This window comes from Knoellia altitudinis (genome assembly GCF_042666355.1).
Taxonomy (GTDB): domain Bacteria; phylum Actinomycetota; class Actinomycetes; order Actinomycetales; family Dermatophilaceae; genus Knoellia; species Knoellia altitudinis.
In genome coordinates this window covers 1,543,094-1,997,270 of sequence record NZ_JBHTDK010000001.1, presented here as the reverse complement: position 1 = coordinate 1,997,270, position 454,177 = coordinate 1,543,094, and the positions used below count along the sequence as shown (strand labels likewise).

The following is a 454,177-nucleotide window of genomic DNA, read 5'->3' as shown; positions in this document are numbered from 1 at the left end:
GCGATGGCGTCGCTGAGCCAGCCCGTCTTGGCCCGCACCTTGCCCCTGGCGCACTGGGTGTCCGCAGTGGCGAAGCGGGTCCTGAGGCTGCCCGAGACGCCGGCTGTCGGCATGCTCGTGGACGCGTTGAACACCTGCGCGACGGCCGCGTCACGCTTGGCGCGGAGGAGGAGGCTGGTCATCGTGGCCGCACTCGCCCGGTCGGACCGCGACAGGCCCGACCCGTCGTGGACCGCCACGCCCGTGGTGTTGACCCCACGAGCCTTGAGGACGGCGAGAGCATGAGCGTTGGCGGCGGTCCAGGTCGCTCCCTTGCCCACGGTCAGCGACGAGTGCCGGTGGATGTTCTCGGCGTAGTCGTTGTCCGACGTGTTGATGAAGTTGGCGGTGAGGGTGCCGATGTAGGGGGACGTCGCACTGACGATGGTCGGCGCTCCCGTGGGCACCTTGCCCCGGATGGTCGAGGAGACTCCGATGCCCAGGCGCTTGAGCTCGTTGGCGAAGATCACGCCGGCGTCGAGCCCCGTGTCCATGGCATTGCGCCCGCCGACGACCAGCGGCCGGACCGGCACCACGTCGCCGGGCAGGTAGCTCGGCTTCCAGCCGGTGGCGTTGGTGGGTGGCGGGAACAGCGTGTCGTCGACCCGCACGGCCACCGTCCTCACACCCGCCGCGACCAGGGCCGACCGCGTCGTGCCTGCCATCTCCCGGGCCTTGGTCACCCACAGTGCGGGGTCACCGCCACCCACGAGCCACACCGTGTTCCTGCTGGCATTGGTCCTGACCTGCGTCGTCAAGGTCTTGTCGCGGGCCATGGTGCTGATGGCGACGAAGGCGGTGACGAGCTTCTGGTTCGAGGCCGGCATGAGCGCCAGCGAGGAGTTGCGGCTGTAGATCACGGCACCGGTCGTCGCGTCGAGGACGACCGCGCTCACCCTGCTCCCCAGAGCCGGGTCGGCGCCTGCCGCTGCAAGACGTTGCGGGATGGTCCGGGTGTCCGAGGCGGTGAGGGCCAGCTGCCCGTCGGACGGCTGGGGCAGCCGGTGCGAGGGCGGGTCGGGGGGAGGTGAGGACTCGGGCCGGGACGTGGGGCCGGGCGGTCCCTCGGCGCTAGCCGGCAGGACCGAGCCTCCTGCCACGAGGGCCAGCGCGGCGACGGAGGCCGCGGCACTGGCGAGGACGGCTCTGCCTGCTCTGATCGCGCTCATGACTAGGAGAGTGGCACTAAATGGACTAGCCCGCTCGTCGAAACCGGTCCGAGCCTCAGGCAGTGGCGTATGCCGGGATGCCGGCGAGGGCCGCGTACCGCCCTTCGAGGTCCAGCAGCTTGCGGTGCGTACCCCGCTCGACGATGCGTCCGTGGTCGAGGACCGCGATCTCGTCCGCGTCCTCGATCGTGGAGAGACGGTGGGCGATGGTGATCGTCGTGCGCCCCCGCACCAGCTCGTCGAGAGCCTTCTGCACGGCCCGCTCGGTGTCGTTGTCGAGGGCGCTCGTGGCCTCGTCGAGCACGAGGACGCGAGGGTTGCGCAGGATGGTGCGGGCGATCGCGATGCGCTGTTGCTCACCACCCGAGAAGCGGTGTCCACGGGCGCCGACGACGGTGTCGAGACCCTCGGGGAGGGTGGCGACGAGGTCGGCGACTTGGGCGGCGCCGAGGGCCTGCCACAGCTCGGCCTCGGTGGCCTCGGGCGCTGCCAGGAGCAGGTTCTCGCGGATCGAGGCGTGCACGAGATAGGTCTCCTGCGACACGACTCCGACGATGCGAGCGAGCACCTCGGGGTCGAGATCGCGGAGGTCGACCCCGTCGACGGTGACGCGCCCCGAGGTCGGGTCGTGCAGGCGTGCGACGAGCGAGGCGAGGGTGGACTTGCCGGACCCGGTGTGGCCGACCAGCGCCAGCGAGCCGCCGGCCGGGACCACGGCGTCGATGTCGGCGACAGCGAGAGGTGAGTCTGCGGCATACGCGAAGCTCACGTTCTCGAAGCGCACCTCGCCGCGCACGCCAGCCGGGTCGAGCGAGACGGGAGCCAGGGGCGCGGCGACGTCGGGGATGAGGTCGAGGTACTCGAAGACGCGGGAGAAGAGCGCCATCGACGAGACCCACTGGGCGCCGACGTTGAGCAGGCCCATGAGCGGGCGGAAGATGCCGGCCTGGAGCGTGGTGAAGGCGATGAGCGTCCCGATGGTCATACCACCGGAGGTCGCAGGCAGCCCGGCCACGAGGTAGATGAGCGCGGGGATGGCCGCGAAGATGACCTGCATCGTGGCCATGCGCCAGCGTCCGGCGAGCTGGCTGCGGAGCTCGAGGTCGACCAGCTCCTCGGAGGTCGAGGCGAAGCGGTCGGCGTGGCGGCGACCGGCGCCGAGGGTCTTGGACAGGCGCACGCCCGAGACCGAGAGCCCCTCCTCGATCTGGACGTTGAGGTCGGCGCGGCGAGCCTGCTGGCGTGCGGTGACCTCGCGGCGGATGAGCGCGACGCGGCGGGTCATCCACACGGCCGGCGGGATGACGACGAGCGAGAGGAGCGACAGGCGCCACGAGAGGGCGACCATCGCGACCGACGTGGCGATCGCGGTCGTGAGGTTGCTGGCGATCGAGGTCGCGGTCGTCGTGACGACGCCCTGCATGCCGTTGATGTCGTTGGTGAGGCGCGACTGGACCTCGCCGGCGCGAGTGCGGGTGAAGAACCCCAGCGACTGCTGCTGCAGGTGGGCGAAGAGGTCGGTCCGCAGGCGGTGCATGACGCGCTGGCCGACCCCGGTGGACATCCAGGTCTGCACGACGCCGAGGACCTGGGTGCTCGCGGCGACGGCGAGCATGGCGCCGACCGAGAGGAGCAGCAGGCGCACGTCCTGCTGCGGGATGGCCTTGTCCACGACCTCGCGCACGAGGAACGGCTGGGCCATCGAGACGACCGAGGTGACGACGATGATCGCGGTGACGATGCCGATGGGGCGGCCGAAGCCACGGAAGAGGCCCGTGACCCGAGTGAGCGGGACGGGGGCGATCTCGAGCTGGGCGCGGTCGCGCGGGTCGACCTGCATCGGTCCGCCACCGCCGCCGCGGCCTCCTCCGATGCCGAGGCCCTTGCCGCCGGGGAGGCGTGGGCCGGTGTGGTTGGGAGCTTCATGAGGTGTGGCTGTCATGGAGGCCCTCCCTTCTGTCGGTGCTGGAGTCTGTTAGTGAGGCTAACTCACAATGAGTCAAACCGGCTAACGCCGACTACTATTCCCGTATGCCGTCCGCCCCCCGTGCGTCCACCACCGAGCCCGGCCTGGGTGAGCTGGTCATGCAGGTGGCCCGAGGACTGCGGCGGCGTCATGCGCAGACGCTGGAGCCGTGGGGCGTGACGCCGCACGAGGCGCGGGCCCTGCGGGTCATCGGCACCCACGAGCCCACTCGCCTCGGAGTCGTGGCCCAGCACCTGCGCATCGCCCCCCGGTCCGTGACCGACGTGGTCGACTCGCTGGAGCGGCGCGGTTTCGTTGTGCGAGAGGCCGACCCGACCGATCGCCGCGCCACCCAGGTTGCCCTGACTCCGAGTGGCCGCAAGATCCTCGGCGAGCTCGACACGGCGCGGCGCGCCGACCACGAGAGCTACTTCGCGGACCTCAGCGAGCGCGACCGTGCCACGCTCACCCGCATCCTCACCGGACTCGTCGAGGACCGCTGATGACTTCGGTTCCCGGGGCGGCGAACGCGCTCGACGTGCTCGAGCTGCTCGCGCGTCGCGGTGAGCCGTTGCCCGCCGCGACCGTCGCTCGCGAGCTCGGACTCCCCCGCTCCAGCACCTACCACCTGCTCGCGGTGCTGAGGGACCGCGGCTACGTCTCCCACCTCGAAGGTGAGCGACGCTACGGACTGGGCGTCGCGGCATACGAGCTGGGTTCGGCCTACCAGCGGCAGGCGCCCCTGCAACGCATGGCCCGAAGCACCCTCGACCGGCTGGTCGATGCCACCGGTCACAACGCGCACCTCGCGGTGCTGCACGGTCGCGACGTCCTCTATGTCATCGAGCAGCGCGCACCCAACGGGCCGGTCCTCGTGTCCGACGTGGGCGTCCGACTGCCGGCCACGCTCACCGCCACGGGGCTGTCGATGCTCGCCTCACTGCCTGCCGGCCAGGTGCGGGCGCTCTTCCCGCACGCGGACGCGCTGGTGCAGCGCGACGGCCACGGACCGTCCACGACCGGCCAGCTCCGCTCGCTCCTGCAGGCCGTCCGACAACGCGGGTATGCCGTGGAGGACGGTCACATCACGAGTGGACTGAAGTCCGTGGCCGTCGCCGTGCTCGACCACAGCGACCACCCGGTGGCCTCGGTCGCCGTGACGTTCCGCTCCGAGCTGGTCGACGAGGTGGCGTTCGCTCGGATCGTGTTCGCCGTGGGTGAGGCCGGCGAGGACCTGTCCACGCGACTGCACCGGCAGCCGCGTGGACCAGGCGCCAGTCCTCAGTCGCGCGCCATGGGCGGGCGATAACCCGGACGACCGGCGAGGGCGGCCGACCTCACCGCTGCCCGACCCACGGCACGACCCGCGCGTTCGATCGGGCTGGGCGGCTCCTGCGAGACGCGCGGCGGCATGACCACGACGGGGCAGGTCGCGGCATCCACGATCCGCTGTGCGAACAGCGGAGCACCGGTCAGCGCGCGCGGGGAGTCGACGACGAGCAGGTCTGCCTCGACCGCGACGGCGAGGAGGACCTTGCGCTTGCCCCCACGGACGGCTTGGACCTCCGCGGTGTGGTCGTCACCGAGGACCTCGGCGACATCGGCCTCCAACGCCGCCTGGGCGGAGCGGGCGGCCTCCGGCTCGTCGGTGACGCGCGCGGCGATCGGACCCGAGGTGGTCCCCGTCGGGACCTGTGGCCGCCAGGCACGCACGGCGATGAGCCGACCGCCGTTCTGGGCGGCCTGCGCGGCTGCCCACTCGAGCGCCGCCGGTGACTTCGAGCCGGCACTCACCCCGACCACGACGGTGTAGGGGCGGGCGCCCTTGGTCGGCTCTGCGGCAACGGACTCGTCCATGTCGACCACCTCAGACCGGAAGGTTGACGGTCTCGTTGCCGTCCTTGTCGTAGCTGCTCAGCGGAGGTGCGATCTCCTCGAGCGACTTGCCCTCGGCGTCGACACCCCACACGGCCGCGACGCCCGCGCCGATGAGCATGATGCCCGAGGCGATGAGGTAGCCCCAGAACATCGGGGTGCGGTCCTCGCCCTCGCCGATGAGCCAGCCGTAGAAGACCGGGCCGATCGCACCGAAGATCTGGGCGATGGCGAAGAAGTACGAGATCGCCTGTCCACGTGCCTCCTGCGGGAAGATCTCGGACACGGTGAGGTAGCCGGCCGACGCACCTGCTGAGGCGAAGAAGAAGGCGACACACCAGAAGGCCGTGTGCGTCCCCGCCGTCAGGGTGCCGGCGTTGAAGAGGAACGCCGAGATCGCCAGCACGATCGCCGCGAAGGCGTAGCAGCCACCGATCATCTTGCGCCGACCGACGGTGTCGAAGAACGGGCCGAGGAGCAGCGGTCCGAGCAGGTTGCCGATCGCGAACGGGAAGAAGTAGACGGCCGCACTCGACGCCGTCTTGTCGTAGAAGTTCTGCAGCACGAGCGAGTAGGTGAAGAAGATCGCGTTGTAGAGGAAGGACTGCGTGATCATCAACGTCGCGCCGAGCACGGTCCGCTTCGGGTACAGCTTGAAGAAGACGTAGGCGAGCTGCTTGGGAGTGAGGCCCTCGCGCGGCTTGACCCACATGCCGTCCTTCTCCTCGTCGAGCTTGGGCAGCTTCTTGCCCGCAGCCTCGACCTCCGCCTCGATGCCGGAGACGATGCGCTCGGCCTCGTCACCCTTGCCGTGAGTGACCATCCAGCGCGGGCTCTCGGGGATGTGGCGACGCAGGTAGATGATCGCGAGACCCAGGACCGGGCCGATGAGGAAGGCGATGCGCCAGCCGAGGTCCTCGCCGAAGCGCTCGGTGTCGAGCAGGAAGAGGCTGGCGAAGGCGCCGATGCCGGCACCGAACCAGTAGGTGCCGTTGATCGCCAGGTCGACGCGTCCGCGGAAGCGCCCGGGGATGAGCTCGTCGACGGCCGAGTTCACCGCGGAGTACTCACCACCGATGCCCATGCCGGCGACGAAGCGCAGCGCGAGGAAGACGAGCATGTTGGGTGAGAACGCGGCCAGACCGGAGGCGATGAGGTAGAGCGCCAGGGTCATCGTGAACAGCTTCTTGCGGCCCAGTGTGTCGGTGAGGCGTCCGAAGAGGAGGGCTCCCACGACCTGGCCCAGGAGGTAGACCGTGCCGGCGAGGCCGACATCGGCGGTGCTCATCGAGAGGGACTTCTCGAACCCGCCCGCCGCGACGATCTGCACCTCGAGACCGTCGAGGATCCAGGCGGTGCCGAGACCCACGATGACCATCCAATGGAACTTCGTCCAGGGCATGTCGTGCATGCGCGCCGGGATGAGGCTGCGTGTGGGCTTGTCTTCGAGCTTGTCTTCGGCGACGTCAGCGGTCGACATCCGTACTCCCCTGGGAACGGTTCGGAGGGCTCGGCGGCTGCCGGGCCCTGCAGCACGTTACGCCGCACGGCCCTGACCTGCAGGGTTAGCGTCCGGGCAATCTGGGTCGGCGATCAGGCCGTCTCGGAGGGGACGACTCCGGAGGGTTCTGGCCCGTCCTCGTCACGCAACGGGTGGGCGATCTCGTCCTCGGGCAGCCGCGCCCAGAGGATCGCGATGACCGCGATGATGCCCGGCACGATCCCGGCGATGAGGAACGTCGTGCGGATCCCGATCGCCTCGGACACCGGGCCGGCCATCGCCATCGACACGGGCATGAGCGAGATCGACACGAAGAAGTCGAGGCTCGACACTCGTCCGATGAGTGCCGGCGGCACCCGTCGTTGCAGGAGCGTCCCCCAGATCACCATCGGTGCCGAGAACGTCGCGCCGAGGACGAGCGCGGCGACGACGAGCACCCAGATGTTGCTGGCGAACCCGAACACGGCGAGTGGGAGGGAACCAAGTCCCCACAGGAGGTTCATCCACGTGAGGTAGCGACGCGGCATACGCAAGGACGCCATGACGAGCGAGCCCACTGCCGCACCGATACCGAAGGCCGCGAGGACCCAGGCGTGCTCGCGCGGTCCGCCGCCCAGACGGTCCTTGATGAGGAACGGCACGAGCACCTCGAACGGACCCATGAAGACGAGGACCATGCCGCTGGCGAAGAGGAGCGTCGCGAGCAGCCACGGCGTGCGCACCATGTAGGAGAAGCCCTCACGCATGTCCGCGAAGGCAGAGCCGATGGGGTGCTGCGCATGGGTCACATCGAGCTGTCGGCGCAACGGCGTCTCCGGGACGGACATGAGGGCGAGCAGCCCGAGCAGCACGGAGGCGGCAGCGATGACGACCGCGGCGCCCGGGCTCGCGGCGGCGACGGCGGCACCGGCGACGGCGGGCCCGATGGCCTGACCGATCGTCGGCCGGACCATGCCCTCGAAGCCGTTGACGGCCATGAGGTCGCGCTCCTCGACGAGGGCCGGGAGCCACGCGGAGTAGGCCGGGTAGTAGAACGCCATCGCCATCCCGTTGACGAACGCGACGACCGCGAGCATCCACAGCCGGGTGATGTCGAGCAGGGAGAGCGTGGCGACGACCGACATGCAGAGGAGCTCGACACCGGCGACGACGAGGAGGATGCGCTTCTGGGGGATGCGGTCGGCGACGACACCGGCGAGCAGGGCCGGGACGATCACACCGAGCGCGGAGGCCGTCGCGACGACGCTGAGCTGCGAGGCGCCTCCGCCGATGCGGACGACCTCCCACACCTGAGCGACCGCCCACACGCCACCGGCGAACGTCGAGAAGACGAGAGCCACGGCAAGACGCCGGTATGCCGCACCGCGGAAGGGCGTGAGCGCGCGCGGCAGCTTGCGCTCGACGGGCTCCGCCGACGCGCGCGTCGTGGTGTCGCTGTGCGCGTCACCGATCTCGGTGTTGGTGTCCTGGCGGGCCATGGCTCGAATCCTCATACCTCAGGTCAGCTTGAGGTCAAGCCCACCCTGGACTCACCCGCTGGCTCGAGGTTGGCTCCAGCCAACACCCGAGCACTGACACCGCGCCAGTGAGTTTCTGGACATGAAGAAGGGCCCGGGCGACCGGCTCCCAGTCGAGGTAGCACGACACGCCGTACTGAGCGCGACTTCTCGGCAGGTCGTGCTACCTCGACTCGCGGATCCCACGGCCACGACGCCAAGGCGGGCGTATGCCGGGTGGCGAGCACCCGGCATACGCCCGTCCGGGGGTGTCCAGCGGTCAGACGCCGATGCGCTGCCAGGGACCCCAGATGGCGAGGCTCATGCCGCGCGAGGACTGGATGTTGACGAAGAGGGTCGACCCGTCCGGACTGAACGTCGACCCCGCGAACTCGTCACCGAACCGCGGTGCGCCTTCGGGGTCGCCACCGACGCGGAGCCGGTTGAGGGCGATGTTCCAGAGCTGGCCACCACGGCTGAGGCCGCGGAGGTAGTTGTCGCCCGAGCTGTCCTCGCAGACCACGAGAGTGCCTCGCTCGCTGACGGTGATGTTGTCCGGGAAGTCGAAGGTCTCCTTGCCCGGCGACTGGTAGAGGAGGCGGAGCTTCTCGGAGCGGGTGTCGTAGGCCCAGACCTGGCCAAAACCGTTGCCATAGCCGTTGATCAGCTCGTCGCCGGTCTCGGGAGCGCCGCCGCCCTGGGTCGAGGTGAAGTAGACGACGCCGTTGTCGTAGACCTGCCCCTCGAGCCGCGAGAAGCCGGCGGCACCCTTGGCGCGGCCCTGGTCGCCGACGTACCTCAGCGCCGTGTCGTTGGGAGTCGACGCGGGCTGGCCGGGCGTGTAGGGGAACGTCGGGTCCGGGTCGTCGATGTCGACCCACTCGACCTTGTAGGTCGCGCCCTTGGGCTGGTGCCCCTCGAGGTGGGCCTGCGGCTGGCCCTGGACCGCGAGCATCTGGAGGGTGCCGTCGTTGTCGAGATGGCCGCTCTCCATGGGGTTGGTCCGCGGCGTGTAGCGGTAGAAGCCCGAGGGGAAGGCGAAGTTGTCCTCGGTGAGATAGAGGCGGCCCTCGCGCGGGTCGAACGACACGGCCTCGTGCGGGAAGCGACCAGCGTTGGTGATCGGCTCGCCGTTCGAGTGCCCGTCCACGGGCACCTCGAAGATGTAGCCGTGCGGCTTGGTCAGCGGGACGTTGGACGTGCCCGTGAAGTCGGGGCTGACGTCCGGCCCGTTGACGGTCTCCTCGCAGGTGATCCAGGCGCCCCACGGCATCTGGCCTCCGGAGCAGTTCATCATCGTGCCGTTGAGCGCGGTGTAGGCGTGGGCGACCTGACCCCTCTCACTGACGTCGATGTGCGTGCAGCCGCCCTGCGCCATGGGGTCGTAGGTGTGGTCGCCGACGGGCCCGAAGGCGGGGCCGGGGGCGTTGACCTCGTGGTTGCGGATCAGGGTGACGTTGCCACCGGGACCGTCGAACGCGCCCATGCCGTCGTGACGACCGGGCAGGACGGTCTTGTCGTCGAGGACGACCGGCTGCTCGGTGTCGTGGAAGGAGCGGTACCGGAAGCCCTCCGGCAGGTGCAGGCGCACCTTGCCGTCGCGCTCGTCGGGGATGGCGCGCAGGCCGCGGAAGGCGGGTCCGCCGAGCTTGCCGACGGGGGCGGCTCCGGCCGGTCCGGCCACCAGTCCTTGGAACGGTCCGGCGAGCGCGGTGGCGCCTGCTGCGGCCGCCGCACCCTTGAGAACGGTGCGCCGCTTTGCCGTGTGATCGTCAACTGCCATGTCGCCACTCCTTTGTGGTTCAGGGGATCGGATCAACGTATGCCGCGATGGTCGCCGGGGACAATGGTCACGTGGTGCCTTCCGTGAGCGTGATCGTGCTGGCCGGTGGCACGTCGCGCCGTTTTGGCTCCGACAAGCTCGCTGCGTTGCTGTCCGATGGTCGTTCGGTCCTCGATCACTGCCTGTCGGGTATGCCGTCCGGCTGGCCCGTCGTCGTCGTCGGGCCTTCGCGGGTGGTCCCGCCAGCCGTGGTGGCCCGGGTGCGGTTCGTCCGGGAGTCGCCCGTGGGTGGTGGGCCGCTGGCGGGGGTGGCTGCGGGGCTGTCCCAGGTGAGTGGTGACGTGGTGTGTGTCGCTGCGGGTGACGTGCCACGAGCCGGCAAGATGCTGCCGTCGCTGGTGGCTGCTCTGGAGGCTGACCCGTCAGTGGATGGTGCGGTCCTGAGCGACGGTGAGGGACAACCGAATCCGCTCATCGCGGCATACCGGGTCAACGCCCTGAGGGGCGCGATGCCCAGCGCGCCCGCGAACCTTCCTGCGCGGACTCTGTTGTCTCTTTCGCATGCCCTGGTCCGGCCCGAGACTGAGGTCCACGACATCGACACTCCTGCGGATCTGGAAGGTGCCGAACGACCAGAGTGATGAGTTTTCGCGCCCGCCCCCGTCTTACCTACATCAGGACAAGGGACAAGACGGAAGGATGACGCGATGAGTGCGGACGCACGACTGGAGGGACTGGACGTGAGCGGACTCGCTGCCAACGAACTCGGTGCCAACGAACTCGGTGCCAACGGACTGGGTGACGTCGACGAGCCGGCGTTCACGGCGCTGGCGCAGAAGCACCGGCTCGAGCTGCACGTGCACTGCTACCGGATGCTCGGCTCGTTCGAGGACGCCGAGGACGCGGTGCAGGAGACCTTCCTGCGGGCGTGGCGGGCTCGGGAGACCTTCGAGGGGCGGTCGACGTTCCGGGCGTGGCTCTACAGGATCGCGACGAACGCCTGCCTCGACCTGCTGGCCAAGGGTCGGCCACAGCCGGCGACCGGTGGTGAGGTGCTGTGGCTGCAGCCCTACCCGGATGCGTTGCTCGACGAGCTGCCCGCGGTGGCGGGCGACGAGCCGGAGGCGGTCGCGGTGGCGCGGGAGACGATCGAGCTGGCCTACGTCGTTGCGGTGCAGCATCTTGCGCCGCGTCCGCGGGCCGTGCTGATCCTGCGGGACGTGCTTGGCTGGCCGGCGAAGGACGTCGCCGAGCTGCTCGGTGACTCGGTCAACTCCGTGAACTCGGCATTGCAGCGAGCGCGGGCGGGGATGCGCGAGCACCTGCCTGAGGAGCGGCAGGACTGGACGGGTGGTGCGGCTGCCGAGGAGGACGCGGACCTGCGTGAGCTGGTGCGCCGCTACACCGAGGCCAGCGTCACCTCAGACATCGACGTGCTGGCCACCCTGGTTCGCGACGATGTCCGCAGCTCGATGCCGCCCACCCCTGGCCTGCAGATCGGCCGCGACGCCGTGGTGAGCTACTGGGTCGAGAGCGGCTTCGAGGGCATGACCGGCCTGCGTGCCGTGATGACGTCGGCCAACCGTCAACCCGCCATCGCCTACTACCACTGGCGCAGGGCTGAGAGCTCGTACGTGCCGTTGACGATCGACGTCCTGCGCGTCACCGACGGGGCGGTCGCCGAGATCATCACGTTCCACGACGACCAGTTCGCCCGGTTCGGGCTGCCGGAGAGACTGTCGGCTGACGGCACGGAGTAGGTCCGTGCGGACGCTCGCGCTGCGTGGCGGCGAGCGAGTCGCCGTCGTCCCGGCGGAGTGGATGGACGCGTTCGGCGTCGTCACCGAGGGGGAGGTGCAGCTGGAGCTGCGTGACGGCTCGGTAGGGCCGGTCCTCGGACAGGACGCCGGGCTCTGGATCCAGGGCACCGGCATCCGCGCCCTGCTCAACCCCGGCCCTCACCCTGCCATGGTCCGCATCGCCACACCCGAGCACACTCAAGAACGACTGATGGAGGAATGTCATGAGCAACATCAAGGACACCCAGCTCAACCCAGGCCCGGCCTCGAGCCAGGCGAGCTCGACTGACAAGCCTCGAGTCCCCCGACTCGTCAGCAGGGGCCTGCTTGGCGCCGTCGCAGCAGCCGCGGCCACCACTGTTGTCGCTGCACTGGCGAAGCCCGTCGGCGTCGAGTTCGAGATCTCGGATGGTGGCGAGACGATCCCGCTGTCCGGCATCGCCTTCGTGACCGGCATCGTCTCGGTCGCCGGCGTCGTCATCGCCGCCGCGTCGCTTCGGTGGAACGCTCAGCCGGCCAAGCGCTTCGTCCAGGCAGCGGTGTCCCTGACCGCGATCTCACTCATCCCGCCCTTCCTGTCAGGCGCAGCCCCCAGCACAGTTGCCGCTCTCGTCGCCCTCCACCTCGTCGCTGCCGCGGTGATGATCCCCACGCTGGCGCGGAGCCTCCACACCCAGAGCAATTGACCCTGAGCCCGCTGTGTGGCCAACTGGTTCATGGCTGCGCAGGGAGTCGGTTCAAGCTCGCTACACCCGGGACGGATGGACAGATGGACGTTCGCGTGGGGCTGTGCGGCTGGACGGTCTCCCAGTCTTCGTATGTTCGTCGCTTCCCCGTCCTCGAGGTGCAGCACACCTTTTACGAACCCCCGTCGGATGCCGTGCTGATGCGCTGGCGGAACCAGGTGCCGCCCGGTTTTGAGTTCACGATCAAGGCGTGGCAGATCGTCACCCACGAGTCCAACAGCCCCACCTACCGGCGCATGAAGCAGCCTCTGCCGGACGCCGCACGTGGCCAGGTCGGAGCGTTCCGGACCACGGAGCCAGTGCTTGCAGGCTGGCAGCGGACCCTCGAGTGCGCCGCACTCCTGAGGGCCACCGCCGTCCTGCTTCAGTGCCCGAGAAGCTTTCGCCCGACGGCCGACAACGTCGGACGTCTGCGCAGCTTCATGGCGCAGGTGGAGCGGCCCGGCGGGCGCCTTCTGTGGGAGCCGCGTGGCGAGTGGCCCGCGCAGCTGCTGTCGGAGCTCTGCGCCGAGCTGGACCTCGTCCACGTCGTCGACCCGATGCAGACCGAGACTGTGACGCCGGAGCAGACCTACTACCGGCTGCACGGCACAGATGGCTCGCGACACGTCCACACTGATGACGAGCTGCGCCGGCTGCGGGACATGGTTGACGGCAGGCCGTCGCCGTACGTCATGTTCAACAACCTTCCCCGCGCGGGCGACGCAGAGCGGTTCCTTGCCCTGCTCTGATCGAAGCGGGTCAATGCGGGTGAACGACGCCTGTCGCCGCACACGCATCTCACAACGTCCAATGCCCTGCCCGGAGCAAGGAGACGTCAGGAGGAGCCCGCTGCTGCGGAGGGCTTGCCGTGGTTGGCCCTGAACCGGGCCTTCTTCTGACGGTTCCCGCAGGTGTTCATGTCACACCACCTGCGGCTCCGGCTCTGGCTCGTGTCGAAGAATGCCGCACGACAGGTGGCTGAGGCGCACAGGGCCAGCTGTCCGTCGCGCTCTCCCGCGATGATGTCGATCGCGTCGGCGGCGATCACGCTGAGCGCATCCTCGACGGACGCCGGCGAGCTGAGTCGCCATAGTCGTGTGCCCTTGGTTGTGAGGATGGCCGCGGCCCGACCCTGGAAACTGCAGTCGTTGATGACGCGAACAGCGGCTTTTGGCAACGACTTCTGGAGGGCGGCCGCCGTCGCGGCGGCGTGAATCGACTCCCTCAGCTCCCGGGCGAGATCCAGCTGGGCTGGTGTGCAGGAGCCCACGGCGAGCCCGTTCACCGCCAGCCAGTCCACGAGCCGCTGCGGCGTGGGGATGCGCTCCACCGGGGTGCCGTGACGCTCCGACAGCGTCCCGGTGAAGCTGGTCGCCAGCACGGCGCCGAGACGGAAGTCAGGAAACTCAGAAGCCACGGAACCACCTTAGCCGGTTGCCCGGATCTTGACGGGCTGGTAGAACCGTCTTAGCCGGTTCATCGTTCATCCCTCTCGAGGACGTTCGGACACTCGCCGGGACGGAAGGTGCACGACGATGGTTGATGTCGGGGTTCTGCCGGGCTTCGTCGCGGTGATTCTGCTGTTCCTCATCCCGCCCGGACCCGACATGGCCTACATGCTCGCCGTGGGCCTCGAGCGCGGTCGCCACGCGGCCCTCGCGGCGATCCTCGGCATCGGCACGGGCATGAGCATCTACGCCACCGCGGTCGTCATCGGACTGGGGAGGCTCGCCGAGTCGCACCCGCTGCTCCTCGACGCGGTCAAGGTGTTCGGTGCGACCTATCTGGCGTGGCTGGCGTTCGTCACCTTCCGCCATGCGCGCCAGAGCACCAGTGGTTCCCACGGCCCCTCGACCGGGCGACCGTATGCACAGGGCCTCCTGGTGAGCCTGACCAACCCCAAGCTGATCCTCTTCTTCCTGGCAGTCCTCCCACAGTTCATGGGCGAGGCAGAGAACGCTGGGATGCAGCTGGCGATGCTGGGTGCAGTCAACGTCCTTGCCGAAGTCGTCCTCTACGGGGCGATCGGGCTGCTCGCGGGTGCCTTCCACTCGCGCTTCATCGGTGCCCGAGGAGCCAGTGCGGTCCTGAGCCACATCGCGGGCGCGGTCTACCTGGTGCTGGCTGTCGTGGTGGTGACGGAGCTGGTGCGGCGCTGAGCCCGGATCCGGTCCTCCGCGGTCAGTGGCCCGAGCCGAGTCGTACGTTGGGACGCATGAAGGCCATCACCATCTCCGAGCCGGGCGGCCCCGAGGCCCTCGTCCTCACCGACGTCGACACCCCCGAGCCCCAGGCCGGTGAGGTCCGCATCAAGGTTGCCGCCGCGGGCGTCAACCGGGCCGACGTCATGCAGCGGATGGGCCACTACGACCCGCCGCCCGGCATGACCGAGGTCCCAGGGCTCGAGGTTTCGGGCGTCATCGATGCCGTCGGCGAGGACGTCACCGAATGGGTCGTGGGCGACGGGGTCTGCGCGCTGCTCGTCGGCGGCGGCTACGCCGAGCAGGTCACCGTGCCTGCCGGCCAGGTCCTCCCGATCCCCGCCGGGGTCGACCTCAAGGACGCTGCAGCCCTCCCCGAGGTCGCCTCGACCGTCTGGTCCAACGTCTTCCTCACGGCGAACCTGCAGCCGGGCGAGACCCTCCTCGTCCACGGCGGCTCCTCCGGCATCGGGACCATGGCGATCCAGCTCGCCCGCGAGGTCGGTGCCCGCGTCGCCGTCACCGCCGGCTCCCAGGAGAAGCTCGACGTGTGCCGTGAGCTCGGCGCCGAGATCCTCATCAACTACAGGGAGCAGGACTTCGTCGAGGAGCTCAGGAAGGCGACCGACGGCCACGGCGCCGACGTCATCCTCGACAACATGGGCGCGAAGTACCTCCCCCGCAACGTCCAGGCCCTGGCCACCGCCGGCCGCCTCGTCGTCATCGGCATGCAGGGCGGCGTCAAGGGTGAGCTCGACCTCGGCAAGCTCCTGCGCAAACGCGGCGCCGTCATCGCCACGAGCCTGCGCGCCCGCCCTGTCGCCGAGAAGGCCACGATCGTCGCCGCTGTGCGCGAGCACGTCTGGCCCATGATCGCCGATGGTCGCGTCCGGCCGATCATCCACTCGCGCCACCCCTTGGCCGACGCGGCCGCCGCCCATGCCGAGATGGAAGCCAGCCAGCACATCGGCAAGATCCTCCTCCTCACGAGCTGACGGCATACCAGCTCCGCGCAGCGACCTCTCACTTCGCTTGACCGCGGACGCCAAGCAAGGTGAGAGAGACCCACTTCCGGCGGGAAGGTCGGGACTTGCGAAGCGGGTGAATACTCGGTATACATGTCTCTGTCGAGCACGGCATACCGGGTATTCAGTCGGATCAGGGGCCAGCTGAACTTCCCCGGTATGCCGGCTCGGCACCGTACGCGGGAGCGCAGGGGTTCCCGCGTCACACGTCGAAGGAGAACACCGATGTCGGTCAAGCAAGGGCTCATGGCGCTCCTCGCGGAGGGCCCGATGTATGGGGCTCGGCTGCGAGTCGAGTTCGAGGAGCGGACGGGGGGCACGTGGCCGCTCAACGTCGGGCAGGTCTACACGACCCTCAACCGCCTCGAGCGTGACGGGCTCGTCGAGCCGACCGGCGAGGCCGACGGCGAGGGACGCATCTCCTACCGCCTCACCGACGCGGGTCGCACCGAGGTCAGCACTTGGTGGACCACGCCGGTCGACCGCGACACCACACCGCGCAACGAGCTGACGATCAAGCTCGCGCTGGCCGTGACCGTGCCGGGTGTCGACGTCCAGGCGGTCGCCCAGACGCAGCGCACCTCGACCCTCAAGCACCTGCATGACCTCACCCGGCTCAAGCAGCAGGTGATGCGCAAGCAGCGCGAGGCCGAGAGCGCCGAGCAGGCCGAGGGCGTGGCCAACCACGACCTCGCCTGGCTGCTCGTCCTCGAGAACCTCATCTTCACGGCTGAGGCCGAGGTCCGCTGGCTCGACCACGTCGAGACCCGCCTCCACCGGGAGTCGCTGCGCCCTTTTCCTCGCTCGGGGGCAACCGGCGAGGCGGCGGCACGAGCGGCGGCCGAGGAGACGGCATACCGGCGTGAGCAGGCCCGGCAACAGGCCGGCGCGAGCCAGACGGAGGCACGTCGATGACCGCCCCCAGCCTGCTCCTCGACAACGTCACCCGGGTCCACGGCACCGGTGACACGGCAGTCCGCGCCCTCGACGGGGTGAGCCTCGAGGTCATGCCCGGCGAGCTCGTCGCCGTCATGGGACCGAGCGGCTCCGGCAAGTCCACGCTGCTCAACCTCGCCGGCGGGCTCGACCAGGCGACGAGCGGACGAGTCGTCATCGAGGGCGAGGACCTCACCGGCCTCAGCGCGAAGGGCATCGCGCAGCTGCGGCGCAGGAGAGTGGGGTTCGTCTTCCAGGACTACAACCTCATCCCCAGCCTCACCGCCGCCGAGAACGTCGCCCTCCCCCTCGAGCTCGACGGCGAACGCGCCGGCCAGGCCCGTCGCCACGCCCGCCAGAGCCTCGACCTCATGGGGCTGCGCGAGCTGTCGGACCGCTTCCCCGACCAGATGTCCGGCGGGCAGCAGCAGCGCGTCGCCATCGCCCGTGCCCTCGTGGGCAGCCGCCGCCTCGTCCTCGCCGACGAGCCCACCGGCGCCCTCGACAGCCACACCGGCGAGGACGTCCTCCGGGTCCTGCGTGAGCGCTGCGACGCGGGCGTCGCCGGCCTCCTCGTCACCCACGAGGCCCGGCACGCGGCCTGGGCCGACCGGGTCGTGTTCCTGCGTGACGGGGTCGTCGTCGACTCGACCGGGCGCGCCAGCTCGGCCGAGGACCTGCTCGACTCCGCGAGCGCGAACCGATGACCGCGAGCGCCACCCCCACCCCCAGCGCCAAGCGCTCGGCGTGGGGTCGCTTCAAGGGCAGCTGGGGCATCGCCCTGCGCATGGCTCGCCGCGACGTCCGCCGCCACAAGGGCCGCAGCGCGCTCATCATGGTCATGGTGGCGCTGCCGACCGCCCTGCTCGTCTTCGCGATCGTCGCCGCCGCGACCAGCCAGGTCACTGGCGCCGAGCAGATCCCCAGCCGCATCGCCAACGGGGTCGCGATGGTCGACTACCCGCAGCCCGGCATGGCCGTCGAACAGACCCCCGATCCCAATGCCGGGGGCACGAGCTCGAGCGAGGGCGGCAAGGACATCCCGCAATGGGTCGAGGGCGGATCGTCGTTCGACAACGCCGCCGTGATGAGCACCCTCACCGGCACCAAGGCCGTGCCGCTCTTCGAGGAGACCGTGACGACTCGGCGAGACGGTCGACGCCTCACCCTTCAGTCCCTGGCTCTCGACGCCCGCCAGGGAGTCACCGGCAAGGTGACACTCACGAGCGGGCGCTTCCCCGAGCGCGCCGGTGAGGTGCTCGTGACCACGAGCGGCGCCGACCGCGGGCTGCCGACCAGCGGCAAGCTCGACGTGCGCGCGGGTGTCGAGGACGTCGAGGTGGACGTCGTGGGCACCGCAGAGGCTGTCTCGGACAGCGGTGGGGCGTACCTCGACCTCGTCACGTCGCAGCCCATGACCCCGGACGTCTCCGGTGGCACATGGATCCTCCTCGACGACGAGCCCGTGACCTGGTCCGAGGTCATGGAGCTCAACCGCTACGGGCTGACCGTCTGGTCCGCCGAGGTGCTGCGCAACCCGCCTGCGATGAGCGAGCTCCCGCCCCAGATGCAGGACATGGCCACCTTCGACGGCGACCGCACCGGGAGCTTCGTGGCGATCGGCGGAGCGCTCCTCCTCATCATCACCACTCTCCTCGTGGGGCCTGCGTTCGCGGTGAGCGCCGCCCGCCAGCGACGCACGCTCGCGCTCGCGGCGAGCAATGGTTCGACCACCGCCCAGCTGCGGCACACCGTGCTCGCCCAGGCCGTTGTCCTCGGCGTCATCGCCGCAGCGGTCGGCGCGGTGCTGGGCATCGGCGCCGCGTGGCTCCTCACCCATCGGGTGTGGTTCTCCGAGAACTTTGCCCTCACCGGGCCGTTCGAGGTGCCACTCCTGCCCGTCCTCGGCACGACCGTCACGGCGATGGCCAGCGCCGTCATCGCCGCCCTGATCCCTGCCCGGCGGTTGGGCCGGCTCGACATCATCGGCGTCATGAAGGGCCAGAGCGTCTCGCCCCGACCCAGCAAGGTGGTCTTCCTAATCGGTGCCGTCCTCGCGGGAGTCGGCGGCACTGCGGTGATCTCGTTGGCGGCGTCGCAGGCCGCGACCGGTCGAGACGGGGGCGAGGTCGGCACGGTCGTGGCCACGATCGCGCTTGTCCTGGGTGCCGTGATGCTCTCTCCCATGGTTCTCGTCGGCATCGCCCGACTCAGCTCGCGCCTGCCTGTCTCGCTGCGAATGGCCACGCGTGACGCTGGCCGGCAGCGGTCCCGCAGCGTGCCATCGGTGGCGGCGATCCTCGCGGGCGTCGCAGCCCTCACGATGGTGCTCATCGCCAGCGGCAGCGACGAGGAGCAGAGCCGCCGCCAGTACGCGGCGCAGAACCTCCTTGGCGACACCACGGTGTTCGTCAACGGGGAGAACCCCCAGCCCGAGGACCTTGAGCGCCTCGCGGACGGATTCCGCTCCGTCCGACCCGGTCTCGTCGTCTCACCGGTCGCGCTGATCGACTCTGGCGACCCGATGATGACTTCGATGAGCCCGAACCCCCCGTCCAAGCCCTACGACACACGGGCCGTCAACGTCGTACCGCCCGGGTGCACCCCGCGGCAGACCGTCCACGACCCGAGCCCGAGCCTGGACGAGTCCGGCCGGCCCCCATGCCAAGCCATCGGGACCCACGGCATGGGCAACTCGGGATCCCAGATGAACTTCACGACCGCCGACGAGCTCGCACGGCGCCTCACCGCGGTCGGCCACGCCGCCGACATCGACGCCGTCCGCAAGGGCGCGGTCGTCGTGACCCGCCCTCCCGGGGCCAAGCGCCTCGTCGAGAACGGCGCGATCACCGTCATGACCGCCACCCAGCGCAACGACCCGATGGACACCGAGGTCACAGACCCCTCAGCGAACCTGCGCGACATCAGGACGACCACGGTCCCCGCCGTCGAGGTCGACATCACCCGTGACACGGCCGGTGCACTGTTCAACTCGAGCCTGCTCGCGACCACGGACGCCGCCCAGGCCCACGGCTGGTCCACCCGCACCAGCCAGCTCACCCTCCACGACCCGACCGGACCGATCTCGGAGGACCTCACCGAGCGGCTCGGCTTCGAGGCTGCCGACGACGTCTACCTCACGACCGAGCGCGGCTTCGTCTCCGAGCTCGGCCCGATCATCGCCGTTCTCCTCGGCGTCTTCATGCTGCTGCTCCTCGTCATCACCCTGACATCGACGGCGCTGACGCTCGCCGAGCAGGAGAACGACCAGGCCACCCTCGCGGCCCTGGGCTCGGGACGCGGCACCCGCCGACTCATGGCAGCGGCGCAGGCGTTCACGCTGTGCATCATCGGCGTCGTCCTTGGAGTCGCGGTCGGCATCGTCCCCGGCATCGCGCTCGCCTATCCGCTGACCGCACAGTCCTACGACCCCCTCACCGGCAACTCGATCATGGGCGACCCGGTCCTCGTCTTCCCGTGGCTCATCCTGCTCGGGTTCGCCATCGCCGTCCCGGTGATCTCGGCGGGACTGGCCGCGGCCGGCATACGCAAGGCTCCGGACGCCACCCACCGCACGGCCTGACTGACAGACTGACCCGTATGCCGCTTCCCACCGACCCAGCCGGACGTCACCGCGCGATCGCCGACACCTTCACCGAGCGTGTGCGCGGGGTGAGCGACTGGGACGCTCCGGCACCCGTCGAAGGCTGGGCGGCGCGGGACGTCGTGCGGCACCTCGTCGAGTGGTTCCCGGGGTTCCTCGAGGGCGGGGCCGGGATCACCCTGCCCGCCGTGCCGTCCGTGGACGACGACCCGGTCGGTGCGTGGACAGCCCACGCGGACAACGTGCAGGCGCTGCTCGACGACCCTGCGACCGAGACCAAGGTGCTGAGCAACCCGCACATGGGTGACGTGCCGCTGCCGCAGGCGATCGACCAGTTCTACACCGCCGACATCTTCATGCACACCTGGGACCTGTCGCGGGCGAGCGGGCAACCGGACCGGCTCGACGCGGACTTCGCCAACCAGCTGTTCAGTGGGATGGAGCAGTACGACGAGATGCTGCGGAGCTCGGGACAGTACGGCCCACGGGTGCCCGTCCCCGACTCGGCCGACATCACCGACAAGCTCGTCGGCTTCATCGGTCGCGACCCCTCCTGGACCCCGCCCGCCTGAGACCGGAGCCGAGCGTGGGGCAGGATGGCTGACATGAGTGACCAGCCGCGCCAGCCCACAGATCCGAGCACCGAGCAGGACTCGCAGGAGGCCCGTGAGGTGCACGGGACTGCCACCATCGATGACGACAAGGTGGTCGTCGTGACGCCCGAGGGCATGGGCATCGCCGACCGCGACCCCGAGGGCAAGCCGAGCCAGAACCCGGCCGACCTCGTCGAGCAGCCCGCCAAGGTCATGCGCATCGGATCGATGATCAAGCAGCTCCTCGAGGAGGTCCGCAACGCTCCCCTCGACGAGAAGGGTCGCGCGCGGCTCGCCGACGTCCACGAGCGCTCGCTCTCCGAGCTCAAGGACGGCCTCGCCCCCGAGCTCGTCGAGGAGCTCGAGCGGATCTCGCTGCCGTTCAGCGAGGACGCGCCCTCCGACGCCGAGCTCCGCGTCGCCCAGGCCCAGCTCGTCGGGTGGCTCGAGGGCCTCTTCCATGGCATCCAGACAGCCCTCGTCGCCCAGCAGATGGCCGCTCAGGCGCAGCTCCAGCAGATGCGCCAGCTCCCTCCCGGCCACGCGCCGGCACCCGGCCAACCCAGCGGCCCCATGGGGATGCCCACCATGCCGTCCGGCCCGCCGGCGCCCGGTGAGGGCGGCCACGCCGAGGGCACCGGCCAGTACCTCTGACCCGAGCGAGCGTCCGGCACGTCCGGTCAGTAGAGCAGCCGGTGCCGATCGGGGGACCAGCCCAGCACGGCCAAAATCTGGACCATGGCCGCCTGCTCGATCATCTGCGTCCTGCCGGCGACCTCTGCGTCCTCACCGAAGGAGAAGAGTCCGGTCCTCGGATCGCGTCTGGTGTCCCAGGTGCGCTCGGCGTACTCCTCCATCGCCCGGCGGTGGCGCTGACCGCCGGTGATCGACTCGAGGCGAAGCAGGTTCTTGAAGTAGATCGAGTTGAAGAACGGCGGCTGGGCGTCGAGTCGGGTTCGGTTGCCCTCGGCCTGGCCGTAGAAGTCGGCTGCTGCGTCGGCGATGCGGACGGCCTCATCGAGATAGTGCCGCTCCCCGGTGATGGCGGACAACAGCGCGTTGACACTGACGGGAACGCCCTGGTTGTAGGACCAGATCGTCTTCTCGACCGTGCCCAGGAGATCGAGATGGTCGTGGTAGAGCCCGTCGGGACGCTGCAGGTACTGGTTGGTCCAGCGGTACATGCGCAGCGACCACTCGAGGTCTGAGGGACGTCCGGTCAGCTGGTGGAGCCGGAGCCCGATCTGGGCACCTGGCATGTTCGAGACGGTGTTGCGGTCACTGCTCCAGGGTGCCTGAGTCCAGAAGACCCCGCCGGGCGCGGCATGGCTCTCGTCGGTGTCCCAGCCCGAGACGACGAGGTCGAACAGCTGACGGGCCTGCGCGACCGAACCACGATCTCGGTACATCGCGTTGTGCTGCAGGTCGGCGAGGGCGACCCACTCGTTGTCGTCGTAGAAGAAGTCGCCGCCGTCGCCGTGCGGCGGTGTCACGTAGGAGGCGAAGCCGGGCAGGCCCGTGCTGCCAGCCTGCTTCCAGTAGAGCTGTTGGGCCCGACGATGATCGCTCAGGGCGTCGCGGTAGCGGGCACCGACCCCAGCCATCCCGCTCAGGTCGAGGGCGGCGACATGGGCCTGGGAGAACGGCCACTCGTAGGAGTACGGCCGGTCGTCCGGCCCGACCGGATACTGCTCCCGATAGAGCCCGTGGTCGGCGGCGAAGTAGGTCCGCAGCGCCGCGTAGGACGTCGCAGCGCGTCGCGCCCACCTCGTGGTGGACGGTGTCGGTCCGGCGGCGTGGGCGGGTGCCGCCCCGAGGGGTACGGCGGCTGCGGCGCCGACCAGGCCGGCGGCGAAGGTCCGGCGCGTGAGGCGCGACGTGGTCGGCGGCGGGGTCTTCGGACTGTGCTCGACGTGGGACACGAGCGATCTCCTTCGACGTTGAGGATGCTCCGGTCACGGAAGTCACGCAGGTCGGGTGAACAGGGTCAATGGATCGGAGCAGGCTTGTCCGGCCATGGACATTCGCCTGGAGCCCTTCTGATCAGCCCGATAGGTATGCCCAACATGTCGGACGGGCCACCGAATCCAGCCACTACCTCAAAGCCCCACGCGGCGCAGTGGTGGGGCAGGGTGCTGGTCATGCGCACCTTCTCGAGAATGCTCAACACCCCTCTGTATGCCGTGGCGCTCGCCGCGCTGGTGGCTCCCGTCGCGCTCGCCGCTCCTTCGGCTGCCAGACCTCCGACCCCGTCCGACCTCGAGTGGTCGGTGACCGCGGTCGACGCCGACCAGAGCTTCCGCGGCCTCGACGCCGTGGACCGGGACACCGCGTGGGTGAGCGGCGCGAGTGTGAGTGGGGGCGACGCGCGCATCTATCTCACCCAGGACGGTGGCACGACCTGGGACGACGTCAGCCCGACCGACAGCGCCGGCCTCAACTTCCGCGACGTCGAGGCAGAGGACGCCCGCACCGCAACGGTTCTCGCGATCGGTGAGGGGGAGGCCTCGCGGATCTATCGCACGACCGACGGCGGAACCACCTGGACCGAGACCTTCCGCAACACCGAGCCCACCGCGTTCTACAACTGCATGGACTTCTACCCCGGCGGCAAGCGCGGGCTCGCCGTGAGCGACCCGGTGGACGGCAAGTTCCGGATCATCTCGACCGACGACGGTGGCCGCTCCTGGTCGGTGCTGCCGGATGCCGGGATGCCCGACTCCACAGGGGAAGCCAACTTCTCGGCCAGTGGCGACTGCCTCACGATCTCGGGGCACGACGCGTGGTTCGGGTCCGGAGGAGCACAGTCGCGCATCTTCCACTCGACCGACCGCGGACTGACGTGGACAGCGACCGACTCGACCATCCCGGCCGGCGAGGCGGCCGGCGTCTTCGGGCTCGCCTTCAAGAACCCGCGACAGGGCATCGCGGTCGGCGGCGACTTCGCTGCGGCCGCTGACGGTGTCGACGCCTCGGCGACGACCCGGGACGGGAAGTCGTGGACCAGCGGAGGCGACCTCGGGCACCTGGGTGAGGACGCGGCATACCTGCGTCGTTCGGTTGTCGTCGTCGGTGAGAGCGGACCGGTCGGCGGCAGCAGCGTGTCCACCGACGGTGGGCGCTCGTGGGAGCAGTTCAGCGAGGTCGGGTTCCACACTCTCGACTGCACGAACGACGGCGCCTGCTGGGCCGCCGGCGGCAAGGGACGCGTCGGAACCCTCTGACACCCGCCCAACCCCCTGCCTTGTGTGTATGAGGCCACGCTCTCGCGTGGCCTCATACACACAAGGCGGAACTCAACTGACGAGTAACTAGCCACGGAAACCTACGGAAGCGTAAGTTGGCGAACATGACCGCCACCACGTGGAGCCAGACCGACCTGCTCCGAGAGCTCAGTCCCGTTGTCGAGGCCAACCTCAACCGGCACATCGGGGTGGCCAAGAACTGGTACCCGCACGACTTCATCCCGTGGAGCGACGGGCGCAACTTCGACGGCCTCATGGGCGGTGACGCGTGGAGCCCGGACGACGCGCCGATCTCCGACGTCGCCCGGTCCGCGCTCATCGTCAACCTCCTCACCGAGGACAACCTGCCGAGCTACCACCACGAGATCGCGATCATCTTCGGCCGCGACGACGCGTGGGGTGAGTGGGTGCACCGCTGGACCGCCGAGGAGGGTCGGCACGGCATCGCGATGCGCGACTACATGCTCGTCAAGCGGATGGTCGACCCCGCGGCCCTCGAGGACTTCCGGATGACGCACATGTCGCAGGGCTACGAGTCCGCGCACAGTGGCGAGCTGCTGCACTCGCTCGCCTACGTGTCGTTCCAGGAGCTCGCGACCCGGGTGTCCCACCGCAACACCGGCAAGTTCACGAGCGACCCCATGGCCGACCAGCTGCTCCAGCGGATCGCGGCCGACGAGAACCTCCACATGATCTTCTACCGCAACCTCATGGGCGCCGCGCTCGAGCTCGACCCCAGCGCATCGGTGATGGCCATCCGCGACGTCGTCCTCAACTTCGCGATGCCGGGCACCGACATCCCCGGCTTCCAGCGCAAGGCCGTCGAGATGGCCGTCGCCGGGATCTACGACCTCCGCCAGCACCGTGACGACGTCGTCGCACCGGTGCTCCGCTTCTGGAAGGTCTTCGAGCTCGAGAACCTCTCCGCCGAGGGGGAGCAGGCGCGGACCGAGCTCGCCGACTTCATGTCCGGGCTCGACACCAAGGCCTCCCGGTTCGAGGACAAGCGCGACACCCTTGCCGCCCGCATGAACATCTGACGGCTCCGCACGCTCGCCTGCCCGGCTCCCTGTGCGCTGGAGAAGTCGGTATGCCGGTCAGCTGACCTCTCGGGCCGCCGCGCGTCCCGCTGCCCGACCGGAGAACAGGCACCCGCCCACGAACGTGCCCTCGAGAGAGCGGTATCCGTGCACGCCACCGCCGCCGAACCCGGCAACCTCACCGGCGGCATACAGGCCGGGCACGGGATCCCCCGAGGCGCCGATGACCTGGCTGTCGAGGTTGGTCTGCAGCCCGCCGAGTGACTTGCGGGTGAGGATGTTGAGGCGCACGGCGACGAGGGGGCCGCGCTTCGGGTCCAGGATCCGGTGGGGCGGGAAGGCCCGCTTGGTGAGCCTGTCGCCGCGGTACTGCCGGGCGACGTGGATCGCAGCAACCTGCGCGTCCTTGCTGTAGGGGTTGTCGATCTGGCGGTCGCGCTCCAGCACCTGGCGCTCGATGTGCTTGAAGTCGACGGGTGCCTCAGGGGTCAGCTCGTTCATCCCGTCGACGAGCTCGCGCAGGGTGTCGGCCTGGACGAAGTCGACCCCGCGGTCGAGGAACGCCTGCATCGACGGCTGCACGGCGGTGATCGGCCGCCGGACGATGTCGCGGTAGCTCCGGTCGGTGAGGTCGAGGTTCTGCTCGCTGCCCGAGAGCGCGAACTCCTTGCCCACCAAGGTGCGGTTGGTGACGAACCACGAGTGGTCGTGACCGGTCGTGCGCAGGTGCGCCAGGGTGCCGAGGGTGTCGAAGCCGGGGAAGTTCGGCGGCGGAAGCCGGTCACCGTTGCCGTCGAACCACAGCGATGACGGACCGGGCAGGATGCGGATCGCGTGGCTCGGCCAGACCGGGTCCCAGTTGTTGATGCCCTCGACGTAGTGCCACATGCGGTCGCGGTTAATGACCGTGCCGCCGGCGCTCTCGGTGATGGCGAGCATCCGCCCGTCGACGTAGGCCGGGACGCCCGTGATCATGTGCTCTGGCGCCCCACCGAGGCGGTCGGGCCAGTTGGCGCGGACGAGGTCGTGGTTGCCGCCGATGCCGCCACTCGTCACGAGGACGGCGTTCGCCCCGAACTCGAAGTCCCCCACGACCTCACGGTTGGATGCCACACCACGAAGCGAAAGATCCTCTGCAAGAACGGATCCACGCACCCCGGTGACGGCTCCCCCGGTGGTGATGAGCTCGTCGACCCGGTGGCGCGGCCGATAGATGATGCGACCGCCGGCGATGTGCTGCTGCACGCGCTCGATGAACGGCGCGACCACGCCGGTGCCCGTGCCCCACGGGATGTGGAAGCGCGGGACCGAGTTGCCGTGACCGCCCGCGCGACCATCGCCACGTTCGGCCCACCCGACGACGGGGAAGAAGCTGATGCCGAAGGAGCGCAGCCACTCACGCTTCTCACCGGCGGCCCACTCGACGTAGGCCCGGCCCCACTGGCGCGGCCAGTAGTCCTCGTCGCGGTCCCAACCGGCGCTCCCCTGCCAGTCCTGCCACGCGAGGTCGAGGCTGTCCTTGACGCCCATCCGCCGCTGCTCGGGGCTGCCCACGAGGAAGAGCCCCCCGAAGCTCCACCACGCCTGACCCCCGAGGTTGGCCTCGCTCTCCTGGTCGAGGAGGACGACCGAACGTCCGGCGTCAGCGAGCTCGTTGGCAGCGACGAGACCGGCGAGGCCGGCCCCGACGACAAGGGCGTCAGCGTCCATACGGCTCAACCTATCGCCCGCCCCGGGCTCCCCACAGACGCATGGGTGTGCCGGTCGGTCCCGTCCCGCTCGACAGGGTCCCGACCGGACCCACGTCCGGCGCTTGGGGACAGGTCAGGGCGACGGACGGGTGAGCTCGGCCCAGGGGATGTCGGCCACTGAGGTCACGACGACGTCGGCGTCACGGGCCAGGACGTCGACCGTCGTCGTGCCCAGCACGGCCACCAGCACACCGGCGGCGGCTGTCCGGCCCGACACCAGCCCCGCGGTCGCGTCCTCGACGACGACACAGTCGCCGACAGGCACACCCAACAGCGCGGCGCCTCGCACATAGGGCTCCGGCCCGGGCTTGCCGTGCGACACGTCGCTCGCCGTCACCACGACCGTGGGCCGCGGCAGCCCGGTTGCAGCCAACCGCGCCTGCGCCAGGTCGCGCTCGCAGGACGTGACGATGGCGTGCGGCACCCCCAGTCGGTCGAGCGTCTCGAAGGCCTCGGCGGCACCTGGCAGCACGACGATCCCCTCGGTGTCGGCGACCTCGATCTCACCGATCCGCGCGTGAGCCACCGACCGCTCCGCCTCGGAACGGTCAGCCATGACGATGTTGATCGTGTTGGCGCTCGTCCGGCCATGGGCACCGTCCAGCGCAGCGGGGGCGATCCCGAACTCCTCGCACCACTGCAGCCAGGAACGGTTGACCGCCGCCAAGGAGTCGATGAGCGTGCCGTCCATGTCGAAGAGCACGCCAGCGAACGTCCGGGCGGGATAGGCGCCCCACAGCACGGCGCTCACAGACCCTCCGGCCGATGCACGAAGGCGAACTGTGCCGTCTTGGGCGGCACTCCGGGCACGGGATGGGGCAGCTCCACGACCGGGCCCAGCTCGTCGGCGAAGCGGTGCACCAGCGCGATGGACTTCTCGTTGCGCACATCCGGTTCCAGGACGAGCCGCTGCACCCCCGCGTCGCCGAACACCTGCCCGAGGAAGAACCCGAGGAGCGCCTCGAGCGAGCCCGACGGACGAGCCCCCGGACGCATGAAGAGGTGGATGCCGAGATCGCCCGGCCGCCGGTCATAGTGCTTGCCGATCTCGTCCACCGCCGGGTCATAGGTCTGCACCAGCGCCAGTGCCTCCCCGTCCAGCTCCACGAGGTCGGCCGTCAGGTGAGGCTGCTCGTCGATCCACGCATAGGTGTCACGCACGTCCTCGAGCGTGTGCTCCTGCATCCCCCAGAACTCGGCGCGGTCCTCCTGCACCCATCCGTGGAGCAGCGCCGCATCGCCTGCGGGGTCCACGGGTCGACGACACAAGGTCTCGAAACCCACGATCAGGTCCTCTTTCGTCTCGTCATCCGTGCGGAGGACGTCGGTCAGGTCGCGCTGGCGTCGTCGAGGTGGTCCAGCACGGCCCAGTCTGTCAGCACGGGCAGGAGCGTCCCATCGAGCCACCGCTCGAACTGGTCGTCGCGATGTGGAGCGCCCATGCCGCCGTCGGCTCCCAGGGGCACCGCCCAGTGCCCGGCGTCGCGGTCGGCCAGGTCCCACACGTAGCGCGCGACCGGGCCGCGGATCGAGATCTCCCGTGCCGCGAGCCAGCCCGAGGCGTTGACGCAGTCGATGTCGCCGGGCAGCGGCCGCCCGGACACGGCCGGAGCCACCTGTGGCAGCCCGAGCCGCTCGAGCACCGAGATCGGGTGATAGCGGTGGTGATCGCCCCAGGGTTGGTCGGTCGGTGCGGCTGCCACCTCGGTCACGCTCCGGCGCACCAGGAGGTCGAGGTCGATCCCGGCACTCTCGAGCACCGGCACCGACGAGGAGTCGAAGAACGCCGGCAGGCAGGCCTCGATGCGCCCGGCGAGACTGAACCACGCGTCATACAGGCGGCCGTGCGGTGACGAGGACGGAACGCCGGCGTATGCCGGGTGTGTCACCAAGTGCCCGGCGATCCGTGCGCGGACCTGGGCGAACCTCGCCGCGGTCACGCTGTCGCTGCGCATTTGGCGGTCCCACCCCATGATCTCGTCCACGAGCGCAGCGGCCGAGGCGTCGAGCTCCCCGCCGGACGCGGGTGCGGCCAGGGCGGAGATCGCGTCGAGCAGCGCGGACCCCGCGATCTGCCGGTCGTCGACCAGGACCTCACGCAGCCCGCTGGCATCCCACTGCTTGCGCTCGTCAAGTCGCTCGGTGAGGCGACGAGCCCGAAACGGCGCCGAGCAGGACGTGCAGATCGCGTCATAGGCAGCGGTCCCACGATGGTTGGCCGTGACCACGACACCGTCGGTGGGTGGGATCTGCGGCAGCTCGGTGTGAAACCCCACCCAGTCGTGCTCCCCCGGCGCGGCCGGCACCACGGGGATCCGGCCCGAGGCCCGCACCGGCACGCGCCCCACGACATGGTGCGCGATGGCACCGGCGACATCGGCCACGACGAGGTTGTTGACCGGCTCGACCCAGGCGGCGAAGGCCGCCTCGACGTCCGCGACCGATCGTGCGCGCAGCAGCGGCAGGATCGCGCCGAGCCCAAGGTCGCCCTCCCGTTGAGACGGCATCGCGAGGCTGAGCGCGCCGCCGCCCGAGTCACGTTGGTCGATGACCACGGGCCCGCGCGCAGTCATCACACACTCGATCTCGACGGGTGCTCCGCCCGACACCTCGACCACCTCGGAGACGACGTCGCACTCCTCGAGCCCACCCGGACCCTGCGCCATCACCCGGCCGCCCTGCGCGACGAGGACCTCGATCCCCACGTCCTGGTAGTCGGCCATGCAGTTCGTGATCGCCCACGCGACCGAGCCGGCATGCGCGAAGTGCTGGACCCCCGGCACACCGGCGAAGGTGAAGCCGGCGACGTCGAACTCCGGACAGGCCAGGTGAACCTGCGCATACACGTTGGGGCTCTCGAACAGGCGATGGGGATCACCGGCGACGATCGGCAGGCCCGACACGGTCCGGGAGCCATCGAGCACGAAGGCGTTCGACCCCGGGGCCCGCCCCGGCTCACGCACCACCAGACCAGCCAGCGGCTGCCCCACAGCGTCCACCAACGCCTGACGCCACAGCTTGTCCGGGAACGTCGAGAAGAGGATGTTGTTGACCGAGAAGACGGCCAGTGGCGTCCACGGCTCCCACGCACCGGGTGCCACCCCCCGCTCGACGAGCTCGGCGCAGGTGGCCCCGGCGGCAAAAGCGGCGCTCACGCCCGCGGCATACGCGGCAAAGAAGTCCTGGCTCTCGGAGTCGAGGGCGGCGAAGGCACCACGCGCCGTCTCGGCGATCCGGGCGCGTCGAGCGAAGGTGTCCCACTCGAGCGCAGCCTTGCCGAGCAGGGCCGCGACGACACCCTCGGCGTGACGCCGATCGGCATCGAGCTGCCACGTCCGGCTCGACGCGGCCTCGACGCCCTGGGCGAAGGCCACATCGGCCACCGACGACGCCCAGATGTGCGGAATGCCGTGCTCGTCCCTGACGATGCGGGCACCATCCGGCAGCAGGCCAGTTGCATCCATGCGGTCACCCTAGGGTGGGACCCATGTCTGGTCCTGGTCCGGGACGTCCCCGTGGCGCCCTGCTGAGTGCGACCACGGCCGTCGTCGCGCTCGTCGGGGGCTGGACCTGGGCGGCGACGCAGCAGCCGGCGGGTTTCGACTCCGTGCGCGAGTCGATCAGCGCCCTCGCCGCCGTCGAGACGCCGCACCGCTGGATCATGACCGTCGCGCTCGTGCTCACCGGCCTGGCCCACATCGGCTCGGCGGTCATGCTGCCCGGCCTGCGGCGAGCGGGTCGTGGGGTGCTCGGTGCTGCCGGGCTCGCCACCATCGGGGTGGCGCTCGTGCCGCTCCCCTCCCGCTCCGACGGGTCCCTCGCCCACACGCTCATCGCCTCGGCGAGCTTCGTGCTGCTCGCGATCTGGCCGTGGTTCGCGGCCGACAGGTCGAGCACCGCACTGGTGCGTCCTGGCGTGGCGCGGCCCGCGGCCGCCGTCATGCTCGCCCTCGTCGCCTCGCTCACCGTGGGCGCACGAGCCGGTATGCCGTTCGGTGCGCACGAGCGCGTCGTCGCCGCACTGCTCGCGCTGTGGCCCCTGGCCACGGCGGTCGTCGCCTGGTGGACGCTGGGTCACCGGATCGGGGAGCGCCGGGTGCGCAGCCTCCTCACGGTCGGCGCCCTCGTTCTCGCCTGTGCCGCCGGGGGGACCGCCGCCACCCGTCTCGCGCCTGCCACGGCCGAGACGACGCACTACTCGGCGGAGGTCCAGCTGTCGATGGACCCGCGCACCTCGAGCCATCTCGTGGCCCAGACCCTCTTCGGCGACATCGACGTCGGCTTCACCGGGTTCGCCCCGGGCATCGAGGCCACCCCCCAGGTCAAGGCGTCGATCGCCCAGCTCCTGAGCCGGCCGGGCATCTCCGTCTCGAGCCTCCAACCTGGGCAGGCAGAGCTCAGCGACGCCGTCCGAGCGGCTGCCCGCGACGTCGGCCTGCGGTTCGCCGGTGGCGCGCTCGTCGTCGTGGCGCTGTGGCTGTGCGTCGGGGCGCTGGTCCGCCGCCGCCCGCCCTCGACCAGGGTCGTGGTGGGGGCCTCGCTCGCATGGGCCATCGCCTGTGGCGCCACGGGCCTGGGTATGTGGCAGACCTACCAGCCGGTCCGGCAGCACGAGTTCACCTCCACCGGTGTCCTCGGGACGGTGCAGCGCAACCAGTCGCTCCTCTCGGACGTCGAGGCGCGCACGGCGCAGGTCTCGCCCTACCTGCGCAACCTCATTGCCCTGTCGTCGGCACTCCAGGACAAGTACTCACCCACCGAGCTCAACCAACCGTCGGCACTGCGCGTCCTGCTCGTGTCCGACCTGCACGCCGGCAACCAGTTCTCGCTCATGCGCACGGTCGTCGAGGAGGAGGACGTCGACCTCGTCGTCGACACCGGGGACCTCGTGAACTTCGGGACGGTCACGGAGGGTGAGGCGTCCGGGATGTTCGCCGGCATCGCCTCCCTCCCGGTCCCCTACCTCTTCACCCGCGGGAACCACGACGCGACCTCGGCGACCGACCGCAGCCTGCTCGACCGCATGGCGCGCATCCCCAACGTCGTTCTGCTGCAGCCTGATGCGGAGACCTACAACGTCATCGAGGCAGGCGGCATACGCATCGGTGGTTTCAACGACCCCCGATGGTTCGGTGACGACGGCAAGCGGAGCAAGGACAAGCAGCAACCGGCCAGGGAGGCCTTCATCGACGCGTTCACGGACGAGGAACCGCTCGACCTCCTCGTGTCGCACGAGCCGTGGGCCGTGCAGGACGTGCCCCGCGCCGATGTCGCCGTCAACGGCCACATGCACACGCCCGACCTCGAGGGCAACCGCATCCAGGCCGGAACCTTCACGGGAGGCGGCCCGCTGACGCACTTCGTCGGTGAGGAGGACGGCGAGGAGCTCATCGGTCAGCCGTCCGCCTTCGACGTGCTGACCTTCGGCGAGACGTGCCGCCTGACCTCGGTGACCCGCTACCGCTACCGCAACGTCATCGAGGGGCGGCCGGCATACGACGACGTCAGCCTCGTCAACGGGAGCCGCATCGACACGATGACCGACCCCGAGCGGACGTGTGAGAGGCCGGAACCCGGCGCCGCACCGCTCGACATCGTCACGGTGCGAGAGGTCCCGGCCCAATCTCCCGAGCCGACGCCGAGCGAGGCAGACTGAGGACCATGGCTGACTACACCGATGCAGAACGTGACACCGTCCGCAACGCCGCTTTCGGGGCCATCGCCCTCGTGAGCAAGGCCGACCCCGGCTTCCTCTCGTCGTTCAAGGAGAGCCTGGCCGGGTCCAAGGCACTGGCCGCCGCCCCCAAGGAGATCACCGAGATCCTGCGCGGCGGAGGGCTGCCCAAGCCCCCGACCGGTGACTCGGCAGCGCAGGAGCAGGCTGTCCTCGCCGGCCTGAGCCAGGCCGTGGGCGTCCTCGAGTCGAAGGCCGACGGTTCGGCGCAGGCGTTCAAGGGCGTCATCCTCGAGGCCACGCAGGCCGTCGCCGACGCCTCCGACGGCGTCAGCCCGGAGGAGCAGGCCGTCCTCGACAAGGTCAGGTCCGCGCTGGCCTGAGCGCTCCCACGAGTCCGGTGACGAGCGGTCGGTTGATCCGGCCGTCGCCCAGACCGAGCTCGACGAGCGCGTCGAAGACCCGACGGTCGCGGCCGGCGGCGCGGATCCCCGCGTCCACCACGGCTGGTGACTGCGCGAGCCGGGACGAGAGCCACGTGTGCCTGAGGTGGGTGCCGAGAAGTTGCCGGACCTCGCGGCGGTGCGCCGCGCCGGCATCGAAGGGGCGACCGGCCCGCACCGCACGAGCAGCGGTGCGACCGCCTGTGATCCCCGTCGCGATGGCGTAGTAGATCCCCTCACCCGTCATCGGGTTGACCAGCCCCGCGGCGTCGCCGACGAGGAGCACGGCACCGTCGGGCTGGTCCCAGCGCCACGAGCTGAGCGGCAGGTGATGACCGAGCCAGCCCGAGCCCGTGCTCGCGGCGCCGGGCAGGAGCGACTCGAGCTGGTCGAGCAGGAGCTGGCGGCTGGGCGCCGGACGCCCGGACCCCTCGCCCGGGAGCAGCTCGCCGTAGCCGACGTTGACGAGCCCGTTGCCGCAGTCGAACGCCCAGGCGTAGGAGGGCTGGCGACGGTCGCCGTAGCGGATGACCTGGCGCCCCCGCCACGCGTCGGTGACCGGGGCGTAGCCGCGCAGGGCCAGGGCACGCGGGTCCCGGCGGCGCCCGAGCAGCTGGGTGCGCACCACCGAGCTGGCCCCGTCGGCACCGACGACCACGGAGGCCTCGATCTCGCCCGCGACACCGAGCGGGTCGGTGCTCAGTGCCGTGACTCGCTGACGACGCAGCTCAGCGCCGGCCGCCACAGCGCGCTCGACGAGGCGCGCGTCGAAGACCTTGCGCGGGATGACGTGGACCTCTCGGTCCATGGCGCCATCGACGCGCACGTCCCCGTGCGAGAGCTCCAGCTGGCGCACCGGCTGCCACCCCTGCACGGCGTCGGCGGCGCCCACCGCGGCGAGAGCGGTGACGACGTGAGGAGCGATGCCGTCACCGCACGACTTGTCACGCGGGAAGTCGCTGCGGTCCAGCAGCACCACGCGCAGGGAAGGGTCCTCGGTGAGCGCACCGAGCGCGGTGGCGGCGCCGGCGGGTCCGGCACCGATGACGAGCAGGTCGACCTTCACGTGACGACTCCCGTATGCCGGTCAGTCGCCACTCAGGATGTCGTCGCGCCATTCGTTCTCGGGCGGCTCGACCTCCCCGCGGGCCATCTGCTCCTCGCGGCCGCGCAGCTCGACCCGCCGGATCTTGCCCGAGATCGTCTTGGGGAGCTCGCCGAACTCAAGGCGTCGCACCCGCTGCCACGGCTGCAGGTGCTCGCGGGCATGGGCGAGGATCGAGCGGGCCGTCTCCTCGGTCGGCTCGTGCCCGGGGGCCAGCACGACGTAGGCCTTGGGCACCGCGAGCCGCACCTCGTCCGGAGCCGGCACGATCGCTGCCTCGGCCACGGCCGGGTGCTCGATCAACACCGACTCCAGCTCGAACGGGCTGATCTTGTAGTCGCTCGCCTTGAAGACGTCATCGGTGCGACCGACGTAGGTGATGTAGCCGTCCGCGTCGACGGAGGCCACGTCGCCCGTGTGGTAGAAACCGTCGGCCATGGCCTCGGCGTTGCGCTCGGGATCGCCCCGGTAGCCGGTCATGAGCGGCAGCGGTGACGCCGCGAGGTCGAGGCACAGCTCGCCCTCCCCGACCCCGGCCACCCGCTCACCCGTCGCCGGGTCCACCAGCACCACCGGGCACCCCGGGAGCGGCCGCCCCATCGACCCGGGCTTGATCGGTGAGCCCGGTGTGTTGCCGACGGCCGCGGTCATCTCGGTCTGGCCGTAGCCGTCACGCAGGTCCAGGCCCCATTTGTCGCGCACCTGGGCGATGACCTCGGGGTTGAGCGGCTCACCGGCACCGATGACCTCACGCAGCGCGCCCGGCCCCTCCGACAGGTCGGCGTTGATGAGCATCCGCCAGACGGTGGGCGGTGCGCAGAACGTCGTGACTCCGCTGTGCCGCAGCACATCCAGAAGCGATTGCGCGTCGAAGCGGGTGTAGTTGTAGACGAGGATCGACGCCTCCGCGATCCACGGGGCGAAGAAGCAGGACCACGCATGCTTCGCCCAACCGGGCGACGAGATGTTGAGGTGCACGTCGCCCGGCTGGAGCCCGAGCCAGAAGACCGTCGAGAGGTGGCCGAGCGGATAGGAGACCTGGGTGTGCTCGACGAGCTTGGGCCTGCTCGTCGTCCCGGACGTGAAGTAGAGCAGCAACGGGTCGGTCGGGGCAGTGCCGGGGTGGGGCAGAGGTGGTGCGTCCACGGCATACGCGTCGTGGAGGTCGTGCCAGCCGTCCGCAGGCCCGACGCTGATCCGCGAGACGTCCCCGGGGAGGCCGACGAACTTCTCGACCTGCGTCGAGTTGGCGATGACGTGCCGGGCGCCGCCACGGGCCACGCGGTCCTCGAGGTCGGCGGCTCCCGCAGCCGAGGTCGTCGGCATGATGACGGCGCCGAGCTTCATCACGGCCAGCATGCAGTCCCAAAGCTCGACCTGGTTGTCGAGCATGATGATCACTGGATCACCCTGTGCCACACCACGATCCGCCAACCACTGGCCAACCCGGTCGGAGCGGCTGGCCATCGCGTCAAAGGTGAACTGCGTGGACGAGCCGTCCTCCTCGACGACCACGAGGGCGTTGGTGGAGTTGCCGCGGGCAATGACGTCGAACCAGTCGACCGCCCAGTTGAAGCGCTTCCCGAGGTCGGGGAAGGAGAAGTCACGGACCGCGCCCTCGTGGTCGCCCCGCCACGCCAGGATCTGGTCGCGGGCGGCTCGATATCTCCGGGTCGCCTCGGTCTCGGTCGTCGACGTCGCTGTCATGGGCTCACCCTGCCACCCAGGAAGCGCTCAGCGCAGATCGGTCACGACAGACGTCCGGTATGCCGTGTGCTCACCCGGGCCCTTGCCGCACGACAGCGGGGCGGGCGGGAGTGCTTCGGCCAGGACCTCGACCCAGGTCGTGTCGGGCAGGGGATCGTCGCCGATGACCTCGACGCGAGTCACGGTGTCGGAGACGACGTCGACGGTCCCCGGTCGGGCAGCCGTGATGGGTGCGGGCCCGTGGGCCGCGAGCACCGACCCGGTGGCAGCCTGCACTGCCGGCGAGAAGCGGGCGAGCCCACGCAGGTGGGACACGTCGACCTCGCCGGAGCGGTGCGAGCGCACGACCTCGACGGCGTTGGGCAGGTCGACCGTGCCGAAGCAGGTGCCGTCGGGCATCGAGATGAACGTCCCGGCGAAGCGGTGGCCACCGAGATGCGTGCACTCCCACACCTCGTCCGGCCAGACCCTCGCGAGCGCTGCCGTGACCGGGCGACCCCGCAGAGCGCAGCACGCGTCGCGCGTCCCCTGGGTGCAGACGAGCAGCATCGGTTCGGCGAGCGTCTCGGAGTGGGTCAGGGGAGACCCGAGCGCCGCGACGGCAGCCAGCAGGTCGTCACTCGTGCGCCACGTGCCGGAGACCATGGTCCCGTGGGCGGTGTCCACGGCATACCAGGCGGGTGACTGGTCGGGGTCGCGGCGGCCGGGACGGCGCATGAGGAGCGAACGACCCTGCAGCTCGGCGCAGGTGGCCTCGATGGCACGCGCCACCGGGCCGGCGATGCCGGGTGTCTCGAGGTGGTCCTTCGACCACGGGCCGGGGTGCTCGATGAGCAGCCAGCGGCGAGCCACGGGGGCCGACCCGAGCATGGGTTCACCTCGCCCACGGAAGGCGTTGGAGCAGCGGACGGCTTCTGGTGTCACACGTTCGATGCTACGTGCCCCGCGCGCGCTGTCGAGGCGCCCTGCCGCTGGGCGGAACGAGTCCCATCTGGCGCGTGATCCCAAGGACCTGGTGCTCGAACAGGGCGGCAGGAGCGGTGAGCGGCCCATAGGCATGGAACAGCTCGAAGCTCACCAACCCGTAGACCGCGGACCAGGCCGCCATGCCGCGGGCCATGAGCGCGAGCGGCACACCGACGAACGGCGGCGCCGCCGTGAGGGCGGCCAGGTCCACGGCGAGCTCCTCGTCGACGGGGTCGCCCGGGTCGGTGAGAGCGCCACTGGCCAGCCCGTCCGCGAGGAGGCCCGCGAGCACCGTGGTCACCCGCATGGCCGGGGCGAGCGTGTCCTGGGGGGCGGCGTAGCCCGGGACCGGGCTACCGAAGATCAGGGCGTACTCGTTCGGTGACGACAGCGCCCAGTCGCGGATCGCCCCGGCCAGCGCGACGAACCTGGCGTGCAGGTCCTCGCGTGGCTGGGCGGCCTCTGCGGCCTCGACGGCCTCACCCATGTCGTTGTAGGAGTCGATGATCAGGGCGGTGAGCAGGGCGTCGCGCGAAGGGAAGTAGCGATAGACGGCCGACGAGACCAGCCCGACGTCCCGGGCCACGGCCCGCAGCGAGAGGTTGGCACCGTCGACGGCCAGGCGGGCCCGCGCCGCCGCCTTGATCTCCTCGAGCGTCTCCGCCCGGAGCCGCTCTCGCGTCGTCGTCATCACTCGATTCTGGCACGACTCAGCGAGCACCGCTCCCCTGAGAGAGCACTGCTCTTGCCAAGTCGCGTACGAGGCCCTACATTGTGAGAGCAGTGCTCTCTCAACCTGGGCGAGCCGTGAGGTCAGGAGTGGACATGGCACGACACGTGGTGCTGGGAGCGGGACCGGTGGGATCGGCGATCGCGACCAACCTGCTCGAGCGAGGTGAGGACGTCACCGTGGTGACGCGTTCCGGCGGAGGTCCCGAAGGCACGACCCGGGTCCGGACGGATGTCGCCGATGCGACAGCCCTGTCCGCGGTCGCCGAGGGTGCGCAGGTCATCTACAACGCCCTCAACCCGGCGGACTACAACGCCTGGCCGACGACCTGGCCGCCGCTCGCGGCCTCGATCCTCACCGCCGCCGAGCGCTCCGGCGCCGTCGTGGCGGTCGTCGACAACCTCTACCCGTTCGGGCCCGTCGACGTCCCGATGTCGGCCGCCCTGCCCGACCGACCGAGCAGCGTCAAGGGCGCGATCCGGATGCGGATGTGGCAGGACCTCCTCGCCGCGGTCGAGTCCGGCCGCATCTCCGGTGCCGTGGCCGTGCGCGGCTCGGACTACGTCGGGGCCGGACCCTCGCTGGTCAGCCTGCTCGTCTATGCGCGTGCGGCTCAGGGCAAGCGGGCCTTCGTGCCGGCCGACCTCGACGCTCCCCACACGTGGACCAACCCGGGCGATGCCGGTCGGCTGCTCGTCGAGGCAGCCCTCGACCCACAGTTCCACGGGCGCTACTGGTTGGTGCCGAGTGCTCCCGCGGTGTCGGTCCGCGTGCTCGCCGAGCGGGCGGGGACGATCGCGGGGTGGCCGCCGGTCAGGTTGAGCCACCTGCCCCGCCTCGCCGTGCAAGGGGCCGGGGTCTTCAGCTCCATGGCCAAGGCCACCCTGGAGATGGCCTACCAGTTCCACCGGCCGTTCCTCGTCGACGCCTCCGAGACGGCCGAGCGCTTCGGCGGTGGGTTCACCCCGCTCGACGAGTCCCTCGTCCAGAACCTCACCGACGCCGGCTTCCTCGGGCAGCCAGCCCGCGCCAGCTCCTGACCGGTCGACTCGTCAGTGACGGGCGAGGAGGAGGTCGGCGGTCTCGGCCGTGGTGACCAGTGAGTGGATGAGCCCACCCCGGACGGCCGCCCCGATGGCCGCGACCTTCTCCGCCCCGTGGGCGATGGCGATGACCTGGCGTATGCCGTGCAGCTGGGTTCCCGTGAGCCCGACGATCCGGGCCGTGAGCGGGGTGTCGACGACGACGCCCTCGGCGTCGAAGAAGACCCCGGCCGCCTCGCCGACGGCCCCGGCCCGGGTCACCCCTCTGCGCTCGGCCGGGCTGAGGACGTCGTGGATGGTCGACACGTCCGGGGCCCAGGCCCCGAGCCCGATGACGGCCAGGGTCACGTCGGCCACGTGGTCGAGCGCCTCCCGCACGGGAGGTTGGCGCCGCATCACCTCGGCGCTCGCGGCGTCGTCCAGGAGCAGGGGGGAGTAGAAGACGTGGCGCCCACCTCCGGCGATCCGGGCCGCGCGGCGCACGACGTCGACCGAGCTGCTGTCCTCCTCGGGTGTGACCATCGCGCCGCTGAGCTGCACGACGGGGATCTCCGGGAGCCGCTCGAGCGCATCGACCATGCGGCTCACGGAGCGGCTCCACGGCAGGCCCAGGACGTCGCGGTCGGTCACGAGCTCGGTGAGCAGCGCTGCGGCAGCGGCGGACACACCCGGGTCGGCCTCGGCGCCCGACCCGGGGACGACGACACAGTGATGGAGTCCCAGGACCTCCCGCAGCTCCGCCGACCGGTCGGTGTCGATGCCCAGGGGCGAGACGATCTCGATCTTGACCATGCCGCTCTCCCGAGCGGACTCGAGCAGCCGGGCGACCTTGAAGCGGCTGATGCCCAGCGACGTCGCGAGGTCGACCTTGGACTCGCCGTCGATGAGGTGCCGCCGCGCCACGGCGGCAGCCAGGACGGCCTCCGAGGGACCGAGGGCTTCAGGCACGCGCACCATCCTCCCAGCGGCCTCGTGTCCCGGAGGCCACCTCCGGACACTGCCTTCCGCTCGCGCGACGACAAGTTGACCTGTTGACAGGGCGGCACTTTCCCGACAGGCTCATGTGTGCACCATACTCGCTCATTTGAGCGCACGAGTGGGAACGACCACACGGCTCGACAGTCAACGGCGACGGCGAAACAGGAGGGCGACGATGCCCGGAAGCACACGGCATACCCCGACTCATGGCAGACGACGCGGGAGGTGGGCCGCGGTCGCGACGGCCGGGGCGGTCAGCTTGGCGCTCACCGGCTGCGCCGGCTGGGGTGGCGGCGCGGTGGGCGGTGGCGGCGCCGACTCGATCGACGTCCTCATGGTCAACAACCCCCAGATGGTCGACCTGCAGAAGCTCACCGCCCAGCACTTCACGGCCGAGACCGGCATCCGGGTCAACTTCACCGTCCTCCCCGAGAACGACGTGCGCGACAAGATCAGCCAGGAGTTCTCGAGCCAGGCCGGCCAGTACGACGTGGCGTCCCTGTCGAACTTCGAGATCCCGATCTATGCCAAGGCCAAGTGGATCGCGCCGATGGACGACTACATCGCCAGCGACCCCGACTTCGACCAGGACGACATCCTCAAGCCCATGACGACCTCGCTGTCGAGCGACGGCAAGATCTACGGGCAGCCGTTCTATGGGGAGAGCTCGTTCCTCATGTACCGCAAGGACGTCTTCGCCGCAGAGGGCATCACGATGCCCGAGAAGCCGACGTGGCAGGAGGTCGCGGACATCGCGGCCAAGGTCGACGGCGCCGAGCCGGGGATGGCCGGCATCTGCCTGCGTGGCCAGCCGGGGTGGGGCCAGATCTTCGCGCCGCTCACGACCGTCGTCAACACGTTCGGCGGCACGTGGTTCGAGAAGGACTGGACGCCCAAGGTGAACTCCCCCGAGTTCACCGAGGCGGTGCAGTTCTACGTCGACCTCGTCCGCGAGCACGGTCAGAACGGCGCTCCGCAGTCCGGGTTCACCGAGTGCCTCAACAACCTCGTCCAGGGCAACGTCGCCATGTGGTACGACGCGACCTCGGCCGCCGGTTCGCTCGAGGCCGACGACTCGCCCACCAAGGGCAAGTTCGGCTACGCGCCGGCGCCCGTCGTCGAGACCGACTCCGCCGGCTGGCTCTATGCCTGGTCGTGGAGCATCCAGCAGGCCAGCGAGAAGAAGGACAACGCGTGGAAGTTCATCTCGTGGGCCTCGGGCAAGGAGTACGAGCAGCTCGTTGGTGAGGAGATCGGCTGGACCAGCGTCCCCGCCGGCAAGCGCGCCTCGACCTACGAGAACGCCGACTACCTCAAGGTCGCGTCTGCGTTCGCCGAGCCGACGAGGGCCGCGATCGAGGCGGCCGACCCGACGAACCCCGGCGTCCAGCCGCGACCCGCCATCGGCATCCAGTTCGTCGACATCCCCGAGTTCCCCGACCTCGGGACCCAGGTGAGCCAGGACGTCAGCTCCGCCATCGCCGGACAGATGACCGTCAAGGAGGCCCTCGACCGCGGTCAGGACCTCGCCGAGGACGTCGCCGAGCGCTACCAGACGAGGAGTGGATCATGAGTTCGGACGTCAGGACATCGGGTATGCCGGACAGTCCCCTGCCGTCGTCGGCTGCCGGTTCGGACACCTCGGGCAGGACGCCGCAGGAGAACGCCGAGCGGGCGACCCGGTTGGCCAAGGCGGGTGACTGGTCCCGGCGGGCGCCCCTGCTGCCGGCCCTGATCTTCGTCGTCATCCTCACCCAGCTCCCGTTCGTCGCGACGATCGTGGTGTCGTTCATGAACTGGAACGCCTACTACCCGGACGAGCGCGGGTTCGCGGGCTTCGACAACTTCGCCCGCGTCTTCACCGACAGCAACACCCGCAACGCGGTCATGGTGACGATCGTGCTCACGGTGTCCGTCGTCGGCATCAGCCTGGTGCTGGGCATGCTCATCGCGCTCCTCCTCGACCGCAGGTTCATGGGTCGCGGGATCGTGCGAACGCTGATGATCACGCCGTTCCTCGTCGTGCCCGTCGCGGCGGCGCTGCTGTGGAAGCACGCGCTCTACAACCCCGAGTACGGGCTGCTCAACGGGCTGCTCACGACGGTCCTGGGCGACGACGCCCCCCAGCCCGACTGGATCAGCAACAACCCGCTCATCGCGATCATCGCCGCCCTCGTCTGGCAGTGGACGCCCTTCATGATGCTCATCCTGCTCGCCGGTCTGCAGTCCCGACCGCTCGACGTCGTCGAGGCCGCGCGGATCGACGGGGCCAGCTCGTGGCAGATCTTCCGGACGATGACGCTGCCGCACATGAGGCAGTACATCGAGCTAAGCGGTCTGCTCGGCGCGATCTATGTCGTCCAGAACTTCGACCACGTCTTCACGATCACGTCCGGTGGCCTCGGCACGGCGAACCTGCCGTACTTCATCTACCAGACCTTCTACACCGCCCAGGACTACGGGCGCGCCTCTGCCGCAGGCGTTGTCGTCGTCGTCGGCACCATCATCATCGCGACCCTCGCGTTGCGAACCGCGTTCAGCCTCTTCCAGGAGGACAACAAGTCATGAGCACCACCGAACGGCAGGGCCTCGAGCCCGAGGCCTACTACAAGGACGGAGCGCGGGTCGCCCACCCGGATGCGCCGCGGCAGCCGATCAACCATGCGCAGAGCCCCAAGTCGCACATCCTGCTCACGGTCGCGGCCTGGGCGTGCGGCCTGCTGTTCGCCCTGCCCGTGGCGTGGATGATCCTCACGTCGTTCCACAAGGAGGAGGACGCGGCAACCAACCCGCCGAGCGTCTTCGCGCCGCTCAGCCTCGACGGCTACCGGGCGTTCTTCGACGCCGGGCCGTGGCCGCCGCTGGCCAACTCGCTCACGGCGAGCGTGGTGTCGACCATCCTCGTGCTCGCGCTGGCCTTCCCCGCGGCGTACGCCCTGTCGATCCGGCCGGTGAAGAAGTGGACCGACGTCCTCTTCTTCTTCCTGTCGACCAAGATGCTGCCGATCGTCGCGGGCATCCTGCCCATCTACCTCTTCGCGCAGCAGTTCAACCTGCTCGACAACATCTGGCTGCTCATCATCCTCTACACGTCGATGAACCTGCCGATCGCGGTCTGGATGCTGAGGTCGTTCCTCGCCGAGGTGCCGGTCGAGATGCTCGAGGCGGCCCAGGTCGACGGCGCCTCGCTCCTCGTGACGCTGCGCAAGATCATCGCGCCCGTCGTCATGCCCGGCATCGCCGCGGCCGGGCTCATCTGCTTCATCTTCAGCTGGAACGAGCTGCTCCTGGCTCGCGTCCTCACCGGGACCGTTGCGGGAACCGCTCCGGTGTTCTTGACTGGGTTCGTGACCAGTCAGGGCCTCTTCCTCGCCAAGGTGTGTGCGGCCTCCTTCGTCGTCTCGCTGCCGGTGCTCGCCGCTGGGTTCGCCGCGCAGGACAAGCTCGTGCAGGGCCTCTCGATGGGCGCCGTCAAGTGACGCCGGGCCGCTCGACGTCGGAACGGGTGAAGCTCTCTTCGACGACGCTCGGGGAGCTGCCCGAGGACGTGGGGCGGCCGGCATACGACCGCTCGACGGTGACCCCCGGCATCGTCCACTTCGGTGTCGGCGGCTTCCACCGGGCACACCAGGCGATGTACCTCGACCTGCTCATGAACCAGGGCGAGGCCCTCGACTGGGGCATCGTCGGCGTCGGTCTCATGCCCGGTGATGCCCGGATGCGTGACGCGATGGCGGCTCAGGACAACCTCTTCACGCTCGTCGTGAAGCACCCGGACGGTCGGCTCGAGCCGCGGGTCATCGGGTCGATGGTCGACTACCTCTTCGCACCCGACGACCCGTCAGCCGTGCTCGACCGGCTCGTCGACCCGGCGACCCGGATCGTGTCGCTGACGGTCACCGAGGGTGGCTACCACGTCAACCAGGTGACCGGGGAGTTCGATGCGAATGACCCTGTCCTGCAGGCCGACCTGGCCGCAGACCTTGACAACGGGGGTATGCCGCAGAGCATGTTCGGCTTCGTCGTCGAGGCCGCGCGGCGGCGCCGGGCGGCCGGCACCGACCCGTTCACGGTCATGTCGTGCGACAACCTCCCGGGCAACGGTGACGTCGCCAGGAAGATGATCGTGGCGTTCGCCCGGCTGGTGGACGACGACCTGGGGGCGTGGATGGAGGAGAACGTCGCGTTCCCCAACTGCATGGTCGACCGGATCACGCCCGTCACCTCAGCCGAGGACATCGCGGCCCTGGCCTCGACCTTCGGAGTCGACGATGCGTGGCCCGTGGTGTGCGAGCCGTTCACCCAGTGGGTGCTCGAGGACCACTTCCCGTCTGGCAGACCGCCACTCGAGGACGTCGGGGTGCAGATCGTCGACGACGTCGTGCCCTACGAGCTGATGAAGCTGCGGCTGCTCAACGCGAGCCACCAGGCGCTCTGCTACCTCGGCTACCTGTCCGGCTACCGCTATGCGCACGAGGTGGCACAGGACCCCCTCTTTGCCGAGTTCCTCCTGGGCTACATGCAGGAGGAGGCCTCGCCGACGCTGCCCGAGGTCCCCGGCGTCGACCTCGGCGTATATCGGCGACAGCTCATCGAGCGCTTCGCCAACCCCGAGGTCCGCGACACCCTGGCCCGGCTCTGTGCGGAGAGCTCGGACCGCATCCCCAAGTGGCTCGTCCCCGTCATCCAGGCGAACCTCGGTGCCGGCGGCGGCTTCGAGCGATCGGCGCTCGTCGTGGCGTCGTGGGCGCGCTACGCCGAGGGAGTCGACGAGTCGGGGGAGCCCATCGAGGTCGTCGACCGGCACCGTGACAGGGTGATGGCTGCCGCCCGGAAGTACGAGGAGGATGAGCTCGCCTTCCTGCGCGACCGGGACCTCTTCGGGAGTCTCGTCGACAACGAGCCCTTCACGACGGCATACATCGCGTTCCTGAAGTCGCTGCACGACAATGGCGCTCGCACCACCCTCGAGGATCTGGAGTCCAATCGATGACCACTGACCGGCTGCCCGAGTCGATGAGGGTGGCCGTCCTGGCCGAGCCGGGGTCGATCGTCATGGAGTCGCGTCCGGTGCCCACGCCCGCCGCCGGCGAGGTGCTCATCGAGGTGCGCTCGGTCGGCGTGTGTGGATCCGACACGCACTACTACGACCATGGCCGGATCGGTGACCTCGTCGTCACGGGTCCCCTGGTGCTGGGGCACGAGAGCGCCGGCGTCATCGTGGCGGTGGGGACCGGGGTCGACCCGGCACGCGTCGGTGAGCGGGTCGCGATCGAGCCGGGCGTTCCGTGCCGTTCGTGCGCGCAGTGCCTGGGTGGGCACTACAACCTCTGCCCCGACATGGCCTTCCACGCGACGCCACCGATCGACGGGACCCTCGCGGAGTACGTCGTGCACCCGTCGTCGTTCGCGTTCTCGCTGCCGGACTCGGTCTCGCTCGACGAGGGCGCCCTGCTCGAGCCGCTGTCCGTGGGGATCTGGGCCTGCCGACGGGCTGGGGTCGCGCCGGGGGTGCGGGTGCTCGTCACGGGCGCCGGGCCGGTCGGCCAGCTGGCCGCGCAGGTCGCGGTGGCCTTCGGCGCCTCGGAGGTCGTCGTGGCCGACGTCAACGCGCACCGTCTGTCGGTGGCCTCCTCGTTGGGAGCCACGAGGACGGTGGACGTGTCGTCGACGTCCCTGGCGGAGGCGTATGCCGGCCGCCCCGGTCCCGAGGTCGTCCTCGAGTGCTCGGGTCACGAGGGTTCGACGCAGGCCGCGATCCGGGTGGCGGCCCCGGCTGGTCGGGTCGTGCTCATCGGCATGGGCGGCGACACGCTCGGGCTGCCGCTGGGAGAGGTGCAGAACCGCGAGCTGTGGGTGACCGGTGTCTTCCGCTACGCCAACACCTGGCCCACCGCGATCGACCTCGTCGCCTCTGGTCGGGTCACGCTCAGGCCGCTGGCGACCGGCCACTTCGACCTCGAAGGCACCGAGGGCGCCCTCACCGCCGCCCGCACCGACCCCCAGGCCATCAAGTCGATCATCCACCCGGTGGCGACGGCTGAGGTCACCGCCGGATGAGGACGATGGCGGCGGTGCGGTTGCCGGGCGACAGCACGGTGGAGCACGTGACGGTGGACGTGCCGACGCCCGGGCCGGGCCAGGTGCTGCTGCGGATGCGCGCATCATCGGTGTGCGGCAGTGACATCCGCGCGATCTATCGCGAGCACCTCGGCCACGGAGCCGAGGCCTACCAAGGTGTCGTCGCCGGCCACGAGCCCTGCGGCGACGTCGTCGAGCTCGGCCCGGGGGTCACGACGCTCGAGGTGAGCGACGGGGTCGCGGTCTATCACATCACCGGCTGCGGCGCGTGTGCCGAGTGCCGCATCGGCTATCCCATCGGCTGCACCGCGCCGACCCGCGCGGCCCACGGCTGGCAGCGCGACGGCGGACATGCCGAGTTCATGCTTGCCGAGTCGGTGTCGTGCCTGCGCCTGCCCGAGGGCGTGACCCACGTCGATGGTGCGCTGGTCTCGTGCGGGTTCGGCACGGCATACGAAGGCTTGCTCCGCGCCGGCGTCAGCGGTCGCGACCGGCTGCTCGTCACGGGGTTGGGTCCGGTCGGGCTCGCGGCAGCCATGCTCGGCAGGCACCTGGGTGCCGCGACCGTCATCGGGCTCGAACCCAACGCCGAACGCGCTGCCCTGGCCCGCGAGCTCGACCTCGTCGACGTCGTGGTCACCGATCCCGGCGAGCTGGCTGACGCCGTCGGTGACGCGACGGGCGGGCGGGGGTGCGAGGTGAGCATCGACTGCAGCGGCAACGAGCACGCGCGTCTCGCAGCGCTCTCGAACACCGCCAACCGGGGCCACTGCGTCATGGTGGGCGAGGGCGGCCAGATGACCTTCCCCGTCTCGGACCTGCTCATCCACCACCAGATCACGATGCACGGGTCCTGGGTGACGTCCCTGGGTCACATGGCCGAGCTGCTCGACCTGCTCGCCCGATGGGGTGAGCACCCCGAGCGGATCGTCACCCACCGCTTCGCGCTCGCCGACGCCGCAGATGCGTATGCCGTCGCCGCCGCGGGCGCCTCCGGCAAGGTCGTCATCACCTGGGACGGGTGATCACGACAACGTAGGTCCGAAACGACGGATCCCTTCCGCGGCCATGTCATCGGTTCCGGTGTAGGTGCGCGCATTGCCCGACAGGGTCGCCGACGCCCGGTGGACGGCGCGCGCTCCGGTGTCCAGGCTCCGCTCCGACTGGCCCAGCTGTTTGTTCAGGGCCGTCGCCAGCGTTGTCGCGGCGGGGACCTCGCCGAGGCTGCTCGCTGCGACGGTGATGCCCCCGACGAGGTTGGCGGCACCCGTGAGGGGCCTTGCCGCGGTGTCCAGGTCCGAGGCCGCACCGCGCAACGTCTCCGGTGAGACGTCGACCTCCTCGCTGAGCCCCAGCTCGGCCAGCGAGGTCTGGGTCATGTAGGGGTTGGCCCACAGCTCGTCGTCGCCGGAGCCGTCAGGGCCGTACTCGTCGGCCGCCGACTCGTAGGTCGTGATGATCTGGCCGTCGAGCTCGATGATCCCCTCGGACATGTTGGGCAGCTCGTAGGGTTCACCGCGGTTGCCGTTGCCCGACTCGTCGTCCTGACGCTCCTGGGTGATCAGCCGTCCGGGCTCGGTGCGGCCGAGAGAGGTGGAGAAGACGTACTCCCCGTCGCGCACGACGACGCCCTGGGCCTGCGGTGGCGTGTGCACGTAGCCGCTGCCACCCCCGAAGCCGGTGTCCTGCGTCCACCCACCGCGCCCGTCCGGAAGGTAGCGGTACAGCCTGCCGTCGTCGTCCTCGCCGTCGTAGGCGTTGCCCCCACCCCCGATGTCCTCGCTGTGTGTCCCGACGTAGAGCGCGCCGTCACTGAGGGTGCCGTAGGCGCCGGCACCGTTGGGCAGCTGCGTGGGTGGCCCGATCGGGTCGACGGGTGCGCTGCCGCCGCTCATCAGGTCCGAGTTGCGGTAGGTGAAGACGTGCGAGGGCTCCCCGCTCGAGGTCACGTAGGTGTACTCGCCGTCGGAGGCCACCCCACCGGCGTGGTCGGGAGTCGTGATGTTGCCGTGGCCACCCAGCTCAACGTCCACCATCTCCTGACCCGTGGTCGGGTCGACCATCGACAGCGTCGAGTTCTGGCCCTCGTCCTTGGAGTAGCTCGTCTGGATGATCCACCCCGTGTCAGGGTCGAGACCGAGCCCCTGCGGGATGAGGCCACGGCCGTCGCCCGAGACCCCGAGGTTCGGGATGAGCGGTCCGAAGCCACCACCGTTCTCCCGCAACCACTCGGCGGTCTGGGTCATGCCGGACTGCAGCCACTCCAGGGTGTCCGCGTCGAGGGAGCTGGGGTCGATGGTCTCGCCCGACGCGAACGCGGCAACGGTCCCCAGCCGCGTGTTGTAGTCCGCCGACACACTGAGCAGCCGGCCGTGGACCACCAGGGCGAGCAGGCCCTTGATCACGGGGTTGAGCCCAGCGGGCCGGTTGCGCCAGTGAGCGATGACCGTGTCGGCGTTGCCGGCCATCACGTCGTACTCGTTGGCGCTGGTGGTCAGGGCGGTCTGGATCCGCCCGAGGACGAAGTAGTTGACCTCGATGCCCTGGCTCACCCCTGCCGTTCGGACGCGGTAGCCAGCGGAGGCCGCGCTGGTCCACTGCGGGCGGTCTGCGGCCTCGGCGACGCGGGTCGATGCCTCGTTGACCTTCTTCATCGCGTCACCGACGACGTCCGCCTCGCCCCTGAGCGTGGCGGAGCTGCCCGAGACGAGCCTGCGATAGAGATCCTGAGGATCGACCATCAGCACTCCCTCCCCACATGGCGGCCACTCGGTAGCGACACACCTTCTCGGAATCCAAGCACGGATCCGCGCACGCGTCAGTGGGGAGCACTCCCCGCCGCCGATGCTGCCGACCAGGACCGGCCGCTCCGTGGCTGATCCGTGCGAGATCACCTCGCGTCAGGGAGGATGCTGTCATGCCTTCGACCTCCGATCAGCAGCTCGTGGCCGGCGTCGACAGCTCGACCCAGTCGTGCAAGGTGCTCGTCTGTGACGCAGAGACCGGCGAGGTCGTCCGGCAGGGCCGCGCGTCGCACCCGGACGGAACCGAGATCCACCCGGGGAAGTGGTGGACGGCCTACGAGTCCGCCACGAGTGGCGGTCTGCTCGACGGGGTCTCCGCCATCGCTGTCGGGGGGCAGCAGCACGGCATGGTCACCCTCGACGACTCCGACGAGGTCGTGCGACCGGCGCTGCTGTGGAACGACACGCGTTCGGCGCAGGACGCGACCGACCTCATCGAGGAGTTCGGTGGGGCGCAGCGGTGGGCGCGTGAGGTCGGCGTCGTGCCGGTCGCATCGTTCACGGTGACCAAGCTGAGGTGGTTGCACCGCTCGGAGCCCGAGTCCCTCGAGCGCACGCGAGCCTGCGTGCTCCCTCACGACTGGCTGACCGGACAGATCCTCAAGCAGGGCAGCGGTTTCGAGGCGTGGACGACGGACCGTGGGGACGCGTCCGGCACGGGCTACTGGTCCACGGGCTCTGGCGACTACCTCCCCGAGATCCTCGACCTCGCCATCGGCCGGCAGATCGAGCTGCCCCGGGTCCTCGGGCCGACCGAGGCGGCCGGACGCACCCAGTCCGGACTCGTCGTCGCACCGGGCACGGGCGACAACATGGGTGCCGCACTCGGGCTGGGCCTGCGCCCGGGCGACGCCGTCATCTCCCTCGGGACCAGCGGCACGGCCTTTGCCCGCCACGACGCCGCCATTGCCGATGCCAGTGGTGCCGTGGCGTCGTTCGCCGACGCCACCGGCGGCTTCCTGCCGCTGCTCGCCACCCTCAACGCGGCGCGGGTCCTCACGGCCGGCGCGTCCATGCTGGGCGTGGAGCTCGCGGAGCTCGACCGACTCGCCCTGGCCGCCGAACCCGGCGCGGGCGGCCTCACCCTGCTCCCCTATCTCGACGGCGAGCGCACCCCCAACCTGCCCACGGCCACCGGCACCCTCTCCGGCCTGACCCGCGGCAACGCCTCCCCCGAGAACCTCGCTCGCGCCGTGGTCGAGGGCATGCTGGCCAACCTCGCGGAGGCGCTGGATGCGTTGCGGGGACAGGGAGTTCGCGTCGAGCGTGTGCTCCTCATCGGCGGCGCGTCCGCCTCCGCCGCGGTGCAGTCCATGGCCGCCGACCTCTTCGGAGCCGAGGTCCACGTGCCCGTTTCGGGCGAGTACGTCGCCCTCGGAGCGGCCCGCCAGGCCGCCGCCACGCTCCTCGGCACCGACGTGGCCGACTGGACGGTGGAGACTGATGCCGTCCTCGAGCCGGACGCCAGGATGAGCGAACGGGTCGCCGAGCTCCGCGGACGGTACGCCGCCCTGCGAACCCAGCTGCACGGCATACCCAGCTGACGGTCCACCCGCGCAGAGCGTGGCCAGCCGCGCCACCATGCCTACACGGCTGACCACGTCGAGCGCGGTTCGCACCGACGTGCATATCGAGGTCCGGGTCCACGGTCCCGTGCACCTAGGCTGAGCGAGTGAGTGCAACCCTCGTGGCGAAGGACCTGTCCGGAGGGCACGCCCACCGGACCCTCTTCGAGCACCTCGACCTCACAGTGGCGCCCGGCGACGTCGTCGGGGTCGTCGGCGCCAACGGGGCCGGCAAGACCACGTTGTTGCGGCTCCTCGCCGGGGAGGCCACACCCTTGGCCGGCAGCGTCGCCACGGCCCCTGCCGATGCTTTCGTCGGCTGGCTCCCCCAGGAGCACGAGCGCCTCGCCGGCGAGACGGTGACCGACTACATCTCCCGCCGCACCGGTGCCACCGACGCGACCGAGGCGATGGAGCTGGCGGCGGCCGCCCTGGGCAGCGACGACCCGGACGCAGACGACGTGTATGCCGTTTCGCTCGACCGTTGGCTCGCCAGCGGTGCCCCCGATCTCGAGGAGCGCATCCCGGCGATGCTCGGCGAGCTCGGCCTCGACGTCGGTCGCGACGCCCTCATGACCTCGCTCTCGGGCGGGCAGGCCGCCCGCGCGGCGCTGGCGGCCCTGCTGCTCAGCCGGTTCGACATCGTCCTGCTCGACGAGCCGACCAACGACCTCGACCTCGCCGGGCTCGCCCGCCTCGAGGCGTTCGTGACCGGGCTGCGAGGCGGGGTCGTCCTCGTCTCGCACGACCGTGAGTTCCTGGCCCGCTGCGTGACCCGCATCGTCGAGCTCGACCTCGCGCAGAACTCCGTCTCCGTCCACGACGGTGGCTACGAGTCCTGGCTCGAGGAGCGCGAGGTCGCCCGCCGCCATGCCCGCGAGGCCTACGAGGAGTTCGCCGGCACCAAGGCCGACCTCGAGTCGCGAGCGCGCACCCAGCGGGAGTGGAGCAGCAAGGGCGTGCGCAACGCGATGAGGAAGAGCCCCGACAACGACAAGATCCGGCGGGCCGCCAGCATCGACTCCGCCGAGAAGCAGGCCCGCAAGGTGCGCCAGATGGAGTCACGCATCGCGCGGCTCGACGAGGTCGAGGAGCCACGCAAGGAGTGGGTCCTGCAGTTCTCCATCGGAGAGGCGCCACGCTCGAGCTCGGTCGTCGCCACCCTCAACGAGGCGAGCGTGGACCGCGGTGACTTCACCCTCGGACCCGTCTCGCTGCAGGTCGACGCGGGCGACCGCATCGGCATCACCGGGCCCAACGGCGCCGGCAAGACCACGCTCCTGGGCCTCCTCCTCGGCCGCCTCAGCCCGGACCGGGGCAGCGCCAGCCTCGGCGCCAGCGTCGCCGTCGGTGAGATCGACCAGGCCCGCACCGGCCTGCGGGACGACCTGGCCCTCGCCGACGCCTTCGGTGAGGCGGTGCCCGACCTCGTCCCCGCCGAGCGTCGCACCCTGCTCGCCAAGTTCGGCCTGCGCGCCGACCAGGTGACGAGCCCGGTGTCGCGACTCTCACCCGGAGAGCGGACGCGGGCGGCCATGGCCCTCCTGCAGGCGCGCGGCGTCAACCTCCTGGTCCTCGACGAACCCACCAACCACCTCGACCTGCCCGCCATCGAGCAGCTCGAGGAGGCGCTGGCCTCCTATGACGGCGCACTGCTCCTCGTCTCGCACGACCGCCGGCTCCTCGAGAACGTCGCCCTCGACCAGCGGTGGGAGGTCGACGCCGGTCAGGTCAAGCGTCGCTGACGTCCACGGGGACGAGGAGGCCGGCGAGCGCGAGGCGTCGCGTGAGCTCGATGTCCAGGGACCTCGGATCCTGTATGCCGTCCAGCACGTCCGTGACCGCGTCCCGTTCGTCAGCGGTCACCTTCAGTCGACCCACGCGGCTGACGTGCACGGCGCCCTCACCGTCGTGCTCCCAGTGACCGGCGAGACCACCGCGCAGGCGCCAGGTCGTCTCGCCGTCGCCGGCGCGCTCGGCCTGATTGAGGACCCTGAGTGGTTCGGCGCGCCGGGCCGCACGGACCTTGGGCCGGAGCGCGTCGACGAGCTCGTCCACGCCGACGTCCTGCAGCGCCTTGGCCACGAGTGACCGGACGACCTCGGCGTCGTCGCCGAACGCCACCTCCGAGGACTGGTTGCCGCCCGGCGTCAGGGGCAGGGACCGCCGGGCTTCGACATCCTGCGCGAGGCGGGATCCGACCCGCTCCAGCAGCGCATCCACGAGGTGGCGGCGAGTCCATGCGTGCACCCCGATGGTCAGGTGGATGCTCGTCCCGCCGAGGGCCGTCGCGGAGTGGAGGTAGCCGCGCGGGAGGTAGAGGCAGTCGCCCGGGCTCAGGGTCTCCTCGAGGAGCGGCTCGGTGGTGGTGGCCTTCTCGACGGCGGCTCGGTGCTGCTCCCACGGTTGGTCACGCAGGGGCGCCTCGAGGACAGGGGGTCGGATGCGCCACTGCTTCTCGCCGGCGATCTGCAGGACGAAGACGTCGTGGACGTCGTAGTGGTCGGAGAAGCCCTGGTTCTGCGGTGGGGTGACATAGGCGTTGACCTGCACCGGGTGCCCGAGGTCGTCGGACAGGGCAGCGGCGAAGGACTGGATCGGTGCCCACGTCCGGTGCAGTGCCTGGAGCACCAGCGTTGCGCCGGAGGCGAACTCACGCAGGATGCGGTCCTCGCTCAGCTGATCCGCGATGCCGGCGCCGACGCCGCCACCGAGCGTGAGCCGGCTGGCGGGCAACGTGGCCCCGTCACGCGCCATCCGGGCAAAGGGGGTGCGTAGCCCGCGGCCAGCCACGAGCTCGTCGACCGCGTCGGCGCCGAAGAGGTCGGAGAAGTCACGACGGAGCTCGGCGGCGCGGGTCAGCAGCGGAGATCGGGACCAGGCACGGGACGCGAAGTCTGCGGGCGGCATACCGACAAGTCGCGCCAGCGCAGGAGAACCCGCGGTCGAGACGACAGTCTCGGACCGCGGGTTCTCGGGCGGTTCGGTCACTCGGAGCCGTCGGCCCCACCGTCGGCGCCGCCATCGTGCTCGCCGGGGACGGCCGACTGGTCCGCGCCGCTGTCGGCCGGGCCCTCCGCGTCGTCCGCGCCGCCGTCGGCGCCGCCGTCCTGCTCGTCAGGCGCGCCGCTCTCGCCCGCGCCGCTGTCTGCGGGGCCTTCGGTCTCGAGTCCCGAGGTGCCGGCGGGCGCCTGGCCGAGGTCGGAGAGGTTCTCGTCGGGAGTGGTGCCACTGGTCGGGTTCTGCGTCATCGCGTACCTCCATGTGTGGGCCGGCGCCTGGTTCGGTGCCGGTTCGTTCTGTCTACCTGCTCGACGGCCGTCGCCGCTACCCACCAAGGGGTGCTTTCGCGCGTCAGGCGGTCGAACCCGGCTCGAGCCGGGCTCCCGGTGGGACGACGACGCCACGACCGACCCGACTGTCCCGGCCGACGAGGACGAGACGGTCGTCGCCGATGCGGGTGCCGGGAGGGGTCTCGCCGACCCGGGCACCGCGTGCGATCGTGCACGCCGAGTCCACGATGGCACCGCGCACCTCGGCCCCCGCCTCGATGGTCGTCTGGGCGAACACGACGGAGTCCTCGACGACGGCGCCCTTGGCGACCCGCACCCCCGGGCCCAGGACGCTGCGCACCACGGTGCCCGCGACGTCGGCGCCGGCACTGATGACCGAGCCGTTCACCGTGGCATCCCGATGGATCATCGCCGACGGGAGCTCGGGCCAGCGCGTGAGGATCGGTCGCTCCGGGTCGTCGAACACGTCGACTCGACCTGCGAGCAGGTCACGGTGTGCCGCGACGTACTCGCTCGGCGTGCCGAGGTCGCGCCAGTAGCCGGACAGTTCGAAGGCATGCACGTCGCCCCCGTCGACCAGCCGCGGGATGAGGTGCTCCCCGAAGTCGCCGACGCCGGAGTCCTCGCCATCGGCCGCGTTGACCCGCTCGGCCCTGAGGTCCTCCAGCGCGCTCGAGAGCCGGGCGGGGTCGTAGGCGAAGATCTCGGCCGCGACCGTCGTGGTCGCGGGGTTCTCCGGCTTGTAGTCGAAGGTCTTGACCAGACCGTCACGGTCCACCTCCACCACTCCCTTGTCGGCTGCCTGGGAGCGCATGACCTCGGCAGTGACGATCGTGCACGACGAGCCTCGGTCGAGGTGCTGGTCGACGACGTCGCGCAGGTCGACCGAGCACACGGAGTCGGCGCTGAGGACGAGCACGACGTCGGCACCGAAGTCGCGGATCGCGTCGAGGTTGCGATAGAGGTCGTCACCGTTGCCCTCACTGAAGCCATCCTGGGAGGCCGCGCCACTCCCCTCCTCGGGGGGCAGCCACTGCAACCCACCACGGGTGCGGTCGAGGTCCCAGGGCCGGCCGTTCGCGACGTGCTTGTGCAGGCTCGTGGCCTGGAACTGCACGGACACCCACACGTCGGTGACCGCACTGTGCGCCAGCGACGACAGGGCGAAGTCGACGAGCTGGTACTGCCCGGCATACGGCAGGGCAGGCTTGGCCCGCTCGCGGGTGAGGACGTCCATGCGTGAGCCCTTGCCGCCCGCCTGGACGATCGCCAGCACCTTCGGTCTTCTCGCCATGCACCCACTGTGCCGCACGCCTCGCACCCGTCGTCCGGCGGCGTCAGGGATCGCCTAGATTTCGGGGATGAGCACCTCGCGTGAGTTCGACCTCGTCCTCGTCGGCGCCACCGGTTTCGTCGGCCGGTTGACCGCAGCCCACCTCGCGGAGCACGCGCCCGAGACGGTGCGCATCGCCCTGGCGGGCCGGTCGGAGTCACGCCTCGCGGACGTGCGTGCATCCCTGCCCGGCGCGGCAGCGGACTGGCCGCTCCTTGTGGTCGACACGACCGACGCTGCGGCCGTGGTCGACCTGGCCGGTCGCACGCGCGTCGTCGTCACCACCGTGGGTCCCTACGCAAAGCTGGGTATGCCGCTCGCTTCCGCGTGCGCTGCGGCGGGCACCCACTACGCGGACCTCACCGGCGAGGTCCTCTTCGTGCGTGACAGCATCGACGCCAACCACCGCGAGGCCGAGCGGACCGGGGCCAAGATCGTGCACTCCTGCGGCTTCGACTCGATCCCGTCGGACCTCGGGGTGTGGCGGACCGCGCAGCAGGTGGCTGCTGACGGCGAAGGCACCCTCGGCGAGACCGTGCTGCACGTGCGCACGCTGCGCGGCGGCATCAGCGGCGGGACGATCGACTCGATGCGCCAGCAGGCCATCGAGTCCGGCGCCGACAAGGCCCGCCGCCGTGCGGTCACCGACCCCTACGGCCTGAGCCCCGACCGCGAGGCCGAGCCGCCGTCGCGCAACCGCCCCACGGGGCCCAGGCCCACCGGCGTCTCTGGTGCCCTCGACAAGGTGCAGGCCGCCGCGGGGACCCGCTTCGACGAGGTCACCGGGCGCTGGGTCGCCCCCTTCTTCATGGCGTCGTTCAACACCCGGATCGTGCGTCGCAGCAACGCCTTGAGTGACTGGTCCTACGGTCGCGAGTTCCGCTACGACGAGGTCATGGACACCGGGCGCGGGCCACTCGGCGCGGTCAAGGCCGGGCTCACCTCGGCCGTCCTCGGCGGGCTCTTCGCCGGGATGTCCACGGCTCCCACCCGGTCGGTGCTCGACCGCGTCCTGCCCAAGCCCGGCGAGGGGCCGTCGGACGAGACGATGGCCAAGGGCCGTTTCGTCATGGACGTCGAGACGACCACGACGACAGGTGCGCGATACCGCACGCGGGTGGCGGCGGCATACGACCCGGGTTATTCGGGCACGGCCGTCATGCTCGGCCAAGCGGGTCTGTCGCTGGTCGAGGACGAGCTGGGTTCTCGTGGCGGCGTGCTCACACCGTCGGTGGCCCTGGGCGACGCACTGGTCTCCCGGCTGGAGGGCTTCGACTTCGAGTTCACGACGAGCCGCCGCCCATGATGATCCGGGAGATCACCGAGGCGGACTGGGTCGACTTCTTCCCGACCTTCACGGAGGTGGTCGACGCGGGCGAGACCTATGCCTACCCCGTCGGGCTGACGATCGACGAGGCCCGCGGCTGGTGGGTGGAGTCGCCGCCCGGCGTGACCGTGGTCGTGGTCGACGAGGCGTCGGGCGCCGTGCTGGGATCCGCCAAGACCGGGCCCAACCGACCGGGTCGTGGGTCGCACGTCGCCACCGCGTCGTTCATGGTGTCGTCGGCCGCGCGTGGTGAGGGGGTCGGGCGGGCGCTGGGCGAGTGGGTCCTTGCGTGGGCCCGCGAGCAGGGCTACGCCGCCATGCAGTTCAACGCCGTCGTCGAGACCAACGTCGCCGCCGTGGCTCTCTGGCAGGACCTGGGGTTCAGGATCGTCGGGACCGTGCCCGAGGCGTTCGAGAGCCGTGCCCACGGACGCGTGGGTCTGCACGTCATGCACCAGCACCTCTGAGCGCCTTGACTTCGAGTGTACTCGAAGGTCGAGGATGGACGAGTGAGCACCATCGCCCCACCCGTCGGACTGACGATCGCCGAGGCCGCTGAGCAGACCGGCCTCACCGCACACACGTTGCGCTACTACGAGCGCGACGGCCTGATGCTGCGCGAGGTTCCGCGCTCGAGCTCGGGGCATCGGGTCTACGGCGAGGCGGACCTGCGGTGGGTGACGATGCTGACCCGACTTCGGGCCACCGGCATGCCGATTCGCGAGGTGAAGCAGTACGCCGCGCTGTGCCAGGCCGGGACCGGCAACGAGGCCCAGCGGCTCGACCTGCTCAAGGCTCACCGCGCCCGGGTCCTCACCCAGCTGGCCGAGGTGACCGAGCACCTGGGTGCGATCGACAACAAGATCGGCATCTACCGGTCCAAGGTGGAGGTCGACGCGGAGTAGTCCTGCCGCTCGAGCGGCTCTTGACTTCGAGCGCGCTCGAAGCCGTTGACTCGATGTCATGACATCGAACGACGCGACCACGCACCCCGCCACCCTTCCTTCTCGCACCCTGGGCACCGGCCCGGCTGCCCTCTCCGTCTCCGCGCTCGGCCTGGGCTGCATGGGCATGTCCGAGTTCTACGGCACCGGCGACGAAGCCACCGGCATCGCGACCATCCACCGCGCCCTCGACCTCGGCGTGACCTTCCTCGACACCGCCGACATGTACGGCCCCTTCACCAACGAGCGCCTCGTCGGCAAGGCCATCGCCGGGCGCCGGGACGAGGTCGTCCTCGCCACGAAGTTCGGCAACGAGCGGACGGAGGACGGCACCAGCCTCGGCGTCAACGGCCGCCCCGACTACGTGCACCGCGCCGCCGACGCCTCGCTCCAGCGCCTCGGCGTCGACCACCTCGACCTCTACTACCAGCACCGGGTCGACAAGGACGTCCCGATCGAGGAGACCGTCGGCGCCATGGCCGAGCTGGTGGCCGCGGGCAAGGTCCGCCACCTCGGCCTCTCGGAGGCCTCGTCCGACACCATCCGCCGGGCCCATGCCGTCCACCCGATCACGGCCCTGCAGACGGAGTACTCGCTCTTCACCCGCGACATCGAGGACGACATCCTGCCCACGATCCGCGAGCTCGGCATCGGGCTGGTCCCCTACTCACCCCTGGGTCGCGGCATCCTCACGGGTGCGATCACGGCCGAAGCGGATCTCGACCCGAACGACTCGCGACGCACGGCATACTTCCCGCGTTTTCAGGGCGAGGCCCTGGACGCCAACCTCGCCCTCGTCGCCAAGGTGCGCGAGATCGCCGAGGAGAAGGGTGCGACCGCTGGTCAGCTCGCGCTGGCGTGGGTGCTGGCGCAGGGCTCGGACATCGCCCCGATCCCCGGCACCAAGCGCATCACCTACCTCGAGGAGAACGTCGGGGCCGCGGCCATCGAGCTCAGCGACGCCGACCTCGACGCGCTCGCGACGGCCGTGCCGCGCGATGCCGTGGTCGGCGCCCGATACGGCGACATGTCGACGATCGACGCCTGAGCCCCGGCGGGGGATCGCTCGATGCGCTGAAACCCGCGCGGTTCGCGACAACGTCGGCGAATCGTGCGGGTTTCAGCGATGTGCGTGCGGGACCCAGTGGGAGCATCGGGGCGTGCCACCACTCTTCGACGACCTCGGTCAGCCCGGCGTGCAGCGTGCCTACGACACGGTGGCCGGCACCTACGCGGACTACTTCCCCGACACCCGGGCCGAGTCACCGCTGGAGCTTGCTGTGGTCGATGCCTTCGCCGCCGCAGTCACGGCCGAGACGGGCGCTCGAGTGCTGGATGCCGGCTGTGGCGCCGGCAGGATGAGCCGCTACCTCGCCGACCGCGGCTGTGCCGTGCAGGGCGTGGACCTCTCGCGCGGAATGGTCGACATGGCTCGTCGCGACCACCCTGACCTCGAGTTCTCGGTGGCCTCTCTCACCGAGCTGCCGTTCCCCGACGACACATTCGCCGGTGTCATGGTCTGGTACTCCGCGATCCACACCCCACCGGAGGGTCAGCCACTGATCTTCGCGGAGGTGGCACGGGTGCTCCGGCCCGGCGGCCACTTCCTCATCGGGCTGCAGGCGGGCGAAGGCACCCGAGACGTCTCGGCGGCATACGCGAGGTTCGGTCACGACGTCGAGCTCGAGCGTCACCTCTACACGGCCGACGACGTCGCCAGCCTCGCCGCCGACGTCGGGCTCGCCGAGGTCGCCCGCCTGGTCCGGCGCCCACGCGAGTCGGAGCGCGACGACCAGGCCGCGCTGCTGATGAGGTCGGGGCTCGCTGTCGGCGCTCAACCGAGCCTGCGGACGACCCCCAGCGGCAGGTGACGCATCGCGGTGCCGAGCGGCTTCCACGGCCAGGCCGGGACGCGGGCGGTGTCGACACCCTTCTCGATCGCCTCGACGATGCCGCGCACTCCCGTCTCGGTGTCGACCATGAACCTCGTCTGCTGCTCGACCTTCTCGTTCATCTCGGAGCGGATGTAGCCCGGGAAGATCGTCGTCACCGTGATGTCGAGGTCGGGCTTGCCGAGCATCTCGGAGCGGATGCCCTCGGCCAGCGCGGCGACACCGGCCTTGGACGCGGCATACGACGTCATGGTCCTGGGCATGCCCCGCATGGCCGACATGGACGAGACGACGACGAGGTGGCCGTGCTTCCTGGCCCGGAAGATCTCCATCGCCGCCTCGCACTGGGCCAGCGCGCCGATGAAGTTGGTCATCGCCGTGGCCCGGTTCGCCGCGTAGCCCCCGGCACCGATCGGCGCCCCCTTGCCGAGGCCCGCGTTGACGACGACCCGCTCCACTCCACCCAGCTCGACGTCGAACTCGTGGAAGACCCGGAAGACCGCATCGTCGTCGGTGACGTCGAGCGCCTTGACCGCGACCCTCCGCTCCGGGTGGGCGGCCGTGATCTCACCGGCGAGCTCGTCAAGCCGCTCGGTGCGGCGGGCACACAGCGCCAGGTCGTGGCCGGCGGCCGCGAGCTGCCGGGCCAGCTCGGCGCCGATGCCGGAGCTGGCGCCGGTGATGAGGGTGGTGGTCATGAGCAGGGTTCTCCTCAGCGGGTGGTGAGCAGGTCAGGGGTGTGTTCGAGGTGCGAGGTGTCATTGAAGGTGCGCAGGACTGGTCCGCCGGCGCCGATCGACACGGTCGTGAGCGAGGCGTTGGCGATGACGCGCTGCATGGACGTCCAGACCGGCGCTCCCCCACCGAGCAGTGATGCCGCCACCCACGAGATGGCTCCGGCCGAGCTGACGACGACCGCGGTCTCGCCGCGTCCGAGGTTCTCCACCACGGGCGTCAGGCCCGACAGCACGCGCGCGCCGAAGGTGGCGAACGGTTCGTCGTAGTCGGCAGCGTGCTCGCCGGCGACCCAGCGTTCGGTCGCCACGGCATACATCTCGTCGAAGGCCTTGCGGGGACGCATCGTGCGCGCGAGGTCGGCCTTCATGACGGTCATCGACCGATAGGCGGGCTTGTATGCCGTGAGGATCGCAGCGTGCGCGTACTCGTCCCATGCGTTGTCCGTCACGGGTTCGAGCGGCCACCCGGCCGCGGCGACGAGGCCGGCGGCCGTGTCGCGCTGACGCCGCATCGAACCGCTGACGACGGTCGTGGGCGTGATGCCGCGCTCGGTGAGCGCCGCACCCACGACGCGGGCCTGCTCGTAACCGAGGTCGGACAGCTTGTCGTAGTCCTTCTTGCCCCACGACGCCTGACCGTGGCGGACGAGGATGATCCGGCTCATCGACGGCTCATCGACAGCTCATCGACGGCCGGCGCGACGCGTCGCCCGCCGGTGCCCGCGGAGCAGCACCCGGCAGCGCAGGTCGAGATAGAGCACGAACCAGCGCATCCGCTTGGCCCGTGGGTTCGTCGTCTCGCCGCGATAGGTGCGCAGGTAGATCTGCTGGGCGATGACGGCGAGGCGGAACAGCCCGAAGACCTCGTAGAACGCCCACCGCTCGGCGTCCATGGGGATGCCCATCCGGTCGCAGTAGTAGCGGACCGCCTCGATGCGGGTCAGCATCCCCGGGGTGTGAGTGGGCTGGAGGCGCAGCGCCCTCGCGACCGGGTCGTCGCTCGCCTGCACCCAGTAGGCCATCGCCCCACCGAGGTCCATGAGCGGGTCACCGACCGTCGCCATCTCCCAGTCGAGGACACCGACGACGCGAGTCGGGTCGTCCTGCGCGAGGACGAGGTTGTCGAAACGGAAGTCGTTGTGGATGAGGACCTGGCCGCAGTCGTCGGGCCGGTTGGCCTCGAGCCACCCCATGACGCCTTCGAACGAGCCGACGTCGGGGGTGCGCGCCTTGCGGTAGCGCGCCGACCAGCCCGTGACCTGGCGTTCGACGTAGCCGTCGCCCCTGCTGAGGGCCTCGAGTCCCGCTGCCGCGAGGTCGACGCGGTGCAGGTCCACCAGGGTGTCAAGAGCGTTGCGGCACAGTCGGTTCACGTCGTCAGGCGAGAGTCCGAGCGAGGACGGCACGTCCCGCCTCAGGATCGTCCCGACGAGTCGCTCCATGACATAGAACTCGGAGCCGATGACCGCCTCGTCACCGCAGTAGGCCACGATCTCCGGCACCCGGTCATAGACGTGGCCGAGCGAGGACTGGATGTCACTCTCGCGGCGCATGTCGTGGGCACCCTTGGCCTTGGTGCCACCGGGCGGGCGTCGCAGGATGAGGTCGCGCGTGGGATAGCGGAGCAGGTAGGTGAGGTTGGAGGCCCCACCGGTGAACTGCCGCACCTCCGGTGTCGCGTCGAGACCGGACGTCTCGGGCGCGTTCGCGCGCAGCCAGGCCGCGAGCGCCTCGACGTCGAACGCGTCCTCGTCACGGACGGCGGCAGCGGACTCGGCCATCGTCACGCCTTGCGCTGCAGTCGCTCAGCGGCCTTGCCGGCCATCTTGTTGTATGCCGGTCGCGCCAGTCGCTTGGTCCAGTAGGCCTGCCGCCCGAGCCGGTCGGTGAGGATGATCCGCTTGTGCTTGTCGATGCCCTTCAGCACGATCCGGGCGACCTCGTCGGCGGTCATGTCGGCCTTGGTGATGAGCCTGACGGCGGTCGCCTCCATCTCGGTGTCCTTGCCCTGGAGCGACTCGTGCAGGTTGGTCCTGAAGAAGGCGGGGCAGATGGCGGAGACGTGGATGCCCCAGGGAGCGAGCTCGAAGCCGAGTGTCTCGGAGAGGGCGACGACGCCGGCCTTGGCGGCGTTGTAGGACGACATGCCGGGGCCGTGGACGAGCCCGGCGAGCGACGCGGTGTTGACGATGTGCCCGGACTTCTGGTCCTTGAACAGCGGCGTGAAGGTCTGGCAGCCGCGGACCACGCCGAGCAGGTTGATGTCGAGCACGCGCTCCCAGTCCGAGATCGACTCGACGTCGATGCGACCGCCCGTCGCGACGCCGGCGTTGTTGACGAGGATGTCGAGCCCGCCCCAGAGGTCACGGACGTGGGCGAGCACGGCGTCCCAGTCCTGCTGGCTGCGGACGTCGACGCGGAAGTAGTCGACCGCCTCGGGCACGGAGGCCGGCCTGGCATCGGCGAGGTCGACGACGAGGACCCGGTCGCCACGGCCGACGAACGCCTTGGCCAGCGCGAGGCCGAGGCCAGAGGCCCCGCCGGTGATGAGGACACGACGGCTCATGAGCGGCTCGCCTTCTCGGCGTAGGGGTGGAGCAGGATGCGGGCGATGACGCCGAGGTGGACCTCGTCCGGACCGTCGGCCAGACGCAGCGAGCGGGCGTTGGAGTAGGCCGCCGACAGCGGGAAGTCCTCGGACATCCCCGCACCGCCGTGGATCTGGATCGCCATGTCGATGACGTCGCAGGCCATCTGCGGGACGGCGACCTTGATCTCGCTGACCTCGCTGAGGGCACCCACCGAACCCTCTCGGTCCAGCTTCCACGCAGCGTGGTGCACGAGCAGCCGGGCCTGGTTGATGGCGATGCGCGCGTGGGCCAGCCGCTCACGGTTGCCGCCGAGGTTGGCGATCGGCTTGCCGAAGGCGACCCGGGTCGTGGCCCGCTCGCACGCGAGCTCCAGCGCGCGCTCCGCGAGCCCGATGAGGCGCATGCAGTGGTGCACCCGTCCGGGTCCCAGTCGCCCCTGGGCGATCTCGAACGCACGCCCGGGCCCGGCGATGATGTTGGTGGCGGGCAGGCGCACGTCGGTGAGCGAGACCTCGCCGTGCCCGATCGGCTCGTCGTGGTGACCGAGGGCCGACAGCATCCGCTCGACCTTGACACCCGGGTGGTCGAAGGGCACGAGGACCATCGAGTGCCGCGCGTGCCGTGACGCCCCGGGGTCGGTGACGCCCATGAAGATCGCGACCTTGCAGTCCGGGTTGCCGACGCCGGTCGACCACCACTTGCGACCGTTGAGGACGACCTCGTCGCCGTCGAGCACGGCGCTGGCCTCCATGTTGGTCGCGTCGGACGAGGCCACCCCCGGCTCGGTCATGAGGAAGGCACTGCGGATCCGACCGTCGAGAAGCGGCTCGAGCCACTGCGCCTTCTGCTCGTCGGTGCCGTACTTGAGCAGCACCTCCATGTTGCCGGTGTCCGGCGCGTTGCAGTTGAAGATCAGCGGCGCCGAGAAGGAGCGGCCCATCGCCTCGGCGATGGGTGCATAGTCCGCGTTCGACAGTCCGGCACCGCCATCGGTACCGAACCGGGCGGCATACGGGCCCTCGTGTCCGGCAGGAAGGAAGAGGTTCCACAGCCCCTGCTCCCGCGCCCGGCCCTGGAGCTCCTTGAGCAACGGGTGGCCCGGCCACGGGTCCTCACCCGCCGCCCGTCGAGCCGCGACGTCGGCGGCGATGACCCGCTCGGCCGGCTCGATGTCGCTGTCGATGAAGTCCCTGACCCGCTGGGTCAGGTCGAGCGAGCGCTCCGACGATGAGAAGTCCATGGACCCAACCTAGGTGAGCGACCGCTTAGCCGGAAGAGGGTGGTCCTTCCGCGGGTGGCTGGGCGTTCACAGCGGGGGTGACGACGACGGGTATGCCGTTGAGCACCGCGTTGCCCGACACACCTTCGACGCGGGCCGGGTCGGTGAGGTCGTTCATCGTCACACCGGGGACCTCGACGGCGTTGCTCAGCCGCACCCCCGGTCGGCGGTGGCCGTAGCCGTGCGGCAGGGAGACGACGCCGGGCATGACCTCGTCGCTGGAGCGCACCTCCACCTGCAGCGACGAGACCTCGGAGGTGACCGTGACGAAGGCACCATCGGTGAGCCCGCGGGCGACGAGGTCGTCGGGGTGCATGAGCAGCTGGTGGCGCGGACGACCCCTGGTGAGGCGTGGCGAGTTGTGCATCCAGGAGTTGTTGTCGCGTTGGTGGCGACGCCCGATGAGCAGCAGGTCGTCGCTCCGGGCGGCCGCCCGGAGCTCGGGAACGCGGGCACGCAACGTTGCCAGGCCCGCGGTGAGGACCGGCGGGGTGAGCGAGATGCGGCCACCCTCGGTGCGCAGGCGCTCGGGCAGCCTCGGCTCGAGCGCACCGAGGTCGACCCCGCCCGGTGTCCGGGCGAGCCTGCGCACCGACAGTCCACGCCGGCTCGTGCGGAGCAGGACGTCGACCGCGACCCGGGGCGGGACCCGCAACCGGACCTGTTGCCGCACCGGCACCCTGCGACCCCGACGACGGGCGAGGGCGAACACGAGGTCCCGGGCGATCTCCCAGTCGTGCCGCTGGTCGGCACCGCGAGGGAAGAGCGCCGGGGACCAGCGAGCGGTGTTGCGCACTGCCAGCGTGTGGAAGACGAGGTCGTAGTGGTCCCGCTCCAGGGGCCCGGTCGGCGGCAGGATGACGTGGGCCTGCCGGGTGGTCTCGTTGATGTAGGGGTCGATTGCCACGACCGCCTCGAGCTCCGCGATCCTCTGCGCCAGCCGGGAACCCGCGGGCGTCGACGAGACCGGGTTCCCGGCGATGGTGATGAGCCCTCGGATCGCGGGGGTCGGCCCGGCCATCTCCTCCGCCAGGACCGACACGGGCAGCTCCCCGCCGAACTCGGGCAGGCCACGGACCGCGGACGACGTCCGCCCCCGGTGACCCCGGCCGATCAACCCACGCCCGACGATGTCGATGGCGGGGGTGGTGAACATCGTGCCTCCGGGTCGATCGAGGTTGCCGGTGATCACCATGAGGCACTGGATCGCCCACTGGCACAGGACCCCGAACTCCTGGGTCGACACCCCCATGCGTCCGTGCACCGCCGCCTCTCCCGCGGCCACGTCACGGGCCAGGGCACGGATCGCCGGTGCCCCGACACCGCTCACGGCCTCGGCCAGCTCGGGCGTGAAGTCCGCGACGGCGACACGGAGATCGTCGAGGTCGTCGACGTGAGCAGCGGGGCGGGCCAGCCCTTCGGCAAGGACGACGTGCACGAGAGCCAGCAGGACGGCTGCGTCGGTCCCCGGTCTGACGAAGTGGTGCTCGTCGGCGATGGCCGCGGTCTCCGTGCGGCGCGGGTCGAGGACGACGAGACGCCCGCCGCGAGATCGCAGCTTCCGCAGCCGGCCGGGAAAGTCGGGGACGGTCCACAGCGACCCGTTCGACGCCATCGGGTTCGTGCCGACGAGGACGAGCAGCCGGGTCCGGTCGATGTCCGGGACGGGCAGGAGGAACTGGTGGCCGTACATCGCCCAGGCCACGACGTGGTGCGGGAGCTGGTCGACGCTCGTCGCACTGAAGACGTGCTTGCTGCCGAGCGTGCGCGGGATGGCGGTGCCGTGGGTCAGTGCGCCGAGGCTGTGCACGTTGGGGTTGCCGAGGTAGGTCGCGACGGCGTCCCGGCCGTGCCGCTCCTGGACACCGTGGAGCAGGTCGGCCGCGAGCGCGATCGCCTCGGGCCAGTCGATCTCGACGAAGTCGTCCCCGACCCGTCTGACCGGTCGACGCAGCCGGTCGGGATCGGTGTGGAGGTCCTGCAGCGCGACACCCTTGGGGCAGATGTGCCCCTGCGACAGCGGGTCGTCGGCATGGCCCTTGATGCTGACGATCTCTGGGCCGCGCAGCTGCACCTCGAGCCCGCAGGACGCCTCACACAGGACGCAGGTGATGTGTCGCACCGTCGTCGCGTCAGTCGTCACCGGGACCGCCTGCCGTCACCATGTCGAGCTCCTTCTCACCGTCGCGCGGGTCCGGTGTCTCGCCGCTCCAGATCTGTTCGCCTCTCGGACTCACAGTAGGTGCCCTCGGGGGGAAACACACGGGTCATGGCGGGGTGGCAGAGCGCCTCGTGGGGCGGTCATCCGTGCTCCCGGGCGGCCTGACGCCTTGACCCGCGGTGCATGACGCGGGACATCGGACGTACTTCTCGGCATGGGGAGGTCGGTCCCGCGTGGCCGGTGGAGCGAGGAGGGCGAACGGGTCGGGAGCCCACGTCACGCGGGGGCGGGAACGCCGTCTTCATCACCGTGACGGGTGGACTGCAACCCACGCATCCGCCACGACGGAACCCCCAAGGTGCCCGACCGGGCCCCAACGAAGGAGCATTCATGTTGAAGTCCAAGATCATCGGAACCGGAACAGCCGTCCTGCTGGCAGGTGCCCTGGGCATGGTCCCCGGCGCAGCCTCCGCCAGTGCCGCATCGCACTCACCGGCCAAGGCCGTCGCCGCGGCCCAGCCGGCAGCCACCACGCTCCCGGTCACCGGAACCCTGCCCAACGGCACCGCGTTCAGCGGCGCCCTGAGCAACCTGACCACGTCCGTGGTGGGCGGCGTCGTCCAGCTCACGGGCACCGTCACCGGCACCGGGCTGCCGGCCGCCGGCACGACCTTCACCGCGCCGATCCAGGACCTCGTGGCCACCCAGGGATGCAAGATCCTCACCCTGGACCTCGGACCGCTCAACCTGGACCTGCTCGGCCTGGTCATCGACCTGGCGCCCGTCTCGCTGGACATCACCGCTGTGCCCGGCCCGGGCAACCTGCTCGGCAACCTCCTCTGCGCCGTGGCAGGCCTGTTCGACGGTCCGGGCGGGGCTCTCAATGGCATCGTCGCGCTGCTCAACCGGATCCTCTCCGGTCTCGGTCTCGGTCTCTGACCGAGGACACCCACCTGCCGGTGGCGCCCTGCTCTGGTCAGACCAGGGCGCCACCGGTGCTCCACCGAACGCCCCATCCCACCCCACCGCGCAGGAGGCCAGCGATGACTGTCATTGCCTTCCGTCCCCGACGCCCCGCCGTCGAGGTGGAGCCCGGTCAGGACGAGGGGAACCTCTTCACCGGGGTCTTCAGGTCACCGCGTGGACGGGCGGGGACGATGAAGGGACACCTGCGGCTGCAGCGGATCGTGATCGTCCCGAGAGGCGTCTTCGTGACAGGCGTCTTCACCGGTGAGCTGCGTGAGCCCGACGGCACCGTCATCGGGGTGGACAGCCGGCGTTGCACGGTCCCTGCAGACCTGCAGCGCGACGATGCCGGCCTCGAGGCGGTCATCCGGCCCATGCAGCTGGACCTCATGGGGATCCTCGTCGACGTCGTCCCCTTCGCCGTCGTTCCCTCCGTGCCGTTCCCACCGGCCCCCACGCGCATCGACCGTCGTCCCCGTCGCAGTCCCAACACTCGTCAGATGGGCCGGATCCAGCCGCGATGAAGGCTCTTGCCCTGCTGACACCCCTGCTCGTTCTCGCGGTCCTCCTCCTTCTCCAGCGGTTGGAGGCCTGGACAGAGCGGCCGGTGGCCAGCATCCGACGACCACCACGAAGGAACTTCTTGATGATCACGCCACCGACGCCGCACCCCGAGCACGCTCCGCAGGCCCCCCTCCTGCGTGACCCCCCGCCACCGCCGGGCTACGTCGAGCCGTTGGCCGGGAGCAGTGCCGAGGACACGTACGGAGATGCCGACCGGTCCCGGTACTCGCGTCCGCGTCAGGGCCTCAAGTCCACAGAGCACCGATGAGGCCGGTTCTGCCTGCGCCCTGAGGCTGCGGCCGCGGGGATCGCGCGTAGGGTCGGAAAGGTGAGCCCGACGCCCGCCAGCGACGAGTCGCAGGACCGGGTGGAGTCGGCGGAAGTCGCCGCCCTCCTGCCCATGCTGCGGCGGATCGTCGCGGCCCGTGTGGGTCTGCATCCGGCAGCCGAGGACATCGTGCAGGAGACGTTGCTCCGCGTGCTCACGGCGGAGGACCGTATCCAGCCCGGCATGCTCGAGCCCTACGCGATCACCACCGTGCGCAACGTCATCGCGACGATGTGGCGCGCAAACGACCGGGAGGCCCGCAACCAGCACCGGATGCACGACCCGAGCGAGCCGGACGTGGCCGAGGAGCTCCTCGTCGCCTCCGAGGAGCAGTCCGCCATCGCCGAGGCCCTGCAGCGCCTGACCGACCGCGAACGCCAGATCCTGCTGGCCCACGAGGTGGGTGGCCAGGCGACCCAGTCGTTGGCCGACGAGACCGGGAGCACGGCGGGCGCCGTCGCCGCCCAGCTCAAGCGGACGCGCGCACGGCTGCGGGTCGAGTACGTCCTGGCCCTCGAGGGCATCGAACCGCCGACCGACCGCTGCCGACCGGTGCTGCTGGCCCTGTCCAGCGCGGACCGTCGCCGGCAGCGTGAGGTGGATGCCGGCCGCCACCTCCTGGAGTGCGCCGTCTGCGCTCGGCTGAGCGAGCCGCTCCTGGGCCGGGGACCGGTCCGACATGACGAGATCAACGTGACCATCACCGCCGACCCGGACATCGTCGCGGCTCGCCAGGCCGCACGAGAGCTTGCGGTCGAGGCTGGCTTCACCGGCACCGACCTCACGATGCTGGCCACCGCCGTCTCCGAGGTGGCGCGCAACATCGTCCGGTTCGCCTCGGGCGGCGAGGTGAGCATCGAGCTGCTGGACAGGCCGAGGACCGGCATCCGCGTGGTGGCCAGGGACACCGGGCCCGGCATCCGCGACATCGACCGTGCCCTGCAGGACGGGTTCAGCACCTACCAAGGACTGGGTCTGGGACTGCCGGGCTCCCGAAGACTGATGGACGAGTTCAGCATCGTCTCCGAGCCCGGCCAGGGCACGACGGTGACCATGACCAAATGGATCGAGAAGAAGGGATGAGCATGGACGCTCACAGCTCCGAGGAGTCCGCCGTGCAGGAGGACCAACCGGCATCCGGCGACCTGCTGCTTCCGCAGCTCGTGGCCCACCTCCGGGAACATCGCGCGACGCTTCGCGACGACTGGGCCTCACGGATCCACGACGCGCACCTGCTGGAGGCCATGACCCCGCAGGAGATGGTTGCCGAGACCACCTCGGTCTACGACAACTACGTCGAGGTGCTCGAGACCGGGAGCGTCGAGGCCCTGCAGCACTACGCCCGAGACCTCTCCGAGCGCATCATCCCGCGCGGGGTGGAGACCCACGAGGTCGTCGGCATCGTGCTGCTCCTGCGCGACGTGCTCGCCCGGTCGCTGTTCGAGAAGTACCAGGGCGACGTCGGACTGCTCAACCGGGTGCTTGACGCCTACGAGCCGGCAGCCAACCGCATCGCGAACACGGTCGCGGTGAGCTTCGTCGACGAGCGCGAACGCGTCATCCGCCAGCAGCAGGACGCGATCCGGGAGCTGTCGACGCCGGTGCTGCCGGTGCGCGAGCGCCTCCTCATCCTGCCCATCATCGGCGTCCTCGACGGTGAGCGTGCCAAGCAGCTCACCGAGCAGCTCCTGAGCGGCATCCGCACGCATCGTGCCAAGGTCGTGGTCATCGACATCACCGGAGCACCCGAGGTCGACGAGGCAGTGGCCAACCACCTCGTCCAGACCGTCGACGCCTCGCGCCTCATGGGAGCCAGCGTCATCATCACCGGGCTCTCCCCCACCATCGCCCAGACCCTGGTGACCATCGGCGTGGACCTCAGCAAGATGAACACCATCGGAGACCTCCAGGGCGGCCTCGAGGAAGCAGAGCGTCTGCTGGGCTTCAAGGTCACCCGCACAGGGGTGACGGACGGCTCGTGAACTCAGGACCGGCTCTCGTCTCCATCCTGCGGCAGGGTGACACCCTCGTCGCATCGGTCCACACTGCCCTGGACGACTCGGAGATGGTCCGGTTCCAGAACGACCTCGTGCGGCAGATCGGCGAGTACCGGGCACGAGGTGTGATCATCGACGTCGCCGCGCTCGACGTGATCGACAGCTTCGCGTCGCGCACCCTGCAGACCATCGCCGACATCGCGCGGCTGCGCGGAGCCGTGACGGTCATCGTGGGGATCCAGCCGGACGTCGCCTTCGCCATGGTCCGACTGGGCATGGGGATGGGTGAGGTCACCACGGCCCTGGACCTCGAGGAGGGGATGGCCCACCTCGCGAGGCTTCGCGAGGTGGGGAACGCTCGTGGCTGACCTCGCCGACCTGACGCTCGACTACCGGGCGGCCTTCCTGCGCTACCTCCCCCAGCGCAGCGAGGCCGCGTTGACGTTGGGCTACCAGCTCGGGCGGCGAGCCGTCGACGACGGCGTCAGCCTCCTCGACCTCGTCGGCGTCCACCACGTCGTCCTGGCCGAGCTCATCGAGGACATGACCGGCGCCGATGCGGTGACAGCCACCCACGCGGCGTCGGACTTCCTCCTGGAGGTGCTGTCGACGTTCGACATGGCGCACCGCAGCCTGAGGCGGTCCTCAGACCTCGAACAGGATGCCTGACCGGCAGGTTCAGCCTCTCGGGTCGACTCCGGCACGGGGCCGGTATGCCGGCGACTCACGGCGCGTGTTCGCGCGGCGAGCCTCGGCGGCGTTGGCGCCCATGAGGAGGCGGGCCTGCTCGAGCCGCTCCCACATGAAGGTGCGGCGGTCACTCGCCGACCAGGTGCGGTCGAAGAGGCGTTTGGTCGCGGCCACCGAGTCCGGCGAGCGTTCGGCGATGGCGGATGCGAGAGCCAGCGCACCGGCATACGGGTCGATGTTCTCCTCCGTCGCCAGGCCGAGCCGGACGGCTTCGGTGCCGGTGACGCTTGCACCGGTCATGGTGAGGCGTTTCGCCACGTCCATGCCGACCTGCTGCGACAGCGTCCTGATGCCGGTCATGTCGGGGATGATCCCCCACTTCGCCTCGAGGACGCTCCACGTCGCTGCGGGTGACGTGATCCGGAAGTCGGCCGCAAGCGCGATCTGGACCCCGCCGCCGAGGCAGTGACCGTGCACGGCCGCGATGACCGGCACGGGGAGTCGCCGCCAGGCCCAGCAGGCCTCCTGGAAGACGTTGGTGCCGCGCCACGGCCTGGGGACGAAGGCCCGCGCGACGCGCTTCGGCTCACCCAGGACCGTGCCGAAGTCGAGCCCGGCGCAGAACGAGCCACCCTCACCCGAGAGGACCACGGACCGCAGGGTGCGGTCGGACCGCAGCCGCCGCGCCGTGGCGATGAGCTGCTCGAGGGTGTCGAGCGTGAGGGCGTTGAGCTTGTCGGGGCGGTTGAGGGCGACGTGGGCGACGCCATTCTCGACGCGGGTGGTGACGAGTTCGCTCATGGGCCGCACTCTAGGCCCGGCTCAGGCGAGCGCGGTCCGGGCGTCGGCGCGGTGCTTGCGCAGGCTGAGGCCGAGGACGCCCGCACCCAGGACGGAGAGGCCGGCGCCCACCCAGCTGGGGGCGGTGTAGCCCCAGCCGTTCGCGATGACGATGCCCCCGAGCCAGGCGCCGAGCGCGTTGGCCGTGTTGAGCGCGGCGTGGTTGCTCGCTGCTGCCAGGGTCTGCGCCTGACCGGCGACCTGCATGAGCCGCAGCTGGAGGTTGACGACGAGGATTCCCGCCAGCACCGACGAGAGGAAGTAGAAGAAGATCGCCGTCGGCCACCACTGCGCGGTGAGGGCGAACGCCACGAGGTTGACCCCCATGCCGACGCACCCGATGGTGATCGACCGGAGCACCGACCACTCGGCCAGCCGACCGGCGAGGGGGGTGCCGACCAGGCCACCGATGCCGGCCGCGAGGAGGAAGATCGGCACCGCGCCGGCATCGAGCCCGGTGACGTCCGTGACGGTGGGCGCGATGTAGCTCGCCATCGCGAACATGCCGCCGAATCCGATCGCCCCGACGAGGAGCGTCAGCGCCACCTGGGTCGTCGCGAAGCCCTTGAGCTCACGCTTGATCGTGCTCTCGAGGTTGCGCTCGATGTGCGGGACGAAGGCCACGAGCAGCCCGATCGTCACGAGGCCGAGCACCGCCACGAGCCAGTAGGCCGATCGCCAGCCGAAGTTCTGTCCCAGCCACGTCGCCCCGGGGACACCGGCGACGTTGGCGACCGGTATGCCGAGCATGACCCGGCTGACTGCGCGCCCCGCCTGACCCTTGCGGGCCAGATCCACGGCCACGAGTGCCGCCACCCCGAAGAAGGCACCGTGCGGCATGCCGGCGACGAAGCGGGCCACGAGGAGCCAGCCGTAGTCCGGAGCCAGGGCCGTCCCCACGTTGCCGATGACGAACGCGACGGTGAGCCCGATCAGGAGCTCCTTGCGCGGCCACGTCGCCCCGAGCACGGCGAGGAGGGGCGCGCCGACGACGACCCCCGCGGCATACGCCGAGATGCTGTGTCCGGCGGTGGGGATCGAGACGGAGACGCCCTCGGCGATGTCGGGCAGGAGCCCCATGGTGACGAACTCGGTCGTGCCGATGGCGAATCCACCGACCACGAGGGCGATGGTGGCGAGGAGAGCATGACGGGGAGGGGGCACGAGGAGTCAATCTACGAGGCGGGGCTCACCGTCCCTCTCGCGTCCCGACGAGCGGACTCGCTGGCCGGAGCGGGCTCCGCGAGGCCGCTTCGGGAGGGGGCGCAGACCCGTCCGAGCCGCCTGCAGGACCGCGTCGTTGAGTCGTTCGAGGCGGTGGGACGGCACCTTCCACACGTGCCAGTGGAGGACGACGTCGACGAACTCGTCGGAGAGGGTGACGATCCGGCCGTCAGTGAGCTCCTCGGCCACCGTCGCCTCGGGGACGAGAAGCCATCCCATCCCGGCGAGAAGCGCGGACTTCAGGCCCGGGGATGACGGCACCTGCGAGGCCGGTGACGACGTCGCGCGCCCACGGGCTGCGAGGAACTGCTCCTGGACGTGGTCGTGGTCGTCGTAGCGCAGCACCGGCATGGCGTCCCAGTCGAGCTCACCGTCGGTCCCGCTGAACCGAGCCGCCAGCCCCGGCGCCGCGACGGGGAGGTAGCGCATGACCCCGAGGGGGTGGGACCGGCAGCCGGGAACCGGCTGGGAAACGGTGCTGACCGCAGCAGCGCACTCCCCCTGACGGAGCAGGGTCAGAGTGCGGTCCTCGTGGACGATCGAGAACCGCAGCCGGCTGTCGTCCCATGACGCCGCGGCATCGAGGAGATCCACGAGCCAGGTGTCGAGGGAGTCGGCGTTGACGGCGATGCGCAGCACGACCGGCGCCTCGCGGGCGATCCCGAGCAGGTCGCGCGAGTCCTCCTCGAGCAGCTCGACCTGCCGCGCCAGGCGCACGAGGACGGCGCCTGCTTCGGTGGCGGTGCACGGGTGGACCCGTCGGACCACCACCTGCCCCACGCTCGACTCGAGCGCCCGCACGCGCTGGCTGACCGCCGAGGGGGTGAGGTGCAGCGCCCGGGCGGCCAGTTCGAAGCTGCCGGTGTCGACGATGGCTGCGAGAGCGCGAACCTGCTCGAGGTTCATGACTCATCTCACCACCGCCGAGCAGGTTCCGTGGGGCTGTTGCGAGAACCCGGTCCCTGGCCCACGGGAGCCTCGTGGGGTCCGCCCGCTCCTAGGATCGGTGCATGCGTGCAGCCCAGGTGACCCGACTCGACGGACCCGACGCCGTGGAGGTCGTCGACGTCCCCGCCCCTGACGTCCCGGAGGGTCAGGCGCTCATCGACGTCGCGGCTGCCGGCGTGGCCTTCCCCGACGTCCTGCTGACCCGGGGGGAGTACCAGCTGAAGCCGTCCCTGCCCTTCGTCCCGGGCGCCGAGGTCGCGGGTGTCGTCCGCGTCGCACCCGCGGGCAGCGGGCTGTCGGTGGGCGACCGGGTGGTGGCGTTCCCCGTCCTCGGAGGCTTCGCCGAGCAGGTCGTCTGCGACCCAGCGCTCGTCTTCCCGCTGCCGGACGGGGTGACGTTCGACCGGGGCGCCGCGCTGCCGATGAACTACCTCACCTGCCACTTCGCCCTGCGCCACCGTGGTCGCCTCGCCGAGGGGGAGAAGGTCCTCGTGCACGGCGCCGCCGGCGGCGTCGGGACCGCGGCCATCCAGCTCGCCAAGGCCTGGGGTGCAACCGTGTATGCCGTGGTGTCCGACTCCGCGAAGGCGGACGTCGCGCGCGACGCCGGCGCCGACGAGGTCGTGCTGGCGGAGGGCTTCAAGGACGCGGTCGCCGACCTCGCGTCGGGCCACGGCGTCGACGTCGTCGTGGACCCGGTTGGTGGCGACCGCTTCACCGACTCGCTCCGCTGCCTGGCTCCGCTGGGCCGGCTCCTCGTCATCGGCTTCGCGGCGGGCTCGATCCCCGAGGTCAAGGTCAACCGGTTGCTGCTGAACAACCTCGACGTCGTCGGGGTCGGATGGGGCGCCTACTGGACCGGGGCCGGTGGCCCGGGGTTCGTGCGACGGCAGTGGGACGAGCTCGTGCCGCTGCTCGAGTCGGGCCGGCTCGACCCGGTGATCGGGTCGGTGCGCTCGCTCGACGAGATCGGCGCCGCGCTGCGTGACCTCGACGAGCGCCGCGCCACGGGCAAGGTCCTCCTCACGCCCTGACGCCCGGGTCGGCGACTTGCGGTAGGCCGAACGTCACGCCGACCATCGTCACGCCCCGACCGTCCTCCTCGTATGCCGTCCGCTCCAGCGCCGAGATCGCTGCGCCGACGAGGATGGCTGGGTCCCTCGTGGGCCTGTCGATCGCGCCGGGCACCGTGACGGCATGGTCGTCGTCGTAACGGAGGTGGACGTCGAGGCGGGTGGCCGGTCGGGGGTCGTCCCCGAGCCGAGCCAGGGCGCGGATGACGTTGCCGCGCAACGCCTCCTGGATGACGGAGCGCTGACGGGTCGAGCGACCCAGCGAGCGCTGGGACGACACCGACCTGCGCGCCGTGGGCAGGCGGATGGTCGCGTCGTCGACGCCGTCGCGGATGGCGACGAGGTTCTTGGCCATCGCCTTGGCCACCCGGCGCTCGACCAGGCTCTCCACCGTCCATCCCGCAAGGTCGGCCACGAGGACGATGCCGGCGTCGTGGAGCCTGGCCGTCGTCATGGGGCCGACACCCCAGAGGTCGGCGACCGGCAGCCGTGGTCGCACCCGGGCCTCGGTCTCGGCATCGACCACGAACAGGCCATCGGGCTTGGCGCGTCGGCTGGCGAGCTTGGCGAAGAGCTTGGCTCGGGCCACCCCGCAGGACACGGGCAACCCGAGCTCGCGTCGGGCCCGCTCGCGCAGCCTGCCGGCGATGCGACCGGCCTCCTCGACCGAGCCACCGTCGAGCGCGGACACGTCGAGGAAGGCCTCCTCCATCGATCCCGGCTCGACCAGTGAGGTCACCTCTCGAAAGAGCGCCATGAGGTCGGCGCTCGCAGACTCATAGGCACCGCTCCGGAAGTCGGCCACGAGCAGCTCGGGCCAGCGACGCCGGGCCTGGAACAGCGGCATACCGGCATGGACGCCGAGCGCTCGCGCCTCATAGCTCGCACAGGCGACCACCTGCGGACCGACGACCATCGGCCGCCCGCGCAGGGCGGGGAAGTCGCGTTGCTCGACCGACGCAAAGAAGGCGTCGGCGTCGGCATGGATGAGCATGCGGTCCACGCTCCCACCCAGTCCTGACACTCACACCCCGCGGAACAGGTCCTTCCGGTTGTCCACCCCGAGCTTGCGCAGGATGCTGCGCACGTGCGTCTTCACCGTCGAGACCTCGATGGTGAGGCGAGCCGCCATGTCGGGGTTGGTCAGGCCCTCCATCATCAGGTGCAGGATCTCGTTCTCCCGCTCGGTCAGGGGCTCGACCGGCGCGAACCGTCGAGCCTCGACCCACGACGCCTGGCCGGCTTCCATGACCAACGCGTGCGGACCGACGCGCACCTGACGCAGCGCCGCGATGAAGGCGTCATCGGGAGCCGTCTTGCTGACGAGTGCGTCGGCACCGGCCAGCCTGGCGATCTGGACGTCGATCTGCCGGGTGAAGGACGTGAACACCACGACCCGGGCGTCGCACACGGTCTTGATGGACCGACACAGCTCGATCCCGCTGTGGGCGCCACCGAGCCTGACCGGCAGGACGACCACGTCAGGCCGCAGGCGCGCTGCCGCGTCGAGCGCCTGCGATGCGCTCGTGGCCTCGCCCACGACCTCGAACTCGGCGTGCTCGGCCGTGAGGGTTCGCAACCCACGCAGGACGACCGGGTGGTCCTCGACCAGCAGCACCCTGATGACGTCCAAGCCAGTCCTTCCTCTGTGGCCACGCGTGCGGACTCCGGTGCCGCCTCGTCGGGCCCACTGATGATCCTCCCTCAGGGATGAGGTGGAGCAGGTGCCGAAGTTCCTACGGTCGAGGTATGGCGACACAGCTCGACGTGACCCGACAGCGCAGCTTTGACTTTGCCGTGATCGGCGCCGGCGTCATCGGCGCCAGCACTGCTCGAGAGCTGGCCCGACGTGGGGCCAGCGTCGTCGTGCTCGACAGGGCCAGCGGGGTCGGAGGTGGCTGTTCCTACGCCAACGCCGGCATCCTGGCCCCCGACCACGTGTCTCCTCTGGCGACGCCGGCGCTCCTGCGCGAGGCCCCTCTTCAGATGGTGCGCCGCCCACCCGCCGTGCGGGTGCGGCCCGCATCCGGTTTGGCGCCCTGGCTGGGCGAGCTGGCTGCGTCGGCCACGCCGACTCGAGCGCGGGTCGCTCAAGCCAGGCTGCGGCAGCTGGCCAACGAGAGCACCCACCTCCACCGCGAGCTCGGCGCCCACAGCCTCAACCCCACGTTGCGCAAGACAGGTGCCATCGACGTCTACCTGCGTCGTCCGCGCGGCCGGGTCGCGGGGCTGCTCTCACCCACCGAGGTGCGTGACCTGGAGCCGGGACTGGCGCCTGTTGCCGGGGGCCTGCACCACACCGAGGAATGGGTCGTCGAGAGTCGCAGCTATGTGCGCGCGATGCTCGACGACGCCATGGCGCACGGCGCTGAGGTGCTCTTCGGCGCCCAGGTGCAGCACCAGCTGCTCAGCGGTGGGCGGGTTGCGGCTCTCGACACCACGCTCGGCAGGATCCGGGTTGGTCACGTCGTGCTCGCCTCGGGCGTCGACTCGGGAGTCTTGGCGGACCAGGTGGGCGTGCGGCTGCCGCTGCGAGGAGGTCGCGGCTACGTCGTGGACGTGGCGGCGCCTGACGGAGCCCTCGCGCAGCCGGTGCGACTCAAGGAGCACCGAGTGGTCATCACACCTCTGCCGGACCGGGTCCGCGTGGCCGGGTCCATCGAGTTCGGTGACGAGGCGCGCTTCGCGGACCTGAGGCGTGCGGACGCGTTGTTCGAGGTCGCGACACGAGCCGTGCCCGGGCTGCGGGGCGCTCCCGTGCTCGACCGCTGGGCAGGCGAGCGGCCGTGCACCCCGGACGGCGTGCCCGTCATCGGGCCCACCCACGCCGTGCCGAACCTCTCGGTGGCCACGGGCCACGGCATGTGGGGTCTCATCCTGGCTCCGGTCACGGCCAGGCTCATCGCCGGCCAGGCCATCGACCACCGCGACGACCCGGGGCTCGCCTGGCTGAGCCCGGACCGCTTCGCGCGACGTGGCGCCGTCCTGCGCCGATCCATCGCCTGAGAGCGCACCTGACGGCCCTGGGTCGGTGCACCTGACAGACTTGGCCCATGGACTTCCGCAACGCCTACGCGCACGGATTCGCCCGCGTGGCCGCCTGCACGCTGCCCGTGACGATGGCCGACCCCGCCAAGAACGCGGAGGCCACCATCGAGCAGGTCCGCACGCTCCACGAGGACGGAGTGGCCGTCGCGCTCTTCCCCGAGCTGGGCCTGTCCGGCTATGCCATCGACGACCTCTTCATGCAGGACGTCCTGCTCGAGGAGGTCGACCGGGCGATCGTCGCCATCGCCGACGCGACCGCCAAGCTCACCCCGATGGTCGTCGTCGGCGCCCCGCTGCTGATCGGCAACCGGCTGCTCAACTGCGCCGTGGTCATCCAGGGCGGCGAGGTCATCGGGGTCGCGCCGAAGTCCTACCTCCCCAACTACCGCGAGTTCTACGAGAAGCGCTGGTTCGCCGCCGGCGACGACGCGGTCGACACCCTCATCAACCGTCCGCACTGGCCGGGTGCCGACGAGGACGGCGACATCGCCTACGGCACCGACCTGCTCTTCGAGGCGACCGACGTCCCCGGTCTGACCGTCCACGTCGAGATCTGCGAGGACCTGTGGGTGCCGGTGCCGCCGAGCCACCGCGCCGCGCTCGCCGGGGCGACCGTGCTCCTCAACCTCAGCGCCTCCCCCATCACCGTCGGACGCGCCGACGAGCGACACCTGCTCGCGCGCTCCGCGAGCGCACGGTGCAACGCGGCATACCTGTATGCCGCCGCGTCCGAGGGTGAGTCGACCACCGACCTCTCGTGGGACGGCATGACGATGGTCTACGAGCTGGGCGACCTCCTCGGCGAGACCGAGCGCTTTCCGAGCGGACCGCAGGCGACCGTCGTCGACGTCGACCTCGACCTGTTGCGGCAGGAGCGCATCCGGCAGGGCAGCTTCGACGACAACCGGAGGGTCGAGGGCATCGGCGAGCCGGGCGGTGAGTCGTTCCGCGTCATCGCGTTCGAGCTCGAGCCACCCACCGGAGACATCGGGCTGCGCCGCAAGCTCGACCGCTTCCCGTTCGTCCCCGACGACCCCGAGCGCCTGGCCCTCGACTGCTACGAGGCCTACAACATCCAGGTGTCCGGCCTCGAGCAGCGCCTGCGTGCCATCGGCCAGCCCAAGATCGTCATCGGGGTCAGCGGCGGCCTCGACAGCACCCACGCGCTCATCGTCGCCGCCAAGGCGCTCGACCGGCTCGGCCGCCCCCGCACCGACATCATCGGCTTCACCATGCCGGGGTTCGCGACGAGCGAGGGCACCAGGAGCAACGCCGTCCACCTCATGGAGTCGCTCGGCATCACCTACGAGACGCTCGACATCCGGCCCGCCGCGACACAGATGCTCACCGACCTCGGCCACCCCTTCGGCAGGGGGGAGGAGGTCTACGACGTCACCTTCGAGAACGTCCAGGCCGGCTTGCGCACCGACTACCTCTTCCGCGCGGCGAACCAGCGCGGTGGCATCGTCCTCGGCACCGGCGACCTCTCGGAGCTCGCGCTCGGCTGGTGCACCTACGGCGTCGGTGACCAGATGAGCCACTACGGCGTGAACACCGGCGTCCCCAAGACGCTCATGCAGCACCTCATCCGGTGGGTGGTCTCCTCCGGTCAGTTCGAGGGGGAGGGCAGCGGCGGCGAGACCGTGAACCAGACCCTCTCCGAGATCCTCGAGCAGGAGATCAGCCCCGAGCTGGTCCCGACGAAGGAGGGTGAGCGGATCCAGTCCACCGAGGACTCCGTGGGGCCGTACGCCCTCCAGGACTTCACGCTCTACCACGTCCTGCGCTGGGGCTACCGGCCGAGCAAGATCGCCTTCCTCGCCGAGCACGCCTGGTCCGACGCGACACACGGGAGCTGGCCGGCGGGCTATCCCGAAGGTGAGCGTCCGGCATACGACCTCGCGACGATCCGGCACTGGCTGGAGGTCTTCGTCAAGCGCTACTTCGCCAACCAGTTCAAGCGCAGCGCGCTGCCCAACGGGCCCAAGGTCGTCGGCGGCGGCACGATGTCGCCTCGTGGTGACTGGCGCATGCCGTCCGACGTCTCGTCCGCGGCCTGGCTGGCCGAGATCGAGCGCAATGTTCCTCGTAGCTGAGCGGGACTGATCGCCGTGAGTTAGTCTCGCTCATCGCTCGCTGGGGTCAGCGAGGCCTGAGCCTTGGGGAGACTGCAACGTGAACACCGTCCTTCGCCGCTGCGTACCCGTTCTCGCAGCATCCTCACTCTGCGTCTCGCTCACCGCCTGCGGCGGGGACTCGGACACCGCCACCGAGGTCAAGCCGTCCACCTCTGCCTCCGCCTCCGCCTCTGCCAAGCCGACCAAGGCCAAGGCGCCCGCTGCCGGCGCCCTCTACAAGCAGGTCCGCGACGCGGCGCTCTCGGCCAAGAGCGCCCACGTCAAGGGCAGCTTCACCGAGGACGGTGAGAAGACCTCGATCGACCTCAGTGGCACGACCGACGGCAAGAACCAGGAAGCCAGTGTCACGATCGGCGCGGACGGCACGGCGACCGTCCGTACGGTGGCGGGCAAGTACTGGGTCAAGGGCGACAGCACCTTCTGGACCAAGAGCACCGGGGACGCCGCAGCAGCCGATGCCATCGGAGCCAAGTGGATCGAGCTGCCGCCAGAGGAGGCCAAGGGGATGGCTGACACCACGGTGAGCACACTGCTCAAGGAGCTGTTCGAGGACTCCGACCTCGGCAAGCTCGAGGCGGTCCTCACGTCGGTCAAGGAGAGCACCCTGGACGGCGCGAAGGTCTATGTCGTGACCGACAAGGTCGCCGACAACGGCTCGCTGGTCACCTCGGCCGACGGCAAGAACCGGCTTCTCAAGCTCACCGGCCCCAAGGACGAGCCCGGCGAGCTCACCTTCACGGAGTGGGACGCCGTCGCACCCTTCGCGGCACCTCCGGCCGCCGAGATCTTCAAGCGCTGACCACCACCCTCAGCGGCTGACGTCGGTCTCGGCGCCGATGCGCGACAGCTTCTCGGGGTTGCGGACGGCATAGACGCCGGTGATGAGCCCGTCCGCGACCTCCACCGTGAGGATGCTGTCGAGCGCGCCCTCGAGGTGGACGACGAGGGCCGGGCGGCCGTTGACGTCGACCGGCTCGAACGTGACGGCCCCGAACTTGCCGAAGCCACCCAGGAGCAGGCGCGACACCTTGTCGACGCCGACGACCGGGTGGGCCAGCGCCTGCTTGATGCCGCCACCGTCACCGAGCATGACGACGTCGGGGGCGAGGACGTCGACGAGAGCCTGCAGGTCACCCGTCGTGACGGCACGCTGGAACGCCTCGAACGCTCCCCGCGCCTGGTCCGGGGTGGTCCGGCCACGGGGCCGCCGGGCGGCGACGTGGGAGCGGGCCCGATGGGCGATCTGGCGCACCGCCTCCGGCGTCTTCTCGACCGCCTCGGCCAGCTCGTCGTAGTCCAGGGCGAAGACCTCGCGCAGGACGAAGACGACGCGCTCGGTCGGCGAGAGCGTCTCGAGGACGAGCAGCATGGCCATCGACAGGCTGTCGGCGAGCTCGACGTCCTCGGCCACGTCGCGGGTCGTGACCAGCGGCTCGGGCAGCCACGGTCCGACGTAGTCCTCCCGTCGCCGGGACACCGTCCGGAGCCGGTCGAGCGCGGTCCGGCTCACGACCCGCACGAGGTAGGCCCGCGGGTCCTGGACCTCGCCCTGGTCGACCCTGTCCCACTTGAGCCAGGCGTCCTGGACGACGTCCTCGGCATCGGCGGCCGAGCCGAGCATCTCGTAGGCCACCGTGAAGAGCAGGCTGCGGTGGGTGCTGAACGGGTCACTGGCCTCCGCGGTCGTGACGTCTGCGTTCATGCCACCGAGGTTACGGTCGCCGCGCGGGCCGAGGGCGCGGAGAGGGGTGGAAGACCGCAGGCGTCCGCGAACTCCTCGGAGTGGATGCCCATCGCGACGTTGCCGCGGGCGGTGGCGTTCATGAACCCCACCCGAGCGGTGAGCTCGACGAGGCCGGCCGGGCCGAGGTCCTCGAGGAGTGCCGCGGACAGCTCGTCGGTGACCGCCACCGGCGTCTGGGACATCGCCTCGGCGTACTCCATGGCCCGCCTCTCGACCGGGCTGAACAGCGTGGACTCGCGCCAGCGCGGGACCTCGCGCGCCTTGGTCTCGTCGAGCCCCTTGTGGTGCGACAGGAAGTAGTGGAAGTCCAGGCACCAGCTGCACCCGATGTATGCCGCCGTGGCCATCGCGGCGTACGCCACGACGTCCTTGTCGACGGCGTCCCACTTCTCCACCTTCCGCCCGTAGCCCATCGACGCCTTGAGCACGTCCTTGTGGTGCCACATGACGCCCATGGACTCGGGCACCTTGCCGAACATGCGGCGCGACATCACCTTGACGACGGCTCCGAAGAGGCCGTCGACCTCGCCGGTGGGGATCCTGGCGCTCTGGGTGGTCCTGCTCATGTCCATCTCCTTCGTGTCAGTGAAGGGCCGCCCTGCGCTGCCCTCGACATGAAGACGCCGCCCGGTCGGGTTCTGTGACAACCCGACCGAGCGGCATGGACCTCGTGGTGCTACTTGACCTCGGAGCGACGGACCAGGAACAGGCCGACCGCGAGCGGGATGGCCAGCCAGAACAGGCCGGTGACCCCCAGCTGTGCCCACTGCGTGCCCGTCAGGTCACCCTCGAAGAGGGCGCCCTGGGCGAAGTTGAAGTCCACCCACGGCTGCAGGTCCCGGAACCACTCCTGGCTCGAGGCCAGGAGCATGGTCAGGGGCGTGAGGACGAAGTTGTAGACGAAGTAGCCCACGATGGCGCCCGGTGAGTTGCGGATGAGGACACCGAGCATGAAGCCGATGAGCATGCTGAGCACGGTGGCGAGGGTGATCGTGAGCATCTGCGGGACGGAGAGGTCCCAGACCGGGTCGATGCCGGCGAGGGCTGCTCCGAGCAAGTTGCCCAGGGCACCGACTGCCAGCGCCACGCCCATGGCCGCGACACCGACCGCGACCGCCACCGCCAGCTTGGCCGTGATGACCCGGCCGCGGTGCGGCACGAGCGTGAAGGTCGTGAGGCCGCTTCGCTGGCTCCACTCACTCGTCACCGAGAGGGTCGCGATGATCGGGAGGATGATCACCATCGGGAAGCCGACAGCGGCACCGAAGTTGTCGTAGGTCAGGTCCGCGTCCCCGCCGAAGAGCATGACGGACCCCGTCGCCAGGACGGCGAGGATCGCGATGCTGCACATGAGCCACATCCCCGAGCGGGTGTTGAACATCTTGCGCAGCTCGACCTTGAGCAGTCGGCTGGTGGGGATCGCGGCGGGCACCGAGCGCCGCTGCGCGGCAGCCGGGCTGGCGGTGAGGCCGTCGGCCGAGGCCGGGGTCGTCGAGGTCGTCGAGGTCGAGGTCGTCGACGCTGGTGCGGTCGTGGCGGTCATGCCGCTACTCCTTCTCGCTGGGTGTCGGCGGTGAGCTCGAGGAACATCTCCTCGAGTCCCGCACCGTCTGCGGACTTGAGCTCGGTGAGGGCGCACCCGGCGTCGCGGGCGATCTGGCCGACGAGCGTCGGGTCGGCCGTGGTGCGCAGGGCCCCGTCGTCGGACGTGGTGAACTCCACCCCGCCCCGGGTGAGGGCCTCGGACAGCGCGGTGCGATCGGGCGTGCGGACGACGGTGCCGGCGGCGGCGAGGAGCTCGTCCTTGGTGCCCTGGGCGACGATCCGCCCGTTGCCGATGACGACGATGTCGTCGGCGATGACCTCGATCTCGTGGAGCAGGTGGGAGGACAGCAGCACGGTGCCCCCGGCGTTGGCGTAGCCACGCAAGAGGTCGCGCATCCACCGGATGCCCGCCGGGTCGAGGCCGTTGGCGGGCTCGTCGAGGATGAGCACGTGGGGGTCCCCGATGAGCGCGGTGGCGATGCCGAGCCGCTGGCGCATGCCGAGCGAGTAGTTGCGCACCCGCCGACCGGCCTCGGTCGGGGTGAGGCTCACCCGCTGGAGCATCGCGTCGACGCGGGACGCGGGCAGGCCCATCGTCATGGCGGCGACGGTGAGGATCTCGCGCCCGGTGCGACCGGCGTGCTGGGCCGAGGCATCGAGCAGGACGCCGACCTCGAGCCCCGGGTTGGGCAGGTCGACGAAGCGCTTGCCCTCGATGGTGGCCGACCCGCTGGTGGGCGGGGTGAGCCCGACCATCACGCGCATCGTCGTGGACTTGCCGGCCCCGTTGGGACCGAGGAAGCCGGTGACCCGGCCGGGGCGGGCGGTGAAGGAGACGTTGTCGACGGCGACGTGGTCGCCGTACTTCCTGGTGAGTGACTCGACGGTGATCATGAGGGCAACCCTCGCGTGCGGTCACGGGCCCACACATCGGGGACGGCACCCGACCGATCCCTTGGATGACCCTGAGGGCACTCGGGGTCGGCCCCCGAGTGGGGGCGTCTTTGCCGAAATCATGCCGACTCCGCACCTGCGCTTTGCCCACTGCGGCGTATGCCGCGTGCAGGCTGAGCGGCATGCCCACCACCGCGCCCCTCACCTCTGAGGCCCCCACCACCGGGCCCCATCTCCACCAGACCTCCAGGCGCGTCACGACCCTCGTGGCGCTGCTCGTGGTGGCCCTCCTCAGCGCGCTCTCGCTCACCGCCATCACGGCGCGCACGGCGGTCGCCGCCACCCCGCTGACCGTGGCCCAGGCGATCGCCACCCAGAACGGCACGTCGCAGACCGTGCGCGGCTACGTCGTCGGCGAGCCGGTCGCGACGACGACGGTCAACCGCAGCGGGTTCAGCGCGGACTACGCCATCGCCCTGGCAGACACCGCCGGCCAGAGCGACACGAGCAAGATGCTCTACGTCCAGCTGACGACGCAGTGGCGCAGCGCCTGGGGGCTCAAGAGCAACCCGTCCCTCATGGGCAGGGTCCTCGACGTGACGGGACCGCTGTCGGCCTACTTCTCCCACGCAGGGCTGAAGTCACCGACCGCGATCTCGTCCGTCGGCACGACACCCACGCCCACGCCGACCGGGACGCCGACCCCGACACCCACCCCCACTCCCACTGGCGGTGGCACGGACACCTACTACGCGAGTGCCCTCGGCAAGTCGGGCTCGGCCCTGCGCACCGCGCTCCACGGCATCATCAGCGAGCAGACGGTCCTCACCTACGACCAGGTGTGGACCGCACTCAAGGACACCGACCAGGACCCCGCCAACACCGCCAACGTCATCGAGATCTACTCAGGTCGCTCGATCGCCAAGTCCGACAACGGTGGTGGCGTGGACCAGTGGAACCGTGAGCACGTGTGGCCCCAGAGCCACGGCAGCATCGGCACGACCCCCGGCCCCGGCACCGACGTCCACCACCTCCGCCCCGAGGACGTCACCGTGAACTCCGACCGCGGCAACCTCGACTTCGACAACGGCGGCTCGGCGGTCAACCAGTGCTCCGACTGCTGGCGCGACGGCGACTCGTTCGAGCCGCGCGACTCCGTCAAGGGTGACGTCGCCCGGATGATCCTCTACATGGCGATCCGCTACGAGGGCGGCGACGGCTTCGCCAACCTCGAGCCCAACAACATTGCGGGCAACGGCTCCTCGCCCTACGTCGGCAAGCTCACGACGCTCAAGGCCTGGAGCGCGGCCGACCCGCCCTCGACCTTCGAGAAGCGGCGCAACGACCGCATCCACGCCCAGTGGCAGGGCAACCGCAACCCGTTCATCGACCACCCGGAGTGGGTCACCTCGATCTGGCCGTGACCGGACCACCACGCACAAGGTATGCCGGCCGCTCACGACGAGCGGCCGGCATACCGCGTCCTGTCCTCGTCCTGTCGTCAGCCGGGGAAGTCGTGGGGGCGGCGGGCGCCGCTGCCCAGGGCGGCGAGCGCGTCACCGGACAACCGGAAGTCGGTCCACTCGTCCTGCGGCACGGCGCCGAGGCTGCGATAGAACCCGATGCTCGGCTCGTTCCAGTTGAGGACCCACCACTCGAGGCGCTGGTAGCCGCGCTCGACGCAGGTGCGCGCGAGCGTCGCGAGGAGCTCGCGGCCGATGCCGCTGCCGCGCTGCTCCGGCTGGACGAAGAGGTCCTCGAGCCAGATGCCGTTGACCCCCGTCCAGGTCGAGAAGGTGACGAACCAGACCGCCATCCCGACGACCTCGCCGTCGACCTCCGCCACGTGCGCGAACGTCGTCGGGGCGCCGCTCTCCGGGAAGAGCGCGGCGCGGAAGTGCTCCTCGGTCGCCTCGACGGCGTCCGGCTCCTTCTCGTAGGCCGCGAGGTCGCGGACGAGCTGGAGGATGGCCGGGACGTCGTCGGGTGTCGCCTCACGGATCGTCATGAGCGAGAGCGTATGCCGCGGCGTAGGTTGGGATCCATGGCGACTGTCCCCGACGAATTCGTCCACCTGCTCACCGACCCGAACTACGGGCACCTCGCGACGGTGCGGCCTGACGGCACACCGCAGGTCAACCCGATGTGGTTCCTCTTCGACGCCGAGAGCGACACCATCCGGTTCACGCACACCACGAAGCGAGCGAAGTTCCGCAACCTGCAGCAGAACCCGGCGATGGCGATGGAGGTCATCGACCCTGACGACGCCTACCGCTTCGTCGAGCTGCGCGGGCGCCTCGTCGAGGTCGTCCCCGACCCCGAGGGCGCGTTCTACCCGGTGCTCGGCGCGCGCTACGGCAACCCCGAGACGCCGGTCCCGCCCGACAAGGCCGACCGCGTCATCCTCGTCATGTCGATCGACAAGGTCACCCAGAAGTGACCGCACCGCCCACGCCCCCCCGCGGTGTCGTCCTCCACCTCACCAGCCCGCAGACGTGGGCGCAGGCCGTGGCGGACGGCACCTTCACGGAGTCGACGCTGGGACGCATCCTGGCGGAGGAGGGCTTCATCCACTGTTGCGACCCCGACCAGCTCGACTTCGTCCTGACGACGTTCTATGCCGACGTCCCGCACGACCTCCTCCTGCTCACCATCGACCCCGAGCTGCTCGAGTCACCGTTGCTGCGCGAGGTGGGCAACCCCGAGACGGGTGAGGAGTTCCCGCACATCCACGGTCCGCTCAACCCGTCGGCCGTCGTCGCGACCACGGTGATCCACCCGCCTCACTCGCGACCCTGAGGCCCGTCCCCTGCCGGCCTCGAGGGCCTGGGCTGGGGACGGGCGCTCGGCCGAACCCAGGGGTCAGGGCACTACGGACGTCGACCAGATCGGATCGGTCGTCACCGGTAGGGCTGTCCGCGTCTGCACCGTGAACGACTGGAAGTTGGTCGTCGGCGACAGGACGTGCACCGCCGTGCGATCTCCGTCAGCGGGGTCGATGGCGTAGATGTCGGCCCTGCCGTCGACGTCGTAGTCACCCGCGTCGAGTGTCCACTTCGTCCCGGACAACGCAGGCAGCGCGGTTCGCGTGTGGATCGAGAACGTTTGGAAGTTGGACGCCGCGTCGAGCACGTGGACCGCCGTACGCCCCGTGTCAGACCCGTGGAAGGCATAGACGTCCGCCCGCCTGTCGCCGTTGAAGTCGGCAGCAGCGAACGACCAGACCGCACTCGTCGTCTCGGCCAGCGCCGAACGGGTCTGCATGAGGAAGGTCCCGAAGTGCGTGGCCGCGTCGAGCACGTGGACGGCCGTCCTGCCGTTGTCGTTGGTGTCGAAGGCGTAGACCTCGGCTCGCCCGTCGCCGTTGTAGTCCGCCACGTCCAGCTTGAAGCGTGAGATACCGGGCAGCTGCATGCGTCTGTGCGCCACGAAGCTCTGGAAGTGTGAACGGCCATCCAGCACGTGCACCGCGATCTGACCCGCGTCTGCGCGGTCGAAGACGTAGAGGTCGGCGGTTCCGTCTGCGTTGAAGTCGGCCACTCGATGCTCGAAACGAGCTGGGTCGATGGTGGAGTGGATGCCGGCGAGGGTCTGGATCCAGAAGCTCTGGAAGTTCGTCCTGTTGTCCATGCCATGCACCGACGTCTTGCTCTGGTCGTTGCGGTGGAAGGCGAACACGTCACCACTCGCCGGGCTGCTCGTCCCTGACCCTCCGGCGCAGTTCTGGCTGGTGATGGACACCGGGCCGTACTGGTTCGAGAGGTCGCTCACTCCGGCGTAGACGCCGTTGAAGTACACCTGTTGCGAGACCCCGTCCGCGCGGGTCTCGAAGTGCAGGTGCGGGCCTGTCGAGGTCCCGGTGTTGCCCACGGTGCCGATCACCTGGCCCTGGGCGACCTGCGCCCCCGCAGCGACCGAGCGGGTGTTCAGGTGGGCGTAGACCGTCTTCCAGCCGTTGCCGTGGTCGATCTCGATGTGGTTGCCGCCGGGATCGAGCACTCCCGAGTAGAAGACTCGGCCCGCCGCGGCGGCGACGACCGGCTTGCCCAGATCCTCGGCCCCGCTGGCCAGGTTGAAGTCGAGGTCCCCTCCCCCGTGGCCCTCGTAGGTCGTCATCCGCCACGTCTCACCGCAGGGGAAGGGGACCTGGAAGACGGGGCGAGGTCCTGCGGCTGACGCAGCGGGCAATGTCGCGACGGAGCCGAGCAGCGCGAGTGCGGCGGCGACGAAACCTCCCGTCATCCGGCCCACCAGTGACCGTGTCCTGTGTTGTTGCATGACCGATTCCTCTCGACAGGTGCTGAGCGCAGCTGCGCTCATCGACAGCGTCGAGAGCCGGCGACGAGGACGCCATCGATGAGGGCAACGGCTTCATCGTCAGCCGTGACGCTCGCGCCGTCCCTTGATCGCTCGCCGGGCCTTGACCACCGACTCGATGCCGTCCCAGAGGGTGATGACGACGATGACTGCGGCCAGGAGGGCGGTGGGGATGGACCAGTCCGTCGACCAGCCGAAGCGCTCACCGAGGACGGTCGGCAGGTCGGTGAGCAGCTCACCCCGCGACAACAGCCAGATGAGCAGGATCGCCGCGGCAGCGTTGCTCGCCACGTTGACCGCGGCGAGGGTGGGGGTCCAGCGCCCCACGCGCCAGACGACGAGGGCAAGGGCCGCGTCGAGGACGAACAGCCCGATGAGGGCGAGCTTCCAGACGGCGCCGACGTCGGGGTTGAGGACCTGGATGGCGTCGCCGCCCACCCCCGAGAACTGCCACGCCACGAGGACCGCCATTGCTGCGGCGAAGAGCGCCTGGAAGAGCGTCTCGGCCAGCCCCACGTGACGCCACGGCACCTCGGCCGTGAGCTGGTCGGGCTTCCACGTGCTGAGGGGCCGGTCCCGCTCGCCCTCGGGCCGGGTCCACTCGATGACGGCGAAGGTCAGCGTCACCCAGAAGGCCAGGTGGACCGCGACCGACAGCAGGAGGAGGAAGGCGTCGAGGAGGATCGCGCCCCAGTTCTCGTCGGTCGTGGTCACCCGTGCGACGAAGTTCGCGAGGAGGACGATCGGCAGCACGATGGCCGGGAGGATCCGCATGAGCCGGACATAGTCGGGGTAGACCCCGGGACCAATGAGGTAGCCGGGGCGGCCGCCGTACTGGCGCGCGAGCACGTCGGGGTCACCGAGCTCGGAGATCACCTGCTCCTCGGCTGCGTCGGGGTCCACGCCAGCCTCGACCTTGCCGTCGACGGCGTCGGCGATGGTGCCGCGCAGCTCCTGCGCCACGTCGGGTCCGACGTCATCGGGCAGGTGCCGGGTCACCGTCCAGACGTAGCGGTCGGTGAGCGTCGTTCTGGTCCTGTTGTCGGTCATCGTGCGTCTCCTCCGTCGAGGGCGCCGATCGCGGTATCGAGCGTGCGCCATTCGGTCATCAGCTGGTCGAGCACTCGGGCGCCGTCACGGCTGACCCGGTAGAACTTGCGTGGTCGCGCCTCGTCGGTGTTCCACTCACTCGTGAGCAGCCCCTGCTTCTCGAGTCGCCGCAGCAGCGGGTAGAGGGTGTTGCCGTCGACCGCGAAGCCCGCCTCCGCCAGGGTCTCCAGCAGCGCGTAGCCGTATCGAGGCTTGGCGAGGGTCGTCAGGCAGGCCAGCACCACCGTGCCCCTGCGCAGCTCCTGCAGGTGCCCTGCAATGAGGTCATCGTCCATGCCTCACACGATAGTGTGTGACGCACACCATCGTCAACGACACATGTTCGCGCCGGCGCGCGCCCATACCGCTCGCCGGATGGGCTGACGGCTCGGCGACGGGCTCAGCGGGTGGCGGTGCGCCCGCGCCGTGCAGGGTGCCTGTTGAGCTCGAGCAGCATCTCGAGGAGCCGCTCGGCGGCCGGGTTGGGCCGGCCGCTCTCACGCACGAGTGCCGAGATCTCGCGCACGGGCGTGGGGTCGGTGATGCGCAGGCGGGTGACGTCCGAGGGGAGCGCACGCGCCGCGAGCCGCGGCATCACCGAGATCCCCACGCCCGCGGCCACGAACTGGATCGCGGAGTGGTGCTCCTGGGCCTGCACCGTGAAGCGTGGAGTGAATCCCGCTGCGGCACAGGCGGAGACGACGATCCGGTGGCCCTGGCTGCCGATGACGTCGTTGGACACCCAGGTCTCGCCCCGCAGGTCCGCCAACCCGACGCTGCGAGCAGACGCCAGGGCATGGGCGCTCGGGACGACTGCGACGAAGGGGTCGCTCGCGAGGGGGACGTGACGATGGCCCGGCCGCCCTCCGCCGTCCGGCGGGTCGATGACGATGTCGATGTCGGGCGTGAGGTTGCGGCTCGTGACCTCGGTGAGGACGAGGTCGACGGTGAGGCCGGGGAGCTCGAGGGCGAGGCGTTTGACGAGATCGGGCATCCACGCCGACCCGGCCGACGCGAAGTAGCCCACGGTCAGCCGGCCACTGCGGCCCTCGCGCAGGTCGGTGACGACGGAGTCGAGCCGACCCCACTGGCTCATCGCCTCCTCGCTCCGCGCCGCGAGCTCGCGGCCGGCCTGTGTCGGCGTGATGCCACGCCCCTGACGCTGGAAGAGCACGAGCCCCGTCTCGCGGGCCAGGGCGCCCAGGTGCTGGCTCACGGCGCTCGAGGTGAGCCCCAGGTTGTCGGCTGCGGCCTGCACGGAACCACTGCCGACGACGGCACGGAAGACGCGGAGACGGTGCGGGTCGAGCATTTCTTCATTCTACAGCGTTGCTTAACGACCCCTAAGCAGAGTCACGTTGTGCTAAGGAGTTGAACGCTGGATCATTGTCCTCATGATCCCCCGCAACCAGACCCACAGCACCGCCGCCCGCATCGCCGACCGCCTGCGCGGCATCCGTCGCCAGGGCACGTCCGGCTGGTCGACGACCGTCGACATGGACTTCGCCCGCGCCAACCACGAGCTCATGGTGGCTTCCCAGTGGGAGCGACAGAACCGCCACGTCTGACCGACCCGGCCTGCTCCTCCCCAGCGCTGAACCGCTCGTCGGTTCAGCGCTGACTCATTGCCGGAGCCGGGCCCGGAGCGCTCGATCGAGCTGCTGGAGCTCCTCGTGCCGCTCCTCGTGGGCCAGACGGGCGACGTGGTCGGGGTCGAGCCCATGCCGTCGGGCCCCCTCGAGACTCTGCGGGGAGAGCAGGTCGGGCAGCCGGAACGTCGGTGCGTCGCCGCGCCGAGCCGAGCCCTCGACGATGCGGATGTCCGACCCGGGCCCGAGCTCCCCCACCTCGCCGCCGAACGCCGTCGTGACGAGGCGTGCATAGGCGGCGTGCCCGAGGCTGTTGGGGTGGTAGGACCCCTCCAGCGGCCACGACGCGCCGTTGAGCCACTCCTGCGGGTCGCAGATCGCGTGCCCCTCGAAGTCGCCCCGCGGGTCGACGAGCCCCAGGCCCGCGCCCCTCGCCGCGGTCCCGATGACGTCGGCCAGCTCGTCGACGCCCTCCTCGATGCGCCGCATCTCGTGCGGACTGAAGAAGGTGAGCGCGTTGCAGTCCTCGCCGTTGAACAGCACGGGGTATGCCGTGACGGCGACCTGTGCGTCCGGCGCCCGTTCGCGGATGCTCGCCAGGAGGGCCGCGAGCCGCTCGGGGAACCGGGTGCGCAGGACGGTGAGCGCCTCGTCGAGGAGCGGGCCCGGGTCCGACATCCAGGAGGGCTTGGCGCACTCGATGAGGACCGGCACGAAGCCGACGTCGTTGCCACCGACGGTCAGGGTGACGTGGGTGGTCTCGGGTCCGAGCGCCGCGAGCTGGTCGCGTTCGACGTTGCCGATCGTCGTGCCGATGCACGCCTGGTAACTGAGGTCGAGCCCGAGGCTTCGGGCCACGAGGACCGGATAACCCTCGACGGCACGCCAGCACTCGCTGCGCTTGTCACCACCCCCGACGCCCGCGGCATACGAGTCGCCGAGGGCGACGTAGGGAGGCGAGGGCACCACGCCATCCAAGCAGGCGCCCCGGGATCAGGCCTCGGGAGTGGCCGCTCCGGCCTGCTGCTCCTGAGAGACCCGGGCGCGCACGTCCTCCATGTCGAGCTCCTTGATCTTCTCGATGATGCCCTCGAGCGCCGGGGCAGGGAGGGCGCCGGGCTGGGAGAACACGAGGATCGAGTCGCGGAAGGCCATGAGCGTCGGGATCGACGTGATCTGTGCGGCAGCGGCCAGCTGCTGCTCGGCCTCGGTGTCGATCTTGCCGAAGACGACGTCGGGGTGCTTCTCGGAGGCCGCCTCGAAGACCGGCCCGAACCGCTTGCACGGACCACACCACTCGGCCCAGAAGTCGACGAGGACGATGCCGTTGCTCGTGACGGTCTTCTCGAAGGTGTCGGCGGTCAGCTCGACGGTGGCCATGCAGGACTCCTCGGTGTCTGGGGCGGCCAGGGGTGCCTGACCAGAGGTGTCAACACCACGAGGGCCGCAGATCATCCGCGTCGGCAGGCCGGCGGGCACGGACGGCATACCGCGGAGATGGGAGAACCAGGCATATGCCAGGGCGCGCGTCGGTACAGGGGTTCACGACGCGCGCCCGGCACCACTCACATTAGCGACAAACCCGACTGGTTGAACAGTCTTCGACCACATCACACCGGACACAACTCGTGCGGACCCCCATATGCTGCCGAAGGTGACGACGACGAACCCGACGAACCCGAGAACATCCACCACGGACACCGATCGCGCCCATGTGTTCCATTCGTGGTCCGCGCAGGCGCAGATCTCGCCCCTCGAGGTCACCGAGGCTCTCGGGTCGCACTTCTGGACCGCCGACGGCACGAAGTACCTCGACTTCTCGAGCCAGCTCGTCAACGTCAACATCGGCTACCAGCACCCCAAGCTGGTCGCCGCGATCCAGGAGCAGGCCGGCCGGCTGCTCACGGTCTCTCCGGCCTTCGCCAACGACGTCCGCTCGGAGGCCGCCCGGCTCATCGCCGAGCTCGCGCCCGGTGACCTGGACTCAGTGTTCTTCACCAACGGTGGTGCCGAGGCCACCGAGAACGCGATGCGGATGGCGCGGCTGCACACCGGGCGGCACAAGGTCCTCACGACCTACCGCAGCTATCACGGCGCCACGGCCGGCGCGATCGCCGCGACGGGTGAGCCCCGCCGCTGGGCGTCGGAGCCCGCGGTGCCGGGCATCGTGCACTTCTGGGGCCCCTATCTCTATCGCTCGGCCTTCCATGCGACCACCGAGGCGGAGGAGTGCGAGCGTGCGCTGCAGCACCTGCGCGACACGGTCATGGTCGAGGGGGCATCGACGATCGCGGCGGTCATGCTCGAGCCCGTGGTCGGCACCAACGGGGTGCTCGTGCCGCCGGACCGCTACCTCGCCGGCGTCCGCGAGATCTGCGACGAGCACGGCATCGTCTTCATCGCCGACGAGGTCATGGCCGGTTTCGGACGCTGCGGCGAGTGGTTCGCCGTCGACCGCTGGGGCGTCACCCCCGACCTCATCTGCTTCGCGAAGGGCGTGAACTCCGGCTACGTGCCGCTGGGAGGCGTCGTCATCTCGGCAGCCATCGCAGCGACCTTCGCGGACCGCGCCTACCCCGGTGGGCTGACCTACTCCGGGCATCCGCTGGCGTGCGCCTCGGCGGTGGCCTCGATCGGTATCTTCAAGGAGGAGGGGATCCTCGAGCACGTGCGCGGCGTCGAGGAGACCGTCCTACGACCCGGCCTGGAGGCCATCGCGGACCGGCACCCGTCCGTGGGCGAGGTCCGTGGAGTCGGTTTCATGTATGCCGTCGAGCTCGTCCGCTCCCGGGAGACCCGTGAGCCGTTGGTCCCGTTCAACGCCTCCGGCGCCGCGGCTGCGCCGATGGGTGCCTTCGCCGCAGCGTGCAAGGAGAACGGGCTGTGGCCGTTCATCCACTTCAACCGCACCCATGTCGTGCCGCCCTGCACGACGACGGCCGCCGAGATGCGCGAGGGACTCGAGAAGCTGGACGCGGCGCTCGCCGTCGCCGACTCCTACTGCGTCTGAGAGCACCAGACCGCGTCGGGACCCGTGCTCAGGCCGCGGCGTCGATGGGGCCGAGCCAGGTCTCCAGTCCATCGCTCCGGAGCTCGAGGAACGCCGCGCTCGTGAGCTCATCATCAGTCAGCAGTGCGCTCTCGAACGCCCGCTGGATGACGTCCTTGCGCGCTGCGACGGCGCTCCCCGCGGTGAGCGAGCCCTCGTCGACGAGGCCGTGCACCACGATGCGGGTGATCGGCTGCTCGCCGCCCCACTCCCCGACCGTGCCGATGCTCAGGGCGTCACCGGCGCCGGACCAGCCGCAGACGGCCCCAGGCCGGCTGGGCAGGTGGAAGCAGCCACGGCTGCGGTGACCGCCCGTGGCGAGGGCGGCGATCTCGGCCTGCAGCCGGTCCGGGTGCAGGGGACGGTCCGAGACGAGGTCGAGGGTCCAGACTCCCGGCGTGCGGGGTTGCGGAACCGCGTCACGGCGCACCTCGTCGACCCAGGCCTCCGAGGCGGCGTGGTCGTGGATGCCGTGGAGCAGGTCGCGGGCGTGCAGCCCGGGCCAGTCGGTGAGGACCATCGCACCTGGGCGCGACAGGGCGTCGACGAGGCCGAGGTCGACGCCGTCGCTCTCACCGAAGACCGTGACGACGTCGGCGTACTCGATGAGGGAGGACGTCACCTCGGCGACGCCGCGGCGGTCCCCGACCGACGTCGCCAGTCCGCGCTCGGACAGGAGGTCATCACCCACCAGGTCCGCACGCACCGACTCGCCTTCGAGGCCCACGACCACCCCCGCGACGCGAAAACCCCGGGAGCGGCCGTGGTCAGGCTCGACCACACGGCATACCTGCGTCGGATCGGCCGCGAGCGGAAGGTGCGTCACGACGGCCTCCCAACGACCGAGGGCGGCGAGGCGCTCCAGGGTCGGGACGATGTCCTCGCGGACGGCACAGGCGACGCAGAGGTGCTCGACGTCGATGACCTCCCGCTCGAGGATGCCACTCAGGTCGGCGATGGTGCGGGTGAGCGTGCGCTGCTCGACGTGGATGTCGTGGCGAAGGAGGACCGACCCGGGGAGGTCGCACTGCAGACCGAGGGCAGCGGCCGACATGGGTGCCTCCGCCAGGCCGGCGACGAGGAAGACGGGAAGATGCGACATGCCATAGATGATAACCGTTCTCATCTAGGCCGGTCGACCTCGGTCAGCTCTCGCGGGTGAGGACGACGGCGCTGTAGGGGCCGAGGGTCAGGACGGCACTCTGCTCGCACCCGTCCATGGCCGGGCCGGAGGCTTCGACGTCGAAGGCGTCGACCCCACCGAACTCGGGCGCGTAGACCGGCGAGTCCGAGTTGAACCGCACCTTCCACAACCCCGGCGCGGGCAGGCCCACGGGCAGATCGCCGCGCACCTGCGTCGAGTAGTTGAGGACGACCACCGTGTCGTCGTGCACGCCGCCCTCGGCCCAACGGTGCAGTGCGATGAGCTTGGTGTCGTTGTCGACCCGCAGCGCGCTGATCCCTGCGCCACGCAGGCCTCGACTGACACCATCTGCGTTGCGGCGCAGTCGGATCAGGTCACGGTGCAGCGCCACGATGCCGGAGTTCGACTCGGACTTGCCCCAGTCGAGCTGGACCGAGTCGTCGAACCAGCGGTCCTCGAGGAACTCCTGCCCCTGGAAGAGCATCGGCAGTCCCGGGGCGCACATGACCGTGACGAACCCCAGCGCCGCCCGCTTCTTGGCCGCCCACGAGTCGGCGTCGCCCGGGGCCACGGCTTCGGGCAGGCGGGTCTTGCCGTTGGCGACCTCGTCGTGGGACTCGGTGTAGATGACGCGTGTCCCGGCCGGGCCCCGGTCCTCGCCCAGGACGGCACTTCCCACGGCCTCGACGTCCCGGTGCTCGTCGCTGAGCTGGGTGAGGGCCTTGCGGACGGGGTGGACGAAGCCGGCGTCCCACTGTGCGTGGAAGCCCAGGCCACCCTGCTCGGCCGTCGTCGTGACGACCGGGTCGTTCTGCAGGTCCTCGGCGATGAGGAGCTTCCACGGCTGGCTGGCCCGGATCTCGGACGTGAGCCAGGAGAGGTAGTCGGCGCCGTCCGGGATCGCGGCGCCCTCGTCCCACGTGCCGCCGGTGACCGAGCGGATGTAGTTCGTCGCGTCGAACCGCAGCCCGTCGCAACGGAACTCCTCGAGCCAGAGCATCGCGCTGTCGCGCAGGTAGGTCCGCACCTCGGGTCGCCCGTAGTCGGGACGCGTGGCGCCCCACGGCGTCGCGGCCCGCTCGTCGTTGTAGAAGTAGATGCCGCCGCCCTCGCCCTCGGACCAGCCGTCGAAGCGCCAGAGGTCGAGGTCCGACGGACCGATGTGGTTGTGCACGACGTCGACGATCACCGCGATCCCGTTCTCGTGGGCCGCCTTGATGAAGCGCTTGAACCCGTCGGGTCCGCCATAGGTCGACTCCACCGCGAACAGGTGGCTCGGGTTGTAGCCCCAGGAGATGTCGCCGGCGTACTCGAACGGCGGCATCACCTGGATCACCGAGACCCCGAGCTCGCGCAGGTGCCCCAGCCCGGCGATGGCCGACGCGAAGCTTCCCCGCGACCCGGAGTCACGACCGAAGGTGCCGACATGCATCTCGTAGATGACGACGTCGTCCCACGCCGGCATACGGAAGTCGTGGTCTCCCCAGTCGAACGAGTTCGGGTCGTAGACGACACAGTTGCCGACCGAGCTGGTCATCTGACGGGCGTAGGGGTCGGCCCGCCAGACCACCTCCGAGCCGGTGTCGACCTGGAGCTGGTACTCGTCGCCAGCACTCACGCCCGGGACGTGCACCGACCAGGTGCCTGCACCACCGTCGCCGTCACGCTCGAGCTGGGGGTTGTTGCCGCTGTCCCACCCGTTGAAGTCCCCGATGACCCAGACGTGCTTCGCGTTGGGTGCCCAGACCCGGAAGGTCACACCGTCGGCGACGGGCGTGGCCCCCATGCCGGTGTGAGGTGACGGTGCGGTGAAGTCCATGGCGGACAACCTAGTCCGACGAAGTCCCGCTCCCGGGCCACGGCGCTTGCGACGATGGGGGCATGGACGTGCACATCGTCGGGGTCTCCCCACCGGCCCCCGTCATCGAGGGTCGTGCGGTCCTGGTCGGTATGCAGCGTGGTCGCGATGTCGTCTCTCCTCGACCGGTCGACGGGCAGAGCATGACCTTCGATGCCGAGCTCGACGTCGTCATCACCGAGGCCGGCGTGGACTATCGCGGGCCCTGGGTGCAGGGCAGGCGCGGCGACCGCTTCCTCTATCTCTGCTGGGGGCACGACTCGGCGCACGGGTTCGACGGCTTCCGGCGCGCCAAGCTGATGCTCGGCGTGCTCGACCCCGCCGAGATGGCCGCAGCGCCCGAGGGCACCGTGCTGGAGGGTCGGCTGACCCTCGTCGACGCCCGCGGTGGGCCGGTGTGCGCAGCCGTCCGCCCTCCGGGAGTCCGGTGGCTCCTGCGGCGCTGACCGACCGACACTGACCGATCGGCGCTGACTGACCGGCGCTGACTGACCGCGCTGACCCGCCGCAGGACACGGCATCGGACAGGGACCGGACAGGTCCGGCTACCTTGGCATGGACCGCGACGGAGGGGGACGAGGTTGTCGACGGCGCATCAGCTGGCCCTGACACTCATGGGGAGGATGAACGATGTGGCGCGCCCGGGGAGTGCCGTGCCAGCTGGACTCAGCCCCTTCGGGGTCGGACAGGGCGAGGTGATGCGAGGCCTTGCGACCTTGGAGGCGCGCACCCGTCGGTCGGTCTGGAACATCACCCCGACGCTGACCTTCGACCCCGAGGACGTCGCCTACTCGCTGGGCGCACGCTCCGCTGCGCGTGGTGTCCAGCTGAGCATGGTCGTGCCGCCGCGGACGCTGCGGCTCCACCCGCTGCTCACGTCCTTCATGCCGCAGGTGCTCCTCGGCCCCGCCCTCTCCCGCACGATCGTCGTCGACGGGCGGATCGCGGTCATCGCGGGCCCTGACACGGTCGACGGCGCCACCACCGCCTGGCTCGCGAGCCACGGCGAGTTCCTCGAGAGTGCGCTCAGGTTGTGGCATGCCACCGTGGCCGAGTCCCGCCCGGCGTTGCCCGCCGGGACCGAGCCGCCGTTGGACCGACGTCAGCTCGAGGTGGCCCGAGGGGTGTGTCTCGGCAGGACCGACACGGCCATCGCGCGGCAGCTCGGCATCTCCCAGCGCACGGTGGCCCGGGACGTCGTCGCGATCCTCGAGGTGACGGCGGCGCGCTCGCGGGGCGAGGCCATCCTCAACATGCTCGGCCGCGGGCAGCACAGCCGCACCTGACGCCACGGTCGGGGAGGGGAGAACCTCCTCGGTCCCCGAGAGACTCCCCCCTCCGACCTCTGCTCGCGAGAACCGCGCAACAGGGCGCCCACGGACCCCCCTGCCGACCCGTGACGGTCCGACGATGACAAGGTGCGGTCCGATCGGACAAGCCCATGGCAACAACTCGCCGTGACCTTGACCCTGCCCGAGCCGTTGTGATAGCCGCCCCGTCCCTCAGGGGTGGGTCATGTCCTCCGGGACGACCCACTCGTCGAACTGCTCACCCGTGACCTCGCCCGAGGCCAGTGCGGCCTCACGCAGTGAGAGGCCTTGCCGATGTGCATGCTTGGCGATGGCCGCGGCCTTGTCGTAGCCGATGTGGCGGTTGAGTGCCGTCACGAGCATGAGGTTGCTCGCGAGGTTGGCACCGATGCGCTCTGCGTCGGGCTCGATCCCACGGGCGCAGTGGGCCGTGAACGACCGGCAGCCGTCGGCGAGGAGCCGGATCGACTCGAGCACCGCGTGCGCCATGACCGGCTTGTAGACGTTGAGCTGGAAGTTCCCCTGTGAACCGGCGAACGCCACCGTCGCGTCGTTGCCGAAGACGCGCGTCGCCACCATCGTGAGCGCCTCCGCCTGGGTGGGGTTCACCTTGCCCGGCATGATCGAGGACCCTGGCTCGTTCTCGGGAATCCGCAGCTCCCCCAACCCGTTCCGCGGGCCGGAGGCATACCACCGCACGTCGTTCGCGAGCTTCATGAGGACACCACCGAGTGTCCGCAGACCCGCGCTCACCCCGACCAGCGCGTCGTGCGCCGACAGGGCCGCGAAGAGGTCGGGCGCCTGACGGAACGGCTGCCCGGTCTCGGTGGCGATCTTCTCGGCTGCCAGGGCCCCGAAGCGCGGGTGGGCGTTGAGGCCGGTCCCGACCGCAGTGCCACCGATCGCCAGAGCGCGAGTGGACTCCACGGCATACGCCAAGGCCTTCATGGCGTCGTCGAGCTGCGCGACCCAGCCGCCGAAGACCTGCCCCAGGGTCACCGGGGTCGCGTCCTGGAGGTGGGTGCGGCCCACCATGACGACGCCTTCGTATGCCGTGGCCTTGTCCGCGAGGACACCGCGCAGCTCCGCGACCGCTGGCTCGAGACGTTCGACGACCTCGAGGACGACGGCGATGTGCATGGCCGTGGGGAAGGTGTCGTTGCTCGACTGCCCGCGGTTGACGTGGTCGTTGGGGTGGACGGGTGACTTCGAGCCGCGCTCCCCGCCGGCGAGCTCGATGGCGCGGTTCGACACGACCTCGTTGGCGTTCATGTTGGACTGCGTGCCGGAGCCGGTCTGGAAGACGACGAGCGGGAACTGCGCGTCGAGCGAACCGGAGATCACGTCGTCCGCAGCCCGCTCGATGAGCTCGGCCACGTCGGTGGGCAGCTCGCCCAGCTCGCCATTCGCCTGTGCCGCAGCCTTCTTGAGGATGCCGAGGGCACGGATCATCGGCCGTCCCCACACGAAGGCGTCGCGTCCGATGTCGAAGTTCTCGATGCTGCGCTGGGTCTGGGCGCCCCAGTAGGCATCGATGGGCACCTCGATCGAGCCCATCGTGTCGGATTCGGTCCGGTGTGTCGTTGCGTCCGCCATGTCTCCACCGTAGGCGTGACAATGGGCTCATGACAGAGGCGCCACGATGACCGAGCCGCACGACATCCAGACCTGGCTCACCGACATGGACGGTGTCCTCGTGCACGAGGAGCACGCGATCCCCGGGGCCTCCGACTTCATCGAGGCCCTCAAGGCGGCCCAGCGGCCGTTCCTCGTCCTCACGAACAACTCGATCTACACCGCTCGCGACCTGCGCGCCCGCCTCCTCGCCAGTGGGATCGACGTCCCCGAGGAGTCGATCTGGACCTCGGCGATGGCGACGGCACAGTTCCTCGCCGACCAGCGACCGGGAGGCACGGCCTACGTCGTCGGCGAGGCCGGCATGACCACGGCCCTGCACGACGTCGGCTACATCCTCACGAGCCGCAAGCCCGACTACGTCGTCCTCGGTGAGACACGGACCTACTCGTTCGAGCAGATCACCCAGGCCATCCGGCTCATCGAGAAGGGGGCTCGCTTCATCGCGACCAACCCCGACGTGAGCGGCCCGTCGCCCGAGGGCATCCTCCCCGCGACCGGGTCGGTGGCCGCGCTCATCTCGGCGGCGACGGGCCGGCAGCCCTACTACGTCGGCAAGCCCAACCCGCTCATGATGCGCAGTGCCCTCAACCGGCTCGACGCGCACTCCGAGTCGACTGTCATGGTCGGCGACCGCATGGACACCGACGTGGTCTCGGGTCTCGAGGCCGGGCTGCGCACCGTGCTCGTGCTCACCGGCTCCACCCGCCCCGCGGACGTCGAGCTGTTCCCCTACCGACCGACGGCCGTGGTGGACTCGATCGCCGACCTCGTCGAGGTCGTCCGGTCCGGAGGACCCATCGCATGACGTCTCCCACGCCAGACCCGTTGTCCGAGACGGAGATTCCGCCGGCACAGTCGGGACTGCCAGACCTGACGGGTATGCCGGCCGGCTGGGTTGCCCGCGTTCCCGCGCGTGACGACGTGACGGCCCTCGTGGCCCTGACCGAGGCGCACCAGCAGATGGCCAAGGGATCGGCGTCGGTCGACTCCGACGTCGTCGAGAGCAACGTCGCGGGCAAGGGGTCGTGGACCCGACACCAGTCGCTGGTCACGGATGCGGACGGCACCGTCCTCGGCTGGGCGACGATCCATGACCGGGCCGGAGGCCGCACCCTGGTCGAGGTGACGGTCGCCGTCGACGCCCTCGACGAGGGTGACGCCGACGCTCTCGCCGCGGCCCTGTTCGCGTGGGCCGAGGAGGCCGGGCGCGTCATCGCTGCCGGGCGCGAGCTCGACGGGACCCAGCTCGACTCCGGCGCGTACGCCGACGACGCACGGCAGCGCCGGTGGCTTGCCGCTGCCGGCTATCGCCAGACACGGACATGGTTGCAGATGTCACGGCCGGTGCTCGCGGCAGAGGCCGCGGACGGTGCGCTTCCGGGACCACGAGAAGGCGTGACGATCCGCCAGGTCGCCAAGCACGACACCGGCCTGCCGGTCGCGGCCGACCTCCAGACCGTGCACCGCATGCTCGAGGAGTCGTTCGCCGACCACTTCAACAGCTACCGCGAGTCCTTCCCGGAGTTCCTGTCGCGACTGCGCGAGGACCCGGGACACCGCTGGGACCACTGGTGGATCGCCGAGGTGGAGGTCGACGGAGAGATGGTGCCCGGTGGCGCCCTGGTCGCGACAGTCGTCCCGCCCGACGCCTCGGGAACCTTCGGGACCTATGTCGACTACATCGGCGTGCACCGCCTCGCCCGCGGTCGCGGTGTCGCGAAGGCGCTGCTGCACACCGTGATCCGCGATGCTGCCGAGCGCGGCAACAACCGCGTCGGGCTCGAGGTCGACGACGACTCCCCGACCGGCGCGGACGGCCTCTATCTCTCGCTCGGGTGGGTCACGGCATACAGGACCGAGTCCTGGCACCGCCACATCACGCACTCCTGAGGTGCTGTCCCGAACCCACCAAACTGGACGGTTGGGGGCAGGTCAGGCGAGGCGTTTGAGGATGACGGCGAGGACGGCGTCGTCGTCGCCGAGCGGCGCGGTCACGACATCGGCGCCGGCATCGGCGAGCCGGTCGTGGAAGAAGCCCTCGGCCAAGAGGTAGGCGGCCACGGCCACGGTGGGCGCGCCAGCGGTCCGAGCAGCAGCCACGGCGGCGGGCACCGACGGCTCGGTGCCCGCGGCATACGCCACCGTGACGGGCCCGTCCCACTCCTGGGCCAGCTGGTCGGCGGCACTTCCCACGTCCTCGGCCGCCACGGCGCGACTCGAGCCGGCCGCGGCCAGGACGACGTGTGCCCCCGGCGCCACGCCCTGGGCCTTCAGCCGCTCGACCATCAGGAACGCCAGCAGCGGGTCGGGGCCGAGCTGGGGCACGGCGACGGAGCCGGGGTGTGCCGCCACCGCGTCGGCGATGTCGACGTCGACGTGGAAGCCACGGCTGAGCAGGAGCGGCACGACCGCGACATGGGAGTGCCGGGTCATGACGTCGTCGAGGACCTCCCCGACGAGGGGGGTCTGCACGTCGACATAGGCGAGGGCCACCTCCGTGGCGGGCAGGGCCTCGGCCACGCGCGCCGCGAGCCGACGCACCGTCTCGGCTCCGCGCGCGTCGCGGGTGCCGTGGGCGACGAGGACGACTGCGGTGTGCTCCATGCCGTGCAGTCCAGCACATGCGCGGCACGCCAGGTGTGGGCGCGCCAGCCCCTGGGCTCGATCAGAGCTCGCCGGTCTGCACCTTCCACAGCGACGCATAGATGCCCTCGGCACCCAGCAGCTCGTCGTGGGTGCCGGCCTCGGCCACCCGACCGGCGTCGAGGACCCAGATGCGGTGCGCGTGCCGGACCGTGGAGAGCCGGTGGGCCACGACGATCGCGGTGCGGTCCAGGGTCGCGCGCCGCAGGGACGCCTGGATGGCGGCCTCGGTCTCGTTGTCGACCGCACTCGTGGCCTCGTCGAGCACGAGCACCGCCGGGTCGCGCAGGAGTGCCCGGGCCAGGGCCACCCGCTGTCGCTGGCCACCCGAGAGGTTGACGCCGCGCTCGCCCAGGTGCGAGTCGAACCCCTCGGGCAGGGCCTCGATGAAGTCCACGGCAGCAGCCGCCACCGCCGCCTCGCGGATCTCCTCGCGGCTTGCGTCGGGACGTCCGTAGGCGATGTTGTCGGCGACCGACCCCGAGAAGATGTAGACGTCCTGGGCGACGTAGCCCATCGAGCCGCGCAGCGAGTCCCAGTCGAGCTCGCGCACGTCCCGACCGTCGAGGATGACCGCTCCCTGACGCGGGTCGTCGAACCGCAGCACGAGGCGCAGCAGCGTGGACTTGCCCGACCCGGTCGCACCGACGATCGCGTGGGTCTCCCCGGCAGGGATGACCATGTCGATCCCGTGGAGGATCTCCGGGCCCTCCCCGTAGCCGGCTCGCACGCCCCTCAGCTCCACGGCGCCCCGGACCGGACGCTGGAGCACGCCCGCACCCGCCGGGACGGTGACCGGTTCGTCGAGCAGCCGCAGGATCCGCCCCGCCGAGGCCCGGCCTCGCTGGTAGAGGTCGAGCACCGTCGCCACCTCGGTGAGCGGCCAGAGCAGACGCTGGGTCATGAACACGAGCACGGAGTAGGCCCCGACCTGCAGGTCACCGCGCAGGGTGGCCCACCCGCCGAAGAGCAGCGTGCAGGTGAAGCCGGCGAGGATCGCCATCCGGACGAGGGGGACGAAGGCCGCGCTGGACCGGATCGCGTCGACGTTGGCCTGTCGGTATGCCGTGGAGAGCACCGCGATCCGGTCGCGTTCGCGTGCCTCGGCGGTGAACGCCTTGATGGTGGCGATGCCGGCGAGGTTGGCGCTCAGGGCGCCGGAGAGGTCGCCCACCGTCTCGCGCACCCGGGCGTAGAGCGGCTCCAGCCGGCGCTGGAAGAGCAGCGAGCCGGCGATGACGAGCGGGATCGGCAGGAACGCGAGGACGAACAGCTGCCCGCTGGCTGCCGCGAAGACGGCTCCGACGAGCACCACGTTGAGCGCGGTCTGGAGGATCGCCGGGGCGCCGACGTCGAGGAACCGCTCGAGCTGGTTGACGTCGTCGTTGAGGGTGGCCAGCGTCGTCCCGCTCGCCCGCCCCTCGTGCCACGACATGTCGAGGTGCTGCGCATGGTCGTAGGCCTCGACGCGCAGGTCGTGCTCGATCCCCTGGGCCAGGCCGCGCCAGAGCACGTCGGCGACGTACTGGGAGAGGGACTCGATGACCCAGACGACGACGTTGATCGCGGCCAGCCAGCCCAGCTGGGCGTAGCGCGACTCGACGCCGAGCAGGGTCCCGACGTAGGAGTCGGTCCCGCGGACGACGACGTCCACGGCGGCCCCGATGAGCAGCTCCGGCACGACGTCGGCGACCTTGTTGATCGTGGACATCGTCACGGCGGCCACAAGCCGGCCACGGTAGCGACGGTGCCGCTCCCACAGTGCACTGAGCGGGCGGTCCGGGCCGGCGAGAGCAGTCACCGCCAAACCATAGGTCGCGAGCAGGCGGCGCTCACACGCCCGGTCCCCTCGCTGCGGCCCGTGGCGTTCGGTCGCCCGGGCATGCGCCCTAGGGTTGGCCCATGAGCGAGACGTCGAAGGACAACACCCGGCCGATCGAGGCCGGCATCCACACCGACTTCGCGCGCGAGATGAACTACGGCTCCTACCTCGCGATCGACGAGCTGCTCAGCGCCCAGCACCCGGTGAGCGACCCGGAGCACCACGACGAGCTCCTCTTCATCATCCAGCACCAGACGACCGAGCTCTGGCTCAAGCTCGTCCTCCACGAGCTCCGTTCCGCCGCCGCGCTGCTCGCCCAGGACGAGATGCGCGTGGCCCTGAAGCGGATCGCCCGGGTCAAGCACATCCAGCGCACCCTCACCGACCAGTGGTCCGTCCTCGCGACGCTCACCCCCACCGAGTACAGCCAGTTCCGTGGCTACCTCGGGCACGCGTCGGGCTTCCAGTCCTGGCAGTACCGCGCGGTTGAGTTCATGCTCGGCAACAAGCACCGCGGGATGCTCAAGGTCCACGAGGCCGACCCCGCGGCATATGCGATCCTCGAGGAGCTCCTCGAGGCCCCGAGCATCTACGACGAGTTCCTGAGATACCTCGCTCGACGTGGGTATGCCGTGCCGCAGGAGATCCTCGACCGGGACGTGAGCATCGCTCACGTCCCGAACGACGGCCTCGTCCAGGTCCTCACCGGGATCTATGAGGACGCCGAGGACCACTGGGACATCTACGAGGCGTGCGAGGAGCTCGTCGACCTCGAGGACAACTTCCAGCTGTGGCGCTTCCGGCACCTCAAGACCGTGCAGCGGGTCATCGGGATGAAGACGGGGACCGGCGGCTCGAGCGGCGTCGGCTTCCTCCAGCGGGCGCTGGAGCTCACCTTCTTCCCCGAGCTCTTCTCGGTCCGCACGTCGATCGGCGCACCTCCTTCCTGAGGCCGGCTCAGGACCTTCGTGGTGGGGAGGCCGATTCGCAGCGGAATCGCAGCGGCACGCGTCACCGTGTGGGCACGGGCCACACCGGTCCACCGACCTGGAGGGACCCATGACACCACGCACCATCACCTCGTTCGCGATGCTGGCCACGGCCGCAGGCCTCGTCACGGCCGCCGTCCCGGCAGCGCAGGCCAGCGCCGCCGCGACCGTCTCCACCAACGCGACCGCCTCCGTCGCCACCACCGCCGCCCTGTCGACGCTGCGTCAGCAGACCGTCGACCGGGCCAACAGCCTGCTCACGGCCGACCTCAGGTACGAGGACGCCGCCGGAACGATCCGGCTGAGCACCCAGCCCGGCGCCACCCGCAACCTGCTGTCCTGGGACGGCAGCAACACCAACAGCAACGTCCTCAACGACTTCAACGGGCTGGACTGGTGCGGCTACCTCGTCGCCCGGACGTGGACCGGCGAGAACACGCCCTCCACCAGTGCCTTCCCGCGGATCCCGACGTACTACATGCGTTCGCAGGCGTGGCGCACCGAGGCCAAGACGCCCTACTACCGGTTCGCCCAGAGTCGCCTGCCCCAGCCCGGGGACGTCCTGGTGTGGCAGAACGGAGCAGGCGCACCGGGAGCGGACAACGGCACCTCGACGGGGCACGTCGGCGTGGTCACCGCCGTCAACGCGACGACCAACGTCGTGACCAGCGTCGAGGGCAACGTCGCAGGCGACGAGATCAACCGCCGGACCTACACCTGGGACGCCGACGGGCCCACCCTCCCGGACAAGCACTTCATGGGCCACACCTCTCGCGAGTGACACGGACGCCAGCGCCTGGCGAGGCTGCGGCGTCAGAGGGAGCGCTGGTACTGCTCCCACCAGACGAGTGGCCGGTCGGTGCCCGCGGTGCTGTCGCTGCAGGAGCCACCCTCGCCGCCGAAGCGGAACTGGTAGATCTGGCACAGGCTGCGGTGCGCGCCGTAGGCCACCCAGGGGTCGCCGACCGCGATGGCGTGGATGTGCTCGTTCCCGGACCAGTTGCGGAACCAGGCGGCGAAGCCGACCTCGCGCAGGGCAGCAACCCGGGCGCTCGTCTGGGCCGGTGCGTCGTTGACCCGGATGTCGATGACTCCGCCGCCGAGGTGCGTGCCCACCGACTCGCTGGCTCCACCCCGGCCCTGGCTGATGGTCATGTTGCTGCCGCTGAGCTGCTCGGCCTTGCGGAACATCGCCCGGGTGCGCTCGTTGATGTCCTGGTTGCGGAAGTCCGCCGGGGCGTCCGCCTGGACCTCGACGACCCACGACCCCTGGTCGACCTTGTTCGAGAGGGTGAAGCGGTTGGGCGCCAGCTCGTTCAGCTCGTACAGGCTCGGCAGACCGTTGGTCGACCACGCGTTCGGCGAGGCGTGGACCTGGTTCTCCCAGGTGCGCCAGGCGTCCATCGTGGCCCGGCCGAAGTGGCCATCGGTGTCGCTGGCGGCGAGGAACCCCTTGGCTCGCAGGGCCGCCTTGACGGTCTTGACCGAGGCTTCGGCACCGGAGGTGAGGCCGCGGTCGGGTTTGCTGGGGTCGAGCTGGGCGGCGAGCACGAGCCGCTCGTGGTTGACGACCGGCAGGACGGTCACCGCCGTGGGTGCGCCGGCAGCAGGGCCACTGGCCAGACCCACGCTGACGGCTGCCGCCAGGGTGGTCACGACGACCGCAACCCCTCGGTGTCGCAGCCTCGAACCCTGTGACGTCGAACCCCTTGACGTCGAACCCTGTGACCTCACGGTCTGCGGCTGATCCATGAGCTGCGTCCTCTTCCGGTTGCCTGACACCCCTGCGGGCCTGGTGCAGTGAGCAGACCAGCCAGCGCTGCGAACTCGCTGCGGATCGACTGTGGTCATGCCACCCCGTGGTCGCCGGGCGGCCGGAGCGAGCCCTGGGCGGCACAGAGATGGGCGATGATCGCATCGAGCTCGGTGGTGTCGGTGAGTCCGGCGCGCACGAGGGCGTCACGCTCGGCGACGAAGACGTCGATCGCCTGCGGCACCCTGCCCTGCAGGTGGAGGACGCGACCGAGGTCGCGCAGGCTGGCGGCACGGCTGAGGGGTCGGTCGAGCCGCTCGAACCCGGCGATGCTGTCGCGGAGCACGGACTCGCTCTCGGAGAGGCGCCCGAGCGCGGCCTGCACCCGGCCGAGGGTGCGCTGGGCACGGTGGAGCATGAAGTCGTCATGACGCACCGCCGCCTGCTCGACGGCCTGCTCGGCCGCCGGCAGCGCCTGGTGGGGCTCGCCCATCTGCACGAGGATGTCGGCCCGGGTGTCGAGCACGGCCGTCACCCCGTTGACGTCGCCGAGACGCACGAAGAGCTCGGTCGCCGAGTCGCAGAGCGGCAACCCGGGGGCGTACTCACGCAACCGCCGATGCACCCTCGCCAGGGCGAACTGCGCCGTCGCCGAGCCCGACCAGTCGTCGATGCCCTCGAACAACCGGGTGGCCTCGATCAGGCGCTCGCGCGCCGTGTCGAGCACGTCGTAGTCGTCGAGGAGACTGCCCCACGCGAGGGCGACGTAGGCGCGCACCACGGGGTCCACCTCGTCGTGACCGGCGCGCGTCGACCACTCCAACGCCTCCTCGGCTGCCACCCGCTCCCCGTTGGCGCGGTGGGCGCGTCCGAGGATGACGGCAGCGACGATCGCACCAGCGAGGTCCCCGTCGAGCAGCATCGTCCGCCGGGCCCGGGTCGCGAGGGTCGCGGCCAGGCGCGAGTGCGCGGTCTCGTGACGGAGGTGCGCCTCGACCAGGTCGAGATGCGCGATTCCCCGGCGGTCGTCCTGAAGGTCCGGGTCGAGCTGCGCCCGGACCGTCGCGGCGACGGCGAACCAGTGGTCGAGCTCCAGTCCGTTGAGCGCATGCTGCGCCAACAGGGCCAGAAGCCGCCACGCCGTCGCCGGGTCGGTCGCGGCAACCTCGCGCGCGCAGAGGACGAAGGTGTCCTGCTCGGTGCGGAAGAACTCGAGCGCCTCGTGCGGGTCGACGCCGCTCGCGCCACGGGGCAGCCTTCCGCCCTCGGGGCACGCCGGGAGCGGCAGGAACTGCACCGGATACCCCTGCGCGTGGGGAAGCGCCGTCGTGAGCAGGGTCTTCGCGACCTGCCCCAGAGCATCGGCGACGTCGGGCAGCTCCTCGGACTGGACGGCATACAGGCGGACGAGGTCGTGGAGGACGAACTGCGTGGAGAGTCCCTCACGGGACTCCGTCTCGAGCAGGTATGCCGCGTGCAGCTCGTCGAGGGCAGCGTCACCATCGGCGTCCGGTCCGACGAGCGAGGACAACAACCATCGGCTGGCGGCTCTGAAGGGGAGGGCGGCGAAGTTGGCGAGGAGGGCACGGGCGCCGTCGCTGAGTGGCGCCTCCGCGAGGCCGAGCCCGGCGTAGACAGCCCGGTCGGACGGCTCGCTGGCGGGATGTCCGCCGATCTCCTTCGCCAGGGACGAGGCCGCCCGGCGCAGGGAGAGGTCCGGCCGCGAGACCACCCGCTGGGCCGTGATCCGCAGCAGCAGGGGGAGCCCGAGGCACGCCCGCGCGAGCTCCCTCAGGCCGTCGGCCTCGCCGCCCACACGTCCGTCACCGACGAGTCCGCCGAGGAGGGTCTCGCTCTCACCTGCAGAGAGGGCGCTCACGAGGATGCGCACGGTGGGTTCGCACTCGGTCAGCGTCGCCCGGCTCGTGAGGATGGCCGCTGAGGGAGCCCGGGCGGGGAGGAGGTCGCTCACGTCGACGTCGGCCCCGATGTCGTCGAGGACGATGAGCAGGCGCTTCGTGTCGAGGATCGAGCGATACATCGCCACCCGCGCGTCATGGGTGGCGGGCAGGACGTCGGGCGGGACACCGAGGAGCTGGAGGAAGTGCGAGAGGACGCTCGTGACCCCGGCGCGGCCGGTCTCGCTGTCGAGGTGGAGGTAGAGCGTGCCGTCGGGGAAGTCGTCGCGGAGCCGGTGGGCCGCCTCGACCGCGAGCGCCGTCTTGCCCATGCCACCCAGTCCGGTGACGGCGATGACCGGTGCCGGTCCGACACTCGTCGTCGCCGTCGCGCCCGCGAGGATCCGTTCGAGCTCGGTGGTCCGCCCGACGAGGTTGGCCACACTGCGGGGCACGGTGCGCGGCGCGGGGACCTGTCGGAGCCGCGGGGGTTCCGTGGGGTCGGACGCCGGCTCGGCTACTCCTGCCGGTGACACCGGGGTCCTGCCGGGACCACCACTGCCTCCCGACTCGCCCGCGCTGCCGGCGGAGGGGTCCGAGCCGCCAGAGCCACCCGCTGCAGTCGGGGCACTCGGGGCGGCTGGGGCGACGGCGTCGTCGAAGCTGAGCACGTCGTGGTGGGCCGCCGCGAGGATCGGCCCCGGGCGCACCCCCAGCTCGTCGTCGAGGCGGCTGTGGATCTCACGGTAGATGTTGAGCGCGCTCGCCTGTCGCCCCACCCGCACGAGCACCCGCATGAGGAGGGCGTGCACGTGCTCGTCGAAGGGATGGCGCCCGCTGAGGTGCCCTAGCTCGCTGACGAGCCCGTCGAGGTGACCGGTGGCAAGGCCCACCTCCATGCGCTCCAGCGCGATCTCGAGGCTCTCCTCGTCGAGGCGTCTGCGACGGGCCTCGACGTCGGGGCTGTCGGGAACTCCCTCCAGGGCGGGGCCGACCCCGAGGGACTCGGCCTCGTGCAGGAGGGCGTGCTTCTCGGGGTCCGTGAGGTCGAGCGTCGCGGCCCGGCGGGTCAGGGCTGCCCGGTGGCTGAGGTCGGTCCAGACAGCCTCGTCGAGTCGGTAGCCCGCCTCGTGGGTGACCACGAGCAGGTCCGGCGCCACCTTGCGGCGAAGCCCCGAGACCACGGCCTGCACCCGGTTGCGGGGTGACGCGTGGGAGCGCCCGGCCCAGATCCACTCGGCGAGGGCATCCACGGTGACGACTCGGCGCTCGGCGACCACGAGGGCGGCGACGAGCAGGCGCTCCGAGGGCGTGAGCGGCAGGTTCTCGTCCTGGCGGGCGAGCCGCACCGGACCGAGGACGCACACCGACAGCCCCGCTTCGGGTGCCCCCGGGGCAGTCCGACTCGCTGTCCTGCCATGTGAACTGTTGGCCACGTGGCGAGGCTATCCACCATGGGCATGCCTGTCATCAGGAGGAGCCGGGGAGGACTCCCCCTGATGGGGGGTGCGGGGTGGTCTCAGTGGGTCATGCTGAAGGCAGCCACCACCCCGTTGTGGTCCGACCGCGTCCCGTCGACGACATAGTGGTTCGTCATCTCCATGAGGCGGCTGGACGGGACCCGCACCCATTCGTAGATGTAGTCGATGCGGCGGCTCCCGAGGGTCGGCAGGTTCGTCACGCCGAGCTGCGAGTAGCCCGAACGCAGGCCGGGGATCGCGCCGGTCGCCTGGCGCTCCTCGAGCACCGTGTAGGGGAACTGCGAGTACTGCACCCGCTTGTCGTCCTGGTAGTCGACGTTGAAGTCACCGCTGACGACGACCTGCCCGTTGTCGGAGCGGCCCACCGCGAGGTCGCGGATCATCCGGATGTGCTTCTCGGCGTCCCCGGTGCGGGGCAGGGCGTAGGGCGAGCCGTTGTCGTCGATGTGCGCGTTGAGGTGGCTGTTGATGTGGTTGACGTGGCGCCCGCTGGGCAGGTGCTCCCAGCTGATCCAGGTCAGGTAGCGCGGGGGCGGCGGCTCGGCGCTGCCACCGGTGTCACAGACGAAGGTCGATCCCCGGTCGCCGCTGCTCGTCGCGCGGAACATGGACTTGCGAGCGAGCAGGGGCTCGGCGCCGGGCCATGTCCCCGAGGGCATGTAGAGGTGCCAGCCGTTGCTGTCGGCCCAGTTCCGCAGCTCGTCGCGACGGAACTGCACCTCGTTGAGCCCGAGCAGGTGGCAGTGACCGGCGATGAGGTTGAGGTCGTGCAGGAAGTCGGCGTGCGAGATCGTGCTGAGGATGTTGAGGTGACCGACGCGGAAGGTCGAGGTCACCGCGGAGGCCGAGCCCGCCGCTGCCACCGTGGTGGCGGCTCCGGCACCGGCCGCGAGGCCGAGGCGGGCGAGGGTGCGACGACTGATGGCTGGGGCGGACCCCTGGGGCGCTCCCTGGGAGGTGGTCATGGGAGCAGGTTGCGCCAAGCCGCTGCGAAGTCACTGCGGATCCGCTGCGGAGGTCAGTGGAGTCAGTCGCCGGCGCCTCAGAGCGCGCGGGCGCGGTTGTTGCGGGGGTTGTGCTCGAGCTCGATGAGACCGAGCTCCTCGAGCAGCGGCGGGAGATACATGCCGAAGCGACCCCGATAGCCCTTGCGCAGGCCGTACCAACCACCCACCGGGTTGTCGGCCGCACGCCCCCACGACTCGATCGTGCCGTCCTTGGCGTCCTTCTTCTCGTCGGCCGCACCCAGGTCCATCCAGTCGCCGTGCTCCCGGAGCATCGCGTGGAGGTCCTCGATGGCGCTGAGGTGGTACTTCAGCGTCGTCGTCCCGACCTGGCAGACCAACGCGGGAGGGTCGCTTTCCTCGTCGCGATACATCGTGTAGGCCGACGTCCCGGGTGCCGTGGTCAGCTCCCACGGGGACTCCTTGGTTCCCTGTCCGCTCATCTCGTCAGTGTGTCAGTCGCCGAGGTGCTCGCGGACGAGCTTCTTCGGAGCCTTCGCCGCCCACGCCTCGGTGATGATCTCGGCGAGCTCGTCGCGGTCGATCTCGCCCAGCCTCGACAGTCGCACGAGCACCCCGTTGAACCCCCGGAAGTGGTCGATCGTGAAGAAGGGACCTCCGCCTTCGAGCAGCGCCAGGGTCGCGCCCTCGTCCGCGGTCATGACGACGAGCAGGTCGTCCCACATCTCGCCGGTCACCGGGTCGACAGCGGTCTTGTGTGGCATCCGGTAGAGAAGGAAGCCCTTGCCGCGCACCTTCCACGTCGGCCGGTCACCCCAGGAGATGCCGAGCTCGGTCTCCGGGAGCCCGGCCGCGATCTCGTCGACGTCGCTCGGGCGGGCCTTGCGGGCCATCAGCGCCTCCCGGGCTTCTCGCTGGCCCCGACGTACTGCTCGCACCACTCGATGAGCGGACGCAGCGCGACCCAGTCCGCACGCACCCGCTCGACGACCTCGTCGGACTCGAGCCAGTCCGGGGTGCCGTGGTCGCGTGCCGCTGTGAGGGTCCGGTGACGGAGCAGCTCGATCCGCGGATGATCTGCCGGTATGCCGCGTGGCCGCGTCGCGAGCACGTCACCTCCGATGTCGAAGCCGTTGTCCGACAACCCATCCACGAGCCTCACCAGCTGCCGGCCCGCCACGTCATCGGCGACGCTCGCACGGTAGCGAGCCACCTGGTCGGACTCGGAGGCATAGAAGCCGCCCCCGGTCCGGAGCCCGTCGGCCCCGACCTGGACGTACCAGCCCATCCGCGACGCCGTGGGCACGAAGAGTCCCTGGTGGTTCTTGTAGGGCGACTTGTCCTTGCTGAACCGCACGTCGCGGTGGGGGCGGAAGAGCTTCGGCTCCCCGAACTCCTCGGTGAGCACGTCGCCCAGGTGAGCCATCGGCTCCTGGACGCTCACGGCATACCGGAGCTTGTTGGCCGCCCACCACTCCCGCGAGTTGGACTGCTCGAGCTCGCGGTAGAACTCCACGGCGTCGAGCGGGATGCCGGGAACGTCGGCCCCGGCCGGCTCATCCGAAGCCGTGGATGGCGAGCGGGTCATGGAGCGCCTCCTCCTCATGGGTCAGGTGGGCCAGCAGCGACTCGGTGAGCCGGTCGAGGGCGTCGGACAGGGTGTCGAGGGCGCGCTGACCGTCGGAGCCGTAGCCGGCGTCTGCGACGAGGGCGACGAGAGCGCGGTCGAGTTCGTCGAGGAGAGCGGCGACGACCTCGTGCTCGTCGTGCAGGCGGGTGATGACGGGTTCGAGGGTCGGGTCGGCGCGCAGCAGGTGCGGGAACATCCCTCGGTCCTCGTTGGTGTGGTGGCCGGTGACGATGCGGCAGTAGGACTCGCAGTAGGCGCCGAGGGTCCAGTTGTTCTGGCGCATCGTCATCGTGTTGATGACCGAGCGCGCCTGACCCACGCTCGTGTGGCCCTCGCGCACCTGGCTGACGATGTCGCGCACCTGGGCCAGCTCCGAGCGCAGGTAGTCGTGGACCTCGACGAGGTGTGCCGGGACGGCGAGCTGGGCGGCGGTGAAGCCCGAGCTGCTCCGTGCCACCACCGTCTCGCGCACGTCCGGCGCCGACGCAGGATCTGTGACCGGCTCCTCTGACTCGGGCGTCGAGCCGCCCTCACGCTCCGCGGCGACGAGCTCGCGGGTGAGCGGCACGACCTCGGCGGCGAACCGGCGCACGAAGTCGGGATCGTCGGTCCCGACGATGAAGGTGCTCATCCCGATGCCCACGGCGAGGTCGGTGAGCTGCTCGGCCCAGTCCCTCGGGGTGCCGGCGAAGACGCCGGAGCCGGTGCCGAACCGGCCGAAGATGTTGTAGATCCGACGGATGTCCTGAGGGGCGCGACCGGCGCCCACCGCTGCCTCGTCGAGGCGGGCGTTGAGGTCGGGCAGGGCCGGCGGGTCGGCGTAGCCCATCGACGGGACCCAGCCGTCCGCGAGCTGACCGGTGAGGCGGATCATGCGCGGCTTGTAGGCGCCGAGCCAGATGGGGATGTCGTGGGCCGGCCTCGGCCCCGGCTTGAGACCGCGGTTCGAGTAGTGCTCGCCGTCGAGGCGCCCGGGCTCGCCCGCCCAGAACGCACGGAGGATCGTGATCGCCTCCACGAGGGCGTCGACCGACTCCTTGGGCGTCTTGCGCCCTCCCCCGGCGGCCTCGATCCCGTCCCAGAAGGCGCCTGCGCCGAGACCGAGCTCGACCCGCCCGCCGGTGAGGACGTCGAGGCTCGCCGCCGCCTTGGCCAGGACCACTGGCGGCCGCAGCGGGAGGTTGGCGACGTTGGTGGACAGCCGGATCTGGCTCGTCCGGGCGCCGATGGCCGAGAGCAGGGTCCACGTGTCGAGGTGGGCGGCCTGGTAGGGGTGGTCCTGGATGCTCACGTGCTCCAGGCCGACGACGTCCGCCAGCTGCGCGAGCTCGACGACGTCGTGGTGACGGTCCGCGTCGGGGCTCGGGAAGATCCCGAACTGGAGGTCGAGGCCGTAGTCGGGCATGGCCCCAGTATCACTGGCGGCACTCCCGCCTGCCGTGCCGTGCGAACGGGGCTGGTCAGCCCTTCTCGGCCCCGGCCGTCAGACCGCCCGCCAGCCACCGCTCTCCGATGAAGAAGAGCACGACGATCGGGAGCGTGAGGATGACCGACCCGGCCATGAGGACCGTCGTCGGCACCTCGATGCTTCCGGACAGCTGCGAGAGGCCCAGGGAGACCGTCCAGTTCTCCCGCCGCTCGACGAGGAAGAGCAGCGCGAACAGGAACTCGTTCCAGGCGATCATGAAGACGAAGAGGGCGTTGGAGACGATCGCCGGCACCGCCAGCGGCAGGCTGACGTAGCGCATCGTTGCGAACCTGCTGCAGCCATCCATGGCCGCCGCCTCCTCCAGGCTCACCGGGATCGTGTCGAAGTAGTTGCGCAGCATGTAGATCGACACCGCGACGACCTGGGCGACGTAGACGAAGAGCAGCCCGATGAGGGAGCCACGCAGCCCGATCCGCGTGTAGAAGACGAAGAGCGGCACCGCCAGCAGGATGCTGGGGAAGAAGTAGACGGCAAGGAAGAGAGCAGAGACCTTGTCGCGCCCCACGAACTTCAGCCGACTCACGGCATACGAGCCGGGAATCGCGATCAGCAGCGACACCACCACGGTCCCGAGCGCGACCAGCAGGCTGTTCCTGATGAAGCTCAGGAACCCCTGTCCACCGCTCTCGACCGAGCGGAGCACGTCGGTGTAGGTGGAGGGGTCGATCTCGCTCGGGGACACCCACAGCGAACCCGGGTCCTGGAGCAGGGCGTCGAGGGGGCGGAAGGACAGCAGGAGCATGTAGTAGAAGGGGAAGACCGCCAGGGCGAGCAGCGCGACGATGACGACCGGCTTGATGACGGCGAAGAAGCGCTCCTCGACGGTGTTGCGCGACCACCGCGTCGGCTGGCTCATGCGCCCTCCTCCCGTCGTCCGAAGAACTTGAGGTAGACGGTGACGAGGACCGCCAGGATCGCGGCGAGCACCAGGGCCTGCGCGGCGGCGGCGCCGATGTCGCTGCGGGACGTCAGGTAGTTGAAGACGCGGACACTCACGACCTCGGTGCCCGCCCCACCACCGGTCAGCAGGTAGATGTCGTCGAAGTTGTTGAACGTCCAGATGAAGCGGAGCACGGCGAGCACCGCGATCGTCGGCGCCAGCTGCGGCAGCACGATGTGCCGGAACCTCTGGGTCGGCGTCGCGCCGTCCAGCGTGGCGGCCTCCTCCAGGGTGCCGGGGATCGCCTCGATCCGGGCCGTGAGGAAGAGGAAGACGAACGGGAAGGAGCGCCAGGCCTCGAAGAGGATCACCGAGAACAGGGCCGTGGGGATCGGCAGGGGGATCCCGAAGAACGAGATGTTGTCGCGCTCGCTGAGGAAGGCGATCGGCTCGTCCCAGCCGAGCAGGCCCTGGCCCCACTCGTTGACGAGTCCGTACTGCGGGTTGAGCAGGGTGCTCCACACGAAGGCGGCAGCAACCACGGGCGCCACGTAGGGCAGCAGCATCGCGGCCCGGACCAGGCCCCTGCCGCGGAACGGCGTGCGCAGGGCCAGTGCTGCGATGACGCCGATGCCGATGGCCAGGGCAGTGCCGAGCACGGAGTACGTGACCGTGGTGAGCAGCGCCTTGAGGAAGCCCCCGGACGTGAGCACCGTGGCGAAGTTGTCGAACGTGTAGGTGCCCAGGAAGCCGGCCTCGCGGATGTCGAGCAGCCGCACGCGTTGGAAGGCCAGCGAGATCGTCCACAGGATGGGGATGACGATCATGACGAAGACGACGACGAAGGTCGGTGTGATCAGGGTCAGCCCCGTGCGCGCGTCCTGCCGCTGCCGGGTCGTGGTCCCTTTCACTGTGACTCCACGATCGCGCGAACCGTGTCAGCCGCAGACCGCGCGGCATCGGCGGGCTCACCACCGGTGCTCACCTCGTTGACCGCCTCGGCCACCGGCTGCTCGCCCTGCAGCGCCCCCAGCAGGGCACCCTGTCCCTGGGGGATGGCCCACCGCGAGAAGTCCGCCGGGCCCGCGGCGACCTGGTCGAGGACGTCCTTGGCGTAGAAGTCGGACAGCGGCGCCTTGGTGTCGACGCCGGCCGGGAGGGTGGCCCACTGGTCCGAGAACGTGGTGGGCTTGTCCGGGGTGCCGGTGCGCACGGGCACCTTGCCCTCGGGGGCGATGCCGATCCACGGTGGGTAGCCGTCGGACATCATGTACTCGACGAACTGCGTCGCGGCATCCGTGGAGGACTCCGCGGTGATGCCCCACGAGGTGATCTCACCGAAGACCGCCGGCTCGGAGGCCTCGGGTCCGGCGATGGCGGTCACGACGCCGCTGTTCTTGGCCAGGAACGCCGGGTCCTGTCGGCACTGTGGACAGCTGGGCTTGGCGTCGTCGCGAAGCCCGGCCATCTCGTCGAGGACGAAGGTCGACCAGATGAGCATGGCGGCCTGCCCGGCGAAGTAGGCCGCGCGCGAGGTGTCGACGTCCTGGGCGCCCGGGACGGAGTAGTTGTCGACCAGGTCTCCGAAGAAGCGGAAGGCGCCCTCGCACGCCTTGCTCTCGAGCGTGACCTCGCCGGCCTCGTCGACGAGCTCGCACCCGTTGCCGAGTGCGACGTGCTCGAAGGTCTGCACGGTGAAGGCGTCGCCCGGCGCGGTGCCACCGACGAAGCCGGCGACCTCATCGCTGTCGAGAGCCTTGGCTGCCGCCGTGATCGACTCGTAGGTCGTGGGCGGCTGCAGCCCCGCCTTGTCGAAGAGGTCCTTGCGATAGACCAGGATCTGGGCCCAGGACTCGCTGGGGACCACGAGCTGGTCCTCGCCATCCCTGGTCAGCTCCAGCGCTCGTGGCGTGAACGTCGACTCGTCGAGGGAGTCCATGACGCGGGCGACGGCGTCGGTGTCGAGGAGCTCGTTGGCGGACAGGGTTCGCACCTGCGGCAGCGAGATGCCACCGACGACGTCGGGCAGCGAGCCGGCCGCGGCGTTGGAGATGAGGAGCTGGTTGAACTGGTCCTCGGCGACCGGCACCAGCTCGACGGACACACCGCTTGCGGCGGTGAACCGGTCGACGATCTTCTGGGTCGCCGCGACCCGGTCGGGCAGGTCCTCCTGGATCCAGACCGTGATCTGGTCCGGGGGCTGGGCCTGCGGCTCGACCGCGCAGGCACCGAGGACGCCCACGGAGATCACGCCGGCCAGTCCCACGACGGCTGTGCGTCGTCGTCGGCCGGTGCGGCGTTGCACGTCGGGCATGGGTTCCTCCCCGGGGACCACCACATCTTGCCCTCACCGTAGGGCACACGTGGCCGCCACGGTGGAAACGCGGGCTGTCGGGTCCGCCGGGAGCTGTGACGTCTAGCTGACCAGGTCGGCGTAGACGACCACGTTGTCGACGTGGCTGCCGGTCTCGCCGTCGAGCACTCCGCCACAGGTGATGAGGCGCAGGGCGGCCCGGTCGACGGAGCCGTAGACCTGCTCGGAGGGGAACTTCGCCTTGGGGTACTGACCCACGCTCGTCACGGCGAACGTCGCGGTCGTGCCGTCCTCACGCTCGACCTCGATCTTCTCGCCCTTGCGCATCCCGCTGAGCTCGAAGAACACGGCCGGCTTGCTCTTGTGCGTCACGTGGGCCGCGATGATCGCCGGCCCGAGCTCGCCCGGGGTGGGGCTGCTCGTGAACCATCCGGCCTCGGTGCCGTTGTCGGGCACCTCCATCCGCTTGTCCGACTTGAGCTTCAGGTCGATGATCGGGGCGCTTGCGCCGATGCCGGGGAGGGTGACCTTCGTGGGGCGTGACCGCTCCATGAGCGTGCCCTTCGGGGTCTCGTATGCCGCTCCCGCCGGTGCCGTGCCGCCGTGCCCGGCGTGCGGCGACTGGGCCGATCCGGACGCCGATGCCGACGGTGAGGCCGTGCTCGAGGGCGCGGGCGTGGTCGGTGAGGGGTCGCCGCCGTGGCCGACGTGGCCAGCCTGGTCAGCGACCACCTCGGGCGGGGCGCCGGCCTGCTGCGACAGGGCATAGCCGGTCGCGCCGATGCCCAGCAGGCCGAAGGCCATGACGGCCGCAGCCGACGCCGTGAGGCGCCGACTGCGGCCAGTTCTGTCGTCAGTCATGGAAGACGCAGCCAATCAGACGCGGTCCGTGGCGAGCCGACGACGGTAGATCAGCATTCCGCCAGCAGCGGCGAAGGCCGCACCAGCGATGCCGAACGTGCCAGCGGCCTCGATGCCGTTGGTCGTGCCGTCACCGGTGTCGACGCCACCCTCGGGGGTCTCGCCGGCCGATGCGCCCACGACGGTGCCACAGGTCGCCGGGTTGGTGGCTTCCTCGGGGATGTCCTGGACGCCGAGGGACGCGGCGAAGGTGGACTCGCCGAGGGCCTCGAGGTCGTACTTGTCGTTGCCGTTGGCGTCCAGGCCGTGCTGGACGACGTGGAGGTTCTTGAGCTTGGCTCCCGCACCGGCGGGCAGCTCGATGGTGCGGCTGTAGGACAGGTTGCCGTCGGCGTCGGCCGTCGGCATGCGGTCGATGGCCAGGCCGCTCTTGGGGCTCGTGTCACCGGACGTGGTCAGCGAGAGGATGACGTCGCCGTACTGCGGCAGACCCTCTTCGGTGTTGACCTGACCGTCGCCGTCCTTGTCGGAGGACGAGTCGGGACAGGTGAACTTCTTGTCGCCCGAGAAGGACCCGTGGAAGTGCTGGGCGTGCGGGGAGTTGGGCGTGAAGCCCTCGCCCTTGATGGAGATCTTGAGGCTGTCGCCGTCCACGGTGAGCTGAGCGGTCGAGCTGGACCCGCTGTCGTTCCCCATGGTGTCGGTGAGCTTCATGTCGTAGTTCTCGGCCGCGCTGGCGCCCGTGGCACCAGCCAGGATCAGGAAGGCCGTGCCCGGGAGGGCCAGGGCTGTCTTCGAAATCAATCGCATCGTTGCGCTCCTTCGTCAGTCAGGGTCGAGGGCTCGACCCAGCTCTGTTGCGCTGGTGGTTCGGTGCGACGTGCGTCACGGATTGGTCCCGGCAGAAGTTGTCGATCCGCACGAGGGTCCGCGCGGTGGCATCGACGTCAGCATCGGGCCCGGCCAGATCGGTGAAGAGGTGGCCCCGGCCGGGGGTCACGTGGTCCTCGAACGTGGCCCCGCTGGCGGTCACCGCCTCACCGAGGGCACGCACCTCGGCCGGGTCGATCCACGGGTCCGTGGCGTGGCGGTGCACCTGGACGGGCACTCCCGTCCAGGCACCCGGTGGTGGGGCCGCCGAGTGCAGCAGGATCGCCGCGCCGGCGTCGGCCCGGCCGGACACGATGCGTTGCGCGAACCAGGCGCCGAGCGAGAACCCGGCATAGACGGTCCCGGCTGGCAGCTCGGCAGCCGCGGCGCGGACGGAGCCGAAGTACTCGGGGTGCGCGTCACGGTGGGCGATGCCCGCTGCCTCGTCGTCGAAGAGGTGACCCTCGTAGTAGTCGGGCGTGTCGACCTCGTGTCCGAGCTCCCGCAGCCGCTCAGCGAACTCCAGCACTGCAGGCCCGAGCCCGAGGGCCGAGTGCAACAACAGGATCCGGGCCATCAGCTGCCGCCGGGGCGATCGGGTGCCCTCAGGCCTGCGTCACGACAGGGGCGGGCAGCACCAGGACGAACGTGGTCGTGGGAGCGTCGGCGAGTGTCAGGTAGCCACCGAGCGAGATGGCGATCTGCGAGGCGATGGTCAGGCCGAGACCGTGGCCCGTGCTGTCCTGCGAGCTGGCCCCACGTTGGAACACCTCGTTGCCGACCGCGCGGTCGCCCTCGTCGACGACACCCAGGTGGAGGAACTTGCCGAGGTCCCTGGCGCCGGCCACGACCGTGCCCTCCCCGTGGGCGCAGGCGTTCTCGAGAAGCACGTCGAGGACCTGGACCACCGGCCCGGGCACGACGTGGGCGAGCACGGGCTCGGCGGGCTCGTGGACGAGCTCGCGACCCGCGGCGGCGAGCTTCGGTCTCCATCGGGCGACGGCCTCGGCCACGAGGCCCGAGAGGTCGAGGTCCACCGCGTCACCGAGGCGCCGGCCACGGGAGAGGTCGAGGATCTCGGTGACGGCGCTGCTGAGCCGGTCGAGCTCCGACATGGTCTCGGTGAGCTCCGCCGCCACCGTCGGCGGCGTCTCGGGCCACATCGAGAGATCCTCGAGGGTCAGTCGCAGGGCCGTGACCGGGCTGCGCAGCTGGTGGGACACGTTGGCCGCGAACTCGCGCTCGCGCTCGACAAGGAGGTCGAGCTGGGCCGACGCGCGGCGCAGGCTCACGCCGATGGCCTCCGCCTCCGGGATCGAGTAGTGGGGGAGCTCGAGGTCGAAGCGTGCCTCCCCCAGGTGGTCCGCAGCCTCGGCGAGCTCACCGAACGGCCGGGCCAGCCGCCGGGCCAGCACGAAGCCCACGCCGGCGGCCAGGACGACGAGCGCGAGGCCGATGAGGATCAGCGGCAGAAGCGCCTCCGAGACGCGCTGGTCGACGAGCGCCCCCGAGCGGGTCATCGTCAGGGAGCCCCCACCCTCGAGCCTGCGCGTCTGCACGATGTCGTTGGACGAGCCGCTGGACTGCTCACCGGCACGCACGACCGAGTCGTCGGGGGCGACGTACGCGATGCCCTCGCCCTCGTTGAGCAGGCCCCCGAGGAACTCCGAGGTCACCGGGGAGGCGTCCGCGGTGCGTTCGGCGATCACGACGGTCAGCAGGTCCGCGGACCTCTCGACCTTGCGGTTCTCCTGCGTCGTCACGAGGTCGGCCAGCAGGTACGCCCGGGGCACGCCGTAGAGCGCGACCATCGCGATGGTCATGCCGACCAGAGCCGCGACGAGCCGCTCACGCACCGCGGGCGTCCTCGAGACGGAAGCCCACTCCGCGCACCGTGGTGACCTGGGCCGGGGCCTGCGCGTCGTCCAGCTTCTGTCGGAGCCGACCGATGGTCGCGTCGAGGGTCTTGGTCGAGCCGTACCAGTTCTCGTCCCACACCTCGCTGATGAGACGCTCCCGGCTGACGACCGAGCCCCGACTCGCGTCCAGCAGGGCGAGGACGTCGAACTCCTTCGACGTGGCCGCCACCTCGGCGTCACCCACCCAGATACGCCGCGCGTTGACGTCGACGCGCAGGCCCGGGAGATCCGGCGCGGCGGGCACCTCGACAACCGGCTCAGTCGCGACCGCCCCGGACCCCCGTCGCACGAGGGCGCGCACCCGGGCCAGCAGCACCGACAGGCCGAACGGCTTGGACAGGTAGTCGTCGGCCCCCACGTCGAGGCCGACGACGAGGTCGAGCTCCCCGTCGCGAGCCGTGAGGATGATGATGCCGCCGGTGAACCCGTCCTCGCGCGCCCGGCGGCACACGTCGAGCCCGTCGACGTCCGGCAGACCGAGGTCGAGAAGCAGCAGGTCGATCTCCCCGGACGAGAGCCGGGGGAGAGCCGGGAGGCCCTCGGCGACCCGCTCGACCTCATAGCCCTCGCGATCGAGGGTCCGGACCAGCGGCGCGGCGATCTTGTCGTCGTCCTCGACGACCAGAACCCGTACCCCCATGGGGCCCGATTATACGGCTCCGCTGTCGTCAGTGCTCGGTACGTCGCTCATGCGCGTCGAGCACGAGCAGGAGCCCGACGGTCACCGAGAGCAGGAGAGTGACGACGTGGGTCGCGGACAGCTCCGTGGGGCCGTTGCCCGGCATGCCGAGCGTGAGGCTCAGGAGAGTCCCGATGCTCGTCGCGGCCACCGCCAGGACGACGACGAGGTGCGACTCGAAGCAGTTGTGAACCCACATCTTGACGCCACCGAGCATCGCGAGGAGCGCGACGACGCCCTCGAGGACCATGGCGCTGGTGGAGGCCGCGTTGGCAGCGCGCTCCACCAGCACCAGGGCGAGGACGATGGCGGCGACCGCGGCCCACCGCGACGACCGGGTCAGCCGGCGGGGCATCACAGATCCCTGTCGGAGGTGCCGGTCTCGGTGACCGGGGTGGTCGAGCAGGGCTGGCCCTGGAGGTCGGTGACCGTGGCCGAAGGCGTCCAGATCATCGCGCCGTTGGTGCTCGTCGTCCTGAGGGTGTTGTTGCCGGCGACGATGGCGCCGAGTCGCAGCGTCACCGTGGTACGGATGACACCCGTGCTCGTCGTGACCGTGCCGGCGGTCATGGTCGCGTTGAACGTCGCCGTCTTGCCGGTCTTGACGTAGTCACGCCGGAGGTTCACGGATCCGAGGTTGACGGGCGTGGTGCCCGACAGGACGTCGAGGGTGTCGTCGGTGGCCGTCCTGCCCAGCACCGCGCCGTCGCGGAGGCGGACGGTGACGGGCTTGGCCGCACCGGTCCAGCCGGCGCTCACCTTGGTGAGGTCCACCTGGGTGGTGTACGTGAAGGTGACCGTGTCACCGGCGTCGGCCCGACCGGCCGACACCCCGCCGTTGGAGCTCTGCACGTCCGCTCCGCGCAGGGGGGCGTTGTCGACGAGCTGCGCACTGGTGACCGCTGAGGTCAGTGTGTGGCCCTTGCCGTCCAGCAGGATGCCGCGGACGTCGTAGAGGCCGTCGGTGACGGTCGTGGTGTCCCAGCTGCAGGCGTAGGGGGAGGTGGTGTCGGTGCAGAGGTCGGTCCAGTTGGTCGTCCCGGTCGGGGCGACCTGGATCCGGACCGACGTGACGCCGGCGGTCGAGCTGGCCACCGCCGTGAGGGTGACCGTGCCGTTGAGCGTCGCGGGGACGTCGACCGTGATCGAGGAGATCGTGTTGTCGACGACCCGGTTGGCCACGGCGGTCGAGGTGCCCTGGTTGCCGGCGACGTCGGTGGCGACGGCGCGGAAGGAGTAGGACGCGTCCGCGAGGACCGCGGTGTCCACGCGGCAGGTCCACGGCTCGGTGGAGACGGTGCACAGGTGCTGCCAGGTCGAGGTGCCGCTGCGCAGGTGCTGGATGACGACCTGGGCGACGCCGGAGTCCACGTCGGTGGCGGTCGCGGTGAAGCTGCGCATGCCGCTCAGGGGCGTGCCCGGGTCGACCATGGTGACGCTCGGCGCCGTGTTGTCGACCGTGACGGCATCGACGAGGGCCGAGGTGGCCGTGAGGTTGCCCGACGTGAGGACCGAGCGGAGGTCGTAGTCGCCCGAGGCCAGGGCCGTGGTGTTCCAGCTGCAGGCGTAGGGGCTGGTGAGGCTGGTGCAGATCGACGTCCAGCGCGTCGTGCCGGTGGGGGCGTACTCGACCCTCACCGTGTTGGTGGCAGGCGCGTTGTAGACGGAGGTGGCCAACGCCACGGTCCCGCGGAGCACGTCACCGGGCGAGGCGAGGACGACGAGGATGTTGTTGGCGACCGTGGTGCGCACGACGTCCGAAGTCGACTCGTAGCCCGCGTTGTCGGTGGCGCGCGCGCGGAGCGAGTACTGCCCGTCGGCGAGGCCGCTGGTGCTCCAGGCGCACGAGTAGGGCGCGACCGTGTCGGTGCAGACCGTCGTCCACGTGGCCGCACCGGGACCGAACTGCTCGAGGGTGACGGACGCGATGCCGGTCTCGCCGTCCGTGGCCGTGACCGAGACGGTCGTGATGCCCTTGACCGCGGTGCCGGGACTCACGACCGAGACGGTGGGAGGCGTCCAGTCGACAGCGGCCTTGACGGTGGCGCTGGACTGGGTGGTTGCCAAGAAAGTGGCGGAGGAGAAGCCGGGGAACCCGACGGTGAGGATGCCGGCGAGGGCGGCGAGGAGGAGGAGCTGCACGGGACGGGGAAGTCGCATCATGGGGTCCTCCTTCTCTGGGGTGTTGCGGCGGGCGGGTGGCAGGAGCTCCGGCGTTGGCACCAACGCTAGTGAGAAGGGCTCCACTGCTCTTCCACAGAACTGCCCCGGGAGTTCCCCGGTTTGCTACAGGGGCGGCAGCTCCGGGGCAGGCTCGGTCGGCAGGGCTCAGACGGGCAGGGCCGGTCCCGAGGATCCGGAGGGCCGCGGGCACCTCGGGACGACGGGTCCGTGCGGGTCGCAGCGCTCCGACGAGGTCGCGCAGCGCGAGCAGGGCGATGACCGCGGCGGGACCGCCGACGACGGCGAGTCGCACCTGCGGGTCGGCCAGGGCCACGAAGGCGTAGCCGACCCAGGGAACGGAGTGCTCCACGACCGGCTGCGTGCCCTCGGCGAGGCTGAAGGTCCACGGGTCGGGGTCGGGGTTGGCGTCACCCTGGGTGCTGAAGACGGTCATGCCGTCCTTGCCGGGCGCGATCCTCGTGATGCGGTGCGTCACGAGCGTGTCGACACCGCTGGTCGGCGGCGGCAGGTAGGTGATGACGTCACCGACGGCGAGGTCCTCGACGGGGACGGGCTTCTCGAGGGCCACCGAGCCGCGCTCGATCGCGCCGGACATCGATCCACCCGTGATGACGTAGCGCTCGTAGCCGAAAAGGCCGGGCACGATGTAGGCGGCGCCGCCGAGGGTGACGGCGAGCAGGAGCACGGTGCCGAGCAGTCGCGCGGTCCGGCGGGCGGCTTGGGCGAAGCGGTGCATCTCGGGCTCCTTCGGTGCAGGGTGCGTCTGGGGGTGGTTCAGGTGGGTGGTGCGGCCGGGCCGGTGGCAGGGCGCCCCACGGGGCGCCCTGCCTCAACCCGGATGTCGATCGTTGTGCTCAGGAGTCAGGACTGGTCGGTGACCGTCGCGGCGCCCTGGACCGAGTCCCAGCGGTAGGTGGCGTTGGCGGACAGGCCCTGCTGGCTGTTCGGGGCGTCCGTGTCCAGCGTGACGGTGAACCGGTAGGTGTTGACCGCGCCGGCCGCGAAGTCACCGAGGGTGGTGGCCGTGCCGTCGACGAGGCCACCGAAGTTGCCGGAGTAGACCGAGGTGTTCGTCGTGACGTTGTGGATGGCCAGCTTGAGGTAGTTCTCACCCGCGACCTTCTCGCCGAACGCGTTGGCCGACAGGGTCTCGGTGAGGCTGAACTTGGCAGGAAGCGTGCCGGTGTTGGTGAGGGTGACGGAGCCGATGACGGTGTCGCCCGGCTTGATGTTCGAGAGGTTGAAGATCGCTGCGTTGCTCTTGGAGTTCGTGTGCGTCAGCGACCCGGCGGTGACCGCGCTGATCGTGTTGCCGGTGGTGGAGGTGAAGGTCGCACCGGAGCCGACGGCGATGGCGCCGGCGACGGTCAGGGTGGCGAGCGGGACGAGGATCTTCTTGGTGCGGCTGACGCTCATGTCGTTCTCCTGGATCGAGTCCATCGGGGTGTTCCCGATGTGTGGGGTTGATGGGGAAAACGCTACGAAGGCGTGTTCCACAGAACTTCCACGCGACGGCTGCCGGATCTCCCCGGTTCGGAACTGTCTCGACACGGAACTCCCCACCCCCCGGCATACGTGCGCCTGAGGTAGGTCCGGGCGCACGCCTGAGGTAGCCGGCCACCACGAAATACGGCACCTGACCGATGTGGCCGCCTACCTCACCCGACGACTGTTGACCTGTCGGCACGAGTCGACACACCACAGGTCAGGAACCACAGGTCAGGAAAGGACCACGCCATGTATGCATCGGTGTTCAGCCCCGAGTTCGTCAAGGCCGAGATGCGGGCCCGCTACGGAGTCCCCAGCGACGTGCACGAGCGTCCCGGCTCCTCGCTCCACGTGATCCGCCGGGTCCGCGCTCGCGTCCAGGCCGCACGCAACGTCCGCTGAGCGGGTGGCCACCGGAGTGAAGCTCGCCCCGGAGGATCTCGAGTCGTCGATACTTCGACCCATGACTCCTCCCGCCCGCGAGCTCGTCGGACGCGACGCCGACCTCGCCCGGGTCGCCGAGATCCTGCATCTCGACGACCCGGGTGGGGTCGGCGTCGTCGTGTCCGGCGACGCCGGCATCGGGAAGTCCAGCCTGCTCGCAAGGGTGTCCGCCGACGCCGAGTCCGCCGGGTGGTCGGTCGCCTGGGGGCACTGCGTCGGCCAGTCCGGCAGCGGTGTCGCCTACCTTCCGTTCACCGAGCTGCTCCTGCGCATCGAGCTCCTCGCACCCGAGGCCGTCGAGCAGGTCGTCTCCACCCGACCCGCCCTCGCCGTGCTGCTGCCCGGCCGGCGCGAGGCCGCGAGCCCGACCCACTCGGCGGGCCAGGTCGCCGAGGCCGTGCACGCGCTGCTGACGGCTGCCGGCCGGATCGCCCCTCTCCTCGTCATCATCGAGGACGCACACTGGGCCGACCCCTCGTCGCGCGACCTCATGACGCTCCTGCTGACCCGGGGCTTCGCCTCGCCCGTCGCCCTCGTCGTCACCTACCGCTCGGACGACCTGCACCGTCGTCACCCGCTCCACGAGACCCTGGCCATCTGGGCACGCATCGCCGGGGTCGAGCGCCACGACCTCCAACCCCTGGCGGACAGCGCCATTCGCGACATCGTCACCGACGTCCAAGGCGGCACCCCTGCCCAGCCGGGCGCGAGCGCCATCTCGGACAGGACCGTCGGCGAGATCGCCCGCCGCGCAGAGGGCAACCCCTTCTTCGCCGAGGAGCTCGCCGCCAGCGCGGTTTCGGGCCGACCCATGACCGGTGGCCTGGGGCGCGTGCTCGGCGCACGCGTCGAGCAGCTCGACCCCGCCGCCCAGCAGGTGGTCCGGACGATGGCCATCGCCGGTCGCACGGTCGGCCACGAGCTCCTCCAGCGCGTGACCGGGCTGTCCGAGTCCGAGCTCGAGGCCGCCCTGGCCAACGCGATCGAGCACCACGTCGTCGAGGCCCGCTGGCCCCCCGCCTATGCCTTCCGCCACGCGCTGCTCGGCGAGACGATCACCGACGACCTCCTGCCGGGCGAGCGGCTCCGCCTCCACCGTGCGTATGCCGGTGCGCTGGCTGACGATCCGACGCTCGGCCCGGCGTCCGAGCTGGCTCGACACGCGGCGGCCTCGGGCGACCTCGCCACGGCAGTGGCCGCCGCCCGCGGCGCCGCTCGCGCCGACCTCGCCGTCGGTGGGCCGGTCAACGCGCTGCAGCACCTGGAGCAGGCGCTCGGATGGCTCCGCGAGGACGCCGAGGAGCGGGACGAGGTGAGCCTCGAGGCGTCTGACGCCGCACTGACGGCCGGTGACGTCGTGCGCTCGGTGCAGCTGCTCCGGGACCGCATCGAGCACCCCGGGCCGGGCCAGACGGCAGTGATGCGGGCGCGCCTGCTCGCGACGTGCGCCAACCGGGGTCGCCTCATCGACCTGGCCTTCGCCGAGACCGCTCCGCAGATGACGCAGGAGGCCATGACGATCGTCCCGGCCGGCGACAGCCCCGACCGGCTCTTCGTCCTCATCGCCCACATGCAGCAGCTCGTCGACACCCGCCACTACACCGAGGCCGCCGACCTCGGCGAGGAGGCCACCGCCCTGGCGGAGCGCCTCGACCTGCCGAACGCCCTCACCGAGATCCGTGCCGTCATGTCGCGCGTCATCGAGGTCCATGACGACCTCGACGCGCTCGAGCGCCACATCGACGGACTGCTCGCCGACCTCGGTGCCCGGCCCGACCCCCTCCGAGTGCGGATCCACCACCAGGCCGCCACGATGCACCACCGCCGGGGGCGCCTGGGCCAGGCCCTGGAGTCCTACGACCGCGGGGCCGCCCTGGCGAGCCAGCTGCACATGGACTGGGCCCCGTTCGGTCTGGAGTCACGGCTCGTCGGTGGGCTCACGGCATACGAGATCGGCGACTGGGACGGCGCACGGCGACGGCTCCACGTCACCGACCCCTATCTCCAGCAGCCGGGACGGTCGTACTTCGAGGCCGCGCTGATGAACGTCCGCGCCGGACGGGGCGAGCCCATCGGGGAGGACGAGATCACGGCAGTGCGCGAGTGGTGGCACGTCGACGGTTTCGGCATCGTGCAGCTCGTGATGCCCGCGGTGGAGCACTACGGGCACAGCGGAGACCTCGCCCGTGCCCTCGACATCGCCGAGGACGCGGTCGGCCAGCTCGAGCGGACGTGGGGACGGTTCCACGCGATCGTCCGGCTGGCCGCTCTCGTCGCGGGGCAGGCGGCGACCCGGGCACCAGCTCTCGACGCCACGCTCCTGCGTCGCGCCCGCGCCGATCTCGAGACCATGGTGGACAAGGTGGACGCGATCGTCGCGGGGCCTGCGCGCGGGCTCTTCGAGCCGACGACCGAGGCCATCGAGGAGACCAACACCGAGACCTGGGCGTGGGACGCCCGGCTGCGCGCCGAGCTGCTCCGCCTCCAGTGGCGTTCAGGGCACGGAGCGCCGCCCACGGCCGAGGCGATGGTCGCGGCCTGGCAGGAGTCGGTCGCCGCCTTCGACCGCTACGGCCACGCCTACGAGACGGCGCGGTCGCGGGCCCGGCTGGCGGCGGCACTCAAGGCCGCGGGCGATGGTGCCGGATCCCGGCGGGAGGCGGACCTGGCACGTGAGGTGGCGACCCGGCTGGGGGCTGCCCCGCTGCTGGCCGAGCTCGACGACCTCGCCGCGGCGACCGCGGCCAACGGGACGACGGGCGCCGGTCCCGACGCCCTGACCCCGCGCGAGCAGGAGGTGCTCGAGCTTGTCGCCCGCGGGCTGAGCAACGGTCAGGTCGGGCAGCAGCTGTTCATCTCGACCAAGACGGCGAGCGTCCACGTCTCGCGGATCCTCGCCAAGCTCGGCGCCGCCTCCCGCACCGAGGCCGCCGCGATCGCGCGGGACCGCGGCCTCGTCCCCTGAACCCTGGCGTCGTGTGCCTGACGCACACGTCTACGTCTGTGTCGGGCACACAAGGCGGGGTCTCAGCCGCCGACGTGGACCTTGGGGCGGCGGGCCTCGTCGGGCTCGGCCCGGCGCAGGATCTCGTGGGTGAGCGGCGGCACGTCGCCCTCGCCGGCGAGGAGGAAGCGCAGCACGTTGGCCCCCGGCGCGCGGTCGCTCCACTCGAAGTAGCCGTGCGGCGGGATGCCGGTGCGGTCGCGGATGTCGAGGAACACGGCGGCGAGGACGTTGGGCACGGACGTGCCGGTAGCGCGCAGGATCTCGTGCTGACCGACCGTGACCGACCGCACCGAGACCGGTGAGTCGAAGTCGCTCGCGTCGGTGATCTCGACCTCGATGAAGAGGGCCTTCTGCCATCCCTTGAGGTGGTTGTCGACGCGGACCTCGAGGCTCTTGTCGTCGTACTCGGAGTCGTCGCCCTTCTGCAGCTTGTTGGCGATGAGGCGGACCGGGTTCCGTCCGTCGCAGGTCCGCTCGAGCAGTGCCGTCGCGCCCTCGTCGTAGACCACGTCACGCACCCGGAGCTCGGTGCTGCGCGAGATGCGCGACGCCACGGACACGACGAGGATCATCGCGATGAAGAGGAGGGCGATGAGCAGGCCCTCGGGTCGCTCGACGATCGTCACGACGAAGGTGTAGACGAAGATCGCGCTCACGACAGCGAAGAACGCCGCCGCCCGCCGGTGGCCGCGCCTCAGCTCGGTGAGGAAGACCGCGATGGCCGCGGAGGTCATCAGGGCCAGGACCCCGGTGGCGTAGGCCCCCGCCTGCTCGTCGACGTCGGCCCGGAAGGCGATGGTCACAACGGCGGCGATGCCCGAGAGGACGAGGACGAGGGGTCGGGTCGAGCTGGCCCAGTCCGGCGCCATGCCGTACTTCGGCAGGTAGCGCGGGACGATGTTGAGCAGCCCCGCGAGCGCGCTCGCGCCGGCGAACCACAGGATGCCGATCGTCGCGAGGTCGTAGGCCGTCCCGAAGGTGTCGCCGAACAGCTCGTGGGCGAGGTAGGCCAGGGCGCGACCGTTGGCCTCCCCTCCCGGCTGGAACTCCTGCTCGGGGATGAGCAGCGTGGTCACCAGCGAGGAGCCGACGAGCAGGACGCTCATGATGAGCGCCGCGGCGGTGAGGAGCTTCTTGGCGTTGCGGATCCGACCGAGCGGCGCGTCGTGCGTGTCGGTCGGGTCGCCCTTGACCAGCGGCATGACGACGACGCCGGTCTCGAACCCGGACAGGCCCAGCGCCAGCGCCGGGAAGACGAGGAGGGAGGCGCCGATGATGCCCAGCGGCATCGAGTGGGTGGCCGTCATGTGGTCGGTCCAGTCGCCGAGCACGGTCGGGTGCGCGACCACCTCGACGATCCCGCGGACGAGGACGACCGAGCTCAGCCCCAGGTAGGTCACCACGAGGACGACGGCCACGCCGATCGCCTCGCTGAAGCCCTTGAGGAAGACGGCCGCGAGCGCGGCGATGAGTGCGAGGGTGATCACCACCTCCTGACCGTGGAGGGCCTCCTTGACGAAGGGGTTCTCGGTGATGTGGGCCGCCGCGTCCGCCGCCGAGAGGGTGATGGTGACGACGAAGCCGGTCGCGACGAAGCCGAGCAGCGACAGGACGAGCAGCTTGCTCGGCCAGTAGGACAACAGCCGCTGCAGCATCGACAGGCTGCCGTCGCCGTGAGGGCTCTCGGCGGCCACCCGCCGATACATCGGCAGGGCTGCGAAGAGGGTCACGAGCACGAGGACGAGGGTCGCCACCGGAGCGAGGGCCCCGGCCGCGAGCGCTGCGATCCCGGGCTGGTAGCCCAGGGTCGAGAAGTAGTCGACGCCGGTGAGGCACATGACCCGCCACCACGGCTGGACGTGCTGCTTGCGTTCGGCCTCGCGCTCACCCTCGTAGTAGCCGCCCGGGTCGGCGTCCTCGACGTCGAGGAGCCACTTCCTGACCGGCCCCGCAGGGGTGTGTGTCGTCACGACGAGTCACGCTAGGGCCGTTCCGGCAGCGCCCCCACCGTCTTGACGCATCCTTGACGGCCACCCTCCGGGACCGCCGACCTGCATGGGGTATGCCGCATGCTCCCGTGCGCGGGTCAGCCTCCCAGCGCGGGGTCGCTCACCGACGGCCTGCCGTCGCTGAGGTGACCGGCGAAGGTTCGTAGCCAGCTGGACCCGGGGACGGTCACGGTGAGGTCGTACCAGCCGCCGGTGTCGGAGGTGTCGACGGAGACGTGACCCTTGCCCGTGCCGCGCCCGCCCTTGACGGGCACGCGGCCGGCATACGCGTCGGTGACGACGACCTCGATCCCACGGGGTGCGTCGATGTCCAGCCGCACGGTCCCGTTGGCGGCCTTGGTCGACAGGCGGGCGGTGACGTCCGCGCGGTCGGCCTGTCCGGCATACCGACGGAAGAGACCGTGCGGGCCGTGGACCTGGATGTCGTAGGTCCCGGTGACCGGCCACGAGGCCGACAGGCGGTCGCCCGCGCCGATCGTGTAGCTGTGGGGCGCGCCGGCGGGCGCGAGAAGCCGCGCCTGGAGGTGCGCTCCGAGCGAGCCACGGTTCGTCACGTCGATGCCCACCCGCCCGGCGACCGTGGTCTCGACGACGTCGAGGCGGTAGTCGACGGCCCGGGAGGGACGGGTACCGGGCTCCTGCGTGGGCATCTCGCCTCGCACCGGTGGCACCGGCTTGTAGTCGGGGTGGCGCAGCCTGTCCTGGGGCGCCCACGCCGAGGTGCTCGGCAGCGTCGGCACCGCCGCGACCGACGTGGAGAAGTCGAAGGCCGAGGTGAGGTCGCCGCAGACGGCCCGGCGCCATGGGGTGATGTTGGGCTCCTCGACGCCGAACCGGGCCTCCATGAGGCGGATGACCGAGGTGTGGTCGAAGACCTCCGAGCACACCCAACCACCGGTGCTCCACGGTGAGACGACGAAGGTCGGCACGCGTGGGGCGAGCCCATAGGCGCCGTCGCCGTGCCGGCCCTCGTAGAACTCGTGGTCGGTCGGGACGGTGGATGCGCCCGGGATCTGCTCGTTGTTCGCGATCGGCGGGACGACATGGTCGAAGAACCCGTCGTTCTCGTCATAGGTGATGACCAGGGCCGTCCTGCTCCACACGTCGGGGTTCGAGGTGAGCGCGTCGAGGACCTGCGCGATGTACCAGGCGCCGTAGTTGGTCGGCCAGTTCGAGTGCTCCGAGAAGGCTTCGGGCGCGGCGATCCACGAGATGGACGGGAGCCGGTCGGCGGTGACGTCGGCCTGCAGCTGAGCGAAGTAGCTCTCGCCGTCGCGGGCCTTCGTGCCCCGTCGGGCCTTCTCGTAGTGGTAGTCCCCGGGTGCCGCGTCGCGGTAGGAGTTGAAGTAGAGCAGCGAGTTGTCGCCGTAGTTGCCGATGTAGGGGTCGGACGTCCAGCCCCACGACCCGGCCGCGTCGAGTCCGGTGCCCTCGTCCTGGTAGACCTTCCAGCTCACCCCGGCCTCCTCGAGCCGCTCGGGGTAGGTCTTCCAGTCGTAGCCGAGCTCGTCGTTGTAGAGCACGGGCCCGCCGCCCTTGCCGTCGTTGCCGGTCCAGCCGCTCCAGAGGTAGTAGCGGTTGGGGTCGGTGTTGCCGATGAAGGAGCAGAAGTAGGCGTCGCACACCGTGAAGGCGTCAGCGAGCGCGAAGTGGAAGGCCGCGTCCTCGCGCTCGAGGTAGGCCATGGTCGTCGTGCCCTTGGCGGGGACCCACTGGTTGTAGTGCCCCTTGTTGACCGCCTCCTGTCCGTCGGTCCAGCTGTGCGGCAGGCCCTCGAGGAACGCGGCACCGAGGTCGTCGACGGTGGGGTGGAAGGGCAGGACGTCACGCACCCCGTCGCTCTGGTGCCAGACGTTCCTGCCGCTGGGGAGCATCGCCGGGTGCGGGTCGCCGAAACCGCGGACACCGCGCAACGTGCCGAGGTAGTGCTCGAAGCTGCGGTTCTCCTGCATCAGCACGACGATGTGCTCGACGTCCTGGAGTGATCCGGTGGCACGGTTGGCCGGGATGCTCGCGGCGCGGGCGATGCTCTGGTCGAGCATGGTGAGGGCAGTGGCCCCACCGGCGAGCTGCAGGAAGCGGCGGCGGTCGATGTTGACCAACTTCGGTTCTCCTCGGGTCGTCAGGTCGGGCTGGCGCTCCACCGTCCCGCTCCCGGGCGAACGCGGGGCTGGCACGAAGTGACCGGGGGGCGAACAGATCGTCTGGGTACGCGTACTCGCTTCGGGCCCAATGACGAGCGGTGCGCGGGTGCCGGTGAGAGGGTGAACGGGTGATCCCCCACGTCGGCCCGATCCCGACCCACGAGCTGTTCGTGGGACTCGGCGTGGCCGTGGCCGCAGCGGTCTTCTTCCTCGAGGCGCGGCGGCGCGGACAGTCCGACGAGCGGCTGCTCCACGTCGTGCTGGGGGCGGTGACCGGCGGGGCCCTCCTCATGCGCATGGGCACGTGGCTGCAGCACGTCGACCTGCGTGCCAACGCCTCGCTCGTGGAGCAGTGGGCCCATGGCAACCGCTCGATCCTCGGCGGCCTGGTCGGGGCCTGGCTCGGGGTGCATGTCGCCAAACGGCTGACCGGCTACCGGCTGCGGACCGGCGACCTCTTCGCTCCCGCCGTGGCTCTCGGCATGGCAGTCGGTCGCATCGGCTGCCTGCTCACCGAGGAGCCGGGCACCCCGACCGGCTGGGGCTTCGGGATCACGTTGGACGCGACCTCGGCCGCGGCCGTCGGGAGCGTCGCCGGCGTGCCGCTGCACCCGTCGTTCGTCTACGAGATCGCGTTCCACCTCGTCGCGTTCGCGGTGCTGTGGTTCTGGTTGAGACACCGCGGTCTCCCGCCGGGAGAGACGTTCGTCTGGTACGTCGCGGCATACGGGATCTTCCGGTTCCTCGTGGAGCTCGTCCGCGGCAACGACGTGGCCTGGCTCGGGATGACCCGGCCACAGCTCTTCCTCGCGGTGACCGTCCCCCTCCTTCTTGCCCGCATCATCTGGCGCTGGCGTTCCGGCGCCTATGCCGGGGCACCTGAGCGGCGGCTCGCGGAGGTGGCGGCGTGAGCAGTGCCCGAGGAGCCGGTATGCCGTTGCGCGACTACCGCGTGCACCGTTATGTCAACGCGTTCTGCCCGTTGTGCCACGAGGAGCAGCCCGACCGGCCCCTCGCGGACGTGCGTCGCCTCAGCGGCTGGCTCGCCGTCCGGGACGACCGGGTCTGGCTCGAGCGGGGTTGTCCCGACCACGGACTCGTCCGCACCCTCTATGACGAGTCGCCCGAGATCCTCGCCTACCTCGAGCAGTGGACCGCCCCGACGAAGGTGCACCAGCCGGACCTGGCCGGGAACTTCAAGCCGGTGCCGAGCGCCTACGAGGACGGGCTGCCGCAGATGCAGACCCAGCACACCTGCATCCTGCTGGAGGACCTGCTCGACCACTGCAACCTCAAGTGCCCGACCTGCTTCGCCGAGTCGTCCCCCGCGCTGGCCAGTGTGGCGCCGCTCGAGCAGGTGCTCGCGTCGATCGACACCCGCCTCTCGCGCGAGAACGGGCGGATCGACGTGCTCATGCTCTCGGGTGGTGAGCCGACGCTCTATCCGCAGCTGCCCGAGCTGCTCGAGGCGGTCATCGCCCGACCCATCGTGCGCATCCTCGTCAACACCAACGGGTTGCGGGTCGCGCAGGACGACGAGCTCGTCGCGCTGCTCCGTCGGCACCGGGAGCGGGTCGAGGTCTACCTGCAGTACGACGGGGAGTCGGCGCAGGCCTCGATCACGCACCGGGGTGCGGACATCCGTCGCTTCAAGGAGCGGGCGATCGAACGCCTCTCTGCCGCAGGGGTCTTCACCACCCTGACCATGACCGCCTCCCTCGGCGTCAACGACGACGAGATCGGCCACGTCATCAAGCGGGCCCTCGACACGCCCTACGTCGGCGGGGTGACGATCCAGCCGGTCTTCGGCAGTGGGCGCAGCGGCGGCGTCGACCCGCTCGACCGCCTCACCCACACCGGGGTGCTCGCCCGGCTCGAGGAGCAGACGGCGGGGCAGGTGACCTGGCGCGACCTGACCGCGCTGCCCTGCAGCCATCCGCACTGCTGCTCGGTCGGCTACCTGCTCAAGGACGACTCCGGGTCCTGGCGGTCGCTGACGAGCCTCATCGGCCACGACCGGCTCAAGGAGTGGCTCGACCTCGAGCCCGACCTGCTCGCCAACCGGATCGCCGACGACACGATCCCCGACGCCATGAAGGCGATCGTCAAGGGCTCCCTCCTCGACCTGCTCAGCGAGCAGTCCTCGTTGTCACACCCGTCGATGGCCTCCGTCTGGAGGGACATCTGCACCCACTGCGACATCGGCATCGGCACCCTCGCCACCCTCGCGTCCTCGAGGCTCCCCGGCCGGCACGAGAGGCTGCGGGCGATGCTCGGCGAGCGGGTGCTGCGGGTGACGGTCAAGCCGTTCATGGACATGAACACGATGATCGAGGAGCGGCTGACCCAGTGCTGCGTCCACGTCGCGACCGTCAACGCCGAGACCGACGCCCACCAGTGCGCGCCGTTCTGCGCGGTCCAGGCGTGGGCTCCGTTGTCGCGCACCCGGATCTCCACCGCCACCGGGGGGCGACATGAGTGAACCGGGAGGGAACTCGCTGCCCACGACCTCGCCGCGCGGGGCCGACCCGCGCGGGGCCGACCCGCGCATCGTCCCCCTCGAGAGCGCTGTGCCCGTCGCCGAGCCAGAGGTGTTCGACCCGCTGCGGCTGTGCATCTTTGCGACCATCGCGCTCCTCGGCTGGCTGCTCGGGCCGATCGCCCTCGTCTTCTTCGCCGGCCTCGGGGCAGTGGGCTACACCAAGGCCCGGCGTGCGGGGCTCATGCGCTCGAAGTGCCTGCTCGGCGACACCCGTCTCGTCCTCGCCTATCTCGCCCTGCTCGTCGCCGTCGGGGTCGGCGCTCTCGTCGTCGGCTACGGACCGTGGGAGCTCTGGTGACTGCCGCCCCGAACACCGTGGAGGAACGATGACCCAGCTGCCGCCCGGACCACCGCCGGGCACACCGCCCGGGGGACTGCCGCCACAGGGCCCGCCACCGGGGCCACCGCCGGGTCCCCCGCCGGGGCCACCGCCGTACGGGCCGCCGCCGTACGGGCCGTACCAGCAGAACCAGCCGGCCCCCGGACTCCCCAGCTGGGCCAAGACGCTCTTCGGGTTCCTCATCGGGCTGCCGGTGTCGATCTTCGCGCCAGTGCTGGCCTTCCTCCTCGTCGAGCTCCCCGGCCCGGTCGAGCTCAAGGTGCTGCTTGTGACGGTCGTCCCGACGCTCCTGGGCATCCCGCTGCTCTTCGGCAGGAGCACCCGCCCCTGGGGCGTCGGGCTCATGATCGGCCTGGCGATCGGGAGCTTCGTGCTCGGCGGCGCCTGTGTCTCGATCATCAGCTCGTCGTCGGGCTACTGACCGTGGCCACCTTCTCCGCGACCAAGACCTCCGAGGCGACGGTGTCGCATCCGCGCGACCTCGTCTGGGACGTGCTCACGGACCCGGCGACCATCGCCCGGCTCACGCCGATGGTCCGCTCGATCACGGCCGACGGCGACCTGTGGCACTGGCAGCTGGTCAGGATCCCGGTCCTCGGCCAGTCGTTCGAGCTGGGCTTCACCGAGGCCATGACCTATGACCCCAAGTCGACGATCACCTTCCGCCACGCACCACCGCGACAGGGCAAGGAGCTCGCCGGGACAGACGGGCGCTACGACCTCCGCGACGCCGACGGCGAGGGAGCCACGCGGCTGCGGATCGAGCTCACCGTCTCGGTGGAGCTGCCCTTCCCGCGGCTCGCCAGGCCGGCCATCCAGGCGACGATGCACGGTGTGCTCGCCGCGATGGGCGCGGGGTTCGCCCGGTCCATCGAGAAGGAGCTCAGGACCCGAGCAGCCTGACGTCGGTGACGACGACGGCTGCCCGGACCTTGCGACCCGGCAGACGGTCGAGGACGGGCTCGACGAGGGTGAGCGCGCGGTACCACCATCCGTACTTCGCGCCGATCGCTCGCTTCACCCGGGCCACCGCGTCAGGGCCACGATCGACACGTGCGCGGGCGGCATACCGCGGAGCGTTCGGTGGCACGTTGCCACGCACGTCGCAGGGTCGCAGCTCCACCCGAGCGGTGTGGGCGAGGCGTTTGGTCTTTCCCGTCTCGTCGACGGTGACGATGAGCAGGTCGTCGCCGTCGGGGGCGATCCACACGGGGGTGGAGACCGGGGTCCCGTTGCGGCGGAAGGTCGTCAGCTCGACGTACTGCTGCTCGCCGAGGGGACGGGTCGTGTCCGTCATGAGGCAGGTATGCCGTTCGCTCAGGTGTGGATCAGATCGCGCCAGTTGTCCGGGACCCGGCCCTGCGGACCCGGAACAGGCTGGTCCTCCGGGTGCGCGGAGGGTTCGGCGAGAGCCGGTCCTCGGCCCATCTCCTCGGTGGTGTAGTTCCAGAACCACACCTCGCCGGGCTCATAGCTCGTCACGATGGGGTGGCCGCTCTCCCGGGCGTGGGCGCTGGCGTGCTGCGCCGGCGAGGAGTCGCAGCAGCCGATGTGGCCGCAGGCAGTGCAGCGCCGCAAGTGGACCCACCAGCCCTGCGCTGCAGTGCAATCGGCGCAGCCGGGGCCGGAGGGCGGCACCGTCGGGTCGAGATCGGCGGACTCGTTGAACGTCACGAGAGCGGGCATGTCAGCGACGCTACTCCGCGGGTCAGCTCAGCACGAGGGCAATGACCGCGAGAGCGGGTGCCAGACCCTGGGTGAGGGCGGCGCGGAGCTTGCGGCGGTCGCTCGTCACGAGGACCAGCGCCGCCGCGACCATCGAACCGCACGCGACAAGGATCAGTGCGGCCGAGACATCGTCGGACGACGCCGGGCCGAAGGCGCCCACCGCGATTCCGATGAGGGCGATGATCGCGAGGAAGAGGTTGTAGAAGCCCTGGTTGTAGGCCAGCGGCTTGGTGACCTCGGCGGTCTCGGGGGTCGTGCCGAACACGGCCCGGGTCTTCGGGTCGGTCCAGGCGAGCGACTCGAGCCGGAAGATGTAGACGTGGATGAGAGCTGCGATGCCGGCGAGCACGAACGCCACGGTGGTCATGGCCTGAGACTAGGACCTGGCTCGCCCACCGGTGGGCACGGCGGGCTCAGGCGGTCAGGTCCCAGTCCTCGGCGTCGTGCTCGGCCCTCCACTCGTCGACCCAGTGGGCGACGAGGTGTGCGGGTGGTTCGTTCGCCCAGGGGTCGGGTGGTCCCGTGTCGAGCTGGACGTGTTCGACCAGCCCTTGTTGCTCGGTGGTGCGTTTCGTCGCGTGGGCACGGCGGATCGTGGTGAGGCGTGCGGGGAGCTCGCGGTCGTAGGAGCCGGGGGTCAGGTCCCACGTCACTGACCGGCCGTGTTCGTCGGGTGGGTGCACCGTTGCGATGAGGCGCTGGTCGTGGACGTGGCTGTGGTGCCGCTGGCACAACAAGGCCGCGTTGGCCAGGTCCGAGGGGCCGCCGTCGACCCAGTGGAGCAGATGATGCGCCTTGGCCCACCCGGCCGGGACATCACACCCGGGGTAGGTGCAGCCACCGTCGCGGTGCCACAACGCCCGACGCTGCGCCCGGGTGAACAACCGCACCGCCCGGCCCAGGTCGAGGACCTCACCCTCGGCACCCAACACCACCGGGATGACATCGGCGTCGCACGCGAGCTGCCGCACGACCGCCGGGGACAGCTTCGTGGCCTGCGCCCGGGACACCATCACCCGACCACACCCCGCACCAGACACCGCACTCGCACCCGCTGCGTCAGTGCCGGCGTCCGTGTTGCTGTTCGCGTGGGTGTTGTCGCTGTCCTGGGCACGGAGCTTCTCGATCAGGTCCTGCAACGTCATGGTCACGTGCAACGTCGTCGACGCCCCACCCGGAGGCTTCTGCGCGCCGTCCTCCGCTGCGACCCGACCGCAGAGGGCAGCCAACGCTTCCGCGCGGCGCTGCTCAGCCGGACGAAGGTCCCGCTCCCCCGTGACATCGTTGGGGGCCGGTTGCGACAGCGGCCCGATCGCCGCCTCCACCGTCGCCGCCTGCGCCGGGGTCAACCCCAACCGGTACTCCGTGATGTCGGCGTCGTTGACCCGGGGCGAGGTCAGGTACGCCGCCTTCCGCAACCGCTGCTGCGCGTCGTCGAACTCCCCCTCGACCCCGAACATCGCCAACAAGTGCGGCCGCAGACGGCGGGCCTCGGCACACCCCCACCGCACCCCATGGTCCAGGATCGCGCCTGCCACCGTCGGGACCGCGTCCGGGCGCAGGTGGTCGGCCAGCTTGGCCATCTCCTTCAGCGCCGTCAACGCCAACCCCGCACCCACCTCACCGGTGACCACGCGCGACCACACCACACCCTCGGGCCGCTCCGGGTCCGCGTACGCCCCCGCGCCCGGACCAGCCGTGGACCACAACCCGCCCGGCACCGAACACGCCACCTCCTGCGCCAGCTGCGCCACCTGGCCCGCGCCCGCTTGCTGCAACGACGGCGCGTGCTCACGCACCCAGGCATGCACCGACCCCACCCCACGCCGGGCCGAGGTGAACTCTCCCCGGTGCGCCGCCTCCGCGACCACCCGCACCTGCGCCGCCCCCGCCCGAGCCTTCACGTCATCCAACAACCCCATGAACTCAGCCAGCTCCGAAGCACTCAAGCGGGCCAGCACCTCCCCCAACGGACCCGCCCCCGCAGCATCAGAAGCCAGCGCGTCACGGGCACCCTCCAACACCGCGCGCAGCCGCGCGATGTCGCCCCCGGTTGCCTGATCCATACTCACTATTGTCCTCGAACAGGTGTTCGCTTGTCAAGCCCCTCTAGCACGAGATCTGGCCGAATCGGGAACTGCCACAATGCAATTCACGTCGAGTGCACTACGCACTCCGCGGCCCGCTGCTGCATCGTCGCGCGGTCCTGCGTGTTGCCCGCGAGGGATGCCGCACGCAGGAAGTCCTCACGCGCCTGCTCGTGCCGCCCGGCCGTGCACTCGAGATCGCCGGCGACGGCGGGCAGCAGGTGGTAGCCCGCGAGCGAGGCCAGACCCCGCAGGGGAGCGACGATCTCGAGCCCCGCCTCGGCACCGAACGCGCGCCCGACCGCCACCGCCCGGTTGAGCTCGACGACCGGTGACGGCACGACCTGGACGAGTCCGTCGTAGAGCGCGGCGATCCGCACCCAGTCAGTCTCCTCGGCCGTCATGGCCCGCGCGTGGCACGCAGCGATCGCCGCCTGGAGGGCGTAGGGACCCGCAGTCCCCCGCAGGTCGTCGATCCGGTCGATCAGCTCCAGCCCACGACGGATGAGCAGCCTGTCCCAGCGAGAACGGTCCTGGTCGAGCAGCAGCACCTGCTCGCCGTCCGGTCCGACGCGAGCAGCGAGCCGCGACGTCTGGATCTCCATGAGCGCGAGCAGGCCGAGCGACTCCGGGTCATGGGGCGTGAGCGCCGCGAGCACCCGGCCGAGTCGCAGCGCTTCGGAGCACAGGTCGGTGCGCACCCACGCATCACCCGACGAGGCGGCATACCCCTCGTTGAACAGGAGGTAGATGACCTCCCGCACCCCGTCGAGCCGCTCCTCTCGCTGCTCGACCGACGGCAGCTCGAAGCGGATGTTGGCCGCGGCCAACGTGCGCTTGGCACGCACGATCCGTTGTGCCACAGTCGCTTCCGGCGCCAGGAAGGCCCGCGCCACCTCAGCCGTCGTGAGCCCGCAGACGAGCTTGAGGACCAGCGCGGACCGCGCGTCCGGCGCCAGCAGCGGGTGGCAGGACATGAGGACCAGCCCGAGCAGGTCGTCGGCGAGGTCACCGTCGACGATGCGGTCGACGTCGATCTCGAACGTCGCAGCAGTGGTCGCCGCGACGGTGCGGAGCTTGTCACGACCGGTGTCCCGACGGCGGATCCGGTCGATCGCCAGGTAGCGCGACGTCGTCGTGAGCCACGCTCCCGGGTTGTCGGGTATGCCGTCCGCTCGCCACTTCTCGAAGGCTGCGGCAAAGGTGTCCTGGGCCAGCTCCTCGGCGGTGTCGAGGTCCCCGACGAGCCGGCCCAGGCGAGCGATGAGCCGCGGCGACTCGACCCGCCACAGGGTGGCGATCGTCGCGTCGACCGCTGCCGTGCTCATCTCAGGCGAGGTCGGCGAACTCGACGACCTGCCGGACGTCGACTCGGTGGGTTCCGACGAGGAGCGCGAACTTGCGGGCGTGCTCGATGGCCTCGTCGAGGGACGAGACGTCGAGGAGCGCGAAGCCTCCGATGAGCTCCTTGGCCTCGGCAAAGGGTCCGTCGATGACCCGGACGGAGCCGTCGGTGACCTCGACCCGGGCGCCCTTGCTGCTGCCGTGCACGCCCTCTCCGCCGAGGAGCACTCCGGACATCGCGGCCTCACGCATGTACTCGCCGATGGCGGCCTGCTCCTCGGGTGACGGGACGACGCCGTCCTCCATCTCCTGGGTCTGGTAGTGCATGACCATGTAGCGCATCGCTGTTCTCCTCAGGCGTTCGTGGGTGCGTAGACCAAGTGCAGCACCCCGGTGCTGAACGTAGTGGAGGAGGCAAGGGTGAGGGGGACGCTCGCTCCGTCGGCGAACAGCTTCTTGCCGGTCCCGACGACGATCGGGTGGACGAGCAGGTGCAGCTCGTCGACGAGGCCCTGCTCGAGCATCCACCGGACCAGCGTGGCGCTGCCGGTGGTGCCGAGGTGGTGCTGCTCCTTGAGCCCGGTCAGCTCGGCTCTGACGTCACCCCTGACGACGGACGAGTTCTCCCACTCGGCCTCCGCCAGGGTGGTCGAGACGACGTACTTGCGGGCGCCGTTCATCTGCGCCGTGAACGGGTCCGCCGGGTCGGCCTGCGGCCAGTAGCCGGCGAACTCGTCGTAGGTGTGGCGCCCGAGGAGGGTGGCGTCCGCCTTGCCCATCTGCTCGCCGACGACGGCACCCATCTCGTCGTTGAAGTACGGGAAGTGCCACTTCTCCGGCGACTCGATGACGCCGTCGAGCGAGATGAACAGGCTGCTGGTGATCGAACCCATGACTACGTCTCCTTCGGTGTCGAGGCGCCGGTGTGGTGCCTTCTGACCGGTATGCCGGACGACCCAGGTCGATTTCGACGCGCCTTCCGAAGTTCTTTTTCCTTGACAGATCGGTAACCGTTGCGTTACCAATAGGTCATGGATGCCTTCGCCGCTCTCGGGGACCCGGTCCGACGCGACCTGGTCACGAGGCTGGCGCACGGCTCGGCCCGGGTCATCGACCTGGCTGGCGAGCACGCCATCAGCAGGCCGGCCATCAGTCGACACCTTCGCGTCCTCGCCGAGGCCGGACTCGTCACCGCCGACGACGTCGGACGCGAGCGGCACTACCGGCTCGAGCGCAGCGGACTCGCACCGGTGGCCGACTACCTCTCTGCCCTCGCACCCGCGCCACGCTTCAGCGACTCGGTGCTCGACGGCCTCGACCTCGAGGTCCGCCGCACCGTCCGCGACCGCGCCACCCCGACCAACGCATCACCTTCCGCATCACCTTCACGGACGACCCCTTCGACAGAGGAGACGGCATGACCAAGACACACACCGCGAGCGCAACGGGCCGACGTGAGGAACGGGACGGGACGGCATACCTGGTCTTCGAACGCACCTTCCGCGCACCCATCGAGGATGTCTGGGCAGCGGTGACCGAGTCGGACCGGCTGGTGCGCTGGATCGGTCACTGGAGCGGCGACCCGACGAGGGGTGCGGTCTCGTTCTGGATGACCGCCGAGGCCGAGGACGCTCCCGAGGAGACCATCCACATCGACGAGTGCTCCGCCCCGCAACGCCTCGTCATGCGGTCGGCCCGGCCCGATGACCACAGCCTCGAGTGGCGGTGGCAGCTCGACCTCGACGAGTCCCAGGGAGTGACGACGTTGACGTTCGCGCAGGAGGTCGCCGACAGCACGCTGGCCGAGGGCGTCGGGCCCGGTTGGGACTACTACCTCGACCGGCTGGTGGCGGCGGAGACAGGTGACGACCTCGACGCGGACCTCGCGGCCATCGACTTCGACGACTACTTCCCGGCGCTGTCCGAGCACTACCGACGCGAGCTCGCCTGACTAGAGGTTGGGGGTGGACCTCACGACCCTTTCGACGGGTCGAGGGCGCAGACTGGGGTCATGACCAGCTCCCGCAGGACCGTCCTGATCACCGGCGCCTCCAGCGGGATCGGGCGAGCGACCGCCCTGCAGCTCGCCGACGAGGGCGCCTCGCTCGCCCTCCTCGCCCGCTCGCGCGAGTCCCTCGAGACGGTTCGTGACGAGTGCGCGGCGCGTGGTGGCCAGGCCATCGTCACGGTCGCCGACGTGGGTGACCCCGAGGCCGTGTCCGCCGCCTTCGACGCGGCACAGGAGAGGTTCGGGCGGGTCGACGGGGTGGTCCACTCGGCGGCGGCGCTGGCCTACGGGCGCTTCGAGGATGTGCCCGCGGAGGTGTTCGACGCGGCCATCCACACCACCCTCACCGGCACGGCCAACGTCGCCCGGGCGGCGTTGCAGGCCTTCTCCGCCCAGGGCGGAGGAAGCCTGGTGGTGATCGGCTCCTTGCTCGGCAAGATCAGCACCCCGTGGATGAGCTCCTACGTCACGGCGAAGTGGGGGGTCCATGGTCTCGTCCGCACCCTGCAGCTCGAGGCCCGCAGCACTCCGGGCATCGACATCAGCCTGGTCTGGCCGGGTGGGGTCGACACACCCGTCTACCTCCAGGCCGGGACGTATCTCGAACGACACGGTCGGCCCCCGCCCCCGGTCGACCCTCCCGAGAAGGTCGCCCGAGCCGCAGTGCGGGCGCTCACGCACCCCCGCCGGGAGGTCTCGGTCGGCCTGGCGAACCATCTCGTCGTGACGGGGTTCCGGATGGCACCGACGGTCTTCGACGCGATCGTGACCCCGCTCATGCGCGTCGGAGGCCTCTCCCACGGTGAGGTCGAGAACTCCCCCGGCAACGTGCTGTCTCCCCTCCCTGAGGGTGAGGCACTGCACGGCCGCTGGGGTCGACACTGGATGCGCGGTGCCAGCCTCGCCGGAGCCGCCGTCGGTGCCGGCGCCACCATCGTCCGCAGCGTGACACCCCGAAGGAGCTGACCATGGACCAGAGCAACGGAGTCATCACCGTCACCCGTGACGTCGACGCACCCGCGCAGGCGGTGTGGGACGTGCTCGCCGACGGGTGGTTCTATGCGACCTGGGTCGTGGGCGCCTCGCGCGTGCGTGACGTCGACGACAGCTGGCCCGCCGAGGACGCTCAGATCCACCACTCGTTCGGCATCTGGCCCTTGCTCATCAACGACACCACCAGGGTGGAGCGCTCCACCGAGCCCAGTGAGCTGATCCTCACTGCCCGGGGCTGGCCGGCCGGCGAGGCCCGTGTGGCCATCTCGATCACACCGCGCGACGGCGGCTGCACGGTGAAGATCGAGGAGGACGCCTCCAGCGGACCGGGCACGCTCATCCCGAAGCCGGCACGTCAGCTCGCGATCGGCCCGCGCAACGTCGAGGCCCTCAGGCGGCTCGCCTTCCTGGTCGAGGGCCGTCACCAGAACAGGCAGCGTCCACCGGCCTGAGTCCGGGAGCTCGTCGAGCTGCTGACGAGTGACGTCAGTCGCGAGGCAGCAACCGGCTCCAGGCCGTCCTGGTCAGGGCTCGACGCGCCCCGCCGGTGAGCCGGGCGTTGGCACCGAGCGCGGCGCGGGCGGCATTCCACCCGCAGGCGCCGTGCACGCCTCCGCCGGGGTGCGCCGACGCGCTCGCGAGATAGAGCCCGGCCACCGGCGTCTCCGGTCGACCGAGTCCGGGGGTGGGGCGGAAGACCAGCTGCTGGTGCACACCTGAGGTCCCGGCGTTGATCGCGCCGTCGACGAGGTTGGCGTCCTCGCGCTCGAGGTCCTGGGGTGACTGCACGTGCCGGGCGACCCTGGTCTCGCGGAAGCCCGGAGCCACTCGCTCGACGGCGTCCTCGATGCGGTCGACGTGCTCGGTGAGCCGGTCCCCGGTCCAGTCGGACCCGTGCGGGACATGGGTGTAGGCCCAGGCCGACTCCGTGCCCCTGGGCGAGCGGCTCGGGTCCGAGGTCGTCATCTGGCCGAAGAGGATGAACGGGCGCTGCGGGGTGCGACCGACCGAGAGGTCGGCCGCGAAGTCGACGAACCCGTCCGTGTCGACGCCGAGGTGCACCGTGCCGGCCCCCCGGGCGCCCTCGGCCCGCCACGGCACCGGCTGGTCGAGAGCCCAGTTGACCTTGATCGTCGGGTTGTCCCACTGGAAGCGGTCGAGGTCACGCAGGAGGCGCGACGGGAGCCGCTGCTCGGCGAGCAGGTCTCGGTAGAGCGCGGGAGCCGGGACGTCGGCAAGGACAGCGCGGCGAGCCGTGATCTGCCGACCGTCGGCCAGGCGCACGCCGCTGGCGCGCCCGTGCTCCACGGTGACCGCAGTGACCGCCGTCCCCGTGACCACCCGCGCGCCCTTGCTCTCGGCGCGCCGTCGCAGCGACTGCGCCAGCTCACCCGCGCCACCCTCGGGCACCGGGAAGCCGACGTCCTGACCGAGCATGCACAGGAGCCACCCGAACATCCCGCTGCCGGCGGCGTCCGGAGGGACGTCGCTGTGCATCGCGTTGCCGGTAAGGAGCAGTCCGGCACCGGGACCGGTGAACCGCTCCTGCGCCAGTCGCCGCACGGGTGTCACCGCCAGGCGCGCGAAGTCGAGGGTGTCCGCGGCCCCCAGCCGTCGCAGCATCCGGCCAGCGGACACGACGGGCGGGAACGGGGTGAAGAGGGCGTCGAGCAGCGGGTCGCGGATGCGGTCCCACCCGTGCACGAGCTCGAGCCAGGCGTCACCGTCTCCGGCGCCCTCGGCCTCGAGCCCGGCCGCCGTGTCCTCCGCTGCGTCGCGCAGGACCGCGGCACTGCCGTCGTCCAGCGCGTGCGCCAGCACGTCGGGCGCCTTGCGCCAGACCAGTCCGTGCTGCTCGAGGTGCAGGTCGCGGATGATCGGGCTGGCTGCCGCCAACGGGTAGAACGCACTGAACAGGTCATTGAGGTAGCCCGGGGCCGTGACCTCGGCGCTGCGGACGGCCCCACCCACCTCGTCGTTGGTCTCGACGAGCACGACGTCCCAGCCGGCGTCGGCGAGCGCGTTGACGGCCACGAGGCCGTTCGGCCCCGCCCCGACCACGACGGCGTCCGCCGCGTGCATGGAGGTCATCGCTCTGCCACCTGCCCTCTCTCGCCTGCGTGCCCGGTCAGAGCTGGACGACCCCGCTGCTGTCGTCGTCCTCGTCCTCGGCCTTGTCCTTCGTGACCAGACCCTTGACGAGGTGGACGATCGTCGCGGCCCTGCCCGGCGAGTCCCAGTACTCCGCCGTGTCGGCCGTGACCTGGATGAGCCCGTTGTTGGGGGACTGGGCGTCACCCTCCATGAAGGCCGACACGGACGGGTCCCACAGCTCCTCGAGCTTGGCCCGGTCCTCACTGATGACCGCATGGCCCGCGAGCGAGACCCAGCCCTCGTCGCTGGCGTAGGCGACGTTGACGGCGGGTCGCTGCCGGATGGCGGCGACCTTGTCGGTGTCGAGCTCGGTGATGAACCACACCGTGCCCGGGTCGTCGAAGTCCTGCGTCCCCATCGGCGTCGACACGAGTCGCCCCGCGTCGTCGACGTAGGTCAGGCTGGCGATCCGCGTCGCCCTCATGATCTGCGCGGTCAGCTCCTTGGGGTCCCGGTCAGCCATGCTGCACCCCCACGCGAGTGAGGGTGGCGGTCATGTCGCGCACCGTCTCATCGGCGATCCTGCGGAAGACCAGGCTCATGAGTGGGTCGGCCAGCCTCGCCAACCCCTTGAACGTGATGGTGGCCTCGTAGCGGATCCGGCTGTGCCGGTCGTCGATGGCGGTCACGCCGATGTCGTCGCGCGAGGAGGCGGTCTCGTTGTGGCCGGCCAGGACGACTCCGTCGGGTGCCAGACTCGTCAGCTCGTACTCCAGCGACGTCTCGCGACCGAGCACCTTGCTGACGTTGGCCCACTTCGTGCCGGGCACCACGGGCACGCCCGGATCGCCGATGCGCTCGCACGACACCGTCCCCGGGTCCCACTCCACGGCGTTGGCGAAGTCGGCCAGGTAGGCCACGGCAGCGTCCTGGGGGCAGGGCACCTCGAACTCTCGGACGATGTGGACCATCGGTCCTCCTCAGTTGGGGCTCTCACACTAGGTCACCGGGGCGCGGCTGAACCGACACCGGGCCAGGCAGCTGAACTGCAGCCATGCTCGTCGGGAGGGCCTGGATGGCACTACACCCGAAGGGGGGTGCCGGGTGTCGGACCGGCGCCCTAGCGTCGTCAGAACGCGCACGGCCCACGAGGCGATGCCTCCGGGCACCCACTGCGAGAGGGACACCAGCATGGCGACCAAGAAGGACTCCGCTCCCCGACCCAAGGCCACCAAGGCCGCCGCGGTCAAGGCAGCCCAGGCCACCAGGGCCACCACGGCCGGCGAGCCGACCGACGAGATCGGCAACGGTGGCGAGCTCCACCAGCGGGCCGGGGGCGACAGCCCGGTCATGACGACCGCGCACGGCGCGCCGGTCCAGGACGACAACAACTCACTGCGCGCGGGCGACCGCGGGCCGACGCTCATCTCGGACCACCACTTCCGCGAGAAGATCTTCCACTTCGACCACGAGCGGATCCCCGAGCGGGTGGTGCACGCCCGCGGCTACGGAGCCCACGGTGTCTTCGAGGCCTACGAGTCGCTGGCCGACATCACTCGCGCGAGCATCTTCGCCGAGGCCGGCAAGCAGACCGAGACCTTCGTGCGCTTCTCGACCGTCGCCGGCAACCTCGGGTCCTTCGACCTCGCCCGAGACGTGCGTGGCTTCGCGACGAAGTTCTACACGGACGAGGGCAACTGGGACCTCGTCGGCAACAACATCCCCGTCTTCTTCATCCAGGACGCTGTGAAGTTCCCCGACCTGGTGCACTCCGTCAAGGAGGAGCCGGACCGCGGCTTTCCGCAGGCACAGTCGGCACACGACACCTTCTGGGACTTCGTCTCGCTCATGCCCGAGGCGACGCACATGACGTTGTGGCAGATGTCGGACCGGGCGATCCCCCGCTCGTTCCGGATGATGCAGGGGTTCGGCGTCCACACCTTCCGCTTCGTCAACGCCGCCGGTGAGTCCACCTTCGTGAAGTTCCACTGGACGCCGGTCCTCGGGATGCAGTCGGTCGTCTGGAACGAAGCCGTGAAGATCAACGGCGCCGACCCCGACTTCCACCGCCGTGACCTCTTCGACGCCATCGAGAGCGGCGCGTTCCCCGAGTACGAGCTCGGCATCCAGGTCTTCGACGACGCCTTCGCGGACTCCTTCGACTTCGACGTCCTCGACGCGACCAAGATCATCCCCGAGGAGCTCGTCCCGGTGCGTCCCGTCGGCAAGATGACGCTCAACCGCGTCGTGGACAACGTCTTCGCCGAGATCGAGCAGGTCGCGTTCATGACCCAGAACGTCCCTCCGGGCATCGACTTCAGCAACGACCCCCTGCTCCAGGGCCGCAACTTCTCCTACCTCGACACCCAGCTCAAGCGGCTCGGCAGCACGAACTTCTCCCAGCTGCCGGTCAACGCGCCGCGGTGCCCGGTCGCGCACTTCCAGCGAGACGGCCACATGCAGACGTCGACCCAGCCAGGTCGCGCGACCTACGAGCCGAACTCGTTCACCGGGGCCGACCGCGGTCCGCGCGCGGCCGGGGCCGAGGGGCACGTGCCCTTCCCGGGCGAGGTGTCCGGCCAGACCCGGCGCATCCGCTCGGCGTCCTTTGCCGACCACTACAGCCAGGCACGCCAGTTCTGGCTGAGCCAGACCCCGGTCGAGCAGGTCCACATCATCGCCGCCTACGCCTTCGAGCTCGGCAAGTGCGAGATCCCGGCGATCCGCCAGCGGATGCTCGCCAACCTGCGCAACGTCGACGACGTCCTCGCCTCGGGCGTGGCCGACAAGCTGGGTATGCCGCTTCCGCCGGCTTCCGAGCCGGCCGCTCCCGTCATCGAGACGGAGCCCTCGCCGGCGCTCAGCATCCTCGCCAACGCCAAGGAGACCTTCGAGGGGCGCAAGCTCGGGCTCCTCGTCGGCGACGGGGCCGACGCGGCCGCGGTCAAGCGGCTCACCAAGGCGGTCGTCAAGGTCGGCGGCACCGTCGAGGTCATCGCCCTCAAGGTCGGCGGGGCCACCCTCTCCGACGGCTCCCTGCTCGAGGCGAAGCAGGCCGTCGCCGGTGCGCCGTCCGTGCTCTACGACACCGTCGCGATCCTCGCCGGCGCGGATGGCGAGCCGGCCCTGGCCGACGAGCCCGCCGCCCGCGACTTCCTCACCGACGCCTTCGCTCACTGCAAGGTCATCGGGCTGGGTGCGGGCACGCAGGCGCTCGTCACGGCCACCGGCCTCGCCGGCAAGCTCGACGACGCGTGCCTGGCCGTGGACACGGCCAAGGAGGCCACGGCATACGTCGCTCGGATCGCCGGACCGCGTCACTGGGAGCGTGACCTCACCGCCTGACGCCATGCGGCCCGGCACTCGGTCAGGGTGCCGCGGCCGCGGGTGGTGAGAGCGTCACGAGCTGGTCGACCGGGGCGTGGTCATCGGTGAGCACCATCGCGTCACCGACCCACGCGTCGAGCTCGGCGCCTCCGATGGCCTCCCACCCCAGGTCGCGCTCGGCCATCGCCTCGGTGAGGGCGGCGGTGTCGACGGGCGCGTCCGAGGCGATCGCGACGAGGTTGCCGCCCGAGCCGGGCTCTCGCGCGAGCGTCTCGGACTCCGCCGTCAGGACGACGTGCTCGAACACCGAACGCAGCGTCGCCAGCTCGGCTCGCACGAAGTCCATCCGACCGAAGTCGATGAGGTTGGCGGCATACCGGCCATCGGGGGCGAGGACCCGGCGGACGTCGGCCACGGCCTCACGCGTCGTCAGGTGCCACGGGATCGTCACGCCGCCGAACGCGTCCCCGACGACGAGGTCCTGGCTCGATGCGGCCATCGCTCGCAGACCCAGCCGTGCGTCCTCGATCCTCACGTCGAGGTCGCGCCCGGTGCGCAGGCCGAGTCGCTCGACATCGACCTCGAGCACTCCCTCGTCGATCTCGGAGACGACACTCCTCGTCCCCGGGCGCACGTCGGCGAGGTGGCGCGGCAGGGTCAGCCCGCCGCCGCCGAGGTGATAGGCCGTGAGGGGCTCCGCCGGAGGGAACTGCGTCTGCGCGACGGAGGCCAGCGCTGCGACGTACTCGAACTCGAGGTGCGTGGGGTCCGCGAGGTCGACATAGGAGTGACGGACGCCGTCGAGCACGAGCAGCCGCCCATCGGCGCGCTTCTCGTCCGGGACGACCTGGGCACAGTGGTAGACGGTCTCCGCGTCGCAGCTGCCCGGGCCCCAGACGGCGCCGAGAGCGCCGGGAACGAGCAGGGCCACCGCGAGCCCCGCCTGGCGCGGCCCACGACCGAGGAGGCCGACGACGAGGGACGCCAGCACGAGCAGCACACCCAGACCGACGAGGATCACGCTCACCGGGAACGCCGTGACGAAGACGAACCCGGTGAGGACCGTGCCGGCGATCGCTCCGAGCGTCCCGGTGCCCGACAACCCACCGACCACGCTCCCCGTCTCGGACAGGTCGGTGAGGCGCAGCTTGGCGACGATTGGCGAGACCGCGGACAGCAGGGAGCCGGGGACGAAGATCGCGAGGGCGCCGACGAGGAAGACGCCCGGACCGGCGAGCTCGCCGGCACCCCGCACGACGAAGGGCATGAGCGACACGACGACACCCGAGACCGCGAGCAGCGGCGCGAGCAGTCGCCGCGGGTCGTCCCCGTCCGCGGCACGGCCACCCACCCATGCCCCGGCAGCGATCGCGGCGAGCGCGATGCCGATGACCAGCGTGCTCGTCTCGAGGGTCAGCCCGAGGTAGGGCGCGAGCAGGCGGAGCGAGACGAGCTCGACGACGAGCACCGCGCCGCTCGTCCCGAAGACCAGCGCACCAGCCGTCTTGGCACCCATGCGCTGGGGACCGGACACGGCTTGGGAGGGCACGGGGCCGCTGTCGTCGCTCTTGCTCACCTCGCCATCCTCACCCACGAACCTGGCGTATGCCGTGGGCTCAGCCCACGAGATGGTGCACCTGTCGTGCGTCCGAGTCCCACCGTCGCAGGGTCACGGCCGTCCCATCGGTGGCGCCCTGCCCGAGCAGGGACAGCGCGGTGCCCACGTCCTCCGGCCGCAGCCCTCGCGCCAGAGTGACGTGCGGGACCCATCGTCCCGGCTCGGTGAGGGGCGACGGCACCGCCTCGCTGGCCGTGACGGCGGCCGCGTGGAGGTCGAGCAGGGCGTCGTCCAGGACGACGAGCCGGGCGAGGACGAGTCGTCGCCCCGGGAAGGTGACGACGGGCCCCAGCGTGAGGTGCAGGGGCAGCAGCACGGAGAGAGCCGAGCGCAGCTCGTCGTCGGCGGCGGGCAGGAGCGCGGTCGCGAGCAGCGTGATGTGCGGGGCGTTGGTCTCGCCCTGGTGGTTGGCCTGGCTGGGCAGACCGGCTCGGCGCAGGCTCTCCCAGTCACGACGCACCGCCTCATCGGTGGCCCGGTCGAGGAGCAGCTCGAGGGCCTGCATCAGGGAGCCTGGCAGCCGGGGCACCAGAAGAGTCGCTGCAGCCCCATCCGCTGCGCCTGCACGGTCGTCCCGCACACGTGGCACGGCTTCCCGGCGCGACCATAGACGGCATACCGTTTGGGCCAGCGCGGCACGCGCTCGTCGCGGACGAGAACCGCGCGCGCCGCCGCCAACTGGGCCTCGTCGGTGACGATCCACCCGGCACCGAGACCGAGGGTCATGAGGTCGACGGCGTCCTGCCAGAGGGCGTCGAAGGTGTCGTCGTCGACGTCGTGGCCCGCTTTGAAAGGGTCGAGCCCGGCGCGGTATAGCAGCTCGGCGCGATAGACGTTGCCGATGCCGGCGATGACCTTCTGGTCGACGAGGAGAGCGCCGATCGGGCGGCGAGAGCTCTGGATCCGCCGACGTGCGGCTTCGGGCTCCGCGTCGTCACGCAGCGGGTCGGGCCCGAGCCGGGCGCGCAGGGCGATGACACCGTCGCTGTCGAGCAGCTCGCAGACGGCCGGGTCGGTGAGCTCGCCGTGGTGCGTCGCGGAGAGCAACCGCCACGCGACGTTGCCGTGCACTGGCGGCTCGGTGCGTGGGAAGGCGCCGTCGAGGACGCGGCGGTGCCGTCGGACGGCGAAGGCACCGTCCATCGCGAGGTGGAGGTGGACGGTGGGCCCGACGCCGTGAGCCGTGACGAGCAGGTGCTTGCCCACGGCCTGGGCGTCCGCCACGACCTGACCGTCGAACACCCCCGCGTCGAACGTCGCGTTGGGAGAGCGTGACCGCACGGGCTGACCGACGAAGGCTCGCAGCCGCTGGGCTGTCCCGTGGACCGCGTGACCCTCGGCCACCTCAGCCGCCGTCCACTCGCTCCACCTCGCTGGCCAGCTTGAGGACGAGCGTCCCGTCGTCCTGCTTGATGACGTATGCCGGGTTGTCCTCGCTCCCGTGCCGCGTGATGCGCTCCCCCTTGGTGGTGCGCTCGACGTCGTCGTGGTGCACCTCGTCGACCGTGCCACTGGCCCAGGACGAGCCCCACTTCCACCTGACCTTGCTGCCTTTGCGAATCGCCATGACCCGAGCATGGCGCACAGCACTGTCAGTACGCGCTGGGACTACGACGTCTCGGCTGTGGAGGCGAACGCGGTCGACCCGTCGTCAGTGCCGGTGCTCGGCAGGAGCACCCTCATCCGGGTCGGCGCCATCCCGTGGTCGATGCCCCAGAGGACGGCCCGGCTCCGGCTCGTCACGCCCATCGTGCGATAGGCCGTGCGGATGTAGGACTTGACCGAGTTGATGCTGAGGTAGGTCCGCTCGGCGATCTCGTTGTTGCTGAGGCCGGCCGTGACCAGGGCGATGATCTCGGACTCGCGGGCGGTGAGGCCGAGGTCGCGCCCGGGCCACGAGTTGCTGGCGAGCGTCGGCTCCTCGGCGAAGGGCACGATCTCGACGGACTGTGCCTGCGCCGAGAGCAGGGCCGCGACGAGGTCCTCGGCGTCGAGCGACTTGTGCAGGGCGCAGTGGACCCCCTTGCGCAGCGCGGAGTCGACGAGATCCTCCGTGAGCAACCACGTGTAGAGGACGACCCGACCGACCAGCGGGTTCTCGCACAGGTCGTCGAGGTCCTCCGACCCCAGGTTCGTGCAGGTGAAGGTGTCGTAGAGCGCGATGTCCACGGCGCGGGTGACCGGCACGTCGAGGTCGAGCTCGACCACCTCGATGACGTCCTTGTAGGGCGCGAGCATCGCCGCCACACCGCGCACGATGAGCTCGTGGTCGTTGACGACGGCGACGGTGAGGGGCCGGTCGCCGGGTGGTTCGGTGATGCGTCGCACTGCGCTCATGGCTGTCAGAGTACGTCGCCCGGAGAAGGCACCGGCACCGCTTGAGCGGCTCAGGCGCCGACTAGGCGCAACGAGTCGCCGTCGAAGGTGACGAGTCCCCGCCGCGCGAACTCGTCCAGCCACCCGTGCATCGGCCAGCGACCCCATCGTTCGTGGAACGTCGTCGCGTTGCGGACGATGTCGGCCACGTGCTCGACCGGTGGGTGGGAGACGGGGTGGAACTGGTGGAAGGCGTCCGCACCACCCACCCACACCAGGTCGACCCCCCGCGAGCGCGCGGTCCAGCCGAAGTCGGTGTCCTCGGCGCCATAGCCGACATAGTCCTCGTGGAAGCCGCCGACGGCACGCCAGGTCGCCGGCGTCAGGGCGCAGCTGAGCGACCAGAAGAGGTCGTGGTCGCCGCCGCGCTCGAGCTCACCGGCCGGGGGGTCGGGGCGGACGGCGTGGGGTGCCCTCAGACCCTCGAGGAGCCAGGGGTCCGGCGGGATGGCGGTGCCTTCGTCCAGGTAGGTCACCGGTCCCGCGAGCAGGGCTCCGGGGGCCAGGGCTGCGGCTCGTTCATAGGCCGGGACGAGCTGGGGTCCGGGGGCACAGTCGACGTCGAGCAGCACGACCAGCCCGGCGCCGGCGGCCAGGGCCACCTCGACGCCGACGTTGCGCGCGTGCGCCAGTGGCAGACCACGGGGGTCACCGGCCACGTGGACGACGGTCGTGCCGGATCCACGCCCCGCGACCTCGTCGATGTCCGGGTCGTCCATGGCCACGATGACGTGGGCAGTGTCAGGTGAGAGCGCGTGGAGGGCCCGGCGTTGCTCACGCAGGTGGTGGTGCCGGCCATGGGCGATCGTCACCACCACGGTCTGCTCAGGCACCGGCCACCACCTCGACCAACGATGCCGCTCGCTCCGCCGCCCCCTGGCATCCCCACCTCTCCCAGCTCTCTCCCCCGTCGGCGCGGGCACGACGCACGAGCTCGGCCCAGTCCGCCCCCTCGACGTCCTCGCGCTGGACGACGTGGGCGATGCCGGACCGGCGCAGCACCTCACCCATGTGTGCCTGCTCGTCGAAGGGCCGGCTCTGCGGCACCACCACCGCGGGGACGCGCAAGCCCGCGACGTCGGCGATGGCGTTCTGCCCCGCGTGGGTCACGACGATGTCCGATGCCGCAAGGTGCTGCTGGACGTTCGGCAGCCACGTGCCACCACCGGCCACCGTCCAGTCGATCTCCGGGACCGCACTGGCGATGGCGTCGGGCAGTGCTGGATCGTCGAAGCCCTCGGAGCCGGTCAGCATGAGCCCGCGCGGGCGCTGCCGAGAGGTCTCCCGGCATGCGTCCGGAGAGCGCACCAACCGCGCGGCAGCCGCGCGACGGGTGATGCCGCCGACGGCCACGACGGGGGGAGGGTCCTGTGTCGACGTCGCAGTGTCCGGCCCCTCACGCCTCCGCCAGATCTGCTCCGTGGCCCACGAGGGCCATGGAGCGAGGACCGCGGACGCTGCGTCGAGGGCGGCGGAGTGCGCCGGATCCCGACGATCGCCGGGCTGGGCCACGATGACGACGGGGACGCCGAGGAGGCGCACCATCACGGCCACCTCGCAGGACACGTCGACGACGAACACGTCGGGCTCCTCCACCTGCACCCATCGGGCGATCGTCGTCATCCGCTCGCGGAAACCGCTGTGCCACAGCGGCGCCCAGTGCATCATGCCGTGCACCGTGACGTCCGATCCGGACTCGCTGCCCACGCTGGCCAGAGGCGCGTCCATGGCCAGGAGGACGGTGCGCAGCGAGGCTGCCCGGGCCGCGTCACGGTCGAGGGCAGAGCCGAGCAGGGTGACGTCGGCGCCACGAGCGGCCAGCTCGCCTCCCACGACCGTCGCACGCGTCCGGTGTCCGGCGCCGTGGTGGTGCACGTACCAACCCACCTTCATGTCCGCACCCCTCGACCGGTGACGAGGTCGCGATAGAGCCCGACGTAGTCGGCCACCATCCGTTCGGCTCCGAGGTCACGGCGCGCGGCCCGCTGCACGTCCACCCGTCGCAGGTCCGACACCGCGTCCAGCCCCTCGGACAGGGCCATGACCAGCTGGTCGTCGCCACCTCCACCGCTCACGAGCGCCCCGACACCCGAGGTGACGACCTCCGCCAGTCCACCCCGTGCCAGGGCGACGACCGGCGTCCCCCACATGGCGGCTTCGGCAGCAACCAGCCCGAAGGGCTCCTCCCAGCGTGGCGTGACCAGAGCGGCCGCACTCGTGCGCACCAGCGCGGCGAGCTGCACGTGGGACAGGTGACCGACGTACTCGATGCCACCGTGGAGCTCGGGCGTGATGACCTCCTCGAACCAGACCCGGTCGCTGACCGGGCCCGCCAGCCGAAGCGGACGGCCGACCCGTCGAGCCACCTTGATGGCGAGGTCGGCGCCCTTGTCGGGCGTGAGCCGACCCATCCACACGAGGTCGTCGCCACCGACTCCCGGGCCCACCCCGTCGTCCTCGACCCCGTTGAGGATGATCCGTGGGGCGACGGGGAGGGTGGTCCAGTCGCGTGCGTTCGCTCGGGACACGCAGGCGTATGCCGCGTGCGGACCCGCGAGGGCCACGCCCAGCTCCATCCAGGGGAAGGGCGGGGTGTGCAGGGTCGTGACCAGTGGGGCGGGCAGGACCGTGCTGAAGGCCAGGGGCAGGAAGTGCAGGCTCTGGTTGTGCACGACGTCGACGTCGGGCCGTGCCAGGAGGTCGACGACGGCGCTCGTGAAGGCGGCATGGTCGCTGAGGAAGTCAGGCTCGGGGAGCTGGTGGTCGAGCTGGGCGACCGCGCTGAGCGGTGGGAGCAGCGGGTAGGGCACGATCTCGTCCGCCAGCGACTCGTCGGTCCCGGCGCAGGCATAGAGCCGGACGTGGTGACCGAGGCGCCGCAGCCCCCGCGCGAGCAGCGCGGTGTGCGCCTCCTGCCCACCGGCATACGGCTCGACGATCGGGTGCCGCGATGTCGCGAACATGGCGATCCGCACTCAGCCCACCTCCTCTTCCAACGCGACGATGAAGTCGGCGAAGCCACCACGGGCCCTGCCGATGCGGCGTGCCGACGAGGCCACCCGGACGGCGTCCGTCGCGACCCAGCGGTCGGTGTGCGCGCGGATTCTCCTGACGAGGTCGACGTCCTCGTCGGTGGCGAGCGCCCTGAAGCCACCGACCTCGAGATAGGTGCTCCCGCGGAGTCCCAGGTTGGCTCCGTGGACGTGGGGATGGCCGTCGAAGAGGTGGTGGCGCGCGCGCCACAGGGCCAGCACCTCGGTGTCCGTCAGACCGTAGGGCTCGACGGTCCCGATGACGGCGTCGTGAGCCAGCGCCAGGTCGAGCTGACCCGTGAGCCAGTGCTCGGGGACGACCGTGTCGGCGTCGGTGCAGGCGATCCACAGCTCGTCCGGCCTGATGCCGTTGAGCGTGCCGGACGAGAGGGCCCATCGGACACCGGCGTCACGAGTGGCACCGACCATCCCGAAGTCGACGGTGCGGCTGTGGACCCGGGCTGCGTCGACGACAACACCCGACCGGTCCCCACACCGGTCGAGGACGACGCTGGTGTCGACGAGCAGGTCCGGCCGAGCGACGCGCAGGGCGAGCCGGGCCCGTTCGAGGCTCGCAAGACACCGTGGCAGCAGCTGCTCCTCGTCACGTGCCGGGATGACGACATGGACGGCCCGGATCATCGCGTCACCTCGCAACCCGCGATGAGGACGTCGTCCTGCCACCCTGGACAGCGGTCTCTTCCACGACGGTCTCCTTGGGGTCAGGGGTCAGGGTCAGGGGTCAGGTGCCGGACGCCTCCGCGAAGCGCTCGAGGCGAACGAGGTCAGAGCAGGGCGCGTTGCAACGCCTCCGGGTCCGCGACCGTGAGGGTGGCCGTGGGGTGGCGGATGACGCCGGTCGGGTCGATGCCGGGGACGGGTTCCGCGAAGCTGACGCACAGGGCGCGATCACCGTTCGTGGCGAACGTGATCCCGCGGTCGGCCAGCGAGAGGTGGGCCGGGCCTGCGGTCTTGAACCACGCGAAGTCCTCGGTGAGCTCGGTCCCGGCGATGTTGTCGCGGCTCGTGGCCAGGCGCCACGGGCCGAACCGCACGCGGAGCTCGTGGTCGGTGACGGTCACGACCGCAGTCCCGGGTCGGACGCCGAAGAGGAGCGCCGGCAGTCGGTAGGACCGGGCGAAGGCGAAGTCGTACCGCTCGTTCACCGGCGCCGCAGCAGGGACGCCGGGCGGTCGAGCAGGCCCGCCACGCCGCGCTGCTGCTCACCGAGATAGGCATCGAGGACGAGCATGCCGCCCGTGGTCACCGGGGTGGCCCACTGCAGCCAGCGCATGCGCTGGTCCAGCTGACGCGCCTGCGTCCGCGCGGACGCACTGGTGTCGGCGTCCTCGCGCGCCTCGCCGAGCTTCGCGCCGTAGACGTAGGCCGCGCCACTGGCCGCGAGCGCGGCACCGGTGAGCGTGGTCTTGAGCACGACGGCGGACGTGGTCGGAGGGTGGCTGAGGGTGCGCCGGCGGTTGTCGGCGAGGATGGCCAACCCGCTCAGCAGGTGCAGGCCGACAGCTGCTCCCTGGACCGGGCCCCAGCGGGTCCAGCCCGTGTCAGCGATCCGGGAGCGCTCCTGGGAGGTGTCTCCCTCGAGGGTGGCCGGGTTGAGCCCGACGGCACCCATGAGTGAGCCTCCGAACCACGCGGCGTTGGTCACGAGGTGAATGGCTCGGACGGCCGTGCTGTATGCGGTCATGACCTGACCGTAGGTTCGGGGCACCGACCGGCGCCTCACCCCTAGGGAGGGCTGAGCCGGGCCCGGTGCGCGCGGGCCGGCTCAGAGCAGGGGTGGGCCGAGCGCGAAGCGCACCCGCTGGCCCGGGCGCAGCTGGGCGGCGGCCGGGACGTCGTCGGGGTGGACCACGGCGATGACCGGGTAGCCGCCGGTGACCGGATGGTCGGCGAGGAAGATCACCGGGTGCCCGTCGGGTGGCACTTGGAGGGCGCCCTCGACCATCCCCTCGGACGGGAGCTCTCCGGCGTGTGAGCGCTCCAGAGGCGGGCCGTCGAGACGCACGCCGACCCGGTCCGAGGAGGGCGTCACCCGGTATGCCGTCCGCCCCATAGCGCTCAGCGTCTCGGGCGCGAACCAGTCCGCACGAGGGCCCGGCACCACCCTCAGCACCGGCTCGTCGGGCAGTGCGCTGACCGGGACCACGTCGACAGCCGGCACGTCGCCGTCGGGGCGTCCGACCGCGAGCACGTCGCCGTCCCGCAGCGGCGCCGGACCGAGACGCGACAGGAGGTCCGTGGCGCGCGACCCGAGGACGGCCTCACACTCGATGCCACCGCGCACGGCGAGGTAGGTGCGGATCCCGCGAGACGGCATACCGATCTCGAGCACGTCACCGGCGGCCAGCGCGAGCGGAGCGAACAGGTCGCGCGCCCGACTCCCCACGACGACGTCGCAGGGTGCACCGGTGAGGGCCACGGTGGCGGGGTGCGTGGCCCGCAGGACGAGTCCGCCGAAGGTGGCCTCGAGCGCCGCCGCACCCTCGGCGTTGCCGACGAGCCGGTTGGCCAGGCGCAGGCTCGGACGGTCGACCGCCCCCGAACGCCCCACGCCGAGGTGTGCGTGGCCGGGACGTCCCAGGTCCTGGATCGTCGTGAGCGGGCCGGAACGCACCACCTCGATCACGAGGCGACCTCCGTGAAGCGGACCCGCGACCCGGGAGTGAGCAGGGCCGGCTGGTCTCGGCGCAGGTCCCACAGGACGATGTCGGTCCGGCCGATGAGCTGCCACCCGCCCGGACCCTGGCGTGGGTAGATGCCGGTGAACTCGCCTCCGAGGGCAACGGACCCAGCCGGGACCCGGGTGCGAGGGGTGTCACGACGCGGCACGTGCAGCTCGCGGCCACCGCCCGCGAGGTAGGCAAAGCCCGGCGCGAAGCCGGTGAACGCGACGACGTGTTCCGCGCCCTGGTGGCGGCGCACGACCTCGGCGACGGGCAGGCCGGTCAGCTCCGCGACGACGACCAGGTCGGGACCGTCGTAGGTCACCGGGATGACGACCTCGGGCCGGTCCGGGTCCGGGGCCGAGTCGGCGACGTCGGCGCGGGCTCCGGCGGCGTCCACGGCTGCGGCCACGTCAGCACGGGTCGTCGTCCCGTCGAAGGTGAGGAGCAGCGTGCGGGCGGCCGGGACGAGGTCGACGACCCCGCCGGGACGCGACGCCTCGACGGCGCGGTGCAGGGCCATGACCTCCTCGAGGTCGTCGCACTCGACGAGGAGCCCGCGGTGGCCGGCGGACAGCAGCCGCCTCATGAGGTGGTCACGCCCCGGTCGAGCCGGACGCTGTGGACGACGGGGGCGGTGGAGCGGTGAACGCCTGGATCGTGATGCCTGCGCCCTCGAGCGCCCGACGCACAGCGGCCGCGATGGCGACAGCGCCCTCGGTGTCGCCGTGCACACAGATCGACCGTGCGGCGACGGGGACGCTCGACCCGTCGATGGCGTCGATGGTTCCGTCGGTGACGAGTCGGACGCACCGGGCCGCGATGGCCACGGGGTCGTGCAGGACCGCGCCGTCCTCGCGCCGCGACGCCAGCAGGCCTTCAGCGGTGTAGGCGCGATCGGCGAACGCCTCGGCCACCGCCTCGAGCCCTGCCGCCTCGGCCGCGACGAGCAGCTCCGAGCCGGCCAGCCCGACGAGCGGGAGCGATCGGTCATACAGCGCGATGGCCTCGGCGACAGCCCTCGCTGTCGCCTGGTTGCTCGCCGCGTCGTTGTAGAGCGCACCGTGCGGCTTGACGTAGATGACCCGGCTCCCCTCGACGCGGGCGATGCCGTCGAGGGCGCCGATCTGGTAGATCACCTCGTTGACGAGCTCGGCGGGGTCGACGTCGATGTGCCGGCGGCCGAAGCCCGCGAGGTCCCGGTAGCCCACCTGGGCGCCGACGGCGACTCCTCGCTCGGCGGCCCGAGCGCACACGCGTCGCAGGATGCTCGGGTCTCCGGCGTGGAAGCCACAGGCCACGTTGGCGCTCGTGACGAGATCGAGCATGGCCTCGTCGTCACCGAGGGTCCAACGCCCGAAGCCCTCACCGAGGTCGCTGTTGAGGTCGACCACTGCACTCATCTCAGGTGCCCGTGTAGAACCCGTAGGTCGCGTCGGCGCCCTTGGCCGCCACGTCAGGGTCGGCGCCGGACGCCTCGTGCGCGGCGCCCCACCCGTCGGCGGCACCACGGTAGAACTGCCTGCCCTCGTCGGTCGCGGCCCACGCCTGCGCCTCGCTCGGCGCGAGCGAACCCTCGACCGCGCCCAGGTGGAGCGAGAGGCCGAGCAGCCCGCCGTCCCACCCGACACCCGTCGCGCCGGGCCCGAAGGCGTCCCACATCTCGGCCGGCACGTCGGCGGCCTTGGCCACGTGCTCGAGCCGGAGGCTGGTCCCCTCCCCCTCGCTCGTGAGTCGCAGGCTCAGCCACGTGACGCCGCCGCCGTACTCCCACGTCACGAGGACCCGCGCGGCGTCGGCGGAGTCGCCGGTGGGTGGCTCGCACTCGACGATCTCGCCGCCGGCCTGGCCCTCGAACTGGAAGCGTCCACCGACCCTGAGGTCGCCCGACACGGGGAGGAACCAGCGCTGGATCCGGTCGGCCGACGTCACCGCGTCCCACACGTCGGCGATCGGGGAGGGATAGCTCTGCTGGAGCGACTGGACGTGCGCCGGCTCCCCGTCGAGGTCGGCGATGCGGAGCTCGCGGGTGACGGCGCCGAGCTGGGACAGGACATCGACCATGGTCAGGTCTCCTTCTGTGGGTTCTTGGACGTGTTCTTGGACGTGGACTTCGGCTTGCGCTCTGGATGGGCCTTCTCGGGGCTCGGCGGGGGACTGCTCTCGAGACGGCGCTGTCGGCGCCCTCTGGCGAGCTCGGTGTCGAGGGCGGCCAGCTTGGGCAGCCAGAAGCGCTCGAAGGCCGACAACCACTCCCGCGCCTCAGTGGGCCCGCGGGGGTCCACGGCATACAGACGTCTGGTTCCCTCGGGTCGCACAGTGGCAAAACCGTTGTCCCGCAACACCTTCAGGTGTTGGGACACCGCGGGCTGGCTGATCCCGAACTCTCCACCGATCGTCGCGCCGACGGCGCCGGCGCTCGTCTCGCCCTCAGCCAGCAGCTCGAGGATGCGCCGGCGAACCGGGTCTCCGAGGACATCGAGTGCGTGCACACGTCCATGATTGCGCCACCACTTATATAAGTCAAGAGCGATGTATGCCGTCCGCCCCCTTCCGTGTCCGCCACGCCCACGTCTCAGACATCGGTGGCGCTCTGTAGGACGGAAGGCACGAAGGCTGCTACGGTCATCACTGTTGCCTTTCCAGTCCACGTCCGCGTGGCCGACACGACCGAGAAACTACGCGAAGGCTCGCGTGGGTCCTACGGGTGTGAGCATCGGCAGCATGAGTGCTCCACACGGGAGTACTCGCACTACAGAAAAGGCAACACCAAGTGGCAACCGGCACCGTGAAGTGGTTCAACAGCGAAAAGGGCTTCGGCTTCATCGAGCAGGACGGCGGCGGCGCTGACGTCTTCGTTCACTACTCGGCCATCGAGAGCGGCGGCTACCGCGAGCTCCAGGAAGGCCAGAAGGTCGAGTTCGACGTCACGCAGGGCCCCAAGGGCCCGCAGGCTGAGAAGGTCAAGGGCATCTGACCCTTCACCACCTTCGAGACATCTGATCTCAGCGAAGGCCCCCTGACCCTTGTGGTCGGGGGGCCTTCGTCCTGCCCTGACGCTCCCGACCCCCGCGGGCCCTAGGGTCGAGGCATGCACTGGCGCAACGGCCCTCACGGCTACGGCTTCGTCACCAAGTCCCTTCACTGGCTGACCGTCGTGGTGCTGGCCGCCCAGTTCTTCGTCGGCTGGACGATGGAGGCCGACGAGTCGGCGTTCGCCGTGGACGAGGCAAGGCTCGAGCAGCTCGAGGAGCAGGCCAAGGACCTCGACGGTGACGCGCGGGATACGGCTCGCGACGAGGTCGACCGGCTCGAGGACGAGCTGGATGCCCGGGCGGACGAGGCCGAGGACGAGTTCGTCCGCGATGCGCTCAGCCGCCCGACCGAGCCCAGCCTCCCACTCGCCCATGTCGGCCTGGGCCTGCTCATCCTCGCCCTCGGCGTGGTCCGGGTGCTCTGGCGGCGGACGGGACTCCCACCGTGGGCCGAACACCTGGGGCCCCTCGCGCGCAGGGTCGCCGGCCTGACCGAGAAGGCCCTGCTCGCGAGTCTCTTCCTCGTCCCGGCGAGCGGCCTGTTGCTGCTCTTCGCGGGCGCCGACTGGGTGGGCCTGCACGTGGCTGCGCACATCGCCTTCTTCGCCGCCCTGGTGGCCCACATCGGCCTCCACCTGGCTCACGCCAGGCACGGACAGCTGCGCCGGATGCTGTGAGGTGGGCGGACGGCATACCTCAGAGCGGCGGAACGGACCTGGCGTAGCGACGGCCGAGCAGGCGCAGGTGCTCGATGAGCTCGGGTGGCTCGGTGACGTGGAAGTCAAGGCCGAGCATCCCGATCCACACGGCGACGATCTCGAGGCTGTCGCCGCCGGTGACAAGGACGGAGTGGGTGTCGTCGACCGTCTCGACCACCCCCACAGCCGCGTGGATGCGGGACAGCACCTCTGCGGCGGGCGCGTCGACGGCGATCCGGCAGTGGAAGCTCCAGCCCGAGAACGCGACCTCACGCAGCACGAAGGACGAATAGTCGCCACCCTCGAGGGGATCCGCGACGAAGCGCCCCGCTCCGGGCGTCCGCAGCTGCAGCCAGTCGACGCGGAAGACCTGCCAGGCCCCTGACGGGCGACGACGGGCGACGACGTACCAGCGCTCGTGCCAGCTGACGAGCCGGTAGGGGTCGGCCTCGACCCGCTCCTCCTCGTCGCGGCCGCCCGGTCGATAGAAGAACCGCAGACCCTCCCGGTCACGCACCGCCGAGGCCAGCTCGGCGAGGACCGCGACGTCGACGGGCGGGGCCTGGACGTTGCTCTCGGTGTTGTTGAGGCCGATGTCGGTGCTCTCGTGGAGCGCTCGCACCCGCCGCCGGAGCCGGTCCGGCAGCACGTGCTCCAGCTTGGCCAGCGCCAGGGCACTCGACTCCTCGATGCCCCGCACGGCCGCGACGGACCCCAGCCCGACGGCCACCGCCACCGCCTCGTCCGGCTCGAGAAGCAGCGGCGGCAGCCGGCCATGGTCGCCGAAGAGGTAGCCGCCGGCAGGTCCCCGCACCGAGTCGATCGGGTAGCCCAGCTCGCGCAGCCGCTCGATGTCCTTGCGGGTCGTGCGCTCGCCCACGTCGAGGCGAGTCGCGAGCTCGGCGCCCGAGACGAGGTCGCGGGCCTGCAGCTGGCCGAGCAGGGCGAGCAGCCGAGCCGAGGTCTGGAGCACCATGTCCCCCTCACGAGAACTTCTGGGACACCGATCCTAATCAGGAACGAACCGTGCCGGAACCCCTCATACCTTCCTTCCATGACCACCCACGAGAAGTCCCAGGCTCTGTCCCTCCGACCCTTCACCGTCGCGATCCCGCAGACCGAGCTGGACGACCTCCAGCACCGCCTGGCCGGCACCCGCTACGCCGCCGAGCCCACCACCGAGACCGGCACCGACGACTGGAGCCACGGCGCCCCGGTCTCCTACCTCCGCACGATGGTCGAGCACTGGCAGCACGGCTTCGACTGGCGCGCCCAGGAGGAGGCGATGAACGCCCACCCGCAGTTCCTCACCGAGGTCGACGGCCAGACCATCCACTTCCTCCACGTCCGCAGCGCCAACGAGGACGCCACCCCGCTCCTGCTCGCCCACACCTACCCCGGCTCGTTCGTCGACTTCCTCGACCTCATCCCGCACCTCACCGACGCGTTCCACCTCGTCATCCCCGGCCTGCCCGGCATCGGCTTCAGCCAGCCGCTCTCGGACGGCGAGTGGGACACCGCCCGCGTCGCCCGCACCTGGGACACGCTGATGCGCGGCCTCGGCTACGACTCCTACGGCGCCCACGGCTCCGACAACGGCGCGATGGTCTCGCGCGAGCTCGCGATGCAGGGTCCAGAGGGGTTCCTCGGCGCGCACGTCCTCCAGCTCTTCTCGTTCCCGTCGGGCGACCCGGCCGAGTTCGAGAGGATGACGCCGACGGACTACGCGGCGCTCGAGTTCGCCGGCTGGTTCCAGACCGTCAACGGGTTCGCGCAGATGAACGCCTCACGCCCGCAGACGATCGCGGCCGCCCTCAGCGACTCGCCGGTCGGGCAGCTCGCCTACAACGAGCTCTTCGAGAACTTCGGCAACGGCACCGCGACCCTGACGCGCGACCAGGTCCTCACCCAGGTCAGCCTCTACTGGTTCACCAACAGCAGCGCGGCCGCGGCCCGCTACTACTACACCGAGAAGTCGGTGGAGGCCCGCGTCAACGAGGGCCGGATCGGGGTCGCCGTCTTCGCTGACGACTTCCGCTCGATGCGCCCCTTCGCCGAGCGCGACAACACCAACATCGTCTCGTGGACCGAGCACGAGCGCGGTGGCCACTTCGCCTCGATGGAGGTGCCTGAGGAGCTGGCCGGAGCGATCCGGGCCTTCTACGCCTGAAGCCGCCTCCGAGCGAGTCAGAAAGCGGTGAGCCGACCACCCATCGGTGGCCGGCTCACCACCTCTGGCTCGCTCGCGCGCAGGCGTCCTCGGCTCAGCCGGCGCGCTTGGCCAGTCGCAGCCACGTGTCGACGACGGTGTCCGGGTTGAGCGACATCGACTCGATGCCCTGGTCGAGCAGCCAGTCGGCGAGGTCGGGGTGGTCGGACGGACCCTGCCCGCAGATGCCGACGTACTTGCCACGGGCCTTGCACGCCTCGATCGCCATGGTCAGCATCTTCTTGACCGCGGGGTCGCGCTCGTCGAAGCTGCCGGCCACGAGGGAGGAGTCGCGGTCGAGCCCGAGGGTGAGCTGGGTGAGGTCGTTGGACCCGATCGAGAAGCCGTCGAAGTGGTCGAGGAAGGCGTCGGCGTTGACGGCGTTCGACGGAACCTCGCACATCATGACGACCTGGAGGTCGTTCTCGCCGCGCACGAGGCCGTGCTGTCCGAGCAGGTCGATGACCCCCTCGGCCTCGGCGACGGTGCGCACGAACGGGATCATCACCTTGACGTTGGTCAGCCCCATCTCGTCGCGCACCAGCTTCAACGCCTCGGCCTCCATCGCGAAGCACTCGGCGAAGTCGGCGGAGAGATACCTCGCGGCACCCCGGTAGCCGATCATCGGGTTCTCCTCGTGAGGTTCGTAGCGAGCGCCACCCAGCAGGCCGGCATACTCGTTCGACTTGAAGTCGCTCATCCGCACGATGACCGGCTCCGGCGCAAAGGCGGCCGCCAACATCGAGATGCCCTCGGCGACGCGCTGGACGAAGAAGTCGCGGGGCGAGTCATAGGCCGCGATGAGCGCCTCGATCTCGGCCCTGATGTCGGGCTCCTGGTCGTCGAGCTCGAGCAGCGCGCGCGGGTGGATCCCGATCTGGCGGTTGATGATGAACTCGAGCCGGGCGAGCCCGATCCCCCTGTGCGGCAGGCGGGAGAACTCGAAGGCCTGCTCCGGGGTGCCGACGTTCATCATGATCTTGACCGGCACGTCGGGCATGTCGTCGAGCTCGGTCTCGGACACCGAGAACTCCCGCAGCCCGTCATAGACCAAGCCGGTGTCACCCTCGGCGCACGAGACGGTGACCTCGCGCCCGTCGGCGAGGTCACGGGTCGCCGAGCCGGTGCCGACGACGGCGGGGATGCCGAGCTCGCGCGCGATGATCGCCGCGTGGCAGGTGCGGCCGCCGCGGTTGGTGACGATGGCGCTGGCGCGCTTCATCACCGGCTCCCAGTCGGGGTCGGTCATGTCGGCGACGAGCACCTCGCCCGCCTCGAAGTCGTGCATGGCCTCGGCCGACGCCAGGACGCGGACCGCTCCGGCGCCGATCTTCTGCCCGATGGCCCGACCCTCGACGAGGACGGGGCCGGTCTCGTCCATGCGGAAGCGCCGCAGCGTGTTGCCGGTCTGTCGCGACTTCACCGTCTCGGGTCGCGCCTGGAGGATGTAGAGCTGGCCGTCGACGCCGTCCTTGCCCCACTCGATGTCCATGGGGCGGCCGTAGTGCTCCTCGATCTTGAGGGCGTGCTCGGCGAGCTCGGTGACCTCGGCGTCGGTGAGGCTGAGGCGGGCCTGGTCGGCGGGGTCGACGTCGACGAAGTCGATCGAGCGACCGACGGCGTCGTCCTGCGTGTAGACCATCTTGGTGGCCTTGCCACCGACGCCGCGCTTGAGGATGGCGAGGCGACCCTCGCGCAGCGCCGGCTTGTAGACGTAGAACTCGTCGGGGTTGACGGCGCCCTGGACGACGGCCTCCCCGAGCCCGTAGCTGCTCGTGATGAAGACGGCGTCGGAGAAGCCGGACTCGGTGTCGATGGTGAACATGACGCCGGAGGACCCGATGTCGGAGCGGACCATGCGCTGGATGCCGGCCGACAACGCGACCGACTCGTGGTCGAAGTTGCTGTGCACGCGGTAGGCGATGGCCCGGTCGTTGTAGAGCGAGGCGAAGACCCGCTTGATCGCCAGCAGGATGTTGTCGATGCCGCGGACGTTGAGGAAGGTCTCCTGCTGCCCGGCGAAGCTGGCGTCGGGCAGGTCCTCGGCCGTCGCGCTCGAGCGCACGGCCCAGCTCACCTCCTCGCCCGAGTCACCCACGAGGCGCTCGTATGCCGTGCGGATCTCGGTCTCGAGATCAGCCGGGAACGGCTGCTTCTCGACCGAGTCGCGGATCTCGGCGCCGGCGACGACGAGCGCGCGCGTGTCCTCCACGTCGAGGTCGGCCAGGACGGAGTTGATGTGGTCGGCGAGGCCCTCGTGCGAGAGGAAGCGGCGGTAGGCCTCGGCGGTGGTCGCGAAGCCGTCGGGCACCCGCACCCCCGCCTTGGACAGGTGCTGGACCATCTCGCCGAGCGAGGCGTTCTTGCCGCCGACCCGCTCGACGTCGTGGAGGCCGAGGTCGGCGAACCAGACGACGTTCTCGCTGGAGCTGCCCTCGTCGGCGGTGCCCTGGTCGGTGGCGGTCATGGCGGTCCTTTCGTGATTCTGGTCAGCCGAGGTCGGGCAGGCGGCTGCTCTGCATGATGACGGTCGCCATCTCCTCCACGGACATCTTGGCGGAGTTGATCGACGGGATCCGGTGCGCCCGGTAGAGCGCCTCGGCCCGGCGCAGCTCGTGGCTGCACTGGGCGAGGCTCGCATAGGTCGACCCGGGTCGGCGTTCCCCTCTCACCTGGCTGAGCCGGGCGGGCGTGGAGAGGAGCCCGAAGCACTTGTCGCCGAGCTCCTTGACGGGGCGCGGGAGCTGGTCGGAGTCGAAGTCCTCGGGCACGAGAGGGTAGTTCGCGACCTTGAGGCCGTGCTGGAGCGCGAGATACATCGACGTCGGCGTCTTGCCGCACCGCGACGGCGCCACGAGGATGAGGTCGGCCTGCTCGAGGTTGCGCAGGCTCGCGCCGTCGTCGTGCTCCATCGCGAACTCGATGGCCTGCATCCGCCGGTCGTAGCGGAGGGTGTCACCGACGCCGTGCAGGGCCGTGGCGCTGTGCGTGGCGTTGACGTGGAGCACCCGCTCGACGGTGTCGAGATGGGAGCCGAACAGGTCGATGAAGGCAGCCTTGGTGCGCTGCAGCTCCTGACGGATCTGCTGGTCCGACACCGTCGAGAACACCAACGGCGCGACCGTCTCGGTCGTCACACCGTCGATCTGGGCGAGGACGGTCCGGGCCTGCTCCACCGTGGTGATGAAGGGGATCTTGCGACGGGTGAAGTGCAGCCCCGGAAACTGGGCGAGCATGAGGTTGCCCAAGGTCTCCGCCGAGATCCCGGTCCCACCCGCGACAAAGAACACGGGTGTGGGACCAGGCGCCTCGCTGCTGTCGACGATGTCCATCAGGTCACCCTCTCACCCGGGCCCGCTCAGGACACGGTGTCGGTCGAGACGATCACCACGATGAGGTTACGAGGACCGTGGACGCCCTCGACCCGCTGCAGCTCGATGTCGCTCGTCGCACTCGGCCCACTGATCCAGGTGAGGGCCGGCTGCTGGCCGGACTCGGTGCGCAGCCGGGCCACCGCCTCGGGCACGTCGCGGACGACCTGGTCGGCCCTGATGACGCACACGTGGGTGTCCGGCACCAGCGTCAGCTCGCGTCGCCCCTGGTCCGCGCCGTGGTGGAGGACGATGGTGCCGGTCGTCGCGATGCCCACGGCGGAGGCGGTGACGACGGCGTCGACCTGGTCGAGCACCTGCGGGGTCGCCGCGTCGGCCTCGTCACGGATCTCGACGGCCCCCGCGACGGCCTCCCGCCAGGCGGGGTCCAGCCCACCGGGGACGACGGCCGACGCGCAGCCGCGGTCGCGCAGCGCCCCGGCGACGGCGGAGCCGACCCCGACCTCGCCGAGCACCGAGTCGACCCGGACGACGGTCGCCCGGTAGTCGGCGACGTTCTCCGCGAACAGCTCCAGCGTCTCCCGCGTCGCGCCTGGGGGGGTGGTCGCTCCGACAGCCACCTCGGCAGAGGCAACGGGGTCCGCACCTGCGCCGGGCGCTGTCTGCACGTCGGTGAGGGCCGCTCGGACCCGGCCGAGGATCTCGTCGCGGGCACTCATCGCCCCTGCCCTTCACTGCCGGGTATGCCGTCCGCTCGCCCTGGGGACGGTCCGTCGCCGTCGCGCCCCTCCTGCTGTCCTTCCTCGCCGCCGCGTTCCTCGTGCTCTCGCGCCCACCACTGGCGGAAGGTCTCCTTCGGTGGCGTCGGCACGTCGCGGGCATCGGTCCACGCGCCCAGTCCCGGGACCCTGCGCACCGTGCGCTTCCCGATGAGGCGCCCGGCGGTGGTGGCGCCCTTCTGGGCCACGGCCAGCCGCCTCGGGTCGGAGAGCACCCACGCGGCTGCCTTCATCGCCGCCGACTCGGCGCGGTGACCGCCCTGCTGCGCGACGGTGCCGCGCAGCTCGACCAGCAGCTCGGGGATGTTGATCCGGACCGGGCACGCGTCGAAGCACGCGCCGCAGAGGCTCGAGGCATAGGGCAGCGACTGGTCGATCTCGCTCGCCGTCCCCCGCAGCTGCGGGTTGAGGATGGCGCCGATCGGTCCGGGGTAGACCGACCCGTAGGCGTGACCACCCGTGCGTTCGTAGACGGGGCACACATTGAGGCAGGCCGAGCAGCGGATGCACCGGAGCGCCTGTCTCCCGAGCGAGTCCGCAAGGACGTGGCTGCGTCCGTTGTCGAGGAGGATGACGTGCACCTCCTGGGGGCCATCGCCCTCGTGCACCCCGGACCACATGGTCGTGTAGGGGTTCATCCGCTCACCCGTGCTCGAGCGCGGCAACAGCTGGAGCATCGGCCCGAGGTCGTCCCACCTCGGCAGGACCTTCTCGATGCCGACCACGGAGATGAGCGTCTCGGGCAGGGTCAGGCACATCCGCCCGTTGCCCTCGGACTCGACGACGACGAGGGTCCCGGTCTCGGCGATGGCGAAGTTCGCGCCCGAGACGGCAACCTTGGCGCGCAGGAACTTCTCGCGCAGGTGGACCCGCGCCGCCTCGGCGAGACGAGCCGGGTCGTCGGTGAGGTCCTCCGGTGCCGGGCGCCCGACCTTGCCCATCTCGCGGGTGAAGATGTCGCGGATCTCAGTGCGGTTGCGGTGGATCGCCGGCACGAGGATGTGGCTGGGCCGGTCGTGGCCGAGCTGGACGATGAGCTCGGCGAGGTCGGTCTCCCAAGCGTTGATGCCGACCGCTTCGAGGGCCTCGTTGAGCTCGATCTCCTGGGTCGCCATCGACTTGACCTTGACGACCTCCTCGACCTCCTTGGCGCGGGCGATCTCGATGACGATCTGGTTGGCCTCGTCGGCGTCGCGTGCCCAGTGGACGACAGCCCCGTTCGCGGTCAGCGTCGCCTCGAGCTGCTCGAGATAGTCGCCGAGGTGGTGCAGCGCCTCGTCCTTCGCTGCGGCTCCGGCGACCCGCAGCGCCTCCCAGTCGGGCACCTCGGCGACGACGGAGGCGCGCTTGGCGCGGATCGTGGAGGTCGCGTTGCGCAGGTTGCTCCGCTGCTGGGTGTTGGCCAGGGCGGTGCGCGCGGCCTCGGGGAAGGCCGGCATACCGACGAAGGTCGCTGACGTCTGCTGGACCGGCCCGATGCTCATGCGGGGTCCCCGCGAAGTATCTGGAGGAGCGCAGCGGGGGAAGAACTTCGTGGGGTGCTCATGCCGGGTGCTCCTGGGTCGAGGCAAGGATCTCGGCCAGATGCATGCGGCGTATGCCGGAGCGTTGCCTTCCGAGGATCCCACCGATGTGGGCCAGGCAGGAGTTGTCGCCGGCGACGAGCACCTCGGCCGCGGTCTCGACGACGTGCGCGGCCTTGTCGGTGCCCATGGCGACGGACACGTCGGCGTTCTTCATCGCGAAGGTCCCACCGAAGCCGCAACACTCCTCGGCTCCCGGGAGCTCGACCAGGTCGATGCCCTTGACGGCCCGCAGGAGCTGCAACGGCTTGTCGCCGACCCGCAGCATCCGCAGCGAGTGGCAGGTCGGGTGATAGGTCACCCGGTGAGGGAACCACGCGCCGACGTCCGTCACGCCGAGCACGTCGACGAGGAACTCCGACAGCTCGTGGACCCTGGGACCCAACCGGGCGACCTCCGACGCCAGCCCAGGGTCCCCGGCGAGCTGGGCGATCATCGGGTGCTGGTCCCGGACCGACCCGACACACGATGCCGAGGGAGCGACGACCGCGTCGTAGTCCCCGAACACGTCGACGAAGCGAGCGACGAGCGGAACGGCGTCACCGGCATACCCGGTGTTCGTCAGCATCTGGCCACAGCAGGTCTGCTGCATCGGGAACTCGACGGTGACTCCGAGCCGCTCGAGGAGGCGGACGGTCGCCTTGGGGGTCTCGGGCCACATCGTGTCGTTGAAGCACGTCGCGAAGAGCGCAACCCGCAGGTCGGTGCGAGGTGGGGCGGTCATCGGGCCTCCGGGTCGTTCGTCCACGGTGCGCGCCACGGGCCTGCAGGGCCCCTGGTCCGACCATTCTGGCTCACTCGAACGCGTGCCACCCGAGGACGGATCGATGACGCCGACGACGGCACGCTGGCGCCACGACGTCAGCAGGTCCGTGGTGCGGGAGGCGGGCAGTCCCTCGTGGCCCACGACGACGCGGGCAACGCGGTCGCAGCGGTGAGCGTGTGGTCGGCGGGGCCGGGTGGGCCCGGGATCATCGAGCCGATGGGTGCGCACAGAGACCACCGTGGCGGTCGCGACCTACACGTCGGCCGGCTTCGAGCTGGTGTCGCAGAGACGGGAGCGGCGGCGGGCCGCCCAGACCTGACCTCGGTCAGCGGATGAAGAGGTTGAGACTGATCGTGAGGAGGATGGAGAGGATCAGGGAGACCACGATCATCATGAGGCATCCCTTGCCTCCGCCGACGGGTCGAATCTGCACAGGGCTCATGCCCTGATCGTGGCACAGGTCAGCAGCTCCGCTGACCATCGTGACCTGCGAAGACGGACCAGCAGATGTCGTTGCGCCGCTCCTGGTCCTCCAGGACGAGGTCACGAACCCGAGCCGGCAGCTGGTCACGCTGCCACTGGCACTCACGTCGCATCGCCTCCTCCCGCTCGGCAGACGCCACCGCTGCACCCACGGCCTTGATCGCATAGGCCGCCGCGCCCAGGTCGTGCTCGGGAACGTGAGCGACGCAGGCGGCCTGCCCGGCGGCATACGCCGCGAACCGTGCCGCCCCACGCAGGGGTCGCGCGGCACCCATGGCGTGGCCACCAGCGGCCCGCGACACCATCATCGGGACCTCGCTGCGCACCCAGGCACGGGCGTGCTCGATGGCCCGTCGAGGGCGATCGTCTCCGGGCTGGATCGTCTCGAAGAGGTCGAGGACGTGCTCGGCACACGTGGCGGCCCACAGCGCGAGGAGATGGTGGTCGGCGTCGGTGAGCGTCCCCCCACGGCGGATCGTCACGAGTCGCGGGTCACGGACCTCAGGCAGGATCACGCCCCACCGTCCCACGATCTCACCGTGGCTGGTCCGGAAGATCCCGGCTGGACGGGACCGCTGCCCCTGTCGATCGGGACGCCTGACCCAGCACCGTTGGCAGGCATCAGCGGTGCTCCGACGCGGACCACCGGACAGAAACCCACAGGAGGAAACACCCATGACCCACCGGACAACCCTGCGCCGCGCCGGCCTCGCCGTCGCTGCCGCCGGCACGGCTGCCGTTCTCGCCGCGGCGCCGGCGATGGCCCACCACTGCTTCGTCCCGATGTACAGCCTCGACGGCCCCACCTCGGCGAACTGGTTCGTCCTGTCCGCGCAGGACGGTGCGTTCTTCGAGGCCGGCTACGAGGCCGAGTGCGACGCCGCGGTCGATGCGGGCTACGAGGCCCTGCGCTCCGCCGGCCTCCCCGTCGGCCTCAAGATCTTCGAGAAGATGACGATCGGCGACCCGAAGCACACGGGGCGCATGAACCCCAACGGCGCCGACGGCAAGGGTCTGGAGTACTTCGGGGCCGGCTCGGAGCTCCCGACCCAGATGGTCCACGCCTGGATCGAGGGTGCCGACTCGGCGGACTGCGACCCCTCCTGACCGACACGGCACAGCCACACCAGGTCCCACGGAGCGCGCCCGCACGTCGTGCTCCGTGGGACCTCTCGGCGTCTCGTGGGAGAGTCGAGCCCACGCGCGGCACCCACGACCACCCCGGAGAAGGCCCACATGGCTGAGCAGCAGACCATCGTCATCACTGGAGCGAGCGACGGTATCGGCGCCGCGGCCGCGGGCCAGCTCCAGGCCCTGGGCCACCGGGTCGTCCTCGTCGGCCGCTCCCCCGAGAAGACAGCAGCCGTGGCTCAGCGGCTCGACGCCCCCTCGCACGTGGCCGACTTCGCCGACCTCGACCAGGTCCGCGGGCTGGCCACCGAGCTGCTCGCCGCCCACCCACGCATCGACGTGCTCGCCAACAACGCCGGCGGGCTCTTCGGTCAGGAGAGCACGAAGAACGGCTTCGACAAGACGTTCCAGGTCAACCACCTCGCCCCCTTCCTGCTCACCCACCTCCTCATGGACCGGATCGTCGAGTCCCGCGCCAGCGTCATCCAGACGTCGAGCGCCGCCCACCGGTTGTTCGGCCACCTCGACCTCGACGACCTCGGCAACGCCAGGAGCTGGAGCGCCAACAAGGCCTACGGCGACGGCAAGCTGGCCAACGTCCTCTTCACGCGAGAGCTGCACCGCCGCTTCCACGACAAGGGAGTCAACGCCGTCGCCTTCCACCCCGGCGTCATCGCGACGAACTTCGCCAACGACACCTCCAGCCTCATGCGGTTCGTCTATCGCACTCCCCTGGCCCGGCTCCTGACCGGCGTGGAGTCCGGCGGCGGACGACTCACCCGGCTTGCGGCAGGCATCCCCGGCACGACGTGGGAGCCCGGTCGCTACTACGAGAACGACAGGGTCGGCAAGATCAACCCGCAGGTCAAGGACGATGCCCTGGCTCGCGGTCTCTGGGAACGCAGCGAAGCGCTGCTCGGTCTCTGAGGCTGGAGCCAGGTCCATGGAGGACGACTACACGACGCGGTTGCTGGTGGCCGACACGTGGGACGACTTCGCCGCTCTTGTCGAGGCGAACAACGGTGTGTGGGGAGGCTGCTGGTGCATGGGCTTCCACCCGGAGGGCTTCGGTGCCACGCCGAGCGCCGCCGGCAACCGAGCAGCCAAGGAGGCTCACGTCAGGGCAGGGACGGTCCACCAGATGCTCGTGTATGCCGGCGACCAGTGCGTGGGCTGGTGCCAGTTCGGGAGCCCGGCCGAGCTGCCCAACATCAAGAACCGCAAGGCCTACGACAAGGACGCCGCGGACCTGCCGGACTGGCGGATCGGGTGCATCTTCACGGGCAGCAGGCACCGCGGCCAAGGTGTGGCACGGGCCGCCGTCACGGCCGTTCTGAAGGAGATCGCCGAGGCTGGTGGCGGGATCGTCGAGGCCTACCCGGAGCAGGTCGACGAACGCCCGCCACAGCGGGGGGCCTACCTCCACACCGGACCCGAGAGCCTCTTCGAGGAGCTCGGGTTCGAGCGCGATCGCCGGATCGCGAAGTGGCGCTGGGTCATGCGTCTCACGCTCACCGCGTGACGCAAGGCTTCGGTATGCCGTGTGCGCACGGCATACCGAAGACGTCACTCACTTGTCCTGCAGCTCCTCGGCGTCCTCGGCCACGGTGCCCTCACGCTTGCGGGCGTGGCGGGCGATGAAGAAGAGGATGGACCCGACCACGACGTAGGACAGGGCGATCAACCACGTTTGGGCGCTCTGCTGGGTCAGCAGCGCGATGCTGGCGATCAGGGCAATGATCGAGACGGCCTTGGGCGCTGTGAAGTGCTTGTGCTCGACCTTGTCCTTCTTGAGGACGAGGACAGAGATGTTGGCCGAGATGAAGACCAGCACGAGGAGCAGCACGGTCGTGTCCGCGAGGAGGCCGACGTCGCCGACGAAGCTCATGGCCATCGTCACCGCGCCGATCACGAGGATCGAGACCCACGGCGTGCGACGGGTGGGGGCCACCCGGCCGAAGATCTCGGGCAGCAGGCCCGCCTCGGCCAGGCCGTAGGTCGCGCGGCTGGCCATGACCATGAAGAGCAGGGCGCCGTTGCCGATGGCGATGAGGGCGATGGTCGCGAACAGCCACGGCGGGAACGACAGGCCGGAGGCGGTGATGACCGACAGGAGCGGGCCCTCGGACTCGGCCAGCTCCGCGGTCGGCACCACTGCGGCAGCGCCCAGGGCGATGAGCATGTAGATGACGCCGGCGGTCAGCAGGGCACCGAAGAGGGCTCGAGGGTAGGCCCGGCTGGGGTCCTTGACCTCCTCGGCCATGTTGGCCGCGGCCTCGAAGCCGAGGAACGAGAAGAACGCGGTGATGGTCGCCGCGAAGGCGCCCTGGGCCGGGGAGATGCCCTCGGCGAAGGTCGTCACCCGGCTGATGTCGCCGTCGCCCTTCCCGAGCACGATCGCCGCGACGACGATGATGATGATGAGTCCGGTCGCCTCGATGACCGTCGCGCCCACGTTGGCCATGAGCGACTCGCGCACGCCGCGCAGGTTGATCGCGACGAGGGCCGCGATGAAGACGAGCGTCACCGGCACCTGCGGCAGGTCGATCAGCGCCTTGAGGTAGTCACCGGCGAAGGCGTTCGCGAGCGCCGCGGAGGTGGTGATCCCCGAGGAGAGCATGAGGAAGCCGATGAGGAACGTGACGTAGGGCTTGTCGAACGCCCGCTCGGCGTAGCGCGCGGCGCCACCGGCGTGCGGGTACTTGGTGATCAGCTCGGCGTAGGTGCCCGCGGTGAGCAGTGCCAGCACCAGGGCGAAGATCAGCGGCAGCCAGATGGCGCCACCGACGTCCTTGGCCATGCTGCCGACCAGGGTGTAGATGCCGGCCCCGAGGGTGTCACCGACGATGAAGAAGAAGAGCAGCAGCGGAGTGATGCCGCGCTTGAGCTTGGTGTCCGTCTCGCCGGTGTCCGACAGTGTTTGGGCCATACGGCAGGGTGGCACGCCGAGGCGCTCGATGCGACTGCACACACCGACCAAGTTTTTTTCCCGTGACGAGGGAAACCGGTGGTCAGCGACGGATCCCACCGAAACCGCGGCCGTCGTGGCCCGCGCTGGTGGCCATCCGACGACGGCGCTCCGTGAGTGATGATGACCTCGTGATGATCGAGCTCTGGGGGTCGCGCCGGTGAGTGTCGTGGACGAGTCCTCGTGGTCTCTGGCCTTCGCCGTCCTGGGTGGCCTGCTCCTGTTCTGGACCTGCCTGCTCGTCACTCTCTGGTTCGCGCGTCCCGACGAGCTCCGCCTGCGGGACGCCCTGCGGCTGCTCCCGGATGTCGTGCGGCTCGTCCGCAGGTTGGCAGGCGACTCCTCGCTCCCTCGAGGCGTCCGGCTCCGGCTCGGCATCCTCCTGGCCTACCTGGCCATGCCGATCGACCTCGTGCCGGACTTCATCCCCGTCATCGGGTATGCCGACGACGCCGTGGTCGTCGTGGTCGTGCTGCGTTCCGTGGTCCGCCGCGCAGGAGTGGCGGCACTCGAGCGCCACTGGCCCGGCACCCCGGCCGGTTTCGCTGCGGTATGCCGCGTGGCCGGCTTGGGAGATGGGGGTGAGCGCAGCGGTCGGGCCTGACAACCCGGGTGGACCACCCGGCATACATCACGGTTTCGGTTGGCCGTGGGTGGACCTCAGAGCCAGGTGTCCACCAGGGTGTGGAAGTCGGCCGGCCGCTCCATCGACGGCAGGTGACCGACGTCGGCCCAGTCGACACGTCGGGATCCGGGGACTCCCTTGACGACCTGGCGGGCCGCGTCCTGGACGGTGTCGAGGTCGAGTCCACCGACGAGGACGAGCGTGCGGGCTCGGACGTCGGCGAGCCGCTCCAGCGTGGGTGGCTCCAGCTCGCGCTCCTCGACGTCGTCCCAGTCGGCCGTGACCTCGAAGGCGCGCCGCTGCATCTGCCGAACGTCGTCGCAGAGCCTGACGTCCATGTCCGCTGTCTCGCGCTGCGGGCCGGCCACCCAGGTCGTGATGTTGGCCTCGACGGCGGCATCGAGGTCGCCGGCCCCCAGTGCCGCGCGCTCGGCGTCGAAGAAGGCCTGCAGGTCCGGGGTGAGCTCGGCCAGCAGCGACCCTCCCGGCGCGGCCAGGAGCAGGGACTCGACCCGGTCAGGAGCCAGGAGTGCGGACTCGACCGCGACGCCCGCGCCGAAGGACGCGCCGACCAGGTGGCACCTCTGGATGCCGAGCTCGTCGAGGGTGTCGAGGACGTCCTGCGGGTGGGAGACCGGGCCGTCAGGTCGGGCGTCGGAGTCGCCGAAGCCGCGCAGGTCCAGGCGGATCGCGTCGTGCGTCGAGGTGAGTGCGGACCACTGCGCGTCCCACATCCGCCGGTCGGCGACGCCGGCGTGGATGAGGACGACGGGCAGCGCGCCCTTCGGCCCGGCTCGGTCGTATGCCGTCGCGAAGGTGGTGCGTGAGCCCGCGGTCATCAAGGTCCTTCCGCCAGGAGTGTCCCGGTCACCGAACCAGAGCCTGCGGGTGGCGGCAAGCCGGTTTCGCTCCTGTCGGCCCCAGACGCGAGAACCTCCGGGCGGGGCGGGACTGCGAAGTCCACACCTCACCCGGAGGTTCTCGGGTTCCACGGGTCGAGTCACATCATCGAGCGACCTCGACCATGTGGCCCGGCGTCAGAGGTCGGTCACGGCCACAGGTTGGGGTTCCTGTCCGAGCCGTAGGCGCCGTAGCGGGGGCGGCGCTCCAGGTGGAGGTGCGGGCCAGAGGTTCTGCCGGTGTTGCCGGAGTAGCCGATGAGCTGCCCCGTCGAGACCCGCGCACCATCGAAGACGCGTCGGCTCGACAGGTGGCAGTAGCCCCAGTCCGAGCCGTCCACGTTGTCGTTGATGAGGATCATGGTGCCGTAGGCGTCACCCCAGGCCGCGCGGCCGGTGCGGACATCTCCGCCGATGGTCGCGTAGACCGGCGTGCCGACCGGGCAGCCGATGTCGACTCCGGTGTGATAGCCGGCCGCCCAGTCGCCGGGAATCCTCCACGCTGCGGTGATCGGGTGTGCGGTGGGGTTCCTCACCGGCCGCACGTAGGACGCGGCCTGGGCTGCTGGCGCTGCGGCGATGCCGCCCAGGGCCAGTCCGGCGGCCGTTGCGCCCCCGCTGAGGATGATCCGTCGACTGGGCATACGCGACGATTCCTGGTGGTCTGTCATGACAGTTCTCCCGAGTCTGCTGATGACCGGGGTTGAGGATCATGAGACGACGCCCATGCCATCAGCCCGCGCTCGCTTGTCTTGGTCCGTTCATGCAATGTCTGACTTGCACAACACAGAACGTCCCAAACCCCACTGCGAAAGCTCTGCGAAACCGCTGCGAGGCCTGGCATCAGGCCTCGACGCAGAACTCGTTCCCCTCGGGATCGGCCATGACGACGATGTCGCCGTCCTCACCGATGACGGTGGCACCAAGAGCACGAAGCCGCTCGACCTCGGCCCCCACCGAGCCCATGGCGCGTAGGTCGAAGTGCTGGCGGTTCTTCGCGGTCTTGCCCTCGGGGACCCGACGGAACCACAGCTTGGGTCCACCCCACCCGGCCGGCTCGACCCACGCCCGGTCCTCCGTGCTCTCCTCGTCGACGGTGGATCCGAGCGCTGCCGCCCAGAAGGCCGCCAGCAGCAGCGCGCTCGAGCAGTCGAAGGTCACGGACTTGACGTAGGCGGCCATGGACAGACCGTAGGCCGCATCAGGCCGTGACCGGAAGATCCTCGCGTCCCCCTGAGTCGGGACCTTTGGCCCTGATGGTTCAACGCTTCGTCGGGTTGCCTTGGCTGCGCACCACCTGCCCCGGATCAGTGTTCGGTTCACGCGAGCTGACGGGTCCCACTTCCGCCGGAAAGGCCGCATGACATGAGTCCGTCCATTGCCAAACCCGGCGCAGGGGTCCATGGTGGGCCGGGAGAGCCCCGACGGGAGGGCACGATCGTGACGAACGTATTGGCGCCCGTAAGCGAGACTCCGACGGCCACCAGATCACCGTGGGTGATGCTCACCATGGCCACCATCGGCTTTGCGGTGAACTTCTGGGCCTGGGCCCTGATCAGCCCGCTCGGCCCGCTCTTCCGGACGACCGGAGCCCTGGGGGACCTCACCGAGTCCGACGTGGCACTCCTCGTCGCCGTGCCGGTCATCGTGGGCTCCCTCGGCCGCATCATCGTCGGTGGACTGACCGACCGGTATGGCGGCCGGGTCATGTTCCCCATCGTCTCGGGGGTGACCATCATCCCCACACTGTTCATCGCATTCTTCGCCCTGGACTCCTACGCCCTGCTCCTCGTGGGCGGCTTCTTCCTCGGGATCGCCGGGACCGCCTTCGCCGTCGGTGTCCCCTTCGTCAATGCCTGGTTCCCGCCCGAGAAGCGCGGCCTCGCCATCGGCATCTTCGGCGCCGGCATGGGCGGCACCGCGATCAGTGCGTTGACCACCGTCAAGCTCACCGACGGGCTGGGAGGGAAGTCACCCTTCCTCATCACGTCGGTCGTCCTTGCCGCGTATGCCGTGGCAGCCTGGCTGTCCCTGCGTGACGCACCCGGTCGCGTGGTGCCCACCACCTCGCTGGCGTCACGGATCTCGGCCAACTCTAGGCTCGCCATCACGTGGCAGGCCTGTCTGCTGTATGCCGTTGCCTTCGGTGGGTATGTCGCGTTCTCCGTCTACCTACCGGCATACCTCAAGGCGGCTCACCAGCTCACTCCGGCCAGCGCGGCCAACCGCATGGCCGGCTTCGTCCTGGTTGCCGTGCTCATGCGTCCCGTCGGAGGCTGGCTCGCCGACAGGTTCGGCGCGATACCGGTGCTGGCGGCTGGTTTCGGCGTCGTCGTCGTGGGCGCCGGCATCTCGGCCGGGACGCCTCCGCTTCAGGGGATCGGCACGATCGCCTTCCTCGCGATGGCTGCCGCCCTCGGCTCCGGAAGCGGCGCCACCTTCGCCCTCATCGCCAAGGTGACGGAACCGTCCCGCGTCGGGGGTGTGACCGGACTCGTCGGCGCCGCCGGGGGTCTCGGTGGGTTCGTCCCGCCGCTGATCATGGGCTACGTCTACGGCCGCACCGACTCCTACGCCATCGGCCTCTGGATGCTCTGCCTCACTGCTGCCCTGGCCCTGCTCCTCACCGTCACCGTCGTCCGACGCACCGTCCAAGGACAGGAATCTCGTTGACCCCCTCCCGGAAGAAGCCCACGACCGACATCGGGATGGACGGCTCCCTCACGGAGGCACTCGTTCGCAGCAGGAGGTTCTTCACCCGAGGGACCGTGTCCGACGACCTTCGGACCATCTCGCAGACCGGGGGGCGGGAGGCCGATGACTTCTACCGCGACCGCTGGAGCCACGACAAGGTTGTGCGGTCCACGCATGGGGTGAACTGCACCGGCTCCTGCTCGTGGAAGGTCTACGTCAAGGACGGGATCATCACCTGGGAGACCCAGCAGACCGACTATCCCTCCGTCGGCCCGGACTCCCCTGAGTACGAGCCGCGCGGATGCCCCCGTGGCGCGGCATTCTCCTGGTACACCTACTCCCCCACCCGGGTCCGCTACCCCTACGTCCGTGGCGTCCTGCTCAAGATGTTTCGCGAGGCCAAGGCCCAGAACGACGGAGACCCGGTCAGGGCGTGGGAGCACATCGTCGAGAACCCGTTACGGGCCAAGGCCTACAAGTCCGCGCGCGGCAAGGGTGGCCTGGTCCGGGCGACCTGGGACGAGGCCAGCGAGATCGTCGCGGCGGCGCACGTCCACACGATCAAGAGGTACGGCCCTGACCGGGTCGCCGGGTTCTCGCCCATCCCCGCGATGTCGATGGTCTCCCACGCCTCCGGTGCCAGGTTCGTCAACCTCATCGGCGGCTCCATGCTGAGCTTCTACGACTGGTACGCAGACCTCCCCGTCGCGTCCCCGCAGGTCTTCGGCGACCAGACCGACGTCCCCGAGTCCGGTGACTGGTGGAATGCCGGATACCTCATCATGTGGGGGTCCAACCTCCCCGTCACCCGCACCCCCGACGCGCACTGGATGGTCGAGGCTCGCTACCGCGGGCAGAAGGTCGTCGCCGTCGCCCCCGACTACGCGGACAACGTGAAGTTCGCCGACGAGTGGCTGCCCGCGAAGCCCGGCACCGACGCTGCCCTGGCCATGGCGATGGGTCACGTCGTGCTCAAGGAGTTCTTCGTCGACAGCTCGACGCCCTACTTCACCGAGTACGTGAAGTCCTACACCGACCTCCCCCACCTCGTGCGCCTCGAGCAGGCTGCTGATGGCGAGTACACCGCCGGCAAGTTCCTCACCGCCGCAGACCTCGTCGACCACGCCGACGATGAGAACGCCGCCTTCAAGACCGTGCTCATCGACTCGAGCACCGGTGAGGCCGTCGTGCCCAACGGGTCCTTGGGTCACCGCTATGGCGAGGCCGGTGTGGGCAAGTGGAACCTCGACCTCGGCGAGGTCGACCCCGTTCTCTCCCTCCTTGACTCCGCATCCGAAGTGGTCGTCGTGCGTATGCCGCGCTTCGACACTCATGATGGTGCCGCCGCCGACCTGCCCCGTGGGGTGCCCGTGCGCCGGGTGGATGGTCACCTGGTCACCACGGTCTTCGACCTCCTGCTCGCCCAGTACGGCGTGGGTCGATCGCACCGGGGTCAGCCGCTCCCGGGGGCTTGGCCCACCGGAGACAACAAGGGTTACGACGACGCGCAGGCGCCTTACACGCCGGCGTGGCAGGAGACGATCACCGGTGTGCCAGCGGCCACTGCCGCTCGGATCGGGCGTGAGTTCGCGCAGAACGCCGAGGAGTCCAAGGGCCGATCCATGATCGTCATGGGGGCCGGCACCAACCACTGGTTCCACTCCGACACGATCTACCGCGCCTTCCTCACCCTGACCAACCTCACCGGCTGCCAGGGAGTGAACGGCGGCGGCTGGGCCCACTACGTCGGTCAGGAGAAGGTCCGACCGATCACGGGCCACACCCAGATCGCCAACGCCCTCGACTGGAACCGCCCTCCGCGCAACATGATCCAGACCGCCTACTGGTACCTGCACACCAACCAGTTCCGCTACGACCAGTTCGGCGCGGACACGCTCTCGGCCACCACCGGCAAGGGTCAGCTTGCGGGCAAGTCCACGGCCGACGTCATCGCCCAGAGCGCGCGGATGGGTTGGATGCCGTCCTACCCCACGTTCGACCGCAACCCGCTCGACCTCAGTGACGACGCCGCGGCTGCAGGGAAACCTGTCGGTGAGTACGTCGTCGAGCAGCTCAAGTCCGGCGACCTGGACTTCGCCGGCGAGGACCCCGACGCACCCACCAACTACCCACGGATCCTGTCGATCTGGCGGGCCAACCTGCTGGGCTCGTCCGGCAAGGGCAACGAGTACTTCCTCAAGCACCTCCTCGGAACCGACTCCTCGGTCCGCGCCACCGAGACACCCGAGGCGCAGCGTCCCATCGACGTCACGTGGCGAGACGAGGCGCCCGAGGGCAAGCTCGACTTGCTGATGACGATCGACTTCCGCCAGACGAGCACGACGATCTTCTCCGACGTCGTCCTCCCGGCTGCGACCTGGTACGAGAAGCACGACCTCAACACCACGGACATGCACCCGTTCGTGCACTCCTTCAACCCCGCCATCGCGCCACCGTGGCAGACCCGCACCGACTGGGACGCGTGGCAGACGATCGCCGAGAAGTTCAGCGAGCTCGCGGCCACCCACCTCGGTGTCCGCAAGGACGTGGTGGCGGTGCCGCTCACCCATGACACGCCGGACGCGATGGCCAACCCGCATGGCGTCGTGCGCGACTGGAAGAAGGGCGAGTGCGAGCCGATCCCCGGGGTCACCATGCCCAAGCTCGTCGAGGTCGAGCGCGACTACGGCGCCGTCGCCGAGAAGATGAACGCCCTCGGCCCTCTGGTGGACACCCTCGGTGCCACCACCAAGGGCGTGACCTTCGAGCTGGGCAAGCAGGTCGACAACCTCAGGGCCAAGAACGGCGCCGTCCGAGGCGGGGTGGCCGACGGACGGCCGTCGCTCAAGAAGGACGTCAACGTCTGCGAGGCGATCCTCGCCCTGTCAGGAACCACCAACGGGCACCTGGCGACGCAGGGTTTCAAGACCCTCGAGAAGCGCACCGGCGTCCGGTTGGCAGACCTCGCGGAGGAGCACGAGGGCAAGCAGATCACCTTCGCCGACACCCAAGGTCCGCCCGTCCCGGTCATCACCTCACCGGAGTGGTCGGGCTCCGAGACGGGTGGCCGTCGCTACTCCCCCTTCACCATCAACGTCGAGCGAAAGAAGCCCTGGCACACGCTGACCGGGCGGATGCACTTCTATCTCGACCACGACTGGATGACGGAGCTCGGGGAGGGCCTCCCCGTCTATCGACCACCGCTCAACATGGCCGCACTGTTCGCCGAGCCCGCTCTCGGCACCGTGTCCGACGGATCAGCCGGACAGGTCGAGGGCTTGACCGTGCGCTACCTGACACCGCACAACAAGTGGTCGATCCACTCGGAGTACCAGGACAACCTCTTCATGCTCTCGCTGTCGCGCGGCGGGCAGAACATCTGGATGAGCGACCGTGACGCCGCCAAGGTCGGCATCGCGGACAACGACTGGATCGAGGCGGTCAACCGCAACGGCGTCGTCGTGGCCCGGGCGATCGTCTCGCACCGCATGCCGGAGGGAACGGTGTACATGTACCACGCGCAGGACCGGCTCATCGACGTACCGCTGGCCGAGACGTCAGGCAAGCGCGGCGGCATACACAACTCACTGACCCGGCTGCTCGTGAAACCGAGTCACCTCATCGGCGGCTACGCGCAGCTGACGTTCGCCTTCAACTATCTCGGCCCCACCGGCAACCAACGTGACGAGGTCACCATCATCCGCAAGCGAAGCCAGGACGTGACGTACTGATGAAGGTCATGGCGCAGATGGCGATGGTCATGAACCTCGACAAGTGCATCGGGTGCCACACCTGCTCGGTCACGTGCAAGCAGGCGTGGACCAACCGCTCGGGCACCGAGTACATCTGGTTCAACAACGTGGAGACCCGACCCGGCCTGGGCTACCCGCGCACCTACGAGGACCAGGAGAAGTGGAAGGGCGGCTGGGAGCTCACCAAGGGCGGTCGCATGAAGCTCAAGGGCGGCGGGCGCCTGAAGAACCTCATGACGATCTTCTCCAACCCCAAGCTGCCCTCGATCGGTGAGTACTACGAGCCGTGGACCTACGACTACTCGACCCTGACCGACGCGCCGGCCCAGGAGCACACGCCCGTGGCACGGCCCAAGTCGCTCATCAGCGGCAAGAACATGAAGATCGAGTGGTCGGCGAACTGGGACGACGACCTCGGTGGCTCCACCACCACCGCGCACCGTGACCCGATGCTCGCGAAGATCGCCGACAAGGTGAAGTTCGAGTTCGAGCAGACGTTCATGTTCTACCTGCCGCGGATCTGCGAGCATTGCCTCAACCCCTCGTGCGCCGCATCGTGCCCCAGCGGCGCGATCTACAAGCGCGAGGAGGACGGCATCGTCCTGGTGGACCAGGACAAGTGCCGCGGCTGGCGCAAGTGCGTCTCGGGCTGCCCCTACAAGAAGATCTACTTCAACCACCGCACCGGCAAGGCCGAGAAGTGCACGTTCTGCTTCCCACGCATCGAGGTCGGCCTCCCGACGGTCTGCGCCGAGACCTGCGTGGGCCGACTGCGCTACATCGGGCTGATGCTCTACGACGCCGACAAGGTTCTCGCGGCCGCGTCGACGACCGACGACCAAGGACTGTACGAAGCCCAACGCGACGTCTTCCTTGACCCCTTCGACCCCGAGGTGATCCGCGAGGCCGAGGCCGCTGGCATCGCCCGGGACTGGATCGACGCGGCTCAGCGCTCGCCGATCTATGCACTGATCAACACGTTCAAGGTCGCCCTGCCGCTGCACCCGGAGTACCGCACCATGCCCATGGTCTGGTACATCCCGCCTCTGTCGCCGGTCGTCGACGTCGTGGCCGAGACCGGGGAGGACGCCGAGGACAAGGGCAACCTCTTCGCCGCGATCGACGCCCTGCGCATCCCCGTCGAGTACCTTGCTGAGCTCTTCACGGCTGGCGACGTCGCCCCCGTGGACGCCGTGCTCAAGAAGCTCGCAGCCATGCGTTGCTACATGCGCGACATCAACATGGGCCGCGACCCGGACGGTTCGATCCCGGCCGCGGTCGGGATGAGCGAGGAGGAGATGTATGACATGTACCGCCTCCTCGCCATCGCGAAGTACGAGGAGCGCTACGTCATTCCCGCCGCGCACGCCGAGCAGGCGCACTCACTGGAAGAGCTGTCCACGGAGTGCTCCGTCTCGGAGTACGGCGGCGGGCAGCAGGACCTCCTGGGCGAGGGCTCCGGCAGGCCGACGCCGCTCGCGGTCGAGAACTTCGAGATGTTGCAGGACCGGCAGACGTCCGACTCTCTCTCCGGGTCGGAGAACAAGAGAGGCCGCGTCAACCTGCTCAACTGGGATGGCAAGGGCTCACCGCCCGGGATGTTCCCGCCGACAGGCTCCGACTCATGAGCAGCCGGCGACCCAGACCGACCATGCCCCCCGACCAGCTCACCATCGTGTGGCAGTCGGTCTCCCTCCTCCTCGACTACCCGGACGAGGACCTCCTCGCCCGCACCGACCTGCTCCGCTCGGCATCACATGGCGTGCCGGACACGGTCGGCGACTCCCTCCGGGCCTACCTCGACCACCTCGAGGCCACACCGCTCCCAGAGCTCCAGGCCGACTACGTCGAGACCTTTGACAACAGACGACGCTGCAACCTCTTCCTGACCTACTTCGCCCACGGCGACACCCGCAAACGCGGGATGGCGTTGTTGCGCTTCAAGCAGGTGTACCTGAGCGCCGGGTTCGCGCTCGACGACGCAGAGCTGCCCGACCACCTCTGCGTGGTCCTGGAGTTCGCCGCCACCGTCGACCAGGGTCTCGGCCGCGACCTCATGCTCGACCACCGGGCGGGACTGGAGCTCTTGCGTATCTCGCTGCGGGACCTGGCTTCACCGTGGGCGAGCCTGATCGACGCGGTGACGGCCACGCTGCCACCGCTTCGCGGCGAGGAACGGGACGCCGTCCGGCGCCTCGCTGCCGAAGGACCGCCCGAGGAAGAGGTCGGGCTCGCTCCCTTCGCGAACCCGCAGTTCAGTCCGGGGGTGCCCACCGGCGCCGCCGTGGGTGCTGCACCGGGTGCTGCATCAGCGTCCATCTCGCTGCCCATGCCGTCGTTCCCGGGAGCCCGCACATGAACGAGTTCTTCTTCATCATCTTCCCGTACCTCTGCCTGACGACCTTCGTGGTCGGCCACCTGTGGCGCTATCGCTACGACAAGTTCGGCTGGACCACCAGGTCGTCCCAGCTGTACGAGAACCGCCTGCTGCGGATCGGAAGTCCGCTCTTCCACTTCGGGATGCTCGGCGTCGTTGCTGGGCACATCATCGGCCTGCTCGTGCCACAGTCCTGGACGGACTGGGCCGGCATCAGCGAGCACACGTACCACGTGGTGGCCGTCGGAGGCGGCCTCTTGGCCGGGGTCATGACGGTCGTCGGCATGGTGATCCTCATCTACCGCCGACGCACCGTCGGCCCGGTGTTCTCAGCGACCACGGTGATGGACAAGGTCATGTATGCCTTCCTCGCAGTCGTCATCGTCCTGGGCATGTGGAACACCATCGCCGGGTCGATCCTGACGATCGGCGGCGAGTACAACTACCGCGAGGGCGTGTCCGTCTGGTACCGGTCGTTCCTGGCCTTCCAGCCCGACGCGGCACTCATGGCGGAGGCACCGTTGGGATTCAAGCTGCACGCCCTGGTCGCCTTCGCACTCTTCGCGCTGTGGCCCTTCACCCGCTTGGTCCACGTCTTCAGCGCGCCCGTCGGCTACCTCACCCGCCCCTACATCGTCTACCGCAGCCGCGACGACAACAAGCTCGGCAGCCACCAGCCACGTCGAGGCTGGGACCGGGTGGGGTGAGGCGTCTCAAGGCATCTGCTGCCGGTGGGCGCGGCGGCGCTCACCGACGCCCATCGGCGGCACCCACGTCATCGACTGTCCACGACTGAGGAGAACCCATGCAGAAAGAGTCCCTGACCGCGCTGGTCCAAGAGCACCTGGCGACCGCCGCGACGGCGTCGAGCGGGCGTAGCGCCCACACGATCTACGGAGGACACGAGCACAGCCTTCGCCAGACCCTCATCGCGCTGCGCGCGGGGTCGAGCCTGGACGAACACGAGAACCCGGGCGAGGCGACTCTCCACGTCCTGCACGGCCGCGTCACCCTCGTCGCAGGGGACACGACGGAGAACGGTTCACCGGGGGACCTGATGACCATCCCCGACTCCCGGCATGCTCTTGAGGCGATCGAGGACTCTGCCGTGCTGCTGACAGTGGCTCTGCGGAGCTGAAGGCGCGCCCTGGCCCGTCCCTACAGGTGGGTCGTCTACTTCCCTTTCTTGCTCGTGCTCATCGTCGCCTCTTCGTGTGTCGTGTCACACGTGTGGAGCGACAGCAACTGCCACCGCTCGCGACATGAAGTGTCACCGGTGACACCTCACGTCGCTCATCCACAGGAACTCGTAACGGAGCCCGCCCCGGCTTTAGGTGGCGAGTGTCCCCTGGCTCGACCTTGAGCCGAGATGGCGGCCCCTGGTGGCGGCCTAGCTGCTCAGGCTGTATATGAGACTTTGCCTGCTCCCGCGCATCCGTAGGACGGACACTCCCAAGGACGGTCGCCTCGTCAGCCGCGGGAGCCCCGCCCCTTCGCGCCTACCAGGGTGGGCTGTCGAGCAGGTCCGTTTGAGTGATGTGGACGAGCCCGTCGTCGCACCGGCGCAGTGCCTCGTAGACCTTGCGCATGTGGGGCTTGTCGGCAATGAGGCTGAGACCCACCGCGCTTTTGAGGATGTGAGGGGTGTCAGTGAGCGTCAGTGCCCCGTATGGCTTCCCCTGAACCTTCAACCGGTTGAGGCGTCGGGCTTGCGCGGCCGCCATATCGACTCCGTTGCGATCGTCGATGATGACGGTCACGTCAGTTCCCTGCTCGGCGATGGTGACCGCATGGGCGATCACCATGAGTTCGCCGAGGTCCTTGGCTTGGCTGCGGCGGATGCCCAGAGGTTGGTGGCTGATCTGCTGCACGGCTGCGTCGAGTTCGGGGGTCTCGTCGTCAAACAGGACAGAGACGTACTTGTGCTGTACCAGACGGGTCCACACGGCCGGTGCTGGGGCGAACCGGGCGTCCCGTCCAGCCTTGTCGTGGAGTTCAGTTTGGACGGTCTCCGGGGCCGAGAGGCGGCCAACTGAGCGCAGCAGGATGTTCTCGTTGCGGGTCGCGAGGAAGTTAAGCGCTGGACCCGCGTCGATGATGACGGGCATCAGTCGGCGGCCTGGTCGTCACCGGTCAGGTCGGAGTGAGGTCCAGGAAGGTCGTCAAGTTCGTCGAGCTCGGCGAAGTCGGCGTCGGTGGGGACGGGCAGGTCCTTCAGGGATGCCCAGGCGATCTCTTCGGTGACTGGCTCGATGGCTGCTTCGGCGAGGTCGGCTGCGACCTGTTCGGCGGTTATCCCGCGAATGCGGGCCAGCGACTGGAGCGCGACAACGTTGTTGGTGTACCCAGCAACAGCCCAGGCAAGGAGTTGTTGGGGTGCCCGGCGCGTCATCGACTCCTGCTGCATCGCCCGGTACTGGTCTGTCCAGCCGTACCGTGCGGCCAGAGTGGGGGTGCTGGTGTCCATCCACTGGCCCTTGACCTGTGCGGTGATAAGGCGGGCCCCGTGCAACTGGATCGCAGCCAGGCTCGGTGAGATTTGAAACGCCTGGACCAGGGCAGACAGGTCGCCCAGCGTTGGGGTCCTGCCGTCGCGGAAGGTGTGGGTGAGCGCGGAGATGGGCAGGAGGAGGTGTCGGGCGAACCCGTCGGCCCGGATCTCCTCATGGCTGCGCTTGGCCCATCCGCCCGACTGGGCGGGTCTGCGGTCACCGAACAGGACGTGGGCGAGTTCGTGAGCGAGGGTGCTGCGCTGTCGCATCGTGTGGGGTGTGCGTGCCGCAAACAGGACGAGGTCGTCGCGGACCGGGTCCCGCATGACAAGGCCGTGCTCGTCCACGTTGGCGTCAAGGATCGCGACGTCGACCTTCTGGGTCTGTTCGATGAGGGCGACGAGGTCGCTCAGTGGAGCGTGACCCAGGTCGTGTTCGCGCCGGAAATGCTCGGCCCGCGCTTTCCCTTCAGCTTCGGCGGTCATGCGGGGCGCGGTATGCCCTGGTCTTCGAGGTAGGCGGCCAGTTCGAGGTAGAAGGTCAGTTCGTTGATGACGCCTTCCATGCTCCCCGCGTCGCCCGCCCGCGCGGCGCATTCCACGCGCTCACGCACGTTGGATCGGCCGGTCAGTTCGGCCACCGTGCAGCCCAGGGCCCACGAGAGCGAGAGAATCTCGTTCATCTTCGCGGGCCGGGCGCCGCTCTCGATCCGGGAGAGCGTGGCCTGGTTGATGCCCGTTTGCTCTTCGAGGGCGCGCTGGGAGATCCCGGCGGCCTCTCGGGCGCGTCGAATCCGGTCACTGGTGGTGGTGACAGTCATTTTGAATCATCTCTCCTCGTTCTGATTCAGAGGATAGCCGCATGGGGAGACAGAGCAAAGGAGGAAGGGGTGATGAGTCTTTAACGACCGACTCGTGTGAGTTAGGGGCGTAGCCGTGGCCAGGGTGGACCGGGCCGCCCCGCAGGCTGCGATAGTGAAGTACCGGGCGGAGCAGAGCGCGGAGGCGCGGGCGCATCTCACCCTTATCCACAATCAACGGTGACACTCATACGTCGCAGCTGGTGACACTTCCGGTCGTCACTTGTGACACTCCATGTTGCGAGCGGTGACACTGCGGTGTCGCTACACAACACGACAGCTAGAAGCCGCCGTCGCGCGCCATGTTGCTGAACCGGCTGTAGTGACCCTGGAAGGCCAGCACGATGTCTGCGGTCGGGCCGTTGCGGTGCTTGGCCACGATGACGTCGGCCTCACCGTCACGCTCGGGGTCGGACCGGTCGCGGTGGAGCAGGATCACCATGTCGGCGTCCTGCTCGATCGATCCCGACTCACGAAGGTCGCTCATCTGGGGCCGCTTGTCGGTGCGCTGCTCCGGACCACGGTTCAGCTGCGAGATCGCGATGACCGGGACCTCGAGCTCCTTGGCCAGGAGCTTGAGCGCACGGGAGAACTCGGCGACCTCCTGCTGCCGGGACTCGACCTTCTTGCCCGAGCTCATCAGCTGGAGGTAGTCGATGATCACCATGCGCAGGTTGTGCTGCTGCTTGAGTCGTCGGCACTTGGACCGGATCTCCATGAGCGACATGTTGGGCGAGTCGTCGATGAAGAGAGGCGCATCCGAGATCTTGCCCATGACCCGCGCCAGCTTGTTCCACTGCTCCTGGCCCTTGAGACCCTTGCGGAGGTCCTGGAGCTGGATCGTGGCCTCGGCCGACAGGATGCGCATCGTGATCTCGGTGCGGCTCATCTCGAGTGAGAACACGGCGGTCGCCATGTTGTGCTTGATCGCCGCCGCCCGAGCGATGTCGATGCCAAGAGTCGATTTGCCCACGGCAGGTCGAGCTGCGATGACGATCATCTGGCCGGGGTGGAGACCGTTGGTCAGGGTGTCGAGCTCGAGGAATCCGGTCGGCACACCGGTCAGGTCGTCGGTGCGGCCGGCGGCCGCCTCGATCTCCTCCATCGTCGCGTTGAGGAGCTCACCGAGCTGGTGGTAGTCCTCGCCGCCCCGCTTCTCGGCGACGGAGTAGACCTCGGCCTGAGCGCGGTTGACGATCTCGTCGACGTCGCCCTCACCCTGGCCGTAGCCCATCTGGACGATGCGCGTGCCGGCCTCGACGAGCCGCCGGAGCACCGCCCGCTCGTGGACGATCTCGGCGTAGTAGCCGGCGTTGGCGGCGGTCGGCACCGACTGGATGAGCTGGTGGAGGTAGGCCTGGCCACCGACGCGGGTGAGGTCGCCGCGTTTGCCCAGCTCGTCGGCGACGGTGATGGCGTCGGCGGGCTCGCCACGGCCATACAGGTCCAGGACCGCGTCATAGATCAGCTCGTGGGCCGGGCGGTAGAAGTCTGTGGACTTCGTCACCTCGAGGCAGTCGGCGATCGCATCCTTGTTGAGGAGCATGGAGCCGAGGACGGACTGCTCGGCGCCGAGGTCCTGGGGTGGGAGCCGGTCGTCGGGCGGACCGTCGCTCGAGCCGGTGTAGCTGCTGCTGAGCTCCGCGATCGACACCCGCCGCCCCTTCCCGTTTCCACTCGTATGCCGTGGAGACAGCGTGTCAGCGACCTCAGACAGTCCGCCGCACTCTGCTCCGATGAACCCGGTTCGGACCTGTGCCGCGATCCCGGATCGACCCAACGTAGGACCTCTGCGGCCCCGTGACCAATCCCCCGAAACTCCCCTGAGGACAACCTGTGGACGGCTCGTGGAAAACGCCCGACCTCGTTGTGCACAGCCGGTGGACAGCCCTGTGGACAGAATCCTGACCCAGCCCGTCGCAACGCTCTGACCTGCAGGTTCATCGTGCACCGGGTGTGCGCAAAAGAAAGATTCGGGCGTGTCTCGTGCACATGGGCTGGCTCACACCGCCGGCCAGACCACCCGGTCGAACCCCCCATTTCCAGCTGCCTACTCCGTGGTAGGCCCCACCTGCACCACCACTCGCAGCGAGCGTGCGACAGGATCAGGACCATGGCCTACTTCGAACGCACCGGCCCCACCACCTACCTCGCCACCGACCACACCGGTGGCGCCTGGGCCCTCGACGAGCAGCACATCGCACCCGCGCTCGGGCTGCTCGCCCACGTGGTCGAGACCGACCGTGACGAGCGCCGTCCAGACAGCCCGGACAACCCCGCCCTACCGCTCGCCCGCCTCTCCTACGACATCCTCGGCACCCTCCCCATCGGCGAGGTCGACACGACCGTCACGGTCCAGCGGCCGGGTCGCACCATCGAGCTCGTCGAGGCCACCCTCAGCCACGGTGGCCGCCCCGCCGTCATCCTGCGCGCCTGGCTCCTCCAGCCCCGTGACACCCGGTCCGTCGCCGGGTCCGCCACCCCGACCATCCCCTCGCCCGACGAGACCGAGCCCTGGGACCCCACGACCGTGTGGCCCGGGGGGTTCATCCGGACCATCCACCTGCGCCGTGCCCAGACCGGGCCCGGGCGCGCCCACTTCTGGGCCCGCACCGACGAACCCCTCGTCGCCGACGAACCCGTGTCGACCACGGCCGCAGCCATCGGCGTCCTCGACATCGCCAACGGGATGACCGTGCGCGAGGACCCGACCCGGGTCGCCTTCCCCAACCTCGACCTCACCGCCCACATGGTCCGGGCGCCGCGACCCGGCTGGGTCGGCTTCGACACGACGGTCACCTTCGGCGACGACGGCATCGGCCTGACGAGCAGCGTCGTCCATGACGAGGACGGCCCGATCGGCACGCTCAACCAGATCCTCACCGTCCGGCCGCGATAGCCGGCGACGGTTCGCCCGGGCTCAGCCTGCGCGGCCGTACCTCTCGGCAGAACGCGCCCTCGCCTTCGCCGCCTCGACCTCACGGTCCTTGGGCGGCGCCGTCGTCACGAGGTGGTTGAGCAGGTGCTGGGTCGCGTCCGCGACCTCGCGCACCGCGGCGTCGAACGCCTCCTGGTTCGCCTGTGACGGCTTGGTCGCCCCACTCACCTTGCGCACGTACTGGAGCGCCGCGGCATACACCTCGGAGTCCGTGGCGGGTGGCTCGAAGTTGTGCAGCTGTCGGATGTTTCGGCACATGCCTTCAATGTATGCCGGTGAGTCGCCTTCCAAAAGGCCTCACCACCCGCGGTCGATAGGGTCAAGAGATGGGAGAGACACCCCGGCGCGTCCTCGGACCCGGCACCGAGCCCGACCCCCGGTTCACCCTCGCCAACGAGCGCACGTTCCTCGCCTGGATCCGCACCGCGCTGGCCCTCATCGCTGGTGCGGTCGCCATCGAGGGCTTCTCGATCAACCTCGACGAGACCGTCCGCGGCGTTCTCGCGGTCCTGCTCATCCTCCTCGGAGCCACCGTCGCCGTCGGGGCGGGAGTGCGCTGGCTGCGGGTCGAGCAGGCGATGCGCCAGGGCCGGCCGCTGCCCTTCCCGACGCTCATCCCGTTCCTCGTCCTCGCGACCGTCGTCGCCTCCATCGTCCTGCTGCTGCTCGTCCGACAGTGACGATGCCCGACCCCACGACACCCCGCACGGACGGCGGGTTGCAGCCCGAGCGCACGTCGCTCGCGTGGCAGCGCACCGCGATCTCGTTCGTCGCGGCGTCGCTGCTGTTCCTGCGCTGGACCACGCAGCACGGCCCCGTCGTCGGGGTCGTCGTCGCCCTCGCGGCGGCCGTCGCGACGTGGCTCTTCTTCCACACCCGCACCCGGTTGCGTCGGATCGGTCGGCTCTTCCCCGCGCCCGGACTCGAACCGGCGACGACCGAGGTCCTCGTCGTCTGCGCCGCCACCGCCACGCTCGCCGTGGCCGCGCTGTGGGTCACGCTCGCCACCTGAGTCCTCGACTAGCGTCTCGGTGTGAGCCAGACCCCTCAGGAGTCCCCCAGTCAGCACCGCGAGGTGCTGCGGCTCGCCCTTCCCGCGTTCCTGGCGCTCGTCGCCGAACCCCTCTTCCTGCTCACCGACTCCGCGATCGTCGGCCACCTCGGCACCCCTCAGCTCGCCGGCCTCGGGGTCGCGAGCGCCATGCTGCTCACGGCCGCCAACATCTTCGTCTTCCTCGCCTACGGCACGACATCGGTCGTCGCACGTCAGCTCGGTGCCGGCAACCGCGACGGCGCCATCGCCGCGGGCATCGACGGCACGTGGCTCGCCGTCGGGCTCGGCGCCGTCACCGCGGTCCTCGTGGCAACCTTCGCCGGGCCGATCTGCCAGCTCTTCGGTGCCTCGCCGGAGGCGCTCGGCCACGCCGTCACCTACCTGCGCATCAGCGCCATCTCGATCCCCGCGATGCTCGTCGTCCTGGCCACGACCGGTGTCCTGCGCGGGCTCCAGGACACCAAGACCCCGCTCATCGCGAGCGCCGCCGGCTTCACGAGCAACATCGTCCTGAACCTGCTCTTCGTCTACGGATTGGGTTGGGGCATAGCCGGATCGGCGCTCGGCACCGTCATCGCCCAGACCGGCATGGCCGCCGCCCTCGTCGCCGTGCTCATGCGCGAGGCCGCTCGCCACCACGTCACGCTGCGCGCCCACCCGGCCCGGATCCTCGGAGCGGCACGCACGGGCGTCCCCCTCCTCATCCGCACGATGGCCCTGCGGGCCGTCCTCCTCACGACCACCTGGGTCGCGGCCGGACTCGGGGACGTGCCCCTCGCGGCATACCAGGTGTCGGCCACGATCTGGTCCTTCCTCGTCTTCGCCCTCGATGCCATCGCCATCGCCGCCCAGGCCATCACCGGGCGCACCCTCGGTGCGGGTGACATCGCCCGAACCCGTTCTGCCACAACGCTGATGACCCGGTGGGGCGTCATCGGTGGAGTGGTCCTGGGCATCATCGTGCTCCTGCTCCACACGACCCTGCCGCGCCTGTTCACCAGCGACCCTGCCGTGCAGTCGGCCATCGCGGCGGCCCTCATCATCGTCGCCCTGTCGCAGCCGCTGAGCGGCTACGCCTTCGTCATCGACGGTGTCCTCATCGGGGCCGGCGACGGGCGCTGGCTGGCCCGGGCGATGCTCGTCAACCTCCTCGCCTACCTGCCGCTCATCCTCGGCGTCCACCTCATGGGCGACTGGCTCCTCGAGGACGGCAGCACGCGCGGGTCCGACAACGCCGTCACCTGGCTGTGGCTCGCCTTCACCGCGTTCATGGCGATCCGCGGGGTCCTCATGTGGGCCCGCGTCCGCACCGACCACTGGATGGTCACCGGCGCCACCCGCTGACCCCCCTGACGCCCGTGGGTGCAGGGTCAGGAGCCGGTGACGGCGACGGCGGCCTCGCGCCTGGGGTCACCGGCCGCGCGCAGCCCACCGTCACCGTCGAGGTGTGCCGCACCCACCCCGCCGAAGTACATGGACAGGGCCCCGTGGTCGAGCCCGGTCAGGCCGGCGCGGTCCACGGCGGCAGCGAGGTCGGCGCTGGCCTCGTGCTCGACCACCGGCTCGCCCGATGCCCCGAACCGCACGTGCATGCGCGGCGCCCGGATCGCGACGTCGAGGTCGGCCCCGCCCAGGCAGAGCTGCGACAGGACCTGCATGAGCGCGGTCGTGATGCGGTCGGCGCCGGGCGAACCCACGGCCAGCACTCGCCCATCCGCAGCCCGAGCGATCGTCGGCGCCATGTTGGACGCCAGCCGCGTCCCTGGCGTGAGCGCGTGCAGCCCCAGCCGGTTGAGCTCCGGCTCGCCGAGCGCGTTGTTGAGGAGCAGCCCCGTCCCGGGGATCGTCACGCCCGACCCGTAGCCGCTCGACATCGTCACGGCGCACGCCAGCCCGTGCGAGTCGATCGCCGAGATGTGGGCGGTCGAGGACGACGTCGGCAGCCCGGCCAGACCGTGACGGTCGACAGCCGCGAGGAGCGCGTGCCCGTCGGCGCCGAGGTCGCGCGAGACGTCGTGGACCTTGACGCGATAGGCGAGCACCGCGCGCTGGATCCGCAGGACGTCGTCCCAGGTGGGGCCGGCACCGGCGTGTCCCGTCCCCGACCGTCCAACTGGGTGGGCTCGGGACGTGCGCTCGAGCTCGGCGAGCATCACGGCCAGCAGCGGTCCCCCGACCGACGGCGGCGGGTTGACCGCGACGTCCCAGTCGCCGAGCGTGCGCCGCACCGGTTCGCGGACCACCACCTCGTATGCCGCGAGGTCGGCCTCCGTGACCAGCCCACCGTGCGCTGCCATCTCGGCCGCGAGCGCCCGGCCGAGCTCTCCCGTCGTGAGGATCGAGGCACCCGCCCGCGCCACCTCGTCCAGCACCGCGGCGAGGTCGGGGTTGCGCGCGAGATCACCTGCGACAAAGGGGGATCCGTCAGTGCGCCGGGTCAGCAGCCGGGCGCCGTCGTCGTGGCCGAAGAGCGGGTCGGCGACGAGCGCGAGGTAGCGCGACGCGGCCCCTCCGATGGGATAGCCGTCCCGGCACACTCCCGCGGCCGGAGCCACGACGGACCCCCACGGCTGGGACCCGAACCGCGCCACGGCCAGCTCGCACGCGGAGAGGGCGCCGGGAACGGCGACCGAGCCGTGACCGGCATACATCGTCACACCGCCGCCATAGGTCGTGACGACCTCGCGCACTCCCCCGCCGAACGCCTCATGGGCCAGCCCCAGCCCCGGCATCACGACGTTGCCGTCGAGGACGACGGGCGAGCCCGACGCCGGCCACACCGTGACGAAGGCACCACCTGCGAGGCTGACGATCCCGGGCTCACTGCTCATGGCCGTGATCGCCGCGGCGATGGCGGCGTCGACCGCGTTGCCGCCGTCAGCGACGACCTGCTGGCCGGCACCGAGCGAGGCGGGCCCCGTCGCCGCGATCGCCACCTGCCTGCTCATGCGAGGCATCCTCGCACCACCGGTACGGTGGCGCCCGTGAGCCTCCAGCCTCTGGGAATCATCGCCGGCACCGGCTTCTACGACCTCGACGCGCTCGACGACGCGCACAGCCAGACGGTCGACACGGCATACGGACAGACGTCCGTGACCCGGGGATCGTGGCACGGCCAGCCCGTCGTCTTCGTCACGCGGCACGGAGCCGGACACGACGTGCCGCCGCACCGCGTCAACTACCGCGCGATCATCCGGGCGTTGGCCGACCTCGGCGTCCGCGACGTCCTCGCGGTCAACGTCACCGGCGGCATCGACCCGGACCTCGAGGCCGGAGAGCTCGTCTGCATCGACGACTTCCTCGACTTCACCCGGCTGCGCAGCTCGACGTTCCACGACGGCGAGGGCCCTGAGGGGGTCGTGCACACCGACGTGACGACGGCCTACGACCCGGGCCTGCGCCGCGAGCTCCTCGAGGCGGCGAGCTCGATCGGCCAACCCGTCATCGACGGTGGTGTCTACGTCTGCTTCGACGGGCCGCGCTTCGAGTCGCCCGCCGAGATCAGGCTCGCCGCCCTGGCCGGCGGCACTGTCGCCGGCATGACCGGCGTGCCCGAGGTGACCCTCGCCGCCGAAGCAGGACTCCGGTATGCCGCCCTCAGCCTGGTCGTGAACCCTGCGGCCGGCGTCCGGCCGGGTGAGCCGATCACGATGGAGGAGATCGCGGCGGTGCTCGAGGTGGGTGCACCCAAGGTGCTCGCCGTGCTCGACGAGCTGGTCCACACGCGGTCGGTATTCGCGGCCGACGACACCGATGCCGGCCACGGAGACCACGGATGAGTCGAGTCGTCCTGCGGAACCTCGCCCTCGTGGTGACGGTGGACCCCGACGACACGGTGCTGCACGACGTCTCGATCGCGGTCGAGGACGGAGTCATCACCGAGATCGGCGCCGTGGCCGCGGGTGACGATCACGTGGTCGACGGCCGGGGTCGCCTCGCGCTACCGGGACTCGTCAACCTGCACACCCACCTGCCGATGACGCTGCTGCGCGGGATCGCCGAGGGCGTGGACCTTCAGGGGTTCCTGACGCGGGTGTGGGCGGCCGAGGGCGCAGTGATGGACCCTGAGACGGTCGAGCTCGGCGCGACGCTCGGAGCCCTCGAGTCCCTTCTCGGCGGGTGCACCACCCAGCTCGACATGTACTTCCACCACGAGGCCGCCCACCGTGGGGCCGTGGCCGCGGGCTCGCGACACGTGGGTGGGCCGACCTTCTTCGACGGCCCCGGTCCGGACGGGTTGGAGTGGGAGGAGCGGATCGCCGGGCTGCGCGCCTGGCCGGAGGCCCTGCGTGCGACCGGCGGACCCGAGGTGCCGGTGGCGGCGATGCCGCACAGTACCTATACGTGTTCGGTCGAGCACCTCGCCGAGGTGGCGACGGTCCTGGGCGAGGTGACTTCCCGGGGCGTCCTGCACACCCATGTCTCCGAGAACGCCGCCGAGAACGCCGACACCCAGGCCCGCTTCGGCGCCACCCCGACGAAGCTGCTCGACCGCGCCGGCGCCCTGACCGGACCGGCCCGCGTGGTGTTCGGGCACGGCGTGCACCTCACCGGGTCCGACCGGGCCACCGCGGCCGCTGCCGGCGTCACCGTCGCCCACTGCCCCGGCTCCAACCTCAAGCTCGCCTCCGGCGCACTGGACTGGCAGCGATGGCGAGCGGACGGCATACATCTCGGTATCGGCACCGACGGGTGCGCATCCTCCAACGACCTCGACGTGTGGCAGGCCATGCGGCAGGCCGCGCACCTCGCGGCGCTCACGTCGGGTGATCCGGCCGTCGACGCGACCCAGATCCTGCGCGCGGCCACCATCGACGGCGCCCGGGCCGTCGGCATGGACGACCTCGTCGGCAGCATCGAGGTCGGCAAACGCGCCGACCTCGTCCTCGTCGACCTCGAGCAGCCGCACCTCACACCGGTCCACGACGTGCCCGCGCTGCTCGTCCACGCGGCGGGGAGGGGCGATGTCACCGACGTTCTCGTCGATGGCAGGATCGTCGTCAGCGAGCGCCGCAGCACGCAGGTGGACGCGCGTGACCTCCTCGAGAGGAGTCGCGCCAGGGCTCGCGACGCAGCAGCCGCCGTCCTCGCAGTCCAGGAAGCCTGACCATGCGCACAGCCGAGCAGATCATCGCCGAGCTCACGATGCAGCCCATCCCCGGCGAGGGCGCCTGGTTCGTCGAGGGTCCGCGCACGCAGGAGCTCTCCTCGATCCTCGTCCTCTTGACCTCCGAGGCCGACGGCTTCTCCGCGATGCACCGGCTCGAGGTCGACGAGGGCTGGCAGTGGCTCGAGGGCGCACCGGCCGCGCTGCTCCGCCTCAAGGAGAGCCCACGCCGCAACCACGGCACGCTCACCCTGCTCAGTGAGCAGCGCCGTCAGCTGCTCGTGCGCCGAGGTGTCTGGCAGGGCGCCGCGACGATGGGCGAGTGGACCCTGCTGTCCTGCTGGTGCAGCCCCGCCTATCGGCCGAAGCACTTCACCCTCGGGAACCGTGACCACCTCACCGGGGCGTTTCCCGGGTATGCCGCGGAGATCGCCGCGCTGACCCGCCAGTAACGACCCTGCAACGGCCCTCGGCAACCCGGTCTCAATGCCCGGTCCGTGCGGCTACCATTCGGGGGCATCCTGCACACCCCCAAGGAGTATCCCTATGAAGGCCAAGCCTTTCCTCATCGCGGCTCCCGCCGCCCTCGCGCTCGCCCTCGCCGGTTGTGGCGGCAGCACCGGTGACACCGGCTCCGGCGGCGGCTCGGCAGCCCCCAAGGACTGCTCCTCGGCGGACGTGTTCTGCATCGGTCTCGTCACCGACAAGGGCACCATCGACGACAAGTCCTTCAACCAGGCCGCCTGGGAGGGCGTCGAGGCCCTGAAGGGCGACGGTGTCCAGACGAAGTACGTCGAGACCAAGGACTCCAAGGACTACCCGGCGAACATCAAGCAGTTCACCGACCAGAAGTACGACGCGATCGTCACCGTCGGCTTCCTCATGGGTGAGGCCACGGTCACTGCGGCCAAGGCCAACCCCACGGTCAAGTTCGTGGGTGTCGACCAGTTCCAGGACGAGGCCGCCACCGCGCCCAACGTCACCGGCCTGATCTTCCCCGAGGCCAACGCCGGCTACGCCGCCGGCTACCTCGCCGGTCTCATGACCAAGACGAGCAAGATCGGCATCGTCCTCGGCGAGGAGATCCCCCCGACGGCCGCCTACGCCAAGGGCTACGAGCTCGGTTCCAAGGCCGCGAACCCCAAGATCTCGGTCGCGAAGGTCTACCACCCCGCCGGGCCCAACGCCTTCTCCGACTCCCCGTGGGGCGCCGGCGAGGCCAAGAAGATGCTTGCGCAGGGCGCGGACATCATCTTCGGCGCGGGCGGCGGCACCGGCAACGGAGCCCTCGGCGAGGTCGCCAAGACCTCGGGCGCCGGCACGAAGCTCTACTGCATCGGTGTCGACATCGACCAGTGGGACACCGTCCCGGAGGCGCAGCCGTGCCTCGTGACCTCGGCCGAGAAGAAGCTCGTCGAGGGCACCACCGACTTGCTCAAGCAGGCCAAGGACGGCTCCATCAAGGGCGGCAACTTCCTTGGCAAGACCGGCCTGGCCGAGTACCACGACTTCGACTCGAAGATCCCGGCCGACGTCAAGACCAAGGTCGAGGACGTCGTCAAGAAGCTCGAGGACGGCAGCCTCAAGGTCGCCTGACCGACGCCCGACTGCACGCTCCGTCGCGTCGTGGCGGTGACGCGCGAACCCTCGGTTCGTGACCGCTCGTCCGCTACAGTCCGAGCATGCTTCCGACGGAACGGGTGCCCTCTCCGGAGGGCACCCGTTCCTCCGTTCCGACATCACCGGAGAGTCATGGCTGACCCCGACCACCCGCCGGCGAAGGGCACGCCTGCCGACGCCAGCGGCGCGCCCGCGAAGGCCCCGGCCGACGCGCCCGCGGTCCCCGTCGTCGCCGAGCGCGGCGCCCCGCCGCCCCCCACCGGGCTGCTCGGCTTCCTCGTCCGTCACCAGGCGATCGTCGTGCCGATCCTCGCGGTCGTGCTGGCGTTCGCCATCGGGGCGATCCTCATCCGGGCACAGGGGTTCAACCCGACCTACGCCTACCAGCGGCTGTTCCAGCGCTCCTTCCTCACCGAGGGCGGGCTGCTCGCGACGCTGCAGAAGACGACGCCGCTCATCCTCGTCGGCCTCGCCGTCGCGATCCCGCTCAAGGTGGGCCTGTTCAACATCGGCGCCCAGGGCCAGCTCATGGCCGGCAGCATCGGGGCCGCGTGGCTGGCCTACTCCCTGCGCGGATTGCCCGCGCCGCTCCTGATCATCGTCTGTGTGGTCGTGGGCCTGCTCTTCGGAGCGATGTGGGCCTCGATCGCCGCGCTGCTCAAGACGACCCGCGGCGTGCACGAGGTCATCTCGACGATCATGCTCAACTCGATCGCCGTCGGCCTCATCGACTGGCTCATCAACGGTGGGCCTTTGGCCGACACCAGCCAGGTCTTCCCCACCACCCACGCGGTGGCCGAGGGTGCCCGGCTCACACCGCTCGGCGTGCTCCCATGGGGTCTGCCCGTGGCCCTGCTCCTCGCGGTCCTCGTCGCGTGGATGCTCAAGAGGACCACGCTCGGCTTCGAGCTGCAGACCGTGGGCCGCAACCGCTTCGCCGCCGGCTACGCCGGGATCTCCACCACGAAGGCGACGATCATCGCCATGGCCACCTCGGGCGCCCTCGCCGGCCTCGCCGGGACGCTCGAGCTCTTCCAGATCGAGCCCTACCGCTACCAGAGCGGCATCGCCGGCAGCCTCGGCTTCGACGGCATCACCATCGCCCTGCTCGCCCGGGGCAACCCGCTCGGCACCATCCCGGCCGCACTCCTCGTCGGCGCGATGAGAGCCGGCGCCCCGAGCCTGCAGTTCGAGCTCGGCATCCGCCCCGAGGTCGTCGACGTCCTCCTCGCCATCACCCTCCTGATGGTCTCGCTCCCGGTCATCGCGAAGTGGATCTTCCGACGGCACGCGGCCAAACAGACCCAGCTCGCCGGAAGCTGGGGGTCCTGACATGCAGTGGTTCCTCCGCAACAAGATCTGGGCGAGCACCGCCCTCCTCGTCCTCGTCGCGGCCTACGCGTTCTACTTCGTGAACTCCAACATCGCGGTCTCGATGTTCTCCTACGCCTGGTTCCTCGCCGTGCCGCTCGTCCTCGGCGCCATGGTCGGCGTCATAGGTGAGCGCTCGGGTGTGGTCAACATCGGCATCGAGGGCCAGATGCTCGTGGGTGCGTTCGCCGCCTTCTTCGCGGCGGCGGCGACCCAGTCGGTCGTCATCGGTGTCATCGCCGGCGCGCTGTCCGGCATCGCGATGGGCGCCTTCCTCGCGTTCTCGACGGTGGTCGGCCAGCTCGACCAGATCATCGCCGGTGTCGTCATCAACATCGTCGCCACCGGCATCACGTCGTTCTACTACGAGTCCGGCAAGACGATCCCGCGCGGCCTGCCCAACTTCGACGTGCCCCTGCTGTCGAGCATCCCGCTCATCGGGCCGGTCTTCTTCTCGGACGGGCCGATCGCGCTCTTCGCCCTCGTGATCGCGTTCACCCTCCACTTCCTCCTCTTCAAGACGCGGTGGGGCCTGCGGACACGGGCCGTCGGGGAGTACCCGTCAGCGGCCGACACCGCCGGGATCAACGTCATCGGCCTCCGCCTGTTCAACGTCACGGTGGCCGGGACGCTGGCGGGCATCGCCGGCACCTACCTCTCCATGGAGGCCACGAGCACCTTCGAGCGGGACATGAGCTCCGGCCGAGGCTTCCTCGCCTTGGCCATCCTCATCTTCGGTGCGTGGCGGCCGATGCGCGCCCTGGCCGCTGCGCTGTTCTTCGGCTTCATGTCGGCGTCCGCCTCGCAGCTGCAGGCCAGCAACGTCGTCGACATCCCCCAGCAGTTCATCAACCTGCTGCCCTACGTGCTGACCCTCGTCGTGCTCGCCGCGGCCGCGGGACGGGTCCGTGCACCGGGCGCCGTGGGGCAACCGTTCGTGAAGGGTGACTGACATGGCGACCACAGCTTCTGACCCGGCATCGACGGGTGCGACGGACGCGAGTGGCGAGCGGGCGGCATACGCCAGCACCGCCGCAGGCGGCCGCGAGACCCTGCTCGAGATCGAGGGCCTGTCCAAGTCCTTCGGCACGGTCCACGCCAACCAGGACATCTCGCTGCGGGTCGACCGCGGCGAGATCGTCGCCCTCCTGGGTGAGAACGGCGCCGGCAAGTCGACGCTGGTCAAGCAGATCTTCGGTCTGATGACTCCCGACGCCGGCACGATCACCATCAAGGGTGACTCGAGCCGGGTCAAGGACCCCAAGGACGCCATCCGCCGGGGCATCGGCATGGTGCACCAGCACTTCCAGCTCGTCCCCGTCATGACCGTCGCCGAGAACCTCATGCTCGGCCACGAGAGCACCAAGGGTGTGGTGCTCGACCTCGACGGAGCGCGCGAGATGGTGCGGGAGCTGTCGGCCAGGCACAAGCTCGAGGTCGACCCCGATGCCGAGGTGGAGGACCTGCCCGTCGGCACCCAGCAGCGCGTCGAGATCCTCAAGGCACTCTCTCGTCGGGTGGATCTGCTCATCCTCGACGAGCCGACCGCGGTGCTCACCCCTCAGGAGACCGACGAGCTGCTCGGGGTCATGCGCGATCTGGCCGCCGGGGGGACGTCGATCGTCTTCATCACCCACAAGCTGCGTGAGGTGCTGGCTGCAGCCGACCGCTGCTACGTCCTGCGCCAGGGCAAGGTCGTCGGCGGGTTCGACGACCTCACCAGCACGACGACGAGCGACCTCGCCTCGATGATGGTCGGGCGCGAGGTCGTCCTGCGCATCGACAAGGCCGAGGCCACGCCGGCCGAGACCGTCCTCTCGATCAAGGGCCTCGAGGTGCGCGACGACCGTGGGCTCGGCGCCGTCAACGGGTTCGACCTCGAGGTGCGCGCCGGCGAGATCGTCGGCCTCGCCGGTGTCGAGGGCAACGGCCAGCGCGAGCTCGTCGAGTCCATCGCCGGCATGCGGCCCTCGGTCGCCGGTTCGGTGCACCTCGGCTCGGGGAAGGACTCCGTCGACATCACGAAGTCCAACGCCCGCGACACCAACAACGCCGGTGTCGGGCACGTGCCCGAGGACCGCGAGAAGCACGGCATCGTCGGGGGCTGGTCGATCGCCGACAACCTCGTCCTCAACCGCTACGACGAGGCGCCGTTCGCCAAGGGTTTCATCCGCGACTTCGGCGCCGTGCGTGAGCACGCGGTCGAGCTGCGCGAGGAGTTCGACATCCGCTCGCCCAACGTCGAGGCCCCGGCCGGGTCGCTCTCCGGCGGCAACAAGCAGAAGGTCGTCGTCGCCCGCGAGATGTCGGCCAAGCCACGACTGCTCATGGCCGCGCAGCCCACCCGCGGGGTCGACGTCGGCTCGATCGAGTTCATCCACCGGCGCATCGTCGAGGCCCGCGACGAGGGCGCCGGCGTGCTGCTCGTCTCGGCCGAGCTCGACGAGATCCTCTCGCTCTCGGACCGGATCGCGGTGATCCACGGCGGCAAGGTCGTCGCCGAGATCGACGGCAAGGACGCCGACCGCACCGAGATCGGCCGACTCATGGCCGGCGACTCCGACTCCCATTGACGGGTAACGCTGACGGGTGCGCCTGACGGGTCAAAGCTGACGGGTCAGCGGCACTCCTGGGCGAGCTTCGCGAGCGCGGACTCCGGTGGGGTGCCGTCGGATGCGGCGACGTCCTCGGCTGCGGTGAGCAGCTCGGACTCCAGACCCAGGCCCTGGGCGAGGTCGATGGCAGAGCCGAGGGTGGCTCGGTCGGCGTCGTTGAGGTTGTTGTCGGCGACGAGCGGACACACGGTGCCACGGAGCTGGCGCAGGGCCGACTCCTTGGCCTCGGACGTGGCCGCGGACGCCGCGTCGGAGGCGACGTCCTCGGCCGCCTGACAACCGCCGAGCAGGGCGGCGCCGGCGAGGAGGGTGACGGCGAGGTGACGGGTCATGCGCGGCAGTGTTCCAGCGTTTCCTGAGCCGGGGCTGAACGTCGCGATGCGCCACCCTCCCTCTCACGCAAGGCTTCTCACGCGTGGCCGGGACTGACAGGGTGGGGACCATGACGACCTCCCCTCCGGACGTGCGGACCTCCACCCTCGAGCTGCCCGAGGTGGACCTCGTCCACGACGTGCGCGGCCCGCTGCCGAGCGCCGACGGACGGCCGCCCCTGCTCATGATCGGGCAGCCGATGTGCGCCGACGGGTTCGAGGCGTTGGCACTCGAGCTTCCTGACCGGACGGTCGTCACCTATGACCCGCGCGGTCTCGGCCGCAGCACGACGCGGCGGGACGGCCGCACCGACCAGAACCCCGACGACCAGACGGCTGACCTCCACGCCCTCGTCGGGCACCTCGGCGCCGGCCCCGTCGACCTGTTCGCGAGCAGCGGCGGCGCCGTGACGGCACTGCACTGGGCAGCCACCCACCCCGAGGACCTCGCCACGGTCGTGGCGCACGAACCCCCCGCGATCTGGGCCCTGCCCGACGCCGAAGCAGTCGAGCGCGCCTCCGCTGAGGTCGGCGCGGCCTATGCCGAGCGCGGCTTCGGCGCGGGCATGGCGGCCTTCATCAGGATGACGAGCTGGCAGGGCGAGTTCACCGGCGACTACTTCGCTCAGCCGCCCGCCGACCCGGCGCAGTTCGGGCTGCCCACCGAGGACGACGGCTCCCGCGACGACCCGCTGCTCTCCGACAGCTCGGACGCCGTGACCTCGAGCCGGCCGGACCTCGACGCCTTGAAGGGCGGCTCACCGCGGCTCGTCCTCGCCGCCGGCGAGGAGACCGGGGAGGCGATCACGGCGCGCACCACACGCGGCATCGCCGCCGAGCTCGGGCTCCCCGTCACGACCTTCCCGGGCGGTCACGGCGGGTTCGCCAGCGCCGAGGGTCCGTGGCCCGGCAGGTCGGTCGAGTTCGGCGCTCGGCTCGCCGAAGTGCTTGCGAGTGACGTCCGCGCCTGACGCCGCAACCCGTGTTCGTCGCAGGCGCGACCCTCTGCGTCCGGGGTGCCTCAACTCACTACCTACGGACTAGTAAGTTACGTAGGCGTAGGTTACGCTGGCGTACGTGACCGCAACCTTGAACCGCACCGCTCCGAGCCAGCGCACCCCGCGACTCGCCGGTCTCTTCGACGGAGCCCGCAAGGTCGCCCATGCGCTCGCCAGTCCCCTCGTGCCGGCCGACTACCTCGACCTCATCGACCCGATGCGCGCCGGCGCCGACCTGCGCGGTCGCATCGTGTCCGTCACCGCCGAGACCGCCGACGCGGCGACGATCACGATCCGTCCCGGTCGCGGTTGGGCCGGCCACCGTCCGGGGCAGTACATCCGCGTCGGCATCGACGTCGACGGCGTCCGCCACTGGCGCGCCTACTCGCTCACGCACCGCGCTGACAGCGGCGACGGCCTCATCAGCATCACGACCAAGGCGATCCACGACGGCAAGGTGAGCAACCAGCTCGTGCGCGCCACCGCTCCCGGCACCCTCGTCATGCTCGACCAGGCGACGGGCGACTTCACCCTTCCGCAGACCCTGCCGGCCAAGGCGCTCTTCCTCACGGCCGGCTCCGGCATCACCCCCGTCATCGGCATGCTGCGCAACCACCTCGGCGAGCTCCCTGACGTCGCGCACATCCACTGCGCACCGACCGAGGCCGATGTCATCTTCCGTGAGGAGCTCCGGGGGTATGCCGCCGCGAGCCGGCTCACGCTGCACGAGAACCACGACGACGTGGCCGGGATCTTCGACCTCGCCTCCCTGGACCGGCTCGTGCCGGACTGGCGTGAGCGCGAGGTGTGGGTCTGCGGTCCGACCGGCCTGCTCGATGCTGCCGAGTCCCACTGGGAGAGCGCCGGACTCGCGGGCCGTCTGCACGTCGAGCGCTTCCGTCCCAGCGTGGTCGAGCCCGGCGAGGGTGGCACCGTGACCTTCGCCCAGAGCAACGTCACCCTCGACGCCGATGGTGGCACCCCGATCCTCGACGCCGGCGAAGCCGCTGGTGTCCTCATGCCGAGCGGCTGCCGCATGGGCATCTGCTTCGGCTGCGTCGTCACCATGCGTGAGGGATCCGTGCGCGACCTGCGCAGCGGCGACATCACGTCCGGTGAGGACGGCGAGAACGTGAAGATCCAGACCTGCGTCAGCGCCGTCGCCGGTCGCTGCGACATCGAACTCTGACCCCAAGACCCAGCCTTGTGTGTATGAGGCCACGCCAGGGCGTGGGCTCATACACACAAGGCAAAGAGTGAAGGAGCTGAACACAGCATGACCCTCGCCCCCGAACGCACCCAGACCCGCAGCGCCAGCGTGAACTCGCGGTTGCGCGTCACGAGCGCCGAGCCGCGTCCGCAGCGCCCCGAGTTCAAGAAGTCCGGCAAGCCCAACCCGGCCGCCCACCTCTCCCCCGAGCAGATCGAGGAGATCGGCCGCGAGCTCGACGCGCTCCGCGCCGAGGTGATGGACTCCCGCGGAGCCGCCGACGCGGCATACATCCGCAAGGTCATCGCGGTCCAGCGCTACCTCGAGATGGGCAGCCGCGCCGCACTCCTCTTCTCCGGCGTGAAGTACAGGGGTGTCCGCCCCATGTGGTGGCTCGGCACGGCCGGCCTGTCCGTCGCCAAGATCCTCGAGAACATGGAGATCGGGCACAACGTCATGCACGGGCAGTGGGACTGGATGCGTGACCCCAAGATCCACTCGACCGCCTGGGAGTGGGACAACGCCAGCCCGGCGAGCCAGTGGAAGCACAGCCACAACGAGATCCACCACACCTTCACCAACGTGCTCGGTCGCGACAACGACCTCGGCTACGGCATCCTGCGCGTCGACGAGGACCAGAAGTGGGCGCTGTTCTACCTCTTCCAGCCGATCTGGCACGTCGTCAACGCGCTCATCTTCGAGTACTCCATCGCGGCCTACGACCTCGAGCTCGGCGGCTACCTCGCCAAGAAGAACCGGATGAGCGAGGAGGAGAAGGCGCAGTTCCGCAAGAACGCCCAGGAGACCCTGGCCAAGATCAAGCGCCAGGCGACCAAGGACTACGTCGTGCACCCCGCGATGGCGACGGCGACCTTCACCGGCTCCACCCGGCACACCCTCACGGCCAACATCGTGGCCAACCTGGTCCGCAACGTCTGGACCAACACGATCATCATCTGCGGTCACTTCCCGCCCGGCATCGAGACCTTCGAGAAGACCTCGATCGAGGGCGAGACGCGCGGCGAGTGGTACCTCCGCCAGATGCTCGGCTCGGGCAACATCCGCGGCTCCAAGGCGATGCACGTGATGTCCGGCAACCTCAGCCACCAGATCGAGCACCACCTCTTCCCGGACATGCCGAGCAACCGCTACGCCGAGATCGCGCCGAGGATCCGCGACCTCATGGAGCGCAACGACCTCAAGTACGTCACCGGCACGCTCGCCAAGCAGGTCGGCGGCGTCTACTGGAAGGTCGTCGAGCTGTCGCTCCCGCCCAAGCGCGAGGGCACGACGCGTCGCGCGACGATCCTGCGCGCCGCCAAGAAGGCGCTCAGGACGAAGTCGAGCGGCCGCCGCTACTGACTCTTCGGTCAGCTGTCGCGAGGTCCCGCACCACGGCGTATGCCGTCCGGTGCGGGACCTTCGTCGTGTTGCGAGGCGTCCCCAACGTCCAAGTGGGTGCGTGAGGGACAGAGACCCCGGTATGCCGCTCGCTCGAGCCCCGTGGGACGCGACCGGGCCTGCCCGTCACGGCGACCTATCCTGAACGAGCCTGCCAGCTGGCAGCGGCGACCGGAAGGCACGATGATGGCGGCGTTCGAGGGCACTTCATGAGTCGGTCGTGGCCCGAACTGGACGTTCCCGGGCCGGGGCAGGAGTCGGTGTGGGACTACCCCCGTCCCCCACGGGTCGAGCCGACCAGCGAGCTGGTGCAGATCCGCCTGGGTGGTGAGGTCGTTGCCCGCTCCACGAGGACTCTGCGCGTCCTGGAGACGAGCCACCCGCCGACCTACTACGTGCCGATGGCTGACTTCGCCGACGGTGCGCTGCGTCGTGCTCAGGGCTCGAGCTGGTGCGAGTTCAAGGGCACCGCAGCCTATTTCGACGTCGTCGGGGGTGGGGCAGTCGCGCGCAGCGCGGCATGGACCTACCCCGACCCGACGCCCGGCTTCGAGACTCTGCTGGACCACGTCGCCGTCATGCCTGCGGCCATGGACGAGTGCCGCGTCGACGACGAGGTGGTCACCCCGCAGGAGGGCGGCTTCTATGGCGGCTGGATCACGAGCAGGGTCGTCGGACCGTTCAAGGGCGGGCCGGGCTCCCGCTTCTGGTGACCGTCAGCCGGCGCCGACCGACGCCGGACCCGACTCAGGTGTTCTGGGGGAAGCCGAGGTTGAGGCCACCGTGCGAGGGGTCCAGCCAGCGTGAGGTGACGACCTTGCCCCGGGTGAAGAAGTTCACGCCCTCCATGCCGTGGGCGTGGCTGTCACCGAAGAGCGAGTCCTTCCATCCGCCGAAGGAGTAGTAGGCCATCGGCACGGGGATCGGCACGTTGATCCCCACCATGCCGACCTCGACCTCGTTCTGGAACCGTCGCGCGGCGCCACCGTCGTTGGTGAAGATCGCCGTGCCGTTGCCGTAGGGGTTGGCGTTGATGAGCTCGAGCCCGTCGTCATAGGACTGCACCCGCAGCACGGAGAGCACCGGCCCGAAGATCTCGTCCCGATAGACCGACATGTCCGGCGAGACCTTGTCGAAGAGGGTCGGAGCGAGGAAGAAGCCCTCACCGTCGGCGTCGATGGCGCTCTCGCGACCGTCGATGACGAGCTCGGCCCCCGACTCGACACCGGCGTCGAGGTAGGACGCCACCTTGTCGCGGTGCTGCCTGGTGACGAGCGGTCCCATGTCCGTGCCACGGGTGCCGTCGCCGGTGACGAGCTTGCCGACGCGGTCCTTGATCTTCTCGATGAGCTCGTCGGCGATCGGCTCGACGGCCACGAGGGCCGAGATGGCCATGCACCGCTCGCCGGCCGACCCGAAGCCGGCGTTGACGGCCGCGTCGGCGGCGAGGTCGAGATCGGCGTCCGGGAGGACGAGCATGTGGTTCTTGGCGCCCCCGAGCGCCTGGACCCGCTTGCCGTGCGCGGTCCCCGTCTCATAGACGTAGCGCGCGATGGGCGTCGACCCGACGAAGGACACGGCGCGCACGTCGGGGTGGGTGAGGAGGGCGTCGACCGCCTCCTTGTCCCCGTGCACGACGTTCATGACGCCGTCGGGCAGGCCGGCCTCACGCCAGAGCTCGGCCACGGCGAGCACGGCCGACGGGTCCTTCTCGCTGGGCTTGAGGACGACGGCGTTGCCACAGGCGATCGCCACCGGCACGAACCACAACGGCACCATCGCCGGGAAGTTGAACGGCGAGATGACGGCGACGACGCCCAGCGACTGCCTGATCGAGTAGACGTCGACCTTGGTCGAGGCGTTCTCGGTGTAGCCGCCCTTGAGCAGATGCGGTATGCCGCAGGCGAACTCAGCGACCTCGAGACCGCGCGTCACCTCACCCAGCGCGTCGGAGAGGACCTTGCCGTGCTCGGCGGTGATGAGAGCGGCGATGTCCTCCTTGCGCTCGTTGAGCAGCTCACGGAAGCGGAAGAGCACCTGCGTCCGCTTGGACAACGACGAGCTGCCCCATCCCGAGGCCCATGCCTCCCTGGCCCTCGCCACCACCTCGCCGACGAGCTCCGCCGAGGCGAGGTCGAGGGCGCCGGTCTCCTCACCCGTGGCGGGGTTGTAGACGGCACTGGTGCGTTCTGCCGTGCCGTCCCAGGCCTCTCCGGCGATGAGGTGGGTGATGCGGGTGGGAGTGCTCATGACGGTTCCTTCGTGCTGGATGCGTTCGGGGACAACGTGAGTGGGTCGACGAGGTCGACGGTGACGCGTTCGCCGGTGGCGAGCGAGGTCATGCCGGCGCTCGAGACCGCCGTGGCGGCATACCCGTCCCAGACGGACGGACCGACGGACTCCCCCCGCAGGGCTGAGTCGACCCACGACTGGACTTCGAGGTCGTATGCCGTGGCGAACCTCGTGCGGTAGTCAGCCGGCACCGTTCCACCCCACTGGCCCGACCCGTCGGCCGCGAGCGTGGCGGAGTACAACCCGGCCGAGGGGCGGCCGATGACCACGGACCCGCGCTCGGCGACCGCCTCGCACCGCACCTCGTAACCGACCTGGCTGTTGACGAACACCTCGTTGGTGACGAGGCCGCCCCCGGCCATCGTGAAGATCGCGACCTGCGGGTCGACGACCCCGGGCGAGGCATGTGTCGTGGGTGCGGGCGACATCACCTGGATGGCCACGACCTCCTCACCGAAGAGGAAGCGGGCGACGTCGATCTCGTGGACGAGGCTGTCGCGCACGATCATCTCGGAGCGGAAGTCGGCATGAGGCACGGAGGCGTTGCGGTGGACGTTGTGCAGCAGCAGGGTTCGGCCGAGGGTGCCGCCGGCCAGCACCGACCGCAGCTGGGAGTACTCGGGGTCGAAGCGTCGCATGAACCCGACCTGGACCAGGGAGCGGCCGAGGCGCCCTCGGACCTCCCGATCGGCCTGCACGAGCCGCAGCGACGACTCGGAGTCCATCGTCAGCGGCTTCTCGCAGAGCACCGGCTTGCCGGCCGCGAGACACGCGAGCACCTGCTCCTCGTGGACGGAGCCGGGCGAGGCCAGGATCACGGCGTCGACGTCCTCGGCGGCGATGAGCTCGAGCGCGTCCCCACCCGACCGCACCCCGTCGAAGCGCCCGGCCAGCTCCTTGGCGCGCACCTCGTCAGGGTCGGCGACCGCGACGAGGCGGGCCCCGGCGGTCCGGCGCGCGAGCCGCTCGGCGTGGTCGGCGCCCATGATCCCGACACCGACGACGCCGATGCGCAGCACGTCCGTCATGACCGCTCCCCCGGCCCGAGGTGTGTCCTCTGGTCCTGCTTGTGGACCACGTAGTCGTCGAAGGCGCTCCGGGTCGAGTCGAGCTCGCTCACCTGTGCGACGGGCACGTCCCACCAGCTCTCGCTGTCCGGTGCGAAGACCCGGGGATCGGTCTCGACGTGGATGACGACCGGTCCGCCGTCGGCCGGCCGAGCCTTGGCCTCAGCGATGGCAGCGGTGAGCTCGTCGCGCGAGTGCACCTCGATGACATGGGCGCCGAGACTGCGGGCGTTGGCCGCGAGGTCGACGGGCAGGACGTCACCGTCCAGCCGGTGCGAATCCACACCACGACGCCGGTATGCCGTGCCGAAGCGTTGGGATCCCAACCCTTCCGACAGCGACCCGATGGAGTGGAAGCCGTGGTTCTGGACGAGGACGACGATGACCTTGACCCGCTCCTGGACCGCGGTGACCAGCTCGGTCGGCATCATGAGGTAGCCGCCGTCCCCGACCATCGCGAAGACGTCGCGGGTCGGGTCGGCGAGGCGGATGCCGATCGACGCCGGCACCTCGTAGCCCATGCACGAGTAGCCGTACTCGACGTGATAGCCCTTGCGGTCGCGCACCCGCCACAGCTTGTGGAGGTCACCCGGCATCGACCCGGCCGCACACAGCACGACGTCGCGCGGGTCGCTCAGCTCGTTGACGGCACCGATGACGGACGCCTGCGTGAGCAGTCCCTCGGCCAGGGCCTCGGTCACCGACGCGGGCGGTGCGTATGCCGCGTCCACGGCCTTGTCCCACCGGCGCCACAGGGTGCCCTGCCGCCTGCGATAGGTGTCGGAGACCGACCAGCCGTCGAGGGCCCCAGTGAGTGCGAGCAACGCCTCGCGGGCGTCACCGACGACGGAGAGCCCAGCCTGCTTCCCCGCGTCGAAGCTTGCGATGTTGAGGTTGACGAAGCGAACGCCGGTGCGCGCGAAAGCGGTTCGCGATGCCGTGGTGAAGTCCCCCCAGCGTGTCCCGATGCCGATGACGACATCCGCCTCGGCCGCGAGGGCGTTGGCGGCCGTCGTCCCGGTCGAGCCGATGGCCCCGACCAGATGAGGGTGCCCGTGGAGGAGCGAACCCTTGCCCGCCTGCGTCTCGGCGACGGGGATGCCGGTCGCCGAGGCGAAAGCGGCCAGCGCGTCCTCGGCACCCGAGTAGTGCACGCCACCGCCTGCCACGACGAGTGGCTTCCTCGCCGACCGGATGAGGTCGGCAGCGGCCGCGATCCGTGACGCCTCCGGCGCCGGACGAGCCACGTGCCACACCCGCTCGTCGAAGAGCTCGACCGGCCACTCGAAGGCCTCGGCCTGCACGTCCTGCGGCAGCGAGATGGTCACGGCGCCGGTCTCGACCGGGTCGGTGAGCACGCGCATCGCCGACAGCAGCGCGGACGGCAGCTGCTCGGGACGCATGACCTCGTCGAAGAAGCGCGACAACGGACGGAAGGCGTCGTTGACGGTGACGTCACCGGCATACGGGGCCTCGAGCTCCTGCAGCACCGGGGACGAGACCCGGGTCGCGAACGTGCCCGAAGGCAGCAACAGCACCGGGATCCGGTTGATGGTCGCAAGCGCGGCACCGGTGAGCATGTTGGTCGAGCCGGGCCCGACCGACGCCGTGCAGACCCAGGTCTGGAGCCGGTCCTTGTGCTTGGCGCAGCCGACGGCGGTGTGGACCATGGCCTGCTCGTTGCGCACGAGGACGTAGGGCAGGTCGGCGGCCGTGTCCCGGCCGGCAGCCCGCAGCTCCTCCTGGAGGAGTGCCTGGCCGATGCCCGCGACGTTGCCGTGACCGAAGATGCCGAGGCACCCGGCGAAGAGCCGCTGGCGCTCACCGTCACGCTCGGACCACTGCTGGCCGAGGAAGCGGATCGTCGCCTGGGCCACCGTGAGCCGCACGGTCCCACTCATTGCTCGCTCCTGCCTTCGCTGCTGAAGGGAAGTCTCGGGTCCGGGGCGGTGTCCGTCCAGCCCTCGCGGACCCAGGCATGCGCCGGGTCGTCGGCGATGAGCCAGGCACGCTCGGTGCCCGGCCCGGCCATGACGTTGAGGTAGTAGAGGTCGGCGTCCGGCGCCGCCATCGCGGGACCGTGCCAACCGTGGGGAACGAGCACGACGTCGCCGGTTCGCACCTCGGCGAGGACGTCGATGGGGCGGTCCGCCGTGCCGTAGACCCGTTGGTAGCCCACGGGGTCGGTGCCGCGCGGATCGATGGAGCGCATCTCGAAGTAGTAGATCTCCTCGAGCTCGGACTCGACCCCGGGGTGGTCCTCGTCGTGCTTGTGCGGCGGCCACGAGCTCCAGTTGCCGGCTGGGGTGATGACCTCGCAGACCAGGACCGCGTCGGCGTCGAGGACGGGCGGCAGCCCGAAGGCGCGCACCTCACGAGTCGCCGTCCCGGCACCGCGCAGCTCGGGTCGGGCCTCGTGCGCCGCGATCCGACGCGGCGCCCGGTCGGTCGTCGCGCGGGCACCACACAAGGCCACGCGTGCCCCAGTTCCGCTCTCGCGCAGCGTGATCGTGCGCTGTCGCGGCAGGTATGCCGTGTCGCTGGGCCCGTCGAAGACGCTCCTCCGTCCCTCGAGCACGATCGACTCGGCGCCGTCGATGTCGATGGTCACGGACCCGGCCAGAGGCACCACGACGACCTCCTCGTGGCCCGTGTCATGGGTCATCGCGACCCCAACCTCCAGCTCGACGACGCGCAGGCTCGTGTGCTGCCAGCCGTCGACCTCGTCGGTGATCGCGACCGCGAAGGGCCCCGAAACGGCCTCACCACGGGCCACCACCCACCGGGCGTTGTCGGCGCCGACGCCGCCACCCCGGGTCATGTCGTCCTCCCGTGCACGAGCCCGGAGGCGATGTCGACGGCGGCACCGACGTCACCGTCCGGCGGGTAGAGGAGGGCGCGGCCGACCACGAGACCGGTCACGGAGGGGAGGTTGAGCGCGTCGGCCCACGCGGCATACGTGTCGTGTGGGTCTCCTTGCGGGTCGCCACCGAGCAGGAGGGTCGGCAGGGTGGTCGCGTCCATGACGCGGGGGAGGTCGTCGACGACGGGGAGCTTGAGCCACGTGTGCGCACTGCTCGCGCCGAGCCCGCTCGCGATGCCGATCGACGCGATGACCGAGTCCGGGTCGAGGAGGTTGCGGACGCGGCCGTCCTCGACGACCGAGAGGAAGGGCTCGACCATCGCCATGAGGCCCTGCCGGGCCAGGTCGGTGACCGCGTGGGCGCTGGCCTCGAGGGTCGCGACGGTGCCGGGGTCGCCGAGGCAGATGCGGGTGAGCATCTTGCCGCCGTCGAGGCCGCGGGCCGCGATCTCGTCCGCGGTCCAGGCCGTGAAGCGGTCGTCCAGCTCGAACACCGCGCCCTGCAGCCCGCCGCGGTTCATCGAGCCGATGGCGACCTTGTCGTCAAGGGCGCCGAGCAGGGCGAGGTCGTCGAGGATGTCCGGCGTGCCGAGCACCCCGTCGACACCCGGCCGGGCCAGTGCCGTGACGAGCCGCTCGAGGAGCTCGCGCCGGCTGCCCATGGCGCTGGCGTCGCCGCGCACGCCGAGGGCGCCGCGAGCCGGGTGGTCCGCGGCCACCAGCAGCATCCGGCCGTCGTCGCCGACGAGTGGGCGCCGTCGACGACCCGCCCAGGCCGAGTCGATGCGACCGGGGTCGGTGACCCGGATCCGGGTGAGCTCGGCGAGCTCCATCAGCTTCCCCCTTGCAGTGCGGTCCGCACCTCGTCGGTCGTCGGCATCGCGGTCGAGCACTCGAGCCGACCGGCGACGAGTGCCCCGGCGACGTTGGCGAACTCGATCGTGCGGCGCAGGTCCCAGCCCGCGAGCAGCCCGTGCACGAGCGCGCCACCGAACGCGTCGCCCGCGCCGAGCCCGTTGACGACCTCGACCGGGAAGGGCGCCACCTCGACGCGCTCCTCGCGGGTGGCGGCGAGCACCCCGCGCGGTCCCTGCTTGACCACGGCGAGCTCGAGTCCGCGGTCGAGGAGGGCGTCGGCCGCGCGGTGCGGGTCGGTCTCACCGACGGCGACCTCGCACTCCTCACGGTTGCCGACGGCGATGCTCACGTGGTCGAGGGCGCGGCTCACCTGGGCGCGCGCCTCGTCGGCCGAGGCCCAGAACATCGGCCGGTAGTCGAGGTCGAGGATGGTGTGCTCCGTTCGCCCGCGGGCCTCCCACAGCGCGAAGTGCGTTGCGCGAGAGGGCTCCTGCGAGAGTCCGGTGACGGTCGACCAGTGGACCCTGGCAGCCCGCACGTCCTCGACGATGGCCTCGGTCGGCTCGACCAAGAGGTCCGGAGCGATGGGGTAGCGATAGAAGGAGAGCGGGAAGTCATCAGGCGGGTGCACCTCGCAGAACGTTACCGGAGTCGGGGGCACGCGGCCCTGCTCGCCCTCGATCGGCGTGATGTGGACGGGGTCGACACCGAGGCGCTGCGCCTCCTGCTGGACGTAGCGGCCGAACGCGTCCCCTCCCACCCTCGTGACCAGGCTGACGCGGTGCCCGTGCCTTGCGGCGGCGACGGCGACGTTGGTGGCGCTCCCCCCGAGGAACTTCTGGAACGTGCTGACGTCCTCGAGCCCGACGCCGTGCTGGAGGGGATAGATGTCGACGCCCGTGCGCCCGATGGCGACGAGGTCGTATGCCGTGACCCCACCCATCAGGTGCCGCTCTCGAGGCGCTGGGCGATGGCGCGGATGTGGGCGATCGACGTGCGCACGTCCGCGGTCGGGTCGACCCCGGTCTGTGAAGGTGGCCCCGTGAGGACGGTGTCCTGCTCGAGGACGTACCACCCGGCATACCCGGCGTCCTCGAGCGACCGGACGATGGCGGCGATGTCGACGTCACCCTCCCCGAGGGGGACGTACATGCCGTCCGCGACGGCGTCCGTGTAGGTCTGTCGTCCCTCCTGCACGCCCTTGGCGAGGTCGAGGCGCACGTCCTTGAGGTGGACGTGGGCGATGCGCTCGGGGTGGAGACGGGCGAGCTCGACGGGGTCGCCGCCCCCGATGAGCAGGTGGCCGGTGTCGAGACAGAGGCTGATCCGTGAGCCGGCGAGGACGCGCTCGGTCTCGACCCCTGACTCGACGATGGTGCCGACGTGGGGGTGGAGGGTCGCTGCCAGCCCGTGCGCCTCCGCGGACGCGGTGACGAGGTCGAGGTTCTCGAGCAGGGTCTCCCACTGGGCGTCGGTCAGCAGGGGCCGGTCGTCGTAGCCGTCGACGCCCGTGGCCGCGGCAACCACCACGGTGGTGGCGCCGGCGACGACCAGGGCCTCGATCGCCTTCTCGACCTCGGGGATCGGGTCGTGGTCGGGGTCATGAAGGACAGCTGGCACGAACTGGCCGACGGCGCGAAGCCCGGCCTCGGACAGGGTCGCGGCCTTGTCGCCGGGTGCGTCGGGGAGGAAGCCGTCGGGACCGAACTCGGTGGCCACGATGCCGACGTCGCGCATCTGGCCCAGCACGGTGTCGACGTCAAGCTGGTGGCCCCAGCCGGGGACCTCGCAGACGCCCCACGAGATGGGCGCACCGGCGATGCGTTCGGTGAGCGGAGGGCGGTCGGGCGCGCTCATGCGGTGGCCTTCGTGGCGGGGGTCGGGGAGGACGAGGAGGACGAGCCGGCGGGTGCCGCGGAGGCGTTCGGGATCTCGCGCATCGACACCAGTCGGCGCTGCGCCCGCGAGAGCTCGCAGGCCTCGGCGGTGCGGAAAGCCTGGAGGGCGTCGCGGACGGTGCACGGACTGGCGATCCGACCGGCGGCGACGTCGCAGAAGGCGGTGAGCTCGGCACGGTAGGCCGCGAGGAAGCGCTGCATGAAGCTGGCATGGGGTGGGCCCGCCGGGAAGGCCACACCCTCTTCGGCCGACCGGAGCGCGAGCGAGTCGTCGAGGCCGACCGCGAGGTTGGCGGCGGACCCCATGACCTCCATCCGGACGTCATGACCGCCCCCGCTGTAGCGGGTCGAGGTCGCGGTGACGAGCGTGCCGTCGTCGAGGGTGAGGATCGCGGCGCCGGTGTCGACGTCCCCGGCCGCAGCGAAGAAGGCAGCGCCCTTGTTCTCACCTGTCGCATAGACGCTGTCGACCTCGCGCCCGGTGACGAACCGGACGATGTCGAAGTCGTGCACCGAGCAGTCCCGGAAGATGCCACCACTCGTCGGGATGTAGGCGGCGTGGGGCGGTTCCTGGTCGTGCGTGAGCGCGCGGACGGCGTGGATGGTGCCGAGGTCGCCGGCGGCGACGGCGTCCCTGGCACGCAGGTAGCCGAGGTCGAACCGACGCTGGAAGCCGATGTGCACGGGAGTGTCGCTGCTCTCCGCGAGTTCGGTGAGGGCGATGGTCTCGTCGAGCGATGCCGCGACCGGCTTCTCGCAGAACGTGGGTATGCCGGCCGCGAGCGCCTGCCTGAGCAGTGGCGCGTGCGCTGTGGTCGCGGTGGCGATGACCAGGGCGTCGATCCCGGAGGCCAGGAGGGTGTCGATGTCGCTCGCCGCGCTCAGGCCCTGCTCGGTCGCGACCCGCTCCGCCAGGGCGGAGTCGAGGTCGGCGACGATGACGTCGTCGACGGCGTCCAGGCCGGCGAGGGTGCTCGCGTGGAAGGCGCCGATGCGGCCCACTCCGGCCAGTCCGATCCTCATGACGAGAACTGTTCCGCGCCGACCTCGGTCGTGTCAACCTTTGTTAGGACATATGGTCATTTGGACCCAGCTTCGCTACTGTGCCGGACATGACCGCACAGCTCGTGAGCGTGAGCATCGACCGGGGTTCGCCGGTTCCGCTCTACCACCAGCTCTCCGAGCAGCTGTGCGCTGCCATCAACGACGGCCGGCTCCAACCGGGGGATCCGTTCGAGAACGAAGTGGCTCTCGCACAGCGCCTGTCGATCTCGCGGCCGACGGTGCGGCGGGCCATCCAGGAGATGGTGGACAAAGGACTGCTCGTGCGCCGCCGGGGGCTCGGCACGACCGTGGCCAACCGCAAGGTGCACCGACGGGTGGCCCTCAGCAGCCTCTTCGACGACCTCCAGCGTGAGGGTCGGGTGCCACGCACCGTCCTGCTCGAGCACGAGACGGTGACCGACCAGGGCGCCGCGAGCGCCCTCGACCTCCCGCCCGACACACCCCTGCTCGCCATCGTCCGCCTGCGGTCGGCTGGCGACGCCCCGCTCGCCGTGATGCGCAACTGGCTGCCGCCGGCATACGGGGACATCTCCCGTGACGAGCTCGAGTCGACCGGCCTGTATGCCGCGTTGCGCGCCCGCGGCGTGCACGCGGTCGTCGCTCACCAGTCGATCGCAGCGCGGATGCCGACGCCCGCCGAGCGCAGGCACCTCAGGATTCGCGGGACCCAACCGGTCCTCACGATGACCCGCATGGCGTTCGACGGGTCGGGGACGGCCGTCGAGTACGGCGACCACAGCTATCGCGCCGAGGACTACACGATCGACCTCATGGTGGACGAACGCTGACCTCGGTCGTCCACAGGCACCTGGTGACCTGCGGCCTGTCCACAGAGAGTGAACGACGGGTGGCGGCGCACCACCGTTGTGTCCTCGAATGTCGTGATGGACGGGTACGGGCCTGGAGCTACGGGCGTCGACGGTGAGGCAGTGGGTGCGGCGATGCGCTTGGCGCGGCGTCGGTTGGGACTCAGCCAAAGGGCGTTGGCCGAGGCGCTCTCGTGGGACCGGGCCAAGGTAGGTCGTTGGGAGAACGGCGCGGTGTCCGAGGGGTTTGAGGAAGTGGTGGCGATCCTGAAGGTCTTGGGCTTCGAGGTGGTCCTGACCGATCCGGCTGCCGATCGGTGGGCCGACATGGACGACCCGGCCGAGCACGTCCTTGACCGAGCAGACCGACGGTTTCCTGCTCATCTCGAGCTGTGCGCGGAGAACACCTCGTCGACGTGCAACTGGACCCGACACCGGGGCGAGCCCTCGCCCAAAGCTTCACAGACATCCTTTCGTCGCCGCACCCAGGTGGAGGTCTTGGCCGAGGCTGCAGGACGGCGAGCCGTGCCCCGCACGACTCCTGAGGCTGGCGGGAGCGGTCAAGGCTCCACCCGACCGGCTCCGTGAGCGACTGCACCAAGCCCTGGTGTCCCGCATGTGCCCAGTTCGCGCTGTGCTCTGCTGCGCCCCAGCGCAGCAGAGCCAACATTGCTGCGCCCCACCACAGCAGAGCCAGCATTGCTGCGCCCCACCACAGCAGAGCCAGCATTGCTGCGCTGCAGCGCAGCAATGCACAGCGCGAGCGGAGAAGGTGTGCTGGTCCCGCCGTCGGGGAAACGACTCCTGGCTCAGTCGAGGACGTGGCGCAGGTAGCGGTCGGGGGCGTCGAGGAACCGGCGATAGTTGCTCACCACCTCGAGGTCCTGCCACTCGACCTGCTCGATGCCCGACTCGGACAGCTGGAGGATCGTCGCGCTCGGCACCGACGCGAGGATCGGCGAGTGGGTGGCGAGCAGGACCTGGGCTCGCGGACGCGCGGCCATCGCCGCCAGCTCGCCCACGAGATGCAGCTGCGCCGGGAACGACAGGCCGGCCTCCGGCTCGTCCCACACGAAGAAACCATCCCCGTCGAACCTTCCCGTCGACAGCAACGAGACGAACGACTCTCCGTGGGAGCGGGCGTGGAAGACCGGCTCGGGTCGTGCACCGGGATTGGTGTCGAGCCAGGTCATCAAACCGTGCATCGTCTCGGCCCGCACGAAGTAGCCCCACTTCGACGCCCCCGGTCCTCGCGACAGCTGCAGCCACTCCCAGAGTGCTGACTCTGTGGCATGGGTGCTGTGCCGCGCGGCGGTGGAGCCGCCCTCGGCGTTCAGACCGAACGCCATCGCGATCGCTTCGATCAGCGTCGACTTCCCGCTCCCGTTGTCACCGACGAGGATCGTGCAGGAGCCAAGGTCGAGCCCGTCGCGAAGCACCTGCTCGACGGCCGGGATCGTCACCGGCCAGGCGCCTGCGTCCGGCACGGTGGCATACGGGCTCTGCTGGACGCGGCGCACGGGCAGCTGCTCCATCCATCCCACCCGCTGCTCCGGCTCCACGGCGATCAAGCTACTGCCTGCGGCATGGGAGGTCGCGGACGTCACGTCCGAGCACTCAGCGAACCCTCGTACCCTTGAGCGCGTGAGTGAGACCCCCGTCGGCACCCTGGCCAGCAGCACCAACGCCCCCGAGATCGACCTGTCCGAGCAGCAGCGCATCCGCCGCGAGAAGCGTGAGCGTCTGTTGGAAGCCGGCACGCCGGCATACCCCGTCTCGGTCGACCGGACCCACAGCCTCGCCGAGGTGCGCTCGGAGTGGGGACACCTCGAGACCGGGCAGGAGACCGACGACGTGGTCTCGGTCGCCGGCCGCGTCGTCTTCGTCCGCAACACCGGCAAGCTCGCGTTCGCCACTCTCCAGGAGGGCGAGGGCATCCGCCTCCAGGTCATGCTCAGCCTGGCCGAGGTGGGCGAGGGCTCGCTCGCCGCCTGGAAGTCCGACGTCGACCTCGGCGACCACGTGTCCGTCACCGGCCGCGTCATCAGCAGCCGCCGCGGCGAGCTCTCCGTCATGGCCACCCGCTGGACGATGGCGTCCAAGGCGTTGCGTCCCCTGCCCGTCCTGCACAAGGAGCTCTCCGAGGAGAGTCGGGTGCGCCAGCGCTATGCCGATCTCGTCGTGCGCCAGGAGGCGCGCGACATGGTGCGGACCAAGGCTCGGATCTACACCGCCATGCGTCACGAGCTCGAGCGCCAGGGCTATCTGGAGGTCGAGACCCCGATCCTCCAGCTCATCCACGGCGGCGCGGCGGCGCGACCCTTCACGACCCACCTCAACGCCTTCGACCAGGAGATGACGCTCCGCATCGCCCTCGAGCTCAACCTGAAGAAGGCTGTCGTCGGTGGCGTCGACCGGGTCTACGAGATGGGCCGGATCTTCCGCAACGAAGGCGTCGACGCCACGCACTCACCCGAGTTCACGATGCTCGAGGCCTACCAGGCATGGGGCGACCAGACGACGATCGCGCAGCTGCTCAAGGACGTCTACCTCGCCGCTGCCGATGCCGTCGGCTCGCGCCAGATCGAGACCGACAAGGGGACGATCGACCTCGACGGCGACTGGCGCTGGCTGCCGGTCTACGACGGAGTCAGCGAGGCCGTGGGCGAGACGGTCACCCTCGACACCGACCTCGAGACCCTGCGGGCGCATGCCCGGAAGCACGACGTGCCGATCGACCCGGCCTGGGACAAGGACAAGGTCTTCCTCGAGCTCCTCGGCGAGCTGGTCGAGCCGGGCCTGCTCCAGCCGACCTTCCTGTGCGACTACCCCGCCATCGCGCAGCCCCTGGCCCGTCCGCACCGCAGCAAGCCCGGGCTCATCGAGGCCTGGGACGTCATCATCGGCGGGGTCGAGCGCGGCACCGGCTTCTCGGAGCTCGTCGACCCGGTCATCCAGCGCAAGGTCCTCGAGGACCAGTCGCTCAGGGCGGCCGGTGGCGACCCCGAAGCGATGCAGCTCGACGAGGACTTCCTGCGGGCGCTCGAGTACGGCGCGCCGCCCATGGGTGGACTGGGGCTCGGCGTCGACCGACTCGTCATGCTCTTCACCGGCGCCAACATTCGCGAGACCATTCTTTTCCCCCACCTCAAGCCGGAGGCCTGATCATGTGGGATGCCGCCTGGCCCTATCTCGCTGCCATCCTGCCCACGATCATCGTGGCTGCCCTCTTCTATTTCCTCATGAAGAGCATCTTGGAAGGCGACCGTCGCGAGCGCCTCGCGCAGAGCCAGTGGGAAAAGGAAGAGCGCAACGACACCGGGGACAATTCCTGACTGTTAGCCTTTGCACGACATATTCGGCTTGTGAAGGGAATTCCAGATGGCACAGCGTGTGCAGGTGTTGCTCGTCGACGACCTCGACAACAGCGACGCCGACGAGACCGTGACTTTTGCGCTGGACGGCGTCAGCTACGAGATCGACCTCAACGCCGCCAATGCGGGCAAGCTTCGCGACGCGTTGGCGCCGTGGGTCGGTCACGCTCGCCGTTCGGGTGGTCGCAAGGCCGCGGCCCGAAGCACGGGAGCACGTCGCAAGGATGTCTCCGCCGTCCGTGAATGGGCCCGCGAGAACGGTCACGACATCAGTGAGCGCGGCCGCATTCCGGCAACGGTGCAAGAGGCCTATGACAAGGCCAACCGCTGATCTCGACAGATCCCAGTGAGGCGACGGCACCCGATGCGGGTGCCGTCGCCTTCCTCATGTCGCGACGTCACGGATATCTCACCTTTGTCGGTGGACGCCATCTCGACAGGCCACTGACCAGCGCATTTGCATATTCCGACGAGTGGCGTGCACAACTCACGCGGACCAACAACAACCTGTATGCCGTTGCCTCCCCTCCGCAGGTCGCCTCGGCATTTGTCCTCCAGCACCTCCTGAGCATTCCTGCGCAGCTGTCCGCATTTGCAGCGGTCACCGGCCCGTGGGTCGTGGACCTGGGCACCCTTGAGGACTCGCGCATCTCCTGCGACCTGGCCCCCGGCCACTATCCCGCACGGCTCGGCTTCCTGTCGGTGAGCCCGGCCGCACCAGAACTGGAGGACCGTCTGCGCGGTGCGCGGACGGCATACCGGGTTCTGGGTCAGGAGATCGCCGACGCGTATGACGGCGGTGTCAAGATGTCGAGCCTGCAGCGGTTCGGCATGGTCGACGACCTGTGGGAGATGGCGCTGCGCGAGGCACGGGGGGCCGCGGGGCACGGACTCGGCTCGGCAGTCGAGCGGCGGTCGTGCTGCTTCATCTTTGCCCTCCCCGGATGTCACGAGTGCGCCGGCTGCCCTCGACTGTCCCACCAGATCTGAGTAGGCCGCCCCATGGTCGAGCAGCGCCCAGAGCGGCATCGTGGAGTCATGCCAGTCATCGCCAGAGCGCTCGGGATCGGCCTTGCGGCTGCGGCCGCCTTCCTCGTCATGACCGCGTTCGACGACGGGGAGGGCGGGGCCAACATCGGGGCCGGCCTTGCGGTCTTCGCCGTGCTCGCGGGCGCGGGCTTCACCTGGTCGCTGCTCGACGGGATCGCCCGCCGCCAGCCGATCGGACTCGGCGCCCTGGTGCTGCGGTGGGTCCTCGTGTCATTCCTGGCGGTCGCCGTCGTCGTCGCCGCCATGGAGCTGCGGGACGGAGGGGACTACATCACCGACATCGACGCCTCGTCCATGGTCTTCCTCGTCCTGCTCGTGCTGGTGCCCTCCGTGGTAGGCGCCCTGATCGGGTCTGCCGCTCGCGGCACCACTCGCGTCCCGCCGAGTCCAGCCCCGGATCAGACGCCTTCGAGCTGACCGGGGAGGGGTCAGAGGAGGCTTTCGAGCAGGTCCCCGTGGGTCTCCAGCCGCTCGAGCATGTCGTCGAACATGACCTGCTCGAAGCGCTTGCCGGCCGCCCCTGCCTCGACCTCGTCCCACGTCCGGGGGGCGGCGACGCAGGGCAGCTCCCTGCCGCGCAGTGAGTAGGGGCTGATCGTCGTCTTCGCCGCGACGTTCTGGCTCCAGTCGAGGAAGATCTTGCCCGGCCGCAGGGACTTGGTCATCTTCCACAGCACGAGCTCGGGGTGCTTCTTGGTCATCTCCTGCGCCAGCTGCTGGGCCAGGTCCCGCACCTGGTCGCTCGTGAGGTCGCCGCCGAGCGGGGCGTAGAGCTGCATCCCCTTGCTGCCCGACGTCACCGGATAGAGCACGAGCCCGAGCGCCTCGAGCCGCTCCCGCAGGACCACGGCGACCTGAGCGCACTCCTTCAGTCCCGCCGGATGGCCCGGGTCGAGGTCGATGACGAGCCGGTTGGGGTTCTCGCGCTCCCCGTCCTCGGTGACCGTCCACTGCGGCACGTGCACCTCGAGCGAGTTGAGGTTGACCAGATAGGTCAGCTGGGCCAGGTCGTCGACGAGCGGGTAGGTCACGTCGTCGATCTGCACCCGCGGCAACCACGAGGGCGCACCGCTCGGCACGTTCTTCTCGAAGAAGCTCTGGTCCGAGACCCCGTGCGGCCAACGCACCCGCGTCACCGGGCGAGCAGCGATGTGCTGTAGCAGGATCGGCCCCACCGTGGCGAAGTAGTTGAGCACCTCACCCTTGGTCGTCTCCGTCGACGGGAACATGACCTTGCCCAGGCTCGACAGCTTGAGGGTGCGCCCCTCCACCTCGACGCGGGTGATCTCGGGGACGTACTTGTCAGGCATCGCTCACCTCGTGCAGGTCGGAGGGCGTGAGATCGGTGCGAACCCCGAGGTATGCCGGTTGCCGCAGCTTGCCGGTCGACCCTCGTCCCAGCGACTGCACCTCCACGACGACGGTGGGCTCCACCCAGGTCGCGCCGGACGCGTCCTCGCGCGGGACGGGGTTGGAGAACGGAGAAGCACTGCGCGACAACGGTTCCAGCAGGCTGCTGATCCGGGCACCCGCGGTGCCGACCAGTCCGGCACCGACGCGCCCTGCATACTCCCAACCGCCGCTGCCGTCGGGCGTGCCGACGAGGACGGCGCCCAACCTGTTCGTCGTCCCCACCTCGGGGCGCCACCCGCCGATGACGACCGAGAGGGTGGCGCGGTGCGGCGACTTGCGCCAGTCCGCGGAGCGGCGGCCAGCGGCATACAGGGAGGTTCGCCTCTTGCTCACGACCCCCTCGAGCCCTTGGTCGCGGGTGGCCTCGAAGAGCTCCTCGCCGTCGTCATAGGTCGGCGGGACCTGCCAGGCCGAGCTGTGCAGCTCGAGGCGCTCGAGCAGCTCGCGGCGGGCCGACCAGGGCTGGGTCGTGAGGTCGGAGCCGAAGAGCCGCAACAGGTCGAACGCCATGAAGGTCACCGGTCGCGTCGTCGCGAGCTGGGCAGCCTTGCGCGGGGACGAGACGTGCATCCGCTCGGCGAGCGCTGCGAAGGACGGGAGCCCGCCGTCCAGGGCGACGACCTCGCCGTCGAGCAGGAGGTCGTCATAGGTGTCGGTGAGCCCGGCCAGCTCGGGGAAGCTCACCGACACGTCGCGGCCGGTGCGGCTCGACAGGACAAGACGCCCGTCGCGCACGTCGGCGAGGACCCGCATCCCGTCCCACTTGACCTCGTGCACCCACTCGGGGCCGCGCGGGATGCCGTCGGCGACGGCGGCGAGCATGGGCTGCATGAACCCATCCTGACGCACCCAGGTCCTAGCCTGAGTGCCGTGCCGTCCACCAATCCTCACCCCCAGCTGCTCCACGGTCTGCGTCGGATGACCGGTCGCGACGTCCACGAGCCCGAGCGGGCCGCCACGCCGCTCGAGCTGCTCTACGACCTCACCGTGGTCGTGGCCTTCTCCGTGTCCGGTGGGCTCTTCGCGCACGCCATCGCGTTCGGCCACCCGGTGCAGGGGGTCGTGGCGTTCGCCTTCTCCTGCTTCGCCATCGTGTGGGCCTGGATCAGCTACACGTGGTTCGCGTCCGCCTACGACACCGACGACTGGCTCATGCGGCTCGGGACCCTCGTGCAGATGGTCGGCATCGTCGTCATCGCGCTGGGGCTGCCCCAGCTCTTCCACAGCTTCGAGGCGTGGGAGCTGCACAACCAGATCATGGTGGCGGGCTACGTCACGATGCGCCTCTCGATGGCCACCCTGTGGTGGCGCGCGTCGAAGGACGACCCGACGCACCGCGTCACCCTGCGCCGCTACGTCTGGATCACCCTCCTGGCCCAGGGCGGATGGGTCGTCGTCGCTCTCACCCACCTGCCGTGGCTCGTCCTGCTGCCCGTGCTGGTCGCCCTCTACGCCCTGGAGCTGGGTGCGGCCTGGTCCTCGGAGCGGGGCCGGCCCCTGCCCTGGCACCCACATCACATCGCTGAGCGCTTCGGTCTGCTCGCGATCATCAGCCTGGGCGAGATCGTGCTGGGCACGACGGTCGCCGTGCAGGCCCTCGTCGACCACCAGGGCTGGTCCTGGGACGCCGTGCTCGTCATCGCCGCCGGCATCTCGATCGCCTTCGGGCTCTGGTGGGTCTACTTCGGGCTGCCCCTGGGCGAGGCACTCGCGCTGCAGCCGGAGCGCGGCATGCGCTTCGGGCTCTGCCATCTGGCGCTCTATGGCTCCATCGCGGCGGTGGGGGCCGGACTGCACGTGGCGGCCTACTTCGTCGAGCGCGCGAACGGCACGACGATCGGGCTGCTGGGCACGGTCCTGTCCATCGCGATCCCTCTCGCGCTGTGCATAGGCCTGGCGTACTGGGTCACCCACCTGCTGCTGCCCGGACGCGACGGGTTGCACACCCTGCTGCTCGTGGTGAGCGGAGTCGTCATCGCGGTCGGCGTCGGGCTCGCCCTGGTCGGTGCGCCGCTCGGGGTGTGCGTCATCGTGCTCATGGTCGTGCCATGGATCTCCGTCGTCGGCTACGAGACGCGCGGCCATGGTCACCTTCAGCGCGTCCTCGACCGCATCCGCGAGGAACGCGCCACCGCCTGACCTGCAGATATGCCGAGGTTTTCGACCGGGGCGCCCGGCCGCCGCTCTTGGCAAGTCTCGCCATTACGTTTCGTTGATGTTGCCCTTAGTTTGATCTCGGCTCATCCGCTTGTGGGAAAAGACCGCAAGGGTGGGACCCCCTCAATCGCTGTGGAACACAGTGACCCCCGTGTTCCCCGCGTCCCTGCCGAAAGGTCATCCCCGTGCTTCGTCCCTCCGCTGTGGTTTCGAGAGGGGGTCGTGGCCGTCGCACAGGCATCGCCGCGGCTCTGCTCGGCCTCTTCCTCGCACCGCTCGCCCCCATGACGGCGGCGAACGCCGTCAGCCCCGACATCGTCATCTCCGAGGTCTACGGCGCCGGTGGCAACGGCACCAACCCGACCTACAGCAACGACTTCATCGAGCTCTACAACCCCACCGACTCGACCGTGAGCGTCGCCGGCTGGTCCGTCCAGTACCGGAGCGCGACCGGTTCCTCCGTCTCCGGGATCACGCCGCTCACTGGATCCATCCCGCCGAAGAGCCACTACCTCGTCATCGAGGCGGCCGGGGCCAACGCCGGAACAGCGACCATGCCTGCTGGTGACGCGACCGGCACGATCTCCATGGCGGGCGGCGCTGGACAGGTGCTGCTCGTCAGCTCCACGACGGCCTCCACGGTGAGCACGGGCAACCTCGCCGGCAACCCCGCGCTCGTGGACATGGTGGGCTACGGAGCTGCCGGCTCGTACGAGACCGTGGCGACGACCACCGGTCTGACCAACATCACCTCCGCGCAGCGGTCGGCGCCCTTCGCCGACACCGACCACAACAACAACGACTTCAGCGAGGCCGTCCCGACCCCGACGAAGGCCACGAGCGTCGCCACCCCCCTCGAGGCCACCGCACCGGGCGACAAGTCCGGCCAGGTGGGGTCCCCCATCTCCGGCTTCACGCTGGCAGCAACCGGCGGCACCTCGCCGTACTCCTGGTCCGCCACGGGGCTGCCCTCGGGTGTCACGGTCGCCGCCAACGGCGCCGTGTCCGGCACGCCAACCACCGCCGGCACCTACAACGTGACCGCGACCGTGACCGACTCCGCTGCGCCGACCCCGGCCACCGACGACGTCACCTTCACCTTCACCATCGTCGACGCCGCGGCCTTCCGCCCGATCGCCGAGATCCAGGGCACCGGCAGCGCCAGCCCCTTCGACGGCCAGAACCTCGTCACCTCGGGCGTCGTGACCGCGAGCTACCCCACGGGTGGTCTCAACGGCTTCTACATCCAGACCGCTGGCGCGGACACCCCCAACGCGTCGGACGGCATCTTCGTCTACGGCGGGACCAGCGGCTTCGCCACCTACCCGGCGGTCGGCGACTCCGTCGAGGTCGCCGGCGAGGTCGACGAGTTCTTCACCACCACCCAGCTCATCGCCTCCTCGGTGAAGCCTGTGGCCTCCCTCGGCGCGGCGATCCCCAAGACGGTCGTCCCCGGCACCGACTGCGCACTGCCCGGCACCGACTGCCTCACCGGGGCGGCGCTCGACACCGCTCGCGAGGTCGTCGAGGGCGAGCTCTTCCAGCCGACCGCGCCGTGGACCCTCACCGACGTCTACGACGGCGGCCCGTACTACAGCAACGGCACCAACTCCTCCGCGAACCGCGGCGAGATGGGCGTGGCCGCCAACAGTGCGGTCCCCCTGGTGTCCCCGACCGAGGTCATCGACGCCCAGGCGACCGCTGAGGTCACCGCGCGCAAGAACTACAACGACGCGCACCGGATCATCCTCGACGACGCTGCCAGCCTGACCTACTCGACCACCCAGAACGACGAGCAGCCGTTCCCGTGGCTGACCCCGACCCACTCGATGCGGGTGGGCGCGGGCATCACGTTCACCAAGCCCGTCGTCTTCACGTACGGCTTCAACGCGTGGCGGATCCAGCCCCAGGCCCAGGTCGTCGGCGCACCCACGGGAGCGCTGGAGATCGAGCAGACCCGTCCGGCGGCCCCCGAGAACGTCGGCGGGGACCTCAAGCTGGCCACGTTCAACGTGCTCAACTTCTTCCCGACCACCGGCGAGGAGTTCGTCTCGTCCGGGCTCGGCACGTGCTCGTTCTTCACCGACCGCGACTCGGGCCGCACCACCGTCAACAGCTGCAACCCCAACGGTCCCCGAGGAGCGGCGAACGAGGCCAACCTCGCCCGCCAGCGGGCCAAGATCGTCGCGGCCATCAACACCGTCGGCGCCGACATCGTCTCCCTCGAGGAGCTCGAGAACTCGGTGCAGTTCGGCAAGAACCGTGACTTCGCCATCGGCGAGCTCGTCAACGCGCTCAACGCTGACGCCGGTGCCGGCACGTGGGCCTTCGTGCCGTCGGCCAGCGTCCTGCCGCCCCTGTCGGAGCAGGACGTCATCCGCAACGGCTTCATCTACAAGCCGGCCAACGCCGCGCTCGTCAGTGAGTCGGTCGTCCTGGCCGACCAGTCCTCCGGCACCGAGGCGTTCGCGGATGCCCGCGAGCCCGTCGCCCAGGCGTTCAAGAAGGTCGGTTCCCCGGATGCCTCGGCCTTCGGCGTGATCGTCAACCACTTCAAGTCCAAGGGCTCCGGCACCCCGGACCCCAACGGTCAAGGCAACGCCAACGACCGGCGGATCCTCCAGGCCAACGCGCTGGTGAACTTCGCCAACGACTTCCAGACGCAGCGCGGCATCAGCCGGATGTTCCTCGCCGGCGACTTCAACGCCTACACCGAGGAGGACCCGATCCAGGTCCTCAAGGCAGCCGGGTACGACCACCTTGAGTCGACGAGCAACCCCGCGGAGGAGAGCTACAACTTCGACGGGCAGATCGGCTCGCTCGACCACGTGCTCGTCAACGAGGCCGCCGCGGCGGACGTCAACGCGGTGGACATCTGGGACATCAACTCCTACGAGTCCGTCTACTACGAGTACAGCCGGTTCAACACCAACGTCACGGACCTGTACGCCCCCAACCCGTACCGGTCCTCCGACCACAACCCTGAGGTCATCGGGATCAACGTGGGCCCGGCTGCGTCGAGCGTGAGCGCGACGGCCGACCAGATCACCTACGGTGCGGCTGGGTCGGTCGTGGCCACCGTGACCCCCTCCGACGCCACCGGAACGGTGACGGTCTCGAGCGGCGCGACCCAGCTCGGCTCGGCGGCGCTCTCCAGCGGGACGGCCACCGTCCCCCTGGCGGCGAAGTCCCTCGAGCCCGGCACCCACGTGCTGACCGTGACCTACTCGGGTGACGGCTCGTACCTGCCCTCGAGCACGACGGTCAGTGTCACGGTCGTCAAGGCGGTCTCGACGCTCACGGCAACCGCCAGCCGCACCACCCTGCAGAAGAACAAGGACACGACGACCCTCACCATCACGGCGGCGGCCTCGAACGTGACGCCGACCGGCACGGTCACGGTCCTGGTCGACGGAGTGACGAGGACCGTCACCCTGAACGCCAACGGGACGGCCACCATCGTCCTGGGACCGTTCGTCTCGAGCGGAACGAAGTCGATCCAGCTCACCTACTCCGGTGACGCTCGCGTCGCCTCTGACACCTTCACCACGTCGGTGACGGTGGTCAACGGCAAGCCCAAGTAGGCATCGGTCTGAGCACGACGAGGGGGTCCGGCGAGAGCCGGGCCCCCTCGTCGTTGGCCCAGACGACAGTCAGCCGACCACGGCCGCGCGGGCCCCGAGCGGCATACGATGCATTCATGCGTGCGATCTGGAAGGGCGCGGTGTCGTTCGGGCTGGTCAACGTCCCCGTGCGGCTCTACTCGGCGACCGAGAATCATGACGTGCAGTTCCGGCAGGTGCACCGCGAGGACGGCGGCCGGATCAAGTACAAGCGGACCTGCAGCATCGACGGCGAGGAGGTCGCGTTCGACGACATCGCCAAGGGCTACGAGACCGAGGACGGCGACATGGTCGTCCTCACCGACGAGGACTTCAAGGACCTGCCGAGCAAGTCCTCGAAGGAGATCAACGTCGAGAAGTTCGTGCCGACGGAGCAGATCGACCCGATGCTGCTCGACAAGAGCTACTACCTCGAGCCCGACAAGACGGCGACCAAGCCCTATGTGCTGCTGCGCGAGGCGCTCGAGTCCGAAGGCCGGATGGCCGTGGTCACGGTCTCGATCCGCACCCGGATGACGATGGCCGTGCTGCGGGTGCGCGAAGGCGTCATCGTCATGCAGACGATGCTGTGGCCCGACGAGATCCGCAAGCCCGACTTCGCGAGCGTCGAGCAGGCCGAGGACGCGACCGACAAGGAGATGGCGATGGCCAAGCTCCTCATCGAGCAGCTCGCCGGTGACTTCGAGGCCGACGACTACGAGGACGACTACGCCATCGCGCTCCAGTCGCTCGTCAAGGCCAAGGTCGAGGGTGGCGAGGTCCGGGCGCCCGCCGCCGAGGCCGAGGAGTCCGGCGAGGTCGTCGACCTGCTGGCCGCCCTGGCGAAGTCGGTCGAGAAGGCCAAGGCCTCCCGCGGCGAAGCACCCGCCAAGCCGGCCGCCAAGAAGTCCGCAGCCAAGGCAGCGGCCAAGCCCACCAAGAAGGCCGCAGCCAAGAAGTCGACCACGAAGAAGGCTGCCAAGAAGGCCTCCTGACCCCCACCGCAGGTCGGTATGCCGCCCAGTCTGGGCGTGGCCGATGATGGGCGCATGCCCGAAGGCCACACCCTCTTTGCCCTCGCCCGCGACCTCGACACCGCCTTCAGGGGGACGTCGCCGACGGTGACGAGCCCGCAGGGCAGGTTTGCGCAGGGCGCCGCGCTCGTCACCGGGCACGAGGTCCTCGAGGCGACGTCGTGGGGCAAGCACCTCTTCGTCGAGTTCACGGGCGACCGGATTCTGTGGGTGCACCTTGGCCTGATCGGCTCCTTCAGGATCGACACGACGTCGTATGCCGGTGAGCTGCCGGTTGTCGGTCAGGTGCGGTGCCGCTTCGCGACGGACGACCATGTCGCCGACCTGCGCGGCCCCATGGTGTGTGACGTCGTGACGCCGGAGAAGGTCGACGAGGTCCTCGCGCGGTTGGGCCCTGATCCGTTGCGCGCCAGCGACATCCGGTCCGACCCTGAGCTCGCGTGGAGGCGGATCCAGCGGTCGGGCAAGCCGATCGCCGAGCTGCTCATGGACCAGTCGGTGCTGGCCGGGGTGGGCAACGTCTATCGGTGCGAGGTGCTGTTCCGGTTGCGGGTCAACCCTTTTCGCCCCGGCAACAAGCTGCAGCGCAAGACGTGGCGGGCCATCTGGGAGGACCTCGTCGCGCTGCTCCCCCTCGGTGTGGCGACGCGCAGGATCGTCACCGTCCACGAGCAGGTCGACGCCGTCGCGCAGGCGCTCGAGGCCGGTGAGGACGTGCGCCTGACGACGCGCGACTCCTACGTCTACAAGCGTCAGGGCGAGGCGTGCCACGTGTGCGGCTCGAGGATCCGCACCCAGCTCGTGGCAGGTCGCAACCTCTTCTGGTGCGGCAACTGCCAACGTCGCGGCTGAGTCCCCCCACGCGTCCAGCGCGAGGTGAGGGCACCGTAATTCGGTGGCGGACGGCATACCTGCGTCGTCACACTGGACCACGGACGAGCGAGAGGAAGCAGTCGGAGCGGCGTGCCGTGAACCGGTCCTGCGCATCGCCTCTCGTCGAGAGTTCCACGGTATGCCCTGTCAAGGCTTCGGGTTCAACTCCCGCTCAACCGACAGGTGGTGCCGGGCAGGCTCACGGATCGTCGTGCTCTGCGGCCCGGGTGGTCAGGTCGACACCCGACGCCCCGCGCGACGCTCCGCTGCCCGGCACCATCACCCCGCCATCCCGTCCTGTCTAGTCCGCCATGCACCAACCATCTCGCGCACCCCGAAGGAGGCTGCCCATGCTGTTCATCCATGTCACCGTCCCGGCCCACACCGCCGCGGTCGAGCTCGTCGACGGCACCCCTGTTCGGGTGCTCGAGCCCGGCCGCCACCGTCGGGCGCGCCGCGCGAGCTACGTCCACGTGGACCTGCGCGAGCAGCTGCTCGCCGTCGCGCCGCAGGAGATCCTCACCGCTGACGGCGTGCAGGTGCGCGTCTCGGCCGCGGTGCGGTGGACCGTCGCGGACCCGGTCGCGTGGCTCGAGCGCGCGGCGGACCCGCTCGGTCTGGTCTACCTGGCAACCCAGGTGGGCCTGCGCGACTCCGTGGCGGCGCTGACCCTCGACTCGGTGAGCCAGCGCGGGTCCGGTCTCGACGCGGCGACGCTCACGGCCGCCGTGGGTGCTGCGGCGCGCCCGCTGGGCATCGCGGTGGACGAGGTCGTCATCAAGGACGTCATGGTCCCGGCCGAGGTCCGGGCGGCGACGCTCGAGCTGGCCACGGCGCGCCAGCGTGGGGCGGCCCAGCTCGAGATGGCCCGGGCCGAGACCGCGGCGCTCCGCTCGCTCGCCAACGGCGCCAAGCTGCTCGACGACCACCCGGCGCTGGCCCGGATGCGTCTTGTCCAGTCGGCACCGTTCGGGACGCAGCTCGTCATCAAGGTGGGCGACGACGAGCCGGCCTCGTCCGGACCCACGTGACTGCCTGCCTGGCGTCCCACGGGTCCCTCTCACTTCGCTTGACCGCCGCGGTCAGGCGAAGTGAGAGGAACCCACTTCCGGCGGGAAAGGTGGGGCGGCCGTCTGCCGAGAGCGAACATGAGTCCCCTCGGCTCAGCCCCAAGGAACACTGTGCGGGTATGCCGCGTTGGACGCCTTGACACACCTCGCCCTGCCGAATTGTGACCGGACCTGCGTGAACGGGCCGCCGCGACATACAGGCAGCGGGGATAGCATCGAGGTGACTTAGAAGATCAGTCAGGAGCCAGCAATGTTCGAACGGTTCACAGACCGGGCCCGTCGGGTGGTCGTCCTCGCGCAGGAAGAGGCGCGCCTGCTCAACCACAACTACATCGGCACCGAGCACATCCTGCTCGGCCTCATCCACGAGGGTGAGGGTGTCGCGAGCAAGGCTCTGGAGAGCCTGGGGATCTCGCTCGACGCCGTCCGTGAGCAGGTGCAGGAGATCATCGGCCAGGGCCAGCAGGCCCCGACCGGTCACATCCCGTTCACGCCGCGCGCCAAGAAGGTCCTCGAGCTCTCGCTGCGTGAGGCGCTGCAGCTCGGCCACAACTACATCGGCACCGAGCACATCCTGCTCGGCCTGATCCGCGAGGGCGAGGGCGTCGCCGCCCAGGTCCTCGTCAAGCTCGGCGCCGACCTCGGTCGGGTCCGCCAGCAGGTCATCCAGCTCATCTCGGGCTACCAGGGTGGCAAGGAGGGCGCTGCGGCCGGAGTCCAGGGCGGCCCCGCCGAGGGCACCCCCGCCGGTTCGCTCGTGCTCGACCAGTTCGGTCGCAACCTCACCGTGGCTGCCCGCGAGGGCAAGCTCGACCCCGTCATCGGGCGTGAGAAGGAGATCGAGCGGGTCATGCAGGTGCTGTCCCGCCGCACCAAGAACAACCCGGTCCTCATCGGTGAGCCCGGCGTCGGCAAGACCGCCGTCGTCGAGGGTCTCGCCCAGGACATCGTGCGCGGCGAGGTCCCCGAGACGCTCAAGGACAAGCAGCTCTACACGCTGGACCTCGGCGCGCTCGTCGCCGGCAGCCGCTACCGCGGTGACTTCGAGGAGCGCCTCAAGAAGGTCCTCAAGGAGATCCGCACCCGCGGCGACATCGTGCTGTTCATCGACGAGATCCACACCCTCGTCGGTGCCGGTGCGGCCGAGGGCGCAATCGACGCCGCGAGCATCCTCAAGCCGATGCTGGCCCGTGGTGAGCTCCAGGTCGTCGGTGCGACGACGCTGGACGAGTACCGCAAGCACATCGAGAAGGACGCCGCCCTCGAGCGCCGCTTCCAGCCCATCCAGGTGGCCGAGCCGACGCTGGCCCACGCCATCGAGATCCTCAAGGGGCTGCGCGACCGCTACGAGGCGCACCACCGCGTCTCCATCACCGACGGTGCGCTCGTCGCGGCGGCCAACATGGCCGACCGCTACATCAACGACCGCTTCCTCCCGGACAAGGCCATCGACCTCATCGACGAGGCCGGCGCCCGGTTGCGCATCCGCCGCATGACCGCACCGCCGGACCTGCGCGAGTTCGACGAGAAGATCCAGGCCGTCGTGCGCGAGAAGGAGTCGGCGATCGACGGGCAGGACTTCGAGAAGGCCGCGCGACTGCGTGACGACGAGAAGAACCTGCGCAACGAGAAGACCCAGCGTGAGACCGAGTGGAAGTCCGGTGACCTCGACGTCGTCGCCGAGGTCGACGAGGAGCTCATCGCCGAGGTCCTGGCGGCCTCGACCGGCATCCCGGTCTTCAAGCTGACCGAGGAGGAGTCGAGCCGACTGCTCCACATGGAGGACGAGCTGCACAAGCGCGTCGTCGGCATGGACGACGCCATCAAGGCGCTCTCGCAGGCGATCCGTCGCACCCGCGCCGGCCTCAAGGACCCGCGTCGCCCCGGTGGCTCGTTCATCTTCGCCGGGCCCACGGGCGTCGGCAAGACCGAGCTCGCCAAGACGCTCGCCGAGTTCCTCTTCGGTGACGAGGACAGCCTCATCCAGCTCGACATGTCCGAGTACAGCGAGAAGCACACCGTCTCGCGGCTCTTCGGCTCGCCTCCCGGCTACGTCGGCTACGAGGAGGGTGGCCAGCTCACCGAGAAGGTGCGGCGCAAGCCGTTCTCGGTCGTCCTCTTCGACGAGGTCGAGAAGGCCCACCCCGAGATCTTCAACTCCCTGTTGCAGGTGCTCGAGGACGGCCGCCTCACCGACTCCCAGGGTCGGGTCGTCGACTTCAAGAACACGGTCATCATCATGACGACCAACCTCGGCACGCGCGACATCACCAAGGGCGCCCTCGGCTTCACCGCCGGCCCGGACACGACGAGCAGCTACGACCGGATGAAGAACAAGGTGACGGACGAGCTCAAGCAGCACTTCCGTCCCGAGTTCCTCAACCGCGTCGACGACACGATCGTCTTCCCGCAGCTCACCCGCGAGGAGATCATCCAGATCGTCGACCTCGAGATCGCCAAGCTCGACAAGCGGCTCAAGGACAAGGACATGGGCATGGAGCTCACGCCTGCGGCCAAGTCCCTGCTCGCCAAGCGCGGCTACGACCCCGTGCTGGGTGCGCGACCGCTGCGGCGCACGATCCAGCGCGAGATCGAGGACGTGCTGTCCGAGAAGATCCTCTTCGGAGAGCTCAAGTCCGGCGAGATCGTTGCGGTCGACACGACCGGCGAGGGCAAGGACGACACGTTCACCTTCGCTGGTGCCCGCAAGGCCGACATCGTCGAGGTCCCGGTCGTCACGGCCGGCGCGTCGGCTCCCCCGAGCAGCGGGGCTGCCGCCTCGGGCGAGTAACCAGGCACCTCACCCAGCCAGACACACAAAGGCGGGGTATGCCGGAACGAGAGTTCCCGGCATACCCCGCCTTTGTGTTGAACGGGGAAGCGTCAGGAGAGGCGCGCCAGCATGGTCTGCATCTGCTGGATCTGCTTGGACTGGGTCACGTTGATCTCGTCGGCCATCTCGCCCACGATCTCCTCACCGGCCACGTCGCCGTGGTCACCGACCATCTTCAGGGCACCCTTGTGGTGCTCGATCATCAGGCTGAGGAAGAGCCGATCGGCCGCCACGCCACTCGCCTTGGCGAGCTCGGCCAGCTGTGCCGGCGTCGCCATCCCCGGCATCCCGGCGTGCTCATGGTCGCCCAGCCGCGGGTTGGTCGCCTGCGGCGGAACCTCCTGCTTGCGCTCCTCCAGCCACGTCGTCATCGCCAGGATCTCGGGCTTCTGCTCGTCACCGATGCGCGAGGCGATGGACTTGGCCTGGGTGTCGCTCATCCGTGGGAGAGCGGTCTCGACCATGACGAGGGCCTGGGCGTGGTGGACGATCATGTCCTGGTAGAAGGTGACGTCCCCGCGCGCGACCGTGGGTGCCGGCTGCTGGGTCGCAGCGCTGCCGCTCATCGTCTGGTTGGGCTCCCCCGGAAGCCCCGGCTGGATGACCGGGTCGCTCGAGGTCGGGGCCGTCCGTCGAGGCACCGGCACGGAGTCGTCTCCGGAACAACCGGCGACGGCGAGGAGTCCGGTCAGGGCGAGAGCCGCGAGGTGGCGGGAAGCAGAGCGCATGCGCGGCACTGTAGTTCCCATCCCTGACCGTCGGGAGGCGCGCTTGTCCTGCGGGTCCGGGAAACCGGTCAGTAGTGAGTTCTTACCTTCCCTTTACCCACCTGCCGGAACTTTTGGACGACCATGACCTCACCGCACAATCACCTGGGCAGTCCCTGGCTGTCCAACTTCAGGAGGAACCATGAGGCTTTTCCGCACAGTGGGGGTCGCGGCCGTTGCCGCGCTCGCCGCGAGCGGCTGGGGCGTGGCTTCAGCCGGCGCCGCTGACGTCGAACCGGAAGCAGTCGGCGTGTCCGGCACCCAGCTCGCACCTGACCAGATCGGTCGCAGCAAGAACGTGCAGCACCTCTTCAACACCCCGCACATCGCCCCTGTCGACAGCACGGGCAGCGACATCGCCTTCTCGGGCAACAAGGCGTTCGTCGGCAACTACGACGGCTTCGTCATCTACGACGTGACCAACGCGGCCAAGCCCGAGGTCCTCGCCCGGGTCCTCTGCCCCGGCTCGCAGAACGACATCACCATCTCCGGTGACCTCCTCTACCTGTCCACGGACTCCTCCCGCAGCGACACCTCGTGCGAGTCCACGACGGCCCCGGCTCAGGCCAAGGCTTCGTGGGAGGGCATCAAGATCTTTGATGTCTCCGACCCGCGCAGTCCCAAGTACATCAAGGCCGTCGAGACCAAGTGTGGCTCGCACACCAACACCCTCGTCCCGAGCGAGAAGAGCGACTTCATTTACGTGTCGTCGTACTCCCCGCGCGCCGACTACCCGGACTGCCAGCCGCCACACGACTCGATCAGCATCGTCGAGGTCCCCAAGGCCGACCCGACCTCCGCGAAGGTCGTCGCCGAGCCCAACCTCTTCCCCGACGGCGGCAACCCCGGTGGTGTCCACCCGTCCGGTGACACCTACTCCGCCACCACGGGCTGCCACGACATCACCGCCTTCCCGGCGAAGAACATCGCTGCCGGCGCCTGCATGGGCGACGGCATCATCATGGACATCTCCGACCCGGTGGCCCCTAAGGTCATCGAGCGGGTCCAGGACACCGCGAACTTCGCCTTCTGGCACTCCGCCATCTTCAACAACAAGGGCACCAAGGTCGTCTTCACCGACGAGCTCGGTGGCGGTGGACGCGCGACCTGCAACACCAAGGTCGGCCCCACCCGCGGCGCCAACGGCATCTACGACCTGTCGGCCGACAACCAGCTGACCTTCAAGTCGTACTACAAGATCGCCCGTCACCAGAACGACTCCGAGAACTGCGTCGCCCACAACGGCTCGATGATCCCGCTCAACGGGCGCGACGTCATGGTCCAGTCCTGGTACATGGGTGGAACGTCCTTCTGGGACTTCACCGACTCCGACAACCCGCGTGAGATCGGCTACTTCGAGCGTGGCCCCGTCAAGCCCGGAGCCACGGACGGCGGTGGCACCTGGTCGTCGTACTACTACAACGGCCACGTGTTCTCGTCCGACCTGGGCAAGGGCTTCGACGTCCTCAAGATCACCGACCCCAGCCTCAAGAAGGCTGCCGACGTGAAGATGGACGAGTACAACCCGCAGACCCCCCCGGTCTTCGCGACTCGCTGAACCGCACCACTGAACCCGTGAGGGTTCTCCGGACCGGCCGTCCGTGCCTCGTGCACGGGCGGCCGGTTCGTCGTCTGTCCCTCTCCGTACCACTCAGAGCGGCTACGAACTAGTAACTATTACCCACCCCCTATCCTCTTCTGTGCACTTTTGGGCCACCATAGGCTCACCCATAATGACCATGGGTGCCTATGGCCCGCGAGGAGCACCACCATGAAGGTTCGTACCACCGCGTTCGTCGCTGCACTGTTCACCGTTGCCGCGGCCCTGCTCGCGCCTCCGAGTGCCGTCGCCGCGACGGCCTGGGTGGACTACCCGTTCTACAAGGACACGATCCCCGTCTACAACACCCTGAGAGTGGTCGGCACGACCACTGCCGCGCACCGCTGGGAGGTCGGCACGGGGATCGACCTGGTCCCGGTGTCGTCCGAGCCGTCCCGTGGCATCACGATCAGGTGGAGCTCGGCGAGGGCACACACCTCGGTCGGCGGGTGGGTGGAGGTGCCGACCTGGCTCACCAGCGGGCCGCAGAGGGCCTACGAGATCGGCGACTGCATCGTCAACGTCAACACCCATGTCCGTGGCGTCGGTCGTCCCTACGGCACATGGCTCGCCGCGATCGTCTCGCACGAGGTCGCGCACTGTCTCGGGCACTGGGACCACGCGACGCACCCGCACATCATGAGGCCGTTCATCTCCAAGAGCGAGACCCTGGCAGGACGCGCGTGGACACCGACGGCGACCGACCTCGCGCGCATCCGCACCGCGTACACGACGAACTGAGCGGTGCCTCCTTCACGTATGCCGCGATACTGGGGGGCGTGACCACCGCACCCGCGCGCCCCGACGAACCAGACGCCTCGCCCGATGACGCGGACGGCATACGGATCCGGTCTGCACGCACCGCGGACGTGCGCGCGATGCGAGCGCTGGTCGCGCCGCTCGCCGATCAGCGGGTGCTCCTCCAGAAGGAGGCGGTGGCCTACTACGAGTCGGTCGCGGACTTCGTCGTCGCCGAGCGGAACGGTGAGGTCATCGGCTGCGGGGCGGTGCACGTGCTCTGGGAGGACCTCGCCGAGATCCGCACGCTGGCCGTGGCGTCGTCGGCCCTGGGTCTCGGTGTCGGGAGCCAGATCCTCACCCAGCTCGTGGAGCGGGCACGGGCGCTGGGCGTGGAGCGGCTCTTCTGCCTGACCTTCGAGACGGCCTTCTTCGCGCGGCACGGTTTCACAGCCATCGAAGGCCGAGCGGTCGAGCCCGAGGTCTATGCCGAGCTGCTGCGTTCGTATGACGAGGGTGTCGCGGAGTTCCTCGACCTCGAGCGGGTCAAGCCCAACACCCTGGGCAACACGAGGATGCTCCGCGTCCTCTGAGCATCACCCGATGGGACGAGGCGACTGCGTGCGCCGCAGCCGGATCGAGAGCAGCAGCACGACGACGAGCAGGCCGCTGATGACCCCGAACCCCAGCTGGGGGATGAGCGGCAGGGCGATGCCGAGCCCCCCGCCGGCGACCCAGGCGATCTGCAGGACGGTCTCGGACCATGCGAACATCTGGGTGCGCACGTTCTCGGCGACATCACGCTGGATGATCGCGTCGGTGCTCAGCTTGATGATCTGCGCGCACAGCCCTGCGCACAGTCCTAGGACGAGCAGCGTGGCGAGCGAGTAGAAGACGGCGGTGGCCAGCGCTGCCGTGACGATGACGAGGAGAGCCGCGGCGACGAGCCGGTCGGGTGGCAGCCGTCGCGCAGCGTTGCCCACGACCGTCCCGAGGGCGTTGCCGGCCCCGGCCGCACCGACCACGAGGGCGAGCACGAGCGTCCCGCTGTGGCCGGGGATCGGGTGCTCGCGCATGAGGAACGCCATGAAGAGCGTGAGGAACCCCGTGAGCAGCCGCGCTCCCATGGCACTCACGAGGGTGGCGCGCACGCTGACCGGCAGGGCCAGGACCCGGGCCCGCAGTCGGCCGCTGGTCCGACCGAGTCGTCCCTGGCGCTCGACGTGGGCCACGACCTCGTTGGTGCTCGGCGGTGGCGCCGGGCGCGTGTCCTCGATGTCGAGCTCACCGACCGCGGAGTCCACCCGGGCAGGCAGCCTGATGGCCAGCACCGTGCCGACGACATAGATGGCGAACGCCAGCCGCAGCGACCAGTCCGGCCCGATGCGCGACACGGCACCGGCGAGCCCACCGCCCACCGCCATGGCCGCGACACCGGCGAGGGCGATGCGCGAGTTGGCGTTGACGAGGGTGAAGCCCGGTGGCAGCAGGCGCGGGATGGCCGCCGAGCGGGTCACGCCATAGGCCTTCGACGCGACGAGGCAGCCGAGGGCGGCCGGGAAGAGCCATGCCGATCCGGTGGCGACGGCGCCCGCCAGCACCCAGCAGAGGAAGGCGCGCAGGGCGAGGGTCGTCCCGATGGCCCAGCGTCGTCCGTGCCTGAACCGGTCGAGCAGCGGCCCGATGAAGGGTGCGAGCAGCGCGAACGGTGCCATGGTCAGCACGAGGAACTGCGCCACCTGGGCTCGGGCCTCGTCGGTGGGGATCGCGAAGATGGTGCCCGCCAGACTGACGGTCAGGGCGGCGTCGCCGCAGATGTTCACGAAGTGCAGCTCGACGAGGCGGGCCAGGCCGCTCTCACCTGCGCCGGAGGACTGGACGTAGGCGCGGGCCTTCTGCGTGCCCGCCCGACTCCCCCGCCCCGCGAACCGCGCTCCGCCGACGGTGCCACGCCCCAGGACGCGGAACACCTTCCCGGCCCCGGCGCGCACGCCGTAGGGGTCGGGGGGCGGACGGCGACCAGTGCCTTCGACTCCCTCGGCTCCCGTCGCGGTCTCCGGCCCCGGACCAGCCGAGTGACCCGGTGCCCGGTGGATCGGTTCGGTCGGGTCCAGGGGACGGAGCGGCTCGGTGGGCTCGTCGCGGCTGCTCATCCCGAGGCCTCCACGAGCCCGGGGAGGGCGAACCGGTCGGCGCTGAGCGGCTCGACGAGCCCGTCCTCGATGAGCCCGGCGAGGCAGCGGTCCACCTGCTGCTCGTCCCGGCCCGGCGCGAGCGCGGCGCGTCCGACAGGACCGGTCGCCTCGCGCAGCGCCTGCACGATGATGCCGCGCACCTGCCGGTCGGTGCCGTGCCACTTCTGCCCCCTGCGGACCGGGCCGTCGTATGCCGGTGAGCCGGCCAGCACCCAGGCGCACCTCGCTCGGACGGGACAGTCCCCACACCGGGGAGCCCGGGCCGTGCAGACCAGCGCGCCGAGCTCCATGACTGCAACGTTCCACACTGCCGCGTCGTGATCAACGACCGGCAGCAGCTCTCGGGCCAGGTCGACCTCGGCCCGGGTGAGCGACGGCGCCGCCTGCGCCAGGCCGGAGACGACGCGGGCCTGCACCCGGCGCACGTTGGTGTCGACGACGACCGACCGGTCGCCGAACGCGAACGCTGCCACGGCCGCCGCCGTGTAGTCGCCGATGCCGGGCAGGGCGCGCAGCTCGGACTGGTCGCGCGGCACCTCGCCGTCGTGGCGCTCGACGATGGCGATGGCGGCATCGCGCAGCCGCAGCGCCCGGCGCGGATAGCCCAGTCGCCCCCACGCCCGCACGACCTCTCCCGGTGACTCACGGGCCAGGTCCGCCGGCGTCGGCCAGCGCGACATCCAGTCCTGCCACGCCGGAACGACCCGGGACACGGGTGTCTGCTGCGCCATGACCTCGGACACGAGCACACCCCACGGTGAGCACGACGGGTCCCGCCAGGGCAGGGGACGCGAGTGGGCGGCATACCAGGCAAGGATCGACTGGTGCAGGAGGCGCACGTCGGTCCCGGGCAGGCGCGAGCCGCTCACGTCGTCAGCCCTCGGGTCAGACGTAGCGCTCGAGGATGCTGCTCTCCGCCAGTCGCGACAGGCCTTCGCGCACGAGTCGGGCGCGACCCTCACCGACACCGTCAACACCCATGAGGTCGTCGACACCGGCGGCGAGGAGCTTCTGGAGGCTGCCGAAGTGCTCGACGAGACGGTCGACGATAGCGCCGGGCAGACGCGGCACCTTGCTCAGCATGCGGTAGCCCAGCGGGCTCACCGAGGAGTCGAGCGCGTCGCCGACGACGGTGAAGCCGAGGGCCTTGGCGCCCGCGGCCGGGTCGAGGAGCTCGGTGGCGTCGATGTCGGTGAGGTTGGCGATGGCCTGCCCGAGCTCGAGGTTGCCGCGCGAGTCGTGCAGGTAGTCGCGGATGACGAGCCCGAGGTCGTCGGACAGGCCGCCGGTGAGCTCCTCGAGCTGGAGGCTGAGGAGCCGGCCGTCGGTGCCGAGCTGGAGGACGTAGTCGCCGATCTCGTCCTTGATCCGGCGCACCATCTCGAGGCGCTGCAGGACGTTGGCGACGTCGCGCACGGTGACGAGGTCCTCGATCTCGAGGGCCGAGAGGGTGCCGGTGACCTCGTCGAGCCGCTGCTTGTAACGCTCGAGGGTCTGCAGCGCCTGGTTGCCTCGGGACAGGATGGCGCTGGAGTCCTCGACGACGAACCGGTTGCCGCCGACATAGAGCGCGACGATGCGCATCGACTGGCTCACCGACACGACGGGGAACCCGGTCTGCTTGGCCACGCGCTCAGCGGTGCGGTGGCGGGTGCCGGACTCGCTCGTCTCGATGGTGGCGTCCGGCACGAGCTGGGTCGCTGCGCGCAGGATCTTGGTGACGTCGCGATCGCAGACGATGGCGCCGTCCATCTTGGCGAGCTCGCGCAGGCGGGTGGCGGAGAACTCAACGTCGAGCGGGAAGCCACCGGTGGCGATCTCGTCGATGACCTTGTCGGTGCCGAGAACGATGAGGGCGCCGGTGCGGCCGCGCAGGATGCGCTCGAGCCCGTCGCGCAGCTCGGTCCCGGGCGCGACGGCAGCGAGCGTCGTCCTCATCAGCTCGTCATCCACCAGCGGCGTGGCCATGTGGGTCCCCCTTCGGTCTCGTCGCTCTGGGCGCGGTCAGCCACCCCGGCCCTCGTGGGGAGTCTAACGGCGCGGGTATGCCGTCCGGTCCCGTCGTTCAGTCACGGCCCGGTCACCTTGTGGCTGCCCCACACCCCGCCGCGCTCGGACCGAGGCGGTCAGCGAGCCGGCGCTGTGGCGGCCGTCATCGTCACGGCCTCGAGCACGGTGGCGACCTCGACGACCCGCAGCCCGTCGGGCACGGGTCCACCACCGAGGACCCCGGGCGGCACGATGGCCGTGGTGAACCCGAGTCGCGCGGCCTCCGCCAGCCGGCGGTGGGCGCCGGTGACAGGACGCAGCTCGCCCGCGAGGCCCACCTCGCCGAAGGCCACGGTGCCGACGGGCAGCGGCTGGTCGTTGATCGCGCTCGCGAGCGCCAGGGTCAGCGCGAGGTCAGCCGCCGGCTCGGTGATGCGCACCCCACCCACGGTCGAGACGAAGACGTCCTTGCGACCGATCGGCGCCTTGGCGCGGGCACCGAGCACGGCGAGGATCATGCCGACGCGCGCGGAGTCGAGACCGCTCGTGGCCCGGCGCGGGTTGGGCATCTCGGTCTGGTCGACGAGGGCCTGGACCTCGGTGACGAGCGGCCGGCGCCCCTCCAGGGTCACGGTGACGCAGGTGCCGGCGACGGCGGCCGTGCGGTTGGACAGGAACAACCCGCTGGGGTCGGCCAGCCCGGTGATGCCGATGTCGGACAGGTCGAAGCAGCCGACCTCGTCGGTGGGGCCGTAGCGGTTCTTGACCGCGCGCACGAGCCGCAGCCGGCTGTGCCGGTCGCCCTCGAACTGCACGACGACGTCGACGAGGTGCTCGAGCACACGGGGCCCGGCGATGGAGCCGTCCTTGGTGACGTGCCCGACGAGGAGGCACGAGATGCCCCGGGACTTGGCCATGGCGATGAGGCTGGCGGCGACCTCTCGCACCTGGGAGACGTTGCCGGCAGACCCCTCGACCTCGGCGCTGCTGATCGTCTGGACCGAGTCGATGATGACGAGCTCGGGCTCGACCTGGTCGATCTGGCCGAGCACCGTCGCGAGGTCGGTCTCGGAGGCGAGGAAGAGCGTGCGCGCCATCGCCTCGATCCGCTCGGCCCGGCTGCGCACCTGCGCCGCGGACTCCTCGCCGCTGACATAGAGGACGCGTCGCTCCTCGCCCGGCTCACCACCGCGGGCGGCGCGCCCGGCGACGTCGAGCAGCAGGGTCGACTTCCCGATCCCGGGCTCACCCGCGACGAGCACGACGGCCCCGGGCACGAGCCCGCCGCCGAGCACCCGGTCGAACTCGGGGACACCTGTCCCCCGTGCCTGTGCGCGGGTCACGTCGACATCGCCGATGGGCACGGCGGGACGCTGCACCGACGTCGCGGCCGTCGTCCTGGCCGAGACGGCGCCGACCTCGGTCACCGACCCCCAGGCCTGGCACTCGCCACAGCGACCGACCCACTTGCCCGTGGTCCACCCGCACTCCGTGCACCGGTAGGCCGGCCGGGTCGTCTTCGCTGCCATGCGCGCCAACCTAGGCGAGGGCTCTGACAGGCAATCGCTCGGCCCGAACACCCCCACCCCGCCGTCGGGTGTGGGTTTCTCTCACCTCGCCTGATCGCGGCGATCAGGCGAGGTGAGAGCAACCCACTTCCGGCGGGAAGGTTGAGGGGTCAGTGGCCGGTGGGGACCGGCATACGCCGCGTGTCGCCCGTCGGCACGACGCTCGAGATGACCGTCCCGTCCTCGCGCACGATCTCGCTCGGCGCCTTGGGGGTGCCCTCGATGCGCGGGCCCTGGTCGGCCAGCGCCACCGTGACCGCCGTCTCGGGCGTCAGCGTCACCGACTCGCCGCGCACCGCGAACGTCAGTGGACCATCACCATCCTCGATGACCAGCTCCAGCTCGGGGGCGCGCACCGTGACCCGCACCCGGGTGCCGCGCAGGCAGAGCCGATAGGTGAGCGACTCCCAGTCCTGCGGCAACCGCGGGTCGATGGCGAACTGTCCCTCGCGCTCGTCGCTGCCGTGGTCGCGGAACCCACCGAAGCCCGACACCAGCGCGCTCCACACGCCACCGGTCGAGGCGACGTGCACGCCGTCGGACGTGTTGGCGTGCCGGTCGGCCAGGTCGACGAAGAGCGCCGCCAGGAAGTAGCCGTAGGCCAGGTCCTGGTAGCCCACCTCCGCCGCGATGATCGACTGTACGACCGCGGAGAGCGTGGAGTCGCCCGTGGTGATCGGGTCGTAGTACTCGAAGTCGGCGAGCTTCTGCTCGGGCGTGAAGTCCTCCCCCTGGAGGAAGAGCGCGAGGACGACGTCGGCCTGCTTGAGCACCTGGAACCGGTAGATCACGAGCGGGTGGTGGTGCAGCAGCAGGGGCCGCACCGACGAGGGCGTGTTGCCGAGATCCCACATCTCCCGCTCGAGGAAGTGGTCGTCTTGGGGGTGGATGCCGAGGTGCTCGTCGAACGGGATCGCCATCCCCGCGGCGCAGTCGCGCCACTCGCTGACCTCGCCCGGCTCAAGCTCGGTCCTACGGACCATCTGCTCGTATGCCGCCGGGTCATCTTCCGCGAGCGCCTCCACCGCCTCGGCCGCTCGCCGGAGGTTGAAGCGCGCGAGGACGTTGGTGTAGAGGTTGTCGTTGACCACCGTGGTGTACTCGTCCGGCCCGGTCACGCCGTGGATGTGGAAGGTCCGCTCACGCGAGGGGTGCATGCGCCAGAACCCCAGGTCGGCCCACAGCCGCGCCGTCTCGACGAAGACGTCGATGGCCTCGCGGTCGAGGAACTCGAGGTCGCCGGTGGCGCCGACGTACTGGCTCAGGGCATAGGCGATGTCGGCGTCGATGTGGTACTGCGCCGTGCCGGCCGCGTAGTACGCCGAGGCCTCGTGGCCGTTGATGGTGCGCCACGGGAAGAGCGCACCCTTCTGCGAGAGCTCACGCGCACGGGCCTTTGCCGAGTCGAGCAACGAGAGACGGAAGCGCATGGCGTTGCGGGCGGCATACGGCATCGTGTAGGTCAGGAACGGCATCACATAGATCTCGGTGTCCCAGAAGTAGTGCCCGCCGTAGCCCGAGCCGGTGACTCCCTTGGCCGGGATGCCGTAGGTCTCGGCGCGCGCCGACGCCTGGGCGAGTGCGAAGAGGTTCCAGCGGGTGGCCTGCTGGATCTCCGGGTGGCCCGGGATCTCGACGTCGGCCCGCTGCCAGAAGGAATCGAGCCACTCGCGCTGCTCGTCGAGCTGCTGCTGCAGACCCGCCTCGGTGACGCGGTCGAGCGTGCGCTCGCACCGGTCGATGAGCTCACGTGGCGGGACGCTGCCCGCTGTGTGGGCCGAGACGAACTTGGTCAGCCTGATGGGCACGCCCTGCTGGCCCTGGAGGCGATAGATCATCTTGACCGAGTCGTCGTCGCTGTGGACTGTCGCGCGGTAGGAGTTCTCGGTCTCGAGCAGGTGGTCGGTGACGAGACCGAGCGTCATCCCGCTGTCGGCGCACCGGTAGCCCAGCCACAGCCGCCCGCTCTCGAGGTCGCCCTCGCTGACCTCGGGCAGCAGCACCCGGCCGTGGAAGGTCTCGGCCTTGCGCGGGTCGGCGATGCCGGCGCTCTCGGCTTCGGGCCCCTCCGCGAGGCGGTCCTGGCGGTTGAGGACCTGCGAGGAGATCTGCACCGGTCCGTCCCCGTCGAGGAGGGTGACCTCGTAGGTCATGACGGCGAGGTGGCGCTGGGTGAGCGAGACCATGCGCGTGCTCTTGACCTCGACCCGCTTGCCGCTCGGGGTGTGCCACAGTAGCGTGCGCGAGAGGACTCCCGTGCGGAAGTCGAGGGTGCGGTCGTAGTCGAGGAGGTCCGCCGTCGAGAGCTGCAACGGCTCGTCGTCGACGTAGAGGCGGATGACCTTGGCGTCAGGGGCGTTGACGATCGTCTGGCCGACCCTGGCAAAGCCGTAGGCCTCCTCGGCGTGGGTGATCGGCCAGGTCTCGTGGAAGCCGTTGATGTAGGAGCCGTTGACGTGGGCGTCCCGGCTCTCCTCGTAGTTGCCACGCAGTCCGAGGTAGCCGTTGCCGACGGCGAAGAGCGACTCGGTGACGCCGAGGTCGTCGGCCTCGAAGCGGGTCTCGGTGAGGGCCCACTCGTCGACGGGGAAGCGGCTGCGGTCCAGCGGGTCGTCGTCGACGTCGCGCGGCATCGCGTTCACAGGAGCTCCTCGAGGTCCTTGACGACGAGGGTGGCGCCGGCGTCGGTGAGGGCCGCGGTGCCTGCGCCGCGGTCGACGCCGATGACGAGGCCGAAGTGGCCTGCGGCGCCCGCCTGCACGCCACTCAGGGCGTCCTCGAGCACGACGGCCTGCGCGGGCGTCACGCCGAGCTCCTGCGCCGCGACGACGAACGTGTCCGGGGCCGGTTTGCCGGCGATGCCGCGCTCGGACGCGACACCACCGTGCATGACGAACGAGAAGAAGTGGGCGACGCCGGCGGTCTCGAGGACGGCCGGGGCGTTGTTGGACGACGAGACGATGGCCATCGGCATGCTGCGCGCGGCGAGCGCCTCGAGCAGGCGCACCGACCCGGGGTAGGCCTGCACGCCATCGGCCTCCAGCACCTCGTTGAAGGCGTCGTTCTTGCGGTTGCCGAGACCGCACACGGTCTGCGCCGACGGGTCGTCGGACGGGTCACCCTGTGGCAGGTCGATGCCGCGCGAGGCGAGGAACGCGGCGACCCCCTCGTAGCGCGGTTTGCCGTCGACGTGCGCGAAGTAGTCGTCGTCCGTGTAGGGCTCGGCGACCCCGCGGGCGGTGAGGAACTCGTTGAACATCGCCGACCACGCCCGCATGTGGACCTCCGCGGTCGGGGTGACGACCCCGTCGAGGTCGAACAGCGCAGCCGAGTAGTCGTCCCAGTTCATGGGTGAAAGCGTAGGCGTGCGCCGGTCAGGGGCCCGCATCGTCCACCCGTCGGCGCGTGGCGACCCACCGCGCCCACGGGTCGGGGGTTCTGGGACGAGTCGGCGGGTCGTGACACCCCGACTCGTCACACGGGGTCCGACTCGTCACACGGGCCCCGACTCGGCGCGAAAACAGCGCTTCGCCCCCAGCCAAGCACGCGGCACACGCCACAGCGCCCGGTCCCCACAGGGGAACCGGGCGCTGTCAGTGCTGAGCGAGCGTCAGTCAGAGGTGTCAGCCGGGGACGACGTTGAGCTCGACCTTGGCCTGCACCTCGGGGTGCAGGCGCACGAGTGCCTCGTGGGTACCCGTGGACTTGATCGGGGTCGGGACCTCGATCTTGCGCTTGTCGAGCTCGGTGCCGATGGCTTCCTTGACCGCGGCAGCGATGTCGGCGGACGAAACGGCACCGAAGAGACGTCCCTCCTTGCCGGCGTGCGCGGGCACGGTCACGGGCTTGGACTCGAGGTTGCCCTTGATCGACTGGGCCTCCTCGAGCGATGCCACCTCGCGGACCTCACGGCCCTTGGCGATCGCGTCGACCTGCTTCTGTGCGCCCTTGGTCCACTGCGTCGCGAGACCGCGACGGAAGAGGAAGTTGCGGGCGTAGCCGTCCTTGACGTCGACGACGTCACCGGCGGTGCCGAGGCTGGAGACCTCGTGCGTGAGAATCACCTTCATTGTTCAGCTCTCCTTCTGGCTTCGGGTCGCGCGTCAGCGGGACGAGCTGGAGTAGGGAAGGAGCGCCATCTCACGGGCGTTCTTGACCGCGTTGGCGATCAGACGCTGCTCCTGGACGGACACGCCGGTCACCCGACGAGCGCGGATCTTGCCGCGGTCGGAGATGAACTTGCGCAGCAGCGCAGTGTCCTTGTAGTCGATGTTCTCGACCTTCGCCGCCTTGAGCGGGTTGGCCTTCTTCTTGGGCTTGCGCACAACTGGCTTAGCCATCGTGGTGCTCTCCTTCTGCCGAGTGTCTCAGCGGATGAGCCCTGGTCTCCCAGGGATGGTGTGGATCTGGGTGTGGTGCAGGACTCCTGGATCAGAACGGGGGCTCGTCGTAGGACGGGGCGTTGCCCCACCCTCCCTGAGCGCCGCCCTGCTGACCCGGCTGGCCCTGCGGTGCCGACTGCCCACCGGCGGGCTGGCCGCCGGCCGGCTGGTTCCAACCGCCGCCCTGACCCTGGCCTCCCGAGGACGCCCCACCCTGAGGTGCGGAGCCGCCGGTCGCCCACGGGTCCTGACCGCCGCCGGAGCCGCCGTCGCCGCCGAAACCGCCGCCGCTTCCGCCGCGGGAGGTCTTGTTGACCTTGGCGGTCGCGTACTTCATCGAGGGGCCGACCTCGTCGACGTCCATCTCGATGACGGTGCGCTTCTCGCCTTCCTTGGTCTCGTACGAACGAGACTTCAGGCGGCCGGTGACGATGACGCGAGTGCCCCGCTGGAGGGACTCGGCGACGTTCTCCGCAGCGTCACGCCAGACCGAGCAACGCATGAACAGCGTCTCGCCGTCCTTCCACTCGTTGGACTGACGGTCGAACGTGCGCGGCGTCGAGGCCACGGTGAAGTTCGCGACGGCAGCGCCGGACGGAGTGAAGCGCAGCTCGGGGTCACCGGTGAGGTTCCCGACGATCGTGATGACGGTCTCGCCTGCCATGGATCAGATCCCCTTTGGTCTGGGTGCAACAACGAAAGGATTCGTATGCGGTGTGGTCAGCGTTGGCCGGTCAGCGACGAGTCGCTGGGTCGGCCGGGAAGTCGGTGAGGAGAGCTCAGGCGCCGGGGCGCAGGAGCTTGGTCCGCATGATCGACTCGTTGAGCCCGAGCTGACGGTCCAGCTCCTTGGCGGTTGCCGGCTCCGAGGTGAAGTTGACGATGGCGTAGATGCCCTCGGCCTTCTTCTTGATCTCGTAGGCCAGGCGACGGCGGCCCCAGATGTCGACGTTGTCGACGGTGCCCCCGTCCTTGGTGATGACGGTGAGGAACTTGTCGAGCGACGGCTGAACCGTGCGGTCGTCGAGTTCCGGGTCGAGGATGACCATGAGTTCGTACTGACGCATGCGTTAACCCGCCTCCTTCGGTCTGAACGGTCACGGTCTCTCCGTGACAGGAGGGTATGCATCGCTACCGACACGGCTGTGGAGTTGTCCACAGGGCACTGGTAACTCGGCAAGGGTACCGGCTGGACGGCATACGCCCTAAATCGCTGGAACCGAGGGCGACCTCGCTTCGGAAGTTCTCACCTTGCCTGGCTGCGGATCCCCTGCGACGTGAGAGAAACCCGCTTCCGGCGGGAAACTTGTGGCGGTCTGCCAGGCGCGGACGGCCAGGAAGACGACGGCGGCGACCCGCACGAGGAGAGCCACGGCATACCAGCCTGCGGGCAGGGAGCGGTTCGTGACCTGAAGGCCGCCGAGGTAGAGCCAGACGCCGACGAAATGCACCGCTTCCGCGAGCGCCCACACGAGGTGGTCGCGCCAGCGCATCCCGGCCAGGGCCACGAGCGGCACGAGCCACAGCGACGACTGCACCGGGAAGGCGGTGCCGCTCACCAGGACGACGGCGACGGCGACCAGCGCGACCGACGCCAGCCGCGGCGCCGACGGGGCGCCGAGCGCGAGCAGGGCCGCGAGGACCAGGGCGACGATCATGCCGGTCCCGGCGACGACGGTGACCACCGACGCCGGCCACGGGCTGCCCGCCAGCGTCGGCAGGTACCAGACCGACCCGAGGCCGGCGGGGGTCTCGAGCCAGGTCGACCACGAGTGGACGAGGGTGCCCGGGGACAGGACGAGGAACGGGACCGCGACGAGGACGACGGCAGCCGCGGCGCCACCGGCGAACCGCCCGAGGTCGCGCTCGCGCCCGGTGCGCCAGGCCACGAGGGCGACCACGACGAGCAGCAGGGCGGGATAGGTCCGGGCCATCACCCCCGCGCCGAGCAGCGCCCCGGCCAGTGCCGGACGGCGGCGGCTCCACGCCCACAGCCCGCCGGTCGCGAGGACCACCCCGAGCAGGTCCGGCGAGAGGAGCACAGTGAGGGCGACGACCGGCGCGACGGCGACCTGCAACGGGTCCGCGCCGGGGTGGTCGAGGCTCGTGCGGACCCACCACGTCATCAGGACCAGGGCCGCGATCGCCAGGACTGCCCACACGCCGAGGACCCAGCGCTGCGTGGCGAGGGCGCCCTCGCCCGGCCCGAGGCCGGCGACGAGCGCGACGACGCTGCCGGTCAGCGGAGGCTGGTCGAGACGGACGTCACCCGACAGGTATGCCGGAAGTCCCCGTTCCGCTCCCGCCGTCTGGATCGTCACGGCGAGGTCGGAGTAGCAGAACCGCCAGAAGGGCTCGGTCCCGCCCCAGCCCTTGTCGAGGCAGGGCCCCTGCTTCCACACCGACACGAGCACCGGCAGCGCAGCCAGCAGCGCCATCGGCCCGAGGGCGAGGTCGGACGGGCGCAGCCGGTCCCGCCGACGCACTGCTCCGGATGGGGGCATGGGTCAGCTGGGCGCGTCGCCGTTGCCCGAGGGCGAGATCGTGGGCACGGGGATCGTCGGCCTGCCCGGGGACTTCGTCGGCTCGGGGCTGGGTTGCGTCGGCTCCGGGTCGGGAGTCGTGGGCTCCGGTGTCGTGGGCTCGGGCGTCGGCGAGGGCGGTGGGGTCGTGGACGACGGCGCCCGCGTCGTGGTCTCAGGCTCCGGATCCGGCTCGGGCTCGCGGGTCGGCTCGCTGGTGTTGTCGCCCGTGTCGCTGGGAGGCTGCGTCTGCTTGGGGACCGCGTCCCTGTTGATGTAGGCCGGCTCGGGGAACTCCTTGCGCTCCATGCCGTCCGTGGCGGTGCGCATGTAGTCGGTCCAGATGCGCACCGGGATCGTGCCGCCGGTGATGGGGCCCCATCCCGGGACGTCATTCATCTGGTTCGCCTCCTTGACCTTCCCGTCGCCCTTGTACATGCCGACGGCCGTCGCGAGCTGCGGGGTGAAGCCGTCGAACCAGGCGGAGTAGTTGTCGCTCGAGGTGCCCGTCTTGCCGGCCGCCTCACGGTCGAGACGGTCGCCGGCATACTCACCGCTGCCGCGCTCGATGACCTGCCGCATGGAGTAGACGACGTCGGAGACGAGCTCCTTGTCGAAGACGCGCTTGGTGCTCGGCTTCGCGGTGTAGTCGAAGGACTCGTCGGTCGTGGAGACCTTCTTGACGAAGTACGGCGTGGCCCGGACGCCCTCGGCCGCGAGGGTGGCGTACGCGTTGGCCATGTCGATGACCTTGACGCTGTCGCTGCCGAGCACGTTGGCGTAGTTGGGGGTGAGCTTGGTCGTGATGCCGGCGGCGGCGGCAGCGGCAGCGGTCTTCTCGGGTCCGGCGAGGATGTTCATGCGCGCATAGACGGTGTTGACCGAGTTCGCCGTGGCGGTGGCGACGGTGATCCGGCCGTAGTCCTCCTGGTTGAAGTTGCGGACCCCACCGCGCCGGTTGAAGTCCGTCTCCCCGCCGGGGTTCTCGAACTCCTCGAAGTACTGCGGGCTGGCGCCGTTGAAGGTGTTGCGGATGCTGATCTCCCCGCCCTGCAGTGCGGCGATGAGGGTGAAGATCTTGAACACCGACCCGGCCTGCATCGTGGCATCGGTGGCCGTGCTGAACTGGTTCTTGGCGTAGTCCGTGCCGCCGTAGAGCGCCTCGACGGCCCCGTCGCCGGGCTTGATGGAGACGAGTCCGACCTTGATGTCGGTCGCTGCCTTGGGGATGCGCTCCCTGACGGCGTCCTGGGCAGCCTTCTGCTTCTTGGCGTCGATCGTCGTGACGATGCGCAGGCCACCACGTGCGGTCTCGGCCTCGGTGAGCTTGAGCTTCCCGCTTAGCTCCTCCTTGACCTTCTGGATGACGTAGCCGTTGGCTCCGCCGGCGGTCGGCGGCGAGTAGGGCCTGAACTGCTTGTCGGTGGGGAACGTGGCCGCAGCGCGCTGCTCGGCCGTCAACCACCCCTGGTCCTTCATGGCGTCGAGGATGTAGCCCGACCGGGTCTGCGCGTTCTTCTTCTGCTCGGCGCCGAGTCGGGGGTCGTAGAACGACGGGCCTCGGATGGCGGAGGCGAGGAAGGCGCCCTCGGCCGGGGTGAGCTTGGAGACGTCCTTGCCGAAGTAGGCCTTGGCCGCCGTCTGGATGCCGTAGGCACCCCGTCCGTAGTAGATGGTGTTGAAGTAGTTCTCGAGGATCTGGTCCTTGGACTGCTGGCCGTCGATCTTGACCGAGATGAGGATCTCTCGGGCCTTGCGGGAGAGCGTGCGGTCCTGGCTGAGGAAGTAGTTCTTGACGTACTGCTGCGTGATCGTGGAGCCACCCTGCGTCGCCTCGCCACCCTTGACGGCGACCCAGACCGCGCGGGCGATACCGGTCGGCGAGATGCCGTTGTTCTCGTAGAAGTTGCGGTCCTCGGCCGCGAGCATCGCCTGCTGCACGTGCTTCGGGATCTGCTTCAGCTCGACCGGCTCACGGTTCTGCTCGGAGAACCGGCCCATCTCGGTCTTGCCGTCGGCGAAGAAGATGACGTTCGTCTGCGCCACGGCGAGGTCGTTGGGCTTCGGCACGTCGGTCATCGCGTAGGCGACGCCGACGCCGGCGAGGCCGAGGAGGAAGAGCCCGAGGAGCGTGTAGAGGATCCGGCGCGGCCACGACCGGCGGGCGCCCTTGCGCCCACGGCGGGGGCTGGCGTCCTGGCGGGCCTCGGCGCGCGAACGGGGTGTGATGCTCATGGAGAACTTTCGGGGCAGACGATGCGGACGAGGGCGCACCCCACCCCGAGAGGCAGGGAGCACCTCATCCAGTATGCCGTCCCGAACCTGGGTGCGACGTTCAGGAAATCCCACCCCGTGCTCAGGTGGTGGGTCCCACCGCGGCCTGCAGCTGCGTGGCGACGGACCGCATCGTGTCGACCAGCTCGGGCCCACCCTCGACCCGCAGGGGCAGGGGGATGCGGGCGAGCCACTCCCTGGCATACATGGTCGGGTTGCTCGTGCTGCCCAGGAGGACACAACCATCGGTATGCCGTTCGAGGGCTCCCATGGCCGGGTGCACCCAGCGCCGTGCCTCCTCGGGGGGCACCTCGAACACGACCCGTGTCTCGAACTCCCAGCCGATGCCGAGGTGCTTCTCGAGCGAGGCGACGGGGTCGAGGTCGGCCGGTGGCGTGAAGCTGACGTCGAGACCGACCACCTCACGGATCCGGTCGATCCGGTAGGTGCGCACCGCGTCGGCCCGGTGGGAGCGGCACAGGAGGTACCAGCGCGTGTGGCGCACGACGACGGCCCACGGGTCGGTGACGTCCTGCCAGGTCGAACCCGACTCGCTCGCATAGGTGATGCGGACCTGTCGGCGGCCGGCGCTCGCAGCCACGAGAGCGCTCGTCGTCGCCGGGTCGGGGCGGCTCGGGTGGCGATCCGGTGTGGCGCAGGCGTGCTCACGCAACGCTGTCGCCTCGCGGCTCGCGGCCCGGGGCAGGGCACGGACCACCTTGTCGAGAGCGGAGCCGACGGCATCGACCTCGCCGTCGACCCCGGTGGCGCTCGCCGCGCTGGGGTGGCTGTCGATGACCGCCATGACCAGGCTGAGCGCCTCGGTCTCGGTGAAGACGACGGGGGCGAGGGCCGCACCGCGCCCCAGGGTGTAGCCGCCGTGCGGACCGCGCGTCGAGACGACCGGTATGCCCGCCTCGCGCAGGATCGCGATGTGGCGGCGCGTCGCCCGCTCGGTCACTCCCAACCGACGGGCCAGCTCTCCGGCGGTGACCCCGGGCCGGTTCTGCAGCACCTCGAGGGTGCGCAGGGCGCGGGCCGTCGGGCTCATCTCCGATGACGGGACGGACGCGGAAGGCACGACGAGAACGATGGCACGCCACACGGCATACCGGAAGTGTTTCGTCCGCAACGCGTCCTACGGTGGTCGGAACCGAGCACGACACCCGACCCAAGGAGACCCGACCATGCACATCGTCCTCATCGGCGGACTCTGGCTCGACGGCACCGCGTGGGACGCAGTCGTCCCCGAGCTCACCCGACTCGGACACACCCCGGTCGCAGTGACGCTGCCCGGACAGGGGACGGGCGATGCGTCGGCCACTCTGGAGGACCAAGTCGCCGCCGTGATCGCCGCGGTCGACGCTGCTCCGGAGGGCGCGGTCGTCGTGGGTCACTCTGCGGCGTGCAGTCTGGCGTGGCTTGCCGCCGACGCACGACCCGAGAAGGTCGCGTCGGTCGTCTTCATCGGGGGGTTCCCCGAGGAGGACGGGGCGACCTATGCCGACTTCTTCGAGCCGGTCGACGGACTCATGGAGTTCCCGGGGTGGGAGAAGTTCGAGGGACCCGACTCGGACGACATGGACGACGAGCTCAAGGCCCGCTTCCTCTCCGAGGCCCACGGTGTGCCCGTCGGGGTCACCCGCGGAGTCGTGCACCTGCGGGACGAGCGACGGTTCGCCCTTCCGTCGGTGCTCGTCTGCCCAGAGTTCTCGCCGGACCAGGCCAAGGAATGGATCGATGGTGGCGACACCCCCGAGCTCGCCAAGATCGAGCACCTCGAGCTCGTGGACATCGACTCCGGTCACTGGCCGATGTTCACCCAGCCCGCTCGCCTGGCCCGGCTCCTCGCCGACGCGGCACCCTCGGCCGGCTGACCGGCCCGCGTCAGCCGGGCGCGACAACGGGGTTGTGCACGTGCTCGAAGACGACGGACGTCCGGGCATCGGCGACCTCCTTGCGGCCCGTCAACGCGTCGAGCACGAAGTCCTGGAGCGCGGCCGTCGAGGCCAACCCTCGAACGGGCGGTGTCGCGCGGGGCCACCCCGGCCGTGTTCACCGAGCAGCTGTTCGCGACGGGTCACGACCAGGCGAACCGCGCCGCCGTGGCTGCCGTGCCGCGCGCCGAGCTCGCCCTCACCGGGCTGGCCTTCCGCACCGAGCGCCGTGACGCCGACAAGATCACCAAGGGGCTGAGCCTGCACCCCTGACACCGGGTACGGATGTGCCATGGGTGCGGTGGATGTATCGCGGCGATATAACCATCGGGTACAGTCCTGCTGACAAGGTCGGAGTTTGTCACCATCTGTGACGCGACGTGAGCAGGAGGTGCCCAGCATGAGCAAGCGATCCGAGCTGCTCGACTTCGCGCTCCTCGGCCTCCTCCACGAAGGCCCTGCCCACGGCTACCAGCTGCGTCAGCGCCTCAACGACGCCCTCGGCGCCTTCCGCGCGTTGTCCTACGGGACGCTCTACCCGGCCCTGTCCGGACTGCTCGACCGCGGCCTCATCGCCCAGTCGACCGCTGCGGGCAAGCCCGTGACCGCGGGCAAGTCCGCGGGACGCAACCGGATCGTCTACGAGATCACCGCTGCCGGCAAGGAGACGTTCGAGGACGCCGCCCGACGCATCGACACCGCGGCCTACGAGGACGACGGCTTCGGGGTGCGCCTGGCCTTCTTCGCCCGGACCGAGGCCGACGTCCGCCTCCGCATCCTCGAGGGGCGTCGCTCGCGGGTCGAGGAGCAGCTCGAGATCGTCCGGTCCAACTCCAGTCGGAGCCGTGAGCGCCTGGACTCCTGGACCGCCGCCCTCCAGCGCCACGGCGAGGAGGGCACCGAACGCGAGGTGCGCTGGCTCACCGAGCTCATCGACGCCGAGCGACGGCACCCCACAGACCCGGGCCCGCAGCCCTAGACCGGTCACGGACCAGCTGGACAGCAAGACCAACCGAGCCACACGGCATACGCCGATTGACGGCCACCCAAGAAGAAGGAGAACACCACCATGGGTTCGATTCGCGTCGCCATCGTCGGCGTCGGCAACTGTGCGAGCAGCCTCGTACAGGGAGTCGAGTACTACAAGGACGCAGACCCCACCGCCGCGGTGCCCGGTCTCATGCACGTCGAGTTCGGCGAGTACCACGTCAAGGACGTCGAGTTCGTCGCGGCGTTCGACGTCGACGACAAGAAGGTCGGCAAGGACCTCGCCGAGGCGATCAACGCCTCCGAGAACAACACCATCAAGATCGCCGACGTCCCCACCACGGGTGTCGAGGTCCAGCGGGGTCACACCCTCGACGGCATCGGCAAGTACTACGCCCAGACCATCGAGCTGTCGGGCGCCGACCCGGTCGACGTCGTCCAGGCCCTCAAGGACGCCAAGGTCGACGTGCTCGTGTCCTACCTCCCGGTCGGCTCCGAGCAGGCCGACAAGTTCTATGCGCAGTGCGCCATCGACGCCAAGGTCGCGTTCGTCAACGCCCTGCCCGTCTTCATCGCCTCCGACCCCGAGTGGGCCAAGAAGTTCGAGGACGCCGGCGTCCCGGTCATCGGCGACGACATCAAGAGCCAGGTCGGCGCGACCATCACCCACCGCGTCATGGCCAAGCTCTTCGAGGACCGCGGCGTCACGCTCGACCGCACCTACCAGCTCAACGTCGGCGGCAACATGGACTTCAAGAACATGCTCGAGCGCGAGCGCCTCGAGTCCAAGAAGGTCTCCAAGACGCAGGCGGTCACGTCGAACCTCACCGGTTCGCTCGCCGGTCTGACCGACAGCCGCAACGTGCACATCGGCCCGTCGGACTACGTCGCGTGGCTCGACGACCGCAAGTGGGCCTACGTGCGTCTCGAGGGTCGCGCCTTCGGTGACGTGCCGCTGAACCTCGAGTACAAGCTCGAGGTCTGGGACTCCCCCAACTCGGCCGGCATCATCATCGACGCCATCCGTGCGGCGAAGATCGCCAAGGACCGCGGCGTCGGTGGCGCCCTGCTGTCCGCGTCGTCCTACCTCATGAAGTCCCCGCCGGAGCAGCGTCCCGACGACCTGGGTCGCGAGAAGCTCGAGGCGTTCATCGCCGGCACCGAGGAGCGCTGACCGCTCTCCTCACTCGACCCGAGTTCGTCCCGCTCGACCCGACCTGCCAGGTCGGGTCGAGCGGCCGTTCATCGGGTCGCCCGACCCTGCGCCGGGCTCAGGGGGCGAGGAGGACGACCGCGTCGGTCGTCGAGGTGCAGCGCACGGGTGCCCCGCCGTCGCAGGAGAGGGAGTACCACTTCTCGGTGACCGGGCTCCAGGCGCGAAGGGTCGTCGCACCTTCGGGTGTTCCCGCCGTGCGGTAGGCGTCGCGGACCGAGGCAGCGAACTCGCACGAGGTCCGGTCGGTCGCGGCGTAGGCCTGGGCGACGGCGTCGCTCCCACTCACGGAGCAGCTCCGTGCCGCGGCAGGGAGGTCCACGCCCGGTGCTGAGGACCTCTCAGGAGGAAATGGAGTCCGGGTCGTCGACGGACGTGCGTCGGGGGCGACAGGAGATGTGGCGGAAGGGCCCCGGCCCTCTTGCCTGGAGGTTGCGGAGGGCGTGGCGCCCACGGCCACCGACGGCTCCGGTGCGCCCGAACCGAACAGGCGAGTCAGCGCGAACGTGCCGATGAGCGTCAGCACCACGAACGTCGCGACCATCGCGAGGACCGAGCCGCGCGAGTGTCCGGTGGTGGGCGTGGAGAAGGGCTCTGCCTGGGCCGGCCGGGCAGCCTGCTCCGATGGAGGAGCCGACTGCTGCCGCGGGAGGGCTGCCGTCCTCGAGAGGCCCGGCACCGAGGGCAGGTCCGTCCCGACACCGAGGACCGACCCGAGCTCGACCCGCGTGCCGCAGCGCTGGCAGTAGGCGGCGTCGTGGTGCAGGTCGGCTCCGCAGGAGCGGCAGTCCATGGTGAGTCCTTCGTGCTGGGGGCGTTTCCGGGCAATTCGACCCACCACGGTAATGGCCTCCTCGCGACCCGGACGAACCGAGGAACGGCCCCTGGGACGCACGCGGGCGGCATACCGGCGCCGTTGAGCGTCACTCCCTGAGGCGGACGGTCTCGTCCGCGGGCGCCACGGCAGCCAGGTCCGCAGGGCACGGGGCATCGGCCACCTCGGTCTCCCCCGAGCCTGGCGCGATGCGGTAGGAGAGGCAGAGGCGAGCGACGAAGCTCTCGTACGACAGTCCGCCCCCCGTCTCAGAGGTGGCGGTCATCGCCCCGGTGACAGTCACACCCTCACCGTCGGGCCGGGGCGTGAGCGGCAGGTCCGGGAGGGCCGCTCGCACCGCCTCGAGCTGGGCCTCCCCGGAGCTGCCGCGACCGGCACCGGCCAGGTCCTCGCGAAGCGTCTCGGCCATGGCGCGCACCCTCGTGACCGACCCCTCCCGGGCCTGCTCCCGTGTGCTCGTGCACCCGGTCAGGACGAGGAGCGCGAGCACGGCGACGCCGGCCACGAGCGGCGTGCTCGTGGCCGGCGTCCGATGGTGCGCCCGGTCGGGTCGACCCACTACAGACCCAGCAGCCGCAGCGTCGTGTTCATCGACGTGGCGTAGTGGCCGTGCCCGTCGATCTTGGGGTGGAACGACTGCTGCGAGGGACTCGCACCCGAGGACTCGCCGGGGGTCTTGTTCCACGGGGCGACGATTCCGTGCACCGTCTCGGGGTTGCCGCAGACGGCCTTCCCGGCGAAGGGCACGCTCGGGTTCGAGAACCGGACAAAGGTCTTGCCCGCGGCGGCGTTGGCTCGGTCGACGGCTTCCTGCATGTGCACGAGCAGCAGGTCACCCATCGAGTTCAGCCAGGGCGCCTCACCCGTCCCCACGCCGACCACGCACTGTCCGTCGCCCTCGAAGAGCTTCGGGTAGCCCATGAGCAGGACCTTGGCGTTGGGCGCCTTCTTGCGCACCTCGGCGAGCACCGTGACCAGCGAGTCCTCCACCTTGCCCTTGATGAGCGCGGGGATCTCCTCACCGGCCGGCACCGTGCTGTCGGGCAGCTGCGCGTCCTGGCACAGCTTCAGGCCCGCCAGGAAGATGCACTCGGCGATGACGTCCGCGAACCTCGAGTCGTTGCCTCCGATGGAGAACGTGACCAGGGTCGTGTCGGCATCGAGGAAACCCTTGTCCAGCTGGGAGAGCTCGCCGTACTGACCGCGACCGGTCTGGCCCCAGGCGTTCGTCGGCTTCGTCGCGCCCGCCGTGTGATACGGGAGGAGCTGCTCCGACTGCGCCCCGGAGCAGGCGATGAGGTGGTGCTCGACCTGCGAGCTCCGTGCATCGCTGAGCGCTCCGATGGTGCCGGAGGTCCCGGCGATGGTGGCCCGGCGGGACCACGTCTGGGTGGAGCGATGGCAGGCGTTCTGCGACTGGGGGTCGCTGCCGTTGTTGTCGCTGTCGGTGTAGTAGTTCGCACCGTCCACGGACGACCCACCCTCGCCCGAGGAGTAGGAGTCACCCATCGAGACGACGATGTTCGACGGCTTCGCGGACAGGGGCTGGAAGGCGACCGCGTCGAACGCGATGTCCTCGTTCTCGATCGGCTTGACGCCGTCATCGCCGTCGTAGGTGTTGCTCACGAGGCGCACTTTGGGCGTGCCGCTGAAGGGGAACGAGCCCAGGGACACCCACTTGTTGGCCATCGTGCGCTGGAGGAGGACCCGGGTGCGCGTGCCGTTGCCCAGGTCCACCTCGTAGCGGGCCTGCTGCGTATGCGCACCGTGGTCGGGCATGTGGACGAAGACGCGGGCCCACTGGGTGAGGGAGCGGTTGAGCGTCCAGGTGCCGGTGACGTTCATCGACCCGCCACGCAGGTTGGGGGTGCGGGTGTGGGCGTACCAGAAGTGGCCGCTGAACCCGGCACCGAGCTGCTGCAGGTCTGTCTTGGACGGGTACTCGCCGTTCGCGTCGGCCGCGAAGTTCAGCGAGAAGGTGCCCTGGTTGGTGTGCGGACGAGCACAGCCCGGCCTCACGATCGGCACGGAGTCGGCCTGGTCGTCGATGACGAGCGCGCCCGAGGGAAGCCCGGTGAGGCCACAGTTCGGCGGGTAGGCCGTGCCGTCCTCCTGGTAGGCGTAGCCCGGGCTGAAGCGCAGCAGGGCGTTGCCGCAGCTGTAGCTGCAGTCCGACTTCCACGTGCTCGCCGAGTGGGCCCAGCACTTGAGGTCGTACTGTCCCGCACTGTTCTTGTGAGCACATGGGCCGGCCGGCTCACCCAGGACCTCGGGCGCGTTCGGGGTGTACTTCGCTCCGGGGACGCAGTTGTTGGCGCTCGTGCAGAACTGGGTGACCGGCGGCTTGACGGCCGCCCGGTTGGCCGGGCCCGAGGTCTCGTCGCCGTTCCACCATGCCGAGCGGTAGCCGGCGACCAGCGTTCCGGGCGACTCGAGGATCTCGACGGGGTGACCGGCCCATCCCATGACCTTCTCGGGGTAGGGCCACTGCTGCGGGTTGCGCGCGTCCTCATAGGTGTACTCGAGGAAGGGCTGGCGGTTCGCGGGGTACTTCGGGTTGGCCGGGTTGTTGAGCCAGCCCACACCCCAGGCGCCACCGTTGGCCGACGCGGTCGACTGGGGGTAGAAGCCGGAGTTGTAGGCCCACACGGCATAGAACCAGTTCTCGATCTTGGAGACGTCACCGTTGTTGATGGTGAGCCCGGCGGCGCGGGTCTGGTTCCACTTGTCCTGGAGGATTCGCAGCCCGCCGGCGACGTTCGCGGCGAAGTCGAGGCCGGCAGCTCGCTGGGTGTTGTAGGGCAGCGCGGTCTCGCCGGGCTTGGTCCGGCCGGCAAGCCGCATGCCGTCGGTGATCTGGGTGACTCCGTAGCCACAGTCGGCGTCGGTGAAGTCGATGTCCCAGTCATTGGCCGAGGACGAGTCGTAGATCTGGAGCCCGTAGTAGTTGCCGATGAGCGGGTTGCCCGTGACGCCCGGAATGACGCTGCCGGGGGCCATCCACATGTTCGACTCCTGGGCGATGATCGCCAGGAAGACCTGCGAGGGCACTGCGCCACCCCCGGACAGGGTTCGCGGCGGGAAGATGCCCTGCGGGGTGTATGCAGCCATACCGAGGTTCTTCCAGTTGGCCGGCCGCGAGGTGGTGAGCGTCCCGCTCACCGCCTGGTTGACCGCCCACTCGACCTGTCGGGGCTTGGGCTGCATGGCCTGGTTGCGGACGTCGTTGCGCGCGACGGAGCAGTAGCGCTCCGCCTCGACCGGGTCGGTCGGCGAGCCGGCCGCCATGATCCTGGCACCGGACGTGTCGTCCGCGGCCCTGACGCGCAGAGCGGGGTGCGGCTTCTCCGCCGCGATGGTGGTGCGCGAGGACGGGGTGACGACGAAGGTCGGCCGGGCTCCGGTCACCCGGACGGTGGTGCGGATCTGCACCGGACGCTGGAGCTGGGTCGGGTCGTCTCCGCTGCCCCGGGGTGACTTCCCGGAGGCCTGGACCGAGTCGATGTTCAGCGCGCCGGTGCTCGAGACGGTGGTGCGTGAGGTGCTGCCCTCGAGCTTCGAGATGCCGGACGGCAGGGCGACCTCGGGGGTCACCTCGCCCGTGAGGAACACCCTGCCGGACGGCGTGCGCGTGATCCCGACCTTGTCCAGCGGACCGCTCGCGAGCACCGCTGGGACGACCCGCTTGCCCGCCAGTCCGGCGGCGGAGACCCGGTGGTAGGTGGCCGTCGCGTCCTGCCGGTCGAGGAAGACCACGCCCCCGTCGGCGTCCGGGGTGAGCTGGAACGGACCGCTGCGGCCGACCGCGACGATGCGGCGGGTCCCCTTGGCGTCGACGCTGACGAGCGCATTGGCATCTGCCGCGACGATGGCGTTGCCCACGGGGACGGCCGAGGTGAGCTCGCCGGGCACCTGCACCGGCGCTGCCACCTTGCCCGTGCGCGCGTCGATCTTCAGGACCCGGGTCTGGCCGCCGGTGGACCCGGCCCCGTCCTTCGCGTCCTCGCGGAACTGGGTGACCAGGGCAGTGGACCCGGTGCCGCACGACGGTGAGAAGTAGGCGAGCGAGCTGGTCACCGGAAGCTTGGTCACGGCGCCGTCGCTCAGCCGCACGACGGCGACGAACCCGCCGCGGTCGAAGAGCTCAGCCTTGTTGGTCGCCACTCGGGGCGCATAGGTGACGACGATGGAACGGGCGTCACCGGTCATGCAGGCGTTGCCGATCCAGGCGTCGGCCTCGACCCCCGGCTCGGCCAGGGTCGCCAGGGTGCGCCAGGCATAACCGTCCTTGGCGTCGGCCGCCAGGACGTGGAACCCCTTGCCGTCGCCCGAGGTGGTCCACGCCGTGTCGCCCGAGGTGCGGTGACCCGAACCCAGGACCTTGTTGCGATCGTCGCTGGGGACGGCGACCTGACCGTCGTTGGGCACCTGCTGTGGTCGCCCGGCGACGGTGGACCCTGCAGGCGCCGTGCGCTCGCGTGGGTCGGGGGAGGCCGACGCCGGGACGGAGGCGGCTCCGAACGTGGACGTGACGAGCGCCGCCGCGGTTGCGGCGACCACGAGACGGGAGCGCATAGTGAGGCGCATGACTGGCCCTTTCGCGAGCGAGTTCGGAGGACTCCGATGGCGTCAGCATGGCGATGGCACGGCAGTCAGGGGTAGGTGTGGCGCCCCCAGACACATAGCCTCGGCGCGTTCGGGATAACCCGACGCGCACGGGTCGTCGCTCACCCTGCCAACGTGAGCGGACGGCATACGACCGGTCCTTTCCGGGTATGCCGACTGCTCACCACTGCGCGGTCGTGGACTCAGCAGGCCTTGTTGCTCGTCTCGTAGTGAACGGCCTCCCGGCTGAAGACGTTGCCCTGCACGACGGAGTCGACGACGTTGCCGTCTGCGATCTGCGAAACGGCTGCGAGTGGGCGGCGCAAGGAAGGGTTACCGGTGCGTAGTGGATACGGTCGCGGGTATGCCGCACCACGTCGTCTCCGACCTCGTCGCCAATGTCCTGTCCATCGCAGTTCGCGTGGGTGACCCCGTCGAGGTGGGCGCCGAGATCGCGCTGCTCGAGTCGATGAAGATGGAGATCCCCGTCCTCACCGAGCAGGCTGGCACCGTCTCGGAGGTCAAGGTCGAGGTCGGTGACGTCGTCCAGGAGGGCGACATCCTCGCGATCATCGGGTGATCTGCCGGAGGAACGCCCGGGCTACCACCTTGTCGACAGCCTGAAGTCCTTGCCCTGACCGATGAACCTGATGTTGAGCGCGGTGCCGTACTTGCGGACGTAGTAGTAGCCGTCCCACGTTCCGTTGCCACCCGGGCCCACCTGCAGGGGCGTTGCCGTGTCGAAGTTCCCCGGCTCTGAGCTGTGGTTGAAGATCACGTTGTAGGTGCCGGGCTTGAAACCGCTCACGGAGAACTGGACGCAAGGCTGACCGCTCGGGCCCGAACAGCCGCGCTTCTCGCTGGAGCCGGTGATCTCGGGGTTGAAGGGCTCGTCAATGGTCCTCGCCTCGCGGGGTCCGGCGGCATCGCTCCAGCTCGTCGGGGTCGCGTGCGCCCGGACCTCGAGCTTGTGGGTCTCCGAGTAGCCGAAGGTCTGGCTGTGGCTCTGCCGGTTGTCCGGCGCGCGCCAGCCACGACCGTCGAACGTCCGGATCTGCACGTTGTCGATGGGACGACCGTTGGTGCGCAGGTCCCAGCGCCAGACGATCGTGCGTCCGTTGACCTCGGCGGTGAGGTTGTTGGGTGCCAGGGTCGGGCCGTAGGGCTGGACCTGCCCGCTCGTCGCCTCGCTGGACTCGCGGCCACCGGTGTTGACCGTCTTGGCCTTGATCGTCAGCGGGTCGATGCCCATGTTGGGCACGGTGAACGTCACGGTCGAGCCCGGCGAGCACCCGCACGAGTGCGTGCCCGACTTGCCGCCCCCGCGCCAGCGGATGGCCTGGAAGGCACCCGCGCGTGGCTGGCCGACCTGCACGTGGACGACGACGGACTTGTCGGCACGCGGGGTCTCCGCCTGCACGCTGGGGTCGGACGGGACGCCGATCGAGGTGTAGGTCCACGTGTCGCCCTTGGGGGACTCGAGGTCGGCGCCGTTGGTCGCGGTGACGGTGTAGCCGTAGCGACGACCGTCGTAGGGGATGCTGTCGGCCAGGGTGCGGGTCTGGGCACCGACCCGTCCGATCTGCGTCCAGCCACCCCCTTCCACGTTGCGATAGATCGTGTAGTGCTTGAGCGGAGGACCGTTGGGGTCGGTCTGCTGGTTCCACGACACCGTGATCGACTCGGAGTCGAACCCGGCGCCCGGACCGCGGGTGGCGCCGTTGATCCCGGTCACGGCTGACGGGGTGCCCGCGGACTGCATCTGGACGGCGGGTCCGAAGGGTCCGGCGCCCGCGCCGTTCCAGGCCTGGACGGCGACGGAGTACGGCGTGTTGTTGGTGAGCCCACCGGCCGTCGCGCTCGTCGCACCACCGGCCACCTGGACGGTGCGCGGCGCGGAGCCCGAGCTCGTCGGGATGAGGCGGACGACGTACTTGCTGATCGCGGACCCCTTGTTGGGGGCAGGCGACCAGGCGATGTTGAGAGTCCCGTCACCGCGGGAGACCATCCGCACGCCGGAGGTCGCCTCGGGCTTGGTGTCGGGACGGACGACGTTGCTCGGCGCGCTCGGCGGGCTGTCACCGATCGCGTTCCTGGCCATGACGGTGAAGGTGTAGTCCTTGCCGTTGGTCAGGCCGGTGACCGTGCACGGCGATGACGTGCAGTCGAGCGTCCCCGAGCTGCCACCGGTCCACCTGACGGTGTAGCGGGAGATGGTGACGCCACCGTCATAGCTGGGCGCCACCCACGACACCCGAGCCTGACCGCCGGCGATGCGGTCGGCGACGGCACTCACCCCGGTCGGCGCGATCGGCTTGCCGCGCATCGTCACGGTGACGCGCCCCGCGGCCCGTCGGCCGGGGCCGTCGGAGACCGAGAGCGAGATGGTGGCGGTGGGGCTCGGCTGTGACGTGGCACGCAGCGTCAGGGTGCAGCCGCTGCGGGAGACCTCGATGCCGGTGCCGCTCTCGAGCGCTGCGGCCTCGATGGAGCAGGACGGCTTCTCGAGCGGCGAGTCGAGATAGCGACTCACCTCGATCGACTCCGACTCACCCTCGTTGAGGCCGTCGACCCTGATCGGACGCATGCGCGGCGGGCCGAGCGCAGCCGCGGCGGCAGCGGCCGCGCCACCAGCTGCGGCAGCTGCCTCGGCAGCGGCACGCTCGGCCTCGGAGTCGCCCGGGCGGCCGAGGACGCGCACCGGGAACTTCACGGGCGGCATACCGTCCGACGTCACGGTGACCGAACCGGTCCCGGACGGGGCACGCTCGTCGGCCTTCAACGTCACGAGCCGACCGCCGGTCTCGGCCTGCTCGAGGTCGGCGCCCTTGGCCTGCGGGTCCCACTTCGCCTCGAAGCGGACCTCGTCGAGGTTCATGCCGACGGGCAGCCAGGCGCGGCAGTAGGTGGGGATGTCGACCTCGCGCGCGCGGCCGCCGGCGGCCAGGACCAGCGGCGCGTCCGGGCAGCGCAGCAGCGGCACCTTGGGTCCGACCTGGACGGGGATCGACACGTATGCCGTCCGCGCGTCCTTGTCGTCGGCGTTCTCCTGGTCGCTCACCTCGAGCATGAGCGCCCCGGGGCCGATGTAGCCACCGCGCGAGGCGAGGGTGATCTCGTCGCGTCCCTCGGCGGAGGCCGAGACCGCCTGCGCGGGCGAGGCCGAGACGGTCGCTGCCGCGGTGATGCTGATGGCCTTGCCGCGGGGGGACTTCACGTGGTCGGACAGCTTGACCGTCTTGGTCGAGTCCTTGTCCATCTCGATGAGGGTGCCCTCGACGACGAACGGGGCCGCGTTGCTGCCGGAGGGGACATAGATGAGCGCGAGGGCGCGGGCCTGGTCGTCGTCCTCGATGACGTAGGGCACGGTCTGCGGGTGGTCGAGCAGGGTGACGCGGACCTTGCCGTCCTCGATCCTGCCCTGCGGAGAGAGCACCTCGACGATCTTGAGGGTGGCCGGGTCGGAGTCGATGTCGGTGTCGTTGGCGAGCACGTCCACGAGCGACGTCGGCTCACCCGGGGTGGCCTTGGCGACGTCGTCCTGGGCGATCGGCGGGTTGATGTGTCCCTTGACGCCACGCACGAGGACGGTCGTGCGCGACGGGTCGAAGATGCCGTTGTCGATGCCGTAGACGAACTCGTGCGTCGGGGCGTCGGGCTGCGGCGCGACCGTCGTGATGGTGCTGTCGTCCTCGTCGACGGTCCACTGCTTCTGGACGTCGCCGAGGTTGAGGTCCTTGTAGTCCATGCGCACGGCGTCACCGCGGGCGATGAGGTCGTTGCGCAGCACGTGGGCGGTGACGCGCTTGCCCGGGGCGGCGACGACCTCGTCCTCGACGGCGACGGGGGGCTGCGGGTCGCCGGGGCGGACCACACCCACCCGGACGAACGCCTGGCTCGTCGCGCCGAAGCGGTCCTGGACCTCGTAGCGGATGAGCTCGGTGCCTGCGGCGTTGGGGTAGCCCTCGTAGCGGATCGTCGACGGACCGACGGACACGACCCGACCGAAGGTGAGGTCGAGGGCGTCCGCGTCCTTGCCGACGATCCCGCGCATCGTCACCGTGTCACCGTCGGGGTCGACGCCGGTGGACGGGATCGTCAGGGTGACCGACTCGCCAGCGGTCACGGACCCGGAGAAGCTGCGCGCGACGGGCGCCTGGTTGGGCGACGCCCTGGTCGGGAGGGGGTTGACGGTGACCGTGAGACGACCGGTCTTGGCACGTTCGGGCGAGCCCTCGGCATACGCGGCGTACTCGATGACCACGTCCTTGGGCGCCTTGAGGGCCTTGAGCTCGGGCACGTAGCGGATGAGGTTGCCGGAGGCGAACGCCCGCGGCTCGCCGCCGCTGATGACCTTGACGCTGCCGGGGTCGAGGACCAACGGGATGCCGTCAGCCATCGTGTCGTTGTCGAGCACGCTGACCGAGACGCTGTCGCCCTCGCGCACCGTGGAACGGTCGTCCTCCACCGTCGGGGACGCGCCGGGCAGGGGTGGGCGCTGGACGACGTTGATGCGTCCGGTCGTGCGCTTGACGCCGTCGCTGATGACGTACTCGACCGTGCCCTGGCGGCTGCCCTCGCCACTGATCGGCGACGGTTCGAGGGCCTCGATGCGCACCCACCGACCCTGGTAGATCGTCGGCCGCAGCCACGTGTTGTCGCCGTCCACCTTGGCGCTCTGGGTGACGACGACGTCGGCCCGAGGGCTGTAGTCGTTGGCGAGGACGTCGACGATCGTCGGTGACTGGTCGCGCAGCGTCGCACCGTCCGGCACGGCCACCGGGGGCGCCTCCGGGTCGGCGGGCTGCACGACGTCGATGCGGATCCGGCCGGGAGCCACGGTGCCACCGGACTGCGCGGCATACGCCAGCTCGGTCGTCCCCAGCCCGTTGGGGGTGATGGTGACGACGCCGGTCGTGAGGTTGGAGTCGACGTCGAGCGGCCCCGACGCGGCGACCTCGCCCGCGAGCCGCATGCGCGCGTCGGGGTCGCCGGGGTCGGCGCCCGGGATGTCGTTGCCGAGCGGCTCGAGCTGCACCGGCTTGCCGAGGACGGCACGGACGACGTCCGGCTGGGTCTTGGGCGGCACGGCGTTGGGCTGCGCGAGGTCGAGGACGGTGAGGTTGACCTCGCCCTTGGTGCTCTGGCGGCCGTCGTTGACCGCGTAGGCCACCGTGGCGGGTCCGGGCTTGACCGGCGCCGTGACCCCGATCCGGCTCTGCCCGTCGATGACGCTCGTCGGGTCGACCGAGTCCACGGTCAGCGGGTCGTTCTCACCGTCGCGCCAGTCACCGAGGACGGAGGCGGCGACGCGACCACCCGAGACCACGGGGTAGGTCGTCCTGGCGAGCTGGGCTCCGCCCTCACGCAGCTTCGGCGGGGTGTTGACCTCGTCACCGACGACCGTGAGGACGACCTTGGCGGTGCCCTTCTCCTTGGCCTTGCCGTTGCTCACCTTGTAGGAGAACGTGATCGTCGACGCGGACGGGGTGGCCGGGACGTTGACGTCGACCGTCTGCCCGTCGCTGGACACGGTGGCGGACACGTCGGAGGCGCTCGGCGCCGTGAGGTCCTTGGGGTCGATCGCGAGGATGGAGCCCTTGGCGTCGGTGTCGTTGTCGAGCGGGTGGATCTTGCTCGTGCGACCCGGTCGGACGCGCAGGTTGTCGGGCATCGCCTTGGGCGGCTGGCTCACCTGCTGGTCGTCGACGACGTTCTCGTCCTTCTTGTCGTTGTCGTCGTCCTTCTTGGTCGGCGGGATGAGCGCGTCCCAGTTGTCGATCTTCTGCTTCGTCGAGTCGAGGTCCCAGACGTCACCGGTGTCGAGCTGGTTGAGGACGATGTGACCGCGGTTGACGCGCAGGGCGACCCCGTCACGGACGACGGCCTTGCCGCCACCGGCGAGCGTCCCGGCCGCCACCGCGTCGACGCGACCGCAGTTGGCGCCATAGAAGACGTTGCCCGTCTCGGCCCAGGCCGCATGGAGGCAGCCACGCAGGACGACGGGCCGGGTCACGAGCGGTGGCTCGACGGAGCGGTTGGCCTGCTCCTGGATCTGGACGCCCCCGACCCCGTCACCCCCGCTGAGCTTCACGGGTCGGGCGGCGGCGATGTTGGCGACGACCACCGAGTCGGCGGGCGGTCCGGGCTGCTGCAGTGCGGCGTATGCCGGACCGTCACCGAGCGCTGCACCCGCACTCACCGGCTCGTCACGTCCCTCGACGTGGAGCTCGTCCTTTGTAGGGTCGTAGAGCACCCAGGTGTCCCCCACCGCCGTGATGTCGAGGAGTGGAGCCCGCACGCCCGTCGTGACGGTGACGGGCTTGGCGAGCTCTTGGCCGCGGGGTGTGATGGTGACGACCCGGCCGGTCGAGCCGGAGGCGGCGATGACGGTGCCGGAGAGGTCGACGGCCACGGAGGCGTTGCCGCCTATCGTGGCCAGCGGCTTGGAGGTCGAGCTGATGGCCTGGAGCGAGTCGATCCCGTCACGGGTGTCGACGCGCTGGGCCCAGACCTTGCCAGTCCTGGGGTCGACGGTGGCGATGGTCCCACCGCGCAGGTCGACGGTCGGTGGGGCGAAGATGCCGGCGTCGCTCGAGGGCCGCACCGGGGCGGAGGCGCCGGACTCCTCGGAGGTCGCCGTGCGGACGTCGATGGGCAGGAGCGTGTTGCCGGTGGCGATGCCGACGACGGCTGCGCCGTCCTGGAGGATGTCGACCTTGGACCCGTCCGCGAGCGCGGTCGAGACTCCGGCGTCGAGCTGGCGGGCCTGGGTGTTGAGCCGGCCGAACTTGGCCTGCGCCGAGGACGAGACCCAGACACCGCCGTCGCCGACCTCGGCCTCGTGGACGGTGGAGCCCTGGCTGGTCACGGCGGCATACGCCAGCATCGAGGCAGCGATGGCGACGACACCGACGGAGGCGACCCCTCGGCGTCCGCGCGGCGTCCCCGCGACCCGGCGTGTTGTCCGTTTCATGACCTTGCCTCACTCACCGGCGTCGATGAGTGTCCCCTTCCCTCCGACGAAGCATCCCACGCGGTGCGGCGTCGGGGGATGGGGAGCACTCCCCCCGCGAATCGAGCCATGGCTACCAGTTCACCCAGTCTGACGTGCCGGTCTGCCCATTCACGGTCGCGACGATCCGGATCCGGTTGTTGCTGTTCTGGGCGAAGATGCACCATCCTTCGACCGTCCCGCTGCCGGTGCTCGTGAACGAGTACGGGCCGAGGGCAGACCGTCCGTCCTCACAGGTGTAGGAGCCTCCGCCGGACGGGAACTGGGAGTAGTCGAACCTGACCCGCGGACAACCCGGGGAGACGCGGCATGACCCCACACCATCGGAGTCGATGTAGTTCGCGCCAGGACGAAGGTTCGTCACCTGGGGCTTCGGTGGCGGTGGCGGGTTGTCGGTCCTGCGGGTCATGGTCAGGGTCGGTGACTCTCCGCCCTCGGAGAAGGCGGTGATGCGGATGGTGAGGTCCTGCGCCCAGCCGCCGCTCGCGGAGATCGAGGTGATCGGACCCCCGTCGTGCGAGGCAGCACCTGTGACGCGCACCCGGGTGATGGGGCGGCCGTTGGTCGGGAGGTTCCAGTTGTAGGTCACGCTCTGCCCCGACGTCGACCCGCCGTTCTCAGTGGGCTGGGGAGTGGCTCCGTAGGGCTGGACCGAGTTGCTGCGCGCCGGGTTGGACGTGCGCGTCCCGTTGCTGGTCGTCACGGTGAACGACTGGTCCACCGTGCGCAGCTGACTGGTCGTGATCGTCACCGTGCCGCCCGCGGGGCAGGACCCGCAGGAGTACGTGCCGCTGCGGCCGTCGGACGACGCCCACTGCACCGACTGGAAGCCACCGGCGCGAGGCTGGCCGAGGTTGACGGTGAGCCGGGCCCGCTCGTCGTTGGTCGGCGTCGCGGCCGTGACCTCGGGGTCGGACGGGATGCCGATCGAGGTGAACGACTCGACGTTGCTGTTGGGTGACTCCTTGTCGGCGCCGTTGGTCTGGGTCACGACGTAGTCGTAGGTGCGCCCGTCATAGGTGACCTGGTCGGTCGCCGACGTCGTGGTGGCGGGTGTCGTCCTGAGGACCGCCCACGCGCCCCCGTTGACTCGTCGCTTGACGGTGAAGCTCTTCGTCGGTGGCCCGTTGGGCGACGTGGCGTTCCAGTCGAGGGTGATCGCCGCGAGGTCCTTGTTGGCCCCCGGGCCGTCGGGCGTCGCCTTGAGGCTCGCCGGCGGGAGCGGCGTGCCGGCCGACTGCATCGTCACCGCCGGGCCGAACGGTCCAGGGCCCGCCTCGTTGTAGGCCTGGGCGGCCACGGAGTACTGGGCCATGTTGTTGAGACCGGTCACCGTGGTCGTGGTGGCGGGCGCCGCCACCTCTGCGGTGCGGGCTGCACCACCGCCGTCGGGGATGAGCCGCACGAGGTACTTGGAGACGGGTGATCCCTTGTTCTCGGGCGGGGTCCACCGGATCGTCAGCGAGCCGTCGTCACGGCCGGCCATCGTCACGCCCGACACCGCCCCCGGCTTGGTGTCCGGACGAGCAGCGGTGCTGGGTCCACCCGGGTCGCCCTCGCCGACGACGTTGGTCGCGGTGACGGTGAAGAAGTAGTCCTTGCCGTTGGTGAGGCCGGCGATGGTGCAGGGCGACGCCGTGCAGTCCTGGGTGCCCGAGGACCCCCCGGTCCACTTCGCGGTGTAGGTGCGGATGGGCGCGCCACCGTCGTATGCCGGTGCTGACCAGCTCACTCGGGCCCGGCCACCCGCATCGCGATCCGCCTGTGCCGCAACCGCCGTCGGGGCGCCCGGTCGACCGAGCATCGTGACGTTGACGGCACCGTTGGCGGTGCGTCCCGGTGCGTCGGACACGCTGATGATGATGCGACCACTCGGACTTGGCTTCGGCCCGGCGGACACGGTGAGGGTGCACCCGCTGCGGGTCACGGTGAGTCCCTGACCACTCGTCACCGACGCGGCGTCGACGGAGCACTTGGCGTCCTGGAGCGGTGAATCGAGGTAGGAGCGGACGTCGACCTCCTGGCTCTCACCCTCCTGGAGCCCGTTGACGGAGATCGGACGCAGCCGTGGCGGGGGAATCGGGGCGACGACCGGCTCAGCGGCGCTGACCTGCTCGGGTGGCCGACCCACGACGGTGACGTTGACCTTGGCCGCGATGTCGGACCCCTCGACACCCACGCGGAGCACGCCCTTGCCCGACCGGGCATCCGAGCCAGCACTCACCGTGAGGATGCGCTCGCCCGTGCCGCTGCGCTCGAGGCGGACGTCGGACGCCTCGCGCTCCCAGTCGGAGGTGAAGACGATGTCGTCCATGGACATGCCCACCGGCAGCCAGACCCGGCACAGCGTGGGGAGGTCGAGCGACCGAGGCAGACCACCCGCAAGGACGGTCACGGCAGCGGCCGGGCAGCGCAGGAGCGGGACCCTGGGTCCGATCTGCACGGGCACCGAGACGTAGGCGGTGTGGACGTCCTTCTGGTCGTCGGTCATCTGGTCGGTGACCTCGAACATCACCGACGCCGGCCCGACGTAGCCCCCGGACGACGTCAGCGTGAGGTTGCCGTCGCTGTCGGCGGTGAGGCGCAGGTTGCGCGAGGGCGCGGTCGAGATGGTGCTGGCGGACGTGATGCCCAGGGTGCGGGCTTGCGGCGACTTCACGTAGTCCCCGAGCGCGACCGTCCTGGTCGCGTCCTTGTCCATCTCGATGAGGGCGCCCTCGACGACGAAGGGTGTGCCGCCCGACCCTCGTGGGACATGGATGACGGCCATCGCCCGGGCCTCGTCCTCGTCCTCGATGACGTAGGGCACGGTGTGCGGGTGGTCGAGGACCGTGACCGAGACCTTGCCACCCTGGAGCTTGGCGTTCGGCGAGAGGACGTCGACGATCCGCAGCGTCCCCGGGTCCGAGTCGATGTCAGTGTCGTTGGCCAGCGCGTCGACGATCGTGGCGAGCTCGCCCTGCTTGGGCTTGGCGACGTCGTCGGTGGCCGTCGGTGGGTTGACCCAGTCCTGCTGGCCACGCACGAGGAGGCTCGCGCGGGACGGGTCGAAGAGGCCGTTGGTGATGCCATAGACGAAGTCGTGGACCGGGGCGCCCTCCTCCGGGACCTTGGTCGACACGGTCTGCTCGTCGCCATCGACCTTCCACTGGGACTTCTCCGAGTCCGGGTTGAGCTCCTCGTGCTCGAGCTCGACCGAGTCACCGCGGGCGATGAGGTCGTTGGCCGTCACCGGCACCGTGACGGTCTTGCCGGGCGCGGCGGTCACCGAGTCGTCGATGGCCACCGGTGGCTGCGCATCACCCGGAGCGACGACGCCGATGCGGACGAACGCCCTGCTGACGCCACCGAAGCGGTCGACGACCTCGTAGTTGATGACCTCGGTGCCGGACGCCGTCGGGAAGGACTCGTAGCGGATCGTCGACGGCCCGGTGGAGACCACGCGTCCGAGGCTGAGGTTGACCGGCCCGCCGTCGGTGCCGACGACCCCGGTGACACCGACGGTGTCACCGTCGGGGTCGACCCCCGACGTGGGCACCGTGATCGTGAGCGGGTCTCCAGCCGTCACGGACGACGAGAAGCTGCGTGCCACGGGCACCTGGTTGGGGGCGGCCGTCGTCGGGAGCGGGGTGACGCGGATGGTGATGCGGCCCGTCTGGGCGCGCTGCGGCATACCCTCCGGATAGGCGGCGTACTCCACGGTGACCGGCTGCTCGGTCTTGAGCCCCTTGGCCCACGGGACGAAGCGCACGACGTTGCCGGAGGCGAACGCGGTCTGCTCGACGCCCTCGCCCAGGACCTTGACGCTGTTGGGGTCGATCTTGAGCGGTATGCCGTCCGCCATCGTGTCGTTGTCGAGCACCGGCACAGCGACGGTGTCGCCCTCACGCACGACCGCCTTGTCGTCCTCGACCACCGGGTTGAGGTCGAGCGCCGGCTTCTGGGTCACGGTGACCTCACCGGTCGCGCGCTTGGACCCGTCGCTCACGGTGTAGCGCAGGGTGCCACGACGCGTCGCGTCGGCGGCAGCACCCGCGGGCTCGAGCGCGACCACCCGGATCCAGCGGCCTTGGTAGATCGAGGCCTGGAGCCACGAGTCGTCGCCGCTCGCCCCGGTCGCGCCCTGGGTGACGAGGACGTCGGCGCGTGGGCTGTAGTCGTTGGCGAGCGGGTCGATGAGCGTCGGCGACTGGTCGCGCAGCGTCGCGGTGTCACCGACGGCCACGGGGGGCGCGTCCGGGTCCGCCGCCTCGATGACGTCGACGCGGATGCGGCCCGGAGTGACGCCGCCACCGACCTGCGCGCCGTAGGAGAGCTCGAAGGTGCCCGGGCCCGAGGGGGTGATGGTGACGAGGTTGGTGTCGAGGTTGGTGTCGACGACGAGGGCGCCCGTCGCCCGGACCTCGCCGGCAAGGTGCATCGGGTCGTCGGGGTCGCTCGGGTCGGCTCCGGCGATGTCGTTGCCGAGGGGCTCGATCTGCAGCGACTTGCCGACGACTCCGCGGATGACGTCGGGCTGGGTCACCGGCGGTCGGGCCCGGGTCTCGGTGAGGGCGATCACCTCGACGGGGACCGTGCCCTTGGTGCGGCCACCCCGGCCGTCGTCGGTGACGTAGCCGATCTGCGCCTTGCCGGCCGTCGGTGGCGCGAGGTAGGCGAGACGTCCCTGACCGTCGATGCTCAGCGAGTCGTCCTCGACCGTGGCGATGACCGGGTCGGACTCGGGGTCGCGCCAGTCGGCGATGACCGGGACCGCGAGGCGCTTGCCGGCCAGGACGGGGTATGCCGTCCTGGCCAGCTTGGCCTGCCCCTCACGGAGGAAGGGGGCGTTGTTGGTGCTCTGCTGGGCGATGCTCACCTTGACCGCCGCGCGCGCCTTGGCCTTGACCTTGCCGTTGCCGACGAGATAGGTGAACTGGAAGGGAGCAGTCGCGTCGGCGGGAACGGTGACGTCGATGCTCTGGCCGTCGGCCGAGACCGATGCGCGGATGTCCTGGTTGGACGTCGCGCTCACGTCACGCGGGTCGATGGCGAGGACGGAACCCGCCGCGTCGGTGTCGTTGTCGAGGACGTGGAGCTTGCTCGTGCGCCCCGGTCGGACGGTCAGGTTGTCCGGCTTCGCCGTCGGCGGCTGCTGCGCGACGGCGTCGTCGACGAGGTTCTTGTCCTTCTTCTTGTTGTCCTCGTCGCGCTGCGGTGGCGGGATGAGGGCGTCCCAGTTGTCGATCTTCTGCTGGTTGCGCTGGACGTCCCAGGCCGAGCCGTTGTCGAGGTCGTTGAGGACGAGGACGCCACGGTTGACGCGGAAGGCGACCCCGTCGCGCAGGGGGGTCTCGCTGACGTTGTCGATGGTCCCCGTCGGGACCGGCTGCTCGCGTCCGCAGTTGGCGGCGTAGAAGACCTTGCCCACCTCGGACCAGGCGCCGTGGACGCAGCCGGCCAGGACGACGGGGTGCGCCGGTAGCGGGACGCCGCCACTGCGGTTGACCTGTTCGGCGATCTCGATGCCGCCGGTCGGTGCGGCGCCGTCGAGGCGGACCATCCGCAGCCCGGATCCCGCGGACACGGCCACCGCTTCGGCGCGCGGACCGGGGAGCTGCACCGCGGCATTCGCTCGCTCGCCCGGTGCCGCAGCGAAACCGGCCGGAACGCCCTCGGTCCGACCGCTGCTGTGCACGGCATCGTGCTCGGGGTCATAGATGGCCCAGGCCGGGCCCATGGCCGTCACCTGCAGGAGGCTGCCAGTGGCACCGCTCTTCTCGGTGACGGGCTTGGTGAAGGCGCGACCGGCCGGGCGAATCGTCGTCACCGTGCCCTTGCCACCGGAGGCGACGTGGATGGCACCGTCTTCACCGACGGCGAGGACCGCGTCGGCGCCGACGGTGGCCAACGGCTTGGCGCCCGTGCCGAGGCCGGCGAGGTTGTCGATGCCGCCGCGGGGGTCGACGCGCTGGGCCCAGACCTTGCCGGTCTTGGGATCGACGGCGGCGACGGTGCCGCCACGCAGGTCGACGAGGGTCGCTGCGATGCGACCGGGCTCGCGCGCGGGGACGCCTGGTGCCGTCGCGGTCTCCTCACGGAACAGGGCCGTCCGCACGTCGATCGGCTGCAGCTGGGCGGTCGCCTTGGACCACGCGATGACTGCGGCACCGTCCTGGAGGACGTCGATGCCGGAGCCCGGTGCGACGTCGGCCGCGACACCGGCGTCGAGCTGCGACGCCGCCTTGTTGAGCCGACCGAACTTGGCCTGGACGTCGGAGGTGATCCAGACGCCACCGTCACCGACGTCGGCCTCGTGCACCGTGGCCCCTTGGGACGTCACGGCGGCGTAGCCCAGGGTCCCCGCCGCCAGCACGACGACGAGGGTCGACGCGATCCGGGCACGGCGTCCGCTCGGCCCGCGGCGCATCTTGCGCTGCGCACGGGTCGAGCCGGTCGGACGGCGCGAGAGTCTCACGCGGTGCCTTCCGCTCCGCGGGCGCGGCGGATCGAGGGCAGGGTCGGCAGTCGCCGCCCGTCCGTGCGCTTGCGCCGGTCCCGCTCGAGGAGGGGGCGGAGGTCGAAGTCGGAACGCACCCGGCGCCACCTCGAGACCGACCCCCGCAGCTCGCGCCGGACGAGGTCGGCGTCGGCGAGCAGGGCGGTCGCGACCTCGGGCTCGGGATCACCGGGACCGAAGACGGCCAGGTTGGCACCGGTCGCGATGGGCTCCGCCGCCACGCTCTCGGGGAAGGCGGTCGCCTGCTCGAGCCGGGTGGCGCCCCGCGGCACGACGATGCCCAGGCTGCGCGCGTCGGTGACGAGGTCGCGCCAGACCCACGCCGCGCGGGACGGGGTGGGGCCGGTGCTCGCGTGCCGGCGCCGTCGGCGAGATTTGAGCCAGCGGATGACGACGTATGCCGTCAGCGCCAGGAGGAGGGGCAGCACCAGTGCGAGGACGAGGAGCTTGAGCCAGAGCGGCCAGGCGCTGATGTCGAGCGGGTTGCGCTTCTTCTTCTTGATGTCCGTGGCGTTCTGCGCCTGGTCCGGCCCCTGCAGCACCGACGGGGGGTTCACCCCTGCGGGCGGCGGCACTTGGGCGCCGACCTTCTGCTCCTCGGACTTGAGCTGCTGCTCGTTCGGCTTCTTGTTGCGGTCGGGCAGGAAGGTCGAGGGCAGCAGGGCGTGCCACGTGCCGTTGTCCTCCTGGACCTCGACCCAGGCGTGCACGTCCTTGCCCTTGACGGCCCCGTCGGAGGCGGGAATCGCCCCCATGACGACTCGGGTCGGGATGCCGAGCCGGTTGCCGGCGAGGGCGAGGGTCGCGGCGTACTGCTCGTCGTTGCCGGCGAGCTGGGTCGAGCCGACGAAGCGGCCGAGCCGGCCGAGGGCGTGCCCGGGGAGGTAGACCTTCTCGTAGGAGTTGGCCGTGCCACCGTCGGTGTAGGCGCCGTCCTGCGTCATCGTCTTGGCGACCGCCGCGAACTTCTCCCACGGGCTGCCGGCCTGACCGGTCCAGGCGTCGAGCTTGGCGTCGAGGAAGCTCGTGTCCTCGGCGACCTGGCCGCCGCTCGCGACGTCGAGCTCCTTGGGGAGCTTGTCGGACCAGGTCCTGGGGTCGACGACCGCGTCGAAGCTGTAGGTGTCGCCGGGCTGCACCAGGGCCGGGACGACCGCCGTCTCGGTCGCGGTGTTGAGCCACAGGGCGTCGGCGAGGTCGTCGCTGCGGGTGCCGGTGAAGCGCACCCCGGTCGTCGAGCCGGCGATCGGCAGCCAGGCGCCCTGGTAGCCGCCCTCCGGGACGGTCACCGTGGCCGTCACCGGATCGCCGGTGCTGCGGGGCGCGATTCTCGAACCCACCTGCTGGAAGGGCGTGCCGTCCATCGCCCGGTCGGCGGCGCCCCAGACGAGGCCGTCGTAGTTGTCGAGCGTGGCGAAGCGCAGGGGTGCGCCCTGGGGCAGACCGGTGACCCTGAGGATCTCGGTGTCGTAGAGGTCGGCCGAGTTGGGCTCGGTGTAGCGCCGGAAGCCCGAGAGGGGGCTCGTGAACTGGGCGACGTCGTAGGGCGGGGTGAGCTCGGTGCGGACGACGGCGCGAGCGGACCCCTCGTCGGTGCCCGGCAGGAACTGCCCCAGGAAGGAGCCCGCGAGCGCGGCGACGACGAGCAGGGCGACGCTGGTGATGGTGCGTGCCTGGCGCCCCGCGCCGTTCTGCATGGCGGCTCGGGTGCGTGCGGCCCGGGCGACGAGCCAGAGGATGAGGACGAGGGCGAAGAGGACACCCTGCACGAGCTTGGCCGCCGGTTGCTGCGTGCCGAGGGCGATGCTCCCGATGAGCAGGATGACGGGGGCGAGCGCCGCGGCTCCGACGTTGGCGAACCGGCGGGCGACGCCATAGGTCGCGGCCGACCCGAGGAGTCCGGTGAGCCACGGCAGCGCCACGAGCGGCCCGCGCGCGTCAACCGGAGGCAGGAGCGTCAGCCACTCCTTCCATCCGGTGACCGGTGTGACGGCGAGGTCCTGGAAGGTCTGCACGGAAGGCAGGACTCCGCCGATGAGGTCGCCCCGCACCGCCACGGGCCCCCCGAGGACGAAGTGGGTGACGACGAGGACGAGGGCCGTGATGATGAGAGGCCACGACCGCACGTGGGCCACGTGAGCGACGAGAGTGCCGATGACGACACCGGCGCCCGCAGCCAGCACCCACTCCCAGCCGATGAAGCCGGTCCGGAAGCCCACGAGGGCGATCGTGACCAGAGCGAGGGCGAAGGCGAGGTCGACGAGCGAGTCGCGCGACGGCATACCGAAGATCGAAGGACGGTCGGCGGCCTGGCGCGTGACGCGCTCGCCCGCGCGGGACCGCCGGCTGGCGGTGGCGTCGATGCTCATGCGGGGTCCCTGCGAAGTATCTGGAGGAGCGCAGCGGGGCGGGTCCCACGGTCTGCGTGGGCAGAACTTCGTGGGGTGCTCATGCCAGAGCTCCACTGAAGAGGACGCGTCGGACGTCGGCGAGCTCCCGGACGGTGAGGATCGTCAGGCCACCCGCGCGACGGACACCGACCTGGGCGTCGGGGTCGATGACGAGGGCGACCTTGATGACCTCGACCTCGAACTGCCCGAGCGCTCGCTGGACCTGGATGAAGGGACGGTGCGAACCGGTGACGAGGATCGCGATGCTGGCGTCGGGGGCCAGGGCGGCGGCGTCACCGGTGGACGCGAACACGTCCATGGGCCCGACGGTGGCGCGGGCGAACGTGTCGAGGGTCAGCGGCGCCGTGGAGCGGGAGATGCGCTGGTCGTTGCAGACGATCGTCGTGTCCTGCTCGTCGAGGATCGAGCGCACCGCTAGCGAGGCGGCACACGAGATCGCGAGCTCCACGGCCGCGTCCTCACCGGTGTAGACCTCGGGTGAGGTGTCGACGACGACCGCGAGGTGGGACCGGCGGGTGTCGAGGAACTGCCGCACGAGGAGGCGGCCGTGCTTGGCGCTGGAGCGCCAGTGGATGTAGCGGCGGTCGTCGCCCGGCTGGTACTCGCGCAGGGCGTGGAACGCGAGGTCGGACATCGACAGGTCGGGGGTCACCTCGCCCTCGAGGTCGCGCAGCAGCCCGGCCCCGAGCGACTCGAGCGAGGTCGTCAGGGGGTGGACGAAGAGCTCGCTCTGCTCGGTCCACTCCATGGTGCGTCGCACGAGCCCGAGCGGGTCGCCGTGCACCGTCGTCGCGGGTCCGACCTGGATGACGCCCCGGCGCTCGGTCGGGACGACGAAGAGCTCCTCGTGGGACTTGCCGGAGCCGAGCGAGGGCAGGGTGAAGCGGGCCGCGGAGCGGCCCACGGGCAGCTCGACGAGCAGCGGGAGCATGCCGCGCCCGGAGAGGTTGCGGACCTCGATGCGACCGGTGGCGGGCTCGCCGACGGTGACGCGCGTCGGGTCGACGTCGGTGCGGATCTCGACCTTGGCATGGCCGATGGCCAGGGCGACGCAGGCGAGGAAGAGCACGAGGCAGGCGACCGCGATCATCGCCAGCTCGGTCCACTCGTAGCGGCTCGCCAGGAACCAGGCGACCAGACCCAGGGCGAAGACGGTCCACCCGAGCGGTGACACCCACGCCAGCGCGCGCGAGATCGGGCGCCACACCGGCTCGGAGGCCCGGGCGAGCGGCCTGATGCGGTCGCCGGTGAGGTCGAGGATGCGGGCGCCGGTCTGGGTGATCGCGGTCGGGATCTGCACCCGGGGCAGGGTGATCGTGGGGAGCTCGGGGCGTCGCCGGGTCGAGCGGTTGCTGACGCCACCGACGCGACCAGCCGCGCCAGCTCCCCCGGCGCCGCCCGCCCCACGGCCCGGGACGTCGTTGCGGCGCACGTCCTGGGTGTCGGCCTCGGGCCTGGAGAGGCCAAGGAGCGAGCGCCACCGGGACCCGCCGGTCGCGGTCGCGCCGGAGGAGCGCTGCCGGCTGGGCTGCTGCTGCGCCGGGCGGACCTTGAGGGAGGAGCGCGAGACGGTGGACTCGTCGCCGTCGACAGGGGTCGACGGGTCCTGCGCGGGCGCGGCAGGGCGCGACGCCCCACCACGCAGGTCGGAGCGCCGGATCGTGGCCGACTCGTCGTCGGGCCCCACCGGGTCGGACATCGTCAGGCGACTCGCTCGGTCGGCGGCGCGACCTCACCGAGGATCTGGTTGATGACCTGGTCGACCGTGATGCCGGCGAACTGCGCCTCGGCGGTCACGAGCAGGCGGTGGTTGAGGACCGGGTGGGCGAGCATCTTGATGTCGTCGGGGATGACGTGGGTGCGGCCCTGGCCGATGGCCCAGGTCTTGGCGCAACGGATGAACGCGAGGCAGCCACGCACCGAGAGACCGAGGCGGACGCTCACGTGACGACGGGTCTCCTCGGCCAGGCGCGAGACGTAGTCGAGGATCGCGTCGTCGACGTGGACCTCGTCGGCCAGCTCTGCCATGTCGAGGATGACCTGCGAGGTGACGACGGGCTCGAGGGCCTTGGTGCGGTCGCGGGTCTTGGCGTCACGCAGCACCCGCACGGTGGCCTCGTGGTCGGGGTAGCCGAGCGTCGTCTTCATGAGGAAGCGGTCGAGCTGGGCCTCGGGCAGGCGGTAGGTCCCGGCCTGCTCGATGGGGTTCTGGGTGGCGACGACCATGAACGGCTCGCCGACCTCGTGGCGGGTGCCGTCGACGGTGACCTTGCCCTCCTCCATGACCTCGAGGAGCGCCGACTGCGTCTTGGGCGACGCGCGGTTGATCTCGTCCGCGAGGACGATCGTCGCGAAGATCGGACCCTTGTGGAACTCGAACACCTTGGTGTTGGGGTCATAGATCGTCACACCGGTGACGTCGCTCGGCAGCAGGTCGGGCGTGAACTGGATGCGGCTGTTGGTGCCGTGCACCGTGCTCGACAGCGCACGGGCGAGCTGCGTCTTGCCGGTTCCGGGGAAGTCCTCGAGGAGCAGGTGCCCCTCCGAGAGCATGCACGTGAGGGCCAGTCGGATGACGTGCTCCTTGCCGAGCACGGCCTTGTCGACGTTGCTCACCATCGCCTCGAAGGTCTTGGTGAACCACGCGGCCTGGTCATGGGTGACCGTCATGGGTCGGGGTCCTCTCGTCGCGGTGGTGGGGTCAGACGTCGGATCGGGGGAGGCCCCTGCCTGGCCCCCGGCACCGATGCTCACCCCCCGTGGGTGCTCACACACCTGCGGACCGCTCGTCATGTCAAGAAGTCCCACGTATGCCGTGCTGAATGCTACCGGCTGTCCCCACCTCCCCCATGGGTGTCCGTACCCACGTCGGGCGGTCCTAGGGGGTCGGCGTCGTTGACCGGTTGGCCCCAACCTACGGCCCGGCCGCGACCGTGGCTGGCGTTCGCGCAGTTCTCCCGCATTCGAGACCGTGGGTATGCCGTCCGTTCACCTCCGGGCAGCACCGGGCCCGCACCCCGTCAGGGATGCGGGCCCGGTGGTCGGTCGCCTTGACTACTTCGCGCTGGGCGGAGTGATCTTGATCTGAGCGGCCATGTTGCCCTTGTAGGCCTTCGAGACGGTCACCGTCGTGCCCAGACCGACACCGTCATCTGCCGGGTTACCCGTACCGAGGGGGGTCACCAGGCCGATGTCAAGGCCGTAGTACTGCGGCAACGGCTTGCCGTTGGCGTCGACGACGCGCGTGCTGTAGGGCGCGTTGCCCAAGCTCGGAACCACCGTGGACGCGTCCGCGTCACGGTAGAAGAGGCTCTCGCCTCGGATCTCGATGCCGGGGTACCAGCCCTTGTTGTCGGTGAACGACTTCACGGGTGCCTGGGTACCGAAGGTGTTGCACGCCTCACCGGTGAAGTCGGCCTTCGTCGAGCACTCCTTGAACGGGTAGGTCCCGAACAGGTTGAACGCGGCGTTGGACGACTGCGGACGGGACGGCAGGTTCTTCAACGTGCTCGGGTCCAGGGCCGCGTTGGCTCCGGTCCGTCGCAGTGGGTCGAAGTGGCTGTCGACGATGAGCAGACCACCCTTGGCTCCCTCACTGGGCAGGCTCGTGAGGTTGTTGAGGACGTGGTTGGCGTCGCCGTACGACGTGTCGCGGTACCAGACGAGAGCACCGGGAGCGTTGTACTTGATCTTCTCGACCTTCCACGCTCCGTCCTCACCCAGCTTCTGGTACGTCGTGTCGTAGGCGTACTTCAGGCCCTCGTCGAACCCGTCGAAGTTGCGCCACTCCACGAGGTAGTACTGCTCGCGCGAGCTCGAGCCGGTGTCGATGACCCAGCCCGCTCCCAGCGCCGAACCGTCCACCCACGTGCCCTTGGTCGCCGTCCAGCCGGCTGCGCCACCTTCGACGTCGTCGGACCACGTGGTGGCGCCGCCACCGGTGACCGAGAAGTCGTCGGCGAACCAGCCACGCTCGGTGAACGCTGCATCGGTGCCCATGAGCAGGCGGACCTGGATGGTCTTCCCACTCCACTGCGACAGGTCGATGTAGTCGTGTCGCCAGCCGTTGCTCGTCCCGGTGAGGCCGTACTTGCGGTTCCCGAAGGACGCGAGGTTGCCGTTGGGGTCGGGGTAGCCGTCTGGCGTGGTGACCGCGGTGCCGGCCTCGTTGTAGACCTTCTGCGGGGTCCAGGTGGCACCCCCGTCAGTGGAGACCTCGACGAAGCCGAAGTCCCAGTCCTTCTCGATGACGTAGTTGTTCCACATCCAGAACTTGCTGTCCGCGGCTGCCGGGACGGTGACCGACCGGGTGAGGGTGTTCTTCGCCCAGCTCTGGTCGTTCTGACCCCACCACATGTTGGCCCCGCTGTGCGGCGTGGCCAGGGTGAGCGACTTCGGCGGCAGGTTGATCTTGACACCGTCCGCCGAGCCCTTCGGGGTGCGGCTGGTCTGGCCCACCTTGACGGCCGTGGGGTCGTCACCGGGGTTGATCTGGACCGGGTCGACCCAACCGAGGACCCACTTGTCCCAGAGGCCCATGTGGGTGGGCATCGACTGGAAGATCGGGCCCGAGTGGGAGCCGGAGCTCATGAGGTCCCAGAAGTCGACGTCCGAGTCACCACCACTGGCGGTGTCGTAGAGGTCGGGGAGTCCGAGGTCGTGGCCGTACTCGTGCGCGAAGACGCCGACGCCGGAGTCCTCGGGCTGGACGATGTAGTTGGACAGCCGCAGGTTGGTGCCGGGGACCGCAGCCCCACCGGGCACGGCCGACGAGTGCGCCCAGATGGCGTAGGGGCCCTCGGCGCCCCCACCACCGGACTTGTCCTCACCGGCGTGGACGAGCACGACGTGGTCGATGACACCGTCGGGCTCGAGGAGGTTGCCGTCACCGTCGCGGTCGCCCTGGTCCTCGAGGTCGTAGTCGGCCCAGGGGAAGTTCGGCTGCGCCTTGGCAAGCGAGGCTACGGCGTCGATGGGTAGCTGGCCCGGACCGCGGGGGTTGTCGGGGTGACCCTGCATGTCCTGGACGGCGCTGTAGACCCACTCGCCGTTCTCGTCCTTGTGGCAGGTGGTCGCGCCGTAGTAGCCCTCGGAGTGCGGGACCGTGATCCACGGGGTCGCGGAGCCGCCCACGGTGTAGGCACCCTTCGACATCTCCTCGTACATGTTCTTCATGGTGTAGCCGGAGATGTCGACGCCGGGCTTGCCGTCAGGACCGGTCAGGTCCGGGCGGACGCGCTCCGTGATGCCTTCCTTAGTGTAGAGCATCGTGTTGAAGTGCTCGGACGAGAAGTCCGGGACCCACATCGAGTTGTTGTCGGCGAGCGCGCTGCCTGCCGGGTTGGGGATCTGGTTGTGCGTCGGCCCGTTCTGGACGTTGCCGGGGACACAGTTCTCGGCGCCGTAGCCGTCGGGGACCATCGAGCCGCTGAAGTCGTCGTTCGCGGTCTCGCTGAACTCCACGAGGATCGTGAGGAGCTTGGCTTCCTGTGTCGTCTTGGCCTGCTTGAACTTCTTGGCCTTGGTCGCCTTGATCGCCTTGGGGCTCTTGCCGGTCTTGATCGCCTCGGCCTCGAGCTTGGCCAGCTGCCGCGCAGCCACCGGGTTGCCCTGGCTGTGCTTGCGGTCGACCTGCTTGGCCTTGGCCATCGCCGACTGCTTCTCGGCAGCCGACTTCTTCGACACCGCCTTGCCGTTGACCTTGACGGCCTTGTCCGTCCCGAAGGCGCTCTCCATCCGCGGGGCCACATAGTTGATGTAGCCCTGCGACGCAGCGGCGTCGGTGTCGGCACTGGCCGGACCTGGGTTGGGGGCGGCAGCGACGGAGCCCGACCCGAGGGTCAGTCCGGTCGCGGCCAGTGCAACAGCGGGCGCGATTGCGAGGTAACGCCACCGCGCGCGCGAGGATCTGCGAGCTGTCATGTCTCTCCTCAAGGAACCGGACCGGAGCCCGGGCGTCCGCACTCCATTGCACGAACTTCTGTGCATTCTGCCGCGTCACTCCCCACTAGGGAAGAAGTTTGCGACGAGTGGTCACCCCGAACCCCCACCCCCACCCAAAAGACCAGCCCAGTCACGCCGCTGGCCACCCCCCCAGATCCGCGCCGGCCAGTCCTTGCGGGGCGAGACGTGCGTCGACGGGTCGCGGACGCGACGTGCGGACAGCGCGTATGCCGGTTCGCCGCTGGCTGGGCCTGGCGGGAGCGCGGAGTGCGGTCTGCGCGCGCAGCGCGGATGGGACTGCGGCGAACCGGCATAGGCGCAGGCAGCCCAACGGCATACGCAACAAAGCCGAGTCAGTCGAGCAGCGCGAGATCGGCTTCCGTGACCATGCGCGTGGACAGCGCGTGCTCGACAAGGCGCGACTTGCGGTTGCTGGCGAGCTTGCCGGGACCACCGTGCAGCCCTCGGGTGCCGGCGTCGGCCAGCTTCTGACAGACGTTGTCGAGCTTGCGGTTGAACTTCGTCGTCGTCCACCCGAGACGGGCGGCGGCCTGGGCGGAGGACGGGATCTGGCCCTGGCCGGCATACGTCGTGCGCACGAAGCTCTCGCAGAGCGCGACGATGAGCAGCTTCTGGTCGGGTGTCATGGAGACCCGACCGACCGTGGTCTCGCCCGGAGAGTCCTCGGGCTCCAGCTCGGGCTCGGTGACGATGGACGTGAACGTCGCGTCGTCGACGGTGATGTCGAAGTCATAGGTCGTGGGGCCGGCGGTGAACCAGACCGTGAAGGCCTCGAGCGCGAGCGGGATGCGGGCCCCGGGTGAGAGCCACGCCTGGAAGAGTCCCTGGCGGTCGCCGACCGTCGCGGTGAGCGTCGAGCCGACGTTGGTGAGCCACCACAGCTCGTGCTCGCGGTGGACCTGCAGGAAGACGCGGTGGAGATAGGGGTTGTCGTCGATCTCGACGTCGGCGACGCGCCCGATCGTCAGGGGCGCGTCATCGGGCGCCCTGAACTCCTCGCCACAGAACTCCACGGTCACTGCCATCGGTCAGCCTCCCTTCACGCACTTGATGGGTGAGTATGCGGACGTGGCGCCGGCCGCGCGTGCCACCGCGACCTGCGCGCACACGGACGCACCGGACTTGGCGGGCACGGTGTGCGGCAGCTTGCGCACGGTCGTCACCTCGGCCTGCGCGACCTCGGCCTCGCTGGCGGCGATGCGCATGCGATAGAAGTCGCCCTTGCGGACGCCGGCGTAGTTCCACAGGAAGGTGACTCCACCGGAGACGGACCGGCCGTCGATCGCCACGTCCTGGGGGATGTCGACGACGGGTTCGCCCTGGCCGCCGGTCACCGAGGCCGACGGGGCATCGGTCGCCAGGTCACTCGGTTCGTCGCCGCCGCGGAAGCCGATCGCCCACACCACGGTGCCCACGAGCAGGACCATGAGCACGCCGATCCCGGCCAGGAGTGCGCCGCCGCTGATGGTGGTCGGCGGGGGCCCTTCGTCGGTCTCGGTGGTGGCCGGTCGGCTGGCGGGCCCGGGGGCATAGGACTGGGCGGACGTCACCGTGGGTGCGCGGACACTCGTGCGGTCGGGGTCGGTGTGCTCCGGCGCCGCCTGACCCCTGCTGTCGGCGACGGTCGTGTGACCGGACTCGTCGAGGACGACGATCGGGGTGCGGGCGAACCGCTGCTCCTGCTCGATCGCCTGAAGGGCCCGAGCGAGGTCGATGGCGGTCTGGGGTCGGGTGTCGGGCTTCTTGGCCATCGCGTGACCGAGCAGCCGTTCGAGGCTCAGCGGGACGTCGGCCCGCCCGGTCTGCGGCACGGGGGTGGCCCGGATGCGCGGCATGAGCGAGTAGGCGGAGTTGTCGCCGCCGGGCTGCTCGAACGGCGAGCGCCCGACGAGGAGGTGCCACAGGGTGGCCGCGAGCGAGTAGACGTCGCTGCGGGCATCGCCGTTGCTCTGCCCGTAGAGCACCTCCGGTGGGGACCACGGCACGGAGACACCCACGTCCTCGTCGTGCTCCTCCTGCCCGACCGCGCGTCCGGCGATGCCGAAGTCGGTGAGGCCGGGCGCGCCGTACTGGCTGATGAGGACGTTGGCCGGCTTGATGTCGCGGTGGGTGATGCCCGCCCGGTGCGCGGTCTCGACCGCACTGGCCAGCTGTATGCCGGTGCGCAGCACCTCCTCGACGCTGAGCCGCTCCCGCTTGGCCCGGGTTGCGAGGTTGGGCGGCGGGTAGTACTTCATGACGAGGTAGGCCCCGCCGTCGGGAAGCGTCTCGCTGCGGAAGACCTGGACGATGTAGGGGTGGTCCGCGAGCTGGGCCATCGTGTTGGCCTCGTCGACGAACTGCCTCAGGATCGTGGGCGTGAGCCCCTCTCGCTTGAGCACCTTGACGGCCACCGGCATGCGGGGCTGCTGCTGCTCGTAGAGGAAGACGTCGGCGTAGCCTCCCGAGCCAAGGGGTTGGCGATAGACGAGGCCCGGGATGTCGGGGGCCGCGTCCGGTGCTGCTCGGGTCACTCGGAGACCTCGTAGGTGAGGGAGACCTCGTCGGCCAGGGTGAGGATGGCGCCCGGCTCGATGCCGAAGTCCTCGGTCGGGCGCAGCCGCACCGGCTCCTGTCCGGGCAGGGTGACGGTCGTGCCGTTGGTCGAGCCGAGGTCACGCACCAGCACGTGCCACCCCTCGAGGATGACCTCGGCGTGGTTGCGGGAGATGTCGTTGTCGCGGGAGGCGAGCCGGACGAGGTGGGGGCGGCTGCTGGGAGGGAGGTCGGCGTTCACCTTGGGCGCGCGGCCGAGCAGGATCCCGCGGTCCAGCGGCACGACGCCACCCGAGGAGACCCGCAACGTCCCGAGCTGGGGGCGGGGCGTCTGGAACGGCTGCTGCGTCGGGATGTCTCGCTCGCACACCCGGCAGGTGCTCGCGTGCGGTGAGGAGTGGTGACCGGCCGGGCAGATGACGGCCAGGACGACCGGGCTGTCGGCCGGACCCTCGGTGCCGGGGGTCAGCGCGCTGCGGTCCATCGTCACGTCGGGGGCCGGGTTCGCGGCCGGGGCACGGTCGGCCACGGGCGGAGGTGCGGGCTCGTCGACCGACGGCGGCTGCTGGGGAGCGGGGCCGGTCATGCCCCAGTTGTCGGGTCCGGTGGGCCCGTCGGCCGGGTGCGGTTCCGGGACCGGGGCGGGCACCGGGGACGGGGCGGCACCAGCGCCCTGCCCCTCGGGGAGCGTGCGCCACGGAACGCTGTCGATGAGGGCCTTCTTGCCGGACTCGGCCACGGCGGCCGGGGGGATGCGCTGCGCCGGAGGGGATCCGGCGTACTCCTCGGAGGGTGGCAGCGTCAGGTCGGCCGGGGGCACCGGCGGGGCGGCGGGTGGCAGCTCGGGCACGTCGGGGGCGGACTCCTCAGCGGGCTCCGGCTCCGCATCCGCGTCCGGCTCCGCGTCGACGTCAGGCTCCGCGTCGACCTCGGGCTCTGTGTCGACCTCAGGCTCGGACTCGCCGGCCACGGCCGCCGCCTCCTGCTCCACTCCGGGCTCTGGTTCGAGCTGGGGGTCCGGCTCGGGCTCTGGCTCCGGTTGGGGGTCAGGCTCGGGCTCCGGCTGGGGCGCGGGCGCGGCGACGCCGACTGGTCGACCCAGACGGGTGGGGCGCCGCCAGCCACCCTTCGGACCGTCACCCAGCTCGAGCACCGCAGCGTCGACATCCAGGTCACGCCACGGCATACGCCCGTCTGCGGTGACGGCAGAACCGTCGGCCCGCACGGTGGCTTCGCCGCGCACAATCACTCGCGCCTGCTCGCCGGAGGCGTCGACGAGGGCGAAGTCGGGCAGGGCCCGGAGACCGTCACGACCCAGGGCTTCGAGCACCTCGACGAGGCCCGACTCCAGTGGACCGCGGAGCTCGTCCGCGACGACCGAGGGCCCCCGGACGATGAGGTGACGGTCGTCGGCCGACAGCGCCACCCACCCGACGGCGGGCTGGGTCGTGACCTCGGTGCTGCTCACTGCGATCGTCCTCAGGTCGGCATCAGGGTGTGACGGGGAGCCGTGTCGGCCTCGTCACTGTCATCTTCGTCGGAGTCGAAGGCGACGACAACAACACTGATGTTGTCACGACCACCGGCCTCCACGGCGGCCCGGCAGAGCGAGTCCGCAGCCTGCTGGGGGTCGTCGTACTTCTGCAGCGCCACCATGATCGTGCGGTCGTCCAGCTCGTTGGAGAGGCCGTCGCTGCAGAGGACGAAGCGTTCACCCGGGTGCGGCGGGAAGACCCAGACGTCGGCGTGGGGCCCCGGCTCGGTGCCGAGCGAGCGCGTGATGATGTTGCGGAGCGGGTGTCGCAGCGCCTCCTCTGCGGTGATGAGTCCGGCGTCGACCATCTCGCGGACCTCGGAATGGTCCTGGGTGACCATGCTCATCCGGTTGCCGAGGAAGCGGTAGACGCGGGAGTCACCGACGTTGAAGACGATCCAGTGGTCGGCGCCGCCCGCGTCGACGACTGTGAGCCCGGCGACGGTCGTGCCCATGCCGGTCTGCTCGGGGTGCTGCCCGGCGGACTCGAGGATGCGGTCGTTGGTGCGGCGCAGCAGCGCGACGACGTCCTCGGAGCGGACGTGCTCGCGGGTGTTGAGCTCGCCCAGGCACTGCACCGCGATCTGGCTCGCGACCTCACCGGCAGCGTGACCGCCCATGCCGTCGGCGATGGCGTAGACGCGACCCTCCGCGATGAGGTTGTCCTCGTTGTGGGCGCGCACCCGGCCGACGTGGGTCGCGGCGCCCGAGCGGATGTGCACGTCCGGACCCGTGAGGGAGGCATAGTGACGGCCGCTCACGCGCCGGCTCCGCCCGCGGGGCTCACCCGCGCGGTCTCCATGGCGTCCTGGACCTCGTCGTAGTCGCGCTCGGAGTCCGGGCCGGCGATGCGTCCGGTGATGCGGACGAGCTGGGTGACCTCGCCGGCGTCGACCGACGTGAGGAGGTGCACGAGGTAGACGGGCTCGCCGTCCTCGATCCAGGAGACGTTGAGGCCGGTCCAGCTGCGGCCGTCGAGGTCGACGACGAACGTCGGGTCGGCCTCGCCCTCGTCGTGGGCCTCCGCCTCGACGACGAGATCCTCGACGAGTTCGTTGGGAGTCGCGTCACGCGACGTGTGCACGTATGCCGTGAGCCGCGGTGCGAGGTCCCCTCCCCTGCCGTGGACGGCGCGGAAGAGCGCGTCACCGCCCGGCTCGACGACCCAGCTGTCGGGCACGGCCAGCTCGATGGTCGGGAGCTGGGGGCTGAGCGCGCTCGGGTGGCCCACCGTGGGCATCGGGGCCACCTCCAGGCAGTCGGGGGCAGCGCCCTCACCGGGCGCCGTTCATGATCCGAGCCAGCCTAGCCCTGCGGCGCCGGTGCGCACGATGGGGAGAACTCCCCGTTCAGCGGTTCGATGACTCGGGCTGGTCGGCCCACCAGGTGCGCAGCCGGTCGGCAGCGGCCTCGGGTCCGATGGGCCCCTCGTCGAGCCGCACCGACAGGAGGAACTTGTAGGCCCGGCCCAGCACCGGACCGGGGCGGATGCCGAGCACCTCGGCGATCTCGTTGCCGTCGAGCTCGGGCCGCACCGCCGCCAGCTCCTCCTGCTCGAGCAGGAGGTCGATCCGACGTTCGAGCTCGTCATAGGTGCGCGACAGCCGCTGCGCCTTGCGGACGTTGCGGGTCGTGCAGTCGGCGCGGGTCAGCCGGTGCAGTCGGGGAAGGAGCGGTCCCGCATCGGTGATGTAGCGCCGCACCGCCGAGTCGGTCCACTGCCCGTCGCCGTAGCCGTGGAAGCGCAGGTGCAGCTCGACGAGCCGAGACACCGCCTTGACCGTGTCCTTGTCGAACCGCAGCGCCTTGAGCCGCTTGGCGGTCAGCTTGGCGCCGACGACCTCGTGATGGTGGAAGCTCACACCTCCCGCGGGCTCGAAGCGGCGCGTCGCCGGCTTGCCGATGTCGTGGAGCAGGGCCGCGAGGCGCAGGACGAGGTCCGGCCCCGGCACCGACTCGGGCGGCCCGTCGGCCGGACCCTCGAGGGCGATCGCCTGCTCGAGGACGATCAGCGAGTGGTCGTAGACGTCCTTGTGGCGGTGGTGCTCGTCGACCTCCAGCTGCAGCGCCGGGAGCTCGGGCAGCACGTGCGCCGCGAGCCCTGTCGCCGTGAGCAGCTCCAGGCCCGCCCGGGGCCGGGGAGCGAGCACCAGCTTGACCAGCTCGTCGCGCACGCGCTCGGCCGAGACGATCGCGAGACTGGCCGACATGGCCTGCATCGCGGCATACACCTCAGGAGCCGGGACCACTCCGAGCTGGGCGACGAAGCGCACGGCCCGCAGCATCCGGAGCGGGTCGTCACCAAAGCTCACCTCCGGTGCAGCCGGGGTGCGCAGCACGCCGGCCCGGAGGTCGGCCAAACCTCCGTGGGGGTCCACGAACTCCAGCGACGGCAGGCGCAGCGCCATCGCGTTGACGGTGAAGTCGCGGCGGACGAGGTCCTCCTCGAGCGACTCGCCGAACGCCACGACGGGTTTGCGGGTCACGCCGTCATAGGCGTCGGCGCGGTAGGTCGTGACCTCGACGACCGTCTCGACCCCGCCGTCGCGTCGCCGCGCCCCGATCGTCCCGAACTCGCGACCCATGTCCCACGTCGCGCTCCCCCACGAACGCAGGATGGCCTCGGTCTCGTCGGGCGAGGCGCTCGTGGTGAAGTCGAGGTCAGGAGGGGTCCGGTCGAGGAACGCGTCACGCACCGGACCGCCCACCAGGGCCAGCTCGTGACCGGCCCCGGTGAACCGTGCGCCGAGCTCGGTGAGGAGCGGCAGCACCGGGGCGAGACGGGCGACGGCCTGCTCCATGAGCGCGGCCGGAGGTGGGGTGTGCGGTGGGGTGGGTGACACGAGTGACAAGAGTAGGTGCATCAGGGTGCGTGGTTAGAGTGACCAGATGAGCCATGCCGCAGCGGAACCACCCCGGGTCACCCGGCGGCTTCCTGCGGTCGAGGAGCGATCCGCAGGCGGTGTCGTGGTCGACGTGCACGACGGAGAGGCGCGGATCGCCGTCATCGCCCGCCGCAACCGCGCCGGCCGGGTCGAGTGGTGCCTGCCCAAGGGACACATCGAAGGTGCCGAGACCCTCCCGCAGACCGCCGCCCGCGAGGTCGCGGAGGAGACCGGCATACAGGGCAAGGTCCTCATCGAGCTGGGCACCATCGACTACTGGTTCGCGGTCGGTGACCGGCGGATCCACAAGTACGTCCACCACTACCTCCTCGAGGCGGTCGGTGGTGTCCTCACCATCGAGAACGACCCCGACCACGAGGCGATCGACGTCGCGTGGTTCGCGCTGCGTGATGCGCACCGGCACCTCACCTTCCCCAACGAGCGCCGCATCGCCCGGATCGCCTGGCAACGGCTCGCCGGAGACTGAGCCGGGTCGGGGACCCCGGCCCCGCCTAGGATGGGCGCCACACTGAGCGGAAGGGGCACCCGTTGGAGGGCGTCGGACCGGGAACCACCCTCGATGGGCGGTACACCACGCAGCGCAGGATCGAGCAGCGCCACGGGGGCGAACGCTGGACCGCTGACGACACGACCCTCGGGCGCTCCGTCGTGGTGCTCTGCCTCCCCGACGAGGACCACCGTGCCAGCGCCCTGCTCGACGCCGCTCGCCGCGCCGCCGGTCTCGAGGCTCCCACCCTCCTCCGCGTCCTCGACGTCGGTCGCGAGCGCGGCCTTGCCTGGGTCGTGGAGGCCGAGAGCGCCGGTGCCCGTTCGCTCGCCCAGCTCGTCCACGAGGGTGGCCTGCCGGCCGACGAGGTGCGCCGCATCGTCGGCGAGGTCGCCACCGCCCTCGAGTCGGCCCGCCAGCGTGGCCTGCACCACCTCGACCTGCGTCCTGAGGACGTCCTGCGCACCCTCGACGGTGAGGTGCGGGTGCGCGGTGTCGCCACCACCGCCGCTCTCCTCGAGCTGGACGACCTCGAGTCCGAGGACGCATCCCGTCGCGACGCCATCGGCGTCGTCTCCCTGGCGTATGCCGGTCTCACCGGTCTGTGGCCGGGTGAGGGTCAGACGTCGCTCGGGCCCGCTCCGCGCGTCGTCAACGGGGTCGCTGCCCCGTCCGAGATCGCGGCGGGGGTGCCGCGAGACCTCGACGCGTTGTGCCGCCTGACGCTCGGTGAGGACCAGGGACCGACGTCGCCGGGTGACTTCGCCCGCCAGATCGCCCCCTGGCCGTCACGCCAGGTCGCCGGACGGTCCACCATCGCGACCACGGGTGTGGTCGACCCGCGCGTGCCGACGGCGCTGACCCCGGCCGCGCTCGCTCCGTCCGCTCGTCCCACCTCCGCGACCCCCGCAGCCTCCGCGGCTGGCGCGGCGGGCGCGGCGGTGCCGGACGAGTCCACTGCTCCGCTCGAACCGGTCGAGAGCAGGGAGTCGGACGAGGTCCCCGCGGAGGACGTGCCGACCAGGGTCATCGACCGTTCCGGGCTCGCGGACACCGCGCCCGACGAGTCCACCCAGACCATCGAGACCACCCCGGCCACCGAGGCGATCCCGGTGGCCGACCCGGCCGTTGCAGCTGGCGAGACCCCTGGCAGGAGCGACCTCGACAGCACCGCCGAGCTGCAGCCGGTCCGGCCCGCTCCTCCCTCGGGCGATGACGACACCGGGCCAGGGCCTGAGGCGGGCCGCGGCTCGGACGACGACACCCCTGCGCGTCCGGACGATGCCGCCGCCAGGTCGCCTCGCCCGACGCCAGGTACCAACGCCGCAGCCGCCGCGAGGGCTGCCGCAGCTGCTTCCGCTGCCGGCGCGGCCATGGCCGGGGCCGGCTCGGCCGTGGCGGGCGCCGTGGGCCGAGTCGGCTCACGCGTCGGGTCCCTGGGCCGCCAGGTGGGGGACCGGGCGGCCGAGAAGGCCGCCGAGCGCCGCGGGTTCCGTGAGCGGGTCACCGGCCCGAACGCTCCCGGACTGACACCCGACGGCGAACGCCTGCGGCCCGGCACCGGCAGGGACGCGTTCCTCGAGGCACCTGCGCCCCTCGTGCCCGCCCAGCCGCTCAACCGGCGCGAGTCCAAGCTCGCGCTCGGCATCGTCGCCGCGTTCCTCGTGCTCGCTCTCGCCTTCGGTGTGCGCGGAGTGATGCAGATCGGCTCCAACACCGACCTCGACTTCGGTGGCGTGCCCGACCGGGCCTCGACTCCCAGCGCCACCCGCAGCCCCACCCCGACCGGCTCTGGCACCGCCAGCCCGAGCGCGACGACCGGTGAGCCGCTGCAGATCCTCGGCGCGGACGGCTTCGACCCCCAGGGCGACGGGCGCGAGAACGGCACGCGGGCGCCTCGAGTCTTCGACGGCAACCCGTCGACCTCGTGGCAGTCCGAGGGCTACTCGTCCGCCGAGTTCGGCGGGCTCAAGCAAGGTGTCGGCGTGAGCGTCGACCTCGGTCCCAACGTCGCCGCCCGCTCGGTCACGCTGACCCTGACCAACGAGGCCGACGTCGCGGTCTACATCAACAGCGAGCGCTCGCTCAGCTCGGCCATCAAGGTGGGCGAGAAGGCCGGGGTCGAGGGCCCGGTGACCTTCCCGGTCAAGGCAGGCACCCAGGGTCAGTACGTCATCGTCTGGTTCACCGGGCTCACCACCGACAGCACCGGCCGCTACCGCGCCCTTCTCGGCGAGGTCGAGGTCAAGAACTGACATGGCCGATGTCGAGGGCGCTGACGACCGCGCCCTCATGGCCGCTCACGTCGCCGGCGACACCGAGGCCTTCGGTGAGATCTTCCGCCGTCACAAGGACCGCCTCTGGGCCGTGGCCGTGCGCACGACCGGCGACCCCGAGCTCGCTGCGGACTGCGTGCAGGAGGGCTTCATCAACGCGTTCCGGCGTGCCGGGTCCTATCGCGGCGACGCGGCTGTCTCGACGTGGCTGCACCGGATCGTCGTCAACGCCTGCCTCGACCGGCTCCGGCGCGAGCGGGACGTGCTGCGCCGAGCCGGTGACGCGGCTGACATCGACATCATCGACACGCACGACCGGCACGGTGAGGCCGAGACCGGGCTCGACGTCCGAGCGGCCCTCGCCGGGCTCCCGGAGCACCAGCGCGTCGTCCTCGTGCTCGTCGACATGCACGGTATGCCGGTCGCGGAGGTCGCGGAACTGCTCGAGGTGCCCGTGGGCACCGTGAAGTCGCGCTGCGCGCGCGGCCGCTCGGCGCTCGCCGAGCTCCTCGGCCGGCCCGCAGAGGGCGCCTCCCGGGAACCTGAGGCCACGTCGTGACGTCCTATCGAGAGTGGCGTGTCCGCTGGCGTCGGCCCCCTGACGCTGGTGCGGCCGGTACGAGACCTGGGATGAGGAGCTGGTGGTGAGCGCGCAGGACGACGATCTGGACCCGACGGGGATGCGCGCGCTACTGCGTGGGCTCCCGGACCCGGGGCCGATGCCCGACGACCTGGTCCGCCGCATCCACGCCTCGCTGGCCGAGCAGCCTGCGCTTGAAGGCGAGACCCACGCATCTCCCGAGGGCGTTTCACGTGGAACGCCGACCCACACGCGACGGTCCTGGTGGAGCAGACACGCAGGTCACGCCGCAGTCGCTGCGGTCGTCCTCCTCGGGGGCGGAGCGCTGGTCAGCGGACAGCTGGGCCTTCTCGACCGGCAGTCGGGCGTGGAGAGCACCGCTGGGGGCGCGGTGTCCGACAGCGCAGCGAGTGACGCCGAGTCCTTCACCGGGTCGCCACCCGATGCGGACGCCTCCGGCCCTCAGGACTCGGACCTGACTACCACCGGGAAGCGTCTGCGTGACGCCGATCCGGGAGCGGTCGTCGTGCGGCAGTCGGGACGTGCCTACACGGCTGCCGCCCTCAGGACTCAGCTGGACGAGCCCGCGAGCGCACCCCCCGTGCCCCCCCTGACGGCCGAGGCCCCGAGCATCGGTCCGATCGGCACCGAGCTGGGGGTGCGCTCCTGCCTCGAGGCGCTCGGCCTCCCCCGTGCCACGGCCGCGGAGGTCGATCTCGCGGTCTTCGACGGGGCACCCGCAGCGGTCGTCATCGTGACCGTGGGAGGTGAGCGGACGGCATACGCCGTCGCTCGGGACTGCACCACCGACAACCCGGCCGTCCTCGCCGGTCCGGTGGCCCTTCCCTGACCGCGGGTCGGGCCACGTGTCGGGAACACCGAGCGCCTAGGATCAGTTGCATCGTGACCACCGCATGTAGCGGTTGGTCCCCACCACAGCCACAAGGGACGGTGTTCGTGAGCTCCTCCGCCGACGCGACCGTGATCGCGACCGACGACCAGGACGTCCGCAACGTCATCATCATCGGCTCCGGCCCGGCGGGCTACACCGCTGCCGTGTATGCCGCTCGCGCCAGCCTCCAGCCGGTCCTCTTCGAGGGAGCCGTCACCGCTGGCGGTGCCCTGATGAACACGACCGAGGTCGAGAACTTCCCCGGCTTCCGTGACGGCATCATGGGCCCGGACCTCATGGACGAGATGCGTGCCCAGGCCGAGCGCTTCGGCGCCGAGCTCGTCACCGACGACATCGAGTCGGTCTCGCTCGACGGCGAGATCAAGAGCGTCGTCGACGGCGAGGGCCGCACCTGGCGTGCCCGGGCCATCATCCTGGCCATGGGTTCGGCCTACCGCGAGCTGGGACTGCCCGACGAGAAGCGTCTCTCCGGCCACGGCGTCTCGTGGTGTGCGACCTGTGACGGCTTCTTCTTCCGCGACCAGGACATCGCCGTCGTCGGTGGAGGCGACTCCGCCGTCGAGGAGGCCACGTTCCTCACCAAGTTCGCGCGGAGCGTGACGATCGTGCACCGGCGCGGCGAGCTGCGCGCCTCGAAGATCATGGTCGACCGGGCGCTGAGCAACGACAGGATCAGGTTCGCCTGGAACAGCGAGGTCGCCGAGATCCATGGCGGCGACAAGCTCTCCGGTGTCACGCTGCGTGACACCACCACCGGCGCCACGAGCGAGCTCGCGGTCACAGGCCTGTTCATCGCCATTGGCCACGACCCGCGCAACGAGCTGATCCAGGGCGTCGTCAACCTGGACGCGGAGGGTTACGTCCTCGTCGAGGGCCGCTCGACGCGCACGAACCTGCCCGGTGTCTTCGCCTGTGGAGACCTCGTCGACCACACCTACCGTCAGGCCATCACGGCGGCGGGCTCCGGCTGCGCTGCCGCCCTGGACGCCGAGCGCTTCATCGCGGCGATCGAGCACGAGGACGCTCCGGCTCGCGACGCCGCCCTCATCGCGACGCTCGTCGCGCCCTGACCACCCCTCCACACCACCAAGCCCGCCCTTTGACCCCAACCCAGGAAGGACCCCAGCCCATGGGAGCCACCCGCACCACCGATGACGCCTCGTTCGAGGCTGACGTCCTCAAGAACAGCAAGGTCACCCTCGTCGACTTCTGGGCCCCCTGGTGTGGTCCCTGCAAGGCGATCGCCCCCGTCCTCGAGGAGATCGCGCGCGACCACGCCGACACCCTCGACGTCGTCAAGCTCAACACCGACGAGAACCCTGCCGTCACCGGCAAGCTCGGCATCACCTCGATCCCGACGATGCACGTCTACAAGGACGGCGAGATCGTCAAGACCATCGTCGGTGCCATGCCCAAGCCCAAGCTCCTCCGCGAGCTCGAGCCCTTCCTCGCCTGACAGCTTCCCCACCACACGACGACGCCCCCCAGCCACACGCCGGGGGGCGTTGTCGTGTCACGATCGAAGCGAATCACGGTGCAGCACAACCGAATTCGCGAGGCGCATGTGGGACGGAGCGGAGCGAGCACAAGCCCGTTCGCCGCTGGCTGGGCCTGGCGGGAGCGCGGAGCGCGGCCAGCGCGCGGACCGCGGATGGGACTGCGGCGAACGGGTTTGTGCACGCGCAGCGGGCAGGAGCGTCTCGTGCGCAGCGCGGATGGGACTGCGGCGCACGGGGGGGTTCACGCGAAGCGGGCAGGAGGGCCTCGCCCGAAGGAGGCTCAGCTGGGTGAGCGGAGCTGCATGGCGTCGAGGATCCGGTTGAGGTCCTCGACGGAGGCAAACTCGATGGTGACCTTTCCCTTGGCCTTGCCGAGCGCGATGCCGACGCGGGTCTCGAGGCGGTCCGAGAGGCTGGCGGCGAGGTCGTCGAGCTGCGGATGGCGCCCACCGGCACGGGGACGACGCCTGGCCGGCTTCTCGTCCTCGACTCCGAGGGAGACGATCTCCTCGACCGAGCGGACGGACAGACCCTCCGCGACGATGCGCTGGGCGAGGCGCTCCATGGCCGCGTTGTCGGAGACGCCGAGGAGGGCGCGGGCGTGCCCTGCGGAGAGGACTCCGGCGGCGACGCGGCGGGCCACGATCGGAGGCAGCTTGAGCAGGCGCAGGGTGTTGCTGATCTGGGGACGCGAGCGACCGATGCGGGTGGCGAGCTCCTCCTGGGTGCAAGCGAAGTCGTCGAGGAGCTGCTGGTAGGCAGCGGCCTCCTCGAGGGCGTTGAGATTGCTGCGATGCAGGTTCTCCAGGAGCGCGTCACGCAGGAGGTCGTCGTCCTCGGTCGCCTTGATGATCGCGGGGACGGTGTCGTTGCCGGCTTCGCGGCTGGCCCGCCATCGGCGCTCGCCCATGATGAGCTCGAACTCGACACCTTCGGGGACATCGGTGGCGTCCGGAGAGATGGGGCGGACGACGACGGGCTGCAGGACGCCGATCTCACGGATGCTGTGGACGAGCTCAGCGAGATCGTCCTCGTCGAAGACCGTGCGTGGCTGGCGTGGGTTGGGGCGGATGGCGTCGAGAGGCAGGTCCGCGAACCGGGCACCCGGAACGGTCACGAGCTCAGGGCTGTCCGAAGTGGTGGACGAGGACTGCTCACCAGCGTGGGGGCCGCTGACCTGCGACGATGCGTCCCGGTCCGTGGTTCGATCCGCCTCCTGGCTACCGCCGGGGATGTCGATGGAATCCGGGTCCGCGGGCGGACGTGAGGCTGGGTCCACCGCTCCGGACCCCGCTTCTTCCGGGGGGCGCTCCTTGAAGAAGACGTCGGTGGGGCGGTTCGTCGCGCCACCGGCACCGGGTGGGATGAGGGCGCCGAGTCCGCGGCCGAGGGCACGTCGCTTGTCGCTCATGAGCGATCCTCACTGTTCTCGGCCGCGTTCTGCGCTGCCATCTCGGAGGCGGCCTCGAGGTACGAGAGGGCGCCGCTGCTGTTGGGGTCATAGGTCATGACGGTCTGACCGTGGCTGGGCGCCTCGGAGATGCGGACCGAGCGCGGTACGGAGGCCTTGAGCGTCTGGTCGGGGAAATGACTGCGAACCTCGTCGGCGACTTGGGCCGAGAGCCGGGTGCGTCCGTCGAACATGGTGAGCAGGATGGTCGACACATGGAGGTTGGGGTTGAGGTGGTCGCGGATCAGCTCGATGTTCTTGAGCAGCTGCGACAGCCCTTCCAGCGCGTAGTACTCGCACTGGATCGGGATGAACACCTCACTGCCGGCAACGAAGGCGTTCACGGTGAGCAGGCCAAGGCTGGGCGGGCAGTCGATGAACACGTAGTCGAGGGCCTGCCCCTGCTCGGTGAGCTCGGTGACGTACTTCGAGACCGCTCTCTGCAGCCGTGTCTCCCGAGCCACCAGCGAGACGAGCTCGATCTCGGCGCCGGCCAGGTCGATCGTCGCCGGTGCACAGAACAGTCCTGGCACGTCTGGACAGGGTTGCACGACCGTGCTCAAGGGATCGCCGTCCACGAGCACGTCGTAGATGCTCGGGACCTCGGCGTGGTGGTCGATGCCCAGCGCCGTGCTCGCGTTGCCCTGGGGATCGAGATCGATGACCAGCACCGTCGCACCCGCCTGAGCCAACGCGGCTGCGACGTTCACCGTGGTCGTCGTCTTGCCGACCCCACCCTTCTGGTTCGCCACGGTGAGCACGCGGGTCTGGGCCGGGCGTGGCAGCTCCCGCCCCGCGAGAGTCATCCGCTTGCGAGTGTCCGCCGCCACCGCTTGGGCCAAGGGTGTGTCCGCTCCAGCAGCCGGGATGTCGGCCACGTCCCCCTCCTGCACCTCGCGGGACACGCGGTCCAGCGCATCGGCGGCCTTCTCCGACTCGATAGGCAACGTTTCACGTGAAACGTCGTCGACACCCTCAGTCACTGTCACCGAGTCAGTCTCCCCCGCTGAGGCCTCGTCCCCAGCCGACGCCTCAGCGCTTGACGTCACATTCAGCTCAGAAACTGCCCGCAAAACGGTCGTTTCACGTGAAACATCTCCCCGGTCGACGCCATCTGGACCAGGCCATCCCAGCGGAGCGGATTCGGGGCCGGCAAGGGCGGGAAATCCCAGCCCAGGGGTCACGCGGCGTACGGCCTCGACTGCCATCGTCGGGATCCACCTCACAGTCGTTGGTCGGGAACACCCAATCCAAACCCAACCACCCCCGACACGCCAAACCCCGAGCACCTCCACCTCGGGAGTTCCGCTCACAGCACAACGTTTCACGTGAAACATGACGTGGATCGGGTGTCCGTGGTCGTGTCCGTGGTGGTCATCCGTGTCGCCCCAGTCCCATCCGCGCTGCGCGCGCAGACCGCACTTCGCGCTCCCGCCAGACCCAGCCAGCGGCGACACGGACAACCACCACTCCACCCGGTCCCCGCCGCTGTAGTCATGTTTCACGTGAAACGCCGCCCCACCCATGTCACGTGTTCGCGAACCAACTCGCGGTGTGGCTCCGTCTCCCCGTGACCTCACAGCGCGGCCTCGGACCCGTCATGGAGGATGACGAGTCGTGTTGGGAGAGGAGTTTGCGGGAAGGTCTCCAACGACCACAAGGGTGACGTGTCGCGCGTACCGGACCACGGTGGGGGCTGGGAGCGGAAGTAGCAGGACGCAGCGGTGACACAGGTAGGGGCGGAAGATTTCACCACCGGGACCACGCTGGGCGGTGCGAAACGGGAGCAGGGAAGTGCTCGTTCGCCGCTGGCTGGGTCTGGCGGGAGCGCGGAGCGCGGTCTACGCCCGGAGCGCGGATGGGACTGCGGCGAACGAGCACTTCGCTGCGACGTACAGCATCGAAACGAAGCGGCCCCGATGAGGAGGACCGGAGCCGCAGTGAAGAAGGGTCAGCGCTTCTTCTTGCCCTTGGCGACGCGGGTCTTGGGCTGGAAGGTGAGATCGAGTGTCAGGGTGGGTTCGTCGAGGACGGCGGATCCGTGGGCGGTGATGGCGTCGGCCACGAGGCCGAGCTTGTTGAGCTCGCGCCGGTCGGCGTCGAGCTCCTCCTGTGCGGAGCGGCCCTTCATGGCGACGACGGTGCCGCGCCCGTCGAGGAGGGGAACGCACCACCGGGCGAGCTTGGCGATGCGGGCGACGGCGCGGGCGGTGACCCACGGGGCAGAGAGCACGCCGACGAGCTCCTCGGCGCGGCCCCGGTGCACGGTGACGTTGTCGAGTCCGAGCTCGCTGACCTTGGAGCTGAGCCAGTCCGTGCGACGTTGCATCGGTTCGACGAGGTGGATATCCAGGTCCGGGCGGGCGATGCCCAGTGCGATCCCGGGCAGGCCGGCGCCGGAGCCGACGTCGACGAGCTTGGCGCCCACGGGGAAGGCGTCCTCGATGACGGCGCAGTTGAGGACGTGCCGCTCCCAGAGACGGGGGACCTCGCGCGGTCCGATGAGCCCGTGCGTCACTCCGGTGTCGGCGAGGATCTCGACGAATCGGGTGGCGGACGGCATACGGTCGGCAAAGACCGCAGCCGCACCCGAAGGTGCGGCTGGCGGGGTCATGTCGAACGTTTCGTCCGTCACCGTTTCACGTGAAACATCGCTCACGCGGGAAGGACCACGACGTGGCGTCGGGGCTCGACGCCCTCGGACTCGGAGGACAGACCGGCGGCGAGGACCTCGTCGTGCACGACCTTGCGCTCGAATGCGGTCATCGGATCGAGGGCGACCTGCTCGCCCGACTCCTTGACGGACGCGATGGCCACCTTGGCCACCTCGACGAGCTCGGCGCGGCGACCGGCGCGGTGGCCGGCGACGTCGAGCATGAGCCGGCTGCGGTGTCCGGTCGCCGACTGCACGGCCAGGCGGGTGAGCTCCTGCAACGCGTCGAGGACCTTGGCGTTGTCGCCGACGAGGCGCCTGGGGACGCGCCCCTCCTCGGAGTCGACGATCGCCACGGCAGCGCGGTCACCGTCGATGTCGACGTCGATGTCGCCGTCGAGGTCGCAGATGTCGAGGAGGTTCTCGAGGAAGTCGGCAGCAACCTCCCCCTCCTTCTCGAGATCGGCGGGCGCCTCCTTGGCCGAGGCGGTGTCGGTGGTGTCGTCCGCACCATCCTCGCCGGTGAGGTCTGCGTCCGGCGCGCTGTCTGCCTCACGATCGCTCGCCTCGCCGCTTGTCGGTGCCTCGGTCGCCGTGGCGGCCTCGTCGACAACGGTCGGATCCGCGGTCTCCTGGTCGGTCAGTTCGGTCATCTCGTCGTTCCTCTCATGGCGGCTGACGACGTCGTCTGCCGGTCCGGCGCCGTATCGTCACAGGTCAGAGCCCTGATACGGCAGGTATGGTCTCAGGCGTTGGTCTGGGGCTTCTTCTCGGCGACAGGGCCGGCGCCACTCTTCTTCTTGGCGCGCTTCTTGCCCTTGGGCTGGACCCGCTGACGGGTCCGTTCGGCCGCTGCCTCGGCCTCAGCAGCCTCCGCGGCCTTCCGCTCGGCCTCACCGGGGATGGGCTTCCCGCGCTTGGCGAGCCGCTCGTGCAGAGCCTTCTCGGCCGCCGAACCCGGCGCGGGCATCTTCCGGATCACATAGAACTGCTGGACCATCGACCACACGTTGGTGGTGAACCAGTAGAGGAGGACACCGATGGGGAAGTTGATGCCGGAGACGGCGAAGACGATCGGCATGACGTACATGATCAGCTTCTGCTGCTTCGCGAACGGGTTGTCCAGCGCAGAAGCCGGCATGTTCTTGGTCATCAGCTGACGCTGCGTCGTGAAGGTCGTGGCCGACATGAGGATGATGAGGATGACCGTGACGACGTAGGTCGCGGTGTTGTCCGCCCCGAGGAAGGTGTCGGAGAGCTGGGCGCCGAAGAGCGTGGCCTGCTCGGCCTGCGCCGCGACCTCCCGGGTGATCGGCCCGATCTCCTCGTTCTGTCCGGTGGAGATCTTCTCGAGGCCGTTGAGGACGCGGAAGAGACCGAAGAAGAAGGGTGACTGCACGAGGATCGGCAGACACGAGGAGAACGGGTTGGTGCCCTCCTTGCGATAGAGCCCCATCGTCTCCTGGGTCATCGCCTGGCGGGACTCAGGGTCGTTCTTGCCCTTGTACTTCTTCTGGATCTTCTGCAGCTCCGGCTGGATGAGCTGCATCTTGCGGGAGGCGTTGATCTGCTTGACGAACAGCGGGATCATCGCCGCACGCATGACCAGGACGAGGCCGATGATCGACAGGCCCCACGCGAGGCCGGACGCCGGGTCGAGCCCGATCGTCGTGAATGCCGAGTGGAAGCCGTACATGATCCACGCGACGAGGAGCTCGATCGGGCGGAGCAGGGTGTTGAAGAAGTCTCCCATGCTGTCCTTTGGTCAGTCCGGCATCTCGGCCGGGATGGGCCCACACGGTGGTGCAGATGTGTGGGTCAGGTGGTGGTCTCGTGGGGGATGTGACGAGCGACGAGCTCGCCGTCATCCGGTTCTCCGGGCAGTGCTGGCACGTGGTCGACCCCGCCGGCAGACCAAGGGTGACATCTGCCCAACCGCCGGAGCGTGAGCCAGGTTCCCCGGAACAGGCCGTGGCGGCCCAGGGCGGTCACGGCATACGCCGAGCAGGAGGGGTAGTAGCGGCAGGTGGCCGGCAGCATGGGTGAGAGGACGAGCTGGTAGGCGCGCACGAGCCAGACGAGCGGCTTGGCAGCAACCTGAACCAGTGTCACTGGGTAACCTCGAAGCGACGAGTTGCCTTGTGCAGCAACGGTTTCAGCGTTGCCGACAGGTCAGTGAACGTGGCCTTCGCAGAGGCCGGCTGAGCCCGGACGACGATGTCGACACCCGCCGGTATGCCGGCCAGCTCGCCGGCCATTGCAGCCCGCAGTCGACGCTTGGTCCGGTTGCGCACGACCGCGTTGCCCACGGCCTTTGACACGACGAAACCGACCCGCGGCGGAAGTCCCGCACGAGAGCCGGTCACGTTGGCGTGCACCACGAGGATCCTCGATCCCGCTCGCGTCGCACCAGGGGCACGGATCGCCGACGCGAAGTCCGACCGCTTCCGCAGTCGGTGCGGCGCCGGCAGCACCGAAGCCTCAGGCGGAGAGTTCGGAGCGGCCCTTGCGGCGACGGGCACCGAGGATGGCGCGACCCGCACGGGTGCGCATGCGCAGACGGAAGCCGTGGGTCTTGGACCGGCGACGGGTGTTGGGCTGGAACGTACGCTTGCTCACGGGAAATCTCTTCTCACGGGACGGACCCATACGGACAAAAACCGCATGGTTTGGGGCTGTCTGGGTCGTGCTGGCTCAGAGGCTGTGGGCAGGCGTCAACGGCCGCCACAACAGGCCTGTCAAAGGTACGTGAGGGCGGCATACCGGGTCAAACTCGCTGAGGGGAAGCGCTCCGGGCAGAGAACCGCCTATGCTCTCACCTCACGGTGTCACCGCTGACCCGACACGCGGGACGTTCCACGCAGAGGATGGATCGGTACCACGTTTCGGCTTGCCGCAGGGCCACCCCCTTGTTAGCGTCACCCGGCATACCCACAGTCTGTGGAAAACTCTGTGGACATCCTCGTCCCACGCACAAGTGACACTGAAAGGTCTGGGTGATCAGGTGCCGGATGTCGGGATGGACCAGATCTGGCGCACCACCCTCGACGCGCTCGACTCTGACGGAATCCCTGTCCAGCAGCGCGCCTTCCTCTCGCTCGCCAAGCTCGTGGGCCTGCTCGACGAGACCGCCCTCATCGCCGTCCCCAACGACTTCACCAAGGACATCGTCGAGACCCGGCTGCGCGAGCGGGTCACCGAGACCTTGAGCAGCCAGCTCGGCCACGACGTGCGCCTCGCCGTGACGGTCGACCAGTCGCTCGCGGACGTGCCGGCCCAGCTCCCGCCCCACGACGCCTCGGCCGAGGGCGCCGACCAGGTCGCGCGAGCCACGCCGACCGAGCCCGGGTCGACCGACGCCGACGGGCGCCGAGCCAAGCGCCGGGCCGAGCTCGACGGCATCGCCCTGGTCGAGGACGACGAGGACGACGACGACGGCCGCCGCGACGGATCGGTGGTCCGGAGGCGATCACCCGGCGCGCTGCGCCCCCGCCCCGGTGCCGCCGTCCCCGAGCAGGTCGAGCTGACCCGGCTCAACCCGAAGTACACCTTCGACACGTTCGTCATCGGGGCCTCCAACCGCTTCGCCAACGCGGCCGCGCTCGCCGTCGCCGAGACGCCGGCCAAGGCCTACAACCCGCTCTTCATCTATGGCGAGTCCGGCCTGGGCAAGACCCACCTGCTCCACGCGATCGGCCATTACGCCCGCAACCTCTTCCCGCACGTCAAGGTGCGCTACGTGAACTCCGAGGAGTTCACCAACGACTTCATCAACAGCATCCGCGACGACAAGGCCGCGAACTTCCAGCGCCGATACCGCGACGTCGACGTGCTCCTCATCGACGACATCCAGTTCCTCCAAGGCAAGGTGCAGACGCAGGAGGAGTTCTTCCACACGTTCAACACCCTCCACAACGCCAACAAGCAGGTCGTCATCACGAGCGACCTCCCGCCCAAGCTGCTCAGCGGCTTCGAGGAGCGGATGCGCAGTCGGTTCGAGTGGGGCCTGATGACCGACGTGCAGCCTCCCGACCTCGAGACCCGGATCGCCATCCTGCGCAAGAAGGCCGCCCAGGAGAGGCTCAGCGTCCCCGACGACGTGCTCGAGTTCATCGCCTCGCGGATCACCACCAACATCCGTGAGCTCGAGGGCGCCCTCATCCGGGTCACGGCCTTCGCCAGCCTCAACCGTCAGCCGGTCGACATCTCCCTCGCCGAGATCGTGCTCAAGGACCTCATCCCGCACGACTCCGCCAACCAGATCACGAGCGCCACGATCATGGCGCAGACGGCTGCCTACTTCGGACTCACCCTCGAGGACCTGCAGGGGCAGTCACGCTCCCGGGTGCTCGTCACGGCACGCCAGATCGCGATGTACCTGTGCCGTGAGCTCACCGACCTGTCGCTGCCCAAGATCGGGCAGCAGTTCGGCGGTCGTGACCACACGACGGTCATGCACGCGGACAAGAAGATCCGCCAGCTCATGGCCGAGCGGCGAGCGATCTACAACCAGGTGACCGAGCTGACGAACCGGATCAAGCAGCAGACGCGCTGACGCTTCCGTCTCGTTGTCCACAGGTTGATCCACAGCTGTGGGCACCTCGTCACCCGTTCGACACCTTGCGCCGCCCGTTGCGGTCTCGCCCTGCACCATCCACGGGCTGTGGAGAACTCTGTGGAGAAGAGCCCTGTGGACAACCTGGGGACGTCCCCACACCTGCGTTCGTCCACAGGCCCTGTGGACAACTGTGGACAACTGTCCGGTGAGGGTGGACGAGAGGTGTCGGCCCCGTGGACGGGACCGGACGACGCAGTGGCCGTCAACAGGCACGACCCTCCGCTCCACACCCCGTCCACGGGTCATCCACCGGGCCGGAGCGCCGCTGACCTGCAGGGACACCCGGTTGTCCACAGGATCCACACCTCCTACAACTCTGACGAGATCCCCCTATCAATTGTCCTGCCCCGAGCACCTGCCTGTGGAACGTCACCCCGAGAGGGCCCTCTCGACGGTGGGAGGGTCGGGCGGATGACAACTTCCGGCTCGGGTGTCCCCGCCCTCCTCTGTGCACTAATGTCATCTTTCCCGCATGCCCGCACCCTGTGGGGTGCCTGCGGTCCAAGACGTTGTCGTGCCTGCTCCACCCCACACAGTTAGGTCGGTATGCCGTGAAGTTCCGCGTCGAGCGTGAAGTCCTGGCCGAGGCAGTCACCTGGGTCGCCCGCGGACTCCCTGCCCGCCCTCCGGTGCCCGTTCTGGCCGGCATCCTCATCGAGGCGAACGACGAGGGCACCGTGACGCTCTCCGCCTTCGACTACGAGGTGTCCGCCCGCCTGACCGTCGCCGCCGAGGTCAGCGAGTCCGGGACCGTGCTCGTGCTGGGGCGCCTGCTCGCCGACATCTCCCGCAACCTCCCCAACAAGCCGGTCGACGTCGAGGTCCAGGGATCCAAGGTCCAGGTCGTCTGCGGCTCGAGCCGCTTCAGCCTGCTCCAGATGCCCTCCGACGACTACCCGACGCTGCCCACGTCACCCGAACCCAGCGGCTCGATCGACGGTCAGCTCTTCACCCAGGCGGTCAGCCAGGTGTCCGTGGCCGCCGACCGCGGCGACACGCTCCCGATCCTCACCGGTGTCCGCGTCGAGATCGAGGGCGACAAGATGACGCTCCTCGCCACCGACCGCTACCGCCTGGCGATGCGTGAGCTCACGTGGAACCCCACCGACAGCGCCGCGAGCCACATCGTGCTCGTGCCCGCGCGCACCCTCGCCGACACGGCCCGGTCGCTGGGCGCCTCCGGCTCGATCGACGTCGCCCTCGGCTCGGCCGCGGGTGGCGACGGCCTCGTCGGCTTCGAGGCCGGGTCCCGGCGCACCACCACGCGCCTGCTCGACGGCGAGTACCCCAAGGTCAGCTCCATCTTCCCGACCAGCTCCGACACCGAGTCGGTCATCAACACGGCCGAGCTCGTCGAAGCGGTCAAGCGGGTCGCGCTCGTCGCCGAGCGCAACACCCCTGTGCGGCTGCGCTTCACCGAGGGCCAGGTCGCGATCGAGGCCGGCACCGGCGAGGACGCCCAGGCGAGCGAGGCCGTGGAGGCCACGCTCACCGGCCCCGACGTCGAGGTCGCGTTCAACCCCGGCTTCCTCCTGGACGGCCTCGGCGCCGTCGGCACCGAGTTCAGCCGGCTCTCGTTCACACAGCCGTCGCGCCCCGCGGTCCTCAGCGGTCAGGCCGAGGCTGACGGCGAGGCCGACACCAGCTATCGCTACGTCATCATGCCGGTGCGCTTCGCGAGCTGACCGGCGTAGCCTGACGCACAGCCGCCGAGCACGGGCGGGGTATGCCGCGCACTCGGGTGAGCGGACGGCATACCGTCGATTGTCAGAACAGAGAACAGACCAGCACCTCCGCCACGTGAAGGGGTAGTCAATGCAACTGGGACTCATCGGGCTCGGCAAGATGGGCGGCAACATGCGCGAGCGCATCCGCCGCGCCGGCCACGAGGTCGTGGGCTTCGACCACAACCCCGAGGTCTCGGACGTCCGGACCCTCGCGGCGCTGGTCAAGAAGCTCGACGCCCCACGCGTCGTCTGGGTGATGGTGCCGCACGGCGACCCGACCCGCGAGACCGTCGCCAAGCTCGGCGAGCTGCTCGACAAGGGCGACCTCGTCATCGACGGGGGCAACAGCCGCTTCACCGACGACATCGAGAACGAGAAGCTGCTCAAGGCCAAGGGCATCGGCTACCTCGACTGCGGGGTGTCCGGCGGGATCTGGGGCCTCGAGAACGGCTACGGCCTCATGGTCGGCGGCACCAAGGCCAACGTCGCCAAGGCGATGCCGATCTTCGACGCGCTGCGGCCCGAGGGTCCGCGCGACGAGGGCTTCGTCCACGCCGGCGACATCGGCGCCGGCCACTACGTCAAGATGGTGCACAACGGCATCGAGTACGGCCTGATGCACGCCTACGCCGAGGGCTACGAGCTGCTCGCCAAGAAGGACATCGTCAAGGACGTGCCGGGCTCGTTCAAGGCCTGGAGCCGCGGCACCGTCGTCCGCTCCTGGCTGCTCGACCTCATGGTCAAGGCGCTCGAGGAGAACCCCGGGCTCGACGACGTCTCGGACTACACCGCCGACTCCGGCGAGGGTCGCTGGACCGTCGAGGAGGGCATCGCCAACGCCGTCCCCATGCCGGTCATCTCGGCCTCACTGTTCGCGCGCTTCGCCTCGCGCCAGGACCACTCACCGACGATGCAGGCCGTCGCGGCACTGCGCGGCGAGTTCGGTGGACACCAGGTGATGACGATCGACGAGGGCGACAAGCTCCGCTCCGAGGCCGCCGCAGGCCCGAAGTCCGCGACCGCCGCCAAGGCCAAGGCCGCCCGCAAGGAGAAGCCGACCAAGAGCGCCAGCCAGGCCGCCGCCAAGGGCCGCCAGGCCGCCGCCGCCGGCCCCTCCTCCGGTTCGGGCTCGACCGGAGCCTCCTCTCCGACGTCCGGCACCGGCTCCACCCGGACGGGCTCGACGAAGACGGGCTCGACGCGGAAGAGCGCCAAGAGCGCCACGAAGTCCTGAGCGATCAGGGGTGTATGTCCGGCACCTGACCGTCGGCGACTTCCGGAGCTATCCGAGCGCCGAGGTCCCGCTCGAGCCGGGCATCACGACGTTCGTCGGGCTCAACGGGCAGGGCAAGACCAACCTCGTCGAGGCGATCGGCTACCTCGCGTCGCTGTCGTCGCACCGGGTGGCCAACGACGCACCGCTCGTCAGGTTCGGTGCGGCCCAGGCGATCATCCGCGGCGCCGTCGTCCGGGACGGCCGCGAGGCGATGGTCGAGCTCGAGATCACTCCCGGGCGGGCCAACCGGGCGCGGCTCAACAAGTCGGCCCTGACCCGTCCGCGGGACGTGCTGGGCCAGGTCCGGACGGTGCTCTTCGCCCCCGAGGACCTGTCCCTGGTCAAGGGCGACCCGTCCGAGCGGCGGCGCTTCCTCGATGACCTGCTCGTCGCGCGCCAGCCTCGGTGGGCGGGAGCGCGGGGCGACTACGACCGAATCCTCAAGCAGCGCAACGCCCTGCTGAAGTCGGCGGCGCCCGTCCTGCGCGGTCGGGGCAAGCAGCGGCGGCCGGTCGAGGGGGCCGATGCCGTCTCTGAGCGAGAGGCGGCCCTGCACACCCTCGACGTGTGGAACGCCCAGCTCGCCCAGGTGGCCGCCCCCCTGCTCTATGCCCGGCTGCGGCTGCTGCGCGACCTGGCGCCGCTGCTCGGCAAGGCCTACGACGAGGTGAGCGCTGGACAGTCGGATGCCAAGGTGAGCTACAAGGCGTCGCTGCGTGAGGAGTTCGCGGCGCGGATCGCTGCTGGTGAGGTGCCCGAGCTCGAGGAGCTGCACGCCGAGCTGCTGGCCTCGTTCGCGGAAGTCCGTGGCCAGGAGATCGAGCGCGGCGTGACGTTGGTCGGTCCTCACCGCGACGACGTCGTGCTCACCCTCGGCGAGCTGCCGGCCAAGGGCTATGCCAGCCACGGCGAGAGCTGGTCGTTCGCGCTGGGACTCAAGCTCGCGGCATACCACCTGCTTCGTCACGATCTCGGGGACGACCCGGTCCTCATCCTCGACGACGTCTTCGCCGAGCTCGACTCCGGCCGGCGCGAGCGGTTGGCGGCGATGGTCGCCGACTGCGAGCAGGTGCTCATCACTGCCGCGGTCGAGGCGGACGTCCCGTCCGAACTACGAGGACGCACGTATGCCGTGTCGCTCGGTGAGGTGACCGTCCGTGAGTGACGACGCGAATCGGACTGCGGGACAGGGTGACTCATCGACATCGTCGAAGGGCGACGGGGACGCCGACGTTTCACGTGAAACCCCGGAGGACTTCATGAGCGCTCCCGCGGACGCGCTCTCGCGGGCGCGAGCGGCGGCGCGGTCACGTGGGCTGCGACCGGGCGTGAAGCCGAAGCGCCGGTTCAGGGACGTGCCAGACGGCATGGGTGGGCGCAAGGGCGGGCGGGACCCGATGCTGCTCGGCGACGAGCTCGATGCCTTCGTGACCGAGCGCGGGTGGAAGGTCGACGTCGCGGTCGGCGCCGTCATCGGGCGGTGGTCCACGATCGTCGGGGAAGAGGTGGCGCAGCACTGTCAGCCGGTCGAGTTCGTCGACTCGGTGCTGACGGTCCGCTGCGAGTCGACGGCGTGGGCGACGAACCTGCGCCTCATGTCGACGACGCTCATGGGCAGCCTGGCCCGTGAGGTGGGCGAGGGCACGGTGACCCAGATCAAGGTCGTCGGACCGAGCGCACCGTCATGGTCCAAGGGGATGCGCCGGGTCCAGGACGGGCGTGGCCCCCGCGACACCTACGGCTGAACGCCTACGGCCGAACGGGGCGTGTGGCGTCCAAGATCCTGCCAAACGCGTCAGACATGACGCGTTCGGCAGGACTCTCAGGTGGCGTGTTGCAAGGATGGGGGCATGGCAGACGGGATCGTTGGCGCGTGGCAGCGACTCATCTCCGGGGATGTCGACTGGCCCCTCCACGCTTTGCGTCACCTCCCGTCCGGTCAGACGACCGGCTGGTACTTCTGGACGGGCGAGCTGCTGAGTGATGACTCCTTCTTCCGCCCGTGGCACACACGACACCTTGTGGACCTCATCCCCGGACTTGAACCTCATCTCGCTCTGGAGCCCGGCACTCGCTTGATCTATGCACCGGACCACCTCGATGTGTGGCACGACTCGAGCCTGTTGGTCGAATAGATCCGGCTGGGCCGGACGAGGTGCGGGTGTCGGAGGTGGAGGTGAGGATGGGGGCATGACGACGAACCCGGCCCCGCACTCCTGCCCGATCGTGCCGCCCTACCTGCTCGAGGCGCTCGCGACGTCGGGCGAGCCGCACCTCGCGGAGCGAGCCCGGGAGACGCTGCGCCTGGACCAGCTCCGTTATGAGCGGCACGCCCGCGAGCACGCGCTGCGCGACACCGGTCGGCGGGTCAGCCGCTCGGCCACGAGGGCGACGACCGACGCTCCCAACCGACTGCTCCACGACGCCGAGAACGGCACCACCCTGCCCGGCACCCAGGTGCGTGCCGAGGGAGAGCCGGCCACCGACGACGTCGCGGTCAACGAGGCCTACGACGGACTGGGGGCGACCTGGGAGCTCTGGCACGCGGCATACGGTCGCAACTCGCTGGACGACAAGGGCCTCGGGCTCGTCGCCACGGTGCACTACAGCACCAACTACGACAACGCGTTCTGGGACGGGTCGCAGATGGTCTTCGGCGACGGGGACGGCGAGATCTTCCTCGGCTTCACCCGCAGCCTTGACGTCATCGGCCACGAGCTCGCGCACGGCGTCACCCAGTACACCTCCGGCCTCGTCTACCAGGACCAGGCCGGCGCGCTCAACGAGCACGTGTCCGACGTCTTTGGCATCCTCGTCAAGCAGCGGCTCCTCGGGCAGAGCGCCGAGCAGTCCGACTGGGTCATCGGCGCGGAGCTGCTCGCCCCGGGGGTCAACGGTGTCGGGCTGAGGTCGATGAAGGCGCCCGGCACGGCCTACGACGACCCGCGCCTGGGCAAGGACCCGCAGCCCGGTCACATGGACGACTTCGTCGTCACCGACGAGGACAGCGGCGGCGTGCACATCAACTCCGGCATCCCCAACCGGGCGTTCCACCTCGTCGCGACGGCGCTCGGTGGCAACGCCTGGGAGGCTCCCGGTGCCATCTGGTATGCCGTGATCACCGGTGACATCAAGGCCGACTGTGACTTCGCGACCTTCGCCGCGCTCACCGAGGCGGCCGCCGTCGACGCGCACGGCGCGGACTCACCGGAGGCCGAGGCGGTGCGCAACGCCTGGCGTGAGGTCGGCGTCACCGACGGTGCCGGGACGGACCCCGCGCCGACCCCCGCACTTACACCGGAGCCGGAGCCCACCCCCGAGCCGGAGCCGACTCCAGAGCCCGCTCCGGCACCCGCTCCCGGGACCGAGCCCCAGGAGGTGCAGGTCCGCCGCACGGGCGGCTTCGCCGGGCTCGTTCGTGAGCGGACGGTGGTCCTCGACGAGCTCCCGGCGCCGGATGCCTCCGCCTGGCGCACCCTGCTCGCCGGACCCCATCCCGAGCTGCAGTCCTTCGCCGGCGGGCCGGCCCAACCCGACCGCTTCTGCTACGGCGTGACGTGTGAGGTGCCGCCGCTCGACGTGACGATCCAGGAGCCGTCCCTGCCCGACCCCGTGCGCGAGCTCTTCGACAGGACCCTCGATCTTTGAGCAGCACAGATTTCTGAGCAGCACCGACCTGTGGGCCGAGCCATGAGCCGGGCGCCGGCGGAACCACAGTGGGGACCGAACCGTTGCTCCGGTGTGCGGCAGGCGCTGAACGACTCAGTGGGCTCCGTCGGGAGAGGATGAGCCATGCAGCGGTTCGCTCGTCCACGTCCTCGTGGACTCGTCGTGGCCGCAGCCGCGCTGTCCCTCACCGGGATCGTCGTGCTCGCCGGCGCCGCGCAGGCCGCGCCCGTCACCACCCAGCTCGCGGCCGAGAACACTCCTTCGGTGACGACGACCGACCAGTTCGTCGACGTCCGGGCCGAGAGCGACGGCAGCCCGGTCCGGCTCGACACCCGCCTCTACCTCCCTGCCGGTGACGGCCCGCACCCAGCGGTCCTCCTCGCGCACGGCTTCGGCGGCAGCAAGGAGAGCGTCGACGGGGAGGCGAAGCGGTATGCCGCCGATGGCCACGTCGTCCTCACCTTCACGGCCCGGGGCTTCGGCCGGTCCGGCGGCCGCATCCACCTGAACTCCCCGGACCACGAGATCGCGGACGGGACCGCCCTCCTCGACGTCCTGGCCGGACGGCCCGACGTGGTGAGCGACGGACCCGAGGACCCGCGCGTCGCCGTCGCGGGAGGGTCCTACGGCGGGGCCTTCGCCCTCATGCTCGCGGGGGCGGACGCGCGGGTCGACGCCACCGTCGCCGCCATCACCTGGCACGACCTCGGAGCCGCCCTCTTCCCCCAGGCAGCCTCGGGGAGCACCACCCCCGGCCCCTACAAGCAGCTGTGGGGAACCCGCTTCTTCACTGCGAGCCTCGGCCCCGTGGGGAGCAGCATCGGGGGCGCCGGGCCGACTCCGCCATCCGCATCCCCGAGCGGGTCGACCGGGTCACCCGCCGACGCACTCTGCGGCCGCTTCGACCCCACGCTCTGCGCCGAGCTCCAGGCGGCGGCGGTGAACGGCCGGCCGAGTAGCGGGCTCGCCGCGACCCTGCGCCGCAACAGCCCTCGCGGCACGATCGACAGGGTCACCGCGCCCACGCTCCTCGTGCAGGGCGAGGAGGACACCCTCTTCGGGCTCGACCAGGCCGACGCCAACGCCGCCGGTCTCGCCAAAGCGGGCACCCGCCACGCTGTGCGCTGGACCGACGGCGGGCACGACGGCGCCTCCTCGAACCCCGGCCTCGACGAGGCCGCCGCTGCGACCTGGCTGCGCACCTACCTCGAGGGCAGCCGGACCGACCCGCTCCCCGTGCCCGCCTTCACCTACTCGTTGCCGGTCCCCCGGCGCAGTGACGCCGCGCCCGTCGCGACCCTCGACCGCTACCCCGGACTGGGCGCAGGCACTCAGCAGCTCACGTTGCGCGCCCCGGCCAGCCCGGCCGTCCTCCTCACCCCGCCGGGCGGCCAGCCGAACTCGATGACCTCCATCCCGGGACTCGGCTCCCTGCAGCTGCCGACCTACCGGCTCGCGGCCCTGCCGGGGATGTCGGTCGCGTTCGACAGTCCCACCCTGTCGCGCTCGCTCACCGTGGTGGGCTCACCGACGGTCCGGCTCCGGGTCTCGTCCACGGGTCCCGAGGCCACGATGTTCGTCTCCCTGTGGCGGGTCGAGGGCACCGACGCGGTCCAGCAGCGGGCCCTCACCGCGCCGGTCAGAGTGGCGCTGACGCCGGGCCAGCCGACGGACGTGACCGTGAACCTCCCCGCGTCGGTCTGGTCGATGGCGGCCGGCAGCCAGTGGCGCGTCCTCGTCACCTCGACGGACAGCGCGTTCACCGTCCCCCGGGAGGCTCGCGCCGACCGCGTCACCCTGGCCGCCGCCACTCTCACCGTCCCCACGGCGTCGGGCGCGATCCTCGCCGCGACCACGGAGCGCGACACCGAGTCGCTCGCCCTGGCCGGCGGCATCGTCGCGCTCCTCGCGGCGATCACGGCGTCCTCGCTCCTGCGGCGACGCCGTCGACAGCGCGAGGTCGTCCGTGACGACTACGCCGACGTCCCGCTCGTCGTCGACAGCCTGGTCAAGACGTATGCCGACGGCCACCGTGCCGTCGACGACGTGTCCTGGCGGGCCGAACGCGGCCAGGTCGTGGGGCTGCTCGGCCCCAACGGGGCGGGCAAGACGACGACGATGCGAATGATGCTCGGGCTCATCTGCCCCGACTCAGGCTCGGTGCACGTCCTGGGTCGTCCGGTGCACCCGGGCTCCGAGGTGCTCGGACGAGTCGGTGCCCTTGTCGAAGGGCCGGGCTTCCTCCCGCACCTCACGGGACGCGAGAACCTCACGGCGTACTGGGCCGCGACCGGCCGCCCCGCCGAGGAGGCCGGCATCGACGAGGCCCTCGACGTCGCGGCTCTCGGCGGCGCCCTGGACCGACCGGTCCGCACCTACAGCCACGGCATGAAGCAGCGGCTGGGGATCGCGCAGGCGATGCTCGGCAAACCGGAGCTGCTGTTCCTCGACGAGCCGACCAACGGACTCGACCCGCCCCAGATCGCGGCGATGCGGCCGATCCTGCAGTCGTATGCCGCCACGGGACGCACCGTCGTCGTCTCGAGCCACCTGCTCGCCGAGGTGGAGCTCACCTGCAGCCACGTCGTCGTCATGCACGCCGGCCGGGTCGTCACCGCGGGGCCGGTCGCCGACCTGCTCGCCAGCGACGACACGACCGTCTTCGAGCTTGCGTCGGTCGAGTCCCTGGAACCGGCACGCGCGGCGCTCGCGGGAGCGGACGGCATACGCTCGCTCGACACGGTCGACGACCCCTTCAGGCCCACGCTCACCGTCGTCGCGGACCGACCCCGCGAGCTCGTCGTCCGCGAGGTCGTCGCCTCGGGAGCCGATGTCGTCGGCGTCGGTAGCCGGCGCCACCTGGAGGAGGTCTTCCTCGGAGTCATCGCGGCGTCGCAGCCGGGGTCCGACGACGACACCCCGGACGCCTCGCTCATCGAGCGCCTGCGACAGGTGCGGGCCCGATGAGCCGCCCACTCTCCTGGCGGTCCGAGCTGCGCCGCCAGCTCGGGCGCCGCCGCACCCTCTGGGTCATCGGCATCGTGGCCGTCCTGCCGCTCATCCTCGTCGCGGCGTTCTCGCTCGACGACGACCCGGGCCGCGAGGGCGACACCACGGTCCGGCTCGTCGACCTCGCGACGAGCGGCGGCCCGAACTTCACCGTCTTCACCTTCGTCGTCTCCGCCGAGCTCCTGCTCTTCGGGGTGGCCGCCCTTTTCGCCGGCGACCCCGTCCCCGCCGAGGCGTCGTGGGCATCGCTGCGCTACCTGCTCACCGCTCCGGTCACGCGGGCGCGGCTGCTCACGAGCAAGCTCGTCGTAGGCCTCCTCTCCACCGCAGCGCTGGTCGTCGTGCTGCCGGCGTGGACCCTCCTCGTCGGCACCCTCGCCTATGGGAGCGAACCGTTCACGATCCTCGGTGGCGGCGAGATGGCGTGGGGCGACTGGGCCCCGCGCATGGCCATCGCGGTGGGCTTCGTCCTGCTGTCGATCGCACCCGTCGGCGCCTTCTCGTTCTGGGTCGGGGTCCGCAGCCAGACCCCGCTCGCTGCGGTCGGCGGCGCGCTCATCCTGCTCATCGTCTCCGGCATCCTCGACTCGATCGACGCCCTCGGGGACTGGCGCAAGGCGCTGCCGGCGCACTACTCACGGGCCTGGCTCGACCTGCTCGTCTCCGGCCCGGTGGACTGGGTCGACCTGCGGCACGGCGCCCTGTGGTCGGTCCTCTACACGGTGCTCTTCGTCGCGCTCGGCTACCGACGGTTCCGCCGCCAGGACATCCTCAGCTGAGAATGCGGCGCACCTGCCCGCCGACCCGTCGGGCGACGGGCTCGACGATCGGTGACGCCCCACGCCAGGCGATGTAGCCCGTGAGCAGGGACACGGCGGCGCCGAGCAGGGAGTAGCCCACCCGACCCATGACCTCGAAATGCACGAGGTAGATGAACAGCGAGGCCGAGGCGAGGGGGACGAGCACTGGGACGGCGAACGCCGGCACCCGCAGGGAGTGCACCCACAGCAGCGTGAGCAGGCCGGCGGCCACGGCCAGCTCGCGCATCGGGTCACCGAAGAACCCGGGAACGACAACGGCGACGTATGCCGTGAGCAGCCATCGCTGCCACCGTGCGTCCGCGCGGGCCATGGCCCACCCGAGCGCGAAGAGCCAGAGCACCATGGCGGCGCGACCGTTGACGTGGTGCGAACCGACGCCGACGAGCCCGAACCGGAACACCAGCCCGGCCACCGCCAGCCCCAGCGGAACCGCGAAGGGCCGGGCGCGCTCGAGCCGGTCGAGTGCGGGCACGCAGAGCATCACCGTGAGACCGGCCAGCAGGTGGACCAGTGCCTCGACGAACCAGTAGCGCCACTGGATGTGGCCGGTCCCCCCACCGACCGAGGTCATCAGGGCGGCGTTCCACCACGAGAACCGGTCGTCGATGAGCACGATGACGCCGATCCACACCGCGCTGGGCAGGGCGATGCGCGTGATCGACTCGAGGAGGTGGGCGACCCTGTCCGACCGCTCGGCGCCGGAGAGCTGGAAGCGCGCGAACGCGTAGCCCGCCACGGCCAGGAGCACGTGGGCGCCACCTCGGACCTCCAGTACCCCGGCGTGAGTGAGGACGATGAGTGCGATGGCGAGGCCGCGGAGCACGACCGAGGTCTCGAGCACGCGCCAGCGCAGCCATCCTGGGGTGCGCCGCGACCGGGCGAGCTGCGCGGGCGGGGCGCCGTGGGTTGCGGCGAGGTCGGCGATGGCCCGGACGTGCCAGGAGGGCGGCAGCGTCCCCAACAGGCCCTCGAGCCGCACGGACATCTCGACGTAGGACAGCGAGTCGCCGCGGAGGCTGACGAAGGAGTCGCCGTCGGTGGCGTCGGGTCGGTCGAGCAGCTCGGCATACAGCCTCCGCACCTCGTCCACCGCGACACCAACCGCCGACTCATCGCGCACTGGGACGTCCCCCGCTGCGCGGCGCTCGACGGACTGCGCCAGGAGCCGGTCTCTGAGGGCTGGGCGGTCGACCTTGCCCGACCCGGTGCGCGGGACCTCGTCGACCGTGGCGACCACGACGGAGGCGCGCGGGACGGCATACCGCTCACTGACGTCTCGTAGGACGTCATCGGCGGCGGAGCCGTCGGAGCCCGCGAGCGCCACGAGGAGCCGGTCGCCGCCGTCCATGACGTGGGCCGGGTGCCCGTCCGCGGCGAGGTCGGCCTCGACCCGGTCGAGGTCGATCCGCAGTCCGCAGACCTTGGCCAGACGACTGAGGCGGCCGACGATCTCGACGAGCCCGTCCGGGGTGAACCGGGCGAGGTCACCGGTGGGGAGCGTGCTGGGCCCGGGCCCCTCGGCGAGGTCGGCCGTCGAGGAGGCGTAGCCCATCATGACGTTGCCGCCCTCGTAGACCAGCTCGCCGACCCCGGCCGCGACACCGTCGACGCGCGCGAGGCTGAAGTGGCCGCCGCGGACGGCGACGCCGATGCTCGACGGGTTCGATGCGGCGAGATGCGTCGGGAGGGTGGCCATCCGGGCCGTGGCCTCGGTCTGGCCATACATCACAGCGAGCTCGAAGCCGCGCTGCTTCCCGAGCTCCGCCCACCGCCGGACCGCGGCCGGCTCCATCCGCCCGCCCGCCTGGGTCAGGAGACGCAGGCGCGGCAGGTCCATCGCCGCGAAGCCCACGGCGTCGAGCAGGTCGAAGGTGTAGGGCACCCCCGCGAGCGTCGTCCCGCCGGACTCCCGGAACGCGTCCCAGAAGCACGCGTCGACGACGGACAGGTCGGTGAGCAGGACGCTGGCTCCCACCGAGAGGTGGCTCAGCAGGACCGAGAGGCCGTAGCAGTACTGCAGCGGCAGCGTCGTGGCAGCGACGTCGTCGGGCCGCAGCGACAGCGCGTCGACGATCTGACCGGCGTTGCAGTCGAGGTTGTGGGTGCTCAGTCGCACGAGCTTGGGAGAGCCGGTGCTGCCGGACGTCGACAGGAGCAGGGCGAGGTCGGGGTGGAGCGCGTGGGCCGTGCCGGCGCGTCTCGCCTCGAGCCGGGGTCCGCGAGCCACGACATCGGGATCCCAGGCGTCGACGAGCCGCGACTCCCCCGGCGCGGTGACGATGACGGGGTGCCCGCCGGCGAGGGCGGCGAGGAGCGTCACGACGGTCTCGACGTCGTTGCCGGCCTCGAGCAGCACGAGGCGGGGAGCCCCACCGAGCGCGACGCGACGGTCGTCGACCTGGTCGGCGAGGGCGGCATACGCCATCGTCTGCAGGCCCGCAGGGCCCATCCAGCGCAGCGCCGAGGCGTCGCCGAAGGACCGCAGCCGCCCGACGAGGGCGACCCGGTGCTGGGAGCGGGCAACGGCGGTCACAACCGACGATGATAAGGGGATTTGGTATGGCTTACCTAACACCGCAAGAATGGGCTGTCAGCGTCACACCCCTCAGGAGTCCCCGTGCCCTCTCGCCGCCCGCCTCGCACCGCCCGCGCCCTGGCTGCCACCGCCGCCGTCGGCCTCACGCTGCCGCTCGCCGGTTGCGGAGTGCTCGGTCTCGGCGGCAGCAACGCCGACCTCCAGATCTACTCGGCGCGCCACTACGACCTCGAGGGCGCGTTCAAGGACTTCCAGGACGAGACCGGCGTCAGTGTCGAGTTCATCTCGGGCAACGACGCCGAGCTGCTCCAGCGCATCAAGGCCGAGGGCGCCGACGGTGAGGCCGACGTCTTCATGACGGTCGACGCCGGGGCGCTGTGGAACGCCGGCGAGGAGGGCGTCCTCAAGCCGGTCGAGTCCGCCGCGCTGACCGAGGCCGTCCCCGCCGACCTGCGCGACAGCGGCAACCAGTGGTTCGGGCTGGCGATGCGCGCCCGCACGACGATGTACAACCCGGACAAGGTCAAGCCCGCGGACTTCGACCCCAAGGACACGTATGCCGGCCTGGCCGACCCGAAGTGGAAGGGTCGCCTCTGCATGCGCGACTCCACGTCGGCCTACACCCAGAGCCTCGTCGCCAGCCTGGTCGGCCTCAGGGGCGCCGACGCCACGCTCGCGACCGTCAAGGGCTGGGTCGCCAACGGCGTCGACATCAAGTCCAACGACGTCGAGCTCCTCAAGGCCATCGACGCGGGCACGTGCGACGTCGGCATCACGAACCACTACTACCTCGCCCGCGAGCTGGAGAAGAAGCCGGACCTCAAGGTCAAGCCGTTCTGGGCCTCGCAGGGCGACGCGGGCACGCACGTCAACATCTCCGGCGCGGGCGTCGTCAAGACCTCCGACAACGCCGCCCAGGCGCAGCAGCTCGTCGAGTGGCTCGCGACCAAGGGCCAGAGCGCCTTCGTCGACGGCAACCACGAGTACCCCGTCAACGAGTCCGTCGAGCCCGAGCCCGTCATCGCGAAGTTCGGCGAGTTCAAGCGCATGCCGCTGTCGGCCGAGGCCTACGGGTCGCAGAACGCCGAGGCCGTCAAGATCCTGTCCGAGGCCGGCTACAAGTGACCCTGACGGGCCGGGCTGACGAGACGGCTCGCGAGCCGTCGTGAGCCTCGAGAGCCGCATCGACCCGGCTCCGGAGCGCACTCCCGGCTCCCGAGCCGGGTTGCGCGCCCCGCGGCTTCCCGGGGCCGGCCGCCCCCGCTGGTCGGCGGTCGTCGTCGTCATCGCTGTCGCGGTGTCGGTGCCGGTCGTGTCGGTGCTGGTTGCGGCGCTCGGTGCCGGTCGCCCGGCCCTGCCCGGCGACCTGGCCGAGATGCTCGTGACGACGGTGCTGCTTCTGGCAGCGGTGGGTGTCGGCACCGCGGTCCTCGGCGTGGGGCTCGCCTGGCTCGTCACGGCCTACGACTTCCCGGGGCGACGGCTCTTCTCGTGGCTGCTCGTCCTGCCGCTGGCGATGCCGGCCTACGTGCTCGGCTTCCTCTTCCTGTCGACGTTCGGCCCGGCCGGCGGGCCAGCGCGGCTGTCCCGGGCGGTCTTTGGCGACTCGCGCGTCGTCGAGCTCCTCTCGGGTGCCCTCGGGGCGCCGGTCGTGCTCACCCTCACGCTCTACCCCTACGTCTACCTCCTCGCGCGGGCGTCGTTCCGCGGCCAGGGGCAGGCGACCTGGGACGCAGCCCGCATGCTCGGCGCCTCGCCGTGGCGTGCCTTCCGCCAGGTGCTCCTCCCACTCGCTCGCCCCGCCCTCGCCGGTGGCCTCGCCGTCGTCATGATGGAGACCCTCACCGACTTCGCGACGGTGCAGTACTTCGGGGTCCGCACCGTCTCGGTCGGCGTCTACCTCACCTGGAAGGGCACGTTCGACTTCGCGTCAGCGGCCCAGCTGTCGGTGCTCGTCCTCGCCTTCGCCGTCATGGTCCTCACCGTCGAGCGGATCCTGCGCGGCGGCGCTCGCTATGACTCCCGCGGCGGGCACCGGCCCCCTGCAGCTCCGCACCTCCTCACCGGGGCCCGTCGCTGGTGGGCCTTCGCCGCCGCCGGATCGGTGCTGGCGACCGGCTTCCTCCTGCCCGTGGCGCAGCTCCTGTGGTGGGCCGTCACCGCGACGCTCGCCGACTCGTCGGCCCTCTCGACCGGACGCTTCGCCACCAACCTCACCAACAGCGCCGTCATGGCCGGGCTCGCCGCCTTCGCCTGCGTCACCCTTGCCTTGCTGCTCACCCACGGGGTGCGCATGACCGGCGGCCGTCTCGCCCGGGGTGCCGCGCAGCTCACGACCTTCGGGTATGCCGTGCCGGGCGCCGTCATCGGTATCGGCGTCCTCGTCGCCTTCGCGGCCCTCGACGGATGGCTCGAGGCTCTGGGGGTGCCGGGCGGGACGGGGCTCGTCGTGACCGGTTCGGTGCTCGGCATCCTGGCGAGCTATGTCGTGAGGTTCCTCGCGCCGGCATACCAAGCGGTCGATGCGAGCTTCACGACGATCTCGCCGTCGGTGACCAACTCCGCGTTCTCGCTGGGCGCCAGCCCGATGCGGGTGCTGCGTCGGGTCCACCTGCCGCTGTCCCGGTCGGGCATCGCCGTCGCACTCGTGCTCGTGGCCGTCGATGCCGTCAAGGAGCTGCCGCTGGTGCTGCTCCTGCGTCCGTTCGGTTTCACGACCGTGTCGGTGTGGGTCTATGAGCTGGCCAACGAGAACTTCTGGGAGCAGGCCGCCCTGCCCGCGCTGCTCATCGTCGGTCTCGCGATCGTGCCGGTGTGGTTCCTCGTCCGGCAGGTGCGGCTCGCCGAACCCCACAAGCAGGTGACGTCATGACGGCGGCCCTCGAGCTCACCGGCCTCTCCAAGGCCTATGGCGCGACGCCGGCCGTGTGTGCTCTGGACCTCCGCATCGAGCAGGGCGAGATCCTGGCGCTCATCGGCCCCTCGGGGTGTGGCAAGTCGACGCTGCTCCGCCTCGTCGCCGGGCTGGAACGCCCTGATGCCGGCACCGTCCGGGTCGGTGCCGAGGTCGTCGCCGGGTCCGCCTGGGTGCCGCCCGAGCGTCGCCGCGTGGGTCTGGTCTTCCAGGAGCACGCGCTCTTCCCTCACCTGCGGGTCAGCGACAACATCCGCTTCGGCCTCGACGGCCACGCCCGTCCGGACCAGGACGCGCGCGTGGCGGAGGTGCTGGAGCTCGTCCATCTCGCTCACGTCGCGGACCGCTATCCGCACGAGCTCTCGGGAGGCGAGCAGCAGCGGGTGGCGCTGGCGCGTGCCCTCGCGCCCCGGCCCGAGGTCGTGCTGCTCGACGAGCCCTTCTCCTCGCTCGACGAGTCGCTCAGGGCGCGGGTGCGCACCGACACCGTCGACGTGCTGCGCGACACCGGCACCACCGCTGTCCTCGTCACCCACGACCAGACCGAAGCGCTCACGGTGGGCGACCGGATCGGCGTGATGCGCGAGGGCGTCGTCGAGCAGCTGGGCTCTCCCGTCGAGGTCTTCGAGCGGCCGGTGAGCCGCTTCGTCGCGTCGTTCATGGGCGACGCCGACTTCCTGCCGGCCTCGCTCGGCGCCGACGGGCTCGTGTGCGAGCTCGGTGTGGTCTCGCCCCGGACCGACATCGCCGTGGCCGAGGTCGTGCTCCGGCCGCACGAGGTGGCCCTCCTGCCCGTCGCCTCTGCGGAGGGGGTCGCTGGAACGACCACCTCCGCAGACGCAACGACGGCCGGCGGGGACGAGGCGCGGGCACGGGGGGCCAGGGCGGTGGTGACGCGCGTCGAGTACCACGGGGCGTTCGTCCTGCACACCGTGCGACTCCGGTCGGGCTGCACGGTGCGCTCCTGGCAGCCGCACTCGGTGCGCCTCGGGGTGGGCACCGACGTCGAGGTCTCGCTGGTGCGCGGCATCGTCCCGAGCCTGCTCGACGGTGAGCGCACCCTCGGCGACTCGCCCGCCCCCGCTTCCGGCTTCCCCCGAACCGCCGACCCCGGCTGACTCCTCAGCGCCCCGAGCTTCTGCGCGGTTGGCACCAGCCGCGCTCGACGTGAGCAGCCGCGCACCCATGGGGGCGCGGCGCGTCAGGGTCTGCGCGGCGCGCGCCACCTGCACAAACCCACCCCCATCCGCGCGATTTGGTTATCACTTGAATAACTTGGCATTATGAGCGCGTGGTTGACGATTCATCTGATCAGGCGGCACTGGCCGTACGTGACCTCACCAAGGTCTTCGACGCTCGCGGCGCGACGGTCAAGGCCCTCGACGGGGTCTCGCTCATCGTCCCGCGTGGCGAGATCCACGGCATCGTCGGGCGGTCCGGCGCCGGCAAGTCGACCCTGATCCGCTGCCTCACCGGACTCGAACGCCCCACCGCGGGCGAGGTCGTCGTCGCCGGCGAGGACATCACGACCCTGCGCGGCGAGGAGCTGCGCGCGGCCCGCCGCCGGTTCGGGGTCGTCTACCAGCACGCCAACCTCCTCGACTCCCGCACGGCCGCCGACAACGTCGCGCTGCCCCTCGAGATCGCCGGCTGGGACAAGGCCCGGCGCGACGCCCGGGTCGCCGAGCTCCTCGACCTCGTCGGACTCGCCGACCGCGCCCAGAACCACCCGGGCCAGCTCTCAGGCGGCCAGCAGCAGCGCGTCGGCATCGCCCGGGCGCTCGCCGCGGGCCCCGAGATCCTGCTCTGCGACGAGCCCACCTCGGCCCTCGACGCCAGCACGACCGGCTCGATCCTCGCCCTGCTCCGTGAGCTGCGCGACCGGCTGGGCATCACCGTCGTCATCATCACCCACGAGCCCTCGGTCGTCCGCGAGATCTGCGACGCCGTGACCCTCCTCGGTGATGGCGCCGTGGTCGAGCAGGGGCGTCTCGGTGACGTCATCGCCGACCCGACCACCCGGCTGCACCGCGAGCTGATCCCCCTCGTCGAACCGGCTCCGGGCGGACTCGCGCGCCTTCAGGTCGCCCTCGGACATCCCGAGTCCACGGTCGGCACCATCGACGGGGTCATCGCCCTCCTGCGCAACGAGGGCATCGAGTCCGATGTCGCCGCGGCCACGGTCGAGACGATCGCCGGCCGTCGGGTTGGCCGGCTGCTCGTCGAGCTCGCCGACGCCTCGACCACCGAGCACGCCCGGGAGCTCCTCGAGAACGCCCGCCTCCACCCGGAGGTGGCCGCATGACCTTCGAGACCGACCCCACCTGGCTCGACAACCCGGTCATCACCGACGGGCTCCCGACCGCGCTCTGGGAGACCCTGGCCATGACCCTCGGCTCGGCGCTCATCACGGCCGTGCTCGGCGTCGTCGTCGGCGTGCTCCTCCACAACAGCTCCCCGGGCGGCATCGCCCCCAACGGGGGCGTCAACCGGGTCCTCGGTGCGGTCGTCAACGTCGGACGCTCACTGCCGTTCCTCATCCTGATGATCTCGATCATCCCGATCACCCGCTTCATCGCGGGGACGACCGTCGGGTGGCGGGCCATGATCGTGCCGCTCACCGTCGGCGCGGTGCCGTTCTTCGCCCGCCTCGTCGAGACGTCACTGCGTGAGGTGTCCTCCGGCAAGGTCGAGGCTGCGACGATCATGGGCGCGACCCGCTGGGACGTCACCCGCAAGGTGCTCCTCCCCGAGGCCCTGCCCGGCATCGTCGCCGGCCTCACGACGACGGTCATCGCCCTCATCGGCTACAGCGCCATGGCCGGTGCCGTCGGTGGCGGAGGGCTCGGCGCGACGGCGATGTCCTACGGCTACAACCGTTTCCAGACCGACGTCATGATCGCCGCAGTCGTCCTGCTGGTCGTCGTCGTCCAGCTCGTCCAGGTCGTCGGCGACCGTGTGGCCCGCACCGTCGACCACCGCTGAACCGCCCCCGAACCACCGCGGCGTATGCCGCCCGCTCCCGACAACGTGGTCGGCGCACCTGATCGGCCGCCCACGGCGGCTCAACCCACGTCGGTCACTGACCGGCATACCGGAAGGAAACACCCATGTCCTCGCTCCGCCGCCCCGCACTCGTCGCCGGCATCTCCCTCTTCGCCGTCTCGAGCCTCGTGGCCTGTGGTGCCGGAGGCGGCGACTCCAGCGGACCCGAGGCCGACGACAAGGGCATCACCACGCTCGTCGTCGGTGCGTCCCCGACGCCGCACGCCAAGATCCTCGAGTTCGTCGACAAGGAGCTCGCGCCGAAGGCCGGTCTCGACCTCGACATCAAGTCCTTCGACGACTACGTCCAGCCCAACGTGCAGCTCGCCGAGGGCACCCTCGACGCGAACTTCTACCAGCACCTGCCTTACTACGAGGCGCAGGTGAAGGACCGCGGCTACAAGTTCGCGCACTACGAGGGCGTCCACATCGAGCCGTTCGCGCTGTACTCCAAGAAGGTCAAGGACGTCGCGGCCCTGCCCTCCGGCGCCCAGGTCGGCATCAACAACGACCCGTCCAACCAGGGCCGCGCGCTCGAGCTCCTCGCCGAGGCGGGTGTCATCACCCTCAAGGAGGGCAAGGACGCCACCAACGCGACGATCTACGACGTCGACCAGAACGCCAAGAAGCTGAAGTTCGTCGAGACCGACCCGGCTCAGCTCGTGCGCTCGCTCGACGACCTCGACGTCGCCGTCATCAACGGCAACTACGCCCTCGAGGCCAACCTGTCGCCGTCCAAGGACGCGATCCTCGTCGAGGACGCGGAGGGCAACCCCTATGCCAACTTCCTCGCCGTGCAGGAGTCGGACAAGGACAACGCGTCGCTCAAGAAGCTCGACGAGCTGCTCCACTCGCCCGAGGTCAAGGCCTTCATCGAGAAGACCTGGTCCGACGGCTCGGTGCTCCCCGCCGCCTGATCGCGGGTCGACGTCGCCGGTCGCCGGCTATCGCTCGTGATAGCCGGTGGCCGGCTTCCCGGCGCGCCACTGGTCGAGCGCCCCACGGTAGACGCCGTGGCGGAGCTCCAGCTCGTAGGCGTCGAGCTGCGGCATACCCATCTCCCGGGCCACGGCCAGCTCGGACTCGACGTCGTAGGGCACGCGCACGTAGGCCACCGACCACGGAGCAGGCTCCTCGCTGCCGAGCTCGCCCTCGAGGATGCAGTAGATGGGCGTCGGGTCACCCATGCAGTTGCCCACGCTGCCGGTGTTGAAGACGGTGCGCCCCTGGCTCTGGCACTCGTACATCGGGTCATGGGTGTCCGCGTAGCCGACGAGGTCTGGCAGCGGGCCGTCACCCGTGGCAGCGGTGTTGGTGAACAGGGCCTCGAACTCGCTCTGCGTGCGCACGTAGTGGACCCGCCGATGCACCGTCTCCTCACTCGCGTGGAAGAGCCGGACGCGACGCCCACTCAGCCAGAAGTCGTGGCTGAAGGGCAGCGCCCGCAACCAGTCGCCCTGCCCGGGGGCGAGCTGCCCGAGCCAGAACTGCATGGCCGCGTCGTCGTAGTCCCGCTGCGGATCGGGCAGGAAGTCGTCCCAGTTGCCGAGCAGGTTGACCTCGCACCGCTGCTGCGACAGCTCGACCACCTCGCGCCCCCGGGGCCCCTTGCCCACGTAGTCACCGAGGTTGGCGATGCGCTCGATCCCGCGGCGCTCGATGTCGGCCAGCACGGCTTCGTATGCCGTGAGGTTGCCGTGCACGTCCGACAGCAGCGCCATGCGATCCATGGGTCGCATCCTCGCACCGAGGGCCGAACTAGGCTCGGCCCATGACGCCGGACGCCGGAACCCCTGGAAGCACCGCAGATCCACGCACGCTGCGACGCTCCGACTTCCCGGAGATCCAGCGGGTCTCGACGCGCTGGTCGGACAACGACATGTACGGCCACCTCAACAACGCCGTCTACTACGAGCTCTTCGACTCGGTCCTCAACGCCTGGCTCATCCGCGAGACCGGCATCGACGAGACGACCTCGCAGTCGCTGGGTGTCGTCGCTGAGTCGTCGTGCCGCTTCTACTCCGAGCTGGCCTACCCCCAGCCGATCGACGTCGGCGTCCGGGTCGAGCGCGTCGGCACCAAGAGCGTCACCTTCGCCTTCGGCCTCTTCGCCGAGGGCCGCGACGACCTTGCCGCGCACGGGCTCTGGGCGCAGGTCTATGTCGACCGGACCGACCGGCACACGGTCGCGTTGCCGGACGTCGTGCGCGAGGTCGTCGAGCGCAACCGCGCCGCCCAGGGGTGACCACCGCACGACGCGGGCACCGGCATCCCGAGTCACATCAGTCACTCCCGTTACAGTGGTCGCCATGACGCCTCGGGGAACCCTCCTGTCCGCACGCTTCACGCGCGCTGCGGCGCCACTGCTCCTGGCCGCCCTCGCCCTGACCGCGTGCTCGGACGACGAACCCACGGCCGCCCCCTCGGCCTCGACGTCGAGCGAGACCTCGCCCTCGGCCTCGGCCTCGGCGAGCACGAGCGAGAGCGAGTCGGAGACCCCGACGCCGACGCCCACCCCGACGACGCCCAGCGTCACCCCCACCGTCACGGCGACACCCTCGGCCACCCGGACGGCAACTCCCAGCGAGACGCCCACCAGGACCACTGCCGCACCGACGACCAAGCCGCCCGCCCCCGAGCCCTCATGCTCTGCCGCCAGGGCGGGCGCGACGAGGACGACGGGCATGTCCGCTGCGGCCGCGGCCAAGGCCAGGAAGATCCACAGCGCGGCCAAGGCCTGTGACGCCAGGACACTGATCGCCCTGGCCCAGGCGGACTCGACCGGCCTGGCCGGCGAGAGGGCGCCCTCGGCGATCTTCACCTCGAGCACGCCGCAGAACTTCGTCGCCCTCGCGACCCTGCTCGCCATGGAGCCGACCGAGACCTTCGACGGGACGATCCAGCCCAAGGTCTTCTCGGAGCGGTATGCCCAGGACGAGGCAGAGTGGGACAAGGTCGTGGCCTCCGGACTGCTGACCAGGTCGGCCGCGGACCGGATGCGCACGAACGACGGCGGCTACACCGGCTACCGGGTCGGCATCGCCGGCGACGGCACCTGGACCTTCTTCACCACCGGCCGCTGACCTCACCTTTCCCGCCTGAAGTGGGTTTCTCTCACCTCGCCCGGCCGCCGCGGTCAGGCGAGGTGAGAGGTTCCCGGCGGAGGCGCCGGGGCAGAGTCCAAAACCTGCCTCAGAGGGCCGGAGAGGGGTGGGGGGCGTATGCCGGGTCGTCGCCACCCATGAAAACCTGAGAAAAGTGGCTTCCCGGGCCTGCACTGGCTCGCGCTGACGGTGCTGACGGGTAAACTTCAGGGTGAACGTCGCGCCCAGGGCCCTTTCCCGCCCCGGGCGCGCGGCATGAGCCAGACCAGCTGAAGGAGCACCGTGCCCAGCACGCCCGACGACAACAGCATCGAGACGCAGGACACCACCGCAGCAGCGGTGCCGGACCCGTCCCCGAGCGCCGCGGCGCAGACGCCCGCTGCAGCCCCCGCTACTCCCGTGGAGGGCGCGCTGACGACACCGACCGGCAACACCTCCAGGGTCGCCGACGACGCGACCTACGACGCGTCAGCCATCCAGGTCCTCGAGGGCCTCGAGGCGGTCCGCAAGCGTCCGGGCATGTACATCGGCTCCACCGGTGAGCGCGGCCTGCACCACCTCGTCTGGGAGATCGTCGACAACGCGGTCGACGAGTCCCTCGCCGGCCACGCCGACACGATCGACGTCACCCTCCTCGCCGACGGTGGCGTGCGCGTGGCCGACAACGGCCGTGGCATCCCAACCGGCATGAACGACGCCTACGGTGTCTCCACGGTCGAGCTCGTCCTCACCCAGCTGCACGCGGGCGGCAAGTTCGGCGGCGGTGGCTACAAGGTCTCCGGTGGGCTCCACGGCGTCGGCTCGTCCGTCGTCAACGCGCTCGCCACCCGGCTCATCGCCGAGGTCCGTCAGCTCGGGCACGTGTGGCGCATCGAGTTCGACCACGGTGAGCGTCTCGCCCCCCTCGAGCAGGTCGGCGAGAGCGACGACCACGGCACGACGATCACCTACTGGGCCGACGACCAGATCTTCGAGACGGTCGCCTACGACTACGAGACGATCCGGGCCCGCTTCCAGCAGTACGCCTTCCTCAACAAGGGCCTGACGATCAACCTGCGTGACGAGCGGGTGCAGCAGAGCGCCGAGGACGAGGCCGAGACGGTCGACGCGAGCGAGAGCCAGAAGCGCGAGGTCAGCTACTGCTACCCCGGCGGCCTCATCGACTACGTCACGCACCTGGTGCAGAGCAAGAAGTCCGACCCGGTCCACCCCGACATCATCAGCATCGAGGTCGAGGACGCCTCCCGCGAGCTCAACCTCGAGCTCGCCATGCAGTGGACCACCGCCTACAGCGAGTCGGTCCATACCTACGCCAACACGGTCAACACCCACGAGGGTGGCACGCACGAGGAGGGCTTCCGCGCGGCGCTGACGAAGATGATCAACGACTTCGCGCGCAAGCAGAACCAGCTCAAGGACAAGGACGAGAACCTCACCGGCGACGACGTCCGCGAGGGCCTCACCGCCGTCATCAGCGTCAAGCTCGGCGAGCCCCAGTTCGAGGGCCAGACCAAGACCAAGCTCGGCAACTCCGAGGTCAAGGGCTTCGTCCAGCGCGCCATGACCGACTCGTTCGGTGACTGGCTCGAGCGCCACCCCAACGAGGGCAGGGAGATCGTCCGCAAGGCGATCCAGGCCCAGACCGCCCGCCTCGCCGCGCGCAAGGCCCGCGAGGCCACCCGCAAGCGCGTCCTCGAGTCAGGCGGCCTTCCCGGCAAGCTGCGCGACTGCCAGGCCAAGGACCCCGCGGTCTCCGAGGTCTACATCGTCGAGGGTGACTCCGCCGGTGGCTCGGCCGTGCGTGGCCGCAACCCCTTCAACCAGGCGATCCTCCCGATCCGCGGCAAGATCCTCAACGTCGAGCGCGCCCGCCTCGACAAGGCCCTGGCCAACCAGGAGGTCCAGGCGCTGATCTCGGCCTTCGGCACCGGCATCGGCGAGGACTTCAACATCGACAAGGCCCGCTATCACAAGATCGTGATCATGGCCGATGCCGACGTCGACGGCATGCACATCCGCACGCTGCTGCTGACCCTGCTCTTCCGGTTCATGAAGCCGCTCATCGAGGCCGGCTACGTCTACCTCGCGCAGCCCCCGCTCTACCGCATCAAGTGGAGCAACTCCGCCCACGAGTTCGCGTTCACCGACCGCGAGCGAGACGCCCTCGTCGCCGAGGGTCAGAGCAAGGGTCGCCGCATGCCCAAGGACAACGGCATCCAGCGCTACAAGGGCCTCGGCGAGATGGACTACCAGGAACTGTGGGAGACCACGATGGACCCCGACAACCGGGTCCTGCTCCAGATCACCCTCGACGACGCCGCCGCTGCCGATGAGATCTTCTCGGTGCTCATGGGCGAGGACGTCGAGTCGAGGCGGTCGTTCATCCAACGCAACGCTCGCGACGTGCGTTTTCTCGACATCTGATGCGTATGCCGGTGTGCTGGGTCGCGGACGAACATCCCGTTCGCCGCAGTCCCATCCGCGCTGCGCGCGCTGGCCGCGCTCCGCGCTCCCGCCAGGCCCAGCCAGCGGCGAACGGGACGTTCGTCCGCTCCTGTGGACGGCACCTTCCAAGCGCTGTTGCCTTGAACGGCACGTCGGCTCACTCCCGGGCCACGGCGGCACTCGGCCTCCGCACGAACTGAACTTTGCGGCATACAGCTGCTTCTGAATTGCACTGAGAGACAAGGGAACTGATGGCTGACGACATCGATGGCACCGACAACGAGAACGTGGACGTTGACGCGCCCAACGAGCTTGGATCTGTGGTGCAGGACCGGTCTCCTGGGGAGACGGACCGGGTCGAGCCGATCGACCTCAATACCGAGATGCAGCGCAGCTACATCGAGTACGCGATGTCGGTCATCGTGTCGCGGGCGCTGCCGGATGTGCGGGACGGCATGAAGCCGGTGCACCGGCGCGTCATCTACGCGATGTACGACGGTGGCTACCGGCCCGACCGCGGCTTCAACAAGTGCAGCCGCGTCGTCGGTGACGTCATGGGTCAGTACCACCCGCACGGTGATGGCGCGATCTATGACGCGTTGGTCCGGTTGGTCCAGGACTGGTCGCTGCGCTACCCGCTGGTGCAGGGGCAGGGCAACTTCGGCAGCCCCGGCGACGACCCGGCCGCTGCTCCGCGATACACCGAGTGCCGCATGGCGCCGCTGTCGATGGAGCTCGTGCGCGACATCGACAAGAAGACCGTCGACTTCGCCCCGAACTACGACGGCAAGACGCTGGAGCCGACGGTGCTGCCGGCGCGCTTCCCCAACCTGCTCGTCAACGGCTCGTCGGGCATCGCGGTCGGCATGGCCACCCAGATCCCGCCGCACAACCTGCGCGAGGTCTCGGACGCCGCCCTGTGGGTGCTCGAGCACCCCGAGGCGACGCGCGACGAGATGCTCGACGCCGTCATGGCGCGGATCCAGGGCCCCGACTTCCCCACCGGCGCGCTCATCATGGGCCGCAAGGGCATCGAGGACGCCTACCGCACGGGCCGCGGCTCGATCATCATGCGGGCCGTCGTCGAGGTCGAGGAGATCCAGGGCCGGCAGTGCCTCGTCATCACCGAGCTGCCCTACCAGGTCAACCCCGACAGCCTCGCGCAGAAGATCGCCGAGCACGTCAAGGACGGACGCCTGCACGGCATCGCCGACATCCGTGACGAGACGTCCGGCCGCACCGGTCAGCGCCTCGTCATCGTGCTACGCCGTGACGCCGTCGCCAAGGTCGTGCTCAACAACCTCTTCAAGCACACCCAGCTGCAGTCCAACTACAGCGCCAACATGCTCGCGCTCGTCGACGGGGTGCCGCGCACGCTGCCGATCGACGCGTTCATCCGGCACTGGGTCGACCACCAGATCGATGTCATCCAGCGCCGCACGGCCTACCTCCTCAAGGAGGCCGAGGACCGCATCCACATCCTCCGTGGACTCCTCAAGGCGCTCGACCTGCTCGACGAGGTCATCGCCCTCATCCGTCGCAGCCCCACGGCCGAGGCGGCCCGCGACGGCCTCATCGAGCTCCTCGAGATCGACGAGATCCAGGCTCGCGCGATCCTCGAGCTCCAGCTCCGCCGTCTGGCTGCCCTGGAGCGCCAGAAGATCATCGACGAGCACGACGCGATCCAGCGCGAGATCGAGGACTACCAGGACATCCTCGCCAAGCCCGAGCGTCAGCGGACCATCGTGTCCGAGGAGCTCGCCGAGATCGTGGCGAAGTACGGCGACGAGCGCCGCTCGATCATCCACGGCTTCGACGGCGACATGTCGATGGAGGACCTCATCCCCGAGGAGGACGTCGTCGTGACGATCACCCGGGGTGGCTACGCCAAGCGCACCAAGGTCGACGCCTACCGCTCGCAGAAGCGCGGCGGCAAGGGCGTCAAGGGTGCGCAGCTGCGTGGCGAGGACGTCGTGGCGCACTTCTTCACGACCACGTCGCACCACTGGCTGCTCTTCTTCACCAACCTCGGCCGGGTCTACCGCGCCAAGGCCTACGAGCTGCCCGACGCCAGCCGTGACGCCAAGGGCCAGCACGTCGCCAACATCATGGCGTTCCAGCCCGACGAGCACATCGCCCAGGTCCTCGCGCTGCGCAACTACAGCGACTCGCCCTACCTCGTCCTCGCCACGAAGAACGGCCTCGTCAAGAAGACGAGGCTGGCCGAGTACGACTCCCCGCGCACCGGCGGTCTCATTGCCGTCAACCTGCGCGACGGCGACGAGCTCGTCGGCGCCGGCCTGACGTCGTCGGCCGACGACCTGCTCCTCGTGTCCAAGAAGGGTCAGTCGGTCCGCTTCCACGCCGACGACGCGACGCTGCGACCGATGGGTCGCTCGACGTCGGGGGTCACCGGCATGAAGTTCCGGGGCGATGACTCGCTCCTCGCGATGTCGGTCATCGAGGACGGCACCGACCCCGACGTCTTCGTCGTCTTCGAGTCCGGCCTGGCCAAGCGCTCGCTGGCCTCGCAGTGGAACGTCAAGGGTCGCGCGATCCTCGGTGTCACGGTCGCGAAGCAGACCGAGAAGGGTGGCGACCTCGTCGGCGCCCTCACCGTCTCCGGGGACGACGAGGTCATGGTCGTCTTCGAGCGCGGCAACATCGTCCGCTCGCGCGTCGACGAGGTCCGGCTCACCGGCCGCAACACCGGCGGCGTCTGGTTCGCGAAGCCGGGCAAGAACGACGCGATCGTCGGAGTGGCCCGGAACGCCGAGAAGGTCGTCGAGGAGGAGGTCGCCGAGGCCGACGCCGAGGGTGTCTCCCCGGTGGACGGGACGCCGGTGGACACCGACCCCGGCACCGACGTGGAGACCGATCTCGACACGTCCACGGACACAGGCGCCGAGCGTGACCGCGACGTGGCCGATGGCGTACCGTCGGTGGACAAGAGCACCGACGGCGACGACGACAACGACGCTGCCGGTGGCGCAGAGGGCGACGGAGGCGACGAGTGAGCACGGCAGACCAGGCAGGCACCTCGATGCGATCGGTGTCGGGTTCTTCGCCTGAGTCCTCGCGTCCGCTTCCGCGCGCCGAGCGCGACGGCCGGGTGGCCAACGGGTCCTCGGCCGCCGCACCGCAGGCTGCCCGCGCAACCGGTCGCCGCGTGCGACTCACCGTCTCCCGCGTCGACCCCTGGTCGGCGATGAAGATGTCGTTCCTGCTGTCCGTGGCGCTCGGCATCGCCGGTGTCGTCATGGTCTCGGTGCTGTGGATGATCCTCGCCGGCATGGGTGTCTTCGACCAGGTCAACGGCCTCGTCGGCCAGATCATCCAGGACGGCGAGAACACCTTCGACATCATGGACTTCCTCGGCTTCGGCCGGGTCGTCTCCCTCGCGATCGTCGTCGGCGTCATCGACGTCATCCTCATGACGGCGCTCGCGACCCTCGCGGCCTTCCTCTACAACGTGTCGAGCAGCCTCGTCGGCGGCCTCCAGCTGACCCTCACCGACGACTGACCTTTCCCGCCTGAAGTGGGTTTCTCTCACCTCGCCTGACCGCCGCGATGCAGCGAAGTGAGAGCTTCCGGTGCGAAACCGCGAGCACGAACATCCGGTATGCCGCCCGCTCTCGTGAGCGGGCGGCATACCGTTTTGTGGGTAGGCGCAGGGGTGGGGTAACCTCGTCTCTCGCGCCGCCGTGACGGGGGCGCCGCCGGATTGGCGACGGGCCTATAGCTCAGACGGTTAGAGCGCTTCCCTGATAAGGAAGAGGCCAGAGGTTCAAGTCCTCTTAGGCCCACCATCCGATCCTCGACCCACAAGGTGGTACTCCTGTGAAGAAGATCCTCTTCGTCGCCCTGTCCGCGCTCACCGCCGGCCTTGTCAAGAAGAAGCTCGACGCGCAGGGCGCCGACCAGCGGTTGTGGGCCGAGGCCACCGACGACCGCCCCGCGGTCACCCCCACCGCAGGCAGCTGACACCAACTCAACACGGGGACTTAGCTCAGCTGGTAGAGCACCGCCTTTGCAAGGCGGGGGTCAGGGGTTCGAACCCCCTAGTCTCCACCACAGGTCGAAGGCCCTTCCTGTCTATCGGGAAGGGGTTTCGCGTCCGTACCCCCATGACATGCGGCAGTGCTTTGATGACGAGCCACTCCCGGCCACGAGTCCCGGTTAGCGCCTCGAAGAACTCAAACGCGGCTGAAGTGGAGTCCTTCACGAGCAGTCGGAAGTCGTCTTCGGCACCGGTTCGCTGCCGCTCTGTGGCATACGCGCGCGCACCCACACGATGCCCGTCCACGAGGTTCTCGATCGCTGTTCGTGGGCTCGGAAAATAGACCGCTTCGCAGGTACCGACTTGGTCCCGCACGTTCTCGGCGCGTGGCCCCCAGCAGCTGGATCCCTCGTTGAAGATCAGGTAGTTCACGGCCATGACGTCGTCGATGCGCTGGGTCCGAGCTGGCCCGGTAGAAGCTCGACCTCGACGAGGTTCGCCGAGAGCGTCTCCTCTACCCGCGAGATCCGCTGACCCATGGTCGACTCGGTGACCAGGAACCCGCAGGCGGTCTCGGCGGTGCTGAGTCCGCCCACGAGGCGCAGCTCCAGGGGCGACACGGGACTCCGGGGTCAGGACGGGGTGCCGGGTCAGAAAGATGAGTCGCAGGACGTCGTCGTCGATGTGGTCCACCCGGTCGCTCTGGTGCGCACCGCCGCCTCCTCTCGACCGTGGGCACGGTCGAGCTCCGTGGTCTTGCGGCGAAGCGTGTCGGCACGGCGAGATTTCCTGCCTGGAGGTGTCGCGATCCTTCGTCAGTGGCCGTTCGACACGGCTACTGGCCCTTGCCGTGCGAGGCGAGTCGGGCGGCGAGGTACGGCGCGGTGGCGCTGCCTTCTGCCGTGGCGACCTGCTCAGGAGTCCCTGTGGCGACCACGCGACCACCCTGGTCGCCGCCGCCGGGACCGAGGTCGATGACCCAGTCCGCGCTGACGATGGTGTCGAGGTCGTGCTCGACCAGCACCACGGTGTTGCCGGCGTCCACCAGACGGTGCAGCTGACGCAGCAGCAGCGCGATGTCGGCGGGGTGCAGCCCGGCCGTCGGCTCGTCGAGGAGATACAGCGCGTGCCCGCGTCGGGCTCGTTGGAGCTCGGTGGCCAGCTTGATCCGCTGGGCTTCACCGCCGCTCAGCTCCGTCGCCGGCTGGCCCAACCGCAGATACCCCAGCCCCACCTCGCGCAACGTCGTGAGACTGCGGGCGGCGGCCGGCACGTCGGCCAAGAACTCGGCAGCCTCGTCCACCGACAGCGCCAGCACCTCGGCGACGTTCTTGCCGCGGTACTCGATCTCCAGGGTCTCCGCGTTGTAGCGCGCTCCGTGGCAGGTCGGGCACGGTGCGTACGTGCCAGGGAGGAAGAGCAGCTCGACCGAGACGAAGCCCTCGCCCTGACAGGTCTCACACCGACCCTCGGCCACGTTGAAGGAGAAGCGACCGGCCCCGTAGCCGCGCGTACGCGCTTCAGGTGTGGCGGCATACACCTTGCGCACCGCGTCGAAGAGTCCGGTGTAGGTGGCGAGGTTCGAGCGTGGCGTGCGACCGATCGGGCGCTGGTCGACGCGCACGATCCGGTCGAAGGCCTCCAGTCCGGTGGCGTCGTCGACGTCGATCTCGAGCTCACTGTCCTCCGCGTCGTCGACGGCCTGGCCCAGGTGGCGTCGGACGAGCTCGGCGAGCACCTGCGAGACGAGCGTCGACTTGCCCGAGCCCGACACCCCCGTCACCGTCGTCATGACGCACAGCGGGATGTCGACCGAGAGGTCCACGAGGTTGTGCCGGCTGACCCCGTGCAGGTGCAGCCATCCGTGAGGGGTGCGCTGAGGCCGCTCCAGCGGGACCGCGCGACCGAAGAGGTGGTCGCCGGTGATCGACGCCTCGACCGTCGCCAACCCCGCGACCGGCCCTGAGTAGAGGACCTCACCGCCGTGCTCCCCCGCGCCCGGACCGATGTCGACGACCCAGTCGGCCCGCCGCACGAAGTCGAGGTCGTGCTCGACGACGAAGAGCGAGTTGCCCGAGTTCTTGAGGGTGTCGAGCACGTTGAGCAGCGGCTCGGCATCGGCCGGGTGCAGCCCTGCGGAGGGCTCGTCGAGCACGTAGACGACCCCGAAGAGCCCCGAGCGCAGCTGGGTCGCGATCCGCAGGCGCTGCGCCTCTCCTGGCGAGAGCGTGGTCGAGCTGCGCCCCAGCGACAGGTAGCCCAACCCCAGGTCGAGCAGCACCTGCACCCGCGCCACGAGGTCGGCACTGATCCGCACCGCCACCTCGGTCGCCTCCCCCGAGTCGGCCGACGACGTCGCCGCCCCGGCCTCGGTGAGCTCGGCGACCGGACGCAGCAGCTCGACCAGCTCGATGAACGACAACGCGTTGGTCTGCGCGATGTTGAGGCCCCGGAAGGTCACGCGGAGCGACTCGGCCTGCAGCCCGGTGCCCCCGCACGCCGAGCACGGCATGCTGCGGACGAAGCGCATCGCCTTGTCGCGCATCATCTGGCTCTTGGAGGTCGCAAGGACGTGGTTGACGTGCGCGCGGGCGCTCCAGAACAGGCCGTAGTAGCCGTGGTCGATCCGGTCGCGCTCGGGCTTGATCAGCACCTTGGGCTGCTCGTCGGTGAAGAGCAGCCACTTGCGGTCCTTGGCCTTGAGCTTGCGCCACGGTGTGTCGACGTCGATCCCCAGCCCCGAGACGATGCTGCGCAGGTTCGCGCCCTGCCAGGCACCGGGCCACGCGGCGATCGCGCCCTCGCGGATGCTCAGCGAGGTGTCCGGCACCATCAGCTCCTCGGTGACGTCGTGCTCCTCCCCCAGTCCGTGGCAGCGCGGACACGCACCGGCGACGGTGTTGGGCGAGAACGCCTCTGCTTCAAGCCTGTTCGCACCCTCGGGGTAGGTGCCGGCACGCGAGTAGAGCATCCGCACGAGGTTCGACAGCGTTGTCAGGGTCCCCACGCTCGAGCGCGAGCTCGGCGCACCACGTCGCTGCTGCAGCGCCACGGCCGGAGGCAGTCCGGTGACCTCCTGCACGTGCGGGGCGCCGACCTGTTGGAGCAGTCGGCGGGCATAGGGCGCGACGGACTCGAAGTAGCGGCGCTGCGCCTCGGCGTAGAGCGTGCCGAACGCCAGCGAGGACTTCCCCGAGCCGGAGACACCGGTGAACGCGACGATCGCATCGCGCGGCAGGTCGACGTCGATGTTCTTGAGGTTGTTCTCGGTGGCTCCGCGGACATGGACGAAGTGGTCGCTCGGGGCATGGGGCACCCTCCATGTCTAGCCCTTCCATCGGCACAGATACCACCTGGCCCAAGGGTTTCGCCTGAGGACGGTCGCTCAGCCACCGCCGACGGGACCGGGATGTGGGGCCTCGGCCTCATCCTCCTCGTCGGAGGAGGATGAGGCCGAGCTCACGGTCGTGCTGGGCGCAACCGCGCTCGTGGTCAGCGGATTGACCCCTCGCCGCCCCGCCACGGTCTGACTCCTGCAACTACGGTCGGAGGTCCAGGTCGCAACTGACGGAGGACGACATGGACCATCACGAGGTCTTGATCGTCGGGGGTGGCAACGCGGGGATCTCGTTGGCAGCCAGGCTGATTCGTGACGGTGCGCAGGACGTCGCGATCGCCGAGTCGGAGTCGGTCCACCGCTACCGCCCGATGCTCAACTACGTCGGGGGCGGTGAGGCGACGATGGACGACCTCGAGCGGCCAGCCGCCTCGGTGATGCCCGACGACGCGACGTGGATCCAGGACCGCGTCGTCTCCTGCGACCCCGGCGGGCCGAGTGTCACGACACGCGACGGCCGCACGATCGGTTGCACCACACTCGTCGTCGCCACCGGCCTCGACGAGGACTGGGATGCCATCCCCGGACTCAAAGCAGGGTATGCCGCGGGCTGGGCCGGGTCGACCTTCCTCGTCGAGAGTTCCCCGAAGGTGTGGCCTGCCCTGCGGGACCTCACGAGGGGGCGGGTCGTGTTCTCGATGCCTCCCGAACCAGCGCCCTGTGCGGCGACCGCCCTCAAGCCGCTGTCCATGGCGTGCGACCACTGGCAGCAGGAGGGGGTGCTGGAGGACATCGACGTGCACCTTGTGCTGCCCGGCCCCACACCCCTCGGCGTGCCCAGGGCGGACGCGATCCTCGAAGGCGTGCTCGCGGCATACGGCGTGCAGGTTCTGCGCAACGCGCGCGTCACCGGGGCGGGCGCGCGGCAGGTGACGGTGACGACTCCCGACGGCGAGATCGTTCTCGACGACCTCACCTACGCCCACGTCATCCCGACCTACCGCGCCCCCACGTGGATCGCCGACAGCGGTCTGGCCGGAGACAGCGAGGCCGGCCTGGTCGACGTCGACCCGCTGACCCTGCGCCACCGACGACACGACGCGGTGTGGTCGCTCGGTGACGTCGCCAACCTCGGCATCAAGCCCTCGGGTGGTGCCCTGCGCAAACAGGTTGCGGTCCTCTCGCCCAACATCCTCGCCAAGGACACGGACGAGCTCGAGCAGTACGACGGCTACACCGTCATGCCGATCACGGTGGCCCGCCACAGGCTCATGCTCGTCGAGATCGACCGTGAGGGTCAGCCCGCGCCGACAGTGCCCTTCCCCGACCTCGTCCAGCCGCGACGGATGACGTGGGTTGTCGACCGTTACGCGCTGCCGGTGACGTACTTCAAGCGGATCCTGCGCGGCAAGGTCTGACCCCCCGCCCGCCTCAGCTGCCGCTCAGGGGCAGCGGGGGACGGGGGCGCTGTAGGTCGTGTTGGAGGCGTTCGCGACGTAGTAGTCGCTGAGCCAGCGGCCGTCGACGAGCTGGTTCCAGACGCTGGTCGTGCCGACCTTCGTCCCGGCCTTCTGGCACGCCACGTAGGCCAGGCCGCCGCCCTGGACGGTGCCGTTCGCGGCATACGCCGTCCCGGGACCCGAGCGCGTGTTGACCGGTGTCGAGATGTTGAGCTGCCCCGGATAGCTGCAGATGGGCAACCCGGCACTGAAGCCGGTCGTGGAGGGAGTCGACACATATCGGTCGGTGACGAAGCCACCGCTCGTGATCCGGTCCCACACGGACGTGGTGCCGACGACCTGGCCGCGGGACTGGCAGACCACCGACACCGTGGCGTTCGGGGCCAGCGTGCCAATGATCGGGTAGGCGCTCGAGGGGCCGCTGCGGACGTTGAGGGTGGACGTGCTCGTAACGCGGTAGTTCTTGGCGACGGTGGCGACCGGGCCCTTGATGACGTCGCTGTCGATGTTCATCGTCACGCCGCCCCAGGTCTCGTTGTGGTCACCGCGGTACTGCTTGGATCGCTGCCACTCGGCCCACAGGCTGTTGCTCGCCGTGGGCCAGTTGGTGACCGTGGCGACGTTGTCCCACCGCGCCATCCAGACCGCGTCCGGCCGGGCGTACGACGTCCAGTTGTAGCCGTAGGCGAGGTCACGCAGCCCGGATTCCTGGTGCACATAGACGCCGGCCAGGAAGCCGGCCCGGTGCAGGGCACGCGTCCACTCCGAGACATAGGTCCGGACGGCCGGGGTGCACCCGGCAGCTGCGCGGTCGTAGTGCTCGACGTCGGCATACAGCGCGCTGCCCGCACGCAGCCCCAGGGCGCGCGCCTTGGCCACCGCGTCGTTGCCGTCAGCCGCCCCACGTGCAGCGGCGCCGCTCGCGGCATACCGGTAGGGCTTGCTCCCGGACATGCAGAACGGCTGGTCACCGAAGTACGTCGGGACGAGCGACCACCCAGCGGCAGCCGCGCTCTGGACCCACGACGGTGTGAGGTTGGGTTGCGCGCAGCCACGGTTGCGACCGCCGAAGTAGATGTTGACGCCCGTGTAGGGCGACCTCCCGCGCCAGGCGGCCAGGGCGCTCAGCGACGGGGCGGTGCAGGTGTCGAAGAAGTAACCCTGCAGTCGGGTGGCCGAGGATGCGGTCGGGTAGCTGGCGGGAGTGCTGGGCTCGGCGATGGCAGGGGCGGGCACGACGATGCCGATCGCCAGAGCCCCCAGAGCTGCGACCACACCTGCGGCGACACGACGTGGGTAGGACACGGTCCACCTCCTGCGCGGAGCCGGACGGGCGCACGGCCCACACACACCTGATGATCCGCCTTCGCGACCCGCCGCGGAAGGCCCACTCGTCAGTGGGCCCGTGACACTTTCGGGCCAGGGGTGACCAGTGCCGTCACCCGGCGCTCAGCGGATCAGACGTTGCCGAGGATGCGGTCGACGGCGACCTCGATGACGACCCGAGCCGGGTTGACCCGTGGCTGCCGGTAGCGGACGGCATATCTCGTCACGGCGTCAGCCACCGACTCCGGGTCGTCGAGCACGCGACCCGTGCCTTCGAACGACAGCCATCGCCGCCCGTCCACCTGGCAGATCGCGACCCGGCCGGACCGCGCGGCGTTGCGGGCCTTCTGGGAGCTGCCGCTGGTGATGACGCGAGCGACGTGCGCGTCGGCGTCCCAAGTGAAGCCCACCGGCACGACGTGCGGACTCCCGTCCCGACGCAGCGTCGTCAACGTCGCCAGGTGCCGATCCTGCAGGAAGGTGAGGGCGTCGTCGGACAGGTCGCTCGGGTGCATGGCCACGCCGAGGAGTCTGGCACGCGAACCGACCAGCAACCCTCAGAAGATGGAGCGCAGCAGCATCCCCGCGAGCGCGAACATCACCAGCCCGATGACGACGTCGAGCACCTGCCACGTGCGCGGCTGAGCGAACCAGCGGGAGGCGAGGCGGGCGGCATACCCCAGGCCGGCGAACCACAGCAGACTCGCGACGCAGGCACCCAGACCGAACCACCACCGCCCGGTCGGCCCGTGGCTCGTGCTGAGGTTGCCGAGCATGAGCACCGTGTCGAGGTAGACGTGCGGGTTGAGCCACGTGAGCGCGAAGGCCGTCCCCACGACGGAGGACTTCGCGGTGGGCAGGCCGGCGGTGAGTGCCTTCGGGTGCCGGGCTGCGAGGAGGGATCGCACACCGAACCAGACGAGGTATGCCGCCCCGCCGACGGTGACGATGCGGAGGACCGTGGGGTGCCCCTCGACGACAGCCCCCACCCCGACCACTCCCGCGACGATGAGGGCGACGTCGCTGACAGCACAGATCGCGACGACGACGCCGACGTGCTGACGCGCCACTCCCTGACGCAGGACGAACGCGTTCTGGGCGCCGATGGCGACGATGAGCGAGAGGCCGGACAGCATGCCGGCGAGGACGGTGGCAAGGATCGTGGTGTTCATCGCCCTCGACGTTAGGTCCCGGCGCTTGTGAAGACCAGCGAAGATTTCTGAGTATCCCTTAGTGCCGCTTCATCTAGGATCGAGACCGTGCACACCGAACAGCTCCGCGCGCTCCTGGCCGTCGTCGACGGCGGGACCTTCGAGGCGGCCGCTCGACAGCTGCACATCACCCCCTCGGCGGTGAGCCAGCGGATCAAGGCGCTCGAGCAGTCGATGGGTCAGGTGGTCGTGCGACGTGGGCTGCCGTGCGAGCCGACGACTGCCGGCGAGGTGCTCGTCCGGCTCGCCCGCCAGCAGCACCTGCTCGAGCAGGAGGCGCGGGCCGCTCTCGACGAGTCCGCCGCCCCGCGCGAGCTGCCCGTCGCCGTCAACGCGGACTCGCTGGCGAGCTGGTTCCGGCCGATCCTGGCCGAGGTCGCCGTGTGGGACGGTGTCGTGCTGAGGCTCCACGTCGAGGACGAGGGGCACAGCCACGAGCTCCTCCGTGCCGGCACCGTGCTGGGCGCCGTCACGTCGAACCCGACCCCGGTGCAAGGGTGTTCGGTCGAGCGGATCGGGGCGATGCGCTACCTCCCCGTGGCCACGCCCGACCTGCGCGCCCGGTTCGCGACGGGTCGTGGCGTGGACTGGGCTCGCCTGCCGGTGCTCGAGTTCAACGACCACGACGACCTCCAACGGCGGGTCCTGCGTCGCCACGGAGTCGAGGTCGACCCACCGACGCACCGCATCCCGTCGTCGGAGGCCTTCGCCGAGGCTGTCCGAGCGGGTCTGGGGTGGGGAGCGCTGCCCCTGGTGCAGTGCGCTGCCGACCTCGAGAGCGGCAGCCTGGTCCGGCTCAGCGCTCGCGACCACGTGGACGTGCCGCTCCACTGGCAGTCCTGGCGCCTGCGTTCACCCCTGGTCGAGCGGCTCACTGACGCGATCAGCCGCCATGCCCCCTCCCGCTGAGGCTCGCGCCCCGAAAACACATTGCTGCGTATGCCGCACGCGACCTAGCGTGGTTCGCCTCACCGGCCGACCGGCGGGAGCACCCCACCAGCGCCGGTGAGCCTGCAGAGCGGAGCTTGCCGATGACCTCTCACCTCCTCGCCGTCACGTTCGACGCGAGCGATCCGGCTGTGCTCGCGCAGTTCTGGGGCGGGGTCCTGGGTCGCGTCATGACCGTCGATCAGGAGGGGGGCATCGTCCTGCCGCCGCGCGACGACCACGGCTTCAAGGTCCGGTTCATGCCGTCGACCAAGCCACGTGTCGGCCCCAACCGGATCCACTTCGACCTCACGAGCTCGTCCGACGAGGTGATGCAGTCGACGATCGAGCGGGCGCTCGGACTGGGTGGCACCCACCTCGATGTCGGCCAGCTCCCCGAGGAGGGTCACGTGGTGCTCGCCGACCCCGAGGGCAACGAGTTCTGCGTCATCCCGCCCGGCAACACCTTCCTCGCCGACACCGACCTCATCGGGGCGGTGAACTGCGAGGGCACCCAGGCGGTCGGCTACTTCTGGAGCAAGGCTCTGACGTGGCCGCTCGTCTGGGACCAGGCCCAGGAGACCGCGATCCAGTCACCCCGGGGCGGCTCGAAGGTGACGTGGAGCGGACCGCCCGTCGCCCAGCAGGACGGCAAGGACCGGCTTCACCTCGAGCTCGCCACGTCCGTCGACGGTGACCACGAGGCCGAGGTGGAGCGCCTCGTCGCCCTCGGCGCCTCACGCGTCGACATCGGTCAAGGCGACGTCAGCTGGGTCGCAATGGTCGATCCCGACGGCAACGAGTTCCGCGTCCACACCCCTCGATGAGGCTCAGAGGATGGTCGCCGTCGCGACGGAGATCCGGCCTGCCGTCATGTAGCCGGCCTTCGAGCCGGTGACCCGCACCGTGAGGGTCTTGCCCCGGTCGGTGGTGGTGAGCTTGTAAGTGCTCGCCGTGGCGCCCGAGATGGCGACACCCGCGCGGTACCACTGGTAGGCGAAGGTGACCGGGGCCGGTCCCCAGGTGCCGGGCGTGGCGGTGAGGGTGTAGCTGACCCGGGTCGTCCCGGTGATCGTCGGGACGGCCGAGGTCAGCGCACCCAGCACCGCGGTGGTCGCGGCGGACATCTTGGCCACCGCCGTGTAGCCGGTCTTCGAGCCGGTGACCCGCACCGTGAGGGTCTTGCCCTGGTCGGTTGTCGTGAGCTTGTAGGTGCTCGCCGTGGCGCCTGAGATCGCGACACCCGCGCGGTACCACTGGTAGGCCAGCGTGACCGGGGCCGGTCCCCAGGTGCCGGGCGTGGCGGTGAGGGTGTAGCCGACGGTCCTGGTCCCGGTGATGGTGGGTGTCGGCGCGGTGAGCGTGCCGGCGGCGATCACGGCCGTGGCCGCGGAGGTCCTGGCGACCGAGGTGTGGCCGGACTTCGTCCCGGTCACGGTGACCGTGATCGTCTTGCCCGTGTCGGTGCCGGTGAGCACGTAGCTGCTCGCGGTGGCTCCGGTGATGGCCACGCCGGCCCGGCGCCATTGGTAGGCGAGGGTGACCGGAGCCGGACCCCAGGTGCCGGGGTTGGCCGTGAGCCGGGAGCCGGCCTTGGCCGTCCCGGTGATCGTCGGCGTCGGGGCCGTGAGTGCCGCAAGGACCGTGGAGGTCGCCATCGAGGTCTTCGCCACCGCGGTGTAGCCGGTCTTGGAGCCGACGACGCGAACGGTGAGGGTCTTGCCGAGGTCGGTGCTGGTGAGCTTGTAGGTGCTCGCGGTGGCGCCCGAGATGGCGACACCCGCGCGGTACCACTGGTGGGCCAGCGTCACCGGTGCCGGACCCCACGTGCCGGGCACGGCCGTGAGGGTGGAGCCGACGGTCGTGGACCCACTGATCGTCGGTGTCGGCGCCGTGAGGGTGCCGGCTGCGACGACGGCCGTGGCCGCTGAGGTCTTGGCCGTCGTGGTGTAGCCCGACTTGGTGCCTGTCACGGTGACGGTGAGCGTCTTGCCCGTGTCGGCGCCGGTGAGCGCCAAGGTGCTGGCCGTCGCTCCGGCGATGGCGACGCCGGCCCGCTTCCACTGGTAGGTCAGGGTGACGGGAGCCGGTCCCCACGTGCCGGGGTTGGCCGTGAACGTGGAGCCCGCCTTCGCCGTGCCGGTGATCGTGGGGGTCGGGGCCGTGAGCGTGCCCTGGCTGCCTCCGACCGTCGCGACATAGGTCGTGTCGTCGTTGCCGGCATCGGTGCGGAGGTAGTAGCGCACGCTGATCGCCTTGCCGGCCATGGCCGCGGTCACGGTCAGCGTCTTGTCCCAGCCCACGGTCCCGCCGTCGACGCGCCACTCGTAGGAGTCGTAGTCGATGGCAGCGCCACTGCTCGGGGTGCCGTGGTTCGCCGTGAGCACCTGACCCGTGGCGACCGTCCCGTCGATCCGCAACGGTGAGGTGAGGACGACACCCGAGCCCACGGCATACCCGATGCTCCACATCGTCGCGGGAGCATAACCGGCGAGGGTTCCTGTCACGCGGACGGAGACCGACTTGCCCTGGTGGGCGGTGGTCGGGGTGAAGCTGGCACCCGTGGCACCGGCGATCGGGGTGAAGACGTAGTCGGTGGCGGCCTCGCGAATGCCCCACTGGTAGGCGAGCTGCACGCCGGTCGGGCCCCAGGCACCCGGGTGGACCGTCAACGGCGACCCGACCCGGGCGGCCCCGTTGACCCACGGGTCGCTCGCGGTGAGGGACTTGCCGACGACGGGCAGGACGACGCGCATCGTGCGCTGCTCGGGCGTCGCGGGCTGGGTGAAGATCGTCGCGGTGGTGCTGTCGGCCGCGTTGTCCCAGCAGCGCGAGCCGTAGCGGAGGTCGCGGGCGGGTGCCTCCGGACCGTAGTAGTCGTCGGAGAAGCAGATCTTGTAGCGGCCGCCCACTGCGGTCCTCCAGAAGAACTGGCCCTTGGTGTCCGTCTGGCGAGGGCCGTACTGCGGGGTGTCCCACTGACCGGTCTCAGTGTTGTGGGTGTAGACCGTCCAGCTGAGCCCTTGGATGGGAGCGCCCGCCGTGTCCACGGCCTCAGCGGTGAAGCCGGTCTGCGGTGCGAGCTGGAAGTTGGCCGTCGTGACCGTCGGTCCCTCGGGCAGGATCGGTGCCGGATCGGGGTATGCCGGGGTGCTCGTGGTCGTGCCGTTCCAGTACTCGGGGGCCCAGTAGTGCTTGTCCCAGTCCTCGCGAGCGGTGATCTGCGCCTGGCCCGGGATGACCTTGGCGAGCGTGTAGGCGCCGGTGGCGTCGGTCAGGGTGCTCACGACGGAGCCACCGTTGATCGGCGACGACTCGACGGTGATGCCGGCGATCGGCGCGCCGGCCGGGCCGGTGACCTTGCCCGTGACGGTCGCCCACCGCAGGAGCCGGATGTTGGCGGTGACCGGCGTCGTCGTGCTCACGACGATGGTCTGGGCGGCCCCGTGGCCGTTGGCCTGGTCGTAGTACTGGCTCGCGTAGGTGTTGCTGCAGGCCGTGCCCGAGTGGCAGTTGGCATAGAGCGTGTACTCGCCCGGCTCGGTGACGTCGATCGTGAAGCGCCCCGCCGCGTCCGTCGTGCCGTAGTGGTTGCGCGGGTCGGCCCAGTCGACCGGCTCGGCATAGAGGTAGGCGTCAGCGAGCGGGACCGCACGTCCGGCCGCGTCGAGGCCGGTGACGACGCCGGTGATGGCGTAGTCGGAGGCTGCCTGCGTCTGCGCCTGTCCCGTAGCTGCCTGGGCCGGAGTGGCCGCGGCCAGGGCAAGGGTGGCACCGAGGACGGTGGCGAGCACGAGGACGACAAGGCGCCGCATGCGGCGCACGGGCGAGTCAGCGAGGACGGTCGAGGACACGGACGACTCCTGGGGGTGGGACGGGCAGGAGGGAGTCCCCACAACAGCCGCGACCCCCGCTGGGAATCGTAGCGTTCGGGAAGGCGCGGATCCCGGCCTTGGCGAAAGCCGCTCGCCGATCGACGCGGTCGGAGGGAGTGCCGGGAGGGGCTAGGTTGACGGGATGAGCACCGACTGCAGGCATGGCTTGAATCCGGAGTGGTGCGCATCCTGCCGAGGTGACGACGACCGGGCCCTGTCCCCGGCCGGCGGTCGCAACGTCTTCGGCGACGGCATGCAGGCCCAGCTGGACCGCCTCTGCCGACAGCTCTCGATCCCCACCGCCAAGGTGACCGTCGGCGGCAACCTGCCGCAGGGTGTCTTCACCGCCGCGGCCAAGGCCTGCGGCGTCAAGGCGGGCACGATGCCCGAGACCTCGGCCCTGATCGCCTCGAAGTCGGGTCTGAAGTGGACCTCCGCGTGTGACAACCGGACGACCCCCAGGGGTGGCGCCACCAAGGTGACCCGCGAGGGCCTCGTCGTGCTCAACAAGGCCGTCGCCGTGGTGCTCGCCAGCGCCTGAGCCGGCACAAACCCAGCCGGCCCGAGCTCAGCCGGCCCAGCTCAGCTGACTCAGGCTCAGCGCACCCAGGTGCCGTCGTCCCACGCGGAGGCGAGCACGGCGGCATACGGCGCCAGGTCGTGACCCTTCTCGGCGACCCACTCGTCGTTGTTGTACGTGTCCTCGTAGCGGTCACCGCGGTCGCACACCAGCGACACGATCGATCCCGCTTCACCCGCCGCCTCCATCTCGGCCGCCAACCGCAGCGCGCCATAGATGTTGGTGCCTGTCGACGGCCCGGCATGGATGCCGGTGCGCTCGCGCAGAAACCGCATCGCCGCGATCGAGGCGCAGTCGGGCACCCCGAGCATCCGGTCGACGACCAACGGCAGGAACGACGGCTCCAACCGGGCCCGTCCGATGCCCTCGATCCGCGACGGCGCCAACCGCGCCTCACCGTCGCCCTGCCACGCGGGCAGGAACGCCGACCGCTCCGGGTCGACGACGCAGACGCGGGTGTCGAGCGCCTGGTAGCGGACGTAGCGCCCGATCGTCGCCGACGTCCCACCCGTGCCCGCGCCGACGACGATCCAGGTCGGCACGGGATGCTCCTCCATCGCCATCTGCTCGAAGATCGACTCGGCGATGTTGTTGTTGCCCCGCCAGTCCGTCGCCCGCTCGGCGTTGCTGAACTGGTCGAGATAGACGCCCCCGGCCGCGTCGGCCAGCCGACGAGCCTCGTCATAGACCGTCGTCGGGTCCTCCACCAGATGGCACGTGCCACCCTCGCGCTCGATGAGCCTGATCTTGGCCGGTGACGTGGAGGAGGCCATGACCGCGACGAACGGCACTCCCAGCATGCGCGCGAAGTGGGCCTCACTCACCGCCGTCGACCCGGACGAGGCCTCGACGACCGTGGTGCGGGGGCCGATGATCCCGTTGCACAGCCCGTAGAGGAAGAGCGAGCGCGCCAGCCGGTGCTTGAGCGACCCCGTCGGGTGGGTCGACTCGTCCTTGAGATAGAGGTCGACCCTGTCGCACCCGGGCAGGTGCACCTTGATGAGGTGCGTGTCGGACGTGCGGGTCGCGTCGGCACGCAGCCGGCGGATGGCCTCACGCACCCACGCGCGGTCGGGCTCCGTCCGCATGCCCGTGTCGACGAGGGGTGAGGCGACGGGCAGGGACGGCGATGACATGGCGCTCAACCTATCCGCCGCGCGCTGCGGGGCGACAACCGACAACGAGAGGCGGTATGCCGGGTGGGTACCCGGCATACCGCCTCTCATCAGGCGTCGTGCGGAGGTCAGGCCTTGTCGCGGCCCTCGTCGAGGTGGGGCGTTGAGAGGTCGGAGCTCTCGGAGGTGCCCGACGTGGACGGGGCGGAGCCGTCGGCCCAGTCACCGGCGCTCGACCAGGCGTCGCCCTCGGTCGCGGTCTCGGTCGTGGGCTCGCCACCGAAGTCGCTGGCCTCGGCAACCTCGGCCTCGTCGGCGAGCTCGTCAGACGTGGCAGCGGCTGCTCCCTTGGCCTCGGCAGCCTTGTCGGTCGCGGCGTCCTTGGCCTCGGTGGCCTTGTCCTTGACGGCGGAGCCGGCGGCAGCAGCCTTCTCCTTGGCGGCGGCGGCGAGGTCGGTCACCTTGTCACCGACGGAGGCGCCGTTGGACGAGGCGTTTCCTCCCACGGTCGAGGCGCGGCCACCGGCGGGCGGGGTGTAGGCGCCGGCGGTCGCCCACGGGTCCTTCTTCTCGCTCGACTTCTTCCATGCGAAGAAGGCAGCACCGGCGGCGAGGAGGCCGAGGAGGAGTGCTCCCTTGCCACCACGGCGCGCCGGCTTGGCGACGGCGTCACCCTTGAGCACGTGGTAGGCGTCGGGCGCACGGTCGGCGGCCTCGGCAGCGGCGCCCTTGGCGGCGGCCGCACCGGCGATGACGGTCGCGAGCGCGGACGCCAGCTTGGGCACGACGTCCTCGACGAAGGTGTCCCGGGCGTCCTGGACCTTGGGGGCGATGTTGTCGGCGGCCTCATGGACCTTGGGCACGGCCTGGTCGGCGTAGACGCGGGCGGCCTCGCGAGCACTCTCGACGCGGGGGGCCGCCTTGTCCTTGAGGTCAGCGGCGCGGGCCCGGAGGTCGGCGGCGGTGGACTGGGCGGACGACGTGGCGTCCGACGCGGTGGAGGCAGCGGTCTCGACGCGAGCGGCCACGGCTTCGCGCGCCTGCTCGGTCTTGCTCTTGGTGCGGAACACAGCGTTCTCCTATCGATGGCGATTGAACGACTACTGCCATCAAACACTGTTTCCACTGGTCTTGACAGCGGGGGTCCCCCCTCGGACCACATCCCCGGTATGCCGTCCGCCCGCCTCCGCGACCCCCTCACCTCGGCGTTTGCGCACCCACGGAGCACCCATAGAGTGGAGGCATGAAGGCATCTCTGAAGACCAACCACGGCACCATCAACCTGAACCTCTTCGCGGACCAGGCCCCCAAGACGGTCAAGACCATCACGGGCCTCGCGACGGGCGAGCTCGAGTTCAAGGACGACGCGGGCCGCACCAACCCCGAGCGCTTCTACGACGGCCTGATCTTCCACCGGATCATCCCCGGCTTCATGATCCAGGGCGGCGACCCGCTCGGCAAGGGCTTCGGTGGCCCCGGCTTCGCGTTCGACGACGAGATCCACCCGGAGCTCCAGTTCGACCGCCCCTACCTCCTCGCCATGGCCAACGCCGGCAAGCAGATGGGCAAGGGCACCAACGGTTCGCAGTTCTTCATCACCGTCACGCCGACCCCGCACCTCAACGGCAAGCACACCATCTTCGGTGAGGTCGCCGACCAGGAGAGCCGCGACGTCGTCGACAAGATCGCGGCCGTCCAGACCGGTGGCCAGGACAAGCCCAAGGACGACGTCGTCATCGAGAGCTTCGACATCGAGGCCTGAGCTGCCGACCTCCTGAGCCGTGACCGGGCTCCGCACCGCATGCAGCGCCCCACCGCCACACCGGCGGTGGGGCGCTCACGGCATTCAGGGAAGGCCCAGACCACGCCACTAGACTCGGGCTGGTGAGCGAGCCCACGGCATACGGACAGTCCAGCACGCCGGAAGAGGTGCCGGTCTGCCCGCGCCACCCGGACCGGGTGTCCTACGTGCGGTGCCAGCGCTGCGGGCGGCCGGTGTGCCCGGAGTGCCAGCGCCCGGCGGCGGTCGGGGTGCAGTGCGTCGACTGCGTGCGTGAAGGCGCGAAGTCCATCCGTCAGGGGCGCACGATCTTCGGCGGTGACGTCGCCGCCATCGGTGGCCGTCCTCTGGTCACCATGACGATCATCGGCATCTGCGTGGCGGTCTTCCTCGGGCAGCTGGCGAGGCCGGGCCTGACCGACGACGTGGCGTTCGCCCCCTACCTCGGTGATACCGAGCCATGGCGCTTCCTCACCTCGGCGTTCGCGCACAGCCCCCAGATGATCCTCCACATCGCCTTCAACATGTATGCGCTGTGGATCATGGGGCAGTACCTCGAGCCGATGCTCGGGCGGGCCCGGTTCGCCGCGCTCTACCTCATCACCGCGTTCGGTGGGTCGGTCGTCTACCTGCTCCTGGCCTTCCCCCACACGATCGACGAGCTCAACCAGCGCGACTTCGGTGCGTGGGAGACGGCTGCGGTGGGAGCCTCGGGTGCGGTGTTCGGGCTCTTCGGTGCCTTCCTCATCCTGCAGCGTCGGCTCGGCCGGTCGGCAGCGACGATGTACGCGACGATCGGCATCAACGCCGTGATCGGGTTCGTCGTGCCGGGCATCGCATGGCAGGCGCACCTCGGCGGGTTCCTCGTGGGCGTCGCGTGCGCCGCCGTGTTCGCCTACCTGGGCAAGCGACCCGAGACCGGGGGCACCCAGCGCGCCAGCTTCGGCATCCACTGGATCGGGCTCGCCGCCATCACGGCGGTGCTCGTCGTGCTCACGGTGGCCAAGTACGCCCTGACCTCCTCCCCCATCTAGGTCCACCGCGGCCCTGTGCACTGCTGCGCCCAGCCGCAGCAGTGCACAGCCTTGTGACCGGACTGTGCACTGCTGCGCTGAGCTGCAGCAGTGCACAGCGCCGCCGGAGGACAATCGGACGCCGCATCGGGCCCGGCGCGGCACGGGCGCTGGATTACATCGGTGTCATTCATCCACATTGGGGACAACCCCTGTGGACAACTCGAACTTGTCCACAGACTTGTTCACACGGCATACCCGATGTCGTGTGGACGAAGGACGGCCCCCGACCACGAGGGTCAGGGGCCGTGCAGCGTTGCGAGGCTGTGGAGCAGCTGTCAGCGCCAGCGCGTCGTCATGAGGAAGCCGGCCATCATGAACGCGAACCCGGCGCCGAGGTTCCAGCGGCCGATCTCGGGCAGGGGGTACTCCTTGGCGCCCGAGATGTAGTAGGTGACGACCCAGACGAGCCCGATGAGCATCAGTGCGAGCATGAGAGGCACGAACCAGCGCGGGTTGGGCTTGGTGACCCGGCTCTGCGCCGTGCGGGGCGGGGTGTAGGCGGGCTTGGAACGACCCTTGGACTCTGGCACGGACTGTCTCCTTGGCGTGTGGTGTCGTGGCCTAGCGTAGAGCCTGAACTTCGAAGAGGGAGGACCCATGGTGCGGCGCAAGGCGTTCCTCACGACGCGACCCGGTCCGTGGTCGATCGCCGTGCCGGTCGTCGCCGTCCTCGCAGGCATCCTCTTCGCCACCAGCGGCTCGGCCGCGCAGGGGCGCAGCCTGCGCTCCGACGCCGCCGGACTGCCCGACATCATCCGTGAGCAGACCCAGGACAACGCCCGGATGACGGGCGACCTCGAGCAGCTGACCCTCGAGGTCGACGAGCTCACCCGCGACGGAGCCCCGGGCAACGCCGCCATCGAGGAGCTCGAGCGCGAGGCCGATGCGCTCGGACTCGCCGCCGGACGCACCGCCCTCGAGGGGCCCGGCGTCGAGGTCCAGCTCGACGACTCGGACCTCAGCTCCGACCGGCTGCCGCCCGGCCGCACCGTCGACGACATCGTCGTGCACCAGCAGGACGTGCAGGCCGTCGTCAACGCGTTCTGGGCCGGTGGCGCCGAGGCGATGATGATCCAGGACCAGCGGATCATCGCGACGAGCGCCGTCCGATGCGTCGGCAACACCCTCATCCTCCAGGGCCGCGTCTACTCCCCGCCCTACCGCATCCGCGCCATCGGTGATCCTGACCGGCTGCGCGACATCCTCGGGCAGTCCCCCGAGATCCAGATCTACCAGGAGTACGTCAAGGCCGTCGGTCTCGGCTACGAGGTGATCACGCACGACCGGCTGGAGTTCCCGGCATACGCGGGGTCGATCACGCCCGAGTACGCCACGGTGGCGAGGTGACACAGCACCGCCGCCGCCAGCAGCGCCGCGGCGGGGTGGCCGGGGCAGCCGGAGTCGTCGGCGAGCTGCTCATGACGCTCGGTGCCCTCGTGCTGCTCTTCGTCGTGTGGCAGCTGTGGTGGACCGACGTCGAGTCTGACCGGGCTCATGCGGCCACGGTGACGTCGCTGTCGCGAGCCTTCGCCGACGCGCCGAGCCAGGGTCCGGCCGAACCGGACGCCACCGACGCCACCGACGCGGCCGGCGCGGCCGGCGTGCCCGGCGTGCCCGGCGTGCCCGCGGGTGCCTTCGCCATCGTGCGGGTGCCCCGCTTCGGTGCCGACTACGCCCGCCCGCTCGTCGAGGGCACGAGCGCCGCAGAGCTCGCCGAGGGCCTCGGCCACTACACGGGTACCGCCGGACCGGGCGAGATCGGCAACTTCGCCGTTGCGGGACACCGGACGACGTATGGCAAGCCACTCGCCGAGATCGACCGGCTGCAGCAGGGTGACCGTGTCGTCGTCGAGACGCGGCAGGGCTGGACCGTCTATGCCGTGACGACCCACGAGATCGTCCGCCCGTCGCAGTCCGAGGTCATCGCCGCCGTGCCGGGCGACCGCACCGCGAAGCCGACCCGGGCCGTGCTCACCCTCACCGCGTGCCACCCGAGGTTCAGTGCGAAGTTCCGCTGGGTCACCCACGCCGACCTCGTGGAGACCCGCACCCGCGCGCAGGGACCTCCGTCGCTCGCCGTGTCGACGGCCTCGGCGAACGGAGGACCCTGATGTATGCCGCCCTCTGGCGTGCGTTGCCCGGTCCCGTTGTGCTCCGGGCCGTGCTGCTGCTCGCACTCCTCGCGGCGGTCGTGGCCGTCTGCTTCGAGTGGCTCTTCCCGCTGGTCGCATCGTGGCTGCCCTACGACGAGACCACCGTCGGCACGGATACTGGTGGCTCGGCACTCCCGCCCTTCCCGACCCCGGAGCCCTTGTGACGACCTCGCCCCGCCGCATCCTCGTGATCGACAACTACGACTCGTTCGTCTTCACGATCGTCGGCTACCTCGAGCAGCTCGGCGCCGAGTGCACCGTCGTCCGCAACGACGCCATCGCGGCCGCTGACGGCGCCGACTTCGACGGGGTGCTCATCTCCCCCGGCCCGGGCACCCCGGAGCAGGCCGGTGTCTCGATGGCGATGATCGAGGCCTGCGGTGAGCGGTCGCAGCCGATGCTCGGGGTCTGCCTCGGACACCAGGCGCTCGGTGTCGTCGCCGGCGGCACCGTGGGGCGCGCACCGGAGCTGCTCCACGGCAAGACGTCGCTGGTCCACCACTCCGGGGTCGGGGTGCTCGAGGGGCTGTCGACGCCCTTCACGGCCACCCGCTACCACTCGCTGACGATCGACCCCCCGACGCTGCCGGACTCGCTCGTCGGCACCGGTCACACCGAGAGCGGCATCATCATGGCGGTCCAGCACCGCGAGCTGCCGCTGCACGGCGTCCAGTTCCACCCCGAGTCGGTCCTCACCGAGGGTGGGCACCGGCTGCTCGCCAACTGGCTCCAGGTGTGCGGCGACCCAGAGGCGGTCGAGCGTTCGCAGGGGCTCAGCCCGCTCGTCCACGACGGCGCCGACGTCGCCGCCAAGGTCACCGGCTGACCCCAGCCACAAGGGGCTCCACGAGTCGGGGGTCGTGTGTCGAGTCGGGCCTCGCGGAACCCCCGACTGGTTCCAGGACCCCCGACTCGTCCCGCCCGCGGTCAGCGGCGCGGTGGTGCGGTGGCGCGGTGTGGGTGCCCGAAGCCCGGGGTCAAGGGCTGGGCGGGATGGTGGGGCTGCTCGACGGGACCGTCGGGGAGGCGGAGGGCGAGGGCGACGCAGAGGGAGACGGCGTGGCCGACGGGGTGGGCGTGGGCGTCGGGGTCGGCGTCGGCGTCGGTGTCGGCGGTGGCGGAGGGGGCGGCGGTTCCTTCTGGGCGACCACGATCGTCACCTCGGAGCCGGCGGCGACCTTCTCGTCCGCCTCGGGATCCTGGTCGATGACCGTGCCCTCCTTGGCCCGCGAGGTCTGCTCGTACTCGGTCCTGGGCTTGAGCCCGATGGCGAGCAGAGCCGCCGACGCCGCGTCCTGGGTCATGGTCGTCAGCTTGGGCACCTTGACGAGACCGGTGGACACGTTGAGGTTGACGGGCTCACCCGGCTGCAGCGACCGGCCCGCCGCGGGGTCGGACGAGATGACCCGGTCCTTCGGCTGGTCGTCGGTGTCCACCTTGACGGTCCGTCCGACGGTGAGCTTGGCCCTCGTGAGGGCGGCGGTGGCCTCGGCCACGGTCATGCCGGCGAGCTGAGGGACCGCGACGGCGTTGGGTCCGCTCGAGATGACGAGCCGCACCGTGGTCTCTGCCGGGTCGACGCGCTCGCCGGGCTTGGGATCCTGGGAGATGACCGAACCCGCGGGGACGGTGTCGTTCTTCTGGCTGGTCTCGGTGAACCGCAGCCCGACGTCGCCCAGCTCCTTGACGGCCGTCGCGCGAGGCTGGTTCGTCACGACGGGCACGGTCACCTTGCTGGCCTCCTCGCGCATCTCGAGGTACTGCTGGGCACCGAAGGCGAGCAGGGCCAGTGCAGCGATGATGGCGATCGTGAGCAGGACGTAGGTCGCTCCACGCCGCTTCTGCCGCTCCTCCCGGTCGACCGCTGCCGGGAAGGTCGACGTCGTCGGCCCGGCCACCGGCACGGGTGCCACGTCCCTGGGACGGGTGGTGGCGGCATACACCTCGGTGGGTTCGGACGTCGTGATGGCACCGGGACCGGCGGTGAGCGCGGCGAGCGAGGCCAGGGCCGCGGCACTGACCGGACGTCCGAGGCGTGCGGACTGGAGGTCGTTGCGGAAGGATCCGGCGTCCTGGTAGCGCTTCTCGCGGTCCTTGGCGAGCGAGTGCAGGACGACGGCGTCGAGGTCCTCGCTCACGGAGCTCTCGCGCGCCGACGGGGCCACCGGCTGCTCACCGACGTGCTGGTAGGCGATGGACACGGGGCTGTCGCCGACGAACGGCGGGCGTCCGACGAGGAGCTCGTAGAGCATGCAGCCGGCCGAGTAGAGGTCGGAGCGGGCGTCGACGTTCTGGCCCTGCGCCTGCTCGGGCGAGAGGTACTGCGCCGTGCCGATGACGGCCTGCGTCTGGGTCATGGTCGCGGCGGTGTCGGCGATGGCCCGGGCGATCCCGAAGTCCATGACCTTGATCGTGCCGTCCTTGGCGATCATGACGTTGGCCGGCTTGATGTCGCGGTGGACGATGCCCATGCGGTGGCTGTAGGCGAGCGCGTCGAGGACCCCTTCGGTGAGGCGGGAGGCCTCCTCGGTGGGGATCTTGTGGCGTTCGGTGAGGACCTCGCGCAGGGTGCGGCCCTGGACGTACTCCATCACCATGTAGGGCACGGCGACCTTGGCGCCATTGGACTCGACCGAGTGGTCCTCTCCGGAGTCGTAGACGGCGACGATCGAGGCATGGTTGAGCCCGGCCGAGGACTGCGCCTCACGACGGAACCGCTTGATGAACGACTGGTCGCGCGCGAGGTCGCTGCGCAGCATCTTGATGGCGACCTGACGGCCCAGACGGGTGTCATGGCCCAGGTGCACGTCAGCCATGCCGCCACGGCCGATCAGCTCCCCCACTTCGTAGCGGCCCCCCAGCAGCAGGGGATCCTCGCTCATCGGTGCCTCACTTCTTTAGCCCTGCTTCGATCATGGCCTTGGCGATGGGGCCACCCACGGCGCCACCCCCACGGGCCTCGCTGTCGGGGTCGCCGCCGTTCTCGATGACGACGGCCACCGCGATCTGCGGGTCGTCGGCGGGCGCGAACCCGGTGAACCAGGCGTGGGCGCGCTGCACCAGGTCGGTCTCGGCGGTCCCGGTCTTGCCGGCCACGCGCACGCCGTCGATCTGGGCCGGCTGGCCGCTGCCGTTCTCGACGACCGCCTCCATCATCTCGGTGAGCTGGGCGGCGACCTCGGGGGTGACCGCCTCGGAGAGCTGCTCGGGCTCGGCGCGTTCGATGACGCTGAGGTCGCTCGACAGCACCGACTTCACGAGGTGCGGGCGCATGACGACACCCGCGTTGGCGACGCCGGCGCTGAACATCGCGACCTGGAGCGGCGTGACGCGCACGTCGTACTGACCGACCGCAGACTGGGCCAGCTGTGGCTGGTTGAGCTCGGCCGGGACGCTGCTCGGCGTGACCCGCATCGGGATCGAGAGCTGGTCTCCCACACCGAACTTGGCCGCCTGGTCACGCAGCGCGTCGGCGCCGAGCTCCATGCCGAGGTGGCCGAAGGCGGCGTTGCACGAGATCTCCATGGCGTGCAGGAACGTCGTCTTGTCGTCGTCACCGCAGGCGCGTCGGCCGATGTTGGGCAGGCCGACCGTCGTCTGCGGGAGGTCGAGCACGGCCGGGCCGGGCAGCACGGTCTCGGGCGAGAACCGGCCGCTCGACAGCGCTGCCGCAGCGGTCACGATCTTGAAGACCGACCCGGGCGGATACTGGTCACCGCCGATGGCGCGGTTGACCAGCGGCTTGTCCTTGTCGGCATTGAGGGCCTTGTATGCCGTGTCGACCTTGCCGAGGTCGTGACCCGAGAGGGTGGCCGGGTTGAACCCGGGGTTGCTCACCATCGCGAGGATCTCACCGGTCGAGGGGTTGACCGCGACGGCGGCACCCTTGCGTCCGTCGAGGGCGGTGATCGCGGCCTGCTGGACCTTGGAGTCGATGGTGAGCTCGAGGCTGGCGCCCGTCGTCCGGCGGCCGGTGAAGAAGTCGGAGACCCGACGGAAGGCGAGCTTGTCGCTCCGGCCGGACAGCAGGCTGTTCTCGGCCTGCTCGAGGCCGCTGCCAGCACCGTAGAAGGAGTAGTAGCCGGTGATGTGCGCGTACTGCGAGCCGCCGGGGTAGGTGCGCAGCCACTTGTACTCGTTGTCAGCGGGCACCGACTTCGCGATGGCGGTGTCGCCGACGAGGATCTGGCCGCGCTCGCGGGCATAGCTGCTGAGCAGGGTGCGGCGGTTGTCGGGCCGGGCGTTGAGGTCCTTGGCGTAGACGAACTGGATCATCGTCGTCGACACGAGGAGAGAGGCGAAGAGGAAGGCGACGACGAAGGAGAGGCGGCGGATCGGGGAGTTCATCGCACCTTCACCACCTGGGTCTGCTCGCTGGCCACAGGGTTGGGGGCTTCCGGGTCGGGGACGGGACGGCGGGCGTGGTCGCTGATCCGCAGGAGGAGAGCGACCAGGGTCCAGTTCGCGAGGAGCGAGGAACCGCCCTGGGAGAGGAACGGCATGGTCAGGCCGGTGAGGGGGATGACGCGGGTGACGCCACCGACGACGACGAAGCACTGCAGGGCGACGGAGAAGGCGAGCCCGGAGGCGAGGAGCTTGCCGAAGCCGTCGCGGGCGCCGATGGCGGTGCGGAGGCCGCGCTCGACGAGGAGCACGTAGAGCAGGAGCAGGGCGAAGAGGCCGACGAGGCCGATCTCCTCGCCGAAGCTGGGGACGATGAAGTCGCTCTCGGCGAAGTAGGTGAGCTCTGGTCGGCCGCGCCCCAGGCCGGTGCCGAACATGCCGCCGGACGCCATGCCCATCAGCCCTCGCGCCAGCTGGTCGGAGGTGTCGAGGGCCTCACGGCTGAACGTGTCGAGCCAGAGCAGGACGCGCCGCTGCACGTGGCTGAAGAGCATGTTGGCGATCCAGCAGCCGACGCCGAAGAGCAGCAGGCCGATGGCGACCCAGGAGGTGCGCTCGGTCGCGACGTAGAGCATGGCGACGAAGAGGCCGAAGAAGAGGAGGGAGGAGCCGAGATCCTTCTCGAGGACGAGGACTCCGACCGAGAGCATCCAGGCGACGAGGATCGGGCCGAGGTCGCGGGCCCGGGGCAGGGTGAGGCCGAGGATGCGGCGACCGGCGACGGACAGCGCGTCGCGGGTCTGGACGAGGTAGCCCGCGAAGAAGACCGCCAGCACGACCTTGGCGACCTCACCGGGCTGGAACGAGAACGGACCGAGCTTGATCCAGATCCGCGAGCCGTAGTTCTCGATCCCCAGCCCGGGCACGAGCGGCAGCACGAGGAGCCCGAAACCGAGGGCGCCGGCGAGGTAGGTGTAGCGGCGCAGGATGCGGTGGTCGCGCAGGATGATGAGGGCGGCGATCGCGAGGCCGGCAGCCAGCGCGCTCCACATCAGCTGGCGCAGGGCCATCCCCTCGGCGAGGTCCTTGCCGCGCGCGAGGTCCAGCCGGTTGATCATCACGAGCCCGAGCCCGTTGAGCAGGGTGGCGATCGGCAGGATGAGGGGGTCTGCGTAGGGTGCGCGCCAGCGCATCACGAGGTGGAAGACCGCGGTGATGATGAGGAAGCCGGAGCCGACGGCGACGAGGCTCGGTGGGATGGCGCCCTCGACCGCGACGCCCACGTTGATGTAGGCGAGCGCGACGATGCCGACCGCGAAGACGAGGAGTCCGAGCTCGACGTTGCGGCCCTTGCGGGAGGCGAGGGAGGAGACCGTGGTCATGCGTTGGGACTGGTGCTGGGAGTGGATGAGGGTGCGGGCGGGAGCGTCGGCGGGGAGGGAGCCGCGGTGGGGGAGCTCGTGGGAGTCCCGGTGGGCGTCGGGGTCGGGGTGGGCGTCGGGGTCGTCCAGGTCGAGGGCACGGTCGCGCAGGAGCGGCCCTGGGTCTTGGCGTAGCGGCACGCCTGGGCCTGCACCTCGAGGTTGCGCACGAGCGAGGCCGCGTCGGAGCGGTTCGGCATGCTGATGCCGCGGCCGAGCTGCCCGCGGTAGAAGTCGGGGAGGTCGTCGAGGGCGATGCTGCTCGTCGTCTCGGGCTGGGACAGCTCGATGGGGCCGAGGGTCTGGTCGACCCCCTTGAACACCGCGACGCGTCCGTCGTTGACGCCGACATAGACCTGGGCCTGCGACCAGGCCCACGCGGCATACCCACCACCGACGAGCAGGATCAGGGCGAGGAAGGAGACGCCGGCGGCACGCAGGATCGTCGCGGTGCGGCCACGCGGGGTCTCGTCGGCGAGCTCGACCCCGTCGCCGGCTCCGCTCGCCTCGTGGGAGAGGGCGGCGGCCTTGGCGGCGGGCGTGACGGGGATGGGCCGGGTGTGTCGGCGGATCGCTGCCGCGGCCCCGACGATCTGGGGGCTGTCGCTCGGCACCGGGCCCTTGGTGAGGTCCACGACGTCACCGATGACGACGGTGACGTTGTCGGGAGCGCCGGCCCGCAGGGCGAGCTGGACGAGGCGCTCGGCGCAGTCGTCGGGCTTGCGCTCGGTCGTGAGGACCTCGTCGATCGTCTCGCGCGTGACGTAGTCGGAGAGCCCGTCCGAGCAGATGAGGTAGCGGTCGCCGACGATCGCCTGGCGCACGACGACGTCCGGCTCCTCGCCCTCGGCGCCGGTGAGGACGCGGGTGACGAGGGAGCGTTGCGGGTGGGTCGACGCCTCGTCGGGGGTGAGGCGGCCCTCGTCGACGAGCGACTGGACGAAGCTGTGGTCCTTGGTGATCTGGCTGACCTCGCCGCCGCGCACGACATAGGCGCGCGAGTCACCGATGTGGGCGAGGACGAGCTTGTCCCGGGCCCGCAGGATGGCGATGAGGGTCGTGCCCATGCCGTCGAGGTCAGGATCGTCCTGGGTCAGCTGGCCGAGCTCGGCGTTGGCCGAGGTGATGCGTCGCAGCAGGGCCTGGGTCGCGTCCACGCCGGAGAAGGACTCTCCGTCGAGCCCGACGAGGGCCCCGAGGATCGCCGAGGACGCCACGTCGCCGCCGGCGTGACCGCCCATGCCGTCGGCCATCGCGAGAAGGTGCGGGCCGGCATACCCGCTGTCCTCGTTGTTGGTTCGCACCATCCCGACATCGGAGCGGGCGGCGAAGTGGAAGGCGATCGCCACGGGCTACCTCCGCAGCTCGACGACGGTCGTGCCGAACCGGATCTCGGTCCCGGCCGTCACCGGCGTCGGTGTGGTGATGCGCTGCTGGCCGATGAAGGTGCCGTTGGTGGAGCCGAGGTCCTCGACGACCCAGCCGTCGGGGCCGAGGTAGATGCGGGCGTGCCGGCCGGAGGCGAAGTCGTCCTCGAGGACGAGGGCACACTCCGGGGCGCGACCGACGAGGGTTCCGGACTCACGCAGCGGCAGGCTCGTGCCGGCGAGGGGTCCGCTCGTGACGCGGAGGTGGTTGGGGGCGACGACGGCGGGACGGTTGTTGAAGCGGCGACCGGAGGGGCGGCCCGAGGGGCGGGGGGTGACCGGGCGCTGCTCCGCGGGCACCGCCGCCGGACTCGCGCCGCGGGCGGCGGGGCGCGGTGTGGGGGTGCGGCCGCTCGAGGACCGTCGCGGGGTGACCTGGGTGCCGTAGAGGTCCCCGCGCAGGACACCGACGACGGCGACGACGAAGGCCCAGAGGGCGACGAGGAGGCCGAGGCGCATGAGGGTGATGGTGAGTTCGCTCATTTAGTAGGTGCTCACTCCTGTCACTTTCGGCCGGCGCGGTAGGTGACGGAGGTCCGGCCGACGGTGATGCGGTCGCCGTCCTCGAGGTGGGTGGTCGTGATGCGCTCACCACCGACGAACGTGCCGTTGGTCGACCCGAGGTCACGGATGGTGGCGACGGTGTGCGGTCCGTCCTGGGTCACGCGGATCTCGCTGTGCCGACGCGAGATCCCCGGGTCGTCGAGGATGATGTCGGCGATGTCGTCCCGGCCGAGGACGGTGATCGCGCCCATGAGCGGGTAGCGCTCGCCGTCGACGTCGAGCCAGGGGCGGTCGGCGGGGTTGGTGCGCCGCTTCCTGGCAGGTGGCTTCGTCGGCTGGTATGCCGCCGTCTCACCGAGCGCGTCGTCGTCCGGTTCGTGCCGTGGCCGGCCCGGCTCGCGAGGTGGCCGGGCCGCTGGTGCGGGTGCCGCGACGGGAGGTGCGGCGGCAGCGGCGGGTGACTCGCCGGCATACCCGTCGTCGTCCTGGCGGCGGGACGGTCGGCGAACGGGCTGGTGCTGGCCGGTCGTGCCGGTGGCGCGGGGCCGCTTGGCCGTGCTGGGGCGGATGCGGAAGACGCCCGTCTCGAGGTCGACGTCCTCGTCGAAGAGGATGTCGATGGGGCCGCCCGGCTGGTAGTGCTGGCTGTCGGCGTGCTCCTCGGCGGCGGCGATGAGCTCGTTCTCGAGCTCGGCGCCGTGGTCGGTGAGGCGCTCGAAGTCGGTCTCGCTCAGCTCGATCGTGAAGACGTTGGGGACGACGCTGCGGGATCGACCCGAGCTGGCGGCGCGGTCATCCATGGCGCGACGAATGGCGCTCGCGATCTCGACCGGCTGCACCTCGGCGCGGAACGCCTTGGCAAAGACACCGTTGACGGCGCGTTCGAGCTTGCCCTCCATGCGGTCGAACAGGCCCATGGCACGCCTCCTCTGGTGGTGCGGTCGGTGCTGCGCTCGGTCGTGGGTCAGCCGTCGGTCCGCTCGATGCTATCCGGCGGGGCTGTGGTGACTCGTGAGGCTGGCGTGAAGGGTTCCCCCGTTGTCCACGGCGCGACGCGGAGTGGGCCCGATCCCGTGGAGGGAGAGGCACGGTCCCGCAGCTGAACGACGGCAACGGGCGGCCGCCCGTGTCCCCATCCACGGTCGGCCGCCCGTGAGTCATCGGGCGCAGACTCTCAACCCGCGCTCGAAGCGACCTCCAGCTCCGACTGCATGCCCTCGATCATCGCGGTGAACTCGGTGTGGCTCGGGGCAGGGACAGGCGTGGCGTCGGGAACGCTCGCGAGCACCTCGAGGAACTGCTCGAGCGAGGTCCCGCTCGCGGCTGGCAGGTGCGAGGAGAAGATCCGGCTGGGTTCCAGCCGACGGACGCCGTCGAGCACCTCCCCGAACTTGGCACGGTCGAGCATCGAGGACCACGGTGAGTCCATGGCCGACCAGGCCAACATCCCACCTGCCAGCGCGTCGTGAGGAACCTCCCCGGCGTCCTGGGTCGCAGCGGGCAGCACCGCACCGAACGAGTCGACGCTGAACAGGCTTCCGGTGGACTCGTCGAGGACGCCGATGGACATGGGGCTGTCGTAGAGCGGCGGTGCGACGGCTCGCAGGGTGCGGTCGCCCACGTGCAGGCGGTCGCCCGGGCGGATCGCGTGCACCCGATCCAGCGGCACCGGCCACCAGGTCGACATCCGCATGGCCGAGAAGGCGTGCGTGACGAGCCGGACCTGTGGTGCGGCGTCCATGACACGTTGGACGGCTCCCGTGTGGTCGGCGTCGTCGTGCGTCAGCCACAGCCATCTCAGGTTGGCCAGACCGACGACGGAGTCCACCGCCTCGAGGAGCTCGTCGCCGCACTGCCCGATACCGGTGTCGACGAGGACCGGCTCCTGCGCCGTCAGCATGAACGCGTTCACCGTGAGGACCCCTTCGGGGCCCATCGGCATCGTCACGGGCAGCACGTGGACATCGGATGAGGGTTGGTAGATCTGGTCCATCGGAGCCTCCTGGGCTGGGTGTGTGGATACCCGTGAGGCGTTCAGTTCGAGTCGCGCCCGTTCAGTCAGGAGTGAACGATCCAGCGGACCTGGTCCTCGGCGGCCGGCTCGAAGGCGCAGTAGAGACCGGTGCGGATCCGTCGGTCCAGCACCGATCCCGCAGCCGGCAGGTCCGCACCGATCCGTGCCACGGCGGTCCGCACCGAGCGGGTGACGTTGAGGCGGGCCCGCTCCGCCGCCGAGGACGCCGTGCGGCTCCGGCCGGCGAGGCCGAAGGCCGCGGCGAGATGGCCGACGAGCTCGTCACACTCCTGCTGAAGTGCTTCGGCGCGCGCGTCGGCCCCGTGGTCGAGCGCGTCCTCGATCTCTGTGCGCAGCTGCTCGATCCGTCGCCGGTAGTCGCGGCGAGCCACGGCATCGAGCAGCTCACCGGCATCCCCCAGACGGTGCCGGTCGGGACCGTCGATGACCACGCCCTCGACCACGTCCACCAGGTCCAGCACGTGCCGCTCGACACCCGGGGCGCGGACCAGCTCGGCCAGATAGCGCAGTCCCTTCGTCGCGGGCAGCCGGGACCTGACCCCCTCGCAGCTCACGCTCCAGACAGCTCCCTCGCGGGTCAGCGACGCCGTGGTGCCCGTGGGCCGCGTCGTTCTCGCGAAACGTTCGAGGAGTGCGCGTTCACTGGCGGGGAGTGCCACGTCGAGCCCGGCCAGGACACTGGTGGCGCGGGCCGCCTCCACCGTTGCCGCTGCCCGGTTCCCGGCCTGCTCGTGCAGGCCGACCAGGCCGACGAACAGCTCCACACGGAGGACCGGCAGGCCGACGCGCACGGCATCCAGTGCGATCTCCATCGTGCGGATCGCCTCGGCAAGGTCGCCCGACGCCGCCAGCACCAGGGCTTGCGCGCGACAGGCCTTCGCCCGGAGCCTGGGCACGTCGAGGCCGTGGGCCCGTTCCATCAGCTGGTCGCACGCGTCCCTCGCGGCCTCGACCCGTGAGGCCGCGAGCTCACCCTCGGCCACGAGAGCGAGCAGCTCGACGCCCCGCAGGCGATCCGACCCGACCATCCGGAGGCCACGCGATGCCGTGGCGAGCGCCAGGGCGACGTCGCCGCGGGCCAGGTGCAGCCGTGCCAGGGGAAGCAGGGCCTGCATGTGAGCGTCCTTGCCGACGAGGAGCGCCTCCGCGTCGGCCAGCAGTCCCTGCCTGATCCTCAAGTCGGCGAGCGCTATCGCGGGATGCCAGCTGGGAATCGGCATGCACCCCTCGAACTCGGCCAAGGACGAGGTCAGGAGCGACTCCGCCTCGCCCCATCGCCCCAGCTCGATGAGGGCGGTGGCCTGGACGGCGGAGCAGTGGCTGCGGAGGAAGATCTGGGAACCGGGTGCAGCGCCGATCAGCCCCACCCGGCGCAAGTCGTCCACCCAGTGGCTTGCCCGGTCGAACTCCGCCGAGTAGTAGCACGCGGTGAAGAACGAGCACACGCCCATGCTCGCCGCGTCGCGGTCGCCCGCCGGGCCGCACCACAGGGCGATGGCCTCATCGAGCATGAGCATGCCGTCCGCGACCTCGCCCGCCTGCACACAGGCGAGTCCCCCATCCGCGAGAGCCTTGGCCTCCAGGTCGACGTCACCGAAGCGACGTGCCCGGTCGAGCGCCAGCCCTGCCCTCGCGCGCAGCTCCGAGGGATCGTCGACGTCGCAGCCGAGGCCGGCGATCGCGACCCAGCCCTGCTCGAGGCAGTCCGGCACGTCGCGAAGCAGACGGTCAGCCCGACCGAACCACACCCTGGCGGCGGCCCTGTTGCCGACGAAAGCCTCGAAGGCCAGGCCGAGGCGGGCGCACGCGACGGCCGACCGCCGGACGTCGCCGGCGTCGGTGAAGCCACGCAGAGCAACAGACAGCTCGTCGATCCCCATCTGGATCCGGCCGCCCTCGAAGGCTGCTGCGGCACGGTCGAGAGCTGCGCTTGCCGCGGCGTCCGTCTCGGTGACCACCTTCGGATTCTACGGCGGCCAGCCTCGGGACGTGGGCCGTCCTCGGTCGAGCAGGGGCGGGATTCTGGATGCTGCAGAGTCAGACGACGGTCGGCGATTCCAAAACGCTCAGGGCCGTGCCGGACGGCTGAGACAGTAGGGGCATGAGGTCCTACTGCGCGGTCTATGTCGACGTCGGCTACCTCCTCGCATCCGCGGCGACGCGGGTCACCGGCTCGTCGTTGCGCAGCGGCATCGAGGTCGACTACCCGGGCCTCATCGCGGGCCTCGTCGCGCAGGTCGAGGCGGACTCGGGACTGCCCCTGCTGCGGGTCAACTGGTACGACTCAGGCGCGCGCTCCGGCGGCCAGCCCGACTACCACCAGGACCAGATCGGGCTGCTCCCCCGGATCAAGCTCAGGCTCGGACGGTTGTCGTATGCCGGCGAGCAGAAGGGCGTGGACGTGCGCCTTGGTCTCGACCTGGCGTTGCAGGGGCGGGCCAGGGTCGCCGATGTCGTCTACCTCGTCTCCGGCGACGACGACCTCACCGAGGCCGTCGAGGAGGCCCAGAGCGCCGGGGTGCAGGTCGTCCTCCTGAGCGTGCCGGCCCAGAACGGTCAGGGGCACGCGGTCTCGAAGCACCTGCGGCGCGCGGCCGACGGCGAGCAGCCGATCGACCCCGCGATCATCGACCGGTGCGTGCGCTCGCGGGCGCTCGCAGAGGGTCTCGCCCCGGACCCGGCCGATGAGACGTCGGACGGTGCGGCCGATGAGCAGCTGGACGGCAGGGTCGTGGCGGCCGAGGGTTCGTTCGACCGCGTGGGCGTGCCCGCCGATGACGGTGCTGACCCCGACCGCGCTGAGGCGCCGGTCGATGCCGGCGCGTCGAGCCCCGAACCGGCACCTGCGAGCGAGCGCCCCGCGGACGACGAGGCCCTGACGCCCGAGGCCGGGTCGGCAGCAGCCGAACCCCCCGGACCCGACACGGCCGACATCCACTCGCCCGAGGGCCAGTCAGCAGTCGCCGGACCACCCAGCACGCCGACGCCGACGCCGGCGGTGTTCGGTCGCAGGCGCGCCACCGAGGTCGTGCTGCCCGCAGCCCAGCCACCTCCCACCTGGTCGACGTCGACGGGCGACCGGCCGGTCGCCGAGGGCGGTGTCTTCGACCCACAGCTCATCGACGTCGTCGCCAAGACGGTCCTCGACTCGTGGTGCCGGACAGCGACGCCCGACGCCCTCGTGGCGCTCCGAGCCTCGAAGCCGACGATCCCCGGGGACCTCGATCGCGCCCTGCTCCTCGACCTGTCGAGTCGCGCCGGGTTCTATGACATCGACGACGCCAGCCGTCACGAGGTCCGTGAGAGGTTCTGGTTCCACGTCGCCCGCGTCCGCCTGACCTGATGCTCCTGCCTTGTGTGTCTGCTGCAGACGTCCACGTCTGCCCCGGGCACACAAAGCAAGAAGTCAGGACAACGAGGCGCCCAGTCGCTCGCGTGCCGCCCGGCCGCGTCGTGCCACGGGAACCGTCCCGGTGATGCGACCCAGTCCGACCCGGGCCCCGTTGCCGTAGAGCGTCTCGATGTGACCGGCGGGGACGGCATACGTCTCGTGCCAGATCCCCACAGCGCCGGGGTGTCGGCGGGCAGCAGCGTTGAAGGCCCGCCACGCGGGGAGGTGCGCGCTCTCGGCCCGGTGTGCGTAGGCATAGAGCAGCTCCGTGTTGCGCCACCACTGCACGACGAAGGGCCCCTGCCCGCCGAGAAGCGTGGTGGCGCCGAGGAACCCGAGGTCCTCGGCCTCTCCCCGCGCTGCCGCCTCCTTGTTGCGGGCGAGCTCGGTGAGCATCCGGGGCATCGCGGTGAAGACGGGCATCCACAGGTCCGGTCGGTGCCAGCTGCGGATCGTCATGCCGATGTGGAAGACGACGACCTCGCCCTCGTGGGCGTGGGTCGTGGGTGCGGCGCGGTCCTTCATGGGGTGCGCCAGGATGTGGGATAGCGAGACTATCTGAGCCTGTCCTCAGTTTGGAGAGGTCTACTATCCAATGTCAAGGACTTTCCACCCTGGATCTGGAGGTGTGCCGTGCGGCTGGCCGAGCTGTCCGAGAGCAGTGGCGTCGCGGTCGCGACGTTGAAGTACTACCTACGCGAGGGGCTGCTCCATCCCGGACGGGCGGTCTCGCGGACGCAGGCCGACTACGACGAGACCCACGTCGAGCGGGTCCGACTGGTGCGGGCGCTCAGCGAGGTCGGCGGCCTCCCCCTCGCGACGATCGGGCGGGTCCTCGAGGTCATCACGACGCCGGGTCAGGACCGGATCACGGTGCTCGAGACGGCACAACGGGCGCTCGTCGGCGGCCGGGACGACGGCGCCGACCCGGCTGGCGGTGCGGGCCCCGGCCCGGATCGCGGTCCGCGGGCCTCGGCCTGGCTGGAGGCACGCGGCTGGCAGATCCACCCGAGCGACCCGTTGATCGACGAGCTCGAGCGGGCCTGGGCCGCGTGCGACGACGTGGGGCTCGGGCTCGACGAGCAGCGGCTGAGCGAGTATGCCGACCACGTCGAGGCGATCGGCCGGATCGACGTCGACAGCGTCCCGCCCGACCCCGAGGGCGCGGTGCGACAGGTCGTGCTCGGGACCGTGCTCGTGGACCCGGTGCTCTCGGCGCTCCGCCGGTTGGCCCACCAGCACATCTCGGTCTCACGGGCCATGGGTCGCGAGCCGCGGACGCGATGAAGGTCAACATCCTCGCCGCGGGTTCGCGCGGCGACGTCCAGCCCATGGTGGCGCTCGGCGTCGGGTTGACGCGGGCCGGGCACGACGTCACCCTGTGCGCCGGCGACGACTTCGAGGACCTCGTGTCCCGCCACGGCGTGCGCTTCGTCCCGGCCGGGGTGCACATCGGTGACCTCATCGCCTCCCCGCTCGGTGTCGAATGGCTCGGCCACTCGAGCCGCAACCCCTTCCACGAGCTCGCGGCCCTGCGCCGCTTCGTGCGTGCTTCGACGCAGGGGTATGCCGGTGCGCTGGTCCCGCTCGTCGGTTCCGCCGACCTGTGGGTGAGCGGGCTGCTCACCGTGCACACCGTCGACGCGCTGGTGTCGGTCGGTGGTGGGAGGCACGTCGTGGCCGAGCTCGCGCCGATGCGCCCGACCCGGGCGGCGTCAGCCACCCTGGCACCAGCAGTGCACAAGCGGTCCTCGATCGCGAATGTCGTTGCGGGACAGGCCACTCTGCAGGCGATCTCGTCGGTGTTCTCGCTCCCGGGCGACCGCGTGCGAGCGGAGCTGGGACTTCCGCAGACCGGTCGACGCGGCTTCCTCGGCGCCATCCGGCGGACGCCGGGCGTGCTCGCGGCCTCGCCCCTCGTCGTGCCACCACCGGCGGACTGGGGAGGCAACCCCAGGCCGACGGGGTACTGGTTCCTCGACGAGGAGGTGACGTCAGCACCGGAACGGGAGCTGGCGGCATACCTCGCACAAGGTCCGCGCCCGACGTATGTCGGGTTCGGGTCGATGTCGACCCGCGAGGCCGTCGCGACGAGCGCGATGGTCGCGGAGGCCGCGAGGGCGGCGGGCGTGCGTGTCGTGCTGCACGAAGGGGCGGCGGGCCTCGGGTCGACGGACGACGAGTGGGTGCGCTGTGTGGGCGACGTGCCGCACGGCTGGCTCTTCGAGCAGGTGGCCGGGGTCGTGCACCACGGCGGTGCCGGCACCACGGCGGCGGCGCTGAGGGCCGGTGTGCCGCAGGCGGTGGTGTCGCACATCGGCGACCAGCCCTACTGGGGTCGGCGCGTGTGGGAGCTCGGTGTCGGGGCGCGACCGGTGCGGCGGCACGAGCTGTGCGTGGAGTGGCTGGTGTCGGTCCTGAAGGGGTTCGCACGCGGCGAGGGCGCTGCGCGGGCAGCCTGCGTCGGTGCCGAGATCCGTCGTGAGGACGGCGTCGGCCGCGCTGTCGAGCTGCTGACCTGACCACCCATTTGGAGACAGGCGCGGGTCTACGGCACACTGGACCAGTTCCAAGCGCAAGTGGCGGAACGGCAGACGCGCTGCGTTCAGGTCGCAGTGTCCGAAAGGGCGTGGGGGTTCAAATCCCCCCTTGCGCACATCTGATGTCTCAGGGCATCGGCAAGACCCCGAACCCTCAGGTTCGGGGTCTCTTGCGTTCGGGGTCAGCCCGACGCGGTCCCCGTCACGTGCGGATGATCCGCCGTTCGATCGCCGCTGCCACCGCGCCGGCGCGGGTGTCCACGCCGAGCTTGGTGTAGATGTGCGACAGGTGGCTCTTGACCGTCGCCTCCGAGACGAGCAGCTCTCGCGCCATCTCCTTGTTGCCCAGGCCCTGCGAGAGCAGCTCGAGCACCTCGACCTCGCGCTCGGTCACCGTGCGCCCACCGCCGGACGGGGACGCGCGCCGCACCAGCGTCGCGGCGACCGACGGTGCCAGGACCGTCTCGCCGCGAGCAGTCGCGCGGATCCCGGCGAACAGCTCGTCCGGTGGCGCGTCCTTGAGGAGGTAGCCGCGCGCGCCGGCGTCAAGCGCCCGCAGGACATCGGCCTCGGTGTCATACGTCGTGAGCACGAGCACCTCCGGCGCGTGCTCTCCCCGCCGGAGCCGCGCGGTGACCTCGGCGCCACCGGGCCCGGAGCCCAGGTTGAGGTCCATGAGTACGACGTCCGGGCGGTCGAGCGCGACGAGGCGTTCGGCGCTGGCGAGGTCGTGCGCCTCACCGACGACGTCGAGGTCGTCCTGCCCGTCGAGCAGCGCCCGCAGGCCCGCGCGCACGACCGGGTGGTCGTCGACGAGCACGATCCGGATCGTCATGCCTCGTCCTCTCCCGCCGCCAGGGGCAGGGCGAGCGAAACCGTCGTCCCCTCGCCCGGTGCGCTCTCGACCGATGCGCTGCCACCCAGCCCCGCAGCACGATCGCGTATGCCGGTCAGTCCCCTTCCGCGTTCCCCGCCCGTCTGCACGTGGTCGGGTTCGAAGCCGACGCCGTCGTCCCGGACGTCGAGCAGGACCTCGTCGGCGTTGTAGGTGAGTGACACGACCACCCGGGTGGCGGCGGAGTGCTCGACGACGTTGGCCAGGGCGCCGCGCACGCTCCGGACCACGGCGCTCGCCACGGCGGGCGGCACCGGGACGGGGTCCCCGTGGACGCGCACCTCACTCGTGAGGTCGTGCGCGGCCTGGGCGACTGCCCGCCGCACGGCGACCGGGAGGGCCTGGGCCGACGACTCCTCGAGGCCGGCGGGGGCAAGGTCACGCACGACCCGCCTCACCTCGTCGAGCCCGTCCCGCGCGGTGACAGCGGCCGTGCGCACATGGGCGCGGGCCGAGTCCGGTCGCTGCGCCCAGTCCTGCTCCGCCGCGTTGAGCAGCAGGTTGATCGACGACAGTCCCTGCCCCACCGAGTCGTGGATCTCGCGGGACAGCCGCGTCCGCTCCGCCAGGGCCCCCGAATGACGCTGTGCCACGGCCAGATCCGCCTGTGCGGCGGTCAGGTCGTCGAGCAGCTCCTGACGACTCGCAGCCTCCCGCTCGAGAGCCCGGAACGCGATGACGGTGACGAGGGCGATGCCAGCCGGACCGGCGACGAGGGTCGGGTCGAGGCCGTCGGTGATCCGCAACCATGCCCCGCTCACGACGAGAGTCATCACGACGACGAGCACCGCGGCATACGCAAAAGGGATGACGCGCAGGACCGCGAAGGCGACCGGCACGGCCGTCCAGGCGAAGGACGGCGCCACGAGGGTGAGCGCGGCCCAGAGGGTGACGACGACGACCACCCACGGGACGGCGGGCAGGCGCGGGCGGGCGGCATACATGGCAACGAACCCGACCGCGCCGACGAGGATGAAGATCCCGGTGGCGTCGAGCTGATGACGCATGACGTAGCGGACCGCGCTCACGACGACGAGAGCCACGAGGACGACATGGAGCCAGCGGTCCAGCTCGGCGACGGGAGCGAGGACTCCGCGCACCCCGCGGCCCGCCGGCGATGCCTCGCTCGATCCGTCGCTGTCCACGACGAGTCAGCCTAGTGATCGTGTGCGGAGCGGGGCATCATCCAACTGGCTATCCGAGTCCACCCGGTTGCCCGACGCGAGAAGCCGGATGGGGCGGAATCGTTGGTGGGGAAGGGAAGCACCCACCACCACCCCAGGAGTCCCCATGAAGCGCACCCTCGTCATCGCCCTGACCGCCGCCACCGTCCCGCTCGCCTCCACCATGCTCGCGACGTCGACCGCCCGGGCCGCGGAGAGTGGTCGTCCGTCGAGCTACTCCCTCACCGGGGATGAGGGAGGCTCGAAGTTCGAGGGCATCGGCGTCGACGCCCGCCGCGGCACCCTCTATGTCAGCGAGGTGACGGGCGGCGAGATCCACCGCGGTAGCGCCATGCAGACCGGCATTCAGGAGTGGCTCGGGGGCGCCGGCACGGACGGCCGGTTCACGGCTCGCGGTATCACCACGGACCACGCCGGCCGCGTCTATGTCGCCGGCGGACCGAACGGCATCGACGCGAGCACCGGCACGGACAACGGCCGCCCGGACCTCTGGGTCTACTCGCCGAGCGGCGAGCTGCTCGCTGCGCTGCGCACCCCCGGCGACAACGCGTTCCTCAACGACGTGTGGGTCGGCCCGGACGGCGCGGCCTACTTCACGAACTCCAATGCGCCACAGGTCTTCCGGGTCGCTCTTGAGGACGGCGTCTGGGGCGTCGACCTGTGGGCCGACGCGACCGAGACCATCCCGCAGCTGACCGGCTTCAACCTCGGCGGCATCGTCCTCAGCCCGGACCGCAGCGCGTTCGTCGTCGCACAGGGGACGACGGGTCGGCTGTGGCGTTTCGCCGTGGCCGACGGCGCGGTGAGCGAGGTCGAGACCGGCGGCGCGGACCTCGTCAACGCCGACGGGCTCGTCCGCCAAGGGACGCGGCTCACGGTCGTGCGCAACTTCTCGCGGATGCTCGCGACGCTCGAGCTCTCCGGCGACGGTTCGTCGGCCTCGCTCGTCTCGCAGGAGCCGACCGACCCGACGCGCGTGCTCACGACCGCCAAGACCTTGCGCGGCCGCACCCTCTTCGTCGACAGCAAGTTCGACGAGACGGTGGCGACGCCGCCCTACGAGGTCGTGACGAACCCGTTCGCCTCGTGACCCGCCTCCTCGCCCACGCCGTCGCCGTCGTGCTCTTCCTGTGCCTCACGGCGGCGTGCCAGCCCGCGGACCGGACCGCAGGGCAAGCCGGTGGTCCCTCCGCTGGCGCAGGCACAGACGCGCGTCCCGACCAGACCCGGCTCGACGAGGACCTGCGTGACGCAGCCTGGGCCAACGACGTGAGACGTGCGAAGTCCCTTGTCGCGCAGGGCGCCGACGTCAACGCCAAGGACTCCACGGTGCAGTCGGCCTATCTCATCGCCACGAGCGAGGGCCACCTCGACCTGCTCCGGCTGACCCTGGACCACGGCGCCGCGATCAACGACAAGGACAGCTGGAACGGCACCGGGCTCATCCGCGCGGCGGAGCGCGGACATCACCTCGTCGTCGGGCAGCTGCTCCAGTCGGGCATCGACCGCAACCACGTCAACCGCATCGGCTACCAGGCGATCCACGAGGCGGTCTGGCTGGGACGGGAGACACCGGCATACGCTCGAACGATCCGCGCTATCGGGGCGGGCGGAGCGGAGCTGACCCGCCCGTCCGGGTCGGAGAAGCTCACGCCCCTGCAGATGGCGCGCGAACGCGAACACCCCACGCTCGAAGGAGTGCTCACCAGGATGCTCGACGCGACACCGATCGCCGATCCCGATGCGGCTCTGCTGCAGGCAGCCCAGAGGGGTGACGCCGACCAAGCGGCGCGGGCCCTGCGGGCGGGCGCGAACCTCGAGGCACGCGACGGCCAGCAGCGGACGCCCCTGCTGCTCGCCGCGACGTTCGACCGCGTCGAGGTGGCACACCTGCTCGTGGCGATGGGTGCCTCCGCCGACGCGTTGGACGACCGCCACGACACCCCGTGGCTCGTCACCGGCGTGACCGGGAGCGTCGAGATGCTCGAGGCGCTGCTGCCGGCCGGACCGGACCTCACGGTGCGCAACCGCTACGGCGGAGTGGCGGTCATCCCGGCGAGCGAGCGCGGGCACGTCGAGTACGTGCGGCGGGTCGTGCAGACCGGGATCGACGTCAACCACGTCAACGACCTCGGCTGGACGGCGCTCCTCGAGGCCGTGATCCTCGGCGACGGCGGGAAGCGACACCAGGAGATCGTCGAGATCCTCCTCGCCGCGGGTGCCGATCCCTCGCTGGCTGACAAGGACGGCGTCACGGCGCTCGAGCACGCGCAGACCAAGGGTTACACCGAGATCGCCGCCCTGCTGGCCGGACGCTGACTCACCGGTCAATGGGTTGTAGGGTCAGCGGGGAATGCATACCCCCCGGGGGTAGTTGCTAAGGTGAGCTGACCCACCCGCACGAGAGGACCCCTGATGAACGCCCGCAACAGCATGGCGGCCAACGCCACCCTGCACTGCCTCACCGGCTGTGCCATCGGCGAGATCGCCGGCCTCATGATCGGCACCGCCCTGGGCCTGTCGACCGGCGCCACGATCGCCCTGGCGATCAGCCTGGCTTTCCTCTTCGGCTACGCCCTGTCCACGCTGCCGCTCGTCAAGGCCGGCCTGGGCTTCTTCGCCGCGCTCAGCGTCGTCTTCGCCGCCGACACCCTCTCCATCGCCATCATGGAGATCGTCGACAACGCCGTCATGGCCGCCATCCCCGGCGCCATGGACGCCGGCATCGTCAACCCGGTCTTCTGGCTCGGCATGATCATCGCCCTGTCCGTCGCCTTCGTGGCCGCGTTCCCCGTCAACCGCTATCTCATCGACAAGGGCAAGGGGCACGCCCTGACGCACCAGCTCATGCACGGCGACGAGCACCCGGACTCGGATCCCGGTCACCACGGCTCCCACGGGGCCGGACACCACCACTGAGCGACCCCAACTCTTCTCCCACCAGGAGCACGACATGAACACCAACACCTTGGCCGCCGGGATCATCGGCTTCCTCCTCGGCGGACTCCTCGTCTCGACCGCAGCAGCTCTCGAGGATGACAGCCCGGCTCCGACCGACCACGGCAGCAGCCAGCAGCTCTCACGCCCGGCGTCATGACGGGAGTCGCCGACGTAGGGTCGTGAGATGACCCTGCGGCCCGTGGCCCGTGCGCTCGACACCGCGCTCGACCGAGCCGTCGTGCCCGGCTTCTCACGCATCGGGTATGCCGTGCGCCGTCGCCTTCCGACGTGGCCGGCCGACCCGGCGGTGGGGTCGCTCGCAGGCCGCCACGTCGCCGTCACCGGCGCCACCTCCGGCCTCGGGGTCGCGACGGCCCGCCAGCTGAGCGAGCTCGGAGCCCACGTCCACCTCGTCGTGCGCAACGCCGACAAGGCGGTCGCGGTCGCCGCCGACCTCCCCGGGCCGTCGACGACGTGGGTCTGCGACCTCGGCGACCTCGACAGCGTGCGCGACTGCGCGAGACGCATCGTGGCAGACGGCCTCGAACTTCACGCCCTCGTGCACAACGCGGGCGCGATGCCACCCGAGCGCACCGAGTCGCCGCAGGGCCACGAGCTGTCGATGTCGCTGCACGTCCTGGGGCCGGTCCTGCTCACCGACCTTCTCCTGCCGGCCCTCACCGCTCACGAGGGGCGCGTCGTCCTCGTCACCTCCGGTGGGATGTATGCGCAGAAGCTGCCCGTCGACGACCCCGAGTACGTGAGCGGCGAGTACTCCGGTGCCACGGCATACGCCAGGAGCAAGCGCGCCCAGGTCGAGCTGCTGCCGGTCCTCACCACCCGTTGGGCAGCGGACGGCGTCGCCGTCTATGCGATGCACCCGGGCTGGGCCAGCACGCCAGGGGTGACCGAGTCGCTGCCGACCTTCGACAAGGTCGTGGGGCCCATCCTGCGCGACGCCGATGCCGGTGCCGACACGACGACCTGGCTCGTCGCCACCACCCCGCGGGCGCGCGGCGGAGGCCTCTGGATGGATCGTCGCGAGCGGCCCACGGCCTACCTCGGACGCAACAGTCCCAGCTCGGACGAGCGCCGACGCCTGTGGGAGTGGGTGGCCTCCGCGCTCGACGTCACGCCCTGACGCCGCCGAGGTGTGCCGGCGTCTCTGCTCAGTGGAGCGTGGGGCGGTAGGTCAGCTCCTGGATGTGACCGTCGAGGGTGCGACTCTCGAGCAGCTCCAGGTCGAAGTCAGCCGCGCCCGCGAAGATCGGTGCGGTGCCGGTCCGGCCGGTGAGGACGGGGAAGAGCGTCACCTGCACCCGGTCGACCAGGCCCGCGGCCATCAGGGCCCGGTTCATCGACAGGCTGCCGTGTGAACGCAGCGGCACTGCCGACTCCTCCTTGAGGCGGGCCACGACCTCGACGGCGTCGCCGCCCACGACCGTCGCGTCCGGCCAGTCGAGCGGCGCCTCCAACGTGCTCGACACGATTGTGGCGGGCAGGTGGACCATGCGGGTCACCCACGGGTCCCGCACGTCGGAGTCCTCGTCGGCGGAGCCGAGCATGGCAGCGAACTCGCGATAGGTGTCGGCACCGAAGACCATCCGCTGGTCCACGGCATACAGGGCATCTCGGTGCGCGAGCAGCTCGGGACCCTGCTTGCCCCAGTAGCCGCCCCAGTCGCCGCCCGGGCCGTAGGACCCGAAGCCGTCGAGGCTGGAGAAGACGTCGAAGGTGTAGGTGGTGGTCATGGTGTCCTCCTCGGTGAGGCGCCCCGGTGGCTACCTCTCACTTCCTCCACGAACGGGGAGCGCCGGATACGACACCCTTGGGGGACCAGTCTGTCGCAGGTCTGGCTCTGGGGGCCGGACCCGGTTCGCCTGCCACCGCCACACATCTGAGACGCTTTCACTGTCGCGAGGCTGCTGGACGGTGGCTCGGCACGGCTTGAACGGTCGCGCCGACCATTGCTGCACTCGCCCACTCACCTACGGAGCACACATGAACTTCTTGCCCGAACCCCACCCAGGTTCACTGCCCAGCCCTGCTCGCACGACGGGTGTGCGGCGATGAGTCGGCGGTCGACGCGCACCAAGCGCACGGGCTCCCTGCCGACCCTGCCGCCACACGGCCTGAGGGTGGTGCCGCTGGGCGGGCTCGGCGAGATCGGTCGCAACATGACCGTCTTCGAGCACGCCGGACGCCTGCTCATCGTCGACTGCGGAGTGCTCTTCCCCGACGAGCACCAGCCCGGGGTCGACGTCATCATCCCGGACTTCAGCTGGATCAGGGACCGCCTCGACAAGGTCGACGCGATCGTCCTCACCCACGGGCACGAGGACCACATCGGTGGGGTTCCCTACCTGCTGCGTGAGCGTCCGGACATCCCCGTGGTCGGCTCGCGCCTCACCCTGGCCCTGATCGAGGCCAAGCTGGTCGAGCACCGGATCAAGCCTCGGACCGTCGAGGTCGCCGAGGGCGACCGCCGCTCGTTCGGCCCCTTCGACTGCGAGTTCGTCGCCGTCAACCACTCCATCCCCGACGGGCTCGCCGTGGCGATCCGCACCAAGGCGGGGCTGGTGCTGCACACCGGCGACTTCAAGATGGACCAGTTCCCGCTCGACGGCCGCGTCACCGACCTGCGCGCCTTCGCCCGGCTGGGCGAGGAGGGCGTCGACCTGTTCCTCCCGGACTCCACCAACGCCGAGGTGCCCGGGTTCACGGTGTCCGAGGGCGAGCTCGCCCCCGCCATCGACAAGGTCTTCCGCGAGACCAAGGGCCGGGTCATCGTCTCCAGCTTCGCCAGCCACGTGCACCGCATCCAGCAGGTCCTCGACACCGCCCACCGACACAACCGCAAGGTCGCCTTCGTCGGACGGTCCATGGTGCGCAACATGGGCATCGCCCGTGAGCTGGGCTACCTCACCATCCCCGACAGCCTCGTCGTCAAGGACATGAAGGCCCTCGAGCGGCTCCGACCGGACCAGCAGACGATCATCGCCACCGGGTCCCAGGGCGAGCCCATGGCGGCCCTGGCCCGCATGGCCAACCGCGACCACCCCGTGGAGATCACCCCCGGCGACACCGTCCTCATGGCCAGCTCCCTCATCCCCGGCAACGAGAACGCGATCTATCGGGTCATCAACGAGCTCACCCGCTGGGGCGCCAACGTCGTCCACAAGGGCAACGCCAAGGTGCACGTCTCCGGGCATGCCAGCGCCGGCGAGCTGGCCTACTGCTACAACATCATCGAGCCGACCAACGTGCTGCCCGTCCACGGCGAGTGGCGCCACCTGCGCGCCAACGCCGACATCGCCATCCGCACGGGCGTGGACGCAGATCGGGTGCTCATCGCCCAGGACGGCAGTGTCATCGACCTCGTCGACGGTCGCGCACGGATCACCGGCACCGTCCCCGCCGGGCTGGTCTATGTCGACGCGATGACCGTCGGTGGCGCCACCGAGGAGACGCTCCACGTGCGACGCACCCTCGCCGAGGAGGGCGTCGTCACCATCGTCTGCATCATCGACCCCGACACCGGCAAGCTGGCCGAGGAGCCCGACTACCTCGCGCACGGCTTCCCGCCCGACCTGTTGGACTTCTCGGGGGCCACGCCCCTGATCCAGAAGGCCCTCACCAAGGCGACGACGGACGGCATCGAGGACCTCGCGCAGATCGAGGACCTGGTCCGCCGGGCCGCGTCCACCTGGGCCCATCGAACGCACCGCCGCAGCCCCCTCATCATCCCGGTGGTCGTCGACGCGTGAGTCGGCGATGCCCCCCGCCGGGGCCTCGTCGTCGGACGAGGTCAGTTCCCGGCGTAGGGCCAGAGTCTCTGGGGCACGACCATCCGCCAGGCGTCGAGGACGAGCTCACGCATCCGTTCCTCGTCGAGCTGGTCGAGGTGGCACTCGACCCAGTTGAACCGCATGTCGGACGGGCGCGGCATGAAGAACACCTCGGGCTCGCTCGCGACCAGGGCAGCGCGCTCCTCCTTGGGGAACGCGAAGCCCATCTCGGTCTCCTCCGGGTTGAACGCCAGCCAGACAATGCTGCCGACCCGGAACTTCACCCGGTCGCGCACGATCGCCTCGTAGCTGCGAGGCAACCCCGCCGCCACCGCACGAACGTCGGCGATCGTGACCGGCATACACAACAGAGTGGCACCACGCACCGACGGCGCCAATCCCCTCAGAGCGGTTCCGCGTCGCCGTCGCGGTGGCTCTCGAGGACGGAGTGTGGCTGGCGGGCGGCCACCCGGATGGGGCCCTTGGCGGTGAGCGCGTCGACGGTGACGCCGGCCTGAGTGGCGGCGACCAGTCCGGCCTCGGCCAGTCGCGCGACCGCCTCACGCGCCGGCTGCATGAGGTCGCGCCAGTCGTCGTCGCCGACCCGCCGGGCCGCCTCGCTCGGGCAGATCGTCGCGTCCGCGGCGCGGTGGGCGAGCAGGTCGAGGATGGCGTGCTCGAGTCGTGCCGGGGTGGAGTCGCTCATGGCACATCCGAGACGACGCGTTCATAGCGCGACACGTCGGGGTCCACGTCGCTGAGCACCCGGAACATGGCCGCTCGCAGCATCGCCTGGCGTCGCGCTCCTGCGGACCAGCCGCGCAGCACCGCGGCGTCGGCGCCCATCCACATCAAGGCGTCGAGGACGCAGACGGCTTCGGCCCAGAGCGCCGGCCGCCAGTAGGGCGAGACGTCGATGACGAACGGGATGCCGCTCGCGTCGAGGAGGACGTTGCCGGCGAGGTCGCCGTGGACGAGCTGCTCGGGGCCCAGGCTCGTCGTGTCGAGCTCGGCCATGAGCCGGGAGACGAGCGCTCCGACAGCAGTGGGTATGCCGGTCGGCTGGCTCTCGCCGAACGCGACCCGTTCCGCTGTGGCCCAGCGGTCGTCGCGGTGGCGTATGCCGTGCGGTGCGGTCGTGACCTTGGCCGCGAGGCGGGCGTGGAGCAGGCGGCCGGTGGCGAGGAGGACGTCGAGGTCGGTGCACGGGCGGGTGCCGGGCTCGAACCGCGTTGCGCCCCAACCGTCTGCGACCCACTGGAGGTCGCGGGTGGGGATCGGCATGGCAATGCGGATCGAGCGCGGGCGTTCGTGGTCGAGCTCGACCGAGAGGGGCGCGATGATCGGGTTGAGCCAGCTGGCGATGTGCTGGCTGCGTCCTGGTGACAGGACGAGGTCGCCCGCGAGCACGCTCTGCCCCTGCCCGCCGACGAGGGGCACAGAGTCCTCGGGCACGGCATACAGGTCAAGGACCCGAGCGGAAGGCTTCACCCAACGCACGCTAGACCTCCCCCTCTCAGGGTGGTGGCTCGCGCCTCAGTCGTCGTGGTGGTGGGCGAAGGACGCCTGGAGGGCCTCGATCGTGGCCTTGCGCTCACGCACGGCCATCCATCGGAAGAGCGGGGTGGCCAAGCGGTAGGCGCCGTGCGTCTCCACCCTGGCGTGGTGGTGGACGAGCGTCGTGTGATCGCCCTTGGCCTCGAGCCGCCATGCCGGCCAGCCCTCGGCCTTGAGCCTGCCGCCCTTGGTCTTGTCCCACCAGTGGTAGACGAGCGTGGTCGGGCGGACGAGCTCGGCGATCTCGCCAGGTGTGGGGCCCACGGACGTCTTGTCGAGGTAGGTCGTGCCCTGAGCCGGCGGACCGGGCGACGTCTGCTCGGTGTGCCGCAGGATGCTGCCCCGACGTGGCATCCAGTCGTTGTAGCCGTTGATGTCGGCAAGGCGGGTGAAGACATCGTCGACCGCAGCGTGGACCACACGCGACAGCTCGAACTCGATGACACCCATATTCCAGCGTCCTCCCGTGCGTCGCCCACTTCAAGGGAATGCTGGTGTCGATTCCGGGTGCTCTCGTTCGTCATGGAGGTGACGCGGGCACCACGTCCGGCGCGACATCTCACTGAGGAGCACCCATGGCCGAGTACCTCATCTACTTCAACCAGCAGTGGGTCGGTGACCACACCCGGGAGTGGTTCCTCTCACGCGTCGAGCCGTCGATGGCCGTCGTCCGCGAGATGCAGGAGGCGGGCGTCTACGTCTTCGCGGGGGGCCTCGAGGAGGGCGCCCCGGTCTACTCGGCCGACGCGACGAGTGGCGAGGTCGTCATCACCGACGGGCCGTTCGTGGAGACGACCGAGTTCCTGGGCGGGTTCTGCGTCATCGACGTGCCCGACGACGAGACCGCGAAGGTGTGGGCCGGCAAGGTGGCGCAGGGGTGCGGCTGGCCGCAGGAGGTGCGCCGCATCGGCGCCAAACCGGAGTGACGCGGGTATGCCGCCCGCTCGAGCGGGCGGCATACCCACCCTTGTGCTTGTGCCGAGTCACACGACCTCGGCGCCCTAGGCCCCGAGGTCCTAGGGTCGAAGGATGGACGAGACGCCCGAGCTGACCGCGCACGACCTCGCTCACCTCCGCCGATGTGTCGAGCTCGCTCGCGAGGCGCTGGCCGAGGGTGACGACCCCTTCGGGACCGTGCTGGTCGACCCTCAGGGCACGGTGCTGCACGAGGATCGCAATCGCACCGCTGGTGGCGATGAGACCCGTCACCCCGAGCTCGAGCTGGCCCGGTGGGCGGCGGCGCATGTGGCGCCGGAGGACAGGCCGGGGTGCACGGTGTACACGTCGGGAGAGCACTGCCCGATGTGCTCAGCCGGCCATGCCTGGGTAGGTCTCGGTCGGATCGTGTACGCGGCGTCCGCCGCCCAGCTCATGACGTGGCTCGCCCAGATCTATCGCGAGTCCGACGGCTCGTTCCTGCTCGAGCACGCCGACGGCTCGGCTCACCACGGCACCACGGTGGCCGATGCGGACGAGGCTGCCACCCACCTCGGGCGCTGGCTGGACGAGGATCCGCAGTTCGGCGCCGGGCTCACCTTCACGCCGGTCGGGCGCTAGCAGCCCTCGACCCCGCCCGGCTCCGGGCGACGAAGGACACCAGGGGTATGCCGGGCGCTCGGGTGAGCGGCCGGCATACCCCTGCATTTTGGTCTCGCAGTGGAATCGCAGCGCATCCGCAGCAGCCCCCGCAACCATCGGCGCACTGATGGAACGCATCGAAAGGGACCACGAATGAAACGCACACTCTCTGCCGTCGGCGCACTGGGCGCCGGCCTTGCCCTCGCTCTCACGAGCGCTGCCCCGGCCCACGCGGCTGACAAGACGATCCCCCTGAGGAGTGCCTCGGGCACGCTCATCGGCCAGGCCACGTGGGACGACAGCCACGACACCCTCTGTGTCCGCAGCTTCGTGGCCGGTCGCACGATCACCGTGACGATGGAGCTCATCGACGTGCCGAGCTACCCGATCGTGCGGAAGTCGCACTCCGGCTACTCGTCGACGCCGGCGTGCACGGGCAACCTCTCGATCCCCGAGGACAAGCGGGCCTTCGCCATCGTCGGCGACGAGAACCGCAGCACCGACGGGCTGTTCTACACATGAGCGCCCTGACAAACCGGGCGACGCGTTCCCTGGGAGCCGTCGTCGCCACGACGGCCGCGGCCGTGAGCCTGGGGATGGTCACTGCGGCTCCGGCCCACGCGAGCGACCTCACCCTGGTGATCAAGAACGCCAGCGGCACCGTCATCGCCAAGGCCTGGTACGACGACCTCACCGACAACCTGTGCGTGAAGAGCTTTGTCGACGGCCAGATGGCATCGGCGAGGATCGGCCCGCACAGCGGCAGCGGCTCGGTCGTCGGGGTCAACCACGCCGGGTTCGGCAAGCCGGCGAGCTGCACGGGCAACATGTCGATCGCCGAGGACCGCTACTACTGGATGAACCTCAGCTACCCGGGCAAGGCCTCCAAGGACGGGAACTTCTACACATGAGCACCTCGACGAAGCGCATGGCCACAGCGTTCGGCTCTCTTGCCGCGGCAACTCTGGCCACGGTGGCCCTGGCGGCCCCGGCCCACGCGGCGGATCGCACGATCCAGCTGACGAGCCCGTCCGGGGCGGTCCACTCGGTCCTCAGCTGGGACGACTCGGTCGACACGCTGTGCCTCACCCTCCGGTCCGGCGCCGCCGGTGCCTACGCGGACGCCGACATGCGTCTGGTCGGCGGTGGGTCGGCGCAGTACCTCCACGTGTCGGCATCACGTCCTCGTCACTGCACCGGCAACCTCTCGATCGCTGAGGACCGGCTGGCCGAGATGCGGCTCTATGGCGGGGCCAACACGTTCCACAGCTCAACCGGCTGGGTGCAGTTCTACACCTGAGCTCAGCTCCCCCGCACGACCCGCATCCCCCACCCCCAGGGAAAGGACAACCCATGCCAGCACGTCCCAGCAGGCGACTGATCAGGACCTCGGCCGCAGCCTCGATGGCGGCCCTCACGCTCGTCGCGACCGCCGGTGCAGCGTCGGCCAACTCGTTCGAGCGACGGGTCTACCAGGGCAAGGTCTGGTACAACGACGGCGAGGACCGCTTCTGTGTGCGGGCCGACGAGGTCAACATCCGCGACCGGGCGGTCATCCAGGTCACCCTGCGCCCGGACAACACCTCTCGTGGCCCGACCATCTCCTTCGGCGACATCGACACCGCTGGTGCGGAGTGCCGCAGCCTGGCCACGGCCTACGAGGACACCCACTACACGGCCATCGTCAAGAGCACGATCAGCTTCGACCGTGACGGGACCTCGACCTACGAGACGACGCGGATCGGCTTCTACAGCTGAGCCCTCGCTCCAGGTCCTTGCGATGGCGTCACCTGTCACGCCTTCGCAAGGACCTGGACGAGCGGCTGTGCCGGGCAGCACTCCTAGGCTGTGGGCATGGCCGACACCGCTCCCGCCCTCGAGCTCGGACTCGACACGTTCGGCGACATCGCCCTCGGAGCGGACGGGTCGCCACTGCCTGCGGCGACGGTCATCCGCGAGGTCCTCGCCGAGGGTCAGCTCGCCGACCGTCTCGGCCTCGACTTCTTCGGGGTGGGTGAGCACCACCGTCCCGACTACGCGATCTCGGCGCCCGACACCGTGTTGGCGGGGTTGGCGACGACGACCTCACAGATCCGCCTGGGCACGTCGGTGACCGTGCTGTCGTCCGATGACCCGATCCGGGTGTTCCAACGCTTCTCGACGGTCGACGCCCTGTCCCACGGTCGAGCCGAGATCACCGTCGGTCGCGGGTCGTTCATCGAGTCCTTCCCGCTGTTCGGGTTGTCGCTCGACGACTACGAGGTGCTGTTCAGCGAGAAGCTCGACCTGCTCGCACGGGTGCTGCAGGAGAGGGACGTCCGCTGGTCCGGCACCGTCCGGCCGCCCGTCGAGTCCGGGCCGGTCATGCCGCCCACCGAGTCGGGCCACCTGCGGACCTGGGTCGGGGTCGGCGGCACCCCCGCCTCGGTGGTGCGGGCCGCTCAGTACGGCATGCCCATCGTCATCGCGATCATCGGCGGTTCGAGCGCGCAGTTCGTCCCCCTCGCCGACCTCTATCGCCGGGCCTGCACCGAGCTGGGACACCCGGGCCTGCCCGTCGGGGTGCACTCACCGGGTCACGTCGCCGCCACGGACGACGCGGCGGTCGAGGAGTACCTGCCCCACTTCCTCCACCAGATGCGCAAGATCGGCCGCGAGCGCGGGTGGGCCCCCATGACCGAAGCGGCAGCGAGGGCGCAGATGTCACCCAGCGGTGCGGCATACGTCGGATCGCCCGAGACGGTCGCCCGCAAGATCGTCGACACCATCCGAGCGCTCGGTGCGTCGCGGTTCCAGCTCAAGTACTCGAACGGCCGGCTGCCCCATGACCTGCGGATGGAGTCGATCCGGCTCTTCGGTGAGGAGGTCGCCCCACGGGTGCGTGACCTCCTCCCTGCCGTGGACTAGAACGTGAAGCGGGTGCAGTCCTTGGGGAAGGCGAACCACGCCATCGCGCGACGCGGGGTAATGACGCGCAGGCCGCCGCCGTCCTCACCCGACCAGGAGTCGGGGGCGGGGGAGTAGCCGCTGTCGGCATACTTCGCGAAGGCCGTGGCGAGTCGCGCGCCCAGGTCGTCGGCCTCGGCCCTGGTGGCCTCCGAGTGGCCCTCGATGATGACGACCTCCGTGCCGCTCTCGAGCGTCAGGGTGACGGCCGGGTTCTGCTCGACGTTGCGGGTATGCCGCGTGGTCGGCGCCCCGTCGTACCAGAACCGTCCGTCGAGCCAGACGCCCCACCGCGGCACGGAGTGCGGTGTGCCGTCGGGCCTGACGCTGCTGATCCAGTAGTGCATCGACCGCTCGAGCCGCGGCTCCACGTCGGCCCAGGTGAGCTGGCCCTCTGCGGTGTGCGGGATGCCGTAGCCGTCCGGGAACACGGGACGGTCGGCGGTGGGTTGTGCTGCCGTGGTGTCCATGCTGGCGACGCTACTCCCGGCTTCTGACACGCCAGGTTTGTCCCGGACCGGCACGTGCGCGGCTCCCGAGCGCCCAGCGGACCCGCTCCCTCAGGGTGTCTCCGGAGTCCCCTCGGGGCACTCCACCGGGGTCACCGTGACCTTCTCACCGACGTCGAAGCTGCGGCACGCCACACCCCAGGCTGCCTGCCCCTGGTCTGGCGGGAGGAAGGAGCCCGACTCGACCCGCGCGTACACGTCGAGCCGGATCGCCGTGCCCTCCCGCCCGCGAACAAACCAGGTGGTGCCCCCCTGGCTCTCGGTCACGGCTGGGTCGGGCTCGGACAGCCACGTCTCGCCCGCAACTGCTCGCTGCTCGGGAGTCCGTGCCCCCGAGGTGGTGATCGCCGCCGCGACCGCCTCCGGAAGCACCTGGTCGGCGACCCGCGCCGCAGCGGCGTCGGCATCGGCCTGCACCTGCCCGCACCCCACGAGGAGGGCGCTCGTCAGGCCGCCGATCACGGCCCAGGGGACCACTCTCATGACACGCGTTCGCGATGCCTCCTCGCGACGTTGCGTCGCGACGGGTCATGCGCATCGATGGCCCCAGCGCCACCGGCACTGTCCATCCGGTCTGCCTCGGAGAAGTCCTCCGTCAGCATGTCGACGGCCCGCGTTCCAGCCGAGCCCGAGACATAGATCAGCCCCTGGTCGGGAACCTCGAGGTGGCCACCCCAGGCAAGGACCCCACCGGACTCGGCCACGATGTCCTCGATGACGACGACCTCTGCGGGGAAGAGGTTCCCGGAGGTGCCGTGGGGGAAGAAGCCGGGGCGGAAGTGGATCGCCGTGCCGGACAGCAGGTTGGAACGTTGGGGTGATGCCACGACTCGGTCACTCGTCACACCGGTGATGTCACCAGCGCGGAGGGTGTCGAGCTCGTAGTTGATCCTTCTCGCCGCGTGCTGCAGGAGCGCGGCCGTGGGTCCGACCGCCAGCGTCACGCTGAACTGCGTGCCCTCGATGGGGAGCTCGCGCGTCTTGCCACCGATCAGCCAACCGTTCTCGCTGCGCGCACCGGTCCAGCGCTTCGGCCCGGACGGGGCGCCGGTCAGGGGGGCAGCGGTGGCGCTCTCGGCTGCGGCGAGAGCCATGGCACCCGCACCCAGCCCACCCAGCATCACGCGACGTGAGACGGAGCTGTGGACATGCGTCATCGGAGTCATCCTCTCAGCCGTTCGCGGCTTGGTTCTTGATGGTGTCTGCGAAGCCCTTCAGGAAGGGGTCGAGCTTGTATGCCGGCAGCGTCGGCGGTGTGGCGTTGAGATCCTTGAGGATCCCGGCATAGATTCCTGCCCGGACAGTGCTCAGACCGTCGTCGCTGGTGTCGAGCAGCATGTGCCTGGCCGCACCTTCCGCCGTGGTGACCGACGAGCCGAACCGCAGGCTGTAGAGGTCCTTGAACCTGGTGCTCGCGCCGGTGCCGGTGAGGTGGGACCGGAACGCCGTCTTGAACGCCGAGCCGTTGCGGCAGGCACGGCCCATGAGGAAGCCGTCGGCATCCTCGACCATGTCGGAGAAGCCGAAGGACGAGGTGACTCCCCGCTTGGCCATGCGGTCCATGCAGAAGGCATAGCCGGAGGCATAGCTGCTCTCGTTGTTCATCCAGTCGGCATAGAAGGTCGCGAGGTCACCACCCCACCCACCGAAGTCGCCGCGGTTCGCCGTCGCCCCGCTGCCCCAACCCTTGAGGAGCACGGCGTTGGCGGTTGCGGCGAGGTGGTCGATCGAGATCGACTCTCCGTAGACCGGGTCCTCGAACGTGAAGGGCCGGTTCGGGAACCTCGCTGCGGCGGAGTCGATCCAGTTCTGGTCCCACGGGCCAAGAAGGATGTCCCACCCGCCGTAGTCCTTGGTGTACTTCGGCGACCTGAGGAACTGGAGAACGCGGATGTTGATGGTCGCCGTGCTGGTCGTCCCGTCATGGAGGCGGGCGTGCTCGTGCACCTCGTCGATGTGGGCGAGCATGGCTGCCGCGGTCGAGGAGTTCCCTCCACCGACACCGCTGGCACCGATGCCCGGGTCCACGGAGGTCCGGTGGACGACCCGGTCGAGGTCGATCGTCTGCCCGCCACCGGTGTAGCGGAACTCCTTGATCTGGTTGAACGCCCAGTTGTACGGCAGGGGGAATCCGAGGTTGCCCGAGAAGCCCCAGGACATCCCCGAGACGAACGAGCTCACGACGAGCGTCTCGTTCGAGACCCGGGTGCAGACGTTGCGGGACCCATAGACCCCGGCGCGGTAGCGGTGTCCCCGGTTGGCCAGGCCAGCCTGGACGCCACGGAAGTAGGGGACGATGTTGCTCGTGATCTCGGGGTCGGTCGCGTCGTAGTCGACGGCGAAGTAGATGATCGCACCCCGGTTGAAGCCGTAGTGGACCATGCGGTCATGGGCCTTCTGGGCGTGCGAGTAGCCCTCGCTCCAGGTGAAGTCGCCCAGCAGGCGCGCGTTGTACTGCCAGATCGGGAAGACCTTCATCCCGCCGGCGAAGATCGCGCTCAGCTCGCCGGGCTGGATCTCCTTGTTGAGCGTGCTGGTCGCGGTCTCGTCGAGATAGCGTCCGACGACCTTGTAGCCGTTGCTGACGAGCGAGGTGGCCAGGGGCTGGTTGATCGTGAAGCGGGTGTCGCACGCGCCGGCGGGGCGGTCCGGGTCACCCATCGACACGAGCAGCTGGCACCACGTCGGGTAGTCCGCTCGCCGGTTCTGGGTCAGCAGGCTGAACCACTGGAAGTCGCTGAGGTAGGTCCCCAGTGCACTGTCGAAGGTCGACTTGAACACTGTCGATGTCGTTGACCCCCCCGAGTTCGGGACCGGGCCGTTGAAGACACACGCCGCCGAGAGCAGCTGCACGAAGATCCCCGTGGCGCCTTCAGCGAGCTGGTTGTTGCGCAGACCCGTCTGCGTCGCTGGCCCGAAGTTCCCGGTGACCGAGCTGTCCGCGATCCCGAACTCGGACTGCAGCGCCTTCATCAGCATCGTCTGGACGTCGCGCGAGTAGTGGCCTTCGGTCGGGATGATCGTGGCGAAGCTCCGTTGCCAGTAGCGACCGTTGAGCCACCGCTGGATGTCGCGGACCTCGGTGTTGCCTCCCGAGACGAGGACATAGGCGTCCATGGTCAGCAGGGCCTTGAAGGTCTTGGCGTTGAGCCGGCCCTGTGCCCCGATCCCCATGTCGGAGGTCATCTGCTGGATCGCCGTGTGCACGCTGTAGTAGGTGCCCGGTCCGGGCAGGTACCAGTTCCCGTCGATGGCACCGGGGTTGTAACCCTTGCAGAAGCAGGCAGCCTGGACGATCTTGACGAGGTTCTTGTTGGTCTCACCCGGACCCACTCCGCCGCGCGCGTCGACCTTCGACATCGTCGTCGGACCGAAGGAGCTCGAGAGCGGGGAGATGCCGAGCTCGTGCTGCAAGGCGTTGGTCAGGGCATACATCGTCGACCAACCGGTGTTCCCGGTTTCGGGGCACGGCGAGTAGCCGGCCACCCCTGCATAGGTCGCGTTGACCCACTTCTGAGCCTCAAGTACACGGTCGTCGGCCACGGGCAGGTTCCTCTCACAGGCATCGAATGTCCACACCAACCGTGACCCAGCCCTTCCAAACGCCACGAATCGGCTGGACACCTCGGCATACCCCCCTGTGAAGACGCATAGCCCGACGGTGTTGACCGTATGCATGCCAAAAAGACACGTGCTCTTTGTTGTGCCTCGGACAAAACCTCCAGTACGTTCGGAACAGACCAACCGTCTGGTTTCTTTGACCTGGAAGGGTACACATGGATGTCCTGACCACCACCGAATGCTCCCTGCTCGCCGAGATCCTGCGCTGCAGGAGCATGCGTTCAGCAGCGAAATCGGTCGGCCTGACCCGGGCCTCGGCCGTGCGACTGGTGCATCGGCTCGAGTCCAAGAACAGCGCCCGGCTCGTCTCCTCGGGCCCCGGCTCCCCCTCCCTCACGGCCCAGGGGCAGCTCCTGCTGCGAGCCTCGATGGACCTGCACGGTTCGCTGGGGACCTTCGCTGCGGCCACACCGCTGGATCGGTGTGCGATCCGGATCGCGTCCTCGCTCGAGAGCCACATGGACGTCGACCCCCTGGCCAGGCTCGACCCCCCACTGGTCGTCGACGTCACCGAGACGGACAGCGCGCACGCGATCGAGCTGTTCGACGGTGGGTCCACCGAAGCCCTCGCGGCCTGGGACGTGCCCGGCGCCCCACGTCCCACCCGGGACAGCATCACCATCCCCCTCTTCGACGAGGACCTCTGGATCGTCGGGCGTGACGTCCCGGGAGGTGTGCGCAGCGTCAAGGACCTGCCCGAGGACCTCACCTGGGTCGCGACCGCGTCCCAGGCGGCGCTGCTGGCCTCACTCCTGCAGATCCCTGCGGACTCCCCCCAGATGCTGGTCGTGGAGAGCCGTCACGCCCACCGCATCCTCATCCTCTCGGGTCGCGCCGCGGGACTCATCCCCGCCTCCCACCGAGCGGCATACGAAGGTCTGGGTCTGACCCACGTGCGCACCGAGGGCCTAACCCGCACAGCCGTGCTGCACACCGACCACCGGTGCGAGGTGCGTCACCGGCTCGGCGAGATCCAGGCGATGTTCCAGGACCACTCCCGCCGGATGGCGCGCCCACCGGTGGCCGTGCCCGCGGCCGCGCCGCTCGAGACCCTCCCACCCCACTCCCTCGAGCTGGGAGACGTCTTCGTCCTCAGAGCGATCGAACGCCACGGCAGCCTCAACCGCGCCGCCACCGAGCTGTGCCTGACCCAGCCCGCCCTGACCCGACGACTGCGCAGACTCGAGGAACGGGTGGGCACCCACCTCGTCGTGCGCACCGCCACCGGCTCCAGCCTCACCGACAGCGCCACCGCCCTGGTCCGGCGCGTCGACGGCGCCGTCGCCCGGTTCCAGACCAGCGTGGCCGCCGCCCGACCCGGCGTCCACCTCACCCCGATGCGCGCCCCACGTGAGGCGCTCTGTCAGGTGGTGTAGTCGGCGTTGGTCCTCACGTAGCCCTCGGTGAGATCACACCCATAGACGGTCCAGGACTCCTGCCCCAACCCGAGGTCCACACCGATCTCGACCTCGTCTGCGCGCAGGTGCTCCTGCACGCCGGCGAGGACGCTGTCGTCCACGTCCTGGGGGAAGACCTCGACCCCACCGAACGACACGCTCAGAGCCTCGGTCGTGATGTCGGGCTCGTCGACGCACTTGCCGACCGCCATGACGACCCTGCCCCAGTTGGGGTCCGCCCCGTGCACCATCGTCTTGACCAAGGGTGAGTTGATCACCGCCTTGCCCACCGTCCGGGCCTGCTGAGCCGACGTTGCTCCGGTGACGGTGCACGTGATGAGCGTGCTGGCCCCCTCGCCGTCCGAGGCGATGTCCTTGACCAGGGTGGTGCACACCTCGAGAAGCGCTCGCTCGAAGGCGTCGAGGTCCACCGTCCCGGCCGAGCCGCTCGCCAGGAGCAACGCGGTGTCGCTCGTCGACGTGTCGGTGTCGATGGAGACGGAGTTGTAGGTCTGCTCGACCACCCGCCGGAAGACGCGGTCGAGATCCTCTGGATCGATCTGAGCGTCGGTGAGCACGAAGGAGAGCATGGTCGCCATGTCGGGCTCGATCATGCCGACTCCCTTGGCGATGCCGACCACCTCGAACCCGTCGCCTTCCACCCGGCAGACCTTGGGGTGGGTGTCGGTCGTCATGATGGCGGTGGCGGCAGCGTCGACCGTTGCGGTGCCCGGCCACGTCAGTGTGTCGAGGTGGGCCCGGATGGACTCCATCGGGTAGCGCCGTCCGATGACCCCGGTCGAGCAGACGATGAGCTCGTCGGCCCGGGCCCCAGCGAGGGCGGCCACCCGGTCGCGGATCTCGACGGCATCCTGGTAGCCCTGCGCGCCAGTGGCGACGTTGGCATTGCGGGCCAGGACCACAAAACCCCGGACGCTCCCGACCCGCGCCTCCCGGCTCAGGGCGACGCAGGGACCAGCGGTGCGCGAGCGCGTCATTACGAGGGCACTCGTCGTCCCGGCCGGACCGACGACGACGGCGAGGTCGTGCCGGCCGTCGGCGACGACACCCGCGGCACCGGTGTGGACGACGAAGTCATGCTCGAGGGACATCTACAGGCTCCAACCCAGAACTCGACGGTGCTGCCACGGCCGGAAACCGAGGCGGGCGTTCAATGTTGCCATCGGGTGGTTCTCCTCATCATTCGCTGTCCACATCCGCTGGGCCCAGGGGCGATCGGCAGCGAGCGCGGCCTGGTTGAGTCGTTTGAGGAGCTCGCCGTAGCCGTGTCCCCGCGCCTCGGGATCCACGACGGTCATGCCCTGCTCCGGGTCCCCCGGCGAGGACGCCGGCAGCGAGATGCTCGTGTAGCCGAGCATGGGACCTCCCCCCGGCGCGACGAGGGCGGTGTGCAGCGCGACGCGGCCGCGGAGGCGGCGCATCCGCTCCAGCGCGCGCAGCACGTCGAGGTCACCATGCCCCTCGAGCCGAGCCACCCCCTCGGCGAGATGGTCCGGCGCCACGGCGTTCCACCGATGCACCTCCACGTCCTTGGGCACCACCGGCTCAGACGAGGGTCCATCGGCCAGGTCGAGCCGCTGGAACACCTGCCTCGAGCCCTCGCGGTCCTCCGCCCCCCATGCCTTCGCCACCGGCAAAAGGGGTTCGGGGACGGCAATCCGCACGTCCCGGCGTCCTGCGTCCGCTGCAAGGTCACGAGCCCTCTCAGCGAGTCGGCGACCCACTCCCCCGCTGCGCCACCGGGGATGGACGACGAGGGACTCGACGACGGCCGGAGCCTGTGCCTCGTCGGGGAGGACGACACGCACCCAGCCGGTCACCTCCTGCCCGCTCGTCGCGACCAGGTCGGTGCAGCGGGCGCCGGGCGGGTCGACGGTGAGCGAGCCGAGGGCATCGACCCCGCACACCGGCGGCCCGCCGCGTCCGTCCGCAGCCCAGGCCAGGGCCCGCATCCTCACCCAGTCGGCGACGTGCCGCGACCCGTCCGCCAGCACCGAGACCTCTGTGTCGGTCAGTGTCTTCTCCATCGACTTCCTCACTCCTCCATCGCCAGGGCGTGCACGTCATAGAGACCGAACGCCGGGTGGACATAGACGTTGCGCAGCCGCGGGCCGCGGACGTGGACGGTCCGGTCGTGGACCACGGGCAGGAGAACGGCCTGCTCCATCACCAGCTGCTCGACCTGACGCCAGGCGGTCAGGGACTCCTCTCCCTCGCCGGCCACGGCCTGGTCCACCAGGGTGTGGATCTCGGGGTCGTCGAGCTCGGGGAGGTTCCAGTTGCCGGCGTCGGGACGGATCATCCGTCCGTCGACGAGGGGGGTGAGGAACCCGTGCTCCGTGGGGTAGTCCGCACCCCAGTCGGTGACGGCGAGGCCGAGTCCGCGCTCTCGCAGCGTCGCCGGACTCCCCACACCCCGGGAGAAGTAGGTCGCGATGTCGAGGTCGACGACCTCCAGCTCGATGCCGACCCGGGCCACCGATGCGGCGAGCGACTCGGCGACCTCGTGGAACTTCCCCTGCTGGGCGGCGATGCGACCTCGCAGCGGTCCACGGTGTCGTGACCGGGCCAGCTCGGCCCGGGCTGCCTCGAGGTCTCCACGCAGGTCTGGACCTGTGCCATAGCGCGCCCACGGCCGGTGCGCGGGAAGGGTCGGAGGGAAGAGCTGGGTGGCGATGTCGCCGCCGAGGTCGGGACCGCCGCGCGCCCGCTGCAGGTCGACCCGGTCGACCGCGTGGTGCACGGCCCGACGGACATGGACGCAGTCGAACGGCTCGACGAAGGGGTGGATCGAGACGAACTGCAGGAAGCCGGTGGCCGGGTTGTCGACGAGGTCCATGAGGGACTGGTCGCCCTCCATGTCGGCCTGGGTTGAGAGCTGGACGCCACGCCCCTCGACGCTCAGGTCGAGGTGGCCACGCAGCACTGCCTCGTCGACCTCGCGGTGGCCCAGGCCCATGGTGACGTCGACGCCGTCGAGCAGGGCGGGCCGGATCGGGTCGGTGTCGCCGTCCCAGCCGGGGTTGCGCCGGAGCGCCAGCCTCTCACCGGGCACGTGCTCCGTCACCCGGTAGGGCCCGGTCCACGCCGGCGAGACCTCGTAGCCGCCACCGCTGTCTCGCTCTGGCGGGACCGGTGCGAGGGCCGGTTGGGCGAGGACGTGCGGGAAGTCGGCGAAGGGCGCGGCAAGGGTGACGGTGAGGGTGTGGGGGTCCTCGACCCGGAGGCAGTCGAGGTGCTCGCCGTGCGCCGGGCCCAGGTAGCCCGCGGTGCCCGGCAGCAGCGCGTGGATCGTGCGCAGGCCTCCGGTGACCTCGGGGTCGAAGGTCCGCTCGATGGCGTGCCGCAGGTGCTCAGCCGTCACCTCGGTGCCGTCGTCGTAGGTGACTCCCTGGCGCAGGCGCAGCGTCCAGGTCCGTCGGTCCTCGGTCTCCGGCTCGACGGACAGCAGGTCGGGCACGGGGACGCGCGCCGTGGGCCCGGGACCGCTGGGGTAGGCCATCGGGGTCCGGCTCAGCATGCGCTGCAGCAGAGCGACCCAGATGTAGTAGGTGCGTGCTGGGTCGAGCGAGTCGACCCCTGCTGCCGAGCCCATCCGGGCGATGCCGCCGCGAGTGGTCGTCGGCCGGTGCACCGCGCCCACCCCTGCGTCGCGGCTCATGCCGCCACCCAGCCGCTCATGCGGCGACCCAGCGGGTCCAGCAGGACTGGGGATGCGCCACCGCACCGCGGCTCACCTTGGCGTCCGTGCTGCCCATCCCCACATGGATGGCCTCGACACCGCGTTCGTGCGCCCACTCCAGGGGTGAGTAGAAGAGGACCTCGAAGTACAGGGGTATGTCGCCCTGCATCTCGTAGTCGAAGCCGGCTCGGTTGCCGAACCACTGCGTCGCACCCTCACGGGTGTGCTCGATCATGACCCCGAAGCCCGCGACCACACCGTCGCGCGACGCCGTGGTCACCACCACCTGGGGGCCGTCGAGGAGGCCCTCCAGCACCGACCGGCTCTGGGCGGTCTTCGCGTCGTTGCCGTGCTTGCGCAGGAGGGCCACGTCGAGCTCGGCGAGCCGGTCGAGGTCGCACTGGTCCAGAGGCACCAGCTCCAGGACGAAGCCGGCCTCGCGGACCTCCTTGCGGTCGCGGCGGATCCCTCGCCGGCGGGACTGGCTGAGCCGGGAGAGGTAGTCGTCGAACCCGCCCTCGACGGGGAGGACGCAGTAGGGGTCGACCCTCGTCCCGGTGAACCCGGCGGCAGCCAGCTGGGCGCTGAGCGGGTCGTCGTCACGGACATGGGGGAAGTAGACGCAGCGGTCGTCCGCGCCTGCTGCCCGGGCCGAGGCCTCCTCGAGGAGCGAACGCAGGGCCGTGGCGTCGTGAGGGCTGCGCAGGAGCGCCCGGGTGTTGCCGAGGTGCCGCCCCCCGCAGGTGAGTGCGGGGAGCGACGCAGAGGCGTCGAGGTCAAGGAGGAGGTCAGGTCGCGCCATCGTCCAGGGACTGTCGGCATCGGTGTCCACGGTCACGAGACCGGCGGCCAGGTCCGGACCGTCGAACGCGCACGTGAGGTGCAGCCGGTCACCGAGCAGGCGCTGCTGCATACCCAGATAGCTCGTCTGCTGGAACCCGTCCTCGGTCGTGAGCAGAGCGTCCCAACCGGCACGCTCCGCGTCCTCGACCGACACCTCCTCGACCCGCAACGCCACCGTCAGCGCGGGACGAAGGCGACGACGTCGCCCGGGCGCGCCTCGGCGGGCACGAGGTCGCGGGTCCGGATGTACATGCGGTGGAGCCAGCGGTCCTCGCCGTCCCAGCGCGGGGTGAACGGCGTGCGGGCGTGGGTCGTGCGGTAGTTGTCGACGATGAGCAGCTGGCCCGGGTTCAGCTGCACGCTGCGGGTCACCGAGTCGAGGGCGTCGGACAGCTCCTGGAGGGCCTTCGCGTGGGTCTCGTCCTGCGGGGCGAGGAGCTCACGGTCGTATCCGAGGTGCGGGTCCTCGCGGTCGCCGTAGAGCACCTTGACCTGGGCCTGCGGCCCGGGCTCCTCCTCGCCACCGCGGAAGGCGACGTCGAGGTTGCACGGCATCGGGCTGTCGAAGAGCACGTCGATGGCCTCCTTCGACATGAGCGGCAGGGCGTTGCGGATCGAGGCCACGAGCGTCGCGGCCTTGCCCTCGTGGTCGGCCCGCGAGCAGGCAAGCATGACGAAGCGCGGCTGGAGACGGTGGTAGGCCATCTCGGTGTGGAACTCGAGGAGCGTCTCGGAGGTCTCGGACGACAGGTGGTGGGCGTTGGGGGACGGGTAGACGTCGTGGTAGACGGTCCCGGCCCGCAGCTCCTCGTAGCCCGTGGCGAGCCCGAGTCGTCCACCGACCAGCGCCAACCAGGCCTCGCCGGCGATGAGCGGGCGGTCCAGCGGCGCGGGGGTGGACGTCGGGGTGGGCGGCAGGCCACCGTCCTGCGGAAGGCCGGTGAGCAGGAGGTAGCCCTCCTGGTTGCCGTGGTCGCGGAAGGCGTCGAGCTCGCTCGCCAGCTCGTCGGGCAGCTGCTCGGCGCGGTCCACAGCCGTCGCGAGGTAGCCGTCGAGGTCGGCGCGGGGGATGCTGGGCAGCTCCTCGCGCAGGGCGCTGAGGGACGCCTCCGCGGCGGTGAGGTCAACCACGGGAGTGGGGGTCACGGACGTGCTCATGGGGGTTCCTCCTGAGAGTCGGGTGCTGCGTGGTGAGGTGGTGCGGGAGCGGGCGTACTGGAAGAGGAGCTCGGCTCCGATCTCGGCTGCGGCGAGCGAGGTGATGCCCCCCACGTCGAACGGCGGGCAGACCTCCATCACGTCGAGGCCGACGGGCTCCAGGTCGCCGACGACGTGGAGGAGCCGGAGGACCTCCCGGCTCGTCAGGCCGCCCGGAGCGGGGGTGCCGGTGCCGGGCGCGAAGGCGGGGTCGAGGACGTCGATGTCCACCGACACGTAGAGCGGGCGGCCATCGAGCTGCTCGGCGATCTCGGCCGCCAGGGCGTCGACCTCGGCGCGGCCCTCGACCTCGTCGGCGCGCACGACGCGACCGCCGCGGGCGCGGACCCAGTCGAGCGAGTCGGCGGCGGGGTTGTGTCCACGGATCCCGACCTGGACCAGGGCGCCGGGGGCGATGATGCCCTCGTCGAGGCCGTGGCGGAAGGCCGTGCCGTGGTGGTGCTCCCCGCCGTAGACGGGGGCGTTGGTGTCCGAGTGCGCGTCGAGGTGCAGCACGGCGAGCGGGCCGTGCTTGGCGGCTGCGGCACGCATCGCCGGCAGGGTGAGCGAGTGGTCGCCCCCGAGCATGAGGACGAGCCCGTTGTCGGCGACGAGCTGGGTCAGGCTCCGGGTTGCCTCGTCGATGGCCAGGCCCATGTCGAACGGGCTGAGGTCGATGTCGCCACCGTCGACGACGTCGATGAGGTCGAAGACTCCTGGGCCCCGGTCGATGCCGACTCCGTGGAGCAGGCAGGACTCGTGGCGGATCGCGCGCGGGGCGAGGCGGGCTCCCGGGCGATAGCTCGTGCCACCGTCGTAGGGCGCACCCACGACCACGGCGTCCCGGCCCACCGGACCGAGCTCGAGCGGGAGCCGCATGTAGGTGGCGACCTGCGCGTAGCGCGGCGACGAGGTGGTCTGCTCACGCGCGTACATGCTCACTCCCCACGAAGTTCAGCTTGGCGGCGGCCGCGTCCGCGATGTCGCGCGCAGAGTCGACGTCGTCGGCGGTGGCATAGGTGAAGCCGACACAGGACGAGTTGTCCATCCGGGCCATGAGCTCCTCGCCCTCGTGGACGTGGAGCAGCACCTGGACGGCCGGGTCGGCAGCCGCCTCCTCCACTCCCTCGATCCGGCGCAGAGGGCCCGTGGCTCCCGGGTAGAGCATCCGGACGGCGGCGGCGCCGGTCCACGTGACCGGCTCCACGGCGGGCTGCTCGCCGAGCGCGAGCAGCCAGGCGTCGAGGATCGGGCTGCGGCCGGTGACGTCCGTGACGAGCATGGTCATGCAGCTCGACGGCGTGCGGGGGTTGGCCTCGATGATCCGCCACCCACGGTCGGTGAGCCGCGCCTCGGTGTGGCAGGGACCGTAGTCGTAGCCGATGCTCGCGAGCGCCCGGCGGACCACGCCGTAGAGCTCCGCACGCGACTCCTCCGAGAGCGCGACGGGGAAGGTGTGGCCGCACTCGATGTAGTAGGGGTCTCCGAACAGGTCCTTCGACGTCACTCCGTAGACGTGGGTGGTGCCACCGAAGGACATCGTCTCCACGCTCACCTCGACGCCCTCGACGAACTCCTCGAGGAGGACCTCGCCGGTGCGGGGCTGTCCCCGCAGGCTGCTCGTGAAACCGGACAGCTCGGCCATGGCCTCCGTCAGCTCGGCGTCGTCGTCACAGCGCCGCACCCCATAGCTGATCGCCTCGGCGGGAGGCTTGGCGATGACCGGGTAGCCCAGGTCGGCCGCGGCCTCGAGGGCGGCCTCGAGGGAGCCGACGAGGGCCCACCGCAGGTTGCCCTCGTCGTCGCCGAAGGCCTCTCGCAGCAGCTGCTTGTGGTTGGCGCGCCGCAACGCGTCGGGGTTCGGCCCGGGGAGTCCCAGCTGCTGGGCCACGGTCGCCGCGACCTCGGTGTGGTAGTCCGAGAAGGTCGTCACCGCGTCGTGCAACGGCCGGCCGTCGGCGTCCGTCACGGCTTCTCGCACCGCGTCGACGTCAAGGGTGTCCACCCGGACGACCTCGTCCACGAGCGCGAGCGGGGCCTCCGACCACGGTCGTCCGTGCGAGTACCAGTCCTCGTCCGCGACGAGGAGCGTGATCCGGGCCCCGGCCTCCTGCGCCTGGCGCACGCCGAGGACATAGGGGTGGTGGAGCATGTGCTCCACGATGGCGATGGACCTGCCCGCGAGGGCGGAGTAGTCGGCCAGGGGCGCGGGGCTCATGCGCTCACCTGCTCGCGGTCCACGATGCCTGCCGTGACAGCGGCCAGGTCGATCTCGGCCGGGTCCTGCGCCTGGACGACGACGAGGTCGAAGACGTCCTGGGAGATCTGGGCCTTGGCTGCGTGGATGCGCTCCGAGGGCACTCCCTGGTCGAGGAGCACCTCGGACCAGTGGCTCGTCGTGCCGGAGCCCTCGTGGATGCCCAGCTTGGGGCGCAGCACGGTCTCGGCCGGCAGGAGGTCGCTGAAGGCCTGGCGCAGGACCCACTTGTCGATGCCGTCGCGCCGTTTGAGTCCCGCCGCGAGGGTGACGAGACGCTGGAGGACGGCCCGGTCCCAGTAGGGGTGGCAGGTCCACAGCCCGAGGTGCGTCCCGAGGTTCGGGGACAGCTCGTTGAGCCCGTCGAAGGTCGACAGGTCGTCGACGATGAGCTCCTCCAGGTCCATGTCGGCGAGGCCGCGGTGCATCCCACCGAGGGGGATGTCGGCGCCGTAGCCGGTCATCACCCTCGAGCCCGCCGGGATCTCCCGGTAGAGGCGGGACAGGGGCAGCATGTACTCGTTGATCGACGGGTCGCAGCACTCGGTGAGGGCGATGACGAAGGGGAGCTCGGCGAGGACCGACGCGACGGTCGTCGAGAACTCCCGGTGCGAGGAGCCGAGGTGCGTCGCGACGACGGCCGCCGAGTCGAACTCGTCGGACCGGTCGGTCCCCATCGTCACGGTGGAGACGCCACCGAGGTGCTGCTTCACCGTGGCGGCCACGGCGCTGGAGTCGATGCCACCCGAGAGCACGGTGGTCATCTCGTCGCGGGCCTGCCAGCGCACCGCGTCCTCGATGACGGCGCGCACCTGGGCCACGGCCTCGTCGGGGTCGACGGTCTCCCGGTGGGCCGGCACGTTCCAGGTGTCCTGGAACCGACCGACCCCTCTCGCCTGCAGGGTGACGCACGTGCCGGCTCGCAGCCGGCGGACGCCCCTGAGCCCCGGCACCTCGTCGGTGCCGAGGATCGGGCGTCCGCGCTCGCTCAGGCCGGCGAGGACCTTGGCCTCGGTCGCGACCTCGATGACGCCGTCCCACGTGTGGACCATGTAGAGCGGGACGGTGCCGGCGTGGTCCCCGCTCACGGTGATGTGGGACTGCGACGTGTGGACCACGACCGCGGCGAACCGACCGGAGAGCTGGCTGAAGGCCCAGGGCCCCAGGTCGCGGTAGAGGCGCAGGACGGCCTCGGGGCCGTCACTGTCCTTGACCTCCCCGACGAGCAGGACGGTGAGGTCCCCGGAGGTCACCACCGCGGCCTGGGGGGAGGAGCCGATGACCGTCGCCTCGACCCGCCAACCGGGGGCATCGGCAAGACACACCGAGTCCTCGGTGGCCCGGGCACTGAGCCGGGAGGTCCCGTGGCCGCCGCCCGTGCTGAGATGGCACGAGACGGCAGGCGGGATCGGGGATCGGGTCATCGCGCTCACACGTCCAGGGCGCCGAAGTCCCCGCCGGAGAAGTCATAGGCGATGGGGACCTCGATGAGATAGGGACGACGGGCTTCCTTGGCCTTGCGCAGCGCGGTCGCGAGATCCGCCCGGCTGCTCACGTGCTCGCCGTCGACGCCGTTGGCCTTGGCCAGGGCGACGAAGTCGACCGTGCTGAAGCCGACGGCCGGGTCGTGCGACTTGCCGTGACCGAGGTTCTGGTAGAGCTCGATGAGGCCGTTGCGGTCGTTGTTGACCACGACCATGACGATCGGCAGGTTGAGCCGCGCGACCGTCTCGAGGTCTGCACTGTTGGAGTGGAACCCGCCGTCACCGGCGATGAGGAAGACCGGCTCCTCGGGGCGGGCGATCTGGGCGCCCATCGCGGCGGGCAGGCCGTAGCCGAAGCTCGAGCACCCGGCGCTGGTGAGGAAGCCGTAGGGCTGGTCGGCGCGGGCGAACAGGACGCCGAAGTGGCGGAAGTAGCCGATGTCGCTGACGATCGTGCCCTCGCCCTGGCTGACGCTGTTGATCGTGTCCATCACCTGGTGGACCCGCATCCCGTCCTCGTACTCCTTGGGGTCGGAGAGGAACTCGCGGACGCGAGCGCGCAGCGGCTCGATGTCGTGCGGGGTGTTGTCCAGCTCGCCGGCGTTGGCGAGCGCGTACTGGAGGAAGGACCGGGGGTCCACGATGATGTCGACGTCGGGGGTGAGCACCCGGGGGATCGGGTTGACGGTCGGCGAGATGCGCACGACCTTCTTGGGCTGGCCGTGGTCCCACATGGAGGGACGCAGGTCCTCGGCGTAGTCGTAGCCCAGCGCCACGATGACGTCGGCGGGGCCGAAGAGGGTGTCGAGGGCCGGGAAGTCGAGGATCCCGTCCATGTAGCCGCTCACGGCGCCGTAGGTCATCGGGTGGTCCTGCGGGAGGACGCCCTTGGCGACGTAGGTCGTGATGACGGGGATCTGGTGGCGCTCGACGAACTCGCGGAGCAGCTCGACGGCCTCGGCGCGGATGGTCGCCGTGCCGACGACGAGGACGGGGTGCTTGGCCTCGCGCAGGAGCTGGATGGCCGCGTCGGCCTCCGCACGCCAGTCGGGGTCCTGCAGGCCGCGGACGCCGGCGATGACGGGGGCCTCGGTGGGCTTGTCGGACACGCCGGAGGCGAGGAGGTCGACGGGCAGGCTGATGAAGCTCGGGCCCACGGGCTCGACCATCGATGCCGAGACCGCGCTGTCGACGAGGTCGGTGATGTCGTCGCCGCGCTCGAGCTGGCCGCACCACTTGGTGAGCGGGGCCATCATGCCGACGGAGTCGAGGCACTGGTGGGTGACGTTGGGGAACAGGTCGTGCGACTCGGACTGGGCCGCCATCGCGATGACCGGGCTGCGGTCGAGGGCGGAGGTGGCGACCCCGGTGGAGAGGTTCGTCATCCCGGGTCCGAGCGTGGCGAAGCACGCCTGCGGCCGGTTGGTGATCCGGGCGACGACGTCGGCCATGACGCCGGCGCTGAACTCGTGGCGCACGAGGACGAACTCCAGCCCGGGCGTCTCGTCGAACAGGATCGCGGCGGCCTCACGACCGACGATCCCGAACACGCGCTCCACTCCGTGCTCGTGAAGTCGTTTGAGCAGGGCGGAAGCCACGGTGGTGGTGGCCTTCGTGGCGACGGTCTTGTGCATCAGGGGTCTCCTTGGGGAAAAGGGGCTGGATCGGACGTGCTCGCAAAGATGTTGGTCCCACCGTCGCCTTGTGCGGGCGGGGCCGCTACGGCTGGCCCTCGGTGGGCATAGCCGCAATCGCTGAGGGCATAAGGCCCCCACGCGGGATCAGTCGCTGGCACCGCAGCTGACGTAGTCGTACATGCCGAAGCTGCCCGCGACATAGACGTTGGTGGCCCGGGGGCCGCGAAAGAGCAGGGAGCGCGGGTAGAGGTACGGGACGATGACGGCGTGGTCCATGACGAGCCGATCGATGTCGCGCCACACCCGTTCGCGCTCGGCCGCGTCGAGGGACTCGGCGCCGGCGTCGAGGAGCTCGTTGACGACCGGGTCGTCGAGCTCGCCCATGTTCTGGTTGCCCTTGCTCTTGATGGCGCGCCCGTCGACGATCTGTTGGAAGAAGCCGTAGCCGTCGGGGAAGTCCGCGCCCCAGCCGAACATCACGATCCCGATGCCCTGCTCGCGCAGGAACTGCGGGCTGCCCGCCTGGTGCTCGAAGTAGCCGCCTGAGGTGAAGCCCTGCACCTCGGCGTCGATCCCGACGCGGGCGAGCCCGCGCGAGAGTGCCTGGGCGGCGAGCCATTCCTTGCGGCGGTCGGTGCGCGCGGCGATCTTGGTGCGAAAGCCGTCGGGTATGCCGGCCAGCGCCAGTTCTCTGCGCGCGGCTTCGAGATCTCCGGTCGCGTCCTCACCCACGGGGTAGCGGTCGGTGTCGGCGTAGCCCTCGATGGTCGGTGGGAGCACCGTGGTGGCGATGTCGCCGCACAACGGACCGCCGTAGGCCTCCTGCATCGCCGCCTTGTCGGTGGCGTAGTGGACGGCCCGGCGGGCGTGCACGTTGTCCATCGGGGCCACCGAGCTGGCGAGGCAGTAGATCCAGGTGAAGCCCTGGAGGGGGTTGTCGAGGAGGTCCTTGAGCGCGGGGTCGTCGAGGACCCGGGACATGGACTCGGGCTGTAGACCGAAGCCCGCGAGGTCGATCTCGGCCTCTCCGGCGAGGAGCATCTCGTCGACCTCGAGCGGTTCGCGGCCGAGGAGCACCTCGATGGTGGAGGCCGCCCGCCGCCGGACCGAGTCGGTGGCCTCGTCCCAGTGCGGGTTCGGGACGAGGACGAGCCGGCTGCCCGGCTCGTAGGACTCGATCCGGTAGGGCCCGGTCGCCACCGGCGCGCGACCGTATGCCGATCCGGTGTCCGCCGACCGCGGGACCGGGGTGCAGCTCGGCAGGGTCATGACCTTGTCGAAGGCTGCAAACGGCCGGCGGAGCGTGAAGACGATGGTGCGGTCGTCAGGGACGGCGATGCCGGGTGCGTGACCGTCGGGGTCGGCATACGGTCCGACCCAGTCCCCCTCGAGCAGGTTGCGCAGGTACATCGGACCGGCACCGAGGACGTCGAGTCCGTAGTTGCTCCGCTCGATGGCGTAGCGGACGTCGTGGGCTGTCACCGGGCTGCCGTCCTCGAAGCGCAGGCCCTCGCGGAGGCGGTAGGTCCACGTGCGCCCGCCGTCCTCGGTGACCCCCAGGCCCTCCGCGAGGTCCGGGACGACCTCACGCCCCGGCGCTCCCGAGGCTGCGGCGAACGTCGTCATCGTGCGGCCGAGGAGTCGCAGGAAGTTCCAGGAGTAGCCGTAGTACGTGTTGCCGAAGTCGAGCGAGTCGAAGTCGTCGGTCCGCACGTAGCGCAGGGTGCCCCGGCTCTCGGTTGCGGGGTTGACGGGCCCGGTGAGGGCGGCGTTGAAGGACGCAGCGTTGGAGGACGCGGTGCTGGTGGACATCGATGGCGCTCGCTTTCGGCGGTCACACCGTCGAGGTCGACGGCGACCGGTGGGAGGTGGCGGGGCGGGTTGACGTGGTGATCAGGAGGGCTGGAGGCGCACGGGCAGGGCGTCGAGGCCGTAGCTCGAGGCCGTGTGCCGGAACGACAGCTCGGAGGCCGGGGTCGCCAGCGTCGCCTCGGGGAAGCGCGACACGAAGCGGTGGAGGCACTCCTCCACCTCGACCTTGGCCAGCCACTGGCCGAGGCACTGGTGCGCACCGTGACCGAACGCGAGATGGCGCCGAGCGTCGCGGTCCGGGTCGAGGGCGTCCGGACCGGCGAAGACGTCCTCGTCGCGGTTGCCGGCACCGATGGCGAAGACCACGCCCTCACCGGCCTTGATCGTCGTGCCGTCGACGTCGATGTCCTCGAGGGCGGCCCTGGTGAGGCCGAACTGGACGATCGTGTGGAAGCGCAGGAGCTCGTCGACGACGGCCACGAGACCGGAGCCGCCCGCGCGCACGGCGGCACGCGTCGGGGCGTCGTCGAGCACGGACATGAGGCTCAGGGCGAGCTGGCTGGCCGTCGTCCCGTGGCCGGCGACGAGGACGAGCCGACACATCGGGACGACGTCCTGGCGTTCGATGTGCCCGGGAAGCATCTGCTCGTGGACGATCGCGGAGATGAGGTCCTCGCGGGGCTCGGTGATCCGCTTCTCGACCTCCCCGTCGAGGAAGGCGTCGAGCTCCTCACGGGCGGCGCGCACCTCGTCCATCGTCCGGTTGCGGTCGATGAGGCGGGCGCTCCGGTCCTCGAAGAACTCCTGGTCCTCCTCGGCGATGCCCAGGACCTTCGCGATGACGGAGGCGGGCAGCGGAGACGCGACGGCTGGGACGAGGTCGGCCTCGGTGGCACCGTCCAGGGCGTCGAGGCGCTGGTCGACGAGGTCGCCCACGACGCCCCGCAGGGCCTCGGCGTCGACCGGGCGGAACCGGTTGCTGAGCATCGTGCGCAGGTGGGCGTGCTCGGGCTGGTCCATGCGGATGAAGGACGCCGAACGGGGCTCGTTGCGCAGGACCTTGGAGGCGGCGGTCATCATCGGGAACCCCGGAGATGCCGGGTTCGACGAGAGCCGGCGGTCCTTGAGCAGGGTGCGGGTCAGGGCGTGGGAGGTCACGATCCACGCCTCCGATCCGTCCCAGAGGACGGCCTTCGCCAGCTCGCCGGAGAGCCCTGAGAGGGCACCGGGTGGGTCGAGCGGGTTGTCGCGGGGGGCTGGGTAGGGGATGTGCGGGCACGTGGCCGAACTCGTCACGGCACACTCCTTTCGCTGCGCCGAACCTGCCACGACCCGCCTGCCCGGCGGCGACCTCTGCCATCCCTGTGCATGACCCATTCGGCCGGTGCATAACCCGTACGATGAACGCAGGGCTGTAGGCGGGGGGAAACGATGCCGCGGCTGAGTCGGACAAGAACCAAAGGAGCACCGTGCCGCAGCAACAGCGCGCGATCGACACTCGCCGCAACGCCCTCTATGGGGCTGCCGCAGTCATAGACCGCCGTGGCTACGAGGCCGCCACCATCGCCGAGATGGTGCAGGAGAGCAACATCACCAAGGGCGCCCTCTACTTCCACTTCTCGTCCAAGGAGGCGGTCGCCGAGGCCATCGTCGCCGAGCAGGGCGAGTGGCTGAGCCAGCACCTGGTCGACGGCGACGCGCCCGTCCAGTCGATCGTGGACCTCTCCTACAGCTTCGTCGACGCCCTCCGCAACGACCCGCTCATGCGCGCCAGCATCCGGATGACGATCGACCGCGCGGCTCAGCCCGAGGCCATCGCCCGCGGCTACGGCGCCTGGATCTCGACGGTCGAGTCGCTGCTGCGCAAGGCGCGTCGCGCGGGATCCCTCCAGAGCACGGTGCGCCCGGCCGCCTGCGCCTACTCCCTCACCTCGGCGATGACCGGGCTGCAGCTCACGAGCGACGCCCTCACCGGACGCTCCGACCTGCCCGACCGGGCCGAGCAGTTCTGGCGGCTCGTCATCCCGGCCATCGTGCGCCCCGAGCTGGTCGGCGACATCGACGTCCGCCCCCCGGCCCGTCGGACCCGGCGCGCCCGCAAGGCCACGGCCCGCGTCTAGCCGGCTCGGGCGGACGCGTACCAGCGACGACCGGCGGCGCTGACGAGCGGGCCGTCGGGCTCCCAACCCACGAGGTCCCAGGCCAGGTCCGAGTCCACCCATCGGTCGGTGTGCAGCATCGAGCGCACGTGCTCCGGCACCTGGGTGCCCCCTGCCGGGAGGGCGTATGCCGCGTCGACCAGGAGGTCGGCCAGCTCGACCGGATGACGCCGGGAGGCGTGCAGGACGGGAGGGATCTCGGCGATGAGCGCCAGGGAGACGACGAGCCGGGCCAGGTCGTCGACGTCGATGACCCCGATCCGTGCGGTGGGGTCGCGGTCGTCGGCAGCGGCTGCCGCCGCCGCAGCCGGGACCGCCCAGCGGTCGCCTCGACCCACGACGATCATGGGGCGCAGGACTGTGGCGTCGGCAGCCAGTGCCTCTGCCTCGCCTACGGCCCGGCTCGCACTCAGCGCCGAGTCCGGCGCCGGGGCGAACTCGCCCTCGGCTCCGCCGCGCAGTGGTCCCCGTCCATAGACCGCGGCCGTCCCGATCTCGAGGCACCGGGCACCGACCCGGGCCGCCGCTCGCGCTGCTGCGCCCGGTCCGGTCTCGTTGACCGAGAGGTCGGGGCCGGAGCCGATGACATGGGCTGCGTTGACGACGACGTCGACGCCCGCAAGGACCGCCGCGAGCGCGTCCTCGTCACGGACGTCCACCTGCAACAAGGTCGCTGACGGGGAGGTGGCGGACCCGGGTCGGTGCACCGGGAGGACCTGTCCGATGCGGTCGTCGGCAGCGGCGATCGCACTCACGGCCGAGCCGATGAAGCCGCGGGCACCCAGCACGGCCACGCGGGGTCCGTTCATGGCGCGACGGTCACCTCGACGCGAGCCCCGACCGTGCCTCCCTGGCTGACGGTGACCACGAGCGACCCCTCCTCGGTCTCGGCGCAGACGCGCGTCGGGGCGTCGACCTCCATGAAGGCACCGAAGTCCGCCGCCATCGAGACGACGGCGCGCGTCCCGGTCGTGAGGATCGCTGCCTGCCGGGCGGCCTCGAAGAGCAGCATGCCGGGGACGTGGTCGCAGGGGTGGTCGAAGAGCGTGGGGTGGGTGGTGTCGACCCGCAGGTCCCAGGGCCCGCTCGGAGGTCCGACGAGCACGACGTCCTGGGGCCGGGTCCTGCTGATGGCCTCGCAGGGGATGCTCGCCAGGGAGTCGACGCGGACACCGGGCTCGGTGCGGCCCTGGCGCAGGTGGGCATAGACCGGGGGCGCCAGCACGATGACGACGCCGGTCCCGCGCAGGAGGTCACGCTCGCCGTCGGCGATGGTGACCCGGAGGTCGTGGCGGCCCGCCCTTCCGGCCGGTGTCATGCACAGCGAGACCTGCAGGTCGAGAGGGCGGTCCCCAACGGCCGGTGCCTCGCCGACCCACTCGAAGCCCATCCGCTTCATGACGAACTGGTCGGCGCTCTCTGCTAGCCCCGTGGCATGGAGGGCGGCGAGCACGACCTGGCGGAACGTCTCGGCCGCGACGAGCAGGCAGTACCTGTCATCGCCGGCGTCGAAGTAGGGGTGGTGCCGGGGCCACTGTGCAGCGGCCGTCACGGCGGCGGGGCCGTCGTGGTGCAGGTCGGTGACGAAGACCTCGGCGACGCTCCATCGGTGCACTAGCTGGCGGTCCAGCGTGGTCGTGTACGTCAGGGGGGGCACGGGCAAACCATACTCGGACGTCGGTTTTCGAACACCCCTCGCGTGTGGAGGAGATCAGCGTCCCCGGACGGTCACCGCACGGACCCGAGGTGTTCAGGGGCGCGAGGGCTGGGCGACACGGGCCGTGTGGTGCGCCGCACCATGCCGACCATGACCCCGACGAGGACGATGAGCGCCCCGATGACGGAGAGCGCGCTGGACCGCTCGCCGAGCACGATCCAGGCGGCCGCCATGCCGACGACCGGCACGAGCATGGCGAAGGGTGCGACCACGGCAGCCGAGTGCTTCTTGAGCAGGTGGCTCCACAGGGCCGCGCTGACGACCGTTCCGAAGACGACGATGTAGAGCAGCGCGAGCAGGGGTGAGACGGCGCCGTCGCGCACCGCGGCGACCGTGGCGTCGATGCCTGCCCGAGGCCCCTCCATCACGGCTGACACCGCGAGCAGCGGCAGGGGTGGGACGACGCTCATCCACAGGGCGAAGCGCAGCGGGCTGTCGGGCTGGGCCAGCCGGCTCGACAGGCTGCCGAGGGCCCAGCCGAGTGCCGCCACCAGGGTGAGCGCGAAGGGGAGGAAGGGCTGGTCCCCGTCGGCCCGGTCCCAGCCGATGAGGCACAGCCCGAGGGTGGCCACGACCGCGCCGACCACCCCGAGCCGGGCAGGTCGCTCGTGCAGGAACAGGGCCCCCAGGGCGATGGCCATCGGGGCACCCATCTGGAGCACGACGGAGGACAGCCCGGCCGGCATACCCAGGTCGATGGCAAGGAAGAGGATGCCGAACTGCAGGACTCCGAAGCCCAGGCCGTAGCCCACCAACCACCGCACGGGCGCCTTCGGGAGGGGCACGAAGAGGATGACGGGGATCGCGACGACGAGGTACCGCAGCGCCGCAAGGAAGAACGGCGGGAAGGCGTCGAGCGCGAGCCGGACGGCGAGGAAGTTCAGGCCCCAGATGAGCGCGACGAGCAGCCCGAGCAGCCGGTCGCGGTTGCTCACGTGAGCAACCCGTGGATGATCGAGTCACCCAGGAGGCGCAGCGCGAGACCGTCTCGCAGGACGCCGACGACGGGGCACCGCTGCTGGAGGACGACGACGTGCTGCACTCCCTCGGCGTCCTCGAGCAGCCAGGTGAACATCACGGCACCCGGCGACGAGCCGCCCTTGAAGGTCGAGCGGGGCCACGCCGTCCGGTCGAGGTCGAGGCCGGGGTTGGCCGCGAGGATCTCGGGCAGCGGGCCGTCGGTGGCCCTGGCGCCCGCGTCCCACAGGGCGCTCATCGCCGCGGCGACGTCTGCCGCCGACATCCACCAGTCCAGCCCGCGCGGGTGGGCAGGAGCAGCGAGGTCCGCGATCGACACCTCGACGGGGTGCGAGTGGGCGTCGAGCAGCTCGCGCCGCTCCTTCTCCGTCGAGTGCTCCCACGTGTCGAGGGTCTCGGGGTGCCCCCACCCGATGTCGAAGAGCTCGCGGGTGGCGAGGAAGGGCCGGAGCGACTCGGGCCGGGAGTGCCCGGATCGGGCCACCGCCCGCTCGACCTCCTCCCGGCCGAGGTGCTGGATCACCATGTCGGACGCGGTGTTGTCGCTGCGCGCATACATGTTGTAGGCGACCTGGGCGAGGGTGGCCCGGGTGCCGTGCGGGAGGTCCTGCATCTCCCCGGTGGGCAGGCTGCGGGTCAGCGGGCCGGTCGTGAGCTCGTCGGTCCACTGGGCACGGCCCTCCTCCACGGCCCAGACGAGCGCGAGGAGGACATAGACCTTGAAGACCGAGCCGCCGGGCATCGGCCGCTCGGGCGCCCGGGTGTGCAGCGCGGTCCAGCCGTCGGGGCCGCGCCGGGCGACGAAGGCGGTGCTCTCGACGCCTTCTAGAGCGTCGAGCGCCTCGTCGACGTCGGCAAAGCCCTGGTGCCCGGCCTCGCTCGTGAAGTCCTCGAAGATGACCCGGCGGATCTTGCCGTTCGTGTCGACCGTGAGGGCGAGGACGGTCCGGGCGCCCGTGGCGTCCTCGAGGGTCGCCCAGCCCTTGTGCAGCGCGGCCTTGACCTGGACCACGGACCAGGGGCCGCCGCGTCGCCACTCGCGCAGCATGGCGGTGACGTCGCGGTCGTGGCGCTCGAGCAGGCTGTCGACGAACCGGTCGGCGGCGTCTGCGGACGGCTCGGCATCGGCGGCCAGGAGGTCGGCGAGCCAGCGGACGTTCTCGACCGCGTGGCGGGCCGAGCTGCCGCGGCCCGGGTCATAGGTGGCGGGCAAGGGGCACTCTCCTGAGGTCGGGACCTCGTCAGGCTAGGTGCGCTCGCAAGGGTGCGAAGTCGCGAAGGTGACGTCGCGCATAACCCCGTTGCGACCGGCATACGCGAGCCGTCGTCTCCCTGCTTCGGGCTTCCTAGAGTGACGAACGAACCACCCCGCAGGGGTGCCCGAGCCGAAGGACACGCGTGAAGGACCACATGGCCGGACTGTGCCTCGCCCAGGCAGAGCTCTGCTCCCGTCTGGGTTCCCCGATGTATGCCGCCCTGCTCGAGAGTGCCGCGGAGGACGTCCGTGCCGGTGGACCCACGTGGGAGGTCCTGCGCGACCTGGCCGGGTGCTCCGAGGGTGCCTATCCGGCGCTGCGGCTGCTCGGCTCCGTGCACCGGGTCGTCCTGGAGGGGCGGGCGCCCGAGCTCGCCGTCCACTACCCGTCCGTGGGCGGGACGCCCGGCGAGGGCCTGTGGGAGGCGTTCCGGGCCGTCGTCGTCGAGCACTCGGACGAGCTCCGCGCCCTCGTGGAGCAGCCGCCGCAGACCAACGAGGTGGGCCGGTCCGCTGCTCTGCTCGGTGGGTTCACGACGGTGGCGGGTCGCACTGGCCTGCCGCTGAGGGTGCTCGAGGTCGGCACGAGCGCCGGGCTCAACCTGCTGTGGGACCGCTACCGCTACGAGTCGGACTCGTGGTCGTGGGGCGACGCCGATGCGCCGGTGGTCATCGACGACGTGTTCGACGGTCCGGCACCCGATCTCGCTCCTGCCCGCGTCGTCGAGCGCGCCGGGTGCGACCTCGACCCCGTCGACGTCACCCAGGACGCCGGCCGGCTGACGCTGCTGTCGTTCATCTGGCCCGACCAGCACGTCCGACGTGGACGGCTCGAAGCGGCCATCCAAGCGTTCCGCGACGCCGACCCGCAGCCCGCCGTCGAGCGGGCCGACGCCCTGACGTGGCTCGACGAGCGCCTGGCGCAGCGCCTGCCCGGCGTGGCGACCGTGGTCACGCACTCGGTGGTCGTGACCTACTTCGACGACGAGTCGCGCCGTGCCCTGGACGAGCTCCTCACCAGGCACGGTCGCGCGGCGACCCCGGACGCGCCGCTGGCCCGGCTCTCGCTCGAGGCCGACTCCTCCGGGCAGTTCGAGGTCCGGCTGCGGTCGTGGCCGAGCGGGGTGGAGGAGCTGCTGGGCACCGTCGGTGGGCACGGGCTCCCGGTCCGCTGGGCCTCGAGTCTCACCCCCGCGCACGCCTGACCACGTCGACCAGAACGCTTCCACCGCAACACTTCCACCGCAACGGCGGACACTCCGCACCGCGTCGGTAGGTCCGACGCGACCCCAGCTCAGAGAAGGGTGAATCCCCATGACACAGGACCTCGAAGGCAAGGTGGCGCTCGTCACCGGGGCCGCCTCCGGCATCGGTCGGGCGTGCGCCGAGGCGCTCGCCGCACACGGTGCGACGCTCGTGCTCGCTGACATCGACACCGACGGGCTCGAGGCGGTTCGCAGCGCACTCGACCTGGCCGGCACGTCGGTCAGCGTCCACCCGCTCGACGTGCGCGACGAGGCGGCCTGCCGCTCGGCCGTCGCGTCGGTGGTGGAGCAGCACGGCCACCTCGACCTGCTGCTCAACTGCGCCGGCATGATGCTGCTCGCACCTGCGCTCGAGGCGGACACGTCCGAGTGGACGGCGATGATCGAGATCAACGTCCTCGGGCTCATGTATCTCACCCACGCCGCCCTCCCCCACCTCGTGGAGTCCAAGGGCTCGGTCGTGCAGATGTCGTCGATGGCCGCGCGCGCCGTGGGTCCTGGGGCATCGGCGTACTACGCGAGCAAGTTCGCGGTCAACGGCTTCAGCGAGGGCATCCGCAAGGAGGTGACCGAGCTCGGGGTGCGCGTCATTGTCATCGAGCCGGGCACCACGGAGACCGCCCTGCGCACGCACATCACGCACGAGGAGAGCAAGAAGGCGATCGACGCCCGCGTCCTGACCTATCGCCAGCTGCAGCCGCAGGACGTGGCCGACGCCGTCATCTATGCCGTCACAGCGCCCTCGCACGTCGCGATCAACGAGATCCTGATGCGTCCGACCGACCAGGCCTAGGTTTCTGGGTCGGCTCGTCCGCCTGTTCGGCTGGGGTCCTCTTCGTCCGCTGGGTCGTCCCTCGCTAGTCTCGGGGCAGTCGACCGAGAGGACCCTTCCCGTCATGAGCATCACCGACAACGGACCGCAGCCCAACGCCTTCGACATCGAGAGCGCGACCAGGCAGAACACGACCTACCGCTCCGTGGCGTGGACCGGCAAGTACCTCCAGGTGACGATGATGTCGATCCCCGTCGGCTCCTCGATCGGCCTGGAGGTCCACCCCGAGACCGACCAGTTCCTGCGTCTCGACGCAGGGACCGGCGTATGCCGCATGGGCCCGTCCGAGACCGAGCTCACCGACACCGAGGTCAGCGACGGCTGGTCCATCCAGGTGCCCGCCGGCACCTGGCACGACGTCGTCAACAGCGGCGACGAGCCGCTCCAGCTGTATGCGATCTATGCCCCGTCGCACCACGCCCAGGGCACGGTGCACAAGACGGCCGAGGACTCGGAGAAGGACGAAGAGGCCGGCACCGACGAGCCGCCGGAGTGGACCGTCCAGCCGGGCTGAGCAGCGGAGCCGGGTCGGGCCCGCCTCAGGCCGTGTTGTCGAGGATGAGCCGGACGGCCTCCTCCGGCGCGTCCCACTGGGGGAAGTGTCCGCACCGCTCGAACCAGTGCAGCTGGGCGTCTGGGAAGGCCGCAACGGCACGCGTGGCCTGACGGGGCAGGGTCACCAGGTCGCGGCGGCCCCAGCCGATGGTGGCACGGCCGGGCAGGGTGCCGGCTGGGGCGCCCGCCTGCTTGGGGCCCTTCGTCAGCGCGTCCATGGCGGGGCCGGTGGCCGGTGCCTCAGCCAGCCCGACCAGGTCCGGCAGCACGGTCCCGGGTGACAGCGCCCACGGCCGGGCGGAGAACTGGGCCAGCAGCGCTGTCCGTGTGACCGGATTGCCCAGTGCCGTGGGCAGGGCCGCGCGCAGGGCGCCGACCAGCTTGATGGAGGGCCGCAGGGTGGCGCCGAAGACGGCAAGTTCGCGATCGGTCCAGAAACCCCCCGGATCCAGGGCGACGGTGTCTCCGCCGACCCCACGCCGGGCGAGCTCGAGCACGATTCGTCCGCCCATGGACTGGCCGACGGTGGAGACCTTGCCGAGCCCCTGCTCGTGGATGAACTCCGCGACCGAGTCGGTGAGCGTCGCGATCGAGACCGCGCCGGTGAGCGATGGGGTCTCGCCGAAGCCGGGCAGGTCGACGGCGATGACCTCTCGCTGCGCGGCCAACCCGTCGAGGATCGGGGTCCAGGACCGCCAGCCCGCGCCGAGACCGTGGATGAGCAACAGCGGGCTGCCGCTCCCGAACCGAACCTGATGCAACGTCATCGATTCAATGTAGTGAGTTGGGTCCTCGAGCACATCGCGATGCATCGCTCACTTCTCTTCGGGTGAACCCTCATGCGTGTGTCCTCATCGGTCCGGGAGATGGCCCCATCGGGTGAGACCGTTCGGGTCATGTGCCCCGGCCGGGCGAGCGGGACCATGGGCGTCAGGAGGCGCCATGTCCACTTCGGAAACAGCCGTCACGTTGCTCACCGGGCCACTGGGAGGGGGCCTTCTCGGCTTTGGCCTGTGGGAGCTGCTCAAGGAGCCCTGTCCGGTCGGGACACTGCAGATCGAGTGTGTGCACCTGGCCGGGCAGACGAGCTTCGGGCCAGCCGGTCTGTCGGGCATCGGGGTGTTCCTCGGCTTCGTGATTGCTGGCGTGATCGTGCTGTCACGGGACGACGGCGACACCGCGTGAGCTGACGGCGGTCGGGTCGTGGTTGCGCCGAGTCGCAAGTGCTGCGGCGTGAACCAGTGACACAGCGTGTGGGTTGCATGGACGGTTTTGGCAGACGAGCTCCACGAGCTCCCTGTCACCGAAGGACCTTCAGGTATGCCGTCCAGCTCTGTTTCCGCAGCCCTTTCCGCCTCTCGCTCGGCTCTCCACCTGACCGCCCTCACCGGCGTCGGCCTCTCGTCACCTCGCTCGTCACCGGCCTCCACGACATCGGTCCGTCATCCCAGATGAGCGTTTTGGCGACCTTGACGGCCTGCGGCGGCGACCAGCGCTCAGGCGGACGAGGCTGACGTGGACGCGTCCAGCTCGCAGAGGAACTCGCGCACGACGTCCGCGACGAGCCGCCCGTGCGTGAACGGCACCATGTGGGCACCGGCCGAGAGCGTGACGTGTCGGCTTCCCTCGCCGCCATGAGCCGCGACCGAGGCGGCCCAGTCCTCCAGACAGATGTGGTCGCGGGGACCGCGGACGACGAGCACCGGGGCCTTGACGCGGTCGAGGGTCTGCTCGATCGAGTCCTTCCGGACCGCGTCCAACCCCCGCACCATCGCCGGCAAGGTCGTCCTGGCGTACTGCCGCAGCAGCGTCGGTACCTGACGCGGCGTCTCGAGCGGGGCGGTCGCGACCCACCGGGCCACCAGCCGTGGCCACGTCGTGGTCCGGGGGTCGGTGGTCGGGCCGACCAGGACGAGGGCGACCACCCGGGCCGGCGCGAGCGCCGCGACGTGCGCCGCGACCTGGCTGCTTGCGGAGTGCGCGAGCAGGACCACCCTGGTGACGTCGTCCGGCAGGACGGCGAGCACGTTCTCGGCCAGCGCCCGCGGGTCCAGGTCCTGCCGGCGGTGGGCCGGTTCACCGAAGCCGGGAAGCAGACGGACCGGGGCCCCCGCACCTGGCAGGTGCTTCAGCGTGGGGCGCCACGACTCCGGGCCGAGCCCGAGTCCGGGCAGGGCGAGCAGGGCTGTGGGCTCGGGCATCCGCCCACGTTAGCCGGGTTGCGCCCTACCCCCTCCGCAGCGAAGCGAGCGGGCGGCTACTGGCCTGAGGTGCGACCTTGCACGACGATGCCCGCTCGAGACGGCCGCCGCCACACCCCAGGCGAGGGTTTTCAGGCCGCGTCACCGTGTTTGCGCGGACGGCCCACGCGCGGTTTGCGACCGACGATCGAGCCGTCGTGGAAGATCTCGCCACCCCAGACGCCCCACCGCTCGGCGCGGTCGAGGGCGCCGTCCAGGCATGAGCGTTGCAGGGGACACCTCTGGCACAGCGCCTGGGCGAGCGCGATGTCGTCAGGGGCGTCGGCGAACCACAGGTCGTCGGCGTGGACCTGGCAGGGGGCGCGCACTCAGCGGATCCTTTGCGTGGCCTTGACCCTGGCGCGCACCCGGCGGATCACGTCGAGGGAGGACGCGGGACGCTCCTGCGTCTCGGGATAGAGGCCGTAGCGGGAGTGCATCTCGGCCCGTACGGCTTCGGGGGTGAGGAACGCGGTGTTCATGGCGGGTCCTTCCTGACCTTGCCTCGGCGCCAGCGGCTGCTGACAGGTCAACAGTCGTTGGGTGAGGTAGTGGCCCACATCGGTCAGTTGCCTTATTTCGTGCGTGGGCAGCTACCTCAGCCGTGCCCCGTCCGCTACCTCAGGGTCCCTGGAAACGGGGCGTATGCGACGCGTTTCCAAGGACCCTGAGCTGACTCGCGGCCGGGCACTCGGCTACTGGCCGCGGGTGCGACCTCGCACGACGACACCCGGCTCCAGCCGCCCGCCGCCGTAGCCCGCCTCGGCGAGCGCCTTGGGGTGGGCGAGCGAGAGGTACTGGCCGAAGCGGACGCTCACCGTCTCGTCCTTGCCGACCTCAACGCCGCTGATCTCACCCTCGACCATGAGCGCCGGTGCCGCGAACGTCTGCACGACGTCGGCCGGGAACGCGAGCAGCCCGAAGGTCGCGGCCGTGATGGTGATGCGTCCCTCGCCCTCGCGGACGCCCTGACCGGACCAGCGCTGCCGGAGCAACCCGGAGAACGCCTCGTCAAGTGACTGGGCGGCGACCTCGCCGGTCGTCTCGACGCCGCGGTTGACGTGGAACATCCGCGCCAGCGCCGGGCTGCGACCGTCGTCCTCGGGGTCGAAGTGCAGGTTCGTCTTCGCGCCGGGACCGATGAGCGGAAGGCCGTGGACGGCATACGCGACTCGCACTGTCGCACGCCCGGGTCCGGAGTCGACCTCCTTGCCGTCCTCGTTGAGCTGCGCCCACTGTCCGAGACTGACGTCGACGCTCGCGTGATCGGCGCGGATGCCGATGCGGTGCAGGAGCTCGAGGCCGTGGTGGCTGAGCTCCTCGGCCGCCGAGTCGCCGAGTCGATAGGTGCCGTCCCGGTCGCGTTCGATGTCGCTCCACGGCCGGCTCTCATCGGCGTATGCCGTGAGTCGCTCCACGTTGCGCGCTCGGACCGCGCCGCTCGCGGCGAAGACCTCGACCTGGCCGCGGTCGCTGCCGACGGCATAGCCGTGCGGCACCTGGGCGGTCCCCTTGACGTCGATGTCGAGGACCTCGGCGATGGCTCGCGTGGTCTCGGCGTGCTCCTTGAGGCAGGGCGGGGTGTGGGTGACCACCGGGGCGGTCCGGGGGATGTCGGGTAGGTCGACCTTGAAGTCGATGTCGGTGAACTGCAGTGTCATGACTGGCTCCTCGCTCAGCACGTGCCGCGCGCGGTCCAGAAGGACCGGTTGCTGACGGGGTCGGTGGTCTCGGCGGCGCGCAGCCGCTCGTTGTAGGTCGGGGCGCCCGGGGACTCGGCCCGTAGGTAGGCCCACTGGACGTTGCTGCCCTCGACGATCTCGTTGGCCTCGGCCCAGGCCTCGCGCACGGGGATGTCGACGCGGAAGAGCCAGCTGCCGGACCAGTAGTAGAGCCACGCGGCATACATCGCGAACCACGTGCCGCGGGAGTTCTGGCCGCCGCCGGAGTAGCTGCTGTTGTGGAAGCCGAGCATGTAGTGCAGCCGCTGGAACGCTGGGATCCAGCGTCCGACGGAGTTGTCCGACCCGTGGTGGAGCAGGTCGCAGGCGTGCGTCGCGAAGAGCTCGAGGTCGTTCTTGCCGAAGTCGACGGCCTCGCTGGTGTCGACGCTGCCGCCCCAGACGAGGAAGCCGTCCTGCCAGCCGTGCGAGCTCATCTGCATCGCGTCGACCTGGTCGCTGCGTTGGGTGGTGCTGGCGGTCGTGACGAAGTCGGACTCCTTGACGTCACTCTCGCCGTGGTTCTGGGTCCAGTCGAACTCGGACAGCCCGCCGAGCGTCGACGCGAAGCCTTCAGCCTCGAGTCGACGGCCGTCGATGCCGTCCTTGATCCACCACGACCCCACGTACTTGGCCATGTCGTGCTCCCTTGCGTTCCCCTGCGCCGTCACGGTGACGGCTACAGGGGAAAGGAGGCGACGTATGCCGTCCAGATACGTTCTGATGGCGGTGAGCTAGTCGCAGGGCCTGTCCCTCGGGCTAGCCTTGCGGCTTCTGGGTGTTGGCGGTGCCCCTGGTGATCTGCGGGCGACGAACCGTGAGAAACCACAATCCACCCCGGCTGCCCTGAGGTGTGGCCCGAAACCTCAAAACCAAGAGACTTCATGAGTCACCTGGCGCGGTCTTGAACCCGCCCATCGAGCGGAGACATGCCCGAAATGCGCTGCAGCGCCAGGCAGCAGGCCCGGCCCATCACTCTTCGTAGGCGCGCTGCTCAAACCAACTGGCGCCTCTGTGCCACAGAGCACCCAAGGAAACCGCGGAGCCACTATCTGGGCGTGGATGCCAGTGTTTGCCTTCAACGCGCTGCTGAGCCTTTCCCAGCACCACCACGATGGAGTTCAGGGGATGCTTGCCTAGCGATAGGACTGCGGTTGGAGGTTCAACTCTGTCACCGAACGCAAACCCCTCGACGAATGCCGATATGACGGCCGCCAAGCCGGATCCGCATCGCAGTGCAACATCCACGACATGCATGTCCCCGTAGTTCGCCCGCCCCTCCACCCGGCAACGATGGCGGCCTCTACATGTGCACCTGTGCAATGCCCACGATCGTGAGCGTTCCCAGGCCGCGTGTTCGAACCGCCCCTTCCCAAGCCAGGCGCCCCCGGCCTTTGCGAGATCCAGCACCGTGGGCGATTCGCTCTGGCAGATGACAACAGCCTCCGCTTGAGGACGGCCCAGTTCTCTCACCAAAGCACCGACCACTGGGTCGGAGACGGCAAGAACCTTCCGGGCGCTCGAAGTCGCATCATCCCCACATCCGGGGCGCGGGTGCGCTTCGGCCGGCCCGCGCGTTTGTCCTCGTGGCATCTGCCCCCCTTTTTCGGCTGCTGAGTGCATCAACGTAGAGGCGCGATGCTGCTCAGATGCATGTTTCGCGAAACATCGCGGAATTGGGCGACACTCGGTGAGACCCGGGCTAACCTGCAGGCGTGATCGAGCCTTGGGTGTCCGCTGAGGTGATCGCTGAACACCTCGGTGCCACCAAGGACAGTATCTACACATGGATCGCCAGGAAGGGTACGCCAGCTCATCGAGTTGGTCGCCTCGGGAAGTTTCAGATCACCGAGGTCGACCAGTGGGTGCGCGGGTGTGGTGCTGACGCGACTACGGGCGCGGGGGCAACTCAGTGAAAATCATCGACAACCTCAACTCGCTGCTGGGGGATGACCTCAAAGACGAGATCGCTCCAGGCTCGAAGGTCAGGATCGCTGCCTCGACGTTCTCAATCTTCGCCTTCGAAGCGCTCCGGAAGGAGCTCGAGCAGGTGAGCGAGTTGGAGTTCATTTTCACCTCGCCCTCGTTCGTCACTGAAAAGGTCACTGACAGGCTACGTAAGGAACGTCGAGAGTTCTTCATTCCGAGGAACGGCAGCGGCGAATCGAGTCTCTATGGCTCCGAGTTCGAGATTCGGCTTCGCAACAAACTCACCCAGCGCGCGATCGCGAAAGAGTGCGCTGACTGGGTGCGGCGAAAGGTCCGGTTCCAGTCGAACTCCACTGGCAACCCGATGCAGCAGTTCGCGATAGTGGATGACAAGACCGCCTACGTGCCTCTTCAGGGATTCACGACCGCAGACCTCGGCTACGAACGGGGCAATGCGGTCTCGAACATGGTGCACCGCATCGACGACACCCCGATGACGTCGCAGTACATCGCGCTGTTCGACCAGATCTGGAACAACCCGACGCAACTCGATGACGTGACCGACGCGGTGGTCGAGCACATCGCCAGCGTGTACGCCGAGAACTCCCCAGCCCGGATCTACTTCCTGATTCTCTACAACCTCTTCGCCGAGTTCCTCGACGACATCAACGAGGACGTGCTCCCCAACGACCGCACTGGTTACCAAGAGACCCAGGCGTGGCAGAGCCTTTACAACTTCCAGCGCGACGCAGCCACCGGTATCATCAACAAACTGGAGACCTACAACGGCTGCATCCTCGCCGATAGCGTCGGCCTCGGCAAGACCTTCACCGCGCTGGCCGTCATCAAGTACTACGAGCTGCGCAACAAGTCCGTCCTGGTTCTCGCCCCGAAGAAGTTGTCGGAGAACTGGACCAACTACAACGCCAACCTGACGACCAATATCTTCGCCAGCGACCGGTTCAACTACGACGTGCTCGCACACACCGACCTCTCGCGCACTCGCGGGGAGTCCCTGGGTTTGCGACTCGACCGTATCAACTGGGGCAACTACGACCTCGTCGTGATCGACGAGTCACACAACTTCCGGAACGCCGACTACGCCGAAGAGAAGGAGTCCCGATACCAGCGCCTCATGCGCCGGGTCATCCGCGAAGGCGTCAAGACCAAGGTCCTGATGCTTTCGGCGACACCGGTCAACAACCGGTTCAACGACCTGAAGAACCAGCTCCAGCTCGCCTACGAGGGCGAGTCGGAGAACCTCGCTCAACAGCTCAACCTGTCGACCACAGTCGAGAACGTCTTCCGCGACGCTCAGCGTGTCTTCAACGACTGGTCGAAACTGACCCCGGAGGCCAGAACCACCGACCAGATCCTGAAGATGCTCGACTTCGACTTCTTCGAGCTTCTGGACTCTGTGACCATCGCCCGGTCGCGGAAACACATCCAAGCCTTCTACGACACCACCGAGATCGGAGCGTTCCCCGAGCGGCTCCCACCGATCTCGATCCGAGCACCTCTTACCGACCTGCCCGGGGTCGCTTCGTTCAACGAGATTTTTGAACAGATCCAGGCACTGACGCTTGCTGTCTACACCCCCCTCGCCTACGTCTTTCCGAGCAGGATCAGCAAGTACGAAGACCTTTACAACGTCAAAGGCGGCACCGCGCGATCCAACCTCGGTCAGCTCGGCCGCGAGCAAGGCCTGAAGAAACTGATGACGGTTAACCTGCTCAAGCGGCTTGAGAGCTCGGTCGAAGCGTTCAGACTCACCGTCGGGAGGATCGAAGGCGCTGTCGACAAGACGCTCAGCCGCCTCGAGACGCGCGCGGGCGCGATGTCAGAACTGGATGTGGACTTCAGCAACCTGGACCTGGACGTCGACGACGAGGATGACGCCAACCTCGAAGCCCTGACTTTTGGCGAGAAGATCAAGATTGATCTGGAGGACATCGACGTCGAGTCCTGGCAGCGGGACCTGTGGAATGACCGCGAGACCCTCCGTGAGTTGCTGGAGGAGATGGAGAAGGTCACCCCCGATCACGACGTCAAGCTCCTGCGGCTCAAGCAGCTGATCGAGGACAAGGCTGCCAACCCGATCAACCCCGACAACCGCAAGGCGCTGATCTTCTCTGCGTTCGCCGACACTGCGAACTACCTGTTCCGCGAGCTCGCACCCTCATTCAGCAAAGCGGGCTTGGAGAGCGCGATCATCACCGGCGGTGCGCACGCAGCCAAGACGACGTTGGGCCCGGGGCACGACTTTCAGCAGGTCCTGACGCTGTTCTCGCCCCGCTCGAAGCAGCGCCACCTCACCATGCCGAAGGAGACCGCCGAGCTCGACGTTCTTTTCGGAACCGACGTCATCAGCGAGGGTCAGAACCTCCAGGACTGCGATTACCTGGTCAATTACGACATCCACTGGAACCCAGTCCGGATCATCCAGCGCTTCGGCCGCGTCGACCGGATCGGCTCGACCAACGCGCAGATCCAACTGGTCAATTTCTGGCCCGATATTTCGCTCGACGAGTACATCAACCTCAAGGAACGCGTCGAGAATCGCATGGTCATCGCCGACCTTGCGGCAGTGGGCGACGACAACATCCTTGACCCGGCTAGTGCTGATGCGGCCTACCGCAAGGAACAGCTCCGCAAGCTCCAGGACGAGGTCATTGAGCTCGAAGACGTTCGTGCAGGCGTCTCGATCACGGATCTCGGCCTCAACGACTTCCGGATGGATCTGCTCGGGTACATCAACGAGCACGGCGCACTCGACACGCTCCCGAAGGGCCTCCATGCGGTGGTCCCGTCCGATCGGGCGAAGGGACTCAAGCCGGGGGTCATCTTTGCGCTGCGCAACGTGGACGCCGACAAGAGTTCGGATCGAGGCAATCGCCTTCACCCCCATTACCTCGTCTACCTGGACGAAGCCGGCAACGTGGTTGCGGACCACACCGAGGTGAAGCACCTGCTCGACGTCATCCGTGCCGGCTGCCGCCCGTACGACGAGCCCGTCGCTGCGGTCACGCGCGTCTTCAACGCGGCGACCGGCGAAGGTGCCGAGATGGGCAAGTACTCCGAACTGCTCACCGCGGCCATAAGGTCGATGATCGAGGTCACCGACGAGCGAGACCTGGACAGCCTCTTCACCGACGGCCCAACCACAGCACTGAGCCAGGCCATCGGAGGCGTCGAGGACTTCGAGCTGATCGCATTCCTGGCCGTCGTCGATCCAGAGCAGGGGAGCGCATGACGGCGCTTCTCTACCGGTGGCCGAAAGCGGCGGCGTTCGGACGGGTCGTGCCAAAGACCAAGTTCTACGAACATGCCAGCCTCGGGTCAACGGTCAAGGACCGCTTCGTTTCCGACGTAAGACGGATCACCTGGGCCTACAAGCTCGCCGAATCCACGATCAACCTCCCGGGAAGCGGCGAGGTGCCGGAAATCCAGGTTTTCGAGCTCGAAGCGAAGGAAGAGGATGTCGCGGAGGGCGTCCTTGTCGCGATCGACAAGGCAGTCCGAACCCCGATCATCTTTGAGATCAGGAGGGGAGAGGACGCCGACGGATCCATCCGCATGGTCGCTGCCCACAAGCAACTCGGCGCCGGTGCCCCCAAGCTGGGCCCGTACTTCAGCACAGGCTGGCAGCCCGCATCAGGCGACCGAGACCCGCTCCCGACGGCCATCGACTTGGCGAGCATGTACACGGCGCTGCTGGAGCCGCTGACGCCCATCGCGGGGCGTGCCGGCGAAAATGTGTCGGACGTGGTCGGCAGACTTACGACCGTTCGGTCACTTGAGCGTGAGATGGCCGCCTTAGAGCGGAAGCTCCGGAACGAGTCACAGCTCAACCGCAAGGTCGAGCTGCGCCGAACCTTGAAGACCAAGCAAGCCGCACTCGTAGATCTGACGAGTGCCACCGATGGCCCGGCCGCGGGCAACAGGAACTGAGGACCACCGTGGAGAAACTTCGATTGACGTCGCCGGATCTGACGGCGAGCAACATCGCCAAGATCGCCGATCTGTTCCCGGGCGTCATCACCGAGTCGGTCGACGCGGAGGGGAACGCCATCAGCGCGGTCGACTTCGATCTGCTCCGACAGGAACTGTCGGATCACTTGGTCGAGGGCCCGCAGGAGCGGTACCAGCTCGACTGGCCGGGCAAGCGGGCGGCGGCATTCGCAGCTAATGCGCCTGTCGCGAAGACGCTCCGGCCGGTGCGTGAGCAGTCGGTCGACTTCGACACCACGAGGAACGTATTCATCGAGGGCGACAATCTCGATGCCCTCAAACTGCTCCAGGAGTCGTACCTCGGCAAGGTCAAGCTCATCTACATCGACCCGCCCTACAACACCGGAAACGACTTCATCTACGAAGACGACTTCGCGGAGACAATCTGGGACTACCTGGAGCGCTCGGGCCAGCACTCCGACGCTGGCGAGCGGCTTGTCGCGAATCCCGAGTCCAACGGTCGCTACCACTCGGGCTGGCTGAGCATGATGTATCCGCGCCTGAAGTTGGCGCGCAACCTCCTGGCCGACGACGGCGTTCTCATCGCTGCCATCGATGATCATGAACACGGGAATCTTCGCGAGTTGCTCGATCTGGTCTTCGGTGGCGACAACTTCCTGGCCAACGTCGTTTGGCAGGGGTCAGGCAAGAACGACGCAAGATTCACTGCCGGCGGCCTGGACTACATGCTGATCTTCGCTCGCAACAAGGCGGCTCTCATCGAAAATGACGTCCGACTCAAGGGCCCGAAGCGGGGCTACGACGACGTACTTGCCGCGGGTCAGCGGATCTGGGAAGAGGCGGACCATGATCCAAAGCGAGCGACCGAACTCTTTCGAGCCTGGTGGCGCACCAAGCCGGACGTCGAGGCCGGACTGAAGGCCTACAGCGAGATTGATGAGTTCGGTCAGATCTACACGCGTGACAATCTGGCGAGCCCGAACCCCCGCGAGAACCTGATGTACGATGTTCCGCATCCGGTGACCGGACAGCCAGTGCCGATGCACGAGAACGGCTGGCGACTCTCGCGCGAGGCAATGGCACAGCGGATCGATCAGGGTCTCATCCTGTTCGGGACCGACCACAAGACGACGCCACGGTTCAAGCGCCTCCTTGCGGACATGGATACGCAGGCGATTCGGCCGGTTGTTTCGCAGGAGCGGGCGCCAGCAAGTGATGCTCTCGCGCGGCTGCTCGGCGGCAAGTACTTCGACTACCCGAAGGATGTTGGAGTCCTATCCACTTGGATCAACGCCGCCACTGCATCGGACAGGAATGCTGTAGTCCTCGACTTCTTCGCTGGATCTGGCTCAACGGCCCACGCGGTAATGGCTATGAACGCGGCAGATGGTGGATCGCGACGATTCATCGCGGTGCAGCTCGACGAAGCGACTGACCCCAAGTCGTTGGCGGCTGAACGCGGCTTCGAGTCGATAGCTGATATCGCGAGGGAACGGCTGCGACGTGCGGGCGCTGACATCAAGGCCGACGCCGGCCTCCTTGGCGAGGAGTCGGACACCGGGTTCAGGTCTCTCCGGGTTGACACGACGAACATGGCTGACGTGTTGCGCACGCCAGACGACACGGACCAACAGGCGCTTTCGGGACTTGAGGACAGCGTGAAGCCTGGGCGCACCGGCGAAGATCTGCTGTTCCAGGTACTGCTCGACTGGGGCCTTGACCTTGATCTTCCGATCGAGGTCGACCAGACCGAGGGCAGGACCGTGTTCGTGGTCGATGAGGGTGCGGTGCTGGCCTGCTTCGACGACGACGTCACCCCCGAGCTGGTTCGCGCACTCGCTAAGCAGGAGCCTTTGCGGGCCGTCTTCCGTGACGCAGGATTCGCCTCCGATGACACGCGAATCAACGCGGAGCAGGTCTTCAAGGAGCTTTCCCCCGCGACCGACGTCAGGGCCATCTGAGCTGATGAAACTTCAGTTCAAGATCCAGCCGTACCAGACCGAAGCAGTCGACTCAGTCGTCGATGTGTTCGCTGGCCAGCCTCGTCGAACGGGTGTCACGTATCGCATCGACCCCGGCAAGGTGAAGCCGAGCCTTGCGCCTGCGCTGTTCGAGACGCGCCCGTCCCCAGACTCCGGTCTACGCAACGCCGAGATCGAACTCTCCGCCACGCAGTTGCTCGCCAACCTCCATCAGGTGCAGAAGTCGCGGAACCTCCCCTTGGCGCCGAAGGTGGTCGACAGCAAGGCCGCGCCCGGTGCTCCGAACCTCGACATCGAGATGGAGACCGGGACCGGGAAGACCTACGTCTACATCAAGACGATCATGGAGTTGAACAAGCGCTACGGCTGGTCGAAGTTCATCATCGTCGTGCCGTCCGTGGCCATCCGCGAAGGCGTCAAGAAGTCCTTCGACGTCACTGCAGAGCACTTCCAACAGGCGTACGGTACGAAGCCGCGATCTTTCATCTACAACTCCTCGCAACTGCACGAGATCGAACGGTTCAGCTCCGATGCCGGCGTGCAGGTCATGGTCATCAACATCCAGGCCTTCAACGCGACGGGCAAGGACAACCGGCGCATCTACGACGTGCTGGACGACTTCCAGTCCCGCAAGCCGATCGATGTGATCAGCGCGAACCGGCCGATCGTCATCATCGACGAACCGCAGAAGATCGGCGCGCCGAAGTCGCTGGAAGCCTTGTCGCGGTTCAATGCACTGATGGTGCTGCGCTACTCCGCGACCCACAAGGTCGAGCACACCAAGGTCCACCGGCTCGACGCGCTCGACGCGTACAACCAGAAGCTCGTCAAGAAGATCGCGGTGCGCGGGATCACCATCAAGGGGCTCGCCGGGTCTACGGCATACCTGTACCTCGACGCGATCGAGGTGAAGAAGGGGCACCCGCCGACCGCCCGTGTCGAGTTGGAGGTCCAGACCAAGGGCGGTCCGATCAAACGCCAGCTCAAGCGCGTCACCAAGGGCACCCGACTGCACGACCTCGCCAACGGCATCGAGGCCTATAAGGACCTCGTGGTCACCGACGTCAGTGCCATCGATGACACCATCACTCTGAGCAATGGCGACATCGTCGTCGCTGGCCAGCTCGCCGACCGCGACGTCACCGAGGAGACCAAACGACGCATCCAGATCCGCGAGGTCATCCGCGCACACATCGACAAGGAGCGCGAACTCTTTAGCCAGGACATCAAGGTCCTCTCGCTCTTCTTCATCGATGAAGTGGCCAAGTACCGCGACTACGACCATGAAGACACGCTGGGCCACTACGCCCGAGTGTTCGAAGAGGAGTACGCCGCTCTCGTCGAGGAGGTGGTCGGGGAGTTGGAGCTGGACGGAGCGACAGCGGCCTACAAGAAGTACCTCGACCGGGACAAGGCCCGCGACGTGCACCAGGGCTACTTCTCGATCGACAAGAAGAGCGAGCGCCTGGTCGAAGGCGACGTCCATAAGACTGGTGACGAGAAGGGCCAATCGAAGGACGTTGCGGCATACGACCTGATCCTCAAGAACAAGGAACGTCTTCTGTCTTTCGAGGAGCCCGTGCGGTTCCTGTTCTCGCACTCGGCTCTGCGCGAGGGCTGGGACAACCCCAACGTCTTCGTGATGGGGATGCTCAAGAAGAGCGACAACACCATCTCTCGTCGTCAGGAGATCGGGCGTGGCCTACGGCTGGCGGTGGACCAGCATGGCGAGCGGATGGACAACCCCGTCACGGTCCACGACATCAACGAACTCACCGTCGTGACAGACGAGTCCTACACCGACTTCGTCGCTGGGCTGCAGAAGGAGATGGCCGAGTCGCTGGCGGCACGCCCGCGCAAGGCCAGCGTCAGGTTCTTCATCGGCAAGACGATCCACACCGCAGACGGCGAGTCGATCGTCGAGGAAGCGCTCGCCCAGGCGCTCTACAAGTACTTGGTCAAGAACGACTACATCAACGATGACGACACAGTCTCCGGCACCTACATCGAGGCCAAGGAGAACGGGACCCTCGCACAGCCGACGTCCGATGTCCTGAAGCCCGTCATCGACTTCGTTTGGCCCCTGGTTGACGCCCTGTACGTCGACCTGCCCGTCCCTCCAGACGCTCGCAAACCGAAGAAGATCCCGCTCAACGAGGCGAACTTCAAGAAGAAGGAGTTCCAGGAGCTCTGGAACCGGATCAACCACAAGGCCGTCTACCAGGTCGAGTTCGACTCGGCTGAGCTGATTGGCAAGTGCGTGGCATCTCTCGACACCCACTTGAACGTCGCCGCCATGCAGTACGTCATGCAGGCTGGCCAGCAGCGAGAGTCGCTTGACGCTGATGACCTGGCCAGTGGTGCCGGATTCAAGGTCTCCAGGACTTCAACCCAGACCGAGACAGTATCTGCCGGGTCTCAGGTCGCGTACGACCTGCTCGGGGAGATCACGGAGAAGACCCAGCTCACCCGGCGCACCGCCGCCGCGATCCTCGTCCGGATCAACCCAAACACCTTTGCCAAGTTCCGCCTCAATCCAGAGCAGTTCATCACCGAAGCCGCACGCTTGATCAACGAGCAGAAGGCGACGGTGATCGTTGAGCATCTCGCGTACGACGCGCTCGAGGACCGCTTCGACTCGGCTATCTTCACGGAGAACCAGAGCGCCCAGGACTTCTCCAAAGTTGGCGAGAAGCTCAAGAAGCACGTGTACGACTATGTCGTCACGGACTCACAGGTCGAGCGTGACTTCGTCACTGAGCTGGACACGAGTACCGAGGTCGCGGTCTACGCCAAGTTGCCGCGAGGCTTCTTCATCCCGACCCCCGTCGGCAACTACAACCCGGACTGGGCGATTGCGTTCAGCGAGGGTTCGGTGCGACACGTGTACTTCGTCGCCGAGACGAAGGGCTCCCTTTCCACCCTGCAGCTCAAGGGCGTCGAGGACGCGAAAATTGCGTGTGCCCGGAGGTTCTTCGCGGAAGTCAACAAGAAGTTCGAGGGTCACGTGGAGTACGACGTAGCCGACAGCTACTCCAAGCTCATGGAACTCGTGACGGCACAGGGAGGATGACGATGACCGAGATCGACCGACCATCGGCGTAGCCAAGATCCCGGTTGGCGCCCTCCCTCCCTTCGCCATCCGCGAAAATTAGAACCCCACCTAGGAGCCGTGATGGCAGAGTCGACCGAGGTCGTTCGCTCAGTGGACGAGAGTGCGTCTTCCAGCCGCACCGCACGTGCGTTTGAAAGCGCTGTGACCAAGGCGCTGTCGGTTCAGCAACCGGCAGTCGACGCCTACATCAACCGCGTGCGCCGCACACGCCCAGACGCCAGTCCGGCGGAGGTCATCAAGGCGCTGAACAAGTACTACCTCTCAACCGTCTCGACGACGGGTGGAGCGGCGGGGGCAGCAGCCATCGTCCCGGGCGTCGGATTTCCCGCGGCTCTTTTGGACCTGATGGCGTTCACCGAGGCATCGGCCCTCTATGTGCTTGCCCTCGCAGAGGTGCACGGCGTTCCTGTCACCGACTTGGAGCGGCGTCGAACCCTGGTCATGGGCGTGCTGCTCGGGAACTCGGGTAGCAAGCTCGTCGAGAGGGCTGCCGGACGGACGGGAGCGCACTGGGGAAAGCTGCTAACCAACAGCATCCCCGCCTCGTCGCTCAAGCAGGCCAACAAGGTGCTTGGCCACAACTTCGTGACGAAGTACGGCACGAAGCAGGGGGTCGTGGTACTCGGCAAGCAGGCGCCTTTGGGGTTTGGCGCGATGATCGGCGCCGGTGGCAACGCGTTCTTCGGCTACGGCGTCGTAAAGTCCGCAAAGCGCGCCTTCGGTCCGCCCCCGCCCGCGTGGGGGGACTGCCCTTCACCTGCCGCGGCGCCAGATGCGACGCGGGCCCGCGCGTCGATCCAGACTTCAGATGAATTGTTCGACGAACGTCACATGTCGTCGGGCGAGACGGAACGCGGCGACCTCCCTAGCGCCGTCAGTTCCGAGCCGCATGCGCTCGAGGAAGTATTGCGGAAACGAGACGACTCGGTCATCGCCGATGCCTGATGTCGCTGGAATCAGCCACACCCACCGAAGAGCCACCCGCTCAGGCCTGAAGGGACATCCACGATGAAGGCAGGGGACGAACTGCTCAGCACGGTGTTCAGCAAGGACCACCGCTATGTGATCCCCATCTTCCAGCGACCGTACGTCTGGAACGAGCCGGATAACTGGGCACCGTTGTGGAACGACCTGCGCAAGGCCGCGGAGGACGCCGAGGCAACCGCGGAAACCGACGGAGACGCCCCTGAGTACTTCCTAGGGGCCTTCGTCACTCAACACAGACAACCGGTTCCACGCCGGAAGCCGACGTCGATGGTGATCGACGGCCAGCAACGCATGACCACTCTTCAGGTCTTCCTTGCTGCGGCTCGACGAATCGCTGTCGAGTTCTCCGCGACCCAGGCCGCGGACAATTTCGGGGCTCTAGTCCGCAATCGCGTGAGTCAGGACAGTGAGTTTCCAGAGGATGCGTTCAAAGTTGCACCCCTTGAGCACGACCGGCCCATATTCGAATGGGCGGTTCGAGCACCGTCCGACGACTCAGCGTGTCCCAACGACCGCCACCGCCTTGCTCAAGCCGCGTCCTATTTCGACAGCGCGCTGAGGGACTGGGTCAGGGAGTCACCCAAACCCGAGGAGCGTCTCGACCTTCTTCACTTCGCGGTAGAGAGCCGCATCAAGGTCGTCAGCATCTTCCTCGAGGCGAAGGACGACCCGCAGGTCATCTTCGAGGCCCTCAATCACCGAGGCGTCCGGCTCGACGCAGCCGACCTCGTCAAGAACTTGCTTTTCCAGACGCTGGATCGCCAAGGCAACCAAGCCTTGGAGCGCGACCTCCTCACCAACCACTGGTCTGTGCTGGATGACTCACACTGGCGCACCGAGATCACGACCGGTCGCATCAAGCGAGTCCGCGTCGACATCCTTCTCGCCTACTGGCTGAGCGCCCAGCGTGGCGAGGAGTCGTCGGTCGAGCATCTCTTCGAGGACTTCAAGCGCTGGATGAAGACCACCCAGGCAGACGCCGCAACTGTCATCCGAAGCATCCGCACCTATGCAAACACCATGGACATGCTCCTGTCCCTACCCATGGAGTCGCCGGTCGCTCAGGCCTTAGACCGACTGGACTCCACCGGCACCACCACGCCTTGGCCTTTGATCCTGTTCCTTCACGCGGAGGTCACCGTTCCACAGGACCAGGCTGTGGTAGGCACGATGGCTCTCGACTCGTTCCTGACGCGTCGGGCTGTATGCCGCTTAGGCACGAAGGACTACAACCGCTTGTTTGGGTCGCTCCTAGGAACGATCAAGTCCGGTGAAAGGACAGGGGCCGGCACCCTACTGGTCTCTGCGCTTGCCGCTCAGACAGCGGAAAACCGCTACTGGCCGGCCGATCGTGAGTTCGTCGACGGACTTCTGAACCCGCGGCTGTACACCGACTTGGTGCGTGCCCGACTGCGGACGGTTCTGGTAGGCCTCGAAAACCAGCTCATCACGAGCAAATCGGAACCCGCGACTCCGCACCGCGCGGCGAGCAAAGCTCTCACGATCGAGCACATCATGCCTGTCAGCTGGCGTGACCATTGGTCACTTCCATCGGACTCAACCGACGAGCAGCTCGAACGCCGCGCCGCAGCCGTGCACAGCCTCGGAAACCTCACCTTGGCGACGCAAGGCCTCAACTCGAGCCTGAGCAACGATCCGTGGACCAAGAAACGCCACACCTTGCAGACCCACAGCTTGGCGCGTCTGACCACGGGGTCGGTCTTGACATATCCGGAGGGTCTGAGCGGGTGGACCCAAGACGAGTGGGTGAGCACGTGGGACGAGCAGCACATCGACCTACGTGCCAAAGCGATGGTCGCCGTCGCCCTGAAGACGTGGCCGCACCCCAACCCAGATAGCGACCCACGTCCCAAGGAGACTTCCTTCGACCTCGCCAACTCCGAGTCGATCCGCGAGCGGCGTGATCATGCGGTGCACGGAGATCTCCTTCCCTTGCTGAGTGCTGATCTCGTCAGGCCCGGAGATTTGTTGGAGCACCGGCGCGTCAGGTCCGGTGAGGTCTTTCGCGCCACCGTGACCAGCACCGGCGACCTCGACACGGTCGCGGGTCGATATCAGGCTCCCTCGACAGCGCTCAGTGAGCTTATGGGAAGCTCTCGCAACGGTTGGACTGACTGGACGCACACCCGTACGGGCCGGACATTGGATGAGCTCCGAACATCACTGCCCGACTAGTGCAGACGCCGAGCCGGTCTGGTGGTACTTGACACACACTGCTCGGTGCGAGGCAGGATCCGCCATCCTCACCGTGTCGTGGGGTTCGAGGATGGTGGCCACTCCCTCGACGCGTCGGCCATTCGCTTGCGCGCCAGACGAAGCCTCGCGCGTGGTTGACCGACCTTGTCAAGGTTCAAAGGAGGATCGAGTTTCCGGACAACTTTCGTCTCCACGTCTCCCAGCGGCGCACCTTCGGGTTTGACCCAGACGACCAACGACAGTCGCTCGTCCATCCATTCGCTCAGAAGCGCGTCACCATCCGGAGCCAGTCCGAAATTCGCGCTGCCATCCGGCCGAGCGAGGTTCCTCGGCACCGCAACGAGTCCCAGGCGATCGACGAGCAAGGCTGCCAGGCTGCGACGCACCGTGGAAGAGCCCGTTTTACCGGTGCAGAAGTGGGTCCCGACATCTCTACCGTTGAGGCTGCGCTCAGCCTTGCCAACATATAGCGGCTGCCCCAGAATCGGCTCCAGCCCGAGCTCACGCCAAGCACGCTCATCACCGTAGAAGGCATAAAGCCCTGCGACGTGAGGTGCAGATACTGCCGCCTGTTCTCGATTTTGGCGTTCTCCAGCCAGTCCTACCAACGCGTCGGCCACCACGAGTACAGAGGTCATGATCCATCGTGGCTTAGTTGTTGGACGAAGTGTCGCTCAATCGCAGGTTCATACAGTGCGACGGGCACCTCCTAGACGTCATCCGCGGCGGCGAGGTCGTCCTCCCGACCCACGCGAGGAGCCACAACCGCGTCGACGGGCATGATCTCGGCGGAGTCGTCGCCAAAGTCCCGCTAGACCCGACAATCCCCATGACGAGGCTATCGACGCCACCCCTCCGCGCGCCTCATCGGGCTACGGCCTCGATGACTGGAATTCGTTCTCCAGTGCCACGAGCGATTTCGACGTGGAGACCAGGAAGTCCAAAGTCCACGCCCTAATCCGTCGCCTCTTCGGTCCAACTACCGACTTCAACGATTTCGTCGCAGGCATCGTCGCGGAGCACGGAGTCGCGCCAGCGATCAGTCCTGCGCGTCCGAACCGACGAGGGCTGGTGGGCGGGTGTCACCCAGGTCGCCTACGAGTTTGGTGGGGCTCGCTCCGCTGAGGCTGCGGAAGTTACACACCAAGTGCATCTGGTCCTTGTCATCCCGCAGGGCGGCGTGCCCGGCAAGTCCGTGGCGCCCGGCGGCTACTCCGGCTCGGAGTGGTGCGGCTCGGTCTTCGACCCCAAGGCCGGCAACTGGCTCTTCGCCAACGCCCAGACCCCGGGCATCACCTTCGCGATCACCGGCCCGTGGCGCACCGGCTCGCTCTGAGCGTGCCCACCTGAGCTGAGGGAGACGACGAGGTATGCCGCCCGCTCGAGCGAGCGGCATACTTCCACAAATCACCTCGGCCGATCCCGGCCACCTGCTCTGCGAGTGAGGACCAACTGATGCCGACCGACGACCTGCTCGCCCGCCTGGAGCACCTCTCGACGACGAGCCTCGTCGACGCCTCACCCACGCTGCGCATCCTGCCGCCCGCCCTGCGCCCCGTCGTCGCTGGTCGCCACCTCGTGGGTCGGGTGGTTACGGCCAAGGCCAACCGGGACCTCATGTCCGTCATCCATGCGCTCCGCCAGTCCGAGCCCGGGGACGTGCTCGTGGTGGACGTCGGTGGTGACGAGCGGGCCGTCGCGGGTGAGCTCTTCGGCACCGAGGCCCAACGGCGGGGTCTGCGCGGACTCGTCCTCTTCGGTCGCTCCCGGGACACCGCCACCCTGGCCAAGCTGTCGATGCCGATCTGGTCGACCGGGTTCGCGCCGAACGCCTATCCGGCGAGGGCCCTCCCGGAGACCGGTGTAGCCCTGTCGCTCGATGGTGTCGACGTGGTGCCGGGCGAGCTCGTCGTCGGGGACGACGACGGTGTCATCGTGGGCTCGGACGACGAGTTCGGCGCTGCCGTCGATGCTGCTGAGGCGATCGAGGCCAGGGAGAAGGGCCTCCAGGCCCGCATGCTCGACGGCTCAACACTCTTCGACGTCATGAACTACGAGGAGCACCTCGCGGCCCTGCGCGATGGCCGGCCGGGAGGTCTGTCCTTCGGCTGACCCCTCAGGCACTCGTCATCGACCGCTTGGATGGACGGATCTTGCACGTCCGGTCTGCGTGCGCGACGCTGCAACCACGCAACCACCGCTGACCGCAGGAGACTCGACGTGACCGCGTTCGCCCACCGCGCCGAGCGGGTGCAGCCCTCAGCCATCCGTGAGTTCCTCGCTCTCGCAGGCGATCCGCGGATCACGTCGTTCGCCGGCGGCTACCCGGACCCGACGCTCTTCCCGATCGAGGAGCTCCACAAGATCTATGACGAGCTCCTCTCGGCGGCCAACGCCTCGGCACTGCAGTACGCCGCGTCCGACGGACTGCCCGAGCTGCGCGCGCTCGTTGCCGCCCGACTCACAGCGGACGGTATGCCGTGTGTCGCCGACGATGTCCTCATCACCCAGGGTGGGCAGCAGGGTCTCGACCTCAGCGCCAAGCTGTTCATCGACGCCGGGGACGTCATCGTCACCGAGCGGCCGACGTTCCTCGGGGCCCTGATCGCGTTCAACCCGTGCGAGCCGGACTACCGCTCCGTGCCCATGGACGAGGAGGGCCTCGACACCGACGCCCTCGAAGAGGTGTTGCGCACCACCGACCGGGTCAAGCTCATCTACGTCGTCCCCGACTACCAGAACCCCACCGGGCGCACGATGAGCCTGCCGCGGCGTCGGCGGCTGGTCGAGCTCGCCGAGGAGCACGACGTCGTCATCATCGAGGACACGCCCTACCGCGAGCTGCGCTACGAGGGTGAGCGGCTGCCGACCATCAAGAGCCTCGACACCACGGGGCGGGTGATTCACCTGGGCAGCTTCTCCAAGATCCTCGCCCCCGGACTGCGGCTCGGGTGGGCCCTGGCGACTCCTGAGATCCGCGAGAAGCTTGCCCTCCTCAAGCTCGGCGCGGACACCCAGAACGGCACGCTCAACATGCGCGCCGCCGCGGCATACCTCAGTGGCTTCGACATCGAGCAGCACATCGCCGGCATGCTCCCGACCTATCGGCACAAGCGTGACCTCATGCTCGCCACCATGGCGGAGCACTTCCCCCCGGGGATCACGTGGACACGCGCCCAGGGCGGCCTCTTCACGTGGGTGACCTTCCCGCAACGCCTCGACGTCGCCGCGTTCCAGCGCGACGTCCTCATTCCTCGGTCAGGCGTCATCGTCGTGCCGGGCACGCCCTTCTTCTCCGAGCGTCCCGAGGCCAACCACGCGCGGATGAGCTTCTCCGGGGTGCCCGACGAGCGACTCGTCGCCGGCGTCCGAGCCATGGGCGACCTCCTCAGAGAGGTGCTCGCCTGACGGCTGGCCCGAACGTAACGGTGGGGCGCCGCTGAGCCTGTTCACGACTTGGCCTGACGCTCAGCCGACTGCCGGTGCAGCTCGCGGAGCTCTTCGGCAAGCTCACGGGCCGGCCCCGAGACGGGGATGACGGGAGCCACGGCATTGATGGGCAGAGGTGCCACTGGCCCTTCCATGAGGCCCCAGTCGCGCCGACCGGCCACCGGTGTCGAGGACGAGGAAGGGCTCCTCGCCTCCCACGGCCTGGACCAAGGCGTTGAGCCGATCTCGCGTCAGCGCACCCAGGCGCGTGCCGTCGCCACCGCGCACGCTGACGGGGACGCCGGGCACGGGGTGGTCGACCGAGTCGGAGCTGAGATCGACGAGGACGAGGCCGTGACGGGAAGCGAGGCGCAGGAGGGTCAGCAGGGCATCGTCAGCGCTCGGGTAGGTCACGGGGACGAAGAGGGCCTGGGCAGTCGGGGCAAGCGGCCAGACCGAGACCCACTGCTCGCCGTCGGGGAGGCCCTCGACGATGCTCGACAGCTCGGCGTGGAAGGCGGCGACGCGTGGATCGACTGTCTCGGGGCTCGACTCGTCATCGATCAGTTCCGCTGCAGCGGCGAGGGTCTCGTCATCGGTGCGACCCGCAGCCTCGGGGACCAGGGCGGCGAAGTCGTAGCTCACTGCCCCTCCGGCGACTCTTCGAGCACTGTTGCGACGATGCGAGCCCCTGATGCCAGGACGGTCACCGATCCGTGCGAGGCGACCGCTTCGTCCCACCCGGCCGGCGCAACGTCGCCGCCCTGAGCGCTCAGGCGACGGAGCAGGAAGCCCTCGTCGCCGGGACCGTCGACGACGAGCAGGGTGGCGCGATGGAGGAACGACCACCCCTCGGTGCTCGACACCTCCACGTCGGCCAGCTCGATCGTGGGCTGTCCGTCGCTGATGCTCAGGGTGGCGTGGTCTGGGTCGACGTACTCGGGCATGAATCCGAACCTAGCGAAGGCAGCGCTCTGTCCACAGGCTTTTGGGGACAGGCTGGGGACAGGTGCTGGATCCGGTGGACAACTGGTCCAGATCGGTGCACAACCGGCCCCAGCCTGTGGACGCGCAAAATGTTTGGACGAGTTTGCTGAAAACCCTTGTGGCACAGAGGGATTGGGGAGTAGAAATGCCCTACGCACTCCCCCCGGGGAGAGCGGGACAGCTCGGAGACAAAGGTCCACACGGCGAGTTCACTCGCTGCGGGAGCCAGGTGACGTGGCACTCGGGACCGGAGTCGAAGGGAAGTCGATCGGGAGCGTCACATCGACCGATCACTCAGAAGGGCCCTTGGAACTCATACTTCCGAGGGCCCTTCGCCTGTCCGCCCGCGGTTGCCCCCGCCGTGGCTCTCGCCGTTGACAGGTCGGCGAACGGGAGCGAGGGTGCACCGGTGACTTCCCCCTCCGATGACTGGGCGCGGCACGTCCGCGAGGTGGCGGACGGCCACCCGGTCCTCGCCGCCGAGCTCGCGGACCACGGCCTGCCCGAGCGCTGGTCGCGGCCGCCGGGGTTCCCCAGCCTCGTCCTGCTCATCCTCGAGCAGCAGGTGTCGCTGGCCTCGGCCGCGGCCTGCTTCGCCCGCGTCCGGACACGGGCAGGAGCGATGACACCCGTGGCTCTCCTCGCGACGACCACGGAGGAGCTCCGCGAGGACGGCGTGTCCCGCCAGAAGGACCGCTACCTGCGTGCCCTCGCCACCGAAGTGACCTCCGGTGACCTCGACGTCGACGGGCTCGCGTCCCTCGCCGACGCCGACGTCGTCACCCGGCTCACCGCCCTGCCCGGCATCGGTCGCTGGACGTCAGAGGCCTACCTCCTCGCCTGCCTCGACCGCCCGGACGTGTGGCCCGTCGGTGACCGCGCCCTGCAGGTCGCCGTGGCGGAGCGGCTCGGACTTCCGCAGGTGCCCGACGGGCGTGAGCTGGAACGGCTGGGTGAGGTCTGGCGACCGCACCGCTCCACTGCGGCCCGGCTGTTGTGGCACGGCTACCTTGCCAGGCGCGGGCGCCGCGAGACGGTCGTCGATCTCACGCCCTGAGCCGCTGACCTGCGTTTCTTGACACGTTCAAGAAAACTGGCAGGCTGGTCCCGTGCCCACCACCCCCACCGCCGACGTCGCGCACGTCGACTTCGAGCAGCTGCTCCGTGGGGTCGACCTGCGCGTGACGCGGCCGCGGCTGGCTGTCCTGCACGCCCTGCACGACACCCCGCACGCCGACACGGGAACGATCATCGAGCAGGTGCGCACCCGGCATACCTCGGTCTCCCACCAGGCGGTCTATGACTGCCTCAACGCCCTGACCGACGCCGGCCTCGTGCGGCGCCTGCAGCCCACCGGCTCGGTGGCGCGCTACGAGCTGCACGTGGGGGACAACCACCACCACGCCGTATGCCGGGGGTGCGGCTCGATCACCGATGTCGCCTGTGCGACCGGCCGGGCCCCCTGCCTGCATGCGGAGGACCCGAAGGGCTTCGCTGTCGACGAGGCCGAGGTCATCTATTGGGGGCTCTGCCCGAGCTGCCAAGAAGCCGCTGCCGCAACGGAACTCACTGAAGCCACCCCATCCGGACAATCCACCAGCACCGCAACAGGAAATGAGAAGGGACGCCGATGACCGTCAACGACAACAGGACCGACGACGCCGAAGTCAGGGAGATGAACGACAGCCCCGCCGCGGAGAGCCGCATCTCCGAGGGGACAGGCGGCTGCCCCGTGGCCCACGGCGGCGTCGCGGCGCACCCGACGCAGGGTGACCCGAACCGTGGCTGGTGGCCCAACCGCCCCAACCTCAAGATCCTCGCCAAGAACCAGCCGGTCACCAACCCGCTCGGTGACGAGTTCGACTACGCCGCAGCGTTCCAGACGCTCGACCTCGCCGAGGTCAAGCGCGACATCGAGCAGGTCCTCACGAGCTCGCAGGACTGGTGGCCCGCCGACTTCGGTCACTACGGCCCGTTCATGATCCGCATGGCCTGGCACAGCGCCGGCACCTACCGCGTCGCGGACGGTCGCGGCGGCGGTGGCACCGGCCAGCAGCGCTTCGCCCCGCTCAGCTCGTGGCCCGACAACGGCAACCTCGACAAGGCCCGTCGCCTGCTGTGGCCGGTCAAGAAGAAGTACGGCCAGAAGCTCTCCTGGGCCGACCTCATCATCCTCACCGGCAACGTGGCCCTCGAGACCATGGGCCTCGAGACGTTCGGCTTCGCCGGCGGTCGCGTCGACGCGTGGGAGCCCGACGACGACGTCTACTGGGGTCCCGAGACCGAGTGGCTCGGCGACGAGCGCTACACCGGTGAGCGCGACCTCGAGAAGCCGCTCGCCGCGGTCCAGATGGGCCTCATCTACGTCAACCCCGAGGGCCCGAACGCCAACCCCGACCCGGCGCTGTCGGCCGTCGACATCCGCGAGACCTTCGGCCGGATGGCGATGAACGACGAGGAGACCGTGGCCCTCATCGCCGGCGGTCACACCTTCGGCAAGACGCACGGCGCCGCTGACCCGGGCGCCTACGTCGGACCCGAGCCCGAGGCGGCAGCTCTCCACGAGCAGGGCCTGGGCTGGAAGCAGACCTACGGGTCCGGCAAGCTCCAGGACGCCATCACGAGCGGGCTCGAGGTCACCTGGACCACGACGCCGACCCAGTGGGGCAACGGCTTCTTCGACAACCTCTTCGGCTTCGAGTACGAGCTCACCCAGAGCCCGGCCGGCGCGTCGCAGTGGGTGGCCAAGGACGCCGACGCCATCATCCCGGCGCCCGACGAGGGCGGCGCCAAGCGTCTGCCGACGATGCTCACGACCGACCTCGCGCTCCGGGTCGACCCGGCATACGAGCAGATCTCGCGCCGCTTCCACGAGAACCCGGCCGAGTTCGCCGACGCGTTCGCGCGGGCCTGGTTCAAGCTGACCCACCGCGACATGGGCCCGGTCGACCGCTACCTCGGTCCGGAGGTCCCGTCCGAGGAGCTCCTCTGGCAGGACCCGATCCCCGCCAACGAGCTCGGCACGTCCGCTGACGACATCGCCGCTGCCAAGGCTGCGATCGAGGCTTCCGGTCTCACCGCGACGCAGCTCGTCAAGGCCGCATGGGCCGCGGCCGGCAACTTCCGCAGCAGCGACAAGCGCGGTGGCGCCAACGGCGGTCGCATCCGCCTCGAGCCGCAGCGCAGCTGGACCGTCAACGACCCGCGCGAGCTGGCGACCGTCATCAGCACGCTCGAGGAGATCCAGGGCAGCACCAACGTGTCGTTCGCGGACCTCGTCGTCCTCGCCGGCAACGTCGGTGTCGAGCAGGCCGCTCGCGCCGCCGGTGTCGAGGTCGAGGTGCCGTTCACCCCGGGCCGTGGCGACGCGACCCAGGAGCAGACCGACGTCGAGTCCTTCGCCTGGCTCGAGCCGACCACGGACGGCTTCCGCAACTACGAGCTGCGCGACAGCCGGCTGCCGGCCGAGTACCTCCTCATCGACCGCGCCAACCTGCTCGGGGTCTCCGCTCCGGAGCTCACCGTGCTCGTCGGTGGACTGCGGGTCCTCGGCGCCAACGCCGCGGGCTCGACGGCCGGGGTCCTCACCGACCGTGTGGGAACCCTGACCAACGACTTCTTCGTCAACCTGCTCGACCTGGGGACGACGTGGACGCCGGTCGAGGGCACCGACTCCTACGTGGGTCGCGGTGCGGCCGGCCAGGAGTGGACCGGCACGCGCGCCGATCTGGTCTTCGGGTCGAACTCCGAGCTGCGTGCCGTCGCCGAGGTCTATGCCTCCGACGACGCGGGCGAGAAGTTCGTCCACGACTTCGTCGCCGCCTGGGCCAAGGTCATGGACGCCGACCGCTTCGACGTCAAGAAGTAGCAGGCGCCTCAGCACCCACCGCACCACCTCGATGTCCTGCCAGACGCGCGCCCAAGGCCGCGTCTGGCAGGACATTGCCGTTGGCGCCTCCCCGGGGGAAAATGGCACCGAGGTGAGCCCCATGGTCACTACCCTCGGCATGGTCGCGTTGGCGCTGCTCGCTGCGCTGTTGGCGGTCGTGGTGGCCCAGCGGGCGCGTCGGCCGGCGGAGCCGCTCCCGCCCGTCCTCCTCGGACTGGAGCTGGCCCGGATGGCCAAGCACGTGCGACTGGTCGAGGAGAGCGACCAGCCGTGGAAGGCCGAGCGGCTGGCCGCCACCACCCTGGCCTACGACCTGGTGCTGCGGGACTACTGCCGCAGCGTCGACCTCCCGGTGCCCGAGGGGCGCGGGTCCCTGTCGCGCAGCCAACGGTTCGAGATGGAGTCAGCGCTCATCACCCACGGCCACGACTGGTGACCCTCTCGTTCGGCGCGGTTCGGGGCTGGCTCGCGACCATTTCGCCGCGCTGACCTGCCACGATGGCGCACATGACCCGACTTCGCTCCACCTCACCGCAGGCTCGTGGCTGGACGCGCCGCCGCGCCGGCAAGGGCTTCACCTATGTCGACGACAGCGGCAAGCGCCTGCCGGCTGAGGAGGTCGAGCGGATCAGGTCCTTGGCCATCCCGCCCGCATGGAGGGACGTGTGGATCTGCTCGGTCCCCAACGGGCACCTCCAGGCGGTCGGCACCGATGACGCCGGACGACGGCAGTACCTCTACCACCCCGACTGGCGCGCCAAGCGTGACGCGATGAAGTTCGACCGCATCCTCGAGGCGGCCGCCCAGCTGCCTGCCGTCCGCCGTCGCGTCACCCGGGATCTGGGCCTCGACGGTATGCCGCTCGAGCGGGCCGCCGCGGTCGCCGTGCGCCTGCTCGACCTCGGCTACTTCCGTATCGGCAACGACGTCTACACCGATGCCAACGGCTCCTTCGGCCTGACGACCCTGGAGCGCCAGCACGTCCGCAAGGGCCGGGAAGGGCTGCAGTTCTCGTTCACCGGCAAGAGCGGCATCGACCAGCAGGTGACGATCCGCGACACGGACGTGGCCGACGCCATCACCGAGATGCGCCGTCGCCGAAGCGAGTCGAAGCGGGTGCTGGCCTATCGGACCGACTCCGGTTGGTCAGACCTCGTCTCCTCCGACGTGAACGCCTATCTCGCCGAGGTCTTCGACGCCGAGGTCACCGCCAAGGACTTCCGCACCTGGCACGCCACCGTCCACGCGGCTGCTGCGCTGGCGACCTCGCCGGAGCCGGGCGACACCAAGACCTCGAGGCGCCGCGCGGTCAAGGACGCGGTCCAGCAGGTCGCCGACTACCTCGGCAACACCCCGACGATCGCCAAGAACTCCTACGTGGACCCGCGCGTCCTCGACCGCTACGACAGGGGCGAGACGATCTCGATCCCCAAGGCCACGAGTCGCGACCCGATGAGGCGGCAGGAGAAGATCGAGAAGGCCGTCCGCACCCTCCTCAGCTGAGGTCGAGCAGGAGCCGCGCAGCTCCCCACGTGGCCGCGGCGAGGGCGAGCACGAACGTTGCGACCCAGACGAACATGGGTATGCCGGTCAGCTGCCTGAGCACCGCCGCGTCACTTCCGCGGTCACGTCGGCCGTGGACCGAGGTGAGGGCGCCGAGGTGACGCCAGGCGCCGACGAGCAGGACGAGGCCGGTCGTGACGACGGCCAGGATCTGGACCTCGTCGTTGCGCCACCACCAGAGGGCGCCGATGCCCAGCCCGGCCGCCGTGACGGTGGCGAGTGTCCCGGCGGAGCGCACGAAGACCAGCACGACGACCAGGCTGAGCAGGCACGCGAAGAGGAGCGCAGCGGCATACCCCGTCGTTGCCGACCACACCATGAGCAGGCCGACGAGCGCCGGCATCGGATAGCCCGCCCACGTCGTCGCGATCCGCCCGACGCCGCGCGCCGGACCGACGGTGACGGCGTGGCCGGACATGTCGCCGCGCACGACGAAGCCGGTGAAGCGGCGGCCGAAGGCGATCCCGACGAGGGCGTGACCGAGCTCGTGGACGAGCGTGACGGCGATGCGTAGCCGCAGCCAGATCGTGGGGACGAGGACGACGGCCAGTGCGGCGAGGAGGGCGGCGGCCAGGGCGCTGGGGTGCACACCGGGTGCGGCTGGCCCCAGGCGCGACGAGAGCTCGGTGCCGATGTCCATGGGCGGTGAGCGTAGGCGGGTGGGCTGTGCGCGTTGACCGGGACGCGCGCTCAACGCATCAAGAGCCCTGGCGGAGTCTCTCCAGGCACAGGCACAGGCACAGGCACAGGCACAGGCCCAGGCCCAGGCCGGGACTCGCGAGCGCGACGTGATCGGATGGGCGGGTGAACGACGCACCGACCATCGACCCGTGGCTCAGCGGCACGCTCGACCTCGACGCCTATCTCGCGCGCATCGGTGTCGGTGCCGCAGAGATCGAGTCGCCGAGCCTCGACGCCCTCACTCGGCTGCAGACGGCGCACGTCCGCACGTTCACCTTCGACAACCTCGACGTCCTCCTCGGCACCCATCCGGGCGTGAGCCTGCCAGCGATCCAGGCGAAGTTCGTCGGGCGAGGCCGTGGCGGCTACTGCTTCGAGCACGCCTCCCTCTTCGCTGCCGTCCTGGACAGGCTCGGGTATGCCGTGACCCGTCACCTTGGTCGGGTCGGCGACCCGCAGGTCGCGCCCCGCACCCACCTCGTCGTGGTGGTCGACCTCGGTGGGGAGCGGTTCGTCTGCGACCCCGGCTTCGGCCGGTCCTCGCTGGCCCCGCTCCCGCTGGTCGACGGCGCCGACGTGACAGCGGAGGGGTGGCGACACGGCATACGCAAGATCTCAGACGGGGGAGCTCCGGCGTGGGAAGTGCTGCGGCACACCGGAGACGAGTGGGAGGTCATGCACACGGTCGACTCGTTGCCGGTGCGCCCGGTCGACGTGGCGATGGGCCACCACTGGACGAGCACTCAGCCGACGAGCCACTTCATGACCTCGCTCATGTGTGTCGCGCACGGCGTCGACTCGGACGGCACCGCGCTCATCGCGGCCCTGACCGAGCACGCCGTCACCATCCGGCGCCCCGGACGGCCGACCGAGCACCGAGCCATCACCGCGGAGGACTTCGCGACCCTGCCCGAGCTCGTCGACAGCCTCGGGGCGAACCTCACCCCGCCAGAGGGTGCGGCGCTCGTCGACGTCGTCCGTCGGCTCCGCTCGTCCGGGTGACGAACCTCTAGCCGGCCTCGACGCCGACGGTCTGCACCGCAGGTGCGCGGACGGCGTACGGGTGGGCCTCCTCGCGATCCTGGAACGCGAGGATGGCCGGGTTGCGGATCTCGCCGTCCTGGATCTCGATGGCCCGCTCGATGGTCGTCTCGGCCGCCCACGCGTCCGGGCCCGAGAGGACCGTGCGCAGGTGCGGCAGAAGTGCCTCGCTGTTGACCCACGTCGCCGAGTTCCAGAGGTAGGACGGCGTGTGGTCGACGGCGTAGTACGTCATGTTGTCGCCGACGACGAAGGTCGGGTCCTCGAAGCTCGTCGGCCGGGCCCAGCTGAAGCCCATGCCCTCGTCGCACGAGACGTCGACGATGAGACTGCCCGGACGGAACTTGTCGAGGTCCTCCTCCTGGAGGAAGGTCCAGGGCGACGAGGTGTCCTGCAGGACGCAGTTGACGACGATGTCGTTGTCGGCGAGGTAGGACGCGAGGGGGATGCGCCCGTCGTTGGTGACGGCAACCGTCCTGGACGGGTCCTCGTCGTCGTGGTCGAGGTGCACGATCTGCACCGAGTGGATCGGTGACGCGACGGCGGCGACCTTGCGGCTCGTGAGGACCCTGACGTCGTCGATGCCCTGCGCGCTCAGGGCGGTCACGGCGCCACGGGCGGTCGCTCCGAAGCCGATGACGACCGCGCGGAGCCTGCGACCATAGGTCCCGGTCGTGCCTGAGAGGGCGAGCGCGTGCAGCACCGAGCTGTATCCCGCGAGCTCGTTGTTGAGGTGGAAGACGTGGAGCAGGAAGCTGCCGTCACGGGCCCAGTGGTTCATGGCCTCGAAGGCGATGAGGGTGAGCCTCTTGTCGATGGCCTCCTGGGTCAGCTGCGTGTCCTGGACACAGTGCGGCCACCCCCAGACGATCTGCCCATCGCGCAGCTCCGCGAGGTCCTCGGCCTGCACCTTGGGCTGGAGGATGATGTCGCACTCGGCAATGAGCTCGGATCGCGTCCGGATCCCACCGAGCAGGCCGGCCAGGGTCTCGTCGGAGACGCCGAAGGGCAGCCCGTAGCCCTCCTCGACGAAGATCTGGGCTCGCAGCTCCGGGTCGATCCGGTCGATGTGGTCCGGGTGGATCGGGAGTCGGCGCTCGTTCTCCTTGCGGGAGTGGGCCATGACGCCCAGCGTCAGCAGTGGTGTGGAGCTGGTGTCAGCGCTTCTTGCCATGCAGCGTCGTCTCGATCCCGGTTGACTCTTGGCCCTTGGCCTTCTTGTCGGCCCGCTTCTCCTTGATGGACTTGCCGGACTTCTTGGAGAGGGCGTGGCGCGGTGACTTGTCGGACATGATGAGTCCCTTGATGGGGAGACCCGAAGGGTCCCGCTGCTTCCGGAGCGTACGCTCTCTCCTTCGCTGGGGCGCGCGTGCGGGGCTCCGCGCCGCGCCCCAAGCCGTCGAGAGGGAAGAGGCAGGCCGTGACAGGTGAGACCGTGAGAGCCCTGGACCGCAAGCTGGCCACGATCGCGGCGGGTGGCTACACCCCCGACGACTTCATCATCGCCGATGCCAAGGATGCCGACATGGCGTTCGGGGCGGCCGCTGCGGGAGCAGCCGGAACGGCCGTGGACCAGGTTCCACCACGGCTGCGCTCACGCCAGGAGTACCTCAGCGCGATGTCCGCCCTGGTGCGGGAGGAGCGGGTCGACATCATGCTGACCTCCGCCTCCAACGGCGAGCAGCTCGTGCGGAAGGGCGTGCTGGAAGGCTCACCGGTGACGTTGGCCGTGCGCGCCAACGACACCACCGACATCTGGAACCAGCGAGGCGGGGGCTACCCGAAGCACCCCTCGCGGCCGTTCCGCTCGGCCGACCTGCAGGCGGTCCGTGGGCTCTGTGACCTCGTGTTGTACTCGGTCACCTTCAACAACGACCGCGACCTCGACCTGGCGACCCTCGAGGCGTACGCCCGGTTCCGGGACGATGCCCACACCGCTGGCCTGCGTCACTTCCTCGAGGTCTTCAACCCGAACGCCCCGATCGGACTGTCCGCGCCCGACGTGGGGACCTTCGTCAACGACAGCATCGTGCGGACCCTGGCGGGACTGACCAGCGCCGAGAGGCCGCTGTTCCTCAAGATGGCGTTCAACGGGCCCGCCGCCCTGGAGGAGCTCGTTAGCTGGGACCCCGCCCTCGTGGTGGGCGTCCTGGGTGGGTCCGCCGGCACGACGCGGGACACGTTCGAGCTGCTGCAGCAGGCGGAGCGCCATGGTGCACGAGTCTCGCTCTTCGGGCGCAAGATCCAGCAGGCCGAGTCACAGGGCGACCTGGTGCGGTTGATGCGCTTGGTGCTGCGCGGGGACCTGAGCCCCGCGCAGGCAGTGCGCGAGTACCACGACGCGTTGGACACACTGGGTCTGCAGCCGCGGCGCAGCCTGGACGAGGACCTCCTCGTCACCGAGCCCGTGCTCGAGCAGGGCTGAGGCGGCTGTGTCCAGGTCCGGGGTGCTGTGCGTCGGCTCGACCATCGTGGACGTGGCCAAGGTCATCGACCACTACCCCGAGCAAGAGCGACTGACGCTCATCCGGGACGTCTCGTTGAGCACCGGTGGACCAGCGCTCAACCTGGCGGTGGATCTGCGTCGGCTCCACGCGCCGTTCCCACTCGGGCTGGTCGGCGTGGTCGGCGACGACGCGCATGGTCGGCTGGTGCGCGAGGCCTGCGTCGAGCTCGACATCGACGCGAGCGGGCTGCGGACGGCACCGGGTGTGGCCACCTCGTTCACCGACGCGATGGTGGTGCGCGACGGCGGCAGTCGCACGTTCTTCCACCACCAGGGAGCCAACGCCCTTCTCGGAGTCGAGGACGTCGACCTCGCCGGCTCCGGCGCCAAGATCCTGCACGTGGGCGCACCCGGGCTGCACCCGCGGTTGGACGCACCCATCGACGACGGCGGCAACCACTGGGCCACCCTGCTGCGGGCAGCTCAGTCGGTGGGCCTGCTCACGACCATGGAGCTCGTCTCGCTGCCGGCCGCGCAGATACGTGAGGTGGCCCTGCCGTGCCTGCCTCACCTGGACTTCCTGGTGATCAACGAGATCGAGGCCGCCGCCCTCACCGGGGTGTCGATCGAGCCCCTCGACGCGGACGGCCGGCTCGACTGGTCCGCCTACGAGTCCATCGCGAGCCGACTCGTCGAGCTCGGCGTCTCGCGGCTGGCGGTCGTGCACTTCCCGGCGGGATGCGTGGGCGCTGCCCCCGGAGGACTCCTCTGGCGACGGGGATCGGTGCACCTGCCCCGCTCGTCGGTCCGCAACGCGACGGGAGCCGGTGATGCCTTCGCCGCGGGAGTGATCTACGGGCTGCACGAGGAGCTGCCGGTGGACCAGTGTCTGCGGCTCGGCGTCTGCGTCGCCGCAGCGAGCCTGCAGGGCGCCGGGACGTCGGACGGCGTGCTGCCCGTGGCCGAGTGCCTCGCCCTGGGGGACGAGCACGGCTTCCGCGCCACCTCCGGACCCACCGCACCCCGCCGGCCCGAGCCGGGTGGGCGCGGAGGTCAGTAGGCCTGCATCCCGGTCCCCTTGCGGGTCGTCGCGGTGAGGAACGCGTGCCAGTGCGACTGCGACGTCGTCAGCGTGCCGCCCATGCCGATGCGCGCGAGCACCTCGTTGGAGTGCTGGGTCGTCTCCGCGCCGTAGACGCCGTCGATCCCGGTGCCCTTGGCCCACACGTAGTTGAGCATCGCCTGGATCGAGTAGGTCTGGGTGCCGCTCTTGGAGAGCACCGACAGGCCCGCCCCCGAGCGGGAGTTGTCGACGTGGAAGTGGTTGTGGTGGGCGGTGTTGTAGAGGTAGGTCAGCGTGTGCTCGAAGTGCATGTGCAGGCTGGCCGCGGCCGCCCAGTACTGCACGCGCACGCCGGTGAGCTCGGTGCCGGTCCACGCCTTCCAGGTGTCGTAGCGCGCGGAGAAGTGCCGGGTGCCGCCCGTCCAGGCGCTGGCGATGTCGAACGCACGACCGTAGTTGTGCAGCGAGACGCACCCGTCGCCACGGTCGACGTAGGCGCCGTAGGAGTCGATGCGATCCATCGCCGGGTAGGGCGTGTTCGCGTCCCAGAAGCTCTGCCACACCTTGAGCCGCGAGTGCATCGTCGTGTTGAACCGGAAGCTCGCCGCCGCACTCGTGGGCTCGTAGGCGAGTGCCGCCGAGTTGATCGTGCTCTGGTAGGGCATCGTCGTCTCGGTGACACACGCCGCGAGCGCCCCTGCGGCAGAACGTCGTTCGTCACCCACCGGCCCGGTCCCGCGGGGCCTGGCGTATGCCGGCGTGGCAGCGACCGCTGCGAAACCGGCGGCCGTGAGCCCACCGAGGTTGAGGACGGCGCGACGGTCGATGGGGCGTCGCGGCTGGGGGATGGTCTGCTCGCTCACGTCTGGCTCCTGACAAGGGGGTGCTGGGACGGACGCTTTCAGGCTAGGGCGGCCGTGGAGTTCCTGCCACTTATGAGCGATGAGCAGCCCGACCGTGGGAGAAATTCACGTGCGGGTCCTTGGCGCGTGTTGGAGCGGCTACCGCACCGTAGGCGGGGTGATCACACCACCTGCGGTGCAGTAGCTGGTGCTGCAACCCCCGCGAGGAAGTCAGGTGCGGGGGGTGGTTTGGCTGATGTGGGTGGCCAAGGCGGTGCGGAGGCGGGCGGCCTTGCGCGTGCGGAGCAGGCCGACGAGCTCCTCGTGCTCGCGGGCCAGGTCGAGCATGTGCTCGCGGGTCGTCGCCTCTCCCAGCCGGCCTAGCCGGACGAAGGCGCCCAGCTGACCGAGCATCCGCGACAGCGTCGGCATGCGCGCGACTCCGGCCAGCGTCAGGTGGAACTCCTCGTCGAGGCGCAAGAACGTCTCGGCCTCGCCGGCGTCGGCGGCGCGGCGCTGCTTGAGGAGCAGCAGCTCCAGCCGGTCGAGATCGTCCTCGTCGCGCACCTCGCAGGCTGTCTCGGCCGCAGCCCCCTCGAGGGCGACGCGCAGGGTCGTGATCTCACGACGGTGCTCCGGCGAGACGTCGACGACGAGCAGCTGTCGGCGTGGCCCGGTGCGGAGGAGTCCGTCGCTCTGGAGGCGGCGCAGCGCCTCGCGCACTGGAGTGCGTGACACCGAGTGCTGCCCGGCCAGGGCGACCTCGTCCAGCAGGGCCCCCGGTGCCAGGGCTCCGGACATGATCTCGGCAAGGACTGCCCCATGCACGCGGTCAGCCTTGGTCGAGGTTCCGGAGGACACGGGCGCAGACCCTACTTCGCGAAGATCTGCGACTCGTCGGCGAACGCCTTGAACTCCATCGCGTTCCCGGAAGGGTCGAGGAAGAACATCGTCCACTGCTCGCCGGGCTGACCCTCGAACCGCAGGTAGGGCTCGATGACGAACGTCGCCCCGGCGGCCTTCATCTTCTCGGACAGGTCGTGGAAGTCCTCCACCGAGAGGACGGCGCCGAAGTGCGGCACGGGCACCTCGTGAGAGTCGACATGGTTGTGGCCGGCCGGGCCGGGGTGGACCGCCACCTCGTGGGTCACGACCTGGTGACCATAGAAGTTCCAGTCGATCCACTGCTCTGCCGAACGACCCTCTGACAGGCCGAGGACTCCGCCATAGAACTTCCGGGCCGCGGCGACGTCGTCGACGGGGATGGCGAGGTGGAAACACGGACGAGCGGTCACGGCATACTCCCAAGTTGTTGTGTGCAAGTGACTCGAATGTATACATAATCCCCTCGACGTGGCAAGGGCCGGGCGCGTAGCGTCGTGTCCGTGACCTTCGACGTTGCGGGCGAGGCGTACGGCCGGTTCATGGGGCGCTACTCCGAACCGCTGGCGACGGTGTTCGCCGACTGGGCCGGGGTCGGGCGAGGCGATCGCGTCCTTGACGTCGGCTGCGGACCAGGCGCTCTCACGGCGGTGCTGCGGGAGCGCACGGCTCCGGGCAACGTCGCCGCGGCCGACCCGTCGGCTCCCTTCGTCGAGTCCATCCGCAGCCGCTTCCCCGACCTCGAGGTGCACCGCTGCCCCGCCGAGCAGCTGCCGTTCGGTGATGCGCAGTTCGACCGGGCCCTGGCCCAGCTCGTCGTCCACTTCATGCAGGACCCCGTCACCGGCCTGGCCGAGATGGCCCGGGTGACCCGGCCGGGCGGCACCGTCGCGGCCTGCGTCTGGGACCTCGCCGGCGACCGGTCACCGCTGAGCACCTTCTGGTCGGCGGCGCGACGTCTCGACCCCAGCGTGGCCGACGAGTCCGAACGGGCCGGCGCTCGCAAGGGACACCTGGCCCAGCTCGCCACGGAGGCCGGCCTCACTGAGGTGGAGTCGTCCGAGCTGCGGGTGGTCGTCACGCACCCGTCTTTCGAGGAGTGGTGGGAGCCCTACACGCTGGGCGTCGGCCCGGCCGGTGACCACATGGCCTCCCTGGACCCGCGGGCTCGGGACGACCTGCGCGAGGAGTGCCGCAGCGCCCTCCCCGACGGCGCCTTCGACGTCACCGCGGTCGCGTGGGCCGTGAGAGGGCGCGCCTGACCGCCCACTTCCCGACCTTGCCCTTGTGCACGGGCAGGACGCACGCAAAGGTTGGGACAGGCAACCCACCTCGACCAAGGAGTCCTCATGGCAGGAACGACCCGCACCGCCTCGAACCACTGGGAGGGTGACCTCTTCAGCGGCAACGGCCAGGTCACGCTCGAGTCATCCGGCATCGGCACGTTCGACGTGAACTGGCCCTCACGCGCCGAGGAGGCGAACGGCAAGACGAGCCCCGAGGAGCTCATCGCCGCGGCGCACTCGTCGTGCTTCAACATGGCCTTCTCCAACGGGCTCGCCAAGGCCGGCACCGCGCCGACCACGCTCGACACGACCGCCGCCGTGACCTTCGTGCCCGGGACCGGCATCACCGGCATCGTCCTCAAGGTCGTCGGCGCCGTGCCCGGCATGTCCGCCGAGGACTTCCAGGCCGCGGCCGAGGACGCCAAGGCGAACTGCCCCGTGAGCCAGGCCCTCAGCGCCGTCCCCATCACCCTCGAGGCCACGCTCTCGGAGTGACTACACGCCCGCGCGTCGAACGGCTCGGCCTCGCCCTCATCAAGGGCACCCGCCACACCGACCGCGACGAGATCGAGCTCGGCGAGCATGGCCCCGTCGGCGACCGCACCTGGTGCCTCGTCGACGGGGCCACTCGACGCGTGCTGCGGACCGTCGAGAACCCCTCTCTGTTGCAGCTCGTCGCCCGAGACCTTGGCGACCGGCTGGCCCTCACGACACCCGACGGGCGCACGACGGAAGCAACGACGGAGGACGCCGCGGACGGCATACACGTCGCTGACTACTGGGGACGTGGCGCGCGAATCCGGCTGCAGGACACCGCACTCAGCGCCGTCCTCTCCACGCACCTCGGTCGCGAGGTGACCTTGGCGCGCGCCGAGCGGGGCGACGTGGTCTATGCCGACCCGATCTCGATCGTCACCACCGGCGCGTTGCGCCGCCTCTCCGAGGCGATGACCAGCAGGGGGTATGCCGTCCCGCCGGCTCTCGATGCCCGCTTCCGCGCCACGGTGACCGTGGATGCGGACGAGGACCCGGGTCCGGGGGACCGGCTGCAGCTGGGCGAGGCGGTGGTCGAGGTTGGCGAAGCGCTGGAGCGGTGTGCCGTCATCGACCTGGATCCGCTGACTGGAGAACGCAATGCGCGTCTCCTGGAGCACGTCCGTAGTCCTGATGGGCGCCTGCTCTTCGGGTTCGGCGCCCGCGTGGTGACACCCGGCGTGGTGCGTCGCGCCTGATCGAACGCCCCGCTGATGTCAGGACGCCTGCTCGGCGACCTGCTGGGCCACTTCGAGCGCGGCCCGGCGAGCGGCTCGGCTGGCGCCGATGGTGCTCGCCGACGGTCCGTAGCCGATGAGGTGGACCCGCGGGTCACGGACAGCGGTGGTGGCAGCCTGGACGTTGCCCGGCACGCGCTCCAAGGGGATGCCGCCACGGGGACCACGGAGGCTCAGTGGCTCCAGATGATCGACGGCAGAGCGGAATCCGGTCGCCCACAAGATCACGTCAGCAGTCTCGACCGTGCCGTCCGCCCACTGTGCGCCGTCGGCGACGAGGCGCTCGAACATCGGCCGCGGGTCGTCGTAGGCCCCTAGCCGCAGCGCCTCCTGCTCCTGCTCGCGCAGCATGAGCCCGGTCGCACCAGCCACGCTCGTCGGTGACAGGCCCGCCACGACGCGCTTCTCGACCTCGGTCACGATCTGCAGGCCGGTCTGCGGCCCGAACTCCTCGGTGCGCCACCGGGGAGGGCGGCGGGTCACCCAGACGAGGTCGGCGACCGGGGCTAGCTCGCCGATGAACTGGACGGCTGACGCGCCCGCGCCGACGACGAGGATGCGCCTGCCCCGCAGCTGGTCGAGGCCGGGGTAGGTCGCAGTGTGGAACTGCCCGCCGCGGAAGTCGTCGACACCCGGGTAGCGGGGCCAGTTCGGCCGGGTCCACGTGCCCGTGGCATTGACGAGCGTGCGGGTCCGCCACTGACGGTCTCCGGCGTGGACGACCAGCAGGTCACCCTCGCTCGTGACCTCGGTGACGTCGACCGGCCGGACGACGCGCAGTCCGTTCCGCTGCTCGTAGTCCGCGAAGTAGGTCGGGATGGCGACGTTCGCCCTGTGCGCGGAGCGGCCGGGTGCGGGTTCGCCGGGGAGATCGGCGACGCCGTGGACGTCGTGCATCGAGAGCGAGTCCCACCGGTGCTGCCAGGCCCCTCCGGCTCGGGGGTTGGAGTCGAGGACGAGGTGGTCGACGCCTCGCTGGGTCAGGAAGTAGGCCGCTGCCAGTCCGCCCTGGCCAGCGCCGATCACGATCGAGTCCCACACCTCCACGTCGTCATCAACACGCTTGCCTGTCTCGGTATGCCGTCCTTCTCGCCTTCGTCACAGATGGCGATGCACGCTCAGTTGCTGGGACGGCACCGCCTGAGCTCGCTACCGACGGGCCCGGGCGGGTCGGTCATGCACTGGACCGCGCCGTGGCCCGAGCGGTTTGACGGCACCGCCGGAGAAGCCGCGACGGGCTCGCGAAAGGTGAGCGGACGGCATACCGGCCGGTGTGGCCATGTCGCCTGGTTCGACCGGGTGGGGCTGGCGTCGGCCACGGATGGCAACGACAGCGACACGTGGTCGCAACACTGCACGCTCCGTTCGGTCGAGACTGCCAACAGGGCTCGGACGCGTTGGGCAGGTGATGCCAATGAGGGGCATGCGGACGACGCAACAGACTGCTCGGCACACCTGCGAGAGCCTCAGCCCCAGAGGCGCTCCGGCACCAGAGGACCTGCCATGACCCGATCGCGTTCCCCCTTGACCACCCTGACCGCGCCGGGACGACTCAGTCGCCGCGCCGCCACCACCCTCGCCTTCGCCTCTGTCTCCGCCCTTGTGCTTGCCGGCTGCGGCGGCGGCGAGGAAGGCACCGACGGGGCCGACGGTGGCGACGGAGGTGATGGCAAGGCAGTCGTCGCCGCCATCTTCTCCGGGCCGACCAACGACGCCGACTACAACGCCGTGGGCCTCGCGGCCCTCAACGCCGCCAAGGCCGCGGGCGCTGAGGTCTCCTTCACCGAGAAGGTCGCCGTCCCCGACGTCGAGGCCCGCCTCACCGAGGCCGTCGGTGACGGCGCGACGGTGGTGTGGACCCACGGTTCCCAGTTCTACGACGCCACCGCCAAGGTCGCCAAGAACAACCCGGACGTCAACTTCATCGCGGAGTACGACGGCGTGCCCAAGGACCAGCCGGCCAACGTCTGGACCATCGACCGCCAGTTCCACCTCGGCTTCTACGGCATCGGGGTCCTCGCCTCGAAGCTCAGCAAGACCGGCACGATCGGCTACGTCGGCGGCCTGTCGCTGCCCTTCTCGATGGCCGAGGTCCACGCCATGGAGCAGGCCGTCAAGGACTCGGGCGCATCGACCGCCATCAAGCCCGTGTGGACCGGTGACTTCAACGACGCGGCCAAGGCGCAGCAGTTCACCACCCAGCTCCTAGGGCAGGGCGCCGACGTCATCGTCGGGTCGCTCAACGTCGGCTCGACCGGCACCTTCCAGGCGTTCGAGGGCCGCGCGGCCGGCGATGGCTGGGTGACCGCGAAGTACACCGACAAGTCCGCAGCGGCTGGTGAGCACTACGCGGGCAGCGTCGTCTACGACTTCGAGAAGCCCCTCGCCGACGTGCTCGCCAAGATCAAGGCCGGTGAGGAGAAGGGCAACTACCCCCTCGGCTTCGACACCGGTGTGACGATCAAGCTCGCCGAAGGCGTCCCCGCCGACGCCAAGGCCGCCGTCGACAAGGCCATGGCGGACGTGAAGGCCGGGACGGTCAAGGTCGAGCTCAACACCGCGAAGATCGGCTGACCGTTGCTCCGGATGTCCGGCATTCGCAAGACCTTCGGGCCGGTCGTGGCTCTCGACGGCGTCGACTTCACCGTCGCCGACCGCGAGATCCACGGCCTGCTCGGCGGCAACGGCGCAGGCAAGACGACGCTCATGAACGTCCTCTACGGCCTCTATGCGCCCGACGCCGGGTCGATGGAGATCGACGGACGCCCCGTCACGATCGCCTCGCCCAAGGACGCGATCACGGCGGGCATCGGCATGGTCCACCAGAACTTCCTGCAGGTGGACGTCTTCACGGTGACCGAGAACATCGTCCTCGGCACCGACTCGACCAAGCTCAAGGCAGCAGACGGGTCCGTCCAGACACCGGCCCAGCGGATCGCGGAGCTGTCCGAGCGCTTCGGCCTCACCGTCGACCCGGGCGCCCGCGTCGCCGACCTGCCCGTCGGGGTGCGTCAGCGCGTCGAGATCCTCAAGGCGCTCTATCGCGGTGCCAAGATCCTCGTGCTCGACGAGCCGACCACCAACCTCACCCCGCAGGAGGTCGACGACCTGTTCTCGTCGATGCGGGCCATCGTCGACGACGGCATGTCGGTCGTCCTCATCACCCACAAGATCCGGGAGACGATGGAGGTCTGCGACCGGATGACGGTCATGCGCGACGGCCGGTGGATCACCACCGTCGACAAGACCGAGACGAGCGCCGACGACCTCGCGGCGACGATGATCGGCGAGGTTGCCGGCAGTGATGCCGACGCGGCCGCGCTGGCGCGGGCCGCCCAGGTCGCCCTCGGCGAAGAGGAGCTTGGCGAGGCCTCCCTCGAGGTCGCGCGCAAGGGTGCGGCCGCGGACGAAGTGACCGGTTTCCCTGCCCGGGTCACCGTCCGCGGTCTCACCGTCGCCGGGAGCGGAGGGAAGCCTCTCGTCGATGACGTCTCGCTCTCGCTTCGCGCCGGTGAGATCCTCGGCATCGCCGGGGTCGCCGGAAACGGACAGGGCGAGCTCGCCGAAGCACTCACCGGGATCCGTTCTGCCACAGGCTCGCTCACCGTCGACGACGTCGAGCTCGTCGGCCGTCCCACCGCGACCTGGCTGCGCAGCGGCGTGGTCTACGTCCCCGAGGACCGGCAGCGCGACGGCATACTCCCCGGTGCCGGGATCACCGAGAACCTCGTCCTCGGGTCGCACCGCGCCCGGTCGAAGGCCGGCCTCATCAACTGGCGCGCCGCTCGCGCCGAAGCCGTCGCCGCGATCAAGGAGTTCAACGTCAAGACGCCCAGCGCGGCGACCGCGTGTGGGCAGCTGTCC

The 454,177-nt window shown here is 70.0% G+C and carries 420 protein-coding genes, 3 tRNA genes and 1 pseudogene (2 of these 424 cut by a window edge); 200 read left to right on the top strand and 224 right to left on the bottom strand.

All coding sequences use genetic code 11. From position 1 onward, the window contains the following. A protein-coding gene (locus tag ACFQW8_RS09395) for a D-alanyl-D-alanine carboxypeptidase/D-alanyl-D-alanine-endopeptidase (protein WP_380086790.1) crosses the window boundary here: on the bottom strand, positions 1-1,208 show its 5' portion. 139 nt of this gene lie to the left of the window's left edge; 1,208 of the gene's 1,347 nt are visible here — the first part of the coding sequence; its start codon is at positions 1,206-1,208; its stop codon lies off the left edge, out of view. 55 nt (positions 1,209-1,263) lie between these two features. Next, positions 1,264-3,150, bottom strand: a complete 1,887-nt coding sequence (locus ACFQW8_RS09390; RefSeq protein ID WP_380086789.1) for an ABC transporter ATP-binding protein — start codon at positions 3,148-3,150, stop codon at positions 1,264-1,266. Between the two features lie 89 nt (positions 3,151-3,239). Between ACFQW8_RS09390 and ACFQW8_RS09385 the strand changes: the two genes are divergently transcribed. Continuing rightward, positions 3,240-3,677, top strand: coding sequence for a MarR family winged helix-turn-helix transcriptional regulator (locus ACFQW8_RS09385; RefSeq protein WP_380086787.1), 438 nt, complete (start codon positions 3,240-3,242; stop codon positions 3,675-3,677). After that, entirely contained in the window at positions 3,677-4,483 is an 807-nt protein-coding gene (locus ACFQW8_RS09380; RefSeq protein WP_380086786.1) for an IclR family transcriptional regulator, read from the top strand. The genes ACFQW8_RS09385 and ACFQW8_RS09380 overlap by 1 nt, the downstream gene beginning before the upstream one ends. On the opposite strand, the gene ACFQW8_RS09375 is transcribed toward ACFQW8_RS09380, so the two are convergent. The 4 genes from ACFQW8_RS09375 to ACFQW8_RS09360 all read right to left on the bottom strand — a co-directional run bounded on the left by ACFQW8_RS09375 (position 4,456) and on the right by ACFQW8_RS09360 (position 9,829). Further along, positions 4,456-5,031, bottom strand: a complete 576-nt coding sequence (locus ACFQW8_RS09375; RefSeq protein WP_380086784.1) for a universal stress protein — start codon at positions 5,029-5,031, stop codon at positions 4,456-4,458. The genes ACFQW8_RS09380 and ACFQW8_RS09375 overlap by 28 nt on opposite strands. Positions 5,032-5,041: 10 nt before the next feature. Next, the gene (locus ACFQW8_RS09370) at positions 5,042-6,529 is read right to left on the bottom strand and encodes an MFS transporter (protein ID WP_380086782.1); all 1,488 of its coding nucleotides are present in this window, start codon (positions 6,527-6,529) and stop codon (positions 5,042-5,044) included. A gap of 113 nt (positions 6,530-6,642) precedes the next feature. Beyond that, entirely contained in the window at positions 6,643-8,028 is a 1,386-nt protein-coding gene (locus tag ACFQW8_RS09365; RefSeq protein WP_380086780.1) for an MFS transporter, read from the bottom strand. 298 nt (positions 8,029-8,326) lie between these two features. Further along, complete coding sequence (locus ACFQW8_RS09360) at positions 8,327-9,829, bottom strand: PhoX family protein (RefSeq protein ID WP_380086779.1); 1,503 nt, start codon at positions 9,827-9,829, stop codon at positions 8,327-8,329. 83 nt (positions 9,830-9,912) lie between these two features. Between ACFQW8_RS09360 and mobA the strand changes: the two genes are divergently transcribed. The 5 genes from mobA (at position 9,913) to ACFQW8_RS09335 (ending at position 13,105) form a co-directional block, all read left to right on the top strand. Then, a complete protein-coding gene (gene mobA, locus ACFQW8_RS09355; RefSeq protein ID WP_380086777.1) occupies positions 9,913-10,470 on the top strand; it encodes a molybdenum cofactor guanylyltransferase in 558 nt (185 codons plus the stop codon). 66 nt (positions 10,471-10,536) lie between these two features. Continuing rightward, on the top strand, positions 10,537-11,589 hold the full coding sequence (locus ACFQW8_RS09350; RefSeq protein ID WP_380086775.1) for an RNA polymerase subunit sigma-70: 1,053 nt from the start codon (positions 10,537-10,539) through the stop codon (positions 11,587-11,589). A 4-nt stretch (positions 11,590-11,593) separates the two neighbouring features. Further along, positions 11,594-11,917, top strand: coding sequence for a hypothetical protein (locus tag ACFQW8_RS09345; RefSeq protein ID WP_380086774.1), 324 nt, complete (start codon positions 11,594-11,596; stop codon positions 11,915-11,917). Beyond that, positions 11,853-12,314 carry a DUF6069 family protein gene (locus ACFQW8_RS09340; protein WP_380086772.1) on the top strand — a complete coding sequence of 154 codons (462 nt, stop codon included), beginning with the start codon at positions 11,853-11,855 and terminating at the stop codon, positions 12,312-12,314. The genes ACFQW8_RS09345 and ACFQW8_RS09340 overlap by 65 nt, the downstream gene beginning before the upstream one ends. An 83-nt stretch (positions 12,315-12,397) precedes the next feature. Continuing rightward, the gene (locus tag ACFQW8_RS09335) at positions 12,398-13,105 is read left to right on the top strand and encodes a DUF72 domain-containing protein (RefSeq protein ID WP_380086770.1); all 708 of its coding nucleotides are present in this window, start codon (positions 12,398-12,400) and stop codon (positions 13,103-13,105) included. 86 nt (positions 13,106-13,191) lie between these two features. On the opposite strand, the gene ACFQW8_RS09330 is transcribed toward ACFQW8_RS09335, so the two are convergent. Further along, positions 13,192-13,773, bottom strand: coding sequence for a CGNR zinc finger domain-containing protein (locus tag ACFQW8_RS09330; RefSeq protein ID WP_380086768.1), 582 nt, complete (start codon positions 13,771-13,773; stop codon positions 13,192-13,194). A 118-nt stretch (positions 13,774-13,891) separates the two neighbouring features. On the opposite strand from ACFQW8_RS09330, the gene ACFQW8_RS09325 reads away from it, so the two are divergent. The 7 genes from ACFQW8_RS09325 to ACFQW8_RS09295 all read left to right on the top strand — a co-directional run bounded on the left by ACFQW8_RS09325 (position 13,892) and on the right by ACFQW8_RS09295 (position 21,369). Then, positions 13,892-14,515, top strand: a complete 624-nt coding sequence (locus ACFQW8_RS09325; protein WP_380086766.1) for a LysE family translocator — start codon at positions 13,892-13,894, stop codon at positions 14,513-14,515. Positions 14,516-14,571: 56 nt separating this feature from the next. Next, positions 14,572-15,552 carry an NAD(P)H-quinone oxidoreductase gene (locus ACFQW8_RS09320; protein WP_380086764.1) on the top strand — a complete coding sequence of 327 codons (981 nt, stop codon included), beginning with the start codon at positions 14,572-14,574 and terminating at the stop codon, positions 15,550-15,552. 255 nt (positions 15,553-15,807) lie between these two features. Beyond that, entirely contained in the window at positions 15,808-16,497 is a 690-nt protein-coding gene (locus ACFQW8_RS09315) for a PadR family transcriptional regulator (protein ID WP_380086763.1), read from the top strand. Further along, positions 16,494-17,225, top strand: a complete 732-nt coding sequence (locus tag ACFQW8_RS09310) for an ABC transporter ATP-binding protein (protein WP_380086761.1) — start codon at positions 16,494-16,496, stop codon at positions 17,223-17,225. Before ACFQW8_RS09315 ends, ACFQW8_RS09310 begins: the two co-directional genes overlap by 4 nt. Further along, positions 17,222-20,101, top strand: a complete 2,880-nt coding sequence (locus tag ACFQW8_RS09305; protein ID WP_380086760.1) for an FtsX-like permease family protein — start codon at positions 17,222-17,224, stop codon at positions 20,099-20,101. The genes ACFQW8_RS09310 and ACFQW8_RS09305 overlap by 4 nt, the downstream gene beginning before the upstream one ends. 17 nt (positions 20,102-20,118) lie before the next feature. Continuing rightward, on the top strand, positions 20,119-20,694 hold the full coding sequence (locus ACFQW8_RS09300) for a TIGR03086 family metal-binding protein (RefSeq protein WP_380086759.1): 576 nt from the start codon (positions 20,119-20,121) through the stop codon (positions 20,692-20,694). Between the two features lie 24 nt (positions 20,695-20,718). Next, the gene (locus ACFQW8_RS09295) at positions 20,719-21,369 is read left to right on the top strand and encodes a bacterial proteasome activator family protein (RefSeq protein ID WP_380086758.1); all 651 of its coding nucleotides are present in this window, start codon (positions 20,719-20,721) and stop codon (positions 21,367-21,369) included. Positions 21,370-21,395: 26 nt separating this feature from the next. On the opposite strand, the gene ACFQW8_RS09290 is transcribed toward ACFQW8_RS09295, so the two are convergent. Further along, on the bottom strand, positions 21,396-22,637 hold the full coding sequence (locus ACFQW8_RS09290) for a glycoside hydrolase family 76 protein (RefSeq protein ID WP_380086757.1): 1,242 nt from the start codon (positions 22,635-22,637) through the stop codon (positions 21,396-21,398). Positions 22,638-22,856: 219 nt separating this feature from the next. Between ACFQW8_RS09290 and ACFQW8_RS09285 the strand changes: the two genes are divergently transcribed. Further along, the gene (locus ACFQW8_RS09285) at positions 22,857-23,939 is read left to right on the top strand and encodes a WD40/YVTN/BNR-like repeat-containing protein (protein ID WP_380086755.1); all 1,083 of its coding nucleotides are present in this window, start codon (positions 22,857-22,859) and stop codon (positions 23,937-23,939) included. A 125-nt stretch (positions 23,940-24,064) separates the two neighbouring features. Continuing rightward, on the top strand, positions 24,065-25,000 hold the full coding sequence (locus ACFQW8_RS09280) for an acyl-ACP desaturase (protein WP_380086753.1): 936 nt from the start codon (positions 24,065-24,067) through the stop codon (positions 24,998-25,000). 57 nt (positions 25,001-25,057) lie between these two features. On the opposite strand, the gene ACFQW8_RS09275 is transcribed toward ACFQW8_RS09280, so the two are convergent. From ACFQW8_RS09275 to ACFQW8_RS09260, 4 genes are all read right to left on the bottom strand, one after another. Beyond that, the gene (locus ACFQW8_RS09275; RefSeq protein WP_380086751.1) at positions 25,058-26,710 is read right to left on the bottom strand and encodes an FAD-binding dehydrogenase; all 1,653 of its coding nucleotides are present in this window, start codon (positions 26,708-26,710) and stop codon (positions 25,058-25,060) included. Positions 26,711-26,824: 114 nt separating this feature from the next. Beyond that, the gene (locus ACFQW8_RS09270) at positions 26,825-27,502 is read right to left on the bottom strand and encodes an HAD hydrolase-like protein (RefSeq protein ID WP_380086750.1); all 678 of its coding nucleotides are present in this window, start codon (positions 27,500-27,502) and stop codon (positions 26,825-26,827) included. Further along, positions 27,499-28,035, bottom strand: a complete 537-nt coding sequence (locus ACFQW8_RS09265; RefSeq protein ID WP_380086749.1) for a GNAT family N-acetyltransferase — start codon at positions 28,033-28,035, stop codon at positions 27,499-27,501. Before ACFQW8_RS09265 ends, ACFQW8_RS09270 begins: the two co-directional genes overlap by 4 nt. Positions 28,036-28,079: 44 nt before the next feature. Continuing rightward, positions 28,080-30,215, bottom strand: coding sequence for a penicillin acylase family protein (locus tag ACFQW8_RS09260; RefSeq protein ID WP_380086747.1), 2,136 nt, complete (start codon positions 30,213-30,215; stop codon positions 28,080-28,082). A gap of 23 nt (positions 30,216-30,238) precedes the next feature. Between ACFQW8_RS09260 and ACFQW8_RS09255 the strand changes: the two genes are divergently transcribed. Together ACFQW8_RS09255 and ACFQW8_RS09250 are read left to right on the top strand one after the other, a co-directional pair. Then, positions 30,239-32,407, top strand: coding sequence for a DUF998 domain-containing protein (locus ACFQW8_RS09255; RefSeq protein ID WP_380086745.1), 2,169 nt, complete (start codon positions 30,239-30,241; stop codon positions 32,405-32,407). Between the two features lie 5 nt (positions 32,408-32,412). Further along, the gene (locus ACFQW8_RS09250) at positions 32,413-32,808 is read left to right on the top strand and encodes a hypothetical protein (RefSeq protein WP_380086744.1); all 396 of its coding nucleotides are present in this window, start codon (positions 32,413-32,415) and stop codon (positions 32,806-32,808) included. Here ACFQW8_RS09250 and ACFQW8_RS09245 read toward each other — a convergent pair. The 4 genes from ACFQW8_RS09245 to ACFQW8_RS09230 are packed head-to-tail and all read right to left on the bottom strand — an operon-like array spanning position 32,789 to position 37,337. After that, complete coding sequence (locus ACFQW8_RS09245) at positions 32,789-33,934, bottom strand: NAD(P)/FAD-dependent oxidoreductase (protein WP_380086742.1); 1,146 nt, start codon at positions 33,932-33,934, stop codon at positions 32,789-32,791. The two genes, ACFQW8_RS09250 and ACFQW8_RS09245, sit on opposite strands and share 20 nt — an antisense overlap. Before the next feature lie 21 nt (positions 33,935-33,955). Then, a complete protein-coding gene (locus ACFQW8_RS09240) occupies positions 33,956-35,680 on the bottom strand; it encodes an AMP-binding protein (protein ID WP_380086741.1) in 1,725 nt (574 codons plus the stop codon). 27 nt (positions 35,681-35,707) lie between these two features. Continuing rightward, on the bottom strand, positions 35,708-36,604 hold the full coding sequence (locus ACFQW8_RS09235; RefSeq protein ID WP_380086740.1) for a sucrase ferredoxin: 897 nt from the start codon (positions 36,602-36,604) through the stop codon (positions 35,708-35,710). Between the two features lie 10 nt (positions 36,605-36,614). Further along, complete coding sequence (locus ACFQW8_RS09230) at positions 36,615-37,337, bottom strand: TetR/AcrR family transcriptional regulator (protein WP_380086739.1); 723 nt, start codon at positions 37,335-37,337, stop codon at positions 36,615-36,617. Positions 37,338-37,471: 134 nt separating this feature from the next. On the opposite strand from ACFQW8_RS09230, the gene ACFQW8_RS09225 reads away from it, so the two are divergent. After that, positions 37,472-38,416, top strand: a complete 945-nt coding sequence (locus tag ACFQW8_RS09225; protein ID WP_380086737.1) for an NAD-dependent epimerase/dehydratase family protein — start codon at positions 37,472-37,474, stop codon at positions 38,414-38,416. Between the two features lie 12 nt (positions 38,417-38,428). Here the strand turns inward: ACFQW8_RS09225 and ACFQW8_RS09220 are convergent, their stop codons facing one another. Beyond that, positions 38,429-39,367: a sugar-binding transcriptional regulator gene (locus ACFQW8_RS09220; RefSeq protein ID WP_380086735.1), complete on the bottom strand. Its 939-nt coding sequence runs from the start codon at positions 39,365-39,367 to the stop codon at positions 38,429-38,431. Between the two features lie 205 nt (positions 39,368-39,572). On the opposite strand from ACFQW8_RS09220, the gene ACFQW8_RS09215 reads away from it, so the two are divergent. The 6 genes from ACFQW8_RS09215 to ACFQW8_RS09190 are packed head-to-tail and all read left to right on the top strand — an operon-like array spanning position 39,573 to position 46,503. Continuing rightward, positions 39,573-40,970 (top strand): ABC transporter substrate-binding protein, encoded by a 1,398-nt coding sequence (locus ACFQW8_RS09215; protein ID WP_380086733.1) that lies wholly within the window; start codon positions 39,573-39,575, stop codon positions 40,968-40,970. Continuing rightward, on the top strand, positions 40,967-41,965 hold the full coding sequence (locus ACFQW8_RS09210; RefSeq protein WP_380086731.1) for a carbohydrate ABC transporter permease: 999 nt from the start codon (positions 40,967-40,969) through the stop codon (positions 41,963-41,965). The genes ACFQW8_RS09215 and ACFQW8_RS09210 overlap by 4 nt, the downstream gene beginning before the upstream one ends. Then, positions 41,962-42,876, top strand: a complete 915-nt coding sequence (locus ACFQW8_RS09205; protein ID WP_380086729.1) for a carbohydrate ABC transporter permease — start codon at positions 41,962-41,964, stop codon at positions 42,874-42,876. Before ACFQW8_RS09210 ends, ACFQW8_RS09205 begins: the two co-directional genes overlap by 4 nt. A gap of 26 nt (positions 42,877-42,902) precedes the next feature. Then, positions 42,903-44,390 carry a mannitol dehydrogenase family protein gene (locus ACFQW8_RS09200; protein ID WP_380086726.1) on the top strand — a complete coding sequence of 496 codons (1,488 nt, stop codon included), beginning with the start codon at positions 42,903-42,905 and terminating at the stop codon, positions 44,388-44,390. Then, complete coding sequence (locus ACFQW8_RS09195) at positions 44,387-45,457, top strand: NAD(P)-dependent alcohol dehydrogenase (protein ID WP_380086724.1); 1,071 nt, start codon at positions 44,387-44,389, stop codon at positions 45,455-45,457. Before ACFQW8_RS09200 ends, ACFQW8_RS09195 begins: the two co-directional genes overlap by 4 nt. Then, positions 45,454-46,503 carry a zinc-binding dehydrogenase gene (locus tag ACFQW8_RS09190; RefSeq protein ID WP_380086722.1) on the top strand — a complete coding sequence of 350 codons (1,050 nt, stop codon included), beginning with the start codon at positions 45,454-45,456 and terminating at the stop codon, positions 46,501-46,503. The genes ACFQW8_RS09195 and ACFQW8_RS09190 overlap by 4 nt, the downstream gene beginning before the upstream one ends. Here ACFQW8_RS09190 and ACFQW8_RS09185 read toward each other — a convergent pair whose 3' ends face one another. Then, positions 46,504-48,219 carry a hypothetical protein gene (locus ACFQW8_RS09185; protein ID WP_380086721.1) on the bottom strand — a complete coding sequence of 572 codons (1,716 nt, stop codon included), beginning with the start codon at positions 48,217-48,219 and terminating at the stop codon, positions 46,504-46,506. 176 nt (positions 48,220-48,395) lie between these two features. On the opposite strand from ACFQW8_RS09185, the gene xylB reads away from it, so the two are divergent. Both xylB and ACFQW8_RS09175 read left to right on the top strand, forming a co-directional pair. Continuing rightward, positions 48,396-49,826: a xylulokinase gene (xylB, locus tag ACFQW8_RS09180; RefSeq protein ID WP_380086718.1), complete on the top strand. Its 1,431-nt coding sequence runs from the start codon at positions 48,396-48,398 to the stop codon at positions 49,824-49,826. A gap of 128 nt (positions 49,827-49,954) precedes the next feature. Further along, positions 49,955-51,592, top strand: a complete 1,638-nt coding sequence (locus tag ACFQW8_RS09175; protein WP_380086716.1) for an ABC-F family ATP-binding cassette domain-containing protein — start codon at positions 49,955-49,957, stop codon at positions 51,590-51,592. Here the strand turns inward: ACFQW8_RS09175 and ACFQW8_RS09170 are convergent. The 3 genes from ACFQW8_RS09170 to ACFQW8_RS09160 all read right to left on the bottom strand — a co-directional run bounded on the left by ACFQW8_RS09170 (position 51,579) and on the right by ACFQW8_RS09160 (position 54,434). Next, positions 51,579-52,838 (bottom strand): cupin domain-containing protein, encoded by a 1,260-nt coding sequence (locus ACFQW8_RS09170; protein WP_380086714.1) that lies wholly within the window; start codon positions 52,836-52,838, stop codon positions 51,579-51,581. The two genes, ACFQW8_RS09175 and ACFQW8_RS09170, sit on opposite strands and share 14 nt — an antisense overlap. Continuing rightward, on the bottom strand, positions 52,835-53,098 hold the full coding sequence (locus tag ACFQW8_RS09165) for a BatC protein (protein ID WP_380086713.1): 264 nt from the start codon (positions 53,096-53,098) through the stop codon (positions 52,835-52,837). The genes ACFQW8_RS09170 and ACFQW8_RS09165 overlap by 4 nt, the downstream gene beginning before the upstream one ends. A 103-nt stretch (positions 53,099-53,201) precedes the next feature. Continuing rightward, entirely contained in the window at positions 53,202-54,434 is a 1,233-nt protein-coding gene (locus ACFQW8_RS09160; RefSeq protein WP_380086710.1) for a glucose-1-phosphate adenylyltransferase family protein, read from the bottom strand. Between the two features lie 67 nt (positions 54,435-54,501). Between ACFQW8_RS09160 and ACFQW8_RS09155 the strand changes: the two genes are divergently transcribed. From ACFQW8_RS09155 to ACFQW8_RS09135, 5 genes are all read left to right on the top strand, one after another. After that, entirely contained in the window at positions 54,502-55,779 is a 1,278-nt protein-coding gene (locus tag ACFQW8_RS09155) for a saccharopine dehydrogenase family protein (RefSeq protein WP_380086708.1), read from the top strand. Next, positions 55,776-56,267: a GNAT family N-acetyltransferase gene (locus ACFQW8_RS09150; RefSeq protein WP_380086706.1), complete on the top strand. Its 492-nt coding sequence runs from the start codon at positions 55,776-55,778 to the stop codon at positions 56,265-56,267. Before ACFQW8_RS09155 ends, ACFQW8_RS09150 begins: the two co-directional genes overlap by 4 nt. Before the next feature lie 42 nt (positions 56,268-56,309). Continuing rightward, a complete protein-coding gene (locus tag ACFQW8_RS09145) occupies positions 56,310-56,705 on the top strand; it encodes a MerR family transcriptional regulator (protein WP_380086705.1) in 396 nt (131 codons plus the stop codon). A 58-nt stretch (positions 56,706-56,763) separates the two neighbouring features. Then, a complete protein-coding gene (locus ACFQW8_RS09140) occupies positions 56,764-57,792 on the top strand; it encodes an aldo/keto reductase (protein ID WP_380086703.1) in 1,029 nt (342 codons plus the stop codon). A 112-nt stretch (positions 57,793-57,904) separates the two neighbouring features. Beyond that, positions 57,905-58,615, top strand: coding sequence for a class I SAM-dependent methyltransferase (locus ACFQW8_RS09135; protein WP_380086701.1), 711 nt, complete (start codon positions 57,905-57,907; stop codon positions 58,613-58,615). Here the strand turns inward: ACFQW8_RS09135 and ACFQW8_RS09130 are convergent. The 6 genes from ACFQW8_RS09130 to ACFQW8_RS09105 are packed head-to-tail and all read right to left on the bottom strand — an operon-like array spanning position 58,579 to position 65,386. Then, positions 58,579-59,334, bottom strand: a complete 756-nt coding sequence (locus ACFQW8_RS09130) for an SDR family oxidoreductase (protein ID WP_380086700.1) — start codon at positions 59,332-59,334, stop codon at positions 58,579-58,581. The genes ACFQW8_RS09135 and ACFQW8_RS09130 overlap by 37 nt on opposite strands. Before the next feature lie 14 nt (positions 59,335-59,348). Further along, positions 59,349-60,038: a histidine phosphatase family protein gene (locus tag ACFQW8_RS09125; RefSeq protein ID WP_380086699.1), complete on the bottom strand. Its 690-nt coding sequence runs from the start codon at positions 60,036-60,038 to the stop codon at positions 59,349-59,351. A gap of 18 nt (positions 60,039-60,056) precedes the next feature. Next, complete coding sequence (locus ACFQW8_RS09120) at positions 60,057-61,154, bottom strand: phosphotransferase family protein (RefSeq protein WP_380086698.1); 1,098 nt, start codon at positions 61,152-61,154, stop codon at positions 60,057-60,059. 2 nt (positions 61,155-61,156) lie between these two features. Next, positions 61,157-61,939 (bottom strand): SDR family NAD(P)-dependent oxidoreductase, encoded by a 783-nt coding sequence (locus tag ACFQW8_RS09115; RefSeq protein ID WP_380086697.1) that lies wholly within the window; start codon positions 61,937-61,939, stop codon positions 61,157-61,159. Beyond that, positions 61,936-63,204, bottom strand: a complete 1,269-nt coding sequence (locus tag ACFQW8_RS09110; protein WP_380086695.1) for an acyl-CoA dehydrogenase family protein — start codon at positions 63,202-63,204, stop codon at positions 61,936-61,938. The genes ACFQW8_RS09115 and ACFQW8_RS09110 overlap by 4 nt, the downstream gene beginning before the upstream one ends. A gap of 25 nt (positions 63,205-63,229) precedes the next feature. Beyond that, a complete protein-coding gene (locus ACFQW8_RS09105; RefSeq protein WP_380086694.1) occupies positions 63,230-65,386 on the bottom strand; it encodes a molybdopterin-dependent oxidoreductase in 2,157 nt (718 codons plus the stop codon). A gap of 408 nt (positions 65,387-65,794) precedes the next feature. On the opposite strand from ACFQW8_RS09105, the gene ACFQW8_RS09100 reads away from it, so the two are divergent. From ACFQW8_RS09100 to ACFQW8_RS09070, 7 genes are all read left to right on the top strand, one after another. Next, complete coding sequence (locus ACFQW8_RS09100; RefSeq protein WP_380086693.1) at positions 65,795-66,343, top strand: ABC transporter substrate-binding protein; 549 nt, start codon at positions 65,795-65,797, stop codon at positions 66,341-66,343. A 104-nt stretch (positions 66,344-66,447) separates the two neighbouring features. Then, entirely contained in the window at positions 66,448-66,894 is a 447-nt protein-coding gene (locus ACFQW8_RS09095; RefSeq protein ID WP_380086692.1) for a hypothetical protein, read from the top strand. 122 nt (positions 66,895-67,016) lie between these two features. Then, a complete protein-coding gene (locus ACFQW8_RS09090; RefSeq protein ID WP_380086691.1) occupies positions 67,017-67,202 on the top strand; it encodes a hypothetical protein in 186 nt (61 codons plus the stop codon). A gap of 60 nt (positions 67,203-67,262) precedes the next feature. Then, the gene (locus tag ACFQW8_RS09085; RefSeq protein ID WP_380086690.1) at positions 67,263-68,345 is read left to right on the top strand and encodes a sigma-70 family RNA polymerase sigma factor; all 1,083 of its coding nucleotides are present in this window, start codon (positions 67,263-67,265) and stop codon (positions 68,343-68,345) included. After that, on the top strand, positions 68,342-69,244 hold the full coding sequence (locus tag ACFQW8_RS09080; RefSeq protein ID WP_380086689.1) for an STAS domain-containing protein: 903 nt from the start codon (positions 68,342-68,344) through the stop codon (positions 69,242-69,244). Before ACFQW8_RS09085 ends, ACFQW8_RS09080 begins: the two co-directional genes overlap by 4 nt. Next, positions 69,241-69,627 (top strand): STAS domain-containing protein, encoded by a 387-nt coding sequence (locus ACFQW8_RS09075; RefSeq protein ID WP_380086687.1) that lies wholly within the window; start codon positions 69,241-69,243, stop codon positions 69,625-69,627. The genes ACFQW8_RS09080 and ACFQW8_RS09075 overlap by 4 nt, the downstream gene beginning before the upstream one ends. Next, a complete protein-coding gene (locus ACFQW8_RS09070; RefSeq protein WP_380086686.1) occupies positions 69,620-69,928 on the top strand; it encodes a phosphatase RsbU N-terminal domain-containing protein in 309 nt (102 codons plus the stop codon). Before ACFQW8_RS09075 ends, ACFQW8_RS09070 begins: the two co-directional genes overlap by 8 nt. Before the next feature lie 9 nt (positions 69,929-69,937). Here the strand turns inward: ACFQW8_RS09070 and ACFQW8_RS09065 are convergent, their stop codons facing one another. From ACFQW8_RS09065 to ACFQW8_RS09055, 3 genes are read right to left on the bottom strand one after another with little or no spacing between them, the layout of a single operon-like run. Next, positions 69,938-70,750, bottom strand: a complete 813-nt coding sequence (locus ACFQW8_RS09065; protein WP_380086685.1) for a crotonase/enoyl-CoA hydratase family protein — start codon at positions 70,748-70,750, stop codon at positions 69,938-69,940. Between the two features lie 21 nt (positions 70,751-70,771). Beyond that, positions 70,772-71,953: an MFS transporter gene (locus ACFQW8_RS09060; protein ID WP_380086684.1), complete on the bottom strand. Its 1,182-nt coding sequence runs from the start codon at positions 71,951-71,953 to the stop codon at positions 70,772-70,774. 6 nt (positions 71,954-71,959) lie between these two features. Then, positions 71,960-72,919: an ArgP/LysG family DNA-binding transcriptional regulator gene (locus tag ACFQW8_RS09055; protein ID WP_380086683.1), complete on the bottom strand. Its 960-nt coding sequence runs from the start codon at positions 72,917-72,919 to the stop codon at positions 71,960-71,962. A 104-nt stretch (positions 72,920-73,023) separates the two neighbouring features. Between ACFQW8_RS09055 and ACFQW8_RS09050 the strand changes: the two genes are divergently transcribed. Then, positions 73,024-73,995, top strand: coding sequence for an NADPH:quinone oxidoreductase family protein (locus tag ACFQW8_RS09050; RefSeq protein ID WP_380086682.1), 972 nt, complete (start codon positions 73,024-73,026; stop codon positions 73,993-73,995). Here the strand turns inward: ACFQW8_RS09050 and ACFQW8_RS09045 are convergent. Together ACFQW8_RS09045 and ACFQW8_RS09040 are read right to left on the bottom strand one after the other, a co-directional pair. Further along, positions 73,985-75,028 carry a Y-family DNA polymerase gene (locus ACFQW8_RS09045; RefSeq protein ID WP_380088637.1) on the bottom strand — a complete coding sequence of 348 codons (1,044 nt, stop codon included), beginning with the start codon at positions 75,026-75,028 and terminating at the stop codon, positions 73,985-73,987. The two genes, ACFQW8_RS09050 and ACFQW8_RS09045, sit on opposite strands and share 11 nt — an antisense overlap. A 30-nt stretch (positions 75,029-75,058) precedes the next feature. Continuing rightward, a complete protein-coding gene (locus ACFQW8_RS09040) occupies positions 75,059-75,667 on the bottom strand; it encodes a response regulator (RefSeq protein ID WP_380086681.1) in 609 nt (202 codons plus the stop codon). A gap of 116 nt (positions 75,668-75,783) precedes the next feature. Here ACFQW8_RS09040 and ACFQW8_RS09035 point away from each other — a divergent pair, with 116 nt between their 5' ends. The 3 genes from ACFQW8_RS09035 (at position 75,784) to ACFQW8_RS09025 (ending at position 80,019) form a co-directional block, all read left to right on the top strand. After that, entirely contained in the window at positions 75,784-77,040 is a 1,257-nt protein-coding gene (locus ACFQW8_RS09035; protein WP_380086680.1) for an NAD(P)/FAD-dependent oxidoreductase, read from the top strand. 47 nt (positions 77,041-77,087) lie between these two features. Further along, positions 77,088-79,178 carry an NAD(+) synthase gene (locus tag ACFQW8_RS09030; protein ID WP_380086679.1) on the top strand — a complete coding sequence of 697 codons (2,091 nt, stop codon included), beginning with the start codon at positions 77,088-77,090 and terminating at the stop codon, positions 79,176-79,178. 79 nt (positions 79,179-79,257) lie between these two features. Next, on the top strand, positions 79,258-80,019 hold the full coding sequence (locus ACFQW8_RS09025) for a hypothetical protein (protein ID WP_380086678.1): 762 nt from the start codon (positions 79,258-79,260) through the stop codon (positions 80,017-80,019). A gap of 9 nt (positions 80,020-80,028) precedes the next feature. Here ACFQW8_RS09025 and ACFQW8_RS09020 read toward each other — a convergent pair whose 3' ends face one another. From ACFQW8_RS09020 to ACFQW8_RS09005, 4 genes are all read right to left on the bottom strand, one after another. Next, complete coding sequence (locus ACFQW8_RS09020; protein ID WP_380086677.1) at positions 80,029-80,922, bottom strand: RNA polymerase sigma-70 factor; 894 nt, start codon at positions 80,920-80,922, stop codon at positions 80,029-80,031. Further along, positions 80,919-81,530 (bottom strand): carboxymuconolactone decarboxylase family protein, encoded by a 612-nt coding sequence (locus ACFQW8_RS09015; protein WP_380086676.1) that lies wholly within the window; start codon positions 81,528-81,530, stop codon positions 80,919-80,921. The genes ACFQW8_RS09020 and ACFQW8_RS09015 overlap by 4 nt, the downstream gene beginning before the upstream one ends. Positions 81,531-81,640: 110 nt before the next feature. Continuing rightward, the gene (locus ACFQW8_RS09010; protein ID WP_380086675.1) at positions 81,641-82,507 is read right to left on the bottom strand and encodes an ABC transporter permease; all 867 of its coding nucleotides are present in this window, start codon (positions 82,505-82,507) and stop codon (positions 81,641-81,643) included. Beyond that, complete coding sequence (locus ACFQW8_RS09005) at positions 82,504-83,403, bottom strand: ABC transporter ATP-binding protein (RefSeq protein ID WP_380086674.1); 900 nt, start codon at positions 83,401-83,403, stop codon at positions 82,504-82,506. The genes ACFQW8_RS09010 and ACFQW8_RS09005 overlap by 4 nt, the downstream gene beginning before the upstream one ends. Positions 83,404-83,585: 182 nt before the next feature. Here ACFQW8_RS09005 and ACFQW8_RS09000 point away from each other — a divergent pair, with 182 nt between their 5' ends. Next, complete coding sequence (locus ACFQW8_RS09000) at positions 83,586-84,827, top strand: endonuclease (protein ID WP_380086673.1); 1,242 nt, start codon at positions 83,586-83,588, stop codon at positions 84,825-84,827. 77 nt (positions 84,828-84,904) lie between these two features. Here ACFQW8_RS09000 and ACFQW8_RS08995 read toward each other — a convergent pair whose 3' ends face one another. Further along, positions 84,905-85,411 carry a GNAT family N-acetyltransferase gene (locus ACFQW8_RS08995; protein WP_380086672.1) on the bottom strand — a complete coding sequence of 169 codons (507 nt, stop codon included), beginning with the start codon at positions 85,409-85,411 and terminating at the stop codon, positions 84,905-84,907. Between the two features lie 36 nt (positions 85,412-85,447). Here ACFQW8_RS08995 and ACFQW8_RS08990 point away from each other — a divergent pair, with 36 nt between their 5' ends. Next, positions 85,448-85,843: a PPOX class F420-dependent oxidoreductase gene (locus tag ACFQW8_RS08990; RefSeq protein WP_380086671.1), complete on the top strand. Its 396-nt coding sequence runs from the start codon at positions 85,448-85,450 to the stop codon at positions 85,841-85,843. Beyond that, positions 85,840-86,202, top strand: a complete 363-nt coding sequence (locus tag ACFQW8_RS08985; protein ID WP_380086670.1) for a DUF952 domain-containing protein — start codon at positions 85,840-85,842, stop codon at positions 86,200-86,202. Before ACFQW8_RS08990 ends, ACFQW8_RS08985 begins: the two co-directional genes overlap by 4 nt. 63 nt (positions 86,203-86,265) lie before the next feature. Here ACFQW8_RS08985 and ACFQW8_RS08980 read toward each other — a convergent pair whose 3' ends face one another. The 4 genes from ACFQW8_RS08980 to ACFQW8_RS08965 form a co-directional block, all read right to left on the bottom strand. Then, complete coding sequence (locus ACFQW8_RS08980; RefSeq protein WP_380086669.1) at positions 86,266-87,645, bottom strand: peptidoglycan DD-metalloendopeptidase family protein; 1,380 nt, start codon at positions 87,643-87,645, stop codon at positions 86,266-86,268. Positions 87,646-87,780: 135 nt separating this feature from the next. Beyond that, positions 87,781-88,770, bottom strand: coding sequence for a permease prefix domain 1-containing protein (locus tag ACFQW8_RS08975; protein ID WP_380086668.1), 990 nt, complete (start codon positions 88,768-88,770; stop codon positions 87,781-87,783). Further along, entirely contained in the window at positions 88,767-89,105 is a 339-nt protein-coding gene (locus ACFQW8_RS08970; protein WP_380086667.1) for a PadR family transcriptional regulator, read from the bottom strand. The genes ACFQW8_RS08975 and ACFQW8_RS08970 overlap by 4 nt, the downstream gene beginning before the upstream one ends. A 104-nt stretch (positions 89,106-89,209) precedes the next feature. After that, the gene (locus tag ACFQW8_RS08965; RefSeq protein WP_380086666.1) at positions 89,210-90,121 is read right to left on the bottom strand and encodes a LysR family transcriptional regulator; all 912 of its coding nucleotides are present in this window, start codon (positions 90,119-90,121) and stop codon (positions 89,210-89,212) included. An 82-nt stretch (positions 90,122-90,203) separates the two neighbouring features. Here ACFQW8_RS08965 and ACFQW8_RS08960 point away from each other — a divergent pair, with 82 nt between their 5' ends. After that, the gene (locus ACFQW8_RS08960) at positions 90,204-90,377 is read left to right on the top strand and encodes a hypothetical protein (RefSeq protein WP_380086665.1); all 174 of its coding nucleotides are present in this window, start codon (positions 90,204-90,206) and stop codon (positions 90,375-90,377) included. Between the two features lie 54 nt (positions 90,378-90,431). Here ACFQW8_RS08960 and ACFQW8_RS08955 read toward each other — a convergent pair whose 3' ends face one another. Continuing rightward, positions 90,432-91,364: an SGNH/GDSL hydrolase family protein gene (locus ACFQW8_RS08955; RefSeq protein WP_380086664.1), complete on the bottom strand. Its 933-nt coding sequence runs from the start codon at positions 91,362-91,364 to the stop codon at positions 90,432-90,434. 27 nt (positions 91,365-91,391) lie between these two features. After that, the gene (trxA, locus tag ACFQW8_RS08950; RefSeq protein WP_380086662.1) at positions 91,392-91,778 is read right to left on the bottom strand and encodes a thioredoxin; all 387 of its coding nucleotides are present in this window, start codon (positions 91,776-91,778) and stop codon (positions 91,392-91,394) included. Between the two features lie 262 nt (positions 91,779-92,040). Here trxA (ACFQW8_RS08950) and ACFQW8_RS08945 point away from each other — a divergent pair, with 262 nt between their 5' ends. After that, entirely contained in the window at positions 92,041-93,408 is a 1,368-nt protein-coding gene (locus ACFQW8_RS08945; RefSeq protein WP_380086661.1) for an aspartate aminotransferase family protein, read from the top strand. A gap of 28 nt (positions 93,409-93,436) precedes the next feature. Here the strand turns inward: ACFQW8_RS08945 and ACFQW8_RS08940 are convergent, their stop codons facing one another. Together ACFQW8_RS08940 and ACFQW8_RS08935 are read right to left on the bottom strand one after the other, a co-directional pair. After that, complete coding sequence (locus tag ACFQW8_RS08940; protein ID WP_380086660.1) at positions 93,437-94,549, bottom strand: GTP-binding protein; 1,113 nt, start codon at positions 94,547-94,549, stop codon at positions 93,437-93,439. A gap of 43 nt (positions 94,550-94,592) precedes the next feature. Beyond that, the gene (locus ACFQW8_RS08935; RefSeq protein ID WP_380086658.1) at positions 94,593-96,410 is read right to left on the bottom strand and encodes an alpha-amylase family glycosyl hydrolase; all 1,818 of its coding nucleotides are present in this window, start codon (positions 96,408-96,410) and stop codon (positions 94,593-94,595) included. Between the two features lie 62 nt (positions 96,411-96,472). Between ACFQW8_RS08935 and ACFQW8_RS08930 the strand changes: the two genes are divergently transcribed. Both ACFQW8_RS08930 and ACFQW8_RS08925 read left to right on the top strand, forming a co-directional pair. Then, complete coding sequence (locus ACFQW8_RS08930; RefSeq protein ID WP_380086657.1) at positions 96,473-96,895, top strand: DUF5990 family protein; 423 nt, start codon at positions 96,473-96,475, stop codon at positions 96,893-96,895. A 177-nt stretch (positions 96,896-97,072) separates the two neighbouring features. Next, a complete protein-coding gene (locus tag ACFQW8_RS08925; protein WP_380086656.1) occupies positions 97,073-97,735 on the top strand; it encodes a helix-turn-helix transcriptional regulator in 663 nt (220 codons plus the stop codon). Positions 97,736-97,951: 216 nt separating this feature from the next. Here ACFQW8_RS08925 and fumC read toward each other — a convergent pair whose 3' ends face one another. Further along, positions 97,952-99,355, bottom strand: a complete 1,404-nt coding sequence (fumC, locus tag ACFQW8_RS08920; protein WP_380086655.1) for a class II fumarate hydratase — start codon at positions 99,353-99,355, stop codon at positions 97,952-97,954. Between the two features lie 46 nt (positions 99,356-99,401). Here fumC and ACFQW8_RS08915 point away from each other — a divergent pair, with 46 nt between their 5' ends. Both ACFQW8_RS08915 and ACFQW8_RS08910 read left to right on the top strand, forming a co-directional pair. Beyond that, entirely contained in the window at positions 99,402-100,202 is an 801-nt protein-coding gene (locus ACFQW8_RS08915) for an HAD-IIA family hydrolase (RefSeq protein WP_380086654.1), read from the top strand. Then, on the top strand, positions 100,199-101,287 hold the full coding sequence (locus ACFQW8_RS08910; protein WP_380086653.1) for a GNAT family N-acetyltransferase: 1,089 nt from the start codon (positions 100,199-100,201) through the stop codon (positions 101,285-101,287). Before ACFQW8_RS08915 ends, ACFQW8_RS08910 begins: the two co-directional genes overlap by 4 nt. Before the next feature lie 42 nt (positions 101,288-101,329). Here the strand turns inward: ACFQW8_RS08910 and ACFQW8_RS08905 are convergent, their stop codons facing one another. Together ACFQW8_RS08905 and ACFQW8_RS08900 are read right to left on the bottom strand one after the other, a co-directional pair. Then, positions 101,330-102,001 carry a sirohydrochlorin chelatase gene (locus ACFQW8_RS08905; RefSeq protein ID WP_380086652.1) on the bottom strand — a complete coding sequence of 224 codons (672 nt, stop codon included), beginning with the start codon at positions 101,999-102,001 and terminating at the stop codon, positions 101,330-101,332. 61 nt (positions 102,002-102,062) lie between these two features. Next, positions 102,063-103,841, bottom strand: a complete 1,779-nt coding sequence (locus ACFQW8_RS08900; RefSeq protein ID WP_380086651.1) for an ABC transporter ATP-binding protein — start codon at positions 103,839-103,841, stop codon at positions 102,063-102,065. Positions 103,842-103,942: 101 nt separating this feature from the next. Here ACFQW8_RS08900 and kynA point away from each other — a divergent pair, with 101 nt between their 5' ends. Beyond that, the gene (gene kynA, locus ACFQW8_RS08895; RefSeq protein ID WP_380086650.1) at positions 103,943-104,812 is read left to right on the top strand and encodes a tryptophan 2,3-dioxygenase; all 870 of its coding nucleotides are present in this window, start codon (positions 103,943-103,945) and stop codon (positions 104,810-104,812) included. Positions 104,813-104,921: 109 nt separating this feature from the next. Beyond that, positions 104,922-105,632, top strand: a complete 711-nt coding sequence (locus tag ACFQW8_RS08890; RefSeq protein WP_380086649.1) for a CHAP domain-containing protein — start codon at positions 104,922-104,924, stop codon at positions 105,630-105,632. Between the two features lie 32 nt (positions 105,633-105,664). Here the strand turns inward: ACFQW8_RS08890 and ACFQW8_RS08885 are convergent, their stop codons facing one another. From ACFQW8_RS08885 to ACFQW8_RS08795, 19 genes and pseudogenes are all read right to left on the bottom strand, one after another. Further along, positions 105,665-106,507 carry a hypothetical protein gene (locus ACFQW8_RS08885; RefSeq protein ID WP_380086648.1) on the bottom strand — a complete coding sequence of 281 codons (843 nt, stop codon included), beginning with the start codon at positions 106,505-106,507 and terminating at the stop codon, positions 105,665-105,667. Between the two features lie 191 nt (positions 106,508-106,698). Then, positions 106,699-109,938, bottom strand: coding sequence for an AfsR/SARP family transcriptional regulator (locus ACFQW8_RS08880; RefSeq protein WP_380086647.1), 3,240 nt, complete (start codon positions 109,936-109,938; stop codon positions 106,699-106,701). A gap of 83 nt (positions 109,939-110,021) precedes the next feature. Beyond that, positions 110,022-110,948 carry a hypothetical protein gene (locus ACFQW8_RS08875; protein WP_380086646.1) on the bottom strand — a complete coding sequence of 309 codons (927 nt, stop codon included), beginning with the start codon at positions 110,946-110,948 and terminating at the stop codon, positions 110,022-110,024. Positions 110,949-111,025: 77 nt separating this feature from the next. Then, positions 111,026-111,430 (bottom strand): DUF6855 family protein, encoded by a 405-nt coding sequence (locus tag ACFQW8_RS08870; RefSeq protein ID WP_380086645.1) that lies wholly within the window; start codon positions 111,428-111,430, stop codon positions 111,026-111,028. 12 nt (positions 111,431-111,442) lie between these two features. Then, positions 111,443-111,841 carry an MmcQ/YjbR family DNA-binding protein gene (locus ACFQW8_RS08865; RefSeq protein ID WP_380086644.1) on the bottom strand — a complete coding sequence of 133 codons (399 nt, stop codon included), beginning with the start codon at positions 111,839-111,841 and terminating at the stop codon, positions 111,443-111,445. Next, positions 111,841-112,536 carry a DUF2461 domain-containing protein gene (locus ACFQW8_RS08860; protein WP_380086643.1) on the bottom strand — a complete coding sequence of 232 codons (696 nt, stop codon included), beginning with the start codon at positions 112,534-112,536 and terminating at the stop codon, positions 111,841-111,843. The genes ACFQW8_RS08865 and ACFQW8_RS08860 overlap by 1 nt, the downstream gene beginning before the upstream one ends. Continuing rightward, positions 112,505-113,983 carry an LLM class flavin-dependent oxidoreductase gene (locus ACFQW8_RS08855; protein WP_380086642.1) on the bottom strand — a complete coding sequence of 493 codons (1,479 nt, stop codon included), beginning with the start codon at positions 113,981-113,983 and terminating at the stop codon, positions 112,505-112,507. The genes ACFQW8_RS08860 and ACFQW8_RS08855 overlap by 32 nt, the downstream gene beginning before the upstream one ends. Positions 113,984-114,038: 55 nt before the next feature. Then, complete coding sequence (locus ACFQW8_RS08850) at positions 114,039-114,923, bottom strand: carbohydrate ABC transporter permease (RefSeq protein ID WP_380086641.1); 885 nt, start codon at positions 114,921-114,923, stop codon at positions 114,039-114,041. Beyond that, positions 114,920-115,858, bottom strand: a complete 939-nt coding sequence (locus ACFQW8_RS08845; protein WP_380086639.1) for a carbohydrate ABC transporter permease — start codon at positions 115,856-115,858, stop codon at positions 114,920-114,922. Before ACFQW8_RS08845 ends, ACFQW8_RS08850 begins: the two co-directional genes overlap by 4 nt. Further along, positions 115,855-117,261 (bottom strand): ABC transporter substrate-binding protein, encoded by a 1,407-nt coding sequence (locus tag ACFQW8_RS08840; RefSeq protein WP_380086638.1) that lies wholly within the window; start codon positions 117,259-117,261, stop codon positions 115,855-115,857. The genes ACFQW8_RS08845 and ACFQW8_RS08840 overlap by 4 nt, the downstream gene beginning before the upstream one ends. A 102-nt stretch (positions 117,262-117,363) precedes the next feature. Continuing rightward, the gene (locus ACFQW8_RS08835; RefSeq protein WP_380086637.1) at positions 117,364-118,122 is read right to left on the bottom strand and encodes a class F sortase; all 759 of its coding nucleotides are present in this window, start codon (positions 118,120-118,122) and stop codon (positions 117,364-117,366) included. A gap of 15 nt (positions 118,123-118,137) precedes the next feature. Beyond that, the gene (locus tag ACFQW8_RS08830; protein ID WP_380086636.1) at positions 118,138-118,932 is read right to left on the bottom strand and encodes a hypothetical protein; all 795 of its coding nucleotides are present in this window, start codon (positions 118,930-118,932) and stop codon (positions 118,138-118,140) included. A 19-nt stretch (positions 118,933-118,951) separates the two neighbouring features. Then, a complete protein-coding gene (locus ACFQW8_RS08825; protein WP_380086635.1) occupies positions 118,952-119,569 on the bottom strand; it encodes a dienelactone hydrolase family protein in 618 nt (205 codons plus the stop codon). Positions 119,570-119,597: 28 nt separating this feature from the next. Next, positions 119,598-120,848 carry a HAMP domain-containing sensor histidine kinase gene (locus ACFQW8_RS08820; protein ID WP_380086633.1) on the bottom strand — a complete coding sequence of 417 codons (1,251 nt, stop codon included), beginning with the start codon at positions 120,846-120,848 and terminating at the stop codon, positions 119,598-119,600. Next, entirely contained in the window at positions 120,841-121,551 is a 711-nt protein-coding gene (locus ACFQW8_RS08815; RefSeq protein ID WP_380086632.1) for a response regulator transcription factor, read from the bottom strand. Before ACFQW8_RS08815 ends, ACFQW8_RS08820 begins: the two co-directional genes overlap by 8 nt. 28 nt (positions 121,552-121,579) lie before the next feature. Continuing rightward, positions 121,580-121,945 (bottom strand): hypothetical protein, encoded by a 366-nt coding sequence (locus ACFQW8_RS08810; RefSeq protein WP_380086631.1) that lies wholly within the window; start codon positions 121,943-121,945, stop codon positions 121,580-121,582. Beyond that, on the bottom strand, positions 121,945-123,753 hold the full coding sequence (locus tag ACFQW8_RS08805) for an Ig-like domain-containing protein (RefSeq protein WP_380086630.1): 1,809 nt from the start codon (positions 123,751-123,753) through the stop codon (positions 121,945-121,947). Before ACFQW8_RS08805 ends, ACFQW8_RS08810 begins: the two co-directional genes overlap by 1 nt. A gap of 286 nt (positions 123,754-124,039) precedes the next feature. Further along, positions 124,040-124,510 (bottom strand): annotated as a pseudogene (locus ACFQW8_RS08800) (signal peptidase I); the annotation flags it as partial. A gap of 125 nt (positions 124,511-124,635) precedes the next feature. Further along, on the bottom strand, positions 124,636-125,190 hold the full coding sequence (locus tag ACFQW8_RS08795) for a TasA family protein (protein ID WP_380086629.1): 555 nt from the start codon (positions 125,188-125,190) through the stop codon (positions 124,636-124,638). A gap of 321 nt (positions 125,191-125,511) precedes the next feature. On the opposite strand from ACFQW8_RS08795, the gene ACFQW8_RS08790 reads away from it, so the two are divergent. Both ACFQW8_RS08790 and ACFQW8_RS08785 read left to right on the top strand, forming a co-directional pair. Further along, positions 125,512-125,664 (top strand): hypothetical protein, encoded by a 153-nt coding sequence (locus ACFQW8_RS08790; RefSeq protein WP_380086628.1) that lies wholly within the window; start codon positions 125,512-125,514, stop codon positions 125,662-125,664. A gap of 61 nt (positions 125,665-125,725) precedes the next feature. After that, a complete protein-coding gene (locus ACFQW8_RS08785; RefSeq protein WP_380086627.1) occupies positions 125,726-128,671 on the top strand; it encodes a helix-turn-helix transcriptional regulator in 2,946 nt (981 codons plus the stop codon). A gap of 62 nt (positions 128,672-128,733) precedes the next feature. Here the strand turns inward: ACFQW8_RS08785 and ACFQW8_RS08780 are convergent, their stop codons facing one another. Continuing rightward, a complete protein-coding gene (locus ACFQW8_RS08780) occupies positions 128,734-130,551 on the bottom strand; it encodes an amino acid transporter (protein ID WP_449274538.1) in 1,818 nt (605 codons plus the stop codon). 248 nt (positions 130,552-130,799) lie between these two features. Next, positions 130,800-132,824, bottom strand: coding sequence for a phosphocholine-specific phospholipase C (locus ACFQW8_RS08775; RefSeq protein ID WP_380086625.1), 2,025 nt, complete (start codon positions 132,822-132,824; stop codon positions 130,800-130,802). 170 nt (positions 132,825-132,994) lie between these two features. Here ACFQW8_RS08775 and ACFQW8_RS08770 point away from each other — a divergent pair, with 170 nt between their 5' ends. The 5 genes from ACFQW8_RS08770 to ACFQW8_RS08750 are packed head-to-tail and all read left to right on the top strand — an operon-like array spanning position 132,995 to position 136,651. Further along, complete coding sequence (locus ACFQW8_RS08770; protein ID WP_380086624.1) at positions 132,995-133,777, top strand: prolipoprotein diacylglyceryl transferase; 783 nt, start codon at positions 132,995-132,997, stop codon at positions 133,775-133,777. Beyond that, positions 133,774-135,348 (top strand): radical SAM protein, encoded by a 1,575-nt coding sequence (locus ACFQW8_RS08765; protein ID WP_449274533.1) that lies wholly within the window; start codon positions 133,774-133,776, stop codon positions 135,346-135,348. The genes ACFQW8_RS08770 and ACFQW8_RS08765 overlap by 4 nt, the downstream gene beginning before the upstream one ends. Further along, complete coding sequence (locus ACFQW8_RS08760) at positions 135,341-135,706, top strand: hypothetical protein (protein ID WP_380086623.1); 366 nt, start codon at positions 135,341-135,343, stop codon at positions 135,704-135,706. The genes ACFQW8_RS08765 and ACFQW8_RS08760 overlap by 8 nt, the downstream gene beginning before the upstream one ends. Before the next feature lie 28 nt (positions 135,707-135,734). Next, positions 135,735-136,169, top strand: coding sequence for a hypothetical protein (locus ACFQW8_RS08755; RefSeq protein ID WP_380086622.1), 435 nt, complete (start codon positions 135,735-135,737; stop codon positions 136,167-136,169). A 2-nt stretch (positions 136,170-136,171) separates the two neighbouring features. Beyond that, the gene (locus ACFQW8_RS08750; protein ID WP_380086621.1) at positions 136,172-136,651 is read left to right on the top strand and encodes an SRPBCC family protein; all 480 of its coding nucleotides are present in this window, start codon (positions 136,172-136,174) and stop codon (positions 136,649-136,651) included. On the opposite strand, the gene ACFQW8_RS08745 is transcribed toward ACFQW8_RS08750, so the two are convergent. From ACFQW8_RS08745 to ACFQW8_RS08715, 7 genes are all read right to left on the bottom strand, one after another. Continuing rightward, on the bottom strand, positions 136,632-137,045 hold the full coding sequence (locus tag ACFQW8_RS08745) for a PPOX class F420-dependent oxidoreductase (RefSeq protein ID WP_380086620.1): 414 nt from the start codon (positions 137,043-137,045) through the stop codon (positions 136,632-136,634). The genes ACFQW8_RS08750 and ACFQW8_RS08745 overlap by 20 nt on opposite strands. A gap of 20 nt (positions 137,046-137,065) precedes the next feature. Continuing rightward, the gene (locus ACFQW8_RS08740; protein WP_380086619.1) at positions 137,066-137,434 is read right to left on the bottom strand and encodes a UBP-type zinc finger domain-containing protein; all 369 of its coding nucleotides are present in this window, start codon (positions 137,432-137,434) and stop codon (positions 137,066-137,068) included. A gap of 22 nt (positions 137,435-137,456) precedes the next feature. Next, the gene (locus tag ACFQW8_RS08735) at positions 137,457-137,843 is read right to left on the bottom strand and encodes a DUF1304 domain-containing protein (RefSeq protein ID WP_380086618.1); all 387 of its coding nucleotides are present in this window, start codon (positions 137,841-137,843) and stop codon (positions 137,457-137,459) included. 46 nt (positions 137,844-137,889) lie between these two features. Next, positions 137,890-139,542 (bottom strand): HNH endonuclease signature motif containing protein, encoded by a 1,653-nt coding sequence (locus ACFQW8_RS08730; RefSeq protein ID WP_380086617.1) that lies wholly within the window; start codon positions 139,540-139,542, stop codon positions 137,890-137,892. 86 nt (positions 139,543-139,628) lie between these two features. Then, a complete protein-coding gene (locus tag ACFQW8_RS08725; protein ID WP_380086616.1) occupies positions 139,629-140,891 on the bottom strand; it encodes an RNA polymerase sigma factor in 1,263 nt (420 codons plus the stop codon). A gap of 1 nt (position 140,892) precedes the next feature. Beyond that, complete coding sequence (locus tag ACFQW8_RS08720) at positions 140,893-141,249, bottom strand: YciI family protein (protein ID WP_380086615.1); 357 nt, start codon at positions 141,247-141,249, stop codon at positions 140,893-140,895. Positions 141,250-141,260: 11 nt separating this feature from the next. Continuing rightward, the gene (locus ACFQW8_RS08715; protein ID WP_380086614.1) at positions 141,261-141,800 is read right to left on the bottom strand and encodes a dihydrofolate reductase family protein; all 540 of its coding nucleotides are present in this window, start codon (positions 141,798-141,800) and stop codon (positions 141,261-141,263) included. 138 nt (positions 141,801-141,938) lie between these two features. Here ACFQW8_RS08715 and ACFQW8_RS08710 point away from each other — a divergent pair, with 138 nt between their 5' ends. The 4 genes from ACFQW8_RS08710 to ACFQW8_RS08695 are packed head-to-tail and all read left to right on the top strand — an operon-like array spanning position 141,939 to position 144,360. Beyond that, on the top strand, positions 141,939-142,328 hold the full coding sequence (locus ACFQW8_RS08710) for an ArsR/SmtB family transcription factor (RefSeq protein ID WP_380086612.1): 390 nt from the start codon (positions 141,939-141,941) through the stop codon (positions 142,326-142,328). Beyond that, entirely contained in the window at positions 142,325-142,858 is a 534-nt protein-coding gene (locus ACFQW8_RS08705) for an SRPBCC family protein (RefSeq protein ID WP_380086610.1), read from the top strand. Before ACFQW8_RS08710 ends, ACFQW8_RS08705 begins: the two co-directional genes overlap by 4 nt. 60 nt (positions 142,859-142,918) lie before the next feature. After that, a complete protein-coding gene (locus ACFQW8_RS08700; RefSeq protein ID WP_380086609.1) occupies positions 142,919-143,881 on the top strand; it encodes an SDR family NAD(P)-dependent oxidoreductase in 963 nt (320 codons plus the stop codon). Between the two features lie 2 nt (positions 143,882-143,883). Continuing rightward, positions 143,884-144,360 carry an SRPBCC family protein gene (locus tag ACFQW8_RS08695; RefSeq protein WP_380086608.1) on the top strand — a complete coding sequence of 159 codons (477 nt, stop codon included), beginning with the start codon at positions 143,884-143,886 and terminating at the stop codon, positions 144,358-144,360. Between the two features lie 34 nt (positions 144,361-144,394). Here the strand turns inward: ACFQW8_RS08695 and ACFQW8_RS08690 are convergent, their stop codons facing one another. Genes ACFQW8_RS08690 through ACFQW8_RS08680 form a run of 3 tightly spaced genes read right to left on the bottom strand, consistent with a single transcriptional unit; the run spans position 144,395 to position 146,973 of the window. Continuing rightward, positions 144,395-145,999 (bottom strand): phytoene desaturase family protein, encoded by a 1,605-nt coding sequence (locus ACFQW8_RS08690; RefSeq protein WP_380086607.1) that lies wholly within the window; start codon positions 145,997-145,999, stop codon positions 144,395-144,397. 37 nt (positions 146,000-146,036) lie between these two features. Further along, complete coding sequence (locus ACFQW8_RS08685) at positions 146,037-146,525, bottom strand: pyridoxamine 5'-phosphate oxidase family protein (protein WP_380086606.1); 489 nt, start codon at positions 146,523-146,525, stop codon at positions 146,037-146,039. After that, complete coding sequence (locus tag ACFQW8_RS08680) at positions 146,518-146,973, bottom strand: SRPBCC family protein (RefSeq protein ID WP_380086604.1); 456 nt, start codon at positions 146,971-146,973, stop codon at positions 146,518-146,520. Before ACFQW8_RS08680 ends, ACFQW8_RS08685 begins: the two co-directional genes overlap by 8 nt. Before the next feature lie 220 nt (positions 146,974-147,193). Between ACFQW8_RS08680 and ACFQW8_RS08675 the strand changes: the two genes are divergently transcribed. Continuing rightward, a complete protein-coding gene (locus ACFQW8_RS08675; RefSeq protein WP_380086603.1) occupies positions 147,194-149,347 on the top strand; it encodes a catalase in 2,154 nt (717 codons plus the stop codon). A 22-nt stretch (positions 149,348-149,369) separates the two neighbouring features. Here the strand turns inward: ACFQW8_RS08675 and ACFQW8_RS08670 are convergent, their stop codons facing one another. The 16 genes from ACFQW8_RS08670 to ACFQW8_RS08595 all read right to left on the bottom strand — a co-directional run bounded on the left by ACFQW8_RS08670 (position 149,370) and on the right by ACFQW8_RS08595 (position 161,531). Continuing rightward, positions 149,370-150,905: a fused MFS/spermidine synthase gene (locus ACFQW8_RS08670; RefSeq protein ID WP_380086602.1), complete on the bottom strand. Its 1,536-nt coding sequence runs from the start codon at positions 150,903-150,905 to the stop codon at positions 149,370-149,372. A gap of 40 nt (positions 150,906-150,945) precedes the next feature. After that, entirely contained in the window at positions 150,946-151,452 is a 507-nt protein-coding gene (locus ACFQW8_RS08665; protein WP_380086601.1) for a 2'-5' RNA ligase family protein, read from the bottom strand. Then, a complete protein-coding gene (locus ACFQW8_RS08660; RefSeq protein ID WP_380086600.1) occupies positions 151,452-152,291 on the bottom strand; it encodes an Fpg/Nei family DNA glycosylase in 840 nt (279 codons plus the stop codon). The genes ACFQW8_RS08665 and ACFQW8_RS08660 overlap by 1 nt, the downstream gene beginning before the upstream one ends. A 1-nt stretch (position 152,292) precedes the next feature. Further along, on the bottom strand, positions 152,293-152,514 hold the full coding sequence (locus ACFQW8_RS08655; RefSeq protein ID WP_380086599.1) for a hypervirulence associated TUDOR domain-containing protein: 222 nt from the start codon (positions 152,512-152,514) through the stop codon (positions 152,293-152,295). 41 nt (positions 152,515-152,555) lie between these two features. After that, complete coding sequence (locus ACFQW8_RS08650) at positions 152,556-153,284, bottom strand: response regulator transcription factor (RefSeq protein WP_380086598.1); 729 nt, start codon at positions 153,282-153,284, stop codon at positions 152,556-152,558. A gap of 50 nt (positions 153,285-153,334) precedes the next feature. Beyond that, a complete protein-coding gene (locus tag ACFQW8_RS08645) occupies positions 153,335-154,156 on the bottom strand; it encodes a glycosyltransferase family 2 protein (RefSeq protein WP_380086597.1) in 822 nt (273 codons plus the stop codon). Next, positions 154,149-155,216, bottom strand: a complete 1,068-nt coding sequence (locus ACFQW8_RS08640) for a glycosyltransferase (RefSeq protein WP_380086596.1) — start codon at positions 155,214-155,216, stop codon at positions 154,149-154,151. The genes ACFQW8_RS08645 and ACFQW8_RS08640 overlap by 8 nt, the downstream gene beginning before the upstream one ends. Continuing rightward, positions 155,213-156,298, bottom strand: coding sequence for a glycosyltransferase (locus tag ACFQW8_RS08635; RefSeq protein WP_380086594.1), 1,086 nt, complete (start codon positions 156,296-156,298; stop codon positions 155,213-155,215). Before ACFQW8_RS08635 ends, ACFQW8_RS08640 begins: the two co-directional genes overlap by 4 nt. Next, positions 156,299-156,997: a glycosyltransferase gene (locus tag ACFQW8_RS08630; protein WP_380086593.1), complete on the bottom strand. Its 699-nt coding sequence runs from the start codon at positions 156,995-156,997 to the stop codon at positions 156,299-156,301. Positions 156,998-157,140: 143 nt separating this feature from the next. After that, entirely contained in the window at positions 157,141-157,521 is a 381-nt protein-coding gene (locus tag ACFQW8_RS08625; protein ID WP_380086592.1) for a hypothetical protein, read from the bottom strand. After that, positions 157,518-158,060, bottom strand: coding sequence for a hypothetical protein (locus ACFQW8_RS08620; protein ID WP_380086590.1), 543 nt, complete (start codon positions 158,058-158,060; stop codon positions 157,518-157,520). The genes ACFQW8_RS08625 and ACFQW8_RS08620 overlap by 4 nt, the downstream gene beginning before the upstream one ends. A gap of 81 nt (positions 158,061-158,141) precedes the next feature. Continuing rightward, entirely contained in the window at positions 158,142-159,002 is an 861-nt protein-coding gene (locus tag ACFQW8_RS08615) for a 5-oxoprolinase subunit C family protein (protein WP_380086588.1), read from the bottom strand. Continuing rightward, positions 158,999-159,628 carry a 5-oxoprolinase subunit B family protein gene (locus ACFQW8_RS08610; protein WP_380086587.1) on the bottom strand — a complete coding sequence of 210 codons (630 nt, stop codon included), beginning with the start codon at positions 159,626-159,628 and terminating at the stop codon, positions 158,999-159,001. The genes ACFQW8_RS08615 and ACFQW8_RS08610 overlap by 4 nt, the downstream gene beginning before the upstream one ends. 7 nt (positions 159,629-159,635) lie before the next feature. After that, positions 159,636-160,442 carry a LamB/YcsF family protein gene (locus ACFQW8_RS08605; protein WP_380086586.1) on the bottom strand — a complete coding sequence of 269 codons (807 nt, stop codon included), beginning with the start codon at positions 160,440-160,442 and terminating at the stop codon, positions 159,636-159,638. A gap of 1 nt (position 160,443) precedes the next feature. Next, positions 160,444-161,103 carry an SRPBCC domain-containing protein gene (locus ACFQW8_RS08600; RefSeq protein WP_380086585.1) on the bottom strand — a complete coding sequence of 220 codons (660 nt, stop codon included), beginning with the start codon at positions 161,101-161,103 and terminating at the stop codon, positions 160,444-160,446. Positions 161,104-161,105: 2 nt separating this feature from the next. Further along, positions 161,106-161,531: an ArsR/SmtB family transcription factor gene (locus ACFQW8_RS08595; RefSeq protein ID WP_380086584.1), complete on the bottom strand. Its 426-nt coding sequence runs from the start codon at positions 161,529-161,531 to the stop codon at positions 161,106-161,108. A 281-nt stretch (positions 161,532-161,812) separates the two neighbouring features. Here ACFQW8_RS08595 and ACFQW8_RS08590 point away from each other — a divergent pair, with 281 nt between their 5' ends. Further along, positions 161,813-162,016: a cold-shock protein gene (locus tag ACFQW8_RS08590; RefSeq protein ID WP_009777120.1), complete on the top strand. Its 204-nt coding sequence runs from the start codon at positions 161,813-161,815 to the stop codon at positions 162,014-162,016. Between the two features lie 114 nt (positions 162,017-162,130). Continuing rightward, entirely contained in the window at positions 162,131-162,751 is a 621-nt protein-coding gene (locus tag ACFQW8_RS08585) for a cytochrome b/b6 domain-containing protein (protein ID WP_380086583.1), read from the top strand. Between the two features lie 19 nt (positions 162,752-162,770). Here ACFQW8_RS08585 and ACFQW8_RS08580 read toward each other — a convergent pair whose 3' ends face one another. Further along, positions 162,771-163,748 carry a helix-turn-helix transcriptional regulator gene (locus tag ACFQW8_RS08580; protein WP_449274532.1) on the bottom strand — a complete coding sequence of 326 codons (978 nt, stop codon included), beginning with the start codon at positions 163,746-163,748 and terminating at the stop codon, positions 162,771-162,773. A 78-nt stretch (positions 163,749-163,826) separates the two neighbouring features. Here ACFQW8_RS08580 and ACFQW8_RS08575 point away from each other — a divergent pair, with 78 nt between their 5' ends. Further along, positions 163,827-164,942 (top strand): epoxide hydrolase family protein, encoded by a 1,116-nt coding sequence (locus ACFQW8_RS08575; protein ID WP_380086582.1) that lies wholly within the window; start codon positions 163,827-163,829, stop codon positions 164,940-164,942. A 94-nt stretch (positions 164,943-165,036) separates the two neighbouring features. Here the strand turns inward: ACFQW8_RS08575 and ppsA are convergent, their stop codons facing one another. The 6 genes from ppsA to ACFQW8_RS08545 form a co-directional block, all read right to left on the bottom strand. Continuing rightward, positions 165,037-167,448 carry a phosphoenolpyruvate synthase gene (gene ppsA / locus ACFQW8_RS08570; protein WP_380086581.1) on the bottom strand — a complete coding sequence of 804 codons (2,412 nt, stop codon included), beginning with the start codon at positions 167,446-167,448 and terminating at the stop codon, positions 165,037-165,039. Positions 167,449-167,470: 22 nt separating this feature from the next. Further along, positions 167,471-168,313 carry a pyruvate, water dikinase regulatory protein gene (locus tag ACFQW8_RS08565; RefSeq protein ID WP_380086580.1) on the bottom strand — a complete coding sequence of 281 codons (843 nt, stop codon included), beginning with the start codon at positions 168,311-168,313 and terminating at the stop codon, positions 167,471-167,473. 26 nt (positions 168,314-168,339) lie between these two features. After that, positions 168,340-169,032, bottom strand: coding sequence for a LutC/YkgG family protein (locus ACFQW8_RS08560; protein ID WP_380086579.1), 693 nt, complete (start codon positions 169,030-169,032; stop codon positions 168,340-168,342). Further along, entirely contained in the window at positions 169,029-170,576 is a 1,548-nt protein-coding gene (locus ACFQW8_RS08555) for a LutB/LldF family L-lactate oxidation iron-sulfur protein (RefSeq protein WP_380086578.1), read from the bottom strand. Before ACFQW8_RS08555 ends, ACFQW8_RS08560 begins: the two co-directional genes overlap by 4 nt. 58 nt (positions 170,577-170,634) lie before the next feature. After that, the gene (locus tag ACFQW8_RS08550; protein ID WP_380086577.1) at positions 170,635-171,399 is read right to left on the bottom strand and encodes a (Fe-S)-binding protein; all 765 of its coding nucleotides are present in this window, start codon (positions 171,397-171,399) and stop codon (positions 170,635-170,637) included. A 503-nt stretch (positions 171,400-171,902) separates the two neighbouring features. After that, positions 171,903-172,439: a putative immunity protein gene (locus tag ACFQW8_RS08545; RefSeq protein ID WP_380086576.1), complete on the bottom strand. Its 537-nt coding sequence runs from the start codon at positions 172,437-172,439 to the stop codon at positions 171,903-171,905. 160 nt (positions 172,440-172,599) lie between these two features. On the opposite strand from ACFQW8_RS08545, the gene ACFQW8_RS08540 reads away from it, so the two are divergent. From ACFQW8_RS08540 to ACFQW8_RS08530, 3 genes are all read left to right on the top strand, one after another. Continuing rightward, on the top strand, positions 172,600-173,031 hold the full coding sequence (locus ACFQW8_RS08540) for a hypothetical protein (protein ID WP_380086575.1): 432 nt from the start codon (positions 172,600-172,602) through the stop codon (positions 173,029-173,031). Between the two features lie 129 nt (positions 173,032-173,160). Then, entirely contained in the window at positions 173,161-173,982 is an 822-nt protein-coding gene (locus ACFQW8_RS08535; protein ID WP_380086573.1) for an SDR family NAD(P)-dependent oxidoreductase, read from the top strand. Between the two features lie 16 nt (positions 173,983-173,998). Next, positions 173,999-174,577: a GNAT family N-acetyltransferase gene (locus tag ACFQW8_RS08530; protein WP_380086571.1), complete on the top strand. Its 579-nt coding sequence runs from the start codon at positions 173,999-174,001 to the stop codon at positions 174,575-174,577. Positions 174,578-174,625: 48 nt separating this feature from the next. Here ACFQW8_RS08530 and ACFQW8_RS08525 read toward each other — a convergent pair whose 3' ends face one another. Beyond that, complete coding sequence (locus ACFQW8_RS08525; protein WP_380086570.1) at positions 174,626-175,984, bottom strand: APC family permease; 1,359 nt, start codon at positions 175,982-175,984, stop codon at positions 174,626-174,628. A gap of 199 nt (positions 175,985-176,183) precedes the next feature. Between ACFQW8_RS08525 and ACFQW8_RS08520 the strand changes: the two genes are divergently transcribed. Further along, positions 176,184-176,627 carry a YkvA family protein gene (locus ACFQW8_RS08520; protein WP_380086569.1) on the top strand — a complete coding sequence of 148 codons (444 nt, stop codon included), beginning with the start codon at positions 176,184-176,186 and terminating at the stop codon, positions 176,625-176,627. A gap of 56 nt (positions 176,628-176,683) precedes the next feature. Here ACFQW8_RS08520 and ACFQW8_RS08515 read toward each other — a convergent pair whose 3' ends face one another. The 3 genes from ACFQW8_RS08515 to ACFQW8_RS08505 form a co-directional block, all read right to left on the bottom strand. Further along, positions 176,684-177,487 carry an alpha/beta fold hydrolase gene (locus tag ACFQW8_RS08515; protein ID WP_380086568.1) on the bottom strand — a complete coding sequence of 268 codons (804 nt, stop codon included), beginning with the start codon at positions 177,485-177,487 and terminating at the stop codon, positions 176,684-176,686. A gap of 209 nt (positions 177,488-177,696) precedes the next feature. After that, a complete protein-coding gene (locus ACFQW8_RS08510) occupies positions 177,697-178,218 on the bottom strand; it encodes a M23 family metallopeptidase (RefSeq protein WP_380086567.1) in 522 nt (173 codons plus the stop codon). Positions 178,219-178,390: 172 nt separating this feature from the next. Continuing rightward, positions 178,391-178,729: a VOC family protein gene (locus tag ACFQW8_RS08505; protein ID WP_380086566.1), complete on the bottom strand. Its 339-nt coding sequence runs from the start codon at positions 178,727-178,729 to the stop codon at positions 178,391-178,393. A 318-nt stretch (positions 178,730-179,047) separates the two neighbouring features. On the opposite strand from ACFQW8_RS08505, the gene ACFQW8_RS08500 reads away from it, so the two are divergent. The 6 genes from ACFQW8_RS08500 to ACFQW8_RS08475 all read left to right on the top strand — a co-directional run bounded on the left by ACFQW8_RS08500 (position 179,048) and on the right by ACFQW8_RS08475 (position 187,508). Next, a complete protein-coding gene (locus ACFQW8_RS08500; protein WP_380088633.1) occupies positions 179,048-180,220 on the top strand; it encodes an MFS transporter in 1,173 nt (390 codons plus the stop codon). Between the two features lie 35 nt (positions 180,221-180,255). Beyond that, positions 180,256-183,972 (top strand): nitrate reductase subunit alpha, encoded by a 3,717-nt coding sequence (locus tag ACFQW8_RS08495; protein WP_380088632.1) that lies wholly within the window; start codon positions 180,256-180,258, stop codon positions 183,970-183,972. Then, positions 183,972-185,621 carry a nitrate reductase subunit beta gene (narH, locus tag ACFQW8_RS08490; RefSeq protein ID WP_380086565.1) on the top strand — a complete coding sequence of 550 codons (1,650 nt, stop codon included), beginning with the start codon at positions 183,972-183,974 and terminating at the stop codon, positions 185,619-185,621. Before ACFQW8_RS08495 ends, narH begins: the two co-directional genes overlap by 1 nt. Next, entirely contained in the window at positions 185,618-186,352 is a 735-nt protein-coding gene (narJ, locus tag ACFQW8_RS08485; protein ID WP_380086564.1) for a nitrate reductase molybdenum cofactor assembly chaperone, read from the top strand. The genes narH and narJ overlap by 4 nt, the downstream gene beginning before the upstream one ends. Beyond that, positions 186,349-187,077 carry a respiratory nitrate reductase subunit gamma gene (gene narI, locus ACFQW8_RS08480; RefSeq protein WP_380086563.1) on the top strand — a complete coding sequence of 243 codons (729 nt, stop codon included), beginning with the start codon at positions 186,349-186,351 and terminating at the stop codon, positions 187,075-187,077. Before narJ ends, narI begins: the two co-directional genes overlap by 4 nt. A gap of 98 nt (positions 187,078-187,175) precedes the next feature. After that, complete coding sequence (locus ACFQW8_RS08475) at positions 187,176-187,508, top strand: cupin domain-containing protein (RefSeq protein WP_380086562.1); 333 nt, start codon at positions 187,176-187,178, stop codon at positions 187,506-187,508. Positions 187,509-187,869: 361 nt separating this feature from the next. On the opposite strand, the gene ACFQW8_RS08470 is transcribed toward ACFQW8_RS08475, so the two are convergent. The 4 genes from ACFQW8_RS08470 to dnaB all read right to left on the bottom strand — a co-directional run bounded on the left by ACFQW8_RS08470 (position 187,870) and on the right by dnaB (position 191,375). Then, positions 187,870-188,478, bottom strand: a complete 609-nt coding sequence (locus ACFQW8_RS08470; protein WP_380086561.1) for a hypothetical protein — start codon at positions 188,476-188,478, stop codon at positions 187,870-187,872. Further along, a complete protein-coding gene (locus tag ACFQW8_RS08465) occupies positions 188,478-189,347 on the bottom strand; it encodes an ImmA/IrrE family metallo-endopeptidase (protein WP_380086560.1) in 870 nt (289 codons plus the stop codon). Before ACFQW8_RS08465 ends, ACFQW8_RS08470 begins: the two co-directional genes overlap by 1 nt. After that, positions 189,344-189,682 (bottom strand): helix-turn-helix domain-containing protein, encoded by a 339-nt coding sequence (locus ACFQW8_RS08460; RefSeq protein WP_380086559.1) that lies wholly within the window; start codon positions 189,680-189,682, stop codon positions 189,344-189,346. The genes ACFQW8_RS08465 and ACFQW8_RS08460 overlap by 4 nt, the downstream gene beginning before the upstream one ends. 319 nt (positions 189,683-190,001) lie before the next feature. Continuing rightward, positions 190,002-191,375, bottom strand: coding sequence for a replicative DNA helicase (gene dnaB / locus ACFQW8_RS08455; protein WP_056142925.1), 1,374 nt, complete (start codon positions 191,373-191,375; stop codon positions 190,002-190,004). 459 nt (positions 191,376-191,834) lie between these two features. Here dnaB and ACFQW8_RS08450 point away from each other — a divergent pair, with 459 nt between their 5' ends. Beyond that, entirely contained in the window at positions 191,835-192,620 is a 786-nt protein-coding gene (locus ACFQW8_RS08450) for a thioesterase family protein (protein ID WP_380086558.1), read from the top strand. A 21-nt stretch (positions 192,621-192,641) separates the two neighbouring features. Here ACFQW8_RS08450 and ACFQW8_RS08445 read toward each other — a convergent pair whose 3' ends face one another. Then, the gene (locus ACFQW8_RS08445) at positions 192,642-192,917 is read right to left on the bottom strand and encodes a DUF2277 domain-containing protein (protein ID WP_380086557.1); all 276 of its coding nucleotides are present in this window, start codon (positions 192,915-192,917) and stop codon (positions 192,642-192,644) included. A gap of 68 nt (positions 192,918-192,985) precedes the next feature. On the opposite strand from ACFQW8_RS08445, the gene ACFQW8_RS08440 reads away from it, so the two are divergent. The 3 genes from ACFQW8_RS08440 to ACFQW8_RS08430 are packed head-to-tail and all read left to right on the top strand — an operon-like array spanning position 192,986 to position 195,057. Then, on the top strand, positions 192,986-193,339 hold the full coding sequence (locus ACFQW8_RS08440; RefSeq protein ID WP_380086556.1) for a YidH family protein: 354 nt from the start codon (positions 192,986-192,988) through the stop codon (positions 193,337-193,339). A gap of 2 nt (positions 193,340-193,341) precedes the next feature. Further along, positions 193,342-193,671 carry a DUF202 domain-containing protein gene (locus ACFQW8_RS08435; RefSeq protein ID WP_380086555.1) on the top strand — a complete coding sequence of 110 codons (330 nt, stop codon included), beginning with the start codon at positions 193,342-193,344 and terminating at the stop codon, positions 193,669-193,671. A 21-nt stretch (positions 193,672-193,692) separates the two neighbouring features. Then, positions 193,693-195,057 carry an MATE family efflux transporter gene (locus ACFQW8_RS08430; protein WP_380086554.1) on the top strand — a complete coding sequence of 455 codons (1,365 nt, stop codon included), beginning with the start codon at positions 193,693-193,695 and terminating at the stop codon, positions 195,055-195,057. Between the two features lie 26 nt (positions 195,058-195,083). Here the strand turns inward: ACFQW8_RS08430 and ACFQW8_RS08425 are convergent, their stop codons facing one another. Further along, positions 195,084-196,661, bottom strand: coding sequence for a gamma-glutamyltransferase (locus tag ACFQW8_RS08425; RefSeq protein ID WP_380086553.1), 1,578 nt, complete (start codon positions 196,659-196,661; stop codon positions 195,084-195,086). 36 nt (positions 196,662-196,697) lie between these two features. Here ACFQW8_RS08425 and ACFQW8_RS08420 point away from each other — a divergent pair, with 36 nt between their 5' ends. The 7 genes from ACFQW8_RS08420 (at position 196,698) to ACFQW8_RS08390 (ending at position 204,384) form a co-directional block, all read left to right on the top strand. Further along, positions 196,698-197,492, top strand: coding sequence for an S-methyl-5'-thioinosine phosphorylase (locus ACFQW8_RS08420; RefSeq protein WP_380086552.1), 795 nt, complete (start codon positions 196,698-196,700; stop codon positions 197,490-197,492). After that, positions 197,489-198,820, top strand: a complete 1,332-nt coding sequence (locus tag ACFQW8_RS08415) for an amidohydrolase family protein (RefSeq protein WP_380086551.1) — start codon at positions 197,489-197,491, stop codon at positions 198,818-198,820. The genes ACFQW8_RS08420 and ACFQW8_RS08415 overlap by 4 nt, the downstream gene beginning before the upstream one ends. Positions 198,821-198,822: 2 nt before the next feature. Further along, the gene (locus ACFQW8_RS08410; protein WP_380086550.1) at positions 198,823-199,272 is read left to right on the top strand and encodes a cupin domain-containing protein; all 450 of its coding nucleotides are present in this window, start codon (positions 198,823-198,825) and stop codon (positions 199,270-199,272) included. Positions 199,273-199,366: 94 nt separating this feature from the next. After that, positions 199,367-200,416: a BMP family ABC transporter substrate-binding protein gene (locus tag ACFQW8_RS08405; RefSeq protein WP_380086548.1), complete on the top strand. Its 1,050-nt coding sequence runs from the start codon at positions 199,367-199,369 to the stop codon at positions 200,414-200,416. A 156-nt stretch (positions 200,417-200,572) separates the two neighbouring features. After that, a complete protein-coding gene (locus tag ACFQW8_RS08400; protein ID WP_380086547.1) occupies positions 200,573-201,772 on the top strand; it encodes an ABC transporter permease in 1,200 nt (399 codons plus the stop codon). A gap of 1 nt (position 201,773) precedes the next feature. Beyond that, on the top strand, positions 201,774-202,763 hold the full coding sequence (locus ACFQW8_RS08395) for an ABC transporter permease (protein WP_380086546.1): 990 nt from the start codon (positions 201,774-201,776) through the stop codon (positions 202,761-202,763). Position 202,764: 1 nt separating this feature from the next. Further along, on the top strand, positions 202,765-204,384 hold the full coding sequence (locus ACFQW8_RS08390) for an ABC transporter ATP-binding protein (RefSeq protein ID WP_380086545.1): 1,620 nt from the start codon (positions 202,765-202,767) through the stop codon (positions 204,382-204,384). Positions 204,385-204,428: 44 nt separating this feature from the next. On the opposite strand, the gene ACFQW8_RS08385 is transcribed toward ACFQW8_RS08390, so the two are convergent. Continuing rightward, on the bottom strand, positions 204,429-204,758 hold the full coding sequence (locus ACFQW8_RS08385) for a hypothetical protein (protein WP_380086544.1): 330 nt from the start codon (positions 204,756-204,758) through the stop codon (positions 204,429-204,431). Positions 204,759-204,868: 110 nt separating this feature from the next. Here ACFQW8_RS08385 and ACFQW8_RS08380 point away from each other — a divergent pair, with 110 nt between their 5' ends. The 4 genes from ACFQW8_RS08380 (at position 204,869) to ACFQW8_RS08365 (ending at position 209,119) form a co-directional block, all read left to right on the top strand. Continuing rightward, a complete protein-coding gene (locus tag ACFQW8_RS08380) occupies positions 204,869-205,768 on the top strand; it encodes an alpha/beta fold hydrolase (protein ID WP_380086543.1) in 900 nt (299 codons plus the stop codon). 106 nt (positions 205,769-205,874) lie between these two features. After that, complete coding sequence (locus tag ACFQW8_RS08375; RefSeq protein ID WP_380086542.1) at positions 205,875-206,984, top strand: ferredoxin reductase; 1,110 nt, start codon at positions 205,875-205,877, stop codon at positions 206,982-206,984. An 87-nt stretch (positions 206,985-207,071) separates the two neighbouring features. Further along, positions 207,072-208,367 (top strand): fatty acid desaturase family protein, encoded by a 1,296-nt coding sequence (locus ACFQW8_RS08370; protein ID WP_380086541.1) that lies wholly within the window; start codon positions 207,072-207,074, stop codon positions 208,365-208,367. Between the two features lie 248 nt (positions 208,368-208,615). Continuing rightward, positions 208,616-209,119, top strand: a complete 504-nt coding sequence (locus ACFQW8_RS08365; protein WP_380086540.1) for a DUF427 domain-containing protein — start codon at positions 208,616-208,618, stop codon at positions 209,117-209,119. Between the two features lie 34 nt (positions 209,120-209,153). On the opposite strand, the gene ACFQW8_RS08360 is transcribed toward ACFQW8_RS08365, so the two are convergent. From ACFQW8_RS08360 to ACFQW8_RS08325, 8 genes are read right to left on the bottom strand one after another with little or no spacing between them, the layout of a single operon-like run. Then, positions 209,154-210,656: a CoA-acylating methylmalonate-semialdehyde dehydrogenase gene (locus tag ACFQW8_RS08360; RefSeq protein ID WP_380086539.1), complete on the bottom strand. Its 1,503-nt coding sequence runs from the start codon at positions 210,654-210,656 to the stop codon at positions 209,154-209,156. After that, the gene (locus tag ACFQW8_RS08355; RefSeq protein ID WP_380086538.1) at positions 210,653-211,726 is read right to left on the bottom strand and encodes a Gfo/Idh/MocA family protein; all 1,074 of its coding nucleotides are present in this window, start codon (positions 211,724-211,726) and stop codon (positions 210,653-210,655) included. Before ACFQW8_RS08355 ends, ACFQW8_RS08360 begins: the two co-directional genes overlap by 4 nt. Further along, the gene (iolD, locus tag ACFQW8_RS08350) at positions 211,723-213,666 is read right to left on the bottom strand and encodes a 3D-(3,5/4)-trihydroxycyclohexane-1,2-dione acylhydrolase (decyclizing) (RefSeq protein WP_380086536.1); all 1,944 of its coding nucleotides are present in this window, start codon (positions 213,664-213,666) and stop codon (positions 211,723-211,725) included. Before iolD ends, ACFQW8_RS08355 begins: the two co-directional genes overlap by 4 nt. Beyond that, entirely contained in the window at positions 213,663-214,586 is a 924-nt protein-coding gene (gene iolB, locus ACFQW8_RS08345; RefSeq protein WP_380086535.1) for a 5-deoxy-glucuronate isomerase, read from the bottom strand. The genes iolD and iolB overlap by 4 nt, the downstream gene beginning before the upstream one ends. Then, positions 214,583-215,461, bottom strand: a complete 879-nt coding sequence (locus ACFQW8_RS08340) for a Cgl0159 family (beta/alpha)8-fold protein (protein ID WP_380086533.1) — start codon at positions 215,459-215,461, stop codon at positions 214,583-214,585. Before ACFQW8_RS08340 ends, iolB begins: the two co-directional genes overlap by 4 nt. After that, entirely contained in the window at positions 215,461-216,429 is a 969-nt protein-coding gene (gene iolC / locus ACFQW8_RS08335) for a 5-dehydro-2-deoxygluconokinase (RefSeq protein ID WP_380086531.1), read from the bottom strand. The genes ACFQW8_RS08340 and iolC overlap by 1 nt, the downstream gene beginning before the upstream one ends. Next, the gene (locus tag ACFQW8_RS08330) at positions 216,429-217,343 is read right to left on the bottom strand and encodes a TIM barrel protein (protein WP_380086530.1); all 915 of its coding nucleotides are present in this window, start codon (positions 217,341-217,343) and stop codon (positions 216,429-216,431) included. The genes iolC and ACFQW8_RS08330 overlap by 1 nt, the downstream gene beginning before the upstream one ends. Next, complete coding sequence (locus ACFQW8_RS08325) at positions 217,340-218,407, bottom strand: Gfo/Idh/MocA family protein (protein ID WP_380086528.1); 1,068 nt, start codon at positions 218,405-218,407, stop codon at positions 217,340-217,342. Before ACFQW8_RS08325 ends, ACFQW8_RS08330 begins: the two co-directional genes overlap by 4 nt. 89 nt (positions 218,408-218,496) lie before the next feature. On the opposite strand from ACFQW8_RS08325, the gene ACFQW8_RS08320 reads away from it, so the two are divergent. Together ACFQW8_RS08320 and ACFQW8_RS08315 are read left to right on the top strand one after the other, a co-directional pair. Further along, the gene (locus tag ACFQW8_RS08320) at positions 218,497-219,237 is read left to right on the top strand and encodes a GntR family transcriptional regulator (protein WP_380086527.1); all 741 of its coding nucleotides are present in this window, start codon (positions 218,497-218,499) and stop codon (positions 219,235-219,237) included. Positions 219,238-219,333: 96 nt separating this feature from the next. After that, the gene (locus tag ACFQW8_RS08315) at positions 219,334-219,843 is read left to right on the top strand and encodes a helix-turn-helix domain-containing protein (RefSeq protein WP_380086526.1); all 510 of its coding nucleotides are present in this window, start codon (positions 219,334-219,336) and stop codon (positions 219,841-219,843) included. 221 nt (positions 219,844-220,064) lie between these two features. Here ACFQW8_RS08315 and ACFQW8_RS08310 read toward each other — a convergent pair whose 3' ends face one another. Then, the gene (locus ACFQW8_RS08310; RefSeq protein ID WP_380086525.1) at positions 220,065-220,817 is read right to left on the bottom strand and encodes an AAA family ATPase; all 753 of its coding nucleotides are present in this window, start codon (positions 220,815-220,817) and stop codon (positions 220,065-220,067) included. 82 nt (positions 220,818-220,899) lie between these two features. Here ACFQW8_RS08310 and lysS point away from each other — a divergent pair, with 82 nt between their 5' ends. The 5 genes from lysS to ACFQW8_RS08285 all read left to right on the top strand — a co-directional run bounded on the left by lysS (position 220,900) and on the right by ACFQW8_RS08285 (position 224,096). Continuing rightward, positions 220,900-222,420 carry a lysine--tRNA ligase gene (gene lysS, locus ACFQW8_RS08305; protein ID WP_380086523.1) on the top strand — a complete coding sequence of 507 codons (1,521 nt, stop codon included), beginning with the start codon at positions 220,900-220,902 and terminating at the stop codon, positions 222,418-222,420. 2 nt (positions 222,421-222,422) lie between these two features. Further along, complete coding sequence (locus ACFQW8_RS08300) at positions 222,423-222,590, top strand: lysyl-tRNA synthetase (protein ID WP_380086522.1); 168 nt, start codon at positions 222,423-222,425, stop codon at positions 222,588-222,590. Positions 222,591-222,636: 46 nt separating this feature from the next. Continuing rightward, on the top strand, positions 222,637-222,960 hold the full coding sequence (locus ACFQW8_RS08295) for a histone-like nucleoid-structuring protein Lsr2 (protein WP_380086521.1): 324 nt from the start codon (positions 222,637-222,639) through the stop codon (positions 222,958-222,960). Positions 222,961-223,247: 287 nt separating this feature from the next. Next, on the top strand, positions 223,248-223,619 hold the full coding sequence (locus tag ACFQW8_RS08290) for a (2Fe-2S)-binding protein (protein WP_380086520.1): 372 nt from the start codon (positions 223,248-223,250) through the stop codon (positions 223,617-223,619). Between the two features lie 48 nt (positions 223,620-223,667). Beyond that, a complete protein-coding gene (locus tag ACFQW8_RS08285; protein ID WP_380086519.1) occupies positions 223,668-224,096 on the top strand; it encodes a hypothetical protein in 429 nt (142 codons plus the stop codon). 11 nt (positions 224,097-224,107) lie between these two features. Here the strand turns inward: ACFQW8_RS08285 and ligD (ACFQW8_RS08280) are convergent, their stop codons facing one another. Together ligD (ACFQW8_RS08280) and ligD (ACFQW8_RS08275) are read right to left on the bottom strand one after the other, a co-directional pair. Next, positions 224,108-224,989 (bottom strand): non-homologous end-joining DNA ligase, encoded by an 882-nt coding sequence (ligD, locus tag ACFQW8_RS08280; protein WP_380086518.1) that lies wholly within the window; start codon positions 224,987-224,989, stop codon positions 224,108-224,110. Then, complete coding sequence (ligD, locus tag ACFQW8_RS08275) at positions 224,982-225,923, bottom strand: non-homologous end-joining DNA ligase (RefSeq protein ID WP_380086517.1); 942 nt, start codon at positions 225,921-225,923, stop codon at positions 224,982-224,984. The genes ligD (ACFQW8_RS08280) and ligD (ACFQW8_RS08275) overlap by 8 nt, the downstream gene beginning before the upstream one ends. Before the next feature lie 39 nt (positions 225,924-225,962). Between ligD (ACFQW8_RS08275) and ACFQW8_RS08270 the strand changes: the two genes are divergently transcribed. The 6 genes from ACFQW8_RS08270 to ACFQW8_RS08245 all read left to right on the top strand — a co-directional run bounded on the left by ACFQW8_RS08270 (position 225,963) and on the right by ACFQW8_RS08245 (position 236,619). Beyond that, on the top strand, positions 225,963-227,231 hold the full coding sequence (locus ACFQW8_RS08270; protein ID WP_380086516.1) for a low temperature requirement protein A: 1,269 nt from the start codon (positions 225,963-225,965) through the stop codon (positions 227,229-227,231). A 203-nt stretch (positions 227,232-227,434) separates the two neighbouring features. Further along, on the top strand, positions 227,435-230,833 hold the full coding sequence (locus ACFQW8_RS08265; protein ID WP_380086515.1) for an ExeM/NucH family extracellular endonuclease: 3,399 nt from the start codon (positions 227,435-227,437) through the stop codon (positions 230,831-230,833). A gap of 116 nt (positions 230,834-230,949) precedes the next feature. Next, a complete protein-coding gene (ku, locus tag ACFQW8_RS08260; RefSeq protein WP_380086514.1) occupies positions 230,950-231,846 on the top strand; it encodes a non-homologous end joining protein Ku in 897 nt (298 codons plus the stop codon). Between the two features lie 54 nt (positions 231,847-231,900). Continuing rightward, a complete protein-coding gene (locus ACFQW8_RS08255) occupies positions 231,901-232,737 on the top strand; it encodes an Fpg/Nei family DNA glycosylase (protein WP_380086513.1) in 837 nt (278 codons plus the stop codon). Positions 232,738-233,108: 371 nt separating this feature from the next. Then, the gene (locus ACFQW8_RS08250; protein ID WP_380086512.1) at positions 233,109-233,789 is read left to right on the top strand and encodes a slipin family protein; all 681 of its coding nucleotides are present in this window, start codon (positions 233,109-233,111) and stop codon (positions 233,787-233,789) included. 289 nt (positions 233,790-234,078) lie between these two features. Continuing rightward, positions 234,079-236,619 carry an ATP-dependent Clp protease ATP-binding subunit gene (locus tag ACFQW8_RS08245; RefSeq protein WP_380086511.1) on the top strand — a complete coding sequence of 847 codons (2,541 nt, stop codon included), beginning with the start codon at positions 234,079-234,081 and terminating at the stop codon, positions 236,617-236,619. 92 nt (positions 236,620-236,711) lie between these two features. Here ACFQW8_RS08245 and ACFQW8_RS08240 read toward each other — a convergent pair whose 3' ends face one another. Next, the gene (locus ACFQW8_RS08240; protein ID WP_380086510.1) at positions 236,712-237,389 is read right to left on the bottom strand and encodes a DUF305 domain-containing protein; all 678 of its coding nucleotides are present in this window, start codon (positions 237,387-237,389) and stop codon (positions 236,712-236,714) included. A gap of 181 nt (positions 237,390-237,570) precedes the next feature. On the opposite strand from ACFQW8_RS08240, the gene ACFQW8_RS08235 reads away from it, so the two are divergent. The 3 genes from ACFQW8_RS08235 (at position 237,571) to ACFQW8_RS08225 (ending at position 240,359) form a co-directional block, all read left to right on the top strand. Further along, positions 237,571-238,986 carry an LVIVD repeat-containing protein gene (locus ACFQW8_RS08235; protein WP_380086509.1) on the top strand — a complete coding sequence of 472 codons (1,416 nt, stop codon included), beginning with the start codon at positions 237,571-237,573 and terminating at the stop codon, positions 238,984-238,986. A 213-nt stretch (positions 238,987-239,199) separates the two neighbouring features. After that, a complete protein-coding gene (locus tag ACFQW8_RS08230; protein ID WP_380086508.1) occupies positions 239,200-239,769 on the top strand; it encodes a hypothetical protein in 570 nt (189 codons plus the stop codon). 98 nt (positions 239,770-239,867) lie between these two features. Continuing rightward, positions 239,868-240,359 carry an amino-acid N-acetyltransferase gene (locus ACFQW8_RS08225; RefSeq protein ID WP_380088630.1) on the top strand — a complete coding sequence of 164 codons (492 nt, stop codon included), beginning with the start codon at positions 239,868-239,870 and terminating at the stop codon, positions 240,357-240,359. A 3-nt stretch (positions 240,360-240,362) separates the two neighbouring features. On the opposite strand, the gene ACFQW8_RS08220 is transcribed toward ACFQW8_RS08225, so the two are convergent. The 13 genes from ACFQW8_RS08220 to ACFQW8_RS08160 all read right to left on the bottom strand — a co-directional run bounded on the left by ACFQW8_RS08220 (position 240,363) and on the right by ACFQW8_RS08160 (position 255,777). Beyond that, on the bottom strand, positions 240,363-241,919 hold the full coding sequence (locus ACFQW8_RS08220) for an MFS transporter (RefSeq protein WP_380086507.1): 1,557 nt from the start codon (positions 241,917-241,919) through the stop codon (positions 240,363-240,365). Further along, positions 241,916-242,830 (bottom strand): A/G-specific adenine glycosylase, encoded by a 915-nt coding sequence (locus ACFQW8_RS08215; RefSeq protein WP_380086506.1) that lies wholly within the window; start codon positions 242,828-242,830, stop codon positions 241,916-241,918. The genes ACFQW8_RS08220 and ACFQW8_RS08215 overlap by 4 nt, the downstream gene beginning before the upstream one ends. 16 nt (positions 242,831-242,846) lie before the next feature. Beyond that, positions 242,847-243,929 carry a DNA integrity scanning diadenylate cyclase DisA gene (gene disA, locus ACFQW8_RS08210; RefSeq protein ID WP_380086505.1) on the bottom strand — a complete coding sequence of 361 codons (1,083 nt, stop codon included), beginning with the start codon at positions 243,927-243,929 and terminating at the stop codon, positions 242,847-242,849. A 158-nt stretch (positions 243,930-244,087) separates the two neighbouring features. Continuing rightward, positions 244,088-245,479, bottom strand: a complete 1,392-nt coding sequence (gene radA / locus ACFQW8_RS08205; protein WP_380086504.1) for a DNA repair protein RadA — start codon at positions 245,477-245,479, stop codon at positions 244,088-244,090. A gap of 149 nt (positions 245,480-245,628) precedes the next feature. Then, complete coding sequence (locus ACFQW8_RS08200; RefSeq protein WP_380088628.1) at positions 245,629-248,151, bottom strand: glycoside hydrolase family 65 protein; 2,523 nt, start codon at positions 248,149-248,151, stop codon at positions 245,629-245,631. Positions 248,152-248,156: 5 nt separating this feature from the next. Further along, complete coding sequence (locus tag ACFQW8_RS08195; protein WP_380086503.1) at positions 248,157-248,867, bottom strand: HAD family hydrolase; 711 nt, start codon at positions 248,865-248,867, stop codon at positions 248,157-248,159. Between the two features lie 274 nt (positions 248,868-249,141). Then, positions 249,142-249,588: a 50S ribosomal protein L9 gene (gene rplI / locus ACFQW8_RS08190; protein WP_380086502.1), complete on the bottom strand. Its 447-nt coding sequence runs from the start codon at positions 249,586-249,588 to the stop codon at positions 249,142-249,144. Positions 249,589-249,621: 33 nt separating this feature from the next. Beyond that, on the bottom strand, positions 249,622-249,858 hold the full coding sequence (gene rpsR, locus ACFQW8_RS08185) for a 30S ribosomal protein S18 (protein ID WP_035904052.1): 237 nt from the start codon (positions 249,856-249,858) through the stop codon (positions 249,622-249,624). Between the two features lie 91 nt (positions 249,859-249,949). After that, positions 249,950-250,564: a single-stranded DNA-binding protein gene (locus ACFQW8_RS08180; RefSeq protein ID WP_380086501.1), complete on the bottom strand. Its 615-nt coding sequence runs from the start codon at positions 250,562-250,564 to the stop codon at positions 249,950-249,952. A gap of 115 nt (positions 250,565-250,679) precedes the next feature. After that, positions 250,680-250,967, bottom strand: coding sequence for a 30S ribosomal protein S6 (gene rpsF, locus ACFQW8_RS08175; protein WP_353951808.1), 288 nt, complete (start codon positions 250,965-250,967; stop codon positions 250,680-250,682). Positions 250,968-251,105: 138 nt separating this feature from the next. Beyond that, positions 251,106-252,404, bottom strand: coding sequence for a hypothetical protein (locus tag ACFQW8_RS08170; protein ID WP_380086500.1), 1,299 nt, complete (start codon positions 252,402-252,404; stop codon positions 251,106-251,108). 3 nt (positions 252,405-252,407) lie between these two features. Then, entirely contained in the window at positions 252,408-254,657 is a 2,250-nt protein-coding gene (locus tag ACFQW8_RS08165) for a transglycosylase domain-containing protein (RefSeq protein ID WP_380086499.1), read from the bottom strand. A gap of 121 nt (positions 254,658-254,778) precedes the next feature. Continuing rightward, on the bottom strand, positions 254,779-255,777 hold the full coding sequence (locus ACFQW8_RS08160; RefSeq protein WP_380086498.1) for a helix-turn-helix transcriptional regulator: 999 nt from the start codon (positions 255,775-255,777) through the stop codon (positions 254,779-254,781). 106 nt (positions 255,778-255,883) lie between these two features. On the opposite strand from ACFQW8_RS08160, the gene ACFQW8_RS08155 reads away from it, so the two are divergent. Next, positions 255,884-256,573, top strand: coding sequence for an alpha/beta fold hydrolase (locus ACFQW8_RS08155; protein WP_380086497.1), 690 nt, complete (start codon positions 255,884-255,886; stop codon positions 256,571-256,573). A gap of 10 nt (positions 256,574-256,583) precedes the next feature. Here ACFQW8_RS08155 and ACFQW8_RS08150 read toward each other — a convergent pair whose 3' ends face one another. Further along, positions 256,584-256,709 (bottom strand): hypothetical protein, encoded by a 126-nt coding sequence (locus ACFQW8_RS08150; RefSeq protein ID WP_380086496.1) that lies wholly within the window; start codon positions 256,707-256,709, stop codon positions 256,584-256,586. A gap of 14 nt (positions 256,710-256,723) precedes the next feature. Between ACFQW8_RS08150 and ACFQW8_RS08145 the strand changes: the two genes are divergently transcribed. From ACFQW8_RS08145 to ACFQW8_RS08135, 3 genes are all read left to right on the top strand, one after another. Continuing rightward, positions 256,724-256,906: a DUF2000 family protein gene (locus ACFQW8_RS08145; protein WP_380086495.1), complete on the top strand. Its 183-nt coding sequence runs from the start codon at positions 256,724-256,726 to the stop codon at positions 256,904-256,906. Between the two features lie 127 nt (positions 256,907-257,033). Next, positions 257,034-257,612 carry a PadR family transcriptional regulator gene (locus ACFQW8_RS08140; protein WP_380086494.1) on the top strand — a complete coding sequence of 193 codons (579 nt, stop codon included), beginning with the start codon at positions 257,034-257,036 and terminating at the stop codon, positions 257,610-257,612. A gap of 90 nt (positions 257,613-257,702) precedes the next feature. Then, positions 257,703-258,794 carry an inositol-3-phosphate synthase gene (locus ACFQW8_RS08135; protein ID WP_380086493.1) on the top strand — a complete coding sequence of 364 codons (1,092 nt, stop codon included), beginning with the start codon at positions 257,703-257,705 and terminating at the stop codon, positions 258,792-258,794. A 97-nt stretch (positions 258,795-258,891) separates the two neighbouring features. Here ACFQW8_RS08135 and ACFQW8_RS08130 read toward each other — a convergent pair whose 3' ends face one another. From ACFQW8_RS08130 to ACFQW8_RS08115, 4 genes are all read right to left on the bottom strand, one after another. Next, on the bottom strand, positions 258,892-259,626 hold the full coding sequence (locus tag ACFQW8_RS08130; protein WP_380086492.1) for a hypothetical protein: 735 nt from the start codon (positions 259,624-259,626) through the stop codon (positions 258,892-258,894). Between the two features lie 130 nt (positions 259,627-259,756). Continuing rightward, positions 259,757-260,227 carry a hypothetical protein gene (locus ACFQW8_RS08125; RefSeq protein ID WP_380086491.1) on the bottom strand — a complete coding sequence of 157 codons (471 nt, stop codon included), beginning with the start codon at positions 260,225-260,227 and terminating at the stop codon, positions 259,757-259,759. After that, a complete protein-coding gene (locus ACFQW8_RS08120; RefSeq protein WP_380086490.1) occupies positions 260,227-264,255 on the bottom strand; it encodes a golvesin C-terminal-like domain-containing protein in 4,029 nt (1,342 codons plus the stop codon). The genes ACFQW8_RS08125 and ACFQW8_RS08120 overlap by 1 nt, the downstream gene beginning before the upstream one ends. A gap of 221 nt (positions 264,256-264,476) precedes the next feature. Continuing rightward, on the bottom strand, positions 264,477-264,599 hold the full coding sequence (locus ACFQW8_RS08115) for a hypothetical protein (protein ID WP_380086489.1): 123 nt from the start codon (positions 264,597-264,599) through the stop codon (positions 264,477-264,479). Between the two features lie 38 nt (positions 264,600-264,637). On the opposite strand from ACFQW8_RS08115, the gene ACFQW8_RS08110 reads away from it, so the two are divergent. Beyond that, a complete protein-coding gene (locus ACFQW8_RS08110; RefSeq protein WP_380086488.1) occupies positions 264,638-264,853 on the top strand; it encodes a biotin/lipoyl-binding carrier protein in 216 nt (71 codons plus the stop codon). A gap of 21 nt (positions 264,854-264,874) precedes the next feature. On the opposite strand, the gene ACFQW8_RS08105 is transcribed toward ACFQW8_RS08110, so the two are convergent. From ACFQW8_RS08105 to ACFQW8_RS08050, 12 genes are all read right to left on the bottom strand, one after another. After that, on the bottom strand, positions 264,875-271,249 hold the full coding sequence (locus tag ACFQW8_RS08105) for an Ig-like domain-containing protein (RefSeq protein ID WP_380086487.1): 6,375 nt from the start codon (positions 271,247-271,249) through the stop codon (positions 264,875-264,877). 112 nt (positions 271,250-271,361) lie between these two features. Further along, on the bottom strand, positions 271,362-277,745 hold the full coding sequence (locus tag ACFQW8_RS08100) for an Ig-like domain-containing protein (RefSeq protein ID WP_380086486.1): 6,384 nt from the start codon (positions 277,743-277,745) through the stop codon (positions 271,362-271,364). Then, positions 277,742-280,156 carry a transglutaminase domain-containing protein gene (locus tag ACFQW8_RS08095; RefSeq protein WP_380086485.1) on the bottom strand — a complete coding sequence of 805 codons (2,415 nt, stop codon included), beginning with the start codon at positions 280,154-280,156 and terminating at the stop codon, positions 277,742-277,744. Before ACFQW8_RS08095 ends, ACFQW8_RS08100 begins: the two co-directional genes overlap by 4 nt. 79 nt (positions 280,157-280,235) lie before the next feature. Continuing rightward, positions 280,236-281,897, bottom strand: a complete 1,662-nt coding sequence (locus tag ACFQW8_RS08090) for a DUF58 domain-containing protein (RefSeq protein ID WP_380086484.1) — start codon at positions 281,895-281,897, stop codon at positions 280,236-280,238. A gap of 2 nt (positions 281,898-281,899) precedes the next feature. Beyond that, complete coding sequence (locus tag ACFQW8_RS08085) at positions 281,900-282,868, bottom strand: AAA family ATPase (RefSeq protein ID WP_009776996.1); 969 nt, start codon at positions 282,866-282,868, stop codon at positions 281,900-281,902. 384 nt (positions 282,869-283,252) lie between these two features. Continuing rightward, positions 283,253-286,120 (bottom strand): immune inhibitor A domain-containing protein, encoded by a 2,868-nt coding sequence (locus ACFQW8_RS08080; protein ID WP_380086483.1) that lies wholly within the window; start codon positions 286,118-286,120, stop codon positions 283,253-283,255. A 374-nt stretch (positions 286,121-286,494) separates the two neighbouring features. Beyond that, positions 286,495-287,187, bottom strand: coding sequence for a hypothetical protein (locus ACFQW8_RS08075; protein WP_380086482.1), 693 nt, complete (start codon positions 287,185-287,187; stop codon positions 286,495-286,497). A gap of 3 nt (positions 287,188-287,190) precedes the next feature. Next, positions 287,191-288,675, bottom strand: a complete 1,485-nt coding sequence (locus ACFQW8_RS08070) for a serine/threonine-protein kinase (protein WP_380086481.1) — start codon at positions 288,673-288,675, stop codon at positions 287,191-287,193. After that, a complete protein-coding gene (locus ACFQW8_RS08065; RefSeq protein WP_380086480.1) occupies positions 288,672-290,165 on the bottom strand; it encodes an FHA domain-containing protein in 1,494 nt (497 codons plus the stop codon). Before ACFQW8_RS08065 ends, ACFQW8_RS08070 begins: the two co-directional genes overlap by 4 nt. Positions 290,166-290,176: 11 nt before the next feature. Beyond that, a complete protein-coding gene (locus ACFQW8_RS08060; RefSeq protein WP_380086479.1) occupies positions 290,177-290,992 on the bottom strand; it encodes a PP2C family protein-serine/threonine phosphatase in 816 nt (271 codons plus the stop codon). Beyond that, positions 290,989-291,471 (bottom strand): hypothetical protein, encoded by a 483-nt coding sequence (locus ACFQW8_RS08055; RefSeq protein WP_380086478.1) that lies wholly within the window; start codon positions 291,469-291,471, stop codon positions 290,989-290,991. The genes ACFQW8_RS08060 and ACFQW8_RS08055 overlap by 4 nt, the downstream gene beginning before the upstream one ends. Before the next feature lie 109 nt (positions 291,472-291,580). Continuing rightward, positions 291,581-293,032 (bottom strand): CCA tRNA nucleotidyltransferase, encoded by a 1,452-nt coding sequence (locus tag ACFQW8_RS08050; protein WP_380088625.1) that lies wholly within the window; start codon positions 293,030-293,032, stop codon positions 291,581-291,583. An 88-nt stretch (positions 293,033-293,120) separates the two neighbouring features. Between ACFQW8_RS08050 and ACFQW8_RS08045 the strand changes: the two genes are divergently transcribed. The 6 genes from ACFQW8_RS08045 to trxA (ACFQW8_RS08020) all read left to right on the top strand — a co-directional run bounded on the left by ACFQW8_RS08045 (position 293,121) and on the right by trxA (ACFQW8_RS08020) (position 298,849). Next, positions 293,121-293,603 carry an NUDIX hydrolase gene (locus tag ACFQW8_RS08045; protein WP_380086477.1) on the top strand — a complete coding sequence of 161 codons (483 nt, stop codon included), beginning with the start codon at positions 293,121-293,123 and terminating at the stop codon, positions 293,601-293,603. A gap of 62 nt (positions 293,604-293,665) precedes the next feature. Then, positions 293,666-295,879, top strand: a complete 2,214-nt coding sequence (locus ACFQW8_RS08040) for a hypothetical protein (RefSeq protein ID WP_380086476.1) — start codon at positions 293,666-293,668, stop codon at positions 295,877-295,879. Position 295,880: 1 nt separating this feature from the next. After that, positions 295,881-296,459 (top strand): RNA polymerase sigma factor SigM, encoded by a 579-nt coding sequence (sigM, locus tag ACFQW8_RS08035; protein WP_380086475.1) that lies wholly within the window; start codon positions 295,881-295,883, stop codon positions 296,457-296,459. Positions 296,460-296,544: 85 nt separating this feature from the next. Further along, on the top strand, positions 296,545-297,330 hold the full coding sequence (locus ACFQW8_RS08030; RefSeq protein WP_380086474.1) for a hypothetical protein: 786 nt from the start codon (positions 296,545-296,547) through the stop codon (positions 297,328-297,330). 101 nt (positions 297,331-297,431) lie between these two features. Further along, positions 297,432-298,463 (top strand): thioredoxin-disulfide reductase, encoded by a 1,032-nt coding sequence (gene trxB / locus ACFQW8_RS08025; RefSeq protein WP_380086473.1) that lies wholly within the window; start codon positions 297,432-297,434, stop codon positions 298,461-298,463. A gap of 59 nt (positions 298,464-298,522) precedes the next feature. After that, positions 298,523-298,849: a thioredoxin gene (gene trxA / locus ACFQW8_RS08020; protein WP_380086472.1), complete on the top strand. Its 327-nt coding sequence runs from the start codon at positions 298,523-298,525 to the stop codon at positions 298,847-298,849. Positions 298,850-299,172: 323 nt separating this feature from the next. Here trxA (ACFQW8_RS08020) and ACFQW8_RS08015 read toward each other — a convergent pair whose 3' ends face one another. The 8 genes from ACFQW8_RS08015 to rpmH form a co-directional block, all read right to left on the bottom strand. Further along, complete coding sequence (locus tag ACFQW8_RS08015) at positions 299,173-300,303, bottom strand: ParB/RepB/Spo0J family partition protein (RefSeq protein ID WP_380086470.1); 1,131 nt, start codon at positions 300,301-300,303, stop codon at positions 299,173-299,175. Continuing rightward, entirely contained in the window at positions 300,300-301,331 is a 1,032-nt protein-coding gene (locus ACFQW8_RS08010) for a ParA family protein (RefSeq protein ID WP_380086469.1), read from the bottom strand. The genes ACFQW8_RS08015 and ACFQW8_RS08010 overlap by 4 nt, the downstream gene beginning before the upstream one ends. A gap of 962 nt (positions 301,332-302,293) precedes the next feature. After that, the gene (rsmG, locus tag ACFQW8_RS08005) at positions 302,294-302,977 is read right to left on the bottom strand and encodes a 16S rRNA (guanine(527)-N(7))-methyltransferase RsmG (RefSeq protein ID WP_380086468.1); all 684 of its coding nucleotides are present in this window, start codon (positions 302,975-302,977) and stop codon (positions 302,294-302,296) included. Positions 302,978-302,997: 20 nt separating this feature from the next. Beyond that, positions 302,998-303,648 carry a Jag family protein gene (locus ACFQW8_RS08000; protein ID WP_380086467.1) on the bottom strand — a complete coding sequence of 217 codons (651 nt, stop codon included), beginning with the start codon at positions 303,646-303,648 and terminating at the stop codon, positions 302,998-303,000. Between the two features lie 92 nt (positions 303,649-303,740). Continuing rightward, the gene (gene yidC / locus ACFQW8_RS07995; protein WP_380086466.1) at positions 303,741-304,748 is read right to left on the bottom strand and encodes a membrane protein insertase YidC; all 1,008 of its coding nucleotides are present in this window, start codon (positions 304,746-304,748) and stop codon (positions 303,741-303,743) included. A 65-nt stretch (positions 304,749-304,813) separates the two neighbouring features. Continuing rightward, positions 304,814-305,107 (bottom strand): membrane protein insertion efficiency factor YidD, encoded by a 294-nt coding sequence (gene yidD / locus ACFQW8_RS07990; protein ID WP_380086465.1) that lies wholly within the window; start codon positions 305,105-305,107, stop codon positions 304,814-304,816. Further along, positions 305,104-305,469 carry a ribonuclease P protein component gene (gene rnpA, locus ACFQW8_RS07985; protein ID WP_380086464.1) on the bottom strand — a complete coding sequence of 122 codons (366 nt, stop codon included), beginning with the start codon at positions 305,467-305,469 and terminating at the stop codon, positions 305,104-305,106. The genes yidD and rnpA overlap by 4 nt, the downstream gene beginning before the upstream one ends. 7 nt (positions 305,470-305,476) lie before the next feature. Continuing rightward, entirely contained in the window at positions 305,477-305,614 is a 138-nt protein-coding gene (gene rpmH, locus ACFQW8_RS07980; protein WP_040884819.1) for a 50S ribosomal protein L34, read from the bottom strand. Positions 305,615-306,014: 400 nt separating this feature from the next. Here rpmH and dnaA point away from each other — a divergent pair, with 400 nt between their 5' ends. From dnaA to ACFQW8_RS07935, 9 genes are all read left to right on the top strand, one after another. Further along, positions 306,015-307,550: a chromosomal replication initiator protein DnaA gene (gene dnaA / locus ACFQW8_RS07975; RefSeq protein ID WP_380086463.1), complete on the top strand. Its 1,536-nt coding sequence runs from the start codon at positions 306,015-306,017 to the stop codon at positions 307,548-307,550. A 614-nt stretch (positions 307,551-308,164) separates the two neighbouring features. After that, positions 308,165-309,298: a DNA polymerase III subunit beta gene (gene dnaN, locus ACFQW8_RS07970; RefSeq protein WP_380086462.1), complete on the top strand. Its 1,134-nt coding sequence runs from the start codon at positions 308,165-308,167 to the stop codon at positions 309,296-309,298. 130 nt (positions 309,299-309,428) lie between these two features. Further along, positions 309,429-310,574, top strand: a complete 1,146-nt coding sequence (gene gnd / locus ACFQW8_RS07965) for a phosphogluconate dehydrogenase (NAD(+)-dependent, decarboxylating) (RefSeq protein WP_380086461.1) — start codon at positions 309,429-309,431, stop codon at positions 310,572-310,574. Between the two features lie 10 nt (positions 310,575-310,584). Continuing rightward, a complete protein-coding gene (gene recF, locus ACFQW8_RS07960; protein WP_380086460.1) occupies positions 310,585-311,781 on the top strand; it encodes a DNA replication/repair protein RecF in 1,197 nt (398 codons plus the stop codon). A 94-nt stretch (positions 311,782-311,875) separates the two neighbouring features. Next, entirely contained in the window at positions 311,876-312,361 is a 486-nt protein-coding gene (locus ACFQW8_RS07955) for a DUF721 domain-containing protein (RefSeq protein ID WP_380086459.1), read from the top strand. A 105-nt stretch (positions 312,362-312,466) separates the two neighbouring features. Then, complete coding sequence (locus ACFQW8_RS07950) at positions 312,467-312,751, top strand: immunity protein Imm33 domain-containing protein (RefSeq protein ID WP_380086458.1); 285 nt, start codon at positions 312,467-312,469, stop codon at positions 312,749-312,751. A 55-nt stretch (positions 312,752-312,806) separates the two neighbouring features. Beyond that, positions 312,807-314,264, top strand: coding sequence for a protealysin inhibitor emfourin (locus tag ACFQW8_RS07945; RefSeq protein ID WP_380086456.1), 1,458 nt, complete (start codon positions 312,807-312,809; stop codon positions 314,262-314,264). A 144-nt stretch (positions 314,265-314,408) separates the two neighbouring features. After that, positions 314,409-317,252, top strand: coding sequence for an alpha/beta fold hydrolase (locus ACFQW8_RS07940; protein WP_380086455.1), 2,844 nt, complete (start codon positions 314,409-314,411; stop codon positions 317,250-317,252). Beyond that, entirely contained in the window at positions 317,249-318,073 is an 825-nt protein-coding gene (locus ACFQW8_RS07935) for an ABC transporter permease (protein ID WP_380086453.1), read from the top strand. Before ACFQW8_RS07940 ends, ACFQW8_RS07935 begins: the two co-directional genes overlap by 4 nt. Here the strand turns inward: ACFQW8_RS07935 and ACFQW8_RS07930 are convergent. Continuing rightward, on the bottom strand, positions 318,066-320,648 hold the full coding sequence (locus tag ACFQW8_RS07930; protein WP_380086452.1) for an AMP-binding protein: 2,583 nt from the start codon (positions 320,646-320,648) through the stop codon (positions 318,066-318,068). The two genes, ACFQW8_RS07935 and ACFQW8_RS07930, sit on opposite strands and share 8 nt — an antisense overlap. 84 nt (positions 320,649-320,732) lie before the next feature. Here ACFQW8_RS07930 and ACFQW8_RS07925 point away from each other — a divergent pair, with 84 nt between their 5' ends. The 6 genes from ACFQW8_RS07925 to ACFQW8_RS07900 all read left to right on the top strand — a co-directional run bounded on the left by ACFQW8_RS07925 (position 320,733) and on the right by ACFQW8_RS07900 (position 327,527). Continuing rightward, complete coding sequence (locus tag ACFQW8_RS07925) at positions 320,733-321,776, top strand: extracellular solute-binding protein (RefSeq protein WP_380086451.1); 1,044 nt, start codon at positions 320,733-320,735, stop codon at positions 321,774-321,776. Positions 321,777-321,816: 40 nt separating this feature from the next. Then, positions 321,817-323,523, top strand: coding sequence for an ABC transporter permease (locus ACFQW8_RS07920; RefSeq protein WP_380086450.1), 1,707 nt, complete (start codon positions 321,817-321,819; stop codon positions 323,521-323,523). Next, positions 323,520-324,683, top strand: coding sequence for an ABC transporter ATP-binding protein (locus tag ACFQW8_RS07915; RefSeq protein WP_380086449.1), 1,164 nt, complete (start codon positions 323,520-323,522; stop codon positions 324,681-324,683). Before ACFQW8_RS07920 ends, ACFQW8_RS07915 begins: the two co-directional genes overlap by 4 nt. A gap of 173 nt (positions 324,684-324,856) precedes the next feature. Next, a complete protein-coding gene (locus ACFQW8_RS07910) occupies positions 324,857-325,870 on the top strand; it encodes a methionine ABC transporter ATP-binding protein (protein ID WP_380086448.1) in 1,014 nt (337 codons plus the stop codon). Then, a complete protein-coding gene (locus tag ACFQW8_RS07905) occupies positions 325,867-326,550 on the top strand; it encodes a methionine ABC transporter permease (RefSeq protein ID WP_380086447.1) in 684 nt (227 codons plus the stop codon). The genes ACFQW8_RS07910 and ACFQW8_RS07905 overlap by 4 nt, the downstream gene beginning before the upstream one ends. Before the next feature lie 125 nt (positions 326,551-326,675). Continuing rightward, positions 326,676-327,527, top strand: coding sequence for a MetQ/NlpA family ABC transporter substrate-binding protein (locus ACFQW8_RS07900; RefSeq protein WP_380086446.1), 852 nt, complete (start codon positions 326,676-326,678; stop codon positions 327,525-327,527). A 27-nt stretch (positions 327,528-327,554) separates the two neighbouring features. On the opposite strand, the gene ACFQW8_RS07895 is transcribed toward ACFQW8_RS07900, so the two are convergent. Next, a complete protein-coding gene (locus tag ACFQW8_RS07895; RefSeq protein ID WP_380086445.1) occupies positions 327,555-328,340 on the bottom strand; it encodes a metallophosphoesterase family protein in 786 nt (261 codons plus the stop codon). Between the two features lie 41 nt (positions 328,341-328,381). Here ACFQW8_RS07895 and ACFQW8_RS07890 point away from each other — a divergent pair, with 41 nt between their 5' ends. The 8 genes from ACFQW8_RS07890 (at position 328,382) to ACFQW8_RS07855 (ending at position 336,233) form a co-directional block, all read left to right on the top strand. After that, positions 328,382-328,855 carry an acyl-CoA thioesterase gene (locus ACFQW8_RS07890; RefSeq protein WP_380086443.1) on the top strand — a complete coding sequence of 158 codons (474 nt, stop codon included), beginning with the start codon at positions 328,382-328,384 and terminating at the stop codon, positions 328,853-328,855. Positions 328,856-328,919: 64 nt separating this feature from the next. Then, positions 328,920-329,693, top strand: a complete 774-nt coding sequence (locus ACFQW8_RS07885) for a hypothetical protein (RefSeq protein WP_380086442.1) — start codon at positions 328,920-328,922, stop codon at positions 329,691-329,693. A 303-nt stretch (positions 329,694-329,996) separates the two neighbouring features. Then, entirely contained in the window at positions 329,997-332,138 is a 2,142-nt protein-coding gene (gene gyrB, locus ACFQW8_RS07880; RefSeq protein ID WP_380086440.1) for a DNA topoisomerase (ATP-hydrolyzing) subunit B, read from the top strand. Between the two features lie 272 nt (positions 332,139-332,410). Then, positions 332,411-335,176 (top strand): DNA gyrase subunit A, encoded by a 2,766-nt coding sequence (gene gyrA / locus ACFQW8_RS07875; RefSeq protein ID WP_380086439.1) that lies wholly within the window; start codon positions 332,411-332,413, stop codon positions 335,174-335,176. Then, positions 335,173-335,682, top strand: coding sequence for a DUF3566 domain-containing protein (locus tag ACFQW8_RS07870; RefSeq protein WP_380086438.1), 510 nt, complete (start codon positions 335,173-335,175; stop codon positions 335,680-335,682). Before gyrA ends, ACFQW8_RS07870 begins: the two co-directional genes overlap by 4 nt. 209 nt (positions 335,683-335,891) lie before the next feature. Further along, a tRNA-Ile gene (locus ACFQW8_RS07865) sits at positions 335,892-335,968 on the top strand. A gap of 31 nt (positions 335,969-335,999) precedes the next feature. Then, entirely contained in the window at positions 336,000-336,143 is a 144-nt protein-coding gene (locus ACFQW8_RS07860; RefSeq protein WP_380086437.1) for a DLW-39 family protein, read from the top strand. Positions 336,144-336,157: 14 nt separating this feature from the next. Continuing rightward, positions 336,158-336,233: transfer RNA gene (locus ACFQW8_RS07855), tRNA-Ala, on the top strand. Positions 336,234-336,587: 354 nt separating this feature from the next. Here the strand turns inward: ACFQW8_RS07855 and ACFQW8_RS07850 are convergent. Together ACFQW8_RS07850 and uvrA are read right to left on the bottom strand one after the other, a co-directional pair. Then, on the bottom strand, positions 336,588-336,779 hold the full coding sequence (locus tag ACFQW8_RS07850) for a hypothetical protein (RefSeq protein WP_380086436.1): 192 nt from the start codon (positions 336,777-336,779) through the stop codon (positions 336,588-336,590). Between the two features lie 215 nt (positions 336,780-336,994). Then, a complete protein-coding gene (gene uvrA / locus ACFQW8_RS07845; RefSeq protein WP_380086435.1) occupies positions 336,995-339,475 on the bottom strand; it encodes an excinuclease ABC subunit UvrA in 2,481 nt (826 codons plus the stop codon). A 263-nt stretch (positions 339,476-339,738) separates the two neighbouring features. On the opposite strand from uvrA, the gene ACFQW8_RS07840 reads away from it, so the two are divergent. Further along, positions 339,739-340,914, top strand: coding sequence for an NAD(P)/FAD-dependent oxidoreductase (locus ACFQW8_RS07840; RefSeq protein WP_380086434.1), 1,176 nt, complete (start codon positions 339,739-339,741; stop codon positions 340,912-340,914). Positions 340,915-340,938: 24 nt separating this feature from the next. Here the strand turns inward: ACFQW8_RS07840 and ACFQW8_RS07835 are convergent, their stop codons facing one another. The 3 genes from ACFQW8_RS07835 to ACFQW8_RS07825 form a co-directional block, all read right to left on the bottom strand. Next, a complete protein-coding gene (locus ACFQW8_RS07835) occupies positions 340,939-342,261 on the bottom strand; it encodes a glycoside hydrolase domain-containing protein (protein WP_380086433.1) in 1,323 nt (440 codons plus the stop codon). Between the two features lie 152 nt (positions 342,262-342,413). Continuing rightward, entirely contained in the window at positions 342,414-342,797 is a 384-nt protein-coding gene (locus ACFQW8_RS07830) for a PPOX class F420-dependent oxidoreductase (protein ID WP_380088623.1), read from the bottom strand. A gap of 42 nt (positions 342,798-342,839) precedes the next feature. Then, a complete protein-coding gene (locus ACFQW8_RS07825; RefSeq protein WP_380086432.1) occupies positions 342,840-343,454 on the bottom strand; it encodes a LysE/ArgO family amino acid transporter in 615 nt (204 codons plus the stop codon). Between the two features lie 87 nt (positions 343,455-343,541). Here ACFQW8_RS07825 and ACFQW8_RS07820 point away from each other — a divergent pair, with 87 nt between their 5' ends. Beyond that, positions 343,542-344,402: a LysR family transcriptional regulator ArgP gene (locus tag ACFQW8_RS07820; RefSeq protein WP_380086431.1), complete on the top strand. Its 861-nt coding sequence runs from the start codon at positions 343,542-343,544 to the stop codon at positions 344,400-344,402. A gap of 122 nt (positions 344,403-344,524) precedes the next feature. Further along, a complete protein-coding gene (locus ACFQW8_RS07815) occupies positions 344,525-345,247 on the top strand; it encodes a VOC family protein (protein WP_380086430.1) in 723 nt (240 codons plus the stop codon). 3 nt (positions 345,248-345,250) lie between these two features. Here ACFQW8_RS07815 and ACFQW8_RS07810 read toward each other — a convergent pair whose 3' ends face one another. Then, a complete protein-coding gene (locus tag ACFQW8_RS07810; protein ID WP_380086429.1) occupies positions 345,251-348,274 on the bottom strand; it encodes a carboxypeptidase regulatory-like domain-containing protein in 3,024 nt (1,007 codons plus the stop codon). A 163-nt stretch (positions 348,275-348,437) separates the two neighbouring features. Here ACFQW8_RS07810 and ACFQW8_RS07805 point away from each other — a divergent pair, with 163 nt between their 5' ends. Further along, a complete protein-coding gene (locus ACFQW8_RS07805; RefSeq protein ID WP_380086428.1) occupies positions 348,438-348,836 on the top strand; it encodes a hypothetical protein in 399 nt (132 codons plus the stop codon). Between the two features lie 56 nt (positions 348,837-348,892). On the opposite strand, the gene ACFQW8_RS07800 is transcribed toward ACFQW8_RS07805, so the two are convergent. Continuing rightward, positions 348,893-350,011, bottom strand: coding sequence for a PLP-dependent cysteine synthase family protein (locus ACFQW8_RS07800; protein WP_380086427.1), 1,119 nt, complete (start codon positions 350,009-350,011; stop codon positions 348,893-348,895). Positions 350,012-350,118: 107 nt separating this feature from the next. Then, the gene (locus ACFQW8_RS07795; RefSeq protein ID WP_380086426.1) at positions 350,119-351,060 is read right to left on the bottom strand and encodes a hypothetical protein; all 942 of its coding nucleotides are present in this window, start codon (positions 351,058-351,060) and stop codon (positions 350,119-350,121) included. Positions 351,061-351,233: 173 nt separating this feature from the next. Between ACFQW8_RS07795 and ACFQW8_RS07790 the strand changes: the two genes are divergently transcribed. Both ACFQW8_RS07790 and ACFQW8_RS07785 read left to right on the top strand, forming a co-directional pair. Then, the gene (locus tag ACFQW8_RS07790; protein ID WP_380086425.1) at positions 351,234-351,752 is read left to right on the top strand and encodes a peptidylprolyl isomerase; all 519 of its coding nucleotides are present in this window, start codon (positions 351,234-351,236) and stop codon (positions 351,750-351,752) included. A gap of 122 nt (positions 351,753-351,874) precedes the next feature. Next, the gene (locus ACFQW8_RS07785) at positions 351,875-352,804 is read left to right on the top strand and encodes a rhomboid family intramembrane serine protease (protein ID WP_380086424.1); all 930 of its coding nucleotides are present in this window, start codon (positions 351,875-351,877) and stop codon (positions 352,802-352,804) included. 317 nt (positions 352,805-353,121) lie between these two features. Here ACFQW8_RS07785 and ACFQW8_RS07780 read toward each other — a convergent pair whose 3' ends face one another. Further along, positions 353,122-353,376, bottom strand: coding sequence for a cell division protein CrgA (locus ACFQW8_RS07780; protein WP_380086423.1), 255 nt, complete (start codon positions 353,374-353,376; stop codon positions 353,122-353,124). A 67-nt stretch (positions 353,377-353,443) separates the two neighbouring features. On the opposite strand from ACFQW8_RS07780, the gene ACFQW8_RS07775 reads away from it, so the two are divergent. Genes ACFQW8_RS07775 through ACFQW8_RS07760 form a run of 4 tightly spaced genes read left to right on the top strand, consistent with a single transcriptional unit; the run spans position 353,444 to position 355,825 of the window. After that, positions 353,444-354,193, top strand: a complete 750-nt coding sequence (locus ACFQW8_RS07775; protein WP_380086422.1) for a DUF881 domain-containing protein — start codon at positions 353,444-353,446, stop codon at positions 354,191-354,193. Further along, positions 354,190-354,957: a class E sortase gene (locus tag ACFQW8_RS07770; RefSeq protein WP_380086421.1), complete on the top strand. Its 768-nt coding sequence runs from the start codon at positions 354,190-354,192 to the stop codon at positions 354,955-354,957. Before ACFQW8_RS07775 ends, ACFQW8_RS07770 begins: the two co-directional genes overlap by 4 nt. Continuing rightward, on the top strand, positions 354,957-355,163 hold the full coding sequence (locus tag ACFQW8_RS07765; RefSeq protein ID WP_380086420.1) for a hypothetical protein: 207 nt from the start codon (positions 354,957-354,959) through the stop codon (positions 355,161-355,163). Before ACFQW8_RS07770 ends, ACFQW8_RS07765 begins: the two co-directional genes overlap by 1 nt. Further along, the gene (locus ACFQW8_RS07760; RefSeq protein ID WP_380086419.1) at positions 355,160-355,825 is read left to right on the top strand and encodes an aminodeoxychorismate/anthranilate synthase component II; all 666 of its coding nucleotides are present in this window, start codon (positions 355,160-355,162) and stop codon (positions 355,823-355,825) included. Before ACFQW8_RS07765 ends, ACFQW8_RS07760 begins: the two co-directional genes overlap by 4 nt. 151 nt (positions 355,826-355,976) lie before the next feature. Here ACFQW8_RS07760 and pknB read toward each other — a convergent pair whose 3' ends face one another. From pknB to ACFQW8_RS07720, 8 genes are all read right to left on the bottom strand, one after another. After that, complete coding sequence (pknB, locus tag ACFQW8_RS07755; RefSeq protein WP_380086418.1) at positions 355,977-357,881, bottom strand: Stk1 family PASTA domain-containing Ser/Thr kinase; 1,905 nt, start codon at positions 357,879-357,881, stop codon at positions 355,977-355,979. A 7-nt stretch (positions 357,882-357,888) separates the two neighbouring features. Continuing rightward, complete coding sequence (locus ACFQW8_RS07750; RefSeq protein WP_380086417.1) at positions 357,889-359,346, bottom strand: peptidoglycan D,D-transpeptidase FtsI family protein; 1,458 nt, start codon at positions 359,344-359,346, stop codon at positions 357,889-357,891. Then, the gene (locus tag ACFQW8_RS07745; protein ID WP_380088621.1) at positions 359,343-360,725 is read right to left on the bottom strand and encodes an FtsW/RodA/SpoVE family cell cycle protein; all 1,383 of its coding nucleotides are present in this window, start codon (positions 360,723-360,725) and stop codon (positions 359,343-359,345) included. The genes ACFQW8_RS07750 and ACFQW8_RS07745 overlap by 4 nt, the downstream gene beginning before the upstream one ends. Then, on the bottom strand, positions 360,722-362,113 hold the full coding sequence (locus ACFQW8_RS07740; RefSeq protein ID WP_380086415.1) for a PP2C family protein-serine/threonine phosphatase: 1,392 nt from the start codon (positions 362,111-362,113) through the stop codon (positions 360,722-360,724). The genes ACFQW8_RS07745 and ACFQW8_RS07740 overlap by 4 nt, the downstream gene beginning before the upstream one ends. A 3-nt stretch (positions 362,114-362,116) precedes the next feature. After that, the gene (locus tag ACFQW8_RS07735) at positions 362,117-362,674 is read right to left on the bottom strand and encodes an FHA domain-containing protein FhaB/FipA (RefSeq protein WP_380086414.1); all 558 of its coding nucleotides are present in this window, start codon (positions 362,672-362,674) and stop codon (positions 362,117-362,119) included. Positions 362,675-362,694: 20 nt separating this feature from the next. Beyond that, positions 362,695-363,612 (bottom strand): FhaA domain-containing protein, encoded by a 918-nt coding sequence (locus ACFQW8_RS07730; protein ID WP_380086413.1) that lies wholly within the window; start codon positions 363,610-363,612, stop codon positions 362,695-362,697. Positions 363,613-363,869: 257 nt separating this feature from the next. After that, positions 363,870-364,688 carry an MBL fold metallo-hydrolase gene (locus ACFQW8_RS07725; RefSeq protein WP_380086412.1) on the bottom strand — a complete coding sequence of 273 codons (819 nt, stop codon included), beginning with the start codon at positions 364,686-364,688 and terminating at the stop codon, positions 363,870-363,872. 65 nt (positions 364,689-364,753) lie between these two features. After that, positions 364,754-366,688, bottom strand: coding sequence for a hypothetical protein (locus ACFQW8_RS07720; protein ID WP_380086410.1), 1,935 nt, complete (start codon positions 366,686-366,688; stop codon positions 364,754-364,756). 143 nt (positions 366,689-366,831) lie between these two features. Between ACFQW8_RS07720 and ACFQW8_RS07715 the strand changes: the two genes are divergently transcribed. Next, positions 366,832-368,073, top strand: coding sequence for an NYN domain-containing protein (locus ACFQW8_RS07715; RefSeq protein ID WP_380086409.1), 1,242 nt, complete (start codon positions 366,832-366,834; stop codon positions 368,071-368,073). A 63-nt stretch (positions 368,074-368,136) separates the two neighbouring features. On the opposite strand, the gene ACFQW8_RS07710 is transcribed toward ACFQW8_RS07715, so the two are convergent. After that, complete coding sequence (locus tag ACFQW8_RS07710) at positions 368,137-368,646, bottom strand: DUF4188 domain-containing protein (protein ID WP_380086408.1); 510 nt, start codon at positions 368,644-368,646, stop codon at positions 368,137-368,139. Between the two features lie 108 nt (positions 368,647-368,754). Here ACFQW8_RS07710 and ACFQW8_RS07705 point away from each other — a divergent pair, with 108 nt between their 5' ends. From ACFQW8_RS07705 to ACFQW8_RS07695, 3 genes are all read left to right on the top strand, one after another. Beyond that, positions 368,755-369,408 carry a MerR family transcriptional regulator gene (locus ACFQW8_RS07705; RefSeq protein WP_380086407.1) on the top strand — a complete coding sequence of 218 codons (654 nt, stop codon included), beginning with the start codon at positions 368,755-368,757 and terminating at the stop codon, positions 369,406-369,408. Further along, positions 369,405-370,643 (top strand): glycosyltransferase, encoded by a 1,239-nt coding sequence (locus ACFQW8_RS07700; RefSeq protein WP_380086406.1) that lies wholly within the window; start codon positions 369,405-369,407, stop codon positions 370,641-370,643. Before ACFQW8_RS07705 ends, ACFQW8_RS07700 begins: the two co-directional genes overlap by 4 nt. Positions 370,644-370,694: 51 nt before the next feature. Further along, positions 370,695-370,777 (top strand) — tRNA-Leu (locus ACFQW8_RS07695). A gap of 86 nt (positions 370,778-370,863) precedes the next feature. Here the strand turns inward: ACFQW8_RS07695 and ACFQW8_RS07690 are convergent. Both ACFQW8_RS07690 and ACFQW8_RS07685 read right to left on the bottom strand, forming a co-directional pair. Further along, on the bottom strand, positions 370,864-371,496 hold the full coding sequence (locus ACFQW8_RS07690; protein WP_380086405.1) for a response regulator: 633 nt from the start codon (positions 371,494-371,496) through the stop codon (positions 370,864-370,866). Continuing rightward, positions 371,493-372,701, bottom strand: a complete 1,209-nt coding sequence (locus tag ACFQW8_RS07685; RefSeq protein WP_380086403.1) for a sensor histidine kinase — start codon at positions 372,699-372,701, stop codon at positions 371,493-371,495. The genes ACFQW8_RS07690 and ACFQW8_RS07685 overlap by 4 nt, the downstream gene beginning before the upstream one ends. Positions 372,702-372,846: 145 nt before the next feature. Between ACFQW8_RS07685 and ACFQW8_RS07680 the strand changes: the two genes are divergently transcribed. From ACFQW8_RS07680 to ACFQW8_RS07660, 5 genes are all read left to right on the top strand, one after another. After that, entirely contained in the window at positions 372,847-373,830 is a 984-nt protein-coding gene (locus tag ACFQW8_RS07680) for an SMP-30/gluconolactonase/LRE family protein (RefSeq protein ID WP_380086401.1), read from the top strand. After that, complete coding sequence (locus ACFQW8_RS07675; RefSeq protein ID WP_380086400.1) at positions 373,827-375,059, top strand: ankyrin repeat domain-containing protein; 1,233 nt, start codon at positions 373,827-373,829, stop codon at positions 375,057-375,059. Before ACFQW8_RS07680 ends, ACFQW8_RS07675 begins: the two co-directional genes overlap by 4 nt. Positions 375,060-375,155: 96 nt before the next feature. Further along, entirely contained in the window at positions 375,156-375,659 is a 504-nt protein-coding gene (locus ACFQW8_RS07670) for a DUF4396 domain-containing protein (RefSeq protein ID WP_380086399.1), read from the top strand. Between the two features lie 34 nt (positions 375,660-375,693). Further along, positions 375,694-375,837, top strand: coding sequence for a hypothetical protein (locus ACFQW8_RS07665; protein WP_380086398.1), 144 nt, complete (start codon positions 375,694-375,696; stop codon positions 375,835-375,837). 27 nt (positions 375,838-375,864) lie between these two features. Further along, positions 375,865-376,821, top strand: a complete 957-nt coding sequence (locus ACFQW8_RS07660; RefSeq protein ID WP_380086396.1) for an SDR family NAD(P)-dependent oxidoreductase — start codon at positions 375,865-375,867, stop codon at positions 376,819-376,821. 28 nt (positions 376,822-376,849) lie between these two features. On the opposite strand, the gene ACFQW8_RS07655 is transcribed toward ACFQW8_RS07660, so the two are convergent. Beyond that, positions 376,850-377,431 carry a dihydrofolate reductase family protein gene (locus tag ACFQW8_RS07655; RefSeq protein WP_380086395.1) on the bottom strand — a complete coding sequence of 194 codons (582 nt, stop codon included), beginning with the start codon at positions 377,429-377,431 and terminating at the stop codon, positions 376,850-376,852. 318 nt (positions 377,432-377,749) lie between these two features. Between ACFQW8_RS07655 and ACFQW8_RS07650 the strand changes: the two genes are divergently transcribed. After that, positions 377,750-379,447, top strand: a complete 1,698-nt coding sequence (locus ACFQW8_RS07650) for a ribonuclease J (RefSeq protein WP_380086394.1) — start codon at positions 377,750-377,752, stop codon at positions 379,445-379,447. A 41-nt stretch (positions 379,448-379,488) separates the two neighbouring features. On the opposite strand, the gene ACFQW8_RS07645 is transcribed toward ACFQW8_RS07650, so the two are convergent. The 4 genes from ACFQW8_RS07645 to ACFQW8_RS07630 are packed head-to-tail and all read right to left on the bottom strand — an operon-like array spanning position 379,489 to position 381,475. Further along, the gene (locus ACFQW8_RS07645) at positions 379,489-379,830 is read right to left on the bottom strand and encodes an MmcQ/YjbR family DNA-binding protein (protein ID WP_380086393.1); all 342 of its coding nucleotides are present in this window, start codon (positions 379,828-379,830) and stop codon (positions 379,489-379,491) included. A 41-nt stretch (positions 379,831-379,871) separates the two neighbouring features. Next, complete coding sequence (locus tag ACFQW8_RS07640) at positions 379,872-380,174, bottom strand: DUF3253 domain-containing protein (protein ID WP_380086392.1); 303 nt, start codon at positions 380,172-380,174, stop codon at positions 379,872-379,874. Beyond that, entirely contained in the window at positions 380,171-380,959 is a 789-nt protein-coding gene (locus tag ACFQW8_RS07635; protein ID WP_380086391.1) for an aminoglycoside phosphotransferase, read from the bottom strand. Before ACFQW8_RS07635 ends, ACFQW8_RS07640 begins: the two co-directional genes overlap by 4 nt. A gap of 45 nt (positions 380,960-381,004) precedes the next feature. Beyond that, the gene (locus ACFQW8_RS07630; RefSeq protein WP_380086390.1) at positions 381,005-381,475 is read right to left on the bottom strand and encodes an SRPBCC family protein; all 471 of its coding nucleotides are present in this window, start codon (positions 381,473-381,475) and stop codon (positions 381,005-381,007) included. Positions 381,476-381,600: 125 nt separating this feature from the next. Here ACFQW8_RS07630 and ACFQW8_RS07625 point away from each other — a divergent pair, with 125 nt between their 5' ends. From ACFQW8_RS07625 to ACFQW8_RS07595, 7 genes are all read left to right on the top strand, one after another. Next, positions 381,601-381,951, top strand: a complete 351-nt coding sequence (locus tag ACFQW8_RS07625) for a YciI family protein (RefSeq protein WP_380086389.1) — start codon at positions 381,601-381,603, stop codon at positions 381,949-381,951. 103 nt (positions 381,952-382,054) lie between these two features. Further along, positions 382,055-382,582 (top strand): nucleoside deaminase, encoded by a 528-nt coding sequence (locus tag ACFQW8_RS07620; protein ID WP_380086388.1) that lies wholly within the window; start codon positions 382,055-382,057, stop codon positions 382,580-382,582. A gap of 174 nt (positions 382,583-382,756) precedes the next feature. Then, on the top strand, positions 382,757-383,125 hold the full coding sequence (locus tag ACFQW8_RS07615) for a hypothetical protein (RefSeq protein WP_380086387.1): 369 nt from the start codon (positions 382,757-382,759) through the stop codon (positions 383,123-383,125). Continuing rightward, positions 383,122-383,514, top strand: a complete 393-nt coding sequence (locus ACFQW8_RS07610; protein WP_380086386.1) for a hypothetical protein — start codon at positions 383,122-383,124, stop codon at positions 383,512-383,514. Before ACFQW8_RS07615 ends, ACFQW8_RS07610 begins: the two co-directional genes overlap by 4 nt. Continuing rightward, the gene (locus tag ACFQW8_RS07605) at positions 383,511-383,903 is read left to right on the top strand and encodes a hypothetical protein (RefSeq protein WP_380086385.1); all 393 of its coding nucleotides are present in this window, start codon (positions 383,511-383,513) and stop codon (positions 383,901-383,903) included. The genes ACFQW8_RS07610 and ACFQW8_RS07605 overlap by 4 nt, the downstream gene beginning before the upstream one ends. Positions 383,904-383,956: 53 nt before the next feature. After that, a complete protein-coding gene (locus tag ACFQW8_RS07600) occupies positions 383,957-384,361 on the top strand; it encodes a hypothetical protein (RefSeq protein WP_380086384.1) in 405 nt (134 codons plus the stop codon). Between the two features lie 96 nt (positions 384,362-384,457). Next, positions 384,458-385,510 (top strand): LLM class flavin-dependent oxidoreductase, encoded by a 1,053-nt coding sequence (locus ACFQW8_RS07595; protein WP_380086383.1) that lies wholly within the window; start codon positions 384,458-384,460, stop codon positions 385,508-385,510. Here ACFQW8_RS07595 and ACFQW8_RS07590 read toward each other — a convergent pair. The 4 genes from ACFQW8_RS07590 to ACFQW8_RS07575 all read right to left on the bottom strand — a co-directional run bounded on the left by ACFQW8_RS07590 (position 385,507) and on the right by ACFQW8_RS07575 (position 389,601). Beyond that, positions 385,507-386,019 (bottom strand): pyridoxamine 5'-phosphate oxidase family protein, encoded by a 513-nt coding sequence (locus tag ACFQW8_RS07590; protein ID WP_380086382.1) that lies wholly within the window; start codon positions 386,017-386,019, stop codon positions 385,507-385,509. The genes ACFQW8_RS07595 and ACFQW8_RS07590 overlap by 4 nt on opposite strands. 90 nt (positions 386,020-386,109) lie before the next feature. Then, positions 386,110-386,541: a hypothetical protein gene (locus ACFQW8_RS07585; protein WP_380086381.1), complete on the bottom strand. Its 432-nt coding sequence runs from the start codon at positions 386,539-386,541 to the stop codon at positions 386,110-386,112. Further along, positions 386,538-387,215 carry a hypothetical protein gene (locus ACFQW8_RS07580; protein ID WP_380086380.1) on the bottom strand — a complete coding sequence of 226 codons (678 nt, stop codon included), beginning with the start codon at positions 387,213-387,215 and terminating at the stop codon, positions 386,538-386,540. The genes ACFQW8_RS07585 and ACFQW8_RS07580 overlap by 4 nt, the downstream gene beginning before the upstream one ends. Before the next feature lie 13 nt (positions 387,216-387,228). After that, a complete protein-coding gene (locus ACFQW8_RS07575; RefSeq protein ID WP_380086379.1) occupies positions 387,229-389,601 on the bottom strand; it encodes a glycoside hydrolase domain-containing protein in 2,373 nt (790 codons plus the stop codon). 233 nt (positions 389,602-389,834) lie between these two features. Here ACFQW8_RS07575 and ACFQW8_RS07570 point away from each other — a divergent pair, with 233 nt between their 5' ends. Continuing rightward, the gene (locus tag ACFQW8_RS07570; protein WP_380086378.1) at positions 389,835-391,055 is read left to right on the top strand and encodes a LysR family transcriptional regulator; all 1,221 of its coding nucleotides are present in this window, start codon (positions 389,835-389,837) and stop codon (positions 391,053-391,055) included. Here ACFQW8_RS07570 and argJ read toward each other — a convergent pair. From argJ to ACFQW8_RS07520, 10 genes are all read right to left on the bottom strand, one after another. Continuing rightward, entirely contained in the window at positions 391,043-392,188 is a 1,146-nt protein-coding gene (argJ, locus tag ACFQW8_RS07565) for a bifunctional glutamate N-acetyltransferase/amino-acid acetyltransferase ArgJ (protein WP_380086377.1), read from the bottom strand. The genes ACFQW8_RS07570 and argJ overlap by 13 nt on opposite strands. Further along, on the bottom strand, positions 392,189-393,124 hold the full coding sequence (locus ACFQW8_RS07560; protein ID WP_380086376.1) for a GNAT family N-acetyltransferase: 936 nt from the start codon (positions 393,122-393,124) through the stop codon (positions 392,189-392,191). An 8-nt stretch (positions 393,125-393,132) separates the two neighbouring features. Next, positions 393,133-394,758, bottom strand: coding sequence for an ABC transporter substrate-binding protein (locus tag ACFQW8_RS07555; protein ID WP_380086375.1), 1,626 nt, complete (start codon positions 394,756-394,758; stop codon positions 393,133-393,135). Positions 394,759-394,774: 16 nt separating this feature from the next. Continuing rightward, positions 394,775-395,797, bottom strand: a complete 1,023-nt coding sequence (locus ACFQW8_RS07550) for a GNAT family N-acetyltransferase (RefSeq protein WP_380086374.1) — start codon at positions 395,795-395,797, stop codon at positions 394,775-394,777. A gap of 2 nt (positions 395,798-395,799) precedes the next feature. After that, positions 395,800-397,755, bottom strand: coding sequence for a clavaminate synthase Cs1 (gene cs1, locus ACFQW8_RS07545; protein ID WP_380086373.1), 1,956 nt, complete (start codon positions 397,753-397,755; stop codon positions 395,800-395,802). Beyond that, positions 397,742-399,037, bottom strand: a complete 1,296-nt coding sequence (locus tag ACFQW8_RS07540; protein WP_380086372.1) for an ATP-grasp domain-containing protein — start codon at positions 399,035-399,037, stop codon at positions 397,742-397,744. The genes cs1 and ACFQW8_RS07540 overlap by 14 nt, the downstream gene beginning before the upstream one ends. Beyond that, positions 399,034-400,500, bottom strand: coding sequence for an asparagine synthase-related protein (locus ACFQW8_RS07535; RefSeq protein WP_380086371.1), 1,467 nt, complete (start codon positions 400,498-400,500; stop codon positions 399,034-399,036). Before ACFQW8_RS07535 ends, ACFQW8_RS07540 begins: the two co-directional genes overlap by 4 nt. Positions 400,501-400,505: 5 nt before the next feature. Beyond that, positions 400,506-402,194 carry a thiamine pyrophosphate-binding protein gene (locus tag ACFQW8_RS07530; protein WP_380086370.1) on the bottom strand — a complete coding sequence of 563 codons (1,689 nt, stop codon included), beginning with the start codon at positions 402,192-402,194 and terminating at the stop codon, positions 400,506-400,508. Positions 402,195-402,341: 147 nt separating this feature from the next. Further along, entirely contained in the window at positions 402,342-404,009 is a 1,668-nt protein-coding gene (locus ACFQW8_RS07525; RefSeq protein ID WP_380086369.1) for an ABC transporter substrate-binding protein, read from the bottom strand. A gap of 81 nt (positions 404,010-404,090) precedes the next feature. Beyond that, a complete protein-coding gene (locus ACFQW8_RS07520; protein ID WP_380086368.1) occupies positions 404,091-405,305 on the bottom strand; it encodes a cytochrome P450 in 1,215 nt (404 codons plus the stop codon). 173 nt (positions 405,306-405,478) lie between these two features. Here ACFQW8_RS07520 and ACFQW8_RS07515 point away from each other — a divergent pair, with 173 nt between their 5' ends. Continuing rightward, positions 405,479-406,129, top strand: a complete 651-nt coding sequence (locus tag ACFQW8_RS07515) for a ScbR family autoregulator-binding transcription factor (RefSeq protein WP_380086367.1) — start codon at positions 405,479-405,481, stop codon at positions 406,127-406,129. Here ACFQW8_RS07515 and ACFQW8_RS07510 read toward each other — a convergent pair. The 4 genes from ACFQW8_RS07510 to ACFQW8_RS07495 all read right to left on the bottom strand — a co-directional run bounded on the left by ACFQW8_RS07510 (position 406,126) and on the right by ACFQW8_RS07495 (position 410,076). Beyond that, positions 406,126-406,977 (bottom strand): NAD-dependent epimerase/dehydratase family protein, encoded by an 852-nt coding sequence (locus ACFQW8_RS07510; protein ID WP_380086366.1) that lies wholly within the window; start codon positions 406,975-406,977, stop codon positions 406,126-406,128. The genes ACFQW8_RS07515 and ACFQW8_RS07510 overlap by 4 nt on opposite strands. Then, positions 406,974-407,825 (bottom strand): ScbA/BarX family gamma-butyrolactone biosynthesis protein, encoded by an 852-nt coding sequence (locus ACFQW8_RS07505; RefSeq protein ID WP_380086365.1) that lies wholly within the window; start codon positions 407,823-407,825, stop codon positions 406,974-406,976. The genes ACFQW8_RS07510 and ACFQW8_RS07505 overlap by 4 nt, the downstream gene beginning before the upstream one ends. 71 nt (positions 407,826-407,896) lie before the next feature. Then, on the bottom strand, positions 407,897-408,820 hold the full coding sequence (locus tag ACFQW8_RS07500; RefSeq protein WP_380086364.1) for an EamA family transporter: 924 nt from the start codon (positions 408,818-408,820) through the stop codon (positions 407,897-407,899). Next, entirely contained in the window at positions 408,817-410,076 is a 1,260-nt protein-coding gene (locus ACFQW8_RS07495; RefSeq protein ID WP_380086363.1) for a serine hydrolase, read from the bottom strand. The genes ACFQW8_RS07500 and ACFQW8_RS07495 overlap by 4 nt, the downstream gene beginning before the upstream one ends. A gap of 185 nt (positions 410,077-410,261) precedes the next feature. Between ACFQW8_RS07495 and ACFQW8_RS07490 the strand changes: the two genes are divergently transcribed. From ACFQW8_RS07490 to ACFQW8_RS07480, 3 genes are all read left to right on the top strand, one after another. Then, positions 410,262-411,323: a DUF2332 domain-containing protein gene (locus ACFQW8_RS07490; protein WP_380086362.1), complete on the top strand. Its 1,062-nt coding sequence runs from the start codon at positions 410,262-410,264 to the stop codon at positions 411,321-411,323. A 109-nt stretch (positions 411,324-411,432) separates the two neighbouring features. Then, positions 411,433-412,176, top strand: coding sequence for an SDR family NAD(P)-dependent oxidoreductase (locus ACFQW8_RS07485; RefSeq protein WP_380086360.1), 744 nt, complete (start codon positions 411,433-411,435; stop codon positions 412,174-412,176). Positions 412,177-412,279: 103 nt separating this feature from the next. Then, positions 412,280-412,729: a cupin domain-containing protein gene (locus ACFQW8_RS07480; RefSeq protein WP_380086359.1), complete on the top strand. Its 450-nt coding sequence runs from the start codon at positions 412,280-412,282 to the stop codon at positions 412,727-412,729. Between the two features lie 25 nt (positions 412,730-412,754). Here the strand turns inward: ACFQW8_RS07480 and ACFQW8_RS07475 are convergent, their stop codons facing one another. Further along, positions 412,755-413,537: an alpha/beta fold hydrolase gene (locus tag ACFQW8_RS07475; RefSeq protein ID WP_380086358.1), complete on the bottom strand. Its 783-nt coding sequence runs from the start codon at positions 413,535-413,537 to the stop codon at positions 412,755-412,757. Positions 413,538-413,712: 175 nt separating this feature from the next. On the opposite strand from ACFQW8_RS07475, the gene ACFQW8_RS07470 reads away from it, so the two are divergent. After that, the gene (locus ACFQW8_RS07470) at positions 413,713-413,955 is read left to right on the top strand and encodes a hypothetical protein (protein WP_380086357.1); all 243 of its coding nucleotides are present in this window, start codon (positions 413,713-413,715) and stop codon (positions 413,953-413,955) included. 311 nt (positions 413,956-414,266) lie between these two features. Here ACFQW8_RS07470 and ACFQW8_RS07465 read toward each other — a convergent pair whose 3' ends face one another. From ACFQW8_RS07465 to ACFQW8_RS07445, 5 genes are all read right to left on the bottom strand, one after another. Continuing rightward, the gene (locus ACFQW8_RS07465) at positions 414,267-414,971 is read right to left on the bottom strand and encodes an alpha/beta fold hydrolase (protein WP_380086356.1); all 705 of its coding nucleotides are present in this window, start codon (positions 414,969-414,971) and stop codon (positions 414,267-414,269) included. A 131-nt stretch (positions 414,972-415,102) separates the two neighbouring features. Then, entirely contained in the window at positions 415,103-415,339 is a 237-nt protein-coding gene (locus tag ACFQW8_RS07460) for a WhiB family transcriptional regulator (protein WP_380086355.1), read from the bottom strand. Continuing rightward, positions 415,340-415,492 (bottom strand): hypothetical protein, encoded by a 153-nt coding sequence (locus tag ACFQW8_RS07455; protein ID WP_380086354.1) that lies wholly within the window; start codon positions 415,490-415,492, stop codon positions 415,340-415,342. A 213-nt stretch (positions 415,493-415,705) separates the two neighbouring features. Beyond that, complete coding sequence (locus ACFQW8_RS07450; protein WP_380086352.1) at positions 415,706-416,671, bottom strand: hypothetical protein; 966 nt, start codon at positions 416,669-416,671, stop codon at positions 415,706-415,708. A gap of 14 nt (positions 416,672-416,685) precedes the next feature. Further along, positions 416,686-417,369: a DUF6345 domain-containing protein gene (locus ACFQW8_RS07445; RefSeq protein WP_380086351.1), complete on the bottom strand. Its 684-nt coding sequence runs from the start codon at positions 417,367-417,369 to the stop codon at positions 416,686-416,688. A gap of 1,077 nt (positions 417,370-418,446) precedes the next feature. Between ACFQW8_RS07445 and ACFQW8_RS07440 the strand changes: the two genes are divergently transcribed. The 7 genes from ACFQW8_RS07440 to ACFQW8_RS07410 all read left to right on the top strand — a co-directional run bounded on the left by ACFQW8_RS07440 (position 418,447) and on the right by ACFQW8_RS07410 (position 430,912). Continuing rightward, positions 418,447-418,647: an excisionase family DNA-binding protein gene (locus tag ACFQW8_RS07440; protein ID WP_380086350.1), complete on the top strand. Its 201-nt coding sequence runs from the start codon at positions 418,447-418,449 to the stop codon at positions 418,645-418,647. Then, positions 418,644-421,913, top strand: a complete 3,270-nt coding sequence (locus ACFQW8_RS07435; RefSeq protein WP_380086349.1) for a helicase-related protein — start codon at positions 418,644-418,646, stop codon at positions 421,911-421,913. Before ACFQW8_RS07440 ends, ACFQW8_RS07435 begins: the two co-directional genes overlap by 4 nt. Beyond that, the gene (locus tag ACFQW8_RS07430) at positions 421,910-422,611 is read left to right on the top strand and encodes a DUF4391 domain-containing protein (protein ID WP_380086348.1); all 702 of its coding nucleotides are present in this window, start codon (positions 421,910-421,912) and stop codon (positions 422,609-422,611) included. Before ACFQW8_RS07435 ends, ACFQW8_RS07430 begins: the two co-directional genes overlap by 4 nt. An 8-nt stretch (positions 422,612-422,619) precedes the next feature. Then, positions 422,620-424,593: a site-specific DNA-methyltransferase gene (locus tag ACFQW8_RS07425; RefSeq protein ID WP_380086347.1), complete on the top strand. Its 1,974-nt coding sequence runs from the start codon at positions 422,620-422,622 to the stop codon at positions 424,591-424,593. Between the two features lie 4 nt (positions 424,594-424,597). Continuing rightward, the gene (locus tag ACFQW8_RS07420) at positions 424,598-427,687 is read left to right on the top strand and encodes a type III restriction-modification system endonuclease (RefSeq protein WP_380086346.1); all 3,090 of its coding nucleotides are present in this window, start codon (positions 424,598-424,600) and stop codon (positions 427,685-427,687) included. 102 nt (positions 427,688-427,789) lie between these two features. Further along, positions 427,790-428,674, top strand: a complete 885-nt coding sequence (locus ACFQW8_RS07415; RefSeq protein ID WP_380086345.1) for a hypothetical protein — start codon at positions 427,790-427,792, stop codon at positions 428,672-428,674. Positions 428,675-428,737: 63 nt separating this feature from the next. Continuing rightward, positions 428,738-430,912, top strand: coding sequence for a GmrSD restriction endonuclease domain-containing protein (locus ACFQW8_RS07410; RefSeq protein ID WP_380086344.1), 2,175 nt, complete (start codon positions 428,738-428,740; stop codon positions 430,910-430,912). Positions 430,913-430,980: 68 nt separating this feature from the next. On the opposite strand, the gene ACFQW8_RS07405 is transcribed toward ACFQW8_RS07410, so the two are convergent. Then, positions 430,981-431,571, bottom strand: coding sequence for a GIY-YIG nuclease family protein (locus tag ACFQW8_RS07405; protein WP_380086343.1), 591 nt, complete (start codon positions 431,569-431,571; stop codon positions 430,981-430,983). A gap of 509 nt (positions 431,572-432,080) precedes the next feature. Here ACFQW8_RS07405 and ACFQW8_RS07400 point away from each other — a divergent pair. From ACFQW8_RS07400 to ACFQW8_RS07390, 3 genes are all read left to right on the top strand, one after another. Continuing rightward, positions 432,081-432,269: a hypothetical protein gene (locus ACFQW8_RS07400; protein ID WP_380086342.1), complete on the top strand. Its 189-nt coding sequence runs from the start codon at positions 432,081-432,083 to the stop codon at positions 432,267-432,269. A gap of 119 nt (positions 432,270-432,388) precedes the next feature. Continuing rightward, the gene (locus ACFQW8_RS07395; RefSeq protein WP_380086341.1) at positions 432,389-433,045 is read left to right on the top strand and encodes an RraA family protein; all 657 of its coding nucleotides are present in this window, start codon (positions 432,389-432,391) and stop codon (positions 433,043-433,045) included. 108 nt (positions 433,046-433,153) lie between these two features. Continuing rightward, on the top strand, positions 433,154-434,341 hold the full coding sequence (locus tag ACFQW8_RS07390; protein WP_380086339.1) for an aminotransferase-like domain-containing protein: 1,188 nt from the start codon (positions 433,154-433,156) through the stop codon (positions 434,339-434,341). Between the two features lie 102 nt (positions 434,342-434,443). On the opposite strand, the gene ACFQW8_RS07385 is transcribed toward ACFQW8_RS07390, so the two are convergent. Further along, entirely contained in the window at positions 434,444-435,007 is a 564-nt protein-coding gene (locus tag ACFQW8_RS07385) for a hypothetical protein (RefSeq protein WP_380086338.1), read from the bottom strand. Further along, positions 435,004-435,309, bottom strand: a complete 306-nt coding sequence (locus ACFQW8_RS07380) for a hypothetical protein (protein WP_380086337.1) — start codon at positions 435,307-435,309, stop codon at positions 435,004-435,006. Before ACFQW8_RS07380 ends, ACFQW8_RS07385 begins: the two co-directional genes overlap by 4 nt. 449 nt (positions 435,310-435,758) lie before the next feature. On the opposite strand from ACFQW8_RS07380, the gene ACFQW8_RS07375 reads away from it, so the two are divergent. The 5 genes from ACFQW8_RS07375 (at position 435,759) to ACFQW8_RS07355 (ending at position 440,741) form a co-directional block, all read left to right on the top strand. Continuing rightward, positions 435,759-436,406 (top strand): DNA-3-methyladenine glycosylase family protein, encoded by a 648-nt coding sequence (locus ACFQW8_RS07375; protein WP_380086335.1) that lies wholly within the window; start codon positions 435,759-435,761, stop codon positions 436,404-436,406. Positions 436,407-436,458: 52 nt separating this feature from the next. Beyond that, positions 436,459-436,983, top strand: coding sequence for a Fur family transcriptional regulator (locus ACFQW8_RS07370; protein ID WP_380086334.1), 525 nt, complete (start codon positions 436,459-436,461; stop codon positions 436,981-436,983). Then, a complete protein-coding gene (gene katG / locus ACFQW8_RS07365) occupies positions 436,980-439,217 on the top strand; it encodes a catalase/peroxidase HPI (protein WP_380086333.1) in 2,238 nt (745 codons plus the stop codon). Before ACFQW8_RS07370 ends, katG begins: the two co-directional genes overlap by 4 nt. A gap of 121 nt (positions 439,218-439,338) precedes the next feature. Further along, complete coding sequence (locus ACFQW8_RS07360; RefSeq protein ID WP_380086332.1) at positions 439,339-439,674, top strand: hypothetical protein; 336 nt, start codon at positions 439,339-439,341, stop codon at positions 439,672-439,674. A 71-nt stretch (positions 439,675-439,745) separates the two neighbouring features. Next, entirely contained in the window at positions 439,746-440,741 is a 996-nt protein-coding gene (locus tag ACFQW8_RS07355) for a DNA topoisomerase IB (protein WP_380086331.1), read from the top strand. Here ACFQW8_RS07355 and ACFQW8_RS07350 read toward each other — a convergent pair. Next, complete coding sequence (locus ACFQW8_RS07350) at positions 440,734-441,441, bottom strand: M50 family metallopeptidase (RefSeq protein ID WP_380086330.1); 708 nt, start codon at positions 441,439-441,441, stop codon at positions 440,734-440,736. The two genes, ACFQW8_RS07355 and ACFQW8_RS07350, sit on opposite strands and share 8 nt — an antisense overlap. Positions 441,442-441,605: 164 nt before the next feature. Here ACFQW8_RS07350 and ACFQW8_RS07345 point away from each other — a divergent pair, with 164 nt between their 5' ends. After that, positions 441,606-442,484, top strand: coding sequence for an arylamine N-acetyltransferase family protein (locus ACFQW8_RS07345; RefSeq protein WP_380086329.1), 879 nt, complete (start codon positions 441,606-441,608; stop codon positions 442,482-442,484). A gap of 7 nt (positions 442,485-442,491) precedes the next feature. On the opposite strand, the gene ACFQW8_RS07340 is transcribed toward ACFQW8_RS07345, so the two are convergent. Beyond that, positions 442,492-443,697, bottom strand: coding sequence for a N(5)-(carboxyethyl)ornithine synthase (locus ACFQW8_RS07340; RefSeq protein ID WP_380086328.1), 1,206 nt, complete (start codon positions 443,695-443,697; stop codon positions 442,492-442,494). Beyond that, positions 443,681-443,815, bottom strand: coding sequence for a hypothetical protein (locus ACFQW8_RS07335; protein ID WP_380086327.1), 135 nt, complete (start codon positions 443,813-443,815; stop codon positions 443,681-443,683). Before ACFQW8_RS07335 ends, ACFQW8_RS07340 begins: the two co-directional genes overlap by 17 nt. Before the next feature lie 128 nt (positions 443,816-443,943). Here ACFQW8_RS07335 and ACFQW8_RS07330 point away from each other — a divergent pair, with 128 nt between their 5' ends. Further along, positions 443,944-444,948 carry a hypothetical protein gene (locus tag ACFQW8_RS07330; RefSeq protein WP_380086325.1) on the top strand — a complete coding sequence of 335 codons (1,005 nt, stop codon included), beginning with the start codon at positions 443,944-443,946 and terminating at the stop codon, positions 444,946-444,948. A gap of 7 nt (positions 444,949-444,955) precedes the next feature. Continuing rightward, positions 444,956-446,029 carry a carbohydrate kinase family protein gene (locus tag ACFQW8_RS07325; protein WP_380086323.1) on the top strand — a complete coding sequence of 358 codons (1,074 nt, stop codon included), beginning with the start codon at positions 444,956-444,958 and terminating at the stop codon, positions 446,027-446,029. Here the strand turns inward: ACFQW8_RS07325 and ACFQW8_RS07320 are convergent. The 3 genes from ACFQW8_RS07320 to ACFQW8_RS07310 form a co-directional block, all read right to left on the bottom strand. Next, the gene (locus ACFQW8_RS07320; protein ID WP_380086322.1) at positions 446,023-446,895 is read right to left on the bottom strand and encodes a hypothetical protein; all 873 of its coding nucleotides are present in this window, start codon (positions 446,893-446,895) and stop codon (positions 446,023-446,025) included. The two genes, ACFQW8_RS07325 and ACFQW8_RS07320, sit on opposite strands and share 7 nt — an antisense overlap. Positions 446,896-447,105: 210 nt before the next feature. Then, complete coding sequence (locus ACFQW8_RS07315; protein WP_380086321.1) at positions 447,106-447,735, bottom strand: GntR family transcriptional regulator; 630 nt, start codon at positions 447,733-447,735, stop codon at positions 447,106-447,108. Between the two features lie 11 nt (positions 447,736-447,746). Continuing rightward, complete coding sequence (locus tag ACFQW8_RS07310; protein WP_380086320.1) at positions 447,747-448,169, bottom strand: VOC family protein; 423 nt, start codon at positions 448,167-448,169, stop codon at positions 447,747-447,749. Between the two features lie 90 nt (positions 448,170-448,259). Between ACFQW8_RS07310 and ACFQW8_RS07305 the strand changes: the two genes are divergently transcribed. From ACFQW8_RS07305 to ACFQW8_RS07295, 3 genes are all read left to right on the top strand, one after another. Further along, entirely contained in the window at positions 448,260-449,018 is a 759-nt protein-coding gene (locus tag ACFQW8_RS07305) for a class I SAM-dependent methyltransferase (protein WP_380086319.1), read from the top strand. A gap of 87 nt (positions 449,019-449,105) precedes the next feature. After that, the gene (locus ACFQW8_RS07300; RefSeq protein ID WP_380086318.1) at positions 449,106-449,537 is read left to right on the top strand and encodes an OsmC family protein; all 432 of its coding nucleotides are present in this window, start codon (positions 449,106-449,108) and stop codon (positions 449,535-449,537) included. Next, positions 449,534-450,274, top strand: a complete 741-nt coding sequence (locus ACFQW8_RS07295; protein ID WP_380086317.1) for an MOSC domain-containing protein — start codon at positions 449,534-449,536, stop codon at positions 450,272-450,274. The genes ACFQW8_RS07300 and ACFQW8_RS07295 overlap by 4 nt, the downstream gene beginning before the upstream one ends. A gap of 18 nt (positions 450,275-450,292) precedes the next feature. Here ACFQW8_RS07295 and ACFQW8_RS07290 read toward each other — a convergent pair whose 3' ends face one another. Further along, positions 450,293-451,360, bottom strand: coding sequence for an NAD(P)-binding domain-containing protein (locus ACFQW8_RS07290; protein WP_380086316.1), 1,068 nt, complete (start codon positions 451,358-451,360; stop codon positions 450,293-450,295). A gap of 477 nt (positions 451,361-451,837) precedes the next feature. Here ACFQW8_RS07290 and ACFQW8_RS07285 point away from each other — a divergent pair, with 477 nt between their 5' ends. Further along, complete coding sequence (locus ACFQW8_RS07285) at positions 451,838-452,887, top strand: BMP family ABC transporter substrate-binding protein (protein WP_380086315.1); 1,050 nt, start codon at positions 451,838-451,840, stop codon at positions 452,885-452,887. Between the two features lie 12 nt (positions 452,888-452,899). Then, positions 452,900-454,177: the 5' portion of an ABC transporter ATP-binding protein gene (locus tag ACFQW8_RS07280; RefSeq protein ID WP_380086314.1), read on the top strand. Its footprint extends 300 nt past the window's final position; the window shows 1,278 of its 1,578 coding nt (coding positions 1-1,278); its start codon is at positions 452,900-452,902; its stop codon lies beyond the right edge, outside the window.

What these genes read in the sequence shown, in the direction of transcription:
- ACFQW8_RS08200 (WP_380088628.1), bottom strand. Translation starts at nt 248,151, where the DNA reads ATGCCGCGCGACGTCGACGACGACCCGCTGGACCGCAGCCGCTTCCCC.
- ACFQW8_RS09210 (WP_380086731.1), top strand. Translation starts at nt 40,967, where the DNA reads ATGAGTTCGGACGTCAGGACATCGGGTATGCCGGACAGTCCCCTGCCG.
- ACFQW8_RS08650 (WP_380086598.1), bottom strand. Translation starts at nt 153,284, where the DNA reads ATGAGCGCAGTGCGACGCATCACCGAACCACCCGGCGACCGGCCCCTC.
- ACFQW8_RS07950 (WP_380086458.1), top strand. Translation starts at nt 312,467, where the DNA reads ATGGCAGACGGGATCGTTGGCGCGTGGCAGCGACTCATCTCCGGGGAT.
- ACFQW8_RS08425 (WP_380086553.1), bottom strand. Translation starts at nt 196,661, where the DNA reads ATGAGCAGGCAGGTGGCGATCGCGGCGACGGGGCCCGCCTCGCTCGGT.
- ACFQW8_RS08355 (WP_380086538.1), bottom strand. Translation starts at nt 211,726, where the DNA reads ATGACGGACGTGCTGCGCATCGGCGTCGTCGGTGTCGGGATCATGGGC.
- ACFQW8_RS09190 (WP_380086722.1), top strand. Translation starts at nt 45,454, where the DNA reads ATGAGGACGATGGCGGCGGTGCGGTTGCCGGGCGACAGCACGGTGGAG.
- ACFQW8_RS08110 (WP_380086488.1), top strand. Translation starts at nt 264,638, where the DNA reads ATGCCGCACCACGTCGTCTCCGACCTCGTCGCCAATGTCCTGTCCATC.
- ACFQW8_RS07775 (WP_380086422.1), top strand. Translation starts at nt 353,444, where the DNA reads ATGGTGCGGCGCAAGGCGTTCCTCACGACGCGACCCGGTCCGTGGTCG.
- ACFQW8_RS08470 (WP_380086561.1), bottom strand. Translation starts at nt 188,478, where the DNA reads ATGCCCGTCATCATCGACGCGGGTCCAGCGCTTAACTTCCTCGCGACC.
- ACFQW8_RS07825 (WP_380086432.1), bottom strand. Translation starts at nt 343,454, where the DNA reads ATGAACACCACGATCCTTGCCACCGTCCTCGCCGGCATGCTGTCCGGC.
- ACFQW8_RS08105 (WP_380086487.1), bottom strand. Translation starts at nt 271,249, where the DNA reads ATGAAACGGACAACACGCCGGGTCGCGGGGACGCCGCGCGGACGCCGA.
- ACFQW8_RS08135 (WP_380086493.1), top strand. Translation starts at nt 257,703, where the DNA reads ATGGGTTCGATTCGCGTCGCCATCGTCGGCGTCGGCAACTGTGCGAGC.
- ACFQW8_RS09185 (WP_380086721.1), bottom strand. Translation starts at nt 48,219, where the DNA reads ATGGTCGATCCTCAGGATCTCTATCGCAGGCTCGTCTCGGGCAGCTCC.
- ACFQW8_RS08930 (WP_380086657.1), top strand. Translation starts at nt 96,473, where the DNA reads ATGGACGTGCACATCGTCGGGGTCTCCCCACCGGCCCCCGTCATCGAG.
- ACFQW8_RS08815 (WP_380086632.1), bottom strand. Translation starts at nt 121,551, where the DNA reads ATGGGGGTACGGGTTCTGGTCGTCGAGGACGACGACAAGATCGCCGCG.
- ACFQW8_RS09250 (WP_380086744.1), top strand. Translation starts at nt 32,413, where the DNA reads ATGGCTGACTACACCGATGCAGAACGTGACACCGTCCGCAACGCCGCT.
- fumC (WP_380086655.1), bottom strand. Translation starts at nt 99,355, where the DNA reads ATGGCGGACGCAACGACACACCGGACCGAATCCGACACGATGGGCTCG.
- ACFQW8_RS07830 (WP_380088623.1), bottom strand. Translation starts at nt 342,797, where the DNA reads ATGCACCCGAGCGACCTGTCCGACGACGCCCTCACCTTCCTGCAGGAT.
- ACFQW8_RS07935 (WP_380086453.1), top strand. Translation starts at nt 317,249, where the DNA reads ATGAGCCGCCCACTCTCCTGGCGGTCCGAGCTGCGCCGCCAGCTCGGG.
- ACFQW8_RS08525 (WP_380086570.1), bottom strand. Translation starts at nt 175,984, where the DNA reads ATGGCCCAAACACTGTCGGACACCGGCGAGACGGACACCAAGCTCAAG.
- ACFQW8_RS09115 (WP_380086697.1), bottom strand. Translation starts at nt 61,939, where the DNA reads ATGAGCCGTCGTGTCCTCATCACCGGCGGGGCCTCTGGCCTCGGCCTC.
- ACFQW8_RS09050 (WP_380086682.1), top strand. Translation starts at nt 73,024, where the DNA reads ATGCGTGCAGCCCAGGTGACCCGACTCGACGGACCCGACGCCGTGGAG.
- ACFQW8_RS09035 (WP_380086680.1), top strand. Translation starts at nt 75,784, where the DNA reads ATGGCGACACAGCTCGACGTGACCCGACAGCGCAGCTTTGACTTTGCC.
- ACFQW8_RS08095 (WP_380086485.1), bottom strand. Translation starts at nt 280,156, where the DNA reads ATGAGCATCGACGCCACCGCCAGCCGGCGGTCCCGCGCGGGCGAGCGC.
- ACFQW8_RS09315 (WP_380086763.1), top strand. Translation starts at nt 15,808, where the DNA reads ATGTCGGTCAAGCAAGGGCTCATGGCGCTCCTCGCGGAGGGCCCGATG.
- ACFQW8_RS08405 (WP_380086548.1), top strand. Translation starts at nt 199,367, where the DNA reads ATGAAGGCCAAGCCTTTCCTCATCGCGGCTCCCGCCGCCCTCGCGCTC.
- ACFQW8_RS08835 (WP_380086637.1), bottom strand. Translation starts at nt 118,122, where the DNA reads ATGACTGACGACAGAACTGGCCGCAGTCGGCGCCTCACGGCGTCGGCT.
- ACFQW8_RS07670 (WP_380086399.1), top strand. Translation starts at nt 375,156, where the DNA reads ATGAACGCCCGCAACAGCATGGCGGCCAACGCCACCCTGCACTGCCTC.
- ACFQW8_RS08870 (WP_380086645.1), bottom strand. Translation starts at nt 111,430, where the DNA reads ATGAGCGGACAGGGAACCAAGGAGTCCCCGTGGGAGCTGACCACGGCA.
- ACFQW8_RS07655 (WP_380086395.1), bottom strand. Translation starts at nt 377,431, where the DNA reads ATGACCACCACCTACACCTTCGACGTCTTCTCCAGCCTCGACGGCTTC.
- ACFQW8_RS09325 (WP_380086766.1), top strand. Translation starts at nt 13,892, where the DNA reads ATGGTTGATGTCGGGGTTCTGCCGGGCTTCGTCGCGGTGATTCTGCTG.
- ACFQW8_RS09045 (WP_380088637.1), bottom strand. Translation starts at nt 75,028, where the DNA reads ATGCTCATCCATGCCGACGCCGACGCCTTCTTTGCGTCGGTCGAGCAA.
- ACFQW8_RS08320 (WP_380086527.1), top strand. Translation starts at nt 218,497, where the DNA reads ATGACCGCACAGCTCGTGAGCGTGAGCATCGACCGGGGTTCGCCGGTT.
- ACFQW8_RS08230 (WP_380086508.1), top strand. Translation starts at nt 239,200, where the DNA reads ATGAAGGTTCGTACCACCGCGTTCGTCGCTGCACTGTTCACCGTTGCC.
- rplI (WP_380086502.1), bottom strand. Translation starts at nt 249,588, where the DNA reads ATGAAGGTGATTCTCACGCACGAGGTCTCCAGCCTCGGCACCGCCGGT.
- ACFQW8_RS07890 (WP_380086443.1), top strand. Translation starts at nt 328,382, where the DNA reads ATGACGCCGGACGCCGGAACCCCTGGAAGCACCGCAGATCCACGCACG.
- ACFQW8_RS07895 (WP_380086445.1), bottom strand. Translation starts at nt 328,340, where the DNA reads ATGGATCGCATGGCGCTGCTGTCGGACGTGCACGGCAACCTCACGGCA.
- argJ (WP_380086377.1), bottom strand. Translation starts at nt 392,188, where the DNA reads ATGTCCCTCGAGCATGACTTCGTCGTCCACACCGGTGCCGCGGGTGTC.
- ACFQW8_RS07350 (WP_380086330.1), bottom strand. Translation starts at nt 441,441, where the DNA reads ATGGACATCGGCACCGAGCTCTCGTCGCGCCTGGGGCCAGCCGCACCC.
- ACFQW8_RS08655 (WP_380086599.1), bottom strand. Translation starts at nt 152,514, where the DNA reads ATGGCGATTCGCAAAGGCAGCAAGGTCAGGTGGAAGTGGGGCTCGTCC.
- ACFQW8_RS08505 (WP_380086566.1), bottom strand. Translation starts at nt 178,729, where the DNA reads ATGGCCGCCTACGTCAAGTCCGTGACCTTCGACTGCTCGAGCGCGCTG.
- ACFQW8_RS08970 (WP_380086667.1), bottom strand. Translation starts at nt 89,105, where the DNA reads ATGGACGATGACCTCATTGCAGGGCACCTGCAGGAGCTGCGCAGGGGC.
- ACFQW8_RS08740 (WP_380086619.1), bottom strand. Translation starts at nt 137,434, where the DNA reads ATGCCCGCTCTCGTGACGTTCAACGAGTCCGCCGATCTCGACCCGACG.
- ACFQW8_RS07560 (WP_380086376.1), bottom strand. Translation starts at nt 393,124, where the DNA reads ATGGAGAAGACACTGACCGACACAGAGGTCTCGGTGCTGGCGGACGGG.
- ACFQW8_RS09390 (WP_380086789.1), bottom strand. Translation starts at nt 3,150, where the DNA reads ATGACAGCCACACCTCATGAAGCTCCCAACCACACCGGCCCACGCCTC.
- ACFQW8_RS08720 (WP_380086615.1), bottom strand. Translation starts at nt 141,249, where the DNA reads ATGCGCTACATGGTCATGCACTACCAGACCCAGGAGATGGAGGACGGC.
- ACFQW8_RS07465 (WP_380086356.1), bottom strand. Translation starts at nt 414,971, where the DNA reads ATGCCCGAGCCCACAGCCCTGCTCGCCCTGCCCGGACTCGGGCTCGGC.
- ACFQW8_RS08155 (WP_380086497.1), top strand. Translation starts at nt 255,884, where the DNA reads ATGCACATCGTCCTCATCGGCGGACTCTGGCTCGACGGCACCGCGTGG.
- ligD (WP_380086518.1), bottom strand. Translation starts at nt 224,989, where the DNA reads ATGCCTGACAAGTACGTCCCCGAGATCACCCGCGTCGAGGTGGAGGGG.
- ACFQW8_RS08390 (WP_380086545.1), top strand. Translation starts at nt 202,765, where the DNA reads ATGGCGACCACAGCTTCTGACCCGGCATCGACGGGTGCGACGGACGCG.
- ACFQW8_RS07470 (WP_380086357.1), top strand. Translation starts at nt 413,713, where the DNA reads ATGTCCACTTCGGAAACAGCCGTCACGTTGCTCACCGGGCCACTGGGA.
- ACFQW8_RS08495 (WP_380088632.1), top strand. Translation starts at nt 180,256, where the DNA reads ATGGACGGCTCCCTCACGGAGGCACTCGTTCGCAGCAGGAGGTTCTTC.
- ACFQW8_RS07900 (WP_380086446.1), top strand. Translation starts at nt 326,676, where the DNA reads ATGTCCTCGCTCCGCCGCCCCGCACTCGTCGCCGGCATCTCCCTCTTC.
- ACFQW8_RS09110 (WP_380086695.1), bottom strand. Translation starts at nt 63,204, where the DNA reads ATGGACTTCTCATCGTCGGAGCGCTCGCTCGACCTGACCCAGCGGGTC.
- ACFQW8_RS09260 (WP_380086747.1), bottom strand. Translation starts at nt 30,215, where the DNA reads ATGGATGCAACTGGCCTGCTGCCGGATGGTGCCCGCATCGTCAGGGAC.
- ACFQW8_RS08255 (WP_380086513.1), top strand. Translation starts at nt 231,901, where the DNA reads ATGCCCGAAGGCCACACCCTCTTTGCCCTCGCCCGCGACCTCGACACC.
- ACFQW8_RS09365 (WP_380086780.1), bottom strand. Translation starts at nt 8,028, where the DNA reads ATGGCCCGCCAGGACACCAACACCGAGATCGGTGACGCGCACAGCGAC.
- ACFQW8_RS08535 (WP_380086573.1), top strand. Translation starts at nt 173,161, where the DNA reads ATGGCTGAGCAGCAGACCATCGTCATCACTGGAGCGAGCGACGGTATC.
- ACFQW8_RS07340 (WP_380086328.1), bottom strand. Translation starts at nt 443,697, where the DNA reads ATGGCAAGAAGCGCTGACACCAGCTCCACACCACTGCTGACGCTGGGC.
- ACFQW8_RS09285 (WP_380086755.1), top strand. Translation starts at nt 22,857, where the DNA reads ATGCGCACCTTCTCGAGAATGCTCAACACCCCTCTGTATGCCGTGGCG.
- iolD (WP_380086536.1), bottom strand. Translation starts at nt 213,666, where the DNA reads ATGAGTGGGACCGTGCGGCTCACGGTGGCCCAGGCGACGATCCGCTTC.
- ACFQW8_RS09160 (WP_380086710.1), bottom strand. Translation starts at nt 54,434, where the DNA reads ATGGCGAGAAGACCGAAGGTGCTGGCGATCGTCCAGGCGGGCGGCAAG.
- ACFQW8_RS08435 (WP_380086555.1), top strand. Translation starts at nt 193,342, where the DNA reads ATGCCCGACCCCACGACACCCCGCACGGACGGCGGGTTGCAGCCCGAG.
- ACFQW8_RS08605 (WP_380086586.1), bottom strand. Translation starts at nt 160,442, where the DNA reads ATGAGTGCAGTGGTCGACCTCAACAGCGACCTCGGTGAGGGCTTCGGG.
- pknB (WP_380086418.1), bottom strand. Translation starts at nt 357,881, where the DNA reads ATGAGCGAGGATCCCCTGCTGCTGGGGGGCCGCTACGAAGTGGGGGAG.
- ACFQW8_RS08400 (WP_380086547.1), top strand. Translation starts at nt 200,573, where the DNA reads ATGGCTGACCCCGACCACCCGCCGGCGAAGGGCACGCCTGCCGACGCC.
- ACFQW8_RS09370 (WP_380086782.1), bottom strand. Translation starts at nt 6,529, where the DNA reads ATGTCGACCGCTGACGTCGCCGAAGACAAGCTCGAAGACAAGCCCACA.
- ACFQW8_RS09130 (WP_380086700.1), bottom strand. Translation starts at nt 59,334, where the DNA reads ATGACCACCACCCTCATCACCGGCGCCAGCTCCGGCATCGGCGCCGAG.
- ACFQW8_RS09005 (WP_380086674.1), bottom strand. Translation starts at nt 83,403, where the DNA reads ATGATCACCGTCGAGTCACTCACCAGGAAGTACGGCGACCACGTCGCC.
- ACFQW8_RS08250 (WP_380086512.1), top strand. Translation starts at nt 233,109, where the DNA reads ATGCTGTTCATCCATGTCACCGTCCCGGCCCACACCGCCGCGGTCGAG.
- ACFQW8_RS09155 (WP_380086708.1), top strand. Translation starts at nt 54,502, where the DNA reads ATGAGCACCTCGCGTGAGTTCGACCTCGTCCTCGTCGGCGCCACCGGT.
- ACFQW8_RS07630 (WP_380086390.1), bottom strand. Translation starts at nt 381,475, where the DNA reads ATGGGTGTCATCGAGTTCGAGCTGTCGCGTGTGGTCCACGCTGCGGTC.
- ACFQW8_RS08640 (WP_380086596.1), bottom strand. Translation starts at nt 155,216, where the DNA reads ATGAAGGTGGGTTGGTACGTGCACCACCACGGCGCCGGACACCGGACG.
- ACFQW8_RS08610 (WP_380086587.1), bottom strand. Translation starts at nt 159,628, where the DNA reads ATGAGGCGGCTGCTGTCCGCCGGCCACCGCGGGCTCCTCGTCGAGTGC.
- ACFQW8_RS07800 (WP_380086427.1), bottom strand. Translation starts at nt 350,011, where the DNA reads ATGTCATCGCCGTCCCTGCCCGTCGCCTCACCCCTCGTCGACACGGGC.
- ACFQW8_RS08050 (WP_380088625.1), bottom strand. Translation starts at nt 293,032, where the DNA reads ATGGAGCAGGCCGTCGCCCGTCTCGCCCCGGTGCTGCCGCTCCTCACC.
- ACFQW8_RS08690 (WP_380086607.1), bottom strand. Translation starts at nt 145,999, where the DNA reads ATGACCTCCATGCACGCGGCGGACGCCGTCGTGGTCGGGGCGGGGCCG.
- ACFQW8_RS07805 (WP_380086428.1), top strand. Translation starts at nt 348,438, where the DNA reads ATGAGCACCGACTGCAGGCATGGCTTGAATCCGGAGTGGTGCGCATCC.
- ACFQW8_RS07335 (WP_380086327.1), bottom strand. Translation starts at nt 443,815, where the DNA reads ATGTCCGACAAGTCACCGCGCCACGCCCTCTCCAAGAAGTCCGGCAAG.
- ACFQW8_RS07420 (WP_380086346.1), top strand. Translation starts at nt 424,598, where the DNA reads ATGAAACTTCAGTTCAAGATCCAGCCGTACCAGACCGAAGCAGTCGAC.
- ACFQW8_RS07735 (WP_380086414.1), bottom strand. Translation starts at nt 362,674, where the DNA reads ATGAGCGAACTCACCATCACCCTCATGCGCCTCGGCCTCCTCGTCGCC.
- ACFQW8_RS07665 (WP_380086398.1), top strand. Translation starts at nt 375,694, where the DNA reads ATGAACACCAACACCTTGGCCGCCGGGATCATCGGCTTCCTCCTCGGC.
- ACFQW8_RS08810 (WP_380086631.1), bottom strand. Translation starts at nt 121,945, where the DNA reads ATGCCCCGCCGGCTGACCCGGTCGTCGCGGTGGGCCGCGGTCGCCGCC.
- ACFQW8_RS07475 (WP_380086358.1), bottom strand. Translation starts at nt 413,537, where the DNA reads ATGACGTTGCATCAGGTTCGGTTCGGGAGCGGCAGCCCGCTGTTGCTC.
- trxA (WP_380086662.1), bottom strand. Translation starts at nt 91,778, where the DNA reads ATGGCCACCGTCGAGCTGACCGCCGACACCTTCGAGAAGACCGTCACG.
- ACFQW8_RS07750 (WP_380086417.1), bottom strand. Translation starts at nt 359,346, where the DNA reads ATGAACTCCCCGATCCGCCGCCTCTCCTTCGTCGTCGCCTTCCTCTTC.
- ACFQW8_RS08465 (WP_380086560.1), bottom strand. Translation starts at nt 189,347, where the DNA reads ATGACCGCCGAAGCTGAAGGGAAAGCGCGGGCCGAGCATTTCCGGCGC.
- ACFQW8_RS07940 (WP_380086455.1), top strand. Translation starts at nt 314,409, where the DNA reads ATGCAGCGGTTCGCTCGTCCACGTCCTCGTGGACTCGTCGTGGCCGCA.
- ACFQW8_RS08780 (WP_449274538.1), bottom strand. Translation starts at nt 130,551, where the DNA reads ATGTGCCTCACCGGCGTCGACTACTTCTCGACCCTGGGCTACCAGCCC.
- ACFQW8_RS09300 (WP_380086759.1), top strand. Translation starts at nt 20,119, where the DNA reads ATGCCGCTTCCCACCGACCCAGCCGGACGTCACCGCGCGATCGCCGAC.
- ACFQW8_RS07610 (WP_380086386.1), top strand. Translation starts at nt 383,122, where the DNA reads ATGAGCGCCCTGACAAACCGGGCGACGCGTTCCCTGGGAGCCGTCGTC.
- ACFQW8_RS08075 (WP_380086482.1), bottom strand. Translation starts at nt 287,187, where the DNA reads ATGGCAGTGACCGTGGAGTTCTGTGGCGAGGAGTTCAGGGCGCCCGAT.
- ACFQW8_RS08980 (WP_380086669.1), bottom strand. Translation starts at nt 87,645, where the DNA reads ATGACGGGAGGTTTCGTCGCCGCCGCACTCGCGCTGCTCGGCTCCGTC.
- ACFQW8_RS07585 (WP_380086381.1), bottom strand. Translation starts at nt 386,541, where the DNA reads ATGAGAGTGGTCCCCTGGGCCGTGATCGGCGGCCTGACGAGCGCCCTC.
- ku (WP_380086514.1), top strand. Translation starts at nt 230,950, where the DNA reads ATGCGTGCGATCTGGAAGGGCGCGGTGTCGTTCGGGCTGGTCAACGTC.
- yidC (WP_380086466.1), bottom strand. Translation starts at nt 304,748, where the DNA reads ATGGGAGACTTCTTCAACACCCTGCTCCGCCCGATCGAGCTCCTCGTC.
- ACFQW8_RS08415 (WP_380086551.1), top strand. Translation starts at nt 197,489, where the DNA reads ATGAGTCGAGTCGTCCTGCGGAACCTCGCCCTCGTGGTGACGGTGGAC.
- ACFQW8_RS07815 (WP_380086430.1), top strand. Translation starts at nt 344,525, where the DNA reads ATGACCTCTCACCTCCTCGCCGTCACGTTCGACGCGAGCGATCCGGCT.
- ACFQW8_RS07905 (WP_380086447.1), top strand. Translation starts at nt 325,867, where the DNA reads ATGACCTTCGAGACCGACCCCACCTGGCTCGACAACCCGGTCATCACC.
- ppsA (WP_380086581.1), bottom strand. Translation starts at nt 167,448, where the DNA reads ATGACCGCCACCGACCAGGGCACCGCCGACGAGGGCAGCTCCAGCGAG.
- ACFQW8_RS08560 (WP_380086579.1), bottom strand. Translation starts at nt 169,032, where the DNA reads ATGAGTGCCCGCGACGAGATCCTCGGCCGGGTCCGAGCGGCCCTCACC.
- ACFQW8_RS07650 (WP_380086394.1), top strand. Translation starts at nt 377,750, where the DNA reads ATGAGTCGGCGGTCGACGCGCACCAAGCGCACGGGCTCCCTGCCGACC.
- ACFQW8_RS08630 (WP_380086593.1), bottom strand. Translation starts at nt 156,997, where the DNA reads ATGATCCGGGCCGTCCATGTCGTCATCCCGGCACGTGACGAGGAGCAG.
- ACFQW8_RS08240 (WP_380086510.1), bottom strand. Translation starts at nt 237,389, where the DNA reads ATGCGCTCTGCTTCCCGCCACCTCGCGGCTCTCGCCCTGACCGGACTC.
- ACFQW8_RS07535 (WP_380086371.1), bottom strand. Translation starts at nt 400,500, where the DNA reads ATGACCCGATCCCCGATCCCGCCTGCCGTCTCGTGCCATCTCAGCACG.
- ACFQW8_RS09015 (WP_380086676.1), bottom strand. Translation starts at nt 81,530, where the DNA reads ATGAGCAGGACCACCCAGAGCGCCAGGATCCCCACCGGCGAGGTCGAC.
- ACFQW8_RS09305 (WP_380086760.1), top strand. Translation starts at nt 17,222, where the DNA reads ATGACCGCGAGCGCCACCCCCACCCCCAGCGCCAAGCGCTCGGCGTGG.
- disA (WP_380086505.1), bottom strand. Translation starts at nt 243,929, where the DNA reads ATGGCCACGCCGCTGGTGGATGACGAGCTGATGAGGACGACGCTCGCT.
- ACFQW8_RS08440 (WP_380086556.1), top strand. Translation starts at nt 192,986, where the DNA reads ATGGGAGAGACACCCCGGCGCGTCCTCGGACCCGGCACCGAGCCCGAC.
- ACFQW8_RS08960 (WP_380086665.1), top strand. Translation starts at nt 90,204, where the DNA reads ATGATCCCCCGCAACCAGACCCACAGCACCGCCGCCCGCATCGCCGAC.
- ACFQW8_RS07715 (WP_380086409.1), top strand. Translation starts at nt 366,832, where the DNA reads ATGAGGTCCTACTGCGCGGTCTATGTCGACGTCGGCTACCTCCTCGCA.
- katG (WP_380086333.1), top strand. Translation starts at nt 436,980, where the DNA reads ATGACCGTCAACGACAACAGGACCGACGACGCCGAAGTCAGGGAGATG.
- ACFQW8_RS09255 (WP_380086745.1), top strand. Translation starts at nt 30,239, where the DNA reads ATGTCTGGTCCTGGTCCGGGACGTCCCCGTGGCGCCCTGCTGAGTGCG.
- ACFQW8_RS09375 (WP_380086784.1), bottom strand. Translation starts at nt 5,031, where the DNA reads ATGGACGAGTCCGTTGCCGCAGAGCCGACCAAGGGCGCCCGCCCCTAC.
- ACFQW8_RS07725 (WP_380086412.1), bottom strand. Translation starts at nt 364,688, where the DNA reads ATGGACCAGATCTACCAACCCTCATCCGATGTCCACGTGCTGCCCGTG.
- ACFQW8_RS09215 (WP_380086733.1), top strand. Translation starts at nt 39,573, where the DNA reads ATGCCCGGAAGCACACGGCATACCCCGACTCATGGCAGACGACGCGGG.
- ACFQW8_RS08830 (WP_380086636.1), bottom strand. Translation starts at nt 118,932, where the DNA reads ATGCGATTGATTTCGAAGACAGCCCTGGCCCTCCCGGGCACGGCCTTC.
- ACFQW8_RS08385 (WP_380086544.1), bottom strand. Translation starts at nt 204,758, where the DNA reads ATGACCCGTCACCTCGCCGTCACCCTCCTCGCCGGCGCCGCCCTGCTC.
- ACFQW8_RS07885 (WP_380086442.1), top strand. Translation starts at nt 328,920, where the DNA reads ATGACGCCTCGGGGAACCCTCCTGTCCGCACGCTTCACGCGCGCTGCG.
- ACFQW8_RS07355 (WP_380086331.1), top strand. Translation starts at nt 439,746, where the DNA reads ATGACCCGACTTCGCTCCACCTCACCGCAGGCTCGTGGCTGGACGCGC.
- ACFQW8_RS07660 (WP_380086396.1), top strand. Translation starts at nt 375,865, where the DNA reads ATGACCCTGCGGCCCGTGGCCCGTGCGCTCGACACCGCGCTCGACCGA.
- ACFQW8_RS08565 (WP_380086580.1), bottom strand. Translation starts at nt 168,313, where the DNA reads ATGGACATCGTCGACAGCAGCGAGGCGCCTGGTCCCACACCCGTGTTC.
- ACFQW8_RS08990 (WP_380086671.1), top strand. Translation starts at nt 85,448, where the DNA reads ATGGCGACTGTCCCCGACGAATTCGTCCACCTGCTCACCGACCCGAAC.
- ACFQW8_RS08045 (WP_380086477.1), top strand. Translation starts at nt 293,121, where the DNA reads ATGAGCCATGCCGCAGCGGAACCACCCCGGGTCACCCGGCGGCTTCCT.
- ACFQW8_RS07690 (WP_380086405.1), bottom strand. Translation starts at nt 371,496, where the DNA reads ATGACGATCCGGATCGTGCTCGTCGACGACCACCCGGTCGTGCGCGCG.
- ACFQW8_RS09020 (WP_380086677.1), bottom strand. Translation starts at nt 80,922, where the DNA reads ATGAACGCAGACGTCACGACCGCGGAGGCCAGTGACCCGTTCAGCACC.
- ACFQW8_RS08685 (WP_380086606.1), bottom strand. Translation starts at nt 146,525, where the DNA reads ATGGCTGACCGGGACCCCAAGGAGCTGACCGCGCAGATCATGAGGGCG.
- rpsR (WP_035904052.1), bottom strand. Translation starts at nt 249,858, where the DNA reads ATGGCTAAGCCAGTTGTGCGCAAGCCCAAGAAGAAGGCCAACCCGCTC.
- ligD (WP_380086517.1), bottom strand. Translation starts at nt 225,923, where the DNA reads ATGCAGCCCATGCTCGCCGCCGTCGCCGACGGCATCCCGCGCGGCCCC.
- ACFQW8_RS08410 (WP_380086550.1), top strand. Translation starts at nt 198,823, where the DNA reads ATGCGCACAGCCGAGCAGATCATCGCCGAGCTCACGATGCAGCCCATC.
- ACFQW8_RS08945 (WP_380086661.1), top strand. Translation starts at nt 92,041, where the DNA reads ATGCTGCCGAAGGTGACGACGACGAACCCGACGAACCCGAGAACATCC.
- gyrA (WP_380086439.1), top strand. Translation starts at nt 332,411, where the DNA reads ATGGCTGACGACATCGATGGCACCGACAACGAGAACGTGGACGTTGAC.
- ACFQW8_RS08235 (WP_380086509.1), top strand. Translation starts at nt 237,571, where the DNA reads ATGAGGCTTTTCCGCACAGTGGGGGTCGCGGCCGTTGCCGCGCTCGCC.
- ACFQW8_RS08340 (WP_380086533.1), bottom strand. Translation starts at nt 215,461, where the DNA reads ATGGAGCTCGCCGAGCTCACCCGGATCCGGGTCACCGACCCCGGTCGC.
- ACFQW8_RS08850 (WP_380086641.1), bottom strand. Translation starts at nt 114,923, where the DNA reads ATGAGCCAGCCGACGCGGTGGTCGCGCAACACCGTCGAGGAGCGCTTC.
- ACFQW8_RS07840 (WP_380086434.1), top strand. Translation starts at nt 339,739, where the DNA reads ATGGACCATCACGAGGTCTTGATCGTCGGGGGTGGCAACGCGGGGATC.
- ACFQW8_RS08860 (WP_380086643.1), bottom strand. Translation starts at nt 112,536, where the DNA reads ATGACCCGCTCGCCATCCACGGCTTCGGATGAGCCGGCCGGGGCCGAC.
- ACFQW8_RS09165 (WP_380086713.1), bottom strand. Translation starts at nt 53,098, where the DNA reads ATGACGCAGAACCCGACCAGTGGCACCACTCCCGACGAGAACCTCTCC.
- kynA (WP_380086650.1), top strand. Translation starts at nt 103,943, where the DNA reads ATGAGCGAGACGTCGAAGGACAACACCCGGCCGATCGAGGCCGGCATC.
- ACFQW8_RS08905 (WP_380086652.1), bottom strand. Translation starts at nt 102,001, where the DNA reads ATGGAGCACACCGCAGTCGTCCTCGTCGCCCACGGCACCCGCGACGCG.
- ACFQW8_RS07745 (WP_380088621.1), bottom strand. Translation starts at nt 360,725, where the DNA reads ATGACCACGGTCTCCTCCCTCGCCTCCCGCAAGGGCCGCAACGTCGAG.
- ACFQW8_RS08165 (WP_380086499.1), bottom strand. Translation starts at nt 254,657, where the DNA reads ATGAGCATCACACCCCGTTCGCGCGCCGAGGCCCGCCAGGACGCCAGC.
- ACFQW8_RS07700 (WP_380086406.1), top strand. Translation starts at nt 369,405, where the DNA reads ATGAAGGTCAACATCCTCGCCGCGGGTTCGCGCGGCGACGTCCAGCCC.
- ACFQW8_RS08140 (WP_380086494.1), top strand. Translation starts at nt 257,034, where the DNA reads ATGAGCAAGCGATCCGAGCTGCTCGACTTCGCGCTCCTCGGCCTCCTC.
- ACFQW8_RS08730 (WP_380086617.1), bottom strand. Translation starts at nt 139,542, where the DNA reads ATGGATCAGGCAACCGGGGGCGACATCGCGCGGCTGCGCGCGGTGTTG.
- ACFQW8_RS08245 (WP_380086511.1), top strand. Translation starts at nt 234,079, where the DNA reads ATGTTCGAACGGTTCACAGACCGGGCCCGTCGGGTGGTCGTCCTCGCG.
- ACFQW8_RS08575 (WP_380086582.1), top strand. Translation starts at nt 163,827, where the DNA reads ATGACCACCCACGAGAAGTCCCAGGCTCTGTCCCTCCGACCCTTCACC.
- ACFQW8_RS08890 (WP_380086649.1), top strand. Translation starts at nt 104,922, where the DNA reads ATGACACCACGCACCATCACCTCGTTCGCGATGCTGGCCACGGCCGCA.
- ACFQW8_RS08220 (WP_380086507.1), bottom strand. Translation starts at nt 241,919, where the DNA reads ATGAGCAGCCGCGACGAGCCCACCGAGCCGCTCCGTCCCCTGGACCCG.
- ACFQW8_RS07730 (WP_380086413.1), bottom strand. Translation starts at nt 363,612, where the DNA reads ATGGGCCTGTTCGACCGCATGGAGGGCAAGCTCGAACGCGCCGTCAAC.
- ACFQW8_RS08370 (WP_380086541.1), top strand. Translation starts at nt 207,072, where the DNA reads ATGACCCTCGCCCCCGAACGCACCCAGACCCGCAGCGCCAGCGTGAAC.
- ACFQW8_RS07530 (WP_380086370.1), bottom strand. Translation starts at nt 402,194, where the DNA reads ATGCACAAGACCGTCGCCACGAAGGCCACCACCACCGTGGCTTCCGCC.
- ACFQW8_RS07430 (WP_380086348.1), top strand. Translation starts at nt 421,910, where the DNA reads ATGACGGCGCTTCTCTACCGGTGGCCGAAAGCGGCGGCGTTCGGACGG.
- ACFQW8_RS09125 (WP_380086699.1), bottom strand. Translation starts at nt 60,038, where the DNA reads ATGAGCCGGATCATCCTCGTCCGCCACGGTCAGGCGTCGTGGGGCAAG.
- ACFQW8_RS07590 (WP_380086382.1), bottom strand. Translation starts at nt 386,019, where the DNA reads ATGGACACCACGGCAGCACAACCCACCGCCGACCGTCCCGTGTTCCCG.
- ACFQW8_RS08450 (WP_380086558.1), top strand. Translation starts at nt 191,835, where the DNA reads ATGGCCTACTTCGAACGCACCGGCCCCACCACCTACCTCGCCACCGAC.
- ACFQW8_RS08530 (WP_380086571.1), top strand. Translation starts at nt 173,999, where the DNA reads ATGGAGGACGACTACACGACGCGGTTGCTGGTGGCCGACACGTGGGAC.
- ACFQW8_RS08915 (WP_380086654.1), top strand. Translation starts at nt 99,402, where the DNA reads ATGACCGAGCCGCACGACATCCAGACCTGGCTCACCGACATGGACGGT.
- ACFQW8_RS08735 (WP_380086618.1), bottom strand. Translation starts at nt 137,843, where the DNA reads ATGACCACCGTGGCGTTCGTGCTCGCCGGCATCGCAGCTCTCATCCAC.
- ACFQW8_RS07790 (WP_380086425.1), top strand. Translation starts at nt 351,234, where the DNA reads ATGAAGGCATCTCTGAAGACCAACCACGGCACCATCAACCTGAACCTC.
- ACFQW8_RS08085 (WP_009776996.1), bottom strand. Translation starts at nt 282,868, where the DNA reads ATGACGGTCACCCATGACCAGGCCGCGTGGTTCACCAAGACCTTCGAG.
- ACFQW8_RS08510 (WP_380086567.1), bottom strand. Translation starts at nt 178,218, where the DNA reads ATGACAGACCACCAGGAATCGTCGCGTATGCCCAGTCGACGGATCATC.
- ACFQW8_RS09000 (WP_380086673.1), top strand. Translation starts at nt 83,586, where the DNA reads ATGCCCACCACCGCGCCCCTCACCTCTGAGGCCCCCACCACCGGGCCC.
- ACFQW8_RS08715 (WP_380086614.1), bottom strand. Translation starts at nt 141,800, where the DNA reads ATGGGTTCGATCACCAGCAGCCTGTTCATCTCGCTCGACGGCGTCATC.
- ACFQW8_RS08795 (WP_380086629.1), bottom strand. Translation starts at nt 125,190, where the DNA reads ATGAGCGTCAGCCGCACCAAGAAGATCCTCGTCCCGCTCGCCACCCTG.
- ACFQW8_RS09350 (WP_380086775.1), top strand. Translation starts at nt 10,537, where the DNA reads ATGAGTGCGGACGCACGACTGGAGGGACTGGACGTGAGCGGACTCGCT.
- ACFQW8_RS09080 (WP_380086689.1), top strand. Translation starts at nt 68,342, where the DNA reads ATGAGCATGGACGCTCACAGCTCCGAGGAGTCCGCCGTGCAGGAGGAC.
- ACFQW8_RS08460 (WP_380086559.1), bottom strand. Translation starts at nt 189,682, where the DNA reads ATGACTGTCACCACCACCAGTGACCGGATTCGACGCGCCCGAGAGGCC.
- ACFQW8_RS08840 (WP_380086638.1), bottom strand. Translation starts at nt 117,261, where the DNA reads ATGCCCGACGTGCAACGCCGCACCGGCCGACGACGACGCACAGCCGTC.
- ACFQW8_RS08745 (WP_380086620.1), bottom strand. Translation starts at nt 137,045, where the DNA reads ATGACGGACACGACCCGTCCCCTCGGCGAGCAGCAGTACGTCGAGCTG.
- ACFQW8_RS08910 (WP_380086653.1), top strand. Translation starts at nt 100,199, where the DNA reads ATGACGTCTCCCACGCCAGACCCGTTGTCCGAGACGGAGATTCCGCCG.
- ACFQW8_RS09095 (WP_380086692.1), top strand. Translation starts at nt 66,448, where the DNA reads ATGACTGTCATTGCCTTCCGTCCCCGACGCCCCGCCGTCGAGGTGGAG.
- ACFQW8_RS08315 (WP_380086526.1), top strand. Translation starts at nt 219,334, where the DNA reads ATGGACGGGTACGGGCCTGGAGCTACGGGCGTCGACGGTGAGGCAGTG.
- ACFQW8_RS09340 (WP_380086772.1), top strand. Translation starts at nt 11,853, where the DNA reads ATGAGCAACATCAAGGACACCCAGCTCAACCCAGGCCCGGCCTCGAGC.
- narH (WP_380086565.1), top strand. Translation starts at nt 183,972, where the DNA reads ATGAAGGTCATGGCGCAGATGGCGATGGTCATGAACCTCGACAAGTGC.
- ACFQW8_RS08120 (WP_380086490.1), bottom strand. Translation starts at nt 264,255, where the DNA reads ATGCGCCTCACTATGCGCTCCCGTCTCGTGGTCGCCGCAACCGCGGCG.
- ACFQW8_RS07360 (WP_380086332.1), top strand. Translation starts at nt 439,339, where the DNA reads ATGGTCACTACCCTCGGCATGGTCGCGTTGGCGCTGCTCGCTGCGCTG.
- ACFQW8_RS07480 (WP_380086359.1), top strand. Translation starts at nt 412,280, where the DNA reads ATGAGCATCACCGACAACGGACCGCAGCCCAACGCCTTCGACATCGAG.
- ACFQW8_RS08805 (WP_380086630.1), bottom strand. Translation starts at nt 123,753, where the DNA reads ATGATGCGACTTCCCCGTCCCGTGCAGCTCCTCCTCCTCGCCGCCCTC.
- ACFQW8_RS08680 (WP_380086604.1), bottom strand. Translation starts at nt 146,973, where the DNA reads ATGGTCCACATCGTCCGAGAGTTCGAGGTGCCCTGCCCCCAGGACGCT.
- ACFQW8_RS08705 (WP_380086610.1), top strand. Translation starts at nt 142,325, where the DNA reads ATGACCAAGACACACACCGCGAGCGCAACGGGCCGACGTGAGGAACGG.
- ACFQW8_RS07540 (WP_380086372.1), bottom strand. Translation starts at nt 399,037, where the DNA reads ATGAGCCCCGCGCCCCTGGCCGACTACTCCGCCCTCGCGGGCAGGTCC.
- ACFQW8_RS08760 (WP_380086623.1), top strand. Translation starts at nt 135,341, where the DNA reads ATGAGTGAACCGGGAGGGAACTCGCTGCCCACGACCTCGCCGCGCGGG.
- ACFQW8_RS08580 (WP_449274532.1), bottom strand. Translation starts at nt 163,748, where the DNA reads ATGGTGCTCCAGACCTCGGCTCGGCTGCTCGCCCTGCTCGGCCAGCTG.
- ACFQW8_RS09380 (WP_380086786.1), top strand. Translation starts at nt 3,677, where the DNA reads ATGACTTCGGTTCCCGGGGCGGCGAACGCGCTCGACGTGCTCGAGCTG.
- narI (WP_380086563.1), top strand. Translation starts at nt 186,349, where the DNA reads ATGAACGAGTTCTTCTTCATCATCTTCCCGTACCTCTGCCTGACGACC.
- ACFQW8_RS07395 (WP_380086341.1), top strand. Translation starts at nt 432,389, where the DNA reads ATGCCGACCGACGACCTGCTCGCCCGCCTGGAGCACCTCTCGACGACG.
- ACFQW8_RS07455 (WP_380086354.1), bottom strand. Translation starts at nt 415,492, where the DNA reads ATGAACACCGCGTTCCTCACCCCCGAAGCCGTACGGGCCGAGATGCAC.
- ACFQW8_RS09335 (WP_380086770.1), top strand. Translation starts at nt 12,398, where the DNA reads ATGGACGTTCGCGTGGGGCTGTGCGGCTGGACGGTCTCCCAGTCTTCG.
- ACFQW8_RS08585 (WP_380086583.1), top strand. Translation starts at nt 162,131, where the DNA reads ATGCACTGGCGCAACGGCCCTCACGGCTACGGCTTCGTCACCAAGTCC.
- ACFQW8_RS09225 (WP_380086737.1), top strand. Translation starts at nt 37,472, where the DNA reads ATGGCACGACACGTGGTGCTGGGAGCGGGACCGGTGGGATCGGCGATC.
- ACFQW8_RS08300 (WP_380086522.1), top strand. Translation starts at nt 222,423, where the DNA reads ATGTGGGATGCCGCCTGGCCCTATCTCGCTGCCATCCTGCCCACGATC.
- ACFQW8_RS08365 (WP_380086540.1), top strand. Translation starts at nt 208,616, where the DNA reads ATGAGTCGGTCGTGGCCCGAACTGGACGTTCCCGGGCCGGGGCAGGAG.
- ACFQW8_RS09065 (WP_380086685.1), bottom strand. Translation starts at nt 70,750, where the DNA reads ATGAGCGAACTCGTCACCACCCGCGTCGAGAATGGCGTCGCCCACGTC.
- ACFQW8_RS08995 (WP_380086672.1), bottom strand. Translation starts at nt 85,411, where the DNA reads ATGACGATCCGTGAGGCGACACCCGACGACGTCCCGGCCATCCTCCAG.
- ACFQW8_RS08080 (WP_380086483.1), bottom strand. Translation starts at nt 286,120, where the DNA reads ATGACAGCTCGCAGATCCTCGCGCGCGCGGTGGCGTTACCTCGCAATC.
- ACFQW8_RS08325 (WP_380086528.1), bottom strand. Translation starts at nt 218,407, where the DNA reads ATGAGGATCGGACTGGCCGGAGTGGGCCGCATCGGCGCCTTCCACGCG.
- ACFQW8_RS08600 (WP_380086585.1), bottom strand. Translation starts at nt 161,103, where the DNA reads ATGGTCGATGTCCTGTCCCAGCTCGGCGCCGTCACCCGCGAGCTCCGC.
- dnaA (WP_380086463.1), top strand. Translation starts at nt 306,015, where the DNA reads ATGGACCAGATCTGGCGCACCACCCTCGACGCGCTCGACTCTGACGGA.
- ACFQW8_RS07380 (WP_380086337.1), bottom strand. Translation starts at nt 435,309, where the DNA reads ATGCCCGAGTACGTCGACCCAGACCACGCCACCCTGAGCATCAGCGAC.
- ACFQW8_RS09280 (WP_380086753.1), top strand. Translation starts at nt 24,065, where the DNA reads ATGACCGCCACCACGTGGAGCCAGACCGACCTGCTCCGAGAGCTCAGT.
- ACFQW8_RS09100 (WP_380086693.1), top strand. Translation starts at nt 65,795, where the DNA reads ATGTTGAAGTCCAAGATCATCGGAACCGGAACAGCCGTCCTGCTGGCA.
- ACFQW8_RS07765 (WP_380086420.1), top strand. Translation starts at nt 354,957, where the DNA reads ATGTATGCCGCCCTCTGGCGTGCGTTGCCCGGTCCCGTTGTGCTCCGG.
- ACFQW8_RS07600 (WP_380086384.1), top strand. Translation starts at nt 383,957, where the DNA reads ATGCCAGCACGTCCCAGCAGGCGACTGATCAGGACCTCGGCCGCAGCC.
- ACFQW8_RS08330 (WP_380086530.1), bottom strand. Translation starts at nt 217,343, where the DNA reads ATGAGCGCGCCCGACCGCCCTCCGCTCACCGAACGCATCGCCGGTGCG.
- ACFQW8_RS08295 (WP_380086521.1), top strand. Translation starts at nt 222,637, where the DNA reads ATGGCACAGCGTGTGCAGGTGTTGCTCGTCGACGACCTCGACAACAGC.
- ACFQW8_RS08195 (WP_380086503.1), bottom strand. Translation starts at nt 248,867, where the DNA reads ATGAACTGGGACGACTACTCGGCTGCGCTGTTCGACCTCGACGGGGTC.
- ACFQW8_RS07605 (WP_380086385.1), top strand. Translation starts at nt 383,511, where the DNA reads ATGAGCACCTCGACGAAGCGCATGGCCACAGCGTTCGGCTCTCTTGCC.
- ACFQW8_RS08965 (WP_380086666.1), bottom strand. Translation starts at nt 90,121, where the DNA reads ATGCTCGACCCGCACCGTCTCCGCGTCTTCCGTGCCGTCGTCGGCAGT.
- ACFQW8_RS09320 (WP_380086764.1), top strand. Translation starts at nt 14,572, where the DNA reads ATGAAGGCCATCACCATCTCCGAGCCGGGCGGCCCCGAGGCCCTCGTC.
- ACFQW8_RS08285 (WP_380086519.1), top strand. Translation starts at nt 223,668, where the DNA reads ATGCCAGTCATCGCCAGAGCGCTCGGGATCGGCCTTGCGGCTGCGGCC.
- ACFQW8_RS07555 (WP_380086375.1), bottom strand. Translation starts at nt 394,758, where the DNA reads ATGAGCCGCGACGCAGGGGTGGGCGCGGTGCACCGGCCGACGACCACT.
- ACFQW8_RS07570 (WP_380086378.1), top strand. Translation starts at nt 389,835, where the DNA reads ATGGATGTCCTGACCACCACCGAATGCTCCCTGCTCGCCGAGATCCTG.
- ACFQW8_RS07525 (WP_380086369.1), bottom strand. Translation starts at nt 404,009, where the DNA reads ATGTCCACCAGCACCGCGTCCTCCAACGCTGCGTCCTTCAACGCCGCC.
- ACFQW8_RS09275 (WP_380086751.1), bottom strand. Translation starts at nt 26,710, where the DNA reads ATGGACGCTGACGCCCTTGTCGTCGGGGCCGGCCTCGCCGGTCTCGTC.
- ACFQW8_RS09240 (WP_380086741.1), bottom strand. Translation starts at nt 35,680, where the DNA reads ATGACAGCGACGTCGACGACCGAGACCGAGGCGACCCGGAGATATCGA.
- ACFQW8_RS09010 (WP_380086675.1), bottom strand. Translation starts at nt 82,507, where the DNA reads ATGACCGCCACGACCGCACCAGCGTCGACGACCTCGACCTCGACGACC.
- ACFQW8_RS08665 (WP_380086601.1), bottom strand. Translation starts at nt 151,452, where the DNA reads ATGCAGGCCCTCGAGCTGCTCCTCGACCGGGCCACCGATGAGGCGGTG.
- ACFQW8_RS09090 (WP_380086691.1), top strand. Translation starts at nt 67,017, where the DNA reads ATGATCACGCCACCGACGCCGCACCCCGAGCACGCTCCGCAGGCCCCC.
- ACFQW8_RS08935 (WP_380086658.1), bottom strand. Translation starts at nt 96,410, where the DNA reads ATGGACTTCACCGCACCGTCACCTCACACCGGCATGGGGGCCACGCCC.
- ACFQW8_RS08475 (WP_380086562.1), top strand. Translation starts at nt 187,176, where the DNA reads ATGCAGAAAGAGTCCCTGACCGCGCTGGTCCAAGAGCACCTGGCGACC.
- ACFQW8_RS07450 (WP_380086352.1), bottom strand. Translation starts at nt 416,671, where the DNA reads ATGACACTGCAGTTCACCGACATCGACTTCAAGGTCGACCTACCCGAC.
- ACFQW8_RS07615 (WP_380086387.1), top strand. Translation starts at nt 382,757, where the DNA reads ATGAAACGCACACTCTCTGCCGTCGGCGCACTGGGCGCCGGCCTTGCC.
- ACFQW8_RS07625 (WP_380086389.1), top strand. Translation starts at nt 381,601, where the DNA reads ATGGCCGAGTACCTCATCTACTTCAACCAGCAGTGGGTCGGTGACCAC.
- ACFQW8_RS08710 (WP_380086612.1), top strand. Translation starts at nt 141,939, where the DNA reads ATGGATGCCTTCGCCGCTCTCGGGGACCCGGTCCGACGCGACCTGGTC.
- ACFQW8_RS08855 (WP_380086642.1), bottom strand. Translation starts at nt 113,983, where the DNA reads ATGCCCGACTACGGCCTCGACCTCCAGTTCGGGATCTTCCCGAGCCCC.
- ACFQW8_RS09150 (WP_380086706.1), top strand. Translation starts at nt 55,776, where the DNA reads ATGATGATCCGGGAGATCACCGAGGCGGACTGGGTCGACTTCTTCCCG.
- ACFQW8_RS08055 (WP_380086478.1), bottom strand. Translation starts at nt 291,471, where the DNA reads ATGCCCACGGTGGGCCACCCGAGCGCGCTCAGCCCCCAGCTCCCGACC.
- ACFQW8_RS07710 (WP_380086408.1), bottom strand. Translation starts at nt 368,646, where the DNA reads ATGAAGGACCGCGCCGCACCCACGACCCACGCCCACGAGGGCGAGGTC.
- ACFQW8_RS08925 (WP_380086656.1), top strand. Translation starts at nt 97,073, where the DNA reads ATGAACGATGTGGCGCGCCCGGGGAGTGCCGTGCCAGCTGGACTCAGC.
- ACFQW8_RS07945 (WP_380086456.1), top strand. Translation starts at nt 312,807, where the DNA reads ATGACGACGAACCCGGCCCCGCACTCCTGCCCGATCGTGCCGCCCTAC.
- ACFQW8_RS07640 (WP_380086392.1), bottom strand. Translation starts at nt 380,174, where the DNA reads ATGAGCGACTCCACCCCGGCACGACTCGAGCACGCCATCCTCGACCTG.
- ACFQW8_RS08695 (WP_380086608.1), top strand. Translation starts at nt 143,884, where the DNA reads ATGGACCAGAGCAACGGAGTCATCACCGTCACCCGTGACGTCGACGCA.
- ACFQW8_RS08755 (WP_380086622.1), top strand. Translation starts at nt 135,735, where the DNA reads ATGACCCAGCTGCCGCCCGGACCACCGCCGGGCACACCGCCCGGGGGA.
- ACFQW8_RS07445 (WP_380086351.1), bottom strand. Translation starts at nt 417,369, where the DNA reads ATGGCCAAGTACGTGGGGTCGTGGTGGATCAAGGACGGCATCGACGGC.
- radA (WP_380086504.1), bottom strand. Translation starts at nt 245,479, where the DNA reads ATGGCAGCGAAGACGACCCGGCCGGCCTACCGGTGCACGGAGTGCGGG.
- ACFQW8_RS07645 (WP_380086393.1), bottom strand. Translation starts at nt 379,830, where the DNA reads ATGCCGGTCACGATCGCCGACGTTCGTGCGGTGGCGGCGGGGTTGCCT.
- ACFQW8_RS08170 (WP_380086500.1), bottom strand. Translation starts at nt 252,404, where the DNA reads ATGCCCCCATCCGGAGCAGTGCGTCGGCGGGACCGGCTGCGCCCGTCC.
- ACFQW8_RS08725 (WP_380086616.1), bottom strand. Translation starts at nt 140,891, where the DNA reads ATGAGCACGGCAGCGGTCGACGCGACGATCGCCACCCTGTGGCGGGTC.
- iolB (WP_380086535.1), bottom strand. Translation starts at nt 214,586, where the DNA reads ATGACCCGGGGTGGCGGCGTCGGCGCCGACAACGCCCGGTGGGTGGTG.
- ACFQW8_RS08865 (WP_380086644.1), bottom strand. Translation starts at nt 111,841, where the DNA reads ATGGCCCGCAAGGCCCGCCCGAGCGACGTCGACGAGATCGCGGCCGGG.
- ACFQW8_RS08515 (WP_380086568.1), bottom strand. Translation starts at nt 177,487, where the DNA reads ATGACCGCGGGCTCACGCACCACCTTCGCGACGGCATACGACCGAGCC.
- ACFQW8_RS08550 (WP_380086577.1), bottom strand. Translation starts at nt 171,399, where the DNA reads ATGACCGCCCCACCTCGCACCGACCTGCGGGTTGCGCTCTTCGCGACG.
- gnd (WP_380086461.1), top strand. Translation starts at nt 309,429, where the DNA reads ATGCAACTGGGACTCATCGGGCTCGGCAAGATGGGCGGCAACATGCGC.
- ACFQW8_RS08700 (WP_380086609.1), top strand. Translation starts at nt 142,919, where the DNA reads ATGACCAGCTCCCGCAGGACCGTCCTGATCACCGGCGCCTCCAGCGGG.
- sigM (WP_380086475.1), top strand. Translation starts at nt 295,881, where the DNA reads ATGGCCGATGTCGAGGGCGCTGACGACCGCGCCCTCATGGCCGCTCAC.
- ACFQW8_RS08790 (WP_380086628.1), top strand. Translation starts at nt 125,512, where the DNA reads ATGTATGCATCGGTGTTCAGCCCCGAGTTCGTCAAGGCCGAGATGCGG.
- ACFQW8_RS08180 (WP_380086501.1), bottom strand. Translation starts at nt 250,564, where the DNA reads ATGGCAGGCGAGACCGTCATCACGATCGTCGGGAACCTCACCGGTGAC.
- cs1 (WP_380086373.1), bottom strand. Translation starts at nt 397,755, where the DNA reads ATGTACGCGCGTGAGCAGACCACCTCGTCGCCGCGCTACGCGCAGGTC.
- ACFQW8_RS09195 (WP_380086724.1), top strand. Translation starts at nt 44,387, where the DNA reads ATGACCACTGACCGGCTGCCCGAGTCGATGAGGGTGGCCGTCCTGGCC.
- ACFQW8_RS08940 (WP_380086660.1), bottom strand. Translation starts at nt 94,549, where the DNA reads ATGTCGCATCTTCCCGTCTTCCTCGTCGCCGGCCTGGCGGAGGCACCC.
- ACFQW8_RS08000 (WP_380086467.1), bottom strand. Translation starts at nt 303,648, where the DNA reads ATGACCGAACTGACCGACCAGGAGACCGCGGATCCGACCGTTGTCGAC.
- ACFQW8_RS09230 (WP_380086739.1), bottom strand. Translation starts at nt 37,337, where the DNA reads ATGACGACGACGCGAGAGCGGCTCCGGGCGGAGACGCTCGAGGAGATC.
- ACFQW8_RS08555 (WP_380086578.1), bottom strand. Translation starts at nt 170,576, where the DNA reads ATGAGCATCGGGCCGGTCCAGCAGACGTCAGCGACCTTCGTCGGTATG.
- ACFQW8_RS09385 (WP_380086787.1), top strand. Translation starts at nt 3,240, where the DNA reads ATGCCGTCCGCCCCCCGTGCGTCCACCACCGAGCCCGGCCTGGGTGAG.
- narJ (WP_380086564.1), top strand. Translation starts at nt 185,618, where the DNA reads ATGAGCAGCCGGCGACCCAGACCGACCATGCCCCCCGACCAGCTCACC.
- iolC (WP_380086531.1), bottom strand. Translation starts at nt 216,429, where the DNA reads ATGGGTGGGGTCACGGCATACGACCTCGTCGCCATCGGGCGCACGGGC.
- ACFQW8_RS08360 (WP_380086539.1), bottom strand. Translation starts at nt 210,656, where the DNA reads ATGAGCACTCCCACCCGCATCACCCACCTCATCGCCGGAGAGGCCTGG.
- ACFQW8_RS07580 (WP_380086380.1), bottom strand. Translation starts at nt 387,215, where the DNA reads ATGACGCATGTCCACAGCTCCGTCTCACGTCGCGTGATGCTGGGTGGG.
- ACFQW8_RS07410 (WP_380086344.1), top strand. Translation starts at nt 428,738, where the DNA reads ATGAAGGCAGGGGACGAACTGCTCAGCACGGTGTTCAGCAAGGACCAC.
- ACFQW8_RS08090 (WP_380086484.1), bottom strand. Translation starts at nt 281,897, where the DNA reads ATGTCCGACCCGGTGGGGCCCGACGACGAGTCGGCCACGATCCGGCGC.
- ACFQW8_RS09205 (WP_380086729.1), top strand. Translation starts at nt 41,962, where the DNA reads ATGAGCACCACCGAACGGCAGGGCCTCGAGCCCGAGGCCTACTACAAG.
- ACFQW8_RS08445 (WP_380086557.1), bottom strand. Translation starts at nt 192,917, where the DNA reads ATGTGCCGAAACATCCGACAGCTGCACAACTTCGAGCCACCCGCCACG.
- ACFQW8_RS07415 (WP_380086345.1), top strand. Translation starts at nt 427,790, where the DNA reads ATGGCAGAGTCGACCGAGGTCGTTCGCTCAGTGGACGAGAGTGCGTCT.
- ACFQW8_RS09295 (WP_380086758.1), top strand. Translation starts at nt 20,719, where the DNA reads ATGGCTGACATGAGTGACCAGCCGCGCCAGCCCACAGATCCGAGCACC.
- ACFQW8_RS08380 (WP_380086543.1), top strand. Translation starts at nt 204,869, where the DNA reads ATGACGACCTCCCCTCCGGACGTGCGGACCTCCACCCTCGAGCTGCCC.
- ACFQW8_RS07485 (WP_380086360.1), top strand. Translation starts at nt 411,433, where the DNA reads ATGACACAGGACCTCGAAGGCAAGGTGGCGCTCGTCACCGGGGCCGCC.
- ACFQW8_RS09360 (WP_380086779.1), bottom strand. Translation starts at nt 9,829, where the DNA reads ATGGCAGTTGACGATCACACGGCAAAGCGGCGCACCGTTCTCAAGGGT.
- ACFQW8_RS07300 (WP_380086318.1), top strand. Translation starts at nt 449,106, where the DNA reads ATGGCAGGAACGACCCGCACCGCCTCGAACCACTGGGAGGGTGACCTC.
- ACFQW8_RS09310 (WP_380086761.1), top strand. Translation starts at nt 16,494, where the DNA reads ATGACCGCCCCCAGCCTGCTCCTCGACAACGTCACCCGGGTCCACGGC.
- ACFQW8_RS08395 (WP_380086546.1), top strand. Translation starts at nt 201,774, where the DNA reads ATGCAGTGGTTCCTCCGCAACAAGATCTGGGCGAGCACCGCCCTCCTC.
- ACFQW8_RS08975 (WP_380086668.1), bottom strand. Translation starts at nt 88,770, where the DNA reads ATGACCGACAACAGGACCAGAACGACGCTCACCGACCGCTACGTCTGG.
- ACFQW8_RS07955 (WP_380086459.1), top strand. Translation starts at nt 311,876, where the DNA reads ATGAGCGCTCCCGCGGACGCGCTCTCGCGGGCGCGAGCGGCGGCGCGG.
- ACFQW8_RS09140 (WP_380086703.1), top strand. Translation starts at nt 56,764, where the DNA reads ATGACATCGAACGACGCGACCACGCACCCCGCCACCCTTCCTTCTCGC.
- ACFQW8_RS09055 (WP_380086683.1), bottom strand. Translation starts at nt 72,919, where the DNA reads ATGAACCTCGAGCAGGTTCGCGCTCTCGCAGCCATCGTCGACACCGGC.
- ACFQW8_RS08500 (WP_380088633.1), top strand. Translation starts at nt 179,048, where the DNA reads ATGCTCACCATGGCCACCATCGGCTTTGCGGTGAACTTCTGGGCCTGG.
- ACFQW8_RS08015 (WP_380086470.1), bottom strand. Translation starts at nt 300,303, where the DNA reads ATGAGCGACAAGCGACGTGCCCTCGGCCGCGGACTCGGCGCCCTCATC.
- ACFQW8_RS07915 (WP_380086449.1), top strand. Translation starts at nt 323,520, where the DNA reads ATGACGGCGGCCCTCGAGCTCACCGGCCTCTCCAAGGCCTATGGCGCG.
- ACFQW8_RS08620 (WP_380086590.1), bottom strand. Translation starts at nt 158,060, where the DNA reads ATGACCGCATACAGCACGGCCGTCCGAGCCATTCACCTCGTGACCAAC.
- ACFQW8_RS09030 (WP_380086679.1), top strand. Translation starts at nt 77,088, where the DNA reads ATGGACTTCCGCAACGCCTACGCGCACGGATTCGCCCGCGTGGCCGCC.
- ACFQW8_RS07405 (WP_380086343.1), bottom strand. Translation starts at nt 431,571, where the DNA reads ATGACCTCTGTACTCGTGGTGGCCGACGCGTTGGTAGGACTGGCTGGA.
- ACFQW8_RS07510 (WP_380086366.1), bottom strand. Translation starts at nt 406,977, where the DNA reads ATGAACGGACCCCGCGTGGCCGTGCTGGGTGCCCGCGGCTTCATCGGC.
- rpsF (WP_353951808.1), bottom strand. Translation starts at nt 250,967, where the DNA reads ATGCGTCAGTACGAACTCATGGTCATCCTCGACCCGGAACTCGACGAC.
- ACFQW8_RS08875 (WP_380086646.1), bottom strand. Translation starts at nt 110,948, where the DNA reads ATGACCACCTCCCAGGGAGCGCCCCAGGGGTCCGCCCCAGCCATCAGT.
- trxA (WP_380086472.1), top strand. Translation starts at nt 298,523, where the DNA reads ATGGGAGCCACCCGCACCACCGATGACGCCTCGTTCGAGGCTGACGTC.
- ACFQW8_RS08675 (WP_380086603.1), top strand. Translation starts at nt 147,194, where the DNA reads ATGGCGACCAAGAAGGACTCCGCTCCCCGACCCAAGGCCACCAAGGCC.
- xylB (WP_380086718.1), top strand. Translation starts at nt 48,396, where the DNA reads ATGCCTTCGACCTCCGATCAGCAGCTCGTGGCCGGCGTCGACAGCTCG.
- ACFQW8_RS08825 (WP_380086635.1), bottom strand. Translation starts at nt 119,569, where the DNA reads ATGGCCCGGATCCTGTTGTTGCACTCGGCCCTCGGGCTCGGGCCTGCA.
- ACFQW8_RS07680 (WP_380086401.1), top strand. Translation starts at nt 372,847, where the DNA reads ATGAAGCGCACCCTCGTCATCGCCCTGACCGCCGCCACCGTCCCGCTC.
- ACFQW8_RS07595 (WP_380086383.1), top strand. Translation starts at nt 384,458, where the DNA reads ATGGCCGACACCGCTCCCGCCCTCGAGCTCGGACTCGACACGTTCGGC.
- ACFQW8_RS07620 (WP_380086388.1), top strand. Translation starts at nt 382,055, where the DNA reads ATGGACGAGACGCCCGAGCTGACCGCGCACGACCTCGCTCACCTCCGC.
- ACFQW8_RS08540 (WP_380086575.1), top strand. Translation starts at nt 172,600, where the DNA reads ATGACCCACCGGACAACCCTGCGCCGCGCCGGCCTCGCCGTCGCTGCC.
- ACFQW8_RS08785 (WP_380086627.1), top strand. Translation starts at nt 125,726, where the DNA reads ATGACTCCTCCCGCCCGCGAGCTCGTCGGACGCGACGCCGACCTCGCC.
- ACFQW8_RS09120 (WP_380086698.1), bottom strand. Translation starts at nt 61,154, where the DNA reads ATGGCCGAGTCCGCTGCCGCCGTCCGTGACGAGGACGCGTTCGACGTC.
- ACFQW8_RS08130 (WP_380086492.1), bottom strand. Translation starts at nt 259,626, where the DNA reads ATGGACTGCCGCTCCTGCGGAGCCGACCTGCACCACGACGCCGCCTAC.